The sequence below is a fragment of the Plesiomonas shigelloides genome (assembly GCF_900087055.1).
GTDB lineage: Bacteria > Pseudomonadota > Gammaproteobacteria > Enterobacterales > CAMTGL01 > Plesiomonas > Plesiomonas shigelloides.
Genome location: NZ_LT575468.1, coordinates 1,441,789 through 1,903,161, shown reverse-complemented (window position 1 = coordinate 1,903,161; position 461,373 = coordinate 1,441,789). Strand labels below are relative to the sequence as shown.

Annotated in this window: 411 protein-coding genes, 4 tRNA genes, 5 pseudogenes, 2 riboswitches and 1 other annotated feature (2 of these 423 cut by a window edge); of the genes and pseudogenes, 231 read left to right on the top strand and 189 right to left on the bottom strand. The window is 47.8% G+C overall.

The annotated features are described in order from the left end of the window. The 4 genes from potD to potA form a co-directional block, all read right to left on the bottom strand. Positions 1-470, bottom strand: partial view of a spermidine/putrescine ABC transporter substrate-binding protein PotD gene (gene potD / locus NCTC9997_RS08350; protein WP_010863808.1) — the 5' portion only. 583 nt of this gene lie to the left of the window's left edge; only the first 470 of its 1,053 coding nucleotides appear in the window; the start codon lies at positions 468-470; the stop codon falls past the left edge of the window. A gap of 114 nt (positions 471-584) precedes the next feature. Next, positions 585-1,358, bottom strand: a complete 774-nt coding sequence (gene potC / locus NCTC9997_RS08345) for a spermidine/putrescine ABC transporter permease PotC (protein ID WP_010863807.1) — start codon at positions 1,356-1,358, stop codon at positions 585-587. Continuing rightward, complete coding sequence (gene potB / locus NCTC9997_RS08340) at positions 1,355-2,212, bottom strand: spermidine/putrescine ABC transporter permease PotB (RefSeq protein WP_010863806.1); 858 nt, start codon at positions 2,210-2,212, stop codon at positions 1,355-1,357. Before potB ends, potC begins: the two co-directional genes overlap by 4 nt. Continuing rightward, positions 2,196-3,314, bottom strand: coding sequence for a spermidine/putrescine ABC transporter ATP-binding protein PotA (gene potA / locus NCTC9997_RS08335; RefSeq protein WP_010863805.1), 1,119 nt, complete (start codon positions 3,312-3,314; stop codon positions 2,196-2,198). Before potA ends, potB begins: the two co-directional genes overlap by 17 nt. A 452-nt stretch (positions 3,315-3,766) precedes the next feature. On the opposite strand from potA, the gene NCTC9997_RS08330 reads away from it, so the two are divergent. The 8 genes from NCTC9997_RS08330 to NCTC9997_RS08295 all read left to right on the top strand — a co-directional run bounded on the left by NCTC9997_RS08330 (position 3,767) and on the right by NCTC9997_RS08295 (position 13,306). Next, a complete protein-coding gene (locus NCTC9997_RS08330; RefSeq protein WP_064977828.1) occupies positions 3,767-4,459 on the top strand; it encodes a DUF2987 domain-containing protein in 693 nt (230 codons plus the stop codon). Positions 4,460-4,526: 67 nt separating this feature from the next. Beyond that, the gene (pepT, locus tag NCTC9997_RS08325; protein ID WP_064977827.1) at positions 4,527-5,762 is read left to right on the top strand and encodes a peptidase T; all 1,236 of its coding nucleotides are present in this window, start codon (positions 4,527-4,529) and stop codon (positions 5,760-5,762) included. A 375-nt stretch (positions 5,763-6,137) separates the two neighbouring features. Then, positions 6,138-6,512: an Hpt domain-containing protein gene (locus NCTC9997_RS08320; protein ID WP_010863802.1), complete on the top strand. Its 375-nt coding sequence runs from the start codon at positions 6,138-6,140 to the stop codon at positions 6,510-6,512. Between the two features lie 26 nt (positions 6,513-6,538). Beyond that, a complete protein-coding gene (locus NCTC9997_RS08315) occupies positions 6,539-7,066 on the top strand; it encodes a putative pterin-binding protein (protein WP_225624416.1) in 528 nt (175 codons plus the stop codon). 16 nt (positions 7,067-7,082) lie between these two features. Continuing rightward, positions 7,083-9,344, top strand: coding sequence for a response regulator (locus NCTC9997_RS08310; protein WP_064977826.1), 2,262 nt, complete (start codon positions 7,083-7,085; stop codon positions 9,342-9,344). A 353-nt stretch (positions 9,345-9,697) separates the two neighbouring features. Beyond that, a complete protein-coding gene (locus NCTC9997_RS08305) occupies positions 9,698-10,663 on the top strand; it encodes a DUF808 domain-containing protein (protein WP_064978482.1) in 966 nt (321 codons plus the stop codon). Between the two features lie 357 nt (positions 10,664-11,020). Further along, positions 11,021-12,601 carry a multicopper oxidase family protein gene (locus tag NCTC9997_RS08300; RefSeq protein WP_064977825.1) on the top strand — a complete coding sequence of 527 codons (1,581 nt, stop codon included), beginning with the start codon at positions 11,021-11,023 and terminating at the stop codon, positions 12,599-12,601. A gap of 114 nt (positions 12,602-12,715) precedes the next feature. Continuing rightward, positions 12,716-13,306, top strand: coding sequence for an antibiotic biosynthesis monooxygenase (locus NCTC9997_RS08295; RefSeq protein WP_064977824.1), 591 nt, complete (start codon positions 12,716-12,718; stop codon positions 13,304-13,306). Between the two features lie 74 nt (positions 13,307-13,380). Here the strand turns inward: NCTC9997_RS08295 and NCTC9997_RS08290 are convergent, their stop codons facing one another. After that, the gene (locus tag NCTC9997_RS08290) at positions 13,381-14,703 is read right to left on the bottom strand and encodes a Na+/H+ antiporter family protein (RefSeq protein ID WP_039044805.1); all 1,323 of its coding nucleotides are present in this window, start codon (positions 14,701-14,703) and stop codon (positions 13,381-13,383) included. Positions 14,704-15,017: 314 nt separating this feature from the next. On the opposite strand from NCTC9997_RS08290, the gene rlmG reads away from it, so the two are divergent. The 4 genes from rlmG (at position 15,018) to NCTC9997_RS08270 (ending at position 20,729) form a co-directional block, all read left to right on the top strand. Further along, entirely contained in the window at positions 15,018-16,139 is a 1,122-nt protein-coding gene (gene rlmG, locus NCTC9997_RS08285) for a 23S rRNA (guanine(1835)-N(2))-methyltransferase RlmG (protein ID WP_064977823.1), read from the top strand. 349 nt (positions 16,140-16,488) lie between these two features. Beyond that, a complete protein-coding gene (locus NCTC9997_RS08280; protein ID WP_010863794.1) occupies positions 16,489-16,905 on the top strand; it encodes an H-NS family histone-like protein in 417 nt (138 codons plus the stop codon). A gap of 1,686 nt (positions 16,906-18,591) precedes the next feature. Beyond that, positions 18,592-18,768, top strand: coding sequence for a hypothetical protein (locus NCTC9997_RS08275; protein ID WP_156121064.1), 177 nt, complete (start codon positions 18,592-18,594; stop codon positions 18,766-18,768). 101 nt (positions 18,769-18,869) lie between these two features. Next, entirely contained in the window at positions 18,870-20,729 is a 1,860-nt protein-coding gene (locus NCTC9997_RS08270; protein WP_230405835.1) for a peptidase U32 family protein, read from the top strand. Between the two features lie 102 nt (positions 20,730-20,831). On the opposite strand, the gene NCTC9997_RS08265 is transcribed toward NCTC9997_RS08270, so the two are convergent. The 3 genes from NCTC9997_RS08265 to ppsR form a co-directional block, all read right to left on the bottom strand. Continuing rightward, positions 20,832-21,266 carry a lecithin retinol acyltransferase family protein gene (locus NCTC9997_RS08265; RefSeq protein WP_047706932.1) on the bottom strand — a complete coding sequence of 145 codons (435 nt, stop codon included), beginning with the start codon at positions 21,264-21,266 and terminating at the stop codon, positions 20,832-20,834. Positions 21,267-21,442: 176 nt separating this feature from the next. Next, positions 21,443-22,492, bottom strand: coding sequence for a 3-deoxy-7-phosphoheptulonate synthase (locus NCTC9997_RS08260; RefSeq protein WP_010863791.1), 1,050 nt, complete (start codon positions 22,490-22,492; stop codon positions 21,443-21,445). A 149-nt stretch (positions 22,493-22,641) separates the two neighbouring features. After that, a complete protein-coding gene (gene ppsR / locus NCTC9997_RS08255) occupies positions 22,642-23,475 on the bottom strand; it encodes a posphoenolpyruvate synthetase regulatory kinase/phosphorylase PpsR (RefSeq protein WP_010863790.1) in 834 nt (277 codons plus the stop codon). 330 nt (positions 23,476-23,805) lie between these two features. Here ppsR and ppsA point away from each other — a divergent pair, with 330 nt between their 5' ends. After that, positions 23,806-26,151 carry a phosphoenolpyruvate synthase gene (ppsA, locus tag NCTC9997_RS08250; RefSeq protein WP_064978481.1) on the top strand — a complete coding sequence of 782 codons (2,346 nt, stop codon included), beginning with the start codon at positions 23,806-23,808 and terminating at the stop codon, positions 26,149-26,151. A 113-nt stretch (positions 26,152-26,264) separates the two neighbouring features. Here the strand turns inward: ppsA and gdhA are convergent, their stop codons facing one another. Continuing rightward, positions 26,265-27,614: an NADP-specific glutamate dehydrogenase gene (gene gdhA / locus NCTC9997_RS08240; protein ID WP_064977821.1), complete on the bottom strand. Its 1,350-nt coding sequence runs from the start codon at positions 27,612-27,614 to the stop codon at positions 26,265-26,267. Positions 27,615-28,125: 511 nt separating this feature from the next. Between gdhA and ydiJ the strand changes: the two genes are divergently transcribed. Together ydiJ and NCTC9997_RS08230 are read left to right on the top strand one after the other, a co-directional pair. Continuing rightward, positions 28,126-31,191, top strand: a complete 3,066-nt coding sequence (gene ydiJ, locus NCTC9997_RS08235; RefSeq protein ID WP_064978480.1) for a D-2-hydroxyglutarate dehydrogenase YdiJ — start codon at positions 28,126-28,128, stop codon at positions 31,189-31,191. A gap of 37 nt (positions 31,192-31,228) precedes the next feature. Next, positions 31,229-31,666: a hotdog fold thioesterase gene (locus NCTC9997_RS08230; protein WP_064977820.1), complete on the top strand. Its 438-nt coding sequence runs from the start codon at positions 31,229-31,231 to the stop codon at positions 31,664-31,666. A 112-nt stretch (positions 31,667-31,778) separates the two neighbouring features. Here NCTC9997_RS08230 and NCTC9997_RS08225 read toward each other — a convergent pair whose 3' ends face one another. Continuing rightward, positions 31,779-31,955 carry a hypothetical protein gene (locus tag NCTC9997_RS08225; protein ID WP_156121062.1) on the bottom strand — a complete coding sequence of 59 codons (177 nt, stop codon included), beginning with the start codon at positions 31,953-31,955 and terminating at the stop codon, positions 31,779-31,781. Between the two features lie 162 nt (positions 31,956-32,117). On the opposite strand from NCTC9997_RS08225, the gene zntB reads away from it, so the two are divergent. Next, positions 32,118-33,125, top strand: coding sequence for a zinc transporter ZntB (zntB, locus tag NCTC9997_RS08220; protein WP_082935522.1), 1,008 nt, complete (start codon positions 32,118-32,120; stop codon positions 33,123-33,125). Positions 33,126-33,678: 553 nt separating this feature from the next. Here zntB and NCTC9997_RS15315 read toward each other — a convergent pair. The 3 genes and pseudogenes from NCTC9997_RS15315 to rnt all read right to left on the bottom strand — a co-directional run bounded on the left by NCTC9997_RS15315 (position 33,679) and on the right by rnt (position 35,164). Then, a complete protein-coding gene (locus tag NCTC9997_RS15315) occupies positions 33,679-34,053 on the bottom strand; it encodes an alkylphosphonate utilization protein (RefSeq protein WP_230405834.1) in 375 nt (124 codons plus the stop codon). Positions 34,054-34,140: 87 nt separating this feature from the next. Then, positions 34,141-34,257, bottom strand: a pseudogene (locus NCTC9997_RS15495) (hypothetical protein); the annotation flags it as partial. Positions 34,258-34,483: 226 nt separating this feature from the next. Continuing rightward, positions 34,484-35,164: a ribonuclease T gene (rnt, locus tag NCTC9997_RS08210; RefSeq protein WP_064977817.1), complete on the bottom strand. Its 681-nt coding sequence runs from the start codon at positions 35,162-35,164 to the stop codon at positions 34,484-34,486. Positions 35,165-35,296: 132 nt separating this feature from the next. On the opposite strand from rnt, the gene NCTC9997_RS08205 reads away from it, so the two are divergent. Next, complete coding sequence (locus tag NCTC9997_RS08205) at positions 35,297-36,169, top strand: flagellar protein MotY (RefSeq protein WP_064977816.1); 873 nt, start codon at positions 35,297-35,299, stop codon at positions 36,167-36,169. Between the two features lie 117 nt (positions 36,170-36,286). On the opposite strand, the gene gloA is transcribed toward NCTC9997_RS08205, so the two are convergent. Further along, positions 36,287-36,691 (bottom strand): lactoylglutathione lyase, encoded by a 405-nt coding sequence (gloA, locus tag NCTC9997_RS08200; protein WP_010863780.1) that lies wholly within the window; start codon positions 36,689-36,691, stop codon positions 36,287-36,289. Between the two features lie 428 nt (positions 36,692-37,119). Between gloA and NCTC9997_RS08195 the strand changes: the two genes are divergently transcribed. The 3 genes from NCTC9997_RS08195 to NCTC9997_RS08185 all read left to right on the top strand — a co-directional run bounded on the left by NCTC9997_RS08195 (position 37,120) and on the right by NCTC9997_RS08185 (position 39,614). Beyond that, positions 37,120-37,344 (top strand): hypothetical protein, encoded by a 225-nt coding sequence (locus NCTC9997_RS08195; protein WP_010863779.1) that lies wholly within the window; start codon positions 37,120-37,122, stop codon positions 37,342-37,344. A 256-nt stretch (positions 37,345-37,600) separates the two neighbouring features. Then, positions 37,601-37,966: a YcgJ family protein gene (locus tag NCTC9997_RS08190; RefSeq protein WP_010863778.1), complete on the top strand. Its 366-nt coding sequence runs from the start codon at positions 37,601-37,603 to the stop codon at positions 37,964-37,966. A 127-nt stretch (positions 37,967-38,093) separates the two neighbouring features. Beyond that, positions 38,094-39,614 carry a cyclic di-GMP phosphodiesterase gene (locus NCTC9997_RS08185; protein ID WP_071849692.1) on the top strand — a complete coding sequence of 507 codons (1,521 nt, stop codon included), beginning with the start codon at positions 38,094-38,096 and terminating at the stop codon, positions 39,612-39,614. 136 nt (positions 39,615-39,750) lie between these two features. Here the strand turns inward: NCTC9997_RS08185 and NCTC9997_RS08180 are convergent, their stop codons facing one another. The 9 genes from NCTC9997_RS08180 to rluE form a co-directional block, all read right to left on the bottom strand. Next, positions 39,751-40,329, bottom strand: coding sequence for a phosphatase PAP2 family protein (locus NCTC9997_RS08180; RefSeq protein ID WP_064977814.1), 579 nt, complete (start codon positions 40,327-40,329; stop codon positions 39,751-39,753). Positions 40,330-40,628: 299 nt separating this feature from the next. Beyond that, entirely contained in the window at positions 40,629-41,765 is a 1,137-nt protein-coding gene (locus NCTC9997_RS08175; protein ID WP_064977813.1) for a ribosomal protein uL16 3-hydroxylase, read from the bottom strand. Positions 41,766-41,788: 23 nt separating this feature from the next. Next, on the bottom strand, positions 41,789-43,270 hold the full coding sequence (phoQ, locus tag NCTC9997_RS08170; RefSeq protein ID WP_039044792.1) for a two-component system sensor histidine kinase PhoQ: 1,482 nt from the start codon (positions 43,268-43,270) through the stop codon (positions 41,789-41,791). Beyond that, positions 43,267-43,944 carry a two-component system response regulator PhoP gene (gene phoP, locus NCTC9997_RS08165; protein WP_039044791.1) on the bottom strand — a complete coding sequence of 226 codons (678 nt, stop codon included), beginning with the start codon at positions 43,942-43,944 and terminating at the stop codon, positions 43,267-43,269. The genes phoQ and phoP overlap by 4 nt, the downstream gene beginning before the upstream one ends. Positions 43,945-44,234: 290 nt before the next feature. Beyond that, positions 44,235-45,602 (bottom strand): adenylosuccinate lyase, encoded by a 1,368-nt coding sequence (gene purB / locus NCTC9997_RS08160; protein WP_064977812.1) that lies wholly within the window; start codon positions 45,600-45,602, stop codon positions 44,235-44,237. A 27-nt stretch (positions 45,603-45,629) separates the two neighbouring features. After that, positions 45,630-46,256 (bottom strand): high frequency lysogenization protein HflD, encoded by a 627-nt coding sequence (hflD, locus tag NCTC9997_RS08155; protein ID WP_010863771.1) that lies wholly within the window; start codon positions 46,254-46,256, stop codon positions 45,630-45,632. A gap of 4 nt (positions 46,257-46,260) precedes the next feature. After that, positions 46,261-47,364 carry a tRNA 2-thiouridine(34) synthase MnmA gene (mnmA, locus tag NCTC9997_RS08150; protein ID WP_064977811.1) on the bottom strand — a complete coding sequence of 368 codons (1,104 nt, stop codon included), beginning with the start codon at positions 47,362-47,364 and terminating at the stop codon, positions 46,261-46,263. A gap of 192 nt (positions 47,365-47,556) precedes the next feature. Further along, complete coding sequence (locus NCTC9997_RS08145) at positions 47,557-48,003, bottom strand: NUDIX hydrolase (RefSeq protein ID WP_064977810.1); 447 nt, start codon at positions 48,001-48,003, stop codon at positions 47,557-47,559. Further along, the gene (gene rluE / locus NCTC9997_RS08140) at positions 47,993-48,664 is read right to left on the bottom strand and encodes a 23S rRNA pseudouridine(2457) synthase RluE (protein ID WP_010863768.1); all 672 of its coding nucleotides are present in this window, start codon (positions 48,662-48,664) and stop codon (positions 47,993-47,995) included. Before rluE ends, NCTC9997_RS08145 begins: the two co-directional genes overlap by 11 nt. Positions 48,665-48,801: 137 nt before the next feature. Here rluE and icd point away from each other — a divergent pair, with 137 nt between their 5' ends. Then, positions 48,802-50,055 (top strand): NADP-dependent isocitrate dehydrogenase, encoded by a 1,254-nt coding sequence (icd, locus tag NCTC9997_RS08135; RefSeq protein ID WP_010863767.1) that lies wholly within the window; start codon positions 48,802-48,804, stop codon positions 50,053-50,055. Between the two features lie 149 nt (positions 50,056-50,204). Here icd and NCTC9997_RS08130 read toward each other — a convergent pair whose 3' ends face one another. The 3 genes from NCTC9997_RS08130 to NCTC9997_RS08115 form a co-directional block, all read right to left on the bottom strand. After that, on the bottom strand, positions 50,205-51,344 hold the full coding sequence (locus tag NCTC9997_RS08130; RefSeq protein ID WP_064977809.1) for a phage integrase Arm DNA-binding domain-containing protein: 1,140 nt from the start codon (positions 51,342-51,344) through the stop codon (positions 50,205-50,207). Positions 51,345-51,748: 404 nt separating this feature from the next. Further along, positions 51,749-52,399 (bottom strand): class I SAM-dependent methyltransferase, encoded by a 651-nt coding sequence (locus tag NCTC9997_RS08120; protein WP_064977807.1) that lies wholly within the window; start codon positions 52,397-52,399, stop codon positions 51,749-51,751. Between the two features lie 611 nt (positions 52,400-53,010). Further along, positions 53,011-53,814, bottom strand: coding sequence for a helix-turn-helix transcriptional regulator (locus NCTC9997_RS08115; protein WP_167550134.1), 804 nt, complete (start codon positions 53,812-53,814; stop codon positions 53,011-53,013). A gap of 484 nt (positions 53,815-54,298) precedes the next feature. Here NCTC9997_RS08115 and NCTC9997_RS08110 point away from each other — a divergent pair, with 484 nt between their 5' ends. The 4 genes from NCTC9997_RS08110 (at position 54,299) to NCTC9997_RS08095 (ending at position 57,931) form a co-directional block, all read left to right on the top strand. Continuing rightward, positions 54,299-54,625 carry a hypothetical protein gene (locus tag NCTC9997_RS08110; protein ID WP_064977805.1) on the top strand — a complete coding sequence of 109 codons (327 nt, stop codon included), beginning with the start codon at positions 54,299-54,301 and terminating at the stop codon, positions 54,623-54,625. Between the two features lies 1 nt (position 54,626). Then, on the top strand, positions 54,627-56,237 hold the full coding sequence (locus tag NCTC9997_RS08105) for a methyl-accepting chemotaxis protein (RefSeq protein ID WP_064977804.1): 1,611 nt from the start codon (positions 54,627-54,629) through the stop codon (positions 56,235-56,237). A gap of 308 nt (positions 56,238-56,545) precedes the next feature. Continuing rightward, the gene (locus NCTC9997_RS08100) at positions 56,546-57,658 is read left to right on the top strand and encodes a methyl-accepting chemotaxis protein (RefSeq protein WP_256855325.1); all 1,113 of its coding nucleotides are present in this window, start codon (positions 56,546-56,548) and stop codon (positions 57,656-57,658) included. After that, positions 57,659-57,931: a hypothetical protein gene (locus NCTC9997_RS08095; protein ID WP_152114555.1), complete on the top strand. Its 273-nt coding sequence runs from the start codon at positions 57,659-57,661 to the stop codon at positions 57,929-57,931. A 302-nt stretch (positions 57,932-58,233) separates the two neighbouring features. Here the strand turns inward: NCTC9997_RS08095 and yidZ are convergent, their stop codons facing one another. Both yidZ and NCTC9997_RS08085 read right to left on the bottom strand, forming a co-directional pair. Next, positions 58,234-59,190 carry an HTH-type transcriptional regulator YidZ gene (yidZ, locus tag NCTC9997_RS08090; RefSeq protein WP_064977801.1) on the bottom strand — a complete coding sequence of 319 codons (957 nt, stop codon included), beginning with the start codon at positions 59,188-59,190 and terminating at the stop codon, positions 58,234-58,236. A gap of 18 nt (positions 59,191-59,208) precedes the next feature. Beyond that, positions 59,209-60,387: an MdtL family multidrug efflux MFS transporter gene (locus NCTC9997_RS08085; RefSeq protein ID WP_064977800.1), complete on the bottom strand. Its 1,179-nt coding sequence runs from the start codon at positions 60,385-60,387 to the stop codon at positions 59,209-59,211. Positions 60,388-60,670: 283 nt separating this feature from the next. On the opposite strand from NCTC9997_RS08085, the gene NCTC9997_RS08080 reads away from it, so the two are divergent. Next, a complete protein-coding gene (locus tag NCTC9997_RS08080) occupies positions 60,671-61,084 on the top strand; it encodes a hypothetical protein (protein WP_010863738.1) in 414 nt (137 codons plus the stop codon). A gap of 163 nt (positions 61,085-61,247) precedes the next feature. Here the strand turns inward: NCTC9997_RS08080 and NCTC9997_RS08075 are convergent, their stop codons facing one another. From NCTC9997_RS08075 to NCTC9997_RS08050, 6 genes are all read right to left on the bottom strand, one after another. Then, positions 61,248-61,877 (bottom strand): DUF1349 domain-containing protein, encoded by a 630-nt coding sequence (locus tag NCTC9997_RS08075; protein WP_064977799.1) that lies wholly within the window; start codon positions 61,875-61,877, stop codon positions 61,248-61,250. Between the two features lie 144 nt (positions 61,878-62,021). Further along, complete coding sequence (locus NCTC9997_RS08070; RefSeq protein ID WP_152136228.1) at positions 62,022-62,732, bottom strand: hypothetical protein; 711 nt, start codon at positions 62,730-62,732, stop codon at positions 62,022-62,024. Between the two features lie 94 nt (positions 62,733-62,826). After that, a complete protein-coding gene (locus NCTC9997_RS08065) occupies positions 62,827-63,468 on the bottom strand; it encodes a SanA/YdcF family protein (RefSeq protein WP_064977797.1) in 642 nt (213 codons plus the stop codon). 470 nt (positions 63,469-63,938) lie between these two features. Further along, complete coding sequence (locus NCTC9997_RS08060) at positions 63,939-64,265, bottom strand: DUF5684 domain-containing protein (RefSeq protein WP_064977796.1); 327 nt, start codon at positions 64,263-64,265, stop codon at positions 63,939-63,941. A gap of 331 nt (positions 64,266-64,596) precedes the next feature. Continuing rightward, positions 64,597-64,800 (bottom strand): putative selenium delivery protein YdfZ, encoded by a 204-nt coding sequence (gene ydfZ, locus NCTC9997_RS08055; RefSeq protein ID WP_010863733.1) that lies wholly within the window; start codon positions 64,798-64,800, stop codon positions 64,597-64,599. A 315-nt stretch (positions 64,801-65,115) separates the two neighbouring features. Then, the gene (locus NCTC9997_RS08050; RefSeq protein WP_064977795.1) at positions 65,116-65,544 is read right to left on the bottom strand and encodes a VOC family protein; all 429 of its coding nucleotides are present in this window, start codon (positions 65,542-65,544) and stop codon (positions 65,116-65,118) included. Positions 65,545-65,739: 195 nt separating this feature from the next. Here NCTC9997_RS08050 and NCTC9997_RS08045 point away from each other — a divergent pair, with 195 nt between their 5' ends. From NCTC9997_RS08045 to traT, 3 genes are all read left to right on the top strand, one after another. After that, positions 65,740-66,648 (top strand): cation diffusion facilitator family transporter, encoded by a 909-nt coding sequence (locus tag NCTC9997_RS08045; protein ID WP_167550133.1) that lies wholly within the window; start codon positions 65,740-65,742, stop codon positions 66,646-66,648. A 261-nt stretch (positions 66,649-66,909) separates the two neighbouring features. After that, positions 66,910-68,019 (top strand): YeeE/YedE thiosulfate transporter family protein, encoded by a 1,110-nt coding sequence (locus NCTC9997_RS08040; RefSeq protein ID WP_230405833.1) that lies wholly within the window; start codon positions 66,910-66,912, stop codon positions 68,017-68,019. Between the two features lie 232 nt (positions 68,020-68,251). After that, complete coding sequence (traT, locus tag NCTC9997_RS08035; protein WP_064977794.1) at positions 68,252-68,989, top strand: complement resistance protein TraT; 738 nt, start codon at positions 68,252-68,254, stop codon at positions 68,987-68,989. A gap of 217 nt (positions 68,990-69,206) precedes the next feature. On the opposite strand, the gene arcA is transcribed toward traT, so the two are convergent. The 3 genes from arcA to NCTC9997_RS08020 form a co-directional block, all read right to left on the bottom strand. Continuing rightward, complete coding sequence (gene arcA / locus NCTC9997_RS08030) at positions 69,207-70,481, bottom strand: arginine deiminase (protein WP_064977793.1); 1,275 nt, start codon at positions 70,479-70,481, stop codon at positions 69,207-69,209. 137 nt (positions 70,482-70,618) lie between these two features. Then, positions 70,619-72,166 (bottom strand): Na+/H+ antiporter NhaC, encoded by a 1,548-nt coding sequence (gene nhaC / locus NCTC9997_RS08025; RefSeq protein WP_082935519.1) that lies wholly within the window; start codon positions 72,164-72,166, stop codon positions 70,619-70,621. Between the two features lie 292 nt (positions 72,167-72,458). Then, positions 72,459-73,424: a GGDEF domain-containing protein gene (locus tag NCTC9997_RS08020; RefSeq protein WP_082935518.1), complete on the bottom strand. Its 966-nt coding sequence runs from the start codon at positions 73,422-73,424 to the stop codon at positions 72,459-72,461. A 745-nt stretch (positions 73,425-74,169) separates the two neighbouring features. Between NCTC9997_RS08020 and NCTC9997_RS08015 the strand changes: the two genes are divergently transcribed. The 10 genes from NCTC9997_RS08015 to treC all read left to right on the top strand — a co-directional run bounded on the left by NCTC9997_RS08015 (position 74,170) and on the right by treC (position 87,453). Then, positions 74,170-76,773, top strand: coding sequence for a cation-transporting P-type ATPase (locus NCTC9997_RS08015; RefSeq protein ID WP_230405832.1), 2,604 nt, complete (start codon positions 74,170-74,172; stop codon positions 76,771-76,773). Between the two features lie 251 nt (positions 76,774-77,024). After that, positions 77,025-78,047 (top strand): Gfo/Idh/MocA family protein, encoded by a 1,023-nt coding sequence (locus tag NCTC9997_RS08010; RefSeq protein WP_064977792.1) that lies wholly within the window; start codon positions 77,025-77,027, stop codon positions 78,045-78,047. A 392-nt stretch (positions 78,048-78,439) separates the two neighbouring features. Further along, positions 78,440-78,649, top strand: coding sequence for a DUF1656 domain-containing protein (locus NCTC9997_RS15490; RefSeq protein ID WP_071596476.1), 210 nt, complete (start codon positions 78,440-78,442; stop codon positions 78,647-78,649). Between the two features lie 9 nt (positions 78,650-78,658). After that, the gene (locus tag NCTC9997_RS08000; RefSeq protein ID WP_064977791.1) at positions 78,659-79,648 is read left to right on the top strand and encodes an HlyD family secretion protein; all 990 of its coding nucleotides are present in this window, start codon (positions 78,659-78,661) and stop codon (positions 79,646-79,648) included. 11 nt (positions 79,649-79,659) lie between these two features. Further along, the gene (locus tag NCTC9997_RS07995; RefSeq protein ID WP_064977790.1) at positions 79,660-81,315 is read left to right on the top strand and encodes an FUSC family protein; all 1,656 of its coding nucleotides are present in this window, start codon (positions 79,660-79,662) and stop codon (positions 81,313-81,315) included. A 458-nt stretch (positions 81,316-81,773) separates the two neighbouring features. Then, positions 81,774-82,115 carry a hypothetical protein gene (locus tag NCTC9997_RS07990; protein ID WP_156669256.1) on the top strand — a complete coding sequence of 114 codons (342 nt, stop codon included), beginning with the start codon at positions 81,774-81,776 and terminating at the stop codon, positions 82,113-82,115. A gap of 154 nt (positions 82,116-82,269) precedes the next feature. After that, entirely contained in the window at positions 82,270-82,992 is a 723-nt protein-coding gene (locus NCTC9997_RS07985) for a class I SAM-dependent methyltransferase (RefSeq protein ID WP_064977788.1), read from the top strand. Between the two features lie 136 nt (positions 82,993-83,128). Next, positions 83,129-84,076, top strand: a complete 948-nt coding sequence (treR, locus tag NCTC9997_RS07980; protein ID WP_064977787.1) for a trehalose operon repressor TreR — start codon at positions 83,129-83,131, stop codon at positions 84,074-84,076. Between the two features lie 164 nt (positions 84,077-84,240). After that, positions 84,241-85,665, top strand: coding sequence for a PTS trehalose transporter subunit IIBC (gene treB, locus NCTC9997_RS07975; protein ID WP_064977786.1), 1,425 nt, complete (start codon positions 84,241-84,243; stop codon positions 85,663-85,665). Between the two features lie 75 nt (positions 85,666-85,740). Beyond that, positions 85,741-87,453: an alpha,alpha-phosphotrehalase gene (gene treC, locus NCTC9997_RS07970; RefSeq protein ID WP_064977785.1), complete on the top strand. Its 1,713-nt coding sequence runs from the start codon at positions 85,741-85,743 to the stop codon at positions 87,451-87,453. A gap of 130 nt (positions 87,454-87,583) precedes the next feature. On the opposite strand, the gene NCTC9997_RS07965 is transcribed toward treC, so the two are convergent. Continuing rightward, complete coding sequence (locus NCTC9997_RS07965) at positions 87,584-88,060, bottom strand: ecotin (protein WP_039044769.1); 477 nt, start codon at positions 88,058-88,060, stop codon at positions 87,584-87,586. A 290-nt stretch (positions 88,061-88,350) separates the two neighbouring features. On the opposite strand from NCTC9997_RS07965, the gene NCTC9997_RS07960 reads away from it, so the two are divergent. The 3 genes from NCTC9997_RS07960 (at position 88,351) to NCTC9997_RS07950 (ending at position 92,602) form a co-directional block, all read left to right on the top strand. Beyond that, positions 88,351-88,998 (top strand): CatB-related O-acetyltransferase, encoded by a 648-nt coding sequence (locus tag NCTC9997_RS07960; RefSeq protein WP_064977784.1) that lies wholly within the window; start codon positions 88,351-88,353, stop codon positions 88,996-88,998. A 269-nt stretch (positions 88,999-89,267) separates the two neighbouring features. Next, positions 89,268-90,716 (top strand): chitinase, encoded by a 1,449-nt coding sequence (locus NCTC9997_RS15435; RefSeq protein ID WP_082935517.1) that lies wholly within the window; start codon positions 89,268-89,270, stop codon positions 90,714-90,716. A 350-nt stretch (positions 90,717-91,066) separates the two neighbouring features. After that, entirely contained in the window at positions 91,067-92,602 is a 1,536-nt protein-coding gene (locus NCTC9997_RS07950; RefSeq protein ID WP_064977783.1) for an EAL domain-containing protein, read from the top strand. A gap of 102 nt (positions 92,603-92,704) precedes the next feature. Here NCTC9997_RS07950 and NCTC9997_RS07945 read toward each other — a convergent pair whose 3' ends face one another. Further along, complete coding sequence (locus tag NCTC9997_RS07945; RefSeq protein WP_064977782.1) at positions 92,705-94,345, bottom strand: methyl-accepting chemotaxis protein; 1,641 nt, start codon at positions 94,343-94,345, stop codon at positions 92,705-92,707. A 341-nt stretch (positions 94,346-94,686) separates the two neighbouring features. After that, the gene (locus tag NCTC9997_RS07940; RefSeq protein WP_064977781.1) at positions 94,687-94,881 is read right to left on the bottom strand and encodes a hypothetical protein; all 195 of its coding nucleotides are present in this window, start codon (positions 94,879-94,881) and stop codon (positions 94,687-94,689) included. A gap of 228 nt (positions 94,882-95,109) precedes the next feature. Between NCTC9997_RS07940 and NCTC9997_RS07935 the strand changes: the two genes are divergently transcribed. From NCTC9997_RS07935 to NCTC9997_RS07925, 3 genes are all read left to right on the top strand, one after another. Continuing rightward, positions 95,110-95,451 carry a YcgJ family protein gene (locus NCTC9997_RS07935; protein ID WP_064977780.1) on the top strand — a complete coding sequence of 114 codons (342 nt, stop codon included), beginning with the start codon at positions 95,110-95,112 and terminating at the stop codon, positions 95,449-95,451. A gap of 208 nt (positions 95,452-95,659) precedes the next feature. After that, entirely contained in the window at positions 95,660-95,941 is a 282-nt protein-coding gene (gene ppiC / locus NCTC9997_RS07930) for a peptidylprolyl isomerase PpiC (protein ID WP_010863710.1), read from the top strand. 217 nt (positions 95,942-96,158) lie between these two features. After that, entirely contained in the window at positions 96,159-96,419 is a 261-nt protein-coding gene (locus NCTC9997_RS07925; RefSeq protein WP_064977779.1) for a hypothetical protein, read from the top strand. A 195-nt stretch (positions 96,420-96,614) separates the two neighbouring features. On the opposite strand, the gene NCTC9997_RS07920 is transcribed toward NCTC9997_RS07925, so the two are convergent. The 5 genes from NCTC9997_RS07920 to NCTC9997_RS07900 form a co-directional block, all read right to left on the bottom strand. Beyond that, positions 96,615-97,286, bottom strand: a complete 672-nt coding sequence (locus NCTC9997_RS07920; protein ID WP_010863709.1) for a YfdX family protein — start codon at positions 97,284-97,286, stop codon at positions 96,615-96,617. A 273-nt stretch (positions 97,287-97,559) separates the two neighbouring features. Further along, on the bottom strand, positions 97,560-97,811 hold the full coding sequence (locus NCTC9997_RS07915) for a hypothetical protein (protein WP_010863708.1): 252 nt from the start codon (positions 97,809-97,811) through the stop codon (positions 97,560-97,562). 68 nt (positions 97,812-97,879) lie between these two features. After that, positions 97,880-98,383, bottom strand: a complete 504-nt coding sequence (locus NCTC9997_RS07910; RefSeq protein ID WP_064977778.1) for a YbhB/YbcL family Raf kinase inhibitor-like protein — start codon at positions 98,381-98,383, stop codon at positions 97,880-97,882. Between the two features lie 206 nt (positions 98,384-98,589). Next, positions 98,590-98,799, bottom strand: a complete 210-nt coding sequence (locus NCTC9997_RS07905) for a hypothetical protein (RefSeq protein ID WP_010863706.1) — start codon at positions 98,797-98,799, stop codon at positions 98,590-98,592. A 273-nt stretch (positions 98,800-99,072) separates the two neighbouring features. Further along, a complete protein-coding gene (locus NCTC9997_RS07900) occupies positions 99,073-99,258 on the bottom strand; it encodes a hypothetical protein (RefSeq protein ID WP_010863705.1) in 186 nt (61 codons plus the stop codon). Positions 99,259-99,630: 372 nt separating this feature from the next. Here NCTC9997_RS07900 and hypF point away from each other — a divergent pair. The 15 genes and pseudogenes from hypF to hypE form a co-directional block, all read left to right on the top strand. After that, positions 99,631-101,112: pseudogene (gene hypF / locus NCTC9997_RS15430) on the top strand (carbamoyltransferase HypF); the annotation flags it as partial. 105 nt (positions 101,113-101,217) lie between these two features. Beyond that, the gene (locus tag NCTC9997_RS15425; RefSeq protein ID WP_413463051.1) at positions 101,218-102,474 is read left to right on the top strand and encodes a Kae1-like domain-containing protein; all 1,257 of its coding nucleotides are present in this window, start codon (positions 101,218-101,220) and stop codon (positions 102,472-102,474) included. Positions 102,475-102,709: 235 nt separating this feature from the next. After that, entirely contained in the window at positions 102,710-103,855 is a 1,146-nt protein-coding gene (gene hybO, locus NCTC9997_RS07890; protein WP_010863703.1) for a hydrogenase 2 small subunit, read from the top strand. Positions 103,856-103,859: 4 nt separating this feature from the next. Beyond that, positions 103,860-104,882, top strand: coding sequence for a hydrogenase 2 operon protein HybA (gene hybA / locus NCTC9997_RS07885; protein ID WP_010863702.1), 1,023 nt, complete (start codon positions 103,860-103,862; stop codon positions 104,880-104,882). After that, positions 104,869-106,062, top strand: a complete 1,194-nt coding sequence (gene hybB / locus NCTC9997_RS07880; protein WP_010863701.1) for a Ni/Fe-hydrogenase cytochrome b subunit — start codon at positions 104,869-104,871, stop codon at positions 106,060-106,062. Before hybA ends, hybB begins: the two co-directional genes overlap by 14 nt. After that, positions 106,059-107,762, top strand: a complete 1,704-nt coding sequence (gene hybC, locus NCTC9997_RS07875; RefSeq protein ID WP_039044763.1) for a hydrogenase 2 large subunit — start codon at positions 106,059-106,061, stop codon at positions 107,760-107,762. The genes hybB and hybC overlap by 4 nt, the downstream gene beginning before the upstream one ends. Further along, positions 107,762-108,244 (top strand): annotated as a pseudogene (locus tag NCTC9997_RS07870) (HyaD/HybD family hydrogenase maturation endopeptidase); the annotation flags it as partial. The gene hybC and the pseudogene NCTC9997_RS07870, both read left to right, overlap by 1 nt. Positions 108,245-108,336: 92 nt before the next feature. Continuing rightward, positions 108,337-108,627 (top strand): HypC/HybG/HupF family hydrogenase formation chaperone, encoded by a 291-nt coding sequence (locus tag NCTC9997_RS07865; protein WP_064977776.1) that lies wholly within the window; start codon positions 108,337-108,339, stop codon positions 108,625-108,627. Continuing rightward, positions 108,624-109,253 (top strand): hydrogenase-2 assembly chaperone, encoded by a 630-nt coding sequence (gene hybE / locus NCTC9997_RS07860; RefSeq protein ID WP_082935516.1) that lies wholly within the window; start codon positions 108,624-108,626, stop codon positions 109,251-109,253. The genes NCTC9997_RS07865 and hybE overlap by 4 nt, the downstream gene beginning before the upstream one ends. A 16-nt stretch (positions 109,254-109,269) precedes the next feature. Next, a complete protein-coding gene (locus NCTC9997_RS07855; protein ID WP_064977775.1) occupies positions 109,270-110,406 on the top strand; it encodes a hypothetical protein in 1,137 nt (378 codons plus the stop codon). A 114-nt stretch (positions 110,407-110,520) separates the two neighbouring features. Beyond that, positions 110,521-110,862, top strand: coding sequence for a hydrogenase maturation nickel metallochaperone HypA (gene hypA, locus NCTC9997_RS07850; protein ID WP_064977774.1), 342 nt, complete (start codon positions 110,521-110,523; stop codon positions 110,860-110,862). Positions 110,863-110,864: 2 nt separating this feature from the next. Then, the gene (hypB, locus tag NCTC9997_RS07845) at positions 110,865-112,139 is read left to right on the top strand and encodes a hydrogenase nickel incorporation protein HypB (protein WP_064977773.1); all 1,275 of its coding nucleotides are present in this window, start codon (positions 110,865-110,867) and stop codon (positions 112,137-112,139) included. Beyond that, positions 112,130-112,432, top strand: a complete 303-nt coding sequence (gene hybG, locus NCTC9997_RS07840; protein WP_064977772.1) for a hydrogenase maturation factor HybG — start codon at positions 112,130-112,132, stop codon at positions 112,430-112,432. The genes hypB and hybG overlap by 10 nt, the downstream gene beginning before the upstream one ends. 5 nt (positions 112,433-112,437) lie before the next feature. Further along, positions 112,438-113,550 (top strand): hydrogenase formation protein HypD, encoded by a 1,113-nt coding sequence (hypD, locus tag NCTC9997_RS07835; RefSeq protein ID WP_064978474.1) that lies wholly within the window; start codon positions 112,438-112,440, stop codon positions 113,548-113,550. A gap of 45 nt (positions 113,551-113,595) precedes the next feature. Then, complete coding sequence (hypE, locus tag NCTC9997_RS07830) at positions 113,596-114,621, top strand: hydrogenase expression/formation protein HypE (protein WP_064977771.1); 1,026 nt, start codon at positions 113,596-113,598, stop codon at positions 114,619-114,621. Between the two features lie 443 nt (positions 114,622-115,064). Here hypE and tatA read toward each other — a convergent pair whose 3' ends face one another. Beyond that, positions 115,065-115,289, bottom strand: a complete 225-nt coding sequence (gene tatA / locus NCTC9997_RS07825) for a twin-arginine translocase TatA/TatE family subunit (RefSeq protein WP_039044757.1) — start codon at positions 115,287-115,289, stop codon at positions 115,065-115,067. Positions 115,290-115,478: 189 nt separating this feature from the next. Then, the gene (locus tag NCTC9997_RS07820; protein WP_167550132.1) at positions 115,479-117,392 is read right to left on the bottom strand and encodes a methyl-accepting chemotaxis protein; all 1,914 of its coding nucleotides are present in this window, start codon (positions 117,390-117,392) and stop codon (positions 115,479-115,481) included. Between the two features lie 216 nt (positions 117,393-117,608). Here NCTC9997_RS07820 and NCTC9997_RS07815 point away from each other — a divergent pair, with 216 nt between their 5' ends. From NCTC9997_RS07815 to NCTC9997_RS07800, 4 genes are all read left to right on the top strand, one after another. After that, positions 117,609-118,226: a rhomboid family intramembrane serine protease gene (locus NCTC9997_RS07815; protein ID WP_082935515.1), complete on the top strand. Its 618-nt coding sequence runs from the start codon at positions 117,609-117,611 to the stop codon at positions 118,224-118,226. 702 nt (positions 118,227-118,928) lie between these two features. Then, complete coding sequence (gene nrdD, locus NCTC9997_RS07810) at positions 118,929-121,049, top strand: anaerobic ribonucleoside-triphosphate reductase (protein ID WP_064977769.1); 2,121 nt, start codon at positions 118,929-118,931, stop codon at positions 121,047-121,049. A gap of 221 nt (positions 121,050-121,270) precedes the next feature. Further along, positions 121,271-121,738: an anaerobic ribonucleoside-triphosphate reductase-activating protein gene (gene nrdG / locus NCTC9997_RS07805; RefSeq protein ID WP_064977768.1), complete on the top strand. Its 468-nt coding sequence runs from the start codon at positions 121,271-121,273 to the stop codon at positions 121,736-121,738. A gap of 515 nt (positions 121,739-122,253) precedes the next feature. Continuing rightward, positions 122,254-122,676, top strand: coding sequence for a Myosin-1 (locus NCTC9997_RS07800; RefSeq protein WP_010863684.1), 423 nt, complete (start codon positions 122,254-122,256; stop codon positions 122,674-122,676). Between the two features lie 89 nt (positions 122,677-122,765). Here the strand turns inward: NCTC9997_RS07800 and NCTC9997_RS07795 are convergent, their stop codons facing one another. Next, entirely contained in the window at positions 122,766-123,578 is an 813-nt protein-coding gene (locus NCTC9997_RS07795) for an SDR family NAD(P)-dependent oxidoreductase (protein WP_064977767.1), read from the bottom strand. Positions 123,579-123,812: 234 nt separating this feature from the next. On the opposite strand from NCTC9997_RS07795, the gene NCTC9997_RS07790 reads away from it, so the two are divergent. The 5 genes from NCTC9997_RS07790 (at position 123,813) to NCTC9997_RS07770 (ending at position 127,944) form a co-directional block, all read left to right on the top strand. After that, positions 123,813-124,055 (top strand): polyhydroxyalkanoic acid system family protein, encoded by a 243-nt coding sequence (locus NCTC9997_RS07790; protein WP_010863682.1) that lies wholly within the window; start codon positions 123,813-123,815, stop codon positions 124,053-124,055. A gap of 277 nt (positions 124,056-124,332) precedes the next feature. Then, positions 124,333-124,848 carry a phasin family protein gene (locus NCTC9997_RS07785; protein WP_064977766.1) on the top strand — a complete coding sequence of 172 codons (516 nt, stop codon included), beginning with the start codon at positions 124,333-124,335 and terminating at the stop codon, positions 124,846-124,848. Positions 124,849-124,900: 52 nt separating this feature from the next. Continuing rightward, entirely contained in the window at positions 124,901-125,260 is a 360-nt protein-coding gene (locus tag NCTC9997_RS07780; protein WP_010863680.1) for a phasin family protein, read from the top strand. 281 nt (positions 125,261-125,541) lie between these two features. Beyond that, positions 125,542-126,972: a wax ester/triacylglycerol synthase family O-acyltransferase gene (locus NCTC9997_RS07775; RefSeq protein ID WP_064977765.1), complete on the top strand. Its 1,431-nt coding sequence runs from the start codon at positions 125,542-125,544 to the stop codon at positions 126,970-126,972. Positions 126,973-126,996: 24 nt separating this feature from the next. Next, positions 126,997-127,944 (top strand): alpha/beta hydrolase, encoded by a 948-nt coding sequence (locus NCTC9997_RS07770; RefSeq protein WP_064977764.1) that lies wholly within the window; start codon positions 126,997-126,999, stop codon positions 127,942-127,944. Here the strand turns inward: NCTC9997_RS07770 and NCTC9997_RS07765 are convergent. The 4 genes from NCTC9997_RS07765 to bioA form a co-directional block, all read right to left on the bottom strand. Next, positions 127,896-128,576, bottom strand: coding sequence for a TetR/AcrR family transcriptional regulator (locus NCTC9997_RS07765; RefSeq protein ID WP_052181397.1), 681 nt, complete (start codon positions 128,574-128,576; stop codon positions 127,896-127,898). The two genes, NCTC9997_RS07770 and NCTC9997_RS07765, sit on opposite strands and share 49 nt — an antisense overlap. Positions 128,577-128,578: 2 nt before the next feature. Further along, entirely contained in the window at positions 128,579-129,079 is a 501-nt protein-coding gene (locus NCTC9997_RS07760) for a DUF2505 domain-containing protein (protein WP_064977763.1), read from the bottom strand. A gap of 92 nt (positions 129,080-129,171) precedes the next feature. Then, entirely contained in the window at positions 129,172-131,154 is a 1,983-nt protein-coding gene (locus NCTC9997_RS07755; RefSeq protein ID WP_064977762.1) for an SDR family oxidoreductase, read from the bottom strand. Between the two features lie 863 nt (positions 131,155-132,017). Further along, on the bottom strand, positions 132,018-133,337 hold the full coding sequence (gene bioA / locus NCTC9997_RS07750; protein WP_177331140.1) for an adenosylmethionine--8-amino-7-oxononanoate transaminase: 1,320 nt from the start codon (positions 133,335-133,337) through the stop codon (positions 132,018-132,020). A 107-nt stretch (positions 133,338-133,444) separates the two neighbouring features. On the opposite strand from bioA, the gene bioB reads away from it, so the two are divergent. Genes bioB through bioD form a run of 4 tightly spaced genes read left to right on the top strand, consistent with a single transcriptional unit; the run spans position 133,445 to position 137,303 of the window. Then, positions 133,445-134,494: a biotin synthase BioB gene (gene bioB / locus NCTC9997_RS07745; RefSeq protein ID WP_064977761.1), complete on the top strand. Its 1,050-nt coding sequence runs from the start codon at positions 133,445-133,447 to the stop codon at positions 134,492-134,494. A gap of 29 nt (positions 134,495-134,523) precedes the next feature. Beyond that, entirely contained in the window at positions 134,524-135,804 is a 1,281-nt protein-coding gene (gene bioF, locus NCTC9997_RS07740; RefSeq protein ID WP_082935514.1) for an 8-amino-7-oxononanoate synthase, read from the top strand. A 10-nt stretch (positions 135,805-135,814) separates the two neighbouring features. Next, complete coding sequence (bioC, locus tag NCTC9997_RS07735) at positions 135,815-136,630, top strand: malonyl-ACP O-methyltransferase BioC (RefSeq protein ID WP_064978471.1); 816 nt, start codon at positions 135,815-135,817, stop codon at positions 136,628-136,630. Further along, a complete protein-coding gene (gene bioD, locus NCTC9997_RS07730; protein WP_047708490.1) occupies positions 136,623-137,303 on the top strand; it encodes a dethiobiotin synthase in 681 nt (226 codons plus the stop codon). The genes bioC and bioD overlap by 8 nt, the downstream gene beginning before the upstream one ends. A 135-nt stretch (positions 137,304-137,438) precedes the next feature. Here bioD and NCTC9997_RS15165 read toward each other — a convergent pair whose 3' ends face one another. Then, the gene (locus NCTC9997_RS15165; RefSeq protein ID WP_165807605.1) at positions 137,439-137,606 is read right to left on the bottom strand and encodes a hypothetical protein; all 168 of its coding nucleotides are present in this window, start codon (positions 137,604-137,606) and stop codon (positions 137,439-137,441) included. A gap of 398 nt (positions 137,607-138,004) precedes the next feature. On the opposite strand from NCTC9997_RS15165, the gene htpX reads away from it, so the two are divergent. After that, the gene (gene htpX / locus NCTC9997_RS07725; RefSeq protein ID WP_010863668.1) at positions 138,005-138,880 is read left to right on the top strand and encodes a protease HtpX; all 876 of its coding nucleotides are present in this window, start codon (positions 138,005-138,007) and stop codon (positions 138,878-138,880) included. Positions 138,881-139,027: 147 nt separating this feature from the next. Further along, positions 139,028-139,846 (top strand): DUF3658 domain-containing protein, encoded by an 819-nt coding sequence (locus NCTC9997_RS07720; RefSeq protein ID WP_064977759.1) that lies wholly within the window; start codon positions 139,028-139,030, stop codon positions 139,844-139,846. A gap of 218 nt (positions 139,847-140,064) precedes the next feature. On the opposite strand, the gene punC is transcribed toward NCTC9997_RS07720, so the two are convergent. Further along, positions 140,065-141,252: a purine nucleoside transporter PunC gene (punC, locus tag NCTC9997_RS07715; protein WP_064977758.1), complete on the bottom strand. Its 1,188-nt coding sequence runs from the start codon at positions 141,250-141,252 to the stop codon at positions 140,065-140,067. A gap of 127 nt (positions 141,253-141,379) precedes the next feature. Between punC and punR the strand changes: the two genes are divergently transcribed. After that, positions 141,380-142,291: a DNA-binding transcriptional activator PunR gene (gene punR, locus NCTC9997_RS07710; protein ID WP_010863665.1), complete on the top strand. Its 912-nt coding sequence runs from the start codon at positions 141,380-141,382 to the stop codon at positions 142,289-142,291. A gap of 125 nt (positions 142,292-142,416) precedes the next feature. On the opposite strand, the gene NCTC9997_RS07705 is transcribed toward punR, so the two are convergent. The 12 genes from NCTC9997_RS07705 to NCTC9997_RS07650 form a co-directional block, all read right to left on the bottom strand. Further along, on the bottom strand, positions 142,417-143,610 hold the full coding sequence (locus NCTC9997_RS07705; protein WP_010863664.1) for an ABC transporter substrate-binding protein: 1,194 nt from the start codon (positions 143,608-143,610) through the stop codon (positions 142,417-142,419). 321 nt (positions 143,611-143,931) lie between these two features. Next, positions 143,932-144,420, bottom strand: a complete 489-nt coding sequence (locus NCTC9997_RS07700) for a hypothetical protein (protein ID WP_064977757.1) — start codon at positions 144,418-144,420, stop codon at positions 143,932-143,934. Between the two features lie 192 nt (positions 144,421-144,612). Further along, a complete protein-coding gene (locus NCTC9997_RS07695) occupies positions 144,613-146,214 on the bottom strand; it encodes an ATP-binding protein (protein WP_064977756.1) in 1,602 nt (533 codons plus the stop codon). A 7-nt stretch (positions 146,215-146,221) separates the two neighbouring features. After that, complete coding sequence (locus tag NCTC9997_RS07690; RefSeq protein WP_010863661.1) at positions 146,222-146,917, bottom strand: response regulator; 696 nt, start codon at positions 146,915-146,917, stop codon at positions 146,222-146,224. Positions 146,918-146,961: 44 nt separating this feature from the next. After that, positions 146,962-147,612, bottom strand: a complete 651-nt coding sequence (locus tag NCTC9997_RS07685; RefSeq protein ID WP_082935513.1) for a tetratricopeptide repeat protein — start codon at positions 147,610-147,612, stop codon at positions 146,962-146,964. Position 147,613: 1 nt separating this feature from the next. After that, the gene (locus NCTC9997_RS07680; RefSeq protein WP_064977755.1) at positions 147,614-148,474 is read right to left on the bottom strand and encodes an SDR family oxidoreductase; all 861 of its coding nucleotides are present in this window, start codon (positions 148,472-148,474) and stop codon (positions 147,614-147,616) included. Further along, on the bottom strand, positions 148,471-149,151 hold the full coding sequence (locus tag NCTC9997_RS07675; RefSeq protein ID WP_064977754.1) for a TenA family transcriptional regulator: 681 nt from the start codon (positions 149,149-149,151) through the stop codon (positions 148,471-148,473). The genes NCTC9997_RS07680 and NCTC9997_RS07675 overlap by 4 nt, the downstream gene beginning before the upstream one ends. After that, complete coding sequence (locus NCTC9997_RS07670; RefSeq protein ID WP_064978469.1) at positions 149,148-150,779, bottom strand: AMP-binding protein; 1,632 nt, start codon at positions 150,777-150,779, stop codon at positions 149,148-149,150. The genes NCTC9997_RS07675 and NCTC9997_RS07670 overlap by 4 nt, the downstream gene beginning before the upstream one ends. 5 nt (positions 150,780-150,784) lie before the next feature. Next, positions 150,785-151,480 (bottom strand): thermostable hemolysin, encoded by a 696-nt coding sequence (locus NCTC9997_RS07665; protein WP_064977753.1) that lies wholly within the window; start codon positions 151,478-151,480, stop codon positions 150,785-150,787. A 79-nt stretch (positions 151,481-151,559) separates the two neighbouring features. Further along, positions 151,560-151,793, bottom strand: a complete 234-nt coding sequence (locus tag NCTC9997_RS07660) for a DinI-like family protein (protein ID WP_010863655.1) — start codon at positions 151,791-151,793, stop codon at positions 151,560-151,562. A 175-nt stretch (positions 151,794-151,968) separates the two neighbouring features. After that, positions 151,969-152,985, bottom strand: coding sequence for an HTH-type transcriptional repressor PurR (gene purR / locus NCTC9997_RS07655; RefSeq protein WP_064977752.1), 1,017 nt, complete (start codon positions 152,983-152,985; stop codon positions 151,969-151,971). Positions 152,986-153,371: 386 nt separating this feature from the next. Next, positions 153,372-153,818 carry a hypothetical protein gene (locus NCTC9997_RS07650; RefSeq protein ID WP_156669255.1) on the bottom strand — a complete coding sequence of 149 codons (447 nt, stop codon included), beginning with the start codon at positions 153,816-153,818 and terminating at the stop codon, positions 153,372-153,374. Positions 153,819-154,266: 448 nt separating this feature from the next. Between NCTC9997_RS07650 and cydH the strand changes: the two genes are divergently transcribed. Further along, positions 154,267-154,356, top strand: coding sequence for a cytochrome bd-I oxidase subunit CydH (cydH, locus tag NCTC9997_RS07645; RefSeq protein WP_156669254.1), 90 nt, complete (start codon positions 154,267-154,269; stop codon positions 154,354-154,356). Between the two features lie 127 nt (positions 154,357-154,483). Here the strand turns inward: cydH and NCTC9997_RS07640 are convergent, their stop codons facing one another. The 10 genes and pseudogenes from NCTC9997_RS07640 to NCTC9997_RS07595 form a co-directional block, all read right to left on the bottom strand. Then, complete coding sequence (locus tag NCTC9997_RS07640) at positions 154,484-155,530, bottom strand: cytochrome c-type biogenesis protein (protein ID WP_064977751.1); 1,047 nt, start codon at positions 155,528-155,530, stop codon at positions 154,484-154,486. 116 nt (positions 155,531-155,646) lie between these two features. Next, positions 155,647-156,180, bottom strand: a complete 534-nt coding sequence (locus NCTC9997_RS07635; protein WP_064977750.1) for a DsbE family thiol:disulfide interchange protein — start codon at positions 156,178-156,180, stop codon at positions 155,647-155,649. Continuing rightward, positions 156,168-158,066 (bottom strand): heme lyase CcmF/NrfE family subunit, encoded by a 1,899-nt coding sequence (locus tag NCTC9997_RS07630; protein WP_064977749.1) that lies wholly within the window; start codon positions 158,064-158,066, stop codon positions 156,168-156,170. Before NCTC9997_RS07630 ends, NCTC9997_RS07635 begins: the two co-directional genes overlap by 13 nt. Before the next feature lie 107 nt (positions 158,067-158,173). After that, on the bottom strand, positions 158,174-159,133 hold the full coding sequence (gene nrfD / locus NCTC9997_RS07625) for a cytochrome c nitrite reductase subunit NrfD (protein ID WP_064977748.1): 960 nt from the start codon (positions 159,131-159,133) through the stop codon (positions 158,174-158,176). A gap of 89 nt (positions 159,134-159,222) precedes the next feature. Further along, positions 159,223-159,816, bottom strand: a pseudogene (locus tag NCTC9997_RS07620) (4Fe-4S dicluster domain-containing protein); the annotation flags it as partial. Positions 159,817-159,866: 50 nt separating this feature from the next. Beyond that, a complete protein-coding gene (nrfB, locus tag NCTC9997_RS07615; RefSeq protein WP_064978467.1) occupies positions 159,867-160,454 on the bottom strand; it encodes a cytochrome c nitrite reductase pentaheme subunit in 588 nt (195 codons plus the stop codon). Between the two features lie 53 nt (positions 160,455-160,507). After that, positions 160,508-161,923, bottom strand: a complete 1,416-nt coding sequence (gene nrfA, locus NCTC9997_RS07610; protein ID WP_064977746.1) for an ammonia-forming nitrite reductase cytochrome c552 subunit — start codon at positions 161,921-161,923, stop codon at positions 160,508-160,510. 458 nt (positions 161,924-162,381) lie between these two features. After that, the gene (locus NCTC9997_RS07605; protein ID WP_064977745.1) at positions 162,382-163,287 is read right to left on the bottom strand and encodes a DMT family transporter; all 906 of its coding nucleotides are present in this window, start codon (positions 163,285-163,287) and stop codon (positions 162,382-162,384) included. Between the two features lie 158 nt (positions 163,288-163,445). Beyond that, positions 163,446-163,988 carry a YniB family protein gene (locus tag NCTC9997_RS07600; RefSeq protein ID WP_010863644.1) on the bottom strand — a complete coding sequence of 181 codons (543 nt, stop codon included), beginning with the start codon at positions 163,986-163,988 and terminating at the stop codon, positions 163,446-163,448. A 124-nt stretch (positions 163,989-164,112) separates the two neighbouring features. Then, positions 164,113-164,601, bottom strand: a complete 489-nt coding sequence (locus NCTC9997_RS07595; protein ID WP_010863643.1) for a MarR family winged helix-turn-helix transcriptional regulator — start codon at positions 164,599-164,601, stop codon at positions 164,113-164,115. Positions 164,602-164,733: 132 nt separating this feature from the next. Here NCTC9997_RS07595 and NCTC9997_RS07590 point away from each other — a divergent pair, with 132 nt between their 5' ends. The 3 genes from NCTC9997_RS07590 (at position 164,734) to NCTC9997_RS07580 (ending at position 168,802) form a co-directional block, all read left to right on the top strand. After that, positions 164,734-165,255: a hypothetical protein gene (locus tag NCTC9997_RS07590; RefSeq protein WP_010863642.1), complete on the top strand. Its 522-nt coding sequence runs from the start codon at positions 164,734-164,736 to the stop codon at positions 165,253-165,255. Between the two features lie 12 nt (positions 165,256-165,267). After that, positions 165,268-166,875 carry a BCCT family transporter gene (locus NCTC9997_RS07585; RefSeq protein WP_197665182.1) on the top strand — a complete coding sequence of 536 codons (1,608 nt, stop codon included), beginning with the start codon at positions 165,268-165,270 and terminating at the stop codon, positions 166,873-166,875. A gap of 424 nt (positions 166,876-167,299) precedes the next feature. Beyond that, positions 167,300-168,802, top strand: a complete 1,503-nt coding sequence (locus tag NCTC9997_RS07580; protein ID WP_064977744.1) for a DNA recombination protein RmuC — start codon at positions 167,300-167,302, stop codon at positions 168,800-168,802. Positions 168,803-168,941: 139 nt separating this feature from the next. On the opposite strand, the gene cfa is transcribed toward NCTC9997_RS07580, so the two are convergent. Continuing rightward, entirely contained in the window at positions 168,942-170,120 is a 1,179-nt protein-coding gene (cfa, locus tag NCTC9997_RS07575; protein WP_064977743.1) for a cyclopropane fatty acyl phospholipid synthase, read from the bottom strand. 177 nt (positions 170,121-170,297) lie between these two features. Between cfa and NCTC9997_RS07570 the strand changes: the two genes are divergently transcribed. Beyond that, entirely contained in the window at positions 170,298-170,708 is a 411-nt protein-coding gene (locus NCTC9997_RS07570) for a hypothetical protein (RefSeq protein ID WP_064977742.1), read from the top strand. A 78-nt stretch (positions 170,709-170,786) separates the two neighbouring features. Here the strand turns inward: NCTC9997_RS07570 and yidA are convergent, their stop codons facing one another. Together yidA and ybcJ are read right to left on the bottom strand one after the other, a co-directional pair. Beyond that, positions 170,787-171,614, bottom strand: a complete 828-nt coding sequence (gene yidA, locus NCTC9997_RS07565; protein WP_010863637.1) for a sugar-phosphatase — start codon at positions 171,612-171,614, stop codon at positions 170,787-170,789. 116 nt (positions 171,615-171,730) lie between these two features. Beyond that, a complete protein-coding gene (gene ybcJ / locus NCTC9997_RS07560; protein WP_010863636.1) occupies positions 171,731-171,943 on the bottom strand; it encodes a ribosome-associated protein YbcJ in 213 nt (70 codons plus the stop codon). A 185-nt stretch (positions 171,944-172,128) separates the two neighbouring features. On the opposite strand from ybcJ, the gene NCTC9997_RS07555 reads away from it, so the two are divergent. Beyond that, positions 172,129-172,623: a YehS family protein gene (locus tag NCTC9997_RS07555; protein ID WP_010863635.1), complete on the top strand. Its 495-nt coding sequence runs from the start codon at positions 172,129-172,131 to the stop codon at positions 172,621-172,623. Between the two features lie 29 nt (positions 172,624-172,652). Continuing rightward, entirely contained in the window at positions 172,653-173,528 is an 876-nt protein-coding gene (gene pbpG, locus NCTC9997_RS07550; protein WP_052021589.1) for a D-alanyl-D-alanine endopeptidase, read from the top strand. 119 nt (positions 173,529-173,647) lie between these two features. Here pbpG and NCTC9997_RS07545 read toward each other — a convergent pair whose 3' ends face one another. Beyond that, positions 173,648-174,016, bottom strand: a complete 369-nt coding sequence (locus tag NCTC9997_RS07545; protein ID WP_010863633.1) for a hypothetical protein — start codon at positions 174,014-174,016, stop codon at positions 173,648-173,650. A gap of 416 nt (positions 174,017-174,432) precedes the next feature. Here NCTC9997_RS07545 and NCTC9997_RS07540 point away from each other — a divergent pair, with 416 nt between their 5' ends. The 6 genes from NCTC9997_RS07540 (at position 174,433) to NCTC9997_RS07515 (ending at position 177,400) form a co-directional block, all read left to right on the top strand. After that, the gene (locus NCTC9997_RS07540; RefSeq protein ID WP_064977741.1) at positions 174,433-175,809 is read left to right on the top strand and encodes a histidine-type phosphatase; all 1,377 of its coding nucleotides are present in this window, start codon (positions 174,433-174,435) and stop codon (positions 175,807-175,809) included. Between the two features lie 227 nt (positions 175,810-176,036). Next, positions 176,037-176,113 (top strand) — tRNA-Val (locus NCTC9997_RS07535). Positions 176,114-176,124: 11 nt separating this feature from the next. Beyond that, a tRNA-Val gene (locus NCTC9997_RS07530) sits at positions 176,125-176,201 on the top strand. 30 nt (positions 176,202-176,231) lie between these two features. Next, a tRNA-Val gene (locus NCTC9997_RS07525) sits at positions 176,232-176,308 on the top strand. 170 nt (positions 176,309-176,478) lie between these two features. Beyond that, positions 176,479-176,934 (top strand): hypothetical protein, encoded by a 456-nt coding sequence (locus NCTC9997_RS07520; protein ID WP_064977740.1) that lies wholly within the window; start codon positions 176,479-176,481, stop codon positions 176,932-176,934. 34 nt (positions 176,935-176,968) lie between these two features. Further along, complete coding sequence (locus NCTC9997_RS07515) at positions 176,969-177,400, top strand: GNAT family N-acetyltransferase (RefSeq protein WP_064977739.1); 432 nt, start codon at positions 176,969-176,971, stop codon at positions 177,398-177,400. Between the two features lie 93 nt (positions 177,401-177,493). Here NCTC9997_RS07515 and NCTC9997_RS07510 read toward each other — a convergent pair whose 3' ends face one another. After that, positions 177,494-179,089 (bottom strand): phosphoethanolamine transferase, encoded by a 1,596-nt coding sequence (locus tag NCTC9997_RS07510; protein ID WP_197665179.1) that lies wholly within the window; start codon positions 179,087-179,089, stop codon positions 177,494-177,496. A gap of 629 nt (positions 179,090-179,718) precedes the next feature. On the opposite strand from NCTC9997_RS07510, the gene NCTC9997_RS07505 reads away from it, so the two are divergent. Beyond that, positions 179,719-179,985, top strand: a complete 267-nt coding sequence (locus NCTC9997_RS07505) for a hypothetical protein (RefSeq protein ID WP_064977737.1) — start codon at positions 179,719-179,721, stop codon at positions 179,983-179,985. Positions 179,986-180,115: 130 nt separating this feature from the next. After that, positions 180,116-180,295 (top strand): hypothetical protein, encoded by a 180-nt coding sequence (locus NCTC9997_RS07500; RefSeq protein ID WP_036769754.1) that lies wholly within the window; start codon positions 180,116-180,118, stop codon positions 180,293-180,295. Positions 180,296-180,432: 137 nt separating this feature from the next. On the opposite strand, the gene NCTC9997_RS07495 is transcribed toward NCTC9997_RS07500, so the two are convergent. Continuing rightward, complete coding sequence (locus tag NCTC9997_RS07495; RefSeq protein ID WP_064977736.1) at positions 180,433-181,803, bottom strand: MATE family efflux transporter; 1,371 nt, start codon at positions 181,801-181,803, stop codon at positions 180,433-180,435. Positions 181,804-182,105: 302 nt separating this feature from the next. Here NCTC9997_RS07495 and NCTC9997_RS07490 point away from each other — a divergent pair, with 302 nt between their 5' ends. Beyond that, positions 182,106-182,753 carry a riboflavin synthase gene (locus tag NCTC9997_RS07490; RefSeq protein WP_064977735.1) on the top strand — a complete coding sequence of 216 codons (648 nt, stop codon included), beginning with the start codon at positions 182,106-182,108 and terminating at the stop codon, positions 182,751-182,753. Next, positions 182,750-183,397 carry a Dph6-related ATP pyrophosphatase gene (locus NCTC9997_RS07485; protein WP_064977734.1) on the top strand — a complete coding sequence of 216 codons (648 nt, stop codon included), beginning with the start codon at positions 182,750-182,752 and terminating at the stop codon, positions 183,395-183,397. The genes NCTC9997_RS07490 and NCTC9997_RS07485 overlap by 4 nt, the downstream gene beginning before the upstream one ends. A 104-nt stretch (positions 183,398-183,501) precedes the next feature. Here the strand turns inward: NCTC9997_RS07485 and NCTC9997_RS07480 are convergent, their stop codons facing one another. The 3 genes from NCTC9997_RS07480 to NCTC9997_RS07470 form a co-directional block, all read right to left on the bottom strand. Beyond that, positions 183,502-183,705, bottom strand: coding sequence for a CPXCG motif-containing cysteine-rich protein (locus NCTC9997_RS07480; RefSeq protein WP_010863625.1), 204 nt, complete (start codon positions 183,703-183,705; stop codon positions 183,502-183,504). A gap of 136 nt (positions 183,706-183,841) precedes the next feature. After that, positions 183,842-184,489 carry a hexitol phosphatase HxpB gene (hxpB, locus tag NCTC9997_RS07475; RefSeq protein ID WP_010863624.1) on the bottom strand — a complete coding sequence of 216 codons (648 nt, stop codon included), beginning with the start codon at positions 184,487-184,489 and terminating at the stop codon, positions 183,842-183,844. A 207-nt stretch (positions 184,490-184,696) separates the two neighbouring features. Then, positions 184,697-185,566, bottom strand: coding sequence for a fructosamine kinase family protein (locus tag NCTC9997_RS07470; protein ID WP_039044729.1), 870 nt, complete (start codon positions 185,564-185,566; stop codon positions 184,697-184,699). A gap of 464 nt (positions 185,567-186,030) precedes the next feature. Here NCTC9997_RS07470 and NCTC9997_RS07465 point away from each other — a divergent pair, with 464 nt between their 5' ends. From NCTC9997_RS07465 to NCTC9997_RS07405, 13 genes are all read left to right on the top strand, one after another. After that, positions 186,031-186,312, top strand: a complete 282-nt coding sequence (locus tag NCTC9997_RS07465) for a hypothetical protein (RefSeq protein ID WP_039044728.1) — start codon at positions 186,031-186,033, stop codon at positions 186,310-186,312. 360 nt (positions 186,313-186,672) lie between these two features. Then, entirely contained in the window at positions 186,673-188,601 is a 1,929-nt protein-coding gene (thrS, locus tag NCTC9997_RS07460) for a threonine--tRNA ligase (protein ID WP_064977733.1), read from the top strand. Positions 188,602-188,605: 4 nt separating this feature from the next. Then, positions 188,606-189,148 carry a translation initiation factor IF-3 gene (gene infC, locus NCTC9997_RS07455; protein ID WP_071596471.1) on the top strand — a complete coding sequence of 181 codons (543 nt, stop codon included), beginning with the start codon at positions 188,606-188,608 and terminating at the stop codon, positions 189,146-189,148. Positions 189,149-189,235: 87 nt separating this feature from the next. Continuing rightward, positions 189,236-189,433: a 50S ribosomal protein L35 gene (gene rpmI / locus NCTC9997_RS07450; RefSeq protein WP_010863568.1), complete on the top strand. Its 198-nt coding sequence runs from the start codon at positions 189,236-189,238 to the stop codon at positions 189,431-189,433. A 38-nt stretch (positions 189,434-189,471) separates the two neighbouring features. After that, positions 189,472-189,828: a 50S ribosomal protein L20 gene (gene rplT / locus NCTC9997_RS07445; protein ID WP_010863567.1), complete on the top strand. Its 357-nt coding sequence runs from the start codon at positions 189,472-189,474 to the stop codon at positions 189,826-189,828. A 255-nt stretch (positions 189,829-190,083) separates the two neighbouring features. After that, positions 190,084-190,213, top strand: a sequence feature (Phe leader region). 185 nt (positions 190,214-190,398) lie between these two features. Then, entirely contained in the window at positions 190,399-191,385 is a 987-nt protein-coding gene (gene pheS / locus NCTC9997_RS07440) for a phenylalanine--tRNA ligase subunit alpha (RefSeq protein ID WP_010863566.1), read from the top strand. Positions 191,386-191,403: 18 nt separating this feature from the next. Beyond that, the gene (gene pheT, locus NCTC9997_RS07435; protein ID WP_064977732.1) at positions 191,404-193,791 is read left to right on the top strand and encodes a phenylalanine--tRNA ligase subunit beta; all 2,388 of its coding nucleotides are present in this window, start codon (positions 191,404-191,406) and stop codon (positions 193,789-193,791) included. A gap of 4 nt (positions 193,792-193,795) precedes the next feature. Continuing rightward, entirely contained in the window at positions 193,796-194,092 is a 297-nt protein-coding gene (ihfA, locus tag NCTC9997_RS07430) for an integration host factor subunit alpha (RefSeq protein WP_010863564.1), read from the top strand. A 246-nt stretch (positions 194,093-194,338) separates the two neighbouring features. After that, entirely contained in the window at positions 194,339-195,427 is a 1,089-nt protein-coding gene (astE, locus tag NCTC9997_RS07425; RefSeq protein ID WP_064977731.1) for a succinylglutamate desuccinylase, read from the top strand. Continuing rightward, on the top strand, positions 195,427-196,422 hold the full coding sequence (gene btuC, locus NCTC9997_RS07420; protein WP_064977730.1) for a vitamin B12 ABC transporter permease BtuC: 996 nt from the start codon (positions 195,427-195,429) through the stop codon (positions 196,420-196,422). The genes astE and btuC overlap by 1 nt, the downstream gene beginning before the upstream one ends. After that, positions 196,406-197,215, top strand: a complete 810-nt coding sequence (locus NCTC9997_RS07415; protein WP_064977729.1) for a vitamin B12 ABC transporter ATP-binding protein BtuD — start codon at positions 196,406-196,408, stop codon at positions 197,213-197,215. The genes btuC and NCTC9997_RS07415 overlap by 17 nt, the downstream gene beginning before the upstream one ends. A gap of 252 nt (positions 197,216-197,467) precedes the next feature. Then, the gene (locus tag NCTC9997_RS07410; RefSeq protein ID WP_010863560.1) at positions 197,468-197,923 is read left to right on the top strand and encodes an NlpC/P60 family protein; all 456 of its coding nucleotides are present in this window, start codon (positions 197,468-197,470) and stop codon (positions 197,921-197,923) included. A 290-nt stretch (positions 197,924-198,213) separates the two neighbouring features. Then, positions 198,214-198,456: a DUF2960 domain-containing protein gene (locus tag NCTC9997_RS07405; protein WP_010863559.1), complete on the top strand. Its 243-nt coding sequence runs from the start codon at positions 198,214-198,216 to the stop codon at positions 198,454-198,456. A gap of 577 nt (positions 198,457-199,033) precedes the next feature. On the opposite strand, the gene cspE is transcribed toward NCTC9997_RS07405, so the two are convergent. The 6 genes and pseudogenes from cspE to NCTC9997_RS07375 all read right to left on the bottom strand — a co-directional run bounded on the left by cspE (position 199,034) and on the right by NCTC9997_RS07375 (position 204,367). Next, a complete protein-coding gene (cspE, locus tag NCTC9997_RS07400; RefSeq protein WP_010863558.1) occupies positions 199,034-199,243 on the bottom strand; it encodes a transcription antiterminator/RNA stability regulator CspE in 210 nt (69 codons plus the stop codon). 296 nt (positions 199,244-199,539) lie between these two features. Then, positions 199,540-200,130 (bottom strand): ATP-binding cassette domain-containing protein, encoded by a 591-nt coding sequence (locus tag NCTC9997_RS07395; protein WP_047708541.1) that lies wholly within the window; start codon positions 200,128-200,130, stop codon positions 199,540-199,542. Next, positions 200,117-200,944 carry an ATP-binding cassette domain-containing protein gene (locus NCTC9997_RS07390; protein ID WP_064977728.1) on the bottom strand — a complete coding sequence of 276 codons (828 nt, stop codon included), beginning with the start codon at positions 200,942-200,944 and terminating at the stop codon, positions 200,117-200,119. Before NCTC9997_RS07390 ends, NCTC9997_RS07395 begins: the two co-directional genes overlap by 14 nt. Then, the gene (locus NCTC9997_RS07385) at positions 200,944-201,753 is read right to left on the bottom strand and encodes an ABC transporter permease (protein ID WP_010863555.1); all 810 of its coding nucleotides are present in this window, start codon (positions 201,751-201,753) and stop codon (positions 200,944-200,946) included. Before NCTC9997_RS07385 ends, NCTC9997_RS07390 begins: the two co-directional genes overlap by 1 nt. A gap of 104 nt (positions 201,754-201,857) precedes the next feature. Next, positions 201,858-202,838 (bottom strand): annotated as a pseudogene (locus tag NCTC9997_RS07380) (ABC transporter permease); the annotation flags it as partial. Continuing rightward, positions 202,838-204,367, bottom strand: coding sequence for an ABC transporter substrate-binding protein (locus NCTC9997_RS07375; RefSeq protein ID WP_064977726.1), 1,530 nt, complete (start codon positions 204,365-204,367; stop codon positions 202,838-202,840). The gene NCTC9997_RS07375 and the pseudogene NCTC9997_RS07380, both read right to left, overlap by 1 nt. A gap of 321 nt (positions 204,368-204,688) precedes the next feature. Between NCTC9997_RS07375 and nikR the strand changes: the two genes are divergently transcribed. The 5 genes from nikR to NCTC9997_RS07350 all read left to right on the top strand — a co-directional run bounded on the left by nikR (position 204,689) and on the right by NCTC9997_RS07350 (position 209,852). Continuing rightward, on the top strand, positions 204,689-205,114 hold the full coding sequence (nikR, locus tag NCTC9997_RS07370; protein WP_010863552.1) for a nickel-responsive transcriptional regulator NikR: 426 nt from the start codon (positions 204,689-204,691) through the stop codon (positions 205,112-205,114). A gap of 240 nt (positions 205,115-205,354) precedes the next feature. Beyond that, positions 205,355-205,981 (top strand): transglycosylase SLT domain-containing protein, encoded by a 627-nt coding sequence (locus tag NCTC9997_RS07365; RefSeq protein WP_036769730.1) that lies wholly within the window; start codon positions 205,355-205,357, stop codon positions 205,979-205,981. A gap of 519 nt (positions 205,982-206,500) precedes the next feature. Beyond that, the gene (locus tag NCTC9997_RS07360) at positions 206,501-206,878 is read left to right on the top strand and encodes a COG4315 family predicted lipoprotein (RefSeq protein WP_064977725.1); all 378 of its coding nucleotides are present in this window, start codon (positions 206,501-206,503) and stop codon (positions 206,876-206,878) included. Positions 206,879-207,055: 177 nt separating this feature from the next. Then, positions 207,056-207,760, top strand: coding sequence for a hypothetical protein (locus NCTC9997_RS07355; RefSeq protein WP_152136271.1), 705 nt, complete (start codon positions 207,056-207,058; stop codon positions 207,758-207,760). Between the two features lie 691 nt (positions 207,761-208,451). After that, a complete protein-coding gene (locus tag NCTC9997_RS07350) occupies positions 208,452-209,852 on the top strand; it encodes an amino acid permease (RefSeq protein WP_064977724.1) in 1,401 nt (466 codons plus the stop codon). 122 nt (positions 209,853-209,974) lie between these two features. On the opposite strand, the gene NCTC9997_RS07345 is transcribed toward NCTC9997_RS07350, so the two are convergent. After that, complete coding sequence (locus NCTC9997_RS07345) at positions 209,975-210,373, bottom strand: hypothetical protein (RefSeq protein ID WP_064977723.1); 399 nt, start codon at positions 210,371-210,373, stop codon at positions 209,975-209,977. Positions 210,374-210,511: 138 nt separating this feature from the next. Here NCTC9997_RS07345 and folM point away from each other — a divergent pair, with 138 nt between their 5' ends. Continuing rightward, on the top strand, positions 210,512-211,243 hold the full coding sequence (gene folM / locus NCTC9997_RS07340) for a dihydromonapterin reductase (RefSeq protein WP_064977722.1): 732 nt from the start codon (positions 210,512-210,514) through the stop codon (positions 211,241-211,243). A 173-nt stretch (positions 211,244-211,416) separates the two neighbouring features. Here folM and NCTC9997_RS07335 read toward each other — a convergent pair whose 3' ends face one another. From NCTC9997_RS07335 to NCTC9997_RS07325, 3 genes are all read right to left on the bottom strand, one after another. Beyond that, the gene (locus NCTC9997_RS07335; RefSeq protein WP_064977721.1) at positions 211,417-212,550 is read right to left on the bottom strand and encodes a mechanosensitive ion channel family protein; all 1,134 of its coding nucleotides are present in this window, start codon (positions 212,548-212,550) and stop codon (positions 211,417-211,419) included. Between the two features lie 37 nt (positions 212,551-212,587). Then, the gene (locus NCTC9997_RS07330; RefSeq protein ID WP_071849687.1) at positions 212,588-213,529 is read right to left on the bottom strand and encodes a DNA replication terminus site-binding protein; all 942 of its coding nucleotides are present in this window, start codon (positions 213,527-213,529) and stop codon (positions 212,588-212,590) included. 221 nt (positions 213,530-213,750) lie between these two features. Beyond that, positions 213,751-214,656, bottom strand: coding sequence for a glucosaminidase domain-containing protein (locus NCTC9997_RS07325; RefSeq protein WP_167550131.1), 906 nt, complete (start codon positions 214,654-214,656; stop codon positions 213,751-213,753). A 461-nt stretch (positions 214,657-215,117) separates the two neighbouring features. Between NCTC9997_RS07325 and NCTC9997_RS07320 the strand changes: the two genes are divergently transcribed. Beyond that, positions 215,118-216,167 (top strand): DUF2860 family protein, encoded by a 1,050-nt coding sequence (locus NCTC9997_RS07320; protein ID WP_039044714.1) that lies wholly within the window; start codon positions 215,118-215,120, stop codon positions 216,165-216,167. 176 nt (positions 216,168-216,343) lie between these two features. On the opposite strand, the gene hrpA is transcribed toward NCTC9997_RS07320, so the two are convergent. Beyond that, positions 216,344-220,258 carry an ATP-dependent RNA helicase HrpA gene (gene hrpA, locus NCTC9997_RS07315; RefSeq protein WP_064977718.1) on the bottom strand — a complete coding sequence of 1,305 codons (3,915 nt, stop codon included), beginning with the start codon at positions 220,256-220,258 and terminating at the stop codon, positions 216,344-216,346. Between the two features lie 333 nt (positions 220,259-220,591). Between hrpA and NCTC9997_RS07310 the strand changes: the two genes are divergently transcribed. The 4 genes from NCTC9997_RS07310 to NCTC9997_RS07295 are packed head-to-tail and all read left to right on the top strand — an operon-like array spanning position 220,592 to position 224,702. Further along, a complete protein-coding gene (locus NCTC9997_RS07310; RefSeq protein ID WP_082935508.1) occupies positions 220,592-221,647 on the top strand; it encodes an ABC transporter substrate-binding protein in 1,056 nt (351 codons plus the stop codon). A 6-nt stretch (positions 221,648-221,653) separates the two neighbouring features. Next, positions 221,654-222,748 (top strand): FecCD family ABC transporter permease, encoded by a 1,095-nt coding sequence (locus NCTC9997_RS07305; RefSeq protein WP_082935507.1) that lies wholly within the window; start codon positions 221,654-221,656, stop codon positions 222,746-222,748. A gap of 20 nt (positions 222,749-222,768) precedes the next feature. Beyond that, positions 222,769-223,821 (top strand): FecCD family ABC transporter permease, encoded by a 1,053-nt coding sequence (locus tag NCTC9997_RS07300; protein WP_082935506.1) that lies wholly within the window; start codon positions 222,769-222,771, stop codon positions 223,819-223,821. A gap of 5 nt (positions 223,822-223,826) precedes the next feature. Further along, positions 223,827-224,702, top strand: coding sequence for an ABC transporter ATP-binding protein (locus NCTC9997_RS07295; RefSeq protein ID WP_010863537.1), 876 nt, complete (start codon positions 223,827-223,829; stop codon positions 224,700-224,702). 320 nt (positions 224,703-225,022) lie between these two features. On the opposite strand, the gene NCTC9997_RS15160 is transcribed toward NCTC9997_RS07295, so the two are convergent. Further along, positions 225,023-225,265 carry a hypothetical protein gene (locus tag NCTC9997_RS15160; RefSeq protein WP_010863536.1) on the bottom strand — a complete coding sequence of 81 codons (243 nt, stop codon included), beginning with the start codon at positions 225,263-225,265 and terminating at the stop codon, positions 225,023-225,025. On the opposite strand from NCTC9997_RS15160, the gene NCTC9997_RS07290 reads away from it, so the two are divergent. Then, positions 225,264-227,258: a TonB-dependent receptor domain-containing protein gene (locus NCTC9997_RS07290; protein ID WP_167550130.1), complete on the top strand. Its 1,995-nt coding sequence runs from the start codon at positions 225,264-225,266 to the stop codon at positions 227,256-227,258. The genes NCTC9997_RS15160 and NCTC9997_RS07290 overlap by 2 nt on opposite strands. Positions 227,259-227,679: 421 nt before the next feature. On the opposite strand, the gene NCTC9997_RS07285 is transcribed toward NCTC9997_RS07290, so the two are convergent. After that, complete coding sequence (locus NCTC9997_RS07285) at positions 227,680-230,325, bottom strand: beta-mannosidase (protein WP_064977716.1); 2,646 nt, start codon at positions 230,323-230,325, stop codon at positions 227,680-227,682. Between the two features lie 229 nt (positions 230,326-230,554). Here NCTC9997_RS07285 and rlmF point away from each other — a divergent pair, with 229 nt between their 5' ends. Beyond that, on the top strand, positions 230,555-231,535 hold the full coding sequence (rlmF, locus tag NCTC9997_RS07280) for a 23S rRNA (adenine(1618)-N(6))-methyltransferase RlmF (protein WP_064977715.1): 981 nt from the start codon (positions 230,555-230,557) through the stop codon (positions 231,533-231,535). Positions 231,536-231,633: 98 nt separating this feature from the next. Here the strand turns inward: rlmF and NCTC9997_RS07275 are convergent, their stop codons facing one another. From NCTC9997_RS07275 to NCTC9997_RS07245, 7 genes are all read right to left on the bottom strand, one after another. Further along, positions 231,634-233,067, bottom strand: coding sequence for a DUF2867 domain-containing protein (locus NCTC9997_RS07275; RefSeq protein WP_064977714.1), 1,434 nt, complete (start codon positions 233,065-233,067; stop codon positions 231,634-231,636). A 287-nt stretch (positions 233,068-233,354) separates the two neighbouring features. Next, positions 233,355-234,896 (bottom strand): bifunctional 2-methylcitrate dehydratase/aconitate hydratase, encoded by a 1,542-nt coding sequence (locus tag NCTC9997_RS07270; RefSeq protein WP_064977713.1) that lies wholly within the window; start codon positions 234,894-234,896, stop codon positions 233,355-233,357. A 161-nt stretch (positions 234,897-235,057) separates the two neighbouring features. Further along, entirely contained in the window at positions 235,058-236,194 is a 1,137-nt protein-coding gene (gene prpC, locus NCTC9997_RS07265; RefSeq protein ID WP_082935504.1) for a bifunctional 2-methylcitrate synthase/citrate synthase, read from the bottom strand. A gap of 147 nt (positions 236,195-236,341) precedes the next feature. Next, complete coding sequence (gene prpB / locus NCTC9997_RS07260; protein WP_064978463.1) at positions 236,342-237,274, bottom strand: methylisocitrate lyase; 933 nt, start codon at positions 237,272-237,274, stop codon at positions 236,342-236,344. A gap of 37 nt (positions 237,275-237,311) precedes the next feature. Beyond that, on the bottom strand, positions 237,312-238,067 hold the full coding sequence (locus tag NCTC9997_RS07255) for a GntR family transcriptional regulator (protein WP_197665259.1): 756 nt from the start codon (positions 238,065-238,067) through the stop codon (positions 237,312-237,314). Positions 238,068-238,307: 240 nt separating this feature from the next. Beyond that, a complete protein-coding gene (locus NCTC9997_RS07250) occupies positions 238,308-240,131 on the bottom strand; it encodes a glycerophosphodiester phosphodiesterase family protein (RefSeq protein ID WP_064977711.1) in 1,824 nt (607 codons plus the stop codon). Positions 240,132-240,508: 377 nt separating this feature from the next. Then, positions 240,509-241,237, bottom strand: a complete 729-nt coding sequence (locus NCTC9997_RS07245; protein ID WP_010863525.1) for an SDR family oxidoreductase — start codon at positions 241,235-241,237, stop codon at positions 240,509-240,511. Between the two features lie 525 nt (positions 241,238-241,762). On the opposite strand from NCTC9997_RS07245, the gene NCTC9997_RS07240 reads away from it, so the two are divergent. From NCTC9997_RS07240 to NCTC9997_RS07215, 6 genes are all read left to right on the top strand, one after another. Further along, the gene (locus tag NCTC9997_RS07240) at positions 241,763-242,662 is read left to right on the top strand and encodes a LysR family transcriptional regulator (protein WP_064977710.1); all 900 of its coding nucleotides are present in this window, start codon (positions 241,763-241,765) and stop codon (positions 242,660-242,662) included. Positions 242,663-242,965: 303 nt separating this feature from the next. Beyond that, a complete protein-coding gene (locus NCTC9997_RS07235) occupies positions 242,966-243,556 on the top strand; it encodes an FMN-dependent NADH-azoreductase (RefSeq protein ID WP_064977709.1) in 591 nt (196 codons plus the stop codon). A gap of 129 nt (positions 243,557-243,685) precedes the next feature. Further along, the gene (locus NCTC9997_RS07230; protein WP_064977708.1) at positions 243,686-244,066 is read left to right on the top strand and encodes a DoxX family protein; all 381 of its coding nucleotides are present in this window, start codon (positions 243,686-243,688) and stop codon (positions 244,064-244,066) included. Positions 244,067-244,489: 423 nt separating this feature from the next. After that, a complete protein-coding gene (locus NCTC9997_RS07225; protein ID WP_064977707.1) occupies positions 244,490-244,909 on the top strand; it encodes a DUF3135 domain-containing protein in 420 nt (139 codons plus the stop codon). 189 nt (positions 244,910-245,098) lie between these two features. Then, on the top strand, positions 245,099-245,764 hold the full coding sequence (locus NCTC9997_RS07220; RefSeq protein WP_064977706.1) for an ABC transporter ATP-binding protein: 666 nt from the start codon (positions 245,099-245,101) through the stop codon (positions 245,762-245,764). Next, positions 245,757-246,554, top strand: coding sequence for an ABC transporter permease (locus NCTC9997_RS07215; RefSeq protein ID WP_064977705.1), 798 nt, complete (start codon positions 245,757-245,759; stop codon positions 246,552-246,554). The genes NCTC9997_RS07220 and NCTC9997_RS07215 overlap by 8 nt, the downstream gene beginning before the upstream one ends. Before the next feature lie 97 nt (positions 246,555-246,651). On the opposite strand, the gene NCTC9997_RS07210 is transcribed toward NCTC9997_RS07215, so the two are convergent. From NCTC9997_RS07210 to NCTC9997_RS07195, 4 genes are all read right to left on the bottom strand, one after another. Beyond that, positions 246,652-247,128, bottom strand: coding sequence for a response regulator (locus NCTC9997_RS07210; protein ID WP_064977704.1), 477 nt, complete (start codon positions 247,126-247,128; stop codon positions 246,652-246,654). Between the two features lie 182 nt (positions 247,129-247,310). Continuing rightward, positions 247,311-248,720, bottom strand: coding sequence for a sensor histidine kinase (locus NCTC9997_RS07205; RefSeq protein WP_010863517.1), 1,410 nt, complete (start codon positions 248,718-248,720; stop codon positions 247,311-247,313). Then, a complete protein-coding gene (locus NCTC9997_RS07200; RefSeq protein ID WP_010863516.1) occupies positions 248,720-250,144 on the bottom strand; it encodes an SLC13 family permease in 1,425 nt (474 codons plus the stop codon). Before NCTC9997_RS07200 ends, NCTC9997_RS07205 begins: the two co-directional genes overlap by 1 nt. 210 nt (positions 250,145-250,354) lie before the next feature. Further along, on the bottom strand, positions 250,355-250,867 hold the full coding sequence (locus tag NCTC9997_RS07195; protein WP_197665258.1) for a CBS domain-containing protein: 513 nt from the start codon (positions 250,865-250,867) through the stop codon (positions 250,355-250,357). Between the two features lie 594 nt (positions 250,868-251,461). Between NCTC9997_RS07195 and NCTC9997_RS07190 the strand changes: the two genes are divergently transcribed. Both NCTC9997_RS07190 and NCTC9997_RS07185 read left to right on the top strand, forming a co-directional pair. Continuing rightward, complete coding sequence (locus NCTC9997_RS07190) at positions 251,462-252,454, top strand: 2-hydroxyacid dehydrogenase (RefSeq protein ID WP_010863514.1); 993 nt, start codon at positions 251,462-251,464, stop codon at positions 252,452-252,454. Between the two features lie 453 nt (positions 252,455-252,907). Further along, positions 252,908-253,501 carry a TetR family transcriptional regulator gene (locus tag NCTC9997_RS07185; protein WP_010863513.1) on the top strand — a complete coding sequence of 198 codons (594 nt, stop codon included), beginning with the start codon at positions 252,908-252,910 and terminating at the stop codon, positions 253,499-253,501. A 184-nt stretch (positions 253,502-253,685) separates the two neighbouring features. Here the strand turns inward: NCTC9997_RS07185 and NCTC9997_RS07180 are convergent, their stop codons facing one another. Then, positions 253,686-254,384, bottom strand: a complete 699-nt coding sequence (locus tag NCTC9997_RS07180) for a hypothetical protein (RefSeq protein WP_064977703.1) — start codon at positions 254,382-254,384, stop codon at positions 253,686-253,688. A 128-nt stretch (positions 254,385-254,512) separates the two neighbouring features. Here NCTC9997_RS07180 and NCTC9997_RS07175 point away from each other — a divergent pair, with 128 nt between their 5' ends. Beyond that, positions 254,513-255,067 (top strand): META domain-containing protein, encoded by a 555-nt coding sequence (locus NCTC9997_RS07175; protein WP_064977702.1) that lies wholly within the window; start codon positions 254,513-254,515, stop codon positions 255,065-255,067. Between the two features lie 1,804 nt (positions 255,068-256,871). Here the strand turns inward: NCTC9997_RS07175 and NCTC9997_RS07170 are convergent. From NCTC9997_RS07170 to NCTC9997_RS07135, 8 genes are all read right to left on the bottom strand, one after another. Next, positions 256,872-257,534: a LysE family translocator gene (locus NCTC9997_RS07170; protein ID WP_064977701.1), complete on the bottom strand. Its 663-nt coding sequence runs from the start codon at positions 257,532-257,534 to the stop codon at positions 256,872-256,874. A 224-nt stretch (positions 257,535-257,758) separates the two neighbouring features. Continuing rightward, on the bottom strand, positions 257,759-257,998 hold the full coding sequence (locus tag NCTC9997_RS07165) for a hypothetical protein (RefSeq protein WP_039044694.1): 240 nt from the start codon (positions 257,996-257,998) through the stop codon (positions 257,759-257,761). A 317-nt stretch (positions 257,999-258,315) separates the two neighbouring features. Beyond that, positions 258,316-258,759: a hypothetical protein gene (locus tag NCTC9997_RS07160; protein WP_052181418.1), complete on the bottom strand. Its 444-nt coding sequence runs from the start codon at positions 258,757-258,759 to the stop codon at positions 258,316-258,318. A 446-nt stretch (positions 258,760-259,205) separates the two neighbouring features. After that, positions 259,206-259,667 carry a methyltransferase family protein gene (locus NCTC9997_RS07155; RefSeq protein ID WP_064977700.1) on the bottom strand — a complete coding sequence of 154 codons (462 nt, stop codon included), beginning with the start codon at positions 259,665-259,667 and terminating at the stop codon, positions 259,206-259,208. A 116-nt stretch (positions 259,668-259,783) separates the two neighbouring features. Beyond that, positions 259,784-260,269, bottom strand: coding sequence for a GNAT family N-acetyltransferase (locus NCTC9997_RS07150; protein ID WP_081632858.1), 486 nt, complete (start codon positions 260,267-260,269; stop codon positions 259,784-259,786). 100 nt (positions 260,270-260,369) lie between these two features. Then, on the bottom strand, positions 260,370-261,269 hold the full coding sequence (gene bla, locus NCTC9997_RS07145) for a class A beta-lactamase (protein WP_064977699.1): 900 nt from the start codon (positions 261,267-261,269) through the stop codon (positions 260,370-260,372). Between the two features lie 83 nt (positions 261,270-261,352). Continuing rightward, a complete protein-coding gene (locus NCTC9997_RS07140; protein WP_064977698.1) occupies positions 261,353-261,799 on the bottom strand; it encodes a GNAT family N-acetyltransferase in 447 nt (148 codons plus the stop codon). 38 nt (positions 261,800-261,837) lie between these two features. Then, the gene (locus NCTC9997_RS07135) at positions 261,838-262,353 is read right to left on the bottom strand and encodes a GNAT family N-acetyltransferase (RefSeq protein ID WP_064977697.1); all 516 of its coding nucleotides are present in this window, start codon (positions 262,351-262,353) and stop codon (positions 261,838-261,840) included. Between the two features lie 557 nt (positions 262,354-262,910). Between NCTC9997_RS07135 and katG the strand changes: the two genes are divergently transcribed. The 3 genes from katG (at position 262,911) to NCTC9997_RS07120 (ending at position 266,487) form a co-directional block, all read left to right on the top strand. Further along, positions 262,911-265,088 carry a catalase/peroxidase HPI gene (katG, locus tag NCTC9997_RS07130; protein ID WP_064977696.1) on the top strand — a complete coding sequence of 726 codons (2,178 nt, stop codon included), beginning with the start codon at positions 262,911-262,913 and terminating at the stop codon, positions 265,086-265,088. A 221-nt stretch (positions 265,089-265,309) separates the two neighbouring features. Next, entirely contained in the window at positions 265,310-265,876 is a 567-nt protein-coding gene (locus tag NCTC9997_RS07125; RefSeq protein ID WP_064977695.1) for a beta/gamma crystallin-related protein, read from the top strand. A 329-nt stretch (positions 265,877-266,205) separates the two neighbouring features. Beyond that, on the top strand, positions 266,206-266,487 hold the full coding sequence (locus tag NCTC9997_RS07120; protein WP_064977694.1) for a hypothetical protein: 282 nt from the start codon (positions 266,206-266,208) through the stop codon (positions 266,485-266,487). A gap of 119 nt (positions 266,488-266,606) precedes the next feature. Here NCTC9997_RS07120 and NCTC9997_RS07115 read toward each other — a convergent pair whose 3' ends face one another. Together NCTC9997_RS07115 and NCTC9997_RS07110 are read right to left on the bottom strand one after the other, a co-directional pair. Further along, positions 266,607-269,054 carry an ABC transporter permease gene (locus NCTC9997_RS07115; RefSeq protein ID WP_064977693.1) on the bottom strand — a complete coding sequence of 816 codons (2,448 nt, stop codon included), beginning with the start codon at positions 269,052-269,054 and terminating at the stop codon, positions 266,607-266,609. 129 nt (positions 269,055-269,183) lie between these two features. Next, the gene (locus tag NCTC9997_RS07110) at positions 269,184-269,873 is read right to left on the bottom strand and encodes an ABC transporter ATP-binding protein (RefSeq protein WP_064977692.1); all 690 of its coding nucleotides are present in this window, start codon (positions 269,871-269,873) and stop codon (positions 269,184-269,186) included. Here NCTC9997_RS07110 and NCTC9997_RS07105 point away from each other — a divergent pair. Next, positions 269,872-270,480, top strand: a complete 609-nt coding sequence (locus NCTC9997_RS07105) for an arylesterase (RefSeq protein WP_064977691.1) — start codon at positions 269,872-269,874, stop codon at positions 270,478-270,480. The genes NCTC9997_RS07110 and NCTC9997_RS07105 overlap by 2 nt on opposite strands. Positions 270,481-270,554: 74 nt before the next feature. On the opposite strand, the gene NCTC9997_RS07100 is transcribed toward NCTC9997_RS07105, so the two are convergent. Further along, the gene (locus tag NCTC9997_RS07100; protein ID WP_197665256.1) at positions 270,555-271,082 is read right to left on the bottom strand and encodes a GNAT family N-acetyltransferase; all 528 of its coding nucleotides are present in this window, start codon (positions 271,080-271,082) and stop codon (positions 270,555-270,557) included. 198 nt (positions 271,083-271,280) lie between these two features. Between NCTC9997_RS07100 and pfkB the strand changes: the two genes are divergently transcribed. Continuing rightward, positions 271,281-272,213, top strand: coding sequence for a 6-phosphofructokinase II (gene pfkB / locus NCTC9997_RS07095; RefSeq protein ID WP_064977689.1), 933 nt, complete (start codon positions 271,281-271,283; stop codon positions 272,211-272,213). Between the two features lie 575 nt (positions 272,214-272,788). Further along, positions 272,789-273,184, top strand: coding sequence for an NUDIX hydrolase (locus tag NCTC9997_RS07090; RefSeq protein WP_064977688.1), 396 nt, complete (start codon positions 272,789-272,791; stop codon positions 273,182-273,184). A 571-nt stretch (positions 273,185-273,755) separates the two neighbouring features. On the opposite strand, the gene NCTC9997_RS07085 is transcribed toward NCTC9997_RS07090, so the two are convergent. Next, positions 273,756-274,313, bottom strand: coding sequence for a hypothetical protein (locus NCTC9997_RS07085; RefSeq protein ID WP_152136289.1), 558 nt, complete (start codon positions 274,311-274,313; stop codon positions 273,756-273,758). A 381-nt stretch (positions 274,314-274,694) separates the two neighbouring features. Here NCTC9997_RS07085 and NCTC9997_RS07080 point away from each other — a divergent pair, with 381 nt between their 5' ends. After that, complete coding sequence (locus NCTC9997_RS07080; protein WP_064977686.1) at positions 274,695-275,243, top strand: sugar O-acetyltransferase; 549 nt, start codon at positions 274,695-274,697, stop codon at positions 275,241-275,243. 389 nt (positions 275,244-275,632) lie between these two features. Continuing rightward, the gene (locus NCTC9997_RS07075) at positions 275,633-276,121 is read left to right on the top strand and encodes a hypothetical protein (protein WP_064977685.1); all 489 of its coding nucleotides are present in this window, start codon (positions 275,633-275,635) and stop codon (positions 276,119-276,121) included. Positions 276,122-276,455: 334 nt separating this feature from the next. Here the strand turns inward: NCTC9997_RS07075 and NCTC9997_RS07070 are convergent, their stop codons facing one another. Continuing rightward, entirely contained in the window at positions 276,456-277,145 is a 690-nt protein-coding gene (locus tag NCTC9997_RS07070; RefSeq protein WP_064977684.1) for a class I SAM-dependent methyltransferase, read from the bottom strand. A 637-nt stretch (positions 277,146-277,782) separates the two neighbouring features. Between NCTC9997_RS07070 and NCTC9997_RS07065 the strand changes: the two genes are divergently transcribed. Beyond that, the gene (locus tag NCTC9997_RS07065) at positions 277,783-278,103 is read left to right on the top strand and encodes a hypothetical protein (protein WP_064977683.1); all 321 of its coding nucleotides are present in this window, start codon (positions 277,783-277,785) and stop codon (positions 278,101-278,103) included. A 362-nt stretch (positions 278,104-278,465) separates the two neighbouring features. Here NCTC9997_RS07065 and NCTC9997_RS07060 read toward each other — a convergent pair whose 3' ends face one another. After that, entirely contained in the window at positions 278,466-278,753 is a 288-nt protein-coding gene (locus tag NCTC9997_RS07060; RefSeq protein ID WP_064977682.1) for a cyclic-phosphate processing receiver domain-containing protein, read from the bottom strand. 94 nt (positions 278,754-278,847) lie between these two features. On the opposite strand from NCTC9997_RS07060, the gene NCTC9997_RS07055 reads away from it, so the two are divergent. The 3 genes from NCTC9997_RS07055 to NCTC9997_RS07045 all read left to right on the top strand — a co-directional run bounded on the left by NCTC9997_RS07055 (position 278,848) and on the right by NCTC9997_RS07045 (position 280,839). Beyond that, entirely contained in the window at positions 278,848-279,555 is a 708-nt protein-coding gene (locus tag NCTC9997_RS07055; RefSeq protein ID WP_064977681.1) for an SIR2 family NAD-dependent protein deacylase, read from the top strand. 104 nt (positions 279,556-279,659) lie between these two features. Next, a complete protein-coding gene (locus tag NCTC9997_RS07050) occupies positions 279,660-280,163 on the top strand; it encodes a hypothetical protein (protein ID WP_082935587.1) in 504 nt (167 codons plus the stop codon). 424 nt (positions 280,164-280,587) lie between these two features. Then, complete coding sequence (locus NCTC9997_RS07045) at positions 280,588-280,839, top strand: hypothetical protein (protein WP_064977679.1); 252 nt, start codon at positions 280,588-280,590, stop codon at positions 280,837-280,839. A 488-nt stretch (positions 280,840-281,327) separates the two neighbouring features. On the opposite strand, the gene NCTC9997_RS07040 is transcribed toward NCTC9997_RS07045, so the two are convergent. Together NCTC9997_RS07040 and NCTC9997_RS07035 are read right to left on the bottom strand one after the other, a co-directional pair. Then, on the bottom strand, positions 281,328-281,516 hold the full coding sequence (locus NCTC9997_RS07040; protein ID WP_156669252.1) for a hypothetical protein: 189 nt from the start codon (positions 281,514-281,516) through the stop codon (positions 281,328-281,330). A gap of 750 nt (positions 281,517-282,266) precedes the next feature. Then, positions 282,267-282,677, bottom strand: a complete 411-nt coding sequence (locus NCTC9997_RS07035; protein ID WP_064977677.1) for a VOC family protein — start codon at positions 282,675-282,677, stop codon at positions 282,267-282,269. 299 nt (positions 282,678-282,976) lie between these two features. Between NCTC9997_RS07035 and NCTC9997_RS07030 the strand changes: the two genes are divergently transcribed. From NCTC9997_RS07030 to NCTC9997_RS07015, 5 genes are all read left to right on the top strand, one after another. Continuing rightward, positions 282,977-283,249, top strand: a complete 273-nt coding sequence (locus tag NCTC9997_RS07030; protein ID WP_064977676.1) for a type II toxin-antitoxin system TacA family antitoxin — start codon at positions 282,977-282,979, stop codon at positions 283,247-283,249. After that, the gene (locus tag NCTC9997_RS07025) at positions 283,249-283,746 is read left to right on the top strand and encodes a GNAT family N-acetyltransferase (RefSeq protein WP_064977675.1); all 498 of its coding nucleotides are present in this window, start codon (positions 283,249-283,251) and stop codon (positions 283,744-283,746) included. The genes NCTC9997_RS07030 and NCTC9997_RS07025 overlap by 1 nt, the downstream gene beginning before the upstream one ends. Positions 283,747-284,695: 949 nt before the next feature. Beyond that, positions 284,696-285,154 carry a DUF7828 domain-containing protein gene (locus tag NCTC9997_RS15230; RefSeq protein ID WP_197665255.1) on the top strand — a complete coding sequence of 153 codons (459 nt, stop codon included), beginning with the start codon at positions 284,696-284,698 and terminating at the stop codon, positions 285,152-285,154. Then, positions 285,138-285,716 carry a hypothetical protein gene (locus tag NCTC9997_RS15225; RefSeq protein ID WP_197665254.1) on the top strand — a complete coding sequence of 193 codons (579 nt, stop codon included), beginning with the start codon at positions 285,138-285,140 and terminating at the stop codon, positions 285,714-285,716. Before NCTC9997_RS15230 ends, NCTC9997_RS15225 begins: the two co-directional genes overlap by 17 nt. Before the next feature lie 842 nt (positions 285,717-286,558). Beyond that, complete coding sequence (locus NCTC9997_RS07015) at positions 286,559-286,984, top strand: GNAT family N-acetyltransferase (RefSeq protein WP_064977674.1); 426 nt, start codon at positions 286,559-286,561, stop codon at positions 286,982-286,984. A gap of 278 nt (positions 286,985-287,262) precedes the next feature. Here the strand turns inward: NCTC9997_RS07015 and NCTC9997_RS07010 are convergent, their stop codons facing one another. Next, the gene (locus NCTC9997_RS07010; RefSeq protein WP_152135787.1) at positions 287,263-287,820 is read right to left on the bottom strand and encodes a hypothetical protein; all 558 of its coding nucleotides are present in this window, start codon (positions 287,818-287,820) and stop codon (positions 287,263-287,265) included. Between the two features lie 405 nt (positions 287,821-288,225). Here NCTC9997_RS07010 and NCTC9997_RS07005 point away from each other — a divergent pair, with 405 nt between their 5' ends. From NCTC9997_RS07005 to NCTC9997_RS06970, 7 genes are all read left to right on the top strand, one after another. Next, the gene (locus NCTC9997_RS07005; protein ID WP_167550129.1) at positions 288,226-288,660 is read left to right on the top strand and encodes a phosphate-starvation-inducible PsiE family protein; all 435 of its coding nucleotides are present in this window, start codon (positions 288,226-288,228) and stop codon (positions 288,658-288,660) included. Between the two features lie 2,302 nt (positions 288,661-290,962). Further along, positions 290,963-291,763, top strand: coding sequence for a DODA-type extradiol aromatic ring-opening family dioxygenase (locus tag NCTC9997_RS07000; protein ID WP_064977673.1), 801 nt, complete (start codon positions 290,963-290,965; stop codon positions 291,761-291,763). A gap of 479 nt (positions 291,764-292,242) precedes the next feature. After that, on the top strand, positions 292,243-292,713 hold the full coding sequence (locus NCTC9997_RS06995) for a YehS family protein (protein ID WP_064977672.1): 471 nt from the start codon (positions 292,243-292,245) through the stop codon (positions 292,711-292,713). Positions 292,714-293,469: 756 nt separating this feature from the next. Further along, positions 293,470-293,751, top strand: a complete 282-nt coding sequence (locus NCTC9997_RS06990) for a hypothetical protein (RefSeq protein WP_064977671.1) — start codon at positions 293,470-293,472, stop codon at positions 293,749-293,751. Between the two features lie 1,875 nt (positions 293,752-295,626). Continuing rightward, the gene (locus tag NCTC9997_RS06980) at positions 295,627-296,142 is read left to right on the top strand and encodes a hypothetical protein (RefSeq protein WP_156669250.1); all 516 of its coding nucleotides are present in this window, start codon (positions 295,627-295,629) and stop codon (positions 296,140-296,142) included. Positions 296,143-296,418: 276 nt separating this feature from the next. Further along, positions 296,419-297,072, top strand: a complete 654-nt coding sequence (locus NCTC9997_RS06975) for an NAD(P)H-binding protein (RefSeq protein WP_064977669.1) — start codon at positions 296,419-296,421, stop codon at positions 297,070-297,072. Between the two features lie 401 nt (positions 297,073-297,473). Next, the gene (locus NCTC9997_RS06970) at positions 297,474-297,716 is read left to right on the top strand and encodes a hypothetical protein (protein ID WP_064977668.1); all 243 of its coding nucleotides are present in this window, start codon (positions 297,474-297,476) and stop codon (positions 297,714-297,716) included. A 153-nt stretch (positions 297,717-297,869) separates the two neighbouring features. On the opposite strand, the gene NCTC9997_RS06965 is transcribed toward NCTC9997_RS06970, so the two are convergent. Next, the gene (locus NCTC9997_RS06965; RefSeq protein ID WP_071849685.1) at positions 297,870-298,217 is read right to left on the bottom strand and encodes a cupin domain-containing protein; all 348 of its coding nucleotides are present in this window, start codon (positions 298,215-298,217) and stop codon (positions 297,870-297,872) included. Positions 298,218-298,896: 679 nt separating this feature from the next. Here NCTC9997_RS06965 and NCTC9997_RS06960 point away from each other — a divergent pair. Continuing rightward, positions 298,897-300,318 (top strand): DNA cytosine methyltransferase, encoded by a 1,422-nt coding sequence (locus tag NCTC9997_RS06960; protein WP_064977667.1) that lies wholly within the window; start codon positions 298,897-298,899, stop codon positions 300,316-300,318. Positions 300,319-300,335: 17 nt separating this feature from the next. Here the strand turns inward: NCTC9997_RS06960 and NCTC9997_RS06955 are convergent, their stop codons facing one another. Next, entirely contained in the window at positions 300,336-301,547 is a 1,212-nt protein-coding gene (locus tag NCTC9997_RS06955; protein ID WP_064978461.1) for a type II restriction endonuclease, read from the bottom strand. Positions 301,548-301,972: 425 nt separating this feature from the next. Continuing rightward, positions 301,973-302,209: an RNA recognition motif domain-containing protein gene (locus NCTC9997_RS06950; protein WP_071849684.1), complete on the bottom strand. Its 237-nt coding sequence runs from the start codon at positions 302,207-302,209 to the stop codon at positions 301,973-301,975. 606 nt (positions 302,210-302,815) lie between these two features. Here NCTC9997_RS06950 and NCTC9997_RS06945 point away from each other — a divergent pair. From NCTC9997_RS06945 to NCTC9997_RS06915, 7 genes are all read left to right on the top strand, one after another. Beyond that, positions 302,816-303,313 carry a hypothetical protein gene (locus tag NCTC9997_RS06945; protein WP_064977666.1) on the top strand — a complete coding sequence of 166 codons (498 nt, stop codon included), beginning with the start codon at positions 302,816-302,818 and terminating at the stop codon, positions 303,311-303,313. 1,797 nt (positions 303,314-305,110) lie between these two features. Next, the gene (locus NCTC9997_RS06940) at positions 305,111-306,253 is read left to right on the top strand and encodes a DUF3800 domain-containing protein (protein ID WP_167550128.1); all 1,143 of its coding nucleotides are present in this window, start codon (positions 305,111-305,113) and stop codon (positions 306,251-306,253) included. A gap of 1,736 nt (positions 306,254-307,989) precedes the next feature. After that, entirely contained in the window at positions 307,990-308,547 is a 558-nt protein-coding gene (locus tag NCTC9997_RS06935; protein WP_197665253.1) for a hypothetical protein, read from the top strand. A gap of 458 nt (positions 308,548-309,005) precedes the next feature. Continuing rightward, positions 309,006-309,521 carry a hypothetical protein gene (locus NCTC9997_RS06930; protein ID WP_156669249.1) on the top strand — a complete coding sequence of 172 codons (516 nt, stop codon included), beginning with the start codon at positions 309,006-309,008 and terminating at the stop codon, positions 309,519-309,521. 361 nt (positions 309,522-309,882) lie between these two features. Then, positions 309,883-310,878 (top strand): DUF4917 family protein, encoded by a 996-nt coding sequence (locus tag NCTC9997_RS06925; RefSeq protein WP_064977663.1) that lies wholly within the window; start codon positions 309,883-309,885, stop codon positions 310,876-310,878. Positions 310,879-311,386: 508 nt separating this feature from the next. Then, complete coding sequence (locus NCTC9997_RS06920; RefSeq protein ID WP_064977662.1) at positions 311,387-311,791, top strand: hypothetical protein; 405 nt, start codon at positions 311,387-311,389, stop codon at positions 311,789-311,791. A 434-nt stretch (positions 311,792-312,225) separates the two neighbouring features. Beyond that, the gene (locus NCTC9997_RS06915) at positions 312,226-313,176 is read left to right on the top strand and encodes a hypothetical protein (RefSeq protein WP_156669248.1); all 951 of its coding nucleotides are present in this window, start codon (positions 312,226-312,228) and stop codon (positions 313,174-313,176) included. Positions 313,177-313,705: 529 nt separating this feature from the next. On the opposite strand, the gene NCTC9997_RS06905 is transcribed toward NCTC9997_RS06915, so the two are convergent. Further along, complete coding sequence (locus tag NCTC9997_RS06905) at positions 313,706-315,424, bottom strand: NACHT domain-containing protein (RefSeq protein WP_064977660.1); 1,719 nt, start codon at positions 315,422-315,424, stop codon at positions 313,706-313,708. Positions 315,425-316,012: 588 nt separating this feature from the next. On the opposite strand from NCTC9997_RS06905, the gene NCTC9997_RS06900 reads away from it, so the two are divergent. Together NCTC9997_RS06900 and NCTC9997_RS06895 are read left to right on the top strand one after the other, a co-directional pair. Beyond that, positions 316,013-316,618, top strand: a complete 606-nt coding sequence (locus NCTC9997_RS06900; protein WP_064977659.1) for a TIR domain-containing protein — start codon at positions 316,013-316,015, stop codon at positions 316,616-316,618. Next, positions 316,611-317,015, top strand: a complete 405-nt coding sequence (locus tag NCTC9997_RS06895; protein ID WP_082935500.1) for a hypothetical protein — start codon at positions 316,611-316,613, stop codon at positions 317,013-317,015. The genes NCTC9997_RS06900 and NCTC9997_RS06895 overlap by 8 nt, the downstream gene beginning before the upstream one ends. Before the next feature lie 307 nt (positions 317,016-317,322). On the opposite strand, the gene NCTC9997_RS06890 is transcribed toward NCTC9997_RS06895, so the two are convergent. Then, positions 317,323-318,150: a hypothetical protein gene (locus NCTC9997_RS06890; RefSeq protein ID WP_064977658.1), complete on the bottom strand. Its 828-nt coding sequence runs from the start codon at positions 318,148-318,150 to the stop codon at positions 317,323-317,325. 437 nt (positions 318,151-318,587) lie between these two features. Here NCTC9997_RS06890 and NCTC9997_RS06885 point away from each other — a divergent pair, with 437 nt between their 5' ends. Beyond that, positions 318,588-319,451, top strand: a complete 864-nt coding sequence (locus NCTC9997_RS06885; protein WP_064977657.1) for a hypothetical protein — start codon at positions 318,588-318,590, stop codon at positions 319,449-319,451. Between the two features lie 305 nt (positions 319,452-319,756). Further along, on the top strand, positions 319,757-320,419 hold the full coding sequence (locus NCTC9997_RS06880) for an NAD(P)H-binding protein (protein WP_064977656.1): 663 nt from the start codon (positions 319,757-319,759) through the stop codon (positions 320,417-320,419). A 150-nt stretch (positions 320,420-320,569) separates the two neighbouring features. On the opposite strand, the gene NCTC9997_RS06875 is transcribed toward NCTC9997_RS06880, so the two are convergent. Then, positions 320,570-321,412: a competence protein CoiA family protein gene (locus NCTC9997_RS06875; RefSeq protein ID WP_156669247.1), complete on the bottom strand. Its 843-nt coding sequence runs from the start codon at positions 321,410-321,412 to the stop codon at positions 320,570-320,572. A 311-nt stretch (positions 321,413-321,723) separates the two neighbouring features. Between NCTC9997_RS06875 and NCTC9997_RS06870 the strand changes: the two genes are divergently transcribed. The 5 genes from NCTC9997_RS06870 to NCTC9997_RS06850 all read left to right on the top strand — a co-directional run bounded on the left by NCTC9997_RS06870 (position 321,724) and on the right by NCTC9997_RS06850 (position 325,764). Next, the gene (locus NCTC9997_RS06870; RefSeq protein ID WP_329601315.1) at positions 321,724-322,188 is read left to right on the top strand and encodes a type II toxin-antitoxin system HicB family antitoxin; all 465 of its coding nucleotides are present in this window, start codon (positions 321,724-321,726) and stop codon (positions 322,186-322,188) included. 384 nt (positions 322,189-322,572) lie between these two features. Next, positions 322,573-323,082 carry a GNAT family N-acetyltransferase gene (locus NCTC9997_RS06865; protein WP_064977655.1) on the top strand — a complete coding sequence of 170 codons (510 nt, stop codon included), beginning with the start codon at positions 322,573-322,575 and terminating at the stop codon, positions 323,080-323,082. Between the two features lie 416 nt (positions 323,083-323,498). Next, positions 323,499-323,927 carry a hypothetical protein gene (locus NCTC9997_RS06860; protein WP_064977654.1) on the top strand — a complete coding sequence of 143 codons (429 nt, stop codon included), beginning with the start codon at positions 323,499-323,501 and terminating at the stop codon, positions 323,925-323,927. 171 nt (positions 323,928-324,098) lie between these two features. Next, entirely contained in the window at positions 324,099-324,755 is a 657-nt protein-coding gene (locus NCTC9997_RS06855) for an IS1595-like element ISPsh1 family transposase (protein ID WP_064977653.1), read from the top strand. A 430-nt stretch (positions 324,756-325,185) separates the two neighbouring features. Then, positions 325,186-325,764 (top strand): lysozyme inhibitor LprI family protein, encoded by a 579-nt coding sequence (locus NCTC9997_RS06850; RefSeq protein WP_064977652.1) that lies wholly within the window; start codon positions 325,186-325,188, stop codon positions 325,762-325,764. A gap of 429 nt (positions 325,765-326,193) precedes the next feature. Here NCTC9997_RS06850 and NCTC9997_RS06845 read toward each other — a convergent pair whose 3' ends face one another. Both NCTC9997_RS06845 and NCTC9997_RS06840 read right to left on the bottom strand, forming a co-directional pair. After that, on the bottom strand, positions 326,194-326,430 hold the full coding sequence (locus NCTC9997_RS06845; RefSeq protein ID WP_071849682.1) for an RNA recognition motif domain-containing protein: 237 nt from the start codon (positions 326,428-326,430) through the stop codon (positions 326,194-326,196). A 461-nt stretch (positions 326,431-326,891) separates the two neighbouring features. After that, complete coding sequence (locus NCTC9997_RS06840; protein ID WP_156669246.1) at positions 326,892-327,632, bottom strand: hypothetical protein; 741 nt, start codon at positions 327,630-327,632, stop codon at positions 326,892-326,894. 219 nt (positions 327,633-327,851) lie between these two features. Here NCTC9997_RS06840 and NCTC9997_RS06835 point away from each other — a divergent pair, with 219 nt between their 5' ends. The 3 genes from NCTC9997_RS06835 to NCTC9997_RS15220 all read left to right on the top strand — a co-directional run bounded on the left by NCTC9997_RS06835 (position 327,852) and on the right by NCTC9997_RS15220 (position 330,250). Next, positions 327,852-328,715 carry a hypothetical protein gene (locus NCTC9997_RS06835; protein ID WP_064977650.1) on the top strand — a complete coding sequence of 288 codons (864 nt, stop codon included), beginning with the start codon at positions 327,852-327,854 and terminating at the stop codon, positions 328,713-328,715. A gap of 475 nt (positions 328,716-329,190) precedes the next feature. After that, complete coding sequence (locus NCTC9997_RS06830) at positions 329,191-329,484, top strand: hypothetical protein (RefSeq protein WP_064977649.1); 294 nt, start codon at positions 329,191-329,193, stop codon at positions 329,482-329,484. A 304-nt stretch (positions 329,485-329,788) separates the two neighbouring features. Then, on the top strand, positions 329,789-330,250 hold the full coding sequence (locus NCTC9997_RS15220; RefSeq protein ID WP_039044675.1) for a hypothetical protein: 462 nt from the start codon (positions 329,789-329,791) through the stop codon (positions 330,248-330,250). 267 nt (positions 330,251-330,517) lie between these two features. Here the strand turns inward: NCTC9997_RS15220 and NCTC9997_RS06815 are convergent, their stop codons facing one another. Both NCTC9997_RS06815 and NCTC9997_RS06810 read right to left on the bottom strand, forming a co-directional pair. Beyond that, the gene (locus NCTC9997_RS06815; RefSeq protein WP_039044673.1) at positions 330,518-332,263 is read right to left on the bottom strand and encodes a P-loop NTPase family protein; all 1,746 of its coding nucleotides are present in this window, start codon (positions 332,261-332,263) and stop codon (positions 330,518-330,520) included. A gap of 1,459 nt (positions 332,264-333,722) precedes the next feature. Beyond that, positions 333,723-334,340 carry a nucleotidyltransferase family protein gene (locus NCTC9997_RS06810; protein ID WP_064977648.1) on the bottom strand — a complete coding sequence of 206 codons (618 nt, stop codon included), beginning with the start codon at positions 334,338-334,340 and terminating at the stop codon, positions 333,723-333,725. A gap of 441 nt (positions 334,341-334,781) precedes the next feature. On the opposite strand from NCTC9997_RS06810, the gene NCTC9997_RS06805 reads away from it, so the two are divergent. The 3 genes from NCTC9997_RS06805 to NCTC9997_RS06795 all read left to right on the top strand — a co-directional run bounded on the left by NCTC9997_RS06805 (position 334,782) and on the right by NCTC9997_RS06795 (position 338,084). After that, positions 334,782-336,185 carry an SEC-C metal-binding domain-containing protein gene (locus NCTC9997_RS06805; RefSeq protein ID WP_071849681.1) on the top strand — a complete coding sequence of 468 codons (1,404 nt, stop codon included), beginning with the start codon at positions 334,782-334,784 and terminating at the stop codon, positions 336,183-336,185. 531 nt (positions 336,186-336,716) lie between these two features. Next, on the top strand, positions 336,717-337,220 hold the full coding sequence (locus tag NCTC9997_RS06800) for a hypothetical protein (protein ID WP_156669245.1): 504 nt from the start codon (positions 336,717-336,719) through the stop codon (positions 337,218-337,220). Positions 337,221-337,535: 315 nt separating this feature from the next. Further along, positions 337,536-338,084 carry a sugar O-acetyltransferase gene (locus NCTC9997_RS06795; RefSeq protein ID WP_064977645.1) on the top strand — a complete coding sequence of 183 codons (549 nt, stop codon included), beginning with the start codon at positions 337,536-337,538 and terminating at the stop codon, positions 338,082-338,084. Between the two features lie 216 nt (positions 338,085-338,300). Here the strand turns inward: NCTC9997_RS06795 and NCTC9997_RS06790 are convergent, their stop codons facing one another. The 5 genes from NCTC9997_RS06790 to NCTC9997_RS06770 form a co-directional block, all read right to left on the bottom strand. Continuing rightward, positions 338,301-338,792 (bottom strand): hypothetical protein, encoded by a 492-nt coding sequence (locus NCTC9997_RS06790; RefSeq protein ID WP_064977644.1) that lies wholly within the window; start codon positions 338,790-338,792, stop codon positions 338,301-338,303. A 3-nt stretch (positions 338,793-338,795) separates the two neighbouring features. Then, positions 338,796-339,806: a hypothetical protein gene (locus NCTC9997_RS06785; RefSeq protein ID WP_064977643.1), complete on the bottom strand. Its 1,011-nt coding sequence runs from the start codon at positions 339,804-339,806 to the stop codon at positions 338,796-338,798. Between the two features lie 227 nt (positions 339,807-340,033). After that, on the bottom strand, positions 340,034-340,834 hold the full coding sequence (locus NCTC9997_RS06780) for a DUF2971 domain-containing protein (RefSeq protein ID WP_156669244.1): 801 nt from the start codon (positions 340,832-340,834) through the stop codon (positions 340,034-340,036). 139 nt (positions 340,835-340,973) lie between these two features. Continuing rightward, complete coding sequence (locus NCTC9997_RS06775) at positions 340,974-341,576, bottom strand: putative adenosine monophosphate-protein transferase Fic (protein WP_064977641.1); 603 nt, start codon at positions 341,574-341,576, stop codon at positions 340,974-340,976. Further along, positions 341,569-342,030, bottom strand: coding sequence for a YhfG family protein (locus NCTC9997_RS06770; RefSeq protein WP_197665252.1), 462 nt, complete (start codon positions 342,028-342,030; stop codon positions 341,569-341,571). The genes NCTC9997_RS06775 and NCTC9997_RS06770 overlap by 8 nt, the downstream gene beginning before the upstream one ends. A gap of 394 nt (positions 342,031-342,424) precedes the next feature. On the opposite strand from NCTC9997_RS06770, the gene NCTC9997_RS06765 reads away from it, so the two are divergent. The 6 genes from NCTC9997_RS06765 to NCTC9997_RS06740 all read left to right on the top strand — a co-directional run bounded on the left by NCTC9997_RS06765 (position 342,425) and on the right by NCTC9997_RS06740 (position 349,335). Continuing rightward, complete coding sequence (locus NCTC9997_RS06765) at positions 342,425-343,321, top strand: HNH endonuclease (protein ID WP_064977640.1); 897 nt, start codon at positions 342,425-342,427, stop codon at positions 343,319-343,321. A 519-nt stretch (positions 343,322-343,840) separates the two neighbouring features. Continuing rightward, positions 343,841-345,031, top strand: a complete 1,191-nt coding sequence (locus tag NCTC9997_RS06760) for a HEPN-associated N-terminal domain-containing protein (RefSeq protein WP_082935498.1) — start codon at positions 343,841-343,843, stop codon at positions 345,029-345,031. Positions 345,032-345,508: 477 nt separating this feature from the next. Continuing rightward, the gene (locus NCTC9997_RS06755) at positions 345,509-346,024 is read left to right on the top strand and encodes a hypothetical protein (RefSeq protein WP_064977638.1); all 516 of its coding nucleotides are present in this window, start codon (positions 345,509-345,511) and stop codon (positions 346,022-346,024) included. A 397-nt stretch (positions 346,025-346,421) separates the two neighbouring features. Continuing rightward, on the top strand, positions 346,422-346,655 hold the full coding sequence (locus NCTC9997_RS06750) for a hypothetical protein (protein ID WP_156669243.1): 234 nt from the start codon (positions 346,422-346,424) through the stop codon (positions 346,653-346,655). 736 nt (positions 346,656-347,391) lie between these two features. Next, complete coding sequence (locus NCTC9997_RS06745) at positions 347,392-348,072, top strand: hypothetical protein (RefSeq protein ID WP_064977637.1); 681 nt, start codon at positions 347,392-347,394, stop codon at positions 348,070-348,072. Between the two features lie 381 nt (positions 348,073-348,453). Next, the gene (locus NCTC9997_RS06740) at positions 348,454-349,335 is read left to right on the top strand and encodes an NAD-dependent epimerase/dehydratase family protein (protein WP_064977636.1); all 882 of its coding nucleotides are present in this window, start codon (positions 348,454-348,456) and stop codon (positions 349,333-349,335) included. 186 nt (positions 349,336-349,521) lie between these two features. Here NCTC9997_RS06740 and NCTC9997_RS06735 read toward each other — a convergent pair whose 3' ends face one another. Further along, complete coding sequence (locus NCTC9997_RS06735) at positions 349,522-350,232, bottom strand: DUF5677 domain-containing protein (protein WP_064977635.1); 711 nt, start codon at positions 350,230-350,232, stop codon at positions 349,522-349,524. Positions 350,233-350,545: 313 nt separating this feature from the next. Here NCTC9997_RS06735 and NCTC9997_RS06730 point away from each other — a divergent pair, with 313 nt between their 5' ends. From NCTC9997_RS06730 to NCTC9997_RS15485, 3 genes are all read left to right on the top strand, one after another. Continuing rightward, on the top strand, positions 350,546-351,010 hold the full coding sequence (locus NCTC9997_RS06730; RefSeq protein ID WP_064977634.1) for an ASCH domain-containing protein: 465 nt from the start codon (positions 350,546-350,548) through the stop codon (positions 351,008-351,010). A 456-nt stretch (positions 351,011-351,466) separates the two neighbouring features. Continuing rightward, complete coding sequence (locus NCTC9997_RS06725) at positions 351,467-351,751, top strand: hypothetical protein (protein ID WP_156669242.1); 285 nt, start codon at positions 351,467-351,469, stop codon at positions 351,749-351,751. 545 nt (positions 351,752-352,296) lie between these two features. Beyond that, the gene (locus NCTC9997_RS15485) at positions 352,297-352,593 is read left to right on the top strand and encodes a YkgJ family cysteine cluster protein (protein ID WP_010865012.1); all 297 of its coding nucleotides are present in this window, start codon (positions 352,297-352,299) and stop codon (positions 352,591-352,593) included. A gap of 918 nt (positions 352,594-353,511) precedes the next feature. Here NCTC9997_RS15485 and NCTC9997_RS06715 read toward each other — a convergent pair. Next, positions 353,512-354,174, bottom strand: coding sequence for a hypothetical protein (locus tag NCTC9997_RS06715; protein ID WP_064977633.1), 663 nt, complete (start codon positions 354,172-354,174; stop codon positions 353,512-353,514). 241 nt (positions 354,175-354,415) lie between these two features. On the opposite strand from NCTC9997_RS06715, the gene NCTC9997_RS06710 reads away from it, so the two are divergent. After that, complete coding sequence (locus NCTC9997_RS06710; protein WP_036768467.1) at positions 354,416-355,387, top strand: integron integrase; 972 nt, start codon at positions 354,416-354,418, stop codon at positions 355,385-355,387. A gap of 5 nt (positions 355,388-355,392) precedes the next feature. On the opposite strand, the gene torS is transcribed toward NCTC9997_RS06710, so the two are convergent. Continuing rightward, positions 355,393-358,254, bottom strand: coding sequence for a TMAO reductase system sensor histidine kinase/response regulator TorS (gene torS, locus NCTC9997_RS06705; protein ID WP_064977632.1), 2,862 nt, complete (start codon positions 358,252-358,254; stop codon positions 355,393-355,395). 80 nt (positions 358,255-358,334) lie between these two features. On the opposite strand from torS, the gene torT reads away from it, so the two are divergent. Further along, on the top strand, positions 358,335-359,360 hold the full coding sequence (torT, locus tag NCTC9997_RS06700; protein WP_064977631.1) for a TMAO reductase system periplasmic protein TorT: 1,026 nt from the start codon (positions 358,335-358,337) through the stop codon (positions 359,358-359,360). Between the two features lie 37 nt (positions 359,361-359,397). On the opposite strand, the gene torR is transcribed toward torT, so the two are convergent. After that, the gene (gene torR / locus NCTC9997_RS06695; protein ID WP_064977630.1) at positions 359,398-360,093 is read right to left on the bottom strand and encodes a two-component system response regulator TorR; all 696 of its coding nucleotides are present in this window, start codon (positions 360,091-360,093) and stop codon (positions 359,398-359,400) included. Between the two features lie 136 nt (positions 360,094-360,229). On the opposite strand from torR, the gene torC reads away from it, so the two are divergent. From torC to torD, 3 genes are all read left to right on the top strand, one after another. Further along, a complete protein-coding gene (gene torC / locus NCTC9997_RS06690; protein ID WP_064977629.1) occupies positions 360,230-361,393 on the top strand; it encodes a pentaheme c-type cytochrome TorC in 1,164 nt (387 codons plus the stop codon). An 11-nt stretch (positions 361,394-361,404) separates the two neighbouring features. Then, the gene (gene torA, locus NCTC9997_RS06685) at positions 361,405-363,984 is read left to right on the top strand and encodes a trimethylamine-N-oxide reductase TorA (protein ID WP_064977628.1); all 2,580 of its coding nucleotides are present in this window, start codon (positions 361,405-361,407) and stop codon (positions 363,982-363,984) included. Between the two features lie 141 nt (positions 363,985-364,125). Then, positions 364,126-364,827, top strand: a complete 702-nt coding sequence (torD, locus tag NCTC9997_RS06680) for a molecular chaperone TorD (RefSeq protein WP_064977627.1) — start codon at positions 364,126-364,128, stop codon at positions 364,825-364,827. Between the two features lie 93 nt (positions 364,828-364,920). Here the strand turns inward: torD and ccmI are convergent, their stop codons facing one another. From ccmI to NCTC9997_RS06615, 13 genes are all read right to left on the bottom strand, one after another. Beyond that, positions 364,921-366,171 (bottom strand): c-type cytochrome biogenesis protein CcmI, encoded by a 1,251-nt coding sequence (ccmI, locus tag NCTC9997_RS06675; protein ID WP_064978456.1) that lies wholly within the window; start codon positions 366,169-366,171, stop codon positions 364,921-364,923. Continuing rightward, positions 366,171-366,707 carry a cytochrome c-type biogenesis protein gene (locus NCTC9997_RS06670; RefSeq protein WP_177331143.1) on the bottom strand — a complete coding sequence of 179 codons (537 nt, stop codon included), beginning with the start codon at positions 366,705-366,707 and terminating at the stop codon, positions 366,171-366,173. The genes ccmI and NCTC9997_RS06670 overlap by 1 nt, the downstream gene beginning before the upstream one ends. Positions 366,708-366,733: 26 nt before the next feature. Further along, positions 366,734-367,345, bottom strand: coding sequence for a DsbE family thiol:disulfide interchange protein (locus NCTC9997_RS06665; protein ID WP_082935497.1), 612 nt, complete (start codon positions 367,343-367,345; stop codon positions 366,734-366,736). Then, the gene (locus NCTC9997_RS06660; RefSeq protein ID WP_064977626.1) at positions 367,342-369,309 is read right to left on the bottom strand and encodes a heme lyase CcmF/NrfE family subunit; all 1,968 of its coding nucleotides are present in this window, start codon (positions 369,307-369,309) and stop codon (positions 367,342-367,344) included. The genes NCTC9997_RS06665 and NCTC9997_RS06660 overlap by 4 nt, the downstream gene beginning before the upstream one ends. After that, positions 369,306-369,806: a cytochrome c maturation protein CcmE gene (gene ccmE / locus NCTC9997_RS06655; protein WP_039045286.1), complete on the bottom strand. Its 501-nt coding sequence runs from the start codon at positions 369,804-369,806 to the stop codon at positions 369,306-369,308. The genes NCTC9997_RS06660 and ccmE overlap by 4 nt, the downstream gene beginning before the upstream one ends. A gap of 2 nt (positions 369,807-369,808) precedes the next feature. Further along, on the bottom strand, positions 369,809-370,051 hold the full coding sequence (gene ccmD / locus NCTC9997_RS06650) for a heme exporter protein CcmD (protein ID WP_064977625.1): 243 nt from the start codon (positions 370,049-370,051) through the stop codon (positions 369,809-369,811). After that, positions 370,048-370,821, bottom strand: coding sequence for a heme ABC transporter permease (locus NCTC9997_RS06645; RefSeq protein WP_010861708.1), 774 nt, complete (start codon positions 370,819-370,821; stop codon positions 370,048-370,050). Before NCTC9997_RS06645 ends, ccmD begins: the two co-directional genes overlap by 4 nt. Positions 370,822-371,158: 337 nt before the next feature. Further along, positions 371,159-371,818 carry a heme exporter protein CcmB gene (ccmB, locus tag NCTC9997_RS06640; protein ID WP_010861709.1) on the bottom strand — a complete coding sequence of 220 codons (660 nt, stop codon included), beginning with the start codon at positions 371,816-371,818 and terminating at the stop codon, positions 371,159-371,161. 6 nt (positions 371,819-371,824) lie between these two features. Further along, positions 371,825-372,442, bottom strand: a complete 618-nt coding sequence (gene ccmA, locus NCTC9997_RS06635; RefSeq protein ID WP_039045288.1) for a cytochrome c biogenesis heme-transporting ATPase CcmA — start codon at positions 372,440-372,442, stop codon at positions 371,825-371,827. Positions 372,443-372,880: 438 nt separating this feature from the next. Next, a complete protein-coding gene (locus tag NCTC9997_RS06630) occupies positions 372,881-373,741 on the bottom strand; it encodes an endonuclease/exonuclease/phosphatase family protein (protein ID WP_064977624.1) in 861 nt (286 codons plus the stop codon). Positions 373,742-373,868: 127 nt separating this feature from the next. Further along, positions 373,869-375,491, bottom strand: a complete 1,623-nt coding sequence (locus NCTC9997_RS06625) for a PTS transporter subunit IIBC (RefSeq protein WP_064977623.1) — start codon at positions 375,489-375,491, stop codon at positions 373,869-373,871. A 46-nt stretch (positions 375,492-375,537) separates the two neighbouring features. Then, positions 375,538-377,331: a glycoside hydrolase family 13 protein gene (locus NCTC9997_RS06620; RefSeq protein ID WP_064977622.1), complete on the bottom strand. Its 1,794-nt coding sequence runs from the start codon at positions 377,329-377,331 to the stop codon at positions 375,538-375,540. A gap of 86 nt (positions 377,332-377,417) precedes the next feature. Continuing rightward, positions 377,418-378,383, bottom strand: a complete 966-nt coding sequence (locus NCTC9997_RS06615; protein WP_064977621.1) for a LacI family DNA-binding transcriptional regulator — start codon at positions 378,381-378,383, stop codon at positions 377,418-377,420. A 435-nt stretch (positions 378,384-378,818) separates the two neighbouring features. Here NCTC9997_RS06615 and NCTC9997_RS06610 point away from each other — a divergent pair, with 435 nt between their 5' ends. Further along, complete coding sequence (locus tag NCTC9997_RS06610; RefSeq protein WP_010861715.1) at positions 378,819-379,961, top strand: NRAMP family divalent metal transporter; 1,143 nt, start codon at positions 378,819-378,821, stop codon at positions 379,959-379,961. A gap of 174 nt (positions 379,962-380,135) precedes the next feature. Here NCTC9997_RS06610 and NCTC9997_RS06605 read toward each other — a convergent pair. Continuing rightward, positions 380,136-380,223, bottom strand: a tRNA-Ser gene (locus NCTC9997_RS06605). 336 nt (positions 380,224-380,559) lie between these two features. Here NCTC9997_RS06605 and dauA point away from each other — a divergent pair. Continuing rightward, positions 380,560-382,281, top strand: coding sequence for a C4-dicarboxylic acid transporter DauA (gene dauA / locus NCTC9997_RS06600; RefSeq protein WP_197665269.1), 1,722 nt, complete (start codon positions 380,560-380,562; stop codon positions 382,279-382,281). A 154-nt stretch (positions 382,282-382,435) separates the two neighbouring features. On the opposite strand, the gene nadA is transcribed toward dauA, so the two are convergent. The 4 genes from nadA to NCTC9997_RS06580 all read right to left on the bottom strand — a co-directional run bounded on the left by nadA (position 382,436) and on the right by NCTC9997_RS06580 (position 387,460). Beyond that, positions 382,436-383,482 (bottom strand): quinolinate synthase NadA, encoded by a 1,047-nt coding sequence (gene nadA / locus NCTC9997_RS06595; RefSeq protein WP_064977619.1) that lies wholly within the window; start codon positions 383,480-383,482, stop codon positions 382,436-382,438. Between the two features lie 120 nt (positions 383,483-383,602). Continuing rightward, positions 383,603-385,264 carry a putative transporter gene (locus NCTC9997_RS06590; protein ID WP_010861723.1) on the bottom strand — a complete coding sequence of 554 codons (1,662 nt, stop codon included), beginning with the start codon at positions 385,262-385,264 and terminating at the stop codon, positions 383,603-383,605. A gap of 444 nt (positions 385,265-385,708) precedes the next feature. Then, positions 385,709-386,629, bottom strand: a complete 921-nt coding sequence (locus tag NCTC9997_RS06585; RefSeq protein WP_064977618.1) for a MotB family protein — start codon at positions 386,627-386,629, stop codon at positions 385,709-385,711. Positions 386,630-386,719: 90 nt separating this feature from the next. Next, the gene (locus NCTC9997_RS06580) at positions 386,720-387,460 is read right to left on the bottom strand and encodes a flagellar motor protein (RefSeq protein WP_010861725.1); all 741 of its coding nucleotides are present in this window, start codon (positions 387,458-387,460) and stop codon (positions 386,720-386,722) included. Positions 387,461-387,757: 297 nt separating this feature from the next. Here NCTC9997_RS06580 and sbcB point away from each other — a divergent pair, with 297 nt between their 5' ends. Continuing rightward, the gene (gene sbcB, locus NCTC9997_RS06575) at positions 387,758-389,182 is read left to right on the top strand and encodes an exodeoxyribonuclease I (RefSeq protein WP_010861726.1); all 1,425 of its coding nucleotides are present in this window, start codon (positions 387,758-387,760) and stop codon (positions 389,180-389,182) included. Between the two features lie 168 nt (positions 389,183-389,350). Then, complete coding sequence (gene rarD, locus NCTC9997_RS06570; RefSeq protein WP_064977617.1) at positions 389,351-390,265, top strand: EamA family transporter RarD; 915 nt, start codon at positions 389,351-389,353, stop codon at positions 390,263-390,265. Positions 390,266-390,397: 132 nt separating this feature from the next. On the opposite strand, the gene NCTC9997_RS06565 is transcribed toward rarD, so the two are convergent. Beyond that, positions 390,398-390,868 (bottom strand): hypothetical protein, encoded by a 471-nt coding sequence (locus NCTC9997_RS06565; protein WP_036768766.1) that lies wholly within the window; start codon positions 390,866-390,868, stop codon positions 390,398-390,400. A gap of 262 nt (positions 390,869-391,130) precedes the next feature. Beyond that, a complete protein-coding gene (phoA, locus tag NCTC9997_RS06560; protein WP_064977616.1) occupies positions 391,131-392,585 on the bottom strand; it encodes an alkaline phosphatase in 1,455 nt (484 codons plus the stop codon). A gap of 180 nt (positions 392,586-392,765) precedes the next feature. Between phoA and NCTC9997_RS06555 the strand changes: the two genes are divergently transcribed. After that, complete coding sequence (locus NCTC9997_RS06555) at positions 392,766-393,386, top strand: hypothetical protein (RefSeq protein ID WP_064977615.1); 621 nt, start codon at positions 392,766-392,768, stop codon at positions 393,384-393,386. A gap of 217 nt (positions 393,387-393,603) precedes the next feature. Here NCTC9997_RS06555 and NCTC9997_RS06550 read toward each other — a convergent pair whose 3' ends face one another. Next, a complete protein-coding gene (locus tag NCTC9997_RS06550; protein ID WP_010861731.1) occupies positions 393,604-394,968 on the bottom strand; it encodes an alanine/glycine:cation symporter family protein in 1,365 nt (454 codons plus the stop codon). Between the two features lie 125 nt (positions 394,969-395,093). Continuing rightward, a riboswitch (glycine riboswitch) is annotated at positions 395,094-395,189 on the bottom strand. Positions 395,190-395,554: 365 nt separating this feature from the next. On the opposite strand from NCTC9997_RS06550, the gene NCTC9997_RS06545 reads away from it, so the two are divergent. The 13 genes from NCTC9997_RS06545 to NCTC9997_RS15420 all read left to right on the top strand — a co-directional run bounded on the left by NCTC9997_RS06545 (position 395,555) and on the right by NCTC9997_RS15420 (position 407,885). Then, complete coding sequence (locus NCTC9997_RS06545) at positions 395,555-396,034, top strand: CidA/LrgA family protein (protein ID WP_064977614.1); 480 nt, start codon at positions 395,555-395,557, stop codon at positions 396,032-396,034. Beyond that, positions 396,031-396,723, top strand: coding sequence for a CidB/LrgB family autolysis modulator (locus tag NCTC9997_RS06540; RefSeq protein ID WP_010861734.1), 693 nt, complete (start codon positions 396,031-396,033; stop codon positions 396,721-396,723). Before NCTC9997_RS06545 ends, NCTC9997_RS06540 begins: the two co-directional genes overlap by 4 nt. A gap of 564 nt (positions 396,724-397,287) precedes the next feature. Continuing rightward, a complete protein-coding gene (gene cdd, locus NCTC9997_RS06535) occupies positions 397,288-398,172 on the top strand; it encodes a cytidine deaminase (RefSeq protein WP_010861735.1) in 885 nt (294 codons plus the stop codon). A gap of 385 nt (positions 398,173-398,557) precedes the next feature. Continuing rightward, on the top strand, positions 398,558-399,436 hold the full coding sequence (locus NCTC9997_RS06530; protein WP_010861736.1) for a DMT family transporter: 879 nt from the start codon (positions 398,558-398,560) through the stop codon (positions 399,434-399,436). 265 nt (positions 399,437-399,701) lie between these two features. Next, positions 399,702-400,337 carry a biofilm master transcriptional regulator CsgD gene (gene csgD, locus NCTC9997_RS06525; protein ID WP_165807595.1) on the top strand — a complete coding sequence of 212 codons (636 nt, stop codon included), beginning with the start codon at positions 399,702-399,704 and terminating at the stop codon, positions 400,335-400,337. Positions 400,338-400,409: 72 nt separating this feature from the next. Then, the gene (csgE, locus tag NCTC9997_RS06520; RefSeq protein WP_010861738.1) at positions 400,410-400,817 is read left to right on the top strand and encodes a curli production assembly/transport protein CsgE; all 408 of its coding nucleotides are present in this window, start codon (positions 400,410-400,412) and stop codon (positions 400,815-400,817) included. Positions 400,818-400,827: 10 nt separating this feature from the next. Continuing rightward, complete coding sequence (locus tag NCTC9997_RS06515) at positions 400,828-401,229, top strand: curli assembly protein CsgF (protein WP_039045300.1); 402 nt, start codon at positions 400,828-400,830, stop codon at positions 401,227-401,229. Between the two features lie 17 nt (positions 401,230-401,246). After that, on the top strand, positions 401,247-402,080 hold the full coding sequence (locus NCTC9997_RS06510) for a CsgG/HfaB family protein (protein WP_039045301.1): 834 nt from the start codon (positions 401,247-401,249) through the stop codon (positions 402,078-402,080). Positions 402,081-402,346: 266 nt separating this feature from the next. After that, positions 402,347-402,838, top strand: coding sequence for a hypothetical protein (gene csgB, locus NCTC9997_RS06505; RefSeq protein ID WP_064977612.1), 492 nt, complete (start codon positions 402,347-402,349; stop codon positions 402,836-402,838). Between the two features lie 48 nt (positions 402,839-402,886). Beyond that, a complete protein-coding gene (locus NCTC9997_RS06500) occupies positions 402,887-403,813 on the top strand; it encodes a hypothetical protein (RefSeq protein WP_082935496.1) in 927 nt (308 codons plus the stop codon). Between the two features lie 254 nt (positions 403,814-404,067). Next, positions 404,068-404,409: a curli assembly chaperone CsgC gene (gene csgC, locus NCTC9997_RS06495; RefSeq protein WP_010861743.1), complete on the top strand. Its 342-nt coding sequence runs from the start codon at positions 404,068-404,070 to the stop codon at positions 404,407-404,409. 311 nt (positions 404,410-404,720) lie between these two features. After that, the gene (locus NCTC9997_RS06490) at positions 404,721-406,424 is read left to right on the top strand and encodes an NAD-dependent malic enzyme (RefSeq protein ID WP_010861744.1); all 1,704 of its coding nucleotides are present in this window, start codon (positions 404,721-404,723) and stop codon (positions 406,422-406,424) included. 486 nt (positions 406,425-406,910) lie between these two features. Then, the gene (locus NCTC9997_RS15420) at positions 406,911-407,885 is read left to right on the top strand and encodes a SanA/YdcF family protein (protein WP_064977611.1); all 975 of its coding nucleotides are present in this window, start codon (positions 406,911-406,913) and stop codon (positions 407,883-407,885) included. A 272-nt stretch (positions 407,886-408,157) separates the two neighbouring features. On the opposite strand, the gene yeiB is transcribed toward NCTC9997_RS15420, so the two are convergent. Further along, positions 408,158-409,327, bottom strand: coding sequence for a DUF418 domain-containing protein YeiB (gene yeiB / locus NCTC9997_RS06480; protein ID WP_010861746.1), 1,170 nt, complete (start codon positions 409,325-409,327; stop codon positions 408,158-408,160). A gap of 545 nt (positions 409,328-409,872) precedes the next feature. Next, on the bottom strand, positions 409,873-410,529 hold the full coding sequence (gene folE, locus NCTC9997_RS06475) for a GTP cyclohydrolase I FolE (RefSeq protein WP_010861747.1): 657 nt from the start codon (positions 410,527-410,529) through the stop codon (positions 409,873-409,875). A gap of 433 nt (positions 410,530-410,962) precedes the next feature. On the opposite strand from folE, the gene moeA reads away from it, so the two are divergent. Both moeA and moeB read left to right on the top strand, forming a co-directional pair. After that, positions 410,963-412,216, top strand: a complete 1,254-nt coding sequence (gene moeA / locus NCTC9997_RS06470; RefSeq protein WP_064977610.1) for a molybdopterin molybdotransferase MoeA — start codon at positions 410,963-410,965, stop codon at positions 412,214-412,216. A gap of 5 nt (positions 412,217-412,221) precedes the next feature. Next, complete coding sequence (moeB, locus tag NCTC9997_RS06465) at positions 412,222-413,022, top strand: molybdopterin-synthase adenylyltransferase MoeB (protein ID WP_064977609.1); 801 nt, start codon at positions 412,222-412,224, stop codon at positions 413,020-413,022. A gap of 183 nt (positions 413,023-413,205) precedes the next feature. Here moeB and modC read toward each other — a convergent pair whose 3' ends face one another. The 9 genes from modC to NCTC9997_RS06420 all read right to left on the bottom strand — a co-directional run bounded on the left by modC (position 413,206) and on the right by NCTC9997_RS06420 (position 420,359). Then, a complete protein-coding gene (gene modC, locus NCTC9997_RS06460; RefSeq protein WP_064977608.1) occupies positions 413,206-414,273 on the bottom strand; it encodes a molybdenum ABC transporter ATP-binding protein in 1,068 nt (355 codons plus the stop codon). Continuing rightward, a complete protein-coding gene (gene modB, locus NCTC9997_RS06455; RefSeq protein WP_010861751.1) occupies positions 414,273-414,953 on the bottom strand; it encodes a molybdate ABC transporter permease subunit in 681 nt (226 codons plus the stop codon). The genes modC and modB overlap by 1 nt, the downstream gene beginning before the upstream one ends. A gap of 23 nt (positions 414,954-414,976) precedes the next feature. Then, positions 414,977-415,756 carry a molybdate ABC transporter substrate-binding protein gene (gene modA / locus NCTC9997_RS06450; RefSeq protein WP_082935495.1) on the bottom strand — a complete coding sequence of 260 codons (780 nt, stop codon included), beginning with the start codon at positions 415,754-415,756 and terminating at the stop codon, positions 414,977-414,979. Continuing rightward, on the bottom strand, positions 415,741-416,208 hold the full coding sequence (moaE, locus tag NCTC9997_RS06445) for a molybdopterin synthase catalytic subunit MoaE (protein ID WP_064977607.1): 468 nt from the start codon (positions 416,206-416,208) through the stop codon (positions 415,741-415,743). Before moaE ends, modA begins: the two co-directional genes overlap by 16 nt. Before the next feature lie 4 nt (positions 416,209-416,212). Next, the gene (gene moaD, locus NCTC9997_RS06440; protein WP_010861754.1) at positions 416,213-416,458 is read right to left on the bottom strand and encodes a molybdopterin synthase sulfur carrier subunit; all 246 of its coding nucleotides are present in this window, start codon (positions 416,456-416,458) and stop codon (positions 416,213-416,215) included. Beyond that, positions 416,455-416,937 carry a cyclic pyranopterin monophosphate synthase MoaC gene (gene moaC / locus NCTC9997_RS06435; protein WP_047707926.1) on the bottom strand — a complete coding sequence of 161 codons (483 nt, stop codon included), beginning with the start codon at positions 416,935-416,937 and terminating at the stop codon, positions 416,455-416,457. The genes moaD and moaC overlap by 4 nt, the downstream gene beginning before the upstream one ends. A 28-nt stretch (positions 416,938-416,965) precedes the next feature. Beyond that, on the bottom strand, positions 416,966-417,478 hold the full coding sequence (gene moaB / locus NCTC9997_RS06430; RefSeq protein ID WP_010861756.1) for a molybdenum cofactor biosynthesis protein B: 513 nt from the start codon (positions 417,476-417,478) through the stop codon (positions 416,966-416,968). A 209-nt stretch (positions 417,479-417,687) separates the two neighbouring features. Then, positions 417,688-418,668, bottom strand: a complete 981-nt coding sequence (gene moaA / locus NCTC9997_RS06425; RefSeq protein ID WP_064978453.1) for a GTP 3',8-cyclase MoaA — start codon at positions 418,666-418,668, stop codon at positions 417,688-417,690. Continuing rightward, positions 418,660-418,824, bottom strand: a riboswitch (molybdenum cofactor riboswitch). Its footprint overlaps the gene before it by 9 nt. 287 nt (positions 418,825-419,111) lie before the next feature. Further along, a complete protein-coding gene (locus tag NCTC9997_RS06420; protein ID WP_010861758.1) occupies positions 419,112-420,359 on the bottom strand; it encodes an Nramp family divalent metal transporter in 1,248 nt (415 codons plus the stop codon). A gap of 442 nt (positions 420,360-420,801) precedes the next feature. Here NCTC9997_RS06420 and NCTC9997_RS06415 point away from each other — a divergent pair, with 442 nt between their 5' ends. The 4 genes from NCTC9997_RS06415 to NCTC9997_RS06400 all read left to right on the top strand — a co-directional run bounded on the left by NCTC9997_RS06415 (position 420,802) and on the right by NCTC9997_RS06400 (position 424,329). Continuing rightward, positions 420,802-421,059, top strand: a complete 258-nt coding sequence (locus NCTC9997_RS06415; protein WP_064977606.1) for a hypothetical protein — start codon at positions 420,802-420,804, stop codon at positions 421,057-421,059. 772 nt (positions 421,060-421,831) lie between these two features. Further along, entirely contained in the window at positions 421,832-422,866 is a 1,035-nt protein-coding gene (locus tag NCTC9997_RS06410; protein WP_010861760.1) for a mechanosensitive ion channel family protein, read from the top strand. A 201-nt stretch (positions 422,867-423,067) separates the two neighbouring features. Then, positions 423,068-423,274 carry a hypothetical protein gene (locus NCTC9997_RS06405; RefSeq protein ID WP_010861761.1) on the top strand — a complete coding sequence of 69 codons (207 nt, stop codon included), beginning with the start codon at positions 423,068-423,070 and terminating at the stop codon, positions 423,272-423,274. Between the two features lie 125 nt (positions 423,275-423,399). Further along, a complete protein-coding gene (locus tag NCTC9997_RS06400; RefSeq protein WP_039045311.1) occupies positions 423,400-424,329 on the top strand; it encodes a gluconeogenesis factor YvcK family protein in 930 nt (309 codons plus the stop codon). A gap of 114 nt (positions 424,330-424,443) precedes the next feature. Here NCTC9997_RS06400 and uvrB read toward each other — a convergent pair whose 3' ends face one another. Then, on the bottom strand, positions 424,444-426,462 hold the full coding sequence (uvrB, locus tag NCTC9997_RS06395) for an excinuclease ABC subunit UvrB (protein WP_064977605.1): 2,019 nt from the start codon (positions 426,460-426,462) through the stop codon (positions 424,444-424,446). A 1,494-nt stretch (positions 426,463-427,956) separates the two neighbouring features. Between uvrB and NCTC9997_RS06390 the strand changes: the two genes are divergently transcribed. From NCTC9997_RS06390 to nth, 8 genes are all read left to right on the top strand, one after another. Then, on the top strand, positions 427,957-429,354 hold the full coding sequence (locus NCTC9997_RS06390; RefSeq protein WP_064977604.1) for an EAL domain-containing protein: 1,398 nt from the start codon (positions 427,957-427,959) through the stop codon (positions 429,352-429,354). Between the two features lie 162 nt (positions 429,355-429,516). Next, complete coding sequence (gene rsxA, locus NCTC9997_RS06385) at positions 429,517-430,095, top strand: electron transport complex subunit RsxA (RefSeq protein ID WP_010861765.1); 579 nt, start codon at positions 429,517-429,519, stop codon at positions 430,093-430,095. 3 nt (positions 430,096-430,098) lie between these two features. Beyond that, entirely contained in the window at positions 430,099-430,659 is a 561-nt protein-coding gene (rsxB, locus tag NCTC9997_RS06380; protein ID WP_010861766.1) for an electron transport complex subunit RsxB, read from the top strand. 3 nt (positions 430,660-430,662) lie between these two features. After that, positions 430,663-433,218: an electron transport complex subunit RsxC gene (gene rsxC / locus NCTC9997_RS06375; RefSeq protein WP_064977603.1), complete on the top strand. Its 2,556-nt coding sequence runs from the start codon at positions 430,663-430,665 to the stop codon at positions 433,216-433,218. Further along, positions 433,219-434,265 carry an electron transport complex subunit RsxD gene (gene rsxD, locus NCTC9997_RS06370; RefSeq protein WP_064977602.1) on the top strand — a complete coding sequence of 349 codons (1,047 nt, stop codon included), beginning with the start codon at positions 433,219-433,221 and terminating at the stop codon, positions 434,263-434,265. It abuts the gene before it with no gap. 9 nt (positions 434,266-434,274) lie between these two features. Next, positions 434,275-434,904, top strand: a complete 630-nt coding sequence (gene rsxG, locus NCTC9997_RS06365) for an electron transport complex subunit RsxG (RefSeq protein WP_010861769.1) — start codon at positions 434,275-434,277, stop codon at positions 434,902-434,904. Between the two features lie 27 nt (positions 434,905-434,931). Next, positions 434,932-435,633, top strand: a complete 702-nt coding sequence (locus NCTC9997_RS06360) for an electron transport complex subunit E (protein ID WP_010861770.1) — start codon at positions 434,932-434,934, stop codon at positions 435,631-435,633. A 24-nt stretch (positions 435,634-435,657) separates the two neighbouring features. Beyond that, a complete protein-coding gene (gene nth / locus NCTC9997_RS06355) occupies positions 435,658-436,290 on the top strand; it encodes an endonuclease III (RefSeq protein WP_047707910.1) in 633 nt (210 codons plus the stop codon). A gap of 183 nt (positions 436,291-436,473) precedes the next feature. Here nth and NCTC9997_RS06350 read toward each other — a convergent pair whose 3' ends face one another. The 7 genes from NCTC9997_RS06350 to lrp form a co-directional block, all read right to left on the bottom strand. Further along, a complete protein-coding gene (locus tag NCTC9997_RS06350; protein ID WP_052181326.1) occupies positions 436,474-436,914 on the bottom strand; it encodes a LexA family protein in 441 nt (146 codons plus the stop codon). A 245-nt stretch (positions 436,915-437,159) separates the two neighbouring features. Further along, the gene (locus NCTC9997_RS06345) at positions 437,160-437,984 is read right to left on the bottom strand and encodes a bestrophin-like domain (RefSeq protein WP_010861773.1); all 825 of its coding nucleotides are present in this window, start codon (positions 437,982-437,984) and stop codon (positions 437,160-437,162) included. Positions 437,985-438,305: 321 nt separating this feature from the next. After that, complete coding sequence (gene serS, locus NCTC9997_RS06340) at positions 438,306-439,595, bottom strand: serine--tRNA ligase (RefSeq protein WP_039045318.1); 1,290 nt, start codon at positions 439,593-439,595, stop codon at positions 438,306-438,308. 103 nt (positions 439,596-439,698) lie between these two features. Beyond that, positions 439,699-441,039 (bottom strand): replication-associated recombination protein A, encoded by a 1,341-nt coding sequence (locus tag NCTC9997_RS06335; protein WP_039045319.1) that lies wholly within the window; start codon positions 441,037-441,039, stop codon positions 439,699-439,701. A 167-nt stretch (positions 441,040-441,206) separates the two neighbouring features. After that, positions 441,207-441,818: an outer membrane lipoprotein chaperone LolA gene (gene lolA / locus NCTC9997_RS06330; RefSeq protein WP_039045320.1), complete on the bottom strand. Its 612-nt coding sequence runs from the start codon at positions 441,816-441,818 to the stop codon at positions 441,207-441,209. Positions 441,819-442,200: 382 nt separating this feature from the next. Beyond that, a complete protein-coding gene (locus NCTC9997_RS15480) occupies positions 442,201-446,448 on the bottom strand; it encodes a DNA translocase FtsK 4TM domain-containing protein (protein WP_064977601.1) in 4,248 nt (1,415 codons plus the stop codon). 129 nt (positions 446,449-446,577) lie between these two features. Further along, positions 446,578-447,072: a leucine-responsive transcriptional regulator Lrp gene (gene lrp, locus NCTC9997_RS06320; protein WP_010861779.1), complete on the bottom strand. Its 495-nt coding sequence runs from the start codon at positions 447,070-447,072 to the stop codon at positions 446,578-446,580. A 153-nt stretch (positions 447,073-447,225) separates the two neighbouring features. Here lrp and ald point away from each other — a divergent pair, with 153 nt between their 5' ends. The 7 genes from ald to infA all read left to right on the top strand — a co-directional run bounded on the left by ald (position 447,226) and on the right by infA (position 455,447). After that, a complete protein-coding gene (ald, locus tag NCTC9997_RS06315; RefSeq protein WP_064977600.1) occupies positions 447,226-448,353 on the top strand; it encodes an alanine dehydrogenase in 1,128 nt (375 codons plus the stop codon). A 160-nt stretch (positions 448,354-448,513) separates the two neighbouring features. After that, the gene (gene trxB, locus NCTC9997_RS06310; protein ID WP_010861781.1) at positions 448,514-449,470 is read left to right on the top strand and encodes a thioredoxin-disulfide reductase; all 957 of its coding nucleotides are present in this window, start codon (positions 448,514-448,516) and stop codon (positions 449,468-449,470) included. A gap of 335 nt (positions 449,471-449,805) precedes the next feature. Beyond that, positions 449,806-451,623 carry a heme ABC transporter permease/ATP-binding protein CydD gene (gene cydD, locus NCTC9997_RS06305; RefSeq protein ID WP_064977599.1) on the top strand — a complete coding sequence of 606 codons (1,818 nt, stop codon included), beginning with the start codon at positions 449,806-449,808 and terminating at the stop codon, positions 451,621-451,623. Positions 451,624-451,625: 2 nt separating this feature from the next. Then, positions 451,626-453,371 (top strand): heme ABC transporter ATP-binding protein/permease CydC, encoded by a 1,746-nt coding sequence (gene cydC / locus NCTC9997_RS06300; RefSeq protein ID WP_064977598.1) that lies wholly within the window; start codon positions 451,626-451,628, stop codon positions 453,369-453,371. Between the two features lie 235 nt (positions 453,372-453,606). Beyond that, a complete protein-coding gene (gene aat / locus NCTC9997_RS06295; protein ID WP_064977597.1) occupies positions 453,607-454,368 on the top strand; it encodes a leucyl/phenylalanyl-tRNA--protein transferase in 762 nt (253 codons plus the stop codon). A 40-nt stretch (positions 454,369-454,408) separates the two neighbouring features. Further along, entirely contained in the window at positions 454,409-455,128 is a 720-nt protein-coding gene (locus NCTC9997_RS06290; RefSeq protein WP_064977596.1) for an arginyltransferase, read from the top strand. A gap of 100 nt (positions 455,129-455,228) precedes the next feature. Next, complete coding sequence (infA, locus tag NCTC9997_RS06285; RefSeq protein ID WP_010861786.1) at positions 455,229-455,447, top strand: translation initiation factor IF-1; 219 nt, start codon at positions 455,229-455,231, stop codon at positions 455,445-455,447. Positions 455,448-455,550: 103 nt separating this feature from the next. Here the strand turns inward: infA and clpA are convergent, their stop codons facing one another. After that, positions 455,551-457,854 (bottom strand): ATP-dependent Clp protease ATP-binding subunit ClpA, encoded by a 2,304-nt coding sequence (gene clpA / locus NCTC9997_RS06280; protein WP_039045327.1) that lies wholly within the window; start codon positions 457,852-457,854, stop codon positions 455,551-455,553. Positions 457,855-457,928: 74 nt separating this feature from the next. Next, a complete protein-coding gene (gene clpS, locus NCTC9997_RS06275; RefSeq protein WP_010861788.1) occupies positions 457,929-458,246 on the bottom strand; it encodes an ATP-dependent Clp protease adapter ClpS in 318 nt (105 codons plus the stop codon). Positions 458,247-458,487: 241 nt separating this feature from the next. Between clpS and cspD the strand changes: the two genes are divergently transcribed. From cspD to NCTC9997_RS06260, 3 genes are all read left to right on the top strand, one after another. Then, positions 458,488-458,715: a cold shock domain-containing protein CspD gene (cspD, locus tag NCTC9997_RS06270; RefSeq protein WP_010861789.1), complete on the top strand. Its 228-nt coding sequence runs from the start codon at positions 458,488-458,490 to the stop codon at positions 458,713-458,715. 339 nt (positions 458,716-459,054) lie between these two features. Further along, a complete protein-coding gene (locus NCTC9997_RS06265; RefSeq protein WP_064977595.1) occupies positions 459,055-460,197 on the top strand; it encodes a YcbX family protein in 1,143 nt (380 codons plus the stop codon). A 53-nt stretch (positions 460,198-460,250) separates the two neighbouring features. Beyond that, positions 460,251-460,925 (top strand): Crp/Fnr family transcriptional regulator, encoded by a 675-nt coding sequence (locus NCTC9997_RS06260; protein ID WP_064977594.1) that lies wholly within the window; start codon positions 460,251-460,253, stop codon positions 460,923-460,925. A 171-nt stretch (positions 460,926-461,096) separates the two neighbouring features. On the opposite strand, the gene tsgA is transcribed toward NCTC9997_RS06260, so the two are convergent. Then, positions 461,097-461,373 carry the end of an MFS transporter TsgA gene (tsgA, locus tag NCTC9997_RS06255; protein ID WP_064977593.1) on the bottom strand. 902 nt of this gene lie beyond the right edge of the window, so only the last 277 of its 1,179 coding nucleotides appear in the window; the start codon falls outside the window, past its right edge; its stop codon occupies positions 461,097-461,099.

The window sequence follows — 461,373 nt, the reverse complement described above, 5'->3', positions numbered from 1 at the left end:
CACAGATCGGCCCAAGATGTCACGGTTTTCGGATCAATTGCATCCGTATTCACGCCGATACCGGTCGCACCCCAAATATAAGGAATGGAGTAATCGTTATTCGGGTCAAACGGCTTGTTCAGCAGAGCGGGATCCAAGTTCTTATAGTTTGGCAGCTGGCTCTTGTCGATCTTTTGCAGCATGCCTTCTTTGCGCATTTTATCGACATAATAGGTAGACGGCACGACCAAATCGTATGCGTTTTCTTTATTCAGCGTTTTCAGCTTGGCATACATGGTTTCGTTGGATTCATAGGTGGAATAGATCACCTTGATCCCCGTTTCCTGAGTGAACTCTTCCAACAGACCAGATGGGATATATTCCGACCAGTTGTAGAAGTACACTACGTTATTGTCGTTGTCTGCCGCATTCGCAACTTGAATGCCGAGCGCCATCATCCCCACAGCAAGAAGACGTGACCATCGTTTCATTCAAGACTCTCCTATAAGTTAAGGTTAAAAAAGCGGGGTAGAGCCATTTCTCCCCCCGCAGATATGGATAAGTAACAGGTATCGCCTGTTTACAGCTTAATCTGCATCCGCAGATCAGGCATGTTTTTTACGCAGTAACAGCTGGCTGGTGATAATCAAAATCAACGAGCCGCCCAGCATCAGTGTCGCCAACGCATTCACTTCCGGTGACACGCCTACCTTCACCATTGAGTAAATTTTCAATGGCAAGATTTCATAGGTTGGGCCGGTTACAAATGAAGAGACCACCACGTCATCTAACGATAGGGTAAAGCTCAGCAACCAACCGGCAGCTACCGCAGGCATTGCCAGTGGTAGCAAGATCTTACGTAAGATCACGGTTTCACTGGCGCCTAAGTCTTTGGCCGCTTCCAACATCCGCACATCAAAGCCTTTCAGACGCGAATACACGGTAACCACCACAAACGGCAAGCAGAATGTGATGTGGGCGAACAGCAGTGACCAAAAGCCCAGTGATACGCCAACTACCACAAACAGTGCTAACAGTGAAATGGCCATCACGATATCTGGCGACATCATCACCACAAACAGCATGCCGCTGACAAACGGCTTGCCGCGAAAACGATAGCGAAACAGCGCCACCGCAGTCATCGCGCCAATCAGGGTTGAGCAGGTTGCCGACAAAATAGAGATAGTCAGCGAGTGGCTCGCGGCCTGAATTAAGCTGTCATTGTTAAACAGGCGCTCATACCAGTTAAGGCTGAAACCTTCCCATTTAATGCCGTATTTCGAGCTGTTAAACGAGTTCGCGATCAGAATGCCAATCGGGATATACAGATAGGCATAGACCGTCACCATAAAGCTGCCACGCAGCAGTCGACCGATCATTCTAACTCACCTTTTCTGTTCAGCAGCTTACCAACGCGGTAATACACCAGCAGTAGCAAGCCCATCAATACCGTCAGCGTTACGCTGGTTGCTGCGCCAAACGGCCAGTCACGGATGTTGAGGAACTGGCTTTTGATCACGTTACCGATCAACAAGTTCTTGGCTCCGCCCAGCAGGTCAGAAACGTAGAACATGCCCATCGCAGGCAACAGTACCAATACGCAACCGGCAACAATGCCTGGCATGGTCAATGGCAAAATCACGCGGATAAAGGTCTGGAACTTGCTGGCACCCAGATCTTTGGCCGCTTCGATATAAGCATGATCCAGCTTTTCGATGCTGGAGTAGAGCGGCAGGATCATAAACGGCAACAGGATATACACCAGACCCATGATCACGGCCTGTTCGGTGTACATCAGCTTCAGCGGTTTATCAATCAAGCCAATGGAGAGCAAAATGGTGTTCAGCAGCCCTTTGGTGCCGATAAAAATTTTCAGCCCGTAGGTCCGGATCAGGGAGTTGGTCCAAAAAGGAACAATCACCAAAAACAGCATGATCGGACGCCACTTCGGCTTCATTTTGGCAATAATATACGCAAACGGGTAACCGATGATCAGACACAAGGCCGTGGCCAGCATCGCCATAGAAAGCGAGTGCCACATGACCTCCGCATACAGCGGATCGAACAAACGGGTATAGTTATCCAGCGTAAAGGTCAGCTGGATCAGGTTTGCGTCATCCCGCACCAGAAAACTGGTGGCGATGATCATCAGGTTGGGAATAAAGACAAAAATAGTCAGCCAGCCGACGATCGTCGCAATGACGAAATTCTGAAACTTACGCGTCGTCTTCATCGGCGAGTACCACCTCCCAGCTCTCTACCCAGGTCACGGCCACTTTCTGGTCAAGGGAGTGATCCACATCTGGATCGTCTTCGTTGAAGAACTCGCTGACCATCACTGACTTACCGCTTTCCAGCTCGACGGTTGAGTCCAGTGTCATGCCTTTATAGTTACGCTCGCGTACATAGCCTATGATGCCATCGATTTGTTCGCTGTCGTGGATCTCTTCGATACGCAAATCTTCTGGGCGCAGCAGCACGTGCACTTTGTCACCCGCCTGTACATCCATCATCACGTTATGAATATGACATTCACGGCCTTCAACGTTGGCCAGTACACGCTCGTCATCCACACGGCGGATAATCTGCGCGTCGAACACGTTGATTTCACCGATAAAGCGCGCCACAAACAGGTTGCGTGGCTCTTCGTAAATCTCACGTGGCGTACCGTCTTGTTCAATACGGCCATCACGCATCACGATGATACGATCTGACATGGTCAGGGCTTCTTCCTGATCATGGGTAACGAAAATGAAGGTGATCCCCAGCTTACGCTGCAGGGCTTTCAATTCGTTTTGCATCTGCTTACGCAGTTTGTAATCCAGTGCGGAAAGTGATTCATCCAGCAGCAGTACTTTTGGCTTGTTCACCACCGCGCGGGCAATTGCCACACGTTGCTGTTGACCACCAGAAAGCTGATGCGGACTACGATCGGCAAATTCATCCAGCTGAACCATGCGCAGGGCGTCCATCACCCGAGGCTCGATCTCCGCAGCAGGGACTTTTTGCATCCGCAGACCAAAAGCCACGTTCTCAAATACCGACATGTGCGGGAACAGGGCATAGCTTTGAAAAACCGTATTCACGTGACGGTGTTCCGCCGGAATGTCGGTGATGTCCTGGTTATCGAGAATAATGTGGCCGGAGTCGGCGTCTTCCAGACCCGCAATCAGGCGGAGTACGGTGGTTTTACCACAACCGGAAGGACCGAGAATGGTCAGAAATTCACCATGGTTGATGGTGAGATCGAGATTCGAGATGATGTCCCTGCCGTCGAATCCCTTACAAATTGCTCGGAGTTCTACTACCGGCGTACGAGAGCGTTGTTCAGTCATTTAGTTTCTTACTCTATCCTTAATGTGTACAGATAGAACCGTCTTTGGAAAAGACTGTTAACCAAAGACGCCACTGGATATAAAAAAGAGCGCGAATGATAATGGTAACTGCCCAGAAATAAAAGGCGTTTTCCCCTTATCGGCGCAATTTTCCTCTTTTCACTGCGAAAGCTCAAATGATAGTTTGCGCCCATAAATTTGCCATTGGACGTTTCGCGGTACAAACCGGCACCTTGCAGTGCCACGTGATGTCACCGCCATTTTCAACTTGACGTGTAACTCATTGATTACGTGTTACATGGGTTTTACCTATCACGATACAACCATCACTTACACAACTATGACTTATTCGGCTATCACTTAGAAAACGCAGGAAGAGCGGTGGAAAACCGTTCGCTCTGTTATTATGCCGTATACAAGGAAGTCATACTGACAAGGGAGTAAAGGGACTGATGGCATTCTTCTTTTCTGCGCGAATGACCGCATATGTGGCTGCTGCATTAACGTTGTTACCCTGTACTGCTGTGCAAGCTGTCACGCAGGTCTTTGAATATAAGAATTTTTATGACGACCCAATGCGTATAGCGGCGGCAGATAAGCCCGCGCTGCAAGCGCGTCTTGCGTATTTCCTGGTTAACCCGCAAAACGGCCAAACCTGCCAGATTCGCCAGATTGTGATGTCATCCGGTCGGCATCAGGAAGTGTTGCAGCCCGGTGCAGATCAGGAGATCAAAATCCCGCTGGATACCAATTTGCGCAGCCTTAACCCAAATTTGACGATGGATATCAACGCGGAGCAGCCGTGCAGTTTGTCTGTACAAGTGGTTAGCACGTTGCCGATGACGACGCAGATAGAAGGTAAGCAACTGGCCGCATTGGTAAAAGATATGAACGAGGTTTATCAACGCCTTGGCACTTTTGTCACCCGCCGTTATATGCCGCATGTCTCGGGGTTAGTGCTGCACTTTTCGGTGGCGGATGGCAAAGTTCTTGGAACTACATCAAAAAATCCGCTTTATATAAAAAATCATATTTTGACCCTGAATACGGAACAAATGGTAAATATAGAGACAGATTTACTTACATTTCCGGCCATTCCAGAAAAAATAACACCGTTTATTCAGCAGCATTCGACAAAAAACTGACTTGCCGCAATTCTTGCCTGTGCGCTCTTTGCATAATAGAGGGACTAAATACGAGGCACAGACAAAGATGGATAGACTGTTAGACAGATTTTTCTTTTACGTTTCTTTCGATACGCAATCTAAAGCCAGTAGCCGGCATGTTCCCAGCACCGAAGGGCAGATGAAATTGGCGCATGCGCTGCAGGACGAATTGCAGGAGATGAGGCTAACAGATATTCATTTGGATGAACACGGTTGCCTGATGGCTACGTTGCCGACCAATGTGGATTGGAAGGTGCCGACCATCGGCTTTATTGCGCATCTGGATACCTCGCCCGATTTTTCTGGCAAAAACGTTAACCCGCAAATCGTGGATAACTACCGTGGCGGCGACATTGCTCTGGGCATCGGTGACGAGATCCTCTCGCCGGTAATGTTCCCAGTATTGCACGAGCTGCATGGTAAAACGCTGATCACCACTGACGGTAAAACCTTGTTGGGTGCAGACGATAAAGCCGGTATTGCTGAAATCATGACGGCCATTATGCGTCTGAAAGAGAGCAATATTCCGCACGGCGATATTCGTGTGGGCTTCATCCCTGATGAAGAGATTGGCCGTGGCGCGCAGTATTTCGACGTTAAACGTTTTGCGGCTGATTGGGCTTATACCATTGATGGCGGTGCGGTTGGTGAGTTGGAGTATGAAAACTTCAATGCCGCAAGCGCAGTGATCCATATTCAAGGTAACAACGTCCACCCAGGCTCTGCCAAAGATGTGATGGTCAATGCACTAACATTAGCCGCTCAGTTTCATGCCAGCATGCCGGTAGAAGAAACGCCAGAGCATACCGAAGGCTATGAAGGCTTTTTCCATCTGAATCAATTTAAAGGCACCGTGGAAAAAGCGGAGCTGCATTACATCATTCGCGATTTTGATAGCGATAGTTTCGCGGCACGTAAGCGTCTGCTGCAAGACAAAGTTGACAGCTTAAATGCCAGTATGCGAAACGGCTGCCACGCCACTATCAGCTTTAGCGATGCCTACCGCAACATGCGTGACAAGGTGCTTAAACACCCGCACATCATCGACATTGCGCGTCAAGCGATGCAAGAGTGTGGCGTTACCGTATGCGAAAAACCTATCCGCGGTGGTACCGACGGTGCGCAGCTTTCGTATCGCGGGTTGCCATGCCCGAATATCTTCACCGGTGGCTATAATTTCCACAGCAAACATGAGTTTGTGACGGTTGAAGGCATGGAAAGCGCTGTTGACGTGATCGCCAAAATTGCGGCGTTGACTGCTGAGCGTGCGCGTAACGCATAAGTGAGCTACATATCCTTTTTCGTTTCTAAAGCCGCTGATTTCAGCGGCTTTTTCTTTGGTGCATCCAGCGCCCATCAAGCTCGTTTTCCCAATACTCTTTGGTATTTATTTAGCCGGCGTTACCGCGCATTTCTACATCGTGACAGTGTGAATATTTTGTTATCCAATGCTATCTTGTTAGTTAAAGCAGCAATACTTAATACAATCCTATTAAGGTGCTAAGCCTACGACTGAGTTGAGGTGTTAGGCGCATGGTATCAGTCGACAGGCAGGCGCAGAGAAGAGATATAGAGAATATATTTGCATCGGTTCACATGGCAGATACATCAATACAGACATGTGATGCGGGTGGCGTGACAGCAGGCGGGAGAGGATATGATGCAGCTGCAAAAATCAGAACGGGCAGACGCTGAATGGATAGATTTACAGGTGCTGGGTGAGCTGAAACACGAAATCGGTGCCGATGTGCTGAAAGAAGTGATTGAAGTTTATCTCACTGAGCTGGGTGAACATGTCGAGCAGATGCAGCAGGCTCGTCATCAAAACGATTGGGTAGCGTTGGGCAAGTTGGCGCATTGCATTAAAAGCAGCTCCGGTTCATTAGGCGCGCTGCGTTTGTATCAAGCCGCTTTAAGTGTTGAAACGCTGTGCCGCAAAGGTGCAGGGGAGCAGTGCGTGCCAGATTACGACAACTTTTTGGATTTTGCCGGACCAACGCGCGATGCGTTGCTGGCGTACCTAGAAAACTAGCCATTACTCCCAAGGGGGAAATCCTGATGAGTGTGATTATGTTGCGTTCATGGTTGTTGGCCGGGCTGATGGCCGTGACCGGCCTTGTCTCCAGCACCGTATCTACTTCGGCACAAGCGCTTGAGGCGGTGACGGGCGATCCAGTCCTGACGGTTTCCGGCTCTATTGCTAAAACCAATGTGGGTGATAGCGCCGTTTTTGATAATGCGTTGTTAGATGCCTTGCCGCAGTACACCATTACCACCACCACACCATGGTATGAAGGTGAGAAAACTTTCGAAGGGCCGCTAATTAAAGATGTGTTGGCTGCTGTGCAGGCATCAGGAAAAACGCTGACCTTTACCGCATTGAATGACTATGAGTCGACACTGCCAGTGTCGGATTTAGCCAAATACAATGTGATTTTAGCGCGCAAAATTGATGGGAAAATGCTCAGCGTGCGCGACAAAGGCCCGCTGTTTGTGATTTATCCGTTTGATGCCAATCCTGAGTTGAAAACCAAGTCTTATTACAGTCGCTGCGCGTGGCAAGTGACATCCATGAAGGTCGAGTAGTGTAGAGTATGCCTGCATGAGAACCAATTATCGGCTGCTGGTCGTGATTTGCTTGGTGCTGCTGGGGAGTTTCTTCAGCATCGCCTTTATCCAGTATCGGCAGTTTGATGATCTGAAACGGACTGCCAGTATCGGTGACGATAACCTGATGTGGACCTACTTTCAGTTGCAGAATGAGTTTTACCGTCTGCAGTACCAGTTACTGAAAGTACAAAATGAACAGGGCAGTCCGGATGCCATGCAGGCATTGCAGCTTCGTTATGACACCTTTGTTAGCCGCATCAATTTGGCGTTGCATGGCAGTGATAGCCGTGAAATTCTCAATGGCCAGCCGATTTATCAGCAAATCAAACACGAACTACCGAAATTTATTGCCTACGCCGACACTATTTTAGGGCCGGATGTTGACGTGCAATATGATCCGGTGCGCTTTAAACAGCTAGAGCTGGCATTGGCGCGGTTGCACCCACTGATTCAAAAAACCATCTTGCAAGTGAATGTCTCGTTTACGGATTTCGATGAAAGCCGTAATAAGACCGTCAGTAACCAGATTGTCACCACTACTGCGATTGCCTCCTTGCAGTTTGTGCTGATTATTGCGTTTGCCTTGCTGGCGTGGCGTCAATTGCAGCGCAGTAAAAAGCACAATCTGGAGTTGTTACGCCTAACCGAAAAACTGGAAGAATCCCGTTTCCAAGCAGAAGCCGGTAACCGGGCGAAGAGTGTATTTTTGGCTAATATGAGCCACGAGATCCGAACCCCAATGAATGGGGTGATTGGCATGATTTCTTTGCTGGAAGATAGCACTCTGAATTCTCAACAAGCCGATTATTTGGCAACAGCGCGCGACTCCGCCGAGCATTTGCTGGGATTACTGAACGATATTCTGGATGTGTCTAAGTTGGAAGCGGGGCATGTCCGGCTTGATGTTTCGGCCTGTTCGCTGTCGAGCTTACTGATTAATGCTCATCGCTTGGTATTCAATGCGGCAAGCCAGAAAGGGTTGGAGTTCACCTTAAATCTGCAACCGGATTTACCAACTTGGGTTGAGGTGGACCCGATCCGGATCCGACAAATTGTAATGAACTTGCTCAGTAATGCCGTCAAGTTTACCGAAAAAGGCTTTATCCGCATGGATGTGCGTAGTAAGGCTATCAGTGGTGGTAATTACCGCATTGATATTGCCGTAACGGACAGCGGTATCGGTATTGCCCCCGATGTGATCCCCAAACTCTTTCAGCGCTTTTCACAAGCGGAGCTGTCCACCAACCGTTTTTATGGCGGTTCGGGTTTAGGGCTTGAGATTTCCAAGAGTCTTGCCAAATTGATGAAAGGGAATATCACCCTCACCAGTGAGCTTGGCAAAGGGAGCTGTTTTACATTCTCGTTTATTACTAAAGATGCCCCGAAACAGGATATGCCGCCGCCTAACGAGAAGTGCAAAAACATGGCCTGTGAGCAGTGCATTCCGCAAATCCGGATCTTGCTGGTGGATGACAGTGCCGCTAACCGCAAATTTATCTCTACGCTGCTGATCAGTCATGGTCATAAGGTCCAAACTGCGGAGAATGGCTGCATTGCTATCGATAAAGTACGCGACGAAGTCTTTGATCTGATTTTGATGGATATCCAAATGCCACTGATGAGCGGCCTAGAGGCGGCTGCCGTGATCCGCAAAATGAAAAATGAGCGCGGCGAAAAAGTGGTGATCATCGCTCTGACCGCCGATGCGATGGAAGATTCACGTGAAATGTATTTGGCGGCCGGGATGGATGACTACCTGACTAAACCGCTGAAAGCACAAGGTTTACAAGCGGTTATCGCTAAACACTTTGATGCTCGTGAATATCATTGCGCTCCGCATGAAAGCGCGGAAATCGAGAAAATCTACAGTGCTAAGCAGCTGCTGGTGGTTGATGATAACAAAGTGAACCTGATGGTGGTGAAATCGATGCTCCGTAAAATGGGGCATGAGGTGGATACCGCCACTAGTGGCGAAGAAGCCTGTGAGAAGGTGCGACAAAAACACTACGATATTGTGTTTATGGATTTACACATGCCCGGCATGGGAGGTATTGAAACCACACAAATCATTATCCGCGAATTGGGTAGCGCCGCACCGCGCATCATTGCGCTGACGGCGGATGCCACGATTGGGGTGCGCAATGATTGCCTGAGCGCTGGGATGGTGGATTACTGCACCAAACCCCTGACGATGAGCCGTTTGAATGACACGATTAACCGGACTTTATTGAAAGACTCAGCGATTGCGTCTTAACAGCTTCGTTTGCGGCAAGCTCTTTATGCCAACAGTTTTCACGTCAACCTTAATATAGCGACACTCTGATTTTTATCATATGAATCAATGGTGGATTCCCGTTATACTTTCTGTGACCTTGGTCGTGCAGCCGACAAATAACCATCACCATAATTAATCTGTCGGCTGGCGTATTGTCCGCGGTGCTCAACAGCTCATTTTTCACATTATGTACATAGCAGCTCTGCCTATTTACATGAAAAACCTGATGAAAATGGAGCATATCAGTGAGTACGTAGCCACTATCGAGGGTGTTAGGTGATCTCGTGCGGGATCGCCTTTTATTATTTTTTGAGATGAAAGCGGGGTTTCCCTTGGCTGGAGCAAGTTTTTTCGCATTGCTGGATGATATTGCAGGTATTTTGGATGATGTCGCTGCCATGACTAAAGTGGCGGCGAAGAAAACCGCCGGTGTATTGGGTGACGACTTGGCGCTGAATGCGCAACAAGTTTCCGGGGTAAATGCTGATCGTGAACTACCGGTTGTGTGGGCGGTTGCAAAAGGTTCGTTTCGTAATAAGTTAATTTTGGTGCCGGCCGCATTATTGATCAGCGCCATTATCCCTTGGGCTATTACGCCGCTGCTGATGTTGGGCGGTATGTTTTTGTGTTTTGAAGGGTTTGAAAAAATCTGGCACTCACTGACTCATACCGCAGACGCGGACAATGCCGGGCATGCTGATGCAGACGATGAGAATGCGGCTTTATTACAAGCTGCGGCCAGTGATGAAGGGCTTCGACGTTTTGAACAGCAAAAAGTGAAAGGTGCGATTACTACCGATTTTATTTTATCGGCTGAGATCATCGCGATAGCTCTTGGTACGGTGGCTGCTTACTCTTTGACTGTGCAGTTCTCGGTATTGGCGGCGGTGGCGATTGTCATGACCGTTGGGGTGTATGGCATTGTGGCGGTGATTGTGAAGCTGGATGATGGTGGTTTGTATCTGGCGCGCATCCCCGGTAACAGTTTACCGGTACGGGTATTGCACAAAGTGGGTTATGGCATTTTGATGGCAGCACCGTATTTGATGCGTTCGCTGACGGTGATTGGTACCGTTGCCATGTTTATGGTCGGTGGCGGCATTGTGGCGCACGGCTTGCATTTTGTGTCGGTGGCTATGTTGGATTTGACTGCGTCACTGACATTGATGGGCTCTATGGGGAGCGTATTAACAGCCCTGATGCCAATGTTCCTGAATGCACTGTTTGGTGTATTGGTCGGCATGGCGGTTTTTGTGGTAGTGAGCGCGTTGGGGCAGATTAAAAAAAGCTTGTTCTAACGAAAACTCCCTGAATACAGGCCGGAGAGTGCGTGGTGCTCTTCGGCTTTTTTGTTTGTGTTGCGATACCCTTCCTTCCTGCGATTTTTACTTACACTCTCACCTAGTTCGTTGTAATTCCTTGATTACGGGCCTTGATATTGCGGGTTGTAGCGGATGAATACCGGATATTGCCAGTTGTAATTGCCAATACGGTTTGCGGTTTTTGCTTACATAGCCTGATAACCCGACAAATCCCGCAGCGTTATCCTACCAACAACGATGCTGTACGCCGCTCGTTCAGTGGCTATTGGGTTTATGCGCAGTTAGCTGTGTGGCGCAGCATGACAATATTGACTGTATTTTGTGGTTGTCCAGATGAATATCAAATCTATTTTCCATCGTACCAGTGCAACGGCTGCAACGCAGGAGTCAGGCACCTGCAATTTGACTCGTCGTAAGCTGTTAGGGGTGACAGGCGCAATGCTGGCGGCACAGCCGCTATTGGCTTTGTCGTCGAGTGTTAGAGCGGCATGCATGCCATCTTCAGCGCCTGCGGGTGAAGGCAAAGCGGCGATCCCGGCGCCGTTATCCGGCAATTTCCCATGGCAACAATTTAACTTGGATATCGCCTACGGACCAAAAATGCCGCAAGGCTGCCAGCTGATTCAGATTAATGATCAGCCATGTGGGCCGGAAATTCGGCTCAAAAAAGGGGATATCTTTTACACCACCGTGCGTAACCGGATGAAAGAGCCGACCACCGTGCATTGGCATGGGATTTTAGTGCCTAACTTGATGGATGGGGTGCCGAATGTTTCGCAAGTGCCGCTCCCGCAAGGTGTAGAGACCACCTACAGCTGGCCGGTAGTACAGGGGGGAACCTACTGGTACCACTCGCATTTTGGCCTGCAAGATCAGCAGGGCTTAGCGGGCCCGTTGATTTTGGAAGATCCTGATGAGCCGTTTGTTTACGACAAAGAAGCGGTGCTGTTTATGGAGGACCGCTTATCCGCTGATCCGTATCAAGTGTTGGATGCGTTACAGCATAAGCCAGCGCCAGAGGCGGCCATAGCACCAACATTACCGCCGAAAGAGGCTGTTTTCCCATATCCGGGCGGCAAAAAATTTGGTGTGGATGTGCAATATACCCGTTTCCCTCTTAATGGCTGCTTGCCAGAAAAGCCATTTATCGTGGAGGCGAAGCCCGGTGAGCGTATCCGGCTGCGTGTTATCAACGGCTCTTCATCTTCTTATTTTTGCTTGTCGGTGCAGGGGCATGAACTGCAGGTGATTGCTAAAGATGGCAACATTGTGCAGCCATTAGCGTCGGATGCCATCTTGATGGCGACGGCTGAACGCTATGATGCGCTGATTACCGCTGGTAAACCGGGGATTTATCGGATTGTGGGCGAGGCGGTCGGGCAGACAACCGGCGCATTGGCGATCTTACGGGTTGGTGATGTGGCGTTGCCAGCAGAGTTTGCAGCGCCAAAACCGGCAGATAGCATCGCAACACGCGCTCAATTACGGTTAGCTGATGCGTGGGTGATCCGTTCCATGTTACCGACAACTATGCCAGATGTACCGCAAGAGCGAATTGCTATGCGACTCAATGGTGATATGAAAACCTACCATTGGAGTATCAACGGAGAATTTTATCCTGATGCTGCGCCGGTTGATATTTCTCAGAAACGGCGTGTGGTCTTGGAAGTGATCAACGAAACCATGATGTATCACCCGATGCATTTGCATGGCCACTTTTTCCGCGTATTGGATCCACATATGCGGGATGCCAATCATTCGGCCTTGATGGACACCATCTCAGTACCGCCAATGGCCAAGGTAGCATTGGAGTTTTATTCGGATAATCCGGGGCGTTGGGTATTCCATTGCCATAATATGTACCACATGGTTTCAGGCATGTTGCGGGTGATCCAGTATCGCGCTACTGAGTAAAACCGCTGAAAGAATAATAGGTTGCGGTGAGAGAAAAATAAAAGGCCGCCGGTGTGCGGTGGTCTTTTATCTGTTGTAACTGGCTTGGTGCACATCAAGTACCACGGGTGACATGTGGAAGAAAATCATCACATTATCTCCTCGGTGATCAGTCATAAAGTGATCCCCGGGAATGAGTTTGCATTTGAAAAATTGGTGGAGCATTTACTGCATGATACGCAGTCATTTGCTGGATTTCTGGGTGCGAGGGTCGTACGCCCAGATCAAGCGCAACCGGAGTTTAAAGTGACGTTTAACTTTGCGTCGCGTGAACAGTATGAGGCGTGGCTTAATTCGGGGTTACGTCGCCGCTGGACTGTGCCTATGGAAAAATTGAGTACAGGCAGTGAAGTGGAGATTCAGCGTGGGCAAGAGATCTGGTTTACGCTTCCCGCGCTGACTTCCAGTAGACCACCGAACCGGCACAAAATGGTGTTCTTAACGTGGTTGGCGATCTATCCCTCCGTACAGATTTTTTCGTATTTGATCCATAGTTTGCATCTGCACTGGGTCACACCGGTGATCTTTTTGTTTATTACCGGATTAACGGTACTGTTCGTTTCATACCTGCTGCTGCCTTGGTATACGCGGTTGTTCAAATTTTGGTTGTGGCCTATGGCGCAGAGGAAACAATTGTCACATAACAGCGAGCAGCAGAAGCCGTGATCTAAAAAGGCCGCTAACACTTCGCATGTTAGCGGCCCTTTCTTGCACGAACGTTATAATTAATGTCTTCGTAATTACAAAATCATGGCGGCAATCCAGCCGAAAATCAGCAGCGGGATGTTGTAGTGAATAAAGGTTGGCACTACGGTATCCCAGATATGGTCGTGCTGATCATCCATGTTCAGGCCAGATGTTGGGCCCAATGTGGAATCAGAGGCCGGTGAACCCGCATCGCCCAGTGCGCCTGCCACACCTACCAACGCGATAGTCGCCATTGGCGAAAAGCCAAACGAAATACACAGTGGCACATAGATGGTGGCAATGATCGGTACGGTTGAGAAAGAGGAGCCGATCCCCATAGTGATCAGTAACCCAACAACCAGCATCAGGAACGCACCCAGCGCGCGGTTATGACCAATCACATCGGTAATGGAATGCACCAGCGTTTCCACGCTACCGGTGGCTTTCATGACAGCGGCAAAGCCAGATGCGGTAATCATGATAAAGCCAATCATCGCCATCATCTGTACGCCACGGCTAAACACATCTTGCGTGTCACGCCAGTTGATCACGCCGCCAATGATGAACACGATAAAGCCCATCAGTGCACCCAGAATGATGGAGTTCGTGTACAGCTGCACACTCAGGGCACCTAAAATCGCAACGCCAGCAACCCACAAATGGCGCGTTTGGATTTCTTTTTTCTCAGGCTCGGCAGCCAGAATTTTCTCAACATCATAATGACGAGGCTTGCGGTAGCTGATGAACAGCGCGGTGAACAAACCTACCACCATACCGGCAACCGGCAGCGCCATCGCGCTAGGAACTTGAGCTGCAGTAACACTCAGGCCATTGTTATTCAGGTTTTGCAGCAAAATGTTGTTGAGGAAAATACCGCCAAAACCCACCGGCAAGATCATGTACGGCGCGGTCAAACCAAAGGTAATGGCACAAGCCACAGCGCGGCGATCTAACTTCAACTGTGCCATCACATGCAGCAACGGCGGGATCAGAATAGGAATAAACGCAATGTGGATAGGGATGGCGTTTTGCGAAGAAATCGCAATCAGGGTAATGGCCAGCAGCAGCATATACTTGAACCAGAACACCTTATTGGCGCTGGCTTCACGGCCAAGACGTTTGATGACATATTGTGCCAAAACATCGGTAATACCGGAGCGGGAAATCGCGACAGCAAACGTACCCAGCATGGCGTAGCTCAGGGCAATTTCAGCACCGCCACCCAGACCACCGGTAAACGTTTCAACTGTTTGTGTCAGACTCATGCCACTTAGCAGGCCGCCGATAATGGCTGAAAATGTCAGCGCGATCACGACGTTTACCCGCATCAGGCTCAGCAAGAGCATAATACTGACGGCAATAACAACAGCATTCATAGGAAAAAGGATATCATTCAGTGAAGTTGTAGAATACCGGTTAAGATTCCGTATTCACTGGCATTTGTCGAGCATAAATTTTGACATCCGAGTAGTTATATTGAGGCAAGTCGTGATTTTTGCTGTCACAACCGCCTACTGTTTGCAAATGACCAATATCTAACTAACTGTATTTTAAGGTTTGTTTTTTATAATTGCCTTTTTTCGCATCACTATCGCGATTCTTGGCCGTGTAGCAGAATCAATCTCAATACATTGCGCTGAATTCAGGCTAAAATGCAGTACTTTTCTTGTTTTGAATGGGCGGAGATCGAATGGGCCATTTTGTGTCGGGCAACGTAAGCTTGCTGCTGGAGCGTTATCCGGAAGAGGAGTCTGCCGAGTTACAGGCCTGGGAAGCGGCGGATGAATATCTGTTGCAGGAATTAGAGGGCGTGCAACCGGATGGGCCGGTACTGATTTTTAATGATCAGTTTGGCGCACTGACTTGTGCTTTGCATTCGCATCATCCGATCAGTATTGGCGACTCCTATATTAGCCAACAGGCTTTGCTGCGCAATCTGGCTCGTAATGAACTGCCAGCTGATTGTGTGACTTGGCAAGATACCTTGCAGGCCCTACCGGAAAATCCAGCGTTGGTGGTGATTAAGATCCCGAAAACCTTAGCCTTACTAGAGCATCAATTATTGATGCTAAAGGCGGTGATGGGGCCACAGACGCAGATTTTGGCGGCAGCGAAAGCGCGCGATATCCATACCTCTACCTTGAAGCTGTTTGAGCGCATTATTGGGCCTACACGGACCAGTTTGGCATGGAAAAAAGCACGCCTCGTGTACGCCACGCCAGATCTGGCTCTGAGTGCGCCGGTATCGCCTTATCCAACGGTGTGGACCTTGGAAGGCAGCGGCGAGCGCATTCATAATCATGCAAACGTGTTTTCTCGCGCATCACTGGATATTGGGGCGCGTTTTTTCATGCAACATATTCCTTCAGGTATGAGCGGTACGCTGGTGGACTTGGGTTGCGGCAATGGCGTGATTGGCCTCACCGCATTAAAGCAAAATCCAGATGCGGATGTTATTTTCATTGATGAATCTTATATGGCGGTGCAGTCCAGCCGGATAAATATTCAGGAAAACCACCCGGAATTTATGTCACGCTGTCGTTTTATTGTCGGAAATAGTCTGGAAGATATTCCTGCTAATTCGATTCAGTTGATATTATGTAACCCACCATTCCACCAATTGCAGTCAATTACGGATCATATTGCATGGCAAATGTTTCGCGATGCGCGTCGTTGTCTGAAAAAAGGGGGCTGGTTGCGCATTATTGGTAACCGTCATCTGGCATACCATCTGAAATTACGTCGTCTGTTTAATCAGTGCACGACAGTGGCTGGAAATAAGAAATTTGTCATCCTGCAGTCAGAGAAATAAAAGACGGCTTGTCGGATGATGCTAGAGCTAAATCGGTACGGCGTTGCGTGAGCAGCGCCGTATTTGTTTGGTTTTTTGTGGCGTGATACTTTGCGCCTGATCAAATGTCGTGCATTTGTTAATGCTGATCGGATGAGTGTGCCGCGACATTTAAACGATGAATGTCGCCGAAATATCGTAGATATTTTCAATTCCTGATATTCATCAGGGTTATCTGAATGGGTGAATTGCAATTTAATCGACAGTATATATTGGCAGATGCTGAAATTCGTTCTATTATAGAAGTCTCGCAGTCATCATTATCTATGATGGCTTACTATTAGAACAATATCTGTTAGTTGCATTCATTATGTCACAAGAAATTATTAGCTTATTTAAAAACATTCGTTCTCTGCGTGCATTTGCCCGCGAAGTGGATCTGGAAACTTTAGAATCTGTACTGGAAAAGCTGACCGTCGTTGTTGAAGAACGTCGTGAAGAGCTGTCCACGCTGAAAGCGCAAGAAGAAGAGCGTGCGCGTAAACTGGAACAGTACCGCGAAATGCTGAAAGAAGACGGTATTGATCTGAACGATCTGCTGGATATCGTGGCAAAAGAGCCAGCGAAGAAGCAGGGTAAGCGCGCGCCACGTGCACCTAAGTACGAATACTTGGATGAAAACGGCGAAGTTAAAACCTGGACTGGCCAAGGCCGTACTCCGAGCGTAATTGCTAAAGCGCTGGAGAAAGGTGAGTCTCTGGATACTTTCCTGATCAAAACTCTGTAAGTTTGACCGCGTCTGCAAACGGATAATGTTTCAGTGGCGAATGGCTGGGTTAAACGTACCTGACTGCCGCAGAGAGCTATGACTAAGTAAGCCATAGCGCTAAATCGCGGTAATGTGGTGCGCGGTAATGTAGTGTTAGCTGCGGTGCTGGCAACAGTCTCCCCATCCGTTCGTCATTATGGGTTTTCGGAGTGACCCGCAGTATCTCTGATCTTAACCGGTATATGCTGTTATATCGTGAGTTTGTCTAACGTCAGGGTGCTGTTTTACAACGTGCAAGCACAGTACAAAGAATATAACTATAGAGTTAGTGCGACATTGTGTAATGTCATGATTTCAAAAGGAGCCGAAAGGCTCCTTTTTTCGTTTATGAATTATCAGTAACGTTATTGTTTTTAATATAAAAAATACTGCCACGAGCGAAGATAGGCTCAGTTGATTGATGCCCTTATTTTGCCTGATATTTTACAATCAGGCTGTGGACGTTTGGATAGTAACTGCCGGTAATGCTTGGCGAGAGTAAAAACAGTAATACGCCGTTTGGCTATGACTACTCCGAGGTATTTTCGAGGTGTTTACTCAGTTTTTATAGGGGAGTATCGGTTTATGGTTAGTACTATTATCCGGCGTATCATCACAGCAATCATTTTATGAATGTATTTTTGGAGCTGTGTATTTTTGAATCGCGTGTTATGTCGGTGTTTTCATTACTGTAGTATCTAGCCTGCTGCTGAGTAATTGCTCTACTCAATGTCGCTACAAAATTTTAAATCAACGTTACCAAGATGAGTAACTTTTCTGCTATGCGTACAGGACGTTTAGTTTCTGTCATATGACATTTATAGGCCACGATGTTAGGTGGATTATGCGAGTTATGTGGATAGGATAATAGACTACCGAAAGGGGAGATTATTGGCTGCAGATCTAAATTGATCCTGATTACCTGTCTGTTATTTACCTTGTCGCGTACCTGTAGTGTGTTGTTTTTCCTTTTTTCATTCCTCTTCTTTTGTCTTTCTTCTAATCTTTTTGCTTTCTTTGCTGATGATTCTTAGCGGCCACATAACCGGTTTTTATCTGGGACTGAAAAGTGGGATTCTTACCCGAGGTAGTTAGGTGAGAATGTAAAAACATTCCTAACAAATGATTACAAGTCATGATGATTTTGCGGACTACTATCATATATATCATTTAAATCACAATTGATGGATAAAGGCGTTAATTGATTGGCGGTCTATGTTGTTGCTGATTTTTGCTGTCGATAAATTGACTCGCATCACAAGCGCATAAAATTGGTCTATGCTTGAAATTTGATTGGATTGGCTAAACGTGTTTGAGGCGGAGGTAATTACACTGGCTGAACTTGATGTGCTCGAGGATGTAAAAACAGACTGGACATCATGACGAGAATTGCCATAATGCACTGTATAAAAAAACAGTGTTAAATCGACGTTATCTTACAGGTAAGCAGTACGCAGGAGTAACGGTACGGATCGCGCTTAAGGATGAGTGAACAGGAATGCAGTCATTCAGGATGAAACCGTAAGGGTGTGACTAGCTGAAGTAAAGGCTGGTAGCGGCGACATTAACGAATCAATGAGAAGAAACCTGTTCATACCGCACTATTGGGCATGCGTAATATTTCGCATGGCTAGCGGGTGACGATCATACTTGAGGCGGATGGTTATGACTGAACTTAATCTCGATTCAGTAGCAGATGAATTGCTGACAGTGATCCGTAAACACCTTGGTGATGAGGCGGATATCAACATTTTGGTGATGGAAAACACCCCAAATCATATGCGGTTGAAAGTGGAAGCGCAGGGGCGTGAAGTGTTCAATATCGCGCTTAAAGGCGAGTAACCCATTTACCACCTACATCGGGGCAAGATTGGTAACAGAATGCTGATTGGTATACACTCTCGCCCCTTAATTCCTCGGGTTTTACAGGGTTTTGCTGACTGATGATGGTAAGAGATAACCGGTTAGAGCTGCTGGCGCCGGCCAAAAATCTGGCGTTTGGTATTGAAGCAATCAAACATGGTGCGGATGCAGTGTATATCGGCGGTCCGGCCTTTGGTGCCCGTGCAGCAGCCGGCAACAGTGTGGCAGACATTGAGCAACTGGCGGCCTTTGCGCATCGCTATGGTGCGCAGGTGTTTGTGGCACTGAATACCATTTTGAAAGATAGCGAATTGGCGCAAGCGGAAGTGCTGGCGCATCAAATCTGGAATGCGGGCGCGGATGCGTTGATCGTGCAGGATCTGGGGTTGCTGCAATGTGATCTGCCGCCGATTGCGCTGCATGCCAGTACGCAGTTGGATAACCGCACACCGGAGAAAGTCCGTTTCTTGCAGGATGTCGGTTTCTCACAAGTCGTGCTGGCTCGTGAGCTGAGTTTGGAGCAGATCCGCGCGGTATCTGAGCAGACGTCAGTACAGCTGGAGTTTTTCATCCACGGTGCGCTGTGTGTGGCCTACAGTGGTCAGTGCTATATCAGTCATGCGTTAACCGGCCGCAGTGCTAACCGTGGTGAATGTGCGCAGATTTGCCGCGTGCCATGCTCATTGAAAACCCGAGAAGGGGAGACGCTGGTACAAGATCAACATCTGCTATCCCTTAAAGACATGAACCAAACGGCCAACTTACGTGCGATGATCGATGCCGGTATTCGTTCGTTCAAAATCGAAGGCCGTTTGAAAGATCTCTCCTACATCAAGAATGTGACGGCGTGGTATCGCCAGCACTTGGATGAGATTTTGGAAGAGCGTCCTGAACTGTCGCGTTCTTCTGCAGGACGCAGTCAGTACAGCTTTGTGCCGAATCCTGATAAAACCTTCAACCGAGGTAGCACCGATTACTTCTTGTTGGGGCGTCAGCCAACAATCACTTCATTCCGCACGCCGAAATATATCGGTGAGGAAGTGGGTAAGGTGACTCGCGTTGGCCCGAACTGGTTTGAAGTGAGCGGTGAGACGGAGTTTAACAACGGTGATGGCCTGTGCTATTTCAATGCGCGTCAGGTGGTTAATGGGTTGCGGGTAAACCGTGCGGATGGTCGTCGCTTGTTTACGGCAGAGCCGGTACGGGGTTTGACGGTAAATACGGTTTTGTACCGTAACCGAGATCAGGTGTTTGACGGCACGCTGGAAAAAGAATCCGCGACTCGCCAGATTGGTGTCACGCAGCACTTTAGCGAAACCACTGACGGTTTCCTGTTGCAGATGACCGATGAGCAAGGTTTTAGTGTTAGCATCCCGTTAGTGGCAGAGAAGAGTCCGGCGAACAACCCTGAGCGTGCGTTCCAGAGTATCCGTGAGCAGTTGGCTAAACTGGGCAACACGTTGTTCTACTCGCAGCACATCGATGTGACATTAGAGCAGGCATGGTTTATTCCTGTTTCTGCGCTAAATGCGTTACGTCGTCAGGCGGTCGAGGCGTTAGAAGTGGCGCGCATCAATGGCTATCAGCGTCCGCTGCGCCATCAGGCCGTTGGTAATCCGGCTTTCCCACAGGAAAATCTCAGTTATCTGGGTAATGTGTATAATCATGCTGCGGAAAATTTCTATCGCATGCATGGGGTCGATGACATTGCGCCGGCTTATGAGCTGAATCAGGAAGCGGATGAAGTGTCGCTGATGATCACCAAGCACTGTTTGCGCTATACCCAGAATATGTGTCCGAAAGAGGTGAAGGGATTAAAGCCGGATCCGCTGGTGCTGGAGATGGGTAACGACATTTTCCGTCTGAAGTTTGATTGTAAGCGCTGCGAGATGCATGTGCTGGGCAAACTGAAAAGCAAAGTACAGCGTAGCGCGAGCTAATTTAGCAAAATTTCATCTCGATAACGCCTAACACGCTCAATCAACTCAATACAATAACAGGCGCAATCAACATTCAACATGCCGTGGATAGGCGAAGGGGGATTACACCCGTTCGCTGCCACGGTATTTTTTTAACGCCCAACGACCTACGCCGGTGAGAACCACGGTGGTCAAGCCAATCAACGCATTGTTAACCTGCTGACTGCGGGCTTTGCCGTGCAAAACCCAATGCACGAAGTGCTCACAGTTGTTAAACAGCAAGTGATACTTATCTTCCCCAAGGCGACTACGTGCGCGTTTCACGGCTTCTTGCCCTTGGTATCGGCCCTTATTGTTTTGTACGCGAAAACCAAAACCGGCATGAAATTCATCCACACTGATTTCACACACACTGCCGCTGACCGCATTGCGGTGCAGGCCGGAGTAGTGGATCACGGTATTATTACCGATATAAATGCCGTGATGAGAATAGCCGGGGCGTGGAGAAACCAAGTGATCGCCGGGACACAAGGCGTCAGGATACTGCGCGTGCTGCATTATCGAACCTCTTGATAACGAAAGCCGGTTTGAGGTGATGGCTAATCATGATGCGCTCATGCGCAGTGCATGATAGTCGTGATGGAAAGAAATAACACGATAGGGAAGGAGAGAAACTCATCCCGCCATGGCCATCAGCCAGATAACGGGATGAGTATAGCCGTTAATCACCGATTTCAGAAACGTGCGTTGACCGCGTCGGCCAGTTTTTCCAGCAGTTTTTCGGTATCTGCCCAGCTCAGGCAAGGATCGGTAATTGACTGCCCATACACCAACGGCTGACCGTTAACGACTTTTTGTGCGCCTTCGGTGAGGAAGCTTTCGGCCATGATGCCGGCAATGGCTCGTGAGCCGGCGCGAATTTGGCCGCACACGTCATCACACACATCTAGCTGACGGCGATGCAGTTTCTGGCAATTGCCATGACTGAAATCCACCACCAGATGTTCGGCTAAATCAAACTCCCGCAGACGATCGCACGCTTGGGCCACATGTTTCGCTTGATAGTTCGGATCTTTACCACCGCGCAGAATAATATGCCCGAATGGATTTCCTGAGGTGCGGTAAATGGTCATATGGCCGGTTTTGTCTGGCGATAAGAACATGTGCGGCGCACGGGAAGCGCGAATTGCATCAATAGCGATACGCACGTTGCCGTCAGTACCGTTTTTAAAGCCGACCGGACACGAAAGCGCTGATGCCATCTCGCGGTGGATCTGGCTTTCGGTGGTACGGGCACCAATTGCGCCCCAGCTGATCAAATCGGCAATGTACTGACCGGTCACCATATCCAAAAATTCGGTTGCGGTAGGCAGGCCAATCGCGTTGATATCCACCAGCAGCTTGCGCGCCATGCGGATCCCTTCGTTGACCTGATAGCTGCCATCCAAGAACGGATCGGAAATCAGCCCTTTCCAGCCCACCACGGTGCGCGGTTTTTCAAAATAGGTGCGCATGACGATAAACAGGCGATCCTGATAACGTTCATGCAAAGCATGCAGGCGGTTGGCGTAGTCCAGCGCGGCCTTCGGGTCGTGGATGGAGCAAGGGCCGACAATCACCAGCAGGCGCGGATCCTGTCCGCTTAAAATATTTTCAATGCAGGTTCTGGCCTGCAATACCATCGCGGCGACCTGATCATCGAGTGGATAATCGTCAGCCAGCTGAGCAGGCGTGACTAAGCTGTCAACGCGCTCAGTGCGTAACTCATCAGTTTTAATAGACATCTAAATTCTCTTGGTAACTTCATACAGACGCGCTGTGAAGAGACTCACAAACACACAATAACGGAATTTATCCGCGCTGCAAGCAGTCCGGCCAAGATAGGTATCGATTCCCTACACAATGGCAGGAATCGTTAGCAGATTGTCTAAATTTAAAACATCTGACGGTTAAGCTGCATGATGTCCATAATTTTGGTTGAGATCTCCTCTACCGAGAAGTTGGTTGTATCGATAAAGGGAATTCGCTCGCGTTGATATAGCAGTTCAACCTCGGTCAGCTCCAATCGGCATTGGCGTAACGACGCATAACGGCTGTTATCGCGCCGTTCACTGCGAATTGCCATCAAACGCTCTGGATGAATGGTTAAACCAAACAGTTTACCGTGAAACGGTTTGAGTGCCGCAGGCAGGGTGAGGTTATCCATGTCATCGGCAATAAACGGGTAGTTAGCGACTTTCAAACCAAATTGCATCGCCATATACAAGCTGGTGGGGGTTTTACCGCAGCGCGATACCCCCAACAAAATCACGTCAGCCTGCTCCATATTACGCAGCGAAATGCCGTCATCGTGCGCCAGAGCAAACTCGACCGCGGCGATGCGGGAGTCATATTTTTCCAAGTTACCGCGCGCCAGCCCGTGGGTTCGATGCAGGGTTGGGGTTGGGGCAATTTGCAGCTCATTTTGTATCGGGGTGACTAAGGTATTCAGAATATCCTGACAACAACCTTCGCTGCGCTCGATGATCGCTTTAATTTCCGGCATCACGATGGAATAAAACACCAATGGGCGTGAGCCGCTATTTTGATAGCAGGAATTTATTTGCTGCCGGATCGCTTCGGCCTTCTGTGGCGTTTCAACAAACGGCACGGTGATTTGTTGCAGGGTTAACGGAAACTGTGAAAGAACCGCGTGCCCCAACACTTCGGCAGTGATCGCCGTTCCGTCTGAGATATAAAATACCGTCCGTTCCAGATGAGATGACATGCAGGTGGCTCCGTAACAGGGGGGTGCACCACAGTGCTATCCGGTGGCGCAGAGGCGGTGATGGCTAGAGTTTCATTTCACTGATTGAATCTGAGTCCATACTGAATCAGGCGCGGAAAAACACCAATCTGAAACACCAGAAACGTAAACCAACGCACGAAAATTGATGCTCGGTATGGCGTCAGTGAAGGCGCGCCGAGTGAATGAATCCCTTGTACTAGCAGCATTGCACTAGAAACATCGCACTAACACCATCGGACTGAAAACATCGCATTGACACAGGAGAGGCGAGCCGTGGAACCGTATGTACTCTGGTATCACCAGTTAGGCATGAATGATGTAAACCGTGTTGGGGGTAAAAATGCGTCGCTTGGCGAGATGATCGCCAATCTGTCTGGGTTGGGCGTCAGTGTGCCGGATGGTTTTGCCACCACGGCGCGTGCATTTAATGAGTTTCTGGAGCAAAGCGGGTTGAATCAACGTATCCATCAATTATTGGATACGCTGGATGTGGACGATGTACGTGCACTGGCAAAAGCGGGGGCGCAAATTCGGCAATGGGTGGTGGATACACCATTCCAGCCCGCGTTAACGCAGGCTATTGCTGAGGCGTATGCACAGCTAAGTGCGGATATGCATGCGGAAGGCTCGTTTGCGGTGCGCTCGTCGGCCACGGCGGAGGATATGCCGGATGCGTCATTTGCCGGTCAGCAAGAGACGTTTTTGAACGTGCGCGGGTTAGATGCCGTGATGCTGGCGGTGAAACATGTGTTTGCTTCGCTGTTTAATGATCGCGCGATCTCTTATCGCGTGCATCAAGGCTATGACCACAAAGGCGTGGCGTTGTCGGCAGGGATCCAGCGCATGGTGCGCTCAGATAAAGCGGCATCGGGCGTGATGTTTACGTTGGATACGGAATCTGGCTTTGATCAGGTGGTGTTTATTACCTCGTCCTATGGATTGGGGGAGATGGTAGTGCAGGGCGCGGTGAATCCGGATGAGTTTTATGTCCATAAGCCGACGCTGGAAGCGGGGCGTCCGGCAGTTGTGCGTCGGACGTTAGGCTCGAAGCGGGTGCAGATGGTCTACTCGGGCAGCGCTGAGCACGGTAAGCAAGTCGAAGTGTGTGATGTGGACGCGGCGCGTGCGCAAACCTACTCCCTCAGCGATGCCGAGGTGGAGCAATTGGCACGTCAGGCGCTGGTGATCGAGCGTCATTATGGTCGCCCGATGGATATCGAGTGGGCCAAAGATGGGCTCGATGGCCGACTGTATATTGTGCAGGCGCGTCCGGAGACAGTGCAGGCAAATCAGCAAGTCACCGAGCGTTTCCGTTTGGAGCAAGCCGGTGAGGTGTTGGCCGAAGGGCGTGCCATCGGCCATAAAATCGGTGCCGGTACGGTGTGCATTGTGGCGCGTATCGATGAGATGGACAAAGTCCAACCGGGGGATGTGCTGGTGACTGACATGACCGATCCGGATTGGGAGCCAGTCATGAAGCGAGCGGCGGCGATCGTGACTAATCGCGGTGGACGAACTTGTCATGCGGCGATTATTGCCCGCGAGCTGGGTATTCCGGCGGTGGTCGGCTGCGGTGATGCCACTCAGACGCTGCATAATGGTATGCCGGTTACGGTATCTTGCGCCGAAGGTGACACCGGTTTTATCTACCAAGGCATATTGCCGTACAGCGTGCAAAGCTCACAGATTGATGCGATGCCGCCACTGCCGCTGAAAGTGATGATGAACGTAGGTAACCCCGATCGCGCCTTTGATTTCGCGCGCTTACCTAACGAAGGGGTGGGCTTGGCACGACTGGAGTTCATTATTAACCGCATGATAGGCGTGCACCCGAAAGCCTTGCTCAATTTCGAGCAGCAGCCAGCTGAATTGCAGCACATTATTCGCGGGATGATGGCGGGCTATGCCGATCCGGTTGAGTTTTATATCAGCAAACTCACGGAAGGGATCGCCACCTTAGCGGCGACATTTTGGCCGAAGCGGGTGATTGTGCGGATGTCAGACTTTAAGTCCAACGAATATGCCAATTTGGTGGGTGGTGAGCGCTATGAGCCGCACGAAGAAAACCCGATGCTGGGCTTTCGCGGTGCGTCGCGCTACGTTTCGGCATCCTTCCGTGATTGCTTTGCGCTGGAGTGCGCGGCCATTCGCCGCGTGCGCGAGGTGATGGGGCTGACGAATGTCGAGGTGATGATCCCGTTTGTCCGTACACCGGATGAAGCGCGATCCGTGCTGGCGTTGTTAGCCGAGCAAGGTCTGCAACGCGGGGAGCAAGGGCTGAAAGTGATCATGATGTGCGAAATCCCATCGAATGCCCTGTTGGCCGATGAGTTCTTGCAACTGTTTGACGGCTTTTCTATCGGCTCGAATGATATGACGCAGCTGGCGCTGGGGCTAGATAGAGACTCCGGCATCATCTCGCACCTGTTTGATGAGCGTAATGCGGCGGTCAAAGCGCTGCTGGCGATGGCGATTCAGGCCGCGAAACGGCAAGGTAAGTATGTCGGGATTTGTGGACAAGGCCCATCGGATCACCCTGATTTTGCGGCCTGGCTACTGGAGCAGGGGATCGACAGTGTCTCGTTAAACCCAGATACGGTGGTGGAAACCTGGTTGTATCTGGCCGAACAGGCTGAGCGACAAGGAGCTTGCTAAAGTTTGCAGAGATAATCTGCAGCATATCGAGCGGCTAAGTTAGCCGTAATTCAAGGGAATACCATCCGGTATTCCCTTTTGTTTGGCACATATTGAATTGAATATTGTGAGTGTTACAGCACACCTTGCGCCAACATGGCATCGGCCACTTTCACAAAACCGGCGATATTCGCTCCACGCACATAGTCGACATGGTTGCTCTGCGGATCGCGGCCATAACGTACACATGCTGCGTGAATACTCAGCATGATGTCTTGCAGACGCTGATCCACTTCGCGATCTGACCAGCCTAAACGCAGCGCATTTTGCGACATTTCCAGACCCGAGGTCGCCACGCCGCCTGCGTTGGCCGCTTTACCGGGTGCAAACAGCACGCCGCACTCTTGCAGCGCATAAACCGCCGGCTCAGTGGTCGGCATATTGGCGCCTTCGGCGACGAGGCGCACACCGTTTCGGATCAACGCCGCGGCATCATCGGTATCCAGTTCATTTTGTGTCGCGCATGGCAGCGCAATTTCTGTGGCAATGCCCCACGGGCGCTGTCCGGCCAGATAGGTCAAATCGTGCAAACGGGCATAATCGGCAACGCGTCCGGCTTGCTCGTTTTTAATGCGGCACAGGTCGGCCAGTTTCTCCGGCGTAAATCCAGCAGGATCGTATACCGTGCCGGAGGAGTCTGAGGCACTGATAACCTTGGCACCCAACTCGAGGGCTTTTTGGATGGTAAATTGTGCCACATTACCGGAGCCAGACACGGTGACGGTGCGACCGGCCAAGCTTTCACCGCGTTCAGCCAACATCGCTTGCACAAAATAGATGAGCCCGTAACCGGTGGCTTCTGGGCGCATCGCGCTGCCACCAAAGCTCATGCCTTTACCGGTAAATACGCAGGCGGCATTGTTGGTCAGCTTTTTCATCATCCCCGTCATGAAGCCGACTTCACGCGCTCCAACGCCGATATCGCCAGCGGGTACGTCAGTGTCTGGCCCCAAATGGCGGTATAGCTCGGTCATCAATGCCTGACAAAAGCGCATGATCTCAGCATCACTTTTCCCTTTGGGGTCAAAATCAGAGCCGCCTTTGCCGCCGCCCATCGGCAATGTGGTCAGGGCATTTTTAAAGGTTTGCTCAAAAGCCAAAAACTTCAAAATGGAAGGATTCACCGAAGGGTGAAAGCGCATCCCGCCTTTGTACGGCCCAATGGCTGAGTTGTGTTGAACGCGAAACGCGCGATTAACCTGCACATTGCCGTGATCGTCGGTCCAGCAAACGCGAAATTGAATTAAGCGCTCAGGCTCCACCAAACGCTCCAGCAGACCTTGGGCGGCGTAGCGAGGGTTTTCCTGAATAAAAGGCCACAGGGTTGCCATCACTTCATGTACCGCTTGCAGATACTCCGGCTGGTGGGGGTTACGCTGGCTAACACCGGCGATAAAATCGTCCAAAGAAGGTATATGGCTCATAACTTATCCTGTCTGAATTAAAATTGTGTGCACTTTGTTGTGTATAGCAAGAGCAAATTATTATATTTGTCTGTCATATCTCTACCTTTGTTTGCTATTTAAGGTCAAATGGCGCGCACTGAGTAGGGGATGAACTCGTGAGGTATAGCGCACAAAACGTACGGTGTTATCACTGTTTTCATTGTGGGCTTTGCTGTTTTAGCTGAATCGGTATTGCTGAATAAATACGCAGTGGTAAACAGACAACATAAAGCGCAGTAAGTCAGTTGCAGGGGCGTTTTATCCCGTGTAATTTTTATTCCGATAAGCGATTGATACGGTATGGATGCGCGATAAAACCGCGTATCAAGGATAAGCGCGTTATGCATGGCTCCCGTTGAAACGCTGGTTTTATGCAGACAGATTGTTGATACTGCAGGTTAAATATACATTTATGCAGGCTAGGGTGACGCCAATAAGCACGTGCGCTCACCGTGGTTTCAGGATGCAAGGCTGTAAGGGATAACCAATGATGATTCCGCAACTTTCCGGCGTGCCCGGCGTAGCGCCGTTGACCCACTCTTTTTTATCGGCGCTGAGCTCAGCCGGTTTTAGTGGTGATACGGATGTGACCTATGGCGGGCGCTTGAGCATGGCGACCGACAACAGTGTCTACCAGCAATTGCCACAGGCGGTACTGTTTCCACGCTCGGTGGCGGACATCTTATTATTGACCCGCACGGCGCAGCAGGCGGAATTCAAAGAACTCACGTTCGCCCCACGTGGCGGAGGAACCGGCACCAATGGTCAATCATTGACGACCGGTGTGGTGGTGGATACTTCGCGCTACATGAACCGGATTTTGGAGTTAAATCTGGAAGAAAAATGGGTGCGAGTGGAAGCGGGCGTGGTCAAAGATCAGCTCAATGCCTATTTAAAACCGCACGGCTATTTTTTCTCTCCTGATCTTTCCACCAGTAACCGTGCCACGATTGGCGGCATGATCAATACCGATGCCTCCGGGCAAGGCTCACTGCTGTACGGCAAAACCTCTGATCATGTGCTCGGTTTGCGTGCAGTGATGCTCGATGGTTCGCTACTGGATACCGCACCGATGCCGGTGGAAGTGGCGGAGCAACTGGCACAGCAAAAAGACCCGATTGGACGGGTTTATCAGACCGTGCTGCAACGTTGCCGTGACCAGCGTGAGCTGATTTTGGCGCGTTTCCCTAAGCTCAATCGTTTTTTAACCGGCTATGACTTGCGCCATGTATTTAGCGATGATCTGCGTCAGTTTGATTTAACTCGCCTCCTTACCGGTTCAGAAGGCTCATTGGCGTTTATTGCCGAGGCCAAGCTGAATATCACGCCTATCCCTAAGCAGCGCCGTCTGATTAACATTAAATATGACAGCTTTGACTCGGCGCTGCGTCATGCCCCTTTTATGGTGGCCGCGCAAGCGCTCTCTGTGGAGACTGTGGACTCCAAGGTGCTGAATCTGGCCCGCGAGGACATCGTTTGGCATTCGGTGCGCGAACTGATCACTGATGTACCAGGTTGCGATATGCAAGGGCTGAATATTGTCGAGTATGCCGGTGATGATGCCGAGCTGATTGATGCGCAGGTGAGCGATCTCTGTCAGCGCCTCGATACACTCCTGCCAAACCGCGAAGGTGGCGTGATCGGTTATCAGGTATGTCATGATTTAGTGGATATCGAGCGCATTTACACCATGCGCAAAAAGGCCGTCGGGCTGCTGGGGAATACCAAAGGTGCGGCCAAGCCGATAGCTTTTGCCGAGGATACCTGCGTTCCGCCGGAGCATCTGGCGGATTATATCGCCGAGTTTCGTGCGCTGCTCGACAGCCAAGGGCTGCATTACGGGATGTTTGGTCACGTTGATGCGGGGGTATTACACGTGCGTCCTGCGCTGGACCTGTGTGACCCAGAGCAAGAGCGCTTGATGAAAACCATCTCTGACCAAGTGGTGGCGCTAACGGCCAAATACGGCGGCTTGATGTGGGGAGAGCACGGTAAAGGTTTTCGCTCGGAATACAGCCCACTATTTTTCGGCGAAGCGCTGTGGGCTGAGTTGCAACTGATCAAAACCGTGTTTGACCCAGATAACCGCTTAAATCCGGGCAAGATCTGCACGCCATTGAAAGCGGGCGCTGAACTGGTGCAAGTGGCGGGAGAAAAGCGCAGTTGGCATGATCGTAAAATTCCGCTCAGTGTGCGCGAGTCTTATCGCGGTGCACTGGAGTGTAACGGCAACGGCTTGTGCTTTAACTTTGATACGCACAGCCCGATGTGCCCGTCAGTGAAAATAACCCGCGATCGCCGCCATTCTCCAAAAGGGCGTGCCGCGTTGGTGCGCGAATGGCTGTCCATGTTGGCCGATGAAGGCGCTGATGTGCTGAGCATAGAGCAGCAACTGGCCGGTTCGTCATTTAGCTTTCGCGAGCTGATGGATAAAACCCGCTATACCTTGGCGGCACGCCGTGGTGAATATGACTTTTCCCATGAGGTGAAAGAGGCAATGGCGGGTTGTTTGGCCTGCAAAGCCTGCTCGACCCAGTGTCCTATCAAGATTGACGTGCCGGCGTTTCGTGCGCGCTTTTTGCAGCTCTACCACACCCGCTATTTGCGGCCAGCCCGAGATTACATGGTGGCGACGGTCGAGCAGTATGCCCCGCTGATGGCCAAAGCGCCGAAACTGTTCAATGCCATCATGCAACCAGCGTGGATGCAGACGTTAACCGAGAAAACCATCGGCATGATTGATGTGCCTTCGCTGTCAGTGCCGACGCTGCGCGAAGAGTTGACGGGCCATGCGGCACTGACTTTCTCGCTGGAGCAGCTACAAGCGTTATCGGCAGAAGAAAAAGCTCGCCATGTGCTGGTCGTGCAAGATCCGTTTACTAGCTTCTATGACGCACAAGTGGTCGCGGATTTTGTCCGCTTGGCCGAGCATTTGGGCTTCAAGCCGGTATTGTTGCCGTTTAAACCCAATGGCAAGCCGCAGCATGTGAAAGGCTTTTTACGTGAGTTTGCCCGCACCGCGGCCAGCACGGCTGAATTTTTAAATCAGCTCTCTGCGCTCGAGATTCCGATGGTGGGCGTCGATCCAGCACTGGTGTTGTGCTATCGCGATGAATACCGTGAAGTGCTGGGTGACGCGCGCGGTACATTTGAGGTGCAATTGGTGCAGGAGTGGCTGCGTCCGCGTCTTGGCTCGGTTCCGGCACTGAGTAAATCATCAGATGTCTGGTATTTGCTGGGGCACTGCACGGAAAGCACCGCGTTGCCACAAAGCTCGGCGGACTGGAAAGCGATCTTTGCCCATTTTGGCGCCGAGTTGCAGACGGTCAGCGTCGGTTGCTGTGGGATGGCCGGCACGTACGGGCATGAGGCGAAAAACCGAGACAATTCCCTCGGAATTTATCGCCTGTCTTGGCAAGCGCAGCTGAAAATTCGGCCATTGAATCGCTGCCTGACTACCGGTTATTCGTGCCGTAGCCAAGTTAAGCGCATGGAAAAAGAGCGTATCTTGCATCCTGCACAGGCGCTGCTTTCTATCCTGCGCAGCCAAGCGTAATCATCACTTACTGACGGAAAATAAACAGAATATCACCATGAAAATTTGGAAACGAACTGCAACATTGGCCCAGCTGAATGAGATGGGCAAACACTGTATGGTAGGACATGTCGGCATCGAGTTTACTGCCATTACCCCTGATGCGCTGGAAGCGGTGATGCCGGTTGATCAGCGTACTACCCAGCCATTTGGCCTGTTACACGGCGGCGCGTCAGTAGTATTGGCCGAAACGCTCGGCTCTGTGGCCGGCTATCTGTGTACCGAAGGGCGTGAACAGGTAGTGGGGTTGGAGGTGAATGCCAACCATTTGCGCGCGATCCGAAGCGGTATGGCGCGTGGAGTGTGCAAAGCGTTACATGTCGGTCGGCGGCATCAGGTCTGGCAGATAGAGATTTTTGATGAGCAGCAGCGTTTATGTTGCAGTGCGCGTCTGACGACTGCCGTGATCGCCGAAAACACACACGGTGAGCAGTAAAACGTCAAACCTAAAGCAGCAATACGCTGTAGGGAAGAATACCCAGTGAAGATGCATGGTGAGCAATACAGGGCGCAGTGTGGAGCCATACTGCACCCAAAATCGGGTTGAATTACAAAGTTCCGCGCTTGCAGCGTTTGATTTGGCGGCGGCGGCAGGTTCTGCGCCGGTTGCTCATATCGGTAAACGCATCTTCATGTTCTTCACGTATATGGCGAAGTTTTTCTGCCCGGATCACTTCCTGCAGCATTAACTCCTGTTCCAGCCAATTATCGACTACTGGTTTCATGGCTGATAGTCCTCAAAAAGAATATCTGTTGGTCGTGCGGGCTGGTATGACGAGATTGCGTCAGCCCGCGGGGAATCTACCATATTTTTGGCTGGCGTAAATGGGTTAACGCGAATTTGTGATCCGGTAAACAGGTTTCTTTCAATGTGTCAGGAAAGGCTCATGCAAGTTAACGATGTGCAGGTAAAGGGAGCAATCAGTGCCCTGTGGTTAGATGGGCAGGGTGGTGCTCTGCCCATTGACAAGCTGGCAAAGGCCAACACAACGCAGGCTAAAGATGCAAAACTGAGAGCAGAGCAAGGGCCTGTGTGGCTGCATTTGGATTACAGCCAGCCTGATTCGGCTAACTGGATCCGCGATACCGGCTTGCTGCCGGAAAACGTAAAAGAGGCATTGCTGGGGGAAAGCTCGCGTCCGCGCTTTACCCGATTAGGGGAAGGGGTCTTAATCACCCTCCGTAGCATCAATTACAACAACGATGAGCGCCCTGATCAGATGGTGGCGTTGCGCGCTTACGTCAGTCGTGATCTGATAGTCTCTTCGCGGCGGCGGCGACTGTTTTCGGTCGAAGATCTGGAAACCGAACTGTGGAATGGTAACGGGCCGACCAACAGCAGCGAATGGGTGGTCGAGATTTGCGATTGCATGACCGATTACGCCTCTGAGTTTATCGACGATCTGCATGAAGTGATTATCGAGCTGGAAGATGGCTTGCTGGAGCACAAGATCCCCGATCGCGGACGTCTGGCGTTGATCCGCAAGCAGTTGATTGTATTGCGTCGGTATCTGTCTCCGCAGCGCGATGTCTATTCGCGCATTGCCGCAGAGAAAATCAGCTGGTTCGATGATGACGATAAACGGCGCATGCAAGAAGTCTCGGAGCGATTAGGCAGAACCTTGGACGATTTGGATGCTGCGATTTCCCGTACCTCGGTCTTGGCTGATGAAATTGCGAACTTGCTGGCAGATGCCATGAACCGGCGCACTTATGCCATGTCTTTGCTGGCTATGATGTTTTTACCGATTTCGTTTTTGACGGGGTTGTTTGGAGTCAATCTGGAGGGCATTCCGGGTAAAGGCTTTAGCGGCAGTTTTCCACTGTTTTGCTTGGCGCTGGTGGGGCTTGCGGGCGGTATTGGATTTTGGCTGAAAAGAAAACGCTGGTTATAAGCGTTTTGCGAGAAAATGTGTGTCATTACAGATAATTGACTGCAATGACGCAAAAAATTGCGCGAAATCAATACTTGCAACCGCATTCAGTAGCAAACTGCACTGGCAGGTGAATACAGTGTTTAAGCGATGGACACTGTACTCCACGTTGTCTTAACTTCCTTCTATTTTCCTTGCATTACAGCAAACTTATTCTTGCTACGCCGGCATTGAAGACCGGCGTTTTTCTTTTTTTGGCTCTTTCTCTTCTCTTTTTTCTGCTTTTTTATCTGTCTTTCATATCCAAGTATGCATTTTTAGCTTACTCGCATCATCAGTATTTCGCTTTTTATCTCAGTTTTATTCTACTGCGATTTGCTATGCTCTTTAGGTGATACAAGTACGATAGACGCAACCTTTGTGATAAATCAGAGTTGCTGAAAATGACTAGATAAATGAGAAAATAGATAAAAAAACGACCGCTCGACAATATACACAAAGCGTATATATTGTAACGGGCAGTCGTATTATCAGAGGTATGAATCCGAAACCAAATGTTTCGTGAACCGCTGAATTAAGCCTTCTTCAGGAAGTTGGCAACCAGAACGATTTGCACGCCGTTTACGCGGCCTTCAATGTGCTCTGGGTTGCTGGTCAGAGAGATATTCTTCACCATGGTGCCGCGCTTGGCAGTGAAGTTAGCACCTTTAACGACCAGATCTTTAATCAGGGTGACAGAGTCGCCGTCTTGCAGCACGTTGCCGTTGCTGTCCAGAGTCGGGGCGGTGTCATCGTTGCTGCTGGTTGCAGACACACCAGCTTCTGCCCATGCCAGAGTTTCTTCGTCCAGATACAGCATATCCAGCAGATCCTGAGCCCAAACTTCGTGAGACAGATTCTTCAGCTGACGCCATGCCATTACCTGTACTGCAGGCACTTGGCTCCACATACTGTCGTTCAGACAACGCCAGTGAGCCTGATCGGCAGTTTCAGGGTTTTCGATCTGATTACGGCATGTATCGCACAGAAGTACGGAATGATCCGCATCATCAGACGCTGAGTGAGGGACAGAATAAACAGAAAGATTATTCTCACTTCCACAGAGTTCACAGTGTGAGCCACTGCGTTCTTGTAAGATTTGCTCAATTGACATCGTAATTCGCTCGTAATACGGAATAATACAAGCAAAGTATAGCATAAACGCAGAGAAAAGGGGAGTTAAGCCTGATAGCGGCTAATTATCGAACTAAACCGGATGATTTTATTGTAAAAATCATCCGGTAGATTGTCATGTTTACCACGCAACAAGCTGCAATGTATGCGGCTGAAATGCGGGTTTCACTTTTCTGTTGATGATGACAGTGAGGTAGCTCAGAGGCTCAATTTGAGTCAGCGATTTCTGCGGTTGACTCTTCATCATCTGCTGCGAATGCCAGTGGCCAGCCACCCAGACGCTTCCATCGATTAACCAGCTCACAGAACAGCTCTGCGGTGCGTTCGGTGTCATACAGGGCAGAGTGCGCCTGATTATTATCGAACGGGATCTTGGCGGTTTGGCAAGCCTTCGCGAGCACAGTTTGTCCTAGCACCAGGCCACTGAGCGCGGCAGTATCAAAGGTGGCAAACGGGTGGAACGGGTTGCGTTTGAGGCCAGCACGCTCAGCGGCCGCCATCAGAAAGCCGTGGTCAAAGGCTGCGTTATGCGCGACAACAATGGCGCGGTTGCACTCATTGGCCTTTTGCTCTTTGCGCACCACTTTGAAAATCTCGTGCAATGCCTCATATTCGCTCACGGCACCGCGCAGTGGATTGTGGGGATCGATACCGGTAAACGCCAGCGCTTCCGGATTGAGGTTGGCGCCTTCAAACGGCTCAACATTGAAGCTCAGTTTCTGATCCGGCATCAACCAACCATCTTCATCCATCTTCAGCGTGACGGCCGCGATTTCCAGCAGCGCATCCGTCTGCGCATTAAATCCTGCGGTTTCCACATCAATAACCACCGGGAAATAGCCTCGGAAACGGGCGCTCAGACAATTCGGGTTAAGAGTTTTAGCCATGATTTCTCTTTGGTGCTGTACAGATCAGCGTGCGTGAAATAAAGAGAGCTTATTATTGCAATTTATGGCGCTTAACTAAAGTATTCCTTCCCGCGGTCGCTAATCACTATGATACGCAGGAGTTGCCACCGAATGATTAAAAAAGTTGTAGTTGCCGGTTTGATGCTAGTTAGCCCCTTTTTACGGGCTGAAAGGCAGTTTTTCGCCGGAATTGATGATTCTACCTGGGTGATGACGCAGGATACGCCGCTGGAATGCCGTTTAGAGCATCCGGTTCCGGGCTATGGCACCGGTGTGTTCAGCTCCCATGCCAGCAAGAAAATTAACCTCGATTTTGAACTGCAAATGTTCCGGCCGATGGCGGAAACCCGTCAGGCAACGCTGCTATCGTTACCTCCTCGCTGGATGCCAGGCACTAATGCCGGCACCATCAATACCTTAAAGCTGTTCAAGCAGTTTGATGGTTATGTGAATGGACAAGATGCATGGCGGATGTTGACCGAGCTCGAGCGTGGCCGTTTACCAACCTTGAGCTACCGTGATTGGTACTACAACAACGAGCGGGTGCAAGTGAGTCTGTCACCGGCGCACTTTAAAGGGCCATACAAGAAATATTTAGCCTGCGTGCAACGTTTGCTGCCGTACAGCTTTGATGATATTGCCTACACTGTGTTGCATTATCAGGCCAATAGCGAAAAGCTGACCTTTGATTCGCAGAAAAAGCTCGATCAAATTGCGCAGTATATCCGTCATATCAAGGATGTAGAGCTGGTATTGGTGGCTGCGCACAGTGACGATCGGGAAGTGGCCTCCAATTCAGAAGAGCTGGCGCGTAAGCGAGCCGAAAACATGCAGCACTATTTTGTGACGCAGGGATTAAAGCCAGAGCAAATTCAGCTGCAGGTGCATGGTGATCAGCGCCCAGTAGCGGATAATCGCTCAGCGCTCAATCGCGGTCTGAACCGCCGCTTGATTATTTCGCTGTCGCGGTCGTCGGATATGTGACTGTTAGCCAATCGAGAGCTATCGATTACGTCTCGCGATAAAAAAAGCGCTGTCACTGACAGCGCTTTTTGTTTTCACCCACAAGACTGACTCGTCGAGCGAGAGCTAGATGAGTTGTCAGCCTAAACCTTGGCTGGCCTGCTTGTTTTGGATCAGTTCGATCTTATAGCCATCCGGATCTTCAACAAACGCAATGATGGTGCTGCCGCCTTTGACAGGGCCTGCTTCACGCACGACTTTACCGCCAGCTTGCTTGATAGCCTCACAAGTGGCTGCGACATCATCAACGCCCAGTGCGATATGGCCAAACGCCGTACCCATCTCGTATTCGCTAACACCCCAGTTATAAGTCAGCTCAATCACAGCACCTGAGCTCTCATCACCAAAGCCGACGAAGGCCAGTGAGTACTTATATTCTTCGTTATCGCTAGTACGCAGCAGTTTCATGCCGAGAACCTTGGTGTAGAACTCAATAGAGCGCTGCATGTCGCCAACACGTAACATGGTATGCAGAATGCGCATGGCTTATATCCTCTTCTGAAATGTCATCCTTCAACTCTCATGATCGCAGGAACTGCCGCCAGAATAAACCCCCACATTGGACAATAGTGGCGCTGTGGCGAGGGATAAAATAGCGTGCCAAATGAATTTTTATTCCTTTCTTGTTGTGTGGATTTATCGCGGCCTTTCTGTGTGTGTAGCAGAACACTTTGTGTTGCGGTATGTGTCAGATCTGCGGCTGACAGCTGTTTTCATGTCGATACCTGCGATGAAATCTCATAATTATATGATTTTAAAGTTATGTTTTTGCTGAGAGGAGCCGGTGCTTAATGGAAATATTTTGCATCACTCATGCAATTAACTTTCTGTAAATGTGACCAAAATCACAGACGATAGTGGATTTGACCTGATAGATTTAATGCATGGTTATTCAATAAAAGAGAATGAAAATGCGGATATCAGTTAACGACACTACTATCATGAACCTGAGTCGGACTTTGCTTTCGGATCAGTTTACAACCAAGCAATTGTCTTCAGCATTGAAAGCCCATTGCGGCATTGAAGTGGGTTTAGCGCGGTTGAATGCGATTTTGGCGGCTAAGTACGGTAACCCGATGAAAAGCTCAACTGACAACCGCTTCTGGTCACGGGCAATGAAACCGCAAAGGGGATAAGAATTGATAAGTCAGCGATAAAAGCCCGCCTCACTGTTGGCGGGCTATTGCTGTGTTAAATGCGAGTGCATTATGTCAGTTGTTTTGTTCTGTTAGCCGAGCGTTTGGTTTGTCGTGTTGATTTGGCTTAGCGTTGCACTCAGCTAAGTTCAGAGGCGTAATTCTTTAGACTTACTTAGTTATTTAAAAACCTTCAATATAATTTTCTGCTCTATTTCTGCACTATACTGTAAGCAGTGTAAAAGCGGATAGTGCAATGAATCCCTTCATCATTTTACTTTCAGTCGTCATCAGTGGAGCCGCAATACTGGACTCTCTGGTTTTTACCGCGCCGGATATCTTTATTCCGGAAGAGGGTGTTGTCTGTGATAAACCGAAAGCATTTTGTGCCACGCAGCAGGGAATATCAAAAAATAAGACGTTAAGTCATTTTCATGTGGAGCGTAAAAATGTAAACAGCCAAACCGCATGGGATAGTCTGTTACATGCCAATCAACGTGGTGTTATTGAGTTTTCTGACGGAACGTATTGTTATTTAAAGGAAAAAACATGCCAGCCGGTATCTTTTAGCGCATGGTATATCCAAAATAGCTTATTTAACCGAACCAATAACTTGCCGTAATCATTTTTGCGTGTTTTTTATGCAAAAAGAATGAGCCCCGCGAGGATAGCGTGTGTATTGTTGCATAACGGTGCTATAGTCATTCATAGAAAGGCAGTGGATGAGCCTGTAATCTATGGAATGAAATATGAGAAGTAAAATATCAATAATAATATTCTCTGGCGTATCTACGTTCATTCTTGTCTTTATTCTTTCTCTTCTTTTTATCCAATCTTATTCGGCTAATGAAACCAATGCAGCATTAACGCAGACTCGTATCAGTATTGATCAGCGCCTTGACCGAGTCGTTGGCGAAATTGATAAACTATTTTCACTTCCTCAGTTGACCTGTTCTGCGATAAAAGAAGATCTCGTTAAACTGGCAGCATTCGATGATATGGTTCGCTCTTATCTTATTGTGAAAGGGGATGAGATTTACTGTTCATCGGCATTAGGCAGTCGCACTTTTTTGCTTAAAAACTATTTCCCAGATACGCGCGTAGATAAGCCTTATGGCCTGCATGTGAGCTTGGGAACCGCCGCCTTGCCTAATAAGCCCATCGTTTATTTGTGGGTAAAAGATCACAGTGGGCGAGTTTCTGGTGGGTTGGCGACAATCCCGCTGCCAGTTAACAGCGCACAACTTTTGGTGTCAGCCTCTGCCAAATTAACTGCGATTGCTATCGTGATTGATAACAAAGCCTTGGTGACAGGACAGCATGAGTTTCAAAGCCCGTCTACACTGCCTAAACCACTCGCCAGTATTGAGTCAGAAAAATATGGTTATCGATTGTATTTTTTTGGCAAATTGCTAACGGTGACTTCATGGTATGAGATGATCTTTTTCTCATTAACGATCAGTATGTTAGTCATGATGCTGATCTATATCTACCATGGCAAAGCACAAGATATGCGCTCGGAAATACTGCGAGGGATCCGTGAGGGTCAGTTTTTCGTGGTGTACCAACCGGTGTTTAATTTACATACCCAAGTGATGGCCGGTTTTGAAGTGTTGCTACGCTGGAAGCATCCGGTGAAAGGGCTCATTCCGCCGGATCAGTTCATTGCGTATGCCGAGCATAATGGGGTAATTATTGAGCTCACGAAGCATATGTTCGAGCTGGTGGCTAAAGATGCCAAATTGATGGTGCAACATTTCTCACCGGGGATGAAGCTGGCCGTTAATATCTCGGCAGTGCACTTGCAATCAGAGCATATTATTGCGGATTTAACCGCGTTTCGTGCTTGTCTGCCAGCGCAGCATTTTGTCTGTGTGCTGGAAATTACCGAACGGGTGTTAATTAAAGATGATGCCGAGGCTGAACGGTTGTTCAAAGAACTGCATGACCTCGGTTTTGAACTGGCGATTGATGATTTTGGTACTGGCCATAGTGCGCTGATTTATCTGCAAAAGCACAAGATGGATTTTCTAAAGATTGATAAAGGTTTTATCCAATCCATCGGGCAGGAAACGGTACACACCCCAGTGCTGAATTCGATTTTGCAGATGGCAACCGATCTTTCGATGAAGGTGGTTGCCGAAGGGGTAGAGACAGAAAAACAACTGACCTATCTACGCCGGAGCGGTGTTTTGTTCGCGCAAGGTTATTATTTCAGTCGGCCGCTGACGTGTGAACAATTGCTGCATGATGTGAGCCATACCGACTAGCACGAGCTGCCAGTATGGCTGTAGTTAATTGCGAGAGTTAAGTGTGTGAGTGAATAACCTGTGGCCAACAGCGCAGACGACGTTTTTCACATATTCACATATTCACATAGTGATAGTGGAACTCACGTGGTAGAGCTTATGTGCGCCGTTGTGGTGGTGTGCGGCGCGGCGGACAGAGATAAGAGGCTAAACGCCATGTCAGATAAGCCGCCAACAGGCTGACCGGAATAGCACCCAGAATATCGAACGGGAAATGAACGCCTAAAAATACCCGCGCCCAACTGATAGCTACGCCGAGTAACAGGATTAGCCAAGCACTTTGTGTTTTCCGGCTAAGTTTTCCCTCTTTGACGGCTCTTTCACTAAACAGCAGATAAAAGCCGAGGCTGAACATCAACGTTGCATGTCCGCTTGGGAATGAGGCATTGGCATTGTGGAGCAGGTAGGTTTTCCCGATAGGCACCATAAACGGGCGCGGATGCGGATAAATCTTGCCAATAATAAAGCAGGCCAAATAGGCTAGTAGGGCACAGATAAACAGCGCAATGATATGCTGCTGGGTTTCTTTATCGCCGCGGATAAATTGGAAAATAAATGTGGCTAAAACAATATAAATAAGCCAACGAGCAATAAAATGAGCCGTGCTGATTAACCACAAGGGCGTATCGGCTGTGGCGTTAATCAATAAGAAAAGATGCTGATTCAGCGCTTCCATCATCATGTCCAAAAGCAAGGTTTCACATGACTATAAACACTGTCAGAGAGGTGAGCCATTGTGGCGACGAAGAACGAATTTCCTGTATCAGATTGATTTAATTTTTGCTGTCACACTCGGTTGTTGCACAGGATAAGGTAGCTTCATTGGGGGGAACATTCATTAGGTGAAGAACGCTGTGCATGATCAAGAAAGCTCAGCATGATCAACAAAGTGACCATGCTGAGCTCAGTTTTCGTGGATTAAGCGCTTTCGCGGATTCAGCCAATGCGGGTTAGCGAATCTGCGCGGAGAGGGATTTACTCTTCGTCAGTAAAATACCAATAGCCGCAATTCACCAGCTCTGTGAGCGTCGACAGCAGTGCTGGGTTACCCAGATTGTCACCCAGATCGTCAGCAGTGAATGATTCTTGATCGCACAGCAGATGACGAACTTCGGCGCAGCCTTCTGGCAGATGCAGCTCCTCACCATTGATAAAGCAGCGCTCACCGATATAAAACGCACGCAAACCACCAAGGCGATACAACGGCAGCGCATCTTGCTGCAGCATGTCGTAAATTTCTTCGGCAGTAAACTCTGGATCGGCCGGAGCCAGATCTAACTCATGGCTCGATTGGCTGATGAAACTGCCGAACCAGTCAGTAAAGATGGCGGGATCTTTCAAGGTCGCCAACATCATGGTTTGCAGCTTGTTCAATTCAGCCTCAGTGATCGCGCCAGGAGTGCGAGTCAGCGCCAGTTCAGGATCGTCATAGCGTTGATTGCCAAGATCATTGGCCAGCAGGTAGTCCGCAAAGCTGCTGATCAGGTCACGCTGATTCGGCGCACGGTAACCCACAGAGAAACTCATTGAGGTTTCCAGTGAGTAACCATCGTGCGGGAAGCCTGGCGGAATATACAGGATATCGCCGGTATTGAGCTCTTCATCGATAATTGGCTCAAATTGCTCAACATGCAGCAGACTTGGGTGCGGGCAGTGCTCTTTAAGCGGCAGTTTGTCCCCAACGCGCCAGCGGCGACGACCCGAACCTTGAATGATGAATACACCATACTGATCGATATGCGGGCCAACGCCACCTTGCGGTGTTGAAAACGAAACCATCAGATCGTCAAAACGCCAGTTAGGCAGAACGCGAAATGGCGTGACCAGCTGCGCAGCCACTGGATGCCAATGGTTAACTGACTGTACCAGCAGTGACCAGTGGGTTTCACCCAAGTGGTCGTAGGCTTCAAAAGGGCCATGTTCAGCTTGCCAAGTTTGATTTTTAAAGCTCACCAAACGGCTGTCGGCATCGGGCTCCATCGCTAAACCGGCCAATTCATCCGCGGTCAGCGGATCGACAAAGCCAGGGAATGCTTGGCGTAGGATCACCGGTTTTTTCTGCCAGAATTCAGCCATGAACGCTGGCCAATCAAGATTAAGTTGATACTGCATGCGGTTGTGTTCCTGTCGTACTTTTATCCGCGCATTATACGTGTTTTAGGGTAAAGCGCCTTGTCTTCTTGATCGGCAAAGGTAACCGTAAATTTCGCGCCACCCAGCAAACTTTGCGCTATCTCAATTTTACCGCGGTAGCGCTCCAAGATACTGGTAGCGATGGCTAATCCCAAGCCTTGTCCTGGTTTGAGCGTATCGGCGCGTTGCCCTCGTTGGATCACCGTTTCGCGCTTGGCTGGGGGAATGCCGGGGCCATCATCTTCAATGATGAATTGCAGCGCATCGCCTTGCTGGCGGGCAGAGATGGTGACGAATTCGAGACAGTACTTGCAGGCGTTATCGATGATGTTGCCCATCACCTCCATAAAATCCTCCCGATCGCCGCAGAAAATCAGCTCTGGCGGGATATCTAGTGTCAGGCTTACGCCTTTACTGGCATAGACTTTATTCAGCGCGCCACAAAGCGGGTCAAGCATGCCGGGTACGGAGGTCAATTGCCGGTGTAATGGATCATCGTGGGGGCGATCAGCACGGCGCAGGTAATAGCCGATTTGCTGCGAAATGCGATCGATTTGCTCTTGCAAGACCGGTTCGGCTTCCTCCAGTGACGTTTTTTCGGGCGATAAACGCAATGAGCGTAGGGTGCTTTGTAGCACCGCCAGCGGGGTTTTAAGGCTGTGCGTCAGATCGCCGAGCGTGGCGTGGTAGCGCTCTTGCATCTGCTTTTGCGAACTGATCAAACGGTTGAGGTTTAAGATCAACCGGCGCAATTCTTGTGGTGGCTTGGGGCGTAAATCCAGATGTTCGCGGTCGTGGGTCTCTAGCTCTTCCACCTGTAACGAAAGCTCAGCGATGGGGCGCAAGCTCCAGTTGGCTGCTAGCCATAATAGTGGCATCACCAGCAGCAAATGTGCGACCAGCACCCATTCGAATAAGGTCCAGACATAATCGGAGTCTTGTAACTCTTGTGGTACGGCATCGAGGGTGACGATGGTCATCGAAGGAAGCTCGTTCATCGCCGGATAGGTGTTAACCGCTACCGAATAGGTCACATCATCATCAATATAATCCGGTAGGCGGTTTTTCAGCCGCTCGTTACCCAGCAGCGGATACGTGGCGATGGGGTGTGGGCTATCAATTTCATAGAAACCGGGTTTTTTCAGCCATTCGGATCTGATTTGTTCTTCAAATTCCGGCAGGTCAGCCAGCCGCCACAGCAGCTTGCCGTCTGCATCATAAATCCATGCCAGCAGCATTTTGTTGCGGATCAGCGTTTTTGGCACGTTAACGTTCAGTTTGCCATCTTGCCAATGGGCAAAGTTGATGAACATGTTGCCTTCGCTGCTCATCAAGCGGTAGGTGTTACGTTCAAATACGTACACGTAGCCGCCGATGGCGACCACGCCATACAGCAGAGATAAAAAACCCACCAGCAGAGCGGTTGCCAGCAGAAAACGCAGCCGCAGCGACTGGATTTTAAAGAGCGGCGAGGTCCGTTTCATTGGCACTGCAACTCAAAACGGTAACCTTGACCGCGGATGGTGGTGATAACCTCATTCAAGCCATCTACTGCCAGTTTGCGCCGTAGGCGTCCCATTAATACATCAATAGTGTGGGTTTCGCGCAGTTCGGCATCGGCATACAGCTGAAACATCAGGGTATCTTTACTGATCACCTGCTGATGGTGACGCATCAGGTATTCCAAGATCTTGTATTCGAACGCCGTTAACTTCACGGCTTCTTGATTGATGGTCAGCTCACGGCGCGACAAATTAAGCTGATATGGCCCTGCAGTCATATAGGTTGACGTGATCCCGCTACTGCGGCGGACCAGCGCTTGCAGCCGAGCGACCACCTCTTCGAGTTGGAACGGTTTGGTGACATAGTCATCGGCTCCCGCTTCCAAACCTTGGACCTTTTCTTGCCAGCTATCTCGGGCGGTGAGGATCAGGATGGGTAATTTTTTCCCACAGGCGCGCCAGCGGCGGATCAGCGATAAGCCATCTTCATCCGGTAAACCTAAGTCGACCACCGCAATATCCAGTTCATGCTCTTGCTGGAAATAATCCGCTTCTACCGCATCTTTGGCGGCATCCACCTGATGTCCTTGCTCTTCGAGCTGTACCTTAAGATGGTGACGAAGCAGGGCATTGTCTTCAACAATCAGAATCCGCATGAGAACCTCACAACAGGGGCGCGACAAAGACAGCCTGTATTGTATACCGCAATGCGCCCAAGGAAATGTGGCAATAATAGAGTTATTTAGTGACCAAGAGGCGCGCTACGCAAACACTGCTTTGCCACCCAAATACATGCCACGAAAAAATAAAGGGACGAGTGTAAGCATAGAGTATGCCGCATCTTGGTTAAACCAACGATAAATAACAAAAAAGCCGGTAACAGAGTTACCGGCTGATTCAGCATGCTAGCAGAGGCTATACGCGATAGCGCTTGGTGATGTAAGACTTAAAGCTCATCCACCATTTGTGCCGCGCGGCCAATATAGCTGCCCGGCGTCATGGCTTTCAGACGTGCTTTTTCGTGTTCTGGCAGCTCCAGACCATCGATAAAGCTTTGCATGCCTTGCGCGTCAACACGCTTGCCACGGGTCAGCTCTTTGAGCTTCTCATATGGCTTTTCGATGCCGTAACGGCGCATTACGGTTTGGATAGGCTCTGCCAACACTTCCCAGTTGTGATCCAGCTCGTCGGCCAGATGGTCTGCGTTCACTTCCAGCTTACTAATGCCTTTCAGGGTAGAGGCATACGCAATCAGAGAGTAACCCATGCCCACTCCCAAGTTACGCAGAACGGTGGAGTCAGTCAGGTCACGCTGCCAGCGAGAAACCGGCAGTTTAGCGGCCAGATGGTCAAACAGCGCATTGGCCAAGCCTAAGTTGCCTTCGGAGTTTTCGAAGTCAATTGGGTTAACTTTGTGCGGCATGGTAGAAGAGCCGATTTCACCGGCGATGGTCTTCTGCTTGAAGTGGTTCAGTGCAATGTAGCCCCACATGTCACGATCGAAGTCCAACAGGATGGTGTTGAAACGCGCCATTACATCAAACAGCTCGGCGATGTAGTCGTGCGGTTCGATTTGCGTAGTGTACGGGTTCCATGTCAGGCCCAGTGATGTCACGAACTCTTCGCTGAAACGGTGCCAGTCAACCTCCGGGTAGACCACTATGTGCGCGTTGTAGTTACCGACCGCGCCATTGATTTTGCCCAGAATCTCAACTTGTTGCAGCTGCTTAAACTGGCGCTCCATACGGTAAGCAACGTTCGCCATCTCTTTACCAACGGTTGATGGCGTTGCTGGCTGGCCGTGAGTACGCGACAGCAGCGGCATATCGCGATAGGTGTGCGCCAGATCTTTGATCTCATCAATCAGCTTGCGCCACAGAGGCAGGATCACAGTTTCACGCGCGGTGCTCAGCATCAGACCGTGAGACAGGTTATTGATGTCTTCGGAGGTGCATGCAAAGTGGATGAACTCATTCACGGCGTGCAGCTCAGGGATCGCAGCCACTTTTTCTTTCAGGAAGTACTCCACGGCTTTCACGTCGTGGTTGGTTGTCCGCTCAATGGTCTTGATACGCAGCGCGTCTTCTTCGTTGAAGTTGCTGACGATGTCGTCTAAAAACGCATTGGCCTGCGCGCTGAAGGCAGGCACTTCGGAGATCCCCTGGCAGGCTGCCAGTTTTTGCAGCCAACGTACCTCAACTGTCACCCGGAATTTCAGCAGGCCAAATTCACTGAAGATACTACGTAAAGCCGTAACTTTATCGCCGTAGCGGCCATCAATCGGGGATACAGCGGTCAGTGCGGACAGTTCCATGGGTATAAAAACTCCTGAGTTCAGAGATTAAAGGGATCCTAAAATTCGCTTGGCTTGGTCAACTAACCGGCCCCGCGAGAAAATCAATTGCAGACGGCTACCGCCAACCTGACGCCACAGCACAGCCGCGCGAATACCGGCCAACAGTGCAGCGCGAACGCGGTTTTGCACCAGCGGACTTTGCAATTGTATTGGTGAGCCGGTGACTTGGATGCGTGGGCCGAGTGGGCTGATTACATCCACGTAAATGGCGGCGATAGCGCTGATCATTTGCTCATCGAGCAGATCAAAGTGTTGCTGCTGACGATCCAGACCTTGGATCCGATCGGCCAGAATAGACAGGCTGTCTTTACGTGCGGAGAGTTTCTTTTCCAGAATGATGAGGCCAATCAGGTAGCGGGTCAGTTCACTGTCTTGCTGGCCACTGAGGCCGGAGAGTTGGGTAATCAGCGTTTCTAGACCCAGCTGTAGACTGTGAGGTGACTGGCCGAATACATCCAATGTGGAGGAGGGGGCCGTCTGCATAATACTGGTGAGTGAGGCGCGTAGCGCCTCACTGTTGGCATTACCATTACGGGAGATATCTTGTACTAGCCGAACGGCTTGGCACATGCCGGCAAGGGCGTAAACAATATCTGTCGTATTTTTTGCCACTGAATCACTCCCTGATTTGGGCTTCGATAATACCGCCGCCCAGACATACTTCACCTTGATAGAAGACCGCAGATTGACCCGGTGTTACGGCAATTTGCGGTTCGTCAAAGCGGACTTCGATTTCATCTTCGCCGCGCGGGATCACCGTACAGGCGATATCTTGCTGACGGTAGCGGGTTTTCACGCTGCAGCGGAAAGTTTCTTGCACAGTTTCGCGGTCAACCCAATGCAGTTGGCGGGCAATCAGACCATGTGATTTCAGACGCGGGTGATCATGACCTTGTGCGATGATCAAACGGTTATTTTCCGTGTCTTTATCGACCACGTACCAGGCTTCGTCGGTACCTTCTTTGGTGCCGCCAATCAGCAGACCTTTACGTTGGCCCAGTGTATGGTACATCAGACCTTGATGCTCACCCATCACCACGCCATCCACGGTGACAATCTGACCCGGCTGCGCAGGCAGGTAGCGCGCCAGAAAATCACGGAACTTACGCTCACCGATAAAGCAGATGCCGGTGGAGTCTTTTTTCTTAGCTGTTGCCAGACCGATCTCTTCGGCAATGCGGCGCACTTCCGGTTTTTCCAGCTCGCCGACAGGGAACAGGCTCTGTGCAACCTGCTGATGACCCAGCGTGTACAGGAAGTAGCTCTGGTCTTTGTTGTTGTCCAGACCGCGCAGCAGTTGTGCTTTACCCTCTTTTTCACCGCGACGCACATAGTGACCGGTCGCGATGTAGTCCGCGCCCAGATCTTCGGCGGCAAACTCTAAGAAGGCTTTGAATTTGATTTCTTTATTACACAGGATATCCGGGTTTGGAGTCCGGCCGGCCTTGTATTCCTCAAGGAAATGCTCGAATACATTATCCCAGTATTCTGCCGCGAAATTCACGGTGTGCAGCTTGATGCCCAGCTTGTCACAAACAGCTTTGGCATCGGCCAGATCCTGTGCCGCGGAGCAATATTCGTCGGTGTCGTCTTCTTCCCAGTTCTTCATAAACAGGCCTTCGACCTGATAGCCCTGCTGCTGCAGCAGGTAAGCAGAAACGGAAGAGTCAACCCCGCCGGACATACCGACGATCACTTTGATATGGCTGTTATCAGACATTTATGTACTACACCTTTGCGGCCAATAGGCCAGTTTGAAGAATGAGGTAAATTCTCGCTGAGAATTCCGGTGGCAGATTTTAGCACATCCACAGGGCCGCGCACAGTGCGGCGCTTGCCATTGCGGGCACGCTCTGCGCAGAGAAATCTTCACGATTTAGTGCCTATTTGGGTTGCCTATCTCTGTGGGGGTTTAGACAACCGCAAGCACGGAAAGAGGGATACGCTCCGGCTGTAAAAACAACGAGATACTTTCCATCACCAAGGGGCTACGCAGGGCCATATGACGCATCTCATCGGCGCTGACCCAATGGCAGGCGACGATATCCGGATCTTGCGGTTCACAAGGCGGACACTGATCTAAATCGATAGCAAACGTAAAGCGAATAAATGGCGTACCGTCTGGCGCAGTCCACTGGAAGATTTTCAGCAATGACTGTGGCTGCATGCGCAGGCCACTTTCTTCCCATAATTCACGGCGCGCAGCGTCCAGCACGCTTTCATTGGCTTCCAGATGCCCCGCTGGTTGGTTGTACAAAACCTTGCCATTAATGTGCTCTTCGACCAGCAGAAACTTGCCCTGACAGTGCACCACATTGGCGACAGTCACATGCGGAGTAAAACGCAGCTTATCGGACATAAGCACCTCGTGTTGGTTTGGTATCTGCTGCGCTGGAGGGGGCGGCGACATCTTTCCATTCGCCATTCGGCAGATTATCCAGCGTCCATGGCCCCATTTGGTAACGGATCAGGCGTAGCGTCGGGAAACCGATATGGGCGGTCATCCGGCGCACCTGCCGATTGCGACCTTCAAACAGCGTGATCTCAAGCCAGCTGGTGGGGATATTTTTACGCTCCCGGATTGGCGGGTTGCGTGGCCATAACCAGCTTGGCTCTTCGCGCAGCGCGATTTTCGCCGGTAGCGTAGGGCCATCTTTTAATGTCACTCCATCGCGCAGCTTTTGCAGGTCTTCTTCGCTGGGAATACCTTCGACCTGTACCCAGTAAATTTTGCCGGTCCGCTTGCCCGGTTGGGTCAGTTGCGCTTGCAGCTTACCATCATTGGTGAGCACCATCAGCCCTTCGCTGTCACGATCCAGACGACCGGCGGCGTACACGCCCTGTACCGGGATAAAGTCCTTCAATGTGGTACGACCAGATTCATCAGTAAACTGCGGTAGAACATCAAACGGCTTGTTGAACAAAATGATCCGTTGTGGCGCAGAGGGTTGTGACGGTTTGCGATCCACACTGCGTTTAAAATGCCGGGACCCGCTTTTCTTGGTTGGACGTGCAATCATTTTCAGGATGTTCAATAAATTCTGTGAGCCGCATAGTATAGCTGATTCGGCAAGAGATTGGCGTAACAGGAATGTTCAAGTATTATTGACGCGCCTCTTACAAAACCATAACAAATGGACGCTCGAAGGAGATGTCAATGGAAAGCAAAGTAGTTGTACCAACCGAAGGCCAAAAAATCACTGTCGATGCGCAGGGCAAACTGCAAGTTCCGCATAACCCTGTGATCCCGTATATCGAAGGTGATGGTATCGGGGTGGATGTGACTCCTGCAATGAAGCTGGTGGTCGATACGGCAGTCGAAAAAGCTTACGGCGGCCAGCGCCAGATTCAGTGGATGGAAATTTATACCGGCGAGAAGTCTACTCAGGTTTATGGTGAAGATGTCTGGTTGCCGAAAGAGACACTGGATTTAATTCGTGAATACCGTGTTGCGATCAAAGGTCCTTTGACAACGCCTGTCGGCGGTGGGATCCGTTCTTTGAACGTGGCCTTGCGTCAAGAGTTGGACCTGTACATTTGCTTGCGCCCAGTACGTTACTACGAAGGTACGCCAAGCCCAGTTAAAAACCCAGAACTGACCGACATGGTGATTTTCCGTGAGAACGCGGAAGACATTTATGCCGGTGTTGAGTGGAAAGCAGGCTCTGCAGATGCCGATAAGGTGATTAAGTTCCTGCGTGAAGAAATGGGCGTGAAGAAGATCCGTTTCCCAGAAAATTGCGGTATCGGTATCAAGCCGGCGTCTGAAGAGGGCTCTAAGCGCCTGATCCGCGCGGCTATCGAATACGCTATTTTCAATGATCGCGCTTCTGTGACATTAGTGCACAAAGGCAACATCATGAAGTTCACCGAAGGTGCGTTCAAAGATTGGGGCTACGAGCTGGCACGTGAAGAGTTCGGTGCCGAGCTGCTGGACGGCGGCCCGTGGATGACCCTGAAGAACCCAAATACTGGCCGTGAAATCATTATTAAAGATTGCATCGCCGATGCTTTCTTACAGCAGATCCTGCTGCGTCCAGCCGAGTACGATGTGATTGCTACCATGAACCTCAATGGCGACTACATCTCTGATGCGCTGGCAGCACAAGTGGGCGGTATCGGTATCGCACCAGGGGCGAATATCGGCGCTGATTGCGCTGTGTTTGAAGCCACTCACGGCACTGCGCCTAAATATGCCGGCCAAGATAAAGTAAACCCAGGCTCGCTGATCCTATCTGCTGAAATGATGCTTCGTCATATGGGCTGGTTTGAAGCAGCCGATCTTGTCGTGAAAGGCATGGAAGGCGCGATTGCGGCTAAAACCGTAACTTACGATTTCGAACGTCTGATGGACGGCGCTAAGTTGTTGAAATGCAGCGAATTTGCGAAAGCAATGTGCGAACACATGTAACCCAGAATCTTTCCTTTTACCTTTTTTGGGGAGCTTCGGCTTCCCATTTTTTTAAAAGTGTCACGTAATTTCCAAAATGATTTCCAAAACTCTTTGCCAAAACCCCTCCATTTCTATTCACTGAAATGAATTAATATGCAAATGTCGATTTAGTCGTAATCCAGTTTTAGGAACTCTTTCCCGCGGTTGTTGTTGTACTTGCCGGTCATTTTTTGCGATGCGTGACCTAGCAGTTTCTGTGTGTTAATACCTTGCTCTCGGTATAAACGTTCCGACAGTGAACGAATTTCGTGGAAACTGGCAGGTGCCTGTTCTCCCCAATCGATACCACACTGGTCTCTCAGCTTTCCGAAGGCTGTAGATAAAGTTGTGGCGTTTTTAATCTCAGAACCCGCTTTAGTCTGCGAAGTTGAGTAATAGGTATGGATGATGTACTCACTGCCTCGGTTATCTCGCGTCATATCGATAACATCTTGCAGTGACAGCTTGAGAGCTTCGTTATAGAGGTTGGTTGATATTGCTATCTTCATACCGGTCTTTTGCTGTACTACATGCAGATAGCCATCCTTAATATCGCTATATTTCATGTTGAGTAAATCACCTAGCCGCTGTCCGGTGACTAAGCCAAGTAGCATGGCATGCCGTAGCCATGGTTGTCGTTTTTTCGTTTTAGCGATGTCCAAGATAGCCATGAACTCATCGAATGTAAGGCGAGAGCGAGTCACCCTATTGAAAGGTAATAGAGTGGCCTCCGCAGGGTTATACCCAGGAGGGACATCACCAAAATGTTGGGCCACTTTAAACATCTCGATCAACACGCCCCGAATGATTTGCGCCATGCGCCGCTTGTCCTCTTGAACAAGTTCATTTTGCATTTCATTGCAATGGCCAACATTGACCGAGTTAAGCGGCTGACTTCCGATGTGCTGTCGGATAAATGAAATTGGGTAAGCCTTCTGCTTAAAGGTGTTTTCTCTTATTTGCCCGTTTTCAAATCTTTCTTGCTGGTATTTTTCAAATTTATCTAGGAACAACTCTACGGATATTCCGTAGAGCGTTACTGTCTTGTTGCGCTTGAGTAGTTCCGCCTCAAGCTGTTTAGCTCGAAGCGATGACAAGCGGTTATTCGCTTCCGTTGCGATAGCGGCAGCTTCTTCGTAATCAGTTCCGAGTCCATAAAACTTACCATCCCTTGGGTTCTTGTATTGCCAGTAAATCGTATTGGTTTTGCGGTTTAACCGGCAGTACAGATTAGGTATGGCAATTTTGTTTTTTCTTGGTCTAGCCATTGCTTGAGAGGATTCGTTTTAGTTTGGGGTTGTCTGTCTTGAAAATCGCGGGTTTTACTTGTTCACCGATGTATTCAGCATAAGGTTCGACAAACCAGCGACGGGCAATTTTCTTGGGGGCGGGTTGTATGTATGCCTGTGCAGCCCAGCGATTGAGAGTCGCTTTACAAGGCGCGTTCATGCTGCATGCAGAATGCATGGATTTCTCGCGCTGTGCTCCATTACGGTCCTCCAATAAAAAGAACCACAGAGATGATGAAATTCGGCATGATAAAAGACTCATGAAGAGAGTTACTATGAAATCAAATGGGGCTTTCAGCTATTGAGGTTTGCTGTTTGGAAGGGGGGACCAAAAGCCGCAGCATTTGCTACGGCTAAAGTTTCGTTAATGATGCAGCGTTCTTTTAGTGGTGATTGGCATAGAATAGGGCAACAGAACCAATTACCTTGATGTTTACATTAGCAAAGTGATGTTCTAGGGCTTCTCTCAGTGAAAGTACATCATCTTCCTCGTTACTGAAAATCCCCTTGCTGTTGTAAATTGATTGGATTTTTTCAGCTAAGAGGTTTTTGTTTGTCCCTTTGCCCAATATGGTGCTGCCGAAAATCGTCGCGTTAGGGTTCATAAGCTCTTTCAGATAAGAGAATACGATGCTTTTTTCGGAGATTGACCCTGGCAGACAGTGCAGTAAGTAGTTTAAGCTCACAGAGTCAAACTTCTCACAGTTCATCTCAAGCGGCTCTAATACGTTCTTGCTGTACACCTCAGGCGTTAGGTGCGGTATCACGCTGGATGCAGCAAGAAGACTGTTCTCGTTTAAGTCCATGAGCGCGATACGTTGCTCTTTGTTATGCAGATTTTTTTTTAGGTAATATCCAGTGCCTACGCCAACATCCAGATGATTTTTGGTGGCTAAGTCAGCAAATTGTTTGCTGATTAACTTGGTAGGGCATTTCCATAGGAAATGATTTGAAAAGCCTAAAACCCATATGTCATAGATTGAAAGTACCGGTTTTGAGTAAACGGCCTGACCTGCAATTGCATCTTTATTCATTTATTTATTCTTGTCAGTCAATAGTAGGAGGCGAATTCTATATGAATTCTATGACATATCAACGCAGACCAGTTTGAAAAGTTAATACAGACTTATTATTCTTCTAGGTTTGGCCGAAACAATCGCTCGTGAGGTGCATAGGAGTTGTTCTGGTCAATAAGTGCAATGACATCACTCATGGCTTGTCCTGACTTGGTTATGTGCAGAACAAAAAAAGTTTCTAACTATTGGCATTGGCTTAGGTAGGGAATCGGATAAGCTGGATTAGCTGAGGTCGATAGTTTGTTTAATGTAGTCCTCCACAGGGCTTTGTAAAGCCACAAACGGCAGGGGACAAAACAACGGAAGCTCAAGCGATTTTGGTTGGAGGGGGGGGAGAAAACATGGTTGCACACTATAACCTGTATGTATATGCAGTATAGTGTGCTTGGAGCTGTTGGTATTTATGATTTTGGCGAGTTATAGAAGAGCCTGTATGTTGTTTGCTTGTATACAACTACAACTCATAAGCAGTATTTACTATAAAAAGGTGATGCGAAAATCGTCATCATGTTCTCAAAATCACCTTTACAAAATGTGCTTTTGAAAGCATCTTCTTTAAAAGATCTGGTCTATTTTCTTAACTCTTTAGGAGGGAAACCATATTTTCTTTTGAACTTAGCTGAAAATTGTGATGCACAAGTATATCCAAATAGATTCACAATTTCTTTTATTGAAATTTGCGAACTGCTAATTAATTCATATGCGTACTCAAGCTTTGTGTCATTTAATATCTCACGAAAAGTAAGACCTTCTTTCGCCAGGCTATTTCTCAGCGTTGACTCTGAAGTATGTAGTGCTTTTGCAATATCAGAGATTTTCCATCGGAAAGTAGGGTTTGCTTGTATTATTTCATAAACTCGCCAATGAAGCTTTGTGTTACCTCCGCCAAAATTGAACATGTGATTGTTTTTGTTACTTATTATTAAGTATAGCATCCCGAAAGCTAGGCCATCCATTGTAGCGTTATAGTCACAATGCAGAGCCATCTCCTTGAATAAACTAAAATAGCTGTGTATGTGATCTATATTCTCTAGTTCGAAATTACCGATTCTACCTGTAATTACAGTATTTTCTTTTGTGAAATTGATTTTTATTTTAGATAATACTTGTCGCAATAGTGAATCACTAAACAAAATCAGCTCAGCTGAAAAGTCAAAGCTTAAATCCATTTTTGATATTTTGTATCCAATAGGGAGCATGATTATGCTTTCCTTGCTAAAACAATGAACGGATTCATTCATAAAAATGTATATTCTGCCATTAGTTATTTTACATAAACTGATAGCGCAGATTTCAATATCGTTATCTAAATTGCTTCGTTGGATTGACATGTGCTTTGATTTTTCAGATTTATTAGTGTCAATTTTTAACATCTGATATTCGCCTTTCATTGTTAGCTTTGTGTGATAGGTGTGGCATAGACGCGAATTTTTACGTCATAGTTATCGTGCGTTTTTAATTGATATCATTGAGACTGTATCATTTTATATTCTTCATTTGTATCCAAATGTTTCCTTGCGAGTGATGTCCATCGGTAAAATAACTGGTGTTAATACTCTATATTTTAAATATGTGCTAGCAATCGATTGCTAATGCATCGGTTGTGCGAAATGTTTTTGTGGGTGTGAATAATAAACAAATTAATCAGGTCGGAGTTGTTTAATAAAATTATTCATTCAAAGTATGTGAAAAATAACATTAAGTACGCGTGGTAAAAATTATCACACAATTAATCATCACACTTATTTCGGTTATGAGTTAGCTAGATTTGTTGTCAGTGCCTCAGTGGCATGTATCAATCAGACTAAAGCTATCCATGATGACCTTGGCCTTAGTTTATGCTGGAGAATAGATTTTATGTCTAAATCAATTATGAAATTTGATAAAGAGAAAGCAATAATATTATTCGAAGGATTATCAGATAAGGAATTTTTATCTAGGCTGGAATTTCTTCTTGTTAAGATAGAGGATGATATTGTTTCAAGTTTAAATAAGCTGGGGCCGCTCAAGGGGATTTTGAAAAGTTCCGAGTGCTACTTAGTGATGGAAAAGATAAAGAAATTAAATGAGGGTCTGATAGATTCATTTTACTCTTTGAGTTTTATATCAGATAGAGAGCGAATTAAACTTATTAATAGAGCTGTGGCAGTAAGAGTTGCTATCGCTGATTTGCAGCAAATGTGAGATGATTAATATGTTCAAGTTTAAGATTTCAGAAAAGCTTATCCTAATGTCTGCTGTGTGGTTTATCGGTGTCGTGTTTTTGTCATGGAGTGCTACTAAATACATCAATAATAACTTGCGAATGTTTGAAAGAGCAAAGTCAGTGCAGTTTGAATCGCTGCTTTTAGTTAGTGAAATTAGCTCAGATTTTAATGAGATACGACGAGCTGAATTATCGGTTGCATTGAATGATGATGTTAGCATTAGACTGGGTTTTTTGAAAGACAAAAAAGATAAGCTTAAATCAGAAATTGAGCGATACTCAGAAATTCCATTTAATAGTAATGCTGAGTATAAGGCTTACACAATGCTAAGAAATGATATCAAATCCTACATAAGCTTGATTGGATTTGATGCGGAAAGTATTCAGCGAGAAGTATTAAGTGAAAGAGCAAAGGTATTATCTGAAAATATTGCCAAAGTCCTAGATGTAATGATTGATGAGAATAAAATAGCTTTGGCATCAACAATGAAGTCGATTAATGATGATAAGGTACATGATGAGTTTGTGTTATTAATATCATCATTGTTTGTGATTGTTTTTTCTTCAATTATTTGTTTTTTTATTAGGAGAAGAATTGTTCATAGTATTGATAAGTTTTCTGGCTACCTAAGTAATATTGCATCTGGTGATCTAACATTTAAGATTGATGATGCTCTTTTAGGGCGGGATGAATTTGGTGCTCTGGCTGAGAAGTTAGAGTCAACGCAAGAGAATTTGACGCGGTTGATTTCCGATATATTGAATATCGTATCAGAATTAGATGGTGCATCTGCATCATTGTTTGATGATGCAAAAAAAGCATTGGTAAACATTAAGTACCAATCAGATGAAATAGATCAATATGCTACAGCCATGAATGAAATGCAGGCGTCAATTCGAGAGGTCGCGTATAATACAGATCAGGCGGCTAGTGCCGCAGAACAGTCTAAACTTCAAACGATGGATAATAGTCAAGCAGTCCAAGAAATGGAGAAGAAATCCAAATCAGTGTCTGGATATATTGATTCGGCAGTCTATTCACTTGATGAGTTGTGTGTTTCAAGTAACAACATAGGTATTGTTCTTGATGTGATAAAAAACATTGCTGAGCAAACGAATTTATTAGCACTGAATGCTGCTATTGAGGCTGCACGAGCTGGTGAGCAGGGCAGAGGTTTTGCGGTTGTCGCTGATGAGGTTAGATCTCTGGCAAAGCGCACTCAAGAGTCAATAATAAAAATCAATGAAATAATATCATCTCTTCAAAAAAATGCTAATGATGTTTCTGGCATTATGCGTCAGAGTCAAGAAATCGCTAATAGCACAGTAAGTGTTGCAGCTAATGTTTTAAGTATGTTTTCTTCTGTCGATTCTCAAATTGAGAATGTTTCTAACATGAACATACAGATTGCTGCAGCTACGGAAGAGCAGCGTTTGGTTAGTGAGGAGCTTAATAGAAATATTGTAAAAATAAAGCAAACCTCAGACGTGGTTACAGAGACATCTCTTGCCTTGCAAGATTCTAGTGATAATTTGAAATCGATATCAAAAAGAATTAAAGGATCTGTGGAAAATACCTTTCTTATCTGACATGCCTTATTAAAGGCTAATAGTATTAGCTTATGGCGGCTAGGTGGTTTAATGAAAAATTTATCGATAATAAAAAGTATTGTACTGTTAAGTGTTGCATCTATTATAGCGATACTTATTGTGGGTGGGGTTTCGATGTCACCCTTGCTATTTCTTAAAAATAACACATTTGACATCAGCACACTCAGTATTCCTGCAATTAAAAATTCTGAGATGATACGTTTAAATATAAACAAGCTTCGTCATTATGAACTTAGATTGTTGTCAACTTTCAATGAGGTTGAAAAAACTCAGGCTACCATGGCGAGATATCAAAGACTAAGGCCGAAATTGCTCAGTTAGTCTCAGATTACAAAAAAACGACGGACCTGGGCGAGGATGAGAATTTAATTGATAATTTAGATGAGCTTTTGAGTAGATACCTGATAGTAAATGACTCATTCCTATCATTGATAAAGAAAGGAAACTATGCCGAAGCTAGTTATATTTACTTCGGCTCATCTTCATTACTTTTTTCTGAAATTGAGATGCTCACCATAAAGCTGGCTAACTACAATTATGAATGGGTTTCTAAAGATGCCGATTCTATATATCGTGAGGTGGATGTTTTTTTTCTTAAGGTATCGTTATCTATTGCCATATTATCGTCTTTATTGATTATATCATCCTATATGTTAGTCGTTAAAATTAGAAAGTCACTTCGTTTGATCGTGGATCAGACGAACAAAATTGCTAATGGTGATCTAAGAAGAAGCTTATTGTGTGATTTTGTTGAGTCACATGAGATGCGTAATGATGAACTGGGAGAAATAGCTTTATCTTTGCGACAGATGAAGGCAAATGTTCACCACATTATTAATGAAATAGTATTGTCTGCTGAACAATTAAGATCTGCGACTGAAGAAGTAAAAGTTATATCAGAGAACACTGCTCATAGTATGCAGTCTCAACAGACAGAGATGACACAACTTGCAACAGCAATGAATGAAATGCAAGCGACTGTTAACGAAGTGGCTAGAAATACTACTGATGCTGCGGATGTTGCAATTGAGGCTCATAAATCCTCTGATAATGGTCAGCATCAAGTACATGCAACGGTTCAACTCATTGAATCTGCTGCTCGCGAAATCGAAGATGCAGCCAAGACGATCCAACAACTTGAAATAGATAGCGCAAACATATCTATGGTTTTAGATGTTATTAGGAGTATTGCAGACCAAACTAATCTTTTAGCATTAAATGCTGCGATTGAGGCTGCTCGGGCAGGAGAGCAAGGCAGAGGATTTGCTGTTGTTGCGGATGAGGTAAGAACACTTGCTCAAAAAACACAAGATTCTACAACAGAGATAAATAGCATTATTGTATTATTACAAGATCGTGCACTAAGCTCAGGTAAAATTATGCAGCAGAGCTGTATTTGAATGAGTGATAGTGTAAATCAAGCTAGACGTTCTGGGATGTTAATGGAGTCTGTGAATGTATCAATAAGCAATATATCTGAAATGAACATTCAAGTTGCTGCTGCTGCGGAAGAACAGAATAGTGTCACAGTTGAGTTAAATAAGAATATCATCGCGATAAATGAAACTCTTACTGGGATATCAGATGGCGTAACTCAGACATCAAAGTCATGTGAAGATCTTGCTCATTTAGCTGAGCATTTACAAAGTCTGTCACTCAAGTTTAAGCTTTGATGTGGATTTTAAGTCGCCCGTTTGATTTGTGATCTGGCAGTTGCTGTATACCTGAGCTGCTGTTAGGTTTGTCTAGTTTATTGGTATCTATTCAGGTTGTATATGTGGTAGCTGTGTTTATCTGGTTTTCTTCTAGTCGCCAAAATTACATTTCTATGCGACAGATTATAGATGAACGCGATTACAGAGAATATATTCGGTGGCGGCAACTCGCTAAGCAAGTATTGAAAGTGCGTTGTTTGAATAACTACTGGAAAGGGGGGGTAATAAAAATGAAATTATATACGCCCCGTATAGTTAAATTATGGATCTTGCCGATAGAGCCTTTTTATTTCATTGCGTAACCACATTACTTTTGCATCTTGGTTATGTCGTTTATGCCACAGCAATATGAAATGAATATCTAGCTGTTTGTACAGAGGTTCGGTAAGTGGTAATGGCTTGGCGATCAGATTGCCATGATGCCTTTGGGCATAACTGGTGCAATATGACGGTGCGATAGCAATGAGTTCATGACTTGATTGAGACGCAATATGTAGTGCTTGTTCAAAGCTGGAAACCATGATCGGAACATGGCGTTTTAGCCCTTCATCATTTAGCACATTATCAAGTGCCCAAGTATCGTTAGCTTCCCATATCATGCTGATTTGCGGGCATGCTAGGAAGTTCTCGAGTGACCACTCCTGTTTTAACAGAGGGTGTTCTTGGCGCAGAAAGACCACGGGGCGGTCAGTAAAAAGTATCTCGTGATCGATGTAATAAGGAAGTCGAGTGAGCTTGGCATGAGAGCGTCCGTACGTTTCTCGGGCGCAAAAGCCAAGATCTGCTTCACCGCTGATAATGGTATTGAGCGATTGGTGATCCCATCCTAAAACCTTGACTACCGAGTTTGGGTATTTCTCATAAATAGTCATAGGTAAATCATTTAAAAAACTGATGTAAAAGGGCGACTCCATCACTAGATTGAAACTGGCCCCATCAGGAATTGCATCGCTGTTGAGCGATGCAATGCTATCGGTTAGCTGAAACCAGACCTTGAGTTCTTGCTCCAAACTCAGAGATAAGTTTGTTGGCTGTAAGCGCTGCCGCACCCTCACGAACAACGGGTCATCAAACCAATCACGAAGTTTAGCGAGCGATTTACTCACCGCAGAGGAGGTCACACAGAGTTTTTGTGCTGCGCCCGCAACACTGCGCTCTTGCATTAAATGCTTGAATACAACGAGCAGATTCAAGTCGAGCTCATTCAAAGAACGCATTTTCCCTCTCATAACTTACTACCCGCGTAATTGATTTGGGTGATTAACCATAAACCATGGTACCAGTACTTTAACGGCGAGATAACTGAGCAAACTAACCAGTAGAGAATACATCAGCATTTCAGATGGCGTAAATTCGAGGTACCCCATTAGCCAGATGTACAAACCTGAAAGACTGATTTGCATGATGCAAAGAATGGCACTGGCAAAAGCCACATTGTCTTGTTGGCATTCATTCAAGGCATCTCCCATCGCGATACCAAATCCACAAGAAAAACCAATACAGATGAGAGAAAAAGCCAAGAGCAATAACTCAATATTACCATTTAGGTGCCAGCTACCGATGAGGCTCAACAGCGCCAGTAAGTAGGCTAAATGTGAGAACGCCAAGACGTTATGACTGCCAAAACAGCGTAATAGTAACGGTGTGAGAAATGAGGTGGCCATGCTAACGCCAGCCATTACCATCATTACGATGGAGTATTGTTCGGCGGTAAATCCCAGCTGCTTCATGAGTAATAACGGAGAGACACTGACATAAACCAAAATGTTGGTAACGCTGGCGCTAGTGAGTAACGAAAGCAACATAAAGCGAGGTGCACGTAATACAGCAAATGACGTAGATAAACCTCTCTGGTGTGGGGTTACTGGTCGCGTTTCTTTGAGTAAGACGAGATTGATGAGGCCACAGCATATGGCAATGCTAGCCATCGTGATGAAAATGCCACGCCAGCTGGAATGAGACAAAATAATGTAGCCGAGTACAGGGGCTAAAACCGGTATTACGCAAATAACGCCATTGATCATGGCGAGTGCGGAGGCAAGCCGTTCTTGGCTTAAAACATCACGAAGAATCGTGAATGACATAATGTAGAGCGTGCCAGCACCTGCGCCTTGCCAGAAACGGCCGAAATAGAAACCGTAGATGTGAGTGGCAGTTGCAGCCACCAACGAAGCGATAACGAAGAGTAATGCACCGGCAAGAACCACTCTTCGCCGACCATAACGGTCAGCAATCACGCCTCCGATTAACACTGTAGCGGCCATACCAAACAGATAGATTGAGAAGGCGGTATGGATCTGTGCATCATCGGCATGCAAGCTATCTGCAATATGCGGTACGGCTACGAGGTAGAGATCTATGCCTACCGGGTAAAGGATAATCATCCAGAAACAACATAATAAAAAAATTCGCATCAGATCCCCACACAGACAGGCCTTGCTACCTCTTAGAAGAGGCGGCATTAGCGTTTTTAGTCGAACCCATTTTGGTGGTAACTATATGATGATGCTATGGTTATACCTAGTGAACATCTGGCCATCGAAACTTTCCAATCTGGAAACATCAAGAGCATGTGCGGTACTAATGAGAAAACAGCACTGGCTGAAATGGATTCACACAATGCTGCGTTTTACCGACGGTCGGAGTGAGTGATAAATTGCATAATGGCTCTTAAAATCATTTTGAATGGAGTAACTGATGAAGCGTTGTTTGCGGTCGGCGAGTGCTGGCCTTTTAGGTGCAATGTTATTGATGGCGAGCCCATTCGTGTTGGCGGCTGACACCTCTCAAGCTGTTCAGTTTCAAAAAGGTACATCTGGTGCGGAGATTAAAGGGAAAATTACCGGCGGCGATGTCAGTGATTTCACGTTAGTGGCAAAGAAAGGCCAGCGCATGCAGGTGTATCTAAAGAGTAAGCGGTTGACGACTTACTATAACGTCATGGGGCCAAATAGCAGTGGGGAGGCGTTATTTAATGGCTCTATGTCAGAGGGTAACTACGACAGTATTCTGCCCGAGTCTGGTAAGTATACTATTCGGGTCTACCAGATGGGTGGGGTAAAAGATGACAATAAAACCACACCATTTGTTTTGAAAGTTCGGATCTATTGAGTACTTCGGCAACCTCATGTCATGGTCGGCGTCTTAGCATTGAATGACTGGTGAGGGCAACAATTATCGGCTCATTTATGCCCATCATGCCGAGTTGCGCCTACACGCGCAACTCAGGCTTGTATGCTTTTAATCCGCCGAATTATGCGCAATCGGCGAGTCTTTAAGCCACGTGAGCTAACCACTTACAAGGCTCTAGATTCATCTCGGTAAACTTGGCAATAAACGATGACTCTGAAGGGCTGCATGCATAAACGCCAAATTGCACCGAATTTTGCGCTGCTAGCGGCGGATTATATTTGCCCATTTCTGGCGTAGTCTCTCCCAACTTATGCAAGTGAAATATCCGCATTTGCTTGAACGTTTGGCCATCAAACGATGATTCGATGAGAAAATCAGGCCCTCGACGGTTTAAGCGATACCAAATTTCTTTGGGAAGAGGGATATCCGATGTTGCCCAGTCTGAATAACCTAAGTTGGTCACCACGCTTCCGAGTCTAGAAAATGTTGGGTTTTCATACTCTATAGAGGCTTTAAACCAATTTTCATTATCGAGGTATATGATGATGCCACATTGATCGAACAGTGCTTGGTAATCAAAGCTTACCTTCACGGTAAATGTGAAATTTTGCTCAACTTCAATTAATAATGCAGGGGCATTATCATTACGAAAACCATAGTATGAGCGTTGCCAAAAATCTGTTTTTGGCTCCGTAGTTATCGATACGAACTCAGATGTAACTTCGCTGGTTTTTGGCTTATAAATCCATTTTCCGACAGTAAAATCCATCATTAAAACCCTTATCGTTATATAGATGTTATGTCACACAAAGCTACCTAAATAAAAAACAACTCGAAGCTGAAGATACTTTATTTAGGTGCCTGTACGTGTTAACAATACAATTGTTGGTGATTACATTTTTTCATGAGGAAAGACTCATATAGACCATTCGCAACCTAATGTTGATGAGCCAAAACATTGAATTTTGAATGTTGAAATTTTACTTAAGCCGGCAGGGCTTATCTTACTCCATTTATCGTTACCTTGTTTGTGCGTATAAATATTTCCGCCTGCGGTTACTTTTACCTTTTGGGTAAGATAATTTATGCTAACTTTCAACTCAGCTCCTGTCTTTTTTGAAAGTGACAAACTATCACGACCAATCAGCTCAAAGTCATCCTTGTGGTCATGCCGGAATGTAAATGTATCCGTTGAGGTTAGGCCTGTCCCGCAATTTGATACGTTAGCCAGGGTGAATAAGATCTTGCCTTTATTAATTGAAATACCACCTCCAGCTAGAAGATCTTTTTGACATGGATAGTTAATATTTCCTTCCGTAGGTAGTAGGTCACTACGGGAAATGACTTTTTCATATCGCTCATTACGACTAAATAAGACTATTAATGTTCTTGGATTAGTGTTGTACGTTTTATCTTTCTCTTTGGGAACTTTAATTATCTTATCCGGATTATTCTCTTCAATGATCAGTACGGCGTCATCTTTGCCATCGTTATTCAGATCGCCGGTTGCCTGTGAAAACATCCGCCATCCGTTAGGTACCCAATTGTTAAATGTATCTGTTGCGCTGGCTATTGATGGTGATAGAGTAAGTAATAGCATGACAATTAATTTATTTGAGTAGTTCACTTTGATATCTCTTTGGTTATGTCTATATTTTTATTTTCGTGTTTTTTGGAATTAAAATTTTACTGGTATTTTATATCTCACTGAGTTAAAGACTCTAAATGTTCACTTTATCACCATAATGCCTAGGCTCGGAATTGAAGACTTCAACATCAAAAAATGCTCTGGTCCTAGAAAATATCTCGCGAAATTTAGTCTTAAAACTACTGAAAGCTGTTGGGTCTTCTGCATTCAATCCGATTAAATTAATATTGTGACTTTTCCCAATGTAGATGGCTCTCGCGTTATGAAATTGCTGCGAGATGACAATGCCTGATGATTGGCCGAAAACCATCTTAAATCGAATAACCGAATCTAATGTTCTTCCTCCGGCATAATCACAGTAAATATTCTCCGTGGAAATGCCCAGTTTTGATAGGCTGTCTTTCATCATGTCGGGTTCGTTATAGTCATGGTGTCTATTGTCGCCCGACACAATGAATTTAGCGCATTTCTCTGAGGCGTAGGCCAAGTATGCAGCGCGCATTCGATTGCTATAAAATTGATTTTCATTTCCACTGCGAAGGAGTTTTGCTGTGCCTAGAACTAGACAGACATTGCCATTTTTTAGCTCATTGGTGTTGTTAGTTGTCAGTGACTCAAAACGCATCACTTTAAAATTTGCATAAGCTATAACGGTAATGAGTAAGGCGCTTAGTGTAATTATTGTATAAATAGTCCATCTCGATGTTAACTGCACAGCAATAATTCCATATATGGTTAGTTATGACCTTTGTGCGTGATTAGCGCATTGCCAGTTTTAAGAGTGATTATCTATAATCCACTAATATCCAGATTGTGGAAGTATAATAATTGGCTAGTCATGTCTTGGTTAGTAGTGTTAAACGATATATTACAGAATCAATGCGCATATGTCTGTAAGGTGCTTGCTATATTTGTGTGATCTAATCTAGGGTTCTAATAATCATTTTAGAATAGGTTAGCGCGTTGACATTGTCACGCGAAATTTAATCAGGTTTGGTGTATGAACGGAGCATGTTTTATTGACTTAAGTTAAGCGTGATAGTTTGTAACTATAAGAGCGTTTTGAGTTTAAGTGCCGCGGAGATGATTATACTTCCCTATGATGACGAAAGGATAGCTATTCAAGCGGATAATGGCTTGACTATCTCCAATTCGTTTGTGTTTTAAATGTTGAATGTAACATGGTTAAATATTTTTTCCTGTATATTTTGCCTTGCCAAAGCCTAATGTCGGGAAAAAGATATAGCCAAATAGGGCTAAACCGATACCGAAGTAAACGCTTTTACCAAAAGCTTTAGCTAGATCAATAAAAACAATGAATGAGATAATAAATCCTATTATTGGCATGATTAGCAAGAAAATCCACCAAAGTGGTCGGTGAGTAATTTTTAATATTATGATGGTGCTATAAAAGGGGATGATAGCCGCCCAACCGGGGTAGCCTGCTTTGACAAAAATGCACCATGTACTGGCTGTCATGATGATAATAAAAACCAAGAAAAATAGGATCATATATTATTCCCTGGTTGAGTATTAGCTGAGTATTAATCTGCGAGGTAGAGCCAGAGCTAAGCAGTACTACTACGCATCCTCATCCCGCATTAGTGTTAAAGATAGATCATGATTGCTGTAACTGTAGGTTTTGCATGACAAAAAATCGAAAATGACGATTACTACACAATAGGGCATTTGACGTGGGAAGGGGGCTAGTATGGGCATGGATGAAGCGCTCATCTATAGAGCGCTTCATGATTAATAAGGTACAGATGAATTTCTATCGTCTTGTGTTATGTTCGTGTATTACGTGAGTGGCAGTGGAATCGGATTATGCCAATCGCGATAATTAGTTAAACTTAAGTCTAATAAGTTCGAGTGGGCAAAACACACCATCAATGCCATCTATAGATACGCAGTTAGCGCGTCTGACCTGTTCTTCTGATTTTCCTTGGTCATCTATATTTTTTATCACGCCTGTAGCGCCACTTTCAGCCACCATAACATAACTGCCAATCGTGATGGCGTTACGGTTTCGATCATAAGTTTTCATCGTCTCCTCCGTTCACATTGGTTCAATGAGATAGTGGGCATTTGATAACGCTAAAATAAAGCCAGTTCATTGAGCTATATCAATATAGATGTTTGTTGAGGAGGGTGGTTGGTGTGTAAATAGTCATGCATTAAATGTTGGTTTTATTGTTTTTAATTTATTTTTATAATATGTTGGATTATTGTTATTGCGTAATATCGGCAATAAATCGTCACTTTAGGAAATCGACGCTGGATTCGAGTGCTTTACTAGATCCAGTCATAGACCCGTTATTATTATTTAGAATGATTATCTTGGCGGTGATATTTTCTAATTTTACGGCACTTTCTTCTTCTCGGTAAGTTCTGGCGCTTTGTGGCATACCGCTTCGATATTGTATCCATCGGGATCAAGCACAAAAGCTGCGTAATAATTGGGGTGGTACTGTGCTCGGTAACCTGGGGAGCCATTGCACGTAGCGCCATGCTGAAGCGCTGCTTGATAAAAAGCATTTACTTCATCATGTGTTGCTGCTCGGAACGCAATGTGTGTACGCGGAGTATGGAGCGTGCCTACAGAAATCCAAAAATCACCGCCCGGATCACGGCCATCAGCGTTTTCGGTATCACAACTGATCGGCGTACCGAAGCCAACCGCATGTCCAAAGTCCAGACAGATTTTATAACCTAAGCAATGTAAAACCGCTTCGTAAAAAACCTTGCTCAGCGCAATATTAGACACCTGAATCCCTGTATGGTCGATCATGCTTAATTCCTTGAAATAACGTGTGATTACGCTTGTTTAAGCTTGTCTAAGCATAGTGCATTTCTGGCTGGATTTCTGTTCTATTCTTTGGCTCTCACTTGGCGAGTAAATCAATATGCCTCAACTATACTCATAGGCAACACACGTATAGGCCACGCTATATGCATTGAACGCTGTTTTCCGGAGGTATTGCTCGTGCCAGATACTCAACGTGAGCAGGCGCTATTGCAGCGCTCCATCTATGGGGCTACAGGCATCGCTTGCCTTAGTGTCGCCTTTGGTTTTATCACCAGTTCACAGTCTATTTTGTTCGATGGAATGTACGCCGTATTTGATGCCTTCTTGTCGGGCTTAGCGCTATTCGTGTTGCGATTAGTGGGGAAAAATCCCAGTAGTCGCCGTTTCCAATACGGGTTTTGGCATGTGGAGCCTTTGGTGTTGGTGCTAAATGGCAGCATGCTGCTTCTTCTATGCTTATATGCCTTTGCTAATGCTGTCCAAAACTTATTGGATGGTGGCAGTCACTTCGAGTTGGGCTGGGCTATGGCTTATGCTTTTGTGGTGACCGTGGCCTGTGTGATTATCACCATAAAACAAAAGCAGGCCAATAAGGGGATGGCGTCACCGATCATTGATCTTGATGTGCGTGGTTGGATGATTTCAACGGCCATTAGTGCAGCGATATTTCTTGCCTTCGTGCTGGCGTGGTTTTTACAGGAAACGCAATATGCATTTTTAGTCCCTTATGTAGACTCCAGCATATTGGCTGTGTTGATACTCTGTGTGACACCGGTACCGGCAAAAATTGTGTTTAATGCGATAAAAGAAGTGCTGGTGATTACCTCCGAAAGCTTGGAAAAGAAAATCGATCAAATTATGCAAAAAGCGTTACTACGCTATGGCTTTGTTAAATATTCGCATTATGAAACCCGTATTGGGCGGGGGTTATTTGTCGAGATCTACATAGTGCTACCAGAAAGTATGGAGTATGTAGGGATCAGTGAATTAGATAATATTCGCGATAATATTGCGAAAGAAATTAATGAACCTGGTTTGGATTTATGGATGAGTATTTCGTTTTATCGCAATGAAAAATGGCTGTGAGATGGCGTGCTGGTAGCACTTTTAATTGCATACTATTTTCGGCATTGAGTACATTGGCAATGTAAATTTATTGCTTTGATTGTGATGCATAATGCTACTGAAATGTTTGTTTCGTGTTGATAGGCTAGTGATGGATGTATGTGTTTTTTAGCTTGCAATAACTGACGTCATAATAATCTTCACTGTAATAAATAGTCTGATTGGCGGGTTGCCTGCTTTTTTGTATTATCTATCGCCTGTTTTTCTACCTCTGATGCAGTCGTGAATAAAAAATACGTAACTCTTATTGCTTGCTTAGCCGCAGGCTTGCTTGTTTGGTTGGAACAAGCGTTTGGTCTGAAATGGTCACTGATGGCGCTGATTGGTCTTTTGCTCGGTTTTACTCTGTCATTCAGTGGCTTTGGGATTGTCTTTGGTTGGCGAGAGATGATCAGCAAAAGCAACAGCTATTATGTTAGAACTCACCTGATCACCATCTTTATTGAGATAGTCCTTTTTACATTGTGTCTATCTTTTAGCCATGCACTGTTTGGTGGCAAGATGACCGGTAATATTATGCCGGTCGGGATCCCGTTTATTGTGGGAGCATTCCTGTTTGGCTGTGGTATGCAGCTGGCTGGCGTATGTGCGTCGGGAACCCTGTATTGCTGTGGTGAGGCGCGACCGCGCTTTTGGCTGGTGTTAGTATTTTATGGTATCGGAACATTAATAGGTAAGTCATATCAACACACTGTCAATGGGATGTTTCATAGCCAAGTGATCTTGATGAAAGACTTTACAGGCAGTTTATGGAGTGGGGCATTACTGAATCTTGGCTTAGTGCTGCTGTTATTCCTTGTATTTACGGGCATTGAGTTTAAACGTTCAGGTCAAGTTAAGCCGCTATTACGCGGTGAGAATTTGTTTTGGCGTGATGGCCGTTTTACCGTACTGACCGGTGGCATCATTATTGCGCTATTGAACTCCAGCATTGTGGCTTTACATGGTTCGGCATGGACAATCACCGGTGCAATTTATGATATGTCGCTAAGATTTGCCTCTTGGTTCGGCTTTTTTAGTGATAACCCTAAGCTTGCGATCCCTTTATTCAGTAACCCGATGGTAGGCATGTTCTGGGCGGGTGTGCTGGGCGCAGCGCTATCGAAGTCTATCTTGAATAAGCCAAACGATAATCAAATGACGTTGAAGGTGATGATTGCATCTGTGCTCGGTGGCTTATTAATGGGGATTGGCGCCATGTATGCGGCATGTAACCTAGGCGGCTTCTTTGATGGTACCGCATCGGGCAGTCTACATGGTTGGATCTGGATGCTGGTGGCTCTGTTTGGCAGTGTATTGGGGATCCAGCTACGTAAATTCTTTTACGCTTAATTCATGTCTTAAGGAATACATAAATTGATGGATAATGGCGCTGTTGTTTGGATAGACAGCGTCAAGTTGAAGCTTGAATTGAATTTGATTGAATAATAAATATACAGATAAGGCGGTGCGCACATCACGTGATGTGAAAGTTTCTGCGTGAAAACATCATTTTTCTATTGTATCATGAATGCTCATTATAAGTATTATCTAAAAACCATCTTGTTGTACAGGTGTGACTAAAATGAGTATTTTTAATAAAAAAGTAGTTTTTGCTGCTGCGTTAGTGTGCGTATTTTCTTTGACCGGTTGTGGTGCAATGCATACCGCAATAAAGAAACGTAATCTCGAAGTAAACACTCAAATGAGTGAGACAATATGGCTGGAGCCTTCTTCGCAACGGACAGTGTATTTGCAGGTAAAAAATACCTCAAATAAAGATATGAGCTCCCTGCAAGAATTGATCAGTACAGATATTCGTGCCAAAGAGTATACCGTTGTTGCGGATCCTGAAAAAGCGAATTATTGGATTCAAGCAAACGTATTGAAAGCTGATAAAATGGACTTGCGTGAAGCCAATGGTCTGTTAGGCCAAGGTTATCAAGGCGCAATTACTGGCGCAGCATTAGGCTCGAGTATCGCCGCTTATAATTCTAATTCAGCGGGTACCACGTTAGGGGTAGGTTTGGCTGCCGGTGTTATTGGTTTAGCGGCCGATACCTTGGTGGAAGATATTAACTATACCATGGTCACTGATGTTCAGATCACTGAGCGAACTAATGGTAAAGTTATGACCAATGATGTCGCGGCGCTGACACAAGGGACTTCTGGCTACAAAGTCCAAACCAGTGCAAAGGAAGAACATAAGCAAAAATACCAAACACGCGTGATCTCCAATGCCAATAAGGTGAATTTGAAGTTTGAAGAAGCTAAGCCAGTTTTAGAAAAAGAATTGGCGAATGCAATCAGCAATATCCTGTAATGGCATTGCTTTTCATGCTGATGAAAAACGCTCGGTTAATGTCTGAATAATCGAGTTCTGAAGTGAGTGTTTAAAATTAACAAGCCCAGTGGGTATTCACCTGCTGGGCTTGCTGCTTTTATTTGCGTGCTGTTGGCTATTCACTGTCGTGGTTATCACTATCAATCACTATCTATCACTATGCCACTCAAGGCGATCAACACAGTTAAACGCAAAGCTAATAATCAACGGCATCACGAATGATTGGGCAGGTCATACAGTGACCACCGCCGCGACCGCGACCAAGTTCACTGCCGACAATTTCAATCACTTCAACGCCTTGTTTGCGTAATTGAGTATTGGTTTTGGTATTACGATCGTAAGCCATTACGACCCCAGGGGCGAGGGCGACCACATTGTTACCACTGTCCCATTGCTGGCGTTCGGTATCGTAATCATTTCCTTCGGTTTCAACGACACGCAATTTTTTCAGATTCAAGGCCGCGGCGACGGCCTCGACAAAGGTGCCTTTATCACGCTTAAGCTTCATGCCGGTGGGGCCATCAGAAGGACGCAATGAGAAGGTTTTAATTTGGTTGACGATAGCAGGGTACAGCGTGACGACATCACGATCGCAGAAGGTAAATACCGTATCCAGATGCATGGCAGCACGCAGTTTGGGCATGGCGGCAATCATCACGCGTTCAACGCCGGAGTTTTTGTTGGCAAACAGCGCCGCGGCTAATTGCGTGATGGCTTGATGTGAGGTGCGCTCACTCATGCCTATCAGCACGGTTTTATTTCCAATCGGCATCACATCACCGCCTTCCAGCGTCGCGGTGCCGTGATGTACGGTCGGATCGCCCCACCAGAAATTGATCTCTTCGTTAGGAAAGTCGGGATGGAATTTATAAATCGCTGTGGTCAATACGGTTTCTTCGTGGCGCGCTGGCCAATAGAGCGGGTTGAGTGTTACCCCGCCATAAATCCAGCAGGTGGTGTCACGGGTATAAAGGGTGTTGGGCAGTGGCGGCAATAGGTACTCGGTAATGCCGACTGCTTCACGGATTAATTTCAACTCCTCCAGATCCGCATAGCCTTCGTTCGCTAATTCACTGGTCGATAAGCCGCCAATCAACACTTCGGCTAAGGCTCTGGGGGCTAAACCATCCAGAAAACTGCGCGTTTCATTAATAATCCCGAGAGAGACTTCATTGGGAATGATTTGTTGATCCAAAATCCATTTTTTTGCTTCGGGTAATGCCAGTGTTTCTGCCAGTAGATTATGCATTTCAACAACATCGACCCCTTGCTCACGCATTTTGGTCATGAAATCGAAATGGTCGCGTTTGGCTCTTTCAACCCACAGGACATCATCAAACAGCAGTTGGTCACAATTACTGGGGGTTAGGCGGTTATGCGCCTTTCCCGGGGCGCACACCATGACTTTGTGCAGCTTGCCGACTTCTGAATGCACACCAAATTTACGCGGAGTGTTTTTCTTTGCTGACATAATAGAACCTGCCTTTGTCAGAGGGTCATAATGCCTGTGTTAATTCTCGTGCCATCACCCATATCGCTCTCATCACCGATTTAACATCGCTATATTGCCGATATGAATGCATGCGTATTTTTCCGACCGATTAGCGTTTAGGTCGATTGATTGTCCGATTTACTTTTCGTGGTATCTGAGTTATCAGAGCTTAACGACTCTGTAGTTAACGATTCGGTATTGGCTGCATTTACAACCAGACGTCTAATTTTGAAGCCCGTGATCCCCAATAAGAGCGTGATGATGGGGGCGGCGATATTAAATACCGCAAATGGCATATACGACATGGTATACACCCCCAATACTGCCGCCATATAGGCACCACATGAATTCCATGGGATCAGGGGCGAGGTGACAATACCGGCATCGGAGACGATACGGGATAAGTTTTCTGGCGCTAAATTGCGTTTGGCAAACTCATTGCGATAAATCCGTGTCGGCAGTAATAGCGCGATATATTGATCGCCGGCGGTAATGTTCAGGCCTATCGCGGTGGCAACTACCGAGGCAAAAAGACTGCCAATGCTTTTTGCTCGCAATAATAATGGCTCGACCAATTTATTTAGCAGGCCAAAATCGTCAACCATCGTACCAAAACTTGATGCGCCAATAATCAGCCAAATGGTGAGCAGCATGCTGTCCATTCCGCCACGCGAGAGCAAGGCATCTATTTGCCCCATCCCTGAGTTTTCTTGGAAGCCCGATGCCATTGCAGTCCAAGTCGCTTTAATCGCTAATAGGAAGGAGGATGCATCAGATTCGGTAATAAAACGGGCAATGGCTTGTGGCTGCATAAACGCTGTCATGACACCAGCTAAGATAGCTGAGCAAATAATGGCAAGTGGAGCTGGCACCTTAAACAGCGACAAGCCAAGCAAAAAGACCAACGGCAACAAATTCCACGGCGTAATATTGAATAACTCATCAAAACGAGTCAGTTCATTGTTGGTAATGGTGCTGTCGTAGCCGCTGTGTTGGCTGATCCCCAAAACAATAAAAACGATCAACGCAATCAGCGCGGAAGGCACGGTAGACCAGAGTTGATTGCGAATATGTTTGTACAGATCAACGCCATTAAGCTGGGCGGCTAGCACGGTACTTTCGGATAACGGAGAGGCTTTGTCGCCCACGTAGGCACCGGAGATGACGGCGCCAGCGGTTATTTCCGGTGATAAGCCAAGCATAGTGGCTAAACCAATCAACCCGACACCAATGGTGCCTGCGGTGGTCCACGAACTGCCAATACTGAGTGAGACGCAAATACAGACTAAAAAGGCGATCGGATAGAACCAATTCGGTGAGATCATGATAATCCCGTAGTACACCATGGTAGGAATGGTGCCCGACATATTCCACGTGCCGATCAGTGCGCCTACGGAGAATAAAATAAAGATGGCACCAGAAACCGAGGATATTCCTTTGCGGCTTGATTCGGCGACATCATCCCACGTATAGCCATTTTTCAGGATGATGAGGGCCGTGATCATGGTACTGACAATAATCGCGACTTGTAACGGGCCTTGTACGGCATTTAAGCCAAACAGGGATACTGACGTGCCAACCAAGATGATCAGGGTGAATACAGGAATGAGTGCATCCGCATAGCTGGGGGCTTTCACTGTACGTTTTTGATTTGAATCAGACATATTCACCCCACATTTATAAGACAAGTTGTCTTTATAGATGAACTAACCACTAACTATCTGTCTGTAGTAGCGGGTGTAGTAGCGGGCGGTGTTATGTGCAGATGACGCGACGCAAATTATGCGATTTCGTATCGTTGCAAAATAAGTGAGCGCTACCACATTCGCGTTAAGTATAGCGTGCTTGTCCATAACGCAATGATGACCAATAGTCGCTTAATGGGGCGTGGTTCATTGGCGGTAGCGCAATACATCAATCGCTATTCGCTTTTAGTCAGCCATAAATGGCAGCGGGTTACGCAGTATCCGAATCGGTGGTGTGCGAAGTGGGGGATTTTGGCGCGCACATATATCGCTCATATAAAATACCGTTTTTGCCTGTATGCTTAACCGTGTACATCAACTCATCGGCACGTTGCACTAATTCATCGACACTTTGTGGTTTGGCAGAATCTTGACAGGTTAAGACTCCCATGCTGAAAGTAACGGGCCAGCCGTGCTGCTGCATTTCGGCCAATAAGCCGCTCTGGAGTTTGGTACAAACGCTTTGCGCCATGTCGAGATTGGTTTCCGGTAGCATTAAGGCAAATTCATCGCCGCCTAGGCGTGCCACAATATCAGTACGTCGTAAATGTGTTTGGATAAATGCCACCACGCTTTTTAGTGTTTCATCTCCTCCGGCATGACCGGAGCAATCATTAATCGCTTTGAAATTATCCAAATCAATATAAACCAGACTGAATGGATTACCATAACGATGGAATCGGTCTAATTCGCGCTCGACTAGAAGGTAGAAATAGCGGGAATTAATCGCGCCAGTTAAGTTATCCATTCGTGCCAATGTCTTTTCACGTTGAATAGAACTACGCAGCGCAGAGAGCAGTAAAACAATAATAATAAAAAAAGATAACCGAATCACCGTATTCCACAGCGGAATAATCATAGAGGAATAGACATGCCCAGAGGCTTTATCAGCCAGCAACCAAACAATCGCACTGACAAATGAAGCGATAAGACCGGCTTTTTTCCCCGTAAACCACAGTAAAAACGCGATAGGCAGAACATAGAATAATGAAAAGGCAATTTCGTAGCCCATCAGGAAATCACAGATCCCGATGATGCCTATCAGCGTAAATCCTGCCACCGTATTGACGGTCTTCTCTTGTTTTTCTAGAAAGGCGATGGTTTTCAGCTTTTTGTTGTGCATTCGGTGATCAAGCAAGCGGCTGTATTCGGCTGCGGAAAGTGGATTGTTATTCATGGCAAGCGAGACTCTGTCTGTAAATGTTAATTTTATTACTTGATGTCTTATGCATCATGAGGCGCGGAGTGTATATAAAATAAGCAAGATTGCAAGAGGGAATAACGCAGCAAACCGTTGCGAACTATACTTTTTTTGCAGTTATAAAATACGAGTCTGGCTATTTTGAGACATTGAACCACTATTCGATATTGGGTGGCTGAACGAATATTCCACGTATATCTCTCTGAAAGTAAAGCGCCTCTTTTCGATACGATAAAGTAACAAATTGTTTTATTGTGATCGTGACCTCGAGGAAACCAATTACAGCAGTCAAGGGCGAACGCGAGCGGTTATTTGTGATGAGGTGACGGCATAACTAAGTGGATATAGCTAAGTAGATATAGCTGAGTCAATATTGTTCAGCATTTAATTAATTAGAATATTCGCAGATAAAAATGGATGAAAGGGCGCATTGCATGCTAGAGAGGAATTTCGTGACCCAGCTTTTATGCTGGCATTTGCATAGGTGACGATATTCACAAGGTTAACCTGAGGAACCAGCAAAATCACAGGCTTATGCTACATTTTGTTGCATGAGGATTAAGCGTTTGAAATATCCCCCCTGTAGGGGCAATCCGTTCACGTATCCTGATAAAAATAGGCTGTCTGAGGTTAACTAATGATGAATAACAAAGAGTTATCTCACCCCCATTCCCTTGATGTCTCTCAAGCTCTCACAACATTTGAAACCACGGAACAGGGGTTGAGCAGCACTGAGGCTCAGCAGCGGCTCAGTAAATACGGGCCGAACCGGTTGCCTGAGCCGGAGCGAGAATCGGTTTTCATTCGTTTTATCAATCACTTCAAGAATATGCTGGTGTACATCCTGCTCGCCGCAGCAGCGGCTACCGCATTTCTCGGCCACTGGGTTGATACTTGGGTCATTGTCGGGGTGGTGGTACTGAACGCGATTGTCGGCTTTGTGCAAGAGGGCAAAGCGGAAACGGCGCTGGCTGGTATTCGCAAAATGCTCTCTTCACGAGCGCAAGTTTTACGCGACAATGCCTGGGATGAAATCAATGCCGATGAGCTGGTGGTGGGCGATATTGTCCGATTGCGCTCGGGTGACCGCGTGCCAGCCGATCTGCGTCTGTTTGAAGCGACCGGGCTGCGAATTGAAGAATCAGCACTGACCGGTGAGTCTGTCCCAGCAGATAAAGATATTGAGGCTTTAGCGGCGGACGCCCCACTGGGGGATCGTAATTGCATGGCCTATTCCGGTTCGATTGTGTCAGCCGGGCGCGGTATTGGGGTGGTCACCGCCACTGGTGCTCACACTGAGATCGGACAAATCAGCCGGATGATCAGTGAAGTTGAAGCGCTGGATACGCCACTGACGAAGCAGATGGACCGCTTCAGCCGAGCGTTGGCGTGGGTTGTGGTTGCCATGTTGGTGTTGATGCTGCTGATTGGTGTGCTGTTCCATGGCCAAGAGTTGGTTGACGTGTTCATGGCGGCAATTGGCTTTGCGGTCGCCGCAATCCCTGAAGGTCTGCCTGCCATTTTGACCATTACGCTGGCCATTGGTGTGCAGCGGATGGCGCAGCGCAATGCGATAACCCGTAAGCTGACCGCGGTAGAGACCTTAGGTTCGGTCACCGTCATTTGCTCGGATAAAACCGGCACCTTAACCCGCAATGAAATGACCGCGCAAAAAGTGGTAACACGTTGCGGTCAGTATGATGTGAGTGGGGATGGTTACCAATCGGAAGGGGCGATCACCTTAGATGGGAATAACCTCAATGCAACAGATCGAACTGGCTTGTCTGCGTTGCTGGAAGTGGTGACGGTGGCAAATGATACTCACGTGGTTAAAGAGAATGATGAGTGGCGGATCATTGGTGAGCCGACTGAAGCTGCGCTACGCGTACTTGGTAATAAAGGTAGCTTTGATGCCGCGCCGTATGAGCGCATAGCGGCAATTCCCTTTGAATCAGCCAATAAATTCATGGCGACACTCAGTGATTCGCCAGCCAAAGAGCGCAAGATTTACCTCAAAGGTGCGCCAGATCGCTTGATTGCCCGCTGTCAGTTTGAGCTCAACGAGAATGGAGTGACAGAGCCTATCGATGCCGCATTTTGGAATGCGCAAGTTGAAGCCTTGGGCAGTCAAGGGTTACGGGTCTTGGCGGCGGCAATGCGTGCCGTGCCACTGAGCAAAGAGACATTAGAAATCAGTGACCTTGAGCAGGATATGGTTTTTGTCGGCTTAATTGGTATTGTTGACCCGCCACGTCCAGAGGCAATTACCGCCATTCATGAATGTCACAAAGCGGGGATCCGGGTCAAGATGATCACCGGTGATCACGCTGATACGGCCAAAGCGATTGGTGTTGCGATGGGTATTGGCGCTGCCGACACGATTGAAGTTGTGACTGGCGAGCAGTTGGAAGTTGCGAATGATGAAGAGCTACAACGTTTAGCCAAGCGCTGCGATATCTTTGCTCGCACCAGCCCTGAGCATAAATTGCGTCTGGTGATGGCATTGCAAGCGCAGGGCGAGGTAGTGGCGATGACTGGGGATGGCGTGAACGATGCGCCAGCGTTAAAACGGGCCGATGTCGGGATCGCAATGGGCATCAAGGGCACGGAAGCGACCAAAGATGCGGCTGATATTGTGCTGGCCGATGATAACTTCTCTTCTATCGAAAAAGCGATCGAAGAAGGGCGGACGATTTACGATAATATCCAGAAATCATTGCTCTTCATCCTGCCTACTAACGGTGCGCAAGGCTTTGTTATGTTGTGCTCGGTCTTGTTGGGGCTGACTTTGCCGCTCACGGCCGTACAAATTTTGTGGGTGAACATGGTGGTTGCTGTGACATTGGCGCTGGCACTGGCGTTTGAACCCAGTGAGCCAAATGTAATGAGTCGTCCGCCACGTAAAGCTAGCTCGTCGATTATCAGTGCGGCATTTTTATTGCGCGTCGCCATCGTTTCTACGCTGATTGGTGTGTTGACCATGTGCGTATTTGCGTTTGAATTGTCGGCAGGGAAAAGTGATGCGCTGGCAAAAACCATGGCTCTCAACGTGCTGGTATTAGCGCAAACCTTCTATTTGTTTAATAGCCGCTACATCAATGTTTCTAGCTTAAGTTTTGAACGGCTATTTAATAACAAAGTTGCGTGGTTGATGGTGGGCATTTTATTACTGCTGCAACTGGCGTATGTGTATTTACCGTTTATGAACCGCTGGTTTGGTAGTTACCCATTAAGCTTTGGCCAGTGGGTGATCAGTGCCATTTTGGCCTTGGGCATCTTCTTCTTGGTTGAGCTGGAAAAAGTCATCTTCAGAAAACGCATGTAACTCATTCCGCATGTACGGGTAATATTCGCCATCAGAAATTTCTGGTGGCGTTTTTTTTACTGCGATGACGGGCTATGGGTGGCAAAAAGACTCACTATGTCATTAAAAAGTCTGCGCAAAAGCATAAGAGTGAGAGGTCTGTTACAGTACCGCTCGGCCATAAACGCGTACTATGCGCGGCTGTTGCATATGCTCGCATGTGCTAAAAAATGGCTAATACCGCTTAGGACTAAGACCGCTTAGGAAGAGTTATGACAGTAAGGAACGTCGTCAGAAAAGTGCGCTGGGGAATTGCGGGATTAGGCAAAATTGCGCATCGTTTTGCTAAAGATTTAACGCACAATGTCACCCTCGGGGAATTACATGCCGTTGCCGCACGTGACCTAGAGCGTGCCTCCGCGTTTGCAGAGCAATACCAAAGCCCGAAAAGTTACGGTACTTATACTGCATTAGCCCAAGATCCGGAGATTGATGTGGTATATGTGGCGACTATCCATCCGCTGCATAAAAGTCTGGTCGCGTTATATTTAGCGCACGGCAAGCATGTGCTAGTTGAGAAACCGGCATTTACCAATACCGAAGATTGGGATGAGATGTCGGCGCTAGCACAGCGTCAGGGATTGCTGCTGGTGGAAGCGATGAAAACGGTGACGTTTCCGGCTTATCAGGCATTGCGGCGTTTTATCCATGACAACCACATTACCCTGACGTCGATAGAAGCCTCGTTTGGCAATTACCATGAATTTGACCCGCAGCAACCGTTATTCAATCCAGCGCTCAGTGGCGGGGCAACGTTAGATGTGGGCGTGTATGCCTTGTGGTTATACGCCGATTTATGCCAATTGATGCAAAAAACGCTGATCAAACCGGTGGTGACAATTTCCCGTGATAATCCGACCTCTGAGGTGGATGAAAATGTGATGTTTCATTTTGCCGGTGCGCAACATGCCACGCTATCCGGAACGCTGTGCGCCTCAATAACGCGTCATTTACCCCGTGAGGCTGTACTGAAGGGGCCCGATGTGCACATTGTGATCCACGAAAAATGGTGGAATCCGTGCCACATTGAAATTTGTTATCAGGGGAAAGAATTCACGATTGAAGCCCCTATGCTAGGCGGTGGCTTTGCCTATGAAATAGAGCACGTCTCTGCATTAGTACAAAACAACGCACAATGCTCAGAATTAATCCCTGCCAGTACTTCGCGTGCAGTGATAGCTCTTATGGAAGAGGCACTTTGCGAGCATGGATTTTCATATTTAGCGCGTAACTAGATTGAGAACAGTATTTTCATGTCGCACTGTCATTCTTTGATGCGGTGAGGAGGAAAATACATGGTTATGTGCCGTCATGCATAGCGCTTTCATGTATGGCACTTTAGTTTCAGCACATGAAATGTCTCAAATTCTATCTATAGCGATTGCAACATTCTCGTTGGCATTTAATAGGGAAATTGTAGCTATCGATATGGTCTTATGTGATCCATCTCTCTGAATATGTGTGGAAGTTATTTCACTGCGTGATTATTTCTTTGTCAGAAAGCGATTCTGGCATGGAAATTGTTGCAAAGCATTAAAACCAGATTAAAAATAATCGAATCGTAAAAAGTCAGGCTATACTAAACACGTATAGTCAATGATGTTGCATTGGTCAAGTGGAATGCTGAATGTCCCTGTTTAATGATGTAATCGTTTTGAATATGTTTATCCCTAAGCTAGTTGTGCTTGGGGTACTCTGTTTTTTTATAACGCAGATATCAATTAGAGTTGCGGCTAAATATAAACTGCTGGATTATTTTTGGCATCCTCGATTGATTATATGGCTATATGCAGCTGCAGTGTATTCAATCTTGACTGTCGTGACATTATCTTTTTGAGAGGTAAAAATGTTTAAGAGTAAAGCCTCGCGGACAGTTTTATTTGCTATATTTTCATCTTTGATCGTGATTTTTGGCATTTATAAGTACAATCATCAACTGAGTACGCGTCATGGTGTTGTAAGGGCTAATATTATTGACGTGGCACCACAAGTCAGTGGTGTAGTCACTTCAGTTAATGTTAAACACAATCAGCAAGTAAAGAAAGGGGAGTTGCTATTTTCAATCGATAATAGTGATTATCTGCTTGAGGTACAAACTGCGAAAGCAAATTTGGCTAATGTAGAACAACAATTGTTGGAGCAAGATGCTGCAATTATTTCGGCTAAAGCTACGTTGAAAAATGCGCAAGATAAGTATAGTTATGCGCAGTCTAACTTTAATAGAATTAAAAATTTAAAACAAAATAGCTTTGTGTCGACGAATGATTTCCAACAATCAGAAACAGATTTAAACGTAAGTCGCGGTAATGTTGCAACTGCGCAGGCTCAGTTACAACAAGCGATTGCTCGACGCGGAGCCTTAGGGGCAGAGAATGCTCAGTTGATGGCGGCAAAAGCGAAGTTAGCGAAAGCTGAACTAGATTTGTCTCGAACTAATGTTTATGCCTCTGTGAACGGCAAGATTGCGACCGTGAACCTGAATCAAGGTGACTACGTTCATCCCGGTAGCGCCGTTTTAGCTGAAGTGGATACTCAGAATATGTGGGTTGAAGGTGCATTCCCTGAAACTGTTATTGATGGTATTCGCGTTGGTGATAAAGCCGAAGTCTATTTAATGTCAGATACCGGTGTAGGATATAAAGGCCATGTATCTAGCGTTGGTGCGGCGATAAATTCAAAAGAACTACCTAACCCAGGGTTAATCTCTCAGCTTCCACAAGTATTTGACTGGGTTCGCTTAGCTGAAAATATCCCGGTGAATATTCATCTTGATTCGGAAAGTGATATGTCTCATTTCATTCCTGGTCAGAGTGCAACAGTAAAAATCCTTAAATAAGGATAGATGTTATGCTATTGCAGATTTTGAAGGCCACCCGTTTAACCATTGCTATATTATTATCATTTTATATAGCGATTCGGTTAGGCATGCATTCGCCAGGATGGGCAATTACCAGTGTCTTAGTGGTATCACTCGGCACTATTGGTGAGATTCAGGCTAAGTGGTGGCAACGGATCGTCGGTAACTTTGCAGGTGGTGTTGCGGCATTTTTTATGGTGTGGTGGTTAGCGGAAGATCCGGTGACCATTATGCTTGCGGCTGCACTGTTTGGCGGTGTGTGCACCTATATCAGTTTGACCAATTTTCTCTATAAGGACATGTGGCGTTGGATTATCATCGGTTTTGTGATTGTATTCAGTGCGTCGGTGTCTCAGCCAGATAAAGCATTTCCGGTCTTATTTGATAGGGTAGGCTGTGTATTTATTGGTTCGACTATTATATTTGTATTTAGTGCGTTGTGGCCATTGGAGTATATTGAGTCGCTGCAAAAGCAGTATCATGGGCTATTGAGCAATTTAAAAGATATCTTGGATAAAGATGATGGCGATCCGGTAGATGTTTTTTTAGCGTTCGTACAGAAAATTTCAGCTTTTCGAACCATGTTATCCTCCAATTACAGCGATTACCGTGCGGTCTACTCGCGTGATTTTAACGTGATTAATCGAGTGTATGCGTTAGAGAAGCTAGGTCGTCATTTGTATTCCTTAAAAATGCAGCATGCTTTAACTGCGCCGGTCAAAGAGTGGGTAATTAATTCCCTCATTGCGGTAAAAGATCATCAAGAGTTGCCGCGTTTAGGGGTAGAAGCACATGGTCGTTATGGGTCACTGATCCGTTTAATTGAAGACGACTTTGATGAGCTAGTCAGAAAAGACATGACAACCTCAGAGATGAGTCGTTTTAGATGGCAATGGCAGAATAGGATGTTTAGTGCGGGGACGGATTCTCCACTCACAAGCTCATTCTTATTTTTCATCAGCTCTATTACCGCGATGGTGTTGTGGCGTCATGGTTGGCCGGGGGGCGGCGTGGTCATGTTATTGACCGCGGTGTTGTTAGTGAGCTGTCAGTACGGTGAGCGAATGTCACCTAAAAGCTATGCGATCGGATTTTCTGTTGGTACCGTATACGCATTTCCGATATTCATCTTCTTGCTGCCAAACTTGCATAATGCTGAGGCATTTTGGCTGGGAATGGTGATGATCTTTTTCCCACTTGCATTCTTAATGTACGGCAAATATCAGATGAAGGCCATCTCTTTCATGGCATTTGCCACTGCGGTCATGGTTAACTCAAACAGTAAAAACTATGTGCCTAGTGATGGTTATTTCGAAAGTTATGTGACGTTTGTTTTTGTTATTGCTGCCGTATTACTGATCAGCGTGGCGGCGTTGACGTTGTTTGTGGTTAATGATACCGAAACTCGCTTGAAAGCCCAGATAGAAGGGTGGGTGAAAGAGCGTCGTCGGTTTTTAACCGATAAAAACTATAACCGCGCAAAGACATTAGCACGTTTAGAAAGACGTACTGATATTATTATTAGCATGTATAACAAGCTGGATAGTAATCAGCAGCAGAAATGGCGAAATAAGGTGGCGTCTATCCCTTTGATGCTAACAAGAATACAGCGTTGGGGTGAGATAAAAAGAGAACTGCGAGAGTGATGTTCGTGTTACTTCGCAACCGAGTTACTCAACAAGAATAGCTAAGTATTGTTTTTGTATTGGGCGTATTTATTACGCCCATTTTCTATGTTCATTCATATAATGAACATAGAAAAACGATCACGGCAGTGATGATCAAGGGCAATATACACCGCAGAGCACAACGAAAGTCTCCGCTACCTTTACGTGTACTGGCATACCAAACGAGCACCAGACTAAGGCATCCTAGCCAAAAATTGCATGCAAAACCGAGCACCATGAGCAGGATACTGACAATAAAAAACAGTCCGGCCATGCACATTCCTCCGAAATATACGGTGAAACTGAACCATTCTATTATTCATTCCATAACTGATTTCAAATACGACGTCATATCCATTCTGCGCGTATTAACCTGATTTCGCAGAGGAGTCAGTAGGATTGATACTGTCGTCATGATAGTCAGCGTGATATTGCTCATGAATATCGGAGAATTCTGCGTCGTGATAATTCATCATGCGGCTGTGGTGGCGATAATATTTGTCATCATTCACGTGTTGCTTGGTGTTGTGCCACCGTGGCAAACAGGGCGTATTTGGGCGGCAGTTAGGCTGAATATTTTGATTGTCGGGCACGGTATTTCTACAGCGCACAGGGGGATATTGTTCAGCGGAGCAGGGGATCTGATGCGGCAAATGATCGCCATGGTGAGCAAGAGCAGGCTGAGTGAAGGTCAATGCGGTCAAGATAAACGGTATTTTCATCATATGTGCGACATGCTGATTGAATACATAATCTTGATACTACGCCTAGCAATATGACGCTTTGTTGCGCCCGATCACGCCTTGCAAGATTGCTGATGGTATAGCCTTGCTTGCCAGCGAAGACAATTTTATTGCTGGCAGTGAAAGATAATAGAGATGACAATAACCGGAATTAGACCTGCGTGGTCGGCATCAATATCAGGGAATTATTGTGAGCGAACAGTACGATAACGAGGTGTCTTTACACTATGCGGCATACCGTCCGCCATTACATCAACAGATCTTAGCTGCGGCCTTACCCGCAGATTATGCAGCTCATAAGGTGGCGTGTGGGGTAGATATCGGTTGTGGTACCGGTCTTTCCACTCAGGCATTAAAGTCTTATTGCGTGCAAGCCTTCGGTATCGATCCGAGTGCAGCAATGTTAGAACAAGCCCCAGAGTCGGTGGGGATCACCTATCTGCAAGGAACGGGCGAAGATATTGCGTTACCTGATGGATGTGTAGATATCGTGAGTTTTGCTGGCTCTTTGTCCTACGCTAAATCATCGGCGTTGGTACAAGAATTAGTTCGCGTATGTCGGCCCAATGCCACGATAGTGGTGTATGACTTTGAGGTGTTATTACGTGATGTGATGGTATCGCTTGGCATCTTGGAGACGCCGGTTCCTTCTAATTACGATCATGCGATCAATTTTCATGGTTGCGTGCAATTACATGAAACCAAGGTGCGCCAAGAGCAGCTGACGCTCGAGATGACTTCAGAGCAGTTGGCGCATGTGCTTTTTTCTTCATCGCGACGTTACCAGCAGCTGATTGCTCGCTTTGGTGCACACAACACGTTTACCACCGTGGTGCAGGCGCTCAATAACAAGGGTGATTCGCATCCAATCAAGGTAGATATTTACTATTCAACCTATCAGCCGTCTGTTTAGGCTGGCGGCGAGTCTGAGCGGCGAGTCTCAACCATTGGTAATTCGTGAGGGGGCTGGCGGGGGGCTATTTTGACACTGGTCCTCGCGCATCCCTATAATCGCATCACTGGCCTTTTATGAATTGCTGAATCTGACAATGGATAAAAAACTGACCATCCTTGATATTGCCCGTCTGAGTGGCGTTAGCAAATCGACGGTTTCTCGGGTGATCAATCAAGATCCTCTGGTAAAGCCAGCGACGCGTGAACGGGTTGAACAGGTGATTGCTGAGCACGGGTTTGTGCCAAGCAAACCCGCTCAGGCCATGCGTAGCCAAAGCCAGAAAGTGATTGGCATCATTGTTTCCCGTCTGGATTCCGGCTCTGAAAACCAAGCCGTTCGCGGCATGTTGGAGGTGCTGTATGCTCGTGGCTATGACGCCGTGTTGATGGAAAGTATGTTTGCGCCAGATAAAGTTCTGGAGCACTTGGCGGTACTCGAGCGGCGTGGGGTGGACGGCATCATCCTGTTTGCCTTTAACGATCTGGATTATGCGGCGCTGCAACCTTTCCAACATAAGCTGGTGCTGGTGGCGCGAGAGGCGGCGGGGTTCTCATCGGTCTGTTTTGATGATACCGGCGCGGTTACCGCCATGTTGAACCAGTTGGTTAGCAGTGGAATACATGACATCGCCTATCTTGGCGTAGATACGGCGGATTTGACCACCGGTCAGCGCCGTTTGGATGCGTACTTAGCCTATTGTCAGCAGAGCGGCATTTCAGCGCGCTACGCACTCGGTGATCTTAGTTTACAAAGTGGCTATCGGCTGGCTGCGCAATTACTGACGGCCAGCACACAAGCTCTGGTCTGCGCCAGTGACACCTTGGCATTAGGCGCAGCAAAATACCTGCAAGAACAAGGCCGTAGCGATGTCAAAGTTACCGGCCTTGGCAATAATCGCATGCTCACATTTTTGTTCCCGAACGCCTTGAGCATTGATTTGGGCTACAAAGGTGCGGGCGAGCAAGCTGCGCGGCAACTGCTCGGTCAAATTGAGCAGGCATGTGCACCATCCACCACCATTGCGCCTTGTTGCGTATCGTGAAGCAGATCACCCTTGTCTGAGTAAAAAATCCGCTTTCGTGTGATGATAGCTCCAAAATGGGAACGTTCCCATTTTGTTTTTTCCCATTTCCAGCCATGCTTATTAGCAGTGGAACTGAAGAGCGATGCACATCAATAACGAGTGGACTTACAGAGGGAAGACCCATGTCCAAAATCAATGCACAACATCTGGCCGAGCTGATTGAGAAGATCGGTGGGAAAGAGAATATCGCCACGGTTAGCCATTGTCTGACCCGGCTGCGCTTTGTACTGGTCGATCCTGCCAAGGCAGACAGCAAGGCTATCGAAGCGATCCCTGCGGTGAAGGGCTGCTTTACCAATGCAGGGCAGTTTCAGGTGGTGATCGGTAATGAGGTCGATCATTGGTACAAGGCGCTGACACAAGAGCTGGGCGTAAGCGGTGGTAGTAAGGAAGTGGCGAAGCAGGCGGCGCGTCAGAACATGAATTTTCTGGAGCGTGGGATTTCCCATCTTGCGGAAATTTTTGTCCCGCTGCTGCCTGCGATTATCACTGGCGGTCTGATCCTCGGTTTTCGTAATGTGATTGGCGACATCAAAATGTTTGATGGTCACACCTTAACCGAAATCAGCCCATTCTGGGCGCAAGTGAACTCGTTTCTCTGGCTGCTGGGTGAGGCGATTTTCCATTTCTTGCCGGTTGGCGTGTGTTGGTCGGCAGTGAAGAAAATGGGCGGCTCTGAGATCCTCGGTATTGTGCTCGGGGTGACGTTGGTGTCGCCGCAGTTAATGAATGCGTACTCCATTGGACAGCAAATTCCAGAGGTGTGGGATTTTGGTTTCTTTGCGATCGATAAAGTTGGTTATCAGGCGCAGGTTATCCCCGCTTTGCTGGCTGGGGTGGCGTTGGCGTGGATTGAGGTGAACCTCAAACGCATTATTCCTGCCTATCTGTATCTGGTGATTGTGCCGTTTGTTTCTTTGCTGCTGGCAGTGATTTTGGCGCATACCCTGATTGGCCCATTTGGGCGTTGGATTGGTGATGGTGTCGGGCTTGCAGCGAAAGCGGCAATGACCGGCACGTTTGCGCCGATTGGCTCGGCGATCTTTGGCTTTATCTATGCGCCGCTGGTGATCACCGGTATTCACCACACGACTAACGCTATTGATTTGCAGTTGATGCAAAGCATCGGCGGTACGCCGATTTGGCCTTTGATTGCGCTCTCTAATATCGCGCAGGCCTCGGCGGTGGTGGGCATTATTTTCATGAGCCGTAAGGCCAATGAGCGTGAAATCTCGGTTCCGGCGGCGATCTCTGGTTATCTGGGGGTGACAGAGCCGGCGATGTACGGGATTAACTTGAAATACAAATTCCCGATGCTGTGCGCCATGATTGGTTCAAGTTGTGCGGCGCTGATTTGCGGTTTAGCCGGTGTGATGGCAAACGGCATTGGTGTGGGCGGTTTACCGGGCATCTTATCTATCCAGCCGCGTTTTTGGTTGGTGTACGCGGTCGCCATGCTGGTGGCTGTGGTGGTGCCGATTTTGTTGACCATGCTGGTGTATAAGCGCAAACAATCCGCCGGTACGCTGATGCAATCGGAGTCGTAATTCTATGGTTAAAGGCGGCCAAGCAGGGTGTCTTTAACCGTATTTAAATTCGCTACTTATTGAAGAGAAAGCGTTATGAGTCAAATACCTTGGTGGCAGAACGCGGTGATTTATCAAATCTATCCGAAGAGTTTTCAGGATAGTGGGGCGCGCGGCACCGGTGATTTACGCGGGATAATCTCTCGTCTCGATTATCTGCAAACCTTGGGCGTTGATGCGCTGTGGCTCACGCCGGTGTACGTATCACCTCAAGTGGATAACGGTTATGACATTGCCGACTACTATCGCATTGATCCGGCCTACGGCACGATGGACGATTTCGAGGCGCTGCTAAGCGCGGTACATGCCCGTGGGATACGGATTGTGATGGATATCGTGGTCAATCACACATCCACGGCGCACGAATGGTTTAGGGCGGCATTGGCGGATAAAAATAGTCCGTATCGTGATTACTACATCTGGCGCGATCCGGTGGCTGGCGATGTGCCGAATAACTGGCAATCTAAGTTTGGTGGTAGTGCTTGGGAGTGGGATGCGGCCTCTGGCCAATATTATCTGCATCTGTTTGCGCGTGAGCAGGCGGATCTGAATTGGGAAAATCCGGCGGTGCGGGCCGAAGTGAAAAAGGTCATCCATTTTTGGGCACAAAAGGGCGTGGATGGTTTTCGGTTAGATGTGATTAACCTGATATCCAAAGATCAGTCGTTCCCGAATGATGAGATAGGTGATGGCCGCCGTTTCTACACCGATGGGCCTCGTATCCATGAATTCTTGCAGGAGCTCAGCCGCGAAGTGTTTGTGCCGGTACAGGCGATGACGGTCGGCGAGATGTCCTCTACATCACTGGAACATTGTCAGCGCTATGGCGCGCTGGATGGCTCCGAGCTGTCGATGGTGTTCAACTTCCATCATCTGAAAGTGGATTACCCGAATGGCGATAAATGGACGTGTGCGCCATTTGATTTTCTTGAGCTCAAACGCATCTTTAACCATTGGCAAACCGGGATGCATGGAAAAGGTTGGTCGGCGCTGTTTTGGTGCAATCATGATCAGCCCCGCATCGTGTCGCGCTTTGGTGAGGATGGCGAGTTTCGCGTAATTGCGGCCAAAATGCTGGCGAGCACGTTGCATGGATTACAAGGCACGCCGTATATCTATCAAGGCGAAGAGTTGGGCATGACAAATCCGGGTTATCAGCAAATTGAAGATTATCAGGATGTGGAAAGCCACAATATTTTTGCCATCAAACAGGCGCAGGGGATGGATGATGCGCAGATTTTGGCGATTTTAGCCGCGCGATCGCGTGATAACTCGCGTACGCCGATGCAATGGAGCGCGGATGCTAATGCCGGTTTTACCCAAGGTACGCCGTGGTTAAAACCAGCCGCCAACTATACCGAGATTAACGCGGTTGCGGCGAAAGCCGATCCTGACTCGGTATTCTGGCATTACCGCGATTTGATTCGCCTGCGTAAAGCGCATCCGATCTTCACGCACGGTGACTATCAAGAGTTGCTGCCTGAGCACCGCCAAATTTGGGCTTACACTCGTCAGTGGCAAGGGCAGACGCTGTTGGTGGTGAGTAATTTCTATCGTGAGCCGGTAGATTTTGTGTTGCCAAGTCACCTTGGCGGGCAGAACGCTGTTCCAGCTCAGTCAGAAACGCAGTCAATCATACCGCCATGTAGCCAACTTTTACTCAGCAACTATGCGGATACCCCAACGCAGCCACAAAGCGGTCAATTACGCCCGTATGAGTCGGCGATCTGGTTGATTGAATCGGTCTAAGTGGTGCGAGTGAGTCGATAAAAACAGAGTCGGTCTAGTTGGTTAGGGAAACTAGACCGGCTCGTTAAAATCACGGGTCATGCGTTCAGCGAGCGTATTTGCGCTATGAAGCATGACCTGTGCGGGATAGTTAGCCTTGTGGCATAACGGTGGCGTCAGGCGCGGCGCTCCAGATTCGGTAGCGAACTTCTGCCCCTTCAGGTGCATACACCACGATTGGCAGACGGCTGTTGTAGCGGATCAGGTACGGCTCACCACCTAAGGAAACAAAGCGCGTCACTTTAGGTGCATTGCTGTCTACCGCCATCAGCGTGCCAGCCATTGGGCCTAAGTTGCTCACCACGTAGCGTGGGAAACCCCATCCATCAATAATCTGTTCTTCAATTTTGCCGGTGAAGAAATAGGTATTCGCTTTATCCACTTGCGCGTTTTTGCCCACAATCAGCTGTACTTTGAAGTCGGCTTCATTGCTGCGAGTCGGCAGTTGTAAAACATGTCTGACTTGGCCGGCCTCTGCAGGCGGGAACGCTTTCATATTGTCTGCTGCATGGGCTGGCAGAATGGAAGAAGCAAGTAACACAGCCATGGCGGAAAATAATTTTTTCATGTTAAAGCCTTATACAAAACAGAAGTGGGGATACCTACGACCGGTAACCGGTTTTCATTCCCTGTAAAAAATAACGCTGTCTGACCAAATACCAGACAAAACAGGTTAAGAACGAGTGAATGCGCAGAGTAAATACTGCTCACCGATGTTATCCCTGTGTTTGGATTTATAGCATAAAAGCATGCGCCTCACCCAATAGCTATACAAAACTATACAAAAGGACAATTCAGCAGCACTTATCTGCTTTAATATTAGGCTATATAAAATGAATTACGTGGTATTAAGGCGTTATGCAGGAAAAACATTGGTCGAAAATACAGCTGTTACATGAAGTGGTCACGAACCCGAATATCGTGATTAAAGGCAAACACAGCTATTACAGTGATTGCTGGGATGCGGGCTTTGAAGCATCGGCTGTGCGGTATTTGTACGGCGATAAAGTCAGTTCGCAGTGGGATTCATTGTGGGAAATCGACAAGCTTTATATTGGTGACTATGTCTGCATTGCGCCGGAAGTGGTGATATTGATGGGCGGGAATCATACCCACCGTGCAGATTGGTTTTGCTTATATCCCTTTATGGACACCATCGTAGATTCGTATGTCGGCAAAGGCGACACACATATCGGTGATGGGGCGTGGTTGGGCATGCGCGCGATGATTATGCCCGGTGTGCGGATTGGTGAAGGCGCGATAGTGGCGGCAAACAGTGTGGTGACCCGCGATGTGGAGCCCTACAGTGTGGTTGCTGGCTCACCGGCTAGCGTCGTCAAATACCGCTTTGATCCTGACACTATCGCTACGTTACTGGCACTCAATATCTATGATTGGCCTGAGGAAAAATTTGCAGCGTTAAAGCCTTATTTATGCGCCTCTGACATTCAGCGGTTGGTCGAAGCCGAGGCCTGTTACGAGCAGAAAACACGACTTGGGTCGTAAATACGCTGTAAAAAAGTTGCCTTTAACATAATGATTTTAAGGTGATTTTACTTGCATGTATCGCTCTGCAATCGTGCAGAGCGAGTGCGGTGAATCACTTCGCAAAACCGCAATGCCGATGGTTTTTCCTTGTGAAGCATAGGAAGAAGAGACCTATGATCTGGAATGTCTTACTGACTCGTTGTGAGTCTTAAGTCAACCTCAAGCTCATAACAAGTAGCCCTTAACAAGTAGCTCTTTACAAGCAGCTCTATACAAGGACGTACCCTATGTTTCGACTGACTCGCGCCGCGGTACTGGTTGCTTCGGTATGCTCGTTACCCGCCTTGGCGGCCATGAATATCCAGCCTGATCCACAAACTCCCGGCGGTTACGTGATTGCGACCGCTGATATCAACGCCGTAGAACAGCAAAAGACCGCTAACCCGATGTACGCAATTTGGGCCCAGTCACTGGCAACGCGCCCAAATACCATTGTGGATGCCATCGAGCCCGGGCTGGCCAGTAATCCAGATAACGTTAAGCGTGCTGAACGCGTATTCCCTGCCCATGAGTGGGCCTATTTAACTCAAATGGCGGCGCCGGAATACACGTATGTGCGCTTCTTGCGCGCAGTAGGGAAATTCCCTGCGTTTTGCAGTGACTATACCGATGGCCGCAATGCGGATGCGATCTGTAAAAAATCCATCATTACCATGTTTGCCCACTTTGCTCAGGAGACCGGCGGACACATCGCGAAAGATAATGTTTCCGATAACCCGCTGGCGCTAGAAGAGTGGCAACAGGCGCTGGTGCATGTGCGCGAGATGGGCTGGTCAGAAGGGCAAACCGGTTACACCACCGGCTGTGGTCAGAATGATTGGCAAAACAAGAAGTGGCCTTGTGCTACTGGTCAAGGCTATTTTGGCCGTGGCGCGAAGCAGCTGTCATACCATTTTAACTACGGCGCGTTTTCCGAAGCCATGTTCGATGGCAAAGCCTCTGTGCTGCTAAACGAACCGGGGCGAGTGGCTGATTCTTGGCTCAATTTGGCCTCGGCTATCTGGTTTTTCCTGACACCACAGGCACCGAAACCTTCAATGTTGCATGTGGTTGACCGGACATGGAAGCCATCTCAGCGTGAGTTGGATGCCGGAATCGGCTACGGCTTTGGCACCACCATCAATATTATCAACGGTGGCATTGAGTGCGGTGAGCACAATAAAAACAAAGGCCAGCCAGTGAACCGGATCCGCTATTGGGAAGGGCTGGCGGCACACTATCAAATTCCGCAGTTGCCGGATGAGAAAAATACCTGCTGGCAGCAAACACCGTACGGCAGTTTGAACCTGAACGGGGCAACCGATGTGCTGTACACCAACTGGGATGGTAACTGGAAGTATTATGCTGACCGTCCGGGTGGTTATTCGTTTGAATGTGAATTAGTCGGGTTCCAAACGGCGTATTCTGCGCTGGTGAAAGGTGACTACGAGAAGTGTGTCACGAACTTCTACGGCTCACACGCCAGCTGGCCGAAGGTGCGAGTTGTCGAGAAGTTAGATCCTCCGCCGGTTAATCCAGGTGAGCCGCCAGTGGGTGGTGTGGCTGGCTGGGAAGCAGGCAAAGTCTACAACGCGGGTGATAAAGTCAGCTATAAGGGCGTGATTTATCAGGCCAAGTGGTGGACGCAAGGGGATGATCCTAGCAAAGGCGGCGCATGGGCGGTTGTGACGGCGTAACTTACAGCAAGGCCATATCGAACTTACGTTGAATATGGCCTGAGCAATATGATTTATAATCAATGAGTTGTGGCTCATTGTGTATGAAAGGCGTCAATCGACGCCTTTTCCTATTTAGAAAAGGCATACTGAATTTCGGTTACTGGATTTATCTCTCACTCCCACTTAATGTTAAAGATGTATTGTTACAGAGCGAAATAAACTGATGGTGATATCATCACAATTTATAAAATCGTTTGATACTTACTGTTTTGGGGTATTGTTAAACGAAAGGGGTTGATCACTGTAGTTTGTGAGCATCTTTCGATATCCGGTTCGTACTGAAGCAGTCATCAAAAGGGCTTTACTTGATGAGAATTAAAAGGGAATGGGCCCTCTACTTTATCTTTGTGCTTAGCGTGCTTGGGATCGGGCTTTCGATTCCCTCATTGTTTGAGCATTTTTTAGCGCAGCGCTTGTTACAATCAAAGCTTGAGGGCTTCTACTATGCGGCCAATGAGCGTAGTGATGCTATCCGGCATGTCATGAAAAATGAAATAACCAATATTCAATTCGATTGTGGCAAGCACGATGTTCAAATTTTGCGAGACTTGAATCTTTATAATAGTCAGTTTCGTGTACAAGGTATTGAGCTGAAAGATGGGGGCGGCTGTTCTAGTTTAGGCTCCGATCTGAGTATTTTATCGCCGAGTGAACCCAAAACCTATGCCTACAAGTTTTATGGCTATGACGTAGGTTTTACGACAACGCACGATATTACAAATACCGGCGGTGAAGTGGTGACCTTCATCAATGTGAATGGCAATTTTATCTACTGGGTTCTCAATAGTGCATGGACTCATGAGCAATTACAGTCACCGTGTAAAAATTGTTTTTACATTGAATATCTTAACATCGCACCGGCAGAGACAACGTTGTTTTCTCCAAAAGGAAATTTGGATATCAAAAATCGCCCCGAAGGTGAGGTTTTGGTGTCCAGTATCTCTAATGGGAAAGTGGTGTATAAGCTATTAGCGGGGAAAGAGCTGGTGGCTTATGCCAATGGGAAGTTGTGGCTTTATGCTGCGCTTTTCATGTTAGTAGCACTTTCTGCAGGTACCTTTATTTTTTGGATTCTGACGCATCATCAAAGCTCAATGTCAGAGTTGTTGCGGTATGGTTTACAGAAAAATGAATTTTTCCCTTATTATCAGCCAATAGTAAATGCGAAAACAGGGCAGGTGATAGGGGCTGAGGCATTACTACGCTGGTATCACAAAGGTGAGATGATCTCCCCTGGCGGATTTATTGAGCATGCAGAGCAACATGGCATGATTTTGGATATAACCGAACAAGTGATTGAGAAGATCATTGCCGATTTGAGTCTATTCCCAGAATCTTTGTGGGTGAGTGTTAATATTGTGCCGGAGCAAATCGAGAATGGTTCTTTGTTCCGGATGCTGAAAAAACACCGCTGGCATTACAATTCAAAATTACGTTTTGAGATCACCGAGCGTATGCGGGTCAGTGATTTTGCGGTTGCGGCAGAAGAGATCTCCAAAGTCAAAACCTTGGGATACCGTTTTAAATTGGATGATTTTGGTACTGGGTACGGCGGTTTTTCCTATATCCAAAAATTGGGGGTAGACGAGATTAAAATTGATAAGATGTTCGTTGATACCATCGGAACCAATGACGTGAAAAAAGGCGTTCTTGATTCAATCATTGCCTTTGCAAAAGAGGCGGGGATGGATCCGGTGGCCGAAGGCGTTGAAACCCAAGCGCAAGTTGACTACTTAGTTTCAAAAGGCATCTATAATATCCAAGGCTTTTTCTATTCTCGTCCGCTACCGGCTTATGCATTTACCCGCTGGGTAGCTGAATATCAAGCGCGCCAAAACAGCTAATAATCTATCACCACATTTTGCAGCGCATGGCCAGATAGCAACAGTATCTATCTGGCCATGCGAGAAGCATTGTGCTTGGGGATCGGAAGAATGAACTCAGCGTTACAGCTTAAACTTCTCCGTCATCAAATTGAGCTGTTGCGCCAGCTGCGCCAGGCTCACGCAAGCCTGCACGGTTTGTACCGCACCTTCGGCGACCTCAGTTGATGCCGTGTTGATGTTAACAATATTCTTATTCAGCTCATTGGCCACGGCCGATTGCTCTTCGGTGGCGGTCGCAATTTGCGAGCTCATATCAGAGATCTTGCTGATTTCGGCGTTAATCTCTTGAATAGACTCTCCGGCACGGGTGGCGTGCTCCACACACACATAGGCTTGCTGGCAGCTGGACTGCATTGCTTGACCTGCTTCGGTTGCCCGCTTTTGCAATGATTCGATGATCTGATTGATTTGGGTCGTCGAATCTTGTGTTTTCTGCGCTAAAGTCCGCACTTCGTCGGCGACCACAGCAAAGCCACGTCCTTGTTCACCAGCTCGTGCCGCTTCGATGGCCGCGTTCAGTGCCAACAGGTTGGTTTGGTCGGCGATATTGCGGATCACGTCCAGTACCACGCTGATACTGGCGCTGTCTTGTTCCAGCTGCTGCACAATCTGGCTAGCATGCTCTATTTGCTGTGAGACTTCCTGAATATTCTGCACCGCCTCGTGCACAATCTGATTACCCGAAATGGACTGTCGAGTCGCATCATTGGCGGCGGTTGCGGCGTGCGTAGTATTCATGGATACATCTTGCACGGTGGCTTGCATTTCATTCATTGCCGTCGCCAACTGGGTAATTTCGTTTTGCTGGATTTGCATGCCATCGGCAGAGTGCTGGGCAATGGCATTCACCTGTTCAACGGCACTGCTGACTTGCGATGTCGAGGTCATGATGTCACTCACCAGCGCATGCAAACCTTCTTTCATTTTTTGAATCGAGATACCCAGCTCGCCCAGCTCATCACGGGATAATTTACCGGACTCAATGTATTCACAAAATTGTGAGCGGGCGAGGTTGCCGTCAGCAATTTGCCGTGCTTGCTCCAAAATCATGAACAGCGGTTTGGTGATGCTCTTGGTCAGCAGGCTGGCCAAAATAAACACAAAAATAGCCGACACAATCAGGCAAGTAATAATCCCAATTTGTGCCGCGGAAAATGCCGTATTGGATTCACTTTCAGCGCGAGCGGCATTATTCAGGCTTAGATTGGTGAGTGCTTGCGTTTGCTGATTAAGCTGATCATAGATAGCCGAGCCGGTATTGAGGCTTTGCATTGCTAAATCAAGCGCGCCGCTTTTGATGTAGCGCTGGACTTGCTCGTTTTCCTCGCAATATTGCGTCCACAGTGCGCGGATCTTGGTGATAATTTGCTGCTCTTGCGGGGATTTAAAGCGGGATTCGTATTTTGACAGCAGAGTGGTCATCTCTTTCTGCGTTTCTGACAGCATCTGGGCGTATTTGTCCAGTTGGTCCACACTGTCACGCTTAGCGAAGAGGGCAAGAATATAGCGGCGGCTGTCAGTCGCTTGTTTATTTATATCATTCGCATGAATAATTACGGGGATTGAGGTGTTGGACAGCAGGTCAATGTTGCCATGAAGTTGCTTGATCTTAGAGAGTGAGTATAAGCCAGTTAAACTCATTAGCAGGCATAACACAGAAAAAGAGAGCAGCAGTTTTTTCTTTATCGATAAATCAATCATTCCTGAAACCGTTCTATGTAAGAGTCGCGTTATATTAGTAGTGAAATAATTAATTCATTCTGGGTTCTATTGGTGTATCTTTTTTGTGCAACTTTATGCTTAGTTGCTTATGACCGATGAGTATAGGAGCGGCTGTTTATTTGTGGAAAGTGAATTGTCTTGGTGACGGGCTAAGTTGGTAAGAAAGCATTTTTATTGATTTCTTCTTATGTCATACTTTTTCAAAGTATTTCATGCGAATGGTTTTACGTGACGATTGGTTATCTTATGGCGATATAAAAAGTACTTAACTAGCAATGTAAACTCTGCACGAATTGTAGCCGGCCTACCTATTTACTGCGTCAGGAAACATTCCGATTCAAATTGTGGGTGAGGGTGCTGATGATTTTGTCAGCAATAAAACAAGCGCGAGTAATATCAGCTGAGCGTAGTTTTTGTCCGCGTAAACTGCTCAATGCAATGCCTTGCGCGATATCTACGGTGGTCAATTGACAAATGTAGGGTTGCCAGACCAAATGTTGTATTTGCTTTTTCATGCAGTTGAGACTCCCTCATGACAGCATGAGATTAACCTACCTTGAGTATTGTCTTGGAATACTGACCATGGTCATGTATTTGGTGCATGGCAATCTTTTTCTCTTCTTGGCTGTGCCACGCCATTCATCAGAGCATCACCGTGCTGTTATCGTAATGTCATACACGCTCGCTAAGGTCAGTCAGCATTGGCGATTGATACGTTGTTGATATCTGAGCAGGAGCTGACGATGAATCCATTTTTGTTAGTCATTTGTGTGTGTATGGTGCTTAGCGTACCTGTACAAGGGGCGCTGCTGGCTTATAAAACATGGGTTTATTCGCCGGTAGACGGCGTGGTGTGCGATAAAGGCTTGGGCAAGTGTTATAACGCCGCAGGTTTTTCCCCTGAGTTGACTGCGCAGTTTTTCGATGTTGAGCGCGAGCGCTTAGCGCCACAGGCAACCGAAAGCGCTACGGTGTATTTGAGTAATCAGGTTACCTGCCATTTTTCCGCGCAATATTGCGAATCTGAGATCGTAGGTAAAGGGGAGTATTACCAAGCTGTGTTGTTTTCCTCATCGCATCTTTAGCTATGGCTCATGACGAGTAGTAATAGTGAGTTAGAAAGGTTGATTTTTACCGTTAAAACTTCCCAAGATCGGGGCCGCACCGGTAAGCTATGCGTTTACCCACGGCTTCAGCATGCAGCATACGTAGATGAGTATGTGTCGCTGTGTATGTGTGGCCGTGTCGTGTGCAATCATGGCAATTAATCAGGTAGCAGAGGCAACAAGCACCATGGCAAATAAAGCCGCAGCAATACATATTCTGGTGAAAACAGAAAAAGAGTGTCTGGCACTGAAGAAAAAGCTCGATGATGGTGCGGATTTTGGCAAGTTGGCCCGCCAGTTTTCGACCTGTCCTTCGGGTAAACGCGGTGGCGATTTAGGCGAGTTCGCGCGTGGGCAGATGGTTAAAGCTTTTGATAAAGCGGTGTTCTCCGCGCCATTGCTACAAGTAGTCGGCCCAATCAAAACCCAATTTGGCTACCACTTGATCAAGGTGTTGTATAAGAGCTAAGCGCAGACTGCACGATAATCTTGCTATACCCTGCTTACTTGAGGCTGCCGCGGTGTTGGCTATGTTCGTTCATCTCAATCACATAGTTTGCCTATGCTCATGGAGATGCTTTTACTTGCCGCCTACCTGCAATTCCAAGTCGTTTGGGTCTACTGTGCACGCTCACACTATTGGTGGATGCGATCAATAACCATAAATCAAGAACAAGGATGAAAACATGCCGTGGTATTCCATTATGGTGGGCTGGTATGTGCTGTTCACTGTGGCGTTTGCCAGTGTCATCGCAACAGTGGGTGAGTCTGATGGCGTTGCATTGATGCTGTCGCTGGTGGTGATGTTAGGATCACCGTTGACGGTAGGGATGGCGATGCTGGGTGTGTTGGATGCATTTCTGGCTCGCAATTGGTCACGCTTAGGTGTGCATAGTGGCGCGTTGGCCTTAGCGTTAACGTGGCTGGGCATGGTGATTTTTCATTAAGTCTGGCGGCGCGACATACAGCATAAAAAACCGGCGTACTGGACGCCGGTTTCGAGACTTGTTTAGCGAGATATCAGTGACAACGTCACTTTTTCTATCCTCTTTCTTATCTCTATCATCCCTTTTATCGAGAAAGTCGAGACAGTGTCATGATAGGAAGCGATTCTCACTCGTGATTCTCAGATGCAAACGCGATTATTTCGCGGCTGCCGGTGTTGCTGCGTGCGCAGCTGCTGCAGGCGCGGCGGCTGGGGTACCGATGACACTTTCAGAATCGATAATGATGCCATCTTCAGCAGCTTTCAGAGCCAAGTTCGCTTCGTAGTATTTGCTGTGCTTCATCAGATCCAGCGCTTTGGCTACGTTTTGCTGAGTTTGTTTCAGTGGCATCAGCGCTTGGTTTTCCACAATGCCGATACCGGCTAAACGCAGAGTTTCCAACGCGCCTTGGCGATCACCTGCTTTGATTTTTTCGTTAGCTTGGCTGATGGCTTTTTGTTTAGCTGGGGTTGAGATGAAATCTTCTGCCACTGACATGCTGGCATTGATGATCACATAGTTATCACCGGCCAGTGGGGCGGTTTTGTTTGCTTTAACAAACTTGCTCCAGTCAGTGCTGTCGGAAGAAAGCAGTTTTTGCGCTTCCTTCGCTAATTTTTGTGCTTGATCTGGTTGGCCGTTGAACAGTGCAGCACGTGCATGCTGAACGTTCATCATGGCGTTATAACCTTGCTGAGCCACTTGCAGCAGATCTTTTTGCTGCTGTTGGGTTGCAGCAACAGTGGCGGTGGCAGGTTGTTCAGCGGCAACAGCGCCACCAGAGATCAGAGCAACAGACAGGGCTACAGCAGATAAAAGATGTTTCATGACATTCACTCCATAGTAAATCAGAAAACGACAGGCACCTGTGTCTGTCCGTTTTGAGCACATGAATTAGCCTATAGCAGAGAAATCAAAGTCGCCGTCACAAAGTGTTTGTAAGTATTTCTGATATAGGCAGTTTTCAATTGCCCAATGGAGGGAAAGGGAATGGTGCTTATTAAACTTGATGGGGTAGCGGAATAAAAAAACCGAAACCTGCAGCAGGTTTCGGTTTACTAAGCGTACGTCTGTCAGCGTATGCCGACAGAAGCGACTCGATCACAGACCGAACTGTTTGCTCAGCTCAGCTTGGCGATCGGTGATTTTGCTGACGGTTTGCACCAGTACCGGGTTGTCAGATAAGGAGACATCGGTATTGACGGCATTCCAGAGCGCCAGTACATCCTTACAATGTGCGATAAGTTCTTGCTTACGCACCTCAGTCAGATTGGCATTGTGCAGCTCTTTCCAAGCATGCTCCAACTGCTCCAATGTGGTATTGGCAATACTGATGACTTGTTCCGCGCTCATAGCGTCTCCTTTAAACGTGCCGTTATCCTTTTTCAGGATAAATCCATTGTTATCGTTAGTTATCCCGATTAGCCCCGGAACAGGGCGGTAATCTTGGCTGTACCCAGTGCATTGGCATTGAGCATAAAGCCGACTTTAGCTGGCATTGTGTCTGCTGGCAAATCCAGAGTCGGTACTTTGAGTGCGAAAACAGTAAATTGATAGCGATGCGCACCGTGGCCTTTGGGTGGACGTGGGCCGCCGTAACCCGGCACACCGAAGTCAGTGATACTTTGTACCGCGCCGGCCGGTAACCGTGTGCCATCAGATAGAACGCCACGCGGCAAACCGCGGGTATCTGCCGGTAAGTTGAAGACTAACCAGTGCCACCACCCACTGCCGGTTGGCGCATCGGGGTCATACACAGTGACGGCAAAGCTCTGCGTGCCTTCAGGGACATGATCCCATTGCAGCGCTGGCGACAGGTTGTCTCCCTGATAGGGCTCACCGGTCATGACATGACGTAAGTGGATATAGTCGCCATCCTCAAAATCAGGACTGGACAAAGTAAAGGCTGAGGAGTGTACAGACATAACATCACCTTCATGCGTTGGTATACCACTCGGCTCGCCGTGCTCCTGTTTTCATTGCTGATGTTCACTTCAGCGCAGGAGGCGTACGAGCCGCGGTGTTAATGTCTGTTTAGCTTAGTCGAGGCGTATTCGGGGAGCGAATACAATATTGTGTCGGGTTATGTGAGTCTGTGCATAAATCTGACGGGCAGATTTTTCGCTAACCGTCAGTCTTTTCTCATAAAAAGTGCAATCAGCGCGGTAACGGCCACGTTACCCAGATAAAACCACGTCAGCCACTCTGGGCGCGATGACGCGGTCAGGTTGTTCATCAACGCGGCGGTAATAAATGCTACCCAGAGTGCGGCAATAATGCAGCCACCTAACACAACGTGACGATGCAGTGTGGCGATGCCATAGGTAGATGGAGTGTTCATCTTGTGCTCCTTGTCCGAGCGAACTGTGTTGAGTGTTGATGTGTGTGTTTAATACACGTTGTTGATACAGAGCTTATGCGCGTTTTGCAGCATGCTTGTTAATGGTTTGTGTTATGTCATGAAACGCGGGCGGAGGAAAGGGGGGAGAAAAAATAAAGTTGTAAGGGAAAGCGTGAGCGGAAAAACAGTGAAACACCCTGAAAAAATAGCAGTACAGGCGTTAGTTACCCGTACTGCATTCGTACTGAATCTTTACCGTATAAGCGGCGATGATCAGTCTTCGCGCGCCCAGCTGGCCAGTAACGAAGTGGCAACAACATTACCTAAAAATGCGTAAGTCACCCAGTTAGGGCGCTGGTGGCCTCCGGTCAGATTGGTTGACAGCGCAGCGCTGACAAAAACAACCCAAATCAATGCGATGGCCGACAAACTGATCGTGCCTTTTTTCTTATTCAGCATGCAAACTCCGATATAAGTATGATTTATATGGTCTCAATGCGGCGGAGAATAGCACATTATGTTATTGCTTTGGTGAATAATTCTTAGGCGCGATGAGCGTGAGCGCCTCGACAAGGGAATGATTAGCTATGCCGATTCGTTGTGATATTTAAAAACGCCTAGAAAATCCACAACGATACATTTCATTACCTTTTATCGGGATTAAAAACACAATGAAATCAGATTGTGTGACGAGGTTACTAGGCAAAGCAGCTGACCAGCTTAGAATGCAGCACAAAGTGTGAGGTCTTTCCGCTCCCAAGAAGAACGCGGGCGTCAACGGCAACGTAGAAAATACCAAAAGAAGTAGATCAGGATAGTGAGACAGCAGTTATGACCGGGATCAGAATCCGAGTGCGAGGAAAAGTGCAGGGCGTCGGATTTCGTCCTTACGTGTGGCAGATAGCCCATGAGCTCGGATTAACCGGTGATGTGCGTAACGATGCGGAAGGGGTGCTGATCCATCTGGCGGAAGTTACTGAGGATTGCGCTGCATTTCGCCAGTTTACTGACTTACTCTATGCTCGCTGTCCACCATTGGCGCAGATTCAGGCGTTGGAAGTGGCGGCATGGCAGCCGAGTAGCGTGCCGCAGACTTTCACCATTACCGCCACCGCCGGTGGGCAAATGGCGACGCAAATCGTCCCTGATGCTGCGACTTGTCCGGCATGCCTGGCGGAGATGCGCGACCCAGCAGATCGTCGGTTTGGCTACCCGTTCATCAATTGTACCCATTGCGGCCCACGTTTTACCATCATCCGCAGTATGCCGTATGACCGTCCGTTTACCGCGATGGCGGCGTTCCCGATGTGTCCTATTTGTCAGCGTGAGTATGACGATCCGGCTGATCGGCGTTTTCACGCCCAGCCCAATGCGTGTCCACAGTGTGGGCCGCAAATTCGCTGGGTTGATGCGTCCTTTTTTGATGAGTCACTTTCTTTGCCTCGAATTGACGACCTGTTTGCGCAAGGCCATACCGATTCGCAGCCGGTGATTGTGCAGGCAGCGCAGGCGTTATTGCGTGGCGAGATCGTCGCGGTGCGCGGATTGGGCGGTTTTCACTTAGCTTGTGATGCGACCAATGCTGAGGCTGTCGCGCGTTTGCGAATGCGTAAGCATCGCCCGGGTAAACCGCTGGCGGTGATGTTGCCATCGCTAGACTGGCTTGATGTGTGCGCGGATTTTTCCGCTGAGCAACCGCGCTTTGCGCTGTTGGAGTTAGAACCGGAATTGGCGGCTTTGCGCTGTCGTGAGCATGCGGTGTCAGCGCTAACCTCCGCGGCTGCACCGATCGTGCTGGTGCCAAAGCGCGCGAGCGCAGATGAGCTGTGCGCGGAGAGGTTTTCTGACGCCGAACCCACACCGCTGGCTGACAATATTGCGCCGCACTTAGGCGAAGTGGGGGTGATGCTGCCGTCGAGCCCGTTGCAACATCTGCTGCTGGATGCAGTAGGGCGTCCGTTGGTGATGACGTCCGGTAATGCGTCTGGCAAGCCACCGGCGCTGAGTAATGCCGAAGCTCTGCAGGATTTGCGTCATATCGCTGATGGGTGGTTGCTGCATAACCGCGACATCGTGCAGCGCGCCGATGATTCGTTGCTGCGCGCCACTCCTGAGGGCACTGAGATGCTGCGTCGGGCGCGCGGATATGTGCCCGATCCGTTACTACTGCCGGATGGCTTTGCTCCGCTACCGGCGATTTTGGCTACCGGCGCGGATCTGAAAAATACCTTTTGTTTGATCCCCGCTAATATGGCTGAGTCAATAGCGATAAATCAGGATGATAATAAAATAAGTCCTGAGTCACTGACCCTGACACGTGTAAACCTGGCACATGTAAATACCGAGTTACGCAATTCGGGTGTCAGCGAGACTAAAAGTAAAATTGGCAACAATATCGGCAATCATATCGCTGCTGATATGGCGAGTGATATAGATAGCAATATTGAAAATAAATCATGGCCGAAAAGTATGGCGGTATTAAGTCCGCACTTTGGTGATTTATCCGATCCGGATTTGGCGCAACAAGTAAATCGCTCAACAGCATTTTTCTGTGAGATTTATAATGTTGTACCGCAAATTATTGCGACCGATTCTCATTCCGGTTATTTCAGTCGTCGTAATGCGGAAAAATTATACAGTGCAAAGAAAATTATTCCGGTTATGCACCACCACGCACATATTGCTGCTGTGATGGCAGAATATGGATTAGCGCGAAATCATTCTCCGATACTGGGTCTGGCATTAGATGGGATCGGTATGGGAGAAAATAATGCGTTATGGGGTGGGGAATGTTTGCTGGCAGATTATACAACGTTTGTTCATTTAGGTGGTATTCCTGCCACGCCATTACCCGGTGGTGATAAAGCGGCGCGTGAACCGTGGCGTAATTTGTTAGCTCAATGTCATGCGGCAGTGCCGGATTGGCAAAATACCGAATTGGGTAAAATATTACAGCCCTATGCCACCGGTTTATTGTGTCATGCGATCGAGCGAGAGATTAATTGTCCTCCGGCTTCATCGTGTGGTCGCTTGTTTGATGCGGTTGCGGCTGCATTGGGGATCTGTACCGATGCGGTTTCGTTTGAAGGAGAGGCCGCGTGCCGCTTGGAGTCTCTGGCATGGCAAGCCTTAGCGCAGGAGCATGAGCAAGGTGACTTTTTGTCATCGGCGCTTGACCATGATTTCCCTCTGCAGATGCCGTTATTGTTCAGTGAGGCGCGCTCGGCACGCAATCAATTAAACGTTGTGGGTACGGAACAATCAATATCATCACACAAATATAGTGATGATAAAAATAGTAAGGGAATCGTTGACATTCGTCCTGTTAATTATTTCCCGCAAGCGAAAGACTTACCCAAATCATCACTGGATTTAGCCGCATTTTGGCATTCTTGGTTGAATTACCGCGCGACGGATAGTGATAAAGCCTTTGCTTTTCACGTGGTATTAGCCAATGGCTTAGCAGAGATGGTTAATTATTATGCATCTCGGTTAGGTATCGCGAAGGTCGTATTGTCCGGCGGCGTATTACACAACCGCCTTTTACGCGTATTGCTGTTAAAAAAATTAAACCATTTGGAGGTATTGACTCCGCGAATTATTCCTGCTGGAGATGGTGGGTTATCTTTAGGTCAAGCCGTGATTGCGGCAGCGAGAATATTAAATCCACTCTGAGTTAAGGTAAAAAAACGGTGAATATTTTTATTCCTTTCTTTTCATGTCGCTCAGGCTGAAACGTGTCTATTCAAATAAATTAAAAAATAATTCTTCGTGTTACAAATCATTGATATGGATCAAATGTCTGATCTATCCGCTGTTAATACTATTACCGCGGTTGCCAAAACGGGGATGAAAAGAGGGAAATTAAACTTTTCATCAAATTGGTATAATTAAAAAAGAACCAAAAGCAATGGCTATGAATAATTCGTTTCTTGACCGTTTGGGTGTGAGTCGTCGTGATTTTATGAAGCTGTGTACGGGTCTGGCGGCCAGTATGGGGCTGTCGGCAAATGCCGCTACTAAAATTGCCGCGGCGGTCTCTGACCCTGCACGTCCTCCCGTTATTTGGATTGGCGCACAAGAGTGTACCGGTTGTACGGAGTCGCTGCTGCGTGCCACGCACCCGACACTGGAAAACCTGCTGCTGGATACCATTTCGTTGGAGTATCACGAGGTATTGTCGGCGGCTTTCGGCCATCAGGTGGAAGAAAACAAACACCACGCGATGGAGAAATACAAAGGCCGTTATGTGCTGGTGGTCGATGGCTCGATTCCACTGAAAGATGATGGTGTGTACTGCATGGTGGCGGGTAAGCCGATTGTGCAGCATATCCGTGAGGCTGCGGAAAATGCCGCGGCAGTGATCGCCATTGGCTCGTGTGCCTCATGGGGCGGGGTGCCTGTCACCGGCGGCAACCCAACCGGCGCAGTGAGCCTGTCTGAGGCGCTGGGTGGCAAGCCAGTGATTAATATTCCGGGCTGCCCACCGAATCCGCAGAACTTCTTGGCCACGGTGGTACACCTGATCACCTTCAACTCGGCACCGAAGTTGGATGCGGAAGGTCGACCAACGTTTGCCTATGGCCGTTTGATCCACGAACACTGCGAGCGTCGTCCACACTTTGATGCTGGCCGTTTTGCCAAAGAGTTTGGCGACGAAGGCCATCGTAATGGCTGGTGCTTGTATCACCTTGGCTGTAAAGGTCCAGAAACCTACGGTAATTGCTCGACGTTGGAGTTTTGTGACATCGGCGGCGGTATCTGGCCGGTCGGTATTGGTCACCCTTGCTACGGCTGTAATGAGCAGGGAGTGGGCTTTACCAAAGGCATTCACCAACTGGCAAACGTGGAAAACCAGACTCCGCGTTCACAAAAACCGGATCTGAATAACCGCCAAGGTGGGGATGTTTCACCAACGGCGGCGGGGATCATCGGTGGCGTGGCCGGTTTGGTCGCGGGTGTTAGTTTGATGACTGTGCGTGAGCTGGGTCGCCAGCAGCGACAAAAACGCGAAGCAGAAGCGCGGCAGCACGACGCAGACTCACACAAGGAGTGATGCCGTGGATAGACGTAATTTCCTCAAGCTGGCTGCTGCGGGCGCGGTGGCTGGCGGGCTTTCCCCTTGTGCCGTGGCGCGGGAAAATCTTAAACCGATCCCCGGTTCACTGGGGATGCTGTATGACTCCACCTTGTGCGTGGGCTGTCAGGCCTGCGTGTACAAGTGTCAGGAGGTCAACCATTCTGAGCTGAACCCGAAAGGGGAACAGACGTGGTCGAACAATGACAAGCTCGATGCCTACACCAATAACATCATTCAGGTGTGGAGCAGCGGTGATGGTAAGCACAAAGACCAAGTCGAAAACGGCTATGCCTACATCAAAAAGCAGTGCATGCATTGTGTTGACCCGAACTGCGTATCGGTGTGTCCGGTGCAGGCGCTGCGTAAAGATCCGAAAACCGGCATTGTCCATTACGACCCGAGCGTGTGCACCGGTTGTCGTTATTGCATGATTGCCTGTCCGTTTAGTGTACCGAAATTCCAGTACGACGATCCGTTAGGCCAAATTCACAAGTGTCAGCTGTGCAACCAAAACGGCGTTGAGCGTTTGAATCAAGGTTTGCTGCCGGGCTGCGTGGAAGTGTGTCCGGCGGGCGCGGTGATCTTTGGTACCCGTGAAGAGCTGCTGGCGGAAGCTAAAAAGCGTTTGGCGATGAAAGCGGGCGAGATGTATGCCTATCCGCGCCAGACAGTGAACAGCAATGATCGCTATGAAAAAGCGATCCCGCATTACCAAGACCATGTCTACGGCGAAAAAGAAGGCGGTGGCACGCAGGTGCTGACGTTGGCCGCAGTGCCATACGAAAACCTGAACTTGCCGAAGCTCGATGAACGCTCCACCGGCTCTCGCTCTGAAACAGTACAACATACGTTGTACAAAGGGATGGTGTTGCCGATCGCCGCGTTTGCTGGTTTGGCCATGTTGACCCGCCGCAGTACCAAAAAATCCGAGCATCATGATGAGCATAAAACTCATCATCGCGAAGAAACCGATAAGAAGGATGATGATCATGGCACACGCTGATGCTAAACCACTGGGTGGGCGTCTGGTCAGCTGGCCGGTGCTGTTCTTTGCCCCGTTTGCTGTTCTGTGTGGGGTAATTATCCTCAAGCGTCTGTTTTTGGGCTTAGCCTCCGTGTCTGGATTGAACGGCGGTTATCCGTGGGGCTTGTGGATCTCCTTTGACCTGTTGATCGGTACCGGCTTTGCCTGTGGCGGCTGGGCGCTGGCGTGGGCGGTGTATGTGTTTAACCGCGGGGAATATCACCCGTTGGTGCGACCGGCACTGCTGGCCAGTTTGTTCGGTTATGCCTTGGGTGGCCTGTCGATCACCATTGACGTGGGCCGTTACTGGAACCTGCCGTATTTCTACATCCCCGGTCACTTCAACGTGAACTCGGTGTTGTTTGAAACCGCTGCCTGTATGACGGTGTATATCGGGGTTCTGGTGTTGGAGTTCGCGCCTGCGGTGTTAGAGCGCTTTGGTTGGAAAGTGCAGCTGAAATGGCTGAACAAAATCATGTTTGCCATTATCGCACTCGGTGCGCTGCTGCCGACTATGCACCAGTCCTCCATGGGTTCATTGATGATTGCTGCCGGCCATAAGATCCATCCGCTATGGCAAAGCTATGAAATGCTGCCGGTGTTCTCACTGTTGACCGCCTTCATCATGGGTTTTTCCATCGTGGTGTTTGAAGGCTCATTGGTGCAGGCAGGCTTAGCGGGGAAAGGGCCGAATGAAAAGGCGCTGTTCTATCGCTTGACCAAAGTGATCGATATTTTCCTGATCCTGTTTATCGCGCTGCGGTTTGCGGAGATTGTCATCAACGGCAAAGTGAATTATCTCGGTCAGTTTGACCACTATGCGCTGCTGTTCTGGGCTGAAATTGCCCTGATGATTTTCCCGTTACTGGTGTTCCATTGGGATACCACCCGTAATGATTCCCGCCTGCTGTTTTTGGGCGCGCTTAGCATGCTGCTCGGTTCAGCGCTGTGGCGGTTGAATTATTCCCTGATCGCATTTAATCCGGGTGAGGGATACCACTATTTCCCAACCACGGAAGAAATTTTGATTTCGGTGGGCTTTATCGCCATTGAAGTGTGCGCCTACCTGTTGTTAATCCGTATTTTGCCAGTCCTGCCGTCACTTGAGCGTGTACACCAGGATTATCAGGCCAGCCATGATGTTCGAGGTAAAGAATGAGCCAGCGTATTACTATCGATCCGGTTACTCGGATTGAAGGCCACCTGCGTATTGACTGTGAAATTGCCAACGGCAAAGTGGTGAAAGCTTGGTCATCCGGCACCATGTGGCGTGGCATGGAAGAGATTGTGCAAGGCCGTGATCCGCGCGATGCGTGGATGATCATGCAGCGGATCTGCGGGGTGTGCACCAACATCCACGCGATTGGTTCGGTGCGAGCGGTGGAAAGTGCATTGAACTTGAATGTGCCAGTGAATGCCCAGTACATCCGCAACATTATTCTGGCGGCCAGTAACATTCATGACCACGTGGTGCACTTTTATCAGCTGTCGGCGCTGGATTGGGTGGATATCACCTCGGCGCTGCAAGCCGATCCGGTGAAGGCTTCACAAATGCTGAACGGCGTATCGAGCTGGCAGCTAAATAGCCCGCAAGAGCTGACCAAGGTACAGAACAAGATCCGCGCGCTGGTGGACAGTGGCCAGTTGGGGATTTTCGCCAACGGTTACTGGGGCCACCCAACCATGAAGTTGCCGCCAGAAGTTAACCTGATTGCGGTGGCGCACTACATGCAAGCGTTGGAATACCAGCGCGATGCGAGCCGCGTGGTGGCTTTGCTGGGTGGTAAGAGCCCGCATATCCAAAACTTGGCCGTAGGTGGTGTTGCCAACCCAATTAATCTGGATGGTATCGGCGTGCTGAACATGGAACGCCTGATGTACCTGAAGACCTTTATCGATCGCCTAAACGGTTTTATCGAGCAGGTCTACATGCCGGATGCGGCGATTATCGCCAGCTTCTACCCAGAATGGCTGCAATCGGGCCGTGGGGTGACCAACTATCTGTCAGTGCCAGAATTGCCGACCGATAACCAAGGCGGCAGTTTCCTGCTGCCGGGCGGTTACATTAAAAATGGCGACATGAGCACCTTCCGCGCCATTGATTCGCATAAAGATCAGTTCCTGATCGATGGGATCGCCGAAAGTAGCAAGCATGCTTGGTATCGCGATAACGAACCTCTGCACCCGTGGCAGGGCAAGACGCGGCCGAACTACACCGGCTGGAACGAAGACGGTAAATATTCGTGGGTGAAAGCGCCAACGTTCTACGGCGAAACCGTGGAAGTGGGGCCGCTGGCGAACGTGCTTTGTATGCTGGCTGCCGGTCACGAAGGCACCAAACAGCATATGGATACCGTGCTGGGTCTGTATCAGAAACTCAGTGGTAACACCCTGACGCCGCAAGAGATGCCATCCACTATGGGCCGCGTGTTGGCGCGTGCTGTACGCTGTGCGGTGATGAAAGACACGCTGGCGCACCAGTGGCAAGCGCTGATCGACAACATTGGTCGCGGTGATTACGTGGCCTATATCAAGCCTAACATCCCGGCTGATACTGAGCTGCGCGGTGTGGGTTTTGAGGAAGCGCCACGCGGCATGCTGTCGCACTGGATTGTGATTAAAAACGGCAAAATTGCTAATTATCAGGCGGTCGTACCTTCTACGTGGAACTCCGGTCCACGCAACCAAAATGACGAGCCGGGGCCGTATGAAGCGGCGCTGGTCGGCACACCGGTGGCAGATCCGGAAAAACCGCTGGAAGTGGTGCGCACGGTACACTCGTTTGACCCTTGCATGTCTTGTGCGGTACACATTGTGGATACCCGCGGTCAGCAAGTGACCGAAGTGAAGGTGCTGTGATGCAAAATCCGGTACTGGTGCTTGGCATCGGCAATTTGTTGTTGTCGGATGAAGCCATTGGTGTCCGGGCGGTGGAAGCGCTGGAGCAGCGCTTCCATCTGCCGCCGCAGGTAGATGTGCTCGATGGCGGCACCTGTGGCATGGAGCTGATTGGGGATATGGCCGATCGTGAACACCTGATCATTGCCGACGCCGTTCTGACTGGTGATGCGCCGGGCACGGTGGTGACGCTGCGCGATGAAGAGGTGCCGACACTGTTTAGCCGCAAAATTTCTCCGCATCAGTTGGGGCTGTCCGATGTGTTGTCAGCCCTCAAACTGACCGACGAGTTTCCGCAACGTCTGACTCTGATCGGGGTGGTGCCGGAGTCTGTCGAGCCACGCATTGGCCTCACCGACACGGTTAGTAACAAACTGGATCAGGTTGTGATGGGTTTGTGCGGGGCATTGGCGGAGAGTGGGGTTACAGTAACACCTAAAGATGTTCCGCTTAACCGTAACCAACAGCTGATTGATTCTGAAGCTTTTTCAGACTGTCAGGTAGATAGTCAATCAGACAGACAAGGAGTTCTCTGATGTGTATCGGTATTCCCAGCCGGGTGTTATCCGTGAATGGTCAACTGGCCTGTGTGGACAGTTTCGGCCAGCAGCGAGAAGTGAGCCTGCTGTTGCTGGATGAACCGGTCAACGTTGGTGATTACTTGTTGGTTCAAGTCGGCGGTTTTGCGGCGAGTCGCATGAGCGCCGAAGATGCTGAAGCGTCGCTGTCGGCGATGCAGGCGCTGTTAAATGGCGATTTGCCGGATGATTTGATTGCGGATGCCGATTTGCCTTCCGCCATGCGCTATTCGGAGGTGTCGAAATGAACCTCGACACCTTGCTGCGCCAAGAAGCGCAAGCGTTCGGACTCAGTGATATCGATTTGAATCAAGAACTGGGTTTGTTTCCTGATGTAGCGCCAGTGACTCCAGCGCCAACTCCTGCACGTGAGTGGCTGGGTTTTGCCACCAATCCGGCAGCGTTGTTGGAGCAGACGTTCAGCGAGATTGCACAAGGCGAGATGCAGACGCTGCCTTTTTTCCGCGCACAAGTGCCGGTTCGTGCGCTGGGTTTTCAGTGCTACGAAGGGCAGTGGGTTGGGGTCATGCTAACGCCTTGGATGCTGAGCATTCTGGTATTACCGGGGTCTGACCAAGTCTGGGATTCGCGCCCGCTGGGTGAACGTTTGGGCTTGCGTCTACCGTTTGGCAATGCGGTATTTCATGTCAGCGAAATTGAGGCTATCGGGCAGTATTTGTCCTGCTCGCTGATGTCGCCGCTGGATCCGGCTATGTCAGCCGAGCAAGCTCTGCAACTGGCAACGGATGTCTCCCGTCAGGTTTTAGCCATTCCGGTGACGGATGTGGATGCGCCACAGAATTTGTCGCGTCGCGCCTTGCTCAGTGGCCGTCGCTACGCCGCAGAGCCGCAGCCTCAGTCAGTAAGTAAGTAGTAAATGGACTTGTGTGATGCCGGAGCAACAACCTAAGCCCATTACCGTGCAACCAACAGCAAACACACTGCCGTTTACCGGCGGTGTGCGTGTGCAATTGCAACTATCACCACTGGCGCAAGGGCGCGTAGCGCTGGCGGCGCAGGTCAGCTGCGTGCGGCCAGATGCAGGGCGTGCGCTGGCGGGTTTGCCTATCGAAACGGCGTGGCAACGTCTGCCACATTTGCTCTCGTTATGTCCAATTGCGCAGCAAACAGCCGCCGCGCAAGCCTTTGCCACGTTAGCGCAACCATCCCTCGTTTTACTTCCGGCGCAGATACAAAGTCCGCCAACTGAACAGCTAGCGGCTGAATGGATGCGTGAACATGCGTGGCAAAACTGGCAGCTGTTAGCGCTTGATGGCGATGCGATGCCCTTTTTGGCCGATACCCGCGTCTTACGTCACCTCGATCGACAAGGTTGGGAAACCGCGTTTACTCATCTGTGTGGCTTGAGCGCCGAGGCATTTTGCTCGTTGGCCTCTTTTGAGGATTGGATGGCGTGGATGCAACACTCCACCGCGCCCTATCCGGCATTACTGCACCGCTATCTGCCGTTGCTTTCGTTTGGCGCGCAGTCAACCTGCTCGCAGCCGGAAAGTGGGGCATTTAGCCGCCAATACGCGCATCCCCTGATTCAGGCATTGATTGGCCGTTATGGCAACGGCATCGCCGCCCGTTTAACCGCGCGCTGGCTGGAAATGGCGCGTTTGATTGCGGAGCCAGCGGAGCAAGTTGTTCTCTCTGGCGCAGACCAAACGGCTACGTGCGAGAAGGGCGAATCATCGGATATGTCGCCGAGTACATGGCGAGTAAGTGGCCACGCGATGGCGTCGCGCGGCAGTTTGTCTCATCGCATCACGGTGCAGAATACCGCTAGCGATGACGATCCTAAACTTGCTCGCTGGCAGATTGCTCGCTGGGAAATCGATGCACCCACTGATCGTTATTTTGCCCGCGGTGGACTACTGGAGCAGGCGTTGAATGGCCAAACGGCCGACGATCGGCAACAAGCCTTGCGCGCGACAGAATTGCTGCTACGCGCGATAGATCCTTGTGTTGGCTTTGAGATCGTCTGTGCACCCATTGAGGTACAGAATGATGCGACAGCATGAGGCAACAAAATCAAAAGCGTCATTGTGAATTGACGCATTTAATCGAGAACATTAACGCTGGCCGTGCGAAGAATCGTGGCCAGCGCAGACTCATCGAAAACAGGCCGAACTGACATGCATGAAATGGCGCTATGCGAAAGTGCGATGCAGGTAATTGAGCAGCAAGCCGCGCAAAATGGCGTGCGGCGTGTGACTGCCGTGTGGCTGGAAGTCGGCGCACTGGCGTGTGTCGAAATTTCTGCGCTGACCTTTTGTTTTGACGCCGTTAGCCGTAACACGCTGGCGGAAGGGTGTAAACTGCACGTGCGGGTCAAACCGGCACAGGCATGGTGCTGGGACTGCTGTCAGACCGTGCTGATCAATCAGCGCGGCGAGGCGTGTCCGCATTGTCAGGGATACCGTCTGCGTGTGGATGACGGTGAAACATTACGAATTCAGGAAATAGAGGTGGAATAACCATGTGTACGACATGCGGTTGCGCCGAAGGCGAAGTCCGGATTGAAGGGGATGCACACGGACAGCATCATTCTCATGTTCATCACCATGATCATGGGTACGGGCATGCTCATAAACATAGTCATAGCCACCATCATGGTCATAACCATGCTCATTCACATGAGCATTCTCACGGTCATGATCATTCACACGGGCACCACCACGATCACCACTCGCACGTGCATCACGCGCATAGCTCCGCAGCCAGTGCCGTGCCAGCAGTCGGCGAGTTAAGTGGTAATGCGGGCAGTGTTGTTGTCCACCATCACTATCACCATAACGGCGATGTGCATCATCATTACCATTATCACTTTCCGGTAAGAGGTGACAACGTCACACTGGCTGACCATCATGACCATCATGACCATCATGACCATCATGACCATCATGACCATCATGACCATCATGACCATCATGACCATCATGACCATCATGACCATCATGACCATCATGACCATCAGCACGCGCACCATCATCATGCTGCATCTGTTGAAGCAGAAGAGCCAGCACTGCAGCCGCAAGGTGAGCAGGATGACATGCATTATGGCCACGGCCTTGCCGGCGCCCATGCTCCGGGGATGAGCCAGCGCCGCATGCTGCAAATTGAATTAGATATTCTGGGCAAAAACAACCATATCGCAGCTCACAATCGCGAAGATTTCGCCGCGCAGCAAATTCTGGCGCTGAATCTGGTGTCTAGCCCAGGCTCCGGTAAAACCACATTGCTGACGGAAACCTTGCGCCGCTTGCAAGGGCAGCGTCCGTGCGCCGTGATTGAAGGTGACCAGCAGACCAGTAATGACGCTGAGCGTATCCGCGCCACCGGTGTGCGTGCGATTCAGGTTAATACTGGCAAAGGCTGTCATCTGGATGCGCAAATGGTGCGTGATGCTTCCGAGCGTTTAGCGCCCGAGTCTGGCAGCATTTTGTTTATCGAGAACGTCGGTAATCTGGTGTGTCCATCCAGCTTTGATCTTGGCGAGCGCCATAAAGTGGCGATTTTGTCGGTGACCGAAGGGGAAGACAAGCCGCTGAAATACCCTGATATGTTTGCTGCGGCGTCTCTGATGCTGCTGAATAAAACCGATCTGCTGCCTTATCTGACCTTTGATGTGGATGCTTGTATTGCCAATGCGCGTCGTGTCAATCCGGATATCCGCGTGATTCAAGTTTCCGCGCGTAGCGGTGACGGCATGGACGAATGGCTGGGCTGGCTGGAGGAGCAGGTATGTGCCTAGGCATTCCGGGGCAAATTGTCGCCATTCGTGATGAAGCTAGCGTGACCGCCGTGGTGGATGTGTGCGGCGTCAAACGTGAAGTGAATGCTGCGCTGGTATGTACCGGCGCTCCGGCTGATCTGATTGGTCAGTGGGTATTGGTGCATGTGGGGTTTGCCATGAGTTTGCTCGATGAGCAAGAGGCGCAGGCGACCCTCGATGCGCTGCACAGCATGCAGGCGCTCGGTCACGAAGTGGATGACTTTGGTGCGCTGAATGGTCAAGCAGCGCAGAAAGCGGAGAGCGCGTCATGAATGCGATGAAGTTTGTCGATGAATTTCGCGATCCGGCGCTGGCAACCAGTTTGCTGGCGCGCATTCAGAGCGTAATGCAAACGCTGCCTTACAATGCACAAAAGCCGCTGCAACTGATGGAAGTGTGCGGCGGCCATACCCATGCCATCTTCAAGTTCGGTTTGGATCAGATCCTGCCTGACAGCATCGAGTTTGTGCACGGGCCGGGCTGTCCGGTGTGCGTGCTGCCGATGGCGCGTATTGATGCTTGTATCGATATCGCCGAGCGCGATAACGTGATTTTCTGCACCTTCGGCGATGCCATGCGCGTCCCTGGGCGGCGCGGCGCACTGCGCGACGCCAAAACCCGTGGCGCGGATATCCGTATCGTGTATTCGCCACTCGATGCATTGGCAATCGCGCGTGATAATCCCCATAAGCACGTGGTCTTTTTTGCTCTCGGCTTTGAAACCACCATGCCAAGTACCGCGCTGACGGTGCAGCAAGCGCGTCGCGAGGGGTTGAGTAACTTCAGCATCTTCTGCCAGCACATCACCATCATCCCAACATTGCGAACTTTGCTGCAACAACCGGACGTGCGCATTGATGGCTTCCTCGCGCCGGGCCATGTCAGTATGGTGATCGGTGCTGAGCCGTACCGTTTTATTTGCGATGAGTTCGCAAAACCGTTGGTGATCACCGGTTTTGAGCCGTTAGATATCTTGCAGTCGATCTTAATGCTGGTGGAGCAAGTGGCTGAAGGCGTGGCGCGGGTCGATAACCAATATCGACGCATCGTGCCAGACGCTGGCAACAATCTTGCTCTCAGCGCGATGGATGACGTCTTTATCCTGCGCCCAAGCAGTGAGTGGCGGGGGCTGGGGGAAATTGAACACTCCGGCGTGATGTTAAGTGATGCCTATGCTGATTTTGACGCCGAGCGGATCTTCCAGCCACAGGTAGGCGCTGCCGCTGATGACCCACGTGCCCGTTGTGGCGATGTGCTGACTGGCCGATGCAAACCGGCAGATTGCCCACTGTTTGGCAGCGGTTGTAATCCACAAAACGCATTTGGTGCGCTGATGGTGTCTTCGGAAGGGGCGTGCGCCGCCTACTACCAATACCGCCGTCAGGCATGATAATCAGAACCTTTTTTAAGCGATAAACAACAAATCGAGATAACCATGAGTACACAGCGCCAAGACGTGGTAACACTGGCTCACGGCAGTGGTGGCGAAGCGATGCAAACCCTGATCCGCGATCTGTTTATGCAGGCTTTTGCCAACCCGATGCTCACGCGCCAAGAAGATCAGGCGCGGATCCCGCTCGCTGAACTGGCCGCAACCGGCGATCGGTTAGCGTTCAGCACTGATAGCTTCGTGGTCGACCCGATTTTCTTCCCTGGGGGAGATATCGGTAAACTGGCAGTCTGCGGTACGGTGAACGATGTTGCTGTCGGCGGCGCTATCCCGAAATACCTCTCTTGTGGCTTTATTCTCGAAGAGGGGCTGCCACTGACAGATTTAGAGCGTGTGGTTCGCTCGATGGCCGCTGCTGCTGCAGACGCGGGCGTACAGATTGTCACGGGCGATACCAAAGTGGTGCATCGTGGCGCTGCCGATAAGATTTTCATCAATACCGCGGGTATTGGCGTGATCCCTCCATCGGTGCAGTGGGGCTGTGACCAAATTCGCGTTGGTGATCGAATTATTGTGAGCGGTACTTTGGGCGACCACGGTGCCACCATCTTGAATTTGCGTGAGCAAATGGGGCTAGATGCCGATCTGCAAAGTGATTGTGCGCCGCTCAATGGCATGATTGCCGCGTTGCATCCGATCTCGGGGGTTCGCACCTTGCGCGATGCGACCCGTGGCGGCGTGACTGCGGTGTTGCACGAGTTTGCGCAGGCTAGCGGTTGCGGCATGATGATTGCTGAATCGGTATTACCGGTGCAACCGGTGGTGCGCGGTGTTTGCGAGCTGTTGGGGCTCGATCCGCTCAATTTTGCCAATGAAGGGAAACTGGTGCTGATTGTGGCCGAAGAGGCTGAAGAAGCCGTGTTGGAGTGCTTGCGTGCCCATCCGTTGGGTCGTCATGCCACCTGTATTGGCTCAGTCACCGAAAATCGGCAAGTGAAAGTGATGGGTGCGTTTGGCGCAGCGCGTCTGCTCGATTTGCCGCACAGCGAGCCATTACCGCGCATTTGCTAACGTCCTAACAGTTAAAGAAAACGCTAAAGCAAAACTAAAACAAAGCGAAAGCAGAGATAAAAAATAGAGATAAAGGGACAAGCCGCTGTTTGTGATAAAACGGCGGCTTTTTCATGTATGCAATTCGTTCATGACTTGTTTACTCGGTAACGCAAAGTGAAATTCCTAAAAAAACAAACAAAAGAAATCTCAAAATAGAGCAATATCAAAAGGGATAGGGAGCCGTAAGACAAATAAAACAGAGGAAGGATAACAGCGAAAAAAGTAAAGCGGAAATGGATAGGGCGAAGCGAATCAACTAGATATAACGCTAAAGTAAATAGCGTCAGTAGTTATTAATAATAGTTATCAATAATACTGGCGCTGCAGTGATTGCGGCTCATTATCAAATGGTGGCAATTGCCATCACCGTGATACCGACAATGATGGATAGAACATAACGTTCAAGAGGAAGATTTATTATCCGGTGAAGCAGGTTTTTGCTCGTTTAACCCTGGCATCTCCATATGTGCGCTGTTCTCGTTCTGACCACTCAGTGCACGTTTGAAATCGCGTACCGCACCGCCCAGATCACGACCCACATTACGCAGGTTTTTGGTGCCGAACACCAATACGACAATCAGGCCGATCAGTAAGAGCTCCTGAATTCCGATTCCGCTTAATCCCATGATTATTATCTCCGGTTAAATAAACCGTCCCGATAATAGCCACGAATGAATCGTTACCGCAAACCCTTTTTAGACTGCCAATTGTTTCATATCTTTAATGGTATGAGAAAGGTGGTCGTTAATTTTTATCGTGCATTGACTCGCGCAATAAAATAACGACCACCTAATTTAGATTTTAAGCGGGTAGCATTAAATTCTAAATTGCAGGGTCAGTTTCTGCAGATTATTGGCCAAGGCACTTAAATCTTCACAGGCTTTAGCGGTTTGGTTCGAGCCTTCCACTATCTCAAAACTGACGTCATTAATATTGCTGATATTAATATTCAGCCCTTCAGATACGGCATTTTGCTCTTCCGTGGCGCTCGCAATTTGGGTGTTCATGTCATTAATGAGCAGAATATTTTCGCTCATCCGATTAATGATATTGCCAGAGTTCTGCACCTGCATCACGCCTTCATTCATCCGCGTTGAGCTGGTGACCATTGCGCTTTCCGCGGCGTTGGCTTTTTGCTGCAGATTTTCAATGATCGCATTGATCTCTGTGGTGGACTCTTGGGTGCGATGGGCGAGAGTACGCACCTCATCAGCAACCACCGCAAAGCCACGACCTTGTTCACCGGCACGCGCCGCTTCGATGGCCGCATTCAGCGCCAGCAAGTTGGTCTGATCGGCAATTCCGCGGATCACATCAATCACCACACCGATGCGCGAGCTTTCTTGCTCCAGCTCATGCACGACTTGACCAGCTTGCTGCACATCCACAGACACTTGCTCGATAGTTTCGATGGTCGCTTTGATGATATTGCGGCCTGATTCCGCTTCTGAGGCGGCATTTTTGACCGCATTCGCCGCTTCTTCGGCATTGCGCGACATATCATTGGCCGTCGATTGCATCTGGTTCATGGCGGTGGCCAGTTGTCCCAGCTGATCTTGCTGGTTTTGCATCCCAGAGTTGGATTGCAAAGATACCGCGCTCACTTCTTCGGCGGCGCTACTGAGCTGCGAAGTGCTGGTGGCGATATCGGTGATGATATGGTGCAGATTCAAACGCATCTGCTCGATTTCACGCGCTAACATGCCCAGTTCATTGCGGCTTTTGTCGATGTGCGGCTCCGCCAGATTCTTGCTAGAGATTTTGTGCGCCGTTGCTAATAGCTGTTGCAGCTGTTGCGTCAGCTGACTGCTGACTAACCATGCCAGCGCAACACCGACCACGCTGAACAGCGTCACCAGCACCAGACGGAGCAGTGACATGCTCTGCTGCTGCTCCAGATTCTTCTCGGCGACCATATAGCCGCGCTCACCAATAAACTGCGACATCGCAACCAGATTCTGGTTGATCTCCGCGCCTAGGCTATCGGTATCCTTGTCCGCTTGCATATAAGCATCAATGCCATTACGGATATTTTTCAGGGCGGTTTCATAACGGGTTGCCAGCGTCACGATCTCTTCGGTTCGTTTATCGTAGCGGCTGTATGGAGTCAGTTTTTTCAGGGCAGAGGTCAGGAAGTTGATGGATTTATCCAATTCACCAACACGCAGACCTGTTTGGAAAGAGTTGAAATAGATCCGCGTTTTGGCGATATCGGTCATCGCATCAATCAAAATATTACGATACTCATGGCCAAACTGGGCAGAAGAGACATACACCAGATAATCATCAAATTTGGCCCCAGAGCCGGTGACGCCGTAACGCACCTGATCATCAATCGTGTAGTGATATTGCACCATGCTGCGCGCCGCTTTGTTGTAATCGCTCAGCACGCTTTTCAGTTTGTAGCCGGCATCGGTGACCGGTTGATATTGGTCAGCAGATTTCAGCATGGCATCTAACGCATTTTCAGCATTTTTAGCGGCATTCAGATCGCGCAATTTGGCAATCGAGTTCAACAGTGCCAGACGGGCTTGCCAAATTTTAATGTTCAGATCGATAGATTGCTGGTTGGTTTTTTCATCCTGCTCGATTTGCGCGGTCAAGATAGTTTGCTGGTGGGACTGGTAACTAAAAAAACCGACAATCATACTGACGGTAAGTAGCCCGACTAATGCTGCCGGTAGGATAACGGAGATCCGAAAGGGAATATTTTTTATACTGAAAAGCATGGAGTACATCTCGATTAAGGGTAGCGGGAAAATTCATACTTTTTTACATCTACCTTATGTCGACGCGATTCCAAATTTATAAAACCGATAAATTTTATATGACAATAACCTGTGATCTAACGATATGCACTGATGATATTTTTGCATGATGTTCAATAAAATCTGCAGGTTACCGAATCTAAATCGCTGAATAATTAACTGTGAGAGGTAACGCTGATGCAGGAGATGAAAGAACAGTCTTGGTTGAAAAAAATACCACCCGTAATCGGGCTGATCCTGATTATTGATGTGCTTTGTATTGTGCTGTTTATGTTTAACTACTTAGGCGCAGGTGCATTAACCCGCTATGGCCTGCTACCGCGCAGTGAGCCGTTATTCATGCCACTGCTGCTCGCGCCGCTTCTGCATGGCTCTTGGGCTCATCTGTGGGCGAATCTGCTGCCGTTTACACTGCTTTCATGGCTGGCCAGCCGTTACGGCAGCCGTGAATACATCTTGTTGCTGTTGGTGGTTTGGTTTGGCGGTGGCCTGTTGCTCTGGTGTATTGGTCGTCCGGCTTACCATATCGGCTTGAGCGGCGTGATTTACGGTTTGTGGGCCTATCTGCTGGTGTATGCCTTAATGCATCGCAGCTTTAAAGCCTTGGCTATTGGGGCCGTGGTATTGGTGCTGTACGCCGTGATGTGGCAAGGGCTGATCCCCAGTCAACTGTCAGGGCAATGGCATGTCAGCGTTGAAGGGCATCTATCCGGCGCACTGGTGGGTGGTTTGTATGCCTACTTTTGTGCGCGCAGGCATAAAAAGCGTGAGAGTGAAGCTCGTGCGGTGCAGTAACACCTACACTTGAGGTGTAGGCTCAATCATGAATTATTGTTGTGTCTGTGTATAGAAAGGAGGGAAAAATCGGGGAAGCAAACGCTACGTGCACCGTGTTGTAAAGTGGCCTAAATGTATGTAGATGTAACGGAATTTAACTCAGACATACTTTCCGGCAAACGTAAGCTTTAGTTGCCATAGCGAGTCTGCTGTTCGGTTGCTTTCCTCAGTGAAGAGGGCGTAAATAGAAGACGTACCACAACATTGGAGAGTTATTATGAGTCACGAACAGAAGAAAAAGCCGCAGAAAACTCTACAAGAACGCAGAGCTGAAAAACGGGAAAAACGTCATCCGCACGAAGAGCACAGTGATGCGGCCAAGTAAGTTCATACAACGTTAATTTTCTCATCAGTCAACCCGCCTTATTGGCGGGTTTTTTTATGCCTGTTTTGCCTTCGCGCTGGCGAAAAAGTAGTCAGTGTTTTTTTCTTAAGAAAGCAGTTAACAAGAGAATTTGAATCTGATAAGGGCGCCGAAAGAACTTTCAGACAGGGATCGATAATTTGAATGTGAAAGAATCGGTCGCTGAAAAAACTTGATCTAGATCAATACAATCTTGTGGCTGATCTCGCCTAATACACCACATCTTGTATGTCGTGCTATCATACAATCAATATTTAGTGGTTTGGTTAGTGATAGCGCCTAGCGGAGGAATCTCAGTGAAGCCGGTTGTGATTAAGCGTGACGGGTGCCGTGTACCGTTCGACGGAAATTTGATTAAGAATGCTGTTCTCAGTGCTGCTCGCACTGTGGAGGCTATGGAACCCGCTTATGCTGAAGCCGTTGCACAAGCTGTAGAAGATTCCCTGCAAGGTATGACCGAGGTTGACATTCGGACTATCCAGAATGTGGTTGAAAACCAACTGATGTCCGGTCCACATAAAGCGGTGGCTCGTGCATACATTGAGTATCGCCATGATCGCGATATCGCGCGTGAGAAATCCAGCCGTCTGAACAACGAAATTCGTGGCCTGATTGAGCAGAGCAACGCCGCGCTGCTGAACGAAAACGCCAACAAAGACAGCAAGGTGATCCCGACTCAGCGTGATTTGCTGGCGGGGATTGTTGCAAAACATTACGCTCTGCAACATTTGCTGCCACGTGATGTGGCGCAGGCGCACGAGCGTGGCGAGCTGCATTACCACGATCTGGATTACTCCCCGTTCTTCCCAATGTTCAACTGTATGCTGATTGATCTCAAAGGCATGTTGACCCACGGCTTCAAGATGGGTAACGCCGAGATTGATACGCCAAAATCGATTTCAACCGCCACAGCGGTAACCGCGCAGATCATTGCGCAGGTAGCGAGCCATATCTATGGTGGTACTACCATCAACCGTATCGATGAAATTCTGGCACCGTATGTCAAAGCCAGCTATGACAAGCATCATGCTGTTGCGGTTGAGTGGGGCATTACTGATCCAGAAGCTTTTGCCTCAGCACGTACCGAAAAAGAGTGTTATGACGCCTTCCAATCTCTGGAATATGAAGTCAACACGCTGCACACCGCGAACGGTCAAACGCCGTTTGTGACTTTCGGTTTTGGTCTGGGCACCTCTTGGGAATCCCGCTTGATCCAGCAGTCGATCCTGAAAAACCGGATTGCCGGTCTGGGCAAAAAGTGCAAAACCGCGGTATTCCCGAAACTGGTGTTTGCGGTAAAAGATGGCCTGAACCACAAAAAAGGCGATCCAAACTACGATATCAAACAGCTGGCGCTGGAGTGTGCAACGAAGCGCATGTACCCAGATATCCTGAACTACGATCAAGTTGTGAAAGTCACCGGCTCGTTTAAGACCCCGATGGGTTGCCGTAGCTTCCTCGGTACTTACGAAGAAGATGGCGAGCTGATCCATGATGGTCGTAACAACTTGGGTGTGGTTAGTCTGAACCTGCCGCGCATTGCGTTGGAAGCGGGTAATGACGAAGAGGCGTTCTTCCGTCTGTTGGATGATCGTCTGGATCTGGCGAGAAAAGCGCTGCAGACTCGCATCAGCCGTCTGGAAGGGGTTAAAGCCCGTGTTGCACCAATCCTGTATATGGAAGGGGCATGTGGCGTACGCCTGAAGGCCGATGACAGCGTTAGCGAGATCTTCAAAAACGGTCGAGCTTCAGTGTCTTTGGGTTATATCGGTCTGCATGAAACTATTAATGCGCTGTATGGCACCGAAACCCACGTGTACGACTCCGAAGCGCTGCGCGCCAAAGCCATCGCTATCGTACAGCGTCTGCGTGATGCCACTGATGCATGGAAAAAAGAAACGGGCTACGGTTTTAGCCTGTACAGCACCCCGAGTGAGAACCTGTGCAGCCGTTTCTGCAAAATTGACACCAAAGATTTCGGTGTGGTGGCTGGCGTGACCGACAAAGGTTACTACACCAACAGCTTCCACTTGGATGTCGAAAAGCAGGTGAACCCGTACGACAAGCTGGATTTCGAAATGCCGTATCCGGCCATCGCCAACGGCGGTTTTATTTGCTACGGCGAATATCCGAACATGCAGCATAACGTTGAAGCGTTGGAAGATGTGTGGGATTACAGCTACAGCCGCGTGCCGTATTACGGTACCAACACGCCAATCGATGAGTGCTACGAGTGTGGTTTCACCGGTGAGTTTGAATGTACCAGTAAGGGCTTTACCTGCCCACGCTGTGGCAACCATGAGCCGACCAAAGTGTCTGTAACTCGCCGCGTGTGTGGTTATTTGGGCAGCCCTGATGCGCGTCCGTTTAACCACGGCAAGCAAGAAGAAGTGAAGCGTCGGGTTAAGCACCTGTAATCGACAGACTGCCACGACACACTCCTTCTATCGCCACAAAAACGGCGATAGCGGTAAAAAGCAGTAAAATTGTCGTAGCGGTCAATTCAATATCAACACCGGTGATGCATTGCCCGTTGGGCAGGGTATCCCGGTGTTATTTTTGCCATCGGAAGGCCGCCAACAGCGCCGAGCGCTGGGCATCAACGGCAAATTCAATCGGCAAAGGTTAAAAGAGTAACGTGAACTACCATCAATATTATCCCGTGGACGTGGTTAACGGCCCAGGAACCCGCTGCACGCTGTTTGTGTCTGGCTGTGAGCACCAGTGTCGCGGTTGCTACAACCAATCAACGTGGCGCACGGATTCTGGCCATCCGTTTACGCAGGCGATGGAAGATCAGATCATCGCTGATCTGAACGATCCGCGTATTCGTCGCCGTGGTCTGTCGCTGTCGGGTGGTGACCCATTGCATCCGGCCAACGTCTCGGCAATATTGGCGCTGGTTAAGCGCGTGAAAGCAGAGTGTCCGGGCAAAGATATCTGGCTGTGGACCGGTTACACGCTGGCGGACTTAACTCCCGAGCAGCAAGCGGTGATCCCGTATATCGATGCTTTGGTTGATGGTAAGTTCGTGCAAGAGCAAGCTGACCCAGGTTTGGTCTGGCGTGGCAGCGCCAACCAGATTATTCACCGCTTCAAACTGTAATCTGCCTAAAGCAGGCATTAGCGTGATAGAGCAAACATCGATCACGCTTATCGATAAGGGATGTGCGGCGCTTATAGCTTGCCGCCCGTTCTAAGCGTGCTCGTCTTCATGACTAAAACAGAGGTTGGACGAATTTTAACTAGCCTCTGTTCTTACCGTGCTCTGTGCCCTCGACTTTCTCTGTTGCACCCTCCGACGACCCACCTTTTGATACCAGTTCCAATTTTGTCTTTTTCTTTCCGGAATGCTTAGTCGCTGGATGCTTTATGTACAGCGGGTAGCGATAATCCCAGTGATGATTAGTCTTAGAGGCTATCCCATTAGGGCGATTTTACTTGCCATTTTAGCGTTGACCGAATGGTCGAAACTCTCACGAACGGTGTGTTCGTGCTGGTAGCTAATCTGGTTGCTAATGAAGCTGGCAGTGCGAGTGACATCGACTGGGATAGGCTCTTCGCCGACTTTTAGGCGCGCGGATTTGTGCGCTCTCGGCAGACATGATGGAGGAGAGAAAGATGGACTTGGCCACACCAAACAGAGTCACACCGTCATACACCGGTACCGATATGTCACTGACCGGACAACGTTTATCCGCGCGCGTAACGGTGCCGCATTTACTTCGTGATCCACAACCGCTGCGCTTGACCGCTGATGAAGCCGTGTTCTGTCTGTATCCAGATCCACAGTCGATTCAGTGGTGGCGCGTGCGCGCCGTTGAAACCGGTGAAGAAGGGTGGATCCACGACAGTTTCCTGTACCCACAGCCGGAAAGTGAGGGCATATCGTCAACCACGGTCGACTATTTTGCCCGTGAACTGACCACCACGTGCTGCGAGCGCCTGTTTATTTTGGCCGAATGTGATGGCTGGTACTGGGCGGAAAACCAGTTGGGCGAAAGCGGTTGGCTCCCCGTCAGCAGCGTTGAGCTGGAAGAGTAAGGTCGAGTTGGAAGAATATAATGAGCACAGTGACTCACAGGAGAGACATTATCCCCTGTGAGTAGCTGGCTTGCGTTGGCGGGCGATTCTCAGGTTTTATGGCCGGAGAATTTATCCATACTGTGGTAAATCCCCATACCATGCCCACAGATAAGGTCAAACGCCGCCCGTGGCAACAGACCTTTGATCACCGGCAGTAGGTTAACAATACCCGGCGTGCGGACAAACGCATCACCGCGCAGCATGCCGGCCCACACTTTCTCGACCACCGCCTCTGGTTTTTGAATCGGTGTGAGCAGTGGCGCTTTCACGCCGGCAAACATTCCGGTATCGATATAGCTTGGGGTTACGGTCGTGACTTTGATATTGCGGTAGCCGGCCATCTCCAGCTCCAGTCGCACCGAATCTGACCAACCAATCACCGCCCACTTACTGCCGCAATACACAGACATTTTCGGATTGGAAACCATCCCCGCGGCTGAGGCAATATTGACGATCCGGCCTTCGCCTTTTTCGAGCATGCCGGGCAGAAATTCACGGCAAATATGCATCAAGGCGTTGGTGTTGATCGCCAAGGTTTGGTTAATTTCGCGGTGCGAGTGCTCCCAGAACGGTTTACCGACAATGATCCCCGCATTGTTGAACAGAATATCAACGCCACCAAATTGGTTAATCACATCTTGCGCCGATGCTTGTATCGCATTGAGATTACTCACATCCACCACATGATGCAGTACAGTGTGGCCTTCTGCTGCGAAATCATCGGCGGTCGCGTTAAGGGCGGCCTCATTGATATCCCACAGCACCAGTTTGGCGCCGTGGGCGGCTGCTTTACGGGCAAACAGTAACCCTAAGCCGCGCGCTGCCCCTGTGATTAACACCACCTTATTGCGAATATCCATACCTTTCTCCTTTTGAAAAAGGATGTCTCGATTCTGCCGACATCAATATTAAAATATTGATCCTGACGTGTATTCTCAGTCTCGCGTCTTCAGTTAAACTTTTATAGTGTTAATATCAATCTTAGTCAAAAAACGATTACCTTGTTTATATAAAGTCCACCATAATTAATCTGATATAACTCATGAAGGAATAAAATGAGTGCTATATACATAAAAAGAACACATAGCCTGGGGATGGAAAAAGCCAGAAATATCAGCCAGACCGTGGCCGAAGAAATTGCCGGTAAATATCAGATTAGCTGGCAATGGCGTGAGCAGGATCTGATATTTCGTCATCCGGGCGCATCGGGTTACCTCAAGTTGTCCGATGATTCGGTTGTGATCAATATTCGCTTGGGGCTGTTTTATTTACCGTTTGCTGACAGCATTCAACGTGGGATAGAGCAGCAATTAGAGGCCTGTTTTAATTCGCGCTAGGTTGGTTAATGCGAGGTTCATTAACGCTAAGCTCCCTAAGCTTTGGGTTTCGAGTAATCAATATTGGCGAAATGGTTAAAACGGCTCTTGATTTCACGTTTTTCACTGTAATTTCGCCAATATTTTTCATCTGACGATGAATGCGACATATTTTGATGCAGATCATGCTTTTTCGGCCTGTTTAGAATGTTTCTTCTAATTGACTTGCGTACGCTTAAATCAGAGCAAGAGCTCTGACCAGTACAACGGGAATAAAGGCAGTCATTAGGAGGCGTGTATGTTAAAGCGTATTTTAAATATCGGTTTTGCCAAAGACGAAGCAGGCAATGCCAATGAGCAGGAAGCGGTTGCCCGTAAAATCTGGCTGGCAGGTTTAGGTGCCTATGCGAAGAGCATGCAAGAAGTCACGTCGCTGTCTGAGAAAGGGCGTTGCATGTTTGACGAGCTGGTTTTCCGCGGCCGCGAAGTTGAAGCTCAGACCAAAGAGCGTGTGGAGAAAACCGCAGAGCAAACTCGCAGTGCGATGCAGCAGCAACTGCATTACCAAGTGCAGCGTTTTACCGGTCTGGAAGTGTCTGTACTGCAAGGTATGGAAGAGAAACTGGATCGTCTGACTGAAGTGATCGCCGCGCTGGAAGCTCAGCAGGCTGCGCAGGAAACTGCTGACGTGAAAGCGGAGAAAGATCCTGCCAAAGAGGTGGTGAAAGAGACGGTGAAAGAAGAGCATGCTGATGCCAAAACGGCGGCAGCCAAGCGCGTAGTTGGTAAAGTACCAGAAACTCCGGTGAAATAAGGTCTGAGCGTGTACCGGCCTGCCCGGCGCAGGTTCTGCACAGGAGGTTATCATGGAACACTATGTTGCACACAATGCTCCGGCTGAGTCTGATGCTGAGGATGACCTGTTGGCCCGTAATATCTGGTTAGCTGGGCTGGGCGTTTACAGCATGAGCTTACAGGAGGCGCAGTCTCTGGACGGTAAAGCCGAAAGCATGTTTGAGAAGTTGGTCGATTTGGGGCGTGATGTTGAGCAGAAAACACGCCAGCAAGTGGATGACACGCTCGCCAGCAGTGTGGCGGTCGAACAGCGGGTACAGAATCTGTTTACCCGCCTGAGCGGGGTTGATCCTGCCCAGTTAACATCTTTGGATGACAAACTGGCGGCATTGACCGAGCGTGTAGAGAAGCTGGCGGCGGCGCGTAAATAATGCCGATGTTCCTGCCTGATCGACGCATGATTGGTGGCGTGACAGCGGTTTAACCTGAACGTGGTTTCAGTGGGTTAAATACAAAGGTTAATGTCGCGCCACACATGCTGTTCATCAGCACACTAAGCACCAACAAAAGCACTAAGATTAGCACTAAGAGAAGTATCAAAGTACAAGACGTGAAAGGGTAACGGCTCAGGTACGAGCCTACAGGGCGAAAACCCAGTCATCTACAGGACTACAGCAGTACGCGCAGTACAGGCAGTAAAGGAGGCTTTTTCATGGCGACACTCTCATTACTCGACTTGGGTTTTGTCGTGTTTGAAAACAATACTACGCCCTTGCACATTTCAGGTCTGATGATTGTCAGCCCTCCGGCTGAACAATCGGATTATGCGGCTCATCTTCACCAATCAATGCTACGTGGTGGGCCGGTGCAAAGCCCGTTTGACCGGGTTTTAGATCTGGGGCTGACACACTTACCCCGTTGGCAGGCCGCGAAATATGTGGATCTGTCCTACCATATCCGGCGCTCCAGCTTGCCTGAGCCCGGCGATCATTATCAGCTGTTGGAGCTGGTATCCCGTATTCATAGCTACGTGCTGGATCGCAGTCGTCCCTTATGGGAAGTCTGGATTATTGATGGCCTGAAAGATGGCAAAGTGGCGGTACTGTTCAAGCTGCATCATTCGTTGGCCGACGGTGTTCGTGCGTCCAAATTGTTTATGCGTAGCTGTCAAACTGATCCGACACAAACTGAATTTGTTCCGTTCTGGGCGACCACCGAACAACCGGATGTCACCGAACGTCAGCAACATAAACAGGCGCTGTTGCAAAGCCTGCTTGACCCTGATTTATGGCTGAAGCAATCCAAAGCATCACTGGGGCTGCTCAAGCTGTGCTCCGGATTTTTACGCGCCAATGCCGGCAGTGGATTGGGGCTGAAAATGCCGTTTACCGCGCCGCATACGCCGTTTAACCTCAGCCCAGAGCGAGCTCGGCGGGTGACGTTGGTTAGCTTACCGCAGCATCGCTTTAACCAAATCGCCAAACTCACAGGCGTGACCATGAATGATGTGGTGCTGACGGTGTGCGATATGGCGCTGCATCGTTATCTGCAGGCGCATAACTGGAAAGAGCAAAAACCGCTGGTGGCATTGATGCCGCTCAATTTGCGACATGGTGCCGGTAATGAAACGGGGGTCACCAATAAAATGACCCTTGGATTGGTCGAGATGGGGCGCAGTGATGATCCGCCGCTGCGCCGTTTGCACTCCGTGCGTAACTCGACGGAAGGTATCAAGTATCAGGCCTTAGAGCTGCACCCAGACGCTTATTATCAGTATGCGATTTTGGTCAATGCGCTCTCGTTGCTGTCAGGCCGGTTAGGGCTCAATCACTACTTGCCGCCTGCGACCAACATGCTGATCTCTAACGTGCCAGGGGTGAAGGAAACCCTCTATTTCTGCGGTGCCAAGGTGGAGGATGTCTATCCGCTGTCGCTGCTGTTACCGGGGCAAACCCTGAACATCACTTTGCTCAGCTATGCCGGTCATCTCAATTTTGGTTTCGTGTGTTGCCGACGTTCGCTACCGGGCTTTGATGTGATTGGGCAGTACCTGAAAGAATCGCTGGCGGCGCTGGAGCAGGCGACCTTAAGTGAAGTGGCCAAAGTGGTCCGGCAAAAGGCGGTGGAGTTTCCTGTCGAGTGATAAACCGCTCACCAAGGAGTGAACATGCCAAGCTGGAGTTCGAAAGCGCTGAATAAACTGCTGGCACAGGCAATGCGCGCCCGCCTGCAACGCTGCGATAACGTGGCCGAGCTGCGGGCAGTGATCAGTGGGCTAGATAACATGAGCCATTATGTGTCTAGCCCAGCCTCGTTAGAGGCGATCCCTGATACCATTAACGGGGTGCCTTGTGACTGGATCACCACCGGTCAGCCGGTAGGTCAAACCGTGTTGCTGTTTTTCCACGGCGGCGGTTTTTGTCTGAAAGCCTCGGCATTGCATTTCTCGTTACTCGGTAAACTGGCGGAAGTCTGCCATGCGCGCGGCATCATGGTGGATTACCGCTTATCCCCCGAGTTTCCTTATCCGGCAGCAGTTGAAGACTGTTTTCAGGTTTACCGTGGCTTGCTTGAGCAGGGGATTTTGCCATCCCAAATTATTTTGGCCGGGGATTCCGCGGGCGGGAATTTGGTGCTGACAACCTTATTGCAAATTCGCGAACACAATATGGCGCAACCGGCATGTGGGATCTTGTTCTCTCCCGCAACTGATATGGCGCTTAATAGCCCCTCAGCGTTTTTCATGCGTAACGAAGACCCATTTTTCGACTTAGGCTCGTTATTGCTGATGCGAAATAGCTATTTGCAGGGAAAATTGCCTTGTGAGCCGCTGATTTCGCCGGTGTATGCTGATTTGCATCAGTTAGCACCGATGATGATTCATGTCGGCTCACTGGAAATCTTGATGGATGACTCAGTGCGTGTAGCGGCGCGCGTGCGTGAACAGCGTGGGGTGGTGGATTTAACCGTCTGGCCGGGAATGCCGCATGTGTTCCCGCTATTTCAGTTGCTACCTGAGTCTCAAGAGGCGATGAATCGGTGCGCGGCATTTGCTGCCGCACACCTTCAACGAGCGTCTGCCGAGCATGCGCGAGCGGCCGACAAAGAAAGATAAGGGGTCAGAACGGCGGTCAGCCGTCTGATCCCGGTTTGAATCAGTATCTCTTCATCTTCCGCTAACCATTCGCTCTGTGCTGGGCTGCTGGCTTCTGGCGGGGCGTCTTTGCTCATGTCGGTGACGGTGTGATGAGTCAGATGCGGCTCAAAACACAACCAACTTAGCCCCATCAGCACCAGATTATCCGCCAATAATTGCTGCTCATCCTCGTGTAAATACGGGCCAAATCGTGCAATCAAATGATGACTAAACTCCTGCAAACTGCGCAGAACGCGTCGCCATTTGCGCGGTAAGTGAGCCGATACGCCAGCACCTTCTTGCAGGAAAAAGTTTTGATCCCGCAAGATAAAGCGGTAATGACGGCACACCCCAAGCAACGTGTAAAGCAAGGGGAGACAGTCATCCAGCGTTTGCACATCGCTACTGATGTTGCGATTGAGCCGATCAATGGCCAACTGAAATTCAGCCAACAGCGGCAACACCAGCTCTTCTTTGCCGTGGTAATGGTAATAGAGATTACCGGGGCTGATGTTCATTTCCGTAGCGATATCGAGGGTAGTCACCCACGCAACACCGCGCTGGTTGAACAGCAGCAGACTGTGATCCAAAATGCGCTCACGAGTCCCCATAATCAGGCCGTGGTGATATCAGCACTGATCTGCTGTTGCAGATAGCGATATTCAGATTGCATCAAGGCACGGCAATCGCGCACGATATAGTCGGTGACTTTGCCGCCAATAAATGGGATCCCACAGCTGATATCCAGCGTAATTTGGTTCTGACAGCCTTCGGCAGTTGGCGTGATCAGCAAGGAGCCTTCGATGGAAACCGGAATCCCCACTAACTCTACTTTGATGCGGCACTGGTAGTGGTTTTCCTGCAGTTGCCATTGTTCATATTGCTGTAGGCGATTGCTGTCCCCCAGCACGCTACGCAGCATTGCTGGGGCGTTGTTTTTCATGTCACGGCTGGTGGCGATAGTGACACTGTCACCGTCAACCTCGTGGTCCATGACGCGTACTTTGTCTGCTTTCAGCCCTTGATATTTTGCGACGACACGCTCGGGATCAGTAAAGTACGGCAGTAGCTGTTCTGGTGAGCAGGCATAAACATGGGTTTCGTTCAGTTTCATGTTCTGTTCCTTATTGTTTTACAGAGTGTTTTTTTACTGATTGTTGTTTTACTCAGTCTGTTCAGGTCCTTTAAAGGCCGGTTTCCCGGCCATCAGAAATGAATACCACGTAGCATGGCCGCAAAGGCGATCATCTCTTGTTGCTGATTTTTATCGGGCAGCTCGCCGCCTTTATCGGCTGAATCGGGGAACATGCGAAACGCGATGTTCATGATCACTTCCGCCATGCGCGGCGACAGCGAGTGGATGACCGCGCCAAAAATGCCCAGTTTGGTCGCGATGCGTTTTGGCTTGTGTACGATGGCATCGACCACCATGTTGGCTGCATCCTCTGGAGTGAGGGTCGGCACGGTGTCGTAAATCCGTGTTGGCGCGATCATCGGCGTTTTCACCAGTGGCATGTTAATGGTGGTAAAACGCACCCCACGGTCGGAATACTCGGATGCCGCGCAGCGGCAGAACGACTCCAGCGCCGCTTTCGATGCCACATAAGCACTAAAGCGTGGCGAGTTGGTCAGTACGCCAATCGAGGAAATGTTGATAATGTGGCCATTGCGCTGCTCATCCATTTTCGGCAGGCAACCGAGAATCAAACGTAACGCGCCAAAGTAGTTAATCGCCATGGTGCGCTCAAAATCGTGGAAACGATCATAAGAGTCCGCCACCGAGCGACGAATCGAGCGTCCTGCGTTGTTAATCAGCACATCCACTTTATGATGCTCTTCGTGAATACGCTGGATCAGCGCATCACAGGCGGCAGAATCGGACAAATCGCAGATATAGCAAGTCGCGCGGCCACCCGCTTGCTCTACGGCGGCACGAGCTTCCTCTAACTGTTCGGCTTTACGCGCTACCAGCAACAAATGGGCTCCGGTTGGTGCTAACCGAATGGCAGTCGCCAAACCAATCCCTGAGCTACCGCCGGTGAGCAGCACCACTTTGTTATGCAGCTGTTCGTGCAGAATTTGGTCGATAAACAGATCGGGGTCGAGGTTACGCTCCCAATAATCCCAGATTTGCGGTGCGTAGCTATCCAGAGAAGGACAGCGGATCCCCGCTGGCTCCAGCAGCTTTTGTGTGCGGCGGTTATCGAAGCGAGTTGGGTAGTTAATCAGAGATAACGCCGAGGCAGGAATGCCGTACTCCGCCAGCAGCAAATGACTGATGCGCTGTACGGGTGGATAGTTACACAGCATCCCCATCAGATGACCGGGGATCAGATTGAACAGGCGCGAGTTAAAACGCAGCACCATTTTCGGGCCGTGTCCGGCTTCGGAGAAAATATTGAGCACTTCACCGGTACGGAATGGGCGGCTGTCGGTCAAGTGGAAACACTGGCCGTCTAAGTCTGGCAAGTGCGCCAGATGATCCATGGCATTAACCACGAAATCCACCGGCACAATATTGATGCGTCCGCCTTCAATACCGAGTAATGGCATCCAGCTGGGTAGGGCATTGCGGATCCGTTGCAAGAACTTGAAGAAGAAATAGGGCCCGTTTACGCGGTCGGCTTCACCGGTTTTGGAGTGGCCAACCACAATCCCTGGGCGATAAATTCGCCACGGAATACGGCACTCTTCGCGCACAGCTCGCTCGGCCAGATGTTTGGTCAGAAAATAGGGTGAGTCTAGATGTTCGGCTTGATCAAACATGGTTTCATCAAAGCAGCCACGGTACAGGCCAGCCGCAGCAATCGAACTGGTATGGTGGAAGCAACCGGCTTTGAGTTTCTCGGCGCAGGCAATTGCGTTACGAGTGCCGGCCACATTAGCGTCAATCTGAACTTCGGTTTTGGCATCCAGATCGTACAGCGCCGCGAGATGGAAGAAATGGGTGATTTTTCCTTGCAGCACTTGCACCTGTTCGGCGCTCAAACCCAAGAGCGGCTCGGTGATATCGCCATAAACCGCGTGGATGCGTTCATGGGCGATATTCAGATTAGCGGCGGTTTGCTGTAATTTTTCTGCTGCCGCTTCCGAACGCACCAGACAATATAAATTACCGTTACGGTGAGCAAGTTTTTCCAGCAAAAAGCGGCCGATAAAACCTGTAGCGCCGGTAATAAAGTAACCCATGCTTCTCTCCTTAGAATACCAGGCTATTTGAATGGAAGTCCTTCCATTAATTACTCAGCATGACCGGGCTGTTATGACCTGTCTGAACAGGTTGTGTGGGAAGATTCAGAATGCCTGAATACCTCTTTACCGGCATAACAGTCAGCCACCAAAAATAATATTCAGGAACGCTGATGTTATTTTGATGTTACATCGCATTCTAGAATAAAGGCAATTGATAGCCGTCAAGAAATGCGAAAAAGATATTTTAAACAGCGACATAAAGTGATGGCTCTGAAATAGTTATCTTGTGATTGTTGTTTTTAGAATAAATACACGCCAGCAAGCTGGTATGACCTGTTGTTTTTGCTAAAACGGCATTTTTAAAGCGAATTATTCTGTGTGAATATGCCTTGCGTGCATATGCGTAAAACGAAAGTGAAAGACTTAATAACTGATAAATGAACGCGAGGGGGAAATGCGCGCATTACATTCTATAAATGTGCGATTTAAAATTAATTGTTGAGGGTGTTATAATTAAAAAGAATATGTACTGGTGTTATTGGTAGTGAAAGTGAAATAAACATGCATTTCAGTCAGTTGTGTGAGCGTTATTTTTAATTCGAGCCGAGCATAAGCGGGGATAAATATGTGATGCTATATAGTGCGTGCTACAAGACCCCCAATATCTAAACATCAATACCCAAGCAACCGAAGTACTCACGGTTAAACCTCAAACGCCTCGATATCAACTCTTCTATTTTAAAGGCTAAGTTTTAAGACCGAAATTTCAAGTGGTTAACAACTGTAAACAGCGAATACTGCTACGTATTAGATACGTGCCGTATTCGCTGCTGTAGAAAAAGGGCTTGCGGTTGATGGTCTCAGAGGCCTTGCTCAATAACCGCATGTATAGCCGCAGTTAAACGGTGCACATCGTCTGTCGGCGACATATAGGGTGGCATCACATAGATTAAGCGCCCAAACGGACGGATCCACACCCCGAGGCGCACAAATTCGGCCTGTAACCGCGCCATGTTCACCGGTTGGCGCATCTCCACCACACCGATCGCGCCGAGCACTCGCACATCCGCAACCGCAGGGTGTGTGCTTAACCGCTGCAAATCGGCCTTGAGCACCGCTTCGATACGCTGCACATCCGCTTGCCAGCTGCCGCTGGTCAGTAACGTCAGACTTGCCGATGCCACGGCGCAGGCGAGCGGGTTAGCCATAAAGGTTGGCCCGTGCATGAAACAACCGGCGCTACCACCGCTAATGGTATCAGCAATGTGACGCGTGGTGAGGGTGGCGGAGAGTGTCATATAGCCGCCGGTTAAGGCTTTGCCTAAGCATAAAATATCGGGCGTGATCTCAGCATGTTCACAGGCAAAAAGCCGTCCGGTGCGACCAAATCCGGTCGCAATTTCGTCGGCAATCAGCAAGATACCAAATTCATCACATAGCTTGCGCACTTCACGCAAGTATTGCGGGTGGTACATCCGCATTCCGCCAGCGCCTTGTACGATTGGCTCTAAGATAACGGCGGCAATTTCTTCATGGTGTTGTTTGAGCAAGGTGGCGAAGGGCGCAATATCCTGCGCTTGCCATGTGTCAGTGAAACGGCACTGTGGTGCTGGGGCAAACAGATGTTGCGGCAAAATGCCGCTATACAAACTGTGCATCGAGTTTTGTGGATCGCAAACTGACATCGCACCGAAGGTGTCGCCATGATAGCCATGAGCGATAGTCAAAAAACGGTGGCGGTTGAAAGCCGACTCTGCGCTGGTGGCCTGCTTGGCTTGCCAATACTGCAACGCCATCTTCATCGCCACTTCCACGGCAACTGAACCCGAATCAGCCAGAAATACACACTCCAGCGCGTCGGGCGTCATGGCAACCAGTTGTCGGCACAGAGCGATCGCGGGTTGATGGGTGATCCCACCAAACATGACGTGTGACATGGATTCTAACTGCGTGCGGACGGCCTGATTCAGTTGTGGATGGTTATAACCATGAATGGCCGCCCACCATGAGGACATACCATCAACCAAGATCTGCCCATTGCCCAATGTTAGGCGATTGCCGTGGGCATGCGTGACGGGGTAACAAGGCAGCGGATCGCGCATTGAGGTGTAAGGATGCCAGATGTGTTGGCGATCAAACTGCATGTCAGCATCAGAAATAGTGCTTGCGTTAAAGCTCATTATTTAATCTTCTGTAAACTAATAATAACTTATCAAATTGACAGTCTATCGCCGCTCACTACACTAGCCAAAATTATTTTTACTGAATTTCATGCACGGAGCATACGATGTCAGTACGTCACGATTGGCGAGAGCAAGAGGTTGCCGACCTGTTTGCGCTGCCGTTTATGGATTTGCTGTTTCAGGCGCAACAGGCACACCGCCGCTATTTTGAACCGAATCAAGTTCAGGTCAGTACGTTGCTTTCTATCAAGACTGGGGCGTGCCCGGAGGATTGTAAGTACTGTCCGCAAAGCGCGCGTTATCAGACAGGCGTAGAAGCCGAGCGTTTGATGGAAGTTGAACAAGTGCTAGAAACCGCCCGGCAAGCCAAGGCCGCAGGTTCGACCCGTTTTTGTATGGGAGCGGCATGGAAAAACCCGAAAGAGCGGGACATGCCGTATCTGGTCAAAATGGTAGAAGGCGTCAAATCGCTAGGGCTGGAAACTTGCATGACGCTTGGAATGTTGACATCTGGTCAGGCGAAAACGTTGGCCGAGGCAGGGTTAGATTACTACAACCACAATCTGGATACCTCCCCGGAATTTTACCAAGAAATCATCACCACGCGTACCTACGATGATCGCTTGCATACGTTAGAGCATGTGCGTGCGGCCGGTATGAAAGTTTGCTCTGGCGGTATTGTCGGCATGGGGGAGCAGGCCGCTGATCGCATTGGTTTGCTGGTGCAACTGGCGAACTTACCGCGACATCCAGAAAGTGTGCCAATCAACATGTTGGTGAAAGTGGCGGGAACCCCGCTTGCGGAGGTTGATGATCTTGATCCGTTTGAGTTTATTCGCACCATCGCCGTTGCGCGCATCATGATGCCACGCTCACATGTGCGCTTATCCGCTGGCCGTGAAAAAATGAACGAGCAAATGCAGGCGCTGTGCTTTATGGCCGGCGCTAACTCGGTGTTCTACGGCTGCAAATTACTGACTACGCCAAATCCTGCGGAAGACAAAGACCGACAGCTTTTCCAGCGCTTGGGGATCAATACTCAAACTGTGCAAACAGCGCAAGGCACTGCCGCGCAAGCTGATGAGCTCGCCGAAGCCTTATTGCAGCAAAACATGCAGCAAGAGAACGCGCTGTTTTACAACGCGGCGCTGTAATCAAGCGGATCAGGCAGGACAAACAGCTAATGCAAGAACAACATCACTTAGCTCAAGACCCGTGCGAGCCCCATCAGGGGGAACATCGCGCACCATGCTCGATACCGTCCCCGTGGGAAAGTTCGCTGCAAACTGCGTTGGATGAGCGACGCGCGCAAGGTCTGTGGCGTGAGCGCGTGGTTAATCACAGCGGTAGTCGCAGTCAGGTGACGGTGAGTCAGAATGAGGTTTCGGCGTCTCAGATCCGGCTTAATTTCGCCGCCAATGATTATCTTGGCTTGAGCCAGCATCCGCAGATTGTGGCGGCATGGCAAGAGGGGGCCAAACGCTATGGCGTCGGTAGTGGTGCGTCTGGACACGTGTCTGGCTACACCGAGGCGCATGCCAATCTAGAACAACAATTAGCCGAGTGGCTGGGATACGAACGGGCGCTGCTGTTTGTCAGTGGATTTAGCGCCAATCAGGCGGTAATTCACGCCTTGTGCGCCGCAGGTGATCTGATCCTCGCCGATAAGCTGACGCATGCCTCTTTGCTGGAGGCCGCCATGTTATCGCCGGCCACGCTACGCCGTTTTCGTCACAATGATCTTGATTCCTTAGCGGGATTGCTGCAAGGAAAGCCACAAGATGGGCGCTGTCTGGTGGTGACTGAAGGCGTGTTCAGTATGGATGGCGATCAGGCGCCGCTGCGTGACATTCATGCGCTGGCTGAGCGTCATGGTGCTTGGTTGCTGGTGGATGATGCCCACGGCACTGGCATCGTGGGGCCACAGGGGCAAGGCAGCTGCATGGCGGCAGGAGTGCGTCCGCATTTGCAGGTGGTGACGTTTGGCAAAGCATGGGGCGTGAGCGGGGCGGCAGTATTGTGCTCGCAGGTTGTAGCGGATTATCTGGTGCAATATTCGCGGCATTTGATTTATAGCACGGCGATGCCGCCTGCTCAGGCATGTGCGTTGTCAGCGGCGTTGCAGGTTTTACAACAGGCAGAAGATGAACGTGCGTATCTCAAGGGGCTGATTGCTCAGTTTCGTGACGGGTGCGCTGATTTACCGTATCACTTGTTCGCTTCCAGTACGCCGATCCAGCCGTTAGTGATTGGTGATAATGCACAGGCTTTGCAGCTGGCGCGTTATCTGCAACAGCGCGGCATTTGGGCGCCAGCCATCCGTCCGCCAACGGTACCGCCAGGTACTGCCCGCCTGCGTATCACCTTGACCGCTGCGCACAGTCACGATGATGTCGAACAGCTATTAGCAGCACTGCATGATGCTGCAACTTGTAACTTGCACAAAGAGACATGCCGTGAATAAGCCATTAACGATGACATTGACTCCGGATCTTCTGCCAACGCTTTCAGTACACAAGGCGCAAATTGCAAACCGCTTTAGTCGCGCCGCGGGAAGTTATGACAGCGCCGCGGCCTTGCAACGTGAAGTCGGGCATGAGTTGATGCAGATGGCATCGCTTCCTTCACAGACTAAATTAAACGAGCAGGTTTTACTGGATATCGGCAGTGGTACCGGTTATTTCAGCCAGTTATGGCGCGAACGCGGATTGCATGTGATCGCGCTAGATTTGGCCGAGGGCATGCTGGATTTTGCCCGTAGTGAAGGACGGGCATCGAGCTATATTTGTGCCGATATGGAAGCGTTACCGTTAGCGGATGCCAGTGTCGACTACTGCTTTTCCAGTTTGGCGATGCAGTGGAGTGATGATTTGGCTACGGTGCTGCGAGAGTGTCGCCGAGTGACCAAACCCGGTGGGCTGATGTTATTCAGCACGCTATTGCAAGGCACGTTGCATGAATTACAAGCCGCTTGGCAGGGATTGGATCAGCAAAAGCACATAAATCACTTTTTGTGTAAAAACGAAGTAAATATTGCGCTGGCGCAAGCAGGCATTCGGCACTATCACCTAAACTTCTCCCACAAAAAAGTGATGTATCCCGGTGTTGTTGCTTTAATGCGAGACCTGAAGGCTATCGGCGCCAACCACCGGCACGGTGAACGGAATCCCGGGCTTGGCGGTAAGCAACAACTGGCTGAACTGGAACAACGCTATCGCGAAAGATTTGAACATCAGACCATGCTTCCAGCCAGCTATGAGGTCTGTTGTGGAGTGATTGTTAATGAGTGAACGTTTTTTTATTACCGGCACTGACACTGAAGTAGGAAAGACAGTGGCAAGCCGCGCATTAATGCAGGCTGCTGCTGGAATGGGACGTAAAGTAGCAGGCTACAAGCCAATTGCATCAGGCTGTACTGAAACTGCCGAAGGGCTGCGAAATTCGGATGCGTTGGTATTGCAGCAATCCGCAAATGTTGAACTGAGCTATGCGCAGGTTAACCCGATTGCATTGCGTGAACCGGCCTCACCGCATATTGCGGCCAAAATTGACGGTATCAATATTGAATTTGACCACCTGAGCCAAGGTCTGCGAGCGTTAGAGCAACAAGCCGATTGCGTATTGGTGGAAGGGTGTGGCGGTTGGCAAGTCCCCGTATCTGACACGCAAAGTTTAAATGAGTGGGTTATTGCTGAACGCATGCCGGTCATCATGGTGGTTGGTATCAAGCTGGGCTGTTTGAACCATGCCATTTTAACTGCGCAGAGTATCGCAAATGATGGTCTGGAGCTGGTGGGATGGGTGGCAAACCGCGTCAACCCATGCTTGATGCACTATGCCGAGATTATCCAGACATTGCGTTGCCGGATGCCGGCTCCACAGCTGGGTGAAATCCCGTATATTTCTCGCCCAGAAAAACAGCAATTGGGTAAGTATATCGATTTAACACCATTGTTGGGTTAAGTAGTTATACATGCAGAGCAGAATAAACAGGCTCTGATGCTGATTGAGTGACATAAAAAAACACCGCTCTTGTGGGCGGTGTTTTTTATTGCGAAGCTAATCTCTGGAGGATGTGAGTATCACTCTTGTGGGTGATCACTCGGCAGAGGCGGTGTATCCGTTGTCAGATCCGGTGGATTGTTCTCGAAGGCGGTGTCCAACACCGGCGTCTAGTCCAAGGACTTCGCAGGCTTCTTCGTAACTTTTCCCCAGATGGCAGCGCAAAATATCGATCGCAACCAGATAGTTCTCTTTGTCTGCCATAATCTGCTCCTTATTCAGTATTCCATACACTGTGTATCGGCTATCTCTTGCGGCTATCTTTTACGAGTAAGTCCTCATCAAGAAACGCACGAAGAGAGGCGAGTGCAAACAGTTCAAGCATGCCAGCAAGATGAATGATGCTCACGCTGGCATGAATAGTATCGGTATCCATAACTATCGTGCACCAAGTGTACTTCGGCAATAAGACTATAGTCGTAGAGCGTGACATAGCTCATTTCATTTGAAGATAACGTGATGCACATCTAGTTGTGCGCACTTTTGCATTGATATAGATCGGTAAAATGCAAAAAAATATGTCATCACCCCTTGAAAGATGACATTCATCCCATATTATCCCATCAACACCCCCTAACTGAGAGTCTAAGGAAGTAGCAGTTATGATGCGTATTGCATTGTTTTTATTAACCAACCTAGCAGTGATGCTGGTCTTTGGTTTGGTGTTGAGTCTGACCGGTATTCAGTCCAGCAGTGTTGCCGGTCTGGCGATTATGGCTGGCTTGTTCGGCTTCGGTGGTTCACTGGTCTCTCTGATGCTCTCCAAGTGGATGGCTCTGCGTTCCGTCGGGGGAGAGGTGATTGAGCAGCCGTCCAACGAAGTGGAGCGTTGGTTGGTCGAAACTATCCGTCATCAGGCACAGCAATCTGGTATTGCCATGCCACAGGTGGCGATTTATCCATCGATGGACATTAACGCGTTTGCCACAGGTCCAAGCCGTAATAACTCGCTGGTAGCGGTAAGCTCCGGCTTGTTGCAGAACATGACCCGTGATGAAGCGGAAGCGGTGCTGGCACACGAAGTGAGCCACGTGGCGAACGGTGACATGGTGACCATGACCCTGATTCAGGGCGTGCTGAACACCTTTGTGATCTTTATCTCTCGTATCATCGCCCAAGTCGCTGCAGGCTTCCTGTCTAACAGCGATGAGGAAGAGAGCAGCAACGGTAACCCGATGATCTACTTTGCGGTCAGCATGGTGCTGGAGTTGGTGTTCGGTATTTTGGCGAGCATTATCGCGATGTGGTTCTCCCGTTACCGCGAATTCCATGCTGATGCGGGCTCTGCCAAATTAGTGGGCCGTGACAAGATGGTGGCGGCGCTGGAGCGTCTGAAAACCAGCTATGAGCCGCAAATGCAGGGCTCCATGATGGCCTTCGGTATCAATGGCGGTAAGAAGAGCTTTAGCGAGCTGTTTATGAGCCATCCTTCACTGGACAAGCGTATTGAAGCGCTGCGTGCCGGTCAGTATTTGTGATTAAGCTATCAATTTAGAATAAAAGACTGCCTCTGGCAGTCTTTTTTTTAACTAATCTCTCATTCCATTGTTTTTACATACAACTATCCTGTCGTATAACCAGTCAAAGGGTTACTTACGGTTTGGAATGAGAGGGCGGATCGCCAGATGGTTACAGAAAACATGCATATCATTTCTGAGCACCACTGCGCGTCAGTATTGCGGGATATGTTACGACGTCAGGGGCGCCATCAAGACAAAGTGGTCTTGTTCGGCGATGCTCTGTGCCATGGTCGGCTGTCACTGGATCGTCGACACTATTGGCGTGAGTTGATGCGTGGCAAACCCGCGTTTCCGTTCACCCCGTATGAACTGAGTCTGGTGCTGAATAATATGCAGCGTCCACTGGACATGCTGCCGCAATGGTTGGCACATGAGTCACCGGTCTGGTTATGGTGCTCGGATTCACTGCAAGATGAGTTGATGCGTTGTCAGTTGTTGCGCCATGTGCCGCCACAGCAGGCAGGGTTATTCCACGTTGTGCGCTATGCTGCTCGTGGCCGGACAAGTAGCGGTGCTACGCTGCCTTATACAGCGCAATATCCAGCGGCTGCGCATCTTGCTGAGTGTGAGCAGCATGCTGAGCCGGTGACCGCAGCGGATATTCAGGCCGCGACTCGATTGTGGCAACAATTGGAAGCGGATAATGAGCCACTTCGCTATCGCAGTGAGGGGAGAATTATCAGCGCGCCAGAGAGTTTTTATGATGCGGTTTTGCTCAATGCTGCAGATGAGGGATGGAATAAAGCGTTGATGCTGGTGGCCAGAGCGTCGGCGTGTTTGAGTGATTCTCCCGGGCATGAGTTTTTGCTGATGCGTTTGGCTCACCTCATTGAGCAGGGCACTTTGTTAGCGAGGCACACCGAGCACTATTGGCCGGAGGTGGATGTCTGTTTACCGCAAGAACAGGCGATCCCGGCGGCATAACGCTGTATAAATTAAAAGAATATTGAGATTGAATAACTAGCGGCGAACCGGAAATCAGTGACAGGGTAACGTTTAGGGGTTTAACTAGGGCGAAGCTATTTCGGTTTTAGCTTCGGATTTTAATTTCGGTTTTGAGAACGAAAAAAAAGCAGGGATAATTCCCTGCTTTTTTGTTGTGTTCTTAATCAGGCTGGCTCGCTGACAGCGAAACCTAACAATTAAGATTGAGCCTGATGCGGCTCCAGTGCCGCCTGACGTGCACGAACGCTCTGGACAAAGTAACCGACAATCACCAGACCAGCCATCAGCAGCATGGTTTGCGTGGTGGCTTGCAGGGCGTCATCAGCACGCCAAGAAACCAACATACTGCCCAAAAAGCTCAGGCCCAGCTGCAGCGCGTTTTGCAGCGCGGCGGCTTTACCGGTGTGCTCTTTCCAAGCACCGAGCGCATTCGCCACTACAATCGGGTAAATCGCACCGTTGGCCACCGCCAGTAAGCAGAATGGGATCATCAGCAGCACTAAGGTAACATGGCCGGTGAACGGGATCACGAACATACCCACCACGCTCAGCACGAACAGCGCCAGTAACCACGGCAGCATTTTCTCGCCAGTAGTTCGTGCCAGCAGGGTGCGGCAGCCATAACCACCAGCCAAGAACGCGATGGTCTGTGGAATGTAGCTCAAGCCAATATCACGTGGACCGTAGCCTAATTCACCCAGAATAAACGGTGAGCCGGTCAACCAAGCAAAGAAGGCCGCAGAGCAAGCCGCGAAGATCAGCACGTTACCGGAGAACATGCGTGAGGTCAGCATGCGGAAATAACCCACCGCTTGCTCATTAGCCGGTTGCGCGCCGCGAGCTTGAATACGCAGGGTGCACAGCATCAGCAAAATACCGGTCAGACCCAGTACCACAAAGATGGCGCGCCATGAGAAGTGCTCCAGCAACCATACACCGACCAACGGCGCCAGTGCCGGTGACAAGGCCACCAGTGGCATGATAGTCGCGAACATGCGGTTGGCTTCGTTGCCTTCAAAACGGTCAACCACCAGCGCCTGCCAGCTCACCGCAGCAGCACACACGCCCACGGCCTGAATAAAGCGCAGAACCAGCAACTGTGTCGCGGAGGTGACGAAAACGCAGCCAAAGCTAGCCAGTGTAAACAGCAAAATACCGGCCAGCAGGATTGGGCGACGACCTAAGCGGTCTGACAGCGGCCCCCACACCAGTTGCGCGACGGCAAAACCGGCTAAGAAGATACTCAGCGTAGCACCGATCGCACTGGCGTTCGCGCCAAGCGAGGTTTGCATGGCGTCAAATGCCGGCAAGTACATGTCGGTGGCAAGAAAGCCCAACATGCTCAGACCGGCCAGATATGCGGTAAAACCTAGGGAAGATTTCATCATCTGTCCTTTTGTATGTTTGTTATGGTTTGGACCTGATAGTCTGTCGCGGAGTCTACTGAGTGACGTTTCGGCTGTAAAACGCTAATATTTGTCTATTCTATTCAAAAAATTTGATGGCAAATCTATGTGGTCAGAATATACCCTGCAAGTTGTTGAATCTGTAGCCAGAACGGGCAGTTTTAGTGCTGCGGCGCAGGAATTACACCGTGTTCCTTCGGCCATCAGTTACACCGTTAGGCAGTTAGAAGAGTGGCTTGCTGTCGTTATTTTTGAAAGAAGACATCGCGATGTGGTGCTCACTCCGGCAGGGCAAACGTTTGTCTCTGAAGCGCGAGAAACACTCAAGCGCATGAGTGGGATTCGGCATCGTTGTCAGTTGGTGGCAAATGGTTGGCGAGGGCAGTTATCCATCGCGCTGGATAATATTGTGCGTGCTGATCGGGTACGACACTTGGTCGCTGACTTTTACCGAGCGTTCCCCGATATGGAGCTACTGATCAGCATGGAAGTGTTCAACGGCGTGTGGGATGCGCTGGTGGATGGCCGTGCCGATGTGGGGATCGGGGCGACCAGCGCCATTCCGGTCGGTGGGAGTTTTGATTATCGAGATATGGGCAGTATGTCGTGGCGCTTTGTGGTCAGCCCCGACCATCCGGTGGTAAATGAGCCGCAACCCCTGACCGATGCCTTGCTGAGTCGCTACCCGTCGATTTGTTTGGAAGACACCTCGCGTCTATTGCCGAAACGAACTACTTGGTTGCTGGATAACCAGCGGCGATTGGTGGTTCCCGATTGGTATGCTGCGACCGACTGCTTTTGCGCCGGCCTTGGCGTTGGGGTGATGCCGGAGCATATGGCGTTGCCGCTGCTGGACTCAGGGCGTTTGGTGGAGCGGACAGTGGAAAGTCATACGCCGGATAGCCGTTGCTGTGTTGCATGGCGTCGGCAAGATTCATCACCTGCAATTCAGTGGTTGCTCGATTATCTGGGCGATACCGATACTCTAAATCGCGAATGGCTGTCTCGCTCTGTGTGATAGGGCATCGCAAACCGCATGGTAAAAACGCAATAAAAACAAAGCCCGCAACCAGAGTTTGGTTACGGGCCTGTAGTCATCGTTATTTTTAACGCGAGTCTTGCGTGTAATACAAAGCCTTGCGCTTAAGGCGATACTGTTGCGCCTTGTGCGCCATAGCGGCGTTGCCATTCGGCTTCTAGCGCATCTTCCCAAGACGGGTGTGGCTCGGGCAGAATTTTAAACAGCGGCTTATGTTCGCTAAAGCGCGCTTTCTCCATCCCTAATGCAGAAATATTGAGGATGGTAGGATCTCCCCACAATGCAGGGTCTTCCTTGCGCGCCTGCGCTTCTGGTGACATCAAAAAGTTAATCACCACTTTGGCAGCATCCGGTGACGGCGCATTAAAGGGGATAGCCAAAAAATGTGCGCGCGTAATGGCCCCTTGATCCAGTGCATAAGCTTTACTGGTTGGCGCAATCAGCCCCTTATTAATGGCGTATTGCACACTATTGGGGTTTAGGCTGATGGCCATATCAATCTCGCCAGACTTCAGCAATGCCAGCATCTCGGCTTGATTGGCTGGGAAAGCCTTGCCGTTTTTCCACGCATACTGGTGCAAGTTATCTAAAAATTGCCACAGTGGCGCAGTTTGCAATTTGAAGTCACTTTCTTTCACATCGCGATACAGCACATCCGGTGTTGGAGCCAGTTGCAGCAGTGCCGCTTTGAGGAAATTACGACCATAAATATCGCTCGGCAGTGGGTAGGTAATTTTACCCGGATGCTGCATCGCGTAGGTCAGCATCTCTTTAACGCTTTTAGGTGGCGTAGCGGTACGCGCTGTGTCGTAGATAAAGGTCAGCTGATTTAGACCCCACGGCGCTTCGTAGCCATCGGTCGGCAGTGTTGCGTCAATTTTTACCGGCAGACTCTGATCGACCACCGGCCAATTCGGTAACTGATCGACAAAAGGGCCCGACAGCAAATCGGCCGCGCGCAGTGAGCTGAAGTATTTGCCATGTAGCCAGATAATATCGGAGCTGCCAGGCTGCTTTTTGCCGGCAATTTTGTCCGCCATGATGCGGCTGATAATTTCGGTATTGTTAGGCGTTTCGGTGTGAACCAGCGTGATGTTATAACGCTTTTTCACCTCATCTTTAGCCCAATCAAGATAGTTGCTGAGCTGGGCATTGCCCGCAACAGTGTTGAGATAAACGGTGGTTCCCTGTGCATTTTCCAGTGTCTGCTGCCATGCGCTGCGGGTGTCTTCTGCGTGAGCGGCAGATAAACTCAGCGAACATGCGAGCAAAGTGCCTGATATCCAGCTTTTTTTCACGGAACTTTCCTCGTATCAGGATAAAAAGGGAATTTGCCGGTCATTTTAATGAGCATTAAGGCTGCGTAGTGTACCAAAAACTCAAAGAAATGCAGCAGGCGTGTGCGACACCGCTGAATTTACGGAAGACAGCCGAAAAAGCATAGTCATAGAGTGTGAGAGTTGCAGTGAGGCCAATAAGAAGAAAGGGAGAAGAATAAGAAAACGCGGGCATAACCCGCGTAATTTTGTACTGCCTTTGGCTGACCTCTTTACTCACTTCTTTACTTACATAGTGAGGTACTGTCAGCCGAGGGAGGGTCACGCTAAAGTGCGTGAGGATTATTCCGCCGGCTTATCGTTACCGGAAGTTGTATCTTGAGCATCATCGGCTTTGGCGCCGTGCGCATACATCACGGTGTTGCGGATATAACGCAAATGATCGGTTAGCGCCGGATTATGAGCACCTTCCGCAGAATGGCTGTGCAGCATGATCAGGCCAGAGTGCGTTTCCTCACTTAACTGACGCGCTCGCGCCAGCAGGTGTTCGGTCACTTGTGCGCGCACCTCTTCTTTGGCGTATAAGTCATACAGCAACCAGATGCGTTTGAGCTCTACAGCACTGAACATCGGGTTCAGCTGAACGAAGCCGGTAACTTCACCTTGGCCGGTTTCGGTGTAGAAGATAACAATATCGTTTCTGGCCAGACGCTCATGAAGAAAATCTTCAGTGGTCTCGATTTCCGAATGGATATGCCGTTCCTGCCGATACATGACATACAACGGAGCCAGTTTATGAATGTCTGCAAGTTGCGCCTGATAGAGTTTCATTGTGACACCTTTAATCAGATTAACGACATGCAAGTAGAATAAGACAATCCGGTATGTGTTTTTGTGCTTAACGATGAAAAATCGTTGGTTAAGGTAAGTAAATATATCGCGTTTACGCCATTTGTCAGCTGCTTGTGGTGATTAACCTTAAGGCCGAATTGCGAAGCGGCAAAATTTCCCTTTAGTTTCCCTTTAGTTTCCCTTTAGCTGAGGGGGAGATGAGCGAGTGTTAGGTACGTTAGCGGTATTTTCTGGCTCACTGCTGGCCAGCGCTAAACGTGAAAATGACAGGCAAACACTCAGCCCATCACGTTCTGCGGTCTCTGAGGGGCGGTTGCTAATTTGCAAGGTTGCGCCGTGGTGACGCGCGATATTTTGCACAATGGCCATCCCCAGACCAGCACCGCCAATGCGTGTGATTTCCACGGATGAAGAGGATTGCGCCAGATCTGCGTTGGCGCGATAAAAACGTTCGCAAATGCGGCGTAACGCTTCTTCGCTAAGGCCGGGGCCGTTGTCCTGAATTGTCACGCTAACCGAGCCATTTTTTTGCTCCAGCACGATATCTATTTTGCCGCCGATGCCGGTATAGCGCATGGCGTTATCCAGAATGTTGGAAAACAGGATGTCCAGCAAGACGGGTTGTCCGCAGATAACGGGGGCGGCATTGGCAGGGATACAGACAAAATCAATGTCTTGCTCTTTTTGCAGGGCCAGCGGCGCTAACTGAGCGATGCAAGTGCGCAGCAAAGGTAATAAGGCGACGGCCTCGTGGTGCGAAACTGCATTTTGGTTTTCCAGTCTGGCGAGAGTGAGCAGTTGTTGGATCATGCGTTCGCTACGCTGTAACGCTAGTTGCATCTTGTGCATGGCCAGTTCTCGCTGGGCGGGCGTGTCTGCTTGCAGGGCATTTTCACAGTGCAGCGCTAATACCGCGAGTGGGGTGCGTAATTCATGCGCCGCTTCGTTCGTAAACTGTTTTTCCCGCGCCAGCGTCTCTTCAACGGTCGCCATAAGACGGTTGATTTCATTGATTAATGGCTGCAACTCATCGGTGGTTTCACGTGGTTGTAACGGGCGCAAGTTATCGGGATGACGCTCACTGATGGCATTGGTCAATCGTGTAAGTGGCGAAAGAGCGTGTAAAATCGCCAGCCACAGCATGATCAGCAGCAGTGGCAAGGTCAGTAATAAGGGCTGAATAGTGCGTAGTGCGATTTTATCGGCTAATTCGCGGCGAATATCGCTGTGTTCACCCACCACCAACCAGCGCTGTTGTTGCGGATCGGCAAGGGTAAAGGTGCGCCAAGCTTTCCCGTTGTTATCGGTGGTGGCAAAACCGGCTTGGGGTGCTGACAGTCGTGAGTCTGGCGCGCCGGGTGAGCGCAGCAAAATATTGCCGTGCTGATCGTAGAGCTGAAAGTAGAGTTTGCGCTCATACTGATGGCCTTCGGGGGTTGCTTCGTCACTCTCGTCCTCATCCGGCTTGCTGGTGCTGACATTGCTGCTGGATGAGCGCGGTGCTATGGCTGAGGCCGAGGCTGTTGTAGCCGGATGCCAGTCAGGATAAATCTCACCGCCCGCGGGGATATTGGGGTGCAGCTCAAGGTATTGGCTCAGTAAACGTAAGGTAATCCGTGCCGATTGGGCTAGCCGCGCATCAAACAGCTCTTCGGTTTCATGATTAGCATCACGATAGCCGAGCAGCGCACTGACGCTGAGCACGGAGCTGACGATCAGCAAGACGCTGGTCAGCAGAAAGCGGCGAATCGAACGGGCACGATTTTTCATCATCATCAGCTCACGATGGCGAAACAGTGCTGGTGGCTGGTCGGCTCGGCAGAGCTTCAACAATATAACCGACGCCACGAATATTGCGGATCAATTCCGGATAGAACTTTTTGCGCAAGTGATGGATATGCACCTCGATGGCATTGCTTTCTACGCCGTCGTTCCAGCCATACAGGCTTTGCTCTAAGAGCTCTTTGGTCATCACACGACCGCAGTGCAGCAGCAGCTCTTCTAATAGGCGAAATTCTTGCCGAGTGAGTGTCACCGGTTGGTCGTTAAAGGTCGCTTGCTGCGCTTCAGGGAACAGGCAAATCGCGCCATGGCGCAACTCGGGTTGAATGACGCCTTTGCTGCGCCTGACCAGCGCGCGCAAGCGCGAGATCAGCTCTTTCATGGCAAACGGTTTGGGCAGGTAATCGTCCGCACCGGCATCGAGGCCGGTGACTCTGTCATCCAGAGCATCGCGTGCGGTCAGGATCAGCACCGGTACGGTGCTGCCGTCACGACGTAGACGGCGCAGCACTTGTAGGCCGTCGATGTCGGGCAGGGTCAGGTCTAAGATCACGGCCGCAAAAGATTCTGCGGCCAATGTGGCGGCGACCGGTAAACCACAGGTGAGCCAGTCCACGGTAAACCCGTGCTGGCGTAGGCCGTCAGCAATGCCATCGCCCAGCATCGGGTCATCTTCTACTAGCAAGATCCGCATGGTTATGACTCCTGTCGTGTCGCTATCCTTAACATGCTCTATGTTCAGAGTTTATCCAGTTTTTGCTGGATTTCATACCGCCGTCCTTTGTCGGCCAATTCACGCCCCGGGCGATTGGGGGCTTGCAGTGCTTTTTGTAGGTAGACTTTGGCTTGCGCTTTATCACCTTGTTCTAACAGAAAATCCCCGTAGAAATAGTTGGGGTCGATACCGTTCGGATTGATTGCCAGTGCTTTTTTCAACAACCGTTCGGCCTGTTCATCATCGCCAAAACCCACTGGCCAGCCGGGCACTTTGTAATAGAGCGAGCCGAGGCTGGTATAGGCGGAGCCATCGAGGGCATTCGGGTTTTGTTTTAACGCTTTTTCCAAAGAGGCTTTGGCTTCTTTGACCAGACCCAGTGCGCCTAAACCGCCGCGCTCACCGGCGAGCGAACTTTCGATGATGGCACTCCAGATCAGTAAATCCGTGCGCTCGGGGTATTTTTTGACATCGGCCTTGGCCTGCTCAGTCAGCGTTGTCAGGCATTTTTCACGGTTCATGGTCAATGTTTGATACTGGCATTCTGCCCAGCGGGTTTGCAGGGTTTGTAATGTCGTGTCGGCAGTGGTGTTCGCTGCCGTGTTAGCAACGCTGTGGCTGATCCCGCCGAATGTAGCGAGGAGGGTTGCCAGCAGAGGTAAGGCTGATTTCATCTCAAGACTCCTTATGCTTCAGATCGTGCTTCAGAGCGGCCTGTTGCAGCTCGGTTGGCGTTAAAATAGGCGGTAATGTTTGGCGCGCGTAACGGGCGATCACCGCATGGCGAGCGGCAATGGCGCGATCCACCACGCGTGGCAGCAGGGCATTGATGCGGACAAACAGCTTTTCTGGCCAGCCAAGCCAGCGGCTACGCGTTGAATCTTGTAAAGCGTTAATCACTGCGGCAGCGACAGACTCCACACTGTCAGTGTGATTACCGAGTTCGGCATTCATGGCATAGACGGCAGGGCTATTGAGATCCGTGCGCGTGGCGCGTGGGGCGATATAACAGACATCAATCCCACTGCCGTGCAGCTCACGCGCTAGCGCTTGGCTAAAACCGTGCAGACCAAATTTGGCGGCGCAGTACACGCTATAACCGGGGTAGCCGATCCCGCCAAAACTGGAGCCAATATTGAGAATTTTACCGGGACGATGCAGCAACGGCAGCAGCGTGCGAGTCAGCAGTATCGGGGCGCTCAGATTCAGTGAAAGCTGGGCATTAATCTGATGCGGGCTCTGATCTTCAAGCCACGCGAAGTGACTGGTGCCTGCGTTATTAATCAGGATATCGATACCGGCTTGCAATTCATCCGCGCTAGCCAAGGCCAAGATCTGGCGTTGATCGGTTAGATCCACGCTCAAGCACTGGTGCTGCTCAGGATTTGGCAGGGATCGACGCAATTTTTCCAGCGCGCTCAGATCGCGCCCCAGTAAGATCAGCGAGTTTTGTTGTTCTGCCAACTGTCTGGCGAGCTCACTGCCAATACCACCACTGGCACCAGTGAGCAAAATGCGCAGGTTGTGCAATTTCATGACAACATCTCCTCGGGCAAGGGGGCGCGAGTGGTGGTGAGTTGATGCAACATCGCACCGTACAGTTGATACACAACGCGCGCGGCGTGGATGATGTCAGCCTGATCTTGTGGATCGGTGATTTTATCCATCAAACCAGCAAAAAAGACCAAGTGCGACTGATCCAGCGCGCCATGCGAAGTCAGGTAGCTCATGGCTTCTTCTGGCAGCTGTAAGTGCTGTTGGATGTGCGCGGCTACGTGGGTGGCTAACGACACACTGGTGCCTTCCAGAACCAACACCATGCCAAATAAACTCAATGGGTTATGGCGTTGGATCTGGTCATATAAGAATGAAACCATCAGCTCGATGGGCAGTGAAGGACGCGAGTGCTCAGCGCTTTCGGCATCACCGTGGCTGTGGCGGATGTCATCCAAAATCCAGCGCTGGTGGCCTAACTCTTCTTCGATATATTCGGCAATGGCATCGCGCAGCCACTCTTGTTCACTGGTCAGTCTGCTACCGGCGGCCATCAGTAATGGCACGGTGTGGCGAACATGATGAAAGGCTTGCGTCAGGAATGCATGATATTGGGCTAATGTGATGTCACCGTTAAGGCTGGCCGCAATAATCGGCGCTTGCAGTAAGTGAGCCCGTTCAGTGGCGGTGGCTTGTTGTAATTGCTGATAGAAGCTCATTGTGCATCTCCTGTGGCCAGACGAACTATCTGATCCTGATAGTGTTGAAAGATAACGTCGCGGCGTGGACGGCCGTTGCGAGTAAACCAATCTGGATTCGCTGACAGCGGCGGCTCAGCGACAATCCAGTGTGAAATCTGGGCATAATCGGGCAGGCCCTGATTCAGGGCGCTGAGTTGGGCGGCAAGGGCGTGCTCTTGCCCCGGCATAACATCAATTAGAGCCACATTGCTGGGAAGGGCATCGCCATACAGCACCAGCGCGCGAATGGCGGGGCAAATTTGCGCTTCGGACTCAATCCACTCAGGGGAGAAGTTGCGGCCAAACGCATTGATCTGGACATTCTTTTTGCGTCCGGTGATGTGCAAAAAGCCGTGGTCATCCAGATAGCCCAGATCGCCGGTGGCGATTTCAAGTTCTTGTGCATGGGTGGGGGCGTTGTCTGCGGTGTTTGCTGTGTCTGTTGCACTCGCTGAGTCTGTGCGAGTTTGCTCGGCGAGCAAATAGCCTTGCATCACCGCGCCACTGACCAGAATTTCGCCGTCATCCGCCAAACGCACACGACAATGCGGCAGTGGACGACCCGCTGAGCCAAGGCAGTTTCCTTGTGGCGTATTGAGGGAAACGACCGAGCCGCATTCTGATAAGCCGTAGCCCTGATATACAGGCAGGTTTAGCTGTTGCGCTTGTTGCAACAAACTGGCGGCAACCCGTCCGCCGCCCACGGCGATAAATCGCAGCTCGTTCAGGCTATCGGCGGCTGCGGGAGCTAAGGCCAATAACAACCGAAGTAATTCCGGCACTAACACCATGCTGTGCGGACGAAATGTTTGCAGGCAACGCAAAAATTGCTGCGGCTCTAACCGGCTGGAGCCTTGAAAACCAATCTCTGCTAATGATGGCAGCAGGCTAGCGGCACCAAGTAATAACGGAACATACAAACCGGTGATATTTTCGAGCAACGTCGTCAGTGGCAATACGGTCAGGTGGCGCTGAATATCCAGCGCGCTGACCGCGTCAGCCAATGCTTGGGTCGTGTGCATCAGGTGTTGATTGCTTAAACACACGCCTTTCGGCTGTCCGGTTGTGCCAGAGGTAAAGGTGATCTTAGCGGTAAACTCTTTAGCATCCGCTTGGGAGTGGCCCTCCGCCTTTGTCGAGCGCCCATCGCATTGGTGATGCGGTGCATGATCTTGTAGCAAGTGACGCTGTAACAAATTGAGTGGCGAGCTAACGCCGACTGATGCGGAAGATGCTGTATCTGAATCTTCTGAATCTATCGCAGGCGTTAAAACTCCAGCACTCGACCCATCGCTGCTGGCTGAGGTCAGCAGACTGTCAGTCTGACTGGTACGCAGCAGCCATTCTTGTTGGCTGGCTGAGAAGAAGTGCGGTACCGGGATGACGGTAATACCCGCATACAAGGCACTGAGATCGGTTAGCGCCCATTCGATACCGTTATCCAGTGCTATCGCTAAACGGCGGACGTGATGTGCTTGCAGCTCGGTTGCGCGCAGTTGAATGCGTTGCCAGAGCTGGGCGTAACTCAGCGAATGCTGTGCATCTTGCAGTGCAATGCGCTCAGGAGAGAGCTGCGCATGCTGACGGATGGCAGTAAACAGGAGCATCTCCATTAGCATGCCCCCCATACCAGAGGAAAGCCGGGCATGATCAGTGAGGAAATGGTTGGCGAAGGCATCAGGCGCACAGATGGCGAAATGCGAGTTAATACCTCCAGCCCATCATGGATATTACCCGCCATCACTTGTGGTGCGCAGTGATAATAATTCCCCCATGCGCCCGCATCGCTGCCAACTTGTTCGGCATGTGCTTCCGCTAACACCAGCGGATTCAGATGCAAGCGATGCAAACTGTTACGCAGCTTCTGGGTACCGGTAAAGGTCACCCATGGGTAGCCATCGGCCAGTAAAAAACGGCATATTGCGGCAAACAGTAATCGACCATCACCTGGACTACTGACCGCCAGATTACCGATTTCAGCAATTTGTGATCGTGTGATGCGCGGCAAGTCAGTGGAAGATTGAGACTGCTCACTGGATTCGGCCAGTCGTTTGGAGATGATCTCTTCAACGGGCGCGTTTAGGTAGTGCTCCAGATAGAGCGGGCCGCTGGCAGCAGGATTGACGCCACAAGCGCCGATCAGCAAATCGTGCTCGTCATACAGCCCGAGCAGCAAGGGCAAAAAGTGGGGGATAGAGGCAGAGAATTCACGGGTATAGGCCGCTTGAATAAACTGTTTCAGCGGCTCTTGCTGTTGGCGGCTGCGTGCAATCTGCAGCGAATAAGGAAAATAACCTGATATGCTCATAACGCCTCCATGTGGTGTTATGAGCAAGAATAAAAAACGATACTTAAGACAAAATTAAGTGTTCAGAAATTTTTGCTATTTATTCTTCGAGCCATTCATCGGCACTTTCCCAAACTTCTTGTAAGATCTCTTCGACTCTTTCCCGTTCTTCTTTCGTAGCGCGAGAAACGGAAAGGCCGTTAGCACCGCGTTTAATCAACACGCTAGGTTCATCAAAATAACGGTTCAACTGCTCGCTGAGAACGGAGTGGAGCCGCTGTTCAAAATGTGCCGGTAAAGACAGATTCCGATCAATTGAGACTTCAACACGCATGAGAATACCTCCTGTAATATATGTATATATATACAGTTGTTGTAATTATCTGTCCAGAGGGGGACGTGGGGATTTTTTAGGAAAAGGAAGTGAGAGAGGGTAGAGAGATAATAAAACAGCAAGCTCATATAAGCTTGCTGTTTACGTATTAAGCAGCATTGATGTGGCTGCTTATTTAGCCTTTGTGTGGACCGTCAATCACCGAGCCGCGAGCGACCAGCTCAGGATGCAGTTCAATCACTTGTCCACCTTCACGCTTATTGATAATGCGGTCAATCAGCATATCAAACGCCATCGCGCCCAGACGCGCTTTTGGCTGGTGAATCGTAGTCAATGGTGGCGAGAAGAAACGCGCATCACGAATGTTGTCATAACCGATGATCGAGATATCCTGCGGAATACGCAGACCTTGTTCACCGGCAGCGCAAATTGCGCCCATGGCCATGGTATCGTTAAAACAGAATACCGCGGTTGGATGCTGTGCATTTTGCAGAATATGGCTCATCGCAATATGGCCGGATTCTGGTTCAAAGTTACCTTCTGCAACCCACTCATCACGCACACTCAAACTCGCATCGTTCATGGCTTTTAAGAAGCCATCATAGCGCGTTTTGGTGGTAGTTTTGTTCATCTGACCGGTGATCACACCGATATCACGGTGACCGCGATCGATCAGGTATTTGGTTGCCAGATAGCCGCCATCGAAGCTGTTATCCTGAATGCGATCAGTATAAGCGCTGTCAGTTGGGCCCCAATCCATCACCACCATTGGGATAGTGCGATAGTTTTCCAGCAGCTCCAGCAGCTGAGAGTTGTACTCAGAGCACATTACCAGCAAGCCATCGACACGTTTTTGTGCCAGCATCGCCAGATAAGCACGCTGTTTTTCCACGTTATTCTGTGAGTTACACAGGAACAGGGTATAGCCCTTACGGTAGCAGTGCTCCTCCACCGATTGCACAATTTCGGCAAAATAGGGGGTGTCACTGGTAGTCACAATCATACCGATAGACTTGGTATGATTAACTTTTAGGCTTCGGGCAACCGCACTGGGTGAATAATGCAGCTCTTTTACCGCTTCCCATACACGGTTTCGTGTTTCTTCCGCCACAAAACGTGTTTTATTAATCACGTGCGATACGGTGGTGGTAGAAACATCCGCAAGCTTGGCGACATCTTTGATCGTTGCCATGAATAAAAGAAACTCCTGATTGAGCGAGCATCAAGACACGGGCAGAGGTGAACCGTTGTCTGTCTTCGTTGTTGGTGTAATTATCAATTATGATAACGAAAGCGTTTGCTGTTTTATCGCATACCGTTGCTGATTTGCGCAACAATAAATGCTGATTTAGCCAACCACTGCACAGAACGTTGCCCGATGTCGAACATCCAAAAGATCATTTTCTCTTAGAATGATCTATTCTGGAAGCGGAAAAGAGAAAATTTGTGTGATTTTTATCTATGTGATGCGAAAAACCGCTATTTGCATGCATGTTGATGCATGTTTATAGCGGTTCAGGTGGGTTTTATTCAGCGTTATTCGCTATCGCGGTTAATGAAATCGTTACGCTTTTCTCTTTATTGTTTGCGACAAACCTGATTTTCAATTTTTTCCATCGCGTTATTGTATGCTTCCAGACTGGCCTTCACATTTTCCGGATGAGTGAGCAAGTCGGCAAAGGCTGCACGTAAGGCATAATTCTGTGGATTGGGTTTCAATACCCGATCATTAAAAACTTGCTCATTTTGAGCGGCAAATTCCTTACTTTGTGTGCTGAGTAAATCAGCGCTGGCAGTATCCAGAGTGAGCCATTCGTTGACCGGTTTATCTAAAGCCAATTTCCCCGGCTCATGATTCAAGTACCAACGCACTGCAGTAAAGTTGCGCTCAAAGTAATGGGTACGTTCGGCCAGAAACTGTTTGCCGGCCTCGGCCAGATCTGGATGCTGTTCGGTAACTTTACCCAACAGTGAGGCGTACCAACTATCTGATGCTTTGACAAATGCTGCATATTTCTCAGTCAAACACGTCTGATCCAGTGCTGCTTGAGCGGTGAAGCTGGTGGCAGAAGCCAGTGTGAGGGTAATCAGTGAAATGATCCGTCGCATACCGTTGTCCATTCTTATTCAGTGTTAAGAGCCTACAGGGATAGGTTCTAAGACCGGATTATCCATTTTCTTTAGTTATGGCATTTATGGCGATTTATTCTCGATGATAAACCCGTCATAAGGTTGCGTGATTGTATCATTCTTTATTGGTGATGAAACGCACATTAACAAAAAAGACACAAGGTGATTAAGGCGCTAAACTACAACTCAGTGAGGTGGTGTTCGTGCTTCGTCAGGACGATGTATAAGCACAAACGGCCAGCCGGATAGCGCTATCAGCTAGCAATAGCTAATAGCGCTATAAGAACTAACTACGCGGTAAGAGCACAGTTGCAAGACGACACGAGCAAGAAGGAGTAGGGATATGGATACCAATTTACGCTGGGCGCTGATCACCACTGTGAGTTCATTGGCGATGATCATCACCTATGGGTTGATCGCCATTTTGGCGTAAGCCATTATTACAGTGATGCGTGATACCGGTTTATACAAAGAGAGGGAGCTAGGCTCCCTCTTTGTTTTTGGCTGATTAGCATGGCAAAAATGCGGATAGTGCTAAGATCTCAGACACATAGCGATAATTAGCGTCCACCGAGTGCGCGCGCCGTCTGCAATGCTTGGGTTACTGCTTCGCGATTAAGTCGTGGCCGGCCTTCATCTAACAGTTGCTGCCACAGTGCTGCGGCTTCTCGATAGCGTCCGTTGAGGAAGTGATCTGAGGCGAGCAGCATCAGTGCCGTGACTTCACCTGGGTCTTGCGTCAGCGCCTGTGCGAGCTCTCGCTTAACGGCGGCGCTCATTTGCTGTCCATCGCGGTAATACATCACGGTAGCCCGCGCCGCTAAGGTTGCTGCACTGGTTTCTCCTTCAAGTTGAGCTAAGCGCTCGTAGGCCCACAACGATTCGTCGAAGCGGTTTTGATACAGCAGCCACTGCGCCAATTCGGCCCACGCCTCTTTATCGCGCGGGTCTTGATTGATGCGCTCATGTAATCGCACTCCCGCAGCACTGCGCAGTGCTGCGCCATCAAGATGCTGTAACGGATCGGGATTGGCTTGCCAGTTACGCCACGCATCCCAATGCCCCAATCGCTGATAGCCGGAGCCGACACCGAGCATAGCCGATGCGACCACCACGACGACTAACAGCACGGAAAGTGATGATGAGCTGTTTGATGTCGCAGGTGTCTTTGCCGTTTGTTTAGACAAATGCGTAGCCGATGGCGGTAGCGATTTACGCTTGCGGCGATAAAAGAGCCGTATAGCGGCGATCAGTAGCAACAGCGGTGGGGTGCCCCATAACAGTAAGGTGCTGGTTTTCAGGGGCGGACGATAAGTCACGAAATCGCCATAGCGGGCAATAAGGTTACGGCGGATCTCATCATCACTGTCACCGGCCGCCACGCGCCGAAAAACTTCGAGCCGCAGATCGCGTGCTAGCACCGAATTGGATTCCAGCAAATTTTGATTTTGACATGATGGGCAGCGCAAACTGGCGGCCAACTGATTGGCGCGTTCAGCTTGCTCCGGTGAGGCAAAGCGAATTTCGAGCTCTTTGGGAGTGTGAGAGAGTTCTGATGATTGAGGTTTTTCTACCGATGTTGAAGTTGACGGTATTTCCGAAATCATCCGATTAGGTGACGTTGTCACGTATTTGCTTGGTGCAGCCAGAGCGCTGTTAACACTGAAACTGTTGTTAACGAAAGCGTTAGCACAGAGAACGATCAGAAGTAGCTGGCGTGGCTTCACTGCGCAGTATCCTTTGTTCGGTTTGCGGATAAGTGCGGCAAAAATTGTGTTTGCCAGATTTCAGATGTGAGTGGTCCCACATAGCGTGCTAAGACCTCACCATGTGAGCCGATCAGCCAGCTTTCCGGCGTGCCGATAACGCCAAGTGTTAACGCAGCTTGACCTTGTTGGTCATCAATAACACGAGAATAGGGATCGCCTACGCTGTGTAGCCATCCTTTTGCAGCGTCAGGCGTGTCACGGTAGTTTAATCCGATAATGGGGAGCTGACCGCTGAGTGTTTGCAGCAGTGCATGCTCTTTACGGCAATTGGTGCACCAACTGGCCCAGACATTGAGCAAAAAAGGTTGTCCGAGCAGGGTATCGGTCGTGAGCGATTCGCCGTTGAGTGTGGTTAACGTCAACGGGGGTAGAGTGCCGATTGAGGTCTGCTTGGTCACTGGTGAACTCGCAGGGTAAAGCGCCCATAGCAGTAACAGTAAAAACAGACCGCCGGCCAGTAGCGGAAGCCAGCGTTTTATTCCGGACATACGGCCTCCTCATTGCATTCGTCGGCTGTTTTACGACGACGCAGGGGGAGTAGCCCTGCGATAGTCAGCAATATTCCACCCAGCCATAACCAACGACTTCCCGGTTTGTGCGCTACCCGTAAGGCGATTTGCTGTGCGCGCTTTTCCCCAGGCACGGCATATAAATCCCCGCTGCCAAGCGGCAAAATACCGGTTTCATTCATTTGCATCGCACGCACGCTGTAATGGCGTCGTTCAGGATAGAGATTCCCTAATACTTTGCCGTTTTGCAGCGCAGTGAGATGGTAGCGTTCCGCAGTGAAATTAGGGCCAAGCTCGGGCGTAATGGCATCTAAACGCAGCTCATATTGGCCGACTGATACGCTTTGCCCAATACTCAGCAGCGCACCTCGTTCATGGCTATATCCGGCCAATTGGCTGGCGCCTAAGACGGTAATGGCTAAGGCCAGATGCGCTAAATGTCCGCGCTTTAATTTGTCGAACCAGAGTGCTTGTAGGGTAGTCAGTATTAACCAGACCGCCATTAGCGAGCCAATAAACGCCGTAAGCGTGTGCCAATGAGGCGTGCCGTTGATCCAAAATACTAGCGGCAAAGCGAGTAATAACCACAGCCAAGCCCGAATTGGCGGTAAGCCGGAAGCGTTGCGAATGGCCGGAAAAACGATGAGGGCTAACAAACATAAAAATACTAACGGCACAAACAGCAAATTAAAGTAAGGTGCACCGACAGAGAGCGCACCTGAACCACTTAACGCATAAAAAAGCGGATAAAAGGTACCGAGCATCACCACTACCGCAGCGATAACGGGCAAAAGTACAGCGATACGTAACCCGTTTTCACGTCCGGATGAGTGTGAATGTAATAGCTGAGGCGTGATGGGGTCACTGGTGGTCAAAAATGGGCTACGCCAGCCATAGATTAGCAGTGCAGCGAGAGTGCTCAGGCCTAGAATCAGCAGCAGTGCATTATTGCGGCCACTTTCTGCACTGAAGGCGTGTACTGAGCCCATAATTCCTGCGCGTACAATAAAGGTTCCCAGCAAGCTCATGAGAAAAGTCACCAGCGCCAATAAGATCAATGTGTGGCGCAAGCTTCCATTACGCATAAAGGCCAGTTGTGCATGCAATAAAGCGGTACCGAGTAGCCACGGCAGTAATGAGGCGTTTTCTATGGGGTCCCAGAACCACCAGCCGCCCCAGCCTAGCTCGTGGTATGCCCACCACGCACCTAAAGCGATTCCCGCGGTGAGCCAGCCCCACGCGGTGCGTGTCAGTGGTCGCCATACTTTAACTAACTGTGCATCTAAGCGTTGTTCCCACAGCGCGGTGATCCCCAGAGCGAAGCTGGCCGCAAATCCCACATAACCAAGATAGAGCAGCGGCGGGTGTAAAATGAGCGCGATATCTTGCAACATCGGGTTGAGATCGCGACCTTCAAAAGGGGGCGGAAACACGCGCGTGAAAGGGTTGCTTTCAGCCAGCAAAAACAGGCTAATCAGCATAATCAGCCAGCCCATAATGCTTTGCGCACGCATTTTCGTGACCACCGGCTGCGCAATAAACCACAACCGCAGATTCCACAGAGTTAGTGCAAATAAGAAGAACAGCAGTGAGCCTTCATGCCCACCCCAGACTGCCGCCAACTTGAACGGCCAAGGCAAGCGGCTATTGCTGTGTTGTGCCACATAGCGCAACGTAAAATCATCGTTGAGAAAACTGTATGCCAGCAGTAGAAGGCTAGTGGCGGTCAATAATACCAGCAGCAGACTCAGTGCTGGGGCGAGGCGTACTGCGCCGCTTCGGGCGGGTAGCCAAGGTAATAGCCCACTCCAGAGCGCTAAAATAGGGATTAACAGCAAACAGATGAGAGCCAATTCAGGCAGCATTTAGCGGCTCCGCAATAGAGATATTCAAGCAGGACGGGAGTGCTGCGCACTCCCGAATACAGATCCACCAATGAGGTAACAGATGCATTTTGTTCGGCTACGCTTTGTTAGGCGACAGTCATTTGGCCGGCGTACAAAATGAAGTAGCGCAGAAGCAAAATACCGGTCAGGCTACAGCAGCAGATCAGTAGCAGTTTTGTCAGCCTTTTCCCCGGAAGTAACCGCCCCAATATGAGTGGGGTGAGTAAGCCCAGACCGACTACGCCGAACCAGAACACGTTAGACCAAAAACCGCTGCCGATGGCACTGGTCATGGCAATCACTTTTTGTCCGTCACCGAACCACAGACCGGTGAAAAAGCAGAGCAGGAGCAATGCTTCAGTCAAGATAAGCGGCGTTTCAAAGCGGTGTAGGAAATGAATTCCATGATCATCTGCTGGGGTTTTAAATAAGCTAGTGGCGAGCACAATGCAGCTGGCGATTCCCGAGCTTAAACCGGAAACCAGAAAGAGCACTGGCAGAACCGGATTATTCAGCATGGGGTAACTTTTCAGCGCCGAGAGTAAAAATCCAGTGTAAGCACCGAGCAAAACTGCCAGTAACAGGAGTAATGGTTCAGTGACTTTCTCGGTACGCGGTAGTGCACGCAAAAGCGTATCGAGTATATTCAACCGCTCGCCGAGCCAATGTTGGCGCAGGGTGCTCAGTTCGCGCGCAAAAACACCGCCAAGCCAGACGAACAGCACGGCCATATAAATCTGAAACAGCATTACCCCCATCGACATCACAGAGTTGAACTGATAGTTGAACATCAGTTTCCAGAACGTCCACGGACGTGTCAGGTGAAATATCAGGATCAGCAATCCTAAAATAACCGCGCCAGGCCCGAGCAGAGCTGCCGCTTTGATGATGCCATGCGTGGATGCTTGCTCACCCAGTGATTTACGCTTGAGTAAGACGGCGAAGGTCACGCTTCCGGCAGAGATCCCCAGCAAGAACAGATAAATGGCAATTGGCCAGTCCCACACCAGTGAAGGAAAGTGAAACGGATCTACAGGTAGCGTCATGACTGAATCTCCCCGCTGTGTTTGCCGTTTACAAAACCGGCCGGTATACCATCACGTCCGATATTTAGCTCCTCGCCGCTACCTGGCGCAGGAACGCGGTACATCTTGGGTTCAGTACCCAGATGCGCTTTCGAACGGTAAGTCGGTAGTTGCTGTAATTTTTGGTTAATAGCGCTTTTCGGATCGTCCAAATCACCGAAGGTGAGGGCGTGCGTTGGGCAGCTTTGTACACAAGCGGGCAGCTGACCTCGCGCCAGATTGGTATGACGACAAAAATCACACTTGTCGGCCACTTTAGTTTGCGGGTTGATAAAGCGCACGCGATACGGGCAGGCTGCGATACAGTACTGGCAGCCGACACACAGATCGGCATTGACATCAACAATGCCGGTTTTCAGATCTACATGGGATGCGCCGGTCGGGCAGACCAACACGCAAGGTGCGTTATCACAGTGCTGACATGAGTGACGGTAAAAGTGATAACGCGCGTCGGGAAACTCACCAATTGGGCCTTTGCGGACAATCTGTAAGCGCGAAACGCCCTCGGGTACATGGTTGGTTTCACGACAGGCGTCCATACAGGCGGTGCAGCCGATACAGGCCGTTTCGTCATGCAACATCCCCAACTGACGCCCATCGTCAGCGACCGTGGTGGACAGCGTGTAGGCCGGGCCAGTCATCATGATCACCGCACCTGTACTGACTCCGGTTAAAAAACGGCGGCGGGAGCAGCTCATGGAGACTCCTTAACGCCAGATACTGACGCGGCTTTTTCTGCATGCTGCTGGCTGTGGCAGTTGACACACAGCCCGATACGAGCCTTATCGCTGATCCCCATCATTGGTTCGGTTGCCGTATGCAACTGATGACAGTTAGTGCAGGCCGTTTTGGTGACATGCACATCGTGCGCCCAGAAGGTTTTACGCAGATTGTCAGGCTCGTGGCAGCTCAGGCAGACACCGTTGCGTTGATCCAGTGGCATGTTTTCATCGGTAAACACCATCACATCGTTAACGCCTTCACGATGGTGAGGTGATGGATTGCCGTGACAGTTGGTGCAAGTCACCGGCCCTAGATTGTTGGGATTAACCACAGAGGCATGTTTACCATGCATCTGTTCACTCTCTTTTTTATGGCACTGCGTACAGGCATAGTTCGGATCGCGTTGGGGCTGCACTAATGCGGGTGTTGTTGCGGGTGTTGTGGCGGTTATATTTGGCATGGCAACGTCTTGCGCCTGCACAAAAGAGACGGGCACGTACGACAGCAGCACGCCCGTAAGCAGGGAAAGCGCTAATAGACAGGGCTTTAGCAGTTTCATCATGATCTCCTCATCCTTGTGGGCTCTGCGTAGCAGAGCCCATCATTCCTGACTTATTGACTCAGACGGCCAGCATCTTTGGCCTCTTTTTCCCAGGCCGGAACGGTCGTTTTCAGGAATTGCTGTTTGTCACTGATGAATTGCTTCATATCCATGCCCAGCGCAGCTTGTGCTTTCTCTTTGGTGCTGATGTCCGGTAACGGAATTTCACCGGTAATGCCTTTAGTGGCCAGTAAGCGTGCCAGTTTAGTGCGCGCATCTGCCGCCAAGTTCAGCGCATCGCCTAGCGTTTTCAGCGCAATATCCGGCGCATGCATGTGTACGCCGTGTGAGGCGATGGCGTAATCCCAGCGCCACTGTGCTTGACGGATGTCTTGCAAAATTGGCTGCATTTGCTCTTCGGTGGCACCGGCATCCCAAGCGGCTTTGGCTTCGAAGTGTGTATGCACCAGTTGCTGCTCGACTTTCAGTTTCAGAGTATTGATAGCTTCTTTACGTTCTTTCACTACGCCTTGCAGCATCTCTTTGCTTTGGGTGTGGCAGTTGGCACAGGTCTGATCGAAGCGGTCAAATGGGTTACCCACTTTATGATCGGTATACAGTTTGCCGTCTTGACCTTGAACTTTAGGCATGTGGCAATCTACACAACCGACGTTGTTTTTACCGTGAATACCGGCTTGCCAAGTTTCATATTCAGGATGCTGGGCTTTTAGCATCGGTGTTTTTGATAAGCCATGAACCCAATCTTTAAAACCGAGCTCATCGTAGTATTCCGCCATGGCATCGGCTGATGTGCCGTTATCCCAAGGGAATTTGACGGCTTTGTTATCGCCGGAGAAATAATATTCTACGTGGCATTGTCCGCACACTTGAGCTTGCTGATCGAAGCGACCTTGCTTGGCAAACGGCATGTGGATGGCATCCATCGCGCGGCTAGCATAAGGGCGGGAAAGGTGCAGTGCCGGTTTTCCATCTTTGAATTCTTGGCTGTCTGTCGCGTGGCAATCGGCACAGCCAATGCTATTAACGATTTCAGGGCCGCCTTTGGCCCACATTCCCTTGAAGTAGGCATCTTCACCTTCGCTTTCAATCATCCGAGCAACATCAGGGCTTTTACAGCTCCAGCATGCCATCGGTAATGGGCCATCTTCTGCGGTTTTTGGCGCACCGGTACGCAGTGTGTCACGCACATCGGTTAATGCGTAATAGTGGCCACGTGGTTTGTTGTAATCTTTGGCAAAAGGGTAACCGGCCCACAAAATCACCATATTGGGATCTTCTGCTAACGCATCTGCGCGTTCGCTGCTTTGTTGGGTTTGGGTCCAGCTTTGGTATTGTGGCTGATGTGCGTCGGCAAACTTGTCATTGCGGGCTTCGACTTGTGCCAAGGCCGAGCTACAAAGGAGAGTTCCGGTAAGAAAAAGGGCGAGGCCCGTTGTTATTGATGTTGTATTTAGTTTCACGATCATCACTCCCTGAAGTAAGTCCAACGTCGTAACAGGACCTCGTCATTGTTATGGGTGGGCTGTTGATAGGCTCAAAAAAAACAGACCTAATGCTTCAGTGTTGAATGATAGAGATCGGTTTTATAACTGTAATAATTGTTTACGTCTTGTTTGTTCTCGATCAATTGGCCGAGCCGTCAGGTTACGTGATTGAGATGTGGCTAACATTAATACAATTTTTTCATGAGGTTAGAGGTCAGACATAACTGTGACGGACATCAATTCAGCAACCTGTTTTTCACGTGGTTAATTTTTACGTGGCTATGTGGCTATATAGATAGATTGGTCGCTTGGGGGAAAAGAATTACGAGCAGGTGTCCGAGGGATAAAAAAACCGGAGCTAAGCCCCGGTTAGAGATAATAGCCATTATTGCAGCGAAGAATGGCGGCTAAGGCAATATCATGGATAAATACGCTCTGACTTATTTGCTATCCGTGACGCGCGGTGAAGGACGTAAGCGACCAACCGGTTTGCGCAAGGTTTGTGACAAAATAACGCCGCATAAGGTAATTAATCCGCCCACGACATGATAATGCTCCAGCTTTTCCCCGAGCAGACTCATGGCGATCATGGCCGTAAAGACCGGCAAGAAGTTCATAAAAATAGCGGTCTTACTCGCACCCAAAAAGCGTACTGATTGCAGCCACAGGTAGGGGGCCAGTACTGACGCCGGGATCCCCGCGTACAAAATCAGTGGCAGTGTTGCCGAATTGATTGGTGCATTGGCCGCCGACAGAAAGTTAGGCAGCAGCATGACGATACCGAACAAAATCTGCACGTATACCGATTGCCAAGTGGAAAAGGGCAGTTGCCACTTTTTCAGTAGCACGCCATACAGCGCATAAGCAAATGAGCCGGCGAGTAGCAGCAATTCACCATCACCAATTCCCTGATGCAACAAACTGGCAATATCGCCGGCGCTGACCAAATATAAAATCCCGCCTAAGGAGAGCAGAGTACCCACGATGATGCCGGCAGTTGGCGTTTCGCCCAGCAGGAAGATACTGATCAGCACGGTCATCAACGGAATCAGGGAAGTAATGATGCCAATGTTCATGGCACTGACCGTTAAGCCTGCGTAGTAACCGAGAGTTTGGTTAATTGCCATACCGAGCAGTGCCAATATCGCAAACTTTACTAAGTAAGGGCGGTAACTGCGGCGGTTACGCCACACCGTCATTGCCATAAATGGCGTGAGCACCAAACCGGCAACGAGCCAGCGGTAGAAAGCAATAGCGGCGGGGTCAATGGCGGTGGCGGCCATCTTATTGACAATAGCGTTGCCGGCCCAGATCAGCACAGTTAGCAGGGGCAGAAGGTAGTACATAAAACCATCATTAGCACACGAAAAGGAATGAGGTGTCAGTGTACTCGTTTTGCGTCTCATTTGCGATTCGCATCACAAAATATTGGGGAGTCATTTTAGGGAGCTATTGGAATGCGGCAGAGATAAAAAAACAGGGCATAAGGCCCTGTTTGTAGAAACTAGAAACCAAACATCTTATAGAAGCCGAACATCAAGCCACTGGTGATGACGAATGGGATGATTTCCCACAGCAGCTGGCGAAAAATCGAGTAATCCGGAATCGACAACGTATTGCGAATTTCTGCTCGTGAGCGAGAGGTTACACCTTTGATCTGATCTTCCATCAACTGATCTTCAATTTGTTCGCCGGTTTTGAACAAACGAGAAGACAGTTTAGCCCCAGAGTTTTTCACCGCGCTACCGATAAAAATCATGATGTAGACAGCAAAGAAATAGAGTGAGTTCGTGCTGGTGAGTGAGCCCAGATCCGGTACTGGCGAGTTGTTCCAGAAAAAGCTTAGAAAATCGGTTTTGCCGTAAACAAAGATATAAAGCTGCTTGTATGGGTCGGCCAAAAAAGCAGCCGCCATGCTGCCATTATCAATATGCAGACTCAAAAACTTCAGGATTGAAACCAATGTGCTCAACATACCGGTGATGAGCAAAACCCAACCAATCAAACGCTTGCAGACAGCCAGAACGACCGCATTCTTATAATTCACGCGCAAATTCTCCCGGAGATAGTGTGTAACTGTATTCGTACATCTAAATTTTTACGTCTTGATATAGCGTAGCAGAGACCACGCATATCCAAAATATCTGAGCCTGAATCAGGCTTATCTTTGCTTATTTAGGATGCCCATCTTCTTTGGTCAGTGTACCGGTTTCCAGTACCGGTGCGACATCGAGATGTTCAGCGTTCATCAAGGCAGAGATCCGCTGCACACTGGCAAGCAGCATGTTTTGTTCCCACTCCGGCAGAGCCTGAAAGCGCGCCACAAAATTCTCCTGCAGCGCCGTAGGTGCTTTGAGCAGTAAGGATTTTCCGGCCTCGGTTAATTCGGCATGTTGGCGACGCTTATCCAGCAGGCTGCGCACCCGGATTACCAATTGCCGTGATTCTAACCGGTCTAAAATCGTGCTCGCCGTGGCTTGGCTGATATTGGTTTGTTCAGCCAGCACTTTCAACGACACATCCCCATGCCGGTCAATGGCTTGCATCAGCATTAGCTGGGGCGTTGTCAGTCCGACGGCTTTGTTTAATTGCTTTGACTTCAAATCAATAGCGCGAATGATTTGCCGGATTGAAACCATCACCTCGTCATGTTTTTCCAATTTACTCTTTCCAAATCATAGTGTTGTACTTGGTCTCTATGGTGATTCTCTGTTGTATTTATTAAAAACAACTTTGACCTCAAAGTATTTTATGTGTAGGGTTTTGCCACCTTGTACATGTAGAGAGGTCACATGCAACAGACATTTACTATCAAAGAGATCACCGAAAACCTGCAAATTGCACGCATGCGTTACCAGCTGCCGGATACGTCAGCGTATATCCGTTATCAACCTGAGCTTTCCTGCGATAACACCAATATTTCCGTACAAAGCGGAATGATGCTGCCGCATGAAAGTTGTGAACCTGCCGGCATCTTCAAACTGGCTGAGTTGGTCAACGAACTGAACTTTGCCTATCTGCTGGTTCACATTTTTCCGGATACCGACAGTATGAACTATTTTGTCGCCGGATTTGATACTGGATTGTCGCAGTTAGACTTTATTGGTGGCAGTTTCGACAATCATCGCTTCTGGCTCACCAGTGGGGTCAGCAATCTCGGTGTGCCGGTCGTGGTGTTTTATGGTCAGCGTAATGCGGTGAATGGCCAGCCATCTGTGACGCTGGTGGATCATCGCGAGAACCCGGCTGGGCAGGTGGCATGGCGTGCTATCCGCGGCGCGGGTGAGCATGTTGGTGAAGAGTTTTTTGTCTAAGGGAGGGCTGAGATGCTGAGAGCTAAATCCGGTCTATTTCGTGGACTTAATCCAACCATGGCTGTTACGGCACTTACCGTGCTGTCAGTCTTCTTATTGTTTGGCGTGTTTGCGCCGGACTTATCCGCCCAGTGGTTTCAGGGCGCAAAAAATAACATTATCAGCAGCTTTAAGTGGTACTACATTCTGGTGGTATCGCTGTTTCTGTGCTTCGCACTGTATTTGATGTTTTGCCGTTATGGCGATTTACGCCTCGGCGATGATGACCAAAAGCCTGAGTTCAGCTACATGGCATGGTTTGCCATGCTGTTTAGTGCAGGGATGGGGATTGGCCTGATCTTCTGGAGCATTGCCGAGCCGGTATTTCATCTGCAAGGTAACCCATTTATCACCGAAGGTGGTACGCCGGAAGCGGCCAAGGTCGCCATGCGCATTACCTGGTTCCATTGGGGATTACACCCGTGGGCGATCTATTCCATCGTTGGTTTGTCGTTGAGCTTTTTCTGTTATCGCAAAAAACTGCCGTTGGCCATTCGCTCAGTATTGTATCCGCTGTTGGGCGACAAAATTTATGGCTTCTGGGGACATCTGGTTGATGTGCTGGCCGTATTTGGCACCGTATTTGGCGTCGCCACGTCATTGGGGCTGGGCGTAGCGCAGATGAACACCGGTCTTAACGAAGTCTTCGGCATGAGTGTCTCACTGCAAAATCAGTTGATTTTGATTGGTGTGATATCGGCCATCGCAACGCTTTCTGCGGTATCAGGGGTAGGTAAAGGGGTCAAACTACTGAGTGAGTTTAACCTTGGCCTGAGTGCGCTGATGTTAATCTTCTTTTTGTTTGCCGGCCCAACAATCTACATCATGAATTCGTTTGTGCAGGGAATCGGGGATTATCTGCAAAATATCATTCGCCTGAGTTTCTGGACAAACGCCGAAGCCAATGGCGCTTCGAACTGGCAAAGTTCATGGACCGCCTTCTACTGGGGATGGTGGATTGCTTGGGCGCCGTTTGTCGGGATCTTTATCGCGCGCATCTCTAAAGGCCGTACCGTACGGGAGTTCGTGTTGGGCGTCTTGCTGGTTCCGACGTTATTGGGGCTGTTTTGGATGTGTGTATTTGGCAGCACCGCCTTGCATATTCAGCTCTTTGAAGGCGGCGATCTGATTGGCGCGGTGAATCAGGATATTACCTCGGCGTTGTATCGCACCATTGATTTAGGCGTGCATGTACCAGCGTTGGCCACCGTTGCTAAACTGGCCATGACATTGCTGATCGCCACCTACTTTATTACATCGTCAGATAGCGGCACCTTGGTGGTGACCACCTTATTGTCCGTTGGCGATCAGGAGCCACCTAAAATCCATCGCGCCATCTGGGGCATGGGTGGGGGATTGGTCGCGGCCATCTTACTGCTGTCTGGTGGGTTAGAAGCGTTGCAAGCGGCGTCTATTTTGGCGGCGTTACCGTTCTCGGTGATCATGCTCTTTATGTGTGCGGCGTTACTTAAGGGCTTACGAGAAGAACGTCACCATCTCAAACACGATCGCCTACGCTTGCAAGCGCAAGATTGCTCGCCACATCTCAACCTCATGGAGCGTATTGGTCCGGGGAATTGAGCGGATACAAGTACGTTAAAAGAGAAAGAACCTTACGAGAGAACACTTAATTTGCGGTGTTCTCTGACTAGAACAAACTAAAGCAAAGCGGTAAATCTCCAACAACCAAGCTCTAATTCGTTTCAGTATCCTGTTTCTTATCAACAAACCTCTTTCATTATGAGACAAATAAACACTTAAATTAAGTCATCATCCAATTATTTAACCTAAGCCGCTCCGCGCATCAGCGGAAAATGAAACTGCACACTCTCATCACGCGCCAGATATAAAGCTCAACAAGATAAGCCAACAGCGGGTTAACTGTGGGATAATCAGATGGTTAACTCACTCGGTTAGGGTAGAGTACGAACAATGTCTTGCTCGATTTCCTTCTACGGTATCGTTTGAAAGGGAAAGGCGCGCTGAGCGAATCAAGGAGAGAAACATGATCACATTGTCACCGCTGGTGATAGTGCTGGCGGCTGTATCGGCATTAACGCTGCTTCTGTTGATACTGAATCACAAAAATGCACAGCGCCAAGCAGAGCAGGCGGAAGCGGAGTGGGAAAAGGAGCGTCTTTACCTTGAGCGCCAATTTGCTCAGCAGTATGATGAGTTACAACGTCACTTAAATGAGAAGGCTCAAGCCCTGCAGCTTAGTGAACAGCAATGCCGTCAAGCCGAGCAAGAGCTGGTACGTCAACAAACCTTACGTGAGTCTGCGCAGCAACATCTGCAAGATGTGAAGCAGTTGCTGTTGGATAAAGAGCACGCTCTGAGTGTACTGAACGAAAACTACACCTACTTACTCAGTGAGCATACGGAACTCAAAGCGGTATTAACCGAAAAACAGCACGTATTAGAGCAGCAAAAACGGGATCTGGAACAAAGCCGTCAGCAGCTGAAAACGGAGTTTCACTATCTTGCTAATCAGATTTTGGATGAGAAAAATCAGGTCTTTAATCAGCAAAGTCAGGTTTCGATAGCCCGTTTACTGCAACCATTTCGTGAGCAAATTGAAGGTTTTCAGCGCCGGGTTAATGAAGTCCATGCAGAATCACTCAAAGGCAATGTGGTGCTGGAGTCTGAGATCCGTAAAGTGCTTGATATCGGCATGAAGATGTCTGAAGAAGCATCCATGCTTGCTGGCGCCTTGAAAGGGGATAAAAAACTGGCCGGTAACTGGGGCGAGGCACAGTTAGAGCAGACGCTGCAATTGGCAGGGCTGCTGCGAGATGAACATTATCAGGCGCAGGCCGTATTCAAAAGTGCCGATGGCTCAACCTATTACCCTGATTTTGTGATCAATTTACCGGATGGCAAACATCTGATTATTGATAGCAAAGTCTCACTGATTGACTACAGTCAGGCCGTGGCCGCCACCGATGATGCTAGCCGTCTGCAAGCATTGCAGGATCACGTTAAAGCGGTGAGAAATCATATCGATAATTTGGCCAGTAAGGATTACAGCAATCTGTGCGGCATTAATAGCCCGGGCTTTGTGCTGATGTTTATGCCGGTAGAGCCGGCGTATATCGCTGCGTTGCAATATGGTCGTGATTTGTTCAACTACGGCTACGAGAAAAAAGTGATTCTCGTGTCGCATACTACCTTAATGCCGGTACTACGTACGGTTTCTAATTTGTGGATGATTGAACGCAGCAACAGCGAAGCGCAGGAGATCACGGCGCGTGCCGGAGAGATTTACAACCAAGTGTGTGTCGTCGCCGAAAACTTACAGCGCCTAGGCAACACACTGACAGCCGCCAGCAACCATTATAATAAAACGGTGACAGCATTAGCTGGTCGACAGGGCTTACATGGCAAAGTTGAGCGTTTCCAGCGTTTGTCTTCCAATATCACTCGCAGCATGCCGGTGTTAGAGCCGTTAAATGCCGATTTTGAACAAGAACGCTTGGCGATGATGACAGACTCCGGCGCGGAGTAAACGCAAGGCGTGTTTACTACACGTGATACATGCGTAAATAAAAAAGAGGCGAAAGCCTCTTTTTTATTGTGCTTGATGCAGTGCAATTGAGCGTGAAACTAACACTCACCGCCAATTAATCACAGTGAATCAATCATAATCAGTGCGTAATATAGACGCCACCGCGCAGGCCGCTATGGCTAAACAGCACTTGCCACAGTTGAATATCACGAGCACGGAACGCGCCAGCGCAGGCATTCAAGTAGTAGCGGAACATCCGATAAAAACGAGGGGAGTAGTTGTCTTTGATTGAATCCCATGCGCGGACAAAGTTCTCGTCCCACGCCATCAATGTTTTATCGTAGTCAGCGCCAAAGTTGTGCCAATCTTCCATAATCAGATGGCCTTCCGCTTCGTCGGCAATCTGGCGAATAGATGGTAAGCAGCCGTTCGGGAAGATATATTTACTGATCCACGCATCAGCTTTAACTCCTGAGGTGTTACTGCCGATGCAGTGCAGCAGGAATAAGCCATCTTTTTTCAGGCAGCGATTCACCACATTGAAATAGGTACGGTAGTTTTTCGGCCCCACGTGCTCGAACATCCCAACGGATACAATGCGGTCAAACTCTTCGTTTAGATCGCGATAGTCTTGCAGCATGATTTGTACCGGCAAGCCTTCACACCGTTTTTGCGCCAGTTGCTGCTGCTCTTTAGAGATAGTCACACCAACCACGCTGACGCCATACTCTTTTGCCATGTACGCTGCTAAGCCGCCCCAACCACAGCCAATATCCAGCACTTTCATTCCCGGCTTGAGCTGCAGTTTTTCGCATATCATCTTCAGCTTGGCCACTTGCGCATCGGCCAAGGTATCGGCATCTTTCCAATATGCGCAAGAATATTGCATGTTTGGATCGAGCATGGCGTTAAACAGGTCATTACCCAAATCATAATGCTCTTTGCCGACTTGCCACGCGCGGTGGCGGGTTTGCATATTAAATAGCCGCGCACGCGCAATACGCAAAATATCTTTCAGATGAGAGGGCAGTTGTTGATCAAGTTTTGCGGTCAACACTTTGTCGAAGAAGACGTCTAGCCGGTCGCACTCCCACCAGCCATCCATATAGCTTTCACCTAATCCTAATGAACCTTCTTGCAAGATCCGCATCAGCGTGTCGGGATGCTTAATCCGCATATCAAAAGGACGCGGTCCATTAATCATAATACCGGCTTTATCCAGCAATTCGGTGGCAATCCGGGTCCAGTTATCCGGTTTAATCTCTGCACACTCAAGATCGTCTGTTGATGTAAGACATTCGGTATTTTGCGCTTTCATTACGGGCTTACCCTCTGAATTTAATCCTAAAAATACAACACGCTTTTCTTATTCTTTTACGTGAAAATGACTTCTGGTTTTAAATATGTAACGCAAATACGCGCTAAAGGGAAAAGTAAGATCAGCAGATTATTTATCTGTTTGTAAGCGAATTTTGTGACAATCAAATGATGTTTTGTGGCGCTCAAAACCGGCACCAGTTCAAATAACTCATTTCATTTGTATGACGAATATGATTTGGGAGCCAGTTATACGGGGAATTCGGTTCATATGGCTGAGATATCAGGTGAGTGTGAACGTGGATTTGGCTGTGGGTATTTTATTCAACTTGCTAAGTTTTTCGCCTCTTTATTCGATGTATTCGGTTACATTCATCAGCATTATGAAATGTTTGTTGGGCGCATTTTTTGTCGATATTCAGCTTGGCTAAAAAGAGAAAAGGGCAATAAGAAGGGGCAAATAGACAAAGAGGCACCAAGAAACAGAGAAACAGAGAAACAGAGGACAATAACCAAGGAAAACCGTGCTGGTGATACAAGAACGATGGTGAGACAAAAACAATGTAGCCGCGACAGCTGTATAACGTGATGATACAGCCGTCGCGGCTACCGATTGAAACCTGTTTATCTATGTAGCAGTACCGTTAGCGTTCCGGAAAAACCAAACTCAAACACAGCTTTCCAGCTCAGGGTTCACGATAAAACGCTCAATCAGGTGGGCGATACCGTCTTGATCATTGCTCTTGGTCACGAAGTCAGCGATCGCCTTGATATCCTCAGTGGCATTACCCATCGCAACGCCGAGTCCGGCAAACTCAATCATGTGGCGATCGTTACCGGCGTCACCCACGCAAATCACCTCTGATGCATCTAATCCCAAATAGTCTGCCAGCATGCCAACAGCAATTCCTTTATTACTGGATGGGTTCAAGAACTCCAGGAAATACGGCGCGCTTTGTACGATGGTATAGCGCTGATGCAGGTCAGGGGTTAGCCGCGCGATGGCCGCGGAGAGCACCTCGGGCTCATCGATGAACATCACTTTCAGGATCTCTTCATCGGCAGGGAGCTCGGCAAAGTCCATCTCCAGCAGCGGGATCCCGTTCAGTTTCGCTTCATGTTCGGTGTAATGGTTGCGTTTTGGCGTGATTAATCCTAACCGGCGTGAAAACGCGTGAATATTCACACCTAACTCACGGCTGAGCGTTTGCAGCGCATGTGCATCGCAACCATTTAAAATGCAGCTACGAACCACGTCATGGCTACCGGCTTTTTGAATCAATGAGCCGTTATAGCACAAGACAAAATCGTCATCGGTGTTCAGCCCTAGAGTGTTCAGATACGGCAGCATACCTTCCAGCGGTCGGCCAGAGGCTAGCACTACTTTCACGCCCATTGCCCTGGCTTTCGCAATGGCCTCACGCGTGTTGGGTGAAATCTCACCCTGTGAAGTCAGCAAGGTTCCATCCATATCCAGAGCAAGCAACTTATACATCAGTATTCCTTAGATTTTATCTTCTACAACAGTCATGAATTGGGAAAATAAAAATGCCATTCTGCAACAGAGCAGGAATGGCATTGAGTCGTTACCGTGTGAAAGTTCGCATGCGATTAGCTTTTGACTTTAACACTCTGGCCTTGGAACAAAACAACCTGACCAGATTGGATCTTGCAACGCTTACGGGTTTCAACTTGTCCGTCAACTTTAACCAGACCTTCAGCAATCACAGCTTTTGCTGCCGCGCCGCTTTCGCTCCAGCCCTGAATTTTCAGCAAATCACACAGTTCAACATAAGGGTGGTTTTCAAGATGGAAGATGTCCATGACAATGCCTTTTGCAAAGAAAGCCGTGCGGTATCACGGTCTAAAAAGTTTTTTACAGTTTATCAGCTAACTTGGGCGCAGAGCGAGCGCAATATTGATATTCCCTCTGAGAGTGGTTGTGCTAGTATGCGCACGCTTTTACCGCGGGTAATCTGCGGTATACATTTAACCGAATTTGGAACTCCATGATTACTAACGATGTTTTGCGAAGCCTACGTTACTCACTGCAACTGAGTGCAACTAAAATCCGTAACCTGATGAAAGGTGAAGGATATGAAACCACGGCCGAAACCGTTACCTCATGGCTGTCAAAAGAGGATGAAGCGGATTTTCGCGAGTGTCCTGATGCGGCATTGATGGCATTTTTGGATGGGCTGATTACCCATTTTCGTGGTCCAGCTCCGGAAAGTGCCGCAAAGCCACCAATAAAAGAAGGTTTTTCCAACAATTTAGTGTTGCGTAAAATCCGTATTGCGCTTCAATTAAAGGATGACGACATAATCAATATTCTGTCAGCGGCGCAGCTGCGGATTTCTAAACCAGAGCTCAGTGCATTATTTCGTCAAAAAGATCATAAAAACTACAGGATTTGTGGAGACCAGTTTCTGCGCAATTTTTTAAAAGGCTTAGCTCGGGTAAAACGCCCGAATACCCAAACAGATAAAAAACCAAATCATTGATCCTGTATATGTAAATGGATGGAGTTTGTATGAGCAAAAGGAGCCGCATTTTAGGTCTTGTTTATGCGCTGACATGTTCATTTTTCGTGGCAAGCATAACCCCGGTACACGCATCGGCTAAACCAGCAGAATTAAAATTGGCGTCAGCCAGTGCGCTGGTGGTGGATACGCGAAAGGGCAAAACCCTCTATGCGAAAAACCCCAATAAAGTGGTTCCTATTGCATCAGTGACAAAACTGATGACCGCGTTGGTGGTTCTGGATGCAAAACAAAATCTAAACGAAGTGATTACGGTCGATAAACGGGACCGCGACACACTAAAAAATACCCACTCGCGTATCCGCTTTGGTACGCAAATTACGCGTCACGATGCGTTGCTGCTGGCATTAATGTCATCAGAAAACCGCATGGCGTCTGCCTTAGCGCGTCATTATCCGGGTGGGAAGAGCGCATTTGTTAAAGCGATGAACCGAAAGGCCAAATCGCTGGGAATGAAAAATACGCGTTTCTCTGATTCAACCGGTCTGTCGACACATAACGTATCAACAGCCAACGATCTTGCAAAACTGGTAAAAGCGGCCTATCAAAAACCGCTGATTCGTCAGTTCACGCAGACCGAAAGTCATGAGATGCGATTTAAAAATCCCGCCTATGCGTTGCAATTTGTGAATACCAATCCACTGGTTAGAAATGACAATTGGAACGTGCGCTTAAGTAAAACTGGGTTTACCGATGAAGCAGGGCGCTGTTTGGTTATGCGTGCTCAGCCTGGTGGTAAAAACGATTTGACCATTGTGCTGCTTGACTCTGTGGGTAAACGCACGCCAGTGGGGGATGCTAATCGTATTCGCCAATGGGTGGAAGGCGGCAAGCCGGCAGCCGTGCCATCCGTCGCTCGTCGCTAATGGGTTTCCATTACTGAGCGATGAATAAGTGATTAGCGAGCGTAATGTGAATAATAAAAAACCGCCATGATGGCGGTTTTTTTATGTGCATATAATAAATAGCTAATAGTGGGTTAAGCTTATTTAAGCGCTTGCTTGATAATGGCTTTTTCAGGATGTTGTATGGCATCTTCAATCGAATCACGAGTATTATTCACTCGCTCTTTTGCCGTACGAATATCGTGATTGAGCGCCTGCTTACTGTCTTTAATACGCTCTTGGGTATTATTTAGCGCATCTTTTTTTTCATCCCAACCTACAGCTTTTCCGGCTTGTTCTTTGAGTGCTTTTTCTACAGTACAGTTACCACTTACACCTAGTGTTGCTTCCATTGCTGCGTTGCGTGTTGCTTTTTCCATGGTGCAGTCGCGATTGAGGATGTTGGCATGTGCCGAAGTGCTCAGCAGCAGCGCCAGAGAAAGCCCATATACGCATTTCTGCATCATCATAATTAAATACCTATATTTGGTTAAGCGTTAACGATTCTGATGTTAACGTCATGCATTATCTTATTGAATATCAGTAAAACCTTAACATATATCGAATTGTGCATAACAGCCATCTATAGCGCTATACCTCTAACGTCGAGTTTGTTTACACGTAGATTGTAGAGAGAAAAAACAGGCTGACTTGGAGTATCTATCTGAATATAAAAGTGAATGTTAAGTTAAATTACTTGTTACAAAATAGGCGAGGTAGAATATTACCGTTGCAGCAGAATCAATGAAAACATAGCAATGAGTTAAGAATAAGGATGTTGATCATGCACAGTTTAAAGGTTACCCCGAGTAGGCGCGTTGCCACTTATCTCAGTTCACCATATACAAAACACCGCCAGCGCCGACTAGCAGGACTCGCGCTGGCGATGATCGGACTGTGGAGTGGGTTGGCGCAGGCGTCTGCGGTAGCGGAATCTACCGCATCATCGGCCTCGGGAACGTCTGATATACCGGAGATGACGTTGGAGAAGGTCGTGATCTTGAGTCGGCATGGTGTGCGTGCACCAACAAAAATGCCGCCGTTACTCTACCAAGTCACGCCTGAGCCGTGGCCTGCGTGGCCGGTTCCCTTGGGGGATATCACGCCACGCGGCGAGCATCTGATCTCCTTGATGGGGCGTTATTACCGAGAGTATTGGCGCGAGCAGGGGCTGTTGAGTGCTGCTGCGACAGCGTCGTCGACAGCAGCTGCGGCAGAAACCGATAGCACCAAAGGCTGTCCGGCTCCGGCTGATATCTATGTTTGGGCTGATGTGGATGAACGGACGCGTAAAACCGGTGAGGCCTTCTTGCAAGGTTTAGCGCCGGGCTGCGGTTTGTCTATTCACCATCAGTCTGATGTACGCAAAAAAGATCCGCTATTTCATATTCAGCCGGACTCCACTTGCAAAATGGATCCCGATACCGCCCTTGCTGCGGTACAAATGCAGGTCGGCATACCGTTAGGCAAAATTAACCAAGCACATGCGCCAGCGCTGGCATTGATGGATAAGGTGTTACGCTTTGAGGATTCCGCCTATTGCCAGTTAAACGCCCCGCAATCAGGTGTTTGTACCTTAGCGGCGACGATGCCGGAAAAAGTCACTATCGGTGATGGAGTAAAGATACAGCAACATGGCGCGCTGAGTTTGTCCTCCACCTTGGCGGAGATGTTCTTACTGCAACAAGCCCAAGGCATGGCCGCGCCGGGGTGGGGACGTATTCACACTGAGGCACAGTGGAACAAGCTGCTCAGTTTGCATAATGCCGCGTTTAACTTGGCGTTTCGCACGCCATACATCGCCGCGCATCAAGGCTCTGCATTATTACAGACCATCACCGCTGCGCTAAATGATAGCGCCGGTGCAGATTCATTAGGTTCGCCGGCCGCGAAGGCGCGTATCGTCTTTTTAGCCGGCCATGACACGAATTTGGCAAATCTTTCTGGTTTACTGGGCACCGATTGGACATTGCCACAACAGCCGGATAATACCCCGCCAGGAGGCGAGTTGGTCTTTGAGCGTTGGCGAGATAGCCGTGGTACGCCTTGGTTACGGGTACAAGTGGTGTACCAAAGCTTGGCGCAAATGCGCGAACAAACACCATTAACCTTAACTGAACCTCCACATGCGGTGACACTGCAACTGCCTGGTTGCCAAACTGCAAGTGAGCGGGCGGGTTGGTGCCAGTTATCTGACTTTAATCGCTATGTGAAGCAGCATATTATTCCCTCTTGTACCTTGCAGGCGCTGCGGGGTGATTAGCTTCGGGGGGCGCAATCGGTGATGCTCGAGGTGATTTTGTGCGGACATGCAGTAGAGTGCAGTGAAGCTGTGAACTGGTTGGCATGAAAAATCAACGGATTGATGCAATTTAGGCCAATCAGTTCAGTGATTTGATTTTTTTGCACTTTCTCACTTGCCAGCATCCCGAGCTATCGTTAATATTCACCTCGCTTCCAACGGCAACATGTCGTGAAGCGAGTTGCAAAGCGTCCTTAGCTCAGCTGGTTAGAGCACCACCTTGACATGGTGGGGGTCGGTGGTTCGAGTCCACTAGGACGCACCAAAATCTGCGATACACCCATAGCTCAGTTGGTTAGAGCACTACCTTGACATGGTAGGGGTCGGTGGTTCGAGTCCACTTGGGTGTACCAAATTCAGCAGATAAGCAACCTGTACAACATACACCCATAGCTCAGTTGGTTAGAGCACTACCTTGACATGGTAGGGGTCGGTGGTTCGAGTCCACTTGGGTGTACCAGATCTCAGACAAAGCCTCGGTATGCGAGGCTTTGTCGTATTTGTTTTCTAGCCCTTGTTTTCTAAAATACGTCTTCTCGCATATCCAAAAGCCCTTTCTTCGTTTATCTTCCTCTGCATCGCTGTTTTGTGCGGGCTTTCAGTCATGAAATGCAGCAGAGGATTACCGTGATGTCAGTAAAAAAATCTGCCGCAAACTCCGCGTCAATAAATACCTTGCCAAACAATACGGCGTCTCCAATAGCGCGGTGGCCGTGTATTCTGTTTACAGTGATCAGTGCTTTGTTGAGTACGATGGCGCTATCAGCGTTGTACTCGGTCGGACATCAGTATGCGCATTCCCTTGGTCGCCATTTTCGCGGTGGTGTCGGTTGGGGGCTGAATCTGTCAATGATGACAGCTTGTTTTACGATAATCGCGCTCGTCTATTTCTGGTTCTTTTTTAAACAAAGAAAAAAACGGTTCAGGAACGGTTTATTGTCTGGGTTAGTGTTTCTGATCTTGGCAATGCTAGTATCGGGGATGGCGGGCTATCCCTATCGCTTGGCGTATTACGTGTTATGCGCACAGATTGTTCTGGTTACGCCTGCCGTCATCAGTGGTGTCATCGACAGATTGCGTCGATAACCCCTCCTTATTATCATCCGCCGGAGAAGTAGAAATGGAAGAAGTCAGGGTTGTTACATTCTCAGGAGCGGATCAGCAGCATATTTGTCAGATTCGAGAAACCGTGTTTGGTCAGGAACAAAACATCTCCCGAGCGTTGGATTTAGACGGTGAAGATCCACAAGCATGGCATGCGCTGGTGTTTGTAGATGGTCAACCGGTCGCGACCGGGCGCATTCTGGCTGATGGCCATATCGGGCGCGTGGCTGTACTGAAAAGTAGTCGCGGTAAAGGCATGGGCGCGAAAGTGGTAAATGCGCTGGCTCAGTTTGCACAAGAGCAGGGCTACCCACGAGTCTTTCTAGGCGCACAAAGCCATGCGGTGGATTTTTACCATCGCTTAGGGTTTACCGCCTGTGGTGATGAGTTTATCGAAGCGGACATTTTGCATGTCCCAATGCATAAAGTTTTGCATCACTCTGCGTGAATACGCCACATAACTCATCATCATCATCTCTACATGAAAAGGGTTCATTGCTGAACCCTTTTGTGTATGACGAACTTTGTGTGCTGATGGCTGTTAGGATTGACAGGCCGCCAGAATATCCAACTCACCGTTCTTAGCTTGCGTTTTCACGCCAGTTATCCCCAGCAAAGTATGGAATAAGTTATCGTGGGAATATGCTTGGCTGCCTGCTTTTTGTTTCAGACATTCGGCATTGATGTCACGCTGAGCAATAAACTGGGGCGACATCCATAGCATCATTGGAACCTGAGTTTGAGTGTCTGGTGCCACGCTGTATGGCGTGCCATGCAGGTATAAACCGGACTCACCCAAAGACTCGCCGTGATCAGAGATATACAATAAGCTGGTGTTGTATTTCTGTGTCAGGGCAGGAGCATCGAGCCGATTAATCACTTTAGAAATCACATAATCGGTATACGCGATCGTATTGTCATAGGTATTAACCAATTGCTCTGTTGAGCAGTTTTCAATATCACTGCGCGGACAATCTGGCGTAAATAGGCGTTTTTCGGCCGGATAGCGCTGATAATAGGTTGGGCCGTGGCTACCAATCACATGTAAGACAATCAACGCGTCTTTACCGTCGGTTTTGTTGAGCAGGCTGTCTAACTCAGGTAAAAACACCTCGTCGTAACATGTCTTGCCGTTGCAATAGGCATTTTTTTCAGCGGGATTAATAGTAATGGTGGTGACCTTGTCACAAACACCTTTACAGCCCCCATCATTTTCTAGCCAAGTTACGTTAATCCCCGCGCGTTGAATGACATTCAACGCATTATCCTGATTTTTGGCTTGTTGTTCGTTGTAATTGCTACGCCCCAAATTGGAGAACATACAAGGCACCGAAAGGGCAGTTGCCGTGCCACATGAGCTGACATTCTTAAACGAAATCATGCCTAATTGTTGGGTATATCGGTTGGTATCACGCGCATAGCCATTCAGTGAATGGTTAGCGCTACGCGAGGTTTCCCCGAGAACCAATACGGTAATTGATGGTTTGGTTTCTGTCGGCACACGCGTTCGCGCTGCATCTGCACCTACCGTGGTGTAAGGTACTGGCGCTGAGAAATGGGCCTTTTTGATGTACTTATATGTATTACGAATAAAATAAGTGGGGACAATTTGTGAGAGCAATTGCGGGTTGTTTCTGCCCACTGACGCATAATCTTTGTAGAAAAAGAGCGCAATAATGGCAATTACCACGACTGAAACAACCATGCTAGCTAAACGACGCACCTGTTCACGCCAAAACCCACCGTACTGAATTTTTGTATTGAGCAATAAAAAAATCGGAGGGATAACAAACAGCGCAAAGGCGGTGATGGAGGAGGCATTAATATACGCATGAGCCTCTGCCACATTGGTTTCAAAAATATTTTGAATCATGTCGCGATCAAATACGACACTGTATTTGATCATGGCATAAGAAACGGCAGCGGAGCTCATTAACAGTAGGATAATGACCGGCTTAATCAGGTAGCGCCAGTTGAGTAGGTTGAGCGCGAGGTTGAGGGTAAAGACAACAAAAAAGGGAATACTAATGATAAATGCTGGATGGACAGTCGCCATCTCTTTAAAGATAGCCGCCAGCTGGGCATAAAAACTAAAATTAAGAACTGTGCCCAAATATAAGCTGGTAAGAAACGTCACAGTTTCCTTACTGCACGAAAGAGACAGCCTCGGGAACATCCGTTTACCTGAAGTGTTGTGTCTTAACAAGTGATACCTACCCGTAGTTTTCTGCTAATAGCATGAAGTTTAATGAAAATTAATATTGTTATTGTGCCAGTGTGTATTTCGTCGAGGGCTTTTATAACATACCTGCCGCTCAGTTAGAGCCGTGCTTGAGCGGAAAGTTGCTGCAATGTGTTATTTTTATTTTCTGTGATGCGTGTAAGTGCATATTGGTTTGCTGTTTTAATCGCCTAGATTTTCTTTGTGCGGTGATAAATTTCATCGGCATCCGTCAATGAAATAAATAACCCGTTGAAAATCAATCAACAACAATTAACCGGCTAGAAATTAAATAGCAAAAGACTGTTACACATAATAATCGTGCGGGGCTCTTGCTGTCAGCGAGAAAACATCTAGAGTCATTAACAAGAGATAAACAAATCGTAGTGAATCTCACGCTAACAGTAATCTCCCAGTACTTCTAGAAAGTGAGCTAACGCCAAGTTAGCACTAACAACGTTAGCTTAAGTGAGTTGCAGTGGAGCGAGGTAGGTTAACTGTCTGGGATGGGGTTGACGTCAGGTATAAAGTAGGAGTATGGCGATATGCATATGTTAAGTGCTGTGCTTTGTATTCTTTTGCTGTTGCCCGTATCCACGTTGTCGACAGCCAAAGCCATTACGTCCACACGATTGCCCGGTACGCTGTCTGACTCATGGCCACGGATTCAGATCGCCGAACAAAGCGCGGTGTTCAACTGGCCGGCACGCTATGTTAAACCGGTGATGAGCAATAAAAATCAAAAAGCGGATTTATCTAAAAAGGAGCGTAATCATATCGTTTCTGCACATTTGAGTTTGCTGCTGCGCTGAATAGCTACACTCAGTAATGAATATCGGGCTCTGAATATTGTCGTAGTTTATCTGTTGTATACATGGCAGAGATTAAAGTAGGCAAAAAACGGACTCAGATTAAAGCGAGCCTTTTACATGGATTATTATCATGATGATTTTATTCATTATTGTAGCGTTAGTGCTTAATGTCTCTTTCATGATGTGGTTTGAGAAACATGATCTTTACGCCATGGCGCATCATGGCTACGCCTTCTTAATTTTCTTGGGATTGTTCGGCGTGTTGCTTGGCCTGTCTTTTAGCCTGCTAAAGAGGGTGAGTCGGGAATAATCTCGCCATAGTTATAAGCTCGCTGCGATAAAAAAAATCCCGCATCATCGGCCAGTCAACGGACATTGATGCGGGATTTTTGTTTGACAGCACTTCTTGTTTGACCGCTCGGTGAGCTGTCAGCAATCAGTAAACGATTAGCGGCTGGCCATCTCCAAGATCTTGTGTTTGTCCTGACGCTGCAACCAACGGATGCGGATCAGGAACAGTAACGCGGCGGTAGTCAGACCGCTGATAAAGCCAATCCAGAAACCGTGCGCACCCATTGCAGGTACCAAATAATTGGTGCGTCCCAGTACATAACCGATCGGTAAACCAATCAGCCAGTAAGAGATGAAGGTGATCACGAAGATAGCGCGGGTATCTTTGTAGCCACGCAGTACGCCACTGCCGACCACCTGAATGGAATCGGAACACTGGTAAATACCGGCAAACACCATCAACTGCATGGCAACATGGATAACCTGTGGATCGCTATTGTAAATATTGGCGATACTTTCACGGAACAAGATGGTCAAAATAGCGGTCGACATCGCCAGCGTAAAGCCCACAACTAAACCAGTAATGGCCGCCACACGTGCATCATCAGGGGATTTCTCACCCAAACGATGACCAACGCGGATAGTCACCGCAATCCCCATTGACAGCGGCAACATAAAGACCATCGAGCTGAAGTTCAACGCAATCTGGTGACCCGCTACAATAGTTGTACCTAATGGAGATACCAGCAGGGCGACAACCGCAAACAGTGTTACCTCAAAGAACATCGCCATCGCGATAGGGAAGCCAAGACGCGTCAACTTCACCAGCGTTTTGCTTTCAGGCTTTTCCCAACTATCAAAGGCTTTTAAGTCACGGTAACTGCGAGCGTGCGTGACATAATACAGCATCATCAAGAACATAGACCAATACACCATGGCAGTCGCCACGCCACAGCCCACGCCGCCCAGTGCTGGCGCACCAAACTTACCATTGATGAAGATATAGTTAACCGGAATGTTGATCAGCAAGCCGACAAAACCAATCACCATCCCCGGTTTGGTTTTGGATAGCCCCTCGTTAAACGAGCGCAGCACGGCAAACATCAGATAGCCCGGCACACCCCACATGATCACCTGCAGGTAACGCACCGTCAGATCGGTCAAGTGCGGGTCAATATCCATCTGCTCCACGATAATCCGGCTGCCATATAGCACCAGCATGATCGGGATAGAGATGATCCAAGACAGCCAAAATCCCTGACGCACTTTGTGACCGATACGATCACGACGCCCAGAGCCATTAAGCTGCGCGATCACTGGCGTCAGCGCCATCAGTAAACCATGACCAAATAAAATCGCCGGCAACCAGATAGACGATGCCACTGCCACGGCGGCCATATCTGCCGCGCTGACTTTACCCGCCATCACGGTATCAATAAAACCCATAGAGGTTTGGGCAACCTGTGCAATCAGCACTGGAATTGCCAGTTTAAGCAAGCTTTTTGCTTCTAAACGGTATCTCTGCACAAAAACTCCGAAAGAAAAAACAACGCAAAGCGACAGCAGGGAGAACAATCCCTTATTTTGTGCTTTCGCAGAGGCATTTTTAGGCTCTGCGTAATTTATAGAAAGGAAACGGTTAATATGTTACCAGTAAATTCAGAGGGATGGTGCTATTTTCTACTGTTAAAAATCAGCAGGTTAGACAGGTTGGCACGATTTGCATAGGCAAAATTCTGCTACTGTCATAACGGCGATATTTGGCCAACGCCAAGAAATCAGGCACACTGCGAGCAGCATTTACCGAGCTATCAGTCAGGAGTAGGAACATGTTTACCGGAATAGTGCAGGGCAAAGCACAAATCATCGCGATTGAAGAAAAAGATCAGTTAAGAACGATGGAAGTGGCATTGCCTGTAGAGTTGTCATCCGGACTGACGTTAGGCGCATCGGTTGCGCATAATGGTGTCTGCCTGACAGTCACCCGCATTGATGGTGCACATATTACTGTAGACCTCATGAAGGAAACCTTGCGCATCACCAATCTGGGGGCGTTAAAGGTCGGTGACTGGGTCAATATTGAGCGTGCCGCACGATTTGGCGATGAAATTGGCGGACATGCGATGTCGGGGCACGTAATGGCCACCGCGGAAGTGGTGAAGATTTTGACTTCGGAAACGAATCGTCAGATTTGGTTTCGCGCCCCCCAAGAACTGATGAAATATATCCTGACCAAAGGGTACATCGGCATTGATGGGATCAGTCTGACCATTGGTGAAACTACCCGTTCACGGTTTTGTGTCAATTTGATCCCGGAAACCTTGGCCAGAACCACCTTAGGACAACGTCGCTTGGGTGACCGCGTTAATCTGGAGATTGACCCGCAAACCCAAGCGGTCGTGGATACCGTCGAACGCGTGATGGCCGAGCAGATGAAACAATATGTTGCCGTAACTCATGTGGAGAGCGGTCAGTGAAACGGGTATTACTGAGCTGGAGCTCTGGTAAAGACTCCATGCTGACCTTGCTTCGATTGCAAGAAATGTCCGATGTGGAAGTCGTGGGGCTGTTTACCACTTACAGTGTTGATGAGGTTCCGATTCAAGGCACACCAATTCGCATCGTGCAACAACAGGCGCAGCGTTTGCAGTTGCCGCTATGCACCATTGCGTTACCGCATTGGCCAAGCAATGAAGTCTATAAACAAAGCGTGGTGCAAGGGTTACAGCAAAGTGGCTTACCGTTTGATACGTTGGCGTTTGGCGATCTGTTTTTGGATGGGATTGCTGAATTTCGCCGTAGTTACTTAGAGCCACAAGGTTGGCAGACTTTATTCCCCTTGATGGGGGAGCCAACTTCTTTGTTAGCGCAGGAGATTATCCAGCGCGGGATTGAGACTTACCTGATAAGCGTGGATACCACGCAGCTAAACGGGGAGTTTTGTGGCCGTCGCTTTGATGCATCGTTATTGGCTGAATTACCGGCTAATGTAGATCCCTGTGGCGAGCACGGTGAGTTTCATACACTGGTGGTGAATTCGCCGGCCTTCACTCAGCGTTTGGATGTGCAGTCTTTGCATATTGAACGGCAAGAACGCTTTCACTTTCAGCGTTATCAATAAAATAAGGGCCACAAGGCCCTTATTTGCAATTCAGTCTTCTCATTCAATTTCAATCGCTCATGTCAGCTGTCGGTGTTCGGCGCTGAATGAATTCTTGGCTAGAATCAGAAAATTTGCTCATCATCGGCGTCAACAAAGAGTTTAACGCTGCCATGTAGCTCATCCACTTCAATGTTCAGGTGTACCGCATTACAGCAGGCAGGGCAGTCATCGTAAAAACTCTGATTACCGTTGCTGAAATCCAGCGCAACCCGCATATGATGACCACAGTGTGGACATTCAATCACTTTTTCACTGTATTGACGCATAACCAACTCCTTGTTACGGCAACATCCGAGAAGCGGTGTTCTCTACTTCAATATAGTGAATAATTTTGATTCTCATCACGAAATAAGTGGAAATGATGATCCGACTCATAAATTACTGTTCTAAGGCGAATTTACCTTAATTCAGATGAGCATGAGTCACTTGCTGCAAGCTTGCCAAGCAGTAATCGGCAATGCTCCAACGCGGATCTTCTAACTGCGATTTTTCTGGCACCACAACGGTGTGCATACGCGCCGCTTTGGCTGCAATCAAACCCGGTAATGAGTCTTCAAAGGCAATACACTGTGTCGGCTGCACATGCAGTGCCTGCGCGCACTTCAGGTAAACTTCAGGGTGGGGTTTGCCATGAGCTAAAAACTTAGCCGATTCAATGGCATCGAAAGTTTGTGTCATATCCAGTGCTTTAAGCACGGTATGAATTAACTCCAGCGGTGAGGAAGAGGCTAAACCAATCTTGAGCTCGCGTTTGCGGCACAGCGCCAACACCTCATGCACACCCGGCATCAAAGGTTTGTATTCTGCAACCAGTTCACCAACACGCTGCACAATCTGATTAACCACGGTTTCTTTACTCGGTGCAGGCCAAGGGAAGCGGCTATACCAGAGATTCACGATCTGATCGATGCGCACACCGGTGGTCAACGTGGTGTCATGCCGGGTGATTTCCACCCCAAGAGGTTGCAAGATATCTAACTGAGCCTGTTGCCAGAACGGCTCGGAGTCAACCAACAAACCGTCCATATCAAAAATTGCTGCTTTAAGCATGGAATGACGTCTCCCTGAGTGGCGGCGCTCCCACAGATGTGACAGGCGATGTCCGCTAAATAAACCGAATAATGTTAGTGAGATGGCGCACTTTTAGCGCACATCATAATCCATTTCGTCACCCACTGAGAATGTATAACGGCCCGTCACCCCAATTAAAAACATGATGTCACCTCTATTCAAATCATCATGCGGCGTATCACGACATCAGTAATTGTTCTGCAGCAGATCATCAATCGCCTTTTGCGTTTGCTCCAGATAGTGTCCACCAAACAGGTTACAAAAATTCAGTAAGTGATAGAGCTGATAGACAGATTTGCGATCCTGATATCCATTCGGCAATGGGCTGACCCGTTCGTAGGCGCGATAAAAGGCATCGGGAAGTGGGGTAAACAACTCACTGGAGGCAATGTCACATTCACGATCCCCCCAATAGCATGCTGGGTCGAAAATTACCGGCCCTTGTGCCGTGCTCGCACAATTCGCTAGTCGCATATCGCCAACCAATAACGACGGCTCAATATGATGCCCGGCCAACAAATCACGCACGCTATCGACAATCACATCGACCGGCCCAAAATTAATGCCTTTTTCCAAGCACAGTTGTAACTGCCAACCGATGCGTTGTTCAGCAAAAAACTTATCCCACCGCGGCATCCAACCATTTGGCTGTGGCGTGCTTGAAAGCCAATTATCGTCATCAAAACCAAATTTAAGCTGCTCGCCCCACAGATGTAGGCACGCAAGCTGAGCACCTAGCTCTGCGGCGTCCACTTGATTTAATTCACGTAGCTCAAGAAACTCCATCAGGATAAAGCACTTATCGCGATAGGAGCCGACAGCGTAAGGTTGGGGAACTTGAATCGTCTCACTGTTTTTCAGTAAGCGCAGTTCATCCAGCTCAGAGGTAAACTTCGATAGCAGGGAGATATCGTTCACTTTAATGAATACCGGATTTTTCCCATCAGAGATCCGATAAGTCTCATGAACTTCACCGCCCTGAAGCATCTGTTTCTCTGTTATCGAGTAATCATACTGAAACTGTTCGCTCAGCAATGTACAAATGCTATGCCACATAGAGTTACCCCTTACGGTTTAGCGGAGTGCTACCATTAACGCTAGCGTATAAATCTAGTCTAATCCCTGAGATAGCGCACAGTTGTACAATCTTTAACCTTGTGTAACCTGCCTGTAATTCAAAAACATACTATCGCAATATGTTTTTGCCATCAGAATGTGCTGAGCCTTATCTGGCGTGTTTCTCCGAGGCGCTGCTAATCCGCAAAATGGGAATCTACACCGCAGAAGAGGCTGTATAGCTACGTAACGTTGAGTCATGATTTCCCAAAATCTAGAGAGAGTGTTATATCTTTATAGGTGTACGTTTTTTGTTCTGCACCCATACATTTCGGATCATCATTAACGCTTTAACGCTATAGCACACTCAAGGATGAGGCGATTATAGGGGGGAGTAGGGTGAACCGGTTATCAAGCAAGGCGCTCATGCGTAACCTATCAGGCTTTAAGGGAGTGAAGCGGGCATGCATAAGGTTTTGTCATTTTTAACACTGAATCATCTGCTCTACATCAGCGCATTTTTACTGGTGGAGAATGAATTACGTCAACAGACACTCTCCGGTCAGAGCCTCGTTTATATGATGTATTACCGCTTACTGGCGTTTCCAGTACAGGTGATCATCGAGCTTATGTTGCTGGTGGCCTTACTCTTTTGTCTGTTGTCCAGAACACAATCGTCCGCTGGCATCACCCTTTGGGGAGGGTGCGTACTCTCGTTTGCTTATGTCATGAGTTTTATTTTGTAGCTGAGTATCGCTTCCCGCCTTATCTTTCCTTTATTTTTTTCTTTCCCTCGTAACCCAGTAAGTTAATCTGTCGTTTGTGGGTATTTACCCGTGATTTCTCTTTCAAATCACTGTGTTTCAGTGTGCCGCAAGGGTGCAATTACCTGTTGGTTAGTGATAACATCGAAAACTGTCAGCGTAAGACATCAAGGTAATGGTGTCATGCGCTGTGTGCCGGAGAGCCTCCGCGTACCGACTTGTACTCAACATCACTACCAATCTGTTAAGGGATGATGAGTGCTTAATTATATGAAAAGTAAAGATTATTAACTCTGTATGTGATCTTTCGTGCGGATCACCACTGCAGAATAAGGAATCATAATGCCTGTTATTACTCTTCCTGACGGTAGTCAACGTCAGTTCGATCATGCCGTTTCTGTTATGGATATCGCGCGTGATATCGGTCCTGGTCTGGCCAAAGCCTGTATTGCTGGTCGCGTCAATGGCGAACTGGTGGATGCTTGCGATCCGATTGAGAACGATGCATCAGTCTCTATCATCACCGCCAAAGATGAAGAGGGCGTAGAAATTCTGCGTCACTCCTGTGCACACCTGCTGGGCCACGCCATTAAGCAACTGTGGCCTGATACCCGCATGGCCATCGGTCCGGTAATCGACAACGGTTTCTACTACGACGTTGATATCGATCGTACCCTGAATCAGGAAGATCTGGATCTGCTCGAAAAGCGCATGCTGGAGCTGGCCAAAAAAGATTACGACGTTATCAAGAAAAAAGTCAGCTGGCAGGAAGCTCGCGATACATTCGCTGAGCGTGGCGAAGAGTACAAGATCGCTATTCTGGATGAGAACGTAGCCCGTGACGATAAACCGGGTCTGTATCATCACGAAGAATACATTGATATGTGCCGTGGTCCACACGTGCCTAACATGCGTTTCTGCCACAACTTCAAACTGCTGAAAATCTCCGGTGCTTACTGGCGTGGCGACAGCAACAACAAGATGTTGCAGCGTATCTACGGTACTGCTTGGGCAGACAAGAAGCAGCTGAATGCTTACTTGCAGCGTCTGGAAGAAGCCGCTAAGCGTGACCACCGTAAAATCGGTAAGCAGCTTGACCTGTACCACATGCAGGAAGAAGCGCCGGGCATGGTATTCTGGCACAATGATGGCTGGACTATCTTCCGTGAACTGGAAGCGTTCGTGCGCATGAAACTGCGTGAGTACGATTATCAGGAAGTGAAAGGCCCATTCATGATGGACCGCGTCCTGTGGGAGCGTTCTGGTCACTGGGAAAAATACGCCGAAGCGATGTTCACCACTTCTTCCGAGAACCGTGAATACGCTATCAAGCCAATGAACTGCCCAGGTCACGTGCAGATCTTTAACCAAGGTCTGAAATCTTACCGTGATCTGCCGCTGCGTATGGCCGAGTTCGGCTGCTGTCACCGAAACGAACCGTCAGGCTCTCTGCACGGTTTGATGCGTGTGCGTGGCTTTACTCAGGACGATGCGCACATTTTCTGTACTGAAGACCAAGTGCAATCTGAAGTAACCAATTGTATTAAAATGGTTTACGACGTTTACAGCACTTTCGGTTTTGAGAATATTGCAGTAAAATTGTCAACTCGCCCGGAAAAGCGCATCGGTTCCGATGAAACATGGGATAAAGCAGAGCAGGGGCTTGCAGAAGCACTGCGTGCTAATGGTCTGGAGTTTGAGCTTCAGCCGGGTGAAGGGGCGTTCTACGGCCCGAAAATTGAATTTACATTGCATGATTGTCTGGATCGTGCATGGCAATGTGGTACTATCCAGCTCGACTTCGCGCTGCCAGGTCGTTTGGGTGCCTCTTACGTTGGCGAAAACAATGATCGCCACGTACCTGTCATGATTCACCGTGCAATTTTAGGCTCACTGGAGCGTTTCATCGGTATTTTGACCGAAGAATACGCAGGATACTTCCCATCCTGGTTGGCTCCGGTACAGGCTGTAGTGATGAATATCACTGACAACCAAGCCGAATATGTTCGCGAATTAACCGAAAAACTTCACTCAGCAGGTCTGCGTGTAAAATCAGACTTGAGAAATGAGAAGATTGGCTTTAAAATCCGCGAGCACACTTTACGGCGTGTGCCGTATATGCTGGTCTGTGGCGATAAAGAAGTGGAAGGCGGCAAAGTCGCTGTCCGCACTCGCCGCGGTAAAGACTTAGGCAGCATGAATGTTGACGAATTCATTGCTCATCTGAAGCAAGAAGTTCGCAGCCGTAACTTGAATCTTTTAGAGGAATAAGCTTATTAAAGGCGCAAAACGAGTTCAGCCAACGCGACCAAACCGTATCAACGAAGAAATTCGCGTTCGTGAGGTCCGTCTGATTGGCATCGATGGCGAGCAAATCGGTGTAGTTAGCATCAATGATGCTCGTGAAAAAGCAGCAGAAGCAGGCGTTGATCTGGTAGAAATTAGTCCTACCGCAGAGCCGCCGGTTTGCCGAATCATGGATTACGGCAAATTCCTTTATGAAAAGAGCAAGGCTGCGAAAGAACAGAAGAAAAATCAAAAAGTTATTCAGGTTAAGGAAATTAAATTCCGTCCTGGTACTGATGAAGGCGACTATCAGGTCAAACTACGCAACCTGATTCGTTTTCTTGAAGAAGGCGATAAAGCCAAAATCACACTGCGTTTCCGTGGTCGTGAAATGGCTCACCAACAGATCGGTGTTGAGGTATTGAACCGTATCCGTGACGACCTGGCAGAAATTGCTGTGGTTGAATCGTATCCGAGCAAAATCGAAGCACGTCAAATGATCATGGTGCTCGCACCTAAGAAGAAACAGTAAGGCATTACAAGTAGTCAATAGCGGTGTTCGCACCGCTATTACTCGCCCAGCTGGTTCGTTGTATTTAACAATGCGGAGTAGATACTCATGCCAAAAATGAAAACCGTGCGCGGTGCCGCTAAGCGTTTTAAGAAAACTGCTTCTGGTGGTTTCAAGCGTAAGCAGTCTCACCTGCGTCATATCCTGACTAAGAAATCCACTACTCGTAAGCGTCATCTGCGCCACAAGTCAATGGTTGCTAAATCTGACTTGGTTCTGGTTGTAGCTTGTCTGCCATACGCATAAAAATTTTTTTTCAGGTTTAAGACGATTAGGAGATAACCATGGCTCGTGTGAAGCGTGGTGTGACTGCACGTGCACGTCACAAAAAAGTTCTGAAAGCAGCGAAAGGTTACTACGGTGCCCGTTCTCGCGTTTATCGCGTTGCTTTCCAAGCAGTAATCAAAGCAGGCCAATATGCTTACCGTGACCGTCGCCAGAAGAAGCGTCAGTTCCGTCAGCTGTGGATTGCGCGTATCAACGCTGCTGCTCGTCAGAACAGCATGTCTTACAGCCGTTTCATCAACGGTCTGAAGAAGGCATCTATCGAGATCGATCGTAAGATCCTGGCTGATATCGCAGTATTCGACAAAGCAGCATTCGCTGCTCTGGTAGAAAAAGCGAAAGCAGCTCTGGCGTAAGCCGAACTCGGGTAAGGGAGGCATTGCCTCCCTTATTCATTTCTGGCTCCTGTATCACATGGTCTATCGCAAGCATATTGGCCAGTAGTGCAGGTTAGTTAGAGCGAGTCTCGGGTAGATTGGTATTAATGCAGTAGTGATTGACTCAGTCATCGGCAGTTTGGTAAAACCAGTCAAAGCGGCGCTGAGAAAATCGAAGCTCTAAGCTTGAAGCTGGCGCAGTAAAGTAGAACACAAACAATTTGGTAAGCACTTAATGACTGTCCATACATTCTTTTTTCGTTTCTTCTTCTTTAGCCCCTGTTAATCGGGAGGTTGCTTCGCTCTGAGAAAAGAAACGAAAGACGAATGCAGAAAAAGCCTCCCTCTGGGAGGCTTTTTTATTGGTGCTATCGTCAGAAAAACATGCGGAAACGATGAAAAAAGCACAATCCGGTTGTAACGTGCATCCGGTATTGTCTTCGGAACCGTATTAGCGTTTGGTGAATAGACAGGAAAACGATAATATCCTTGTTTATTGGTAGGTTACGGCTACGGGCAATTCCCTGAATAGGGTAATCGAGGAAATACATGCAACAGCAGTTAGCAGAATTAGTTGCACAGGCTCAGGCGGCCATCGCGCAGGCGAATGATGTCGCTACGCTGGATAACGTCCGCGTTGAGTTTCTGGGCAAGAAAGGGCACCTGACCCTGCAAATGCAGTCTTTACGTAATGTTCCGGCGGAAGAGCGTCCGGCTGCAGGCCAGGTGATCAACCAGGCGAAACAGGAAGTTCAGGAAGCGCTGAACGCGAAGAAAGAAGCGCTGGAGTCTGCCGCGCTGAATGCTCGTCTGGCTGCGGAAACTATCGATGTTTCTCTGCCGGGTCGTCGCATCGAAAACGGTGGTCTGCATCCGGTAACCCGTACCATTGAACGTATTGAAACCTTCTTCGGTGAGTTGGGCTTTAGCGTAGCAACCGGTCCGGAAATTGAAGATGATTTCCATAACTTCGATGCACTGAATATCCCAGGTCACCACCCGGCACGTGCTGATCACGACACTTTCTGGTTTGATGCACGCCGTTTGCTGCGTACCCAGACTTCTGGTGTACAGATCCGCACCATGCAAAACGAAGAGCCGCCAATTCGTATCATTGCGCCAGGCCGAGTATACCGTAACGACTACGATCAGACTCACACCCCAATGTTCCATCAGGTGGAAGGGTTGATGATCGACAAGAACATCAGCTTCACTCAGTTGAAAGGGATCCTGCACGATTTCCTGCGTAACTATTTTGAAGAAGATTTGACCATTCGTTTCCGTCCATCTTACTTCCCGTTCACAGAACCTTCTGCCGAAGTGGATGTGATGGGTAAAAACGGCAAGTGGCTGGAAGTGTTGGGCTGCGGTATGGTGCACCCAAGCGTTCTGCGCAATGTTGGTATCGATCCTGAAGTTTACTCCGGTTTCGCATTTGGTATGGGCGTAGAGCGTCTGACCATGCTGCGTTACGGTGTAACAGACCTGCGTTCTTTCTTCGAGAACGATCTGCGTTTCCTTAAGCAATTCAAATAATTTCAGGAGTCGAACACGATGAAATTCAGCGAATCTTGGCTGCGTGAGTGGGTGAATCCTGCGATTAGCACCGAAGAACTGTCCGAACAAATTACCATGGCCGGTCTGGAAGTTGACGCCGTAGAGCCAGTAGCTGGTGCGTTTACGGGGGTGGTTGTTGGCCATGTTGTGGAATGCGCTCAGCACCCTGATGCTGACAAGCTGCGTGTGACCAAAGTGGATGTCGGTGCGGGCGAGCCTATCGATATCGTGTGTGGTGCACCAAACTGCCGTCAGGGCCTGAAAGTGTGCTGTGCCACCGTGGGTGCGGTATTACCGGGCGACTTCAAAATCAAGAAAGCCAAACTACGTGGCCAACCATCAGAAGGCATGCTGTGTTCTTTCGACGAGCTGGCGATTCCGGTTGAGTCAGATGGCATTATCGAGCTGCCAGCTGATGCGCCAGTGGGTATGGACGTTCGTGAATATCTGAAGCTTAACGATAACGCGATTGAAATTGGTCTGACGCCAAACCGTGCTGATTGCTTAGGCATGCTGGGTATCGCGCGCGAAGTGGGCGTACTGAACCGTCTGCCAGTGACTGAGCCACAAATCAGCCCAGTTGCCGCGAGCATCGACAACGTGATGCCAATCAAGGTGAGCGCACCGGATGCGTGCCCACGCTATTTGGGTCGCGTCATCAAAGGTATTGATGCGAACGCCACCAGCCCGCTGTGGATGCAGGAAAAACTGCGTCGTTGCGGTATTCGCTCTATCGATCCTGTGGTGGATGTGACTAACTACATCCTGCTGGAAATGGGCCAACCAATGCACGCGTTTGATCACGCGAAGATTGATGGCGGTATCGTGGTGCGTATGGCAGAAGAGGGCGAGAAGCTGACTCTGCTGGACGGCAATGAAGTGACCCTGCGTGCCGACACTCTGGTGGTGGCTGATCATAGCCGTCCATTGGCGATGGCCGGTATTTTCGGTGGTGAATACTCTGGCGTAACGGCAGAAACTAAAGATGTTCTGCTGGAATGTGCTTTCTTCAGCCCACTGAGCATCACTGGCCGAGCTCGTGCTTACGGTCTGCACACTGACTCTTCCCACCGTTTCGAGCGTGGTGTGGATTACGCGGTGCAGAACAAAGCGATGGAGCGTGCTACCGCGCTGCTGCTGGAAATCTGCGGCGGTGAAGCCGGTCCAGTGGTTGATGTGACCTCTGCGGCCCATCTGCCACAAGCGGCGACCATTACGCTGCGTCGTAGCAAGTTGGATGCTCTGATTGGTTACCATGTTGAAGATGACGTGGTTACAGATATCCTGACTCGCTTGGGTTGCCAAGTGAGCAAGACTGCAGAAGGCTGGACAGCGGTAGCGCCATCTTGGCGTTTCGATATGGAAATTGAAGAAGATCTGGTCGAAGAAGTGGCCCGTATCTTTGGTTACAATAATATTCCAAATGAAGCTCCACTGGCTGAACTGCGTATGAACGATCACCGCGAAGCGAATCTGCCGCTGAAGCGTGTGAAAGCGGCGTTGGTTGATAAGGGCTACCAAGAAGCGATCACCTATAGCTTCGTTGATCCTAAGGTGCAAGCTCTGCTGCATCCGGGTGAAGAGGCGATGATCCTGCCAAACCCAATTTCGGTAGACATGTCTGCAATGCGTCTGTCTCTGTGGTCGGGTCTGATTGGTGCTGCGGTTTACAACCAGAACCGTCAGCAACCACGTGTGCGCATTTTTGAAAGCGGTCTGCGCTTTGTGCCAGATGCGGCGGCTGAAAACGGTGTGCGTCAGGAAGTGATGCTGGCCGGTTTGTTGACTGGTAACCGCAGCAACGAGCATTGGGGTCAGGAAAGCAAAACCGTTGATTTCTTTGACATGAAAGGCGATCTGGAAGCTGTTCTAGAGCTGACCGGCCGTCTGGATGATGTGAAGTTTGAAGCTTGCTCAAACCCAGCCCTGCACCCAGGCCAAAGCGCTGCGCTGGTACTGGATGGCGAGCAAATCGGTTTCATTGGTGCACTGCATCCGGAACTGGAGCGTAAGCTGGATCTGAATGGTCGCACCATGCTGTTTGAAGTGCTGTGGGACAAGATTTCTCAGCGTACCATCACTTCTGCACAGAGCATTTCTCGCTTCCCTGCGAACCGTCGTGATATTGCTATTGTGGTCGATGAGTCAGTTTCTGCACAAAATATTATCGATGAATGTCGGAAAGTTGGCGGAAATCAGTTAGTTGGCGTAAACTTATTTGACGTGTACCGTGGAAAAGGTGTAAATGATGGTTGTAAGAGTTTGGCGATCAGTCTGACTCTACAAGACACTTCCCGTACACTGGAAGAAGAGGAAATCGCTAACGCTGTGTCTGGCATAGTGGAAGCGTTAAAAGTAAGATTCCAAGCATCCTTGAGGGACTAAATCTATGGCGCTCACCAAAGCCGAAATGGCAGAAAATCTGTTTGAAAGCCTCGGGCTCAGTAAACGGGATGCCAAGGATCTGGTTGAAGCTTTTTTCGAGGAAATCAGAAAGGCTTTGGAGAATGGCGAACAGATTAAGCTATCTGGTTTCGGAAACTTCGAGCTTCGTGATAAAAACCAGCGACCTGGGCGCAATCCCAAGACTGGAGAGGATATTCCGATTACTGCCCGTCGGGTAGTGACATTCAAGCCTGGGCAAAAGCTTAAAGCCCGTGTGGAAAATGCCACAATAAAGGAATAACGCCTCCTATCACACAAAAGGCTGCCTGACGGCAGCCTTTTTCATATCTGGTGTTTTTACCTCGAGCCTTGTTATATCGCGTAATAAGTGTGCTGCTGAAAACAGCTTTTCGGTTACAAAGCAAAAATATGTTAGTTCACCGCGAGGATTTAGCATCACTTGCCTGAATTTGCGGTATTTTTAAGTAAGATACGCAGTGTCAGTACACGGCATAAAACAAAACAGAGAAATACGAAGGATAGCGCTATGCGACAGGCGGCTTTGCTGAATGGCGACTTTTTAGCTCTGACTCTGGCTCATGAGTGGCACCTGCCTGCCGGTGAATTTGAGCTGGAAAATGGCACACTGGTTTCCGTATGGGATACCGGTGTGATTGTCTTTACTCCGGCGTATCCCGGTATGCGCGATATTATTTTGTCCTGCGGCATTCACGGTAATGAAACCGCGCCTGTGGAGTTACTGGCGCAGATGGTGCAGGGGCTGTTACTGGAGGAGTGGGCGGTACAGCAGCGGGTGATGTTTATCTTTGGTAACCCCGCGGCGCTGAATGCCAATGTACGCGAAATTCGTGACAACCTTAACCGGTTGTTTAGCGGCGCACATTTGGGCGGGCGTTCGCGCGAACGTGATCGAGCGGCCAAGTTGGAAGCCTATGTTGATCGCTTCTTTCGTGAAGGGGGCTATCGTGAGAGTGGTGATGCCACTAATGGGTCAGAGATGGTAGCTCGCGAACGTTGTCATTATGATTTACATACCGCGCTACGCGCGTCGCGCCATGAACGCTTTGCTATCTATCCATTTCGTCATGGCGAACCGTATAGCCAAGCACAACTGGGTTTCCTTGCGGCGAGTGATATTCGCACTGTGCTGTTGATGCATTGCCCGACCACGACATTTAGTTATTTCACTGCGCGTGAGTTTGATGCGCATGCGTTTACCATCGAGCTTGGCCGTGCCTGTCCATTTGGGCAGAATGATTTAACGCCGCTGCGCCCATTACAACAAGCATTGATGGCGTTACTGTCGGATCGTCAATACGTATGGCCGCGTTGGCAATCGCTTGAGCAGGTGAACGCGGCGAGTACGGAATGCCATCTGTATCAGGTGCGACGTGAAATCCGTCGGCAGAGTGATGATTTTCGCTTTCTTTTCTTAGATGACTTACCGAATTTTTCGGCGTTTCGTTGTGGCGATGTGATTGCGCAGGATGGGCAAACCATCTACTGCATTGAGCAGGAAGGGGAAACCGTGGTGTTCCCAAACCTGAATGTGGCTATTGGCCAGCGCGCTTGTCTGACGGTCGTTCCTGTTTCTTCTCGTGATTTGATGTTCTGATGCCATTTTATCAATTAGTGTTAGCACAGCAGCAGCGCTGCCGACGTCGGCTCGGCTATATGGCGCTGTTGGTTGTGGCGTTGTTTGTATTTAGTCTGGCGGCGGGTGAGCAATGGGTCACATTGCAAAACTGGCATGATCCGATGACCGAGATGCTGGTATTCCAATTGCGTCTACCGCGCTTAATTGTGGCCTGTTTAACCGGCGCGGCGCTGGCCACCGCTGGGGCAGCGATGCAGAATCTGTTTGCTAATCCACTGGCAGAGCCTGGCTTATTAGGGCTGTCTAATGGCTCGGGGGTCTTGCTGGTATTCGCCATGTGGGCTTATCAGGGATTTCCTCCGTTATGGTTAGTCAGTGTATTGGCCATAATGGGAGCACTGATCAGCACTCTCTTTCTTCTCTGGTTGGCGCATTATCGACAACTGAATAATGCACGTCTGTTATTGATGGGGGTGGCGCTGAGTATTCTTAGTGGCGCCTTGATGACGTGGATGGTGTATCTCAGTGATGATTTAAGTCTGCGCCAGCTCATGTACTGGATGATGGGTAGCTTTAGCGGGATCAGTTGGTCACAACTGTGGCTGCTGCCGCTTCTGGTCATTCCGTTGTTGTGGCTGCTAAGCCGTGGGCAAGTGTTTAATCTTTTGATGTTGGGTGATACCGCTGCGCGTCAATTAGGTCTTAATACTCGGGTATTACGGATCATGTTAGTGCTGGCCGTTGCGGTCATTATTGGCAGTAGCGTGGCATTGGCCGGCATTATTAGTTTTGTCGGGTTGATTGTGCCGCACCTCCTGCGTCTTGGCGGCTTTACGGATCAGCGCTATTTATTGCCGGCCTGTGGTCTGTGTGGCGCGGCGGCGATGATGCTGGCGGACTTAGTCGCGCGATTGTCGCTGAATGCCGCAGAATTGCCGGTAGGGGTTGTTACGGCCAGTATTGGTGCGCCACTTTTTGTATGGATGCTATTACGTCATGTTACAGGCGACTGATTTACACCTTGGATCTCGTTTGTGCGGTGTGTCGGGCATTATCCAGCCAGCGCAAATTACGCATCTCATTGGCCCTAATGGTGCCGGTAAAAGTACACTGCTGGCGATATTGGCGGGTATGTTACATCCCGAGCAGGGGCAAGTATTGCTGAATGATGTAACGCCATTAAGGGTTACATCACGTCATCCCCATTTGGATACGGATTACGAGAAGCCGCGCCCATTATCAAGTTGTTCGGTAGCGCAATTAGCACGCTTACGTGGCTATTTGCCGCAGCAACAGTATCCTGGGTTAGATTTACCCGTCTATCAGTATATTCATACCTATCTACGCCATCCGCTAACTGCAGAGACGGCGTTGGCTGTGCGTGAATTAACCCGCCGGTTATCGTTAGAGCCGAAACTTTCTTGCATGATTTCACATTTATCTGGTGGGGAATGGCAAAGAGTCCGGTTAGTCTCTATTCTTTTACAAGTGTGGCCAACATTATCTGGCGCACCACGTTTGTTATTGTTAGATGAACCGATGACCGCGCTGGATATTGCTTATCAAGCGGTATTTAATACGCTGCTGGGTGAACTTAAAGACGCGGATTTAACTATAGTGATGACCGGACATGATTTAAATCATACGTTGGCTCAAGCCGATCAGGTCTGGCTCATCGAAAATGGTCGCTGTGTGGCGCAGGGAAATACCGCTCAAGTGATGACCGAGGCGCGATTGAGTGCGGTTTATCAGGTTCCATTTCGGCGAGTACAGGTAGAAGGGCGAGAGCTATTGCTGACCCCGTGATTGTGCGAGCCTGCAACAAACAAATGCAGCTGTACAGCGACACATGAAATATTACGATTTACTGCTGAGGGAATGCTTGCTCATAAGGTCTCTTAGCGGATAAAACAGACGGCATGCATCTTTAGCTCGCATATCTTTAAGTAAGACTGAGCAGGATGCATATATTCCGCGTGTTTCATTACAACAGAATAAGTTAGACCTATGATAAGGATATTTCAGAAGGGCCCGTTGTGGCGTCCTGCTTTACTGATAATGGCATCTGCTCTGCTGGCCGCTTGTTCCTCGACACCGGATACCGTAAAGGGGCCGCCGATTCGTGGCTCGCTGGGCGATCCCATTATGGTGATTGCTGCGCTACATGAGCAATTGGATGATTGGTATGGTGCTCCGTACCATTTGGGCGGGATGAGTAAGCGTGGAGTTGATTGCTCAGGGTTTGTCTCGGTGACGTTTAAAGATCGTTTTGCGCTAAAGTTACCGCGAACAACCAGTGAGCAGGCGCGTCGTGGTGAGAAAGTACCGAAAAACGATCTGCAACCGGGGGACTTGGTATTTTTCCGTACCGGTCGAGGCCCGAATGGGTTACATGTTGGGATCTATGCCGATGATGATAGCTTCATTCATGCCTCAACATCGGCAGGGGTGATTAAATCATCGCTGAATACTCAATACTGGCGTCAGGCGTATTGGCAATCTCGTCGCCTATAACTCGTAGCTACAGTTAGTTCATGCACAAAGTTCATTCGTAAAATAGCGAGTGGCTAACACTGATTCACTGACAGCCGTGCTGTACGTAACCCGTGCAACACGGCTGTTTTTGTTTGTGCGTTATGCCTGATTAGGTATGGTGGTGTGTATGCCCATTATTGCGAAGGCAGAACTTGCTGATGACATGCCCGCAATGGTTGAATTTAGGGGGCTATTCTCGTTATAGTGCGCGTCTTCTGAAAGTGGGGCTGAGTGCTCACTGGTAACGATTGAAAAGACAGGAGCCCATCATGGCCCGTAAAGTAGCGTACACCTATAAAGGTGTCTCGAAAGAAATCCCATTTGCCTATACACAATATCACGACATGTTTGAGGCTGCGGCAGCAGAAGAAGGCATTGATCTGAAAAGCTTCATCATCATGGAGCAACAGGTCGCAGCAACCTCGAAAGGCTCCAAAGCCGTGAAGGATTTTCGTCGGAACTACTTTTTAAAGCTTGGTTTTACGGCCATTACGCTACTTAAAGACGAGTAATCGCCGCGTAGCTATCCTGTTGGTGAGTCGTTCTGCCTAACAGATAGCATTCTACAGGATTCTCGGCTTTTGAAAGTCAATGGCGCATGTTACCCGTAATGCGCCATCTGCTGAATATTCCTAATACTCGTATCTTTATTGCCTTCCCATTTTCTTCCGTGTTTTGGCTTTTGTGCACATTCGGTTATTCCTTCATCTCTTTTCATTCTTAATTGCTTTATTTATGCACACAATGTGTAGTAACGCATCAATAAGTAATAATTTCGGTTCTACATAATATTACGTGATGATTGTGTTCAGGATGAGCGTTCAACAAAGCTCGTAAATATTGCAGTAAATGCTGAATTGCGTAGCCAGTGTTTTATCCCTAATTACTTTTTGGTAAGGAGAGGCTAAGAAAAAGTGTAATTAAGGATACTAGCGTAAGAAAGCTAAAAGAAATTGATGACCGGATTGAAGTTTTCTAGGGAAAGAAAAGGAAACAAAGAGTAGGGGGGATGAGAATTACAGACATAAAAAAAGCATCCCTAAGGATGCTTTTTGTCTTACGAAACCGAAGTTCCGTAGGAGGACTCAATTACAGCTTGATTACGTTAGCTGCTTGAGGACCTTTCTGGCCTTGTTCAACGTCAAAAGAAACCTTTTGACCTTCAGCCAGGGTCTTGAAGCCTTCGCTCTGGATAGCGCGGAAGTGAACGAATACGTCAGCACCGCCGTTATCTTGAGTGATGAAACCAAAACCTTTCTCTTCGTTGAACCACTTAACGGTACCAGTAGATTTAGACATGATGTCTCCTGAAAATCTTTAAAAGTTAAACATTACGCATAGCGCGTTCTAGCCAGAATAAAGAAATATTTATGATGACCAATTGAACGAAAATCTTCAGGACAACGTACTAACAAAGTTAAGCGGTGTAGCGAAGCGTTCAGAATCAAATTGTTGCATAAATAAGGTCTGCTTTACAGGCCGGCGAGATGGATAGTACCACAGGTTAGCCTCTTGTACATACTTATTTGCTTGGTTTCTCATAAATTTTTCGTAAATCCATAACTACTACAGGACGGCACTCCGCGCACTGCAAATTAAGTATAGCCGATAACTCTCTGACATACGCAAGTCATTAATGCATTATCGTGACAGAACACAAGTAAACTTAATTTTTTTTCCCTGCAAAGGCCCAAAATTGTATGCCAAATGAGCGCCTGACAATTACTGTCGAGCTGTGCAGTGGCTTCATCGGCAATTAAAATTTTTGTGCGTGGGTCTAATGCGCGAAGTAATGCGAGGCGCGCGAGTTCGCCACCAGACAGTTGGTCAGGTCTGCGTTGCAGCCATTCGGGGTCAATCGCTAACCGTTCTAACCATTCAACGGGTGGGTGCCACGCATCGTGGATACTGTCTGCGATGCGTCGTACTGGATTAAAGGTTTGCTCAGGATGTTGCGGTAGCAGTTGTATTGGGGAGTAGCCTTTTGATGGCAACGGCTGGTCTTGATACAGAATCTCACCTTCATCCGCGGCTTGCCACCCGGCGAGTACTCTGCCAAGAGTGGTTTTGCCGTACCCGCTAGGCGCCTGAATGCCAACCACTTCACCGGCGGCTATCTGCAAATTGAAATTACGCCATAACCAGCGCTGATCTTGGTAAATCCCTAAGTTTTTAACCTGCAGCACGGGCAAGCTCCTGAAGTTGAGCTGGATCGGTGACGTGAAAACCGTGTTGTGGCAAGGCTTGCCACAGTGCTTGTACATAAGCACTGCCTTCGCCACGGCGCAATTCAGTGCTCGAGAGGGTTTCGACTAAGCGGCCAGCATGCAAAACCGCGACGCGATCGGCATATTCCGCGGCGAGCGCTAAATCATGGGTGATCCACAATACGCCGCATCCGGCTTCACAACGTTCACGTAAATGGCGCAACGTGGCTCTGGCGTTATCGTCATCCAGCCACGCGGTGACTTCATCGGCGAGTAAATAACGGCTGTGATGCAGGCTGGCACAGCAAATCAATGTGCGCTTGGCCATCCCACCAGAGATCTGATGCGGATGCAGCTGTTGTATCCCATCGTCTAGCTGGTGGCGCTGCAGTAGCGATGCAATATGTGGCTCGCGTTGAGAGGGGGGAATACCTGCAAGCTCACCGGCTCGTTGTAGTTGTGCACCGATAGTGCGTAAGGGGTTCAGTGCGGCGACACTTTGCGGTATGTAGCTGAATAACCGATGTGGTACGGGACTTTTTCCCGATGGCGATTGAGCGGAGCCTGTGAGTTCAGTGATACAAATCTTGCCGGTGCGGCGTGTATGAGGGGGCAGTAATTCCAGTAATCCCTGTACTAATAATGATTTTCCGGCACCGCTAGCGCCTACAAGCGCAACCAGCTCTCCCGGATGAAGTTGTAGATTGATGTCTTGTAGGCGTGCTTGCCAGCGCGGACGACCAAACCAGCGGTAGGAGGCTGTCTCTACACCAAACTGTTTGAGCTGTAACATTAAAGGATCTCCTGCCAAAGCTGTTGTACGGCTTGTCCGCACTGTTCAATGAGCATCACTAAGGCGACTAGAAACAAACCGGGAAACAACGCTAACCACCATGCGCCAGTATTGAGGTAGCGCAAGGCATCGGCCAACAGCAAACCCAGCGACGCTTCATGTTGTGCTAAACCGAATCCCAGAAAGCTGAGCGCGGCGGCGTGCAAGATGGCGTGCGGAAACATCAACAAGATCCCCACGAGGATTTGTGGCAGTAGTAGCGGTAGATAGTGAACGCGCAGAATATGCCAACGACTGTTACCCAGCTTGGCGGCCAAGCGAATGAAGTCACTTTCTTTGATTCGCAGTACTTCAGCGCGGATGAGTAACGCTAGCTTTGGCCAATGGGTGAGCGCGACGGCCATAATGACACCTTGCTTACCGCCACCTAAAGTAAAACACAGCAGCAGCAGTAAAATCAGATGCGGGATAGACAGCATGCTGTCAATTAACCAGCGCAGCGTCATATCAATACGCTTGCCGCCTAGTGCTGATAATACGCCGGTACATAAGGCAATCGCGCCACTGGTGAGTGAGGCAATCAACCCAATTTGCCAGCTGGTATAAACCCCTTGTAGGCATCGGATCAGCAAATCACGTCCTAAATTATCAGTACCTAGCCAGTATTCGGCTGAAGGAATTTGTCGCTTGGCTAATAAATTCAGGGGCAAGTCTGCCTGATGGTAGTAAGTCGCACAGCCTAGTAACAACGTCAGTAAGCCGCCCGCGATAAATAGCTTCCAGATGGCCGGGCGTGGATCATGGGTCATCGTGGCGCGCCTTCTTGTGTATTTGGCAGTGCTGCAATGTGGGGCGGTGTTGTATCGCAGTGCTCATTGCAAGAGTTTCGGTAAGAGTCACGCTGAGGGCGAGATTTGGCTAGCCGTGGGTCAAGTGAGCGAATCCACCATTCTGCGATTTGGTTACCAGTAAAGACAAAGAGGGCGCTGAACAACGCTATTCCCAAAAGTAGGGGGACATCCGCGCGTAACCCTGCATCAATGGTGGCTTGGCCTAATCCTGGATAAGCAAACACTTTTTCAACCAATACGGAGCCGCCAAACAATTCGCCAAAAGAGGCAAATTGCAAACACAGTGCTGGTGCTGAGATATGACGCAATAGATGAAAGCGCAATAATGGTAAACCGCTATCACCTTGCGAACGGGCAAAGCGAACAAAGTCACTTTGCATGATCTCGATAAGACGCGCGCGGGTATGCAGAATAATATTACCGGTACCAATTAAGCTTAAAGTGAGCATCGGTAGAATCATGTGCTGTAATCGCATCGTCCATGTGGCTTGTTCGGGTAACATCCCCATTGGTAGCGCGCAGCATACTGGCGCCCACGCCAGTTGTACTGCAAACACAGAGAGAAGAAGTAATCCAATCCAGAAGGCGGGTAGTGACGCCATAATGTAGGCGAGTGCACAAATTAGCTTATCGGTCAGAGAATCTTTGCGCCGACCGGCTAACACGCCAAGCGCAAAGCCGAACAAACCGGAAAGTAACCACGCCCCAGCAAGCAAACCCAGCGACGTAAGAAAACGGTCACTGATAACCTCAGCAACCGGAGCGTTATAGACTTGAGAAAAGCCCAAGTCACCTTGCAGGATATTACTTAACCAGTGGAGAAAACGACTCCAAGCGGGCTGATCTAGCCCCCAACGTGCAGCGATCTTAGCGTATTGTTCGGGGTCAATGCGTAGCGCATCCATACCGATATAGGCACGTACGGGATCCACCGGCGATAAGCTGAGCAGCGTAAAGCTGCCCAGCGCGACGGTAAACAGTAACAGCACGCCACGACCAATCAGTCCGGTCAGTTTGGCTGACCACTGTTTTAGCGTGGACATCACTGACATGTCCATTTCCACTCGGTGATGTTACCCAGCACACTCCAATAGGCATGGGGCTCAGTGGGCACATTCCCCATATCCAAACATGGGTTAGCCAGATAGGTATGTTGCAGATTCAGCAGCCATGCCCAAGCGGCATCGCCTTGAATTCCGACGCCGGCCTTTCCATTCCAGTTAACTTGTTGCCAGTAACTGCGCGCGGTTTTCCAGTCCGGTGTATTCATCGCTAAATCGAGCTGTTTATCAACAGCAGGATTGCTGTAATAACCGGGATTAAAGAATTCCACGCCCCGTTTGCTACTGTGGTAATGGTTATAGAGTTCGCTCGGGTCAAGGCTTCCCCAGCCGAATAATACGGGGTTCGCATGCATATAGCGGCTGACTTCATCCCAGCTTCCGGAGCGTAGATTCATGCTGATCCCGAGCGGTTTGACCATTTCGCGCACCGCTTGTGATATTTCGCGGCGCGTGGTGTCACCGGCGGTATACCAAAGAGTCAGTTCGGCGCGTACACCGTCTTTTTCACGCACGCCGTCGCCATCAGTATCTTTCCATCCGGCTTGTTCGAGAATATCGATGGCTTTTTTCACATCACCGTCGTTAAAAGCGACATCCGGTGCATCCCACGGTAAACCATACACGGCGCTAAATGCAGGAACGGCATGACCTTCCAGTAATTGGTCGGCCAATTGTTGGCGATTAATGGCATAGTTAATGGCTTTGCGAATCGCCACATCGGCAGTGACATCATTGCCAATCGGGTTGCCATCTTTATCTTTGGCGCCGGCTTTGACCATCGGGAACATAATGCCGCGGTTATCAGCACTTTTATGCGATAACAGTTTCATCCCGGATACGGGTACCGAAGCCAAAGATTGTGGAATTTTCACCAAATCCAGCTGACCGGTTTGTGCGGCGGCATAAGCGCTGTCTTCATCCATAAACAGCAACACCACTTTATCAAAGTCATTTTTCTTGCCTTGATAATGCGGATTCGCTTCCATAATCATTTGTTGGCCGGGTTGATAGCTCACCAACGTATAAGGGCCAGAGCCAATCGGATGGAAAGCATAATCACTGCCATGTTTACCTGCGGGCACAATGCCTAACGAGGCCAGTACATTAATAAAGGTACTTTGTGGTGCCGAGAGGTGCAGGACAACGGTTTGTGCGTCTGGCGTTTCTGCCGAGACAAAGCGCCCCATATTGACTTTTCCCGCGGAGGCTTTGGCGGCGTTAAAGGTATACGCCACATCTTTAGAGGTAAGAGGCGAGCCGTCAGAGAATAGGCGATCAGGTTTAAGCGTAATCGTCCACGTTTTCCCGTCTTGGCTAATCTGGTAGTTTTCAATCAATTCATTTTCATATGAAAAGTCGTGGGTACGTTGGATTAGCGTGCTTTGAAATAGTGGGTTTCCGGTATGTGACCAACCCATCACTGGATCAAAACCTTCGGTGGGACCATCACCAATGGCTAGCGTTAATGTTCTGGCTTCGACTGGCGCGGCTGGTGTGATAAGCGTCATGGCGAGTAGGGTGCTTCCGAGAACAGAAGCCAGAGGTGTTACTTTCCGTGCCGTTAAGCTCGAAGGTAAGTGTGGTAAGATCATATGTGCTTTCTTATGGCTATTGTTATTGTGGTAGACAACGTGCTGCATCAAGAACTTTATTTTAGAAATGGTTCATCAAGTGCATCATCGGGTAGTAGTCAGTAATACTTTTTCTAATTTAGTATTACTGGCGGAAATGGTAACAAATCAGATTTGATGACTTAGTGCGTCAGGTCACGAAAATGACGGTGTCACATTTACCTGAATGTGTGATTGTGTTTCAGCAGAGAATGGAATATGGCAAATATTAACGAGGAAACTCAGCGCTTTACGGTTTCTCTTCCAAAACAACTGAATGATATTTTGGATGTTAAGTTACAACGTCACGCATACAGTTCACGTTCCGAATATATCCGCGATTTGATTCGTGAAGATATGATTCGTGACGAATGGAAAGAGGGCGAAAGTGAGCTGGTGGGTGTGCTAACGCTGATTTATGATCATCACCAAACTGGGCTGGTGGAAAAACTGGTGAGTATCCAACACGATCATCATGTGCATGTGTTATGCACGACACATGTACATATCGATCACTTCAACTGTTTGGAAACCATCATTATTCGCGGTGTGGGAACACGTATTGAGCAGTTATGCAATGCTATCTCTGGGCTAAAAGGGGTGCGATTTGCTCAGCTGACCCGTACTGCAACTGTGCCGGCATGACGAAAAGAGATTTCCTGACACCGAAGGGAACATCTGTTAGATCTGATTGACTAACACTTTGGTTGTTAAAGAAAAAATGACCCGATCGCGTTATGCATGTCAGACAAATATAAAATAGCAGACCGTCATCACAGATTACGGATTCTGCATACGGTTCATGTTACTGAGATTGCTAAACTTACGCGGAAATTCTTGCGCCGGGATATTCTGGGAGATTATCTGTTGTTATCAATGAAAAAAATGCAGTCCTGGTTAGGTATTGCAGTCGTGGCTTTGGTTCTGGCCGGTTGTGCGGGTTCACAGGGGAGTCATCGGGGGCCAAAACCGAACTACTCCAGTGATGTACTGAGCTATCGTGCGAAACAATACATGCCGGCGATTAAGAAAGCCTCCCGCCGTTATAATGTGGATGAGAAGCTAATTACGGCGCTGATTCAGGTGGAATCCAGTTTTGATCCGAATGCGATTAGTCGCTCTAACGCCATCGGTTTGATGCAAATCAAGCGCGATACCGCCGGACGAGAAGTGTTCCGAGTCTACAAAAATAGTTCGGGGATGCCATCGAAAGCGTACTTATTGAATCCGTACAATAACATTGATACTGGCACAGCGTACTTGAGCATCTTGCGCGATCGGCAGTTGGCGGGGATCCGTCATCCGAAAAGCATGCGTTATGCGATGATGGCGGCTTACAGTAATGGGGCTGGGGCGCTATTGCGATCTTTCCATCCGGACAAGAAAAAAGCGATTCAGAAGATTAACCGGATGTCGCCAGAGCAGGTTTATAGCTATATAAATCAGCAACATAATGATGCGCAGGCGAGACGTTATATCTATAAGCTCACGACTGTGTATAACTCTATTTGAGTTTCATCTCTCTATCTTTAAACCGCCTTCGGGCGGTTTTTCTTTATCTGCATTCTGTGATTTGCCTAGCTTCGCTTCCTTGTTTTCCCTTTGTTTTCACTCTGGCGTGTTATCGGCTGCAGGGGACTAATATATCTCGTGATTTTGGTTTACGTACAGGCATAACCATAACTAATCGATTTCTAACAAATTTCAGGTGAGGTATAAAATTTTACGGGGGTTATATCCAGTAAAAATAGGGCTTTTAGCTAATGGCATAAGCAATACCTATGCATTGAGCTATATTTGATCGGCTGGTGGATTGAATAACACTGCTTGCATAGCGTAATGGGGCGATAAAAAACAACTTTTAGTCTGTTTTTTGGTCATATATGAGGGTTATTTGCGAAAATTGCCACGATAAACCCTCGTGTGGATAAGCAGATTTTGCATAGCGTTATCAGGGTAAAGTGAGGGTGACTGAGTGATTGATATGCTTAGTCATCTGGCTAGTTGGAACGTGAACGGCAAGGGGGAAAGATGAAATATCTGATGGTAATGATTCTTGCACTGTTTTGGTCATTAACCGGTGTTGCTCATGCCGGTTACGGTGTCACAAAACCTGCTTATGCCGAAAACGGTATGATGGTCAGTGCAACGGGCATGACTCTATATACGTTTGATAAGGATAAGCCGGGAGCCAGCACTTGCGTTGATGCATGTGCCGCTATTTGGCCGCCATATTTAGCGGTGACAGGCAGTAAACCGGTGGGCGATTTTACGCTGGTGGCGCGTGGTGATGGCAAATATCAGTGGGCCTATAAAGGAAAGCCACTTTATCTCTATGCACAGGATAAGGCAAAAGGCGATAAAAGCGGCGATAAGATTAAGGAAGTTTGGCACATTGTTCCGTACTGAACGTTTGATGATCGTATGAATACGTTGAATGCGCTTAGCGAATCGGCGCTTACATAAAACCGGCTTCAGCCGGTTTTTTCTTGCTTGCGAACTACTGATTGAGTGCACATCGCTCAATAGATGTTTAGTGGATAATACATCGAGAAAATTCAGAATGCAGGGATGTAGAGAGTCGTAATGAAAGGCGCAACCGGAATATTGGCGTTATGGTGTTCACGTATAGTGCGCATGCGTGATGCAGCCAGATTGCATGTTTTACGCCGGCGTTATCCTAAATGGGCACTGCCATTTCTAATGCCTTATGCCACGCAAAGTTTGCCGGAAAGAGTAGGGTATCCGCTTGCAACAGCGTCACCTATACCTGAGTTCCAAGCCTGGACATTATCTTGGTTGATCAAGTCAGAGCAAATGTCGGTTCTCACCGAGTTGCTGAGTCAGCTGGGCTATGCAACGGATTCCGTCATACCAGAACAAACAGCACAACGGCTACTGACTCAGCCATTGCAAACCTCTCAGCGAAAATCATGTTTAGCCAATGACCGTTTTAGGGATGGTAGTGAGTCATCGTTATCTGATCAAACTCCGAGCATGTATCTGTGTCTGCACTCAGCATTTGCGGGAATCATAGTTACGGTAGTGACTAATGATACGCAGTGTGTTGAGCGTATTCAATCGGAAAGTTGTTGGTTAGCGCCAATGCCGATGGAGGCATTTCCGCAGTTAAATCCGGACGAGTTCGGATCACTGCAAGGTGAACTCGCATATTGGTGGGAATATTTCTGGCAGCCATTTTGGAACTCGCGAACTGAAGAACAACAACGTCTACTGAGTGAAACGTTGCCGACGCCATGGTTGGATTTTATCGCTGACAGAACTGTGTGAAAAATGAACGCAAATCACAGTGATTTATAGGTGGAGTAGGCGAGTGTTGATTGTTAGTAGATTGTTATCTAGAGAATCCGTTAGCATGGTCTGGCTGGCGGATAATGCATGAAGTTCCTTTTTCATTATCGATTTAACATAATATACATTGTGCGCACTTAAGCGGTGGTGCCGATTGGGTGTTTGGTGGCTCTAGAGTAACTAGCCTAATGTTATCGACACTTCACATAACTCACTCATCTTATTAACTCGCTCATGCACTGATTTAGACTGATCGCGCTATGTGAAATCTGAAAATCGGCCTGATACAGTGCCAACAAATTTTTGCGTAGCGAAACCAAAGTTTAGGCTGTTTTAGCCACCTCTGACGCGCTTGGTTTGTAGTAAATGGCCTAATGTCAACAAGCTGATTACGCTACGCGATCGTTTTTGAGCGTATTGCTAATTAGCTGATTACATTTGCTGCGCTACAACGTGATTTCATACTTAATTGCTGAGAAATCAGTCCTTCATGGGTAAAAAAACTTTGCTGATGCCAAAGCATGTGCGTAAAATTCGCGAGTATTCAATGGCATCGAAGAATATTTCGCAGCGTAAGCACCGGATAAAACTTTATGTCGTAAAAATATAATGCTTGGGGCCGGTAATCTCCTACCGGCTTGTTTAGACCATTCTTCAGGATCTCCCCACATTGAACAAAAAACTTGGTCTTGGTGCACTCACTGCACTGGTTCTTAGCTCCATGGTTGGTGCCGGTGTTTTCAGCCTGCCCCAAAATATGGCTGCCGTGGCCAGTCCCGCCGCATTACTGATTGGCTGGACCATTACTGGTGTTGGCATTATTTTTCTAGCACTTGCATTACTACATTTATCGAGGCTGCGACCGGATCTGGAAGGCGGGATTTTTACTTATGCCCGTGAAGGATTCGGTGAGTTTGTTGGTTTTTGCTCGGCGTGGGGATATTGGCTGTGTGCTGTTATCGCTAACGTTTCTTATCTGGTGATTGTATTTGCGACGCTTAGTTTCTTCACGGATTCTCCCGGTCATGTCATTTTCGGTGATGGCAATACTTGGCAGGCATTGATCGGTGCATCCGCCCTGCTCTGGATTGTGCATGCCATGATCCTGCGCGGTGTACAGCAGGCGGCCAGTATCAATATGTTGGCGACCATTGCGAAGTTGATCCCGCTGTGTGCATTTATTGTACTGGCGGCGTTTTTCTTTAAATGGGAAACCTTCCATCTGGATTTCACCGGTGCCGCCTTAGAAACACCAATCTGGCAGCAGGTTAAAGAAACCATGCTGATCACCGTTTGGGTGTTTATCGGTGTTGAAGGTGCCGTTGTGGTTTCTTCGCGTGCGAAGAACAAACATGATATCGGCCGTGCCACTATGCTGGGTTTGCTCTCTGCGCTGGGTATCTACCTGTTGGTGACCTTGCTGGCGGTTGGCGTCATGCCGCGTGCCGAAGTCGCCGAACTGCGTAACCCATCTATGGCCGGTATGCTGGATCTGATGATTGGCCCGATGGGTAAAATCATCATCAGTCTTGGTCTGATTGTGTCTGTGTGCGGTGCTTATTTGAGCTGGACTATTCTGGCCGCTGAAGTGCCATACGTGGCCGCGCTGCAAGGTGCATTTCCGCGCTACTTGTCGAAGATGAATGCCAACGGTTCTCCGGCGGCGTCTTTATGGCTGACCAACGGTGCGGTACAGATCGCCCTGTTGCTGATCTACATGTACGGTGGCACCTATAACACCTTGCTGACCATTGCCTCAGAGATGGTGCTGGTTCCCTACTTCTTGGTCGGTGCTTTCCTGCTGAAGTTGGCCATTAAAAAGCAAAGCGTTCTGCTGAAGTCGATTGGTGCAGGTGCGTGTATTTATGGGATCTGGTTGCTGTACGCATCAGGTCTGACTCATCTGATGATGTCAGTGCTGATGTATGCTCCAGGCTTGCTGATTTTCTTCTATGCGCGCCGTAATGATTGCGAATGTACGCCACTGAAGAAAATGGATCGCGTTGGGGTTTCCCTGCTGTTGCTGAGTGTATTGCCAGCGGCATGGTTGCTGTCACAAGGCATTTCCTAACACTAGCATCATTTCATTTCTCGATGTGAGAGCAAAAAAACCGGCATATATTGCCGGTTTTTTTATAGCTGCTATCTAAGTTCTATGCTCAGAATTGATCTTCTGAATGACACACAACGTGTTCAGTGAATATTCACATCAAGGAACTCATCTTGCTGCTGAAGTTGTGCCGCTGGGCACTCTTTTTCGATCGATGAAAGCTGAGATGCGTTCAACGCATAAGGCAAGCACACCCGAAGATGGGTAATTTTTTGCTGTTTGGCCAGTCTGATCAGACGGGCGATATTGTTTTCATCGCTGATTTGCGTAGACAGAATTTGCAGCGCTAAATCACGTAAACGATCCTCTGTCTTTTTATCTTTATTTATCTGACTGTTAAGCACAAATCCAAATAATGGTATTACACTGTAAATCGCATCAATGAAACTCCATTTCTTCTTACAGGACTCAGCCAAAAACGCCGTGTAGTCAAACGTCACTACTGTACGGCTCTCGACAGTATCAGTGTCTACCATTGCCATAACCCGATAATCCTCCTTCTCTCTGATTTTGACCTTATCTATCAGAGTGGTAAAGCAAAAATCCGATTCAGATGTTGAGCTGTGGCGCATTTCAGGATATCAATACAGCATATCACCTTCACCGAACAGATACATGTCATGCAGTCAGAAATGAGCAATGAGGTTTATATCATTACCGGTGGCGCGCGCCGGATTGGCTATGCGCTGACCCGCTTTTTTAGCGAGCAAGCTAAACGCGTTATCATCAGTTACCGGAGTGAATACCCTGAATTGGCAGAGCTTCGCGAGCGTGGCGTCTGCTGCCTGTATGCTGATTTTAGTACAGATCGCGGGATTAACGAGTTTGCAGAACAGGTTTCCCAGCAACTGAAGGAATGGGGAAATGCCTCAATTCGCGCATTGGTGCACAATGCCTCGGCATGGGAAAAAGATGGACATGATGCCGTGACACTGTCACATGCGTTAGATGCGATGATGCAAATTCATGTCAAAGTCCCCTATCTGCTTAACCATCTGTTAGATAAGTCTTTTGCACCAAAAGCGGACATCATCCACTTTACCGATTATGTGGTGGAAAAAGGCAGTGATAAGCACATTGCATACGCAGCGAGTAAAGCGGCATTGGAGAACATGACACTGTCGTTTGCCAAGAAATTTGCGCCAGCAGTTAAGGTAAATGCGATTGCTCCGGCTTTGATTATGTTCAATCCGCAAGACTCAGACGAGTACAAACAAAAAGCCTTGGATAAATCAGTGATGCAGTGCGCGCCGGGCGAACAAGAAATTATAGAGGCGGTGTCGTATTTGCTGAGCAGCCGTTACGTTACCGGACGCACATTGCATGTTGATGGTGGCCGTCATATACGCTGAGTTGATCCAGAGGTTTTTCCGTAAAACTCACATCACGAACTGAAACGGGTTTACCGCATTTGTACTGTGCTAAGTTTCGCGCTCAGTAAAATGTCCCAGTAAACCCGTTTTTGCTTTGATGTTACTGGCTGATTTTCAGCCTGCTTTAGCGACAGTTATCTTTTAACGCAACGCTAGGATTTAAGAGTCACCGAACCGCCTCCGCCGTTACTTGAACCTGAACCAGCATTTCCCGGACGGTTTAGCGGTACCGATTGTAAAAACACGGTTTCGCTTGGATATGCTAATGCCGCGCCCTGCTCTTTAATCAAAGCAATAATGCGCAAAAAGACTTGTTGTTGGATGGCTAACCACTCAGCCCAATCGCTGGTTTTAGTGAAACAGTAGATGGAAAAATTCAGTGATGATGCGCCGAATTCATTGAAACTAACCAGTAAATCTTGCGTTTGATCGATGGCATCGTGTTGCTGTAAATAGCTTCTGACTGCGTTCACAACATCATCCATTTTCTCTGCATCTTCATAGCGCAGACCAATGGTGGCGGTGATTCTACGGTTGGTCATGCGCCCTGGGTTTTCAACGCTGATGTTCGAAAATACCGAGTTGGGGACATACAGTGGGCGGTTATCGAACGTAAAGATTTTGGTCAATCGCCAGCCGATCGACTGCACGGTGCCTTCGATATTTCTATCTGGAGAGCTGACCCAATCTCCGACATTAAATGGCCGGTCAATGTAGATCATCAAGCCGCTGAAGAAGTTCGATAGGATATCTTTACCGGCTAAACCGATGATGATGGCCCCTGTCCCACCGAAAGCCAGTAAGCCAGAAAAGCTGACGCCAAAGTAATCGGCGATGATCAGCGAAAATAGCAAGAGCACTGAGAACTTGCTGAGCTTGGTGATGGCACTTACGGTAGTTGAGTCTTTGCCGTGCATAATTTGCACTTTCTCAACCGAGTTCAGGTATTTGAAAATCCCGCGAACCATCACCCAAATCACGGCAAATAAGCGAATATCACCGATAATACCGCTAAGTGACGGCATAAACTCATTGGCGACAATTCTGAGTAGCTGCGTACTGCTCAGAATGAAGATGCTCCACAAGATTACCGGTGAGCTGATTTGCCAAAACAATCGCCACAAGTATTTGTGATAGTCACGGCTATTACGGTTTTTCTTACGAAAGACAAACCAAGCAATTAATGAGATCGCGGTAAATATCACCACAATCAGGATTTGGGCGAGCCAAGCATGCGCATCAAACACGCTTTGCAGCTGGATCAGAAATACCAGTAAATCGCTCATGGTGATTGGGCCTTATAAAATTAAACCTGAGCTCAGTCTACTGAGGGATTAATTCGATGCCTAATCGCGGCAATAGAATCTTACCTTTCGCTACAGGACGGCGATGTTTTGCTTCGGCTTTTTGCCGATCATAGCTTTGTAACCCTTTGAGTTTATCCGGCATTCGCGTCGTGAGCAGAGGCAAATTGACCTTACCGTTACCGCGTAATTCAATGATCTCACCCAGCTCGGTATCAAAGGTTTCATACACCCAATTGGCCTGTGGAACTTCACGCAGCACACGGCGATAACGCAAGCGTGCATTTTCAGGCAGCGCTTCGACCAATGCGATTTCTTCTTCGATTTGAGCCGCCCAAATATCACCGTCTAATTGCATGGCAATATTAACCGGTGGATAGCGCCTTTCTTGAGTGAGCTTTTCTAGCAATAACTGGCGGTTGAGCTTGTCGTGATCACTTTTTGAGGCAATGGGTTTTTGCCACGCAAAGCTGATGCGCGTGGTGTTACAGGGTAACACTTTTAAATATCGAGTTGCCTGCAAGGTGATCATCATAGGGAAACGTGAATGCACGGCTTCGAAACGCTGATCAGGATTCCCTACCGCTTTGATTGCCGCCGCGAAGGCGTCTTTGGCTTGATTCACTTGCCCAATAAGCTCGGTTAATTCTTCATGTGAACCGGAGCAGACGGCAATGCCGGGATAGCGCTGCACGATTTTGGTCGAAGGTTCATCATCCCTTCCCTCCGGTTCTGGTGCATAAAATTGTCGATAGATTTTCATGAGTAGCGGCGTGAGTTCATTACCACCATGAATTTCAGTGACAGGGATAGTATCGGGTAACGTTCCTTCATCGTCCCTTTTCCATTGTGGTAGCTCGTATAACCATAATGCTTGTAGCGGGTTTTCCGTTAGAAAATGTTCAAGCTCATCGAGCGCGCAGTCAATACGGTATTTTGTTTCTTTAAGATGATCTGTCATTTGTGATGAGTTCTTTTTTAAAGGGATAGTTCAACGCGAAGCGTTTCCCTTTTGGTATATCAATAAACTGTATGATGACTTAAGGTATTCTATATAGAAGATTACCTGATGTGGTACTAAAAAGATAGGATAAATAAAAGAGTAAAGGGTGGATTAGACGACGTATCTATCAGCATAACATCACTAATCCACACTGATTTTAACACCACAGAATTGTGTGTTTAGGCATCCTGAAAACTAACAGTGACCGGTGGGTTATCCGCCAGACTGATATCGTCATATTGTTCCAAGTCAGCTCCTCGAATTAAGTGGTGTAAATCGCGGATATAAGACTTGCCACGCGTGGAGTAATGAACAAGACCTTGCGCCAATTGGTAACCTGACAGCGGCTCTCCCCTCGCTTGTAAATCAGCGCGAATTTGGCGTAAGTGTTTGTATGCTGGATTAATATTGAGGTTGTGGATATATGCAGAAACCGCGTTATGGATGGTATCGTAACCAGCAAGATGCACTCGTCCACGATCAACGGTAACAGTGTAATTTTGATTGCCTGGCGATCGATGCTGACCAAACAATGCATTACCCGCTCGCGCGGTATAAGATGTCCCCCACCCGCTTTCCTGAATACTTTGCGCCAACACTAACGAGGCGGGAATAGTATTCACGCGCTGTAGCAGTTCACGATAATTCCCTCTGCTTACGTCATATTGATCCGCTAAATTTTCTAACCACAGTTTTTGCTCTGGTGATAGCGGAGTTCCACGTTCTTGTTTAGCGTGCAAACTGATTAATTGACTACGGTCATCTTCAATTTGCTGATTTATTTTTTTGATCACCGGAAGCATGATCATAATAAATGTATTTTTCTTGGTATCACCGCTGATTTTTTTCATGTCCAACGGCAAATCTTTGCAATACAGCGCAGGTACACCATTTTCGGTAATACTATCCATATCAATATTATGGGTATCAAGATAGTGAATGTAATCTTGCACACTATCAAAGTGTAACCGCTCTGCACATGCTTGCATATTGCTGTCACGGGTAGCGCTTTCACTCATCACTGAGGAAGGAAAGCCATTACTATGTTCAGCGGCGTGTGTAACTGAAGAAAATACCAGCGACATGCTGATAAATATCATTTTCAATCGTGATCGGGTAATCGTACTCATTGGCATAATGATAAGGTAACCATTCAGATTTCATGTTGAATTGATATTCACTTGAGCAGGACAATCCGTTATTTTCTGCCGAATACAAATAAGCAAATAAAACCGTCTTTTGGTGTACCCGATCATCTGTGTTAAGTCATACAAAGATCACATTTCAGCATGTAAACTTGCGTAACGAGCTTGCTTTAATGTTGCAAAGTGGCTGGTAGCGTAAATACTTAATTGCAGATGTATTTGTATATTTCGCGAGAAACAATATCGAAACAGTATTCTATGACTAACCGGTATAAGATAAGCGCCTGATAATAAGAAAATGTATTTACCCATAAATTGCATTGAAAAACAATGCATTAACGATACATTGAGAAAGCAATATCCGTGAGTGGGCTCACTAAATAACTATAATCAGGATCATCATGAAGACTAAAGCGCTAATTACTCTCCCTTTGCTCACTATAGCTGGCTACGCAAATGCGGCGGGGCCATTTGATATTCCAACAGAAAGTGGTTGGTCAGGATTTGTGTCTGCGGGCGTAAACGTAACTCGCAACTCTTCAAACCTGTACCTTGGTCCAAGCGGCGAAGATGGTGCGAACAAGCAAGTTAACAGCCTGACTAGTGATCCTTCAGGGAAGAATCAGGTAAGCCCTGCGTTTAACCTCGACTTGCGTTATACACTGGGTGACAGTGGTACTCAGTTCTATCTGGGTAACCTGATCCAAGATACCGTGCGTCTGGACTTCTCTCAGCAACTGGGAGTGCGTCAACGTTTAGGCCAAAGCGGTATTGTTTCCGTATCGTATGTATTCTCCGGTTTACCGAATAAAGTGTGGCAAGACCCGTACGCCATTGGCACCGATCGCAGCGACACGCGCCGTGATATCAACGGTGTACAAGTGGGCTGGCAAAATATCATGGGCAGCAATTTCTCTGCCGATTACAGTTATCGTGATATCTCGGTCGACAGCGAGAACAGCGGCCAATTTTTGCTGAACAATATCGACCCAATTCTGGGCCGCACCTTAACTCAGCAAGAAGTTAACATGCTCAAGCGTAGCGGTAAGAGTCATACCAGCAAAGTCTCCTACTTCTATGCTATTGATCAACGCCAATCACTGATCCCTGAGTTTCGTTATGTCGATAACTCACTGGACGGCGATGCGATGAGCAATACACAATTCGGTGGCTTGTTAAGTTATTTCTGGCGCTCTGAAGATTCGCAATATAACATTGTAAGTAACCTGTATTTAGGCAAAACCGATTATTCAGATGCCAACCCAGTCTTCGGCCAAAAAACAGATTCCACTGATTTTGCCGCCAACGTGGTACTGTTCAAAAATAATATCTTTGACGTGAAGAAACTGTCTGCTTATGCAGGCGTGGCATACGGCGAAATTAATTCCGATGTGAATTTCTTCAACACCACCCTGACTAACTTTACTACCGGTTTGCTGTATCGCTTTTGATGAATCGAACTAATTACCGCATAGCGTATTGAAAGCGCGGTAAGAATGTAAAAAGGTCACCACAGGATAAACACTGAGTATGTGCTTAATCTTGTGGTGACCTTAATTTTATATCTTACACACGAACTCAAAGTAACAAGAGGTTCGTAGTAACAATTAAGCAAGTAATGAGCAAGTTAGCCCTGTAGTGCTTCATCAATGGCCATGCGCACACGTTTATCCGAAACCGGATATGGGGTACCCAGTTGCTGAGCAAAGAAGCTCACGCGCAGCTCTTCCAACATCCAGCGAATTGCTTGTACTTTGTCTGGAATTGGCTGCCCTTTTGGAATTTTTGCCAACAGCTGTTGGTATTCCTGCTGCACGCTTTCCACTTTCAGCATCTGCGCGCGATCGCGATTCGGATCGGTAGGTAACTTCTCCAAGCGGCGTTCGATGGCATTCAGATAACGCTGCAGATCTGCTAAACGCTGCCAGCCGGTGTCACTGACAAAACCACGGTAAATCAAACCGCCCATTTGCGCTTTCACATCAGACAGCGCAAAGGCCATGGTGAAGTCAACCTTCCCTTTCAAGCGCTTGTTTATGTTATGCGATGTAGTCAGGATTTGTTCGACCTGCTTGGCGATCTCAACCACGGTTTCATTCAAGTTGGCGCGCACATGCTCGCGCAGTGCTTCGAAGCGCTCGCTTTCCCACGCTGGACCACCAAACTCTGCGGTTAACTTATCAATACCGGCATCAATGCAGTCATCAATCAGATCCAACACTTTACCGAATGGGTTGAAATACAACCCTAATTTGGCTTTATTCGGTAATTTTTCATGCAGATATTTAATCGGTGACGGCACATTCAGCAGCAATAGGCGACGCGTACCCTGCAACATGGCTTTTTGCTGATCATGCTCCGTTTCAAACAAGCGGATACTGACCGAATCTTTTTCATCCACCAGCGCAGGATAAGCTTTAACGGCGTAGCCACCGCGTTTTTGCTCATAGCACTGCGGCAAATCGCCAAAACTCCAAACATGCAGATCGCGCTGCTCGATACCATCATCGGCCACGGCCGATAAGGTCTCCTGCACTTTCTCTTTAAGCCCATATTTGAGCTCATCAAGATCTTTGCTTTCCGACAGTTTCTTACCGTGCTCGTTAACCACGCGGAACGTGATTTTCAGGTGGTCAGGCACTTGTGACAGATTCCACTCTTCACGTGACACTGTCACGCCTGACATACGACGAAATTCGCGCTCCAAGGCATCCAGCAAATTGCCTTGCAAGGCTTCAGCACGGCCTAAGAATGCTTGCGCATAGTTCGGCGCTGGCACAAAGTTACGACGCACCGGCTTAGGCAAAGATTTAATCAATGCCACAATCAGCTCTTCGCGCAGCCCCGGAATTTGCCAATCAAAACCAATATTTTCAATCTGGTTAAGCACCGGCAGAGGAATATGTACCGTCACCCCATCCGCTTCTTGGCCTGGTTCAAACTGATACGACAGTTTTAACTTGAAGTTGCCTTGATGCCAGAAATTCGGGTAATCCAGCTCACTGACTTTGTTCGATCCCTCTTTGATCAGCATCGACTTTTCAAAATTCAGCAGATCAGGTTGCGATCGCTCAGCTTTCTTCCACCAGCTATCGAAATGACGACCGGAAACGATGTCATGCGGCAGACGTTGGTCATAGAACGCAAACAGCGTTTCGTCATCAACCAAAATATCGCGACGACGAGATTTATGCTCCAGCTCTTCAACTTCCGCTAACAGCTTACGGTTTTCACGGAAGAACTTATGCCGAGTATTCCATTCCCCTTCCACCAGCGCCGAGCGGATAAACAGCTCACGCGACATCACCGGATCAATCGCACCGTAATTGACTTTGCGATCGGCAACAATCGGAATGCCGTACAGCGTGACTTTTTCGCTCGCCATCACGGCGTTCTGGGTTTTCTCCCAATGCGGCTCGCTATAACTGCGTTTCACCAAATGCTGGGCAAGCGGCTCGATCCAATCAGGCTCAATACGCGCGGCAATGCGTCCCCACAAACGGGAGGTTTCCACCAGCTCGGCCACCATGGTCCATTTCGGTTGCTTCTTGAAAAGACCTGAGCCTGGGAAGATAGCGAAACGGGCATTTCGCGCGCCCTGAAATTCGTTCTTCTCCAAATCTTTAATCCCGATATGGGACAACATGCCAGACAGCAAAGCCAGATGAACCGAGCGGAAATCGGCAGGCTCATCATTAATCGCCATACCCTGCTCACGCACCACTTGGCGCAATTGGGTATAGATATCTTGCCATTCACGAATGCGCAGGTAATTGAGGAAATCACTCTTACACTGACGACGGAAGGCATTACTCGAGAGTTCTTTTTGTTGCTCGCGCAGATAATTCCACAGATTCACGAAAGTCATGAAATCGGAATCTTTATCTTGGAAGCGACGGTGTTTCTCATCGGAGGCTTGTTGTTTCTCCAATGGACGCTCACGCGGATCTTGAATCGATAGCGCGGCGGTGATGATCATGACTTCACGCACACAACCGTGTTTCGGCGCTTCCAATACCATCCGCGCCAAACGTGGGTCGACCGGCAGCTGAGCCAGTTTACGCCCCATCGCGGTCAGACGTTTTTTCGGATCATTTTGTTCAGGATTGAGCGCGCCGAGCTCTTCCAGCAGACGCACGCCGTCTTGGATATTGCGCTTATCTGGCGCTTCGACAAATGGGAATGCTGCGATATCGCCTAGACCCAGCGATGTCATCTGCAAAATAACAGAGGCTAAGTTGGTTCGCAGGATCTCTGGATCGGTAAACTCCGGACGGGACATAAAATCCTGCTCGGAGTACAGACGAATACAGATACCATCGGAAACCCGTCCGCAACGCCCTTTACGTTGATTGGCGGAGGCTTGAGAAATCGGCTCAATAGGCAGTCGCTGTACTTTGGTGCGATAGCTATAGCGGGATATTCGCGCCGTACCCGGGTCAATGACATATTTGATCCCCGGTACGGTCAGAGAGGTTTCCGCCACGTTGGTCGCCAGTACAATCCGACGCCCTACCGCAGGTTGGAACACGCGATTTTGCTCGGCAGCAGAAAGACGCGCATACAGCGGCAACACTTCGGTATGCGGCAGCTGACGTTTTTCCAGTGCATCAGCGGTATCGCGAATTTCACGTTCGCCGTTCATGAAAATCAGGATGTCGCCGCGCCCTTCTTGGTAGAGCTCATCGACGGCATCGAAAATCGCTTGTAGCTGATCGCGATCCGGATCGTTGTCCTCTTCGCTCACCAGCGGACGATAACGCACTTCCACCGGATAGGTTCGTCCGGAAACTTCGATAATCGGCGCATTATTAAAGTGACGCGAGAAACGCTCCGGATCGATAGTCGCCGAGGTAATGATGACTTTCAGGTCTGGACGCTTTGGCAGCAGCTCACGCAGATAGCCGAGGATAAAGTCGATATTAAGACTGCGTTCGTGCGCTTCATCGATAATGATAGTGTCGTATTGCGACAGCATGCGATCGTTTTGAATCTCGGCCAGCAAAATACCGTCTGTCATCAGTTTGACCAGCGTGGTATCGCTAACTTGATCGTTAAATCGCACTTTATAACCGACGACACCGCCCATCGGAACTTGCAGCTCTTCGGCAATCCGGTTGGCCACAGAGCGTGCAGCCAGACGACGCGGCTGAGTATGGCCAATCAGGCCGTTGATCCCGCGACCGAGTTCAAGACAGATCTTCGGCAACTGCGTTGTTTTACCCGAGCCGGTTTCCCCCGCCACAATCACAACTTGATGCTGTTCGATAGCGCGTCGGATCTCGTCTTTTTTCTGACTAACCGGCAGGATTTCTGGATAGTTGATACTTGGTACCGCCGCTCGACGGGCGTCAACACGCGCTTGGGCGCTCTGAATCTCTACCGCCAACTCCTGCGCGATGGCTTCTTGAGCCTGGGGATTTTTTACTTTCTTCGCACCTTCAATACGGCGCAGCAAACGTCGGCGATCCCGCAGGGTCAAGCCGTTGAGCTTTGGCAGCAAGGCGGAAAAAGGCGATGGTACTTTCTGGTTTCCGTTCATTATGCTCTTCGTATTCATTCTGAAGGCCGCGACTGTGCGAGGAAACATGCATAGCGGCCATAATTGTCGTGAATTTTATCACAGACTTAGCGGCTCGGTGAGTTTATGCCGCTGGGTTGTTTGGCTTTTCTCGTTCTTTTTCTTGTTCTTAATCCCTCTCGTTTTTGTGTCTTTGTGCTTCTCATCCCCCCTTCTTTTGCTTTAACGCGTGCCTCTGGTTGCATTTGATAATGATAGTAAATATCATTCGCAGCACTTGAACATTACGATTCGCTTTATTTCATTCGCTTCATTTTGAATTGTTGGCTTTATAACTCTTACTGGGATGGTGTTATGCGACATTCTCTACTCCTTGCAGGTGCAGTTTCCGTATTTATTCTCGCTGGGTGCGATAACGCCACACCCGACTCAACCTCACAAACCCATTCAGCACTAGCGACCCGCGCTGACTCGGCAACCAATGATAAACAGACCCGCAGCGTGCAACATGCGATGGGAGTTACCGAGGTACGCACGCATCCTGAGCGGGTTGTGACGCTTACCAACGAAGCGACTGAAGCGATGCTGGCGATGGGAATTACGCCTGTGGGTGCCGTACGCTCGATGACGGTTGCCGGTCAGGATAATGGCGTCTGGTATTCCCACTTTGGTCAAACGCTGCAAAATGCGGGTACCGTGGATTTAGGCGATGAAGAGCAAGTGAATTTGGAAGCCATTGCCGCTCTGAAGCCAGATTTGATTTTGGGGATCAAGCAGCGTCAGGAGAAAATCTACGATCAGTTATCCGCCGTAGCCCCTACCGTGTTCAGTGAAACCTTTATGGGCGCATGGCGTGAAAACTTACTGACTTATGCTGACGGCGCGAGTCAAAAAGAGGCTGCCACCGCCCTGCTCGCAGCATGGGATGCCAATGCTCAACAATTGAAAGCCGATTTAGACGCTGCCGGTAAATTGCAGCAACAGATTGCCGTAGTGCGCTTCCAAAGCTCAGGGGCACGTTATTACTACAATGATTCGTTTGCCACTGACATTATCCGCCGCGTAGGACTTGCGCGCCCACCATTGCATGATAAAGAAGGCTTCGCGGAAGGTTTGACGCGTGAACGCATTCCAGAAGTGAATGCCGATCAGCTGTTCTACTTCGTGATGGAAACCGGTAATGGGAAAGCGAGTGCCGCCGAACAAAGTTGGCTGGCCGAGCCGCTGTGGCAGCAATTGCCGGTAGTAAAAAATAACGCCGTTCATAAGGTAAACCACGAAACATGGAACAAGTCTTACGGCATTTTAGCCGCCGATTATGTTCTGCAAGATTTGCGCGCCGCCTTACTGCCGACCGGATTTGATAACGATATCCACAATAACAGCAGTGATAGCCAGAGTAAGGGATAAGCGCTGATGTCTAGCCAGACAATCACCTCTACGCGCGACGCGAATCCAGCTTCGCAGTTCTATAGCTCACTGCCTAACAGTTTCCGGAATAAAAGTGTTCTGCTGCTGATGCTGACCGCGTTGCTGGGTATGCTGTTTGTTGCCAGCCTACGCTTTGGCTATACCGCATTGGCCGACGTGCCTTTATGGTCATTGCTGCAAAAGTTGTGGTCAGACGATGCGGTTACCGATCCACAAATGCAGAATCTCCTGAGCGTGGTCCGTGACCTGCGCTTACCGCGGGCAGCGATTGCCGCTGCGGTGGGCGCGTGTTTAGGTATGGCTGGCGTACTCACCCAAGGTATTACCCGAAATGGATTGGCGTCACCGGGTGTGCTAGGTATTACCGCCGGCGCCGGTTTTTGCATTGTGGTGGCCTATACCCTGTTTGGCATCAGCGCACCTGAGCAGATAATGTGGTTTTCCTTTCTCGGCAGCCTTGGTAGTGCGGCGCTGATTTTCTTATTGGCCGGTGCTAGCGCTACCGTATCAGGCCCATTGGGGCTGACATTGGCCGGTATTGCGCTGAGTGCGCTGCTGTCGTCATGGTCGTCGGGTTTGTTAGTGCTCAATGAGGCCGCGCAGAGTGAACTGATGCTATGGCTGACCGGCAATATTGAAGGTCGCAAATTAGCCCATGCCTTACCTTTGCTGCCATTTGCCTTGGCCGGAGCCTTAGTCGCACTAGGGCTGAGCCGTAGTTTAAATACATTGGCGCTAGGCGAAGAGACCGCACAAGGATTGGGCATCAATCTTGGTCGTTTACGTTTAGGTGCGCTGATTGCGGTGGTACTGCTTACCGGCAGCGCCGTAGCGATGGCCGGTCCGGTTGGCTTTATTGGCCTGATTGTGCCGCATGTGTGCCGCGCCTTGTTGGGCATTGATTATCGCTGGTTGCTACCGGCAGCCGCTTTGACAGGCGCATCATTACTCACTGCCGCAGATATTAGCGCACGATTTTTATTCTTCCCGTCTGAAGTGCCCGTAGGGTTAGCGATGGCGGTCTTGGGCGCGCCGTTCTTCATCTATCTGGCTTGCCGTCGTCGCGGCACGGTTCTGTAAATGTGCTGTAAAGAGAGAATATGATGTCTGATTCTATGGCTCCTTACCGCCATCGCTACCTGCACGTACGCCATCGTCAAGTGAGTATGCTGATCCCACGTCATCCACTCCACGTGGTCGCGATGCTTGCCGTTTTGCTGACAATCATGACCCTCATGGCGATCAGTGCTGGCAATCAGTGGCTTACGCCGCAAGCGTTATGGCAATGGATGCGGGGTGATGCCGATGGCGCAACACAACTCATTGTCGGGCAGTTTCGTCTGCCGCGGATCCTGTTAGCGCTCTGTGCTGGGGCGGCGCTGGGCATGTCTGGTGTGCTGGTACAAAGCATTATCCGCAATCCCTTAGCCTCCCCTGACATTTTGGGTATCAACAGTGGCGCGGCAACCGCCGTGGTGCTGTTTTTCCTGTTCGCACAGCAGCAAATCCCTATCGTGTGGCTTCCGCTCATTGCCTTTACTGGGGCGGCGCTGATAATGCTGACATTGCTGGGCTTAAGCCGTTTGCTGCGCTTAAAACCCGGGCAAATGATCTTGGCCGGTATTGGCTGTGCCACGTTGTTCGATGCATCACGCAGCTTATTAGTGATGTACGCGCCGACGTGGCTGCTGGGCAAAAGCACCGTGTGGATGACCGGTTCAGTACATGGTGCCCGCTTTGATCAGGTGTGGTTATTGGCTGGGGCATTAGTGCTATTGGTTCCACTCCTGATAGGCCTGCTGCGGCACTTAACCGTGCAATTATTGGGCGAAGATACGACCACCAGCTTAGGCTGCGCGTTATCGCGCTGGCAATGGGCTGGATTGATGTTATCCGCTGCGCTGTCAGCATTAGCGGTGGGGTTTGTCGGCGGGATTGGCTTTATCGCATTAATGGCTCCGCATATTGCACGGCGCTGGGTAGGTAATCAGTTAGGTTTTCTGTTGGTGTGCGCTGCGCTGACAGGAAGCTTATTACTGCTCATTGCCGATACCGTAGGCCGCACCCTCATGATCCCGCTGGATATTCCTGCTGGTGTATTTACCGCCATGTTAGGCGCTCCGTATTTTCTCTATCTTCTTTTACGCCGGTGATAACTATGAGCCGCTTACAGACTCACAACCTGACATTGGCCTATCCACAGGCCCCTCGCGCGTCTACCCCACGTAGGATTATCCATGATTTATCGTTGGAGATTCCTGATGGTGCGATCACCGTGTTTATCGGCGCGAACGGGTGCGGTAAATCAACGTTACTCAAATCACTGGCGCGCTTGCTTCCTCCCGTGGCAGGACAGGTCACTTTAGATGGCCAACCGCTTACACAATGGAAAGCAGCCGATGTCGCACGGGAGCTAGCCATATTGCCGCAATGCCCCGTCGCGCCTGAAGAAATGACGGTGCTGCAGTTAGTCAAACAAGGCCGTTATCCGCATCAACGTTGGTTTAGCCAGTGGTCAGCACACGATCAAGAAAAAGTAGAATGGGCTCTGACGCTCACTCACACCCATGAGCTGATGCATCAACCGGTACAAAGTTTGTCAGGCGGACAACGCCAGCGGGTATGGATAGCCATGACGCTCGCGCAAGATGCAGACATCCTGCTGCTGGATGAGCCGACCACCTATCTCGATCTTAACCATCAGGTCGAATTGCTGGATTTGTTGGTGATGCTGAACCGTGAGCACGGCAAAACCATTGTGATGGTGCTGCATGATTTGAATTTAGCCTGTCGCTATGCTGATCAACTGATTGCCGTGCATAACGGCGACGTGTGCGCGCAAGGAACGCCCAGAGAGATTATGTCCGCCGACTTATTGCAGCAGGTCTTTAATCTGCATGCCGATGTGATTCCCGATCCGGCTTACGGTACGCCAATGATTGTTCCGGTGAGTCGGCATTTGCCGCGAATCGATACCTCAGCTCATCTTTTAACACCTCTTTCTGAGCGTAATCCCGAGATGATGCTGGTTTAGATGGTTATTTAGATGGGTTAACTCGTAGGGTTGCACTCCTCGCGCCCTACGAGGGTTTACGTTTTTCCCTCGCTATTTATCGTTTCCATTCTGCGTTTTAAAAGACGCAGAAGGGTTCATCACGCCTTAAATTTAGCATCGTGAAATATCATTTAAAAATAATCACTTAGCGATAATTATCACTTGCCACACAAATGATAATAGGTATCATTTGCAACACAAAATAGACTAATCGCCGAATTGAAATCTTATTCTACTGAGATAGTGATGAATTAGTGGTTTACACCATTGTCATCAATGTCTCGCATCAAGCCTTTCAATTAAGAGCGCATTAGCATCACTTTTGGCAACTTGATTTTGGTGAGTAAGGTCGACTGAGCCGCACCATCAACGGGGATATTAACGCCTGTTGATGTGCACCCTCTTTTCAGATAACGACCGTAATTAATTATGACAATAACAATGGCATCTATGCCAACAACACAAAACAACGTGGACTGTTCACCTTTTACAATCAAACCACTGGCTATTGCTGTTGCGGCGCTATTGAGTTCCCCACTCATGGTATCTCACAGCTATGCCGCGTCAGCCTCCACCAGCGAAACCATCGTGGTCACCGGTGAAGCGATTGACGTACATGTACAACAGCAAATTGATGCCGAACAATTGAGTAACCGCCAAGCCAGTGACATCAAAGATGTGCTCAACACCCTACCGAGCGTTACCGTGGATGGAGGCAAACGCTATGGCCGCAAAGTGTGGATCCGCGGCTTGGAAGACAAGTTTGCGTTGGTCACGATTGATGGCGCTCGTCAGGAAGGTCAAATCTTCCACCACTCAGGCGATCAAACCATCGACCCTGAATTGCTCAAACGTGCCGTTATCGAATTTGGCCCTAACTCAGCACTCGACAGTGGTGGCACCGTCACCGGCAGCTTCCGCTATGAAACCCGCGATCCTTCAGATTTGCTGCGCGAAGGTGAGCAAGTCGGCGCTTTTGTTAAAGGTGGCTATCAAGATGCTTATCACCGTAACAGTGGCAGTGCCGCCCTCTTCGGTAAGGTTGGCGATAGCACGCAGTTATTGGTGTACGGACATCGCGATGATGATGGCACCATGCGTTTGGGCGATGGTACGGATATTGAGTCCAAACAAGGTAAGTTGAAATCCGGCATGGCCAAAGCTGTGTTCGAGCTGGCGCCGCACAGCACGCTGAAGCTCAATGCCCAACACTACGAAGATGGCGGTAATCGGCAGCTAGCCGGTGAAAAAGCCGGTATTAGTGACGATGGTCGTTATAGCTATTCCGGCATGACACGCGATACCTACAGCTCTGAGCTGCGCATTGCACCAACCGGCTCGCCGTTAGACATGACGTTAAATGTGTATCAGACCAAGCAAGGCATTGATCGCGAAGCTGAAATTACTCAAGAGAAAGGCTCAGAAAAGCATGCGCCTAACCGTAGCTATTACAACACCACCACAGGCGCCGATCTGCGAAACCGCAATCGCCTGACCGGCCCCTTGGGTGAGCATCAGCTGACCTATGGCGTAGAAACCTATCGTACTGAACAAACCAAAAAAGCCGATGGTGTGACCCGCTATATTGGCGGCACGCAAAACGGCAAAGTGGTACAGGAGGATGTCAAAGGTCGTGGTTTGATGACCAGTTACGGCGTGTATGCGGAAGATAAAATGACGCTAGGCCGACTAACGCTGACTCCGGGATTGCGTTACGACCAGATTATGATGGGTGGTTTATATGAAGGTGATTTCCACCAATGGTCGCCAAAGCTCAAAACTAGCTATCGTCTGACCGATAATCTGTCGGTGCGAACCGGTTATGGCCGAATCTTTAAAGGCCCCGGTTTACCGGAAACCTTTATGATCAGCGATAACATGGTCAAACCTAAAGATGTCAAAGCGCAAACAGGCTACAACATCGAAGCCGGTGCGGATTACGATCTTACTGCGCTGACCAAAGCCGATTATGCCTCCAGCGGTTTTACCTTGTATCGCTATACGCTGGATAACTACCTACACCCGACCAAAAACACTGCACTGGTCAGCCAAGGCGATGCCGAAGTATGGGGCGGTGAGTTAAGTGCTAATGCCGGATTTGGGCGTGTCGACCTGTATGCCAATTACAGCTACAGCAGCGGCACACTCACCGATCATCAAGGCATGAAAGCGGTATTGCCACAAACCCATTATCACAGTGTGAAGCTGGGTGGCGCCTATGCCCTAACCGAAAGTGTGGTTGTTGGTACTGACATGCGCTTTACCCCCAATAACGCCTACACCCAGCATGAACGCAACAAGCAAGGTAGCGTAGACACCTTCCGCGTTGAGCGCAAAGGCTTCACCGTAGTCAATTTGTGGACCAGTTATGAACCGCAACAGATTAACGGCCTGAAGCTCATGGCGGGCATTGATAACCTGTTCGATGCCGCCTATGCCGAACCGACCGCGTTCGGTTTCTACTGGGGCGCACCGGAATACGGCACATTGGAGCCTGGGCGTAATCTCAAACTCTCAGCCAGCTATCAATTTTGAGGCAGTCTTTTACTCCGCACAGTTGTGCGGCATGGTGAAAATTAGCTAAGCACTTAATCCGTTTTAAACGGTTGTTTAATTAAGAATAAATTATTCTGCCGTTTAGGTGTTTGTTTTATCTATAGATTGTTTTATGAGCAGGGATAATTCAATCAAGTGCAAGGATAACACCTATCTCACCAAGTGCTGAATGAGCCAATAGCAATCTACCAAAGGGAGCTACAGCGACAAAAGACGGACATAAAAAAAGCGGCCTGTGTGAGCAGGCCGCGCTTCCCTTCTTGTATCCCTTGTGTCCCTTCTTTCGAGCTAAGTACTTCTGCGCTTAGCCTATGAAGGGTCTAGTTTATTGGTGGCGATTCAGAATGCAGTAATCAATTCAGAGTAAATGCGTATAAATCACGTTTTTAGACATCACAACTCAGTAAGTCGAACGCAAATCGTAAACCTTCACGCCTGCTGCCAATTCCGCACAACTTGCAGAGCCGATAAAGCGTAAACGACGACGCCCTCCTATAGCCTCAGGCAGTAAGGTAAACCCTGCATCCTCAAAACGCCCTTCGCCGCTATATTCGACATGCACAAACAGCGCCGGATGCTGACTCCACAACTCGATATAGCTACCTTGATCATCTCCGCTAATACAGTACTCAATCTGCGCCGGTTGCAACGGTAAACGCTTAAACTCATCGGGATAGAAGCTGTTTTCAATGCGTTCATTAGCCTGATGGTTTGGTGACTCCGAGTGCAGAACCACATGATAAAAGCCCCGTCGCGCCTCGCTTTCTGACGCATTCGTACTACCAGAGGCGTTACGTGTATTACGCTCGGGCAGCGGAATTTGCCAAATTGGTGCAGAGCTATCTGGCGCAGCGGTACATGTTAGCGGCCACCGCTGTAACACATCTCCTTGCCAGCTGATCTGCAATACTTCCCCATGCAGCGATTGCGTGGCATGCCGATCATTAACCAGATGCAACGTTAACATCGGCTGGCCTTGCGCATTAGGTTCATGGGCAAAAGGTTCATGAATAAAGGTCGCCATTAACGGCGCAAAGAAATGACGGGCATGGTGATGCAGCAATTTCCAGCGCCCTGAATACTCAATGCTTGACCACGAACTCACCGGCCAGCAATCATTGAGCTGCCAGAACAAAATGCCGCGACAGTGATTCTTATAAGCTCGCCAGTATTCCGCTGCCGTTTTAATAGCCAGCGCCTGTTGCACCTGACTTAAGTACAGCTGCTGTTCAAAGCTGATCGGGAAGCGAAAATAGCGCGTGATCATCTCCGTGATAATGCTGTTGCCCCGCCCGTTCTTCTGATGCTGTTCAAATGTTGGCGAAGTGATATTCCACTCATCCGGCTCGGCAAAGGATTTCACGGTGGGCAACGATGGCCATGACTGAAAACCGAACTCGGAGCAAAAACGCGGTTTCACGCTGTGGTAAGCATCAAAGGATTTACCGGAGTGCCACACATCCCAAAAATGCATATCGCCACGGTTGTCATCATGCCATGCATCGCCAAAATCTAACTCCCCATTACACGGCGAGCTGGCCCAGAAGCGGCGCGACGGGTCTTCCTGCTCAACAACTTTGGCCAACAGACGATTAAGGCGATCGTAATTCACCGTGTATTTAACGCGCTGTTCACGGGATTCTGGATACCAGCCAATCGCGCCAATCACCTCGTTATCCCCACACCATAACGCCAGTGATGGATGGTCGGCTAAACGCTGCACCTGATAACGCACCTCATGCTCAACATCGAGTAAGAATTCAGGGGTTGAGGGATACAGCGCGCAGGAGAACATTAAATCTTGCCACACCAGTAAACCCAGCTCGTCGCAAAGATCGTAGAAGATATCCTGCTCATACATGCCGCCGCCCCATACGCGCAACATATTCATATTGGCGGCCACTGCATCTTCAAGTAAGCGCCGATAACGCTTTGGCGTGTGACGCGACGGAAGTGCATCGAGCGGGATCCAATTAGCACCCTTGGCGGTGATTGCTCGGCCATTGACCCGAAACAGCATGCTGCTGCCAATTGCATCGTCTTCCGTTATCAGCTCTAACTGGCGTAAGCCAATACGCTTTTCAATCAACTTTTTGCGCGCAGTAATCGGCGCGTCAGTATCTGGTGCGCTAACATCAATAAAAGTTACCTGAAGCGTATACAGTGGCTGTGGGCCGTAGCCTGCCGGCCACCAACGCTGGGGATGTGCAATATCAATGCGATGGCAAAAACGCCCTTCGCCGCAAGGCTGTGGTGGTAACTCAAGATGGATCTGCTCTACCTGATGCTGCGAATTGTCTTGTCTGTTTCCCTGAGCTAAGAATGTCGGTGAGAGCAAGGTTACTTGCGCAACTAACGGCACATTCTCTTTATCCACCTGATAGGTACAATCTACGTGCAAGCGGCAACTGCCATCGGCTCGCCACTCTTGTTCGGTACGCACTTGCAACGGCTGAACGGCAAATACCGGTTCTAGCGAGATCTCGCCATATACGCCACTGACCAATAAGCAGATCCCCCAATCCCAACCGGCATGACATTGGGTTTTACGCAGCAAATTCATGTGCGGAATCTGATTATTCCCCTGCGCCCAAGGGATAGGGAAAGGCAGGCGCGACGCCCGATCCGCAGCTTCCACGTCATTACGCAACAACCGAATTTGGATTTGGTTTTCCCCTGCCACGACCCGCGGCAAAATATCTGCCTCAAAACGCCGGAACATATTGTGGCACTGCAGGACTACCTGCCCATTAACCCATACCGTCGCCATCGTATCGACAAAGGTAAGACCCAGCAGCAGCCGACTGGCCGACAATTCGTGCACAGATAAGGTAAAGGTACGAGACAGATGCCATTCACTTTCCCCTACCCACTGCACCTGCTGTTCATTACAGGCAAAATAGGGATCGGGGATCAAATTAGCCTCTAACAAGGCACTGTGGATATCGCCCGGCAACGAGCAACGCGTGTGAATCTGAGGGTGCTGCGGCGATGTCAGCGTCCATTCCCCGTGTAAGCTATTACCGTGTAAATTTAGTGTCGGCAAAATGAGATCCTCTCCGAATGCTTGCTGTTCTTCTCATTCCATTACGTAGCGCAATACGCACAGTATGTGACCCATTTTAAAGAAGCAGGCCACAAACATGAGTGACACATGGCCAGTAACCGACGCGCAAAACACCACCTAAGCCGAGAAACAACGATAAATGCGAAAGATGTCCGGTTTTCCGCTATTATTGTTGCCAATCTTTGTAGCCTGAAATCCAGACATCCTGATGAGTGACACCAAATCTAATCTGCACCCACGTAACCTGCACCGCTCTTCGTATGACTTCGCGGCGCTGACCGAAGCAAGCCCAGAGCTGGCCAACTATGTCCAGCGCAACGCCTATGGCACCGATTCCATCAATTTCTCTGATCCAAATGCAGTGAAAGCCCTGAACCGGGCGTTGCTGAAGCATTTTTATGCAGTTGAAGGCTGGGATGTTCCTGAAGGCTACCTCTGCCCACCGGTTCCGGGGCGTGCCGATTATGTTCACCATCTGGCTGATCTGCTGGCCGAAGCCAATCAAGGTCGAATTCCGAAAGGTAAACGCATTACCGGTTTGGATGTCGGTACTGGCGCGAACCTGATTTATCCGCTGCTGGCCCATCACAGCTATGGCTGGAATATGGTCGGTTCGGAGATTGATACTGTCGCCATCGCGTCTGCTGAGGCTATTTTAGAGCGCAACCCAGCCATGCAATCAGCGATTACGCTGCGTACCCAAACTCAGCCTAGCGACATTTTGCGTGGCATTATTCAGCCGGGCGAAATGTTTGACTTCACCCTGTGCAACCCGCCATTCCATGCCTCTGCGCAGGAAGCGGCAGAAACGACCCAGCGTAAGCGCAGCAAGTTGGCCTACAATCAAGTCTCGCGCGGTAATGCCAATACCATTGATGCCCAGCCGGCTCTCAATTTCGGCGGTCAGCATAATGAGCTGTGGTGCGATGGCGGCGAAGTGCGTTTCATCAGTGATATGATCCACGAAAGCCGCGAATTTGCCGGTCAGTGTTTCTGGTTTACGTCATTGGTATCGAAAAAGACCAGTTTGCCAGCGCTGTATGAAGCCTTGAGCGCAGTGGGCGCGACCGAAGTGAAAACTATCGAAATGTCACAAGGGCAGAAAATCAGCCGCTTTATCGCCTGGACCTTCTTCACCCCAGCCCAGCAAAAAGCGTGGCGCATGTATCGTTGGAATGCTCGCGGTTAATATTGCTGCCGCGATAATGTCACTAGCCGAGAAACCGGCTTAAAAGCTAAAAACAATAAGGGATAAACCGTTTTGGTGTTTATCCCTTTATTTTTTCATTAATCCATCACAGGAATGCCGGCGCGCTGCTCGGCTTGCTTGGCGATAGCCTCGGTCATCCCTTGAAAGATAAACAGATGAAACGGCAACATAGCCAGCCAATAGGCCAATCCCCACGCGCCCTGTGGGTGCCAATGGGCGGTTACGCGAATGCGCGTTAGCCCTGACTCTTCGGGAAGAATCAGAAACTCTAATCGCCCCACACCCGGCGCTTTCATATTAAACAGCAAATCTAACCGCCGCCCTTCATCAACGCCCAAAATTTGCCAAGAATCGAGCATATCGCCTTTCACAAATTTATCCGGATTGGTTCGACCGCGCGTTAACGCTGGCCCGCCAATCAGATGATCCATCCACTCACGGATCACCCACAGCTCATTCATGTAAAAGTATCGCTGTTCGCCACCGAGTAATTGCAGCTCTTGCCACACCGTATCGGTACTGGCTAAACAGAGCGCTTCGCCACTGGCGGTGCGATCGTAAAAACCATATTCAGGATGACGCCAGCGTAGCCCTAACGGGGTTTCCTGCCCTTGCTGCTCCGCACCAAGTTTTTGCTCCAACGCCAAACTTTCCGCCAGCGCCTGATCAAAGCTCAGCAAGGTTTGTGGCAATAGCGCACGTAACGCCGCATCATCGGCAGGAATATCGTGTTTAAGCCCGCCGACTAACGCTTTTGCCACCGGTTGCGGTACCGAGGTGACAAACTGCAACCACCACGCCGATAATTTCGGGCTCAAAAACGGCACCGGAATAATCGGGCAACGCTTACCAATGTGCTCGGCAAATTTCTGTAACTGCTGCTGGTAACTGAGCAATTCTGGGCCAGCAGCATTGAAAATCTGTCCTTCGATTCCCTCAGCTTCAATCAGACCGGTCAAATAGTAGAGCAAGTTCGACAGCGCAATCGGGGGCGTACGCGAACGCACCCACTTAGGTGTGACCATTAATGGCAGGTTATAAACCAGATCGCGCATCACCTCGAACGCGGCAGAGCCAGGCCCGATAATGATCCCCGCCCGCAGTTCAACGGTTGGGACTCCTGAAGCTCGAAATAGCTCACCGCAATAACGGCGCGAATTAAGATGTCGACTGTGGCAAGATTCGGGCTGAATCGCCCCAAGGTAGATGATGCGTCGTACCCCCGCCTTGTGCGCTGCCGCCGCAAAGTTCTTCACCCCTTGCTGCTCTAAACGGTGAAATTCAGCGCCTGAGCCCATGGCATGCACCAGATAAAAAACGGTGTCGATGCCGGTTAATGCAACCTGTAAGGTCCGCGGTTTGAGGCTGTCGGCCAGACGAAACTCCACGCCCTCTGGCAAACGGCACGGACGCCGTGCTCCTGCCACCACCTGATACCCCTGCGCTTGCAGATGTGGGACAAGGTAAGATCCGATATAACCCGCCGCGCCCATAACCAGACACTTTCTCATGCCACACTCCCTTTGCAAATTCAGCTCTACCATAAAGCAAAATGGGTGAATTCAGAACGACTCTTGTTGTAAAGATTAACAGATGAAAAATGTCGTGATCACAAACGATTAAGGAAAACGGATACAACTCGCCCACTCGCCCTAAAGAGAGTGAACGGAAGAGGATTAACAAGCAGATAAAAAACTGACGCCCCCATTAACACATTCGCCAATTAGCTTAATGGTTAAAGGACGCGCCAGTTTTCACGATTTGAATTTTCTATGCTGGAGTTTCTATGCGAGTAGACTTAGTTAATCACCCACAAATCCATAAATTGGTTAACCGGAATCGCGGCAAACGCGTCCAACGAATTTGTAGCGTTTGCAGAGTGTCCGAGATCCCCCTTGTTGGCGTCGTCTACACCGCACTGAGTCAGAATACGCGCACATTGTGCCGCCGGGAATCGAGTTTGCAAGCTAGCGCGAAATTTGGCCAGCAATAACGGGATGCCCTCTTCCCGACGACGACGATGCCCGACCGGATATTCCACCGCAACTCGCTCACTGCATGAGCCATCGCGATAAAAAATCTGCACCGCATTGGCAATCGAACGTTTACTCGGGTCAAGATAATCGCGGGAATAGGCACTGTCTTCGCGTACCACCATCTTCTCACGCAGCGCATCAATGCGCGGGTCAGCACGGTGGAATGCATCTTCGTAATGCTCGGCGGTCAACGTACCATACAACAACGGCACTGCAATCATGTACTGCAAGCAGTGATCACGATCGGCGGGATTAGCCAGCGCGCCAGTTTTGGAAATAATCCGCACAGCTGACTCATGGGTCGTCACTTCAATACGTTCAATATCTTCAATGCCCGGTTGTTCACTACCACGCTGAGAAAGATAACGCGATGATTCGTTACGGTGTAACGTTACCGCGCACTCCACGGCAGTTTGCGCATGGAATTCTGCCGGATACGAGATTTTAAACAGCACATTTTCCATCACGTAAGACGCAAAAGGCTGACTCACTCGCAGTGGTTCACCATGCATCAACACATCGCAAAAACCCCAGCGCGGCGCACTGAGCACCGACGGTAAGCCCATTTCCCCTTTCATGGTGATCATCGCCAAACGTACCGCGCGTGAAGTGGCGTCACCGGCCGCCCACGATTTACGTGAACCTGCATTCGGTGCATGGCGATAAGTCCGTAATGCGCCGCCATCGGCCCACGCTTGTGATAAAGCATCGATCACCTGCTGACGATCACCGCCTAACAGCCATGTCACCACCGCCGTGGATGCCACACGCACCAGCAACACGTGGTCCAACCCGACACGGTTAAAGCTGTTCTCCAAGGCCAATACGCCTTGAATCTCATGCGCTTGAATCATGGCCACCAGCACATCGCGTAAAGTCAGTGGAGCGTTGCCTTGCGCCACGGCTTTGCGGCTCAAATAATCAGCCACCGCCAAAATAGCCCCTAAATTATCAGAGGGATGCCCCCACTCGGCAGCCAACCACGTATCGTTGTAATCCAACCAGCGGATCATGCAGCCGATGTTAAATGCGGCGGTGACCGGATCCAGCTCGTGTGACGTCCCCGGAACACGCGCACCGTGGCGCACGGATGTGCCCTCCACCAGCGGCCCCAAGTGCTTGGTGCATTCAGGGAACCGCAGCGCGAGTAATCCGCAGCCGAGCGTATCGAGCAAACAATAACGCGCCGTGGCTAATGCTTCGGCGGATGGCTCGGTGCAATCCATCACATAATCGGCAATTTGGCACAGTAAGGCATCTGGCGCTGGTCGCTGGTTTATTTCCGCTTGATTGATTCCGTGCATGGTTGAACTCCTTGTCGGGTATAGCGTTTATGCGTGATAAGATATTGATATTAGATATTTTTACTACAGCGCGCGTTCTTGCTATTGAAAACAGCCAATCACTGGATGATGACTTATATTGATAGTCTTGGATCTTCTCATCCATCAATTAGCGCTCTACCTTATCGCTCAGCCAAGGGCAACCAACTGCGCGGCTCAGGGCCGATATAATCAGCGCTGGGGCGGATAATGCGATTATTAGCGCGCTGCTCGAAAATGTGCGCCGACCAACCAGTTACCCGACTGAGCACAAAAATGGGGGTGAACAACAGTGTGGGAATTTTCATAAAGTGATACGCACTGGCATGGTAGAAATCGGCGTTCGCAAACAGCGCTTTTTCACGCATCATCACCGTCTCAATACGCTCAGATACTGGGTAATAGCGGGTGTCTCCAGTTTTCTCTGCCAGCTTTTGCGCCCATGCTTTGATTAAGGCATTGCGCGGATCATGGGTTCGATAGATGGCATGACCAAATCCCATGATTTTCGCCTTCGTCGCCAGCATGTCTAAAATCCCCTGCTCGGCGTCTTCTGCGCTGGTGAACCGTTCAATCATCTCCATGGCCGCTTCATTCGCGCCGCCATGTAATGGCCCTCGCAATGTACCGATCGCCGCCGTAATAGCCGAATGATAATCAGACAGCGTTGACGCACACACGCGTGCGGCAAAGGTCGAGGCATTAAACTCATGCTCGGCATACAAAATCAGGGAACAGTGCATGGCTTGTACAAATTCAGGATCAGGGCGATAGCCGTAAAGCAGATGCAGGAAATAGCCGCCAGTGCTGATTTCTGGCGAATCAGTGCGAATTCGCACATGCTGGTGGCTAAAGCGGTACCAGTAGCAAATCATGGCAGGCAACACGGCCAATAAGCGTTCGGCAGCGTGCACTTGTTGCGAAAAATCAGTTTCCGGCTCCAAATTCCCCAGCACGGAACAACCGGTACGCATCACATCCATCGGATGCGCGGAGGCAGGAATGTGTTCTAAGACTATGCGCAGTTTTTCCGGCAAGCCACGTAATGCCACCAGATGTTGGCGATAGGCTTCTAGCTCTTGCTCGTTGGGCAAATGGCCGCGCAGCAGTAAAAAGGCCACTTCCTCAAAGCAGGCAAAACGCGCCAAATCGCTGATGTCATAACCGCGATAGGTTAATCCAGTACCACTTTTCCCGACGGTACAGAGCGCTGTTTGCCCTGCACTTTGTCCGCGTAATCCTGCGCCACCCAGCGCTGCCGATGTTGGAGAGCTTGTCATAATCCATTCCTTCCGTATCAGTGAGAACTGCATATTCGGAGAGGCAGACCAGGACATCCGATGCCTGTAGGTTCAGGGCACCGCCGCGCTGCGCTCTAGATGTCATACTCGTTATGCTTTAAATATATTCAGAATTAAGTACCGTTATTAAAGGGCGCTTTTTTCGGCATCTTGGCTGAATAACCGGTCTAAGGTTTGCTCATAGCGCAAGTAATCCAGATAGTGGTATAGCTCGGCGCGCGTTTGCATTTGATCCACAAGCGCGACCTGCGATTGCGCCTGCGCTAAATGCTGATACACCCTCTCTGCCGCGCGGTTCATGGTGCGAAAAGCAGTTAAGGGATACAGCACCATCGCCACGCCCTGCTCGCCCAACTCTCGACATTCAAACAACGGGGTTTGCCCAAATTCAGTGATATTCGCCAGTACCGGCACACCGACAGCCGAGGCAAAACGCCGGTATTGCGCTAAGGTTTGCATCGCCTCAGGGAAAATCATGTCAGCACCAGCTGCCACACAAGCCAATGCGCGCTCAATGGCCGCATCCATGCCCTCAACGGCTAAGGCATCGGTACGCGCCATAATCACAAAATCAGGATCGGTGCGTGCATCCACGGCGGCGCGAATGCGATCCACCATTTCTGCCTGACTCACAACCGCTTTATTCGGGCGATGGCCGCAGCGTTTCTGACTCACCTGATCTTCAATATGCACCGCCGCCGCGCCAGCGCGCTCCATCTCGCGAATAGTGCGGGCAATATTGAGCGCGCCGCCAAAGCCAGTATCAATATCCACCAGTAGCGGTACATCGGTCACCGCAGTAATACGACGCACATCCGTCAGCACCTCGTCTAATGAGGTCATGCCTAAATCCGGTAATCCAAATGAGGCGTTCGCAACCCCAGCACCAGACAAATACAGTGCTTGATGACCTGATTGCGCCGCCATTAAGGCGCAATAGGCGTTCACGGCGCCTACAATTTTAAGGGGGCCACCATGATTAGCATTACCTTGCGCGACTGCGTGACGAAAACGCGCGCCGGGCGATTTTCCTTGCTTCAGACCGTCTCGGATGGACATCAGCATCTCTCCTTGTCGCTGTCAGTGTTGTGGATAATTAGGCCAGTTGCTGCTCAATCAGCTTGCGACTGCGCGCAATATGGCGACGCATCAGCAGCTCTGCCAGTTCCCCATCGGCGGCGGCTACCGCCATTAAAATCTGGCGATGTTCTTCTAATGCCGCTTGCGGACGGGAATGGCTAGTCGGTGCCTGACTGCGGTACATGCGTAATGGGTGGTACAACTCATCGCATAACAGCGTAATCAAACGACGATTCGCGCTGGCGTGAATAATCCGGTAGTGAAAGTCAAAATCGCCCTGCTGATGGAAATAAGACGCACCATCAACATCACGAATGTAGTCACAATGGGTATTCAGCAATTGCTGTAAGGCTTGCAATTGCTCAGGGGTAATATTTTCTGCCGCCAACCGCGCCGCCATTCCTTCGAGCGCCTCGCGCACGGCGTACAATTCACTTAAACGCGCCAGTGACAACGTCACAACGCGTGCGCCGACATGTGCCACCCGCTCGACCAATCCCAGCGATTCCATCTTCATCATGGCTTCACGCAGCGGCCCACGGCTCACCCCAAAACGGCGTGCCAGCTCGGGCTCAGACAGCTTGCTTCCGGCAGCTATTTCACCGCTGACAATTGCCTCACGCAAACTGTCGGTCAGACTTGCAGCTTTAGTGGCATCACGCAGTGGCAAGGTCAGCATCTCCGTAGCATGCGCTGCTGCGTAACTCGACGGGTGCTCAACCGTTACACGCGAAGATGTAGAAAATGAAAGTGATGAAGAGGACGACGCCATCCTGCGCTCCTGTCGACACGGATTCAGCAGCGCATGAGATTATGCAACTGCACCCGTACTCTGATGCTTAATTAAGCATCAGTAATGCAGTAACTCAAGAAAATTGTCGACAATATAGACTAAAGTCTCAGCGCCGATGCATGACTAGCACCGACGCTTATATCGGAGAGATTTACAGGGTTGGCCGTGCTTTTATAGAGCCAGTTATAGAACTGGTTACAGAACCATTTACAGGACTATTTACAGGACATAGCGCAAGCGCAGCGCCGTTTGCTCGACCGGTGACAGAGCCAGCCACTGCGCCCGAATATCCGCAGCTTCTTGCGGGTAATCCGTGATCAGCACATCCGCCCCCAGCGCCAGCATCCGGATCATCTGACGTGGATTGTTGACAGTCCACACATGCACTTGCTTGCCACCTTTGTGTGCACGCGCGATAAACTTCTCATTCGCCACACTCTGATTCACGGCCAAAAACTGGGTATCGGCTTTAATCGGATCGCCAATAGACTGCGTCACAATCAATCCGGTACGAATTGATGGATCAAGTTTTCGCACCTCTTCGATGGCTTTGGCTTCCAAAGAAGTAATTACCACCTGCTGGGTCATCCCCTCTTTTTGCAGCATCGCCACTACCGCCGCCGCCAATGTCGGATCTGGACGGTTGTATTTAAGCTCGATATTCAGACCGATACGCCCACGCGCCTCATCCAACATTTGGCGTAATGTCGGCACAGGTTCACCACGAAATGCTTCGCTATGCCAAGCACCAGCATCGCGCTGTTGGATCTCTTCGTGGCTCAATTCGGCAACGCGCGCCGGATCGCCAGCAATACGCATCAAATCCGCATCGTGCAGCACCACCAATTCACCATCTGCGGCCGTTTGCACATCAATTTCAGCATAATCGGCTTTCTCAGCAATGGCTTGGCGCAATGCCGCCACGGTGTTTTCTGGGCCTCGCGCAGCCCCCGCACGGTGCGCGGTGATCAGAATTTCATCGCGCTGCGGCTCGCCACTCAGTGCATAAATGCCCAATCCGAGCATCACTACAAATGCACCGGTCAACACGCCGCCTAAGGTGCGCACCGACAAATCGGATGCCTGCTTCACCGCTTCGCGTCCCAAACGCTCCAAGCCAGCCGGTTTTTCGCCAAAATCACGATACAACAATTGGATAATGTACGCTTCGCCAAACATCCCCAGCAATGACCAACCGGCACTGAGCATAAACACCAGCGCGGAGACTAACGCCAGAAACGTCACCTCGGCAGACAGATTAAGAGCTAATTGATCCAGTAGCTGATCGGCGCTCCAGGAAATCAAGCGGATCAGCGGATACGCCACTGCGCCAACCCACAACCACCAGCCACCCGCGCGCCACACAATCGCCATTTCATGGCCCGCGCTCAACCGCCAACTACGGCGCAATGCCGTCACCACATTTACCGGCTCACTAACCATAATGGTCAACGCAAACGCCGTTCGCGCCCACAAATGCAGCACCAAGATGGCATAACCGAGCGCTAATACAGCGCCGCCGCCGAGCGCCAAATACCACTCCATCGGTTTGTAATAGAGGTAGTAATTGATGTCATGCCCTTGCAGCAACAGGCTAAACAGCAGGTAACCCAAACCGGCAAAAGGCACACTGAGCGCCAGCAGCGTCACGGCATACAAGATCCCTAAGCGCAGAAATACGGGTAAGCGACCAAGAGCAAACACCAATGCGCGCACCGGTCCAATCGGGTAACCGTACAATCCGGAGGCGGCCAAAATCGTCACCCCAGCACGCTGGGTAAAAAACAGCGTAAAGCCACTGCACAGCGCCGTCAGAATGAACAAACCGCCATAGGGCGATATGGCAAAATCCACCAAATCGTAATTGGTGATTGTGACATTACCGCTACGGGCAATCAGATGATTCAGCAACCAGCCGAACGCCGGCACCATCACCCCCGCAGAAATCAGGGCAAAGACCAGCTCAAACTCGATCAGTTTTCTGCCGCAAGTTCGGATAGCTCCGAGCGTTTGCCGCCAATAATGGCGCTTGGGATACAACATGCAGACTCCTGTACACGAAATTCAAACACGCCACAGGTCAGCATCCTTATGCCAACAGCGTTGCCGCGTGTATGCGCGATTTTACCCGATTACAGCACTCTAACCTGCAGAGTCTGAACCGCGTATTAACCATTATGCACGGGAGATGATATGGAGAGGAGATTAAAATAAGGGATGGGAAAACACGTGGAATGATGGAAAGCTAATGCGCAGTAATAAACGGTACAGTCGTAAACAGGGAAAGCCATAAAGAAAAGGCGAAGGAGTCTCGCTCTCCCTCGCCTTTATCAATCAAGTGACTCAGTTTATTGGCTAAATTGAGCCACCTCATCAAGTTGCATTATGTTATCGCGCCACTCTTTTGCTTTTGCGCTAAATTACGGCTGCTGACGTGTTGCCGCCAGAACGATTTCACGGATACACAACGATTGTGGTTGCTCGTAAGCAAAGCGGATCGCCTCGGCAATTTGCTCAGCTTTCACTACGCCGCCCATCTCCGTTTTCCACGCTTCATAGCCTTCTTTGATGCTATCGCTGGTGGTATGAGACAGCAGCTCAGTTTCTACCGCACCTGGTGCGATGGTGATGCAACGGACATTGTCCATCGCCACTTCTTCACGCAGCCCTTCGGTAATCGCATGTACCGCAAACTTGGTACCGCAATACACGCCGTGGTCAGGGAAGGTTTTACGACCAGCAATCGAACTGATGTTGATGATGGTGCCGCTCTTACGCTCGCGCATCCCTTTCAGTACGGCATGGATCCCGTTCAGCAAACCGCTCACGTTAACATCCAGCATTTGTTGCCACTCTTTCGGATCTTGCTCGGCCATATTACCCAGCAGCATCACACCGGCATTGTTAATCAGTGCATCGACCGGACCGAACTGCGCTTCGGCCTGCGCAATCGCCGCTTTCACCGCTTCACCATCAGTGATGTCAACCTGACAGCACAGGGTGTTTGGCAGATTCAGCGCTTGCAGACGATCAACACGACGCGCCAACAGCAGCAATGGGTAACCGCGAGATGACAGCAGACGCGCAGTGGCGGCACCGATCCCAGAGCTTGCACCGGTGATCACGATCAGGGATTTAGAGTCTTTCATGGCTACCTCAATTAAATATTTCAAATAAATTGCAGTGATGCCTCAAAACAGCTCAAGACATCACGTGAGAGACACGGTATTAAACAGCGCCCTATAAACAAGAGTAATCGCATAATCTGTGTCTGCTCGATGTGGCGTACTATATCCCCGTAAGAAATGAGACTGAAATGGGAAAAAACACTGACAAACATAACTAAAACCTATGACAAAAGCCTCTATCACTCTCTGCGGACGCCTGAAAAAGATTGCTAGCTGTCGCAATATTGGCCTGTTTGATTACCATGCGAACAATATTTCGCCACACCTCAACGATATAGCGAAAACAGACCGTACAAGATTTATAGCAACGAATTTCTCGCCCCATAAATGACGCATTTTTCACCAAATGAAAGCAAGTTACGCCCACAGTGATAATCAATACCGATAGCAAAATAAGGTGAATGGCATTTTTGCGGTATATCGCCCCGAGAAATTTGATACAATCTGGCGATACAAGCCGATTAGAAATAAAAAACAGTTATCACTATGGATTACCGTCTGTTGCGTGCGTTTACCGCCGTGTTTGAAGAAAAAAATATGACTGCCGCCGCGCAGCGTTGCCACGTATCACAACCGGCTTTATCAGCCAGCATTCGCCAGCTAGAAGAGCAGCTCAATGTCACCCTGTTCATTCGGCAACCCAAAGGCGTCGCACTGACGGATGAAGCCCGCCGACTGTATCCGAGCGCCCGCCGCTTGGTGAATGAATTGCAAAACCTGCCCACGCTGTTTGCACAGCAAGGTGGTGCGGTGAGTTTGTCAGTGGGGTTGATGGCCGATCTGGGGCAATACTGGCAAAGCCAATTGATAGCCGAGTGCTATGCTGCCCTTCCCGGATTACAACTGACATTGCTACAAGGCTGCGCTGGTGATATGCGCATTGATCGCGATGACGCCCTGTGTGACGATGACCTGTTCTTCCCTCTGCTGGATGATGCCTACCATCTGGCCGTTTCAGCACGACATCCCTTTGCGCAGCTAGTGCGGGAAGCAATAAGTTCGGAGCAATCGCTGACGCTGGCCGACGTTCCCGCACAAGAATGGTTGGCCTGCCACGCCAGTGCCAGTTATCAGCGTATTATGGGCGTGTTGTCGCAGCACTCACTGGTGTTAACCCCCAAAGGCACCACCGACAACCACCAGCAATTGGCCGCTATGCTTAATGCGGGTTTAGGTATTGGGCTGCTGCCACAAAGTTTGTTAGCGGATTGGCCGACCTTGCTGCATTGTCCGGTGCCAGAGCTCGCCCTATCGCGTCGCATCGGCTGGTGTTATAGCGTGGAAGCCGCGCGCAATCCGGCCGTTCAGCAAATCATCCAGCATTTTACGCACGGTACGGCAACCGACGCCGAGCCAAGCGAGCCAGAATCGCTACTGCGCTGTTAATCTGCGCACGTATTCACTCACTGCCGGTACCCATATATGGCCGGCGGTGAGTTATTCCTTTTCTTGCTAGTCACTTTACCACATCCATCACCACTGAATTTCTCTCCACGTTTCTCTCCTCTTCCCCCCGATTACACAGTCCACTCGTGCCGAGCGATAACCAAATCATTCTATTTTTTAGAAAAATGAGCGCGATTTTTTGCGCTTTTTCGCACCGATATTTCGCGTAAATTGAATAAACAACGAGGGATGATGTTGCAGTAAACGGAATCCACGACCCCGAATAATGAACGGAGAAACATCATGAGTAAGGTATTGGTTTTAAAATCCAGCATTATGTCTGAACACTCTCAATCCAACCGGATGGCAGACTTCCTGATTGAGCAGCACCAAGAAAAAGGTGACAGTGTCACTGTGCGCGATCTGGTGGCAAACCCAATTCCGATGCTGGATAGCGAAACCGTGGGTGCGCTACGCCCTGCCGGTGAGTTAAGTGAGCGTCAACGTGAAGCGGTAGCGCTGTCAGACCAACTGATCGCCGAGCTCAATGACCATGATGTGATTGTGTTTACAGCGCCAATGTACAACTACAGCATCCCTGTGCAACTGAAAACCTACATTGATATGGTGCTGCGTGCAGGTGTGACCTTCCGCTATACCGAAAACGGCCCTGAAGGTTTGGTGAAGGGTAAAAAAGCCGTGGTCCTGACCAGTCGCGGCGGGATCCACAAAGGTTTACCTTCTGACCTGATCACCCCGTATATGCAAACTATACTCAATTTCATCGGCATTACTGACATTCAGTACATTTATGCCGAAGCGCTGGCATTTGGCCCGGAAGCTGTCGCGCAAGCGCAACATGCCGCCCAGGAAGCAATTGCTGAACTGATGTGACTGGCGTCAGTCACATCCGCTTAATACAAGCAACAACACAATAAGAAAGGCTCCATCGCAATACCGTTTTATTGCAGGACATGCTTTTTACAGACGCATTCAAGGTTGCAGGAATAGAAGGAACATCCCATGAGATTCATTGATTTACTCGCTCGTGCTCTGATGGCACAAATCTTCATCATCGCTGGCTGGGGCAAACTGGGCGCCGGTTATGCCGGAACCGAGGCCTACATGCAATCTGTTGGTTTACCGGGTTTCTTGTTACCGCTGGTGATCTTGTTGGAGCTCGGTGGTGGTATTGCGCTGCTGGTGGGCTTCCAGACACGCCTCATCTCCGCAGCACTGGCGCTGTTCTGTGTGGCAAGCGCTGTGATTTTCCACCTGCATCCACAAGATGGTATGCAAATGATTATGTTCATGAAAAACATCGCAATGGCCGGTGGTCTGCTGATGATGGTGCAATATGGCGCCAGTGCACTGAGCTGGGATCACAAACGCAAATCTGCGTGATAACCGATGAGAAACTAGATCAGATTCTTACTCGAGCCCGCATTGCGGGCTTTTTTTTGTTCTATCAGAACGCTGCCTCTTTTCTTTTTATTTATTCTTTATTTTCAATTAGCTGAACCCTGAATTCATCACTTTTCCCAATTTTATCCACAGAACCTGTGTGTAACTTTGCCGTCATCTGTGAATCATCTGACATTCCATCCGAAAATGTAGCGCTATTTCATCATCGCCATACAAAAGTCTTGCCCAATGTACTTGGGTTCGCTGACTTAAAGCTCCCACAACAGACACAACTCTCGTGCAACATGGCAAAACCCGCAGACTGCGCTAATACTCAGAGCAAGTACCCTACGTACTTAAGTGTGAAATGTGTAGAAAGCGGTATACAACAGAACCGCTGGAGCGAATCAGAGGGTGAAGGCCATGACATCGTCAGCAACATCCGCATCGCCGAACCTGCCGTTACCTTCGTTTGATGAGTTAGTGCGTTTGGCCAAAGAAGACCCGCAAGCCTTGGAAAAGCTGCGTCATGCGCATGCCGAATCGCTAATTAATGCCGCCTCACCACGCTCGCAACCGCATTTGCGTGCTTTGCAAGGCCACATTGACCGCTGCATTTCGACCGGCAAAAATCCTCTGCACACCTGCGTGTTACTGAATCGCTTGCTGATGCGTCAACTCGGTACGTTGCAACAGGTTTTGAACCGCCCTGGCGAGTTTATGGGGCAACAGGCACAAATCCTGCCCTTTGGCCGTAATGCGCGTAACACTGATGCCTCTTCAGTCACTAAAGCATCAACAACACAAACACCGCCTTCGTCCCCCAACGAGCCCGCAACCTAAAGATGCGCTAATTTGAATGAATTACAGATACGATTTGTATGAATAAAGTGCGCAGAAACTTGTCTACCTGACCTATTCCATGCATGATGCTTATCCAGAAAACATCTGCTCGGTCAATCGCCTAGCACGCTTGATACGAGCCAGATGCATACTCTCACTCATCACTCCACGAATCATTACACATCACTTATGACCAATACGGTATTACGCGCCGATCAGGTTAGCGTTGCGCTGAATGGACAGCCCTTGATTGCTCCGTTTTCAGCCGAAATTCGCCGCGCTGAACGCGTCGCGCTAACGGGGATGTCCGGCAGCGGCAAAACCACCCTGCTGGGAATTTTATCCGGTATGTATCCGGCCGACAGCGGTACAGTCTGGCTGTTTGACCAACCAGTGTCTCCGCTCACGCAGCAGGCTATTCGGCAAAAAATCGCCTACCTACCACAGCAGATCCCGCCACTGGATATGCAGGTAGATACTTATCTGGAGCGCTTGCGCAGCTTTAAGCTCAATCAAGCCACCGCCACCACACCGCCAGACATTTGCCAGCCACAAGCGCTGCTGGCCGCACTTGGCTTAGAGCCGGAGACCTTGCAACAGCGCATGGCAGATATCTCTGGCGGACAACGGCAACGTATCGGGCTAGCCGGCTGCTTGCAGCTGAACCGTCCGTTTTTGTTTGCCGATGAGCCCACCTCAGCCTTGGATGCCGATAGCAAGCAGCGCGTGTTTGCCCTGCTCGAGCAATTAGGTTGTACGCTGCTCAGCGTCTCCCATGACCCCGATATGGTGGCCTTCTGCAACCAACATTGGCATATCGAAAACCAACAATTGCAGGTACTGGCGCATGGATGAGTTATTTGTCAGTTGGACCGATGTCGCGCTCGGTGTGTTATTGCTGGGTATTCCGCTGCTTCTCAGCCGCTGGTTACAACTGAAACTGGGCAAAGACATTGTGAAGTCGAGCCTGCGCATGATTGTGCAGCTGGCGCTGATCGGCGTGTATTTGGAATATCTGTTTAAACTGAATAATCTGTGGGTCAACGCTGCATGGCTGCTGGTGATGATGAGCGCCGCCGCCTCCAACGCCATCAAACGCACCCCACTGCCACGTAAGCGCTTATTCTTGCCGGTTTTCGCAGGAATAAGCTGCGGCGCATTGCTGATCCTCGGCTATTTGCTGGTGGTGATTTTGCAGCCTACGCCGTGGTTTGATGCGCGCTTTGCCATCCCGCTAGCCGGTATGTTACTGGGTAATGCCCTCACCGCGAACTATCTGGTGTTAGATCGTTTTTATCGCGCCGTCGTCAACCAACAACCGATGTGGATGATGGATCTGTCGCTGGGTGCAACGCCGTGGGAAGCCGCCTTACCGTACGTCCGCCAAGCTATGCGCTCGGCATGGTCGCCGACAATTTTGTCGATGGCAACGCTGGGGATTGTCTCGTTACCGGGCATGATGACCGGCCAGATTTTGGGCGGTAATAGCCCTTTGTTGGCAATTAAATACCAGATTCTGGTGATGCTCTCACTGCTGGCTTGCACCACTTTGTCATCCACTTTAATGCTGATGATGAGCCTGCGCGTCACACTCACCCCGCAAGGGGTACTCGATCCTGAGCTGGTGAAGCTGTACCGCGAATAACACGCAATAAAGAGAATCACTGCCGGAAAATCGGGTATACCGAAACAAATGAGCCCCAATACTGGGGCTCATTTTGTCTGCGGCAATCAAGATGGTGCTAGTCGCGCATACGCTCCAGCAACACCGCTTGGTCGGCAAACTCAATATAAGGCGTGACATCCATACCGGTATCAAACAGATACTCGGTCAGCAATTTACGGCAAATTGCCAACAGCGGCTCCGGTTGCCACGGTTTTTCAATGTAGTGCTGAATACGCGCTCGGTTCACCGCATCTATAGTGTCTTTGTGAGATGCCTGTCCGGTCAGCAAAATCTTTTTGGTTTGGATAAAGCGCATATCTTGGGCAATATCGGCCAGAAAATCGACCCCGCTTTTGCCCGGCATAATATGATCGGAAATCACTAACGCAATCGGACAACCTTCGGCATCGAGTTCGTCCATTAACCCCGCCGCTTCATCGGCGGACTCACTCTCTTCAATACAGACCCAGTCACTCAGCTTTTCGAGATCTCTGACGACAGCGCTCAGCACATCTCGCTGATCATCCACACAAATCAGATACAGCTTTTCCATTTTGACCTCCTGTAAAATCCCTTTGCTTGTGCCAGCACAGGCTCACGTAGGGTGTTGCGGTTATGCCGCGAAGGCTGATGTTAGTAGCGAAGATAAATAATTAGCTTCGCTACTAGCCTCGATAATGGCTAACTCACCACCAACTCCAGCACACACCCGTTTCGCCTGCCGCAAACACGCAATTATTCATCGTCATCATGGCGTTCTGGCGATGACAGCGGCTCCGCCTGCAGCGGCAACCGAACTCGAAAACGGGTATATTCTGGCGTGCTTTTCAAGAGTAAGTCTCCGCCATAACTCTCCACCAAGCGCTTAACGATATACAAACCCAACCCCAACCCGACCGTTTGCCCTTGGCGACGCGCCGACATGGTTTTGGTCGTAAAATTGGGCTGGAAAATACGCGCCGCCACCTCTTCAGGGATCATCGGGCCATTGTTGGCCAGTGAAATCTGAATCGAGCGTTTACCGGCACGGGTAGAAATTTTGATGGTGGGATCTGGGGTTTGCGCATCTTTCATCGCATCCCAACCATTTTTGATGATATTGACCCAAACCTGCACCAGTTCGGTGGTATTTCCATACAAAGGCGGTAATTGCCCCAGATTCAAATCAACATTAACCTCACGCAAATGACTTTGCAGTAGCGCCAAGGCTTCGCGGACAGATTCATTGACATCAATTCCCCACTGCCGCTGATAATCGCCACCGCCTAACTGCTTCACCGATTTGACGATGCCAGAGGCATGAGACGCCGCCAGTTGCATGTCATAGCAATCACGCCCGATCTCCCAGAGCTGCAACGCGCCCTCGAGCGGCTGTGGTAATTCGGTCGGGATAGCGCCATCATCCAATGCGCGCGCCAAGGTTTTCGCTTGCTCCGGCGCTAACCCAAAACGACGACGCAACTCCGCCGCTTGTTGGCGCACCACCGAGCTTGATGCGGTTTGTCCGGTCTGCTGACCTCGGTCAAACCAACTGATCAACGACGGCGATTTCTCCTGCAGCAAAATCCGCAACACCCCGCTCAGATAATCGGATTTGCGCGCCAGTACTCCGACGGCATTATTCAACTCATGCGCCAAGCCAGCAGCCAGCTGCCCGAGCGTCGAGAGCTTCTCCGCCATATGCAAACGGCGGTTGGCAGCCTCGCGCTCACGCGCCATCTGGCTCAAACGCCATTGCCGACGCTGCAACTCCTCCACGATCACCGGCATAAACTGCTCACTCAAGCTGCCGTGCAATTCAGGATCGACCGGTCGCGTGCGGATATCTATCCACGCCAGCTCAGCCTCCGTCTGCGCGACTACGCGGCTAGAGGCCACCAGTCGATAAGAGAAGAAACTGTGCACCCCGATAAAGGTGCCCGGGCTTGCCAAAAACAGCTCGGCTTGCTCCTCTTCCCCCACATCATCCGGCGCACTGACCGTGGCGATCAGCTGCCCAGAATGCACGTAATAGAGCCGCTCATTGAACTCGCCTTGGTCCATCAGCACATCACCGGGCAGCAAGGTGACCCGCTGCGCCGGATGCGTGAAATAATCGCGGATAATGCGCTCAAACACAGTCGGTTGCGTTGCAGATACGGGCATCAGATCACCCCCAACTGCCCAAGCAGCGCCAACATCATCAAGCACAGCACCACGCCGATGATGCCAAGCCACGTGCCGGTTTTTGCCATTTGTGATGACTCCACCATTCCCGTGGCATGGGCCAGAGCGTTAGGCGGCGTACTGATCGGCAGCGCCATCCCTAAGGATGCGGCAAAAGTCACCGCCAAGATAAGTGTGACTTCATTCAACCCTGAAACCGTCCCCGCCAGCGCCGCCATCAGTGGTAACAACAAGTTGGCCGTGGCAGTGTGTGACATAAAGTTAGCCATGATCAAGGTCAGCGCAACCGCTCCTAACAGCACTGCAACCGCCGGATAGTCAGCAAACGGAATGCTGTGCACCAAGCGTGCCGCTAAACCGGTTTTCTCCAACGCCAAGCCCAGCGCAATACCGCCCGATACTAACCAGAGCACGTCCCACGACATCTTTTTCATGTCATCACGGGTGATCACCCCGGAAGAGACAAACACCGCCACTGGGATCAGCGCCACCACGTAGGAGTTCATGTTGTGCGCACTGCCAAACATCCATAGCAAAACGGTCGCAATAAAGGTGACATACACCAGATAGGCTTTACCGGTTTTCAAAAACTTACCGCGAATCTGAACATCAATTTCTTTTTGTTCCGAAGCATAGAAGGTGTTGAGCAAGATCCAGCTGATAACCAGCATCACCATCACAAATGGCACGCCGAACATCATCCATTCACCAAAGGAAATCGCGTTCTCACCGGTCAAATACTTGAGCGCAACTGCATTCGGTGGCGTACCAATCGGCGTACCAATCCCGCCAATATTCGCCGCCACGGGAATAGACAGTGCAAACGCTACACGTCCGCGATCCCCTGCCGGCAGCGCCGCCAGCACCGGCGTCAAAATCGACAACATCATGGCCGTAGTCGCTGTGTTACTCATAAACATCGAGAACACTGCCGTCACCACCATCAGCCCCATCATCACGTTGCGTGGGTTACGTCCGAACGGTTTGAGCAGAACCCGGGCTAAGTTCACGTCAAGGCGGTATTTGGTCGCCGCCATGGCCAGAAAGAACCCGCCCAGAAACAGCATGATGATTGGCGAGGCAAAGGTCGCCATGATCTCTTGGTAACCCAGCTGGGTGCCGAATGCCAGTTCATCGTTTGCGGGCAATGCCAGCCAAATCGATTTATCGGAGATCAGCAGTAATTCCAGCACGATAATCAGCACTGAAGTGGCATAGATAGGAATCGGTTCGAGGATCCAACAGAGCGCGGCTAAGACAAAAATAGCAATCACGCGCTGCTCGATGGTGGTCAAGCCCGGCATCATAAACCAGTCGGAAGGAGCTAATAAAATGAGGATAAACAACAAAAAGGGCAAGGTTTTGAGCCAAAACCGCCATGAACCGTAGGTTTCTCTATCCATGCGTAACCACCGTCTTTAATAATCCATAAAAAAGTTACGGATATCATCTCAGACTGGGGAAAAATCGCCGTGAGTTATGTCAGAAAAACATAATGAATCAATTAGATATCTATTTTTGGACCAAGCGCACAGCTCGGAACGGCACAATGGAAAACTCCGAACTTGTGCGCAATGAACAGTCAATATCACTACCGCCATAAACCAACTCAGTTATATGACATTGTGATTCTTGGAAAGATGGTTATATATAGCGCGCATAATGTCATGGCGATCTATAATGCCCACCACACGACCATCCAGACAAACCGGATAAATCTTCGGTTTTTGTTGCGCCATCATCTGTGCAATCTCCACCACAGAGTCATCAGGAGCAACCGTCAGGACTTCGGTTCGCATCAAATCAGACACATAGGAAAACTCACTGTTATGGTACGACGCACTGAGCAAGCGTTTGATCATGTCTTGTTCGGAGATAAATCCGGCCAACATACCGTGCGCATCAACCACCGGAGCGCCAGTCAGCTGATTATCCAGCAGAACCTTTAGCGCACCCGTCAGCGTCATTTTGGGTGACAGTGTCACGATCTTGCGATGCATATAATCAGCAACTTTAATGGACTCCATGGCAATCCCCTCTTCTAGCGAAAGAAAACACGGCAGCAAAGAATAATGTTCGGTATTTTCTTCTAAAGATAGACAAGGTTCAGCAGATAACAAAGTCACCAGCCCAGCTTATTTGAACATTGTCGGTGATTTGAGCCGCAACGCGCCGTCAGCACGCAGCAAAATGCGACCACGACACTCTCAACAGTAGCGAGACTCAAGAGTCCATAAAGCCAGTGTATAGTCCGTAAAGTGTGAACCCGATGACCTAGGCAAAGAATTTCACAGACGCACCACTCACCGTGTATCTGGCATCATCCATACTTAAACGGGACTCGTGCCGAGGTTACCGATAGAGATTGAAGTTCAGCATTGATTGGAAAGTATGGCGAGCCGTGTGTAGAAACATGATGTGTAGAAACATTAAGTGACGAGAGTAGATATACCCAAACAACGTTAAGTTGCAGGTGGGCGGCCAGTGAGTGAATCCCCATGAGCATAGGCAAACTACGTGATTGGGGTGAATGAACGCAGCCAACACCGCTGTGGGTTCTGTAGCTGCGGGTTTTCTCGCCAATTCATGAAAATAAATAACATAAATTAGAGCTGTACACCTTTGTTAACGTCTACTTACAGTGCAACCTGGCACGTTATTTGATTTGCATCAATTATTTCTGTAATTTAATTACAGCTTGAGTTGCGGAGAATGTGACCATGAATATCGCTGTATTCAGTACCAAACAATACGATCGTAAGTTTTTCAGCCTGGTAAATCAGGATTTTGGCTTTAATCTCGAATTTTTCGACTTTAAATTTGATGCAAAAACCGCGCGGATGGCCGAAGGCGCTGACGTTGTCTGTATCTTCGTGAACGATACCGCCGATCGTGAAGCTATTCAGGTACTTGCTCAACAGGGGATCAAACTGATTGCTCTGCGCTGTGCCGGATTTAATAACGTCGATTTGGAAGCTGCCAAAGAGTACGGTATCACCGTCGTGCGTGTGCCTGCTTACTCCCCGGAAGCCGTCGCAGAACATGCAGTCGGTATGATGCTGACCCTGAATCGCCGGATTCACCGCGCTTACCAGCGCACCCGTGATGCCAACTTCTCACTGGAAGGCCTGACCGGTTTTAATATGCACGGTAAAACCGCGGGGATCATCGGTACCGGTAAAATCGGTATTGCCACCATGCGTATCCTGAAAGGATTTGGCATGAATCTGCTGGCCTTTGATCCGTACGAAAACCCTGAAGTGGCTAAACTCGGTGGTAAATATGTGGATCTTGATACCCTGTTTGCCCAGTCAGATGTGATTTCACTGCACTGCCCGCTGACACCGGAAAATCGCCACCTGCTGAATGCTGATGCGTTTGCCAAGATGAAGAAAGGCGTGATGATCATCAACACCAGTCGTGGTGCTCTGCTGAACTCTCAAGATGCTATCGAAGCCTTGAAGCAAGAGCAGATTGGCTCTCTGGGTCTGGATGTGTATGAAAATGAACGCGATCTGTTCTTCGAAGACAAATCCAATGACGTGATCAAGGATGACGTGTTCCGTCGTCTGTCGGCATGCCACAACGTACTGTTCACCGGTCACCAAGCGTTCTTGACCGAAGAAGCGCTGACCAATATCGCCGAAACCACACTGAGCAATATCGCAGAGTTCGTTAAAACAAAACACTGTGTAAATAAAGTCGAAATATAATCCGACATCCGAGCTCTGACCAAAAAAAATTATCGACAGGGGGTTGTATACCTCCTGTCCTATTTTCCCCAAGCCCTCCTCAAAGAACTAAAGATATTTCATTAAGTTAATTAATTTTAAAACACACTGTCTTAAAAATAACGCTGAAATATCCGTGAGATACGACACTATACTCCCGCTTGTTTGTTTCTGATTTTCTGCTAAGTTATGCCTTCTTTTGCGCAGAATATAGGCAAAACATGTCAATTCGTCGAATACCGTTACTTTTATGAATGGAAATTGATATCAATGCTGTCGGAAACCCGACAAAAATACATTGAACGATTTATTCAAATGCTATTTGACGAACTCAAGCTTTCGCTTCTAGCTTTATAAATAAAACAACACCAATTGTGATAAAACAAGTTCGAACAGTGGTCACCGATAAAATCACAACACATGAGGAATCACGTCGTGCAGCGACAACAACCACTACAACGCCGTAGCCGGGAGCGCGTTCAACGCATCTTGGATGCTGCAGCAGAACTATTCGACCAGAAAGGTATTGATGCGGTTAACCCTGGTGATATCGCTAATCATGCGGGTATTACTCGGACTTCACTGTACCGATACTTCCCTAATAAAACCTCAGTCATTCATGCACTGGCTCTAAGCCATCTGGAAAAGCTCCGCGAGCAATTCCGTCAGGTCAGAGATCAACGATTGGATGGCGAAGAGCTGATTAACGCTCTACTGAACGTACATATCCATTTTCTGAGTAAAGAACCCGGCTATCAGGCTGTATGGTCTTCTGTAGCGATTACACCAGAGCTGCATAACCTGTATGAGCTGGAAAATGAATGGTTATCTGATGTTTGGGGTAATTTGATTATTCATTTAAACCCTCATTTTGATGAGAGCCGCTTACCCACTATCCGTAGAATGATCCCACTGATTGTAACGGCTGTACTGCGTGATTGCTCACGAGACAGCACAGCGCAGTTAGATGATTATTTTGCTGAATTACGTAATATGCTTTATCTGCTGTTTGGATTAAAAAGTAAGTAAACCACTGGCCAAGGATCGGCCTGTTACCCTACCCTTTATATTGCCCCAGCGGTCAATACATCAGCGCTAACTCTATTAAATAGTTTCACCGCATTAATACTACAATTAATCTGTGAGATTATGGCTCGTCTTATCTCAAAACCGATATCCGCATTACATTCATGCAATAAGCAATCAAAGTAAGTTAAATCCAATATCCAATATTAATCGCACCATTAAACAAGTTACTTATCACACAAATAGTGCTTACAACCGCCATTCGACCCAATCCAGGCTTCTCTTTACTAAACTCAGGCCAAATCCAAATGACAAATGCAACAGCCAGCATCAGCAATGCCCCTGCGGTTGCATATTGTGCAGAAACGGCATTGATAAGATTTACATTAAGTGCGGATCGCACTGCTTCAGCACATGCGGCTAAAATACCCAATAACCCCGTCGCAGGTAATAGACGGTAAAATGCTTGTAATCGACAACGTGCAGAAACCATCAACGTATGTGTTACTGCAGCGCCAGATGTCAGCAAACTGACCACCATCACCGCTTTCGCCGGCAGCACAAACAGCGCAGCTATAAATGCAAACACGCCGACTATCGCTGAAGCAAACAATGCATTTCGTGCTCGCACTGGCTGGTGGCGAGAAAATTCATACGCAATCCCCGCTACAGCAACCAAAAATACCAATACTGAATTTTCTAGAGAAACGGCACCCGCAGCCAACGTTGACAACCATAAAACCGTCAACCCACGCCCCTGCTTAATCAAGCGACGACGCTGCCCCGGACAGATTTGCCCCTTCCACAGAACCACCGCCATGATCACATTGACCATCACCGCAATGCCCAGTAATACTGGAAACACAAAATCCAACACATTCAGCATATGAACGAGATCTCACCGCATCCACAAGAAAAGAGAGATTATAATTTGGCCTTAGCCCATCACAAAAGGATTTATCATTAAAGCGCAGCCAAGTCAGAATAGTGCTATTTCGCTTGCAGATTTAAGGTATGATTTTCATATTATGTCGCATCAAGATTACAGAGAGCCAACACTCTGGAACTGATTATTTTACTAAGCAAATTAAATCGCTGGCCGACCTTATGAACAAACTGCTGCTACTCCTCCCCTTGTTAACACTGACCGCATGCACCAACACCGCCGCCACATCAGCAAACGCAATAGCAACATCCTCTGCGTCAGAGTCATTGATCACGCCACAAATGCTAGCGCATCGTCATTTTGTGTTGACTCAGGTTGACCAGACTCCGGTTCAACAAGGCAACACTATGTATCCCGGCATCGATTTTTATGAGAATAGCCAACTGGGAGCGACCTTTTGTCATGAGCTACAAGGCACTTACCTCATTGATGGACAACGGATCGTCAGTGACCTTCGCCCGCTAACGCAACAAAATTGTGCGAATCCCGAATGGGAGAAATTTGACGCAATGTTTACCCAGATGCTACAGCAAGGGGCAACGCTGACATGGCAAAACCAGATTCTTCATCTGACGGATGGGCAACATACGATGCAATTTAAGTTGAAAGACTGGGTGTATTAACAGCGCCACAGAGAAAAGCAGCTGAGAAGCAACCGTTCACACTGCTCGCTCACAAAGTCAGTTCACAAAGCATAGCCAATAAAAAACCGGAATCCTCTATCAGCGATTCCGGTTTTAGGTGTACATACTATCGATGTTTACGTTAATCACTAAAGTCATCAGCAATGTTTTCCACCACCAAGGACTTCACCGGTTATTACTCGTACCACAAAACCTCAACTTAACAACGGATTATGTCGCTATTCTCATCTCGTCTCATTGCCGTATCACTACAACAATAACACGCCCAACCTATCTCCAGACTCGTTTGGCCCCTTCAGCCAGATTGTTTTACGTTTAACATCTGTAACTGCCGGACTTCACTGATTCCGTTAGCTAATTGCTAGCTCGTAAATCAGGCCTTACGTGTTTGATTTTCATTGCGTTTCGTTTCGATTTAGCTTTACTAACTTTTACCTTGTTGCTTTGCTTTATCTCATTTAACGTCAGTTTTGACCGATTTGTATCTTTACGTTTAACGTTACAGTTTTTGCTCACTCGTTTGCGATACAACAGCATGTTGATTCATGTGCTATCACTTGAGTTATACCCTTATAACAAGGTGTATTAGCTACAGACTCGCTGTATTGGTACTTTGCATTTTACTGTTTGACTGTCCGGTCAATTACCCCATGCACTTACCTGATGGCCATCTTCACGTGAAGCCTTACATGGCCGGTAACGCATTACAGTATAACGTTTACTTATCACTGATACGTACTACTGACTTTACTTCCTGCTTACTCTACTTTCCTGAGCATATTTACGCTGTTTACCATATCTAGCTTGCGTTTCTTGCTTAGCTTTCCTGCATCTTGCTGTTGCTTCTTGTCACTTGCCGCTAGGCTAGGATTTTCCTGCTGTTGCTAGCAAGGATACGCGAGTTATGCTTCCTTTTGTCACCCTCCTTATGACCGCATCGCGTTGATTCACTAATCAAACATTAGTATATCAAATTACCGTTTTCAATCAGTTTCCTGATCCCAGCCTGATGGTGTTTTGGACGCACCATAGAAGCTACCCATTTGACCATTGCTCGTGGATTTTCGGTTCATCATAAACAAACCTACCACAGCCAGTAACACGACAACACTTAACGATAATGGAATCAGCATCCTGCCACCTCTTTGAGGATTGGTTTGAATGATTTACCTATAATCCCTGATAACGCCTCCTTTCCTTTGCTTGGTTACACGTTTCCGGACGCTGACACCACAACCGCGGTGTTCAGTATTCCGTGACATGTATCATCACACATACCATTCAAAAGTGGACTGTCATCATTTGCTTCCAGCGAGATCACTTCAAACCAAACTGCATTTCAGCGTTCAGATACCAGAAGTGTTTGCTCCCAACTGGGATAACATGCCCTAGAGTCACATTACCACCATTCATCAAACAGGGTATACAGGCCGGTTACCTTTAATTACCATCTGATTACATGTCTTACGCTTTCGATTTTACGCGTTGCTTTTCTATGTTGCAGCAGATGTCTTTGATTTTTCTTTCAAAAACAGATGCCTTTCATCTATAAGTCTCTATAGGTAATCCGAATAAAGGTATTATCTTTCAATACCCACTATTGAGTTTAGTTAAGGTTGGTGAACTTGCCAGTCAAAAAGTGATATCCGAAGGGAGAAGTCGTCGAAGGATGAGATAAATCACAACTCGTTAGATTATCCTGCAAATCCCCGGCTCGCTATACATTTAAACAAGACGGCCAGTTCAAGAACAAGATTAGGGCTACAACGGCAAGATGAGTGATTTAACCTAATAATATTCTTAATCCAAAGTAAGTGAACAATCCACCACAGCAAAGTTCAATGGGAATAAATGCTTTGTGATATACATTTTTGGCCGTGGATTTAGAAAACACCACCGCCAACGTCATATGCCACATAAGTGTAATGCAACACATAATGATCACAACCAGTGATGCCAGCGTGGCAGGAAATACATCAGGAAGCGTAACAGAAAAAAGACTGAGGACAAAAAGACCTGTTTTAGGATTAATAAGACTGGTTACCATCGCTGTTTTAAACATTGATTTCGTTGATGGCGCAACCGAATACACAGGTGTTATGCTTGTTGTCAGTGGCACTGGATCTATTTTTACTGCGCGTCGTTTAATTATTTCATACACGACCTTGTACAACTTGTTATAACCTAAATAGAGTAAATATAATCCACCCACACCTTGCACCAGGTAGAGCAACCAAGGGAATGTTTTGAAGAGCAAAAGCAGACCAGACACACCTAAGAGAGCCCAGATAAATACCGCGCTAGTTACGCCCAATGCAGCCCAAGACGCACTGTGACGACCTTGCGTCAACGCAGTATTCAAGGTTAACAGCACATTCGCACCAGGAGTCAGTACAGCTAATCCCCAAATCACAGCGACATGCCACAGTACGGTTACATCCCCCATTGCCAATCTTCCTTGTTATCCTAAGTTTACCTAGCTATTATTTACTTTCCAATCAGTGACATAGCAATCATCTGGTCACCAATAAAATCAACTCATAACCGCTTTATGCCTACGTTCTTGATTATTCCGTATCAAACGCAAACAGGCTCACCAACATGCTAAACGGCATTTATCCTCCGTTGAACATCTTAGTAAGCCTGTTGCCAGTCACAATGATTAAGCAATCAAAAAACCGCTTTGGTTATTGCAATAATGCTAAGCAATGCCATAAACGCAGCTGAAATACCCAGATCCCAGCAATACGTCAGCGCTTCATAATCCATGGCCTCATCTTTTCGTAATTGTAATACGAGAAGAACAAAGAAAAACACGGCAAGAACAAACGTTATGAGCGCAAAAATGCCTCTAAACGTGAGAAGGTTTTTACGTAGTTTTTGTAATCCTGTTCCATGGATGGCTGGCATTTTACACCTGATACATACCCAAGAGTGTCCACTCATAACGCATATCTTCTATTCAATATACAACATGATGCCTAATTATTATTTTTATACCAGCTCATTTATAAAACACCTTTTCCATATAGAAAAGAGATAGAGCGAGATAAAACAAAACAACCTTTCAATTATTACACAACGAATAAACTAAGTATAAAGACAATTATTTTTTGCGAGATAACGCCAGTTAGCAAACGATGAGTAAATAAATGGATACGAATTGAAACATTTAGTATCAACTACGGAGGCGCAAAACCACCGTAGCTGAAAACAAGAGTGACGTATTAACTGACTCGACGCTCTTGCCTATCTCTCTCATCAGCTATACGGATCAAATCAAAAATTGCCCGTTCGCTAGACAACGGCTTTACAGAAGCAGCACTGAACGCCGCACGGTGAGAGTTTGTTTTTCGACGTAGGATATCTTTCACGGTGATCAATCCAATCCCCGTTCGCTCCGCTATCGTTTCAGCGGAATACCCTAGCATTTGTAGGTGATAGATACCTTCAAGAATACCTCTTGAAAAGGTCATTCTGTCACCCAAAAAAACCTGTGCGATTTCAGGTACAGAAATATCAGAGACTTTTACCGGTTTTACTGCGGGACGAAACCCCGTCCGCGTTCTGGCTCTCGCTGCGGCATTTTGCCGATCTAAGATTACTGCGGTGTAGTCACATCCATCATCATGCATGCCGACGCCACCAATCCCGTGTTTACTTACCAGCATTATGCCCTCCTTACGGATAGCCCGGTATGTCGGAAGCCCGCATACCCACAGTTGCATTAGAGATGTCGGAACCAAGAGAACGTTGCCCTCTTGCATCTCCCCAGTTTTATGCGCAATACCTCCGCTCTGTCATGCTCCGTGTTGCCTCTGATTTCGGTATATCAAACCCTGAAAGCAAAAACCAGTATCAGGATGTGAGATTAATCCCCGATCCTTAAAAAAAACGCATTATGTTGTGTGAGTGCTGAAAAATTAATCTTGATAAGCAGACAGTTAGTCATTTCGTAGACTAATAAAGCTGAATCTACCCCATCAGAGGTAGCGCTGTAGGCACAAAGAATAAAGGCAGCGCTACATGCACTGCCTTTACTCGTGTGAAAGTTTATTATGGGGGCTGTTTATCTAACACATGTCAACGTATGCCACACAGTAGACTGATAAGGCGCTTATAACCAACGCCTAACTCGTGCTTTATACAACTCAAATTGCGTGCCAAACAAAGCCTGCATCGCCCGCTCTTCTGGCTTAATCTGAAAACGGGTCATGTAGCTAACAAATACGGCTACCCCAGCTAACGCGATGACTGAATCCAGATACAATGCCCAGGCCACCAGCCAGAGGGCTAAACCGGTATACATTGGGTTGCGAGAATATTGGTACACGCCGCCAACCACCAAGGCAGATGCCGTTTCCGGTTTGAGTGGATTTACCGTGGTCTGTGCACGCTTAAACGCTATCACACCGCCAATTCCCAGTAATATGCCCATAGCGAACAGCGCAATCATAAGCGCGATACGTAGGCCATGCGGCAACGGAAAATGCCCGGGTAAAAATGACAGTAACCCGATCAGCAAGGCGGCACTCGCTGCAATCAGTGGTGGCGGGATACGATTATCTAAATTTGGCATGCTTGCTGTTCCCCCTTTTCCCAGACTATGGCGCCGAAAACCTGTTTTCTGTGATTGAGCGTGATGGTTTGAGACAATCGCATGAAAGTGACAGTGTCACGTAAATACCTATTGGGTTACGCCACAATATCGGTACGAGATGCGGGTATAAACTGCATCACGGACACCGGTTTGTTTGCGTAGCATTCTTGTTTGATTTCTTGCCAGCCCATACTTTGATAAAACGCTTGCTGATCTTCTGTGAACAAAAACAGCGGCTCATCACTCTGTTTACCGTGCGCACTCATCACATGATGCACCACCTTACGCCCCAGTCCTAACCCACGTTTATCTTGCTTAATATAGACATTCGCCAGCCAAGGTGTGAGTTCGCGGTTGGTTTCCATATCGTGTTGCAGCACCGCCGCAGTGCCCGAGAGTTCACCTTGATGGAAAATCAGCCACGTTGACGGTACCGCGTGCTCCCCCAGAGATTCGCGCAGGTCAGCGGCAAAATCATCAAGGGTGCGATCCGGGTATAGCGAATGCCATTCATCGAAATGCCAGCGGGCAATATGGTCAATCAGGTGTGGATGTGCACTCAGGCATTCAATTTTCATCATAAACTCAACGCGTTCGTTTTATATAAGCGGCATGCAGTACAAAATACAGACAAAAAGGCAGCCATGCTGGCTGCCTTCGTTATTGCGGTAATAATACCGTTTAGCGGGTCAAAAATGTATCAAATATGCTTTTGCCGATAGTTACAATCGCGGCATTACGCTCATCAAAGGTCGCTTCGGTTTGCGTCAGGTAGATAGAGACAAACATCGGCTCTTGTTGCGCAGACCAAACCAACGCGGTGATCCCACGGGAGCCAAAACCACCCGCACCAGAGCGATCGGCTATCTGAACGCCTTGAGGCAGCACGGAGCGCAACAATCCATCCGCCACTTTATTATCTTGCATCCACGTTTTCAGCTGCTGACGTGAAGTGCTAGATAAGGTCTCGCCGAGCACCAATGTGTTCAAGGTGTGGTTAATCGCATTCGGCGTGGTGGTATCTCGCGGATCGTTTTTGGCCGCTTCATTGAGTGTTGGCTCATTGCGATCCAATCTTGTGACGTTGTCACCGATTGACTGCAAGTATGCTGTTAGCGCAGCAGGACCACCGATTTTTTCAAGCACCAAATTAGCGGCGGTATTATCACTGGTTTCCATGGTTGCCTGACACGCCGCTTGTAAGGTGATATCCGTACCTGCCAGTGGACGCAATACCGGTGAATACTCCATGAGATCTTCACTGCGAACCTTAACGGTATCTTTCAATGCCAATTTACCCGCATCAACATCCGTCAGCATTTTAGCGCAAGCCAACGTTTTAAACGTACTCATCATCGGGAAACGCTGATCGCCGTGGTAATTCCACACCACGCCTTGACTGGGGATAAATACAGATACCCCCACACGTGCCCCTAATGTCTGCTCCACCGATTTCACTTGCGCGGATAACGCCGCAGTATCCTGCGCCTTAACCAAGGAACTCTGCGCTAAACCCGCGAATGACCAGCAAGAAATCACTACCGCAGCGGCGCGAAAAAAAGTCCGACCCAATACTTTCATGAACAAATTCCGTGTGTAAATTTATGTATTATGTTGATTTATTTAAATTAAATTTAGAGTAACTCAATAAACTATAACAGCACTCAACATGCTTGCAGCATGCGCTGAAACAGGATTTTTCCTTCCCCACATTCTGGCACTAACGCATTTTCTTCGTAGCCGACAATGTGGTAGCCGCTGGCAATCAGCAACTGCAGCATCGCCGGATAACGATTCATCGATTTCACCTTCACGCAGTGATACCCCTGCTCGCGCGCCCACGCTTCTTGCTCTTGACGCAGCTCACTGGCGATGCCCTTGCGGCGATATTCTGGCAATACACCGCCTAGCCAACTGTAAAACTCGCACTCAGAAATCGCATAGCCCAGTTTGTAGGCAACCGCTCTTCCTTCTGCTCGCGCAATTAAGATCAACGTCGACTTACCAGCCAAACGCTCTTCTAACAGTGCACGCGTTGTCCGGCCATCAAATTCGGGGATCCCCGAATCGACCTGCAGCACATCATCTAAGGTGCCGATTTCTATCTTCATTGCACGTGTCCCTAATCATGTTATATGCGGGGCGCGTGTTAGCGCGGCTGCAGTGTACGCAGATAGAGATTATTTTCCGAGCCATACAGTGCGATGGTGCCATGAGGCGCAAACCCCAAGGCGGTAAGCAGATGATTAGATGCAATATTGTCTGGCAATGTGATGCCTAACACTTGGTGGACGCCATGCTGTTCACGAGCATTGTCTAACACGGCCAGCGCCGCTTCCTTTGCATAGCCCTGACGCCAGTGCGCCGACAAGAAGGCATAACCCAGATCGGGCAAATCCAACTCGTTACGCTGTAACAGGCCACACATCCCCACAGGGGTACCGCAGGCTTTAAGCTCAACCAAATTCAAACCAAAACCGTGTTGCGCGTAAGACGCTTGTGGCCCGTGCTGAATATAGCTCAATGCACTTGCCGTATCCCGAACCTGTTTGTCACCAATATATTGTAAAAATGCCGGCTCATTCAGCAAGTGTTGAATAAATGCGGTATCGGCATCGGTAAAATGTCGCACTCGCAACCGTGCGGTTTCACAAACAATATGCATCTTGAATATCCCTGTCCTATCCCTAAAAAACGCACTATAAGCGGATTACGTGGCTGACTCCAGCATCCTATCCCGCGCTTAGCCATTCTCTTTTCTCGTGATCAATTACGCGCATATTCAGATTCCGACAACCACAGTTCAATCAGCACAACATGCCTTGTAACAGATTAAAACGCCGCGACTTATAGCAAAACCAAAGAAGCTGCACCGCATAACACTTTTGGTCATACAGCAGTGTTAGCGTTTCGAGGTTGTGCTACACAGAGGTGACGGCATGTTTGTGAAAGCGCCATCTAAATGGTGGAGTGTCGTCAGCAAACTGGCCACTCTCTACCTATACTTGCAGTGTTTTTATGTACATGCACATCAGCATAACGTTGTTTGCGCCTGCGCTAAGTAAGCAGGCAAGAAAGCTTTTTGATGTTCTGCATAATGATTTCAGCTATGGCTGAACATGCGCTTCAAACCTAGGGCTCAGAGGCCCTTAGCGTTGATGAGTGTTGGCATGTTAACCATGGCAGCAATGCGTTTCATACTGGAAATGAACAGGAGCTCATATGGAAAATAAACACAGCACCCCTTCCGGAAAATGTCCGGTCATGCATGGTGCGTTGACCTCATCCGGTTCAGCCAATACCAACGCAGATTGGTGGCCTAAAAGCCTGAATCTAGATATCTTGCACCAGCATGACAGCAAAACTGACCCGATGGGCGCTGCCTTTAACTACCGCGAAGCCCTGAAAAAACTGGATGTGGAAGCTCTGAAAAATGATGTTAAAGCGCTGATGACCGACAGCCAACCGTGGTGGCCAGCGGACTGGGGACATTACGGCGGTTTAATGATTCGGATGGCATGGCACTCTGCGGGCACTTACCGTACTGCCGATGGCCGTGGCGGCGCAGGACACGGTAACCAACGTTTTGCTCCTATCAATTCATGGCCTGATAACGTCAACTTGGATAAAGCCCGTCGACTGCTGTGGCCAATCAAGAAAAAATACGGCAATAAGATTAGCTGGGCTGATTTGATTGTTCTCGCCGGTACCATGGCTTATGAATCAATGGGCCTGAAAACCTTTGGTTTTGCGTTTGGTCGCGAAGATATTTGGCATCCTGAAAAAGATGTGTACTGGGGTTCGGAAAAAGAGTGGCTGGCCCCCAGCACCGCCAAAAACAGCCGTTACTCCGGTGAACGCGATCTGGAAAACCCGCTCGCCGCGGTGATGATGGGGCTGATTTACGTTAACCCTGAAGGGGTGGATGGTCAGCCAGATCCACTAAAAACCGCCCATGATGTGCGCGTCACCTTCGCACGTATGGCGATGAGTGACGAAGAAACTGTCGCGCTTACTGCCGGTGGTCATACCGTAGGGAAATGTCACGGCAATGGCTCCGCCAAAGATTTAGGCCCCGCGCCAGAAGGTGCTGAGATCGAAGATCAAGGTTTCGGTTGGCTGAATAAAACCAGCCGAGGGATTGGTCGAAATACAGTCAGCAGTGGACTGGAAGGCGCATGGACTACCCACCCTACCCAATGGGATAACGGCTACTTTGAGTTGCTGCTCAACTATGACTGGCAGCTGGCCAAAAGTCCGGCGGGCGCATGGCAATGGGAGCCAATCAACATCAAAGAAGAAGACAAGCCGGTTGATGTCGAAGACCCAAGCATCCGTTACAACCCCATCATGACCGATGCCGATATGGCCATGAAGATGGATCCGGAATACCGCAAGATCTCCGAGCGATTCTATAAAGACCCAGCCTACTTCTCTGAGGTGTTCGCCCGCGCGTGGTACAAGCTGACTCACCGCGACATGGGGCCAATATCCCGCTATTTCGGACCCGATGTGCCAGCAGAAACCCTGCTGTGGCAAGATCCGGTGCCGGCTGGACGCACTGATTACGATGTGGCTGATGTCAAAGCACGCATTGTAGCCAGCGGCCTGTCTATCAGTGATCGCGTCACTACCGCATGGGACAGTGCCCGTACCTTCCGTAATTCAGATAAACGCGGCGGCGCCAACGGCGCACGTATTCGTTTAGCACCACAAAAAGATTGGCAAGGCAACGAGCCTGAACGCTTAGCGCGCGTATTAGCGGTGCTGGAACCGATCGCTGCGAAAACCGGTGCAAGCATTGCCGATGTGATTGTGCTAGCTGGGAACACCGCCATTGAGGAAGCGGCGAAAGCAGCGGGAGTGGCAGTATCAGTGCAGTTTGCTCCAGGCCGCGGTGATGCAACACAAGAGATGACCGACATAGAATCTTTTGACGTGCTAGAGCCACTGGCTGATGGGTATCGCAACTGGTTGAAGAAAAATTATGTGGTCACGCCGGAAGAGTTGCTGCTCGACAGAACGCAACTGATGGGGCTGACTGCGCCAGAAATGACCGCACTGATGGGCGGCATGCGGGTACTAGGAGCCAACTACGCAGGCTCGGCACATGGCGTATTCACCGATCGTGTTGGTGTCTTGTCGACTGATTTCTTCGTCAACTTGACCGATATGAGCTACACATGGAAACCGGCAGGCGAAAATCTGTATCAGATTTGTGACCGCGTAACCGGTGCCGTGCGCTGGACCGCTACCCGAGTGGATTTGGTATTTGGATCCAATTCCATTTTGCGGGCTTACGCCGAAGTGTATGCGCAAGATGATAATCATCCGAAGTTTGTTCATGACTTTGTCGCCGCATGGACCAAAGTGATGAATGCCGATCGCTTTGATATTTAATACTCTTAGCGAATAAATCGGCACTCCCGCCGCGTTGTGCTGGCCAGTGACATCAACATCACGGCCTGTACACCGCGGCATTTTTGTCTCTTTTAAATGCATTTTTCCACCTCTTCGCTACTTCTTTTTCACCACAATTTGCCGCATATCACGCAGCAAACACTGGTCATTCGTCTCTATTTATGCAATTCTCTCGCCCCATTTGTAATACAAGGTCATTTATGGTCAAGCAATTATCTGGGATTTTACTCCTCGCCGTAGCTGGCTGCGCCGATGCATCGATTATCATCAATCAAAATATCGGGTTAGATCCGGTGTATGAGCCAACCTCACGCCCAGCCTACCGTGAACGCATCTATGTATGCACCCTGACCCCATTCAGTGATGTGTACGCTGATGCCGGCCGCTCAGAGCGCAGCGCTCGCCACAAAGTGAGCCAACGCTGTGAGCAAGGGCAAGGTAACGGCAGTATTTTCTGTAAAACCAAAGATGCCGTATGCACAGCCACCTCATTAGACGAGGATGATGGCCACGCACAAAACGTGTTGATGATTTTTGATGGCAGCCACCAGCGCGGCGCATCATTGGCGATTAGCCGTGATATGCCGGATCTTGCCCGTCATGGTTTCGCGGATCGGCTCTCTTCCTTCAGTATTCCTGATGGCTGGACGGTCCGCTTCTATGAGGGTATCAGCTACACCGGTGGCTACTACACCCGTCAGGGCGGTGATCAGGAAGCGATTGATTTTGATAATAAGATTCGCTCAATCCGCATTTTAAAGCGCTGATCTCAGAGTGCGGGCCGCATTTTCAAGTTACTAGTTAGGTGTCGCCCGCGTTCAACGTTATCTTTCGCACGAAACAAATAAACCAGCACACAATACAAATCTTAAGTAACCGACCGAGACAATATCTCCAATCTCACAGAAAATAGACTATTTTGCATCGTTCGATACAATACACCGCTAAATTTGAGTGTTCGTTTGAATCCGATCAGCCTCTCAAACCAACCGTTTTCTGAAAACAGTTATTTTCAGAGATAAACAACCTAAATATACGCACAGCCTTCGTATTTTATGTTGGTGTTGTTAATGGGGAGAATGACTGGGGAGTATGTATGTCTATCAAACCTGATCGCATCACCGCAATGCAACAAATCATCGATGCGGTAAAAGCCGAATTCCCTTTGTATCAGCAAGATACCTTTACCTGTGGGCCGGATAACTCCTGTGTCGGATGTCCGAAAAAGCTGATGGATTTGGTCGATACTGAATTGCAATACTGGCAACATCAGCTAGATCGGGGGATCGCACCCAGCTTTGATGATCTCAATCAGTTCGGAAAAATGTGTAAAAACGTACGGCGCGCCTTAGTACGCAATAACCGCATCACTGCGTAATGCTCACTACCGGTTAACAGCACAACGCCACTTCACAAAGCCAGGATAATGCGCTGCCCAGCATGACCGGACAGCGACACCTTCAGCATACGAATATTACGCGCGATATTCCCTACGCCTCACAGTAACTCTTGCCCTAAGCCTCGTAATCGTTCACTCAGCGTACCGGCCAACAGCTGCCGACGCATACCTTGTCCGGTCAGTGTAATCAACACCGCGCCAAATAAAGGTAAGCCCAGCCAGATATCCCAATGCAGTTGCCATTGTCCATCAAACCACCACCACTGCAGCGCCAGCGAACTGAGTTCTACTACGGTGGCGGCACACAAGCCGGCGAGTACACCGCTGGCTACCAACTCCCAACGCAACATGTTACCCAGCAAATGGCTACCGGCCCCCAGCATACGCATCAATAAAAGCTCGCGACGGCGACTGGCCATACTGGCCTGCGTCTGCGTCAGCAAGACCAGTAAAGCGGCAATGGTCACTAACCCCAGCATCAATGCCAATGCCCGGCTGACTTGCTCGGATACCCGCGATAAACGCGTGATCAAATCATCGACATCAATCAGGCTGACCGTCGGATGTTGGCGGATAAGTTCAATTTCCGCGGCCCGTCCGCTCTCTGGTAAGCGATAACTTCCGAGCCACGTGCGCGAGAATGGCGCCAGCAAATCGTCCGAGAAGATCATATAAAAATTCGGACGCATGTTATCCCACTTGATACTACGCAAACTGGTCACGCGCGCCTCGAAGCTGCGACCTTCAATTGTGAAACCGAGCATATCGCCAAGTTGAATGTTTAGGCGCTTGGCTAATTCGCTATCAACCGAGACTTCCCCCTTACCTTGCAACCATTTGCCGCTGGTCACCTGATTATCAGCCGGTAAGGTACCCGTGGTGGTAAAGTTCAGTTCTCGATCGACACCTTCGCGCCCAGTATCCGCGCCTTCGCCAACAGCTTCACCGGCAATATGTGTCAAACGCCCTCGCACCACAGGGTAAAAGTCAGACATCACCGCTCCGGCGGCGTGCAACGCTTGCCCAATTGCATCACGTTCATCCTCAGCCACATTGACCAGAAAGCGATTAGGCGCATCAGCCGGTAAACGGGCAGCAAACTCATCCAACAAGTCAGTACGCGCCGCCCACAGCAAACCGAGCAGCATTAACGCCAGCGCAAAACCGGCTAATTGAAACAGCCCACTGGCGCGCTCACGGGAAAGATGTGACAGCGCCAATCGCAAGGCATGTGGCCCTTTGATGCGTGCGCTCAAGCGGAGCAATAACGCAGCCACGGCAGCAAGCAGCCCCATCAATATGCCCATACCGCCGACTAGCCCTAGTGCCAAGCGCACATCGGCGGTAAATCCCCAGACCAATGCAAATAGCCCAAGCAACCCGACAGGAATGGCAAACCAACTGGGAATACCGGCCTCCAGTTCGCGGCGCAATACCCGCAGCGGCGGTACTTTCAGCAAGCGTAAGAACGGGATCAACGCCAATAATGCGGTGATGAAAAATGCCACCGCAATGCCTAGCGCAAAAGGCCGCCATGACGGCGCCGGCAAATCAGGAGGCAGCAGTTCACCGAGTAATTGCAAGGTCACCCACTGCATCGCAGTGCCCGCAACCACGCCTAACAGCGCGCCCAGCAATGTCAGTGAAAATAATAAGCATCCCATCAATTGCCATAAACTGGCGCGCGACGCACCCAAGGTTTTAAGCAAAGCCACCATGTTGGTCTGCCGCTCGGCAAAGTGCCGCACCGCAATCCCCATAGCCAGCGCGCCGAGTAATACGCCACACAACGAAGCCAATCGGAAAAAGCGTTCGGCATTGCCTAAAGAGCGCCCCACTTGGGATTCGGTGTCATCCGGTAAAATCCATTTTTGTCCGGCTTGTAACTGCGGGGTTAGCCAGTTGGCATAACGGTTCAGCTCTTCGGTTGTGCCTTTAAACAAGTATCGCCATTGCTGACGTGACCCCGGTAACAAAGCGCCGGTAGCCTCAATATCCGCACTATGGATCAAGGCACGCGGAGCCAGTAAGAAAGGACTAAAGCCTTGATCGGGCTCTTCTCCCAAAAGACCCGCTACCCGCAACACGGTATTGCCAACCTCAATATCGTTACCGGCTTTAGCATCCAACAGCTGCATCACTCTGGTCGACAACCAGATTTCCCCGGGCTTTGGCGGCCGTTTAGGCGTTAACTCTAAGCGGCCATAGAAAGGAAAACCATCAGGCACAGCGCGGATTGACGCCAACTGCAGCGCATCGCCGTGAAACAGCATGCTGTTAAAGCTGACGGTGGTTTGTACAGCTAATCCCTCTTGCGTTGCTTGCTGTAACCAAGCCGCTGGGATTGGCGTTGCCGTTCGCAATACGCGATCCGCGCCGATAAAATCACGCCCTGACGCTTTAAGCCCTGCGCCAAGGCGATCGGCCACCAGCGCCACGCTCAGAACACTGGCCACACTCAGCGCGAGTGCTAACACAAACCAACGTAGCTCACCACTAAACCCTTCACGGCGCAACAGACGCCAGCCTAATCGCCATTGCGTCATATGCTCATCCCTCCGCATAGTTCTTTATGATGAAGACTAGCCGAATGTCGGTTTGCACGAGTTATGGTTAGGCTCATTATTAGGTGTATGGCCGGTTTTGGCGGTAAGCGGTGCGCAGAATTTTCGCGATCATGCCGATACATCATGCCCCTCCACATGGCCAGCAACCATCACGACCTGACGCTGACAGCGGCTCGCCAATTCACGATCGTGGGTCACTACTACTAACGTGGTGCCATGTTCACGATTAAGGGCAAACAGCAACTCAATCACCTTTTCACCGGTCTTACTATCGAGGTTACCGGTCGGCTCATCCGCCAGTAATAAACGCGGTCGCGTCATAAACGCACGCGCAATCGCCACTCGCTGCTGCTCCCCACCCGACAAGCGCGGAGGTAAATGATGTAAACGATCGCCAAGGCCAACGGATTCCAGTAACGCACGGGCGCGAGGCTCACAATCGGTCTCACCCCGTAACTCCGCCGGCAACATGACATTCTCAAGTGCGGTCATGGTGGGAAGCAGTAAAAATGACTGGAATACAAAGCCGATCTGCTCTGCACGTAATTTCGCACGCCCTTCTTCGTCCAGTTCGGTGAGCGATTGCCCTAAGATGCTGATGCTACCGACGGAAGGCAAATCCAACCCCGCCAATAACCCTAACAAAGTGGATTTTCCCGAGCCGGAGGCGCCGACTAGCGCCACGGTTTCGCCGCTATTGACTTGTAAGTCAATACCTTCAAGGATAGTGAGAGTTTCTTGGCCAAGACGCACTGATTTGCCAAGGCCCCTGACAACAATAATGGGAGTTGAATTCATGGCACGTATCCTGTTTGCCTTGTGTTTATGGGTTTCATCCGTTCATGCCCAGACACTGCTGATTCTTGGCGACAGCCTCAGTGCCGGTTATCAAATGCAGGCAGAGCAAAGTTGGCCGGCATTGCTACAGCAAAAATGGCATTCCGAGGGCACCGACCACTCTCTGATTAATGCCAGTGTCAGCGGTGAAACAACGCAAGGTGCATTGAATCGCTTACCCGCTCTGCTTACTGAGCATCAACCCGACTGGTTGCTAATTGAACTGGGTGGTAATGATGGCCTGCGCGGCTTTACCCCAGCCCTTGTGCGCCAAAACCTCACCCAAATGATTGAGTTGGCTAAAGCGCAACAGACTCACGTGGTATTAACCCAGATTCAACTTCCTCGCAACTATGGTGCGCGTTATCTGAGACAGTTCGAGCAAATCTTCCCTGAGCTTGCCACGCAATACAGCCTGCCTCTGCTCCCTTTCTTTATAGAAGATATTGCATTAAAACCGGAAATGATGATGAGAGATGGGATCCACCCAACAGCCGAGGCGCAGCCACTGATCCGCGATAAAGTGGCTGCATTTATTGAGCCGCTGCTGGAGCAAAAATCGCAGTAAATTCAGTGCTGCAATTTATAAAACGCAGTAATAAAGGGGATGTACGACAGCAGGCTGCACTTCCCCGTATTCATTTACTTATTGATTTTCTTTAGCATCCAAACATCACAACCACAATGTGGCGTACCCGTTAGCGGTTGAGCTAAATGCTCAAATCCTAAAGATTCATACAGGGAAATCGCCGCATGCATGCTTTTTAAGGTATCGAGGTAACACTGAGTAAACCCTTGCGTTTGGGCGAAAGACAAACATCGCTGTACTAATTGCCGCCCCAACCCGCAGCCTCGACCTTCCGGCAGTAAAAAGAGCTTACGCAGTTCACAGGTCTCTGTACTGTGATTAAATGGCGCAATGCCACAGCCGCCCACCACCACGCCATCAATACGTGCTACCCAATATTGGCTTTGCATTGAAGCGCAGTAATGTTCGCTCATATGCAGTACTTCGGCATCAGAAGGACCAAAACCGTCCCCAATTGCCCCAAACTCAGCGCCAACGGTTTTGATAATGTGGCAAATCGCTGCATCATCATGTGGTGTGATTTTTTGGATAGATATGTTCATTTGCTTTCCCTGTCTGATTTTCCAAATTGATTGATTCATTTATACACGAAGCCGCCTGCTCAGGGATATCTCAACGCAACATCACACTCTTTTACATGCCAGCTCATCAGTTCTCGGTTATATGCTTTACTTAGATGCATAGCTTCTAGAGACGCGGCTTATAGATGCACAGTTTCGTATCCGCCCCGCTCACGCGCCATGTCGTGCGCTCATGACAACCATTAAGGGTGTATTATCATGACCGAGATATTCACGTTAACGTTGTCTCCTTCATTAGACAGCGCAACCACCACGGCCAAAATGTATCCGGAAGGAAAACTGCGCTGTACCGCACCGGTATTTGAACCGGGCGGCGGTGGAATTAATGTTGCGCGCGCTATCGTCTATCTGGGCGGTCAAGCTCATGCGATTTTTCCCATCGGCGGCCCCACAGGCGAGCATCTCAAAGAACTGCTTGATCGCGAAGGGATTCAGACCGAGGCCTTAACTACTGCCGATTGGACACGGCAAAATCTGCATGTCCATGTAGACAGCAGCGGCGAACAATTTCGCTTTGTGATGCCTGGAGCACAGTTAAGCCAATCTGAGTTTGCCCAACTGGCAGAGCGTGTCAATTCCATACCTACCGGTTCAATTCTGGTTATTAGTGGCAGTTTGCCTCCCGGCACACCGTTAGAAAAATTAATCGAACTGGTGCAACAAGCAAAAGCCAACGGTCTCCAGTGCATCATCGATAGCTCTGGCGATGCCCTAAAAGCATGTTTAGATTTAGGCGGTATTGCGTTGGTCAAACCGAACCAAAATGAACTCTCTGCACTGATTGGTCGAACTTTGGAAGATCCTGATGACGTGCGCAATGCAGCCAAAGAGTTAGTGCTGTCTGGCGCCGCCGAGCGCGTAGTGGTGTCACTCGGGCCACAAGGGGCACTGGCCGTAGACCGTGATCATTGCGTGCAAGTCGTGCCACCACCGGTGAAAAAAATGAGTACTGTTGGCGCGGGTGACAGCATGGTTGGCGCAATGACATTAAAACTATCTCAAGACGCAGATCTCATTGATACCGTACGCTTTGGCGTCGCAGCCGGTAGTGCCGCAACGCTTAATCTAGGGACTCGCTTGTGTTCTTTGGAAGATACATTGCGGCTGTATGGGTATATTTGTAATGGTTAGGGGTGTGGTGATGGCTGACGACTGTGAGGTGGGGTAATTTTTAATCGCCACTAATACAAAGCATTTAAGAGTGATTCCCAACGCTTGGCATTTTTCATTCCATCGTTGGGTTTTGTGTTTACGGTGGTATGGTTGGCTTTCGTGGTAGCGTTGCTCACACCTTAATGCGGCGTTAAAGGTATAATATTTCTCATTCGCCGTAGTACGCTACTACGGCAATACTACTATTCTCTCATGCGTCTAAAATATTAATTTGATGCCTTTTCTGATAACATTTAGCGAAGGGGCATAGCTGCGCACGCTCGCGTGCGCAGCGGTTTGAAATGGGCATAAAATTCGCGCAGCGAATGCCCATTTAAAAATGTCCCTGCTTGAACTTGTTGTTATCAAGAATCCGCAGCTAACAAAGCAACCAAAATACATAGCACCAAATAACAGGCTAACTTTCTATCAATGGCAGAATTTGTATACTAACTTCACAACTAGCAGCCTATGCTATGGTAAAAGTCTCAGCAATATAGTATATCAAACCGCGAATATAGTCCTATTCTGCAACCAAATTTAGGTTAGTGAAAATGATAATTGATAAATTAGCTTGGATACTCATTCGTGACGGTAAACTTTTAACCGTTAGGTCAAAAGGCAAATCACTATTTTATCTGCCAGGTGGTAAGCGCGAATCTGGTGAATCAGATGAGCAAGCCCTACTCCGCGAAATAAAAGAAGAGCTAGACGTTGATTTAATACCTGAAACCATAAAATACACTGGTACATTTGAAGCGCAAGCGGACGGAAAAGATGAAGGTGTTACTGTTAAGTTAACTTGCTACTTATCTGATTACAGCGGCCATCTACATCCTGAGTCAGAAATTGAAGAATTAAAGTTCATTGGTGCGGACAATAAGAGCATTTGTTCTCTCGCAACATTAGTAACTTTAGAGTGGCTAGAGAAAAATTCGATGATTAGCTAAGAGAATCGTGCCAATAATTTAGCCGCTTATTGGCACTGTCTTACTTCAGATAATCCTATCACAACTATTCACCACCACCGCAAATGTTGATTTAGACAATTTCTTGATAACATTTAATTAAGGGGCATAACGAAGCACGCTTGCGTGCGCAGTGGTTTGAAATGAGCGTAAAATTCGCGCAGCGAATGCTCATTTCAAAATGTCCCTGCTTGAATTTCTTGTTATCTGAAACCCCAAGGCTGCTAAAAGCAGAGTTTTGCCGACCAACGTAACAGCCTTAAGTAAAGGCAGTTTTCCTCGGCGAGCCTGAACTTACCCTATTCTCCCGATGATTGATCACGTGACTCGACCATTCGACTCTGAAGCTAAATCGAAGAAAGAATACAATTGCGCCACGAAAACTAGCTTGACTACGGTCTGAAATTTAAACCACGAAAGCCTATTAAATTCGCTTTTCAGATAACATTTAGCTAAGGGGCATAGCGGAGCACGCTTGCGTGCACAGTGGTTTGAAATGTCCCTGCTTGAGCTGTTTGTTATTATTTTAGGCACTGACATTCCTAAAAATAAGTTATTTGCTCTCTTTAACAGTTTTAATTAGCTCTAGACTATTACCATTTATGACATAATAATTCTTTAGATATTCGCGTGAGTTGCCATCATCAACGTCCTCAGCAACTTTTGATGTGACAACTAATCGACTATTAAGATTGTACGAGTCAATCCACTCACCAACTCGTAAATCTTCACCATCCCCACTCTCGTTCTCTTGCCACAAATTATATGCATTAAATGTGGTATCAATCACTTGCCCGGTTTTCCTATTCACTAATGCTTCAACGTAGCAACCAGACCCACCACACCCCCAACCAGTAATAACATACTCACCAGCAATTACCGGCGGTTCAGCCATTGCTTTGCTTAGTCGAGTTGGGAATGTTTTAGATAGTTCTGAATTTTTTATTAATTTTCCTGCTGGACCAATATAAGGTGCAGAAGAAGGAAAATCTTTGAACACAGGAATAGCAGAAGAACTCGTAACCTCTGATGAGATTTGAGTATTTTCAGTACTCATTGAGACTGTCGGTTGAAGAACAAGTAAAGCACCAAGAAAAAAAGCCCTCATCATGCAGCTCCATGCATTATTTGATACCCTGTAAAACTGGCTAAAAGGTAACACGATTTATTCTAGCTTTGAAGAAAACAGCACAGTTCTAATGAAATCATAACTTCTTACTAAGGGGCATAACGGAGCACGCCTGCGTGCGCAGTGGTTTGAAATGGGCGTAAAATTTGCGCAGCAAATTCCCATTTCAAAATGTCCCTGTTTGGCTGTTTGTTATCTGGAACCGATGCTGCTAAAAGCACAATGTTTCCGCCCCAACACCCTACCTTACTCTTCTTTTCCAACAGACTGCATGATGCCGCTCCAGTCACAGTATAATTTCAGGCGTTTGGTACTATCACAAACCCAGTTGAGTTGCTGAACTGTTGTTGAGATGGAGACACTATGACTGAATTCGAAAAGATGTGCTTAGGCTTGGAGTATGATGCCTTTAGCCCTGAATTTGGGATACAGAGAAAACAAGCATTTACCCTGCTCAAAAAGATCAATTCGCATCAATTTGAGGATGGAAAACCGTTTGTTGCTCAGCTACTCAAACATGTAGGTAGAGACTCTGTCATTTGCCCGCCCTTCTTATGTGAATACGGTAAAACCATTTCTATTGGTGATAATACATTCATCAATATGGGCGCTACAATGCTCGACAATGCCCCGATTACTATCGGAAACAACGTACTGATTGGCCCCAACGCTCAGTTCTACACACCTACACATTCACTTAATTACAAACAGCGTAGAAACTGGGAATGCAGCAGCCTACCAATCGTGGTTGAAGATGACGTATGGATCGGAGGAAATGTGGTGATTTGTCAGGGCGTAACTATTGGCGCACGCTCAGTGATAGCCGCTGGCTCTGTTGTCACAAAAGATGTTCCGCCGGATACGTTAGTCGGCGGCACGCCAGCAAAAACAATTAAAGAATTAGACCAATAAAAACATTCGCCGTAGTATTCACTACGGCACTATTACAAGTAATTACGTTCGCAGTAATTATGAATTCAATACACTTCCAGATAACATTTAGTTAAGGGGCATAACGAAGCACGCTTGCGTGCGAAGTGGTTTGAAATGGGCATAAAATTCGCGTAGCGAATGCCCATTTCAAAATGTCCCTGCTTTAACTTTTTGTTATCATGGAACCGATGCCCACTCTGCAATGTGTTTTGCGTACTCAAAGCATGAGCCACTCTACTTTCACAATTAAAATCACTACGCAGCACACTACATAACTTTAATCTGGTGACTCAGAGTGCATACCACGTTACTATAAGGAAACTTTCCGCATAATATGCTGTTAGCTCTATACAATCAAAAGGAAGTTTATGAAACCTCTAATTTACTTAATCTTAACTTTTTTAATCGCATCATCTTCAGCACGTGCCAATAATTCTGAAATTGAAATAGATAAAAGCAAATTATTTTACGGAACTTGGAACTGCAAAGTAGTTATAGAGGAAGATGCGGGAAAAATATCATATGAAGTAGATTCAACATATATTAGAAATGGAAAATTTAATAGCCTTGGCAACATGAAACTAAACTATCCTGAACTCCCTGAGCTGGAGTATTTATATGCAGATAGTGGAAGTTGGGAAATAAAAGATGGTTATCTCATATCTACAACCGCAGAGATAAAGCTAGTAAATGTAAGTCATCCAGAATTCGACAATATAATGAATCTTGAAAAAATGTTCCCTCAAAATATTAGTGAATCAGCACAAATATTAAAGTTATCAAAAACAGAGCTGTCACTAAAAGATGAGAGTGATGGTGAGATTTATCACTGCTTTAAAAAGATAACCAAGAGCTAACAAGGCGCTCAAGAGCGGACGCAGCAAGCTGCGCCGCTTAGCTTATAGTCAAGAATATAATATTTCTCATTCGCCGTCGCCGTAGTACCTACTACGGCAATATTACAATTCTCTCATGCGCCGAAAACATTAAATAAATGCCTTTCCTGATAACATTTAGCTAAGGGGCATAGCGAAGCGCGCTTGCGTGCGAAGTGGTTTGAAATGGGCATAAAATTCACGTAGTGAATGCCCATTTCAAAATGTCCCTGCTTGAGCTTTTTGTTATCACGGAGCTAGATGCAGGCTCAGCAACTTTGGAGTAAGCTAAAAATATACGAACTAACTCTAAATATTAAGCGTTTATGGTGTTGTTAACTTCATCAACAAAACCACGGTAAAATCTCAATATATAGCCATTGAAATCTTTACTTAAAAATTCTGTATGTTCAGGTTTGATATGATCATAGCCAAATCCGTACTCAACCATTTTCTTACTAAACTTACTTTTTCTTCCACGGCCAGGATCAACAATGATGACCGCACACTGCTGATTTGCATGTTTTTGGATAAATCCTGCGAGTAAATCCACATGCTCATCTTCATAAAGTAAGTCGCTGCCAATGATAACGTCGAATAATCCCAAATGACTATCTTCACCAGCCCAATCAAGACGTTCAAATGCAATATTTTCACCGTCATTAAGCTGAGTGTTGCGATCTAAAAATTGCTGTACCTCTGGATGATAATCTGTCGCCGTAATATCCGCATTTCTTTTGTTAAGTAAATGACTCGTTACTGCCATACCACAACCAACTTCTAATATCCGCTTGCCTGAAATGTCAAAATCGAGCATGTGATGAGCAAGCACAAGACTTGATGGCCACACTACGCCAAAGATTGGCCACGTTGCAGATGATATGCCTAGATCACGCGCTACATCTTTTGGATCAGAGAACTGCTGCTTATCACGTAAAGTGCACAGATGCATGTCATGGCTACCAATCTCGATCGTTTGATAGCGAAGTCGCAATTTATTAGTCATATATGCCTTAAGTTGGTTAGATTAACTAAGTCATATATTTTTATAGATGACAAAATTAGTGTACATTTCACACTACAGTAAACCACATCACATGCAAGCAATTTAACTAGTTCGATAAATCAGAGGGTTACACTTTATGTAATGTTTTGTTTGCAAACTAGCACAGCAAATTCGCCCAGTTCACTCCTGCAACTTGTAGATTTCACAATACACGCCAAATCATTAATTAGCATTCGCCACAAAAGGTAATTCCGCACAACTCCTGATAACATTTAGTTAAGGGGCATAACGGAGCACGCCTGCGTGCGCAGTGGTTTGAAATGGGCGTAAAATTCGCGTAGCGAATGCCCATTTCAAAATGTCTCAGCTTCAATTTTTTGTTATCACGGAATTCGATGCTTGCACAGCAATGTGTACTCTCACACCCTGCACACAACCCAACGATTAACCAAACGGCAGCATGCGACACTCAATATTGCATAATATTTTTCATTTCAGCAACCGGAAGCATGGGAAGTATTACTATGCTATAGGGGAAACTCCACTTAAAGTGCTGTTATGTGTAAAAATAGGCTTGAATTACCAAAACTAGCCCCCATATATGAGAAGTGGCTAGTTAAACTTAAAGGAAGTTCATATGGCTTGGCAAATAAAATGGAATGGTTATTCTATAGGTTATACTTACAGAAATGAGTCTTTCGAGATTAATGATATTTATTTAAAAAACCGAAAAATTCGTCAAGAACCTAGTAGCGGCTATAAAGAGCCGGATGATGATGTTATGGAAGATATCTATTACGCAGAGTCTGAGCATGGTATTTTTGAATGGTTAGTAATCGCAAGAAGATCAGGTTTTGACGGGTATGCAGTCATAGAAGATATCTATCTGCTGAGCAAGCCAGAAGGCTGTGACTCAGAGGCACCAAGCTTTGAAATATATGAAAGTAATTCAATTTAATATATATCAAAGCATTTAAGATTAATTCCCAACGTTTGGCATTTTTGATGTCTTCGTTGGTTTTTTTATTTACAGTGATATGAGTAGGTTTGGTAGTAGTACTGCTCACACCTTAATGCTACGTTAAAAATGTAATGCTTACTATCTTCCGTAGCACTCTACCATGGCAACCTTACAATTATTATATTCGACTCAAACATAGGTTAAATGCCTTTCCTGATAACATTTAGTTAAGGGGCATAGCGCAGCACGCTTGCGGGCGCAGCGGTTTGAAATGGGCATAAAATTCGCGCAGCGAATGCCCATTTCAAAATGTCCCTGCTTCAACTTTTTGTTATCAAAATAACATCTGGTAGAAAAACTCACCTATATCTATTTATATTATCAATACCGAGTTGCATCTTAACTTTAGCAGAAGAGTTTGCTGAATGAACTTTTATTATTGGCGGAATAAAACCACGCGTTATTACCGCTTCCTCAATCCAAACTATGACGTCATATCCAGTACCACGGGTATCATCACCTAAATCATGATCAAGGCTAATTTCTGTCACGCCCCCCTTGTCTAATAGCTTAATAGCCTCATCAGGCCAGTATGTTCTAACCCATCCGGGTGGAGTCACCCGTTCGTCATCAAGAAAAATCCTCACACAAACTCCATATGACTACTACAATAAGCTGAATCATGATATGGTCTATAGACTTTATACGACATAATGTCAACAAGGATTTTTTGAAGTTCACATGCACTGCTTACAATCACCACATACACAAAAGATTGTTATTCTTTCTGGTGCTGGAATCAGTGCAGAAAGCGGAATCCCAACGTTTAGAAGTTCAGATGGACTCTGGCAGAGGTTTTCGTGGACTAAACTTGCCAGCATTGATGCTTGGCAGCGCGATCCCGGCGCGGTACTTAATTTTTTTAATGACAGAAGAGATCTAACATTAAAAGCAGATCCAAATGAGGCTCATTTATCACTACAGCGTTTAGAAGAAAAGTATGAAGTTGTCATAATAACGCAAAATGTAGATAACCTGCATGAAAAAGCGGGATCACAAACAGTTATACATGTGCATGGTGAGATCGATTATGCACACAGTGAAAAAGACGCTACTGCACGAATAAAATTAAACGGAAAACCTATTTTTATTGGTGACTTGGCAACTGACCACCGTCAACTCCGCCCAGATGTTGTCCTATTTGGTGAAGATGTGCGCAACTTTGACCTATGCCAACATCACATATCTACCGCTGATAAGGTTTTAGTTATTGGTACATCTCTCTCTGTATACCCTACAAATACACTGCTAAAGCTATCACCTAAACAAGCAGAAAAAATCATCATTTCCTTGCATCCCCAAAAACGACCTTATGGGTTTAAATTTATTCAAGAACGAGCAAGCATCGCAGTACCTAATCTAGTTACTAAATGGCTAGCAAATTACTAAGCGAGAACAACTAGCGCATAAAAAAACCTCACCCACAAATAAATCACATGACTTTATATTTATAAAATTACTTAACGAACATGGCAAATATAAATACTAGCAATATGAAAAAGATACATATCCAATGGGATGGCCCATACTCACTAGAACAAATTAAGAGCATGAACTCTGGAAAAGATTATGGCCTATATCAAGCCTATGGCGTTCATACAGTTTATGGCTCAAATGTCTTGTTATACATAGGTCAAGCCACATATCAAACATTTGGTGTTCGTATTCTTCAACATACTAAATGGGGATATGTGCAAGATGAAAATGAGCTAAAAATTTATGTTGGACGGTTTGCTGGAAATGAGGAAATTTCCGATAAAGAATGGAGCGAGCAGATCTCTGTAGCAGAAAAGCTACTAATCTTCACACACTCTCCCGCATTGAACTCATCAAACATAAATACCGTCAGTAATGATATTCCGCTAGAGACTCATGTCTACAATTGGGGTAACAGAAGAAATCTATTACCTGAAGTTTCGGCATTTAGGTATCTATATGACGATAATTTACACTTCCCGACATACAGAATATTTGGACAAGAGGAGTCCGAATCATAATATCTTCATTCGCCGTAGCATCTTGCTGCGGCGGTAATCAGCTAAGAGAATAACACAGTTGAGCCGATTTTAACTTTGATAACATTTAGCTAAGGGGCATAGCGTAGCACGCCTGCGTGCGAAGTGGTTTGAAATGAGCGTAAAATTCGCGCAGCGAATGCTCATTTCAAAATGTCCCTGCTTGAATTTCTTGTTATCTGAAACCCCAAGGTTGCTAAAAGCAAGCAGTAACCGCCCCACGATACCGCCTTAAGTAAAAGCGATTTTGCTCGGCGTGCACTGTAATGCCCCTATTCTACAGATGAACTTCCACGTGACTCGACCGTTCAGCTTCAATTGTGTGAAAAAGCACTGATTTCGTGCGGCTAAAAACCAAGCGTCCAACAGGAAAGAATACAATTTCTCAGTTGCAGCAAGCTATGCTATGCCAAAACTACCCGTTGCAGCAGAACCAACTGACGGGAAAGCAAGCTGGATTACATTCGCCTATACCGCTGAAACTGCAACGCGCACATTCGCCAACTATGTTCAAGAATGGAAAGAATGGAAAGAATGGAAAGAATACAATATTTACGTAAATAGCACTGTAGCCAAGACAACTCGACCATTCGACGCTGAAGCTAAACCGAAGAAAGAATACAATTGCCCCGCGAAAATTAGCTTGGCTACGGCCTAAAATTTAAACCACGAAAGCCTATTAAATTCGCCTTTCAGATAACATTTAGCTAAGGGGCATAGCGTAGCACGCTCGCGTGCGCAGCGGTTTGAAATGGGCATAAAATTCACGCAGTGAATGCCCATTTCAAAATGTCCCTGCTTTAGCTTTTTGTTATCAAGGAACTCGATTAATGAAAGGCTAGATGTGTTGCAGCTAACAATAAAGGATATCGACTTCATTCCCCCACTAAAATCATTTAGAAACACAAACATTTGCTGTATTATGTATGACAAGATGGCGAGTTAGTATTGAGGCTGGTATTGTTTTTAGTTCTGTTTGAAAAATGCCAAGGGATTTTAAATGAAAAAAACGCTAGACCTAGAACAACTATTAAGCAAGGGTTGTATTACGCAAGCTGAGTATGACAAACTTACTATGTTACCAGGAAAAACAAAAAATTATCTAGCACTAAATCTTCTAATTGGCCTATTAACCATAATGGCTAGTTATTTCATTCTTGTTAGATTCCCAACAACAACCACGGTAATTACAGTTGGATTATGTGTACTTTTTACTGGCCTATTATTATTGCGCAGTAGATTTAAGCAATGAAAAACTATTTCTAACACATGCATTTTAATTGGATCGTTAATCGCCGGTTTAGGAGTTGCTTCTATTACAAATAACAATTTCATCTCGTTTGTCACCGTAACCATCATACTCACTTTGATTAGTATATTTTCAAAGAGTAGCCTACTTTCATGCCTTAGCGTATTGATGGTTTCTGCTAGTGCCTGCGCGGATAAATACGACTATATCCCAAGGTATTTGTTTATAATGCCAGAATACTCTACCACTATTATCATTTTCAGCACATTAACCATTGTACTTTATGTAATTTCGACGAAAGTGAAAACAGAATACAAAAGCATAACAATTACAGCACTAAAAACCAGCCTGATTTTGGCTAACATTGGATTTTGGTTGAGTACTATGTTTGTAGAAAGCCTAATACAAATCATACCACAATCTGCGTTTTCATTAATGTGGACTGCTATGCTATTGATAACGATGCTGTGGTCATGGAAACACAAAAATCGATGGTGTTTAAACATTTCAGCGACATTCTCCATAATTCATTTATATACACAATGGATGTCTCACTTTAAAGCATCCACTACAACAAACGTAATTTTAATTGGAGCTGCTGTTTTTTTTGCTGTAGTTATTTGGCTTGCAAATAAAAAAATGAAACAAAAGAGCCCATGTAATTAAGATATTAGTGCATAAGGTTATATTAGCTAAATGCAGTGCATAAGCTGATCTCCTGATAACATTTAATTAAGGGGCATAGCGGAGCACGCCTGCGTGCGAAGTGGTTTGAAATGAGCGTAAAATTCGCGCAGCGAATGCTCATTTCAACATGTCCCTGCTTGAATTTTTTGTTATGTGCGTGGTGATGTTACCCACTGCCGATTTTGCAGCACAACTCGATAGCCATCAATATCTTCAAAGGTTTTACCAACCACATCCCAATATGGATTATATGATTTAGTCTCATTAAATCCGGCCATAGCCATTTGTGAGCATCCACTCGCCCACTCTGCATTATTAGGAACGTAAAAGACTAGAAGATTATCTTTTGTTGGCGCACAGCCTACAACTTGACCTTTGTGATGAGTAAATTCTAAATGATAATTGTGATTGTCATGCCCCAAGATGACGCCATCAAAACCATCATGATCGTAAAACTCACCAAGTAATGAAAATCCAAGGCCAGTCATATACATATATTTAATTTTATCTAGGTTATCTGTTGGCCGCGCAACTCTGAGTATGGATTCTCGTGAGATCATATACACTCCGTGTAACTCACAGTTCAAATTATATGATTAGCTTTTTACCATTCTTAATGCTTCTTAGATAGAGCATTTTCACACAAGCACATAACACTTAGTTACCGGGCATAGCGTAGCACGCCTGCGTGCGCAGCGATTTGAAATGGGCATTCGCTACGCGAATTGTATGCCCATTTCAAAATGTCCCTGCTTAACTCTTTGTTAGTTGCATGCCTTCGGGGTTTCCATTGAACACTTTGCAGACAACCTCTATACTATACATGTGTCATTTTGACACACTGATGTACGGAGGACTTATGGCAACTACACTACCTCGTATCACCGCTCGTGTTGACGTTGATACACAAGATCTGCTCACTAAGGCAGCTGCATTGGCCGGTATGTCCAGCATCAACTCGTTTGTGCTCAATGCTGCCATTGAAAAAGCAAAACAAATCCTCGAACGTGAACAAGCACTTAAGCTCAGTCAACGCGATGCCATGCTTCTGGTTGAAGCTCTGGATCAACCCGCCAAATCTAATGACAAACTCAAAGCTGCTGCCGCACGTTATAAGGACAAAACCCTGTAATGGAAACCGTACTACTTGATAAAAGTAAACATGAAAGACATCACTTTGATTGTGGTGTCGATGCATTGAATAACTATCTCAAGGTGATGGCGAGCCAGCAGGCAAAACGCGACAACTCACGCACCTTTGTGCTGGAAGATGACAACGACCCACGGATCATAGTTGGCTTTTATACGCTAACTATGACACCGATAGATCTTAAAGCATTACCACCGCAACTCCAGAAGAAACACCAATCGTCTACATCAGGTGGTTTGATTGCTCGGTTAGCCATTGATAAGCGTTACAAAGGAAAAGGCATTGGTGAATGGTTATTAATCGATGCACTAAAGAAGTTGCTGCAAGCAAGTAATACCGTAGCCTTTCCTGTAATCATTGTTGATGCAAAAGATGGTGCCGAGAATTTCTATACGAAATATGGATTCACGCCATTTACTGAGACTGATAATAAACTATTCATCACAATAGCAGACATCAGATCTAGCCTAGATGAGTAATCAATTTCTTTCCGCAAACTAACTTCTAACTAAGGGGCATAACGGAGCATGCTTGCATGCGCAGTGGTTTGAAATGGGCGTAAAGTTCGCGCAGCGAATGCCCATTTCAAAATGTCCCTGTTGAGTTTTTTGTTAGCTGAAACCCCAAGGTAGCTAAAAACGCTACACTTACCGACCCACCAAACAACCTAAGCAAGGACAATAGACCTTGGCGAGCATTGTACTTGCCCTATTCTATTCCCACACTTCCACGTGACTCGACCATTCGCCACCTGTTGTGCAAAAGAACTCTGATTTCGTGCAGCTAAAGACCATGCAAACCAGAGGAAAGAATACGATTTCGCAGTTGTAGCAAACCTTACTATTCCAAAACTACCCGTTTCAGTAGAACCAGCTGACGGGAAAGAAAACAGGATTACATTCTCCTACACCGTAGAAACTTCAACGCGGCCATTCGCAAACAATATTCAGGAATGGAAAGAATACTGACTTACAGTGAACGCTGAAGATGCATCGGCAACTTTTCCGGACTACGCCGAATACGCTACTGGAATGAATGCGATATTTACTTAAACGATGAAGCAGCCAAGCCAACTCACCCATGCGACGCAAAAGGTAAATCGAAGAAAAAATACAATTGAGCCGTGACAATAATCTATGCCTAGTGCTCAAATTTAACCCACAAAAGCCTATTAAATTCGCCTTTCAGCTAACATTTAGTTACCGGGGCATAGCGTAGCATGCTTGCATGCGCAGCGGTTTGAAATGGGCACAAAATTCGCGTAGCGAATGCTCATTTCAAAATGTCCCTGTTCAACTTTTTGTTATCTGTTCTGTGAACCAAACCCAAACAACAAAAATAAAATTTTGACATGATTTATAAGAGCCAACCACCATGTTATTTAAAATTTAAATACGCACAACGCTGCTTAATCTACAGGTCGAATACATGGCAAAGTATAAATTCGCAAAACAATCAGATGGAAGAATAATTTCTGCTGATGATATTGCTAATAAACCTGTAACAGACACCTACACTTGCCTAGGTTGCGGGAACTTACTTACCGCCAAAGTTAACGGGGAACATAAACAACCGCATTTTGCACACAAAGTAAAAATAGAATGTAATGGTGAGACATACTTGCATAACCTAGGAAAAACTGTTTTCTTTGAAACATACAAAAGGTGTCTGGAAAATAACGCCCCATTTTACATCACCCTAGAGGCAGAAAAGAAATGCGAAAAGTTCAGACCTTTAATTTTGACTAACTGCGATTTGGGTAGCGTAGAAAAAACATATGACCTAACCGATTACTATCATGATATCACCATAGAAACTCGTGACAACCAATTCACTCCTGATTTACTTATTAGCCGTAAAGGATTTCCCAATGACAAAATATATTGAAATAGCAGTAACTCACTTTCTATCACAGGAAAAGTCATCATCGGGGAATCGTATAATTGAAATACCACTTGAAGATGGAAGTGATATTGAGAAAATTTCCAAAGCTCATTTATCAAAAAATGACGCCATGTTTATAGGATTTAACCATTCAACAACTGCAATAACAGATGCTGAATGTAAATGTGCTAAGAATAAGTGTTACGGCTTTTTTGTTTATTCATCAGGGAAATCAATATTACAATATTCCACCTTTGCTTCTCACTATTCTCTTCTCTTAAGAAACAATGGAAAAATCATATATTCAAATTTTATAAAAGACCATCGTGAACAAGACAATGAACTATTCGAGTTAACAGAGGTTAGTGGTGCACTATTCGTTCAACAAGTAGAGCTTGCATCAAAACGTGGGGTAAAAATACGAAATTGCTTTCTATGTAATTTTCATGGCGAAAATCGAGGGTATGATCGTTCAAATCCAATTTTTTGTAGAGGAAAAAAATTCACTTGCTCATCTAACCAAGCGGCAGATTGTAATTGGTACAAGCCTACTTCTAAAAAATAACTTAGATGAACTATTAATGAGTTAAATACAGATAACTTCTTACTAAGGGGCATAACGGAGCACGCCTGCGTGCGCAGTGGTTTGAAATGGGCGTAAAATTTGCGCAGCGAATGCCCATTTCAAAATGTCCCTGTTGAGTTTTTTGTTAGCTGAAACCCCAAGGTAGCTAAAAACACTAGACTTGCCGACCCACTAAACAACCTTAAGTAAGGACAATAGAGCTTGGCGAGCATTGTACTGGCCCTATTCTATTCGCAATGATGAACGTGACTCGACCATTCGCCTTCAATTGTGCAAAAGAACGCTGATTTCGTGCAGCTAAACACCATGCAAACAGTCGGAAAGAATACGATTTTGCAGTTGTAGCAAAACTTGCTATGCCAAAACTCTCAGTTGCAACCGAACCAGCTGACTGGAAAGATAACAGGATTACATTCGCCTACACCGCAGACACTTCAACGCGACCGCTCACATACAATGTACAGGGTTAGAAAGAATACTGACTTACCGTGAACACTGAAGTTACATCGGCAACTTGGGCGGTCTGCGCTGATCACGCTACGGGAAAGAAAACGATATTTACGTAAACGATTAAGTAGCCAAGGCAACTCACTCATTCGACGCAGCGAATGCCCATTTCAAAATGTCCCTGCTTGAATTTTTTGTTATCATGGAACTCGATGCTCATTTTGCGTACTCAAAGCACGAGCTAACTCTGCTTACACAGCAAAAACTACTACTCAGTACACGGCAGAACGTTACATCTGGAGACTCAGAGTACATACCGAGTTCTATACTGAAACTTTCCGCATAATACGCTGTTAAGCTTCATAGGAGACATTATGCCAATTCAATGGATCCAATCTATCGATGTGCTCGATTGGGATGAAATGTCAGAGCTTTATCGCATTGCTCCTCTTGGTATCAAGAGCAGTGAGTGGTTGAAGACCGCTTATTCAAATAGCATGTTCAAGTGTATTGCGCTCTATGAAGATAAGGTCATCGCAGCCGGACGCGCTGTGGCTGACGGCGTTGACTGCTCTTATCTTTGCGACATCGTGGTTCACCCTGCTTATCAGGGAAAAGGCCTTGGGAAAGAGATCATACAAAGGCTGGTTAGCCTTTCCAAGGGACATCGAAAGATCATCCTATATGCCGTTCCTGGTCGGGAGTCGTTTTATGAGAAGTTCGGATTTCGTCGCATGAATACCGCCATGGCAATTTTTTCAGATCCATCGAAAGCAGCAACCGATGGTTACACGCAATGAAGCCTAGCTAACGACTATGGTGCGAATGGCAAAATTTCCGCTGCTATGTCGCACCAATGAGTAACCTACTATGTGGTGTTTACAAAACTTACATTCGCCAAAAATATAGGTTAAATGCCTTTCCTGATAACATTTAGCTAAGGGGCATAGCGTAGCACGCTCGCGTGCGCAGCGGTTTGAAATGGGCACAAAATTCACGTAGTGAATGCCCATTTCAAAATGTCCCTGCTTGAGCTTTTTGTTATGATTTTAGGGCACTGACATTCCTAAAAAATAAGTTATTTGCTCTCTTTGACAGTTTTGATTAGCTCTAGAACATTACCATTTATGACATAATAGTTTTTTAGATATTCTCGTGAGTTGCCATCATCAATGCCCTCAGCAACTTTCGATGTAACAACTAATCGGCTATTAAGATTGTACGAGTCAATCCACTCACCAACTCGTAAATCCTCACCTTCTCCATTCTCGTTCTCTTGCCACAAATTATATGCATTAAACGTGGTCTCAACCGCTTGCCCGGTTTTCCTATTCACTAATGCTTCAACGTAGCAACCAGCTCCACCACACCCCCAACCAGTAATAACATACTCACCTGCAATTACTGGTGGTTCAGCCATTGCTTTGCTTAGTCGAGTTGGAAATGTTTTAGATAGTTCTGAGTTTTTTATTAACTTCCCTGCTGGGCCAATATAAGGTGCAGAAGAAGGATAATCTTTGAACTCAGGAATAGCAGAAGACCTCGTAACCTCTGATGAGATTTGAGTATTTTCAGTACTCATTGAGACTGTCGGTTGAAGAACCAGTAAAGCACCAAGAAAAAAAGCCCTCATCATGCAGCTCCATGCATTATTTGATACCCTGTAAAACTGGCTAAAAGGTAACACGATTTGTTGTAGCTTTGAAGAAAACAGCATAGTTCTAATGAAATCATAACATTTAATTAAGGGGCATAACGGAGCACGCCTGCGTGCGCAGTGGTTTGAAATGGGCGTAAAATTCGCGCAGCGAATGCCCATTTCAAAATGTCCCTGTTGAATTTTTTGTTATCACGGAACAAGACATTTAGATAATTACGCATATTTCCATATTAACATTATGCCTAACAAGATAGGTATATCAAAATTCTTATATGCAACGCAAATTAGTCCATTACATAAGATGACGCCAAATCTATGTAACGCTACTATATGGAATGGTTTCGGTGTAATGGCGATGTTGTGCATGAATGGAGATACACCTTGATTGACGAAAAGATAGATAAAGCAGTATCAATAACAAAAACAGTAAAAAGATGGATGTCTCTTGTCGTGCTGTTTTTGATGGTGATAATCGTATTATCCTCTGTCATAGAATTATCAATTGTATTATTCCAAGAGATTTTCAACTCAACTGACAACGTTCTTTTTTTAGAAATTGATGAGCTTTTCAAGTTATTCAGCTTTGTTTTTATAATTCTAATAGGCTTTGAATTAATGGAAACCGTGGAGATGTATTTCAAAAGAAATATTGTTCATGCCGAAGTGGTTCTCCTGGTGGGAGTGATTGCCGTTTCAAGAAAAGTGATCTTATTAGACCTAGACAAATACGACCCTGTCTCTATTATTGGTCTGGGAGTTATTATTCTTAGCCTTGGTGGTTGCTACTTTTTAATTAAACGGAGCCATCGAGAATGATATATTATGCACATTGTGACACGTGGTCACCAAGCAAGCGGCATTAAACTTTGTGCTCCGTGTTCCGACCTAAGCTTGCATAGTTGACATCTTAAACCTCATTCTTTTGCCGTAGCACCCTACTACGGCAATATTACTAATATCGCATTCACCTAAAAAACAAGTTAGGTGCCTTCCTGATAACTTCTAACTAAGGAGCATAACGTAGCATGCTTGCATGCGCAGTGGTTTGAAATGGGCGTAAAATTCGCGCAGCGAATGCCCATTTCAAAATGTCCCTGTTGAGTTTTTTGTTAGCTGAAACCCCAAGGCAGCTAAAAACACTACACTTACCGACCCGCCAAACAACCTTAAGTAAGGACAATATACCTTGGCGAGCATTGTACTTTCCCTATTCTATTCGCAATGATGCACGTGACTCGACCATTCGCCTTCAATTGTGAAAAATAACGCTGATTTCGAGCAGCTAAACACCATGCAAACAAGAGGAAAGAATACCATTTTGCAGTTGTTGCAAAGCTTGCTATGCCAAAACTGTTAGTTGCAGCCGCACCCGCTGACTGGAAAGAAAACAGGATTACATTCTCCTAAACCACAGATTCTTCAACGCGGCCATTCGCAAACAATGTTCAGGAATGGAAAGAATACTGACTTACAGTGAACGCTGAAGATGCATCGGCAACTTTACCGGACTCCACCGAATACGCTACTGGAATGAATGCGATATTTACTTAAACGATGAAGCAGCCAAGCCAACTCAACCATTCGACGCAAAAGGTAAATCGAAGAAAAAATACAATTGAGCCGTGACAATAAGCTATGCGTAGTGCTCAAATTTAACACACAAAAGCTTATTAAATTCGCCTTTCAGCTAACATTTAATTAAGGGGCATAACGAAGCACGCTTGTGTGCGAAGTGGTTTGAAATGAGCGTAAAATTCGCGCAGCGAATGCTCATTTCAAAATGTCCCTGCTTGAATTTCTTGTTATCTGAAACCCCAAGGTTGCTAAAAGCAGGGTTTTGCCGACCAACGTAACAGCCTTAAGTAAAAGCAGCTTTCCTCGGCGAGCCTAAACTTACCCTATTCTACCGATGATTTATCACGTGACTCGACCATTCGACTTAGATTGTGCAAAAGAACACTGATTTTGTGCAACCACATACCATGCTAACAGCAAGAAAGAATACGATTTTCCAGTTTCCGCAAACCATGCTATGCCTGATCACCCTGCAACAGCAGTACCAACTGACGGGAAAGAAAGCTGGATTACATTCGCCTATACCGCTGAAACTGCAACACGCTCATTCGCCAACTGTGTTCAAGAATGGAAAGAATACAATATTTACGTAAATAGCACAGTGGCCAAGACAACTCGACCATTCGACTCTGAAGCTAAACCGAAGAAAGAATACAATTGCGCCACGAAAACTAGCTTGTCTACGGACTGAAATTTAAACCACGAAAGCCTATTAAATTCGCCTTTCAGATAACATTTAATTAAGGGGCATAACAGAGCACGCTTGCGTGCGCAGTGGTTTGAAATGAGCGTAAATTTCGCGCAGCGAATGCTCATTTCAAAATGTCCCTGCTTGAATTTCTTGTTATCTGAAACCCCAAGGTTGCTAAAAGCTGGCTTCTGCCGACCAACGTAACCGCCTTAAGTAAAAACGATTTTGCTCGGCGTGCACTGTAATGCCCCTATTCTACAGATGAACTTCCACGTAACTCGACCATTCGGTTTCAATTGTGCGAAAAAGCACTGATTTCGTGCGGCTAAAAACCATGTATCCAACAGGAAAGAATACAATTTCTCAGTTACAGCAAGCCATGCTATGCCAAAACTACCCGTAGCAGCAGAACCAACTGACTGGAAAGAATACGATATTCACTCTAGGGAAATGTAGCCAAGACAACTTCACCATTCGACAAAAGCACTAAATCGAAGAAAAAATACAATTACGCCGCTAAAAGTAAAATGACTATGACCTGAAATTTAAACCACGAAAGCCTATTAAATTCGCCTTTCAGATAACATTTAGCTAAGGGGCATAGCGCAGCACGCTTGCGTGCGCAGCGGTTTGAAATGGGCATAAAATTCGCGCAGCGAATGCCCATTTCAAAATGTCCCTACTTTAGCTCTTTGTTAACCGGAACCGATGCTGGTAGAAGCTTGGTATAGAAGACTCACCGAACTGCCTTAAATTTTTCTCTGATATTTTGACGCGCAGACGCAGTTTTGAGTGCTAGCAAAAGACTATACTGACCAATAGCATTCAATTCTGACCAATAGGAATTTGTATATGGCTACCCAACACCGAGCACTCTTCATTTCTCACGGCGGTGGCCCATTACCCCTCCTTGGCGATCCTCAACATGCGCAGATGGTTTCGTGCCTACAAACGATAGCCAAACAGATTTCGAAACCGTCAGCGATCATGATGGTGAGTGCGCATTGGGAATCGCATAGTGCTGCAGTGACCTCAGGAGCTATGCCAACATTGATTTACGACTATGGTGGATTTCCACCTGAATCATACACCATTCAATACCCTTGCTCTGGCTCACCAAAACTAGCTCACGACATCACAACCAAACTTAAATCGGCTGGTATAACAGTAACTGCAGACCCAAATCGCGGGTTTGATCATGGGCTCTTTGTACCATTGAAAATAATGTACCCAGAAGCCGATATACCCTGCGTACAGCTCTCATTACTGAGCAGCTTGAATCCTGAATCTCACATTAGGATAGGTAAAGCATTAAGAGATTTAAATGATCCATCGATACTTCTTATCGGGTCAGGTTTTTCATTTCACAACATGAGAGCATTCTTCACCCCAGAAACAACCGAGATGAGAGCCGCAAACAACGCATTCCAACAGTGGCTCATTGCTACATGTACAAGCCAAGAACTGTCAGAAAACGAACGATGTGACCGTCTAACCAACTGGGACAAAGCCCCCTTTTCTCGCTATTGCCACCCACGCGAAGAGCACTTACTGCCTTTACATGTTTGCTATGGATTCGCGGGTTCAGCATGTACACAAGCATTTGAATTAGAAATTCTGAACAAAGAAACGAGCATGTTTTTGTGGGCTTAAATTTTTAGGTGATGAGAAATTATGCCCATTAGCGATTTAGCATTCGGCTCAATTGGTAATTAATAGAAAATTCCGGTTAACATTTAATTAAGGGGCATAACGGAGCACGCCTGCGTGCGAAGTGGTTTGAAATGGGCGTAAAATTCGCGTAGCGAATGCCCATTTCAAAATGTCCCTGCTTGAATTTTTTGTTATCAAGGAACACGATGCTTGCATAGCAATTATTGTTGCCTAATCAACAACACTCGCTAACGCTGACTCTTTACCGCAAAAGCAAACACCCTCCATATAACACATTGTTGCGTTTTGTTGCACTGAGTTAATGCAACACTACGACACAAAAATTTCGCTTGATAACATTCTTATGTTCACTCATAAAACCACGCAATTGATAGGGTACAGGCTCCAAATCTGCTAAAATACGAGCGTTTCAGTAATCACATTGATTGCACTGGATTTACCTAAGACTAGGAACTATTTTGACCAACAATGATGTTTTACGCTACGTAAGTTATGCTTTTGAACTAGATGTTCATGAATTGTCAAAGATATTTTCTTTAGCAGACTTTTCTGTTCAAGATGAACAACTCTCTTGCTGGCTTAAAAAAGAGAGTGACGGCTCTTATCTTGAATTCAGCGATAAAGAGCTTGCGTTATTTTTAAATGGTTTTATCAATTATAAGCGTGGCAAGCTTGATGGCGTAGAATCACGGAATGAAGAAATAGTAAACAACAATATTGTATTCCAAAAGTTGCGCATAGCTTTGAACTTGAAAGCTGAAGATATTTTAGAAATTTTGCAATTTGAAGATTTTCGTTTAAGCAAACATGAATTGAGTGCATTTTTCCGTAAGCCAGATAATAAGCATTATAGGGAATGTAAAGACCACGTTATAAAAGCTTTCCTACGAGGACTAGAGCATCCACGTGGTGGCAATACGGAATCGTAAAGTATTTTCCATTTGCCGTAGCCTCCCCCTGCTACGGCAACATTACCATACTAACATTCTAAGCAACTGCCTGTTAAATGCTCTTCCTGATAACATTTAGCTAAGGGGCATAGCGTAGCACGCTCGCGTGCGCAGCGGTTTGAAATGGGCATAAAATTCACGTAGTGAATGCCCATTTCAAAATGTCCCAGCTTGAGCTTCTTGTTATCACGGACCCATTGCTTGGAAAGCAACGCTTGTTTACACACCCAACACATGATCTAACTCTACTTCTACACTAAAACCGCATGTGCAATACTGCACAACTCGTTACATTGGTGACGAAGAATACATGTCACGTTACTATACGGAAAGTTTCCGCATAATACGCTGTTGTGTTTCTAGTGAAAAAATCCGTTAAAAAATGATTTTTGCATTTATTGCTGCTGCGTTAAGAGCCTTAATTTAGAGGATAAATAAATGGAAATTTTTGATAATAATTGTTTCGTTTGTGGCACCACAGCGCAAGCAGCTAAAACAGACCATGACAATAGATTTGATGTATGTTGTTCAAATTGTGGAAGATACCAGATTACAAACAACGTAATATCAAACTTAACGAATGCACGACGCGAGTATCTAAAGGTGTTATTAACAACGACCCAGAGTAAAGTTGGGTACTACGATATATACCTCAATTTCGAGAAAGAGTTGTGTCACACATGGGTAGACAAAATATAATAATGCTGTTATATGCTAGGGAAATAGGAAGTAAACATGACTAAACAAGAAGAATTTTTGTACATAGTACAAATGACAGCAATAGGTAATGCGATCAACCTTTCTACACAAGGCGATGATGCTATAAACAAATACAGACATGTTATATCTGGGACTGGTTTTTTCAATATTGCCCACGATGCTATTCGGTGTAGCAAACAAATTCCAGAGGATATGTGTGTAGTTGATGCGGCCAATCAATTTGTAACGTTCTTCCTTGACAACCAGCGTGATATGGAAGAGGACGATGCTACATGCCCAAGCTGGTGCCTTGTTTAGGTCACACATATAACAAACGCCTCAATGTGACTGTCAACGCGCCGCGCTTCTAGTCCCATTGAGGCGCGGTGGTTGCAGTTGTTGTGTTTGAGTTTAGTGATAGTTCGTTGCCAGCCCCTTAGACGGGCGTTAAAATATAATATTTTTCATTCGCCGTGGTACCCTACTACGGTAATAGTACGATTCTCTCATACGCCAAAAATATTAATTAAATGCCCTTCCTGATAACATTTAATTAAGGGGCATAACGGAGCACGATTGCGTGCGCAGTGGTTTGAAATGAGCGTATAATTCGCGCAGCGAATGCTCATTTCAAAATGTCCCTGCTTGAATTTGTTGTTATCTGAAACCCCAAGGTTGCTAAAAGCTGAGTTTTTCCGACCAACGTAACAGCCTTAAGTAAAAGCAGTTTTCCTCGGCGAGCCTGAACTTACCCTATTCTACCGATGATTGATCACGTGACTCGACCATTCGACTTAGATTGTGCAAAAGAACACTGATTTTGTGCAACCACACACAATGCTAACAGCAGGAAAGAATACGATTTTCCAGTTTCCGCAAACCATGCTATGCCCGACCTCCCCGCAACAGCAGAACCAACTGACGGGAAAGAAAGCCGGATTACATTCGCCTATACCGCTGAAACTGCAACGCGCTCATTCTCCAACTATGTTCAAGAATGGAAAGAATACGATATTTACGTAAATAGTTCTGTAGCCAAGACAACTCTACCATTCGGCTCTGAAGCTAAACCGAAGAAAGAATACAAGTGAGCCACGAAAACTAGCTTGGCTACGGACTGAAATTTAAACCACGAAAGCCTATTAAATTCGCCTTTCAGATAACTTCTAACTAAGGGGCATAACGTAGCATGCTTGCATGCGCAGTGGTTTGAAATGGGCGTAAAATTCGCGCAGCGAATGCCCATTTCAAAATGTTCCTGTTGAGTTTTTTGTTAGCTGAAACCCCAAGGTAGCTAAAAACACTAGACTTGCCGCCCCACTAAACAACCTTAAGTAAGGACAATAGACCTTGGCGTGCATTGTACTGGCCCTATTCTATTAACACACTTCCATGTGACTCGACCATTCGCCACCTGTTGTGCAAAAGAACTCTGATTTCGTGCAGCTAAAGACCATGCAAACCAGAGGAAAGAATACGATTGCGCAGTTGTAGCAAACCTTACTATTCCAAAACTACCTGTTGCAGTAGAACCTGCTGACGGGAAAGAATACAGGATTACATTCGCCTACACCGTAGAAACTTCAACGCGGCCATTCGCAAACAATGTTCAGGAATGGAAAGAATACTGACTTACAGTGAATGCTGAAGATGCATCGGCAACTTTGCCGGACTCCGCCGAATACGCTACTGGAATGAATGCGATATTTACTTAAACGATGAAGCAGCCAAGCCAACTCACCCATGCGACGCAAAAGGTAAATCGAAGAAAAAATACAATTGCGCCGTGACAATAAACTATGAGTAGTGCTCAAATTTTACCCACAAAAGCCTATTAAATTCGCCTTTCAGCTAACATTTAGCTAAGGGGCATAGCGTAGCACGCCTGCGTGCACAGCGGTTTGAAATGGGCATAAAATTCACGCAGTGAATGCCCATTTCAAAATGTCCCTGCTTGAGCTCTTTGTTATCACGGCATAATTATCCACTTCAAGAATAGATTTGCGAAGTACACCAATTACTAACTAATAGTTCATTTTCATTGCCAGACAAAATTTGCATATACTTCGCACAACACAAAATATATATTATCAAGATCGCCAATCGAAATATAATGCTAAATCGCAAAAAAACTTCTAGCATTCTGTCACTACTAACGCTATAGGCAATACAGCTTTAGCGCATAGGATAATTATGAAAGGAACACGCTCTTTCTTAGCTATAGGATTTATACTTATTGCATTGAGTTATAGGACATTATCAGGAAATGATATAATTAACAAGTTAGAAGTTTCGGGATTAACACCCTCTTTAGAGCGAGGTGACTCTTTAATTGGGTCAGATAGAAACCATAATAGCATTCGAGATGATATTGACCAATATATAAAAGAAAAATACCCCCATAGAGAACAAAGCAAAGCAGCAGAACAATTAGCAAAATCATTAAACTCCATTTTATTAGTCGAGAATGATGATATAAACAAAGCAAGAAGAATTGTAAAAAGCAACTCTGACGCAATCAATTGCATTTACACGGTTTTTATCAATGAACCAAATAACTCTCTAGAAAGTATTGAACCAGCCCAAGTTGTATCAGAAATAGAATTAATCACATTTAACACTAAGAATAGACTGCTAAAATATATTAAATTTAATAAACTTTTAGATGGAACTTCATGGTCATCTTCTGACGGTAATACTTGCTATTAACCATATGATGGATATGTATATAACATTCGCACAAAAGATTGCTATGCCACAGCCTGATAACATTTAATTAAGGGGCATAACGGAGCACGCCTGCGTGCGAAGTGGTTTGAAATGGGCGTAAAATTCGCGTAGCGAATGCCCATTTCAAAATGTCCCTGCTTGAATTTTTTGTTATCACGGAGCCAATGTAGACCAAACAAAATGGATTACCAAAACACTTAGACTGCGCTAACCTTGGTTACAACCAGAACATACAGAATACCAAGGAACCCTCAGATGCTACCAAATCGCGATGTGATTACTACAGGAAGTACCGGACTGGTTGGCAGCGAGATCTTCAAACAGCTTTTGAACGACGACACTGTTCGTACAGTATACAGTTTAACGAGACGCAAGCTGAAACTGGATCATCCGAAGCTTGTTCAACTAGTTGTGAATTTTGAGGACTTACCCGCATTACCTAGCGCAAATGAAGTCTATCTTGCACTTGGAACAACTATCAAAGATGCAGGAAGCAAAGATGCATTTCGTGCAGTGGATTTTGATGCAAACCTCGCCGTAGCAATAGCTGCCCGAAAAGTTGGCGTAGACCGCATAGGAATTGTTAGTGCAATGGGCGCTAACCCAAATTCTGTAGTGTTTTATAGCAGAGTAAAAGGCGAATTAGAGCTGACAGTTGAGAATTTAGGCTTTAGAGGTGTGACGATTGCTCGCCCTTCTATGCTATTAGGTGATCGTGATGCATTGGGCCAACCGAAAAGAAGTAATGAGCACTACAGTCAGCTATTCGCTAATGCATTGATGAGTTTTATTCCGAAAAACTACAAACCCATTACCGCCATTTCTGTAGCAAAATCGCTAGTGAATGCGACTCCTAATACAGTTGGCGTGAAAATACTGCTTTCTGGCGAAATGAGAAATTGTAGCTAAGACAATTAACTACGATTACTTCATGACCCACAGTTCTAAATTTAGCGCGACTCCTGATAACATTTAATTAAGGGGCATAACGGAGCACGCTTGCGTGCGCAGTGGTTTGAAATGAGCATAAAATTCGCGTAGCGAATGCTCATTTCAAAATGTCCCTGCTTGAATTTCTTGTTATCTGAAACCCCAAGGCTGCTAAAAGCAGAGTTTTGCAGACCAACGTAACAGCCTTAAGTAAAGGCAGTTTTCCTCGGCGAGCCTGAACTTACCTTATTCTAGCGATGATTTATCACGTGACTCGACCGTTCAGCTTCAATTGTGTGAAAAAGCACTGATTTCGTGCGGCTAAAAACCAAGCGTCCAACAGGAAAGAATACAATTTCTCAGTTGCAGAAAGCTATGCTATGTCAAAACTACTCGTTGCAGCAGAACCAACTGACGGGAAAGAAAGCTGGATTACATTCGCCTATACCGCTGAAACTGCAACGCGCACATTCGCCAACTATGTTCAAGAATGGAAAGAATGGAAAGAATACAATATTTACGTAAATAGCACTGTAGCCAAGACAACTCGACCATTCGACGCTGAAGCTAAACCGAAGAAAGAATACAATTGCGCCGCGAAAATTAGCTTGGCTACGGCCTAAAATTTAAACCACGAAAGCCTATTAAATTCGCCTTTCAGATAACATTTAGTTACCGGGGCATAGCGTAGCATGCTTGCATGCGCAGCGGTTTGAAATGGGCATAAAATTCGCGTAGCGAATGCCCATTTCAAAATGTCCCTGCTTAACTTTTTGTTATGCAAATAACTCAACTCTATCACCGTGACTTGGCGGTGTGGAAATGACCAAAAATGTCAGTTCAGAATCACCTTGATTACTTAGTTGATGCGGTGTTTTCGCTGGAATGTGTATCCCGTGTAACGGCTTTATTTTGTGTACATGACCAGCAACCTCAAGAGTTGCTATACCAGATAAGACATAGAAAAATTGTTCAGCGTTCTCATGCAAATGCCTAACTTCACCTGCACCGCTGGGTACGCGCTCTTGTATAACACTTAGCCCTGAGGTTTTAGCTAAATGCCAGCCATCACAAGATAAACCCCAGACGTAGTGCAAAGCATTTTCGGTTGAAACTATTGCCATGATATCCATCTCATGTTGTGTAAGTAAGGAGCTTTACCGATATATTTCTAGCCACCAATTTTTTATTAGCACATTTGCCTTCTCAAGATCATCTTAAAACCATGTTGAGAGTACAAAACGCTGAATGACACCACTATAAACGCATTCCCAAAGTAAGCAAAGATTGATTTATCTGTAGCTAGTAGGAAAAAACCTACTTATTCAGCGTTACAATACCAAAGCATAACGACGTATTAATTGCGGTATTTAATGTGGATTTATGAATATCTGATGCCAAATAACTCAGAGAATCAATTAGTGAATAATATTCAAATAAACTTCAGCACGGTGGACACTGATTTTTAAACCGTGAACCGTTGCAGACTCTAGCCTTTTGCATAACATTTAGTTAAGGGGCATAGCGCAGCACGCCTGCGTGCGCAGCGGTTTGAAATGGGCATAAAATTCGCGTAGCGAATGCCCATTTCAAAATGTCCCTGTTTAACTCTTTGTTAGGCTTTAGCACGATCTATACTGCACAATAAAACATTATATATCAATGCATTACGACACATTTGTTTTATGAAAACCACGTAAATTAATTTCTCATCATCAAATTACTGGTTAAATATCCATGCCCACCATTCCATCTGGGTCAAATGAGTGATAGTATCTCACCCATAACACCCACGGAGGAAGTATGTCCGAATTTGAATTGCTCGCGCAAGATTTACTTGCTAAAGCTGAGTCAGAAGAAAAAAAACAACAAGAAAATGACAAAAAACTAATTAGCCAAGTACTTGAAATATACGACCAAAAGTATGTTGCTGAGTTATTGCGCATGGTCGGTAAAAATGATTGGAGTCGAGAAACACTTAATCGCTGGGTAAATGGGAAAAGCGCACCGAAATCGCTTACTTATGCAGAAGAATCTCTCTTACGTAAGATGCTGCCTCAACCACCAAAAAATCATCCTAACTACTCATTTAAATTTATTGATTTATTTGCAGGGATAGGTGGTATTCGTAAAGGATTTGAAGAGATTGGTGGACAATGCGTATTCACTAGTGAATGGAATAAAGAGGCTGTTCGGACCTATAAAGCAAACTGGTATAATGATGCAGAGAGTCATAGATTTAACTCTGATATACGTGAAGTCACTCTGAGTGATAAACCAGAAATATCTGAATTTGAAGCATATAAATTTATTGACAGATCTATACCAGATCATGACGTTTTACTTGCTGGTTTCCCATGCCAACCATTTAGCCTTGCGGGTGTTAGCAAAAAAAATTCTCTAGGTCGAGCTCATGGATTTGAATGTGAAGCTCAAGGAACACTTTTTTTTGATGTAGCAAGAGTCATTCAAGCAAAAAGACCAGCTATATTTGTCCTAGAAAATGTTAAAAACCTTAAAAGTCATGATAAGGGAAAGACATTTAAAATAATCATGAATGCTCTTGATGAATTAGGTTACGAAGTATCAGATGCATTAACTAAAGATAAAAACGATCCTAAAATTATAGATGGGAAACACTTCTTGCCACAACATCGAGAGCGAATTATTTTAGTAGGCTTTCGTAGAGATCTAAATATTCATCATGGCTTTAGTTTACAAGATGTCTATCGCTTTTATCCAGAAAGACGACCTACATTACGGGAGTTATTAGATATATCCGTAGATAGCAAGTACATTCTAACTCCGAAACTTTGGGAATACTTATATAACTATGCTAAAAAGCATGCAGCGAAAGGTAATGGTTTTGGATTTGGTTTAGTGAATCCAAATAATGAAAGTTGTGTAACAAGAACTTTATCAGCAAGATACCATAAAGATGGTTCTGAAATTTTAATTGATAGAGGTTGGGATATGGCTCTAGGAGAAAAAGATTTCTCAAACGAGCAGAATCAAAACCATAGACCTCGCCGACTAACTCCGAGAGAATGTGCAAGGCTTATGGGCTTTGAAAAACCAGGTGAAAATAAATTTAGAATACCAGTATCTGACACTCAAGCATACCGACAATTTGGAAACTCCGTTGTAGTACCAGTATTTGAGGCAGTAGCAAATTTACTTGAGCCATTCATTATAAAAGCTGTATCTTTAGAAAAAAAACAATAAATTTAAAAGTTGGCGCACTATGCGCCAACCTCTTCCTGATATAACTTAGCAAGATCATTTATAAAATCACTTAATGATATCAAGTGCCCTCTAATTTTCTCTGGATATTTCTTATGCAAGGATAACGGCACGACGAGATTTACACCTGCTTGCTGCATTTCTTCAAATTGAGTTACAGAAACCCCCTCTTGTAAAGTGAATAGATGAATTTTTTCTATTCGATTGGCCTCATTTAATACTTGCCGCCATCTATCTTTACAAGTAGTTTTCACTGCTAACATGTTAAGCTTTTCTGATGGAAATGATAAGTTATGATAAGCATCTGAGGAAGGAAATAAGAAGTCAGGTTTTTTATTTCCTTCAGTAACAGCCTGGGTAGAAAAGGTTAGTAATCCATGCTCAATGAACAACTGCTCCAAATGTAGTTCTAATGATCGCCCCGCTCGTGATTTACGTCGATTGCTGACGGAATTCGCCAGTGCTATAAACTCATCAACAGTTCCAAATCCTTTTTTTATTAAATCTAGAACATGGGCTTGTTCGATTAATAAAAAAATCTCATATTCATAATTCCGACGTTCAAGTAACTGCACATCAGGATTTTTTGATCTTGAGGCGCAATGTTCATTAGCATACATCACTATATCCCTGCCTGATGGGAAATTGATTTTCCAATCATCTGGGATGATATATGTACCACGAGAAGATATATTCCCTAACGCTGAAGAACTAATGATTTTACTTGAAGTACCAAACAAGAGTACCCCTGGCAGAACCTCACCGATAACTGACTCTACTAAATCTTCCTCTCCTAGAGAACGGCACACCCAGATATCTACAAAGTTAGAATCTAAACCATCATTATTTTGAAATGCCAAAATAGCAAGAGCTCCTGTATTTTCGGCATCTTGCAAAGGACTATTCCTACCCCACCTTGTAATCCTTTTTTCATTTCTAGTCCCACCAAAATATTTATTATTATAATAGATAGCTCTAGCTAAGCTATCAGGACAATCATGAGAAGACACATGCGCAGTTATTTTTGTATCGGGATTTTTTACAGACGTAATATTTATAGATGGGAATAATTTTTCAACCATGGCAGATGGAATATACAAGCCTACTTGGTGCCCACCTGTTGCTCCAGTATCATTTGCGGATAATCGCTTAACGAGGAGATAGTCTTTTCTATCGGCCTTTTCAGATAACCAACAACTAAGATCCGACATCAGATTGCCCTTAATCAAAAACATTAAATCTCATTTACGATTATTCTTTCACAATCTCAGCTTGACCGCGAGATCAATAGTTCCTAATTATGATATTTTCAACATTAACAACTCAATAAAGTGTGACAATAGTCACATGTCACACCTATCTAAATCGTAGCCTAACATTTAGTTAAGGGGCACAGCGTAGCACGCTTGCGTGCGAAGTGGTTTGAAATGGGCATAAAATTCGCGCAGCGAATGCCCATTTCAAAATGTCCCTGCTTGAACTTTTTGTTATCACGGAACCGATGCAAGATAGACAATAGCTGGTTAGTTCTAAGGTAAATATTTCTAACTGTTATTTATAGGGCGCGTAATACTGAGCGTTAGACAAAGAAAAACCGACATAAACAGTCGGTTTTAATATGGTAAGTTGCTTAATTTTACTCTGCTACTTTAACACGGATTTTGCTGCTATCAACAGTAGATTGATTAAGTGCAGTAATTGCGTTTGCCGCTTCTTTTTCGTCTGGCATTTCAACAAATGCAAAACCTTTAGACAAGCCAGTTTCTTGGTCTAAGACCAGAGTACATTCAGTAACTGTACCGTGTGCAGAGAACAACTTGTGGATGTATTGCTCAGATGTTGAACGAGCAAGATTGCGAACTAAGAGTTTCATAACTGTCCATTGGCTTTGGGATCACAGGCATGATTGTCTCAGTAAAGGAGTTCACGGCAAAGCTATTGTTCACTTCTGCGTTAAAATAGTCATCTGTTGCACAGCAGATTCGCGTTTTGAACCACAGACATTGATAATGCGCATCATTATCTTGCCTTGTGCGTGTAGTGACAGTGAGTACTGGCTAGAAAACACCTAGAATAAACGTGAATGGTATCAATTCACTATCTGATTACTCCAAAAGCAAACTACTACGGCAAGTTAATATTATTCACATTCTCAGAAAATATTAATTAAATGCCCTTCCTGATAACATTTAGCTAAGGGGCATAGCGTAGCACGCTCGCGTGCGCAGCGGTTTGAAATGGGCATAAAATTCACGCAGTGAATGCCCATTTCAAAATGTCCCTGCTTGAGCTGCTTGTTATCACGGAACCCGTTGCTCACACTGCAATGTTTTTGTACGCACCAAAAACATGATCTAACTCTATTTCCACAGTAAAAATCACTAAGCAGCACACTTTAGCTCGTCACATCAGGTGACGCAGAGTACCGATATCGTTACTATACGGAAAGTTTCTGCATAATACGCTGTTAGGAGTCTAGATGACATTCGAACAAACTATATTAATAGCGCTATTAACCGTATTGGGTGGGGGTGTTGCGTCTGCATTTGTAACCTCGATCCTGACAAGTAGGCGAGATCAAAAAAATTACACAAAGAAAAAATATGAAGAGATTTATGACCTTATTGCCAAAGATAGTACTGATTTTGCAAAATGGTATCTTGGCTATATGGCAGTATTTGAAGGAGCACTTCCGCTAAGTCAGTTGAAGAATCGAGCCTCTACCACGACTATGGATACGAAGGCAAAAGTGCTAATGCTTGTGGCTCTTTATGCCGAAAATCTCTCAACAGAGATAGAGTTGTACTTCCAAAATAAGCAGGCACTTATTTCGTATATTAATGAGGCATCAAAAAGAGCAGATGAAAATGTCGCGTCAAAAATTTCCCTAAATGATTTTCATGCCTTACGAGTGAGCTTTGATAAGGAAAAAAACAATGTGTTTGAAAAGCTTGTTAACCTTTCAAAAAGCTTATGACGTGGCGCGGCATGACGCTCCTAACAAGGCAAAGCAGTTCGGCCCTTCGGGCCCGGACGTCGCTTCGCTCCGCCGCTGTTTGCAGCGTTAAAGATTTAATATTTCTCATTCGCCGTAGTGCCCTACTACGGCAATATTACGATTCTCTCATGCGCCGAAAAAATTAATTAAATGCCTTGCCTGATAACTTTTAACTAAGGGGCATAACGGAGCATGCTTGCATGCGCAGTGGTTTGAAATGAGCGTAAAATTCGCGCAGCGAATGCTCATTTCAAAATGTCCCTGTTGAGTTTTTTGTTAGCTGAAACCCCAAGGCAGCTAAAAACACTACACTTACCGACCCGCCAAACAACCTTAAGTAAGGACAATATAGCTTGGCGAGCATTGTATTTGCCCTATTCTATTCACACACTTCCACGTGACTCGACCATTCGCCACCAGTTGTGCAAAAGAACTCTGATTTCGTGCAGCTAAAGACCATGCAAACAAGAGGAAAGAATACGTTTTTGCCGTTGTAGCAAAGCTTACTATGCCAAAACTGTCAGTTGCAGCCGAACCGACTGACTGGAAAGAAAACAAGATTACATTCGCCTACACCGCAGACACTTCAACGCGACCGCTCACCAACAATGTACAGGATTAGAAAGAATACTGACTTACCGTGACACTGAAGATGCATCGGCAACTTGGCCAGATTACACCGAATAGGCTACTGGAAAGAATACGATATTTACGTAAACGATTAAGTAGCCAAGGCAACTAACTCATTAGACACAGCAGCTAAATCGAAGAACAAATACAATTTAGCCGTGACAATAAGCTATGCGTAGTGCTCAAGTTTAACCCACAAAAGCCTATTAAATTCGCCTTTCAGCTAACTTCTAACTAAGGGGCATAACGTAGCATGCTTGCATGCGCAGTGGTTTGAAATGGGCGTAAAATTCGCGCAGCGAATGCCCATTTCAAAATGTCCCTGTTGAGTTTTTTGTTAGCTGAAACCCCAAGGTAGCTAAAAACACTAGACTTGCCGACCCACTAAACAACCTTAAGTAAGGACAATAGAGCTTGGCGAGCATTGTACTGGCCCTATTCTATTCGCAATGATGAACGTGACTCGACCATTCGCCTTCAATTGTGCAAAAGAACGCTGATTTCGTGCAGCTAAACACCATGCAAACAAGAGGAAAGAATACGTTTTTGCAGCTGTACCAAAGCTTACTATGCCAAAACTGTCAGTTGCAGCCGAACCAGCTGACTGGAAAGAAAACATGATTACATTCGGCTAAACCGCAGACTCTTCAACGCGACCGCTCACCAACAACGCACACGATTGGAAAGAATACGACATTTACGTAAACGATTAAGTAGCCAAGGCAACTCACTCATTCGACGCAGCGGCTAAATCGAAGAACAAATACAATTGAGCCGTGAAAATTCACTATGCCAAGTGCTCAGATTTAACCCACAAAAGCTTATTAAATTCGCCTTTCAGCTAACATTTAATTAAGGGGCATAACGGAGCACGCTTGCGTGCGCAGTGGTTTGAAATGGGCATAAAATTCGCGCAGCGAATGCCCATTTCAAAATGTCCCTGCTTGAATTTTTTGTTATCAAGGAACCCGAGCTTTGAACAGCAATGTATGCTGACTTCCTCGACACACAAGCTAACCATACCCCTACCGCAAACTTCACATGCAAAATAAACTACATGTTTCATTAAATGACTAAGAGGATAAGTAGCGGTACTATACATAAATATTTCAGTTCAATAATGCTACTATGCCTTTAGGAGGTAAATTGAAAAATCATGCAAACGTCTATTTCGACGAATCAGGTTTCACAGGAAATAAGCTATTAGACGTTCAACAACCAATTTTTTGTTATGCATCTGTTGTCATCGAAGACGAAGAAGCAAAGTTGCTAGTAGAATACATCATTAAAAAGTACAAAATTCAAAATGGCGAGATAAAAGGTGGAAAGTTAGTCAAGAAAAATAAAGGTCGCCGAGCGATTGATGAGATACTTACTGCATTGCATGGAAAAATGAAAGTATCAGTATCAGATAAAAAGTATGCCTTAGCAGGAAAGTTTTTCGAGTATATATTTGAACCTTCCCTTGCGCGTATAAACTCGATTTTTTATCAATTAAATTTCCACAAGTTTGTTAGCACTATGCTCTACTTGGAACTTGTCAACAACCAAACCGCAGCAGAATACCTGTTCGAAGAATTTGAAGAGTTAATGCGGAGCGGAGATTTCACTAACTTGAAATTATTGTTTGGGGGGCACACAGATGACAGACTGACACAAACCATGGGGTACATACTTACATTTACCTTGAAAAACAAAACAAATGTAGAAAAAGAGCTCGATGGTTATATTGGTGAGGGTTCTGGTAAATGGAGCTTGGATCTAACAAATACTAGCTTATACACCTTGCTGTCTGATTGGGGACAGAGTTATGAAACTCTAACGGCGTATTGTGACAAGTCCAAACCTCTAGAGACAGATCATGAGCTGCTAGATGCTATGGTTGGTAGAGAAGACAAGGTTTATTCGACATTTGGAGATCAAAGGATCCCTATAACCTTCAATCTTACTGAATCAATTAATCTTGTTGACTCACAAGATTACGCTGGAGTTCAACTCGCAGACGCTGTAGCTGCTGCATTTTCATATGCTTGTAATCGTAACAATCAAGATGAATTCGCCATTAAATGGCGTGATTTAATTGAAGATGTCGTGACTTATGGAAGTGTATTTCCTGATTTTGACCATATAGATCCAAGTCGAATGGAAGCTCTGCGAAATGGTATGATTCTTCAGGAGTTAGCTCGTCGTTCAGAAAATAACGAGGACTTATTATTTGGCATTACTGATTTCATCCAAGATGCGACAGTATTTTTAAATAGTCCGGAGTTTATGTTGGCAAAGGAATAACAAACGACTATGGTGCGAATGACCAAATTTCATTTGCTATTTCGCACTAATGAGCGTCTTGCTATGGTAGCGTTACAAAACAAACATTCGCCGAAAATATAGGTTAAATGCCTTTCCTGATAACTTCTAACTAAGGGGCATAACGTAGCATGCTTGCATGCGCAGTGGTTTGAAATGGGCGTAAAATTTGCGCAGCAAATGCCCATTTCAAAATGTCCCTGTTGAGTTTTTTGTTAGCTGAAACCCCAAGGTAGCTAAAAACACTAGACTTACCGACCCACTAAACAACCTTAAGTAAGGACAATAGAGCTTGGCGAGCATTGTACTGGCCCTATTCTATTCGCAATGATGCACGTGACTCGACCATTCGCCTTTAATTGTTCAAAAGAACGCTGATTTGTGCAGCCAAACACCATGCAAACAATAGGAAAGAATACGATTTTTCTGTTGTAGCAAAGCTTGCTATGTCAAAACTGTCAGTTACAGCCGAACCAGCTGACTGGAAAGAAAACAGAATTGCATTTGCTGCCTACACTTCTGACACTTCAACGCGACCGCTCACCTACAATGTACAGGATTGGAAAGAGTAATGACTTACCGAGAACACTGAAGATACATCGGCAACTTGGCCGGTCTACGCTGATCACGCTACGGGAAAGAATACGATATTTACGTAAACGATTAAGCAGCCAAGGCAACTCACTCATTCGACGCAACGGCTAAATCGAAGAACAAATACAATTGAGCCGTGAAAATTCATTATGCTAAGTGCTGAGATTTAACCCACAAAAGCTTATTAAATTCGCCTTTCAGCTAACATTTAATTAAGGGGCATAACGAAGCACGCTTGCGTGCGAAGTGGTTTGAAATGAGCATAAAATTCGCGCAGCGAATGCTCATTTCAAAATGTCCCTGCTTGAATTTCTTGTTATCTGAAACCCCAAGGTTGCTAAAAGCAGGGTTTTGCCGACCAACGTAACAGCCTTAAGTAAAAGCAGCTTTCCTCGGCGAGCCTGAATTTACCCTATTCTACCGATGATTTATCACGTGACTCGACCATTCGACTTAGATTGTGCAAAAGAACACTGATTTTGTGCAACCACACACCATGCTAACAGCAGGAAAGAATACGATTTTTCCAGTTTCAGCAAACCATGTTATGCCTGATCACCCCGCAACAGCAGTACCAACTCACGGGAAAGAAAGCCGGATTACATTCGCCTATACCGGTGAAACTACAACGCGCTCATTCGCCAACTATGTTCAAGAATGGAAAGAATACGATATTTACGTAAACAATGCTGTTACCTAGACAACTCCCCCATTCGACAACAACGCTAAATCGAAGAGAGAATACAATTGCGCCGCGAAAAGTAACGTGACTATGGCCTGAAGTTTAAACCACGAAAGCCTATTAAATTCGACTTTCAGATAACATTTAATTAAGGGGCATAACGGAGCACGCTTGCGTGCGCAGTGGTTTGAAATGGGTGTAAAATTCGCGTAGCGAATGCCCATTTCAAAATGTCCCTGTTGAATTTTTTGTTATCACGGAACCCGATGTTTGAACAGCAATGTATGCTGACACACCCAACACACAAGCTAACCATACCCCCTCCGCAAACTTCACATGCAACACAAAACTACATGTTTCATTAAATGACTAAGAGGGTAATTATCGGTACTATACGAAAAGTTTCTGCTTAATAACTCTGTTAAGATTCAATGAGGACAATATGGACTACGAAGAAATAAAACGACAAGGTATCGCTGATTTTCTCGAAGATGAAGAACAAACTAGACCAGAACGTATTGTTAGATTTGTCGAGCTAAATGAATTGTTTTCGCCACAGGGTGATATGCTTTTAACCGGAGGTTTACAGTCTCACTTAGCTTTTCATGAGTTAGCTAATAGTTACGTTAACGGTAATTACATGGCGGTTGTATTATTGTGCCAAGCTTTTATTGAACACTCACTGTCCGGTGAGTTCAACATGAGAGGGCAGAATACGATAGCTGAATCCTCATTTAAGAAAATCCTCGAATCCGCAAAAGACGCTGAAATTATAAGTGAAACACTTTTTGAACAATTGGAAGTTTTACGAAAAATCCGCAACCCTTATGTTCATGCGAAAGCAGGGCTTAAAAATGGTTCATTGGTTAAAAAATTGATCGATGGCAGATTTGAATCTGCTGAAGAACTAGCTAAGTCAGACGCATTAAAATCACTAGATATACTGAAGTCATTTGTTCATCAAAATGTATTCACATGGGTGCCTGAGCCAGAGGCTTAACAAACGACTATGGTGCGAAAGGCAAAATTCAGATGCTACTTCGCACCAACTAGTGCCCTACCTCGGAGTTTTGCAAAACTTACATTCGCCAAAAGTCTAGATTCAATGCCTTTCCTGATAACATTTAGCTAAGGGGCATAGCGTAGCACGCCTGCGTGCGCAGCGGTTTGAAATGGGCGTAAAATTCACGTAGTGAATGCCCATTTCAAAATGTCCCTGCTTGAGCTCTTTGTTATCACGGCATAATTATCCACTTGAAGAATAGATTTGCGAAGTACACCAATTACTAACTAATAGTTCATTTTCATTGCCATACAAAATTTGCATATACTTCGCACAACACAAAAGAAATATTATCAAGATCGCCATTCGAAATATAAAACTAAATCGCAAAAAAACTCTAGCATTCTGGCACTACTAACGCTATAGGCAATACAGCTTTAGCGCATGGGATAATTATGAAAGGAACACACTCTTTCTTGGCTATAGGATTTATACTTATTGCATTGAGCTATAGGACATTATCAGGAAATGATATAATTAACAAGTTAGAAGCTTCGGGATTAACACCCTCTTTAGAGCGAGGTGACTCTTTAATTGGGTCAGATAGAAACCATAATAGCATTCGAGATGATATTGACCAATATATAAAAGAAAGATACCCCCATGGAGAACAAAGCAAAGCAGCCGAACAATTAGCAAAATCATTAAACTCCATTTTTTTAGTCGAGAATGATGATATAAACAAAGCAAGAAGAATTGTAAAAAGAAACTCTGACGCAATCAATTGCATTTACACGGTTTTTATCAATAAACCAAATAACTCACTAGAAAGTATTGAACCAGCCCAAGTTGTATCAGAAATAGAATCAATCACATTTAACACTAAGAATAGACTGCTAAAATATATTCAATTTAATAAACTTTTAGATGGAACTTCATGGTCATCTTCAGACGGTAATACTTGCTATTAACCCTATGATGGATATGTATATAACATTCGCACAAAAGATTGCTATGCCACAGCCTGATAACATTTAGTTAATGGGCATAACGCAGCACGCTTGCGTGCGAAGTGATTTGAAATGGGCATAAAATTCGCGTAGCGAATGCCCATTTCAAAATGTCCCTACTTCAACTTTTTGTTATCACGGAGCCCGATGCTCACTCTGCAATGTGTTTTGCGTACTCAAAACATGAGCTAACTCTACTTCTGCAGTTAAAATCACTACTCAGCGCACTAGAGAACGTTACATCTGGTGACTCGGAGTACATGCCGAGTTACTATACGGAAACTTTCCGTATAATACGCTATTAAGCAGATTTGGAGGTTTAGTGACATACAAAATATATCATTGGCACAATATTTCAAGTGAATTTCAAGATTCATTGTTACTTGGAAATGGTGCTTCTATCGCTATCGATAAGAGCTTTATGTACAAGTCATTAAGAGAGCATTCAATTAAACATGGCTTACTTACTCATCACGTTAGAGCACTGTTTGAATATTTTAAAACCGACGATTTTGAACTAGTTTTAAGGCTTGTATGGCAAGCTAGTCGAGTGAATAAAGCTCTCAATATAATGGATAACAAGACTCAAAGAGCTTATGAGCATGTTCGAGATTGCCTTATTAATGCAGTTAGGGATATTCATCCAGCATATAGTGATGTTGAGTCACAATTTGACAACATAGCCTCATTTTTACGTAATTTCGATACCGTTCTTAGTTTGAATTATGATCTAACACTATATTGGGTAGCGATGTACGCCAATAGACAAGGAACAAGTCACCGATTCAAAGATGCAATGTATCATGGGGTATTTGCTGATGATTGGAAAAAATACCGTGAGTTATATAGAGAAAGTTCAAATACTTTAATGTTTTATCCTCATGGTAATCTATTGCTCGCACGAAATGTTGTAGACAATGAGTATAAAATTGATGTCGGTGTACATGATGACCTCTTAGATTCAATCCTTAAAAACTGGGAATCAGAAAGCTGCGTTCCCTTATTTGTTAGTGAGGGGACATCAAATCAAAAAGTAGTAGCCATTACAAATAGCCATTACTTGAGTGTCGTATATCGAGAAGTTTTTGCTGATTTAGGGGAAACACTTGTAATTTATGGCTGGGGTTTCGGTGAACACGATGTGCATATTTTACGTCGAATCAGAGAATCTCAAATCAAAAAAATTGCTGTTTCTGTTTTTGGTGCTAACCAAGGTTATTGTAATTATGTGTATGAGCTTATCCGAAAAGAACTAGGTCAGCTTGAGGTTATTTTCTTTGATAGCTCAAGCAAAGGTTGTTGGAATACATCTGCTTAGCAAACGACTATGGTGCGAATGGCGAAATTTCAGCTGCAATTTCGCACCAATAAGTGTCCTACACGGCATTTTGCAAAACTTACATTCGCCAAAAATGTAGATTAAATGCCTTTCCTGATAACATTTAGTTAAGGGGCATAGCGCAGCACGCTTGCGTGCGCAGCGGTTTGAAATGGGCATAAAATTCGCGTAGCGAATGCCCATTTCAAAATGTCCCTGCTTTAACTTTTTGTTATCATGGAACACGATGTTAGAAATGCAATGTGTGTTTACACGCCCAACGTATGAGCTAACTCTACTTCCACAGTAAAAATCACTTATCAACACACTACACACCGTTGCATCGCGTGACTCAGAGTACATGCCGCGTTACTATACGGAAAGTTTAAGCATAATAATGCTGCCATGAAAAAATTGACACTTCGACATGAAAGAATTTTAAGACACATTCATAGAAATAGTCTGATATGCGGTTCTTTTTTCTGTTACGTGTAAGCATAGGATATAAATGACTGTGAATATAAAAATCGTCGCATTAATATCATTTATTGCACTTCTTTCTGGTAATTCACATGCTGAAAACTACGAGAAGTCAGTAATAAATCATCGATTAATCCTGAAAGGCGCTGAATCAAGTGGTATAGAATTCATAGGTTCTGATAAGGTCGTTATGTACGCTGAAATTACAGGAGATATGCCAATTGTAGAAGCTCGCGTAAAATGGATAGGCAACAATTTTTTCTATATGGTCGAAAATGGACGAAATTGTACTGAGTGCCCTCCACGTAGTTGGCTATATAAAATAGAATCTATAAAAAACAACGAGGTTTCCATGTTGGAGTTCAACAATACATGGCCAGCATTTAAAGATGAGGTATCGGTCTATACGTTAAGGATGAATAAAAACAAGTAAAATCGCATAACAACTAGCGTCATTCGCTCAACGTTAAATAACTCATTCGCAGTAGTACCCTACTACGGTACCGTTCTGATTCGCTCATGCGCCGAAAATATTAATTTAATGCCTTTCCTGATAACATTTAGCTAAGGGGCATAGCGCAGCACGCCTGCGTGCGCAGCGGTTTGAAATGGGCGTAAAATTCGCGTAGCGAATGCCCATTTCAAAATGTCCCTGCTTGAGCTTCTTGTTATCACGGAACCAATTGTTTGGAAAACAACGCCTGTTTACACACCCAACACATGAGCTAACTCTGCTTCTACACTAAAACCGCATATGCAATACTGCACAACTCGTTACATTAGGTGACGAAGAATACATGTCACGTTACTATACGGAAAGTTTCCGCATAATACGCTGTTATGACAACTATCTAGAGTATTGTATCAATGAAAATTTCATATGATTGTTGCGATTTTAAGGGGACATACTCCCATCTGAATTCAGCTAACAGTTCATTGACTGTCGATTGGGAAGACCTACTTTGGGCAATTATGACTGTAGGCAAGCGGCATCGAAGAGCTTTGTATTCAAATGGTTTTTATTCCCACGCGGAAATCTTAAATAGGATTTACTTGTTGCTAGCTAACCTAACTGAATCGAGAGGCTATATATATACTTCTGATATTTATAGCGATTCTGACCCAACAGAAAAGACGTTTACTTCTTTTATGCTTGGTATGGCTATGTCTAAACTATTTTCCGAAAAGTTAATTCAAACGCCATGGTTGGCACATGTTCATTGCTTAAAGAGTGTCCTTGGTATTCCAGTGGGAGCGTCAGGTAAAGTAACTAAATCTCGTCCAGATCTTATTGGTCGTAACATTAGAGGTGAATTCGTTATTGTGGAGGCAAAGGGTACTTCCGGTAAGTTTAATAGCTCTACTCAAGTGAAAGCGAAGCAACAAACCACCGTCATTGGTACTGTCAATGGAAAGGCTCCTGTTGTAAGAATTGCGTCGCAAGCATACTTTTCGGATGAGCTGTCCGTGTACTTTCAAGACCCCGAGCCGGAGCGTGATGGGCTTCAAATTGAATTTGAAGAAAACGAGTATTTTAGCGCCTACTACCATTTACTGAGTAACTTAAGTGATGAAACTACTCAAGCTTTGAAAAGGTTTGGTATAGAAATAGGATTCACACAAGAGCTAGAGGGGGCTCTTGAGTCTAGAGACTTCAGCCGTTTTAAAGAGCAAGCTAATGAAAGTTATAAAGATAGCAGTGGCTTCAAAGTGTTTAGTGACGGGATCAAGATACGTCTTAACACAAAAAAATGGAAAGAGGCTTTAACTAATGCAGGTACACGTAGTCATAACAAAGCGTTTAAGAGTGATTCGTAACGCGTGGCATTTTTGCTTTGAGGTAACTTCAGTGTTTAAGGCGCAATGCCGAAACTTCGTTATTGCGTTACTCACACCTTAACGCGGCGTTAAAATATGTTATTTTCCATTCGCCGTAGTACCCTACTACGGCAGTATTACGATTCTCTCATGCGCCAAAAATTTTAATTAAATGCCTTTCCTGATAACATTTAGCTAAGGGGCATAGCGCAGCACGCTTGCGTGCGCAGCGGTTTGAAATGGGCATAAATTTCGCGCAGCGAATGCCCATTTCAAAATGTCCCTGCTTGAGCTTCTTGTTATCAAGGAACCCGATGCTTGGACAACAATGAGTGTTTGCATACCCAACGCATGAGCTAACTCTACTTCCACGGTAAAAATCACTACGCCGCCGCTGCAAAAACTACTACTCAGCACACGGCGTAACGTTACATCTGGTAACTCAGAGTATATGTCACGTTACTATACAGAAACTTTTGGCATAATACGCAGCTAGTTGTCACCATTACAAGAATGTAGCATTGGCAAACTAAAAATTCATGCTTTCGATTAAAGCGTCTTTCCGGTTAAAGCGAATTTTCATTTGAACATATTTATCATACATCCCTTTGATGGTTTGATTAATTAGATTCTCTGCTTCGTCGTATAAATCACAGTCTTTCATTGCCGAGACAATACTAATTTCTCTTTGGCTACCTGGTTTTATTTCATAATTATTTATCATTTTAATTATTAGGTTGATCATGGTACTATATGCATCGTTCATATAATGAACTAAAAAAATTGGCCTTTGATTAAATCTAAAAGATATTATCTGACTTAGCTCCTCATTACAATATAAGTGTGAATCTTGCAAAAGAAAACCAAGTTCTAAGTGATTGTAGTTTTCGGCCTGTGATAGATCTTGAAAGATAGATTCATAAGTGGGGAGCAAAAAATACTTGTTAAAGTAATGTTCATCGATAACGCTAAGAAAGTCTAATTCAACTCTATATTTTTGTATACTTTCTTTAGCCATAGTGTAGAAGCGCTCTTTCAGTTCGTTAGGGCTTCCGCTAATAAATTTTGCCGAATGATATTCTCTTATGCTTTTATGAATAAAGTGATAATTAAACCCCTCTTCCAACAAAAGACAGGTATTTTTAATGCAGTCACTTAAAAAACTGAACTCAGAAGATGGAGTAATATTTAAAAACTCACATGCTTTTTTTATTACTTTTAATGCTTCTTGTCGTGATAAAGAGGTTTTGCCTTCAATCATGCTATAGAAACAAAACCCACAAAATAAATCCTCAAGCTCTCTTTCATTTAAATTAGATTTATATTCTCTTCTAAATCCAGGTTTAGTAGCATCATGCCGATTTACAAGAACATGAAAGATATTCTCATAAAATTCGTGTAACTGTGTTGGGATTTTATTGTAAGTTTTATATGTTATAGCCAGCAAGGTTAATAACAATGGTGTCGTAACCAGGCTAATGATTTCATTGTTATTCTCATGTAAGCTTTTCATTATTTGATGAACAGTAACTTCATCGTTATTAAAAAATCTTAATAGCATTGGTTTGAAGTCTGATAGTTCAATTTGCTCTAAGTTGAAGACATCAAATGATGGTACTTTTTGTATTTCCGCTCCAGGCCTGGATGTTATTATTACCTGCTGCCGATAATATTTTGCACAGATGTTTTCAATATGTATCAAAGTATCTTTTAAGTTCTTATCTGGTATTTCATCAAATGCATCGAATAATAAAGTGAATTTATTACTAGAATAGATATACTCTAACTCCGTTTCAGTAGCTTGAATTCCAAGTTCACTTAAAGATTGGCAGATAAGTGTCGGTAAATCAGTTCTATCAGTTATCTTCCTTAATTCAACAAAAAGTGGAATAACTTTACTTTTCCTTAGTGCGACACCTGTTAAATAACGCAAAAGTATGGACTTACCTTGACCTGCAGTTCCCTGTATTACAACCTTTCCATTTTCTGGAAATACATCTAATGAATCAACTTGAATGACTTTATCTTCAACAAGAATATTTGACGGATAATAAAACTCATTTAAATTCACGCTTTTATCAACTTGCCATATTGTTTTAACATTCTCTACATTTGAAGCTTTCAGATATGCTTGTTCAATATTTATCTTATGTGCATTCTTAAAACTTGAGGATTTGCTTTTTAGAAAACTAATAGCTTCTGCTAATCCTAGTTTAAAAGACTCTGCTACAATTGCTTCTCCAAGCATGGTTTCCCTCTCATAAATTTCGCGTGATATATGATGAATAGTAATATTTTACTGTCAGGGTGACAACTAACAAGGCGTTTAAGTGGGATTCATGCCACGTTACATTTTTGGTATGCGGAGAAAGTGGTCTAAGAAAAATTGATTTGTGTGCTCCCCCCCTGAATGGACGTTAAAGATAATTATTTTTATTCACCACATCATCCTACTACAGCAGTATTACGATTTTCTCATGCGCCGAAAACATTAATTAAATGTCTTTCTTGATAACATTTAGCTAAGGGGCATAGCGTAGCACGCCTGCGTGCGCAGCGGTTTGAAATGGGCATAAAATTCACGTAGTGAATGCCCATTTCAAAATGTCCCTGTTGAGCTGCTTGTTATCACGGAACCCGATGTTTGGAAAGCAGTGTGTGCAGACATAGCCAACGAATGAGCTAACTCTACTTCTACAGTAAAACCTAATATGCAACACGGTACAACTCGTTACATTAGGTGACACATGATACAAGTCACGTTACTATACGGAAAGTTTCCACATAATAACGCTGTTATGCGAACATGTAGTTTTGTGCTAATTATGGAGATGATATGGCATTATTTAATGAAAGTAGTATTAGAGCTCGTGCCCAACAAGAGAGCCAACGGGCAACTAATATATATAAGTCAAAGAGTAAAATTCTTTCCGAATCCGCCTCTGTTTTTAATAAATATAAAACTTACGACATTTTCTTGTCTCACAGCTCGAAAGACGCTGAGTTGATACTTGGTGTTAAAGCTACACTTGAAGATATGGGTTACTCTGTCTATGTCGACTGGGTTGATGATGCTCAACTTGATCGAAGTAAAGTCAATGAAAGTACAGCTGAATTACTCAGAGAAAGAATGGATGCTTCTAAGTCGTTATTCTATGTCACAACTGAAAATGCAGAAGCTTCAAAGTGGATGCCTTGGGAGTGTGGCTACTTTGATGGCATAAAAGAGAAAGTAGCAATTCTACCTATAAAAAAATACTCGTATGATAATGAGTATATAGGACAAGAGTATCTAGGTTTGTACCCATATTGCTTGAAGGGAAATGATATGGCACAGATACCTCGCCTGTGGATTCATAAAGATAAAAGTCACTATCTCGTATATGAAGCTTGGCTGAAAACTTCTCGAAGAGAGCTAACGTGGAGAAAGCTGGATGATTGAGCAAAAAATTGCGCATTTAACTTTTATACAAGGGGTAATTAATAGAATGGGGCAAAACTCCTTCTTGCTTAAAGGTTGGAGTGTCACTATTGTCGCAGCTTTATTTGCGTTAGCTGCAAAAGACTCAAATAAAATGTTTGCACTTATAGCGTATTTTCCTGCGTTCATGTTTTGGTTCTTGGATGCTTTTTTCTTGCATCAAGAAAAACTGTACCGCAAGCTTTATGAGAAGGTTGCTGAAGATATTATAAAGAGTGATAAATATACTCTTAATACGCAACCAGTGGAGCGTGAAGTGGATAGTTATACAAAAGTAATTTTTTCTAAAACACTATTACCTTTTTACGGTTGCATCATAGGCGTATTACTAATCGCTATGTTTGGAATATTAACTTAGTTCGCATAACAAGGTTGTAAACGCGAACAAAAAACAGTTGGCTTTGTTCGTGCCTCACAAATTGTAGTCAACTATTTTTAGCCGGTTACAACGGCGTTAAAAATATAATATCTCCCATTCGCCGTAGTACCCTACTACGGCAGTATTACGATTCTCTCATGCGCCAAAAATATTAATTAAATGCCTTTCCTGATAACATTTAGCTAAGGGGCATAGCGCAGCACGCCTGCGTGCGCAGCGGTTTGAAATGGGTATAAAATTCACGCAGTGAATGCCCATTTCAAAATGTCCCTGCTTGAGCTTTTTGTTATAACAAAAAGTCACCGCACAACTCACGTAACTGTTGACCAGCAGGCGTATTTACTACATCTTTGAACTGTTCTAAAGCTATATCACCACGATCATTCAATTCTTTAGGTTTAAATATAAAACTTGGGGCATCAGTCAACATGCTAAAGTCTCGCTCACAACTTATCTTCCAATTAGCAATACTTTCCGCACTTATAGGCACTTGAGACACTGGTGTAGACTCGATATTCGTTATTTCTGATTTTAATTTTTCCATCGCTAGATCTTTTGCTATCATACAAGCAGCAGACATTCGAGACGCTGCTTTCTGAGTCACTTGCTCACGAAATAGACTTGTCGCCCACCGTCTACAATCTTCAGCTTGAAGTGCAGCATTAAATGATGCATCAATTAAATCAAAATTTTCCTGATTAAGTTCTTTTATGAAAAGATGCTTATTCTGATTCCAAGACTCATAAGGTAATATTGGAGGAGAGAACTCATTGATAGCAAAATCATTAACTCCACGCTGTTTTTTTGATAGATGTTCTAGTTTTATGCGCTCAATTGAGTCTTGTGCTCCTTTAATTTCCTTGTAAATTGTTGCAGCTAAACGCTGTTTTTCTTCCAGTTTAGTCCTATCACCTATAGCTCGCTCTGCATCTTGTTGCAGCTTAAAAATATAAAGAGCTGAAAGTACTGTGATTAATGGAGCTATACTTGGTAACAATACTTTAGAAAGCTCGACAGCACTACTTTCTAAGGTTCCGAAATAGATAATCACACAACAAATTAACATCACAATGCTTAGCAGAAGCAACGAGACGATGTAGCTCAAATTTTTCATCTAACTGGTACCTCGAAAAAGTTATAACATTTAGCTAAGGGGCATAACGGAGCACGCTTGCGTGCGTAGTGGTTTGAAATGGGCATAAAATTCGCGCAGCGAATGCCCATTTCAAAATGTCCTTGCTTGAGCTTGTTGTTATCATGGAACGAATGCTTACAAAGCAATTTAGCTTTACACTTCCCGACACACAAGCTAACTCCACACCTACAACAAAACCTAAGATTCAAGCATAAGTGTGCAGAAACAATCCCAATCGATCATTTAGCACTCATAGTTCAGCAACAAAACGCAAAACACAATATAGCACAATGCAGTTAACTAGATGACTCAAAGCACATTTAACGTTACTATAAAGAAAGAACCCTGCTTTATGACGTTTTTATTTAGCAGTATTGATAGAGTCGAATAGCTTAAATATTTAATACGGATAATCTATGTCATTAATGAGAATGAATTATGTTAAAAGAGAAATCACAAAATTATCAGGGGTAATTAAAAAATTAATTGAAAACTATCACTCTGATTACAAAGAGTATGATGAAAGGTACTCTAGTGTTAAACGCTCATTTATAGAACGTAAAAATGCAGCGCAAGAAAATAAAAATTTTGATCTTCTGTATGAGATAAATATAGAAGAACGAGAGTTTACAGAGCCTTGTCAAAATCTAAAATCACTTGCGCAGTTTCAAAACGAATTGATGCTTGTAAAACATGTCGCACTAGTAGAAAACATGATTGTCAATTTATTTTGGTGCTTAACTACAATGTATCAACATTCAGAGTATAAGACGCGATACTTTTCCGACGGAATGAATTTCTCAGATAGTTTTGAAGCTGCCAGTAAAATAAATGAAATGACTAATGGTAAAATAGCCTTAAAGAAATATAAGTTCTGGTATTTGTATGAGACCATGAAGACAATACGAAACGTTATCGCTCATGGTGACCCGCTTTTTGTAATAACTCTTAGTCGGGTTAAAAAATTCAATAATGAAATCGATCTTATTCAGTTGAATTCTGAAAAAAATGAATGTGTATACACTATGGATATGTACCCCAGCAAGATTCATCCTTCTTACAATAGTAAGTCTAAATGGTATTGTAGCTTGAAAAATGATTTACATGGATTAATTAAGCTAAATGAAATTTGTTTTATGTTTGTCGAAGATGTAAGAAATTCGTATATTATGTTTGGAAAAGACAATGGGTTGACCACCCATGAAATATACGGTTGCACCCCCATTCATCCACAACGTGTTTTAATGCTAAATAACAAAGAAATCAACATAGCTAAATAATATTTTTCATTTGCCGTAGTGCCCTATTACGGCAATATTACGATTTTATCATTCGCCTGCGATGTGTAGTTAAATGCACTTCCTGATAACATTTAATTAAGGGGCATAACGGAGCACGCTTGCGTGCGCAGTGGTTTGAAATGAGCATAAAATTCGCGTAGCGAATGCTCATTTCAAAATGTCCCTGCTTGAATTTTTTGTTATCACGGAGCCAATGTAGACCAAACAAAATGGATTACCAAAACACTTAGACTGCGCTAACCTTGGTTACAACCAGAACATACAGAATATCAAGGAACACTCAGATGCTACCAAATCGCGATGTGATTACTACAGGAAGTACCGGACTGGTTGGCAGCGAGATCCTCAAACAGCTTTTGAACGACGACACTGTTCGTACAGTATACAGTTTAACGAGACGCAAGCTGAAACTGGATCATCCGAAGCTTGTTCAGCTGGTTGTGAATTTTAAGGACTTACCCGCATTACCTAGCGCAAACGAAGTGTATCTCGCACTTGGAACAACTATCAAAGATGCAGGTAGCAAAGATGCATTTCGTGCAGTGGATTTTGATGCAAACCTCGCCGTAGCAATAGCGGCCCGAAAAGTTGGCGTAGACCGCATAGGAATTGTTAGTGCAATGGGCGCTAACCCAAACTCTGCAGTGTTTTATAGCAGAGTCAAAGGCGAATTAGAGATGGCAGTTGAAAATTTAGGCTTTAAAGGTGTGACCATTGCTCGCCCCTCTATGCTATTAGGTGATCGTGATGCATTGGGCCAACCGAAAAGAAGTAATGAGCATTACAGTCAGCTATTCGCTAATGCATTGATGAGCTTTATTCCTAAAAACTACAAACCCATTACCGCCATTTCTGTAGCAAAATCGTTAGTGAATGCAACCCCAGATACAGTTGGCATGAGAATACTGCTTTCTGGCAAAATGAGAAATTGTAGCCAAGACAATTAACTACGATTATTTCATGCGCCACAGTTCTAAATTCAGCGCGACTCCTGATAACATTTAGTTAAGGGGCATAGCGTAGCGCGCTTGCGTGCGCAGCGGTTTGAAATAGGCATAAGATTCGCGTAGCGAATGCCTATTTCAAAATGTCCCTGTTCAACTTTTTGTTATGCTATTACTTTCATGTTCAACGATGTATACATGAGTATTACATTTTTTGCAGTGACGATCCGCAGGAGAAGTTCCAGACCACATCGCATTGCAGGCCCTACATTCAAATGTTTTATTTTTAGGTTGCGGGATAGAATGAAAACCACCACCAAATGTATCATCAGGCCGCTTTCTCGTACTCAAGTGTGTTGCATTATGATTTTTTTGCGTTGTTTTTCTAGGATGGAAACGCCAACGTTTATTAAATATTTCATTTACGACTAAGTCGAATAGAATGTCAGTTGCCACACCAAATTTATCATTTTCAAGTATATACTTAATTTTACCAATATTTATCTCTAGCACCCCTACTTTCTCACCATTATCAACAGACACTCCTGACGGGAAACCTCTTCCATCATGGCTAAAGAAAACATATAACTGATAGCATCCACTATGAATTAACACATCAAATGTAGTACCGCAAAAAATCGCATTAATCTCAACACTATCAACACTATCAACACTAACCTCTATAGCATCGTCATGTGAACCGTGGAATTCTAATCTCGGCACATTCAATGTTTTAAAAGAATCGGCCAGTTGCTGAGCCATCATTCTGATAGAAGTGAAAAATGAGTATTTGCATAACGAAATTACATTTTCACTCATAGGACCTGTTGGGTCATGCGCAAAGTGCCATCGATTTTTATCGCCTTGCCTCGCAACTAATGACAAATTACACAGCGGGCATATGCAATTACACTTACGGCCATTAGGTACATTAGCAACATCGACAAACATTCCAGTTTTTCGATCAATACCAAATGGGATTAATGTAACAGCCATAACTCCTCCATAAGCATAACATTTAGTTACCGGGGCATAGCGTAGCATGCTTGCATGCGCAGCGGTTTGAAATGGGCATAAAATTCGCGCAGCGAATGCCCATTTCAAAATGTCCCTGTTCAACTTTTTGTTAACCGTATGCCACAAGCTGGATAAGCATGCAGACTAACAGTTACCACAGTAGTACTAACCAATTTGTGACGACTCACAGTTCAATATTCTGCAAGTAAATATGATAACTTCCACAATTGTTGTACCAATTTCACACTTTTATATTTCAACATTGCACACACGGAAAAAAGTAATCAATATTGATTACCAACAATCAAATGTATCTGGAGCAACTCTTGAGGTATCCAGTTGTAATAACAAAAGAAGAAGACGGGTTCTTAGCAACTTTTCCTGATATTCCTGAAGCAATAACTGGTCACGACGACCATAAATCAACATTAGAAATGGCTCTTGATGCTTTACTTACCGCATTCGAATTTTACTTTGAAGATGAACGTATAGTTCCAATGCCTTCTACAGTTGAAGGTTGTGACTTTGTTGAAGTTCCTATTAGTATTTGGGCAAAGATACTTGTATTGAATGCTATGATTGAGAATGAATTATCTCAAACTGAACTTGCTAATATGATGGGAATTCGTAAGCAGGAAATGCAGCGCATTATTAATCTAAAACATGCAACAAAAATAGACACCCTTGCAGCTGCAATGAAGGCAATGGGACGAGCATTCAAGTTGGATGTAAGCACTCTGCCCTCACAGAAGTAATTTAGTGCGACCATACGAGTTAACTTCTAACTAAGGGGCATAACGGAGCATGCTTGCATGCGAAGTGGTTTGACATGGGCGTAAAATTTGCGCAGCAAATGCCCATTTCAAAATGTCCCTGTTGAGTTTTTTGTTAGCCGGAACCCCATGCCCATTAAAACAAGTGTATTGTTCGTTCCATTTACGACCTAACTTAACATTTTGCAATACCCATGCTAGTAGGCATAAGAAATTAAAATGCCAATAACGTTATGATAACCATTACGCTTCGGTTCATGCTTCCGTGCCAATTTCTTACAATCAGTTGCAAACTCACATCAAAACGGAGGTTTACACTGCGCTATTATCGCAAATAACTTGTATTTCCAGCCTAAGGATTCATTTATGTTAATCCGCATTGCGCAGCCCTCAGATGCCGAACAACTTGCCATTCTCGCAGAACGCACCTTCCGAGATACCTTTGCTAGCAGCAATACCCCAGAAGATATGGAGCTTCACTGCCAATCCAGCTACAGCAAAGAGCATCAGCTAAAAGAAATTCAAAATCCAAATTGGATCACGCTAGTTTGCGAATGTGAAAACATGCTTGCTGGATATGCTCAAATGCGTTGGGAGGAGTTTCCTTCATGTGTAGAAGCTAAAACTCCACGTGAAATTCTATGTTTTTATGTTGATAAGCCTTGGCATGGTCATGGTATTGCTCAAGAAATGATGAAGGCTTGCCTAGCTGAACTAAAAAAATGCAATACCGATGTGGTATGGCTTGGTGTATGGGAGCACAATCCACGAGCAATTGCCTTCTATAAGAAATTCGATTTTGTTGAAGTCGGAGAACATATATTTCAACTAGGTGCTGATGCACAACGAGATGTCATCATGATGCGCCACATCTAATCTCATGTAATTCAACTCATCTCTTACAGTATCAAGCATGCCGTAGTGAGCTCCCTACGGCTTATTGCATAATTACATTCGCCTGTGATGCTTGTTAATACCTATTCCGGCTAACATTTAGCTAAGGGGCATAGCGCAGCACGCCTGCGTGCGCAGCGGTTTGAAATGGGCATAAAATTCACGTAGTGAATGCCCATTTCAAAATGTCCCTGCTTGAGCTGTTTGTTATCATGGAACCCCATGCCTGCAAAACAATCAGAGTTGATACACACAACACATGAGCTAACTCGGTTTCAGCAGTTAGAGCCTCTACGCTGTACAGTAGAACTCATTACACTAGATGACACTGCGTGCATACGACGTTACTATACGGAAAGTATTTTGCAAAATAACGCTGTTAAACGAGTGAGTTTGTAATGAAATATACGACGTCAGTATTTGCACTTCTTTCATCGATGATTTTCATGTCATTTCATATAAATGCTCAGACCATTTTTTATTGCGAAACACAGAACAATAAAAAAGTTGAAGTACAGATAGTTGGTGATTTAGTGCAATACCGTTTTGGTACAAAACTATATAAACCGGAGATTGAATTGCTTGTTGCAAGAAAAAACGCTTCAACATTTCAGTGGTTGGGTATTGGTATGAATGAGTATTATGATGTAACAATTCCAAGCGGAGACGTTTTTTATAAGGTGTTTACGTCACAAGAAAGAAGGCCTGAAGGTAAGTCAGAAGCAGGTATTAGTGTTTGGTCAAAAGATAAGTTAATTGCTAAAATATACTGCAACAATGACTCATTGTATGAGATGTTGATTGATATTGACTTACCAAAAGAATAATTTATTTGACAAACACATCAAGAGGATCTGTCAGCGCGTGGCGTCTCTAGTCCGTTGAGCGTGATGGTTTCGGTTGTAGTGTTTGAGCGTATTGGTAGTACGTTGCAGGCCCTTAGGGGATGTCAAAAATAGGGGCTGTCCTAGATAACTAAGATGATCTAGGATTGTTCCATGAGGAAAAGTAGGCTCAGCCAGTACAAACAGGAACGGTTATTTGAGCTATTTATTGCAGGCTCCACTGCTCGTATTGCCGCAGAGCTGGTTGGAGTCCATAGGAACACTGCCGCTTACTATTTTCACCGGCTCAGAGTCCTGATAGCCGAGCACGTTGATAATAACTCTCGGTTTGATGGCGAGATTGAATTGGACGAAAGTTATTTCGGTGGTCATCGTAAAGGCCAGCGTGGCAGAGGTGCAGCTGGAAAAGTGCCTGTTTTCGGGCTTCTCAAACGTGGTGGAAAGGTTTATACCAAGGTCATACCTGACGCTAAATCGCGGACATTACTGCCAATAATTGAGTCAAAAATTTACCCAGATAGCATCGTCTATACCGATAACTTTGCAAGTTACGATGTACTGGATGTGAGCAATTTTAAGCATTACAGGATTAATCACAGCACTCAGTTTGTCGACAACAAAGAGCGGCAAAATCACATCAATGGCATTGAGAATTTTTGGAACCAAGCGAAACGTCATATGCGTAAGTTTAACGGCATTCCTAAGGCTCATTTTGAACTGTACCTGAAGGAGTGTGAGTGGCGATTTAACACACCAAGCGCCAAACAGCAATTAACTATGCTAAAACATATAGTTAAAGGTAAAATTTAAACCTTATCTAGGACAGCCCCCAAAAATATATTTTTCATTCTCTGTAGCACCCTACTACGGCAATATTACGATTCTCTCATGCGCCGAAAATATTAATTAATATCTTTCCTGATAACATTTAGCTAAGGGGCATAGCGTAGCACGCTCGCGTGCGCAGCGGTTTGAAATGGGCGTAAAATTCACGTAGTGAATGCCCATTTCAAAATGTCCCTGCTTGAGCTTCTTGTTATCACGGAACCCGATGCTTGCACAGCAATGACTGCTGATGCATCCAACAAGCAAGCTAACTCTACGCTTAATGCAAACTTCAATACGCAACACCACGCACAAAACATTACATTAGATGACGATGAGTCAATATGGCGTTATTATATAACAACTTTCTGCTTACTCACGCTGTTAGAGCACAGCCCAAATCGAAGTCATACATATGTTCGAAAAAATTTTATTAGTGCTACTTGGGATATTGCTGAGCGCTATTGGCTATCTGATAAAGCGAAAAATTGAAAATAGACCTCAAATAGAATCTCTTGATAAGCATAAGAAACTACTTGACATACATAAACAGATGAATGAACAAGGCATAGATATAGAAGGACTCAAAGAATTAGAAGCCAAGCTGACTGGAAAAGCCGCAGCAATTCAGAGGAATGCTATCGCCCTGCAATCGACATCGGTGCCTCTTATAGGCGAAAACCAAGCGGAAGAAATAACCCAATCGGAATTGAACTCACGTGCAGCACTAAGCTTCGAAAGCGCGAAAGTTAGAATGCATGAAGTATTCTCTCAGCTGGAGAGAAAGGTAGATAGCGTGAAAAGTCAATCATTGATGAATAGTCAAACTGAATGGAATAACTACAGCGTAAGCCAAGCGGAAGCAGCAGCGGCAACCTACCAAGGTGGTAGCATTTATCCTTTAATCTATTTCTCAGAGCTAGAATCATTAACTAATGAAAGAACAGCTCGACTACAAGCAGAGCTTGATGAGTTTATAAGACTGGGGATGTAACACTCTAGCGTCTTGTATATGTCGCTTATTTTACTCCCTAAGAGGAATATTAAATAGCATTCAACAGAACGTTAAAAATATAGTATTTACCATTCGCCGAAGTACACTGCCACTGCAAGATTATGATTCTTACATTCGCCTGAATTTTGATTAAATGCTTTCCTGATAACATTTAGTTAAGGGGCATAGCGTAGCACGCTTGCGTGCGAAGCGGTTTGAAATGGGCATAAAATTCGCATGGCGAATGCCCATTTCAAAATGTCCCTGCTTGAACTTTTTGTTATCACGGAACCGATGCAAGATAGACAATAGTTGATTAGTGCTGAGGAAAATATCCCTAACTGTTATTTATATGGCGCATAATACTAAATGTCAGACAAAGAAAAACCGACATTAACAGTCGGCTTTAATATGGTAATTTGCTTAATTTTACTCTGCTACTTTAACTCGGATTTTACTGCTATCAATAGTAGATTGATTAAGTGCAGTAATTGCGTTTGCCGCTTCTTTTTCGTCTGGCATTTCAACAAATGCAAAACCTTTAGACAAGCCAGTTTCTTGGTCTAAGACCAGAGTACATTCAGTAACTGTACCGTGTGCAGAGAACAACTTGTGGATGTATTGCTCAGTTGTTGAACGAGCAAGATTGCGAACTAAGAGTTTCATAACTGTCCATTGGCTTTGGGATCACAGGTATGATTGTCTCAGCAAAGGAGTGCATGGCAAAGCTATTGTTCACTTCTGCGTTAAAATAGTCATCTGTTACACAGCAGATTCGCGTTTTGAACCACCGACATTGATAATGCGCATCATTATCTTGCCTTGTGCGTGTAGTAGCAGTGGGCACTGGCTAGAAAGCACCTAGCATAAACATGAATGGCATAAATTCACTATCAGATTACTCAAAAAGAAAACTACTACGGCAAGTTAATAATATTCACATTCTCAGAAAATATTAACTAAATGCCCTTCCTGATAACATTTAGCTAAGGGGCATAGCGTAGCACGCTCGCGTGCGCAGCGGTTTGAAATGGGCACAAAATTCACGTAGTGAATGCCCATTTCAAAATGTCCCTGCTTGAGCTTTTTGTTATGATTTTAGGGCACTGACATTCCTAAAAAATAAGTTATTTGCTCTCTTTGACAGTTTTGATTAGCTCTAGAACATTACCATTTATGACATAATAGTTTTTTAGATATTCTCGTGAGTTGCCATCATCAATGCCCTCAGCAACTTTCGATGTAACAACTAATCGGCTATTAAGATTGTACGAGTCAATCCACTCACCAACTCGTAAATCCTCACCTTCTCCATTCTCGTTCTCTTGCCACAAATTATATGCATTAAACGTGGTCTCAACCGCTTGCCCGGTTTTCCTATTCACTAATGCTTCAACGTAGCAACCAGCTCCACCACACCCCCAACCAGTAATAACATACTCACCTGCAATTACTGGTGGTTCAGCCATTGCTTTGCTTAGTCGAGTTGGAAATGTTTTAGATAGTTCTGAGTTTTTTATTAACTTCCCTGCTGGGCCAATATAAGGTGCAGAAGAAGGATAATCTTTGAACTCAGGAATAGCAGAAGACCTCGTAACCTCTGATGAGATTTGAGTATTTTCAGTACTCATTGAGACTGTCGGTTGAAGAACCAGTAAAGCACCAAGAAAAAAAGCCCTCATCATGCAGCTCCATGCATTATTTGATACCCTGTAAAACTGGCTAAAAGGTAACACGATTTGTTGTAGCTTTGAAGAAAACAGCATAGTTCTAATGAAATCATAACATTTAGCTAAGGGGCATAGCGTAGCACGCTTGCGTGCGCAGCGGTTTGAAATGGGCATAAAATTCGCGTAGCGAATGCCCATTTCAAAATGTCCCTGCTTGAGCTGCTTGTTATCACGGAACCGATGCACGAACAGCAATATTTTTTTTCGTACCCAAAATATGAGCTAACTCTACTTTCGCAGTTAAAATCACTACGCAGAACACTACAGAACGTTACATTTAGTGACTCAGAGTACATGCCGCGTTACTATACGGAAAGTCTCCACATAATACGCTGTTAGGCTCTCAGGAGGGTACAAATGAGTGAAACTGCGGGTACGATTATAAAGCTACTGGCAGCCCTTACTTCACCAAAGGCATGTGTTAAGTATATAACAGTTGCAGTGACTTTGTTGATCTCCTGGAAATACCTTGAGCCAGTTATCTCAGAGACTCAAATATCAAAAGAACAATTATCAATTGTCCTGCTCCTTCTTGGCGTAGGGTGTGGCTCACTTGTAGGACAAGCAATATCCTGGGCTGCTGAGTTCTTATGGAAAAAGCATAAGTCAAAAAAAGAAGCGGCGCTTAAACAAGAGATGGAATTAGAAGAAGCCAAGCGTGAAAGAATTGAGAAAGAACAAAATGAAAAGTTGCTATTAACAAAGATTCAAAGTTCGTTTGAGCATCTACATTTCGAACAGAAATCCACTTTAAGAAAATTAACCCTGAAAAATGAAACGCTAGATATGTCTGAGTCAAATAACTCAGCGCTAGAAAAAAATGGATACATTCAAAGACTAGTACATGTCAGGGTTACAGATTACTTGACCCAAATTAATCCCCTGATCAGTGACTTCATTAAAGAGCAATGGTCAGCCGAAAAAGAGTCAAAGGTAAAATCGTTCCTAGAATATAACTATCATGCAGAGAAATTACTTGAGTTACTTGAGGAAAATAATCAGGTCAATGACTTTCTTGTTGATAAAGAAGTTCTGAAAAGCACCTCACGTTACTCAGAGTGTATTCGAGGGCAATATGATGATAGAGAAAATAGTACAGGCTATTGGCTGTGGTTCGAGGACTATCTTTTAGAGGCGTTCGAGAAAAAGACTGGGAAATCCTATGTTGATGAAGCTTTTATATCCTTGCAGAGAATTACTGGCGATGAAGTCACAGCCTAACAAGCGCATGTTGCCGGACTGTTTTTCCGCTGCGCTCCAAACCAGCCACAAATACGGGCGTTAAAGATATAATATTTCCCATTCGCCGTAGTACCCTACTACGGCAAAATTACGATTTTCTCATTCGCCTCAAAAATAGATTAAATGCTTTCCTGATAACATTTAGTTAAGGGGCATAGCGCAGCACGCCTGCGTGCGCAGCGGTTTGAAATGGGCATAAAATTCGCGTAGCGAATGCCCATTTCAAAATGTCCCTGCTTGAACTTTTTGTTATCATGGAGCCAATGCTCACACTGCAATGTGTATTGCGTAACCCAAACATGAGCCAACTCTGCTTTCGCAGTTAAAATCACTACATAGCACACTACAGAACGTTATATCTGATGACTCAAAGTACATGCCGCGTTACTATACGGAAAGTTTCCGCATAATACGCTGTTAGGTGTTCATGTTTACAATATAGGAAAGGTTCACTATGTATTATTTCGATGATGTTGTTGAGGAAGTTATAAATGGTAAGTTTTATGCCGTTATCATTTATTCTGAAACTTCAAGTAGGTATGTAATGGCTGATGATGTAGTTATTGAAACATCAATTAGTGGTTTCGAGGGTATTCAATTAACCATAAAGTGCCTTCCAAATAAGTATAGTTATCGTGGAGAACTGCACTCCGAAGAAGAAATGAAGAGGTTGTCTGATAAAATCATGAAGATTGCACATGAAGTAGACTGGAAGAACAATAGTATTCATAGCCCGTACAACACCTAACAAACTGTTAAAGAGAGATTCGCAACGCATGGCATTTTTACTATGCATTGGTTTTAGTGTTTAAGGTGGTATGCAGCGGCTTTGGTATTGCGTTGCTCACCCCTTAACAGGGCGTTAAAGATATAATATTCCACATTTGTCGTAGTACCCTACTACGGCAATATTAATATTCTCTCATACGCCGTAAAAATTAATTAAATGCCTTTCCTGATAACATTTAGCTAAGGTATAGATGACGCAGAATAAATTTATCGTTACTATATGGAACATTTAAACCATTAATGCTTTAGCTGATGAGAGTAAAATGTTAGTTCGTAATTTGAAAATCCATGATTTTGATGACTTTGTAAGAAAAATGCGTGGCTTAGTATTTCATGCCACCACACTAGAAAATTATGAGTCCATATTATCTTCCGGTGGATTGCTCGCCAATTTGGATGGTTCACGCAGTTCGGTGTTTGGTAACTCAAACGGTTTCTTTCGATTACGTTCTTGCGTATCGTTTTTTGATTATCGCAATTTAGGCGATAAGAAAGTATATCAACACTTGTACAAATGCATTCCGACTAATATTGCTCAAAAGTACACTACAATGGCTGTGTTAGTCCTTTCAAAGGATGCATACCCAAACCTACAATCCTGGACGGCGTGGGAAAAGGAAGAAGCATACACACTAAAAGTGGTACCCAGAATCGAAATTGGATATCCAGAGTTTGTACCGATGAGTAGTATCAATGAAGTACTAATAGTAAGTTTTATCAGCTAAATAATGGCTGTGGTGCGAAAGGAAAAAACTCAGTAGTCATTTCGCACCAACTTATTCTCGGCTACAGCAATTTATTAATTTTACATTCGAAGAAAGTATAGATTAAATGACTCTCCTGATAACATTTAGTTAAGGGGCATAGCGTAGCACGCTTGCGTGCGTAGCGGTTTGAAATGGGCGTAAAATTCGCGTAGCGAATGCCCATTTCAAAATGTCCCTGCTTTAACTTTTTGTTAAACATTTACTTAAAAATTTATTAGTAAAGTTTCATTCCATTTTAGTGAGCGCATCAGACAAGCAACATTTTATTGTATACAGAAGTGCTTTTTTTCTATCATACGTTAACTTATCAATCCACAATTGCAACTCATTAATTATATTACGAATTGATTCATTTTCTACGGACAAAAAACTTCCAATGTTATCAGGCCGATACCTAAGAGAGAGGAATGAAGAAAATTCAAATACATCAAGACATGTCCAATTTTTTAATGCCATGATTGTATTATTACATCCAAGCATATTAAAAATCGGAGTAACCCTTCCATTCCGCGTCAATTCAGGGGAAACTTTTGACCAAGACTCAATGAAATCAGAAACAAATTTTTCATCATTTTTGCATTCCATAAAATCTATCAATTCTCTTCTTTTAATCTTATAGATATCACTTATTTCTTCATTGGAAAAACCTGTCACAAATGAATATGGTTCATTATAAGAGTTATAGTGCATAGGCAAGAAGTTATCTACATCTAATTCCCTGCATAATGATAATAGACTCTCTTTCGTATAAGAACATTTATTATACATGCTGTTTTCAATGATAGTATAATATGTATTAATTACTTGAAATGCTTTAGAGAGATCTTTTTCCTCATTAATATTATTGATATATTCCTCCAATGCAACGACTCCATTACGAAACTCGCTTTCATCAAGATTGTATTGAAGATAATCAGAAAGCATACATTCTAAAATACTCTTATTTTTCGGCAAAGATAACTCCGAAACTATGTCATCGAATCCAAGTTTATCATTGCAACAATAATCTAGGAGAGGTATGTTTACAAATCCACTTATTATTTTTTCAAGTTCATCCATTCTTTCATTAGTTTCAATAGATGTTTTTGAAACTTTTTTTACAGCTTTATTTAGACCATAAGCATCGACATTTATAATCTCTTGCTTAGAGTACCCAGCCTCATAAATAGCGTAGCAAATCCTTATCAATTTGGGCAGAATAGACTTATAAGCTGCAATTTTAGGAACGTCATTAAGCTCGCTTACAATCTCATGAATCTTGCTGAATTTGTGCGCAACCCTTCGCAATACACGAATATTGCTCATTTCCAATAATGAAATCTCAGAAAGAATTATGTCAAACACCTCATCTTCGAAATCATTACCAAACTCTTTCTTTATCACCTCAACCATTGCCAGACGAGTTGATTTAAAGTTAAGTTTATTTACAAACACCTTTTCAATATCTGATATCACATCTGATGGCATAGCCATATCGTTACTTAACACAACAAACTTTATTTTCTTATTATCAGCAAGGTCAAAAATATCGCCAATTATGTTTTTTATCAATACGAAATTAGCTACTCGCTCTAAATCATCAAGTATAAAGATACAATTGCTTATTTTTGCATATAACTGTTGTTTACAAATACTTGCAAGCCCACTAAGAACAGGTCCAGCCCCTTTCACACCTTTGCTTTGAGCTACCATATCAAGTAATGGCATAGCACTTTTTAACAATCCCGCAGCACTATCACTTGACGAGTAAGCCAATGACATTATTTTGTCCCTAAAGTCATCAATACCAGACACGCCATACAATGATAAATAATGCACACCACAGTCAAACTCTTCAATTAATCTTTCAATCAGAATCTCTTTGGCAAAATATGTTTTCCCTGATCCCCAGACTCCATTGATGAGTAATGTTGGCAGAAAAGAATCGTCAGAAAGAGCCTCTGTGATCTTATCACATAAATTTTCATGCATATTCACACCATCCTAGAATGAGTTTGCTCAAATATGTTTAACATTTAATTAAGGGGCATAACGGAGCACGCCTGCGTGCGCAGTGATTTGAAATGGGCATAAAATTCGCGCAGCGAATGCCCATTTCAAAATGTCCCTGCTTGAATTTCTTGTTATCTGAAACCCCAAGGTTGCTAAAAGCAGAGTTTTGCCGACCAACGTAACAGCCTTAAGTAAAAGCAGTTTTCCTCGGCGAGCCTAAACTTACCCGATTCTACTGATGATTGATCACGTGACTCGCCCATTCGGCTTAGATTGTGCAAAAGAACACTGATTTTGTGCAACCACACACCATGTTAACAGCAGGAAAGAATACAATTTTCCAGTTTCCGCAAACAATGCTATGCCCGACCTCCCCGCAACAGCAGAACCAACTGACGGGAAAGAAAGCCGGATTACATTCGCCTATACCGCTGAAACTACAACGCACTCATTCGCCAACTATATTCAAGAATGGAATGAATACGATATTTACGTAAATAGCACAGTAGCCAAGACAACTAGACCATTCGACTCTTAAGCTAAACCGAAGAAAGAATACAATTGCGCCGCGAAAATCAGCTTGGCTACGGCCTGAAATTTAAACCACGAAAGCCTATTAAATTCGCCTTTCAGATAACACTTAGTTACCGAGCATAGCGTAGCACGCTTGCGTGCGCAGCGATTTGAAATGGGCATAGAATTCGCGTAGCGAATGCCCATTTCAAAATGTCCCTGCTTGAATTTTTTGTTATCTGAAACCCCAAGGTTGCTAAAAGCAGAGTTTTGCCGACCAACACAACAACCTTAAGTAAAAGCGATTTTGCTCGGCGAGCACTGTACTTACCCAATTCTACCGATGAATTTCTACGTGGCTCGACCGTTAAGCTTCAATTGTGCGTTAACGCACTGATTTTGTGCGGCTAAAAGCCATGCATGCAACAGGAAAGAATACAATTTTTCAGTTGCATCAAGTCATGCTATACCAAAACTACCGGTTGCAGCAGAACCAACTGACTGGAAAGAAAACGGGATTGCACTCACCTACGCCGCCGCAACTGCAACGTGCCCATACGCCTACAATGCTCAAGAATGGAAAGAATGCGGAAGTTCTGTGAACACTGAATGTGCATAGACAACTTGGCCGGACTCCGCTGATCACGCTACAGGAAAGAATGCGATATTCGCGCTAGGCAAATGTAGCCAAGGCAATTCCCCCATTCGCCCCTCAAGCTAAATCGAAGAAAGAATACAATTGTACCGCGAAACTAATTTGGCTACGGCCTGAAATTTAAACCACGAAAGCCTATTAAATTCGCCTTTCAGATAACATTTAGTTACCGGGGCATAGCGGAGCATGTTTGCATGCGCAGCGGTTTGAAATGGGTATAAAATTCGCGTAGCGAATGCCCATTTCAAAATGTCCCTGCTTAACTTTTTGTTATGCGCGCAGGACTTGGTTTGATACTCGATTAAGGCATTCAATATCAAGCGGATTCTTATACATTAAGCAAAACAACTCATATAGCTCTGAATCATGTTTTTCCAAATACCGAAGGGCTTTCTTATGCCCGAAAAACCACTTACCTCTTACCTCAAAATAGATGCTTAATAATTCAAACTGTAGCCATGTTCGTCTGTAGTGCCCATCAACATCGTCGACTGATGCACGCCTAAGCATTTTATCTATCCATGCAGAAAGATGCACAAGCTCCTCCTCTGACATGGCCTTCCTACCCTCACCTATTTTTGTTTTAATTTCATTAAGATAGGAGGACGCTAACTTGTACTCATCAACCAAGATTACCCCATCACTAAACCTGAAAACTGATTCTGTGATGTTAGACATATGATCAGTAGGATAAATCCAAGCATCAAGGTATACATCATGAAAATTACGAGCATCTTTTACCTCTGTTTTAACATGCTCGGAAAAACAAACAATATCTATATCACTTGTTTCAGACTCTTCATTTCTAGCGCGTGAGCCATACAAAATAATTGTATGAGGTGAGTATTTTTCTTTTAAATCAAAAATGACATGTTCAAGTAGCAGCATGATACAACACCATCCCTGGCTATGTGCAAAAGTTAGCTTACATTATATTTTTATGAACAAAATTACACGCTAAACACAAACAAAGTTGTTAATAACCTCCAGAACTAAAATTTGAAGTAGATGTGTTTTCAAGATTTTTAAAGCGCATAACATTTAGCTAAGGGGCATAGCGTAGCACGCTTGCGGGCGCAGCGGTTTGAAATGGGTATAAAATTCGCGCAGCGAATGCCCATTTCAAAATGTCCCTGCTTGAGCTGCTTGTTATCAGGGACCGATGCAACATAAGAAATATACGCTGCGGACATAGAGCACGCTTTAACTATTAATATCATGCATAACTATAAAACCATGTGTTACATTAATACCTAGCAGAAACGAGTGCCACTATGTGAGTGAGAGTTTCAGCATAAAAAACTTCTGACTCAACGGAGAACTATTTGAATGAGGCATGTTAGATATAAACCGTCATTAAACTCTCAATGTCTATGTGGTTCAGGATTGAAATTTAAACGTTGTTGTCTAGGAGATAACGATGTTGCTTGTGGAACTATGATCGACAAAGCTAGAGACTTAATGGCAAGTTGTGATTATCAAACGGCACTCAAATACGTAAGGCTCGGAATAACCAACTATACAATATTACATAACACCAACACTGCCCCATATATTAGCAGCAATAACAAAGGTATAATGTGGCTTTTAACCGTTGATATTAAAGCCCTCTCCGAACTTACGGAATCCTTACTTGATTGTTATCGAGGTTTACATGACTACCAATCATTCAAACATGATTTGGAAAGATTAAGGCGTAACATTTCTGATGTTCGGTGGCAAAGAAAAATAACATATTTTCAAATCATAGCATCACTAGGTGATGACTGGTCTGAAAATAAAGGAAAAATGGAATTAAAAAAGCTAATGCCTTTAGATGAAGAATGTGACACTGACATTCTTCAGCTATATCTCCATTTTTGCTCTGATGACCTTTCATTTAAGAAAAACATAGACATTTTAGATCGACTCATTTCTTTAATAGAAAAACCATCAGAAAAACTTCAATATACGGTCGTGAAAGCTATAAAATATCTTTGCATCGGAGATGAAGTTGAATCTGAGAGGTTAATTGAAAAAGCAATAACTGATTATGAATTAACAGACTGGTGTAGTGATAACTCATATGGACACATGCAGCATGCAATGGCGATAAGTTTATTAGCCGATTTAAAACACTCTACCACGTTAAAGACTCTGTCAATTGAAGAGCTTCAATCTCTTCTGGAAAATTACTCATGGACAGATTCTGGCGTGGCTGATATCAATTTCGAAATTGGGAAGTCTCTATTTCACATTAAAAGGTTTGACGAAGCCATTGAGAAATATAGGAAATCGTTAGAGATAAAGCCATCAGAAATAGTAAAAGTTTTTCTATCTCAATCGCAGATCGAACTAAATGATACAAATGCAATCGGTACAATCAAAAACGTAGAAAGTAATCTCTCTAACTTATCTGAATCAGAAAGATTAGATTTCATATTCACATATGCGGCTGTTGGTGTAGCGTTTAGACAAAAAGAAATGATTGATAAGGCTTTGGATTATTTGAATGCAACACCTTCGCTGGCTCCTATTTTTGAAAAACAAAAGTCAGCATTAATCACGAAAATATCTCTTCTATATAAAAATGGAAAACAAGAAAGAAGAGTGGATTTATTAGGCATGTTAAAGAAAATGCTCAAATTCACAACCAGATATTTAATCTTACAGCCAAACATTGCTGGATTAGGAATTAATCTTAACAAAATAGCAGACGATATAATTTCCGAATCTAGCAAAAAAACAGGCTAAATCGCATGTCCAGTCAGTTATTGCACCACTGAAGGTTTCATATTTCAATTCGCCGTAGTCCTCTACTACGGCAATATCACTATTTTCTCATTCGCCTACAATATAGTTAAATTCCTTTCCTGATAACATTTAGCTAAGGGGCATAGCGGAGCACGCCTGCGTGCGCAGCGGTTTGAAATGGGCATAAAATTCACGCAGTGAATGCCCATTTCAAAATGTCCCTGTTTAGTTATTTGTTAGCTGCAGCCACAAGATAACTAGCACTATATAGTTTCCGGCTACTACCCTCATAAGAAATGAAGATATGCCATTGAAGAGTTGAATTTATCTAGCAGATAGCTCCTCTTAGGTGTGAGTGTAGTTGCATAGAATAAAATGCCTATAGCCTGTCTATTCCAAAGTATTCACGCGACACAAATACATAAACTATTCCTGCGGTTTTATGGCCTTGTTGACGTATATCATACGCTAGTGCTGGGACAAAGTAACAATACTGACAAAAAGTTAATCCTGGTATAGTCTAGAGATTACATGAGCAATCAGAGTATAAATTCTATGGATTATTTATATAGAGGTTTCAACTCGAATATATCACTTGAACAAGCCATATCTCCAAAAAATGCACATGGTGCATTCGAAACTGGGGCACAGTGTGGAGACTCTCGCGTTCAATGTGGTGATAATGATTTTATGTCAGGTTTATCAGTTGCAAACACTATTCATTCTCATGAATATGGAGGTAACGGAGAACCTACAGGAGGGTTATCAACGACTCCAGATTTCAATGTTGCGCGAAGATATGCACTTGCTAATGGTCAGTATCAGTCAGGAAAAGTCATTCAATTATCAGTAAAAATACTACTGGATCACAGTACACAAATCATAAAAGTAAATGATTGCATCAGCAATCCAGCGTGTCCAGCCGATGATGAACACTGGGTTTGGTATTATGGGTTATCGTTACCTAAGGATTCTATTATTAAGATAATTACGGTAACAAAAGATCAACTTCACTATGATTTAAACTGTGACTAAAACTTTAAAATAGCCAAGACCGACTTTCAGCTAACTTCTAGCTAAGGGGCATAACGAAGCACGCTTGCGTGCGCAGTGGTTTGAAATGGGCGTAAAATTCACGCAGTGAATGCCCATTTCAAAATGTCCCTGTTTGGCTGTTTGTTATCTGGAACCGATGCTGCTAAAAGCGCAATGTTTCCGCCCCAACACCCTACCTTACTCTTCTTTTCAAACAGACTGCATGATGCCGCTCCAGTCACAGTATAATTTCAGCCGTTTGGTACTATCACAAGCCGAGTTGAGTTGCTGAACTGTTGTTGAGATGGAGACACTATGACTGAATTCGAAAAGATGTGCTTAGGCTTGGAGTATGATGCCTTTAGCCCTGAATTTGGGATCCTGAGAAAACAAGCATTTACCCTGCTCCAAAAGATCAACTCACATCAATTTGAGGACGGAAAACCCTTTGTTGCTCAACTACTCAAACATGTAGGTAAAGACTCTGTCATTTGCCCGCCCTTCCTATGTGAATACGGTAAAACCATTTCTATTGGTGATAATACATTCATCAATATGGGCGCTACAATGCTCGACAATGCCCCGATCACTATCGGAAACAACGTACTGATTGGCCCCAACGCTCAGTTCTACACACCTACACATTCACTTAATTACAAACAGCGTAGAAACTGGGAATGCAGCAGCCTACCAATCGTGGTTGAAGATGACGTATGGATCGGAGGAAATGTGGTGATTTGTCAGGGCGTAACTATTGGCGCACGCTCAGTGATAGCCGCTGGCTCTGTTGTCACAAAAGATGTTCCGCCAGATACGTTAGTTGGCGGCACGCCAGCAAAAACAATTAAAGAATTAGACCAATAAAAACATTCGCCGTAGTATTCACTACGGCACTATTACAAGTAATTACGTTCGCAGTAATTATGAATTCAATACACTTCCAGATAACATTTAGTTAAGGGGCATAGCGTAGCACGCTTGCGTGCGCAGTGGTTTGAAATGGGCATATAATTCGCGTAGCGAATGCCCATTTCAAAATGTCCCTGCTTCAACTTTTTGTTATGTATTCCTTGGCCGGTATTATTTCTTTTTCATTCTATCGAGGATTTCCGCACTTCTCTTCTTAGCATTCTTGCGTTCGAATAAAATATTTTCGTAGTTCTCTAGTTCTTTAATGTTATAAATTGCATTTGCAAATATGCCTATGCAAGTAAATAAAAATATAACAGCTACTACAAAGAGAATCCTAATTCTATCGGCATTAAGAAGTAGATAAGTAGAGATATTTATAATTACACCAACAATAAGCATATAGCTAATATTGAACAGTATTTTCCTTACATTTAACTCTATCTTATATGCAACCTCTCTAAACTCTGACTTAGAAAGCTCATCGTTATCACGTACTTTCTTTAAATTATCATATAACTTCCATAGAGGAGCGCATAAAAGAACACCTACCGGAGATATAATCTTCAGTACAGTACTTATGTCGGAGAACCCACTACTTAAAATATATTTGGCAGTGGAGTAACCAACTAATGCTAGCACTAGCCAAGATAGAAGTTTCATTAATTAGCCTATTGAGCCTTCTTTCACCCTCTCTTCAAGCCAAGTAAACATCTGGTTATATAGATCTTTCGCATCAGGAACTCCATTATAAGAATCACAGTTTACGTGCCCTGTTAACTTCAGCTCGTTACCATGAATCACAGTCCCTGAGCTGGTAATCACCTTTGTATCTTCAGGTTCTGCATGTCTCATAGCTCTTGCAATATGATCTAACGCTTTATGGCCTGAATCAGTAGTTTTCCGCTTGTACCTTAATTGTAACACAATTTCAAGGTTTGAGTCGTTTAGATCTGTGGGCAAATCCAAGCTATTAACAAAACCCTCACCGAGTAATGATTTAATAAAATCTTTTGCACGGCCTGTCAGTCTATGATCAGATGTTGTTGTTTGAATTGAATTAACGCCAGCAGCTCCTTGTGAGTTAATAGGTTTCGTTTCAACTGGAGTTCCAATTTCGACTGACTTTACCGGCAAATTATTTAATTTTTTTCTTGCCTCAACTGTTGGTTCATCGCTAAGAGAAAATGCTACACTATCAGAAATTATATTTGCACTTGTAAGTAACCATCCTAAGTGACTTTCTAGGTCTCGGCTTTTTAACGCGTGTGATTGAACAAGAACTACATGATTGTCTAACACACCAAAATATAAAGCCGATTGTAGTACCTCTCTCCGTTTCTTATCACTTTCATCCTCTGTCCCTACAGCAGGATTCTGTGACTCAATGATAAACTCTTCTGCATCATCATCTTCAACAACAAAGGTAACATCTTTACCTACCTCATACAGTAGTACTGTACCAAATAGCATATTTTCTATTTCATCAGTGCTTCCTATAACGCGCCTTACTCCACTATCTTCGCCAGCACTACCTAGACTTTCGCGTCTTTGCGAGGGTTTAGAGAAAACTTTTAAAGATTCGGCGATCAACTGACTCAAACTTTTCTTTTGAGTTAAGCCCGCAATCTCCGCCTTCTTATATACAACTGATTTTCTTACTCTTTTCTTGTTCAAGACGCGGTTCCTTACCAAATTTCACATTAAAGGTGACATCTTGCTATTATATGTCAGTCAGTAATATAAAAAAATGATAATCCTCAAGATGTTAAGATTACATAACATTTAGTTACCGGGGCATAGCGTAGCATGCTTGCATGCGCAGCGGTTTGAAATGAGCATAAGATTCGCGCAGCGAATGCTCATTTCAAAATGTCCCTGTTCAACTTTTTGTTATAAGAATTTTAGAATGACCTAAGTGGAATTGACGACTTTTCGATACTAAATTCGTATCCGAAGGATGTTTTGAAATCATGTAATGATTTAAACGCCAATTCTTGATGTTGCATTGGCCCAATAACTACCCTCTTAATAGAGCTTTTATCGAGCTTACATGGCATATATGGAATAAGCAAACTTGACTTTTCGAAAAAGTCAAGTGTACCACATGGTTTGTGACCTCTTCTTCGACAATAAAAGAGCCTAACCTCATCCTCAGTATGAAATTTTTCATCTTTAAACAACGCTATTTCTTGTATGACAGATGAAAATATCTTATACATTTCCAAATCACGTTCAACACGATGCTCTATTGGATCGATATCATTTTCTATACATTTTGCTCTAGACACAAACTCGTATACTTTATCTGTATAACTAACATCAGCAAGATTAAATGGTGACTTATCAATTTCTTCATCAATCTTTTTACGGTCAAAACCTATTGAATAGCCTCCAACTTGTGGACAATAGGACAGCCATTGAGCAAGTTTATCGCCATCCTTACAAAAGGATATTGTATAAAAAACTGATTCATCAACCTCTTTAAGAAGATATAAAGCAAACTCTTTGGCATTAGGTATATAGCTCCGAATATGATCACTACTCAAGTGATGTTCAATTTGTTGCCTAGCCCTATCAACCCCTCTTGAAATTTCCATAACATCATTTAAATACCGAGAGTCAGTTGCTCTAAGCATCACATTTTCCTGACCACAAATTCCACGCAAACCAGCAGCACTTGTATAGTGATAAATTAAATCCACACAGCCTCCAAATCCATATTTTCTTATAACATTTAGTTACCGGGCATAGCGTAGCACGCTTGCGTGTGCAGCGGTTTGAAATGGGCATAGAATTCGCGTAGCGAATGCCCATTTCAAAATGTCCCTGCTTAACTCTTTGTTAACTGAGCTTTTCAACTGACTGCACACAACGGTGCAATAAATTTTCCATTGGCTTATAGTTACAGTGATAGCCATGTATATTTGCATGCACCCACTCTTCCGCAGTCACGCCACTAAAGTTCAGGTTATAGCCACAGTTGATTGCCAAATGTTCAAAAAATACTCGTTGTGTTCGACCATTCCCCTCTCTAAACGGATGGAGAACATTAATATCACAATAGTATTCAGCCATTTTCTTGATGAAAGTATCTAAAGGTAAACCCTCAAGAAAATTATCATTTTTCAGCTGTGTGAAAATACGAGCAGATTCTTTATTTATATAACTTACATTACAAAATCGAGTATTACCCTTTGATATATCGATTGTTCTGATGCAACCAGCCCATGAAAATAGATCAGAAAACAATTTCCGGTGAAGCTCGCAAAGATAACTCAAGTCATAAGGTGGCAAAGCAAATTCAATATCCATTGCAGCTACCGTTGACAACTCACGCTCAGCCTCATCCAGTATAGACTCATCACGGATGTTGAAGTTATTGATTAAAACATTGCTATTTTCATAGGTGTAAGGATCTTGCCCTGCGCCATACTTGTCACCCATGAAGCAGCCCCACATTCCCCAGCATTTTATATTTTTCAATCAGTTGAAGTCGAATTGCTGAACGATCTGCGGCTGAACTTACTAACGCTGAAGGTTCAACCTCAAACCCCTCAAGTCTCATGCTCTCCTTAAAGTTTTGCATTTTGACTGATTCAAAATAGGCATGTTTAGCTGCATAAGAAGATCTAGGCCGTTCTGAAGGTAGTAACTGGATATCCGTTAAGCGCGAGCGTACCTGCTCACCAGACTCAAATACACCCCAGCTCTCAATGGAGAAGGTAAATGTACGTCCGGTAGGTATCCGTTTGATTTTCATACCAAGATTATCAATAAGGCCATTCACGACAGTTTGAACCTTACGTTCAGAAATGCCGGTGGCCTCGACAATAGCCTTAGTGTTCGGGTTATGTAGCCTTGTCATTGCGGCTAAGACTAGCATTTCGTACTTCATCATTTCCTCGCACATTTATGCGGACATAGATGAAGGATACACATAAATAAGAGATAATTCTACGTGAACACTATGGGCATTAAGCCAGTTAACATTTAGCTAAGGGGCATAGCGTAGCACGCCTGCGTGCGAAGCGGTTTGAAATGGGCGTAAAATTCACGTAGTGAATGCCCATTTCAAAATGTCCCTGCTTGAGCTTCTTGTTATCACGGAACCCAATGTTTGGAATGCCATGCATGTTAGCCCCCACCAACATATGAGCTAACTCTACTTCTAGAGTAAAACCGCACATGCAACACCGAACACCTAGTTACATTAGATGACGCAAACTGTATGTCACGTTACTATGCGGAAAGTTTCTACTTAATAACGCTGCTATGCAATTTGGAGAGTGATAATGTCTGGTGATTACTTAACTGAGCTAAGAAAAGACAAAGTTGTTAGATTAGAGAATAAAACATGCCCATATTGTGGGGTTGAATTAGACAAGAGCAATAAAACGAGAGAGCATGTTATTGGTCGTAACTTTGTACCTGAACGTTCTCTTGATAATCAATGGAATTTGATTGTACAAGCTTGTAGAGGTTGTAATACTGAAAAGTCAGATTTGGAAAATGATATATCGGCAATAACCTTAAATCATGCAATTATGTACCATAAAGAATTGCCGGAGACTGTAATATCTCATGCGATGAGAAAAAGAGAAAAATGCTATAGTCGTCAGACTAAAAAATTAATCAAAGATAGCGATATAAAAAGTAGTTTTGATACCAAACTAGCAAACAATGTATATTTAAATATCGGATATCAGGCAAGTGCTCAACTTGATGATGAGCGATGCTATCGTCTCGCTCAATATCACATGTTGGCTTTTTTCTACTTCTTAACGTTCAATGAGGAACAGCAGATAGGGTTTATGTGGCCAGAAGGATTTTATCCAATTGCTCAAGCAATTTACTCAGATTGGGGAAACGATGAGCTATTAGGCTTCTCTCGTGTGGTTACAGATTGGCCTATAAGATTGCATGGAGTAACAGCGAATGATTTTTTTAAAGTGTCTATAAAAAAACATCCAACAACAAGTTGCTGGTCATGGGCATTAGAGTGGAATAAATCATTAAGGATTGTTGGATTTTTTGGCGATAAATCAGTAGCCGAGATGGTAGCGAATGATATACCTCAGTTAGAATGGGACATTCAATCTCAACAATCTGGTGTGACACAATTTTGTAGAATGGAGAGAATGATTTCTGTTGAAGAAGATATTTTATTCAAAATGCAGAATGATGCATAACAACGCTTTAAGGCAGATTCGCAACGCTCGGCAGTTTTGGTTTGTATTGGATTTTATGTTTACGGCGTAATAATTGAGTGTCACGGTAGCGTTGCTCTCCACTTGAGCGGGCGTTAAAAATATAATATTTACCATTCGCCGTAGAACCCTACTACGGCAGTATTACGATTCGCTCATGCGCCGAAATTATTAATTAAATGCCTTCCTGATAACATTTAATTAAGGGGCATAACGAAGCACGCTTGCGTGCGAAGTGGTTTGAAATGAGCGTAAAATTCGCGCAGCGAATGCTCATTTCAAAATGTCCCTGCTTGAATTTCTTGTTATCACGGAACCCATTGTTCGAAAATCAATGTTTGTTTGCACGCCAAAAACATGATCTAACTCTACTTCCACAGTAAAAAAACCACACTGCTCAGCACAACATATTACATTAGGTGACGGCGAGTGTGTATAGCATTATTATGCTAATAGCTTCTATTTATAATGCTACTTATCTATATTTTGGCGTGGTGAATTATGGGAAGAATAAAAGAATTTATAATTGAGGAAGCACGAAGAGGTTTCATCTCCATTGGCAAAAAACATCTTTGTTCAATATGTGTAGGAGAAAAAGATTTAGCGTCGTATGTTCTTGAAAAAGGGCATAGAGGAGAATGTTCTTACTGTGGATCAAAATTAAGGAATGTTATTAAATTTGATGTAATGATGGAACATCTTCTTACCTGTATAAAGCAAGAGTACGGAGATCCAAATGACATCGGTGTTGCTTGGGATGGTGGTTGGTGCGGAGATGTTTTAGACTCATACGATTTGCTAGATAGAATTGGTATCCCGTTTGAAAATATGGATCTACAAGATGATATCCGCTCTTCATTACAAGATAAGCAGTGGTCTAAGTTAGACTTCTATCAGTTATCTCCCTCGCAAGCATATAGCTATGGTTGGAAGAAATTTGTCAATTTAGTCAAACATAAGTCACGTTACTCATTCTATATGACAATAGAAGAAAATGATTATAGAGGCTATGAAGAGATCCCAGCTCAGTATTTTATGGACTCTCTAAGTGAAATCGTTGAGTCACTTAACTTATATAAAACACTACCAGCCAATAGCACTATACTACGTGTGCGAATTCACGACCGTATAGTTAAGCTGAGTACCGCGAAGCAATTAGGTGCTCCTCCATTAGAATATTCAACTTTCGCTAACCGTATGAGCCCATCAGGCATTTCTATGTTTTATGGTGCATTTGAACGTCGCACAGCTATAGCTGAGACATACGAAGTCACTAGTGAAGATAAAGTGGCTACGATAGGAACTTTCGAAGTCACTAGGGACTTACGACTTATTGATTTCAGTGAAATACCTGATCGTAAAGGTTTCTTTAGTGGCTGCAATCGAAGCTATCGACATAAGCTAGACTTTATTCATGAGTTTCTAGAAGACTTTACTGCTCCAGTATCTAAGGATGGTCTTGAGCATATAGAATATGTTCCTACTCAGATTGTCAGTGAACACTTCAGGTTTGTTCACTCTACTCTAGATAATAGAAAGGTAGACGGAATTATTTACCCAAGTTCTAAAAATATTGGAAAAAAAGCCATCGTCATTTTTTGTGGTAACAATGAATGCATTGAGCAATATGAAGAAAAAGGCTTACTTAAGCTCATCAATACAAAAAGAGTTAACCCAAAGGCATATATATAGGTATAACAAAAAACGTGGTGTGAATCGTAAATCACAGATGCTGTCTCACACCACAAAATGCCCGCACCAACAATAACAGCTTGACACCGCAAAAGTTGTTAAATGCCTTTCCTGATAACATTTAGCTAAGGGGCATAGCGTAGCACGCTTGCGTGCGCAGCGGTTTGAAATGGGCATAAAATTCACGTAGTGAATGCCCATTTCAAAATGTCCTTTTTGAGCTCTTTGTTATCACGGCCTAAATTGCCACGTCAAGAATAGAATTGTGACGTAAATCTATCACTAGCTAATAGTTCATTTTCATTACTGTACAAAATATGCACCTACTTTGCACAACACAAAAAAGTTCTTATCAAGGCCGCCATTCGAAATATAATGATAAATCGCAAAATAAATCACCTCTAGCATTCTCGCACTAGTAGCACTAGTAGCACTAGTAGCACTATAAGTAATACAGCTTTGGCGCATGGGATATTTATGAACAGAACGCACTCTTTCTTAGCTATAGGTTTTATACTTATCGCATTGATTTATAAGGCATCATCAGAAGAAAACATAATTAACAAATTAGAAGCATCAAGGTTAATACCCTCTTTAGAGCGAGGTAACTCTTTAATTGGCACAGATAGCAACCATAATAATATCCGAGATGATATCGAACAATATATAAAAGAAAAATACCCATATGGAGAACAAAGTAAAGCAGCCGAACAATTAGCCAAATCACTAAACTCCATTTTTTTCGCCCAGGATAATGATATAAATAAAGCAAGAAAAATTGTTGAAAGCAACTCTGCCGCAATCAATTGCATCTACATGGTTTTTATTAACAAACAAAATAACTCACTAGAGAGTATTGAACCAGCCCAAGTTGTATCAGAAATAGAATCAATCACATTTAACACTAAGGAAAGACTGCTAAAATATATCCGATTTAATAAAATGTTAGATGGAACTTCATGGTCATCTCCTGACGGTAACACTTGTCATTAACCACATTATAAATATGGATATAACATTCGCACGAAAGATTGCTATGCCACAGCCTGATAACATTTAGCTAAGGGGCATAGCGTAGCACGCCTGCGTGCGCAGCGGTTTGAAATGGGCGTAAAATTCACGTAGTGAATGCCCATTTCAAAATGTCCCTGCTTGAGCTCTTTGTTATCACGGCATAATTATCCACTTGAAAAATAGATTTGCGAAGTACACCAATTACTAACTAATAGTTCATTTTCATTGCCATACAAAATTTGCATATACTTCGCACAACACAAAAGAAATATTATCAAGATCGCCATTCGAAATATAAAACTAAATCGCAAAAAAACTCTAGCATTCTGGCACTACTAACGCTATAGGCAATACAGCTTTAGCGCATGGGATAATTATGAAAGGAACACACTCTTTCTTGGCTATAGGATTTATACTTATTGCATTGAGCTATAGGACATTATCAGGAAATGATATAATTAACAAGTTAGAAGCTTCGGGATTGACACCCTCTTTAGAGCGAGGTGACTCTTTAATTGGGTCAGATAGAAACCATAATAGCATTCGAGATGATATTGACCAATATATAAAAGAAAGATACCCCCATAGAGAACAAAGCAAAGCAGCCTAACAATTAGCAAAATCATTAAACTCCATTTTTTTAGTCGAGAATGATGATATAAACAAAGCAAGAAGAATTGTAAAAAGAAACTCTGACGCAATCAATTGCATTTACACGGTTTTTATCAATAAACCAAATAACTCACTAGAAAGTATTGAACCAACCCAAGTTGTATCAGAAATAGAATCAATCACATTTAACACTAAGAATAGACTGCTAAAATACATTCAATTTAATAAACTTTTAGATGGAACTTCATGGTCATCTTCAGACGGTAATACTTGCTATTAACCCTATGATGGATATGTATATAACATTCTCACAAAAGATTGCTATGCCACAGCCTGATAACATTTAGCTAAGGGGCATAGCGAAGCACGCCTGCGTGCACAGCGGTTTGAAATGGGCATAAAATTCGCGCAGCGAATGCCCATTTCAAAATGTCCCTGCTTGAGCTTTTTGTTATCACGGAACCCGATGCTTGGAAAGCATGATTAGCTCAATACAAAAAACACACAAGCTAACCATACCCCTCCATAAACTTCACAAGAAGAACAAAACCACATGATTCATTAACGGGTACAGAAGATACGTAGCGGTACTACACGGTACACTTCCGCTTAATAACATGGGGATATTTCTGAGTTCCCCCTCCCTAGCGAATCTTTTTAGCCCTTTGCGCTAGATTTGATGAATTATCAGAGAGATAGTGGTAGTTTGTAAGTGTGAAATTTGAGGTGCCACTATGAAAATTATCAAGAAAGACTTTGTAAATGAGAATACAGAATCCTACTGTGCAAAAGGCCATAAACTATCATCAGGTACAGCATACTATATGCTTGCAGACGATGGGACAGTGTATTATGGAGGGAAGCAGTGTGCTCTCACACATGGTGTCAATGATTTAAAAGATGTGCCAGATTTAACAAAGTCTTTAGTTTCGCTGGGAACACATAACACCTCAGGTGGGGGAAGCGGTGGCGGTGGAACTGCAACTGAAGAGCAAAAGAAATCTTTAGCTATAGCCTATTTACTATTGCGCGAAGAGCTTTTGAACGATTTCACTTTAAATGGTACCTCTTTGTCATATGCCACTTTAAATAAGTACTATAATTCGTACCGTGAAACAGGAGATTTAATTGATGAACAAGTAAATCATATATTGAACATTGAAAGGTATTCAACAAATAGCATAAACCCTAGACTTTCTCTTAAAAATTTATCTACCTGCCATGCTTATAAGTTTATTTTAGACAGAACAGAAGCCCATCTTGAAAAAAAAGCGGGAATTGATTTTGTCAATTCACTACGGCGTATCCTAAAGTCAAATTGCTACCTAAGTAAAGGTCGAGTAGACGGCTTAAGCAAATGGATTCAGTTCTTACCTCATGATTTGCGAAAGGCTAAACTTAAAAATTTTGATTAAACTAAACATAATTTTTAACTCACCTCATGCAGCGTTAAAAATATAGCATTGACAATTCGCCGTAGTACCCTACTACGGCAATATTACAACTTGTACATTCACCTGAAATGATAATTAAACACTTTTCCTGATAACATTTAGTTACCGGGGCATAGCGTAGCATGCTTGCATGCGCAGCGGTTTGAAATGGGCGTAAAATTCGCGCAGCGAATGCCCATTTCAAAATGTCCCTGCTTAACTTTTTGTTAATAGGCTCTGCTCCTGCTCCCCCCACCAAGACAGCCTACTTGATGCTGTTCATGCCTCAGATCTGATTATTCGGATGCTAAAAGTGATAAACTTCCCGCTAATAGGCTTACAAGTAAAAGAGATACTGCGTATATGAAAGTGCTAGTAACAGGATCTGCAGGCAGAATAGGTCGCGCAATATACATCAAATTGATGAAACAGCATTCAGTTGTTGGAATCGACAAAACGCCTTGTTCAACCGTCGATTTTGTAGGCGATATTCGAGACCTCGACCTACTAGCACAAGCATTGAAAGATGTTGATGTCATTGTACACACCGCGGCACTTCATGCCCCCCATGTTGGTTTAGTTGATGATGACGAATTTAAAAGCATCAATGTAAGCGCTACCGAAAATCTCGCACTTTTAGGCATCAAATCTGGCATTCAGCACTTAGTTTTCACGAGTACTACAGCACTATACGGATATGCTTCTACTCCAGACGGCATTGCCGGATGGATAAATGAATCCGTTGTACCGCAACCAAAAACAATCTATCACCGCACAAAAATTGAGGCTGAACACAAACTCCAAACTATCTCTCAAACTTATCGATTACCTGTTACTGTTTTGCAGATGTCACGGTGCTTTCCCGAGCCTGCCGACGCAATGGCTATTTATCGATTAACAAGGGGAATTGATGCACGTGATGTAGCAAATGCTCACCTCTGTGCCATTGATAAGCGCCTTAATGGATTTAACAGATTCATAATTTCAGGAAAAACACCGTTCACACCAGAAGATTGTAAACAGCTATACAACAATGCTAGAGCTATTATTGAAGATAAATGCCCTAAGCTTGCGAGAGCATTTGAGCAACGCAAATGGAATCTACCAAATAGGCTAGATCGCGTTTATGACTCAGCAAGTGCTCAGAGCTCGTTAGGCTGGATACCAAATCATGATTTTGAAGATGTTCTTGAAATGCTAGACAGTGAGTTTGCAGAAGTAATTCCACGACTTGCATTCACATGATTTATGTTATTTGAGCTGTGATAAATACTGTAAGTGGACACAGGCACGAAAGCTAAATAGATGCGAGCCTATTAACATTTAGTTAAGGGGCATAGCGCAGCACGCTTGCGTGCGCAGCGGTTTGAAATGGGCATAAAATTCGCGTAGCGAATGCCCATTTCAAAATGTCCCTGCTTCAACTTTTTGTTATGATGCTTTTCCGTGATATACACAAGCGAATGCCTTTATTTTTGATTCAGCCCCTCTGCCACATCGTGCACCTATTATTTCACAAACCTCTAAAAGCAATACTTCTAAAACCTCTATCACTCCTTTTTCTAGCACGCTAGGAGTATTCTTAAATAAATCATTGTTTAATTTATTTAATATAATATTCCCATCACATTGCACCTCAACTCTATTCATTAAAAGTGAAATTCCACTATGCGTATGTGATGAAAGCTTTGAGTAAACCACTTCATAAATACTTTTGCGCCCAGCCAAAGTGAATTTTTTATTAATAGACATTTCTGTATATGTATCTTCTCCACTATAGATTTTAAAGCAATCATCTCTTCGCAACTTGTATTTTCTTTTTTCACCACGCGACTTTGCCATTTCTTTTTGTCTAGCAAATAACTCAGCCCACAAATAATTTACATAATTAGGTTCCAAATCAATATTCTTTGCATCAACATAACATTCAATAATACATCTAGCTATTGATTGTGTGCTTGCATAAAGACCGCATTCATATAGTTTAGTAAATGCTTTCGTTTGCTCAATCATTGAAGCAAAAACCCCAACCATAGTTGTATATGCATAATTTTCATTACCATCGCCTTTAATAGCATCGTAAAGCTCAACAGACATCTCAAATATTTTATTTAACGTGTCCAGATTATTTTCTGAATTCATAATTCACCTTCATATCATAACATTTAGTTAAGGGGCATAGCGCAGCACGCCTGCGTGCGAAGCGGTTTGAAATGGGCATACAATTCGCGCAGCGAATGCCCATTTCAAAATGTCCCTGCTTCAACTTCTTGTTATCACGGAGCCGATGCAAGAAAAACAATGTAAAGCCCCGAACAATACTAGTAGCCTAACCTTGAGCTTTTACAGAAAATAACCCCGTTCACACAGCTGAACGTTATATGATAACCTAAAGAAAATGAACGCTGATGTTCACTTATCAACGCTGACATGAGTTAATCAGGATTAATGAATCATGGAAGAAAGAAGTCGGTTATTCTTAGAGCAGTATCTCAATTCACTACCTGATGAAGAATTTGAAAAATACACCTCGTTTAGTACAGACTATTTTTGCGCAGATGAATACAACGCAAACTTATGTGCAGATTTAATATTAAAAGGAGAAAAATGTGCATCAAGTAGTCTGGAGTATTGGTATACGCACGGAGATGAATCTATGCCACAAGTTGGACATCTTCAAGTTGTAACTAACTGGGAAGGCAAGCCGATATGTATTATCGAAATCACATCAGTAACTAAGTGTCCATACAATCAGGTTACAGAGACTTTCGCTGCATCAGAAGGTGAAGGAGATAACACATTGGAGTGGTGGAAAAACGCTCATCGTACGTTTTTCTCACATGAATGTACTCAGCTTGGAATAGCGTTTCAGGAAGATATGATCTTAGTTTTAGAGCATTTCAAGGTCGTGTATCACTAAAATAATCACAGCAACTATGGCCGCTATTGGCGAAAATTCAACAGCTATCTTTCCTCAGCTTATAGCCTAGTACTACGCAATCTTACAAAAGCTACATTCGCAGAAAATATAGATTAAATGCCCTTCCTGATAACATTTAGTTAAGGGGCATAGCGCAGCACGCCTGCGTGCGCAGCGGTTTGAAATGGGCATAAAATTCGCGTAGTGAATGCCCATTTCAAAATGTCCCTGTTTCAACTTTTTGTTATCACTGAACCCGATACTCGCACTGCGATGTGAGCTAACCGCTCACAACACACGAGCTAACTTTACTTCAATAGAAAAAATGACAACAAATCACAGGGTAACTCGTTGCACAGGGTGACACCGAGTGCATACAGTGTTACTGTATCAATAATTTCAGCTTAATAACGCTGTTAGCTTTCAGTATGAAATACAATTAAAATTGGAGTATATATGGCACATTATGATATTAACAATGACCAAGATTTGCGCAATATTTTTGGAAGCCCAATAACTTTAGCTATTGGAGATACGGTGTCAATTAATCACATTAACATTGGCGTCACTAATGAACCAGTGGTTAATGTATCTCCAGGTAACAAAAATCAAGCATATGTGATTCAGTTAAAAAGTACAGTATGCATTCAAAAGTACAAATCCCCTATAAGTGGGTTAATTATTATATTTGACTCAGCGTCTCCTGTCCCTAAAGCTGATATATTGTATTTATTAAAATAAACCAATAAAACATGTAAGACTGTTCCCCAATAATTGGCATTTTGGTTTACGTTTAATTTTATGCTTTCAGCATAATACGCTAATTGCGGTGGTCAGCGTTGCTCACCACCTAATACCTCGTTAAAGATATAGAGTTTCCCATTCGCCATAGTACTCTACTACGGCAATGTTAAGACTCTCTCATGCAACGACAATGTTAATTTATCGCCCTTTATGATAACATTTAGTTAAGGGGCATAAAATTCGCATAGCGAATGCCCATTTCAAAATGTCCCTGCTTCAACTTCTTGTTATCACGGAGCCGATGTACGATAAGCCATATGTTTGACGAAAAACCACATAATGACCTAACCTGCTAAACAGCAGGTATAGTAACCCCATGATAACCTTGGGCAACCAAATTGATGATTAACATTTACACGGCACCCACAGTTATAAGACAAGTATTCATTTGTTTCGTAATAAAGCCTTGAAACGTACATAATGCTTATGGCTAGAGGTTTTAGCTATAGTACAATAGACTGTCTTTTCTACATAAGTTCGCCATGAATATTCCTATCACAATTCAGCCAGAAAACGAAATATTGTGCTCAAACTGTCAGGCTTGCTGTTGCAAGCTAGAAGTGATGATAATTTCTGATACTGGAGTTCCTAGGCACCATATTGCTGTCGACAAATGGGGTGGCGAAACGATGCGACGCTTAGAGGACGGTTGGTGCTCTGCTTTGGATCGTGAAACTCTTCTGTGCACCATATATGAAAATAGACCTTGGATTTGTCGTCAATTCGAGATGGGATCATATGAGTGCCAAGAAGAAAGAAAAGACATGCAGAAAATATAATTAAAAAATCTTATCTTCAGCTAAAACATAATTTATTAATGCTGAACGATTTCAGTTAATAAATGCACATTACCATTCTAGCACTCACCTACACTCTTAGTTCAAAACCACTCCTGATAACTTCTAACTAAGGGGCATAACGTAGCATGCTTGCATGCGCAGTGGTTTGAAATGGGCGTAAAATTCGCGCAGCGAATGCCCATTTCAAAATGTCCCTGTTGAGTTTTTTGTTAGCTGAAACCCCAAGGTAGCTAAAAACACTAGATTTGCCGACCAACTAAACAGGACAATAGATCTTGGCGAGCATTGTACTGGCCCTATTCTATTCACACACTTCCACGTGACTCGACCATTCGCCACCTGTTGTGCAAAAGAACTCTGATTTCGTGCAGCTAAACACCATGCAAACAAGAGGAAAGAATACGATTTTGCAGTTGTATCAAAGTTTGCTATGCCAAAACTCTCAGTTGCAGCCGAACCAGCTGACTGGAAAGAAAACAGGATTACATTCGCCTACACCGCAGACTCTTCAACGCGACCGCTCACCTACAATGCACAGGATTGGAAAGAATACTGACTTACCGTGAACACTGAAGATACATCGGCAACTTGGCCAGATTACGCCGAATACGCTACTGGAAAGAATACGACATTTACGTAAACGATGAAGTAGCCAAGACAACTCCCCCATTCAACGCAAAAGCTAAATCGAAGAAAAAATACAATTGAGCCGTAAAAATATACTATAGCAAGAGCGCAAATTTGACCCACAAAAGCCTATTAAATTCGCCTTTCAGCTAACATTTAGCTAAGGGGCATAGCGTAGTACGCTTGCGTGCGCAGCGGTTTGAAATGGGCATAAGATTCGCGTAGCGAATGCCCATTTCAAAATGTCCCTGCTTGAGCTTTTTGTTATACCTAAATTCCACGTATTTCCGTTCGCATCTGATTCATTAGCAACTTAGACTGCACCTGAATATCTGATGATATATCATTAAGTTTAGCTAAATATTCTTCCTGGACTGAAGTTTGCTGATTTAGGACTATCTCCGTCCATTTACCCATGAATTCATGTGCGGTGTTCATTGATAATTCAGTCAAGTCTTCCAACTGTTGAAAAGTTCCAAGCATCTCGTCAGTCGCTATCAACTTTAACCTATTAGACTCTGATTTTAATTTTAAAAAATCTTCTCCTCCTTCGCGCATAATGAGTGAGATTTGTTGGCTAAACCATACCAACACTTCGCGAGCTTTCTCTTGGTTGTTTTCAACTGAAGCAGCCATAAAATCATTAAGGTATTGATCGAAAATAGGCTGCATCCGCCCCATTATTTCACGCTGATTTTTCTTCCCAAATTGATCCAAGCTAGCAACATAGTTTGCATATTCAGTGGCTTTCAAGTCAAAGACTTTTAAGCGCCTTTCGGCATCAAACCTTAAGTCTTGCTCTAGCCTTTTAAGTTGCCTTTCATGCCATGATTTAAATAGAAATACGAATACGATCCACCCCGCATTGATCAGCCCAAACAGCCAAACATAGTACTGCGGATCTTTTTTAATTATTTCGTAAATACTGCTCATGTGCTTCCTTAGGTATAACAATTTATTATACAGCCTCTTTCCATATAGTATCGCACTCCCTAGCCCCTATATCCACACAGGGGCTCTTCTCCCAAACACCGAATCCAACCTAAAATCAATGTATTAACCTGTAATTTGCATCTCAAATTTGCAAGATATGCGGAAATTTTGAACTTTGCGGCAGGCGAAAGGCGGAATTGCATTTATAGTGTATGCATATACAGGCTTATCTGAGAATTTTATGCGTAAACCCAGTTCTCCTTTCCTTGCTAGTATCTATGAACTGATGCTGACTCAGCGCTATGCGATGAACACTGTTGGCGCTTATATCTATTGGATTAAGTTCTATATTCGCTTCCATAAGCTGCGCCATCCATCCAAGATGGGTGAGCATGAAGTGCAGACATTTTTGACTTATCTGGCTTGTGAGCGACAGGTGTCGACAAAGACCCAAGCGCAAGCTCTCAATGCCCTGTCCTATCTCTATAAAACCGTGTTGAAACAGCCATTGAGTATGGAGATGCAATTTCAGCACAGTCGTAAATCGCCCAAGTTGCCTTCGGTGCTGACACGTACTGAGGTGCGCGATCTGTTGTTGGCGATCCCAGCACATTTACGCCTAGCGGCGCAATTGATGTATGGCAGCGGTCTGCGACTGATGGAGGTCATGCGTCTTCGTGTGCGGGATATCGATTTCGACTACCTGTGCATCTGCGTGTGGAATGCCAAAGGTGGCAAACATCGGCGGGTAACATTAGCTGCGGAGCTGGTCCCTGCGATTAAGGAGCAAATCGCTTATGTCCGCCAGTGCTTTGATGGCGATCGCGAAACGGAAGGCTACGATGGGGTGAAAATGCCCTATGCATTAGCACGAAAATACCCGAATGGGCCAATGGAGCTTGGATGGCATTATCTTTTTCCTGCCAGCCGCTTAAGTCGCGATCCGGAAAATCACGCACTTCGTAGGCATCATTTGGATGCCACCACATTACAAAAAGCAGTGCGCTTTGCGGCGCGTAAATTACAAATCACCAAACCGGTAAGTTGCCATACGCTACGCCACTCGTTCGCGACTCATCTGCTCGCTCGCGGTGCGGATATCCGCACGGTGCAGGAGCAACTGGGCCATTCGGATGTGCGCACAACCCAGATCTATACGCACGTCTTACAGCAAGGTGCCAGTGGCGTGCGCAGTCCATTTTCTGATTTGTAGTGTGGCTATTCACCTTTTGGGGCAGCAAGCCAATGCTGAAGTGCTGAGAAACTGCTTCGAGTGACATGCTCTAAAGCTTGTTGTGTGCTTGGTACTAACGGATCGTTTTCCAGTTGCTGGCACAAGCTTGTTGCTTGCTGCATCGCTAAGCTCGCACAGCTACTTTTCAGTGAATGTGCCAGCTCAGAGATGGCTTTGTCATTTCCCTGTTCAAACTCTGTTTGAATACGCTCCAATAACGGTAGACTATGGGTTTCAAATAAAGATACCCATTTATGCAAGCGGGCGAAGCCAAATCGCTGATAGTCGTCTCGTAGCTGCTCCAGATTAAGTAAATCAGCTGTACTAACTTGCGCACATTTATCGATAACACGCTCTTCACGCGTATTTTTACCGCTTGGTTGCTCTGCAACACTGGCTTGCAGATAATGTTTCACTAATCGGCATAATGTCTCTTGCTGTACGGGCTTTTGAATCAAACCACAAAATATATCGCGGATTTTCTCACCTAACGCCTTATCTAAGACATGAGCACTAAACGCGAGCCGTGGGATCTGCGGATAGCTTTTCGCCAACATCACCGCCAATTCAGCGCCATCACAATCAGGTAAGGACAAATCAACCAGCATTCCATGCACATGTGCAAATTCTCTCGCCAAAACGGCTCTTGCTTGCGCGCCGTTTTCCGCCACCAACACCTGCGCACCACTGCTTTCCAGCATCTCGCACGAGAGCTGGCGAATCAAGGCATTGTCTTCTATCAGCAATAAGCGCAGGCCATCAAGGGAGCAATCACGTTCACCGCTGTATTGAGCGGGTACCGACGCAAAACGTAACGGCAAGCGCAGTGTAAAACAGCACCCCTCTGCCGGGGTGCTCGTTACAGAAAGCGAGCCATCCATCGCTTCGGCCAGTGATTTACAAATCGCAAGCCCGAGGCCGGTACCACCGCTTTGTCGCCCTAATTGCACAAACGGCTCGAATATCTGTTGTAGCTGCTCAGTCGCTATGCCACAACCTGTATCAGTGACACTGATTTCCCAGAGCTTCTCAGCCATGCTACAGCGCAGCGTGATACCGCCCTGCTGGGTAAAACGCAGCGCATTGCTGATCAGATTAACGATGATTTGTCGGATACGGCGCGGATCACCAAGCAATATCGTATCTCGAGTAATGTCCTGAGTACCCGAATCCACCAGCGCAAAGCTATCTACGGGATGTGAGTCAAAACGAAGATAAATACCTTTTGCCGATGCCCGACTTTCCATCAACCGAACAATACTGCGCAGCAAACTGTCCGGCTCAAAGGGCTCATCACTGATAGAAACCTGCGCTTGCCCTTCTTCAATAGCCGAATAATCCAGAATATCATTCAAGATAGAGAGCAATGACTCACCTGAATCATTAATCGCCTGCACATAATCGCGCTCTTTGGATGACAAATCAGGTTGCTGTGACAAACGCTGCGCAGTACCCAAAATGCCGTGTAGAGGCGTTCGGATCTCATGACTCATGGCCGCCAAAAAGGCAGATTTAGCATGATTGGCTTTTTCTGCTTCTTGGCGCGCCTGACGATGTTGCACCACCAGCGATTGCAGCTCATCAGTGCGTTCGCGAACTTCCTCTTCCAGATGTTCTTGGTGATAACGCAGTGCACGTACACTAGAGCGAAAGGCGTTGGCTAAGCGGTTGATGCTTTGCAGCTCGCGCATGCCATCAGTTTGTGGAAAGGCCGAATCCAATCGGCCGTTCAGTAGGGATTGCAACGCTTGAGTATGACGCGCTAAAGGCAGCGTGACTTGCCGATACACTAAGCGCCACAAAATCAGACACAGGGCAATCAGCGCGACAAGGGCTAAGCCGAGCAACCAGCGTTGTCCGGTTTTTTGTGCGCTACGTAGCTGCTCCAACGCCTGCGCATTGCGCTGTTCAATTTGCGCAACTTGGCGATTAATTTCATCGCCAAAACGGGTAAACAGCTCCAGATTCTTCTGGCTGAATGCCTGCAGTTGCCCTTGGATGTGATTGATGTTTTTGCATATATCAATCAGTGCTTGATACTGCGAGATAGTCGTAATCGCTTCGGCCAATTCGCGTCGAACGCCGGGGTCTTCTACCCGCAAATGACGACGGTGTAAGATGCGTACCGCCTGCGCCAGTTGTTGCTGTTGCTGACTTAAGAGCGTATCGCCTTGTCCATCGCTTAACCCATTGATGATCTTCTCTACCCGCATTGCGCTTAAGCGCAGCTCAATCATCTGATCAAGGTAGCCCAAATCCACATCGGCCAGCTGATCGAGCGCGCGCAAGGTGGCGTCACGCTGATGTTGCTCGACCAAATCATAAATCCCCGCTTGCGTTGCACCGGCTGAGGTAGCCGCGATGCTGGCTTGTCCTTTAGCGAGTTCCGCAATTTTGCTCGTGGCTTGGGCTATTTCTTCGCGTAAATTGTCACGCTGTTGTTGCAACGTAAGGCGCTCGCCCACCAGCGAGCCTTGCTTGCCGAGTAACGAGGTGATCTCTGCCTCTTGCTGTTCAATAGCGGTAGTATCAAAGCCTAACGCTTGCAGTTGCGCTAACAAACGGCTGATTTTCAGACTCTGCGTGGTCAGCATTCGCCCTTGGGCTAACCACTCTTGTTGCGTGGTGGCGCCAGTGAGGTTTTGCGCCGAAACCAGCTCATAAGCACTGGCTTCGCTCAGCTCACGGGCGATGTTCATGGTCGGCAGCAGCGCATGAGTATTACTCTGCTCCACGGTCTCGACAAAGCGCAGACTCAGCCATCCCACCAGCGCACTGGCCAGTGTCAGTAACGCCATTAAGACAAATGCCAGCCATAGGCGGCGTGTTAGCGAGGGAATAGCCATCAGCGCAGGTAATCACACAAGAGGGTTGAGTTAAGGGTCGCAAAACCTCTAGCATAAGGCCTGATTGCGAGGGAGTGAATATGCGCGCCGTTTTTTTCCTATTACCGGTCTTACTGAGTTTGCCGCTAGCAACTGGCTATGCGCAGTTGCGCCACTGGCAATCGGAGCAGCATTCTGTTCCTTTGGATACCGCTTTATCTCCGACACCGAAACCCGCTGATAAGCCATGGAAGCTGTGCGCGCTCTATCCCAGCTTGAAAGATTCTTACTGGCTTTCGGTAAATTTCGGCATGCTGAAAGCGGCACGCCGCTATGCAGTGGCCCTAAAAATTATGGAAGCCAGTGGTTATAACCAACTGCATACCCAGCAAGAGCAAATTGCACAATGTCGACACTGGGGTGCCGATGCACTGATCGTCGGCAGCAGTACTGCACAGTTACCACAGCTGAAAACCTGGGCCGGCCCACTGCCGGTAATTGAGCTGGTAAACGCCACCCATAACCCGCATATTGCAACCCGAGTTGGCGTACCTTGGTATCAAATGGGCTATTTACCGGGGCATTATCTGGCACAGCAGGCAAAGGGAAAGCCGATGAATGTGCTGCTGATGCCCGGTCCGCGAGATGCTGGCGGTAGTAATGAAATGCTGACCGGCTTTAAACAAGCGCTCGCCGGTAGCCAATTACACATTGTAGATATCGCGTATGGGGATAATGACACCGAAGTGCAGCGTAACTTGCTGCAAGACATGCTCGAGCGTTATCCGAACATTGATATTGTGGCCGGCACGGCGATTGCCGCCGAAGTGGCAATGGGTGAAAACTTACGTCGCGCCAAGCCGCTGGAGATTGTTTCATTCTATCTGTCGCATCAGGTGTATCGCGGATTGAAGCGCGGCAAAATTGCGGTGTCGGCCAGCGATCAGATGGTGTGGCAAGGGGAATTGGCGGTCGAGCAAGCAGTACGCGTGCTGCAACACTTACCGGTGAGCAACAATATCAGCCCACCGCTGTTGCTGCTAACGCCGCACAATATCCATCGCAACGAAATTACCCGCTCATTATCGCCGCTGGGATTTCGGCCGGTGTACAGCTACCAGCCGTAGGTAAGTCTCACGCTGAGAGCTATAACGCACCGTGGCATTAAGCCACTTCGGCAGCCAGCAAATAACCTTCCCCGTGCTGAGTGACAAACAGCTCGGGGCGCAGTTTATTCCGTAAACGTCGGATCAGCACATCCACGGTGCGTAAATCAGGATTCTCCACCCGATTCGCCGAGAGCATGCGCAGCAGACGCTCGCGACTTAGCACTTCCCCCGGATTCGTCACGAACGCCAGCAAGATTTCATACTCGGCGCGCGTAAGTTTGATTGGTGTATCGTCTTGCGTCAGGGTATGGCGCGCCACATTCAGGCAATAGCCATCAAACAAATAACAGTTCTCTTGCCCCGCGGCGGGTTGTGCCTGTTTGGCCAAATCAATACGCCACAGCAGATTCTTCACCCGCACCACCAACTCGCGCAGCTCCAAAGGCTTGGTGACATAGTCATCCGCCCCCATTTCAAGCCCGACAATGCGGTCAATCTGATCGCAGCGTCCGGTGACCAAGATAATACCCACCGTGGAGCGCTCACGTAACGCTCGGGTCAGCATCAAGCCATTCTCACCGGGTAAGTTGATATCCAACAAAATCAGATCCACAGGCTCGAGCAGCATCAGCTCATGCAAACCCGCGCCACTGGCAGTCACGGAAACCCGATATCCTTCCTGTACAAAGTAATCTTCCAGACGCGCCTGCGTCACCGGATCATCTTCCACAATAACAATGTGATGCGGCATTCGGTTGCCTCGTGGCAATCTGTTCATATCTGTTCATATTTTGCCGCATCGTATTCATGATGACCAGTCACCCTGTTCATATTTCATCAATAAAATTGTATCTCGTGTGAAACCATATAAATCACAGGGTTAAGGAATGAAGAAATTGTGGGAGAAACTGACCAGTCCCAGCGCGCGCTGGTCGGTATTGGCGCTGCTGATTGCCGGTATCGTCATTGGGCTGGCATTGATTATTGTGCCGCATGTGGGGATCAAGATGACCAGCACCACCGAGTTCTGTGTGAGCTGTCACTCCATGACACCAGTGTATGAGGAGTACAAGCAATCGGTGCACTTTAAAAATGCCGCCGGCGTGCGTGCCGAGTGCCATGACTGCCATATCCCACAAGATATTCCAGGGATGATCAAGCGTAAACTGGAAGCCACCAGCGACATCTACCACACCCTGGTAACCGGTAAAATCGATACGCCAGAGAAATTCGAAGCTCACCGCGCCGAACTGGCTGAGCGGGAATGGGCGCGCATGAAAGAGAACAATTCAGCCACCTGCCGCTCTTGTCATAACTATGATGCGATGGATCACGCCAAGCAAAATCCAGAAGCGGCGCGCATGATGGAAATTGCCGCAAAGACCAACCAATCCTGTATCGATTGCCATAAAGGCATTGCGCACCAATTGCCCGATACCAGCAGCGGCTTCCGTAAGCAGTTTGACGATCTGAAGAAAACTGCCGATGACAACGACAGCGGCGACACGCTGTATACGCTCGATATGAAACCGATTTATGCCGCCAAAGGCGATAAAGATGCCGCCGGCTCCCTGCTGCCAGCCTCTGAAATCACCGTACTGAAGCGTGATGGTGATTGGATGGAAGTACAAATCACCGGCTGGACTGAAACCGATGGTCGTCGTCGCGTTCTGTCATTACTGCCGGGTAAACGTATTTTCGTCTCCTCAATTCGTGACCAAGTGCAAGAGCGCGCCAAAACACTGGAAACCGAAACCGTTGCCGGTACGGGTGTGGAATGGAGCAAGCTGCAAACCACCGCCTGGGTGAAAAGTGGCGACATGATCAACGACATCAAACCAATCTGGGCTTACGCCGACTCGATGTACAACAGCTCCTGTAACCAGTGCCACGGCGCACCAGATAAAGCGCATTTCGATGCTAACGGCTGGATTGGCACCTTAAACGGCATGCTTGGTTTTACCAGCTTGGATAAACGCGAAGAGCGCACCTTGCTGAAATACCTGCAAATGAATGCTTCCGACACCGGCGGTGCCGATCAGAAACACTAAGGATTAGAACGATGAAAATACAAAATAGTGTTCCAGAGACCCGTACTGCAGCGCCTCTGATTCAGGACAGCGTTAACGTATCGCGTCGCCGTTTTCTGGCTCATTTAGGCGGCCTGACCGCCCTTGGCATGCTGAGCCCTTCGCTGCTGGTGCCGCGTAACGCCTTCGCCGCGGATGCAAGCGGCGCGGCCAACTCTCAGCAAGGCATTCTGACAGGTTCTCACTGGGGCGCAATTCGCGCTACCGTGGAAAATGGCATTTTTGTCGCCGCCAAGCCGTTTGAAAAAGACCAGTATCCTACGGATATGATCAACGGCCTGCCTGATCATGTGCACAATGCCGCTCGCATTCGTTACCCAATGGTGCGCATTGACTGGATGCGCAACAAGCACAAGAGTGACACCACGCAGCGCGGCGATAACCGCTTTGTGCGCGTGAGCTGGGATGAGGCGCTGGATCTGTTCTACCAAGAGCTGGAGCGCGTACAGACCACCTACGGCCCGAGCGCCCTGCTGACCGGCTCGGGCTGGCAGTCTACCGGTATGCTGCATAACGCTGGCGGCATCATGGGTCGCGCCTTGGCACTGCACGGCAACCGTGTAGGCACCGGCGGCGACTATTCCACCGGTGCAGCGCAAGTGATCCTGCCGCGTGTGGTAGGCTCGATGGAAGTGTACGAACAGCAAACTTCATGGCCGTTGGTGCTGCAAAACAGCAAAACCATCGTGCTGTGGGGCTCTGACATGCTGAAAAACCAGCAGGTCAACTGGTGGTGCCCAGATCACGATGTGTATGAGTATTACCATCAGCTGAAAGACAAAGTGGCCAAGGGCGACATCAAGGTGATCAGTATCGACACCGTGGTCTCCTCCACCCATGATTTCCTTGGTCGCGATAAAGTGCAGCATGTGGCCATCAACCCACAAACGGATGTGCCGTTGCAGTTGGCGCTGGCCTATGTGCTGTACACCGAAAAGCTCTACGATCAGCACTTCCTCGATACCTACACCGTCGGTTTCGCGCAATTCCTGCCGTATCTGCTGGGTAAAACTGATAACCAGCCGAAAACCCCAGAATGGGCAGCGAAACTGACCGGCATTGATGCTGACACCATCCGTACGCTGGCACGCGAAATGGCCGCAGGCCGCACTCAAATTGTGGCCGGCTGGTGTGTGCAGCGTATGCAGCACGGCGAACAGTGGGCGTGGATGGTAGTGGTGCTAGCGGCCATGCTCGGTCAAATTGGCTTGCCGGGTGGCGGTTTTGGTTTTGGTTGGCACTATAACGGCGCCGGGACGCCAACCCGCAAAGGAGTGATCTTAAGCGGTTTCTCTGGCTCGACTTCCGTGCCGCCAGTACACACCAGCACCGATTACAAAGGCTATAGCAGTACTATCCCTATCGCGCGCTTTGTCGATGCCATGTTAGAGCCGGGCAAAGTAATCAACTGGAACGGCAAGCAAGTCACCCTGCCGGCGATTAAAATGTGCGTGTTCAGCGGTACTAACCCGTTCCACCGCCATCAGCAATACAACCGCATGATTGCTGGTTGGCAGAAACTGGAAACCGTAGTCGCCATTGATAACCAGTGGACCTCAACTTGTCGCTTTGCCGATATCGTGCTGCCAGCCACCACACAGTTCGAGCGTAATGATATCGACCAATACGGTAACCACTCTAACCGTGGCCTGATTGCCATGCACAAAGTGGTGGAGCCGCAATTTGAAGCGCGCAGTGATTTCGAGATTTTCCGCGATCTGTGCCGCCGCTTTAACCGCGAACAAGCCTTTACTGAAGGGATGGATGAGATGGGCTGGCTTAAGCACATCTATAAGGCCGGTCAACAACAAGGCAAGGGCCGCGGCATCCATATGCCTGACTTCGAAGCGTTCTGGAACGGCTCTGGCTATATCGAATTTAGCGATCCGCAACTGTTTGTGCGCCACCAAGAGTTCCGCGACGATCCTGATTTGAACCCACTCGGCACCCCTAGTGGCCTGATTGAGATCTTCTCGCAGACCATTGCCGACATGAACTACGACGATTGCCGTGGTTACCCAATGTGGTTTGAAAAAGAGGAGCGCTCTCACGGCGGCCCTGGCTCTAATCGCTTCCCACTGCACCTCCAATCGGTTCACCCTGATGCACGTCTGCACTCGCAGCTGTGTGAGTCACCAACCCTGCGCGCCAAATATACCGTCGGCGGTAAAGAGCCGGTGTATATGAGCCCGCAAGATGCGAAAGCGCGTGGCATTAAAGATGGCGATATCGTGCGTGTCTTTAACGATCGCGGTCAGGTGTTGGCTGGCGCGGTAGTTTCCGATCTGTATGTGCCGGGCACTATCCGTATTCAGGAAGGTGCGTGGTACGATCCGGATAAAGGCGGCGTGATTGGCGCAATGTGTAAGTACGGCAACCCGAACGTGTTGACCATCGATATCGGTACCTCACAGCTGGCGCAAGCCACCAGTGCGCATACCGCTATTGTCGAGATGGAGAAATACACCGGCCACGTTGAGCCCGTCACGGCATTCAACGGCCCAATCGAGATGGTTGCTGAGTGCAGCTATGTGCCTAAACCAGCTAACTAATTAGTCTGCGAACTCATTAGTCAGCGAGCTAATGAGCCCGAGAACTGATTAGCCTGCGAGCAAGTTAGTCAACGCGCGAATCCGCACACAGCCTTGAGGTCGTTACGGCCTCAAGGCAACTTTAAGCCCAAGGGACATCCTATGCCACAACAAGCGACCCCACTTAGTGCGCAGCATTATGCCTGTCTGTATGCATGGCTTGCTGGGATCTTTGCCCGCGAGCTGGATGATACGCAGCTCACTCAACTGCAATCAGCCGACCTGCAAGCTTGGTTAGACTTTATGGACAGCCAACCGGCCCTGCATGAAGCATCGAGCAATGTGCGCCGCGCCATCAGCGCCTTGCTGCTGCGCCCCGATGCGCGACTGGAGTTAGCCGCCGATTTTGCGGGTCTGTTCTTAATGACCGACAAACAAGGCGCGCTGCCGTATGCCTCTTGCTATGAAGGTGACAAGGTGCGTTTTCGCCGCGATGCCTGTTTGCAAATGCAGCAATTACTGCGCGATGCCGGCATGAGTGTACGCAGCGAGTTTCACGAGCCAGAAGATCATCTGGCGGTAATTTTTGAGCTGCTCAGTCATCTGAAATTTGCCGCCGGTGAATTTGCTGCCGATGAACATACCGCTGCGCATGATGAGCTCGTTACCCTCAATTCATTGCAGCAACGTACTCTGGGATTACTGCTGATGTGGCTGCCTGATTTTGCGGCACGCTGCCAAGCACACGATCCATTTGGCTTTTATGCCGCCATCAGCGCGCTGGCCCTGCAACTGGTGCAACTGGATGCTGCTCAGATTCACGCGCCAGGAGCTCAACTCGCTGCTGATACATCAGCAATTTAACGCGGGTTAGGTTTCACCGTATTTCGACATAAAAAAGCCCCGCATCAGGCGGGGCTTTTCTTGGCTTAGCTTTGTTAGCTTAGCAGATAAGCATCACTGTGCAGGCGGCATGGGCATCATCGGCGCAGCATGTGGATCTGGACGATGATTCACCTCGACGGCTACCGGCTGATTGGCCTGATACGGCTGTACCGCGCTCTTACCGCTTAAGACACCCGGCGACATAATATCCGCCTGCCCATCAATCACCTTCACTTTCACTTGCAGCGAAGAAAGCGACGACAGTTTACGCTCTGGCATCATGCTATCGGCATCAGAAACAGTCACGGTTTGTGGCAGTTCGCCCAATGGAATTTGACGCACCGCAACCGGCACCGGACTTTGTCCGTCAGTCACCAGTACCACCAAACGCGCCGAAGCCGGTAAGCTGCTACGCAGTGTCGGCGGAACATCCACACGCACTTTCAGCGCTGGCGCTGTGATACCGGCGCGCGCTTTTGCCGCTTCAATACTGCGCTCCAGCAAGGTGCGACGAGAATCATCTTTAGGCATCATCTTCAGCATCACTTCCCAAGCACCAATAGCTTGCTGGTAGTTCTCCTGTTCAAATGCACTAAACGCCAGCAGCGCTAACGCCTGCATGTTCTGATGATCTTGACGCAGTACGCGCTTTAGCAACCCTTCGGCTTTGCGGTTATCGGCCGGATCGCTAGACTGAATCAGCACCTCGGCATAGCCCAAGATCACTTCCACGTTATCCGGCGCCAGCTGATAAGCCTTTTCAAACGCTTGCGATGCGGTGGTCAGGTTGTTAAGCGCCATACCGATGCGGCCTAACATCACCCAATCCGGCAAGTTATTCGGCTGCTGTTGCAACTCTGTACGCAGACCTAATCCCAAACGCGCTAGCTCTTCTGTCGTTAATGGTTTTTGATCTTCATGCTGCACCCGCTCGCGCAGTTGCGGCATTTGCTTGATCACCTGAGACCACTCGGCCATCTGCGATTGACCGCCGGTTTTCAGATAAAACCCCACACTCACCACCAGCAGCACAATGACGCCCGGCACCAATGCCCAGCGCGAAATAGGCTGCGTAGTCGCAGAATTGGCAACCGGCACATCCGCCAGCAAGGTTTGCTGCAGATCTTGCACCATCTCACGCTGTTCGCTGACGACGCCAAGCTCTTCGTCTTGCGCCACTTCCTGCACGCGCTGTTTGTAAAGTGCGGTATTCAAGCGATCACGGGTCGTCTGGTGACTTTCTCCCGGCGCGCGCAATACGGGAACCACCAGCAGTAGCGCACTGACCACCAGCAACACCACGACCAACAGCCAAAATGTCATCATGGTTGTTCTCCGTTATTATTCTTCTCGTTATGGCTATTTGGAGCCGACTTGCCATTTTCCTCCAGCAGTCGCTGCAAGCGCTGTTGCTGCTCTTCAGAAACCACCGCCGCGCTGGTGACGAGTGCTTTATCAGTGCGACGTTTCGCGGTCTGACGGAAAATGATGAACGCGCCGCCCAGCAATACCAACAGCGGCCCCAGCCACAAAATCAGGGTCGAGGCGGTTAATGGCGGATCGTAAGTCACGAAATTGCCATAGCGCGTGACCATGTAATCCACCACTTGCTGCTTGTTGTAGCCTTGTTGCATCAGCTCATACACTTTCTGCCGCATGTCTTCGGCGATAATCGCGTTCGAATCGGCGATGTTGTTGTTCTGACATTTCGGGCAACGCAGCTGCGCGGTTAATTCGCGGTACTGCTGCTCTTGCTCAACGGTGGAAAACTGATAGGTATCAATCACACTGGCATACACCAAACCGGTATACGCCAGTGGCGGCAGTGCCATTCCCACCAGCAACCAGAAAACACGCAACATTTTCTTCATGCTTGCGTTTTTCATTATTGTGCGCCCCCCTGAACAGGAGCTGGAGCCGCGACAGGCTTCGCAGGCAAATCAGAAACCGGTGCGCCGTTATATTTAAGCCACAAAGGCTCAACTTCGCGCTTCCAGATGGTTTCATTCATATCACCGGCATGACGATAACGGATGATGCCTTGGCCATCAATCAGGAATGTTTCTGGTGCGCCATATACGCCCAAATCCAATCCCAGCATGCCGTTACCATCATACAAGCTCAGCGCATACGGATTGCCCAGCTCATTGAGCCACGCGATGGCTTTTTTGCGATCATCCTTGTAGTTCATCCCCACAATGCGCACACCTCGGCTGGCCAGCGTATTGAGGTATTTATGCTCGGCATAACAGGTCGGACACCACGTCGCCCACACATTCAGCAGCAGCGGTTTGCCATCGTGCAGCACGTCTTGGCTGTAGGTTTTCCCTGGAATATCCAGCGATTCCAGCTTAAACGGCGGCACCGGTTTACCGATCAGTGCCGACTCCAGCATGGTCGGATCTTCCCCACCCGCGTTACGCATCAGCTGTACCATAAAGGTCAGCACTAAAATCAAAAACAGCGCCAGCGGGATAAAAAGCAACTTACGCTTCATTTTTGTGTAGTCTCCGGCTGAGTTGTTGCATACACCACGCTGCGATAACGGCGGTCAAACATACAGAGCGCACCACCGATAGCCATCAGCAAACCACCCCACCAGATCCAGCGGACAAACGGTTTGTAATAAATGCGCACCGCCCATGAGTTATCGTCCAGTTGTTCACCCAGTGCGGCGTACAGGTCACGGGTCAACCCACCATCGATAGCCGCTTCGGTCATCATGCTACGCGCATGGGTATAGAAGCGTTTTTCAGCGTTCAAGGTCGCTTCCGGTTTGCCATCGCGGGTCACGTCAATCACCGCCATACCGCCGGTATAGTTTGGCCCTTTGATTTCATGCACATCACGGAAGGTGAACAGATAATCGCGAATTTCTAGCGTATCGCCCGCACGCATGCGCACATCACGCTCGATGCTGTAATTCTGGCTAAAGGCAATACCGATCACCGCTACCGCTACGCCCAGATGCGCCAACACCATGCCCCAGTGGCTACGCGGCAATTTAGTCAGTCCACGCAGCAAACCAAAACGGTGCGTGGCACGCTCATACACTTCGGCCAGCGTCAGGATAATCACCCACAACGCCATCAGCAGACCCACTACGGTCATCGCGGCGATGCGATCGTGCAGTAACCACGGCAGCAATACCGCCAGCGCCACTGAACCGACCAAACCCAGCAGCATCGGCATGCGAATACGACGCAGCTCATCACGACGCCAACGCACCAGCGGCGCAATACCCAACAGCAGCGAGAATGGCACCATCAGATAGGTGAACATGGCATCAAAGAAGGGCTCACCGACCGAAATACTGCCCAAGCCGAGCATCTTGTGCACCAATGGCAGCAAGGTGCCGAGCAGCACCACCAAGGTGGCTGCGACCAGCAACAGGTTATTCAGCAGTAAGAAGGTTTCGCGTGAGAAAAACTCGTGTCGCCCCGGAGTACGCACTTGGCCACCGCGCAGTGCATACAGCAGCAACGAGCCACCAATCACCACCACCAGATAGGCCAGAATGAACATACCGCGCGATGGATCGGAAGCAAACGCATGCACCGAAACCAGCACGCCAGAACGCACTAAGAAAGTCCCCAGCAGACACAACGAGAACGAGGTGATTGCCAGCAGCACCGTCCACGCTTTAAAGGTGCCGCGTTTTTCTGATACCGCTAGTGAGTGCATCAGCGCGGTACCGGTTAACCATGGCATCAAGGAGGCGTTTTCGACCGGATCCCAGAACCACCAGCCGCCCCAGCCCAGTTCGTAATAGGCCCAGAAAGAACCCAGCACGATGCCAAGAGTCAAAAAGACCCACGCAGCTAATGTCCAAGGACGTGACCAGCGCGCCCATACCGAGTCCAAACGCCCCGCCATCAGTGACGCAATGGCCAGCGCAAACGCCACCGAGAAGCCGACATAACCCATGTACAGCAGCGGTGGGTGGAAAATCAGCCCAACATCCTGCAGCAATGGGTTCAGATCGCGACCATTAATCGGGAAATCTGGCAACGTGCGCGTAAACGGGTTAGACGTGAGGATAATAAACAGCAAAAAGCCGATATTAATCATCCCCATCACCGACAACACGCGCGCCACCGAGTCTTGTGGCATCCGACGGCTGAAAAAAGCCACCGCCAGCGTCCACCAGCTCAGCAACATAACCCACAACAGCAATGAGCCTTCGTGAGCGCCCCAGGTTGCCGCAATACGGAAATAGACCGGCAATTGCGAGTTGGAGTTGGTTGCTACATACGCCACGGTGAAATCATTCATCACAAATGCGTAAACCAGACAGCCAAACGAAAGTGTGATAGCTAAAAACATACCGACGGTCAGCGGACGCGCCGTGGCCATCATCCGGCTGTCATTGCGCACCGCGCCCCAGCACGGATAAATGCTCAATAGCAGCGCCAATGCGAGCGCCAGCGCCAGTAAAAAGTTACCAATTTCAGGGATCATGATGCATTCCCATTGGCTGGCGCTGGCATGCTTGGCGTCGGCTTCGCTGGAGTGTGATGGTTGGTTTCCATCGCCTGCTGAATTTCTGGCGGCGTGTAATTCTCATCATGCTTGGCCAGCACTTCGTTAGCCTGAATCACCTGACCCGGCATCAACACGCCTTGCGCCACAATGCCCTGCCCTTCACGGAACAGATCGGGCAATACGCCATCATAGGTCACTTCAACCACGCCTTTGGCATCATACAGTTTGAAAGTCACTTGCAGGCTATCTGGCGCACGTTGCACTGAGCCCGGCAGTACCATGCCGCCAATACGCAGACGTTGGCCGACTTCCGGCTTTTCATGTTGTGCGCCTTTGCCGTTTAGGATCTCACCGGGGGTATAAAACAGGTCAATGTTCGAGCGCAGTGCATACAGGATCAGCGCAATCGTGGTGATCACACCCAGCAGCACCAGCACAACCAGATACAGTCTGTTTTTCCGGCGGGAACTCATTGTCATTCTTGACTCTCCTTATGACTCACAACATGGTCTGAGGCTTTTTGTTGTTTTATTTTCTGCACGCGCTGTGCCCGCGCTTCCTGACGCCGGATTTCGGCCAACAACTGAGAGTGAGTCCAACGGGTATGGACACAAATTCCCAGCAAGGAAATGAAGGTGATACCTACGGCCAACCAGACATAAAAGGCGTAACCGCCCATGGCCAGAAAGGCATCCCATGAATCAAAAAATGCCGTCATGCTTTATTTCCCTTACCGGACACCGCAGACGATGGTGTTGCCGCGCCGCGTAAAGCCAGATTCTTCACCCACGGGCGATGACGCTCCTGAGCCAGAATCAAGTTACGCAGACGCATCATCGTCAAGGTAATGAAGAAGAACAGAAAACCAAAAATACTCAGCCGCAGTGGCGTGCGCATACTCGGTGCGATGCTTTGTTGCATGTTGGTTGAGCCCTGATGCAGGGTATTCCACCACTCAACAGAAAAATGGATGATCGGCAAGTTCACGACGCCAACCAGAATTAAAATACTGGCCGCGCGCCCTGCCAGACGGCGATCGTCAAAGGCGTTATACAGGGCAATCGCGCCCAGATATAAGAACAATAAAATCAGCTCTGAGGTCAGGCGCGCGTCCCACACCCACCACGCGCCCCACATAGGCTTACCCCACGCCGAGCCAGTTGCCAAAGCAATAAAGGTAAACACCGCCCCCACTGGCGCCATCGCGGCGCTGGCCAGATCAGACATCTTAATTTGCCAAACCAGCCCAATAAACGCGGCAATCGCCATTGAAGCGTAAATACCCATCGACCAAATGGCGGCGGGAACATGCAGATACATGATCCGGTAGCTATCACCCTGTTGATAGTCTGCCGGTGCAAAGACAAATCCCCACACCAGACCGGTCACCAGCAGTACCACCGCCAGAACTCCGCTGAACGGGAGCAACCGGCCGCAAAGCTGATACAGCCGCTCCGGTGCTGCGTACTGATGTAGCCATTTCCACATAATTGGATCTCTCTTATTGTCTTGTGAAACTGTTTTCTTATTATCAGCACTCACCATCAACGCATTCGACAGGAGTGCTCAATAAATAGCGGTTCAACAGAGCTGTGCTGTACTTACGTCGTGGCCGTATTGTAATTGCATCATAAAAGTTACACCACGTTACGGTATTGTTTGGCGTTTGCTAATTGTCTCTGTTCTAGCAATTTCGGCTATTCTTTTCTCTGTATTTCACTAGATAGTTCACAGTGATTGTTTAAAGCCCTATTTTCCGCGCGGGTACTTATCCAACCCATTACCCTTTTGAGTTATTTTGCCCAGAATCTCGGGTAGACCACGTTTATTGCACACTAATGCGCAGCGCGGCGGCAGCGGCAAACGGCGATAAGGTGATGCTGCCCATGAGCATGGCGCCTAAAATGGCCAAATAGCCGCTCAGTGGCATGCCCATAATTGACGCATCCAGCGTAGCGGTGGCAAAAATCAACACGGGGATAAACAGCGGCAAAATCAGCAAACTCAGCAGTACCCCGCCCTTGCGTAACCCCACGGTTAATGCCGCGCCAATGGCGCCAATAAAACTCAAGGTTGGCGTCCCCAGCAGCAACGTGGTGGCCATGGTCAACCAGACCTCAGGTTTGAGCGACAGTAATACTGCAATAAGCGGTGATAAAATCAATAGCGGCAGGCCGGTCAACAGCCAATGAGAGATGACTTTAGCACAGACAATCAAAGGTAACGGCACAGGCAGTAGCATCAACTGCTCTAACGAACCATCTAGATAATCATCCTTAAATAAGCGCTCTAAAGAGAGTAAAGAAGATAAGAGCGCGGCAACCCAGATAATACCAGGCGCAATCCGCTCCAATAATTTGGGTTCAGGGCCAATACTCAATGGAAACAAGGTAATCACAATCACAAAAAACAGCAGCGGATTAACAATTTCCGTTGAATTTCGAAACGCAATTTTCAGCTCACGTTTAATTATTGCCAATAGCATTGCATCTTATTCCATATTGCCGAGCCGAAAATGGCGCATATTGGGGTAATTTAAGTCCTGATGCGTAGTAAGGATAATAATCCCACCACTGGAAATATGCCGTTCAAATAATCCCAGCAATTTGGCAACACCGGATTTATCAATGGCGGTCAGCGGTTCATCAAGGATCCAAAGTGGATGTTGGCTAAGCCACAATCGCGCCAGAGCTACGCGGCGTTGCTGACCTGCGGAAAGCTGGGCCACCGGCACATCTTCAAAACCTTCGAGATCCACGTGCGCCAGCGCATCCCACAACGCGTTGTCGTCACACTGCCCACCTGACACTTGCTGATAGAACGCCAGATTTTCATAGGCGGTCAGCACCCGTTTCAACCCCGGATGGTGTCCCAAATACAGCAAGCTTTCTTGATAACGTTCGCGCTGGTGGCGAATCGGCTCGCCCTGCCATAGCACTTCACCGGTATCGGGTAGCGCTAAACCGGCCAAAATACGCAGCAACGTGGTTTTGCCGGCACCGTTTGGCCCCTCAATTTGTACCATTTCTCCCGCACTGGCGGAGAACTGCAAATCATGCAGTAAGACTCGCTCGCCACGTTGGCATGTCAGACTGGAGGTTGTCAGCATGAAAATGTACCCCGTGAATCACCCGTGCGCCTGACACTGGTCTGTAAAAATGCTTTTGAACCGAGCAGCATATAGAAAAAATGCCATTATTACTTCGATACTGGCTGCAGTTTTAATTATAAAATTTTTCACTATAAAAAAAGAGCACTTTCTATTTTGTCGACCTGTTTTGTCGACCTGTTTTGTTGAGCGGTTTTGTCGCGCAGATTGCTGGCGTGTGATTGAGTAGAAATTACGCGCAATCGATATGGAAAGAAGCACTACTGTCAGGCCATTTCGAAATGCAGCGAGGAAGAAAGCAAGAGAAGGAACGAGGAAGAAGGAAAAAACGAAAAAGATAAGCGGGCGGCTCACGCACAAAGATTGAGCTAATACAGCTGAGCACTCACCACCGGCAACCCCAAAAGCACGCCGCCAGTAGTGAGATAACCTTGAAACTTAATTTGACTCCGGCGTACCTAAATCAAGCTCAGTGAAGACACCGAAATGATCCGAGATCACCGGATAACAATCACCCGTGAACAGGGTTTGGCTGCGTTTAACTCTCACCGGTAGATTGGCAAAGATAAAATCCAAGCGCAGGCTCTGGGTGTTATCTTCCCAGCCATCGATTTTCTTCACTACCGTAATGCCCGCATCCTTTTGCTCCGCCAGCTCATAGCAATCCCACCACCCTTGCTGCTGCACATAATCATAGCCTTGCTGAGAAAGGTGCGCCGGATTGTTAAAATCGCCAAGAAAGAAGCTCAAGCGCGGTGTCACTTTGCTCGCAATCCGATCGATATGCTGCTGGAAAGGTGACTCGGCATCATCCCACCAGCCACAGTGACAATTAAATAGATCGATCTCTTGTCCGGCATGGTGCACGCGTATGCGCACTGCACGTCGGTGCTTCCAATTTTGCTCATCGTAATCATCATTTAAGTCGATCACTTCATGCTGCAAAATAGGCAGTCGGCTTAAAAAGGCCAGCCCTTCTTCGTACACTGCATAGCTTTGATGTACAAAATCCCACGTCAGTTGATAGCGCTGACCGTACTCACGCAGCTTTTGCTGCAAGAGATAGGCATAATTGCCCACTCGGATTTGCGGATTCAGCAAATTATAGGCATGCGCTTGCGCGGCAGTTGAGCTCGGCAGCAGATCACGCTGCAAATACCCACTAGTTTGGTGCTGATTGATTTCTTGTAACGCCACCACATCGCAATCTTGTTCGATGATCGCCTTGGCTAAGATGTCTAACTTAGCCAGCGGCTCATCTTCTTGCCAGCTGTGGGTGTTTAATGTCAGTAACTTCATGTTGTAGCTCAATACGTGAAGAGTGAATGTCCGGCATTCTCGGGTAGCTCTTGACTTGGTATGTCCGATAAACGCCGCCGATGACGGCATTTATCGGTGATAATCGATCTATAACAGTCATTCGGACTTACGCGGCCGCGAACTTCTGTACCAAGCCGGATTTGATGACATCCACGCCCGGGCCATAAATCGCTTGCACCCCTTGGTCTTTGATCACCAACCCGACGGCGCCCGTTGGCTGCCAAGCGGTAAACTCACTGACTAAGGTTGGGTCTTTAACCGTGATCCGTAAGCGCGTCATGCAAGCATCGATTTCACTGATGTTGCTGCGACCGCCCAAGTTCTGCAGGATGATCTCCAGCTTGTCGTCTTGCGACATATCATCGTTCTTATCATCAATGTAATTCCCTGCACGTCCCGGTGTTGGCAGATTAAATTTGGTGATTAAGATGCGGAACAGACCGTAGTTGACGCCAAAGAACAGCACGCAAACCAGCACAAAGTTGATCAAGTCACGACCAATACCCGCCGACACCATCATCGGCACCCGAGTCAGCAGCTCAATCAGACCAAAAGCATGCACACGCAAATCCATGAAGTCTGCCAGCGCAAAGACGATACCGGTTAATAGCGCATGCACGACATACAGCACCGGCGCGACAAACATAAACATGAATTCGATAGGCTCAGTTACACCGGTCAGTAACACCGCCAGACAGGCAGACAAGAACATTGGCTTGTACTGACTGCGTTTCTCACGATCGACACTGTGGTACATCGCCAGACCGATACCAATCAACGAAGACGCCGCAATAATCACCTGACCGACTTTAAAACGCGCCGGATGTACGGTTTCCAACAAACGCTGGTAAGTTGCAGGATCTGACAGTTTCAGGTTATTCAGGTCACTCACCCATGCCAGCCATAGAGGATCTTGACCGTACACATTCGAGCCCGCACTGGCACCGGTTAACAGCTGATAAGTACCACCGAGCTCGGTATAGTTCATCGGGATGGTCAGAGTGTGGTGCAAACCAAATGGCAGCAGCAAACGCTCCAAGGTGCCGTAGACAAACGGCGCAATCACCGGCGCGGTATCTTTTGAGGTTGCAATCCACTGACCGAAGCTGTTCAGCGCACCTTGGATCAGCGGCCAAATCGCCGCTAATGCCACCGCAATCAGCACCGAATAGAAAATCACCACAAACGGTACAAAGCGCTTACCGTTAAAGAATGCCAATGCTTCTGGCAGACGCGCAAAATCGTGATAACGGTTAAATAATGTCGCGCCCAAATAGCCGGAGATAATACCGATAAACACGCCCATATTGAGCGCTGGCGAGCCTAGAATACTGGTGAAAAATTGCGATACGGGCAGAGGATTGCCAAACAAACTCAACACGGTCGCCTGCGGATCGCCCAGCATGGCGTTATCGACACCGAAAATGACGCCGGTCGTGCGGTTGATCAGCACAAAGGCAATAATCGCCGCGAATGCGCCTCCTGCGCGCTCCTTGGCCCATGAACCACCAATCGCCACGGCAAACAGCAAGTTAAGGTTAACGATCACGCCCCAACCGAGGTTTTCCATGATGCTGCCGAAGGTTTCAATAAAACCTATGCCACCAGCATACATGCCAACCACTTTACCCAGTGAAATCATCAACCCTGCGGCAGGCATTACCGCAATGACCACGATAAGGGATTTCCCGAATCGCTGCCAAAAATCAAACGACAACAATTTACTCATAATCCGTTCCTTGAGTGAGCATGCGCGTTACACACATAGTAGAAAGTTATTGCGTATTTTTTTGGATGAATACGTAAGCCGAATACGGTGCTGCTAAAAACGATGCTGCCAAAAACGGTGATACACATTCGCTTGCAGTGAGAGCTGCACCGCCATCACCGGCTTGCTGGTTATGCAGCACACACTCGCCCAGCGCCGCGATATCCAAATCCACCTGCGCATCATGGGCACTTAAATTGGTGATGATGGTGCAAATGGCGTCATCGGCAACACGCTGGTAGGCATAGATTTGCGGGTCGTCTTCTAATAACAGCTGGTAGCGGCCCGTGATTAAGCTTGGGTTGGCTTTGCGCAGCGCAATCAGGCGGCGATAGAAATGCCATACTGAATTGGGGTCAGCTTGCTGCTGCGCCACATTAATCTGCCGATAATTAGGGTTTACGGTGATCCACGGTTGTACAGCGGAAAAACCGGCAAAGGCATGGTCATTCCACTGCATCGGCAAACGGCTATGATCGCGCGAGACTTGGTTCAACAACGCCAAGATTTGTGCATCGGTTTTGCCTTTTTGTCTGAGCTTAGTAATCAGATTACGAGCCGAGACATCCTGAAAATCATCCAGCGATGCAAAACGATGATTCACCATGCCAATCTCTTGGCCTTGATAGATAAACGGCGTGCCTTTCATCAAGAAATAGCAGGTCGCTAACGCTGTGGCACTGGCGTACCAGTTATCGGCATCCGCAAAGGTATTGATGCTGCGCGCTTGATCGTGATTTTCCAGATACAAAGCGTTCCAGCCCTTCCCTTCCAAGGCATTTTGCCAGCGTGACAAAATGCGCTTGAAGTTCACCAAATCAAACGTTTCCCGTGACTCTTCTTCCGCCCACAACTTCATGTGTTCAAACTGGAAAATCATGTTGAAGACGCCTGCCGATTGCTCAGCGGTTTCCTCCGCAACCCAGCTCAACGCCTCTTCGGCGGCCACGCCATTGGCTTCACCGACCGTGACAATATCGAACGGGGCAAACGCCTGCTCGCGCAGCTCCGCCAGCGGCGCTTCAATGCCCGCAACATTCATGTGGTAAGGAAAAGAAGAGACATAACGCTCGCCGTTTGGATTAGGTAATGACGGCAAGCCCGGCTCTTTTTGGATATGACTGATGGCATCGACTCGAAAACCATCAATGCCACGTGCTACCCACCAGTGGATCATCCGAAATAGCGCCTGTTTCACCTCAGGATTTTGCCAATTCAGATCCGGCTGTTTTTTCGAGAACAGGTGCAAATAGTATTGCGCAGTCTGTTCATCGTATTCCCAAGCGCTACCGTGGAAGATGCTTTCCCAGTTATTTGGCTCAGACGTTGGCTTCTCGCGACTCGGCTCAGTGCCATCACGCCAGATATACCAATCACGCTTCGGGCTCGTGCGGCTTTGCCGTGATTCGATAAACCATGGATGCTCATCACTGGTGTGATTGATGACCAAGTCCAAAATAATGCGGATCCCACGCTGGTGCGCCGCGGAAATCAGGGCATCAACATCCTCGAGCGTCCCAAAATCTGGATGGATAGCTTGGTAGTCACTGATGTCATAACCGTTATCGTCATTTGGGGATTGATAAAACGGGCAGATCCAAACCAAATCCACGCCCAGCGCCGCGAGGTAATCAAGCTTAGCAATAATGCCGGGGATATCCCCTATTCCGTCGTTATTGGAGTCATAAAAACTGCGCGGATAGATTTGGTAAGCGGTGGCTTTTTTCCACCACACCACGCCTTCTGGCTGAGTTTGGTTGGAGCTATTGGCAGCAATTGAAGAGTGAGTTGACTGTTGCATCCCTGAGCCTTAGTGGTTGTCATTCACACTATGTGTTATCGATAACATACAGAGTAAATGTTAACCAACCGAGGCACAAAAATTTTTTATCTAAACTGAGAGCTTTCCCTGATTTTTAATTCGAAGGCACCTTCGAGCGCACTGAAGTCACGCTCAACCAGCTTTTTGACGGATTGATAACCAATTTCGTAGTGATTAAAGGCCACACTGCTCAAACTCGGCACTAACAGATCGCTGTATTCATAGTCACCGATCCCCACAATCCAGATATCACGGCCAATACTCAATTTTTGCTCTTTGGCACAGCGATACAGGCGCATCGCAATGTTGTCGGTGGCACAAAAATAGAGCTGGTGCGGTTGCAAACGCAGACTTTGGTACGCCGCTTTATCTTCAGAATTGGCCAAGCTTTGCAACGTGAGCGGCAGATGCGCGTAATCTTGCGACAGCAGTTGCTGCATATACTGAGTGCGGCTCGACAGCATCCGCGCATCATACACATAGTGAACCGCATGAACCGGCGCTTGCTGCTGCACCAGTTGCCCGATCACTTGCGTGACCAAGGCATGCAACGCGGCCTCTTCGGGGTAATACAAACAGCATTGGTCGGGGATATGTTTACCGATAAAAATCAGGTTGTGCAGACTCTGGTAAAACGGTTCGGTCACGCTGTGCTTCGAGGCAATCAAAATTGTCCCCAACGCATTCAAATTGGTGAACTCGCTCACCGCCTGACGCTCGGAGTCATGATCAAAACCGGTCGCATGGAACAGCAAACGCGCCTGCAGATCGCTCGCGGCCGCCAAGGCGCCTTTGATGACCTGACTGGTGGTATAAGACTCAATACGCGGCGCAATAAAACCGATAATGTTAGATTGGCAGCGCATCGATTGGGCAAATTTATTCGGGGTATAGTGATTCGCTTTGACCACTGCATCGATTTTTTGCCGTGTTTCTTCGGCCACATAACCGCCGTTAAAGTAGCGTGACACGGTCATTTTTGAGATCCCGAGCTGCTTTGAGATCTCGGCCATCGTGATTTTCTTCTGCATAGGTCGCTCTATCCGCTGAGTGCGCTAACAAAATACCAAGGGAAAATAAAAAGATATGCGCGATGGTACCCAATTGCGCAGGCAATGACTAATTTCGGCTTCTCAAGTTCAGCGCCACCGCTGAGGTTTTATGCACGTTTGAGGCGGCGATCTAAAATTGTGGATATCGGTTGACTCACTTCGCATTTACGATTAGTATTCGCGCCAATCCAACGGACGCCATCTGGTAACTCGTTGTTTTAAATAAATAATATTGTAGTACTATTATCGAGTCACCAAGCTCAGCTGATCCCGGTCAGTTGTCTTTCTTTTTTCTATAAAGAGAGAGACCACATTTTTGAGACCGGCATGACTTTGATAACTTCATCTAACGCACCCGCTGCGACAACTCCCCGCACTTGGCAACAGAAAGCCGTTTTAAGCGTCGCCTTTTTAATGGCAACCACCTCTGTAGGTCCTGGCTTTTTGACCCAAACCGCCGTTTTTACCAATATCTACAAAGTGGACATGGCTTTCCCTGTGCTGGCCTCTATGTTTATCACCTTCGGTATTGTGATGAACTTATGGCGCATTGTCGGCGTATCGGGCCTGCGGATCCAAGATATCGCGAACCGCGTTGCTCCGGGGATGGGTTATGTCGTCGGTACCTTACTGGCGTTAGGTGCGGTAGCCTTTAACTTCGGTAATGTCAGCGGCGCGGCGCTAGGGATTAATGTCTTAACCGGCATTGATACCACCTGGGGCGCACTGTTTACTGGGGTGGTCGGCTGCCTGCTGTTTGTGGTGCACAATGCCTCCAAACGCATGGATCAGATGGCGCGCTACCTTGGCCTGTTCATGATTGTACTGATTGCCTATGTGGCCATGACCAGCTTGCCGCCGATGGGTGAAACGCTCACCGCCGCCGTGATGCCGGGGGATTTGGGGAATTTATTGCTGCCTACCTTAACCATTGTCGGTGGCGCGGTGGGTGGATATTACACCGGCGCACAACGTCTCGTGGATATCGGCCTGCAGGGGCAGGAAAACATTCCGTCTATCAAAAAAGCGGCATGGGCAGGCATCTCGATTGCCGTGGTGATCCGAATCTTGCTGTTCTTGGCCATCTTCGGTGTAATTGCCACCGGCGCAGTATTAGACAAAGCCAACCCAGCCGCCGATGCCTTCCGTCAAGGTGCGGGACAAATCGGTTATTTCATCTTCGGTCTGGTACTGTTTGTTGCCTCGATTACCTCCGTAGTCGGTAACTCCTACATGGCCATCTCACTGATTAAGACCCTGTTCCCGGTGGTCGCCCGCCATGAAAAAATGTGGTGTATCGCGTTTATTGCGCTGACCAGCCTTGGCACCGTCACTATGAACATGCCTATCCTGCTGCTGATGCTGGCCGGTCTGGTTAACAGCATTATCCTACCAATCGTATTAGGGATGGTACTGGCCGCCACACGGCGTAAAGATATCGTCGGCAACTATCAGCACCCGATTTACCTGACTGTGATTGGTGCCGTAATTGTGTTGGTGATGGCAGTATCTAGCGTGGCGAATATCAGTAACTTCGTGACCAAATTTATTGGCTGATGTGCCGTGTGGCAAATACGAAGATTAAGTAAGACCAAAAGATGAAAGACAAAAAAGCCCAGTCATTATGCTGGGCTTTTTTATTGGCTGTATTTTGTTAGCTGTTTTTTTATTAGGTGTAGCTGGGCGCTAAAACGCAAAAACCCCTGCTCGTAAGCAGGGGTTCTTTAAATTTGGCGGTGAGGGAGGGATTCGAACCCTCGATACGTTGCCGTATACACACTTTCCAGGCGTGCTCCTTCAGCCTCTCGGACACCTCACCAAATTTTGTGCCGCAGTGATTGCGTTTCGCTATCAGCACCGGACGGGGCAAGAATATAGAGGTTTCAGGTAAAACGGTCAAGCTAATTCCTTCAAAAACGTTTCTTTTGGTTGTTTTACCCACAAAAAATGCCATCATCTACGTTTATCATCCAATTTAAAAACAATGGCTTAATAAACAAATTATTATACGCAACATTCATAAATTTGATTTACATCTACCCTAGGGGCAGATCGGCGGAGTATGGTTACTGCTAGGAGCAGTGGTTGAAAGACTATCCGGACCACTAATTGTTGTCATCACAAATGGATGGTACTTAATTTCATGCCTAATCAGATAAAAAGCCCTAATGGGTCACGACTACGTCCGTTTAGTGCCATGGCCGAAGCCTGCATTAAACTTCCTTATACTAAAGCCCGTTTCTCACGAGATCTTATCGCTGGGATCACGGTGGGCATTATTGCCATTCCGCTGTCAATGGCGCTGGCCATTGCCAGTGGTGTTCCCCCGCAGCAAGGCTTGTACACCGCTATTATTGCGGGTTTGGTGATCTCGTTAACGGGCGGCTCACGCTACAGCATTTCCGGCCCCACCGCCGCGTTTGTGGTGATTTTGTTCCCGGTCGCGCAAAAGTTTGGCTTGGGCGGCCTGTTGATGGCCACGCTAATTTCTGGGATTTTCCTGTTATTAATGGGGCTTGGACGTTTGGGACGCTTGATTGAATACATCCCCCTGCCCGTTACCTTAGGATTTACCTCCGGTATTGCGATTTCCATTGCGACACTGCAAATTCGTGACTTTTTCGGCCTCAGCATCACGCATTTGCCAGAAAGCTATCTGGCAAAAATTCAGGTGCTGGCACACGCCATGCCAACACTCAATCCGGGCGATACACTGGTTGGGGTCGCGACGCTCGCCACGTTGTTACTGTGGCCGCGTTTACGCCTGCCTATCCCGGGTCACCTGCCCGCCGTGCTGGTTGGGGTGGCCGCCTCATTTTTGATGATCCACCTCGGTTACCCGATTGCGACGATCGGCAGTAGCTTTAGCTACCATTTGGCTGATGGCACCGTCGGCCAAGGTATTCCGCAAATCCTGCCGCAGTTTATGTTGCCGTGGCAGTTACCGGGGCCAGATGGTAATCCAGTGCACTGGAACTGGCACACCTTGAGCGCCATTGTGCCTGTGGCATTTTCTATGGCGATGCTGGGAGCGATTGAGTCACTGCTGTGCGCCGTCGTGCTCGATGGCATGACCGGTACCAAACACCACTCAAACAATGAGCTGATCGGCCAAGGCATTGGTAACCTGCTCGCGCCGTTCTTCGGTGGGATCACCGCTACCGCCGCGATTGCCCGTTCTGCCGCCAACGTGCGCGCGGGTGCCACTTCACCGGTATCAGGGATCGTGCATGCGTTAGTTGTGCTGCTGGCTTTGCTAGTACTAGCACCATGGCTCTCTTACCTGCCATTGGCCGCCATGGCCGCATTGCTTCTGATGGTGGCGTGGAACATGAGTGAGATCCACAAGGTGATTCACCTGATCCGCCGTGCTCCACGTGGTGATATTACCGTGATGCTGGTCTGTACCAGCTTAACGGTGCTGTTTGACATGGTAATCGCGATTACAGTCGGGATCGTGCTGGCGTCACTGCTGTTTATGCGCAATATCGCCAAGATGACACGGGTATCGCCGGTTGTCGTAGCCGAGCCGTTACAAGACAGCACCGCGGTGTTTCGGATTAACGGGCCGCTGTTTTTTGCTGCGGCAGAGCGCGTATTTAGCGAACTGACCGAACAAGCTGAGGGAAAACAAACCCTGATCCTGCAGTGGGACGCCGTCTCGGTACTGGATGCGGGAGGCTTAAACGCACTGATGCACTTTATTGAACATATCCAGCCGGAGCAGCGCCTGATTATCACCGATGTGCCATTCCAACCGCTGAAAACGTTGGCACGCGCACGAGTGAAACCCGAGCCAGGAAAACTGGACTTTATGCCATCGTTGGAAATTGCATTACAAGAGCTACGCGCCGAACAAGAGTCGCACAGTCTGTAATCACGTTCAGTACGCGCAGCTTAGCCAGTCAGTATAAACGTCTCAGCGCCAGCAAGCTTGGCAATAAGTGAATCGGTAAAAACTAAAACAGCCCGCAGCGAATGATCGTCTGCGGGCTGTTTTTATAGCAAGTGATCGCTTTACGGTATTCTTTCTATCGAGACTGCAACGAGGCCGCAAACTCCAGCATGCGGTTGAGCGGGATCAACGCCTGACGACGCACATTCTCATCCACTTCAATCTCATGGGCCGCAGAGCCTTCAGTCAGCGCGGAATAAATCGCTTCGAGACCATTCATCGCCATCCACGGGCAATGCGCGCAGCTGCGACAAGTCGCGCCTTCACCAGCAGTTGGAGCTTCGAACATCTCTTTATCTGGGCAGGCTTGCTGCATCTTGTAGAAAATGCCGCGATCCGTCGCCACAATCAGCTTTTGCTGCGGTAACTCGCGTGCGGCTTTGATCAGCTGGCTAGTGGATCCGACGGCGTCCGCCAACGCCACCACTGACTCCGGCGATTCTGGATGCACCAAAATAGCGGCATCAGGGTGCAACGCTTTCATCTGCTGCAGGGCTTGCGCCTTGAACTCATCATGTACAATGCACTCACCTTGCCAGCAGAGTACGTCAGCCCCCGTTTTTTGCTGCACATAACGCCCCAGATGGCGATCTGGCGCCCAGATGATTTTCTCGCCCTGCGCATCCAGATGGTCGATCAGTTCTACCGCAATACTGGATGTCACCACCCAATCAGCGCGCGCTTTTACCGCCGCCGAGGTATTGGCGTACACCACCACGGTGCGATCCGGATGAGCATCGCAAAATGCCGAGAATTCCGCTTCCGGACACCCCAGATCCAATGAACATTCCGCCTCTAGCGTCGGCATCAAAACGCGCTTTTCTGGATTAAGGATCTTGGCGGTTTCCCCCATGAAACGCACCCCTGCCACCAGCAAGGTTGAAGCAGGATGATTATTGCCAAAACGCGCCATTTCCAGCGAGTCAGCAATACAGCCACCGGTTTCTTCGGCCAGTGCCTGAATTTCAGGGTCGGTATAGTAGTGAGCCACCAGCACCGCATCTTTTTCCGCCAGCAGGCGAATAATTTCTCGGCGATAGAAGGCTTTTTGGTCATCCGTCAGAACCCGAGGTTTGGGCGGAAACGGATACACGGACAAACTCGGATCAAAAATCTGGCTCATGGCTTCCCTACTCTGCGTAAACGTTAGCGGGCGGAGTATAGCGCGAATGTATGCACTATGTCCGCCCGCAATAACATTGCGATAACCGACTTTTATTGGCCGGTTATATCAATCAACTGACTACATCCCAGCCCAGAGTAAAATGGCCAATAGCTGCGGTGAGATAATCCGCATAAACATCACCAGTGGGTACACCGTAGCGTACGACAGCGCACTCGCTCCACAAGTCGGATGCATCGCATTGGCAAACGCCAACGCTGGCGGGTCAGTCATGGAGCCGGCCATCATCCCGCACAGGCTCAAGTAATTCATCTTGCCCACTTTACGGGCCAGAAAGCCGACAATCACCAACGGAATAAAGGTGATCAGCATGCCGTATAGCATCCATGAAGGGCCATCGCCGTGGATCAAGGTATCGAAGAAATCTCCACCGGATTTCAGCCCTACCACCGCCAAGAACAGCACAATCCCGATCTCACGCAGCGCCAAGTTGGCACTCGGTGGCATAAACCAGTACAGCTTACCAATGCTGCCAATCCGCGCCAAAATCAGCGCCACCACCAACGGGCCGCCGGCCAGACCTAATTTCAACGCCGCAGGAAAGCCGGGAATATAAAACGGAATCGAGCCTAACAACACGCCCAACCCGACCCCGATAAACACCGGCAGCATCTGCACTTGTTGCAGCTTTTGATGCGCGTTACCGACAATACTGGTCACTGCATCGATGGCATCTGGACGCCCCACCAGATTCAGGATGTCACCAAATTGCAGCGTACTGTGTTCGGTCGGCAGCAATTCAACACCAGCACGGTTCAAACGCGATACCACAACATCGTATTTCTCTTTCAAATCGAGATCGCGCAGCTTCTTACCCAACACAATTTCGTTAGTCACCACCACCCGCGCCACTTGCAAATCAGTACCACGAGTCGACAGCGAGGTATCCACCTCTTCCCCCACTACCAGGCGCACACTATTGAGCGCAGCCCGCTCACCTACCAAGTGCAGTAAGTCGCCCATTTGCACTGCAGTGGTCGGTTTTGGTACTAAGAGTTGATCGCCGCGCTTAAGGCGTGAACAAACCACGGTTTCGGAGTCCAGACTTGGAATATCACGCAGCATCAGCCCATTAAGGTTGCCGTTACGCACCGCCACGTTCATGGTAGATAAGCTTTCGTGCACCATGTTGGTCTGATTTTCAAAATCCTGTGCTTCTTTTTCGATATTGATGCGAAAGAAAACACGTACCAGCCACATAGTCAGCAAAATACCGCAGATCCCGAACGGGTAGGCAATCGCATAGCCCATCCCCATCATGGTTGTGACATTCGGTGCCGCGCCAAGCTCTGATAGGATTTGTTGGCCAGCACCCAAAGATGGCGTGTTGGTCACCGCACCGGAGAAAATACCCAAAATAACCGGCAGCGGGATATTGAAAATTTTGTGCAGCAACGCGGTGACCACGCACCCAAGCAGCACCAGCAGCATGGCAAATGCGTTGAGTTTTAAACCGGATGTGCGCAATGAGGAGAAAAAGCCCGGCCCCACCTGAATACCGATGGTATACACGAACAAGATCAGCCCAAACTCCTGAATAAAATGCAGAGTATGTGGATCCAGTTCAATGTTGTATAACCCGACAAAGTGGCCAACAAAAATGCCACCAAACAATACGCCGCCAATGCCTAGCCCGACACCATAAATGCGCCAGTTCCCCATCCACAGTCCGAGCACCGCAACCAGCGACAGCAGACTGGTTGTAAGTGCGATATCACTCATGGTCAATTCCTTCTGTTCATGATCACGGTTATGTTCCGATAAAACCGCACAAGCTGAAACAATTCAGCTTTGGTTCTATATTGCTTCTTATTGTGTGCTGAATACAAGCGCATAGCTGTCGAACAGCGCACAATTTTGCATCAATGATTGACAGCAGAAGCCTGAACTGCAAAGAAAAATTCCGCGAGGATAAAATCGTGAGTTCAACCTAAGATTGCTAGCTCAAGATAGCCGGTGAGCAAAGCGAAAAACAAAAATCTACGCGCCAAAACTATGCTCAGTGGAAACTGACACAGGATATTCGTGCCCGATGAATTCGTACTCGATGAAAACTAACTATATAAAGACTAACTCGATAAAAGCTAACTCGGTGAACACGAAGAAAAAGGCCGCCAATTGGCAGCCTTTTTCACTGAGCTTCAAGTAGGAAGGATATCGTCACGCTTATTGTTTCAGCGCCGCGGCGCTATACACCGTTGGTTTACCCTGCGTCAGTGCAATTTCCACGCGCCGGTTTTCCTTACGATGCTGATCCGTATCATTAGGCACTAAAGGCTGGGTATCGGCCACGCCTTGCACCACTATACGGTTCGGGCTCATGCCTTTTTCATCCAACATCCCTAATGCCACTGACGCCGCACGCTGGGCGGACAAATCCCAGTTGGAACGGAACAGCTCACTGGGTGGTGGCGTGCTGTCAGTATGACCGGTGACTTTGATCTGACCCGGCACATCTTTAAGTATCGAGGCGATTTTCAGCACCAAAGGTTCAAACTTAGGCTGCAAATAGGCTGATTCAGCAGCGAACGACGCACTTTCATTCAGTCGAATGATCACCTGCTGCCCAAGGGACTCAATCTGCATCGAGCCATCTTTGATCTGCTGCTGGAACTCGGTTTGCAAGTTTTTCACCAACTGCTGATGCTCAATTTCGGTTAGCTGTCCGCGCTGGTCTTGATTACGACCATCTTCCGCTTCCGATGAGGTCGGCATCGGGATCACATCAGATGCCGCATCTTGCTCACTTTCCAAGACTTTTGATGACGCCAATGAGCGAGGCAGACTTTCAATCACCGACGGCGCAGCCTGAGCCAGCTCTTTGGTGCCCACAGCGTGATCAATGATGCCAGTACCACCATCTAACACTGGCGAACCTCTTGGCTTAGCGATAAAACCGATTTGTCCGAAGGAATCAATCAATCCTTGAATCATCGCTCGCGTAGTGGTTTCTTTGGTCATGGCAAAGGCATACAACACTACAAACAGAGCAAACAACAGTGTCATGTAATCCGCATAGGAGACCAACCAGCGTTCGTGGTTTTCGTGTCCCCCATCCCCGCGGCGTTTTCTTCTGGCTCTAGCCATAGACGTTCTCTTCTCTATTTTCCGCTAAATTTCTTTTTTAGCCGGCTAACGGTTTAGCAATGTCAATCCGCGGTTCAAATAACCGCTCGATCACTGTAACTCTTCGGTATACACATCCAAACGCTGACGAATTTGATGTGGGCTATGACCTTCGGCAATGGAATACAGCGCATCCACACTCATGATTTTGAAGTTATACAGATCATGGGCAAACGCTTTATAACGGTTGGCAAATGGCAGCAACAACACGTTGGCAAATGCCACACCGTAAATGGTGGCCACGAACGCAACCGCGATCCCCTGACCCAGCTCGTCTGGCCGATCCAACAGCCCCATGGCGTGAATCAGGCCCAATACCGCACCCAGAATACCCATGGTTGGGCTATAACCGCCCATGGATTCGTACAGCTTGGCGGTCTGCTCAATGTCATATTGCTCTTTTTCGATTTCAGCTTCTAAGAGATCATAGAGCGCGTCTTTGTCGACACCGTCCACCAGCATTTGCACGCCTTTAGCGGTGAAAGGATCGGGGATCTCTTCAATCATCGCATCCAGAGCCAAAAAGCCTTCTTTGCGCGCTACACTGGCCAGTTTCTCTAGCATTTCAGCTTGGGAGAAAAAATCCATTCGCAGCGGGATCACCAACCAACGAAAACGCTTGAGGCTGCGCCACATGACATTGAATGGAAACTGCACCATCGCCGCACCGATAGTACCCCCGACGACGATCAAAAATGCCGGACCGTTCAGCAATGCCGACGGATGACCGCCTTCAATTAAGTTCGCCCCCAAAATACAAATCAGGGCAACAAAAAAACCAATGAAACTCACATCAAACCTCTGTGCTCGTCGTCAATAATCAGGCTGTTGGCGGCACAGAACGCAGGATCCCACATTGCGATCACCCTGTCCCCATACCGATTCGTACGATAAATTTGTACTCTCTTCTTTTGATATCGCAGTTTTACGCGAAAACTTGAGCACAAAAGCGGTAACAGTCGGTAAACAGCGAGCCAGAGCGCTTTTTTCTGCTGCAATGCAACCAGACAGGACTACCTTTTACGGGCAGTTATCTTTACTATGACCCGTTATATTGCAGTTGTTTTCAGGCAGGTACAGAAGAACACCATGAGCAGTCAGGCACAGGATACTTATTACTTTTACGATTTTGAGACCTGGGGAACCCATCCGGCGCTCGACCGACCGGCACAGTTTGCCGGTATCCGTACCGACAGTGACTTCAATATCATCGGCGAACCGCTGGTGATATATTGCAAACCCACTGATGATTACTTGCCCCATCCAGAAGCAGTGATGATCACGGGGATCACCCCGCAAGTGGCTCTGGCGCGGGGAGTCAGTGAAGCTGAATTTGCTACGCTGATTCACGAACAATTTAGCCAACCACGCACCTGCACAGTGGGCTATAACAATATCCGTTTTGATGATGAGGTAACGCGTAATATTTTTTACCGCAACTTCATCGATCCGTATGCTTACAGCTGGCAAAACAACAATTCTCGCTGGGATCTGCTGGATGTGGTGCGCGCCTGTTACGCGCTGCGCCCTGAAGGGATCGCGTGGCCAGAAGGTGACGATGGTCTACCGAGCTTTAAGCTGGAAAAATTGACCAAAGCCAACGGCATTGAACACACACAAGCGCACGATGCGATGTCTGACGTGCATGCCACCATCGCGATGGCGCGTTTGCTACGTCAAGCGCAACCGAAATTATTCGATTATTTCCTGACTCATCGCCACAAGCGTAAAGTGTCTGGCTTGCTGGATCTGGTGAATATGGCGCCGCTGGTGCATGTATCCGGTATGTTTGGGAGTGCGCGCGGCAACACCAGCTGGATTGTGCCGCTGGCTTGGCATCCGACCAATCAAAATGCCGTGATTGTTTGCGATCTGGCCGGTGATATCACCCCGCTACTGACCGCCGATGCCGATACCTTGCGCGAAAAGCTCTATACCGCCACGGCTGATTTAGCGCCGGGAGAAAGCCGCATCCCACTCAAACTGGTGCACATCAATAAGTGCCCTATTTTGGCCCCCGCCAAAACCTTGCTGCCAGAAAATGCCGAGCGACTGGGCATTGATCGCGCCGCCTGTCTGCAAAACTTACAGCGCCTCAAAGACGCGCCAGATTTGCGCGATAAAGTCGTCGCCATCTTCGCTCAAGAGCGTGACTACCCCGCACAAAGCGATGTCGATGCACGCCTGTACGACGGTTTTTTCTCGGATGCTGACAAGGCCGCGATGCAAATTATCCGCAGCAGTGCGCCTGAAGCGCTTGGCACACTGGATCTGCAATACACTGATGATCGCATCGCTCCCCTGCTGTTTCGTTACCGCGCGCGTAACTTCCCGCAAACTCTGACTCGGGAAGAGCAACGTGAATGGCAACAACACCGCCAGCAGGTGCTGACCGAACAAGCGCCGCGCTTTACGCGTAGCTTGGAAGATCTGGCTAATCTGTATGACGATAACGCAGAAAAGTTGGCATTGCTCAAAGCGTTGTACGATTACGGCTGTCGTCTGGTGTCTTAACTGTTAAGATTGCTGGTGTAATGAGCAAAAGCGACATTTTGTAGCGCGATGCTCATTACACCCGTAACAAGTAACACAGCAGGAACCCTTCCGATTACTGCTCTACGAACTCCATTAATAACAATAAACTGATAAAAGGTGTGGCCCGTAAAGAGTGCCACGATAACTATGCCACAACTATTCTCTGGGCCAGTTCTTGCTGCGTTGGCCTTCGTACTCTGGGGCATCACGCCTCTCTTCTACCGTTTAATCCCCGGTGCCGATGCCATTGAGCTTCTGGCGCAACGTCTGGTTTGGTCTTTACCGCTACTGCTGTTAGCGCGTTTACTGATCAAAAATCGCACCTCGTTCCGTGAGGTCTGGCAGGATAAAAAATCCCTGTTCGGCTGTCTCCTGGGCGGGATCGTGATGTGTGTTTCCTGGACAGCCTTCACCTACGCCATTACCCACGATCAGGTTTTGGCCGCCAGCTTAGGCTACTTTATCAACCCACTGTGCTCGATTGCGCTTGGCGTGATTTTCTTGAGCGATAAGCTGAGTCGGTTCCAACAGTTGGCGGTCGTTCTGGCGATTGTCGGTGTGGGCTACCAAGTGTGGCATTACGGTGAACTGCCGTGGTTGGCGATTTTGATGGGCGTCGCTTTTGCAGTTTATGGTCTGATCCGTAAGCAAGTGCGCTATGACTCGCTGACCGCGCTAAGTGTGGAAACACTGTTCCTGTTCCCGTTTGCCTTGGTGTGCGCACTCTGGCTGCTGTTCAGTGGCAACAGTGTGCTGCTGGATGCCGATAACATCACCCGCGCGGGATATATTCTAAGTGCGCCGGTCACGCTGGTGCCGCTGCTGCTGTTTGCCTTAGCGGTAAAACGCACCTCATTAACGGTAGTCGGTTTGGTGCAGTATATCGAGCCATCGCTGCAGTTTATTCTAGCGGTGCTGATCTTTGATGAACCGTTTGATATGGTCAAAGGCGTAAGCTTTAGCTTTATTTGGGCCGGTCTGATTTTCTGTGTCGCGGAGATGATTTTCAGTCACTGGAAATACAAAGGCGTCTTGCGCGAAAAACATCAGCCACGAGGCTGACTAAGCGTTAAAATCAGCACGTAAAATATAGCGCTCAAACTAACAGATACAAACGGCGTCGCTTATCAACATAGCAGCGACGCCGTTTTTTATTCCGCAACACTATTCCGTGACGTTATTTCGCAACGAATGTTATTCCGCGACAATCGGGCCAGAGGTGCCGGCATCACGATCCATCCATTTATCTTCGTCTTTTAAGCGACGATCGCCTTGGATGCGGTACACCAAGCTGCCCTGATGGAACTCCAGCGCGCCATCACTGCGTTTAGCTTTCACCTTCTCGCCGTTCACCCACACATGCTCTTGCTTATCGACGCGAATGGTCGCGACGGTATCCCCACGATCATTTTTAGCCACCCACTGCCCAGTATAGGGATGCGCAGGATCAGCCGTTGCCTGTGTGGTTGGCGCAGCCGCTTCTGCCGTCACAAAACCGGCTTTGGCATTTTCCGCCTTGCTCTTGTTGATATCACAGCCTTGCAATTCGCTCACTTGCGTACAACCTGAATGCTCCAGCTTTTGCCGATATGCTTCGCTAATGGCAAACGCAGGCGTTTGACTCAACATCACCACGCCCGCTGTAATCATGACCCATGCTTTCATCGCATTGCGCCCCTTGCTACCCATAGACTGATCGCTCGCCGCTCTGATTGAATACGCTTTCGCTACACACGACTCAACGGAGCTCCCAACCATCAACTATAGCGTATTTTTATACTCAAACAGCGCCCAAGCAGCACATTGATATGATGTATTTCTAACGTAATACTCGCGCATTCCAACCTATCTTAATACGCAAAAAAAGACGTAAAAAAACCGCAGTCCAAAGACTGCGGCTTGATGTCTATGTATCGCTGTCTAGCGCTTATTGTTGCTTGTCTTGCTTGAGCCCCATCGCATCACGCATGGTGAAGAACAAGTCAGTCTGGTCAGTCAGCCCCACAACGTTCGCCGCACGTGGACCATAGGCAGCAATACGCAGTTGAGAGCCGGTATGCTCTTGTGACTCATCGGCTTCCGCTGTGCCATAGCTGATCGCCATCACTGCACCATCTTTGGTGTTCAGGGCTTGGGTCAGACCCGGCGCTTTGGTGTCCGGTGCTACGATTTGGCTGGAGTGCGCGTGGTCAGCGGTCACAATGACCAAGGTGTTGCCATCTGCGCGGGCAAACTCCAGTGCCTTTTGTACCGCTTCATCCAGATCCACCGTTTCACCAAATTGGCCACACGGGTTCGCTGCGTGATCTTGTTTGTCAATCGACGCGCCCTCAACTTGCAAGAAGAACCCATTGGGATTGGTTTTCAGCAAATCGATGGCTTTTTCTGTCATATCAGCCAGATTCGGCACCGATGCGCTGCGCTCTGGGTTCGCGGTACAGGTCACCGCCGGTTGGTCTAAGTTACCATGATAACTGGCTTTTGGACCTTTCCAGCGTACTGGCATATTACCGTCAGAGAACAGGCCTAACAGTGGCGCTTTTTGATCGGCAGACTGCACTTTTTTCAGATCATCGAGCGTTTCGACAATCACAAAGCCCTGCTCTTGCGCCTGTTGACGCAGCGTTTTACCTTGGCCGGCACCGGCTTTGCTCACTTCGCTGAAGGTCTTCATCCCGCCGCCTAAAGTCACATCAGGGCGAGTTTGCAACATTTGTTCGGTAATCGAACCCTTACCACCGTTTTCCAACGCATTAGTTGGGCACAGTTTGCTGGTCGCTTCTGGGCCATAACATTTACGCGCGGTCACATGCGCCATCATCGCCGCCGGTGTCGCATCTTGTAATTCTGCGGTGGAGACGTTACCGGTACCTTTACCCGCCGCTTTCGCCAGCTGCATCAATGTGGTGTGTGGCTTTTCATGGATATCAACACCCAGCGCGCCATTATAGGTTTTCACGCCCGAGCTCCACGCCGTAGCCGACGCCGCGGAATCCGTCACATAATCTGGCTTACCGGTCTTTTTATCTAACGCGTAGTGGGTGTACTGACCAGTCAATGGCAGCGCATCAATCCCAGCAAAGAAACCACCGGCGCCATTAGCATAATTGCGCGCTGCAGTAATTTCCGAGTCGCCCATGCCATCGCCAATCAGCAGAATCACGTTTTTCACCTGCTTGTCGGACAGAGAAGCGCGCAGTGCTGCCGTTTGTTCTTCGGTCAAACGGCGAGCACCACCAAACTGGGTCACATCACCTTGGGCGGCGCGATGTTCGATTTTTGGGCCAGCGGCATGTGCCTCAGCCGCTTGCGCAGAAGCGCCACCACTTAAGGACAATAACAGAGCACTGGTAAGCAGGGTTAATGGGAAACGAACGGACATGCTGATAAATCTCCATATAAAACAAAATCCTGCCGGTAACTCTCCGGCTGACCCGCTGAAAGATAACGAGATGTCATTACGTTTTTGTGGCGGTACGATAACAGTTTTGTGTTGTGCCGCAGAAAGGCGAATAATGTAAACCTGTCAGATTCATTGACCATTTATTCTCAGGGAAGACATATGAATAAAGCTGGATTTTTAATGCTGGCCGCGCTGCTTAGCACCACGCTGGTCAGCACATTACACCCCGTTCATGCCGCACCTACATCTAGCACAACAGCACCATCTGTATCCGTGGCTCCCCTGCAATTTGCGGGGAAAACTTTTGTGCATCGCTGGTCGAAAGACAATCAGAATGAATTTACGCCGCCAGAACAAACCGATTTATCGACTTGGCATGAGATGATGACGATCAACGTCTATCCCACCGTGCATGATGGTGAGCAATTGGCACAACTGAGCAATGCGGTACTGGCCAATTATCAGCAGGCGGGGAAAATTGTCCGCGTTAATTCCATTCCAGCCACAGCGACTAAACCCGCCGAACACTTGATTGTGGCAATATTAGGCGCGCCAGGCGTGTTGGAAACGGTGTTTGCACGCGCAATGTTGGTGGATGGCACTGGCATATTCATCGTCTACTCACGACGCAGTTACGACAATGCAGAGAATAGCCAGAATGCAGCACTCGAAACCGGCCAGTGGCTACAAGCGCATGGTGAAGCTACAGAGAAGCAATTGATGAGCTGGTCAGGTTACCCAACAATTACAACACTCAAGGCATTGCCGCAGAGCTTGTAACATGTAATAGCAACGCAAATTGACAAGAAGAGAAGCATGCTAGCCACTCACGCAAAAAACGGATACAAAAAGAAGTATGTTCTGGTGGGATAAAATCAACTGACTCGCGATAAGAAAACGGCTTTGGATTACTACCCAAAGCCGTTTGCTTTCATTACTGATTATACGGATTGCCTACTGACAACACCGGCAATACCTTGTGCAACACCGGCATAGCTTAAACCGCTTCTACAGCCTCACGCGGCAGTTTCATGCGAGCGAAATAATCACGGGTTTCGGCAACCACCACATGACGCAGCCCGACGAGCGCAATCAGATTCGGGATCGCCATCAGGCCATTGACGATATCCGCCAAAATCCAGATGGTATCGAGTTTCAAAAACGCACCCGATGCCACCAGTAGGATAAAGATCCAACGGTACGGACGGATCCCTTTAGTACCGAACAGATAGGTTACGCAGCGCTCACCGTAGTAGTTCCAGCCCAAAATTGTTGTAAAGGCAAAGAACATCAGACCGATAGTCACCACCCACTGCCCCAGCTCATTCAAGCCGGTCGCAAAGGCCGCATTGGTCATCGCTGCGCCGCTGAGTGGTGTATTCCATACCCCAGTCACCACCAGCGCCAAACCGGTCATCGTACAGATCACCAAGGTATCGATAAAGGTACCGGTCATCGAGACCAAACCTTGACGCACTGGCTCATTGGTACGTGCCGCAGCCGCGGCAATCGGCGCACTGCCAAGGCCTGATTCGTTAGAGAACACGCCGCGCGCAATACCGGATTTCATCACCTGCTGAATGGTCAGACCCAGCGCACCACCCACAGCGGCATCAGGGTTAAATGCCGATGTCAGGATCAACATCACCGCATCCGGCACCTTATGGTAATTCACCATCAGCAGCAGCACAGAACCGGCCACATAGAACAGCGCCATAAACGGAACTGTCAGCTGGGCAATGGCCGAAATCCGCTTGATCCCGCCAAGGGTAACGGCGGCGACTAAGCATGTCAGTACGGTCGCGGTGATCCAAATAGGGAAACCAAAGGTATTTTGCAGCGATTCGGTGATCGCATTGACCTGCGGGAATGTGCCGATCCCGAAGAACGCCACCCCGATACCAAACACCGCAAACAGCGACGCCAACCACTTCAGGCCCAGCCCTTTTTCGATGTAATACATCGGGCCGCCCGCCATCTGACCATTGGCATCTTTCACGCGGTATTTCACGGCCAGCAAACATTCGGCGTATTTGGTGGCCATGCCAAAGAATGCCGCCATCCACATCCAAAACAGCGCACCCGGCCCACCGGCTTTGATTGCCGTGGCTACCCCAACAATATTACCGGTACCGATAGTGGCAGACAGCGCGGTACAGAGCGCAGCAAAGGCACTCACATCACCCGCACCTTGGCCCGGCTCGGAACGGAACATATAGGAAAATGCACGCGGCAGAGAGAAAATCTGGATCAGGCGCAGACGTACTGTTAGATAAACACCGGTTCCCACCAGCAGAATCAACAGCGGCGCACCCCAGACAAAATTATCGATGGTTTGCAATACGGATTGCAGGTCAAACACAACATTCCTCCTTAAGGGCGATAAAGCTGACCGTTTTAGGAGGAGAAACAGATATGTGGTCGTTTACAGCTGATGAAAAAACTCATAACACAACGCAGACTGCCCTTTCGGCCAGCCTTCCGCACATCTCTTCCCCTGTCCTTTTGCCTGAGCGTTTGAGTGGCGGGAGCCACCTTGCGCCTTCGGCGTCCAACTCAATGGATCTCTCCAAGGGCTCGTCCAGTAACAGTCCCTGCTGTTGAATAACAGCGCCTGAAAGATTTACTTCTTCGGCGTGGAGTCGATTCTCCACTCTCCTGATACCTTCATCCGAACTTTCATGTTTTCCGGTTGTCACCAGAAACGTTTTTAGTCTATCAACCTGCTTTTGCCTTTGTCTATACATCACAGAAAAGAAATGATGATCAAATTACTACACTCATTTGTGCGCTAGCACGCAGATAAGCGTGGGTGAGTGACAGTGAGTATGCTAATGTCTGACAGATCCCTACGCCCATAATCCGAGACAATTAATTTGTGTGATCTATGGCACATCCTATAGAATAATTGTATGATGATTACAGGTTAATGAGTGTTGTCTAATCTTATGTCACAGTACGTCAGCAATGTATGGGGCTATGCCCGAGCCTTTGTACTTATTTTTGCGTGTTTATGGGTGGGAAACAGCCTGTCTGCTTGGCTGCATCTTAATATCCCCGGTAGCATCATCGGTATGCTGGTGCTGTTCATTCTGCTCAGTCTGCAAATTGTGAAAGCCGATTGGGTGAAACCGGGATGTTATCTCTTTATCCGCTATATGGCGGTACTGTTCATTCCTATCGGTGTCGGCCTGATCAACCATTACCGTGATCTCTCCAGCAGCATGGGGGCGTTTTTGGTCTCCACCACCGTCAGTACACTGATTGTGATGACTGCGGTATCCGTGGTGTACCAACGCATTCACGCTAAATCCGATTTGATGGCCGGTACGCCAGATGCACCGGAAACGGTCGAAGCGGAACAGTCAAACGCAGCAAACAGCAACAAAGCGGATCAGTCCGCAGCACGTGGTAACGGAGAGAAATGATCATGAACTGGTGGCCTTTACCTCTGACTTTAGCGGTATTTTTCGCAGCCCGTTGGCTGGCGACCAAAGTCAAATCACCGCTGATGAACCCGTTGCTGATTTCGATGATTGTTCTGATCGGTTTTCTGGTCGCGACAGGTATTCCTTACGATAAGTATTTTTCCGGTAGCCAGTTACTGAACCAGTTATTGCAACCGGCGGTAGTGGCATTAGCCTTTCCGCTGTATGAACAGTTGCACCAGATTCGTGCACGCTGGAAATCCATTATCGGGATCTGCTTTTTAGGCTCTCTGTTTGCGATTGTCAGCGGGACTGCAATTGCTCTGTGGATGGGCGCTTCGCCACAAATGGCCGCCTCCATTGCGCCTAAATCAGTGACCACCCCCATTGCGATGGCGGTGGCACAAAACATCGGGGGTATTCCAGCGATTACCGCTGTTGCCGTTATCTATGTGGGCTTGCTGGGCGCGGTGTTTGGCCACATTTATATGCGTTGGCTGAAAATTCGTCATCCTTCTGCTCGCGGTTTAGCGATGGGTAATGCTTCACACGCCTTAGGCACTGCACGCTGCGCGGAAGAAGATTATGTCGAAGGTGCGTTTAGTTCACTGGCACTGGTGATTTGTGGTGTAATTACCTCACTGATTGCGCCTTTCATCTTCCCTGTGCTGGTCAAATTGTTGGGATAAAGGCTCTTCCCTATCCCATGTTTTCTATCCCCTGTTTTCACTCCTAGGGGAGTAGAGCTTGCTGATATGACGCACGCTCTACAGGTAAGAATGCTTCACTGTCTCATTTTCTGGTCATTCTGGTCATATTGGCTGTTAGTTTGAGTTTTTATTTTGAGATGAGTGTTGGGCAATCAGGTTACGGTTGAACTCCCGCATACCCTGCCCGTATTTCAGCGAAATCATCTTGTTGTTTCATAGCCTCCTTCTAGGAGGCTTTTTTTTGGCCACCAGACTCTGGCCACGACAGCACACAAGAACTTTTCATATGTACGGCTCAGGATGTTTGCACCATTTCTGGCTTTGGTTTACCTAGCTATACTGCTAAATACCTTTAGATCCATTAACTCATAGCGTGCTGCCGCCGGTTTATCTTGGTGAAGACATGGCGGAATACGTGCGACAGATCTCACATCATGAAATGCAATAACACGCAATTGCATAGTTAAGTGATCTTAATCACACTTTATTGCATGGCATATCTCTAAAATCCTGATCCCATCAATAAACAGGAGTACAAAGCGGATGCAAGAGAGAATTAAAGCCGCCCTTGCCAACCTGCCTGCGCCGTTATCTGCCGCATTAACCCCATATTTATCAGAAACTGGTTTTGCTGGCTGGTTGCGCGCTGAAGACGTTTCCGCTATTTGTTCGGTAACCGGACTGGATGTACCAGCGCTGTCATTGGCGTTATTGCCCGTTGCAGCCGCCTACTCTGTTGCCCCTATTTCAAAGTTTTATGTTGGCGCGATCAGCCGTGGTGAAAGCGGTAATCTGTATTTTGGTGCCAATATGGAATTTGCCGATGTTGCGTTGCAACAGACCGTGCATGCCGAGCAAAGTGCCATTACCCATGCGTGGATCCGCGGCGAGAAAGCCCTGACTGACATTACGATCAACTATTCGCCGTGTGGTCACTGCCGCCAGTTCATGAATGAGCTAAATGCTGCGCCAGATCTGAAAATTCACCTGCCAGAGCGTGCACCAAGTAAGCTGTATGATTACTTGCCGGATGCATTCGGCCCGCGCGATCTGAACATCACCACCTTGTTGATGGATGCCCAGGATCACGGGATGCAAACCCGTACCACAGATCCGCTGGTCAGTGCTGCGTTAGAGGCTGCCAACCATAGCCATGCGCCTTACAGCCAAAGCTATGCCGGGGTTGCGTTGCAAATGCAATCCGGCGCGATTTATCAGGGCATGTACGCAGAAAATGCGGCCTTCAACCCAAGCCTGCCTCCGCTGCAAGCTGCGCTGATCAATCTGAACATGTCAGGTGAATCTGCGGCGAATATTTGCCGCGCGGTACTGGTAGAAAGTCAAACGGCTATCTTAAGCCAGCAAGCGGCAACCGAAGCGACTCTGCGCGCATTAGGTGTTAGCGAGATCACCTGTCTGCGCGTGTAGTTTACGCCTAGCTTGTAGAGGTTACATTCGCACCTACAGGCTCCGCTCATCCATCGTCACCGAGAACGGCATTGCCCATTGTTGATGACGATGGAGTTTTCTCTCCTGCCGCATACCTTTTCTTCCTTCGTCATTTTTCTTCAGTACATCCCCTCGCCGCTTAATCGGTATCGTATTTTTCGTTATTCGGCATACGGCTGCTTAAGATGGTGGATTTTACCCCTGTCACATTTTTGTGTGCAGTCTGCTGATTTAGCGAACAAACAGTCTAGAGTCGAAAGTCACGGCGGTCTTTTTGCTAGGTTCTGCGCATGAAATCGGTAAACTATCCAGCGTCTGTAAGATGACCTGTTAACCACCCGATTAATTACCGTAGTAGCTTGCCATGACTTTGCGTACACACCGGCCGCTGATAGGCGCCAGTTGGATGATTCTGGCCGGAATGGCCTTTGCAGCCATTAATACCCTGACTCAGTATGTCAGCATTAATATGCACATCCCGTCCACTTCTGTTGCCCTCTACCAATATCTGGTTGCACTGGTGGTGATGCTGCCGTGGCTGTTGAAAGTAGGATTGCGCCGCTCGCTCAGTACGGAGCATTTGGGGCAACATATCTTCCGAATTTTCCTTTCGGTGATCGGAATTCAATGCTGGTTATGGGCGCTCGCCTATCCAATCCCGATTTGGCAAGGTATTGCGCTGATCATGACCTCGCCGCTGTTCGCTACGCTCGGCTCTGGGCTATTTTTAGGCGAAAAAGTGGGCGCCGCGCGCTGGATTGCCACCCTCAGTGGCTTTGTCGGTGCCATGATCATTTTGGAGCCATGGTCAGATAATTTTCAGCTGATCACCTTACTCCCTCTGGCAGCGGCATTTTTCTGGGCCAGCTATTCGCTGATGGTGAAAAAGCTGTCACACCATGACTCGCCAACCACCATGGTGGTTTACCTGCTGATCTTGATTACGCCATTTAACCTTCTGTTGGCGCTGCCGGAATTCACCGTACCACAGGGCACGGGCGCGGTAATGCTAGGCTTGGTCGGCTTACTTACCGCCTTTGCGCAGATGGCGATCGCCAAAGCGTACGCCAGCGCAGATGCCTCATTCGTGCAGCCGTTCGACAACTTCAAGCTGCCCATTAACGTAGCCGCAGGTTGGTTGGTGTTCGGCTGGGCGCCACCGGGTCGCTTGTGGCTTGGCGCGGCCATTATTGTTGCTGCCACCGCCTTTATTACCCACTGGGAACAACGCGCTTCACGCTAAAGATTCAACCCGCTGTTCTGATTCCTCCTGCCTTTGATTAGATAGTCTGGCTTAATCGCAGACTATCTTTTCTGCATATAAAACCCATCATTAGAATATTTGGTTATCGAATAATTAATATTCTGTCACTCAGTTTCATCTAACTGTTTGTTCTTTAACAAACGGAACAATAAGGCACGTTTATCGCAGACCGGAAAGGATGAGGTTAATCCACTATATTGCGTATTAAGAGATTGATAACGAATAACCGGTTATGGGGTTCACGATGGAAAAGCATGCACATTTGCTGCTCATTACCAAGCCTTCCCTGCAGGTCAGCGCACTCAGCAGAACATTGCGCGAGAAAACCTCTCTGCCGGTCAGCATTCATAATCTGGCCAATCCACTGGACAGTATGCCGGCGGAATTGACTCTGATGCTGTTTGATTTATCCGAAATGGATAATAAAGAAATAAAACTGTGGCAATACAAGCTGTTCCAGCATCGTAACAGCATTAAGACGTTGTTGTTCAATATGCCAGATGATGTGACACAAGAAGATATTCTGTCTTGGCCGGCGATCAGCGGCATTTTTCGCACCGAAGATAACGAAGACACGCTGGTTAAAGGGATTAAATCGGTGCTCAACGGTGAGTTTTGGCTGCCCCGTAGCCTAACCAGTTTATTGATTGAACATTTACGCGTTCACCAGCGCAACAGCGCCAATTACCCACAACTTACGTTACGGGAAAAAGAGATCTTAGAACAATTACGCTCTGGCGCGTCGAACATGGAAATCGCCAGCATGCTGTTTGTTAGCGAACATACCATAAAGTCACATCTTTATAATTTATTCAGAAAAATCAACGTACGTAATCGGACACAAGCCATTTACTGGGCTGAAGAGAATCTTAAGCAGTAATAAAGTTTAGCGATAAGACCCTGCCGGAATGAATCTGGCGGACAATAATAAATAACATGCAGAGCCATGACGATGAATTTTATTTACGGAAAAACTCTCGCTACGGCAGGACTGTTGTTCCTGCTGTCTGCATTTCCTGCCCCGCAGGCCTCTGCCGTTGAAGTTGAAATTCCTGGCCTTATAACCAACCGAACCATTACCCCTATCGGTCACGATTTTTATCGTCTATTCAGTGACAAATGGCAAGCCAGCCAAAAGATCAACTTATCCATTCAAGAAAAACCGAGTGCTCGTTGGGGAAGTATAATTACCATAAAGAATGAGCAAAATATTTTATTCAGGACTGTGTTATTTCCAAGCCGGAGAAATCTGGAACAGGTTGTCGATCAGGCGATTACTGTCACCTCAGACAATATGGCCAAGATATTGATCGATAAGGCACTTCTCAAAACCAGCGAACTTGCCGCTGATGAGTTTTAATGGAGACAGTATGAAACACAAAGCCCTCCTTGCTGCCCCGGTGCTACTGTTCAGTGCTCTTGCACACAGCAGCCCGCTAATCTACCAGCCGGTCAATCCGAACTTCGGCGGCAACCCGCTTAACGGCTCATATCTGATGTCGAACGCACAAGCGCAAAACAGCTATAAAGACCCGGCACTCGATGATGCTCTTGCCGGTACATCACCATTAGATAACCTGACTGAATTGCTGCAATCCAACCTGATCAGTGATTTGCTCAGCAACCCTACGCCCGGACAATCTATTTCCACCAATGATTATTCCGTCAAAGTGCAAGGCGGCGCTAGTTCAGGCCAACTCTTTGTGGTGATCACGGATAAGAAAACCGGGCAAACATCCACCATTGAAGTCAATGGACGGCTCTCTAACTGATAAGAAAGGTAAGCACTATGCGAGCAATGATTCTGATCATTGCCGTTTTACTTGGGGGTTGTTCAATTACAGAAGTACCTAAGGAAGCGGCCAAACCGACATTACTGCCACGTGCCAGCACCTACAAAGACTTGGTGGCACTACCCAAACCGAACGGAAAAATTATCGTTTCAGTTTATAGCGTACAGGATGAAACCGGTCAGTTTAAACCTCTGCCGGCCAGTAACTTCTCAACCGCTGTACCGCAAAGCGGCAACGCTATGCTGACATCGGCGTTAAAAGACTCCGGCTGGTTCGTGCCACTGGAGCGGGAAGGTTTACAGAACCTGCTGAACGAGCGAAAAATTATCCGTGCCGCCCAGGAAAACGGTACTGTGGCAGCCAATAACCAAAACCCGCTACCTTCGTTACTCTCAGCCAATGTGCTGATTGAAGGAGCCATTATCGGTTACGACTCAGATATCAAAACCGGGGGTGCCGGTGCCCGTTACTTCGGGATCGGTGCTGACGGCAAGTATCGGGTCGATCAGGTCGCCGTCAACTTACGCGCCGTTGACGTCCGAACTGGGGAAGTCTTGCTGTCCGTCAATACCAGCAAGACTATCCTCTCTAGCGAGTTCTCCGCAGGCGTATTTCGATTTATCGAATACCAGCGCCTACTGGAGCTGGAGGCCGGCTTTACCACAAACGAGCCTGTCATGATGTGTATGATGTCGGCGCTTGAAGCCGGTGTTGCCCATCTGATTGTGGAAGGTATTAGGCAAAATCTGTGGTCTTTACAAAATCCGTCTGACATAAATAACGCTATAATTCAACGTTATATGAAAGAGGATGTACCTCTGGCTATTTAACTCTTGCCGGGGTATTAAACCCTTATCAATAAAAAAGAGAGCAGTATTGCTCTCTTTTTTTTTAATTTTTCACTTATCACACCATTAAAATCCATTCAAAAATCATCATACACCACAATAAGTTAGCCAACACCCCATCAAAAGAATTAATACTTTCATCCATCACACTCAGAAAAAATAAGAAATTAGTTTTATTTTGGTAATCAAATATCAAACCAATACTTACTCCTGTCTTGAGGACATTACCAACGACATGAGTAAATATAATGCAGCGAAAAACCGGTTATCTGGCTATATCTATTTTGCTGGCATTAAGTTCTCAAGCTTATGCAGCAGAAGATATGGCTCCAGATGAAATAACGTTAAACCAAGCACATGTAAAACAAATTGGTAACTGGAATAATACCGAAATAGCACAGGACGGTGCATTTAACAAAGCCACTGTAAAACAACGCGGCAATGTTAACGATTATTATCTGACTCAGCATGGCACCAACAATACCGCCTTTGCTGAACAAATCGGAAATAATAATTCGGCTTCTGTTGCGCAGTATGGTTCAGGTAACGAAGCATACGTTAGCCAATATGGTTCATCTAACGATGCAGCCATTAACCAATACGGATATAACAATTACGCATCGATTACTCAATATGGTTCGGGTAATCAAGCCAATATCAATCAATATGGCACGGGCCTTAGCGCTGCAGTCGTGCAACACGGTGTAGGGTTACCAATTACAGTCAATCAAAGTAATTGAGTTACTCGATTAAATTAATCAGGCAAAGCAACACTGAGGATATATCCCATGAAAATGTTGAATCTGTCTATCATCACTGCCGCTATTATCGGTGCCGTATCTGTTAACGCCGCCAACCAAACCACCACCATTTACCAAACCGGTAATGGTAACAGTGCTGATGCTCTGCAAAGCAGTTCAAACAGCGTACTGATTGATGTAACCCAAAAAGGAACCAAAAACAGCTCAACCTCAACTCAAATTGGGGCATCAAAAAGTGATACCGTGATTTATCAAAGTGGCTCTTTTAACTCCGCCACCACCGATCAAACCGGTACCAAAAACGATATCAATATCGAGCAACGTGGCAAACGTAACGATGCTCAAGTAGACCAAAGCGGCTACAAAAATAATACTGATATCGATCAACGTGGCCGTAAAAATGACGCTACCGTTGCTCAAAGCGGTAAATTCAATGAAATCGACGTCAAACAATCTGGTCGTAAAAACGATGCCGATGTTAAACAGCGCGGTTTCCTGAATGACGTTTACGTCAAACAAAACGGCAATGGCAACGAAGCTGATGTGAATCAACGTGGCCGTTACAACGACACCACCGTTAAACAATCTGGCAATGGCAACTTTGCTGACGTTTCACAACGTGGCTGGAAAAACGATGTTGATGTGGTGCAAAAAGGCCATCTCAACGATGCCGACGTGAAACAACGTGGCGTGCATAACGATATCGATGTTGCCCAAACCGGTAACGGCAACGATGCCAAAGTAAGACAAAGTGGTGCTCATAACGATATCGATGTCGATCAAATTGGTCGCCGCAACGATGCCGACATCAAACAATCTGGTGCATGGAACGAGTCTGATACTTACCAAAACGGTCATCACAACGACGTAACCGTGACTCAGAGCGCTTACAACGACTTGGCCAGTGTCACTCAGTATGGTGGTCACAACTCTGCGACCGTAAACCAAAACTGATACACGCTGACTCTGCTGCGAGTAATCGCCGCTCAGTGAGATACGAACAAAACGGGGCCCTGCTCCGTTTTGTTGTTTTCAGATGGGGATAACCGCCGCTGTGAGCAACCTGCGAATTTTTGACCTATCTTTTATCCAATAACGTAGAGAGCTGATGGCCGCTAACTCATGCTCACTGAAAACCCTAGGCACTGATTTTTCACCTTTTCCATCGCATCTTTTCCACCACATCACATTGATGACAGGGAGATCCTATGCTTGCCTTATTACTCGCTGGCGCCGTGCAAAGTCAAATCTGGTTTACCCGCCAGCAGCACGACCAAACGACAGATATCGTTACCCACGCACGCAGCGCACAAACCTGTGAATGCAGCTACAGTGTGAGCGTCAACAAAACCGGCCCATCGGGCACCAGCAGAACCACGCAGCAGCAGGACGTAACATTAACCGCCGGACAAGATCAGGCGCTATCCACCCTGCGCTTTACCCTTTCACCACAAGATAAGGTACATATCTCGGTTAAGCTTTATCAGGGCGATACTCTACTTTCCGAGGCACAAACACAGATCCCAGACACGGCTAGTAAGCAACATTAAGCCAAAAATCGGCTTACGATTGACCTTGATACAATACATCATAGTTAAGTAGTAGCTATGTATTGGTTATGCATGGGTTGTTAGTTGGTTACGTATAATTTTGAATCGGGGTCACAGTGAGCCGGTCATAATCCTGAATCGGCTCACATTATTTATATGATTTATCGGCAATTTTCAGCGTATTCAGTCTCAATCGGTCAGTTGCTGAAACCAATAACTTGCGCGTCCGCACATTTATGGTCTTCGGCAATTTACTTTCTGTTACATCGCCCTAGGATCGGCGGTGCCTTTCCTACAAACACACAATGAATATGACTACTGAAATCAATCAGGACAGCAAGCGTCCTTTGTACATCCCTTATGCCGGTCCAGCACTGTTGGAAACGCCTCTGCTCAACAAGGGCAGCGCTTTCACGGAAGATGAGCGTCAGTTTTTCAACTTGGAAGGTTTGCTGCCGGAAGCTATCGAAACGATCGAAGAACAAGCCAATCGCGCCTACGAACAATTCACCAGTTTCCATAGCGACATCAACCGCCACATCTTCCTGCGTAATATTCAGGACACCAACGAAACCCTGTTCTACCGTCTGGTCAATGATCACCTCGAAGAGATGATGCCGGTTATCTACACCCCGACTGTAGGTCAGGCGTGTGAGCAATTCTCTAATATCTATCGCCGTAACCGTGGTCTGTTCATCTCCTACCCGAACCGCGATCGTATTGATGACATGCTGCAAAACGCCACCAAGCAAAACGTAAAAGTGATCGTGGTGACAGACGGTGAGCGTATTTTGGGCCTCGGTGACCAAGGTATCGGTGGTATGGGGATCCCAATCGGTAAGCTGTCTCTGTACACCTCTTGTGGTGGCATCAGCCCAGCGTACACCCTGCCAGTCGTGCTGGATGTAGGTACCAATAACCCACAGCGTTTGAACGACCCAATGTACATGGGCTGGCGTCACCCGCGCATCACCGGTGAAGAGTACGATGCGTTTGTAGACGAATTCATCCAAGCCGTGAAGCGCCGCTGGCCAAACGTCCTGCTGCAGTTCGAAGACTTCGCGCAGAAAAACGCCATGCCACTGCTGAACCGCTATCGCGATGAGCTGTGCTGCTTTAACGATGATATCCAAGGTACTGCCGCGGTCACATTGGGCTGCCTGATTGCCGCCAGCCGCGCTGCCGGTAGCCAGCTGCGTGATCAACGCGTTGCCTTCTTGGGCGCAGGCTCTGCCGGTTGCGGTATTGCTGAGCAAATCGTTGCCCAGATGAAAGCGGAAGGTCTGAGTGATGAAGAAGCCCGTGCACAGGTGTTCATGGTTGATCGTTTTGGTCTGCTGACGGATCAGATGCCAAACCTGCTGGATTTCCAAAGCAAGCTGGTACAAAAGCATGACAAACTGCAAAACTGGGATCTGTCTTCTGACATGATCTCCTTGATGGACGTTGTGCGTAACGGCAAGCCAACCATCCTGATCGGGGTATCTGGCCAGCCGGGTCTGTTTACCGAAGAGATCATCCGTGAGATGCACGCGCACTGCCCGCGTCCAATCGTGATGCCGCTGTCAAACCCAACATCACGCGTGGAAGCGCGTCCTGAAGATGTGATCCGTTGGACCGATGGTGCCGCGCTGGTTGCCAGTGGTAGCCCATTTGCCCCAGTCCTGCACAACGGTGAAACTTACCCGATTGCCCAGTGCAACAACTCCTATATCTTCCCTGGTATCGGTTTGGGTGTCTTGGCTTCTGGCGCGCGTCGCGTGACTGATGCCATGCTGATGACAGCAAGCCGTGCATTGGCTGACTGCTCGCCACTGGCCAGCCAAGGTGAAGGTTCTCTGCTGCCATGTCTGTCTGAGATCCAACGCGTCAGCAAGTACATCGCGCTGCAAGTGGCGAAGACCGCGCAGTTCGAAGGTGTTGCCGTACAAACCTCTGACGAGGCGCTGGAGCAAAACATCGAGCAAAACTTCTGGCAAGCGGTTTACCGTCAGTATAAACGTACCTCATTCTGATTCGTGGTATAGTAAGACGATATAAGGGAGCATTAGCTCCCTTTTTTATTATTTTTTAACGAAATAAGTTTATGGTAGGCATTGTCGTTTTCCGGTGACTGGTTTAATTTCGGGGTTTTACTCTCAGACAAACCATGCATATCGCCGCATACTGCTTACACCAGCATATCTGCAGCCATTGTCCAATCAGGTTTGAGATGGTTGCTGATAACAAGGCTCTCATGGCCACTGACCTTCGGGCCAGTTTTAAGAGCCCAGAATTAATAATTGTCATGTACAACACAGTGGTAACAGGGTTTATATGCCCAAACAACGTGAAGTTGCAGGTAGGCTGCAAGTGAGTGAATCCCCATGAGCATAGGCAAACTATGTGATTGGGGTGAACGAACGTAGCCAACACCGCTGCGGCTTCAAGTAGGAAGGGTATAACGGCGACACTTCGCCCTCTGATTGCACACAGGAACACGCAAAGGTTGAACAATAGTCATGTGGCGTAAAAGCTTAAGATATGTCGTATTTCTCACGCTCTGTGCCGCGTTTGCTCTTGTGTTGCTCGATCGGGGGATCAGCTGGTGGTTCGCCGATTCTATCTATGAAAACCCGCAAGATTTACCGGAAACACCGATCGGTTTAGTGCTCGGCACCTCCAAATACGTCAGTACCGGAGTTCTAAATAACTTCTATACTCACCGCATTGAAGGCGCTGCCGCGCTGTACCACCTCGGTAAAGTCAAACGTCTGCTGGTCAGTGGCGATAATGCACTAATCAGCTACAACGAGCCGCGCAATATGCGTCGCGATTTGATTAAAGCCGGCGTACCGCCACAAGCAATCGTGCTGGATTTCGCCGGTTTTCGTACTCTTGACTCCGTCGTGCGAGCCAAGAAAGTTTTCGATGCTGAAAAGTTCATCATCATCACCCAGCGCTTTCATTGTGAGCGTGCCCTGCTCATTGCCCATCACTACGATATCAATGCGGTGTGCTACGCGGTGCCTATGCCGGATGACTACATCAAAACGCGCGTGCGTGAAGTGTTTGCACGTCTGGCGGCGGTATCGGATCTCTATCTGCTACGCAGCCAACCGCGCTTCCTTGGCCCGAAAGAACCGATCCCTGAAGGGGATGTGGTCATTCCGCCACCGAAAGAAACTGCGCCTGCGACAGAAACCGCTCCAACTACAGAAACAACACCAGCCGCGGCACTACCGTCGGATAACAGCCACAACGTCGGCAACAATATCGATCACAGTGCTGACGGCAAGCCAAGCACCGAGCCCGTGCCGGTTGCCTTGCCCGTGCCTGCGCAATCACAGTCGCAAGCTGTGGCGCCTAGCGCCTTATCCAGTGTAAAACCCGTTACACCAACACCTGAGCAGGGAAAAGAGGCACAGACTAAACCAGAAGTAGAAGCCCAATCAGAAACAAATAAAGACAATCCAACAGAGAAAGAAATTCACTGATAACTGTATCGGATACACATCCTCCACGATACAAGCTGCTCTCTCTGATTGATAATACTGACCGATAAAAAAAAGCGCCCCTTCATCCTATATCTTGAGAGATATCAGAGAGAAGAGGCGCTTTTTTTGACTGGCGATAGCCGACTTGCTCAAGCGAAACGGACTAATGTCAGAACTGACTTATCACCGAGCTGACTTATATGACAGAACAGCGGCTAGCCGTGTGGTTACATCAACTGTTATGACGACAGCACTGAGCACCGGCCGTGGCCTTACCATGATTCATGCTGACGGTGATGATGGGTACTCCAATACACCAATTTGCGCCACACCCACTCCAGTGGCCCTTGGCGGAAATGACGTAGCCACAGCACTGAAAACGCAATATTCACCAGCCAAATCACTGGAACCAACATCAACAGGTGCACGCGGTTCAATTGATTGAACCAGCCAAAACCGTAGAAAATCATGTAGCACAGCAGCGTCTGCAGTATGTAGTTACTGAGCGCCATGCGCCCGACTGACACCATCGCGCGCGCAAAGCGCGTATGTTGAATGGAAGGGAAAATCGCATACCACAGTGCCAAATAGCCCATTGCCTGAATCGGCGCAGCAATTTCACGTGGGATTTGACCGAAATACGCGCTCCAATGGAAGCTCCACCCACCGCTGATATTCAGCCATACCCCCGGTAATTGGATCAAAATGCCGAGCGGGATCAAAATCAGCGCTTTGCGTCGATACTGGTGAGGTAGCCGACTACCTTGCAGCCACCCGCTGCGCACCAAGCCAGCACCTGCGACCATCATGCCCGCGAGCTGCCAACCGTATTGCAAAATCACCACCAGCAGCATAGAAATCATCTGATGGAAACGATACTTCATGGCAACCACACCACCAGCCAGTTTGGTACTGATCTCAGTGTCGAGTGTTTGCCAATCTGGTTGCCAGAAAGACGATGGCGCGGCATTAATACTCAACCAGCCCAGTATCAGCAGAAGTAGCAAACCTAGGCAGTACAGCACCAAACCAAAACGCAGCATACTGCGTGGGCTTTGTGCATCGCGGATCATCCGCCAGCACATCAAACCAACCAGACCGTACGGGAGTAAAATATCCCCATCCCACAAAAATATCGCATGCAGCGCGCCAAAAATCAGCAGCCAAGACAGCCGCGATTTCATCTCTTCATTGCCTTTGCCACGACGCAATTGCAGCTGTAAGCCAGCACCAAATAACAATGCGAAAATGGTCAGGAATTTCTGCTCCGCAAGGACATTCTGCAGGCCCCAGGCCCAAATATCAGAAACCGAAGGCAGGCCGGCAAATGCGGGGTTCAAGTAAGCGGCCTGAGGTAAGCCAAAGCTGATCACATTGAGGATCAATATTCCCAGTACCGCCACGCCACGGGCACCATCCAGCACAGCCAAACGTTCTTGCATGCAACCTCTCATAGTTATTGTTGTCTTTTTTTTTCTAGAAAGCCCGAACGGCTTTAACAGCTATCCCCAATTTATCCTTACGCTGTCTACACATCGCACAAATATGCGGTGTATCAGCGGCTTGCCATCTCGCAAGCCCGAATGATCATGCTGTCATCACGCACAATAGCGTTGGACACACAGAGCGGGATTACGTTCCCGTCATCTTGGTCACCATGAGAATGGGGGGATAGCCAACGAAAATCACTGACATTCTGTATGATCTATCATACAGAAAAAGAAGACCGAACTGCAGCTAGGCTGCTCGCTCAGTAAACCGTTTTTAACGGTGAGTACAGATCAAAAAAAGGCGCACATTTGCGCCTTTTTACGTACTTAGCTTACTTGCTATTTGACTTACTATCTTAACTTATTTAGCCAGTTTACCTGGTTAACTTCAGTGATAGCGCCGTATTTAGCTTACGTATTTGAGCCACTCAGACCATTATACACGTAAATGGCCTGAAATTGCAGCTAATCATATTTTGCGCTTACTGCAACGGGGATTAGCGACGCGCTGAACTCAAAAATTCCTGACGACGGCTAGCTTCAGTTTTGAATACGCCACCTAGCCCCATCGTCAGCGTTGAGCTGCTGGAATCGCGGATCCCACGCGCTTTCACGCAGTAATGCACGGCATCTAAAGAAACCGCCACATCATCCGTTTCGAGCAACGTTTGCAGCGCAACCAAAATTTGCTGCGTCAAACGCTCTTGCACCTGCGGACGCTGGGCAAAAAACAGCACAATGCGGTTGAGCTTAGATAGACCAATCACCTTATCTTTCGGGATATAAGCCACGTGCGCCACACCATCGATAGTCACGAAATGGTGTTCACAGGTGCTGGTCAGGTGGATATCACGCACCGTGACCATTTCATCCACGTGCATTTTGTTTTCAATGGTGGTGATCTTCGGAAAGTTGGCGTAATCCAAACCGGAGAAGATCTCGTCCATGTACATTTTGGCGATGCGACGCGGAGTCTCACACAGGCTGTCATCACCGAGATCTAATTCCAACAGACGCATAACTTCCGTCATATGATGCTGGATTTGCGCTTTACGGGTATTTTTATCCAGACCACTCTGCTGCATCGGTGTTTCCAAACCATGCATTTCCAGGGCCGCCCGAACCTTAATAGCCTCTTCAGTTAGCGATGACATAACGGTTCTCCACATTAACGGCTGCTTTCGTTCGTTTTAGGATGATATTTACGCAGCCAGAGTTTTTTTACCTATCCGTTTATAAAACGCTTCAGATAAGCATCTTTCTGAAGCATAAACATTACTGAGAAAAAATCTACCTTGCATTTAGTCAGGGTATTGCGGCAAATCCACCGATCATCTCACAGCAGGTAAGACAGCTGTTCTTATTCGCATATGATAACAAATATCATCTGTGAGCCCTACTCTGTTGTAGAGCATTAATACATTCTTACGAAATACACATTATCAAGCGTAGTCGGTGACGGTAACCGCTGCTAGCACACAGCTTTTTTACTGTGCGCTCCCGCAAGCAGCGTGCTGTGCTTTATAATAACGCATCATTTTTTCCCGGCTGGCATCAGACCGGCCGGATACGACGCTGGAGTATCACATGGATTGCTGTTCTACCCCCGGTTTGCGTACCTTATCTCAGGCCCTGACACTGATGCTGGAGCGCGTTTCCTGCGTTTGTACCCCCGAGCAGGTATCTTTGGAGCAAGCGCTGGATCGGATCACCGCACGTCCCGTCACCTCTCCACTCAGCGTTCCGCCGTTTGATAACTCGGCGATGGATGGCTATGCCGTACGCACTGCTGAACTGGCACAACAGGCTGAATTCCCCGTAGCGGGCAAAGCGTTTGCTGGTGCACCGTTTACCGGAGAATGGCCTGCAGGCACGTGTGTCCGCATTATGACCGGTGCCGCCATTCCCGACGGCTGTGATGCAGTGATCATGCAAGAACAGACCGAAAGCACAGAGCAAGGTATTCGCTTCACCGCGCCGGTACGGCTGAACCAGAATATTCGCCGTACTGGCGAAGATATTCGTTGTGGCGATGCCGTGGTTGCCCAAGGTGAAAAGCTAACTTTGCCACATTTACCGGTATTGGCGTCTCTGGGTATTGCACAAGTCGAGGTGTGTCGCCGTCTGAAAGTGGCGATTTTCTCGACCGGCGATGAGCTGCGTGAACCGGGCCAACCGCTGGAAAATGGCCAGATTTACGATAGCAACCGTCTGACCATCCGTTTGATGCTGGAAAAGCTCGGTTGCGAGATCCTCGATTTGGGAATTATCGCTGACGATCCGCAAGCACTGCGTAACGCATTTCACCAAGCCGATAACAATGCCGATTTGGTGATCACCTCCGGCGGCGTATCCGTTGGCGAAGCGGATTACACCAAAGAAATTTTGGATGAAACTGGGGATATCGGTTTTTGGAAGCTGGCCATTAAACCGGGCAAACCCTTTGCCTTTGGTCGTTTACAGCACGCTTGGTTCTGTGGTTTACCGGGCAATCCGGTATCTGCGGCCGTCACCTTCTATCAACTGGTGCAGCCGCTGATTGCCGCCTTAAGTGGCCACACCGCTTACCAAGCGCCACAGCGTTTTCAGGTTCGCTGCGACAGCAACCTGAAAAAAACGCCGGGCCGACTGGATTTCCAACGCGGAATTTTGCGTAGCCAAGTGAATCCACACACCGGCCAAACTGAGTTGAGCGTCACCAGCACCGGTCATCAAGGCTCGCATGTATTTAGCTCATTTACCGGCGGTAACTGCTTTATCGTTCTGGAGCAAGAGCGCGGTGCGGTCACGGCCGGAGAATGGGTTACTGTCGAGCCGTTTAACGCCCTGTTGGGAGGCTGAGCTTGATGACGCATACTGATGCTAACTCAACACCACACGCCCCTAGCGTTACACTCAGCCACGAAGAAGAGCTGCGCTACAATCGGCAAATAGTGCTGCGCGAATGTGATTTTGCTGGGCAAGAAGCGCTAAAAGGCGCGTCTGTGCTGATTGTCGGTCTCGGTGGTTTGGGCTGCGCAGCAGCCCAATATCTGGCGGCGGCGGGTGTCGGTCACCTGACGCTGCTAGACTTTGATCATGTGTCTCTGTCTAACTTACAGCGGCAAACTCTGCATACTGACGCGCGGATCGGCCAAGCCAAAGTCACATCAGCCGCGCAGAGCCTGCAGAGCATCAATCCGCACGTGCAGCTGACGCCCATTTGCGCGCAATTAGAGGATGATGACTTATCTGCGCTAATTGCCCAGCAGCAGATTGTGTTGGATTGCACCGATAACGCGCCAACACGCAATCAACTCAATCGTCTGTGCGCGCAACATCGTGTGCCGTTGGTATCTGGCGCGGCGATTCGGATGGAAGGGCAAGTCAGCGTATTCACCTACGCGCCGGGTACGCCTTGCTATCGCTGTCTGAGCCGTCTGTTTGGTGAGCATGCCGGTAGCTGCATGGAAAATGGGATCTTATCGCCCGTGGTGGGACTGATTGGCAGCCTACAAGCGACCGAATGCATCAAGCTGCTCACGGGAATGGGAACGCCGTTAACCGGTCGTCTGCTGCTGGTGGATGCGCGGATGATGCAGTTTCGAGAGATGAAGCTTAATCAGAATCCGCAGTGTGATGTTTGTGGTGGCGATGCACCACTTTAATCGCTCTATCAATACAGCGATGATTAATACCGCGCAGGCCTAAACCAATTAGCGCTCTTGGGGCTATCTTCTATCCCTTATCTCCTAGAGCGCTTATATTCCCTTGAATGCCCTTATCCCCTAGAGCGTTTAGTGCGCTAATTGGATGATTTTTACTATTTCGCTAATTCACGAGCTCGCTTGCTAGACAGTGCCTCCATCCACCAAACCGGCAGCTTTAATGTAAGCCAATACGGTATCGTGCAAATGCAAGTCCAGTTGACTGAGTGCGCGATAGGAAATACGTGCCAGCAACGGTTGTCCGGCACAGCTCAGTTGCACCATCACCATGCCCTGTTGCGGCAGACCGATACAAGTCACTTGGCACTGTAAGGCATTTTGCAGGCTTGAGCCGTGCAAAGGTGCGCGCGATAAGATCACTTCCCGCGCCATCACGCGCAGCAGTAAACGCGCATCCGTTCGAATATCACCGGGGATACGTAAAGTTTGGCCGCCACAGCTGGCTAAGATTTGTCGTCCATCATGATCATAACCACTGACAGTGGTTTCGAGCAGCACAGCCGCATCAGGGTGCTGCGCCAGTGATAGCGCCGGATCGGCAAATAAGCTCACCGGTGAGCCTGTGGCTTCCACGCGGCCTTGATGCAATAGCACCACCTGACGACAAAGCGTGACGACCTCTTCCATCGTATGGCTGACATACAACATCGGCAAAGCCAGTTCACGACTTAAGGCGGCAATCTCATCCAGTAAAAGCTGACGTGCATGATGATCGAGTGCTGACAAAGGCTCATCGAGCAACAACCAGCGTGGCGTGGCCATCAACGCGCGAGCCAGCGCCACCCGCTGTTTTTGCCCGCCGGATAACGCTCGGGCGGGCATATCCAGCAACGCGCTAAACCCTAGTCGCTCGGCCAATTGCGCCGGTTCAGGGCTATTTCGTTTCGCAAAACGCGCGGCCAGTTGCAGGTTTTCCTGTACCGTTAACCAGTGAAACAAACGGCTATCTTGAAACACCATGCCTGCCGAACGCTGCTCGGGCGGTAAACTTTGCGTGCCGTTTTGCCAGCACACCTCGCCACAGTAGATCTGACCTTGCTGCGCCGGAGTTAGACCCGCCAGAATGCGCAGCAACGTACTTTTACCGGCACCGCTGTGGCCGATGATGCCGTGGATTCCCTCCTCCGGCAGTGTAAAGGCGGCCTGCAAGCTAAAATCCGGCAGCGTATGCGTGATATCAACCTGCAACATTACTGAAACCGCCTTTGCTGACGTTTTTGCAGCACGCCATACACCAAAGTCAGCAGCACCACGGAAAACAGTAAGAGCCCACCGGCCAGATAATGTGCGCTTTGGTAATCCATCGCTTCCACATGATCAAAAAGCGCAATCGACAGCACCTGCGTCTGACCGGGAATATTACCGCCAATCATCAGCACCACGCCGAACTCCCCCAAGGTATGGGCAAAGCTCAAAGTTGCAGCGATGATGAAGCTCGGTAGCACCATCGGCACCACAATATGGCGAAAACGGGCCAAACGCCCCATACCGAGAGTTGCCGCCGCTTCCAGCTCTTTATCCCCCATATTCACAAACGCGCTTTGTAAGGGTTGTACCGCAAAAGGCAACGAATAAATCACGGAAGCCAGCACCAAACCGGTGAATGAAAACGCCAGAGTATGGCCAGTCATCTCCAGCCACCAATGACCGGGCAATGAGCGAGGTGAGAAGGCCAGCAGCAGGTAAAAACCCAGCACTGTCGGCGGCAGCACCAAGGGCAAGGCGACCAATGATTCAATCAGCGGACGAATACGCGAACGACTTCGCGCCAACCACCACGCCAACGATGGCGCCAGCAGCATCAAGATCAACGTGGTGGTCGCGGCCAGCCGTAAGGTAAGACGAACCGCCAGCCAATCAGCCTCCGACATCATCGCCTCCCACGCGCGCTACCTCACTGCGCCAAATAGCCATGCGACTCAATCAGGCTACGGGCGGCATCGCTACGCAGAAAGTCGGCAAAAGCCTTGGCCGCCTTCGGCTGCGAGCTCGAGGCCAGAATCACCGCCTGCTGTTCAATGGCCGGGTACGCATCGGCGGGCAGCAACCAAACTTGCCCTTGCGGATGGGCCATTTTCACATTCGGATAAGCCACCAGCCCCATGGGCGCATTGCCGGTTTGCACAAATTGATACGTCTGGGCAATATTGGCTCCGGTGACCAGCGTCAGGCCGGCAATATTCCACGCCCCATTCTGCTCTAACCAGTATTGCGCAGCCGCACCGTAAGGCGCCGTTCGTGGATTCGCGATGGCTAATTTCCCCTGCCACAGCTTAGGATCGGTCCCCACTGGTGTACCGGTATTCCATAGCGCCAACTGGCCACGAGCATAAGTAAAGCGCGAGTTAGAGACTATCCGCCCTTCCTTTTCTAAACGCTCTGGGCGTTCACTGTCCGCCGACAAGAACAGATCAAACGGCGCACCATTCACAATTTGCTGATATAGCACACCGCTGGAGGCTGACGAGATGGCAACCTGATCGCCCGTTTGCTGCTGAAATTGCGTCGCCAACTGTTCTAATGTGGGCTTAAAGTTCGCCGCAACCGCCACTTTCAACGTGGCCGCATTCGCCGGTGACAGGCTAAATAGCGCCACCACAGCCAATGTGCTGGCCGCAACGCGCCCTTTGTGTAGTCTGTTGTAGATCACCTGTGTGCTTATTCGCTTTGCCATCTGCGTGCTGCCTCCTGATCACTGGTTTTGGCTTCCACCCAGCGCGCGCCGTCTGGCATCTGCTCTTTTTTCCAAAACGGTGCCCGCACCTTGAGATAATCCATGATGAATTCTGCTGCCGCGAATGCCGCCAAGCGGTGGCCACTGCTGACCCCGACATACACAATCTGCTCACCGCTGCCGAGCTCACCCACGCGATGAATCAGGCTGACACGACCTAACGGCCAACGTGCACGCGCTTCACTGATAATGTCGTGCAGGGCTTTATCGGTCATCGCCGGATAATGCTCCAAGTGCAGGCCGTTCACGCTGCCTTGCTGACTGTGATTGCGCACTTTGCCGGTAAAGGTCACCACCGCGCCACAGCTGTCGTCCTGATTTAGCCACGTGTATTCGGCGGCAATATCAAAATCGTCTTCACTGACCCGAATTCGGGTTTCCTGTACCTGCATCTGCTTAACCTCCAGTAACCGGTGGGAAAAAGGCCACTTCATCCCCGTCTTGCAGCGGGTGAGACAATGACGTCAGCGTCTGGTTAACAGCCACCAGCAGATTTTCTTTATCGAGCGCCAATGCCCAGCGCTCACTCCGCGCCGCCAAAGCCGCACGCAATAATTCAGCCGTGGCATAGGTTTCAGCCACCTCAATTTCACCGGTGTCGGTCAACTCGCGCACCTGCGCAAAAAATAACACCCGAATCATGATGCCTCCGCGGTGAATGTCCCGGACTTACCGCCGGTTTTAGACAGCAGACGCACATCGGTGATCTGCATGTCTTTTTGTACGGCTTTGCACATGTCATAGATGGTCAGCGCTGCCACCGAGGCGGCGGTCAACGCTTCCATCTCTACGCCGGTTTTGCCGGTCAGACGACACACACTCTCAATTCTCACCCGATTACGCTCTGGCTGGGCTTCCAGCTGTACTTCCACTTTGGATAACAGCAGTGGATGGCACAGTGGGATCAGTTCCCACGTACGTTTGGCGGCCATGATGCCGGCAATACGCGCGGTGGCAAACACATCCCCTTTCGGATGACGCCCTTCCACGATCATGGCCAACGTTTCTGCGTGCATTTCAACGCAGGCTTGCGCTCTGGCTTCACGCACGGTTTCCGCTTTACCTGAAACGTCCACCATATTGGCTTCGCCCCGTTCGTTCAGGTGAGTTAATTGAGTCATGCTCCTGTCCTTTTACGTGTAGGCGAAATTACTGCTGCAGATGCGGCATGAAGTTACATGGGCGATGACGCGCATCCAGCTGATCAGCAATGATCTTTTCCCACGCAGTACGGCAAGCGCCCGTAGAGCCCGGCATCACGAAAATGGCAGTGTGGTTCGCAAAACCGGCCAGCGCACGCGATTGGATCGTAGAGGTGCCAATTTCCTGATAAGAAATCTGACGGAACAACTCACCGAAGCCTTCCACTTCTTTATCAAACAGTGGGCGCAGTGCCTCTGGGGTAGAATCGCGGGAAGTAAAACCGGTACCGCCGGTGACCAAAATAGCCTGCACGCTTGGGTCGGCAATCCACTGTGAAACCACAGCGCGCAGCTGGTACACGTCATCTTTCACGATGCGCTTGTCTGCCAGACGGTGTCCTGCGGCCAGCGCCGCCTCAACCAGATACTGGCCAGAGGTATCGTTCTCTTCGGTGCGGGTATCTGACACAGTCAGTACAGCAATGCTGGCTGGCATAAATTCAGCGTGGGCGTGTCCCATGGGTAACTCCTTCATGATGAATGCGATGTTGTGTGATAAGGCAGCCTTGCCTGCCCGATCATGACTTTTTGCAGTACGTTTTTATTCAGTACGCTTTATTCACTGCGTTTTGTATCTACTTGGTTTTAAATCGGGTTTTATCGTGTTTTTTAAAGCTTGATTCAGCGCTAGCCTGACTGACTACCGACAGCGGCAATGACATGCACGACTTACCCGCCGATCGACGCCAAATGTGGTGTCTGACCGCTATTGCCCTCATGCAAGAAATGGCTCTGCTTTTTATGCAGTAGAGCATCTTGCACGCGTTGGCGCAGTAAAGGTAATTGGCGGTCATCCTCCAGCAAATCACGCAGCGGGATGCCATCATCACCAAACAGGCACAAATGCAGTTTTCCGGTCGCCGAAACCCGTAACCGGTTACAGCTGGCACAAAAATCCTTCTCATACGGCATGATCAGGCCAACTTCGCCCTGATAATCGGGATGCGTAAAGACTTGCGCCGGACCGGCATTGTAGCTGCGCGGTTTAAGCTGCCAGCCATTGAGTAGCAGCTTGTCGCGGATCACCGCGCCAGAAATATGATGGTCACGAAATAGCGAAGTCATCTCGCCGGTTTGCATCAGCTCGATAAAACGCAACTGCAACGGACGATGGCGGATCCACGCCAGAAACTGATCCAGCTGATGATCATTTAAGCCTTTCATCAGCACGGTGTTCACTTTCACTTGCGGATAGCCGGCATCGAAAGCGGCATCAATGCCCGCCATTACTTGGCTAAAGCGATTTTCACCGGTGATTTGATGAAATTGGCGTGGGTCGAGACTGTCTAGACTGACATTCACCGACGTAATGCCAGCCTCTTTCCACAGCGGGACATCACGGGCCATACGATAGCCATTAGTGGTCACCGCCAAGGCACGTAAACCCGGCAATTCGCTAATTGAAGAGGCGATAGAGATAAAGTCGCGACGCAATGTCGGCTCTCCACCGGTCAGACGGATCTTGTCTGTGCCCAGCGCAATAAAGGCCTGAGCAATCCGGCGAGCTTCATCGGCGCGCAGAAATGAGGTATTCGCCTGCGGCCGATAACCGTCCGGCAGGCAATAGCTGCAACGAAAGTTGCAGACATCTGTGATCGACAAACGCAGGTAATAGAACCCGCGGTCAAACGTGTCTTTGAGTTGCTGCACCTGAAAACACCTTTCCAATGTCGGGAGGCCCGGTAATTTCTCACCGAACCCGGTAGCATCATCTGTGCTACGGCCGTCATGCCCTATTCTGTGTGCCTGAATGAGTCAGCCTGCTGCAGAACGTAGGCAAAAGCGGCTTCGGAGTTTTTGGCGGCAATGTCCACTGCGTTGAGTGTGCGTTACGACATAACCACAATAAAATAACGTCTCTTCGCATTGTAAATAAAGCGTCCCCGAACTGACAATGAGAATGTGGAATATTGTTTTGGTAATCACACTCTCTTAGGGCAAGTGCTGTTTTATACAGCAATTCAGGCGATTACTGCGCTTTATCAAATCAATAGCCGAAAATGAAAAAGCCGCACCTCATGCTGTGCGGCTTTGGATGGAACTTAACGCGTTAGGAGTGGCGCTTTGTACGTTATCTGTGCCTCATTTGGGCATTAAAAGCCGCTAAATCCGGTAAACGTAGTCACCAGCAGATACAAGTTTATGGTAATCACCACTACCGCAATCAGACGACCAGCGGCTTGTGTCAGGGGCTTGTTAGTTAAATCCCCCATCAATTGGCGATCACCGGTAAAGCGCAGCAATGGAATCAAGGCCAGTGCAATACCAAAGCTGAGGAATACCTGACTCATCACCAACACGTGAGTAGCGTTCATCCCACACCAAATCACGATAAAAGATGGCAGCATAGTCACCGCGCGGCGTACCCACAGTGGAATGCTAAAGTTCACAAAGCCCTGCATCACCACTTGTCCAGCTAAAGTCCCCACCACGGTGGATGACAAACCCGCCGCAACCAAACTTAAGCCGAAGATCACTGCCGCAGCTTCACCCAGCAATGGATGCAAAGTCTGGTACGCTTGCTCCAACTCCGTAATACCGGTGTGACCAGCAGAGTAGAAAGTCGCAGCCGCTACCGCCATCATGGCGATGTTCACAAAACCGGCGATGGTCATCGCAACCGCAACATCCATTTTAGTCGCTGCATAACGCTCTTTGCGATCTTCACGACTGCCCCGTTGGGTCAACGCTGAGTGCAGGTATACCACGTGCGGCATGATAGTCGCCCCCAATACACCGGCAGACAAAACCAGTGCGTTTTGATCCGGCAATTGTGGTTTCACCATGTGCCAGCCCAACTCGGCGATATCTGGGCGGGAGAAAATCAACTCACAGACATAAGCCCCCGCCACAAACATTAAAAACAGTCCGATGACGATTTCCAGCGGCTTTTGCCCATGTTGCTGCAAAGCCAGAATCAATACAGTAGCAAGACCGGTCAAAATTGCGCCATCAAACAGCGATACACCAAATAACAACTTGAAACCGATTGAGGCGCCGATGAATTCAGCCAAATCAGTGGCAATGGCAATCAGCTCGGCTTGAATCCAGTAAAACCACACCAGCGGACGCGGGTAGCTTGCTCGAATGTGCTCGGCTAAGTTCTGACCCGTTGCAATACCCAGCTTGGCAGAAAGCAGCTGAATCAGCATCGCCATGGCATTAGCCCATACCACCACCCACAGCAACTGGTAGCCAAATGTAGAGCCGGCTTGAATGTTGGTGGCGAAGTTACCCGGATCGATGTAGCCAATCGCGGTAATAAAAGCAGGCCCCATCAGAGCGAGTTTGATTTTTCTAGCCCGCCGAGGTGCGGGTACTGCAACTGGTAATGTAGTCATGAGCCGATCTCCCTTGCATGAGATCTGCATTACACATCAAATGATAATGATTATCAATAGCAATTATTGTATCGACCGATGTCCCGCTATCTCGGGATATGTCTCGCTAGATGTCTGTAGTACTGAGCGTATGGCGCACTTCTATCGTCCACTGCCTACGATTACCGACCAATTACCGACTCTCTACACAACTGATACACAACTCGCTCAATGGCAGGCTTACTTCGAATGCCGACTAAAGTAAGGTTACAGGCTCTATCACTCTCTTTATATCAGCATTAAAACACAACGTTCCATTATGTTTTGGGATAAAACGCTACATCCTATCTATACTGATCTATGCCGCTCCGTGAGTTCACGCCTCTTGCTGAGTCACTTTTTTCTCTACCCAAAAGAGACGGAGCACTGCGGTACACCCTTAGCCGTTTTTACTGGAGAATCAATGATGAAATATGCAGCTCTCAGCCTAGCATTACTGCTTGGGCTCTCTGGTAACTTACTTGCCGCCGAACCAGAACAGACACAAGACAACAGCACTGAGCCTTGCACTAATGTACGCAATACCGATGACAATGACACACCATGGAGTGGCTCTGAGCGTTGTAATGACAGCAGTGGTGCCGAATCCGATTATTCCGACTCCTCCAGCAGCGATGAGTCATCGGTAACCCCAGATCAACCTGCGCCAATGGCCAATTAGGCTTGCAGCCCTCACAGGTTCATCACATACAGCCTTGCGTAAGCAACTTATCGGTGTAAAGCAGCACACATAGCACATACTCGATAAGACAACATGGAAGAAACGCAGGCTGTTTTCTTCAGCATTATGCACAGCCCCTCTTGTGCTTACACGATATCAACGAATTTCTTACACCAGACTGATACCAAGGGGTTACGCGCATACATGTATCCCATCGCAAAATTAAAATACTATGCCGATTATGATTAATTAATCATGCCAATTGAATAGCGATAACTTCATTCTAAAACACAATATTCATCATCACAGCATTGATAATAACGGGCAAAACAAATATGCGGATTTTATAAATCCCCCTTGATTATCAGTATGCTAACTCACTTACCTCACAGGAAATAATCATGCGGCTCATAATTAGACAATGAAGTCATATTTTGACGTACTTGTTTACCGGATTTGTATCTCTCAAAAAGCCTGCATTCACGCCACTCCGCTATACTGCTCGCCTCTGAACGGTATCCGCTAAGGCCATATAAGAATGAACGTAGTAATCTATTTGATAGCAGCATGTTGTTTTTTTGATCTTTGCAGTACTCTACTACCGCAGACTTTTTCGCACTTTACAAATCTTATCCTTTCTTCCATTTTATTTTAAAAACCAGACGCTAGAATAAACCCTTTTCAGTCGCAGGTATTTTCCGATCCCGGCCTGATAAGTGACATATCAGATACCAGTAAATAACATTCACAAATTTAAGACTACTAGACAGATATGAGTTCGGTTTATTCCCTGTTTCACTCCAAATTCATGATTGACCTTGCCACGTTGGCAGTCATCTCACTGGCCGCTCTGGCCTTATGGTTCTTTTTCCTCAAGCGTAAGCACAGTGGCCGTCATCGACGCAAAACGGTCACCGCAGTGATCACCTGCATCTCTTCTATCGTGCTATGGGGCATCATCGCGCTCACGGTTACCGAGATCATTTACTTACTGCTGCATCACTTTACCGAGCTCTACACCGGTTGGATCAGCACAACGAATGTTATCTTGCTCTCGGCTATCACCATTAAGTATGTGTTTGCCCTGATTAGCCAAATCGAGGCCTCACTGATCGCCAAAGGCAATGACATCACGACCTCCAAGGCCATTTCACGCCTGTTGAAATCCGTGACCGTGCTGATCCTGATTCTGATGGCCGGTCAACACTTTGGCCTGAGCGTGTCTGGTTTGATGACCTTCGGTGGTGTCGGCGGTATCGCCATCGGTTTGGCCGGTAAAGACATCATCAGCAATTTTTTCTCTGGCATCATGCTGTACTTCGATCGCCCATTTAATGTGGGAGATTGGATCCGCTCGCCAGACCGCAATATTGAAGGCACCGTAGCCGAGATTGGTTGGCGTCTAACCAAGATTAATACCTTCGACCATCGTCCGCTGTATGTGCCGAATTCGGTATTTTCGTCTATCAGCGTGGAAAACCCGGGGCGGATGACTAACCGCCGCATCAAAACCGAGATTGGCCTGCGCTATGAAGACGCCAAGTTGGTTCGCGTGATTGTCGATGACATCCGCACCATGCTGCAGAACAATCCGGATATCGATACCACCCAGACACTGCTGGTGTACATGAACGAGTTCGCGGACTCCTCCATCAACATCATGGTGTATTGCTTCACCAAAACCACGGTGTGGGCGGATTGGCTGAAAGTTCAGCAAGATGTGTACTTGGATATCATCGATATCGTGCACGCTCGCGGCGCAGATATGGCATTCCCAAGTCAAACGCTGTATCTGGAAAAAGAATAAACGTCACCCACGCATTTTGCGCTAAAACAATTTACGTTAAAACAATGCCGGCCTTCAGGTCGGCATTGTTTTTTTATAACCTAACAGACTGTATTAAAAGAGATATTCTGGTGCGCTGACTGGCAATCTGATTGATTGCGATCATACTAACTCACAATAACGCCCTCGATTTACTCCATCACCGTCTTGGAGGTAAACACCATGAGCAATATCACTGAGTCTGCCGGTCTCACCGACATTGCCAAATATCTCAAGCGCATGCATGGTTACAGCGATGCCGAAGCTCTTGTCGAAGCTAAAGAGGTATTAGCCGGATTTCAGGACATGTCATCACATGGAATTATCAAGGGTTGGTATTTCGATGCCGAAGGCCATCTGGAATTATTGCCCAACGAACGGATTAAATAACCGGCAGATACAAGGCAGAACGTGCGGTAAATCAATATTCTGGATTGTGTTTTGCCGGATTGTTTTTTAAGGTTACGCCACTTCGAGTATCTTTACTCTTACCTCTTCAAGAAATAATAAAACTTATGCGTAACCCGATGCTTGCAGATCTGAACCATGTGGTAGCCATTGGTGGCGGACATGGTCTAGGCCGTGTCCTCTCGTCGCTGAGCTTTTTAGGTCACCGCCTTACCGGTATTGTCACTACCACCGATAACGGCGGCTCCACCGGCCGGATCCGCACCTCTGAAGGCGGCATCGCATGGGGAGATACCCGTAACTGTATTAACCAGTTGATCACTGAACCGACTATTGCGTCAGCCATGTTTGAATATCGGTTTGCCGGCGAAGGTGAACTGTCTGGCCATAATCTGGGGAATTTGATGCTCAAGGCGCTGGATGACTTGAGCGTCCGCCCGTTAGATGCCATCAATCTGGTGCGCCGCTTACTGAAAGTGGATGCGCACATCATCCCGATGTCGGAAGAACCTGTCGACTTGGCCGCCGTCTGTGCCGATGGTATGTCCGTGTTTGGTGAGGTCAATATCGATGCACTCACCGAATTACCGGTATCACTGCAATTGGTGCCGGAAGTCAGTGCCACCCGTGAAGCCATTACCGCCATTGAACGCGCTGATTTGATTTTAATTGGCCCGGGCAGCTTTATGACTAGCCTGCTGCCGCCTCTGCTTAACCGTGAGATCGCAACTGCGCTGTCTAACGCCACCGCAGCCCATGTGCTGTATATCGGCAATCTGGCCAAAGAGCACAGTCCGGCGGCACAGCTGAATATCGCGGAGAAACTGCAGATTATCGAGCGCCACATTGGCCGTCGTTGCATTACTGGTGTGATTGTCGGTCCGCATATTGATGTCAGCGTGTTGCGTGATGAGGATGGTCCAAAACGTCGCATCGTTCAAACTCAATTGGAAGCTGACGATATTCCGTATCGTCACGATCGCAACTTGCTCAAGCAGGCGATCGAGCAAGCACTGCAAATCAATCCGCTGAATTGATGTTGCACATTAACGCTTAAGCCCACTGACATTTAGACAGCAGATAAAAGAAAGGCATTGTCGGGATAACCAACAATGCCTTTTTTATGCGTCTCACTATTCACACATCACGCATCAAGAGGTTTTGATAAACGCCTCTCGCAGTGCCTGCAGCTGATCGCGGATCGCCGCCGCTTCCTCAAACTCCAGATTCTGCGCATGTTGATACATCTGCTGCTCCAGCTCTCGCATCTTCTGCTCTGCTTCTGCTGGCGAATGCACCTGATAGCTAGCCTCAGACTCGGCCACTTTACGGCCTTTGGATTTCTGGCGACCTTTATTGCTAACGCGCCCTCCGACATCCAGAATATCGGCCACGGCTTTATTCAGCCCTTGCGGCGTAATCCCGTTACGTTCGTTAAACGCTTGTTGTTTCTCACGACGACGCTCTGTTTCACCAATAGCGCGCGCCATTGATGGCGTGATCCTATCACCGTACAAAATCGCCTTACCGTTAAGGTTACGCGCCGCACGACCAATAGTCTGAATCAATGAACGTTCGGAGCGCAAGAAGCCTTCTTTATCCGCATCCAGAATCGCGACCAGCGATACCTCCGGCATATCCAGCCCCTCACGCAGCAGGTTAATTCCCACCAGCACGTCAAACAGGCCAAGACGCAGGTCGCGAATGATCTCCATCCGCTCGACAGTATCAATATCTGAGTGCAGATAGCGCACCTTCACATCATGCTCTTCCAGATATTCGGTCAGATCTTCGGCCATGCGTTTGGTCAGCGTAGTAACCAGTACCCGTTCATTAATCGCCGAGCGCAAACGGATCTCCGACAGCAAATCATCCACCTGAGTGGTTACCGGACGCACTTCCACCACCGGATCCAGCAAGCCCGTCGGACGCACTACTTGCTCGATCACCTCGCCGCCAGATTTCTCCAGCTCATACGCCCCCGGCGTGGCCGATACATAAATGGTCTGCGGAGCCAGCGCCTCAAACTCATCGAATTTCAACGGACGGTTATCCAACGCCGATGGTAGGCGAAAACCATAATCCACCAGCGTTTCTTTACGCGAACGGTCACCTTTATACATAGCGCCAATTTGCGGCACCGTAACGTGTGACTCATCAATAATCAGCAAGCCATCGGCAGGTAGATAGTCAAACAAGGTTGGAGGCGGCTCGCCCGGATTACGGCCAGAAAGGTAGCGCGAATAGTTTTCAATGCCCGAGCAATATCCCAGCTCATTCATCATCTCAATATCAAACAGCGTACGCTGACTGATGCGCTGCTCTTCCAGCAACTTGTTGTTATCCAGCAAGACCTGCTTACGCTCGACCAGCTCGACCTTGATCTTCTCGATCGCCTCTAAGATCTTCTCGCGGGGTGTTACATAGTGAGTTTTTGGATACACGGTATAGCGCGCAACATCCTGCTGCACTTGCCCTGTCAGCGGGTCAAACAATGACAAGCGTTCAACCTCGTCATCAAACAGCTCCACACGCACCGCATGCTCGTCTGATTCTGCCGGATAAATATCAATCACTTCGCCACGCACACGGAAAGTCCCGCGTTGAAATGCCTGATCGTTGCGGGTGTATTGCAGCTCCGACAAACGACGCAGGATAAAACGCTGATCCAGCGTATCGCCACGGCGCAAGTGCAACATCATTTTCAGGTAGGAATCAGGATCGCCCAGACCATAAATCGCCGACACCGAAGCCACCACCACCACATCACGTCGCTCCATCAGCGCTTTAGTGGCAGACAAACGCATCTGCTCGATGTGATCGTTGATCGACGCATCTTTCTCGATAAAGGTATCGGTACTCGGCACGTAAGCTTCTGGCTGATAGTAGTCGTAGTAGGAAACGAAGTATTCCACGGCGTTATGCGGGAAGAAGGCTTTCATCTCGCCGTACAACTGAGCAGCCAAGGTTTTATTCGGCGCCAAGATCATGGTGGGCCGATTAAGGCTAGCAATTACATTTGCCGCGGTGAAGGTCTTACCGGAGCCGGTTACCCCCAGCAAGGTCTGGTGCGCCAGCCCTGCGTCGAGGCCATCGATCAACTGGCGGATCGCTTCCGGCTGATCGCCTGCGGGTGCAAACTCAGATACCAGCTCAAAGTTTCTACTCATACCTACCTGCTATATCATCTCGTTTGTCTCGGATATAACGGTATTATGCGCGGCTCCCCGCAGAAATTCGAGCGCTATCCCATCGCTGGTTTACACGGCGCGATGATTTGCTCAGCCAGCAGCATCCCCACAAACCTTACCCTGGCGAGCCACTGATGATAAAAGCCCAAATACAGCCAGCACGGGGAAATTTTTGCGGCCAAATCGTAGCCTCGTCGGTGCGTTTTACACACTCAGTGCCTTTGTAATCTCTTTCTCTTATCCTCTTCTGCACATCTGCTTCTGCACATCTGCGCGCAGTCAAAAACCGTTGAAAGGAAATCCTGTTATAGATATACCTTACGCAGGACAATGTACGAATTATTATTTTCTACAATATTGCATTATTCGATATGCAATCATGCGCGTTATCAAATTTAAATATGGCTGTCATTAAAACGTAATTATTACCCATAATTACTTATTGAGTTTGCCCTTTAGTAAACAAAAAACAGAACTCAAAATTGGTGAGCAATAAACAGTAGCGCTCATTTGCACCCACAAACATAATGCTATGGCCAACCTTTGCTTAATCACCTGCTCAATTTACCATCAAATAGTTCCCTCTTTATTTTGTTGTCCGGCGCTGTAACCGATTACTTTTCGCGTTAACTAACGGGTTAGCAGACACAGCCGACATGCATGTCTGTATACTGACAGCGCAGGGTCAAAAAGACGCCACTGCTGTGCGCTACATCACAGAAAAATTACACGTTCCTCACCTCGTTCTTACAGCTGTGTCTGACAAAAAGCGTCGAGGTGTCTTAACCCAGAGAAAACGTGGGCTGTATGGAATTGTCTAAATATAGCCCACACACTTATCCACAGATTTAGTGGATAACTTTTAGCGAACAACAGAAAAAAACAGAAGTCAACACAATAAATATTGTTTTATATCAACAAATTAATCAGTTGATAAAATCCGTCTTCGCGACAGTTTAAGGCTTGACAAATCACGCCAAAGCAACGAATCACGCTCTCGCTTTACAGTTTTGTTACAGCCCACAAAGGGAAATTGGATAACGGCTCACGAAATAGACAGCGCGACAATAGCAACTGCACATCATCGGCTAGCGCTAGCAGCATTTAATCGAAGCCGACAAACGGCTATCGACAGAAAAAAGGATTTTTGGGCTCACATCATATCGTGACGGGCTGATATGTAATATCCCTGAAAAATATCAGAGAAGTTTGCGAGCGGCGTCACGCAACAATTCAGGGCATAAAATAATAAAGCTCAATAGGCTGATATAATAAAATCATCTGTATTCTGTTAAAGAGAAAATGAATTCGATGAATATAGCCCTGTCCCGTTCAGCTGCTATTTGGCGTGCTCTCTTGTGTTTTGTGTTAACCACAGGTGTTGTTTATATTCAAAGTGCATATTCATTGTCTTTAAGCATTAGCATTCCTGCAATATTGCTTATTTGTGGCACATTACTCACTCTGGAAATAATGCAAAACCAGAAAAACGCTTCTGAACGTTTGATTAAGCTGGAGCAAAGTCTGAATATGGCTGCCAGTGCCGGCGAAATTCCAGAAGCGAAATTAGCGGCAAAATATGCGCAAGGTTGGCGACAAGAAAAAACCGAGTTGGAGCATCGCCTCGACCTGATTGCTAAAGACGTAAACCGCGACCCACTCACCGGCTTACCAAATCGTGCGAGCTTCATTCATCAGCTCTCGTTACTGCCTGAAAACGGGGCTAAGCACTGGTTAGCGCTGATCCACGCCACGCCTCTGACTGAGCTTAATCAACGCGGAGGATCCAAACTCGGCGATCTGTTCATTCAAGAGATCGCAGAACAATTAACTCTGCATGGTCTGCCACTTGGACAGTTATACCGCTTTGAAGGTGCGATGTTCGCGTGGGTCGCCTCAGCGCACCAAATTGAGCAGCCCGAACGTCTTGCTGAGCGCTGCGCCCAAGCGCTGGAACAACTGGCGCAACGCCACCAAATCACACGAGCCGCCAATATCGCGTTTATCTCTTTCTACGGCAACCAGTGGGGTGCCGCACTGAGTCAAGCAGAAGAGAGCCTGCGCATTGTCTCATCACTGCCCCATCGCTGTTGGCAAGTTGATCATACCGAACAGCCTCAAGTGGATGACTGGTTTAGCGAGCTAGATCAGCAAATCGCCAATGCGGATGTGGAGTTCAATATCCAGACCACGCTGAGCGTGAATGACAGCATGCCGAAATATCATGAGCTGTTCTCGCGCTTTACCTTCTCCAAAGGGGCGATGTCGACCGACAAAGTGATCGCGATGGCCGAATATCATGGTCGTATGGCACAGCTGGATATGATGCTGCTGACCAAGATCACCAGCATTTTGCAAGGCTTCAAAGGTGATGGGGTTTTGGCGGTTAACTTAGGCTTTCATACCATCAACGAGCCGCAGTTTTTACACTGGTTAACCCAGTATCTGGAGAAAAACCCTGCCGTCACGCCACACTTGGTGATGGAGATCCAAACGGAAGCAATCCAGACCTATCCTGACAATGCCGGCAAACTGATCACGTTACTGCACCAACATGGGGTGCGGGTATGTTTGTGTCATTTTGGCCAACAGCTCGATGGGTTAGCGTTGCTGTCACGTTATAAGCCATCATTTGTGAAACTCGACCCACGCTATACCCGTGATATTGAAGCCAACAAATCTTTGCAGCAGGTATTACGTTTATTTATCGATACGCTGCACCGTTTAGGCACCAAAATCATTGCAGAAAATGTGGAAAAGCAGGAAGACAAAACCATGCTAGCGCATCTGCGAGTGGATGCGATTCAAGGCTATATCGTGGCGAAGCCCAAACCAGTGCAAGATTCCGAATTGTTGCGTATGGTAAGTTAATAAACTGATAATTATCATAATTTCAGCCTATCCCCTAAGAAACACGTGCCTTTATGGTGCGTGTTTCTTGTCCGCTTATTAGGGCGAAATCGATTGTCCGGTTGTCGGCAGAGTTATAATTGCCGATAATACCTCGGTTTTTTATCATGAAAGGTAGACCGGATGACTGAGTATCTTTTGCTGCTCATCGGAACAGTGCTCGTTAATAACTTTGTCTTGGTCAAGTTTCTCGGCTTGTGTCCTTTTATGGGCGTATCGAAAAAGCTGGAAACGGCCATAGGAATGGGCTTAGCCACCACATTTGTTATGACGCTAGCATCGGTATGCTCATACCTGATGGATCGCTTTATTCTGATCCCGTTTGGCATCGGTTATCTGCGTACCCTTTCATTTATTCTGGTTATTGCCGTTGTCGTGCAGTTCACCGAAATGGTGGTGCGTAAAAGTAGCCCTGCGTTATATCGCCTGTTGGGCATTTTCTTGCCGCTAATCACCACCAACTGTGCGGTGCTGGGTGTCGCGCTGCTGAACACCAATCTGGCTCATAACTTTATGCAGTCTATCGTGTATGGCTTTGGCGCTGCGGTGGGCTTTTCTCTGGTATTGGTTTTGTTTGCCGCACTGCGCGAGCGTATTGCATTGGCCGATATTCCGGCCCCTTTTAAAGGCTCATCGATTGCATTGATTACCGCCGGACTGATGTCGCTGGCGTTTATGGGCTTTACCGGACTGGTTAAATAAAAAATGATGACTCTGTTTTGGGCCGTGTTAGCACTGATCGGGCTAGCGCTGCTGTTTGGCGTATTACTGGGTTTCGCCTCCATCAAGTTTAAAGTTGAAGCCGATCCGATCGTCGATCAACTCGATGCGATTTTACCGCAAAGCCAGTGTGGGCAATGTGGGTATCCTGGCTGCCGCCCGTATGCCGAGGCGGTCAGCAATGGTGAGCAAATCAACAAGTGCGCCCCAGGTGGCGAAGCAGTTGTACTGAAAATTGCTGACTTGCTGGGCGTTGAGCCTCCTGCTGCAGATGCGAACGCAGAGAATGCCGAGCCACGCAAATTTGTCGCCTTTATTCACGAAGAACAGTGCATCGGCTGCACCAAATGTATTCAGGCCTGTCCGGTTGATGCCATCATTGGCTCGACTAAGTCAGTCCATACCGTTATTTCTGATCTCTGCACCGGCTGTGATCTGTGTGTTGCCCCCTGCCCGACGGATTGCATTGAAATGCAGCCGGTCAGTGTGACCCCCGACACATGGAAGTGGGATCTGAACACCATTCCAGTAAAGGTCGTTAGTTAAGTTATGTCCAGTGTGATTAAGGCCATCCAGAGCGGCCGTATTTGGGATTTTGACGGTGGGATCCATCCGCCGGAAATGAAGTCACAATCCAACAATACTCCGATTCGCCGAATCGATCTGGCGCCCTATTATGTCGTGCCACTGCAACAGCACGCGGGTCAAGCTGGCAATCTGATTGTTAAAACCGGTGAAAAGGTTCTCAAAGGACAGCCGCTGACGCAGTATCATGGTGGCGGACGCATATTGCCCGTTCATGCCCCGACCTCAGGTACGATTATCGCAGTCGAGCCGCGCACCATCGCGCATCCTTCTGGACTCAGCGATCTTTGCGTGGTGATTGAGCCAGATGGCAACGACACGTGGGTCGAACGCGAACAGATTGAAGATTATCATCTGCTCACCCCTGAACAGTTGATTGCCAAGATTCGATCGGCAGGTATTGCCGGTCTTGGCGGCGCTGGCTTCCCTACCGCAGCCAAACTCACCGGCGGCGCAAACCTGATCAAATTGCTGATCATCAACGCCGCAGAATGTGAGCCTTATATCACCGCTGACGATCGTTTAATGCAAGATCGCGCCGATGAAATCATCGAAGGGATTCGGATCCTGCGCCATATTCTGCGCCCTGAGCAGGTCGTCATTGGTATTGAGGATAACAAGAGCCTAGCCATCGAAAGCCTGCGTAAAAGCCTTGATGGCAGCGAAGATATTCAGCTGCGCATTATTCCAACGAAATATCCGTCTGGTGGTGCCAAGCAACTCATCAAGATCCTCACGGGGATGGAAGTGCCTAAAGGCAAACACTCCTCGGCGATCGGTGTGTTGATGCAAAACGTCGGTACCGCTTTTGCCATTAAGCGCGCCATTATCGAAGGTGAGCCACTGATCGAGCGTGTCGTTACCCTGACCGGTGATGCCATTCACGACAAAGGTAACATTTGGGCGCGCTTAGGTACGCCGGTGCAGCACTTGCTGAGCCACGCGGGTTATCGCCGCACCGCTGGGAATGGGCAGATCATCATCGGTGGTCCACTGATGGGCTTTAGCTTGCCGCATCTGGACGTTCCCGTGGTGAAGATCACCAACTGTATTTTGGCGCCTGGCGCTGCAGAATTTGGCGAAGAGCATGCCGAGCAGGCCTGTATCCGTTGCAGCTCCTGTGCGGATGCCTGCCCGGTTAATCTGCTGCCGCAGCAACTGTACTGGTTCAGCCGTGGTAAAGAGCATGACAAAGCGCGCCAATACAACATTATGGATTGTATCGAGTGCGGTGCGTGTGCCTATGTTTGCCCGAGCAACATCCCGCTGGTGCAGTACTACCGCCAAGAAAAAGCAGAGCTGTGGGAGATTCGCCGCGAAGAGCGTAAGTCTGAAATCGCTAAACAGCGCTTTGAAGCCAAGCAACAACGTCTGCAACGCGAAAAAGAAGAGCGCGAACAGCGTGCCCAACAAGCCGCGCAAGCTCGTCGCGCCTCACAAACCAGCAGCGAAGGTGTTGATCCGGTACAAGCGGTATTGGCGCGTATTAAAGCCAAACAAGCACAAAGCGCCGCGCCAGAATCAACAGTACCGTCAGCTGATGCACAACCGATTCAACAATTACGTCCACTGACGCCGGATGCTGAAAGTGCGCCTGTGGTTGCCGATGACTCCATGGCGGCCGCACGCGAAGCGCGCAAACAACTGGCGCGAGAACAGCGTGCGCGTAAAGCTGCGCAACAAAATGCGGAGTCATCAACAGCACCAGCGTCTGGTGTAGCAGACAGCAGTGAGAACACCGACCCACGCCAAGCGGCGGTAGCGGCTGCTATTGCTCGCGCTAAAGCACGTAAAGCCGCGCAAGAGCAAGGTGCTGATACCACAGCTGCAGCTAGCCACAACGAACCGGCAACCGTAGCACCGAATGCTGAAAGCACGGCAACGCCAAGCGATGCCACTGCCGAAGCGGTTGATCCACGTAAAGCGGCGGTAGCTGCCGCTATTGCTCGTGCTAAAGCGCGTAAAGCCGCGCAAGAGCAAGGTACTGATACCACTGCCGTCATTAATCACAACGAACCGGTAGCCGAAGCGCCGAATGCCGAAAACACGGCAACACCAAGCGATGCCACTACGGAAGCAGTTGATCCACGCAAAGCCGCAGTAGCTGCTGCCATTGCTCGCGCTAAAGCGCGTAAAGCCGCGCAAGAGCAAGGTACTGATATCACAGCAGCCGTTAATCACAGTGAACCGGCAACCGAAGGGCCAAATGCCGAAAGCGCGGCTACGCCAAGCGATGCCACTGCCGAAGCGGTTGATCCACGTAAAGCGGCGGTAGCTGCTGCCATTGCTCGCGCTAAAGCGCGTAAAGCCGCGCAAGAGCAAGGTGCTGATACCACTTCCGCAGTTAATCACACCGAGCCGGCAACTGTAGCGCCGAATGTGGAAAGCACGGCAACGCCAAGCGATGCCACTACGGAAGCGGTTGATCCACGTAAAGCGGCGGTAGCTGCTGCCATTGCTCGCGCTAAAGCGCGTAAAGCGGCACAGGAACAAGCAAAAACTCAGGCGAGTGAGGAATAAATGGTTTTCAAAATAGCAAGCTCCCCTTACACGCATAACCACCGCAGCACTAACGTCATAATGCGGCAGGTGATGCTTGCCTGTATTCCGGGTGTCGCTGCGCAGTGCTACTTCTTTGGCTGGGGTAACCTGATCCAAATCCTATTAGCCATCGTGGTGGCCGTACTCGCAGAAAGCGCAGTGCTGCTGCTACGCAAAAAGCCAGTGTGGAAAACCCTGCAAGACAGTACGGCAGCGCTTACCGGTCTGTTGCTTGGGATCTGCATCCCACCACTCGCACCTTGGTGGATCATTGTCATCGGTACCTTGTTTGCCATCATTATTGCCAAACAGCTGTACGGTGGCTTAGGGCAAAACCTGTTTAACCCAGCGATGGTGGGCTATGTTGTCTTGTTGATCTCCTTTCCCGTACAGATGACCTCGTGGTTACCGGTTCTGGGATTACAAAGCGAACCAGTCAGCTTTATGGATTGCTTGAACGTCATCTTCACCGGCCATACCGGTGAAGGGAATACTTTGCATCAGCTGATGCTGGACATCGACGGCGTGACACAAGCCACCCCGCTCGACACGCTGAAAACCAGCTTGAAAAACGGTCTGACTGCCCACGAAATCATGCAAAAACCGATCTTCGGCAGTTTTGCCGGTTTAGGTTGGATGTGGGTCAACATCGGCTTTTTGCTCGGTGGTCTGTATCTGCTGTTCCGCAAAACCATCCAGTGGATGATCCCCGTCAGTTTCCTGCTGACGCTGACCATTGCCTCTACGATCGGTTGGCTGGTCGCGCCTGATGCAAGCGGCACGCCGCTGTTTGAATTGTTCTCAGGTGCAACCATGTTCGGTGCGTTTTTCATTGCTACCGATCCAGTGACCGCATCTACGACCTTCCGCGGTCGTTTGATCTTTGGTGCCGTGGTCGGACTGATGGTATACCTGATCCGGACTCTCGGCGGTTACCCCGACGGCGTCGCCTTTGGCGTGCTGATCGCCAACATGGCCGTGCCACTGATTGACCACTATACCCAGCCACGCGTATACGGACGCTAAGGAGTCTCCATGTTACCAACCATGCGCCGGCACGGTATTACGCTGGCCGTCTTTGCCTTGATTGCCGTTGGCACTGTCGTAGTAGTCAATCTGCTTACGGCAGATCGCATCGCCGAACAAACCAAGCAGCAGCAAAAGATCCTGCTCAATCAGGTATTGCCGTCTAACCTGTACAACAATGACCCTCTCAAAGAGTGCGTCATGGTAACTGATCCCGCCCTGCTCGGCTCAGCCGTCCCACACAAAGCCTATCTGGCGCGTTTAGATGGTAAACCGGTGGCTCTGGCTATCGAAAGCACCGCGCCGAACGGCTATTCCGGTGCAATTCAGTTGATGGTTGGCGCAACCCTCAGTGGCGAATCGTTGGGGGTTCGCGTGCTCGAACACCACGAAACACCGGGCTTAGGGGATAAAATCGATCTGCGGATCTCTGATTGGATCTTAAGCTTTAAAGACAAAGTGCTGCATGACGATAACGACCCACGTTGGGCGGTACGCAAAGATGGCGGCATGTTCGACCAATTTACCGGCGCGACAATCACCCCACGCGCCGTTGTCGGTGGCGTGAAGAACACGCTGATTTATGTCCGTCACCATGGTCAGGCACTGTTTACTCAGCAACCTGATTGTGGCGAATAATTCACGGCCAGCATCACCGGAGTGTATATGAACAATTCACGTGACATTCTCGTTCAAGGTCTGTGGAAGAATAACTCGGCACTGGTTCAACTGCTCGGTCTGTGCCCTCTTTTGGCCGTGACCTCAACCGCAACTAACGCACTGGGGCTGGGTCTGGCCACCATGTTGGTGCTGGTTTGTACCAACGTAGTGATTTCAGCGATTCGCCAGTGGGTGCCGAGTGAAATTCGGATCCCGATTTACGTCATGATCATCGCATCAGTGGTTACAGCAGTACAGCTACTGATCAACGCCTATGCGTTTGGTCTGTACCAATCACTGGGGATTTTTATCCCGCTGATCGTCACCAACTGTATCGTGATCGGTCGTGCCGAGGCCTTTGCCGCCAAGAACAACGTGGCAGACTCGGCACTCGATGGTTTCGCTACCGGTTTAGGCGCAACCTTAGCTTTATTTGTGCTGGGAAGCCTGCGTGAAATCATCGGTAAAGGGACGCTGTTTGATGGTGCCGATTTACTGCTGGGCTCATGGGCCAAAGTGCTGCGCATTGAGGTCTTCCATCTGGATAACAGTTTCCTGCTGGCCATCTTGCCTCCTGGCGCATTTATCGGCTTAGGTTTGATGCTGGCGGCCAAATACATGATCGATCAGCGCATGAAAAATCGCGCTGCCACGCCAGCACCTTCAGCTTCGGCGGACGATCTGAAGAAAATTCACAGTTGTCATTAATCAAACACAGCTAAAGCGGCAGTAATGAATCAGAAGAAACGGATCGAGATCTTAGAACGCCTGCGGGCAGAGAATCCCAAACCTACCACTGAACTGAAATACAGTACGCCGTTTGAGCTGTTGATAGCGGTGATGCTGTCGGCGCAAGCCACCGATGTAAGTGTGAATAAAGCGACCGATAAACTCTATCCGGTCGCCAATACACCACAGACTATCTTGGATTTGGGCGTAGATGGGCTCAAGGAATACATCAAAACCATTGGGCTATTTAACAGCAAGGCAGAAAATGTCATCAAGACCTGCCGGATTTTGTTAGAGCAGCATCAAGGGGAAGTACCAGAGGATCGTGAAGCACTGGAAGCCTTGCCGGGCGTTGGCCGCAAAACGGCTAACGTGGTTCTGAACACCGCCTTTGGTTGGCCGACCATTGCAGTCGATACGCATATTTTCCGCGTCTCTAATCGTACTGGATTTGCACCGGGTAAAAACGTCAATGAGGTGGAGCAAAAGCTGCTCAAAGTCGTCCCTGCTGAATTTAAGCTGGATGTGCACCACTGGCTGATTCTGCACGGGCGTTATACCTGCATCGCCCGTAAACCACGCTGTGGCTCGTGCATCATCGAAGACTTGTGTGAATTCAAGGAAAAGACCGAGTAACTGCGTCAAAGGCCTCACAGATTTTACAGGCGCTACCCCCGTAGGACACAAGGCCAGTCTTACTTCTGGCGGTACTCGCACCGAGCAATACCGGTATCTACCAGTCACCTAGTATCTAAATACTAGGTGCTAGTACGCTTACCGCCTTCCCTGTGCCACGCATTTCGTTAAACATGTTACACATCACTGGCGGATATGATGGATAATGCTGGTCACAATGCCCACTTGCCCCATCTGCTGCAATTCAGACAGACTTTCCATACCCACGCGATCAGCGTGATCGGCGCTCAGTGATAGCAATTTCAGTTCAGGTTTTACCTGCAACTCATACACCACGACTTCGCCTTGCTCCATCATCACCACCAAATCACCTTTTTTCGGCGCTAAAATACGGTCTACGACCAGAATATCGCCTGGACGAATGCCTGAGTCGACCATCGACAGACCGCTGATACGGACGAAAAAGGTATCATCCGGTCGTTTGATACAGTGTAAGTTGAGATCAAGACGCTGCCGGCCAGACACCAAAGACGGTGAGGACAATAACGACGACTCTGTATCATTAAAAAATGCCACTGGACGGTAGGTGAACAGATCATCGGGTCGGGAAATGCTCAGTTCCATGATAGCCTCTCAAGCACTGTATACTTATACAGTATAAGATAAGCACTATCCGCTTTCGTTGCAAGCCTAATTTTACATTTTTCTGTATGGATATACAGTATTGTTATCCAGTTCATACAGTAGCATATCCGCCCACCTATACTTGCCGAAGTGACTCACTCATTACTGATATGAATACACCCCAACCCTCAAGCTGCTCATCCGCAAACCGTTGCAACAGTTTGAGCGTAAGCATATTTTTTAGGTTACTGCGGCTTTGAGAAAGGCAGAGCTAATTTGGCATCCGCATCCATTTTGCTCCTTAGCTCCGTAAACAGTTGCTGCTGCACATCTAAATTCAGGATGCCACGCCGCGGTCTATCCAAGTCCAAAATCAGGTACACCACCATCACCGTGAGCAGTGCAAAACCAATCGACGCAAAGAAGTTAAAGTGCCGACTCTTTGAACTGTTATAGCCATTCGCAAATGCCGCCGCCAGAGCCTGAATAGTGAGGACTATCAGCAAAATATCGGGGATATGCGTGCGATCATACGAGAGGCGGCTGCTGGCCAAATCAAACATCTCATTCATCGCCGGGATCATCTGCATCGATGCCAGATAATGCTCCTGTTGACGTGATGCCTGCATCACCTGCCCCCACAACTGATTTTGTAGCTGATCGGTTTTGGCTAATACCTGCCGAATCGCAGCAATATCACTGCGCACGTCATAATACGCAATGCGCTGGTCAAGATAGTCTTTCAGATGCACCCGCAGCGTACTTCCAGTTTGTGGTTCGTAGAGAAACGTACGCAAATAGACCGTACCAATGGCGTTAGAGGCATCCACCATCAGCTCTTTGCGCGTTTCGTTACGGCTCGCCGCGGCTGCAAACGTAAACGCCAGCAATAGCCCGAGCAGACCAAATAGCGCAGATTCAATTTGCACCGTCGCACCATTGGTATCATCTTCACTGTGGCGCAAGCGCCCGACCGTAAAGCCAATCACTGATGCCAGCAGCATCAACGCCAGCAATAAACCACACAGAACGGTGCTGTCGGTGCCTAGAAAGAAATCTGGATCATTCATCTTCGCTTCCCCTATCGCAAAACGCGACTATTGCTAAACGCAGCTATCGCACCAGAATGTGTAAGCCGATGAATGCGCCTGACACAGTCCGATTTTACTGCCGAGCCTATGTGGTAAGGGTAGTCAGGCTCTGACAATTTGCCACTGGTTAGCAAGGGGATAGCAGCATCTCGATAAGCTGCTATCAGCAGCTTTTCACTGGCTGGCCCCTGAGCAAACTACAAACTGAACAAATAAAACGTAGGCATAAAAAAACCCGCCGTAGCGGGTTTTTAGTATTTCGATACTGCGCCCTATGTTGGGCGATACAGCATGGTGGGATTAACCACCAATATGGGTCAAACCGCCCATGTAGCTGCGCAGAACTTCTGGGATCTCAATGCGGCCATCAGCTTGCTGATAGTTTTCCAGAATCGCGACCAGAGTACGGCCAACTGCCAAACCTGAGCCATTCAGGGTGTGAACCAGACGTGGCTTCTTATCGGTCTTAGAGCGGCAACGCGCTTGCATACGACGTGCTTGGAAATCACCCATGTTGGAGCAAGAGGAGATTTCACGGTAGGTATTCTGCGCTGGCAGCCATACTTCCAGATCGTAAGTTTTGTGAGAGCCAAAGCCCATGTCGCCAGTACACAGCAGCACGGTACGGTATGGCAGTCCCAGCAGCTGCAATACTTTCTCAGCATGACCGGTCAGCTCTTCCAACGCCTGCATGGAGTCTTCTGGACGCACGATTTGAACCAGCTCAACTTTATCAAACTGGTGCATACGAATCAGACCACGGGTATCACGGCCATAAGAGCCCGCTTCAGAGCGGAAGCACGGCGTGTGCGCAGTCATCTTCAGAGGCAGAGATTCTTCTTCCAGAATTTCACCACGAACCAAGTTGGTCACTGGCACTTCTGCGGTTGGGATCAGCGCAAAAGTTGGGTCGCCTTCTTCCAGTGGCTTGGTGTGGAACAGATCGTTACCAAACTTCGGCAGCTGACCAGTACCGTACAGGGTTTCCTGGTTCACCAGATAAGGAACGTAGGTTTCCAGATAACCGTGCTCGGTGGTGTGCAGATCCAGCATGAACTGGGTCAGCGCACGGTGCAGCTTAGCGATTTGGCCTTTCAGTACCACAAAACGTGCACCGGTCAGCTTAACCGCAGCCGCGAAATCCATACCGCCAGCCATTTCGCCCAGATCAACGTGGTCACGCACGTCAAAATCATACTGACGCGGTGTACCCCAACGGCGGACTTCCTGATTATCGTTTTCGTCTTTACCAGTCGGGACTTCATCTGAAGGAATGTTCGGGATGCTCAGCGCAATACCGCGTAACTCTTCCTGCAGCTGATCCAGCTCAACCTTTGCTGCATCCAGCTCACTTCCCATGGAAGCAACTTCATCCAGCAATGGCTGAATATCTTCGCCACGCGATTTAGCCAAACCAATCGCTTTGGAACGAGCATTACGCTCAGCTTGCAGATTTTCTGTTTTTACCTGCAGAACTTTACGTTTCTCTTCCAGTGCATTGAGTGTATCAACATCCAGTTTGAAGCCGCGACGGGCCAGCTTCTCGGCCACCACGTCCAGCTCGTTTCGTAACAGATTCGGATCGAGCATTTTTATCCCGCTTTTTATCGTTTTAGAGAAATTTATAGACTGTTAAAAGACTAACAGGTGCAGACCTGCACCCTATATTACACACATTAACGCAAAGGCTAAGTTACTGATAGCGTTTTATCGGGCTATTTTGATCCTGCTGAGTCAGCCAGGATAATTTTTCAGCAATCTTGCTCTCCAGCCCACGCGCAACCGGATGATAGTAACGCGTACCCTGCAATTGCGGAGGGAAATAACTCTCTCCGGCTGCATAAGCATTCGGTTCATCGTGGGCATAACGGTATTCCGCGCCGAGCCCCATCTCTTTCATCAATCGCGTTGGCGCATTGCGCAGATGGTCTGGCACATCGTAATCTGGATGCTGTTTCGCATCTTCTAACGCCGCTTTGAATGCGGTATACACTGCATTGCTCTTCGGCGCACAGGCCAAATACACAATCGCCTGAGCAATGGCTCGCTCGCCTTCCGCCGGTCCAACACGCGTAAAGCAATCCCATGCGGCGATCGCCACTTGCATCCCACGCGGGTCAGCATTGCCCACATCTTCCGAAGCTATCGCCAACAAACGCCGTGCGACATAGAGCGGATCACCACCGGCAGTCAAAATACGGGCATACCAATAGAGCGCACCATCCGGAGAAGAGCCGCGAATGGATTTGTGCAGGGCAGAAATCAGGTCGTAATAGCGGTCGCCTTTATTATCAAAGCGCGCACTGCGCTCACCGGCAACCTCGCGCAGTAACTCTGAAGTCAGAATTTTGCGCCCGTCCGGTTGCTCGGCGGCCATATCCACCATTAGCTCTAGGCAATTAAGGGACATTCGCGCATCGCCGTTCGCCAGCTGCGCCAACGCTAAAGCCGTGTCAGGCGGCAGTTCAATATTCTGGCCGCCTAAACCGCGCACGTTATCCTGCATGGCTTGTTCAAGCACTGCCAGAATATCGTTTTCGGTGAGGGATTTGAGCAGATAAACCCGCGCACGAGATAGCAGTGCGTTATTGAGTTCAAAAGACGGGTTTTCGGTCGTCGCACCAATAAACGTGATCGTGCCATCTTCGATATGTGGCAAGAACGCATCTTGCTGACTTTTATTGAAGCGATGCACTTCGTCGACGAACAAGATAGTACGCCGCGCCCGATCGCGATTTTGCCGAGCACGCTCAATCGCTTCACGGATCTCTTTGATACCCGATGTTACCGCCGACACGCGCTCGACATCGGCATTGGCATAGCGCGCAATCACTTCTGCCAAGGTGGTTTTTCCGGTACCCGGAGGCCCCCACAGAATCATCGAGTGCAGATGACCGGCCTCCACCGCACGGCGCAACGGTTTTCCCGGCGCGAGCAGGTGAGCCTGACCAATATACTGATCCAGTGTCTGCGGACGCATCCGTGCGGCCAGCGGCTGAAAATCTGCCGCAAAATCCAAAGATAAATTACTCACCACGCAGCCTTATTTGCTGAATTCTTTTCCGCGTTTTACTTGTCACCAGTATTTGTAGCTCTGGTTTGCCGCGCTAGGTTGTTGATCGCAATGTTGTTCACAGTGTTTATGACAACAACCAATGAACAACCAAGCCATATCACTCGGAGCGCGGCAATGGTGACCTATCAGTTACGCTGATCGTCAATCTCAACCCCTTTCGGGACAGTAAAGCTAAACTGTGACTTGCTCACCGCCGATGTAGAGAAGCGATTCAAAACGGTCTGGCTCTTTTGACCATCCATTTCCACCACTGAGAAACCTTTGATCACTCCAGCCGGAGTGACAGTCAGGTCAAACTGCTTCATGTTGCCATCAGACTTAATAGGCTTAAGCGTGAACTGATCGCCTTTCTGGGTGATGTTGTATTTAGCCCAGTCGGAAGGATTGTTACGCGTCAGCAGGACAAACGGTGTATTGCTGGTCGCGTCTTTCAGATTACTAATCGTGACTTGTTCAACAAACGGATTGAAAAACCACAAGGTTTTGCCGTCAGTCACCAGCAGGCTTTCGTCTGGCGTTTTAGCTTCCCAACGAAACAGATTCGGGCGTGTCACCGCCAGTTTGCCTTCGCCTTGTTGGATCGCCGCGCCGCTTGGACCGGTCACAGTCTGTTCAAACGAGGCGCTAAATGAATTAATTTTTCCCAGTCGGCTCTGCAAATCAGAACGGGCATCAGCCCATGCCGTGGATGACATCATGCCGAGAACAATACCGCAGGTGATAAACCACTTTTTCATTGTCACTCCCTTCATTGCCATCAAGGCCAGTGTCAGCGGTCACCGTTTAAACGTCGGTTAACGCACGCACTGCGCACTCATAATCGTATAGCGCATCATCATGTTGAACATTTATCGCTAGCACACTTAGACCATGTATACCCTTCCTACTTGAAGCTGCAGCGGTGTTGACTACGTTCGTTCACCCCAATCACATAGTTTGCCTATGCTCATGGGGATTCACTCACTTGCCGCCTACCTGCAACTTCACGTTGTTTGGGTATAGTTTGCATTTAGTGTGCCGCATGAGATGCGAAATTGTGCAACGGCCAGCTCTATTACCTACGCTCGATTTTATCAAGGCTAGGTATTAGCACTGGCCGCGCTATGTACCGTTAACGTTTTAATCTCTGATTGGCGGCGGAGCCAGCACTTCACGGTTACCGTTATGGCCCGGCGCACTCACAATCCCCTGCGCTTCCATCTGCTCGATGATCCGCGCCGCGCGGTTGTAGCCAATCTTGAATTTACGCTGTACGCCAGAGACAGAGCCACGGCGCGTTTCCGTAACGAACTGTACCGCCTGATCAAACAGGGCATCCAGCTCTTCATCCATATTGTCGTAGCCGTTGCCGCCTTCACTGCTATCGCCGGCCAAAATGGCATCGATATACTGTGGACGACCACGCGCTTTCCAATCCTGGGCGACCGCATGCACTTCCTGATCGCGTACAAAAGCACCATGCACCCGCTCAGGGATAGATGAGTTCGGCGGCAGATAGAGCATATCCCCCATCCCCAGCAGACTTTCAGCACCGCTTTGATCCAAAATGGTGCGCGAGTCAATTTTGCTGGATACGGTAAACGCAATCCGGGTTGGGATGTTGGCCTTAATCAGACCGGTGATCACATCCACTGACGGACGCTGCGTTGCCAGCACCAAGTGGATACCCGCGGCGCGTGCTTTTTGCGCCAAACGCGCAATCAGCTCTTCAATCTTCTTACCGGCCACCATCATCAGGTCGGCGAACTCATCCACCATCACCACGATGTAGGGCAGTTTGGTCAGCGCTGGCGGCATTGGGTCCATGCTATCGCCCGGACGCCACAACGGATCAGGGATTGGTTGGCCCATCTTCTCCGCTTCCACCACCCGATCGTTATAGCCGCTGATATTACGCACGCCGAGCAGCGACATCAGTTTATAACGACGCTCCATCTCACCCACGCACCAACGCAGCGCATTGGCGGCATCTTTCATATCGGTGACCACTTCGGTCAACAGATGTGGGATACCTTCGTAGACTGACAGCTCCAGCATTTTCGGGTCGATCATGATAAAGCGCACCTCATCTGGCGTCGCTTTATACAAGATGCTTAAGATCATGGCGTTCACGCCGACCGATTTACCCGAACCGGTAGTACCCGCCACCAGCAGGTGCGGCATCTTCGCCAAATCGGCAATTACCGGATCGCCAGCAATGTCTTTACCCAGCACAACGGTCAGTGGTGATGCGCTTTGACGGAACTTGTCGCAGTCCAGCACTTCGCGCAGGTAAACGGTTTGGCGATCTTTATTCGGCAACTCCAATCCCACATAAGATTTACCCGGAATAACTTCCACTACCCGCACCGCCGTTGTTGACAGCGCTCGCGCCAAGTCACGTGACAGGTTGGAGATGCGCGCCGCCTTCACACCCGGCGCCAGATCCAGTTCAAAACGCGTGATCACAGGCCCCGGAGAGATCTCGGCCACATCAGCCTTGATGCGGTAATCGTTCAGACGCGCTTCCACCAAGCGCGCCGTCATCTCCAGCTCTTGCTCGCTCACCGGCATATTGTTACGCGGTGGCTCAGCCAGCAGATCCAGCGTCGGCAACGGTGTAGTCGGCTTTGGCATCACATCTTCTTGTGGCATCAGGAACGGGTGCAAAAAAGCCATGTGCTCCTGCTCTGCGCGCTTGCGCATCCGCATAATTTCAGCGGCATGGAATTGCTGTTCACTGTTTGCCTCGTCGTTTGCGTCATCCTGCTCCGGTTCAGCCTTCCCTGCCGGAGTAAAAGCCGCCGCAGACTCTGTAGCCGGCATGAATGCCGATGCGCTCGATGTCGACGGTTTTGATGCAAAAGCGTGTGGTGCAGCAGCAGGCTCACCAGCAGCCACATCATTCACCGAGTCATCCATGGTCGGCTCTTCACGCACCGGCTCAAAGGTAAACGGCGCCGCGGTATGCGTCATCGAATTGCTTGTCGCATGTGTTGGCGCAACAGGCTCACGGCTTGTCTGTGGACGCACTAACGCGGAGGTTTCCGTCTGCAAAGGACGACGTACCGCTTCCACCGCACGCGCCAGGCGCTCTTGTTCACGTGCTTCAAATTCGGCGCGTAACCGAGCATTAAACTGCGCGTCTTCATCTGACTCATCGTCATCAGCTTGCGCGTCAGCCGCAAATCGCTCGTTTGCTGCCGATTCATCACGATCATCTTGAATGGCTGAGAATGATGGCATACGGCTATCTTCGTCATCGTCTTCGGCCACTTGTGCACCACGCGCTGCATAAGAGCTTGCCGCAGCATTCGCCGCTGGCGAGACCGGTGAAGTAGACAAGGCTGGCGAAATCTCGCTCGCCGCGCCTGCAGCATTAGACTCCTCTGCAGCAGAGGCTGGACGCACGCTCACCTGAGGCTCGTCATCACGAGCACTGAACGAAAACGCCGAGGTATCATCTTCCAACGCATTAAAGAAAGTAGGAATTTCTACGCCAGGGATCAGGGATTTTTCTTTCGCCAACGCCTCTTCCGCGCGTTGACGCTCGGCCTGCTCCCGCTCCCGTTGCTCCAACATCTCACGTTCACGCTGCTCAGCCATACGCTCAGACGGCAACTTAATGCCAAGCGATGCTAACGTGCGACGGGTCGGGATCTTCACCGGATTCGGACGTGGCATTTCAGGCACATTTGGTTTCACCTGCGGACGCGCAGCAGGCGTCTCAGTATCGCTAGCACCGCTATCAGCGAAACCAAACGCGGTCGCTCCACCAGCAACAGCAGACGCCGTTGCCGCAGCTGCCGGTGCAGAGGTTGCAGCTGAAGCGGCACCTGCAGCAACCATCCCCGCCAGAGAGGCGGCTTGCAGACCCGCAGACGCCGAGCCAGACGCTGGCATAAATGGATCATCTGCTAGCGCAGAGCCAAATGACGGCAACACATCGTCTACGTCAAAAGCTGCATCAACGCTGCCCGGCTTGCGTGAAAATGCCGAAGTAGACATTCCCGCAGCTTGGTTAGACTGATGCGCTGGTGCAGAACTTGACTCTGCAGCCCGAGGATTAACCGGCTCTTCTTGCTTGATCAAATCATCAAGACCAGCGAAATCAATTTTCGGTTCAAACCAGTTATCGTCGTTCGCGTCTTGGCTCGCTGCAGAATTGATTTCAGAATTCGCATTGATGCTTACGCCTTGATGCACCGCATGATGCGCTGGCGCGCTATTATTGGCGCTATTCGTATTCGCGTTGTTACTAGCATCGGTAAACATCGATACCGGCGTATAGTCACTGCCCTGCTCATCATCCGCCGCCGAGAAAGAAACCGTTGGCTTACGGATTACAGAGCTATGCACCGCAGGTGCATTGTTTGCAGCCAGATTCTGCGCCACGCTATGGTTAGGCGTAGTGTTCGTCGCTGTAATGTGCGGAGCTGTAGCATGTGCATTTGTCATCGCACTGCTTGCCGCAGCCTGCACCGCCGGCGCTACGGTAGCCGCGCCAGCAGCAATAGCGGCAGCCGCCACTGGCTGAGCGTGCTGAGGTTGGTTTGCTGGCGTTGCCGCCTGACTTTTATCCGCACGATTACCGCTCGGAGTCGGCGCCGCATCTAATTCGCTCTCATCATCATAAGCGCTAAGAGGACGCATCGGCGGTATTGTCGGCTCTTGCTTACCCAGCAAAATATCATCTTCATCCGCAGGCGGCAGATCGTCAACATCATCATCAGCAACGAACTCCTCGTCTTCCGCTTGCTGCTTACGACTGCGCGCACCATTGGTAATAAAAGCCACTGGATTTAAGATGGCTGAACCAATATTTTCCGCCAACGTTAGCCATGACAAACCGGTAAACAGAGTCACCGCCGCCGCCCACACGCACAGCAAAATCAGCGTAGCGCCAATACGGGAAAACCAAGGGACAGTGTAATCACTGATGGCCGCACCGATAAAACCACCGGACGGGAAATAATAGAAATCATCGACACTGATCGCGGCTAATCCACAGGACGCGCCAATCAGTAATACGACGCCAATCAGGCGTAATGCCAAATTGAGAAAATCAAAGCGTTCATCGTCACTGCGGCGGCGAAATAATACCCAAGCCGCAATCACTAAAATAGGAGGTATGGTATAGGCCAGTGCTCCGACAGATAAAAATAACGCATCGGCAATCCATGCACCGACACTGCCGGTAATATTTTTGACTGCATCATGCCACGAGGCCTGAGACCAGCTGGGATCTGTGGGATCAAAGCTGAGCAGGGCCACCATCATATAAACCGCAAACACAACACCGACAATCAGAATCGCTTCCATGATGCGGTGCAATCCACTCAGTTTTTTACTGTTTCTGATTTTCTTTTCCACAAGTACCTGGCTCAAGTATGTCTCTCCAGGAGGCAATAGCTAAAGACCAAAAATACGCCGAGCGGCAAAAGCCGCTCGAGCGTTTCAGTCTGGATGAATGACCAGTATTTTAACCAAGCTGAATTTGTTTTGCATCTCTCATGCTTAACGGGTTTTAATCACCAGACGGTTAGTCTGTTTGACCTCTTCCATTACCACATAAGTTCGGGTGTCGTTAACGCCCGGTAGACGCAGCAGGGTTTCCCCCAGCAGCTTACGGTATGCCGACATATCTGGCACACGGGTTTTCAGCAAGTAGTCGAAATCACCGGATACCAGATGGCATTCCTGAATCTCTTCTAGCTTTTGTACCGCCGCATTGAACTGGTCAAATACATCGGCTGCCCCACGGTTCAGGGTAATTTCCACAAACACCAGCAGGGATGCATCCAAATAATGCGGGTTCAATAATGCAGTATAGCCATTAATAAAACCCTGACGCTCTAAACGCCGAACCCGTTCAAGACACGGGGTTGGTGACAGACCCACTCGCTTTGATAATTCAACGTTGGAGATACGCCCGTCCTTTTGTAACTCGTTCAGAATATTACGATCGATTCTGTCGAGATCTTTGCTTGGCCGCTTTTTATTCTCTACCATTTTGTTCCACCCGTTTACGTCCTTGCGTGAATTAATTGCTGCTTGAGCTCGAAAAAAGAAACACTCTGCCAACCTACTCGTTATATACTAGCAACATAACCAGCGTTTCTGTTATTACACCGCCTGATTCACCATTAACCATGAGGGTTTCAGATGATTATCGGCATCCCGAAAGAAATCAAAAACCATGAATATCGCGTTGGCATGATCCCTGCGGGAGTCAGAACACTGGTTGCCGACGGGCACCAAGTCCTTGTTGAATCCCATGCTGGCACTCATATCGGATTTACCGATAAAGATTACATTGCTGCGGGAGCATGTATCGTTTCTTCCTCAGATGATGTTTTCGCAAATGCAGAGATGATTGTCAAAGTAAAAGAGCTACAAACAGTAGAACGTACCAAACTCAGACCCGGACAACTGCTTTTTACCTATCTCCATCTGGCTCCCGATCTGGAGCAAACGCACGATTTATTGCAAAGCGATGCAATTTGCATCGCTTACGAAACCGTTACTGATAATAGCGGTGGTTTACCCCTGTTAGCACCGATGTCAGAAATTGCTGGGCGCATGTCAGTACAAGCAGGTGCGCATGCGCTAGAAACGGCACAAGGCGGCTCTGGGGTGTTATTAGGCGGCGTTCCGGGTACCGAACCCGGTCGCGTGGTGATTTTTGGCGGTGGCATGGTGGGTGCTAATGCCGCGCGTATGGCCTGTGGCCTACGCGCTGATGTCACGCTGTTTGATAACAATATCCAAACATTACGCCGTTTAGATAGCGAGTTTGCTGGGCGCGTGAAACTGCTGATCCCTTCCAGCCAATTGATTCAGACGCATATCCAAGAGGCGGATTTGGTGATTGGCGCGGTGCTAATCCCCGGCGCAACCGCGCCCAAACTGTTATCACGCGAAGATTTGCGTCTGATGAAGCGCGGTTCGGTGCTGGTAGATGTCGCCATTGACCAAGGCGGCTGCTTTGCTACTTCACGCCCGACCACGCATGCCGAACCTCTGTATACCGAAGAAGGCATTATTCATTATTGTGTAGCCAACATGCCGGGAGCGGTTGCCCGAACTGCAACCCAAGCGCTGTGTAATGCCACGCTACCTTTCGTGCAGGCATTGGCTAATCAAGGAGCCATCGCGGCCATGCGCGCTAATCCACATCTGGCCAACGGTTTGAGTGTGTACCGTGGCCAATTGATTTCTGAGCCGGTGGCGCGTAGCCAAGAGCGTAGCTTTACCCCACTGAGTCAAATCCTCAATGCCGCACGCGCGTAACAGCGCTGATTTGCCCTTCCCTCGTGATGCTTCGCTCTGGGTTTCGCCCAGTGGCGAAGCGTAGCTGACACATTTGTTTTTTTGCCACGCTTTTTTGCTGTTTTTGCGTATCCAATTTACCTACAATCGGGCATACACCTGTCGTACGTGGAGAATAACAATGACATCGACAAAACATTGCAAATTACTGATTCTTGGTTCAGGCCCAGCCGGTTATACCGCGGCTGTGTATGCCGCTCGCGCTAACCTGAATCCTGTGCTGGTGACTGGCATGCAGCAAGGTGGCCAGCTGACAACCACCACCGAAGTGGAAAACTGGCCAGGTGATGCCAGCGATTTGACTGGCCCAGGCCTGATGGATCGCATGCGTGATCATGCCGAGAAATTCAACACCGAAATTATTTTCGACCACATTAATAAGGTTGACCTGCAATCTAAGCCACTGCGTTTGTACGGTGACAGCACTGAGTACACCTGTGATGCGCTGATCATCGCAACCGGTGCTTCAGCTCGCTATCTGGGTCTGCCATCCGAAGAGGCGTTCAAAGGCCGTGGCGTATCTGCCTGTGCAACCTGTGATGGTTTCTTCTATCGCAACCAGAAAGTGGCGGTAGTGGGTGGCGGTAACAGCGCGGTAGAAGAAGCGCTGTACTTGTCTAACATCGCGGCTGAAGTACACCTGATCCACCGTCGTGATAGCTTCCGGGCGGAAAAAATCCTGATCTCACGCCTGATGGACAAAGTAGCCAACGGCAACATCGTGCTGCACACCCAATGCACGCTAGATGAAGTGCTGGGTGATGACATGGGTGTCACCGGCGTGCGTCTGCGTCACGTGGATAACAACAGTACCGACGATCTGGCAGTCAACGGGGTGTTTATCGCCATTGGGCACAGCCCGAACACCGAGATCTTCCAAGGTCAGCTGGAGCTAAATGGCGGTTACATCAAAGTGCAATCAGGCACCGAAGGTAACGCCACCCAAACCAGCATTCCGGGCGTGTTCGCTGCCGGTGACGTGATGGATCACATTTATCGTCAAGCCATCACCTCTGCCGGTACCGGCTGTATGGCGGCGCTGGATGCAGAGCGTTATCTGGATGCGTTAACCAAATAATTGGTGCGCTATTTGTGCTCACTATGCGCATATGTAATGCATGTGTACACATGCTGTGTAGCACATACACCATTGCGCATTAAGTTCAAATAACGAATACGCCTCCTGCAAACGGGAGCAGTTTGCTCCCGTTTATGTATTTACGGCCGGTGCATTGGATCTCGTCTTTTGCAGAGGTTGTTTTTCGGTTTTGCGTTTTTGGCGTGCGAGCTTTTACCCCAAAGCTTAGCAATAACACTTTGATACGACGCCGGTGTGGTGAGTCAAACCCACCCAGTCATCAAAGTAGACACGTCATGAGCCAGAACCCCGTAGGTTAAGACACTGCACACATCATGGATAAAAACAAACAACGCGAGCTGACTCGCTGGCTAAAGCAGCAGAGTAAATTGGCACGCCGCTGGCAAAGCCTGACCATGCTGCTGGGTGTGGTTTCCGGATTACTCATCGCATTACAGGCCTGGTTACTGGCCGTTTTACTTAATGACCTGATTATCTTGCAACAACCGCGCGACTCTCTGACCCGCTATTTCCTGATGCTGGTTGGCACCGTGGTACTACGCGCGATCATCACGCGCTTGCGCGAACGCTGCGCCTTTTACTGCGGGATGGAAGTGCGTCGCCAAATTCGCTCACTGGTACTTGACCGGTTGGAAAAACTGGGGCCAGCGTGGATCAACGGCAAACCCGCTGGCAGTTGGGCCAGCATGGTGCTGGAGCAAGTGGAAAACATGCAGGATTTCTTTGCGCGCTATTTGCCGCAAATGTATCTGGCCGTGTTTATCCCGCTGATCGTGCTGTGCGTGGTCTTCCCCATTAACTGGGCGGCAGGGGTGATTTTGTTGGTCACTGCCCCACTGATCCCATTTTTCATGGCACTGGTTGGGATGGGCGCCGCCGATGCTAACCGGCGTAACTTTCAAGCACTGGCTCGCCTGAGTGGCTCGTTTTTAGATCGCTTACGCGGTTTGGAAACGCTGCGTTTATTCAACCGCGCAAACGCAGAAGTCAATCATATCCGCCATGATGCGGAGGATTTTCGTGAGCGCACCATGGAAGTGCTGTACATGGCCTTCCTGTCCTCGGCCGTGCTGGAGTTCTTTACCTCCGTTTCCATTGCCATTGTTGCCGTGTACTTTGGTTTTTCCTATCTGGGTGAGCTGAACTTTGGCCATTACAGTCAGGGCATCACCCTGTTTGCCGGTTTTCTGGTCCTGATCTTAGCTCCAGAGTTTTTCCAACCGCTGCGTGACTTAGGCACCTTCTATCATGCTAAAGCCCAAGCGGTTGGCGCAGCCGAAACACTGGTCGATTTCCTGTCAGCAGAAGCGCAAACACCCGCCCAGGGAGATAAACCGTACCAAGCGCGTGCAGATGGTTCAGCGCATGAAAACAGCCAGCCAAGCGCCGAGCACGCATCCGATATGCCGCATATCTGGGCACAAAATCTGGAGATCCTCTCGCCACAAGGAACGGTGTTGGCCGGTCCGCTCGATTTTCGGATTTTAGCTGGCGAACAGATTGCGCTCGTAGGGCGCAGTGGCGCAGGGAAAACGTCACTGATGAATGTGCTGCTGGGCTTTCTGCCCTATCGCGGTTCACTCAAGGTTAACGGCCAAGAACTAAGCGAGCTTGATCCGCAAAGCTGGCGCGACCATCTGGCATGGGTCGGACAAAATCCGCGTCTGCTGCAAGGGACGATTCGCGACAATATTCTGCTCGGCGCACCACACGCATCAGAGGCCGAGGTTCAGCGCGCCGCCGCATCGGCGCACGCGGATGAGTTTATCGCCCGTCTGCCGCAAGGGCTGGATACCCCAGTCAGCGATGAAGGTGCAGGATTATCTGTCGGTCAAGCGCAGCGGATTGCCGTGGCGCGTGCGCTACTGCGTGGTGGCGAATTTTTGCTGCTGGATGAACCAACTGCCAGTCTGGATGCACGCAGTGAGCAGTTGGTAATGCAAGCGCTGTCGCACGCCGCCCAAGGGCGCACCACCTTTATGATCACCCACCGGCTGGAGGATGTGCGCAATTGCCATCAAATCTGGCTGATGGATCATGGCAAGCTGGTTCAGCAAGGTGATTTTGCCACGCTGAGCAGTAGCGATGGCCCTTTTGCCGCCATGCTAGCCAACCGTAATCAGGAGATTTGACCGTGCGTGTATTACTGCCATTTCTTGTTTTATACCGCCGTCACTGGATCCGCATGACCCTCGGCATCCTCTTGTCGATACTGGCACTAGGTGCCAGTATCGGCCTGTTGGCGTTGTCTGGCTGGTTCCTTGCTGCCTCTGCGCTAGCGGGGATGACTATCGCCGCTAAAACTTTCAACTATATGCTGCCTGCGGGCGGGGTGCGTGGCTTGGCCATTGGCCGTACCGCGACCCGCTACTTTGAGCGTGTAGTCTCGCACGATGCCACGTTTCGTGTTCTAACGCGTCTGCGGGTGTTCTGCTTTAGCCGTTTGATCCCGCTGTCACCGGGTGGTCTGGCGCGTTTTCGTCGTACCGAGCTGTTAAACCGCTTGGTGGCGGATGTCGATACCCTCGATCACATCTATTTGCGACTGATCTCTCCCTTGCTCTCCGCCTTGGTGGTGATCGGCAGTACCACTTTGCTGCTCTCGTTGCTGGATACCCGTCTGGCGCTGACCTTGGGTGGCATTATGCTGGCCTTGCTGCTGATCCTGCCGGTGATTTTCTACCATGCCGGTAAACCGATCGGACGCGATATTACCGCGCAGCGCAGCCGCTATCGGGTGCAACTGGTGGAATGGTTGCAAGCCAATGCGGAGCTGGTGTTATTCGGCGCCCTGCGCCGTGTTCGTGAGCAACTGGATGCGACCGAGCGTCAATGGCAGCAGCGTCAGGCACAAGAAGCCTCGCTTGCTGCGTGGTCACAAAGTTTGGTGGTACTGGCGTCCGGCCTAACCGCCGTTCTGATGCTGTGGCTAGCCGCCGATCATGTCGGTGGCAATCCGCATCCGGGAGCATTACTGGCGCTGTTTGTGTTCGTCACCTTAGCGGCTTTCGAAGCACTGGCTCCGGTAGCCTCTGCCTTCTTGCATTTGGGACAAGTCATGGCCTCAGCGGAGCGCGTGCAAGATGTGATTTCACAAACGCCGCCAGTGCAGTTTGTAACTGAGCCAGAAGATAAAGCCTGTGCGGGTGAAACAGCTGCCAATCCGGCGCTGCAACTGAATATCCAGCATGTCACTTTCGGTTATACGCCAGACCAACCGGTTCTGCGCGATGTCAGTTTGCATCTTGCTGCGGGTGAGCGGATCGCTCTGCTGGGAAAAACCGGCTGTGGTAAGTCGACCTTGCTCAATTTGCTGACGCGCGCCTATGACCCGCAGCATGGCTCTATTGCGTTAGGTGACACCGATATCCGTTTGTTACCGGAAAGCCAACTGCGCCAAGCAATTTCAGTGGTCTCACAGCGCGTACACATTTTTAGCGCTACCCTGCGCCAAAACTTACTGCTGGGCGACCCACGCGCCAGTGACGCGCACTTAAGTGATGTGCTGCGTGATGTTGGCCTCGACACCTTACTGGACGGTGAAGGGCTGGATATGTGGCTGGGTGACGGCGGTCGTCCTCTGTCTGGTGGTGAACAGCGCCGTTTAGGCATTGCCCGCGCCTTGCTGCACAACGCGCCCCTGATGCTGCTCGATGAGCCAACAGAAGGGCTTGATGCCGATACTGAGCATAAGATCTTAGCGCTGCTAGAAACGCATAGCCGCGGTAAATCGGTGATTGCCGTTACCCACCGTCTAAGCGGACTGGATCAATATGACCGGATCTGCGTGATGGAAGAAGGCCAAATCATCGAGCAAGGTAGCCACAGCGAACTGATGACCCAACAAGGGCGTTATTATCAGCTGCACCAACGCCTGTAACTTGCGATCCCCACTGCCGTTTTGCAATCATTCTTGCTACGGTTTTGCTATGGCTTGGTCATGGGTCTGGCCATACATGAGTCTGGTCATATCTGTTCATAGTAGTGGGGAAATTTACCGCGTCGCGCTCTTACGCTAAACAACGGCGCTTTTATTTTATAGCGCCGGTTAACCGCTTGTTTGGTAAGACGTTCCAGTTAGGTTAACAATTTCAGTGTGGTAACAGAGAAGCACCATGTGGCTGCATGCACTTTCTGCTGAGAATACAGATTTTCCGCCCATCGATTCGGCGCTCACCGATCCGAACGGCTTGCTTGCCTTTGGTGGCGATCTGAGTGTCGAGCGCTTACTGAATGCCTATCGCCATGGCATTTTCCCATGGTTTAACCCCGGCGAACCTATACTCTGGTGGTCGCCCGATCCACGCGCGGTATTTTTTCCCGCACAGCTGCAACCCAATCGCAGTATGCGCAAGTGGCTGAAAAAATCACCGTTTCGCGTCACCGTAAATCGCGCCTTTAGTGATGTCATTCACCACTGTGCGGATGTACGCAGCGGCGAAACGTGGATCTCAGATCAAATTCAGGCCGCTTATGTGCGCCTGCATCACTTAGGCATCGCACATTCCATCGAAGTCTGGCAAGGCGATACGTTGGTGGGGGGATTGTATGGGGTGGCGATCGGGCAGGTATTTTGTGGCGAATCGATGTTTTCGTTACAGGATAACGCCTCCAAAACGGCGTTACTCACGTTTAATCAGGCCTTTTATCAGGCTGGTGGCACGCTAATTGATTGTCAGGTGATGAATCCCCATTTGGCCTCGCTGGGCGCCGTGAGTCTGCCACGTAGCGATTTTCAGCGAATTTTAGTCGAACATCAGACACAGTCATTACCGGCCTCTTTCTGGCAGCCGCGTGAATTGGCCTACCGTTTTGAATCGCGTAACGGAAAACCGCCAATGCCATCTGGCGATATTCAGAGCCGAACGCCCGATTAATGCCGCACGTGCAGCGACCTTTTGAATCAAGACAAACACTATGCCCGAATCACAGACTTCACATTGTATCCAGTTGTGGCTCAGCCCGCCGAGCACCTGCAGCTATCTGCCGGCAGAGACCGAGCAAGTCGGCGTTATCTTCGATGAGCAGTGGCTAACGCCTGACGGTTACAGCCAATTGTTGACCGCCGGATTTCGGCGCAATGGACAATCGTTGTATCGACCACACTGTCCGGCGTGTTCGGCGTGTAAATCCCTGCGGATCAGTACGCTACAGTTCAGCCCTTCCCGTTCACAAAAACGGGCAATGAAATATTGGAGTGCGGCCTCGTGGCGAATTTATGATAAACTACCGCCTGAGTTTTTCGCTCTGTATGCCAGGTACATCAGTGCCCGTCACGCTGGCGGCAGTATGTATCCGCCGGATAAAGCGCAGTTTGAATCCTTTGCGGAATGTCAGTGGCTCGATGTGGCTTATCTTTGTATGTATCTGGAGGATCGTCTGGTCGCGGTAGCAGTGACAGATGTATTACCTGATGCACTCAGTGCCTGCTATACCTTTTTTGATCCGGATCTGAGCGCCCACTCACCGGGTGTTGCGATGCTGATGAAACAGCTGGAATGGTCAAAACAGAGTGGAAAACGCTGGGTCTATCCCGGTTATCAAGTTGATGCCTGCAGGGCGATGTCTTATAAAAAACGCTTCCGTCCGGCACAGGAATTAACCCAGACAGGTTGGCAGTGGGTCAATGAATGCTGAGTTTTAACCAGCTTTAATGCCCTGTTGCCTTTACACTATCGACGTTTTTCGGCATTATCTGCCGGTTATTATTCAGGTTGTAAGCCTTAACGAGGAATAGATGTCTAAAGAAGACAGCATTGAAATGCAAGGTACCGTGCTGGACACGCTGCCAAACACCATGTTTCGTGTAGAACTGGAAAACGGTCACGTTGTGACTGCCCACATCTCCGGCAAAATGCGCAAAAACTACATCCGTATTCTGACTGGCGATAAAGTGACCGTGGAAATGACTCCTTACGACCTGAGCAAAGGCCGTATCGTATTCCGTAGTCGCTAATCGCGGTTATAAAAAAACCCGGATTGCTCCGGGTTTTTTTATGTCTTGACGTTGGCTCTTGCTCCTGCACAAGAGCCGATCACGTGATTAATCTTTGTAATGATTAATGCACCATGCCCTCTTCTTCGCGGCGAGTACTGGCACTGCTAAACTGATAAGTCAGCACATTGCCTTCTGTATCCACCCCGACTTTCACCACGCCACCGTGCGTCAGTGAACCGAACAGCAGTTCGTTCGCCAGTGGTTTTTTCAGGTTATCCTGAATCACACGACTCATAGGACGTGCGCCCATCGCCTGATCATAACCTTTCTCTGCCAACCAGTTGCGGGCTTCGGCGCTGACCTCCATCGAGACGCCTTTAGCATCCAACTGTGCTTGCAGCTGCACGATGAACTTGTCGACCACCTGATGAATGATCTCCGGTGTCAGATGGTTAAACCAGATGATGTTGTCCAGACGGTTACGGAACTCTGGCGAGAACACCTTCTTGATTTCGCCCAAGGCATCGATGCTGTTGTCCTGCTGCTTGAAGCCAATGGATTTGCGCTGCGTTTCCTGCACACCGGCGTTGGTGGTCATCACCAACACGACGTTACGAAAATCCGCTTTACGGCCATTGTTGTCGGTCAGCGTACCGTTATCCATCACCTGCAACAGCAGGTTAAAGACATCAGGGTGCGCTTTTTCGATTTCATCCAGCAAAACCACCGAATGAGGATGCTTGATCACCGCATCGGTTAGCAAACCGCCCTGATCAAAGCCGACATAACCTGGAGGCGCACCAATCAGGCGGCTGACAGTGTGACGCTCCATGTATTCGGACATATCAAAGCGCAGCAGCTCAATCCCCATGGCGCGCGCCAGCTGTACGGTAACTTCGGTTTTACCCACCCCAGTTGGGCCGGCAAACAAGAATGAACCCACCGGTTTGTTATCTTGTGACAGCCCTGCACGGCTCATCTTGATGGCTTCAGTCAGCACTTCAATGGCTTTATCTTGACCAAAGACCAGCATTTTCAGCTTGTCATCCAACGAGCGCAGAATATCGCGATCACTGGAAGAGACTGATTTTTCTGGAATGCGGGCAATACGCGCCACTACCGATTCAATGTCGCTGACGTTAACGGTTTTCTTGCGTTTGCCGGCTGGAGCTAAACGGCAACGAGCACCGGCTTCGTCAATCACGTCAATCGCCTTATCCGGCAAATGGCGCTCATTGATGTACTTAGCGGACAGCTCCACCGCAGCACGGATCGCTTTGCTGGTATAGCGAACATCGTGGTGCGCTTCATATTTTGGCTTCAAGCCCATCAGGATCTTCGTGGTTTCGTCTACTGACGGCTCAATCACATCAATCTTCTGGAAGCGACGCGCCAGAGCACGGTCTTTTTCGAAGATATTCGAAAATTCCTGATACGTGGTAGAGCCCATCACCCGAATCTTACCACCCGAGAGCAGCGGTTTAATCAGGTTCGCGGCATCCACTTGTCCACCCGAGGCCGCCCCAGCACCGATGATGGTATGAATTTCATCGATAAACAGGATGGCGTTCTCTTCCCGCTCCAGTTGACGCAAGATGGTTTTAAAGCGTTTTTCAAAATCACCACGGTATTTGGTACCCGCCAACAACGAGCCAATATCCAGTGAGTAAATCACGCAGTTGAGCATGATTTCCGGTACATCGCCTTCCACTATCCGCCAGGCCAGACCTTCGGCAATCGCTGTTTTACCCACCCCAGCCTCACCAACCAGCAGCGGGTTATTTTTACGACGACGGCACAATACCTGAACGGTACGCTCCAGCTCTTTATCGCGGCCAATCAGCGGATCAATACCACCGACACGGGCCAGCTGGTTTAAGTTAGTGGCAAAGCTTTCCAGACGCTCTTCGCCCTCTTCGCCAGAATTGGCGGCCGACGCAGCATTGCCCGGTGCACTGCTGCTACCGGTGGAATTGCTTTGATTAGGTGCTTCTTTACGAATGCCGTGCGAAATGAAGTTCACGACATCCAGACGGCTGACATCGTATTTTTTGAGCAGGTAAGCGGCCTGAGATTCTTGTTCGCTAAAGATAGCCACCAGCACATTAGCGCCGGAGACTTCACTACGACCGGAAGACTGCACGTGGAAAACCGCACGCTGCAGTACTCGTTGAAAACTTAAGGTCGGCTGCGTTTCACGCTCACTGTCTTCTTCGGCAATGAGTGGTGTGGTCTGTTCGATAAACACCGACAGATCGTTACGCAGCATATCCAGATTGACGGAGCAGGCTTCCAATGCCTCACGGGCTGAACTGTTATCAATCAGTGCGAGCAAAAGGTGCTCGACGGTCATGAACTCATGCCGTTGCTCACGCGCTTTGGCAAATGCGAGGTTCAGACTTAATTCAAGTTCTTTATTGAGCATAGGCACCTCCCCTAGACGCCGAGATAGATGCCGGGAGCATGGCTAACAGCAGTTAACTTTTCAGTTTTCCGGTGTCAGGCTTTTTCCATTGAACACAGCAATGGATGGTCGTGCTCACGGGCATACTGATTAACTTGCACAACTTTTGTCTCTGCTACCTCAGCAGTAAAAATGCCACAAATTGCTTTACCCTGATAGTGCACAGTCAACATTAATTGTGTCGCCTTCTCTATGTCCAAGCTGAAGAACTTAGCCAACACTTCGATAACAAAATCCATCGGGGTATAGTCATCGTTGTTCAGTACAACCTTATACATAGACGGTGGCTTAACCGTTGTTTTTTCTTCGTCCCTGACGAGCTCATCAATTCCAATCCAGTCTAAATTACTCATAACTCTATCGTAGTCTTTACGGTCATCGGATGCGAATGAAATGTTAATTTCGGTGAAATTTTAGTGAAGACATCCTCAATGCGACCTTTGTCGCCTTGACGTTACGATCAATTCTACTAGAGTGTATCGCTAAGTGGTGTGTATATTTCGACCAATCAGTGGCTTTTTGTCTCTGATGGCCGAATTTGTTGTTTTACATCACGGGTATGTCTGTATGGTATCACTCGAGGGATGTAGAGGTATGGAAACGGGTACTGTTAAGTGGTTCAACAATGCCAAGGGATTTGGTTTCATCTGTCCGAGCAATGGTGGTGACGATATCTTCGCCCACTATTCCATCATCCAAATGGATGGCTATCGTACGCTTAAAGCAGGACAAGAGGTGCAATTCGAAATGCACCGCGGCCCCAAAGGTTGTCATGCAACCAATATCATTGTCCCCTCGACAGAAGCTGAGCTGATTAAATAATCGGCGGCTTTCCTGTGTCATTCAAAAAAGCAGACTTTAGGTCTGCTTTTTTATTATATTATTTTGTTCTTTCGTTAAAGAAAAATAATCTAAACCAACAAGCTGTGCCTTTTAAACACACAAACCAACATAACCGAGCCTAACATCACGCACTGATGTTTCTGTTCTGTGTGTTCTGTTGCCGCGTGTGAAAGCGCTCTTTTCGCGTTGCGCGTGCTTGCATACACTGCCTAGCATCCGGATGATACAGGCGGTCATCACTGCGCCAGTCAGTATTTTAATCAAACCGGTAACACCTTAATTTTGCGCAGACTCTTTAACCCGGAAAGGATCTCTGTAATGAAACCTTCGCTGTCTGAGATTTATGTACACCCCATCAAATCCACCCGCGGCATTGAGGTATCCAGTGCCCAAGTGGTGGAAAGTGGCTTGGCGTTTGATCGCATGATGATGCTGGCCGATCCCGATGGGCGCTTTGTGACCGCGCGTGAGATGCCGCAATTGGTGTTGTTCCAGACGGCGCTGTTACCTGATGGCGTGGTGATTCATAGTCCGGATGGCGACAGTATCGCGGTATTTTATCGCGATTTTACCCAGCGAGCCCCTTCCGAAGTGTGGGGAAACCATTTCGCCTCATTGGTAGCGCCAGAGACGGTGAATCTGTGGTTGAGTGAGAAACTCGGACGCACACTTTGTTTGCGCTGGACCGGCTTTCATTCCGAACGACGGGTGGAAGGTCACGCCGAGCAACCGCTCTCGTATGCCGATGGTTATCCGCTACTGCTGATTTCTGCTGCCTCCCTTGACGCTTTACAGCAGCGCTGCTCACAGCCTCTTACAATGCGCCAGTTCCGCCCGAATTTGGTGGTGCGCGATACTGAGCCATTTGCTGAAGATAGCTGGAAGGTGATCCGCATTGGCGAGGTGATTTTTGATGTGGTCCAACCCTGTGGCCGTTGCATTCTAACGACGGTGAATCCGGCCGATGGTACGCTACATAACCAACGCGAGCCGCTGCATACGCTGACCCAATTTCGCCGCTACGGTAATGATGTCGATTTTGGCCAAAACCTGATTGCCCGTAATCAAGGTTTGGTGCGTTTAGATATGCCGGTCGAAGTGCTGGAAACCGCAGAGCCGCGCGTTTATCCGGATAATGCCCATCCACTACCGGCGCATACACACGAAGAGCGTCTGGAACCGCTGCATTCGGTGTTAATCGAAACCCACGGAATTGCCAGCGGAGATATCGCGTTTACCGGCAACAATCATCACACCCTGCTCGATCAGCTGGAAGCACACAATGTGCCTATTCCGTCATCATGCCGCGCAGGACTGTGTGGCACATGCCGTGTTACGCTGTTGTCGGGTGAAGTGACTGCGCTGACCAACTCAGCCGTACGCGGGGATAAAATTTTGGCCTGTAGCTGTATTCCTCGCACCAATTTACAATTGAAATTGCGCCGTAAAGTGCGTGAGTGATTGAGCATTAGAGCAGTAAACCGACGCAAAGGCGCGGATAACCGAGAGCAAGCATGCAATTAAAACCCTTACACAAAGGACGCTTTCAGGATCACTGGCAAGATAATCATTCCTTGATTGAGCAGGTGGTGCTTAGCTGTATTTCTGAAGAGAAAATCATCGAAGAAAAGTCGCCGCTGATGAGTCAGGGGCAACAGCTAAATTATCTGACACTGGTGCGAAGCGGTAAGGTGTCGATCGGTTACACCGCGCAAAATGGGCGCAGCTTTCAGCTCGGCACCATGGAGTGCGATTATCAGGTTTTCGGGGAGATGGAGTTTTTTAGCGGCTATCGCTGTCAGCTTGATATCATCGCCGAAGAGACGCTGACGGTGGCCTTTATCTGCGCCGATAAATTGCAGCAGGCGTTGGTGAAAAATCCACAAGTCGCCCTGTTCTTTGCCAGCGCCATTGCGATCGATTATCAGGATACGGTGAATATTCTAATCCATCGCATGCTCTATCCTATCGCTTATAACGTGGCTTACGATCTGTACCAGCAATATCTGCGGGATTTCCCTGTCGGCGGTTTTACCAAAAGCTATATGGAAGCCGAACGTTTCGGGACAACCGATCGCGTTTATCGCCGCGCCGTAAAAGAGCTGACTGACTTAGGATTGGTGGAGCGCAGCAAGCAAAGGCTCAGTATCACGGATATCGACGCCCTTAAGCGTTATCTGGCGCTCTAGCTACTCCTGTGGTGTACGGTGAAGTGTTAACCGCGTAGCTATCACCTATGCAGTGATTATGCAGTGATGCAGATAGCATGCGTTCACACTGGCTTTTCATCCCTTCCCTAACAAAAACACCGGCCAAAAGCCGGTGTTTGTTTTTTGCAGTTATCGCATTGCAAGCTTAAATCAGTTCGCGACCTGCTGCGGCTCTGGCGAAGCGGCTTTATGCAGACGGAATGAACCGAGCAGCATCAACAAGATCACCGCGTACAGCATTGGGATAGCGTACATCACCGCTTGCAAACCAATCACTTTTTCAAACACCGCACTGATTGCGGGGCTGAACATGGCTCCGGCACTGCCGCTGATCAAAATATACGACACGTTCTTACTGCTTGGTTGACGCACAAACGACACGCCATAAGCGATAAAGGCGTTATACAGCGCTGCGCAGACAAAACCG

What these genes read in the sequence shown, in the direction of transcription:
- NCTC9997_RS08110 (WP_064977805.1), top strand. Translation starts at nt 54,299, where the DNA reads ATGTCTAAATCAATTATGAAATTTGATAAAGAGAAAGCAATAATATTA.
- modC (WP_064977608.1), bottom strand. Translation starts at nt 414,273, where the DNA reads ATGTTGCAGGTTGATATCACGCATACGCTGCCGGATTTTAGCTTGCAG.
- NCTC9997_RS07155 (WP_064977700.1), bottom strand. Translation starts at nt 259,667, where the DNA reads ATGCCAAATTTAGATAATCGTATCCCGCCACCACTGATTGCAGCGAGT.
- NCTC9997_RS06800 (WP_156669245.1), top strand. Translation starts at nt 336,717, where the DNA reads ATGAGCAATCAGAGTATAAATTCTATGGATTATTTATATAGAGGTTTC.
- hrpA (WP_064977718.1), bottom strand. Translation starts at nt 220,258, where the DNA reads ATGAACGGAAACCAGAAAGTACCATCGCCTTTTTCCGCCTTGCTGCCA.
- NCTC9997_RS07685 (WP_082935513.1), bottom strand. Translation starts at nt 147,612, where the DNA reads ATGAAATCAGCCTTACCTCTGCTGGCAACCCTCCTCGCTACATTCGGC.
- NCTC9997_RS07115 (WP_064977693.1), bottom strand. Translation starts at nt 269,054, where the DNA reads ATGACGCAATGGCGATTAGGCTGGCGTCTGTTGCGCCGTGAAGGGTTT.
- bioD (WP_047708490.1), top strand. Translation starts at nt 136,623, where the DNA reads ATGAGTGAACGTTTTTTTATTACCGGCACTGACACTGAAGTAGGAAAG.
- NCTC9997_RS06530 (WP_010861736.1), top strand. Translation starts at nt 398,558, where the DNA reads ATGACTTTGCGTACACACCGGCCGCTGATAGGCGCCAGTTGGATGATT.
- hypD (WP_064978474.1), top strand. Translation starts at nt 112,438, where the DNA reads ATGAAGTTTGTCGATGAATTTCGCGATCCGGCGCTGGCAACCAGTTTG.
- NCTC9997_RS07120 (WP_064977694.1), top strand. Translation starts at nt 266,206, where the DNA reads ATGTCTATCAAACCTGATCGCATCACCGCAATGCAACAAATCATCGAT.
- ydiJ (WP_064978480.1), top strand. Translation starts at nt 28,126, where the DNA reads ATGATTCCGCAACTTTCCGGCGTGCCCGGCGTAGCGCCGTTGACCCAC.
- NCTC9997_RS07790 (WP_010863682.1), top strand. Translation starts at nt 123,813, where the DNA reads ATGGAAAAAGCCAGAAATATCAGCCAGACCGTGGCCGAAGAAATTGCC.
- NCTC9997_RS15225 (WP_197665254.1), top strand. Translation starts at nt 285,138, where the DNA reads ATGACAAAATATATTGAAATAGCAGTAACTCACTTTCTATCACAGGAA.
- NCTC9997_RS06850 (WP_064977652.1), top strand. Translation starts at nt 325,186, where the DNA reads ATGTTCGAAAAAATTTTATTAGTGCTACTTGGGATATTGCTGAGCGCT.
- NCTC9997_RS08085 (WP_064977800.1), bottom strand. Translation starts at nt 60,387, where the DNA reads ATGCGAATTTTTTTATTATGTTGTTTCTGGATGATTATCCTTTACCCG.
- NCTC9997_RS07355 (WP_152136271.1), top strand. Translation starts at nt 207,056, where the DNA reads ATGAAAGGCGCAACCGGAATATTGGCGTTATGGTGTTCACGTATAGTG.
- NCTC9997_RS06990 (WP_064977671.1), top strand. Translation starts at nt 293,470, where the DNA reads ATGACTAAACAAGAAGAATTTTTGTACATAGTACAAATGACAGCAATA.
- NCTC9997_RS07000 (WP_064977673.1), top strand. Translation starts at nt 290,963, where the DNA reads ATGGCTACCCAACACCGAGCACTCTTCATTTCTCACGGCGGTGGCCCA.
- hybE (WP_082935516.1), top strand. Translation starts at nt 108,624, where the DNA reads ATGAACCTCGACACCTTGCTGCGCCAAGAAGCGCAAGCGTTCGGACTC.
- NCTC9997_RS07290 (WP_167550130.1), top strand. Translation starts at nt 225,264, where the DNA reads ATGGTATCTCACAGCTATGCCGCGTCAGCCTCCACCAGCGAAACCATC.
- NCTC9997_RS07545 (WP_010863633.1), bottom strand. Translation starts at nt 174,016, where the DNA reads ATGATGATGCAGAAATGCGTATATGGGCTTTCTCTGGCGCTGCTGCTG.
- NCTC9997_RS15420 (WP_064977611.1), top strand. Translation starts at nt 406,911, where the DNA reads ATGTGGCGTAAAAGCTTAAGATATGTCGTATTTCTCACGCTCTGTGCC.
- NCTC9997_RS07960 (WP_064977784.1), top strand. Translation starts at nt 88,351, where the DNA reads ATGCAGGAAAAACATTGGTCGAAAATACAGCTGTTACATGAAGTGGTC.
- NCTC9997_RS15315 (WP_230405834.1), bottom strand. Translation starts at nt 34,053, where the DNA reads ATGTGGAGCCAAGTGCCTGCAGTACAGGTAATGGCATGGCGTCAGCTG.
- NCTC9997_RS06905 (WP_064977660.1), bottom strand. Translation starts at nt 315,424, where the DNA reads ATGCTTGGAGAAGCAATTGTAGCAGAGTCTTTTAAACTAGGATTAGCA.
- NCTC9997_RS06770 (WP_197665252.1), bottom strand. Translation starts at nt 342,030, where the DNA reads ATGATGAAGTACGAAATGCTAGTCTTAGCCGCAATGACAAGGCTACAT.
- NCTC9997_RS06420 (WP_010861758.1), bottom strand. Translation starts at nt 420,359, where the DNA reads ATGACTACATTACCAGTTGCAGTACCCGCACCTCGGCGGGCTAGAAAA.
- NCTC9997_RS07865 (WP_064977776.1), top strand. Translation starts at nt 108,337, where the DNA reads ATGTGTATCGGTATTCCCAGCCGGGTGTTATCCGTGAATGGTCAACTG.
- NCTC9997_RS07305 (WP_082935507.1), top strand. Translation starts at nt 221,654, where the DNA reads ATGTCTAGCCAGACAATCACCTCTACGCGCGACGCGAATCCAGCTTCG.
- NCTC9997_RS07105 (WP_064977691.1), top strand. Translation starts at nt 269,872, where the DNA reads ATGGCACGTATCCTGTTTGCCTTGTGTTTATGGGTTTCATCCGTTCAT.
- htpX (WP_010863668.1), top strand. Translation starts at nt 138,005, where the DNA reads ATGATGCGTATTGCATTGTTTTTATTAACCAACCTAGCAGTGATGCTG.
- rplT (WP_010863567.1), top strand. Translation starts at nt 189,472, where the DNA reads ATGGCTCGTGTGAAGCGTGGTGTGACTGCACGTGCACGTCACAAAAAA.
- pfkB (WP_064977689.1), top strand. Translation starts at nt 271,281, where the DNA reads ATGACCGAGATATTCACGTTAACGTTGTCTCCTTCATTAGACAGCGCA.
- cfa (WP_064977743.1), bottom strand. Translation starts at nt 170,120, where the DNA reads ATGAAAGCGCAAAATACCGAATGTCTTACATCAACAGACGATCTTGAG.
- hybC (WP_039044763.1), top strand. Translation starts at nt 106,059, where the DNA reads ATGAGCCAGCGTATTACTATCGATCCGGTTACTCGGATTGAAGGCCAC.
- NCTC9997_RS08315 (WP_225624416.1), top strand. Translation starts at nt 6,539, where the DNA reads ATGAGTGTGATTATGTTGCGTTCATGGTTGTTGGCCGGGCTGATGGCC.
- NCTC9997_RS07250 (WP_064977711.1), bottom strand. Translation starts at nt 240,131, where the DNA reads ATGTTGTATCCCAAGCGCCATTATTGGCGGCAAACGCTCGGAGCTATC.
- NCTC9997_RS08120 (WP_064977807.1), bottom strand. Translation starts at nt 52,399, where the DNA reads ATGAATAAAGATGCAATTGCAGGTCAGGCCGTTTACTCAAAACCGGTA.
- csgB (WP_064977612.1), top strand. Translation starts at nt 402,347, where the DNA reads ATGCAGCGAAAAACCGGTTATCTGGCTATATCTATTTTGCTGGCATTA.
- torC (WP_064977629.1), top strand. Translation starts at nt 360,230, where the DNA reads ATGAAGAAATTGTGGGAGAAACTGACCAGTCCCAGCGCGCGCTGGTCG.
- NCTC9997_RS07125 (WP_064977695.1), top strand. Translation starts at nt 265,310, where the DNA reads ATGGTCAAGCAATTATCTGGGATTTTACTCCTCGCCGTAGCTGGCTGC.
- NCTC9997_RS08185 (WP_071849692.1), top strand. Translation starts at nt 38,094, where the DNA reads ATGAGAAGTAAAATATCAATAATAATATTCTCTGGCGTATCTACGTTC.
- NCTC9997_RS08320 (WP_010863802.1), top strand. Translation starts at nt 6,138, where the DNA reads ATGATGCAGCTGCAAAAATCAGAACGGGCAGACGCTGAATGGATAGAT.
- NCTC9997_RS06885 (WP_064977657.1), top strand. Translation starts at nt 318,588, where the DNA reads ATGTCATTAATGAGAATGAATTATGTTAAAAGAGAAATCACAAAATTA.
- NCTC9997_RS06565 (WP_036768766.1), bottom strand. Translation starts at nt 390,868, where the DNA reads ATGAAAGCATGGGTCATGATTACAGCGGGCGTGGTGATGTTGAGTCAA.
- NCTC9997_RS06415 (WP_064977606.1), top strand. Translation starts at nt 420,802, where the DNA reads ATGATGAAATATGCAGCTCTCAGCCTAGCATTACTGCTTGGGCTCTCT.
- NCTC9997_RS07035 (WP_064977677.1), bottom strand. Translation starts at nt 282,677, where the DNA reads ATGATCTCACGAGAATCCATACTCAGAGTTGCGCGGCCAACAGATAAC.
- NCTC9997_RS06710 (WP_036768467.1), top strand. Translation starts at nt 354,416, where the DNA reads ATGCGTAAACCCAGTTCTCCTTTCCTTGCTAGTATCTATGAACTGATG.
- mnmA (WP_064977811.1), bottom strand. Translation starts at nt 47,364, where the DNA reads ATGTCTGATAACAGCCATATCAAAGTGATCGTCGGTATGTCCGGCGGG.
- NCTC9997_RS08225 (WP_156121062.1), bottom strand. Translation starts at nt 31,955, where the DNA reads ATGAAACCAGTAGTCGATAATTGGCTGGAACAGGAGTTAATGCTGCAG.
- NCTC9997_RS15220 (WP_039044675.1), top strand. Translation starts at nt 329,789, where the DNA reads ATGTTAGTTCGTAATTTGAAAATCCATGATTTTGATGACTTTGTAAGA.
- NCTC9997_RS06755 (WP_064977638.1), top strand. Translation starts at nt 345,509, where the DNA reads ATGAACAGAACGCACTCTTTCTTAGCTATAGGTTTTATACTTATCGCA.
- ydfZ (WP_010863733.1), bottom strand. Translation starts at nt 64,800, where the DNA reads ATGAAAACTTATGATCGAAACCGTAACGCCATCACGATTGGCAGTTAT.
- btuC (WP_064977730.1), top strand. Translation starts at nt 195,427, where the DNA reads ATGCCATTTTATCAATTAGTGTTAGCACAGCAGCAGCGCTGCCGACGT.
- gdhA (WP_064977821.1), bottom strand. Translation starts at nt 27,614, where the DNA reads ATGAGCCATATACCTTCTTTGGACGATTTTATCGCCGGTGTTAGCCAG.
- NCTC9997_RS07045 (WP_064977679.1), top strand. Translation starts at nt 280,588, where the DNA reads ATGCCAAAACTACCCGTTGCAGCAGAACCAACTGACGGGAAAGCAAGC.
- yeiB (WP_010861746.1), bottom strand. Translation starts at nt 409,327, where the DNA reads ATGCAAGAACGTTTGGCTGTGCTGGATGGTGCCCGTGGCGTGGCGGTA.
- NCTC9997_RS07765 (WP_052181397.1), bottom strand. Translation starts at nt 128,576, where the DNA reads ATGGGGACTCGTGAGCGCATTTTGGATCACAGTCTGCTGCTGTTCAAC.
- NCTC9997_RS07405 (WP_010863559.1), top strand. Translation starts at nt 198,214, where the DNA reads ATGGCCCGTAAAGTAGCGTACACCTATAAAGGTGTCTCGAAAGAAATC.
- NCTC9997_RS07070 (WP_064977684.1), bottom strand. Translation starts at nt 277,145, where the DNA reads ATGACTAATAAATTGCGACTTCGCTATCAAACGATCGAGATTGGTAGC.
- ccmA (WP_039045288.1), bottom strand. Translation starts at nt 372,442, where the DNA reads ATGCTGACAACCTCCAGTCTGACATGCCAACGTGGCGAGCGAGTCTTA.
- uvrB (WP_064977605.1), bottom strand. Translation starts at nt 426,462, where the DNA reads ATGAGTAGAAACTTTGAGCTGGTATCTGAGTTTGCACCCGCAGGCGAT.
- NCTC9997_RS06260 (WP_064977594.1), top strand. Translation starts at nt 460,251, where the DNA reads ATGCAATTAAAACCCTTACACAAAGGACGCTTTCAGGATCACTGGCAA.
- NCTC9997_RS07065 (WP_064977683.1), top strand. Translation starts at nt 277,783, where the DNA reads ATGGCTTGGCAAATAAAATGGAATGGTTATTCTATAGGTTATACTTAC.
- NCTC9997_RS07770 (WP_064977764.1), top strand. Translation starts at nt 126,997, where the DNA reads ATGCCAAGCTGGAGTTCGAAAGCGCTGAATAAACTGCTGGCACAGGCA.
- hybO (WP_010863703.1), top strand. Translation starts at nt 102,710, where the DNA reads ATGGCTATGAATAATTCGTTTCTTGACCGTTTGGGTGTGAGTCGTCGT.
- ppsA (WP_064978481.1), top strand. Translation starts at nt 23,806, where the DNA reads ATGAATGATGTAAACCGTGTTGGGGGTAAAAATGCGTCGCTTGGCGAG.
- NCTC9997_RS08060 (WP_064977796.1), bottom strand. Translation starts at nt 64,265, where the DNA reads ATGATCCTATTTTTCTTGGTTTTTATTATCATCATGACAGCCAGTACA.
- torA (WP_064977628.1), top strand. Translation starts at nt 361,405, where the DNA reads ATGAAAATACAAAATAGTGTTCCAGAGACCCGTACTGCAGCGCCTCTG.
- NCTC9997_RS06760 (WP_082935498.1), top strand. Translation starts at nt 343,841, where the DNA reads ATGGGAAGAATAAAAGAATTTATAATTGAGGAAGCACGAAGAGGTTTC.
- nrfA (WP_064977746.1), bottom strand. Translation starts at nt 161,923, where the DNA reads ATGATCGTGAAACTAAATACAACATCAATAACAACGGGCCTCGCCCTT.
- NCTC9997_RS07640 (WP_064977751.1), bottom strand. Translation starts at nt 155,530, where the DNA reads ATGATTTCGGAAATACCGTCAACTTCAACATCGGTAGAAAAACCTCAA.
- hybB (WP_010863701.1), top strand. Translation starts at nt 104,869, where the DNA reads ATGGCACACGCTGATGCTAAACCACTGGGTGGGCGTCTGGTCAGCTGG.
- NCTC9997_RS07175 (WP_064977702.1), top strand. Translation starts at nt 254,513, where the DNA reads ATGATTTTCATATTATGTCGCATCAAGATTACAGAGAGCCAACACTCT.
- NCTC9997_RS07275 (WP_064977714.1), bottom strand. Translation starts at nt 233,067, where the DNA reads ATGAGAAAGTGTCTGGTTATGGGCGCGGCGGGTTATATCGGATCTTAC.
- NCTC9997_RS07255 (WP_197665259.1), bottom strand. Translation starts at nt 238,067, where the DNA reads ATGGCGTCGTCCTCTTCATCACTTTCATTTTCTACATCTTCGCGTGTA.
- NCTC9997_RS07965 (WP_039044769.1), bottom strand. Translation starts at nt 88,060, where the DNA reads ATGAAAAAATTATTTTCCGCCATGGCTGTGTTACTTGCTTCTTCCATT.
- NCTC9997_RS07815 (WP_082935515.1), top strand. Translation starts at nt 117,609, where the DNA reads ATGCAGGAGATGAAAGAACAGTCTTGGTTGAAAAAAATACCACCCGTA.
- NCTC9997_RS06975 (WP_064977669.1), top strand. Translation starts at nt 296,419, where the DNA reads ATGCTACCAAATCGCGATGTGATTACTACAGGAAGTACCGGACTGGTT.
- modA (WP_082935495.1), bottom strand. Translation starts at nt 415,756, where the DNA reads ATGGCAAAGCGAATAAGCACACAGGTGATCTACAACAGACTACACAAA.
- NCTC9997_RS15230 (WP_197665255.1), top strand. Translation starts at nt 284,696, where the DNA reads ATGGCAAAGTATAAATTCGCAAAACAATCAGATGGAAGAATAATTTCT.
- pheT (WP_064977732.1), top strand. Translation starts at nt 191,404, where the DNA reads ATGAAATTCAGCGAATCTTGGCTGCGTGAGTGGGTGAATCCTGCGATT.
- NCTC9997_RS07205 (WP_010863517.1), bottom strand. Translation starts at nt 248,720, where the DNA reads ATGCCCGTATCTGCAACGCAACCGACTGTGTTTGAGCGCATTATCCGC.
- NCTC9997_RS06500 (WP_082935496.1), top strand. Translation starts at nt 402,887, where the DNA reads ATGAAAATGTTGAATCTGTCTATCATCACTGCCGCTATTATCGGTGCC.
- potC (WP_010863807.1), bottom strand. Translation starts at nt 1,358, where the DNA reads ATGATCGGTCGACTGCTGCGTGGCAGCTTTATGGTGACGGTCTATGCC.
- NCTC9997_RS07220 (WP_064977706.1), top strand. Translation starts at nt 245,099, where the DNA reads ATGACCAATACGGTATTACGCGCCGATCAGGTTAGCGTTGCGCTGAAT.
- NCTC9997_RS06590 (WP_010861723.1), bottom strand. Translation starts at nt 385,264, where the DNA reads ATGAGTGATATCGCACTTACAACCAGTCTGCTGTCGCTGGTTGCGGTG.
- NCTC9997_RS07950 (WP_064977783.1), top strand. Translation starts at nt 91,067, where the DNA reads ATGAGAATTAAAAGGGAATGGGCCCTCTACTTTATCTTTGTGCTTAGC.
- potA (WP_010863805.1), bottom strand. Translation starts at nt 3,314, where the DNA reads ATGACTGAACAACGCTCTCGTACGCCGGTAGTAGAACTCCGAGCAATT.
- moeB (WP_064977609.1), top strand. Translation starts at nt 412,222, where the DNA reads ATGACGCATACTGATGCTAACTCAACACCACACGCCCCTAGCGTTACA.
- NCTC9997_RS08080 (WP_010863738.1), top strand. Translation starts at nt 60,671, where the DNA reads ATGAAGCGTTGTTTGCGGTCGGCGAGTGCTGGCCTTTTAGGTGCAATG.
- NCTC9997_RS07785 (WP_064977766.1), top strand. Translation starts at nt 124,333, where the DNA reads ATGTTAAAGCGTATTTTAAATATCGGTTTTGCCAAAGACGAAGCAGGC.
- NCTC9997_RS07945 (WP_064977782.1), bottom strand. Translation starts at nt 94,345, where the DNA reads ATGATTGATTTATCGATAAAGAAAAAACTGCTGCTCTCTTTTTCTGTG.
- bioB (WP_064977761.1), top strand. Translation starts at nt 133,445, where the DNA reads ATGTCAGTACGTCACGATTGGCGAGAGCAAGAGGTTGCCGACCTGTTT.
- NCTC9997_RS07080 (WP_064977686.1), top strand. Translation starts at nt 274,695, where the DNA reads ATGACTGAATTCGAAAAGATGTGCTTAGGCTTGGAGTATGATGCCTTT.
- phoA (WP_064977616.1), bottom strand. Translation starts at nt 392,585, where the DNA reads ATGTCCGTTCGTTTCCCATTAACCCTGCTTACCAGTGCTCTGTTATTG.
- arcA (WP_064977793.1), bottom strand. Translation starts at nt 70,481, where the DNA reads ATGTCAGCAAAGAAAAACACTCCGCGTAAATTTGGTGTGCATTCAGAA.
- moaE (WP_064977607.1), bottom strand. Translation starts at nt 416,208, where the DNA reads ATGCAGGTACAGGAAACCCGAATTCGGGTCAGTGAAGACGATTTTGAT.
- moaB (WP_010861756.1), bottom strand. Translation starts at nt 417,478, where the DNA reads ATGGGACACGCCCACGCTGAATTTATGCCAGCCAGCATTGCTGTACTG.
- NCTC9997_RS06400 (WP_039045311.1), top strand. Translation starts at nt 423,400, where the DNA reads ATGCGTAACCCGATGCTTGCAGATCTGAACCATGTGGTAGCCATTGGT.
- NCTC9997_RS08095 (WP_152114555.1), top strand. Translation starts at nt 57,659, where the DNA reads ATGAGTGATAGTGTAAATCAAGCTAGACGTTCTGGGATGTTAATGGAG.
- NCTC9997_RS06665 (WP_082935497.1), bottom strand. Translation starts at nt 367,345, where the DNA reads ATGAAGCGTAAGTTGCTTTTTATCCCGCTGGCGCTGTTTTTGATTTTA.
- NCTC9997_RS08020 (WP_082935518.1), bottom strand. Translation starts at nt 73,424, where the DNA reads ATGAATAACAATCCACTTTCCGCAGCCGAATACAGCCGCTTGCTTGAT.
- NCTC9997_RS07900 (WP_010863705.1), bottom strand. Translation starts at nt 99,258, where the DNA reads ATGCTGAATAAGAAAAAAGGCACGATCAGTTTGTCGGCCATCGCATTG.
- hypA (WP_064977774.1), top strand. Translation starts at nt 110,521, where the DNA reads ATGCATGAAATGGCGCTATGCGAAAGTGCGATGCAGGTAATTGAGCAG.
- NCTC9997_RS07030 (WP_064977676.1), top strand. Translation starts at nt 282,977, where the DNA reads ATGGCAACTACACTACCTCGTATCACCGCTCGTGTTGACGTTGATACA.
- NCTC9997_RS06920 (WP_064977662.1), top strand. Translation starts at nt 311,387, where the DNA reads ATGACTGTGAATATAAAAATCGTCGCATTAATATCATTTATTGCACTT.
- NCTC9997_RS06860 (WP_064977654.1), top strand. Translation starts at nt 323,499, where the DNA reads ATGAAATATACGACGTCAGTATTTGCACTTCTTTCATCGATGATTTTC.
- NCTC9997_RS07925 (WP_064977779.1), top strand. Translation starts at nt 96,159, where the DNA reads ATGCCGTGGTATTCCATTATGGTGGGCTGGTATGTGCTGTTCACTGTG.
- moaC (WP_047707926.1), bottom strand. Translation starts at nt 416,937, where the DNA reads ATGACTCAATTAACTCACCTGAACGAACGGGGCGAAGCCAATATGGTG.
- NCTC9997_RS06830 (WP_064977649.1), top strand. Translation starts at nt 329,191, where the DNA reads ATGTATTATTTCGATGATGTTGTTGAGGAAGTTATAAATGGTAAGTTT.
- NCTC9997_RS07140 (WP_064977698.1), bottom strand. Translation starts at nt 261,799, where the DNA reads ATGAAGATAGAAATCGGCACCTTAGATGATGTGCTGCAGGTCGATTCG.
- NCTC9997_RS06510 (WP_039045301.1), top strand. Translation starts at nt 401,247, where the DNA reads ATGCGAGCAATGATTCTGATCATTGCCGTTTTACTTGGGGGTTGTTCA.
- NCTC9997_RS06900 (WP_064977659.1), top strand. Translation starts at nt 316,013, where the DNA reads ATGGCATTATTTAATGAAAGTAGTATTAGAGCTCGTGCCCAACAAGAG.
- NCTC9997_RS07690 (WP_010863661.1), bottom strand. Translation starts at nt 146,917, where the DNA reads ATGCGGATCTTGCTAGTAGAAGATGACCCGATGCTGGGCGATGGCATT.
- NCTC9997_RS07605 (WP_064977745.1), bottom strand. Translation starts at nt 163,287, where the DNA reads ATGTACTACCTTCTGCCCCTGCTAACTGTGCTGATCTGGGCCGGCAAC.
- NCTC9997_RS08290 (WP_039044805.1), bottom strand. Translation starts at nt 14,703, where the DNA reads ATGAATGCTGTTGTTATTGCCGTCAGTATTATGCTCTTGCTGAGCCTG.
- rlmF (WP_064977715.1), top strand. Translation starts at nt 230,555, where the DNA reads ATGAGTGACACCAAATCTAATCTGCACCCACGTAACCTGCACCGCTCT.
- NCTC9997_RS07505 (WP_064977737.1), top strand. Translation starts at nt 179,719, where the DNA reads ATGCATATGTTAAGTGCTGTGCTTTGTATTCTTTTGCTGTTGCCCGTA.
- NCTC9997_RS06735 (WP_064977635.1), bottom strand. Translation starts at nt 350,232, where the DNA reads ATGAATTCAGAAAATAATCTGGACACGTTAAATAAAATATTTGAGATG.
- NCTC9997_RS06615 (WP_064977621.1), bottom strand. Translation starts at nt 378,383, where the DNA reads ATGCAGAAGAAAATCACGATGGCCGAGATCTCAAAGCAGCTCGGGATC.
- folM (WP_064977722.1), top strand. Translation starts at nt 210,512, where the DNA reads ATGCAGTCAGAAATGAGCAATGAGGTTTATATCATTACCGGTGGCGCG.
- NCTC9997_RS07580 (WP_064977744.1), top strand. Translation starts at nt 167,300, where the DNA reads ATGATCACATTGTCACCGCTGGTGATAGTGCTGGCGGCTGTATCGGCA.
- rsxD (WP_064977602.1), top strand. Translation starts at nt 433,219, where the DNA reads ATGGTTTTCAAAATAGCAAGCTCCCCTTACACGCATAACCACCGCAGC.
- NCTC9997_RS06935 (WP_197665253.1), top strand. Translation starts at nt 307,990, where the DNA reads ATGGACTACGAAGAAATAAAACGACAAGGTATCGCTGATTTTCTCGAA.
- zntB (WP_082935522.1), top strand. Translation starts at nt 32,118, where the DNA reads ATGCAAGTTAACGATGTGCAGGTAAAGGGAGCAATCAGTGCCCTGTGG.
- nhaC (WP_082935519.1), bottom strand. Translation starts at nt 72,166, where the DNA reads ATGTCTGATTCAAATCAAAAACGTACAGTGAAAGCCCCCAGCTATGCG.
- traT (WP_064977794.1), top strand. Translation starts at nt 68,252, where the DNA reads ATGAGTATTTTTAATAAAAAAGTAGTTTTTGCTGCTGCGTTAGTGTGC.
- NCTC9997_RS15165 (WP_165807605.1), bottom strand. Translation starts at nt 137,606, where the DNA reads ATGGCAGACAAAGAGAACTATCTGGTTGCGATCGATATTTTGCGCTGC.
- NCTC9997_RS08115 (WP_167550134.1), bottom strand. Translation starts at nt 53,814, where the DNA reads ATGTTAAAAATTGACACTAATAAATCTGAAAAATCAAAGCACATGTCA.
- NCTC9997_RS07375 (WP_064977726.1), bottom strand. Translation starts at nt 204,367, where the DNA reads ATGACGCTTATCACACCAGCCGCGCCAGTCGAAGCCAGAACATTAACG.
- NCTC9997_RS08175 (WP_064977813.1), bottom strand. Translation starts at nt 41,765, where the DNA reads ATGCAGTATCAACTTAATCTTGATTGGCCAGCGTTCATGGCTGAATTC.
- rnt (WP_064977817.1), bottom strand. Translation starts at nt 35,164, where the DNA reads ATGGCTAAAACTCTTAACCCGAATTGTCTGAGCGCCCGTTTCCGAGGC.
- NCTC9997_RS07360 (WP_064977725.1), top strand. Translation starts at nt 206,501, where the DNA reads ATGAAATATCTGATGGTAATGATTCTTGCACTGTTTTGGTCATTAACC.
- thrS (WP_064977733.1), top strand. Translation starts at nt 186,673, where the DNA reads ATGCCTGTTATTACTCTTCCTGACGGTAGTCAACGTCAGTTCGATCAT.
- torR (WP_064977630.1), bottom strand. Translation starts at nt 360,093, where the DNA reads ATGCCGCATCACATTGTTATTGTGGAAGATGATCCGGTGACGCAGGCG.
- NCTC9997_RS06265 (WP_064977595.1), top strand. Translation starts at nt 459,055, where the DNA reads ATGAAACCTTCGCTGTCTGAGATTTATGTACACCCCATCAAATCCACC.
- NCTC9997_RS08260 (WP_010863791.1), bottom strand. Translation starts at nt 22,492, where the DNA reads ATGTCTATTAAAACTGATGAGTTACGCACTGAGCGCGTTGACAGCTTA.
- NCTC9997_RS15160 (WP_010863536.1), bottom strand. Translation starts at nt 225,265, where the DNA reads ATGAGTGGGGAACTCAATAGCGCCGCAACAGCAATAGCCAGTGGTTTG.
- gloA (WP_010863780.1), bottom strand. Translation starts at nt 36,691, where the DNA reads ATGCGCATTCTGCATACCATGTTACGTGTTGGCGACATGCAGCGCTCT.
- NCTC9997_RS06775 (WP_064977641.1), bottom strand. Translation starts at nt 341,576, where the DNA reads ATGGGTGACAAGTATGGCGCAGGGCAAGATCCTTACACCTATGAAAAT.
- moeA (WP_064977610.1), top strand. Translation starts at nt 410,963, where the DNA reads ATGGATTGCTGTTCTACCCCCGGTTTGCGTACCTTATCTCAGGCCCTG.
- lrp (WP_010861779.1), bottom strand. Translation starts at nt 447,072, where the DNA reads ATGGTAGAGAATAAAAAGCGGCCAAGCAAAGATCTCGACAGAATCGAT.
- NCTC9997_RS07160 (WP_052181418.1), bottom strand. Translation starts at nt 258,759, where the DNA reads ATGCTGGTAAGTAAACACGGGATTGGTGGCGTCGGCATGCATGATGAT.
- NCTC9997_RS15435 (WP_082935517.1), top strand. Translation starts at nt 89,268, where the DNA reads ATGTTTCGACTGACTCGCGCCGCGGTACTGGTTGCTTCGGTATGCTCG.
- NCTC9997_RS07990 (WP_156669256.1), top strand. Translation starts at nt 81,774, where the DNA reads ATGAATATCGGAGAATTCTGCGTCGTGATAATTCATCATGCGGCTGTG.
- NCTC9997_RS07780 (WP_010863680.1), top strand. Translation starts at nt 124,901, where the DNA reads ATGGAACACTATGTTGCACACAATGCTCCGGCTGAGTCTGATGCTGAG.
- NCTC9997_RS07085 (WP_152136289.1), bottom strand. Translation starts at nt 274,313, where the DNA reads ATGATGAGGGCTTTTTTTCTTGGTGCTTTACTTGTTCTTCAACCGACA.
- clpA (WP_039045327.1), bottom strand. Translation starts at nt 457,854, where the DNA reads ATGCTCAATAAAGAACTTGAATTAAGTCTGAACCTCGCATTTGCCAAA.
- NCTC9997_RS07210 (WP_064977704.1), bottom strand. Translation starts at nt 247,128, where the DNA reads ATGGAAAAGCTGTATCTGATTTGTGTGGATGATCAGCGAGATGTGCTG.
- NCTC9997_RS07385 (WP_010863555.1), bottom strand. Translation starts at nt 201,753, where the DNA reads ATGACCCATGATCCACGCCCGGCCATCTGGAAGCTATTTATCGCGGGC.
- NCTC9997_RS07800 (WP_010863684.1), top strand. Translation starts at nt 122,254, where the DNA reads ATGGACTTGGCCACACCAAACAGAGTCACACCGTCATACACCGGTACC.
- treR (WP_064977787.1), top strand. Translation starts at nt 83,129, where the DNA reads ATGGATAAAAAACTGACCATCCTTGATATTGCCCGTCTGAGTGGCGTT.
- NCTC9997_RS07695 (WP_064977756.1), bottom strand. Translation starts at nt 146,214, where the DNA reads ATGATGAAAAATCGTGCCCGTTCGATTCGCCGCTTTCTGCTGACCAGC.
- NCTC9997_RS07500 (WP_036769754.1), top strand. Translation starts at nt 180,116, where the DNA reads ATGATGATTTTATTCATTATTGTAGCGTTAGTGCTTAATGTCTCTTTC.
- ccmI (WP_064978456.1), bottom strand. Translation starts at nt 366,171, where the DNA reads ATGACATTTTGGCTGTTGGTCGTGGTGTTGCTGGTGGTCAGTGCGCTA.
- NCTC9997_RS06950 (WP_071849684.1), bottom strand. Translation starts at nt 302,209, where the DNA reads ATGAAACTCTTAGTTCGCAATCTTGCTCGTTCAACATCTGAGCAATAC.
- prpC (WP_082935504.1), bottom strand. Translation starts at nt 236,194, where the DNA reads ATGACAAGCTCTCCAACATCGGCAGCGCTGGGTGGCGCAGGATTACGC.
- NCTC9997_RS07410 (WP_010863560.1), top strand. Translation starts at nt 197,468, where the DNA reads ATGGCATCTGCTCTGCTGGCCGCTTGTTCCTCGACACCGGATACCGTA.
- NCTC9997_RS06845 (WP_071849682.1), bottom strand. Translation starts at nt 326,430, where the DNA reads ATGAAACTCTTAGTTCGCAATCTTGCTCGTTCAACAACTGAGCAATAC.
- cydH (WP_156669254.1), top strand. Translation starts at nt 154,267, where the DNA reads ATGGATACCAATTTACGCTGGGCGCTGATCACCACTGTGAGTTCATTG.
- nrfD (WP_064977748.1), bottom strand. Translation starts at nt 159,133, where the DNA reads ATGACGCTACCTGTAGATCCGTTTCACTTTCCTTCACTGGTGTGGGAC.
- NCTC9997_RS08275 (WP_156121064.1), top strand. Translation starts at nt 18,592, where the DNA reads ATGACTGAACTTAATCTCGATTCAGTAGCAGATGAATTGCTGACAGTG.
- NCTC9997_RS06730 (WP_064977634.1), top strand. Translation starts at nt 350,546, where the DNA reads ATGGAAGAAAGAAGTCGGTTATTCTTAGAGCAGTATCTCAATTCACTA.
- NCTC9997_RS07515 (WP_064977739.1), top strand. Translation starts at nt 176,969, where the DNA reads ATGGAAGAAGTCAGGGTTGTTACATTCTCAGGAGCGGATCAGCAGCAT.
- NCTC9997_RS07365 (WP_036769730.1), top strand. Translation starts at nt 205,355, where the DNA reads ATGCAGTCCTGGTTAGGTATTGCAGTCGTGGCTTTGGTTCTGGCCGGT.
- NCTC9997_RS08230 (WP_064977820.1), top strand. Translation starts at nt 31,229, where the DNA reads ATGAAAATTTGGAAACGAACTGCAACATTGGCCCAGCTGAATGAGATG.
- ald (WP_064977600.1), top strand. Translation starts at nt 447,226, where the DNA reads ATGATTATCGGCATCCCGAAAGAAATCAAAAACCATGAATATCGCGTT.
- NCTC9997_RS07245 (WP_010863525.1), bottom strand. Translation starts at nt 241,237, where the DNA reads ATGAAAGACTCTAAATCCCTGATCGTGATCACCGGTGCAAGCTCTGGG.
- yidA (WP_010863637.1), bottom strand. Translation starts at nt 171,614, where the DNA reads ATGTATAAGTTGCTTGCTCTGGATATGGATGGAACCTTGCTGACTTCA.
- NCTC9997_RS07590 (WP_010863642.1), top strand. Translation starts at nt 164,734, where the DNA reads ATGCAACAGACATTTACTATCAAAGAGATCACCGAAAACCTGCAAATT.
- NCTC9997_RS07755 (WP_064977762.1), bottom strand. Translation starts at nt 131,154, where the DNA reads ATGGGTTACTTTATTACCGGCGCTACAGGTTTTATCGGCCGCTTTTTG.
- nrfB (WP_064978467.1), bottom strand. Translation starts at nt 160,454, where the DNA reads ATGAAACTGCTAAAGCCCTGTCTATTAGCGCTTTCCCTGCTTACGGGC.
- infA (WP_010861786.1), top strand. Translation starts at nt 455,229, where the DNA reads ATGTCTAAAGAAGACAGCATTGAAATGCAAGGTACCGTGCTGGACACG.
- csgD (WP_165807595.1), top strand. Translation starts at nt 399,702, where the DNA reads ATGGAAAAGCATGCACATTTGCTGCTCATTACCAAGCCTTCCCTGCAG.
- NCTC9997_RS06290 (WP_064977596.1), top strand. Translation starts at nt 454,409, where the DNA reads ATGCCCGAATCACAGACTTCACATTGTATCCAGTTGTGGCTCAGCCCG.
- NCTC9997_RS06410 (WP_010861760.1), top strand. Translation starts at nt 421,832, where the DNA reads ATGAGTTCGGTTTATTCCCTGTTTCACTCCAAATTCATGATTGACCTT.
- NCTC9997_RS08265 (WP_047706932.1), bottom strand. Translation starts at nt 21,266, where the DNA reads ATGCAGCACGCGCAGTATCCTGACGCCTTGTGTCCCGGCGATCACTTG.
- csgC (WP_010861743.1), top strand. Translation starts at nt 404,068, where the DNA reads ATGCTTGCCTTATTACTCGCTGGCGCCGTGCAAAGTCAAATCTGGTTT.
- NCTC9997_RS06865 (WP_064977655.1), top strand. Translation starts at nt 322,573, where the DNA reads ATGTTAATCCGCATTGCGCAGCCCTCAGATGCCGAACAACTTGCCATT.
- bla (WP_064977699.1), bottom strand. Translation starts at nt 261,269, where the DNA reads ATGAAAGTATTGGGTCGGACTTTTTTTCGCGCCGCTGCGGTAGTGATT.
- NCTC9997_RS06745 (WP_064977637.1), top strand. Translation starts at nt 347,392, where the DNA reads ATGAAAATTATCAAGAAAGACTTTGTAAATGAGAATACAGAATCCTAC.
- rarD (WP_064977617.1), top strand. Translation starts at nt 389,351, where the DNA reads ATGCCACAACTATTCTCTGGGCCAGTTCTTGCTGCGTTGGCCTTCGTA.
- NCTC9997_RS07010 (WP_152135787.1), bottom strand. Translation starts at nt 287,820, where the DNA reads ATGATGAGGGCTTTTTTTCTTGGTGCTTTACTGGTTCTTCAACCGACA.
- NCTC9997_RS07295 (WP_010863537.1), top strand. Translation starts at nt 223,827, where the DNA reads ATGAGCCGCTTACAGACTCACAACCTGACATTGGCCTATCCACAGGCC.
- NCTC9997_RS06620 (WP_064977622.1), bottom strand. Translation starts at nt 377,331, where the DNA reads ATGCAACAGTCAACTCACTCTTCAATTGCTGCCAATAGCTCCAACCAA.
- rsxC (WP_064977603.1), top strand. Translation starts at nt 430,663, where the DNA reads ATGTCCAGTGTGATTAAGGCCATCCAGAGCGGCCGTATTTGGGATTTT.
- NCTC9997_RS06750 (WP_156669243.1), top strand. Translation starts at nt 346,422, where the DNA reads ATGAAAGGAACACACTCTTTCTTGGCTATAGGATTTATACTTATTGCA.
- NCTC9997_RS06515 (WP_039045300.1), top strand. Translation starts at nt 400,828, where the DNA reads ATGAAACACAAAGCCCTCCTTGCTGCCCCGGTGCTACTGTTCAGTGCT.
- NCTC9997_RS07920 (WP_010863709.1), bottom strand. Translation starts at nt 97,286, where the DNA reads ATGAAACATCTTTTATCTGCTGTAGCCCTGTCTGTTGCTCTGATCTCT.
- treC (WP_064977785.1), top strand. Translation starts at nt 85,741, where the DNA reads ATGAGTCAAATACCTTGGTGGCAGAACGCGGTGATTTATCAAATCTAT.
- NCTC9997_RS07995 (WP_064977790.1), top strand. Translation starts at nt 79,660, where the DNA reads ATGCTATTGCAGATTTTGAAGGCCACCCGTTTAACCATTGCTATATTA.
- NCTC9997_RS07415 (WP_064977729.1), top strand. Translation starts at nt 196,406, where the DNA reads ATGTTACAGGCGACTGATTTACACCTTGGATCTCGTTTGTGCGGTGTG.
- NCTC9997_RS07795 (WP_064977767.1), bottom strand. Translation starts at nt 123,578, where the DNA reads ATGGATATTCGCAATAAGGTGGTGTTAATCACAGGGGCAGCGCGCGGC.
- NCTC9997_RS07665 (WP_064977753.1), bottom strand. Translation starts at nt 151,480, where the DNA reads ATGAGCATATCAGGTTATTTTCCTTATTCGCTGCAGATTGCACGCAGC.
- ihfA (WP_010863564.1), top strand. Translation starts at nt 193,796, where the DNA reads ATGGCGCTCACCAAAGCCGAAATGGCAGAAAATCTGTTTGAAAGCCTC.
- NCTC9997_RS07940 (WP_064977781.1), bottom strand. Translation starts at nt 94,881, where the DNA reads ATGAAAAAGCAAATACAACATTTGGTCTGGCAACCCTACATTTGTCAA.
- NCTC9997_RS07555 (WP_010863635.1), top strand. Translation starts at nt 172,129, where the DNA reads ATGATTACTAACGATGTTTTGCGAAGCCTACGTTACTCACTGCAACTG.
- ybcJ (WP_010863636.1), bottom strand. Translation starts at nt 171,943, where the DNA reads ATGGACATCTTCCATCTTGAAAACCACCCTTATGTTGAACTGTGTGAT.
- NCTC9997_RS07915 (WP_010863708.1), bottom strand. Translation starts at nt 97,811, where the DNA reads ATGAGCGCGGAACAAGTCATCAGTATTGCCAATACCACATTGGAGCAG.
- NCTC9997_RS06930 (WP_156669249.1), top strand. Translation starts at nt 309,006, where the DNA reads ATGAAAGGAACACACTCTTTCTTGGCTATAGGATTTATACTTATTGCA.
- NCTC9997_RS06805 (WP_071849681.1), top strand. Translation starts at nt 334,782, where the DNA reads ATGAGGCATGTTAGATATAAACCGTCATTAAACTCTCAATGTCTATGT.
- NCTC9997_RS07200 (WP_010863516.1), bottom strand. Translation starts at nt 250,144, where the DNA reads ATGGATAGAGAAACCTACGGTTCATGGCGGTTTTGGCTCAAAACCTTG.
- NCTC9997_RS07090 (WP_064977688.1), top strand. Translation starts at nt 272,789, where the DNA reads ATGATAATTGATAAATTAGCTTGGATACTCATTCGTGACGGTAAACTT.
- ppsR (WP_010863790.1), bottom strand. Translation starts at nt 23,475, where the DNA reads ATGTCATCTCATCTGGAACGGACGGTATTTTATATCTCAGACGGAACG.
- hypE (WP_064977771.1), top strand. Translation starts at nt 113,596, where the DNA reads ATGAGTACACAGCGCCAAGACGTGGTAACACTGGCTCACGGCAGTGGT.
- NCTC9997_RS07335 (WP_064977721.1), bottom strand. Translation starts at nt 212,550, where the DNA reads ATGAGCGATTTACTGGTATTTCTGATCCAGCTGCAAAGCGTGTTTGAT.
- NCTC9997_RS06895 (WP_082935500.1), top strand. Translation starts at nt 316,611, where the DNA reads ATGATTGAGCAAAAAATTGCGCATTTAACTTTTATACAAGGGGTAATT.
- NCTC9997_RS07465 (WP_039044728.1), top strand. Translation starts at nt 186,031, where the DNA reads ATGCATAAGGTTTTGTCATTTTTAACACTGAATCATCTGCTCTACATC.
- NCTC9997_RS07675 (WP_064977754.1), bottom strand. Translation starts at nt 149,151, where the DNA reads ATGAGCTTCTATCAGCAATTACAACAAGCCACCGCCACTGAACGGGCT.
- NCTC9997_RS08105 (WP_064977804.1), top strand. Translation starts at nt 54,627, where the DNA reads ATGATTAATATGTTCAAGTTTAAGATTTCAGAAAAGCTTATCCTAATG.
- NCTC9997_RS07775 (WP_064977765.1), top strand. Translation starts at nt 125,542, where the DNA reads ATGGCGACACTCTCATTACTCGACTTGGGTTTTGTCGTGTTTGAAAAC.
- NCTC9997_RS06405 (WP_010861761.1), top strand. Translation starts at nt 423,068, where the DNA reads ATGAGCAATATCACTGAGTCTGCCGGTCTCACCGACATTGCCAAATAT.
- NCTC9997_RS07225 (WP_064977707.1), top strand. Translation starts at nt 244,490, where the DNA reads ATGACATCGTCAGCAACATCCGCATCGCCGAACCTGCCGTTACCTTCG.
- NCTC9997_RS15425 (WP_413463051.1), top strand. Translation starts at nt 101,218, where the DNA reads ATGGCGAGTGATATAGATAGCAATATTGAAAATAAATCATGGCCGAAA.
- ppiC (WP_010863710.1), top strand. Translation starts at nt 95,660, where the DNA reads ATGGCAAATAAAGCCGCAGCAATACATATTCTGGTGAAAACAGAAAAA.
- NCTC9997_RS07025 (WP_064977675.1), top strand. Translation starts at nt 283,249, where the DNA reads ATGGAAACCGTACTACTTGATAAAAGTAAACATGAAAGACATCACTTT.
- sbcB (WP_010861726.1), top strand. Translation starts at nt 387,758, where the DNA reads ATGAGCAGTCAGGCACAGGATACTTATTACTTTTACGATTTTGAGACC.
- NCTC9997_RS07520 (WP_064977740.1), top strand. Translation starts at nt 176,479, where the DNA reads ATGTCAGTAAAAAAATCTGCCGCAAACTCCGCGTCAATAAATACCTTG.
- NCTC9997_RS08180 (WP_064977814.1), bottom strand. Translation starts at nt 40,329, where the DNA reads ATGGAAGCGCTGAATCAGCATCTTTTCTTATTGATTAACGCCACAGCC.
- NCTC9997_RS06625 (WP_064977623.1), bottom strand. Translation starts at nt 375,491, where the DNA reads ATGAGTAAATTGTTGTCGTTTGATTTTTGGCAGCGATTCGGGAAATCC.
- NCTC9997_RS06890 (WP_064977658.1), bottom strand. Translation starts at nt 318,150, where the DNA reads ATGAAAAATTTGAGCTACATCGTCTCGTTGCTTCTGCTAAGCATTGTG.
- NCTC9997_RS08330 (WP_064977828.1), top strand. Translation starts at nt 3,767, where the DNA reads ATGGCATTCTTCTTTTCTGCGCGAATGACCGCATATGTGGCTGCTGCA.
- NCTC9997_RS06390 (WP_064977604.1), top strand. Translation starts at nt 427,957, where the DNA reads ATGCAAAACCAGAAAAACGCTTCTGAACGTTTGATTAAGCTGGAGCAA.
- cydD (WP_064977599.1), top strand. Translation starts at nt 449,806, where the DNA reads ATGGATAAAAACAAACAACGCGAGCTGACTCGCTGGCTAAAGCAGCAG.
- NCTC9997_RS08075 (WP_064977799.1), bottom strand. Translation starts at nt 61,877, where the DNA reads ATGATGGATTTTACTGTCGGAAAATGGATTTATAAGCCAAAAACCAGC.
- NCTC9997_RS06610 (WP_010861715.1), top strand. Translation starts at nt 378,819, where the DNA reads ATGGCAACCACCTCTGTAGGTCCTGGCTTTTTGACCCAAACCGCCGTT.
- NCTC9997_RS07480 (WP_010863625.1), bottom strand. Translation starts at nt 183,705, where the DNA reads ATGCGTCAATACAGTGAAAAAGTGATTGAATGTCCACACTGTGGTCAT.
- NCTC9997_RS06815 (WP_039044673.1), bottom strand. Translation starts at nt 332,263, where the DNA reads ATGCATGAAAATTTATGTGATAAGATCACAGAGGCTCTTTCTGACGAT.
- NCTC9997_RS07630 (WP_064977749.1), bottom strand. Translation starts at nt 158,066, where the DNA reads ATGCTGCCTGAATTGGCTCTCATCTGTTTGCTGTTAATCCCTATTTTA.
- NCTC9997_RS07910 (WP_064977778.1), bottom strand. Translation starts at nt 98,383, where the DNA reads ATGTCTGTACACTCCTCAGCCTTTACTTTGTCCAGTCCTGATTTTGAG.
- bioF (WP_082935514.1), top strand. Translation starts at nt 134,524, where the DNA reads ATGCAAGAACAACATCACTTAGCTCAAGACCCGTGCGAGCCCCATCAG.
- moaD (WP_010861754.1), bottom strand. Translation starts at nt 416,458, where the DNA reads ATGATTCGGGTGTTATTTTTTGCGCAGGTGCGCGAGTTGACCGACACC.
- NCTC9997_RS06660 (WP_064977626.1), bottom strand. Translation starts at nt 369,309, where the DNA reads ATGATCCCTGAAATTGGTAACTTTTTACTGGCGCTGGCGCTCGCATTG.
- NCTC9997_RS06955 (WP_064978461.1), bottom strand. Translation starts at nt 301,547, where the DNA reads ATGTCGGATCTTAGTTGTTGGTTATCTGAAAAGGCCGATAGAAAAGAC.
- phoP (WP_039044791.1), bottom strand. Translation starts at nt 43,944, where the DNA reads ATGCGGATTCTGATTGTTGAAGACAATGCCCTGCTTCGTCACCATCTT.
- serS (WP_039045318.1), bottom strand. Translation starts at nt 439,595, where the DNA reads ATGCTCGATCCGAATCTGTTACGAAACGAGCTGGACGTGGTGGCCGAG.
- NCTC9997_RS07540 (WP_064977741.1), top strand. Translation starts at nt 174,433, where the DNA reads ATGATCGGACTGTGGAGTGGGTTGGCGCAGGCGTCTGCGGTAGCGGAA.
- NCTC9997_RS07040 (WP_156669252.1), bottom strand. Translation starts at nt 281,516, where the DNA reads ATGAAATTGTTATTTGTAATAGAAGCAACTCCTAAACCGGCGATTAAC.
- purR (WP_064977752.1), bottom strand. Translation starts at nt 152,985, where the DNA reads ATGGCAACGATCAAAGATGTCGCCAAGCTTGCGGATGTTTCTACCACC.
- NCTC9997_RS07015 (WP_064977674.1), top strand. Translation starts at nt 286,559, where the DNA reads ATGCCAATTCAATGGATCCAATCTATCGATGTGCTCGATTGGGATGAA.
- NCTC9997_RS06960 (WP_064977667.1), top strand. Translation starts at nt 298,897, where the DNA reads ATGTCCGAATTTGAATTGCTCGCGCAAGATTTACTTGCTAAAGCTGAG.
- hypB (WP_064977773.1), top strand. Translation starts at nt 110,865, where the DNA reads ATGTGTACGACATGCGGTTGCGCCGAAGGCGAAGTCCGGATTGAAGGG.
- NCTC9997_RS07760 (WP_064977763.1), bottom strand. Translation starts at nt 129,079, where the DNA reads ATGAAACTGAACGAAACCCATGTTTATGCCTGCTCACCAGAACAGCTA.
- NCTC9997_RS06645 (WP_010861708.1), bottom strand. Translation starts at nt 370,821, where the DNA reads ATGTGGAAATGGCTACATCAGTACGCAGCACCGGAGCGGCTGTATCAG.
- rsxG (WP_010861769.1), top strand. Translation starts at nt 434,275, where the DNA reads ATGTTACCAACCATGCGCCGGCACGGTATTACGCTGGCCGTCTTTGCC.
- lolA (WP_039045320.1), bottom strand. Translation starts at nt 441,818, where the DNA reads ATGAAAAAGTGGTTTATCACCTGCGGTATTGTTCTCGGCATGATGTCA.
- NCTC9997_RS06875 (WP_156669247.1), bottom strand. Translation starts at nt 321,412, where the DNA reads ATGGCTGTTACATTAATCCCATTTGGTATTGATCGAAAAACTGGAATG.
- NCTC9997_RS06915 (WP_156669248.1), top strand. Translation starts at nt 312,226, where the DNA reads ATGAAAATTTCATATGATTGTTGCGATTTTAAGGGGACATACTCCCAT.
- NCTC9997_RS07215 (WP_064977705.1), top strand. Translation starts at nt 245,757, where the DNA reads ATGGATGAGTTATTTGTCAGTTGGACCGATGTCGCGCTCGGTGTGTTA.
- NCTC9997_RS07470 (WP_039044729.1), bottom strand. Translation starts at nt 185,566, where the DNA reads ATGTGGCATAGCATTTGTACATTGCTGAGCGAACAGTTTCAGTATGAT.
- NCTC9997_RS06970 (WP_064977668.1), top strand. Translation starts at nt 297,474, where the DNA reads ATGTCAAAACTACTCGTTGCAGCAGAACCAACTGACGGGAAAGAAAGC.
- torT (WP_064977631.1), top strand. Translation starts at nt 358,335, where the DNA reads ATGCGCGCCGTTTTTTTCCTATTACCGGTCTTACTGAGTTTGCCGCTA.
- NCTC9997_RS06725 (WP_156669242.1), top strand. Translation starts at nt 351,467, where the DNA reads ATGGCACATTATGATATTAACAATGACCAAGATTTGCGCAATATTTTT.
- NCTC9997_RS07150 (WP_081632858.1), bottom strand. Translation starts at nt 260,269, where the DNA reads ATGATGAAAATTGAATGCCTGAGTGCACATCCACACCTGATTGACCAT.
- nadA (WP_064977619.1), bottom strand. Translation starts at nt 383,482, where the DNA reads ATGAGCCAGATTTTTGATCCGAGTTTGTCCGTGTATCCGTTTCCGCCC.
- NCTC9997_RS07660 (WP_010863655.1), bottom strand. Translation starts at nt 151,793, where the DNA reads ATGCGTGTTGAAGTCTCAATTGATCGGAATCTGTCTTTACCGGCACAT.
- NCTC9997_RS06945 (WP_064977666.1), top strand. Translation starts at nt 302,816, where the DNA reads ATGACATTCGAACAAACTATATTAATAGCGCTATTAACCGTATTGGGT.
- cdd (WP_010861735.1), top strand. Translation starts at nt 397,288, where the DNA reads ATGCAAGAGAGAATTAAAGCCGCCCTTGCCAACCTGCCTGCGCCGTTA.
- NCTC9997_RS07720 (WP_064977759.1), top strand. Translation starts at nt 139,028, where the DNA reads ATGGTTACAGAAAACATGCATATCATTTCTGAGCACCACTGCGCGTCA.
- purB (WP_064977812.1), bottom strand. Translation starts at nt 45,602, where the DNA reads ATGGAACTGTCCGCACTGACCGCTGTATCCCCGATTGATGGCCGCTAC.
- NCTC9997_RS08300 (WP_064977825.1), top strand. Translation starts at nt 11,021, where the DNA reads ATGAATATCAAATCTATTTTCCATCGTACCAGTGCAACGGCTGCAACG.
- prpB (WP_064978463.1), bottom strand. Translation starts at nt 237,274, where the DNA reads ATGTCCATCCGAGACGGTCTGAAGCAAGGAAAATCGCCCGGCGCGCGT.
- NCTC9997_RS06360 (WP_010861770.1), top strand. Translation starts at nt 434,932, where the DNA reads ATGAACAATTCACGTGACATTCTCGTTCAAGGTCTGTGGAAGAATAAC.
- NCTC9997_RS06345 (WP_010861773.1), bottom strand. Translation starts at nt 437,984, where the DNA reads ATGAATGATCCAGATTTCTTTCTAGGCACCGACAGCACCGTTCTGTGT.
- clpS (WP_010861788.1), bottom strand. Translation starts at nt 458,246, where the DNA reads ATGAGTAATTTAGACTGGATTGGAATTGATGAGCTCGTCAGGGACGAA.
- pbpG (WP_052021589.1), top strand. Translation starts at nt 172,653, where the DNA reads ATGAGCAAAAGGAGCCGCATTTTAGGTCTTGTTTATGCGCTGACATGT.
- NCTC9997_RS07700 (WP_064977757.1), bottom strand. Translation starts at nt 144,420, where the DNA reads ATGAAACTCTATCAGGCGCAACTTGCAGACATTCATAAACTGGCTCCG.
- nth (WP_047707910.1), top strand. Translation starts at nt 435,658, where the DNA reads ATGAATCAGAAGAAACGGATCGAGATCTTAGAACGCCTGCGGGCAGAG.
- NCTC9997_RS06840 (WP_156669246.1), bottom strand. Translation starts at nt 327,632, where the DNA reads ATGGGCATTCGCTACGCGAATTTTATGCCCATTTCAAACCGCTGCGCA.
- hxpB (WP_010863624.1), bottom strand. Translation starts at nt 184,489, where the DNA reads ATGCTTAAAGCAGCAATTTTTGATATGGACGGTTTGTTGGTTGACTCC.
- nikR (WP_010863552.1), top strand. Translation starts at nt 204,689, where the DNA reads ATGGCAAATATTAACGAGGAAACTCAGCGCTTTACGGTTTCTCTTCCA.
- bioA (WP_177331140.1), bottom strand. Translation starts at nt 133,337, where the DNA reads ATGAGCTTTAACGCAAGCACTATTTCTGATGCTGACATGCAGTTTGAT.
- NCTC9997_RS07165 (WP_039044694.1), bottom strand. Translation starts at nt 257,998, where the DNA reads ATGCCAGCCATCCATGGAACAGGATTACAAAAACTACGTAAAAACCTT.
- rlmG (WP_064977823.1), top strand. Translation starts at nt 15,018, where the DNA reads ATGGGCCATTTTGTGTCGGGCAACGTAAGCTTGCTGCTGGAGCGTTAT.
- NCTC9997_RS07330 (WP_071849687.1), bottom strand. Translation starts at nt 213,529, where the DNA reads ATGACAGATCATCTTAAAGAAACAAAATACCGTATTGACTGCGCGCTC.
- NCTC9997_RS08280 (WP_010863794.1), top strand. Translation starts at nt 16,489, where the DNA reads ATGTCACAAGAAATTATTAGCTTATTTAAAAACATTCGTTCTCTGCGT.
- treB (WP_064977786.1), top strand. Translation starts at nt 84,241, where the DNA reads ATGTCCAAAATCAATGCACAACATCTGGCCGAGCTGATTGAGAAGATC.
- NCTC9997_RS07320 (WP_039044714.1), top strand. Translation starts at nt 215,118, where the DNA reads ATGAAGACTAAAGCGCTAATTACTCTCCCTTTGCTCACTATAGCTGGC.
- rsxB (WP_010861766.1), top strand. Translation starts at nt 430,099, where the DNA reads ATGATGACTCTGTTTTGGGCCGTGTTAGCACTGATCGGGCTAGCGCTG.
- NCTC9997_RS06740 (WP_064977636.1), top strand. Translation starts at nt 348,454, where the DNA reads ATGAAAGTGCTAGTAACAGGATCTGCAGGCAGAATAGGTCGCGCAATA.
- ccmB (WP_010861709.1), bottom strand. Translation starts at nt 371,818, where the DNA reads ATGCTATTGGCAATAATTAAACGTGAGCTGAAAATTGCGTTTCGAAAT.
- NCTC9997_RS06350 (WP_052181326.1), bottom strand. Translation starts at nt 436,914, where the DNA reads ATGGAACTGAGCATTTCCCGACCCGATGATCTGTTCACCTACCGTCCA.
- NCTC9997_RS06810 (WP_064977648.1), bottom strand. Translation starts at nt 334,340, where the DNA reads ATGCTGCTACTTGAACATGTCATTTTTGATTTAAAAGAAAAATACTCA.
- NCTC9997_RS06795 (WP_064977645.1), top strand. Translation starts at nt 337,536, where the DNA reads ATGACTGAATTCGAAAAGATGTGCTTAGGCTTGGAGTATGATGCCTTT.
- NCTC9997_RS07240 (WP_064977710.1), top strand. Translation starts at nt 241,763, where the DNA reads ATGGATTACCGTCTGTTGCGTGCGTTTACCGCCGTGTTTGAAGAAAAA.
- NCTC9997_RS07230 (WP_064977708.1), top strand. Translation starts at nt 243,686, where the DNA reads ATGAGATTCATTGATTTACTCGCTCGTGCTCTGATGGCACAAATCTTC.
- NCTC9997_RS07055 (WP_064977681.1), top strand. Translation starts at nt 278,848, where the DNA reads ATGCACTGCTTACAATCACCACATACACAAAAGATTGTTATTCTTTCT.
- NCTC9997_RS08050 (WP_064977795.1), bottom strand. Translation starts at nt 65,544, where the DNA reads ATGATCGACCATACAGGGATTCAGGTGTCTAATATTGCGCTGAGCAAG.
- NCTC9997_RS07110 (WP_064977692.1), bottom strand. Translation starts at nt 269,873, where the DNA reads ATGAATTCAACTCCCATTATTGTTGTCAGGGGCCTTGGCAAATCAGTG.
- NCTC9997_RS07490 (WP_064977735.1), top strand. Translation starts at nt 182,106, where the DNA reads ATGTTTACCGGAATAGTGCAGGGCAAAGCACAAATCATCGCGATTGAA.
- NCTC9997_RS06630 (WP_064977624.1), bottom strand. Translation starts at nt 373,741, where the DNA reads ATGAAGTTACTGACATTAAACACCCACAGCTGGCAAGAAGATGAGCCG.
- bioC (WP_064978471.1), top strand. Translation starts at nt 135,815, where the DNA reads ATGACATTGACTCCGGATCTTCTGCCAACGCTTTCAGTACACAAGGCG.
- pheS (WP_010863566.1), top strand. Translation starts at nt 190,399, where the DNA reads ATGCAACAGCAGTTAGCAGAATTAGTTGCACAGGCTCAGGCGGCCATC.
- torD (WP_064977627.1), top strand. Translation starts at nt 364,126, where the DNA reads ATGCCACAACAAGCGACCCCACTTAGTGCGCAGCATTATGCCTGTCTG.
- NCTC9997_RS15485 (WP_010865012.1), top strand. Translation starts at nt 352,297, where the DNA reads ATGAATATTCCTATCACAATTCAGCCAGAAAACGAAATATTGTGCTCA.
- potB (WP_010863806.1), bottom strand. Translation starts at nt 2,212, where the DNA reads ATGAAGACGACGCGTAAGTTTCAGAATTTCGTCATTGCGACGATCGTC.
- NCTC9997_RS15490 (WP_071596476.1), top strand. Translation starts at nt 78,440, where the DNA reads ATGTCCCTGTTTAATGATGTAATCGTTTTGAATATGTTTATCCCTAAG.
- NCTC9997_RS08310 (WP_064977826.1), top strand. Translation starts at nt 7,083, where the DNA reads ATGAGAACCAATTATCGGCTGCTGGTCGTGATTTGCTTGGTGCTGCTG.
- NCTC9997_RS08130 (WP_064977809.1), bottom strand. Translation starts at nt 51,344, where the DNA reads ATGGCTAGACCAAGAAAAAACAAAATTGCCATACCTAATCTGTACTGC.
- NCTC9997_RS07680 (WP_064977755.1), bottom strand. Translation starts at nt 148,474, where the DNA reads ATGAAATTGCACAACCTGCGCATTTTGCTCACTGGTGCCAGTGGTGGT.
- icd (WP_010863767.1), top strand. Translation starts at nt 48,802, where the DNA reads ATGGAAAGCAAAGTAGTTGTACCAACCGAAGGCCAAAAAATCACTGTC.
- trxB (WP_010861781.1), top strand. Translation starts at nt 448,514, where the DNA reads ATGACATCGACAAAACATTGCAAATTACTGATTCTTGGTTCAGGCCCA.
- NCTC9997_RS07855 (WP_064977775.1), top strand. Translation starts at nt 109,270, where the DNA reads ATGCCGGAGCAACAACCTAAGCCCATTACCGTGCAACCAACAGCAAAC.
- NCTC9997_RS06585 (WP_064977618.1), bottom strand. Translation starts at nt 386,629, where the DNA reads ATGGCTAGAGCCAGAAGAAAACGCCGCGGGGATGGGGGACACGAAAAC.
- csgE (WP_010861738.1), top strand. Translation starts at nt 400,410, where the DNA reads ATGAATTTTATTTACGGAAAAACTCTCGCTACGGCAGGACTGTTGTTC.
- ccmE (WP_039045286.1), bottom strand. Translation starts at nt 369,806, where the DNA reads ATGAGTTCCCGCCGGAAAAACAGACTGTATCTGGTTGTGCTGGTGCTG.
- NCTC9997_RS07300 (WP_082935506.1), top strand. Translation starts at nt 222,769, where the DNA reads ATGATGTCTGATTCTATGGCTCCTTACCGCCATCGCTACCTGCACGTA.
- NCTC9997_RS06555 (WP_064977615.1), top strand. Translation starts at nt 392,766, where the DNA reads ATGAATAAAGCTGGATTTTTAATGCTGGCCGCGCTGCTTAGCACCACG.
- NCTC9997_RS06965 (WP_071849685.1), bottom strand. Translation starts at nt 298,217, where the DNA reads ATGGCAATAGTTTCAACCGAAAATGCTTTGCACTACGTCTGGGGTTTA.
- NCTC9997_RS06765 (WP_064977640.1), top strand. Translation starts at nt 342,425, where the DNA reads ATGTCTGGTGATTACTTAACTGAGCTAAGAAAAGACAAAGTTGTTAGA.
- NCTC9997_RS08205 (WP_064977816.1), top strand. Translation starts at nt 35,297, where the DNA reads ATGATTAAAAAAGTTGTAGTTGCCGGTTTGATGCTAGTTAGCCCCTTT.
- katG (WP_064977696.1), top strand. Translation starts at nt 262,911, where the DNA reads ATGGAAAATAAACACAGCACCCCTTCCGGAAAATGTCCGGTCATGCAT.
- NCTC9997_RS07050 (WP_082935587.1), top strand. Translation starts at nt 279,660, where the DNA reads ATGAAAAAGATACATATCCAATGGGATGGCCCATACTCACTAGAACAA.
- modB (WP_010861751.1), bottom strand. Translation starts at nt 414,953, where the DNA reads ATGTCGGAGGCTGATTGGCTGGCGGTTCGTCTTACCTTACGGCTGGCC.
- rluE (WP_010863768.1), bottom strand. Translation starts at nt 48,664, where the DNA reads ATGATTGCACGTCCAACCAAGAAAAGCGGGTCCCGGCATTTTAAACGC.
- cspD (WP_010861789.1), top strand. Translation starts at nt 458,488, where the DNA reads ATGGAAACGGGTACTGTTAAGTGGTTCAACAATGCCAAGGGATTTGGT.
- NCTC9997_RS07100 (WP_197665256.1), bottom strand. Translation starts at nt 271,082, where the DNA reads ATGAATCAATCAATTTGGAAAATCAGACAGGGAAAGCAAATGAACATA.
- ccmD (WP_064977625.1), bottom strand. Translation starts at nt 370,051, where the DNA reads ATGACGGCATTTTTTGATTCATGGGATGCCTTTCTGGCCATGGGCGGT.
- NCTC9997_RS07390 (WP_064977728.1), bottom strand. Translation starts at nt 200,944, where the DNA reads ATGTTACAGCTCAAACAGTTTGGTGTAGAGACAGCCTCCTACCGCTGG.
- NCTC9997_RS06835 (WP_064977650.1), top strand. Translation starts at nt 327,852, where the DNA reads ATGAGTGAAACTGCGGGTACGATTATAAAGCTACTGGCAGCCCTTACT.
- NCTC9997_RS07635 (WP_064977750.1), bottom strand. Translation starts at nt 156,180, where the DNA reads ATGTCCGGAATAAAACGCTGGCTTCCGCTACTGGCCGGCGGTCTGTTT.
- NCTC9997_RS08145 (WP_064977810.1), bottom strand. Translation starts at nt 48,003, where the DNA reads ATGTCCGATAAGCTGCGTTTTACTCCGCATGTGACTGTCGCCAATGTG.
- NCTC9997_RS08000 (WP_064977791.1), top strand. Translation starts at nt 78,659, where the DNA reads ATGTTTAAGAGTAAAGCCTCGCGGACAGTTTTATTTGCTATATTTTCA.
- rsxA (WP_010861765.1), top strand. Translation starts at nt 429,517, where the DNA reads ATGACTGAGTATCTTTTGCTGCTCATCGGAACAGTGCTCGTTAATAAC.
- phoQ (WP_039044792.1), bottom strand. Translation starts at nt 43,270, where the DNA reads ATGAAACGGACCTCGCCGCTCTTTAAAATCCAGTCGCTGCGGCTGCGT.
- NCTC9997_RS07180 (WP_064977703.1), bottom strand. Translation starts at nt 254,384, where the DNA reads ATGCTGAATGTGTTGGATTTTGTGTTTCCAGTATTACTGGGCATTGCG.
- cspE (WP_010863558.1), bottom strand. Translation starts at nt 199,243, where the DNA reads ATGTCTAAATCTACTGGTACCGTTAAGTGGTTCAACGAAGAGAAAGGT.
- punC (WP_064977758.1), bottom strand. Translation starts at nt 141,252, where the DNA reads ATGAAATCTTCCCTAGGTTTTACCGCATATCTGGCCGGTCTGAGCATG.
- aat (WP_064977597.1), top strand. Translation starts at nt 453,607, where the DNA reads ATGTGGCTGCATGCACTTTCTGCTGAGAATACAGATTTTCCGCCCATC.
- NCTC9997_RS08190 (WP_010863778.1), top strand. Translation starts at nt 37,601, where the DNA reads ATGAATCCCTTCATCATTTTACTTTCAGTCGTCATCAGTGGAGCCGCA.
- NCTC9997_RS07935 (WP_064977780.1), top strand. Translation starts at nt 95,110, where the DNA reads ATGAATCCATTTTTGTTAGTCATTTGTGTGTGTATGGTGCTTAGCGTA.
- NCTC9997_RS07345 (WP_064977723.1), bottom strand. Translation starts at nt 210,373, where the DNA reads ATGGCAATGGTAGACACTGATACTGTCGAGAGCCGTACAGTAGTGACG.
- pepT (WP_064977827.1), top strand. Translation starts at nt 4,527, where the DNA reads ATGGATAGACTGTTAGACAGATTTTTCTTTTACGTTTCTTTCGATACG.
- NCTC9997_RS07170 (WP_064977701.1), bottom strand. Translation starts at nt 257,534, where the DNA reads ATGGGGGATGTAACCGTACTGTGGCATGTCGCTGTGATTTGGGGATTA.
- NCTC9997_RS06545 (WP_064977614.1), top strand. Translation starts at nt 395,555, where the DNA reads ATGTCACAGTACGTCAGCAATGTATGGGGCTATGCCCGAGCCTTTGTA.
- NCTC9997_RS07905 (WP_010863706.1), bottom strand. Translation starts at nt 98,799, where the DNA reads ATGAACACTCCATCTACCTATGGCATCGCCACACTGCATCGTCACGTT.
- NCTC9997_RS07075 (WP_064977685.1), top strand. Translation starts at nt 275,633, where the DNA reads ATGAAACCTCTAATTTACTTAATCTTAACTTTTTTAATCGCATCATCT.
- NCTC9997_RS07310 (WP_082935508.1), top strand. Translation starts at nt 220,592, where the DNA reads ATGCGACATTCTCTACTCCTTGCAGGTGCAGTTTCCGTATTTATTCTC.
- NCTC9997_RS07270 (WP_064977713.1), bottom strand. Translation starts at nt 234,896, where the DNA reads ATGCACGGAATCAATCAAGCGGAAATAAACCAGCGACCAGCGCCAGAT.
- NCTC9997_RS07135 (WP_064977697.1), bottom strand. Translation starts at nt 262,353, where the DNA reads ATGCATATTGTTTGTGAAACCGCACGGTTGCGAGTGCGACATTTTACC.
- NCTC9997_RS08270 (WP_230405835.1), top strand. Translation starts at nt 18,870, where the DNA reads ATGATGGTAAGAGATAACCGGTTAGAGCTGCTGGCGCCGGCCAAAAAT.
- NCTC9997_RS07325 (WP_167550131.1), bottom strand. Translation starts at nt 214,656, where the DNA reads ATGTCGCTGGTATTTTCTTCAGTTACACACGCCGCTGAACATAGTAAT.
- NCTC9997_RS06790 (WP_064977644.1), bottom strand. Translation starts at nt 338,792, where the DNA reads ATGAAACTTCTATCTTGGCTAGTGCTAGCATTAGTTGGTTACTCCACT.
- tatA (WP_039044757.1), bottom strand. Translation starts at nt 115,289, where the DNA reads ATGGGATTAAGCGGAATCGGAATTCAGGAGCTCTTACTGATCGGCCTG.
- punR (WP_010863665.1), top strand. Translation starts at nt 141,380, where the DNA reads ATGTGGTCAGAATATACCCTGCAAGTTGTTGAATCTGTAGCCAGAACG.
- NCTC9997_RS08010 (WP_064977792.1), top strand. Translation starts at nt 77,025, where the DNA reads ATGACAGTAAGGAACGTCGTCAGAAAAGTGCGCTGGGGAATTGCGGGA.
- NCTC9997_RS07820 (WP_167550132.1), bottom strand. Translation starts at nt 117,392, where the DNA reads ATGCTTTTCAGTATAAAAAATATTCCCTTTCGGATCTCCGTTATCCTA.
- NCTC9997_RS06855 (WP_064977653.1), top strand. Translation starts at nt 324,099, where the DNA reads ATGAGGAAAAGTAGGCTCAGCCAGTACAAACAGGAACGGTTATTTGAG.
- NCTC9997_RS08195 (WP_010863779.1), top strand. Translation starts at nt 37,120, where the DNA reads ATGCGGATATCAGTTAACGACACTACTATCATGAACCTGAGTCGGACT.
- NCTC9997_RS06540 (WP_010861734.1), top strand. Translation starts at nt 396,031, where the DNA reads ATGATCATGAACTGGTGGCCTTTACCTCTGACTTTAGCGGTATTTTTC.
- NCTC9997_RS06715 (WP_064977633.1), bottom strand. Translation starts at nt 354,174, where the DNA reads ATGAGCAGTATTTACGAAATAATTAAAAAAGATCCGCAGTACTATGTT.
- NCTC9997_RS07670 (WP_064978469.1), bottom strand. Translation starts at nt 150,779, where the DNA reads ATGCTCCTGTTTACTGCCATCCGTCAGCATGCGCAGCTCTCTCCTGAG.
- torS (WP_064977632.1), bottom strand. Translation starts at nt 358,254, where the DNA reads ATGGCTATTCCCTCGCTAACACGCCGCCTATGGCTGGCATTTGTCTTA.
- yidZ (WP_064977801.1), bottom strand. Translation starts at nt 59,190, where the DNA reads ATGCGTTCTTTGAATGAGCTCGACTTGAATCTGCTCGTTGTATTCAAG.
- NCTC9997_RS06880 (WP_064977656.1), top strand. Translation starts at nt 319,757, where the DNA reads ATGCTACCAAATCGCGATGTGATTACTACAGGAAGTACCGGACTGGTT.
- NCTC9997_RS07235 (WP_064977709.1), top strand. Translation starts at nt 242,966, where the DNA reads ATGAGTAAGGTATTGGTTTTAAAATCCAGCATTATGTCTGAACACTCT.
- NCTC9997_RS07190 (WP_010863514.1), top strand. Translation starts at nt 251,462, where the DNA reads ATGAATATCGCTGTATTCAGTACCAAACAATACGATCGTAAGTTTTTC.
- NCTC9997_RS07585 (WP_197665182.1), top strand. Translation starts at nt 165,268, where the DNA reads ATGCTGAGAGCTAAATCCGGTCTATTTCGTGGACTTAATCCAACCATG.
- astE (WP_064977731.1), top strand. Translation starts at nt 194,339, where the DNA reads ATGCGACAGGCGGCTTTGCTGAATGGCGACTTTTTAGCTCTGACTCTG.
- rpmI (WP_010863568.1), top strand. Translation starts at nt 189,236, where the DNA reads ATGCCAAAAATGAAAACCGTGCGCGGTGCCGCTAAGCGTTTTAAGAAA.
- folE (WP_010861747.1), bottom strand. Translation starts at nt 410,529, where the DNA reads ATGTCATCGCTAACTGAAGAGGCTATTAAGGTTCGGGCGGCCCTGGAA.
- hybG (WP_064977772.1), top strand. Translation starts at nt 112,130, where the DNA reads ATGTGCCTAGGCATTCCGGGGCAAATTGTCGCCATTCGTGATGAAGCT.
- NCTC9997_RS06980 (WP_156669250.1), top strand. Translation starts at nt 295,627, where the DNA reads ATGAAAGGAACACGCTCTTTCTTAGCTATAGGATTTATACTTATTGCA.
- NCTC9997_RS06490 (WP_010861744.1), top strand. Translation starts at nt 404,721, where the DNA reads ATGACTACTGAAATCAATCAGGACAGCAAGCGTCCTTTGTACATCCCT.